The organism is Rhizobium sp. 01T437 (assembly GCF_056398505.1).
In genome coordinates this window covers 112,135-560,290 of sequence record NZ_JBFTPM010000001.1, presented here as the reverse complement: position 1 = coordinate 560,290, position 448,156 = coordinate 112,135, and the positions used below count along the sequence as shown (strand labels likewise).

Below are 448,156 nucleotides of genomic sequence, written 5' to 3'. Positions count from 1 at the left end.
TGGAAGCCGTCGGCCATGTTCGTCATGGATTTCCGTCCGGGCGCTTTCTCGATCAAGAAGTAATGCAGGCGGGGCGGGGTGCTGGCCAACCCGCCCTCCATTCTCCCAAGGATAGTATTGATGATTGCCCCGATGCGCCGCGTGCTGCCCGTCGACAGGACGGATGGTGACTGGCCTGAATTCGACACTGCAAGCCCTGCCGTTACAGGCGCGCGCCGGATCTATGCGATCGGCGATATCCACGGCTATGACAATCTTCTCGAAGCCATGCAGCACGCGATTGCTGCCGATATGGAGCAGCACCCGGCAGAGCAGGCGCTGATCATCTATCTGGGCGATCTCATCGACCGCGGTCCGAATTCGCTCAAGGTGGTCGACATGATCATCGACCACAAGGCAAACCCGCCGGCCAATGCGCAGGTCATGTGCCTCAGAGGCAATCATGACGATTGGCTGATCGCCTTCGTCGACGATGCCGGTGTCGTTTCGCCCTGGGCTCTGAAGGGTGGACTTGAGACGCTCGTCTCTTACGGGCTTTCGAAAGATGATGTGCTCGCAGCCGTTGCCGATCCGGATCTTGCCGAAGCGCTGCGGCAGCAATTTCTGTCCGCGCTTCCGAAACGTCATAAGGATTTCATGCTGTCGCTGCCATTGTCGTACAGCGATGGCGATTATTTCTTCGCCCATGCCGGGGTCGATCCGGATCGCCCGCTCGCCGATCAGCGGCGTGAGGATCTGACATGGATACGCGACAAGTTTCTGTTCTCGCGCAAGAATTTCGGCAAGGTCGTCGTCCACGGACACAGCCATCGCGATGCCGTCGAAAGCTTTCCGAACCGCATCAACGTCGATACCGGCGCCTATGTCCAGCAGGTGTTGAGCTGCGTGATCCTGGAAGGCCGGGAACGTTACGTCCTGCAGGTCGGCACTATCACCCAGCAAGAGAGTCAGTAACGGAAGGACGAGCATGAGCACGCCGTCGAGCCTTGTTGAAATCCGCAATCTCTCGGTCGATTTCGAGAGCAACCGCCATTTCACCCGTGCGCTGCACGGCATCGACCTGACACTGTCCCGCAGCGAGGTGCTCGGCGTCGTCGGCGAATCCGGCTGCGGCAAGTCGATCACCTGGATGGCGGCACTTGGCCTTCTCGGCCGCAACGCTCGTGTCAGCGGCTCTGTGATATCAGACCGCCAGGAGATCCTGGGGGCCGACGACGCAACGCTCAGCCGCGTGCGAGGCGGGCGGATCGCGATGATCTTCCAGGACCCGTCGAGTTCGCTCAATCCGCTGCACAAGATCGGCTGGCAGTTGACGGAGGCGCTGCGCCTGCATCAGGGCATGCGGGGGGAGACTGCCCGCAAGGAGGCCGAAAGGTTGATCGACCGCGTCGGCATCGCCAATGCCCGCCAGCGGCTCGGCGAATATCCGCATGAGTTTTCCGGCGGCATGAACCAGCGTGTCATGATCGCCATGGCGCTTGCCGGCAATCCTGATCTTCTTGTGGCCGATGAGCCGACGACCGCGCTCGACGCGACCATCCAGGCACAGATTCTTGACCTGCTCGACGACATCAGGCGCGAGCGCGGCATGGCGCTGGTGCTGATCTCGCACGACCTCGGCATGGTGGCGGAAATGACCGAACGTGTCGCGGTCATGTATTGCGGTCGCATCGTTGAGGATAGCCCGACATCGGATCTGTTCGCCAATCCGGCCCATCCCTATACGCGCGGCCTGATCGCCGCCCTGCCGCGCATCGACGGCCCGCGTCAGCGTCTGATGGCCATTCCCGGCACGGTGCCGCCGCCGAGCGCGCTGCCGCCGGGCTGCACCTTCTCGCCGCGCTGTATGCTGGCTGACGAAGAGTGCCTGCACTGCGTGCCGCCCATGCGTACGGCAGGTGCGGATGACAGGCATCTGGCTGCCTGCGTGCATCTCAGCGCCGTATCCTCCTTTGTGCCAAGGACATCAGCGCCCGTTCAGGCAAATGCGGCGGGAGTGGCGTAATGAAGGGCGCTCTCTCCGTTCGCGCGCTGAAGCGCCATTATACGCTCCGCCAGCGCAGCGGCCTGTTCTCGTCGGCAAAGACGCTCAAGGCTGTCGATGGCCTGACCTTCACTGTGGCGCCGGGCGAAATGTTCGGCATCGTCGGCGAAAGCGGCAGCGGCAAGTCGACGACCGCGCGGCTGCTGCTCGGCCATATTCCGCCGACATCGGGAGATGTCTGGTTCGGCGGCGAACCAGTCGGTGCAGTGCCGAACGCCCATTGGCGTGCCATGCGCAAACGCATGCAGATGATCTATCAGGATCCGCTCGGGGCGCTCGATCCGCGCATCACCGTTGCCGGTCAGATCGAAGAGCCGCTGATCATCCATAATCCCGAAATGACGCCGGCCGACCGCAAGCGCCGCGTCGCCGAAGTGATGGCCGCCGTCGGCCTGATCGCCCACCACGGCAGCCGCTACCCGCATGAACTCTCGGGCGGCCAGCGCCAGCGCGTCATCATCGCCCGCGCCCTCTCGATGGAGCCGGAACTGCTGGTCTGCGACGAGCCGGTCTCGGCCCTCGATGTCTCGGTGCAGGCGCAGGTGCTGAACGTCTTCGAGGATATCCGCGCCCGCACCGGCTTTACCGGCGTCTTCATCAGCCATGACTTGAAGGTCATACGCCAGGTCGCGGATCGCGTGGCGGTCATGTATCTCGGCGGCATCGTCGAGATGGGCATACCGGAAGATATCCTGCAGTCTCCCGCCCATCCCTATACGAAGGCGCTGGTGTCTGCCGTGCCGCAGCCGGGAAGACCGGCGCGCAGCCGCATCATCCTGACCGGCGATCCACCCAATCCCGTCAACGTACCCTCCGGCTGTCCTTTCCACACGCGCTGTCCGGAAGTGCGTTCCGCCTGCCGTTCGCTCAAACCCGAACTCATCGCCGAAGGCGGCCGTTCCGTCGCCTGCCATCTCGTCAACAGTCCGTCGCTTGCTGGCGGGGAGGCGGCCTGACATGCTGCAATTCATTCTGATCCGCCTGCTGCGGGCGCTGGTGACGCTCTTCATCATCGTCACCTTTACCTTCATCATTCTGCGTGTTGCCGGCGACCCCGCGACGCGCTTCTTCGATCCGGCGCAAACCCAGCCCGAGGTGATTGCCGCCTTCCGTCGTCAGTGGGGCCTCGATCAGCCGCTCTGGGTGCAGTTCTATAAGTATCTGATCGCCATCATCCAGGGCGATCTCGGAAATTCGATGCGCGAGAACCGATCGGCGATTGAATCAGTTCTGGCGAGGTTGCCGGCGACGCTTCAGATCATGGTGCCGACGCTGTTGATCAAGACCGCGCTCGGCATCACGGCTGGCGTTACTGCGGCGCTGTATCGTAATTCCTTCTTCGACCGCTTCATCATGTCACTCTCAGTCCTCGGCTTCACGGTGCCGACCTTCGTGCTCGGTCTGGTGCTGGCGTTGATCTTTGCCGTGCAATTGCGCTGGCTGCCGTCAGGCGGTTATTCGACCTACGCCCACATGATCCTGCCGATCGCGACGCTGAGCATTGCAGGTGCCGCCATCATTGCCCGCTACACGCGCTCGGCCATGATCGAGGTGATTGGCCGCCCCTTCGTGCGTACCGCAGCCGCCAAGGGCGTGCGGTCCTCTGAGATCATCACACGCCATGTCCTGCCCAATGCCGCCGTGCCGATCGTCACCATCTTCGGCTTCATGATGGGTAATCTTGTCGGCGGCGCCGTCATCGTCGAAAGCGTCTTCTCCTGGCCGGGTATCGGCCGACTGCTCGTCTCCTCGGTTCAGGCACGCGATCTCGCCGTTGTGCAGGTCATCGTGCTCCTGATCGGTCTGATGATGGTGATTTCCAACCTCGTGGTCGATCTGCTCTACGGGCTCATCGATCCGCGCATGCGCAGCCGCGGTCGCGGCGCAACAGCTTGAGGGAGAACGACATGGCTCTCGACCAGCAGATTGCCGCCAGCGGCAGCGTCATCGAGGAAAAGAAGAAGATCACCGCTTTTCTGGAGGCCTGGCCGCCGGCGGTTCTGATCGCGATTTTTTGGCTTGCTCTGGTGGTCCTGATCGCCGTGATCGCGCCGCTGATCGTGCCCTATGATTTCATGGCCGTCGATGTGCGTGCGCGGCTAAAGCCACCTGCCTTCTTCGGCGGCGATTTCACCCATGTCCTCGGAACAGACCAGCTCGGCCGCGATGTGTTTTCGCGCGCGCTGATCTCGATCCGCATCTCGCTGACCGTTGCCATCTGCGCCACGATGCTCTCGACCGTAGTCGGCGTGACGCTCGGCTTTATCGCCGCCTATTTCCGCAGCTGGGTCGATCAGGTCATTCTGACCTTCGTCGATGCGCAGCTCGCCATGCCTTTCATGATCATCTCAATCGCCGTGCTCGCCTTCCTCGGCAATTCGCTGCCGATCTTCATCATGCTGCTCGGCATGTACGGCTGGGAGCAGGTGACCCGCATCGCCCGGGGGCTCGCGATCTCAGCCAATGCCCAGGGCTATGCGGCGGCAGCGCGCGACATCGGCGCGTCACCCTGGCGCATCTATCTGCGCCACATCCTGCCGAATATCTCCGCCATGATCGTCATCGCCATGACGCTCAACATCCCCGCTGTAATCCTGCTGGAATCGAGCCTCTCCTTCCTCGGCATCGGCCTGCAGCCGCCGCAGACGAGTCTCGGCAACATGGTGGGTTACGGTCGCGACTACATCCAGTCCGCCCCCTGGATCATGCTGATGCCGGCAGCCGTCATCGTCGTCACCACGCTCTCGGTATCCGTCGTTGGCGATTGGCTGCGCGACAGGCTGGACCCGACGCTGCGCTAGAGCAATTCCAGCAAAAGTGCGCAGCGGTTTTGCGTCCGGAATTGCGTGAAAACAAAGAGTTCTAGCGCCGACGTCGTTCCAGAAAGGCGACTGCCTGCAAGGTTGCGACGATGACGACGATGCCGATGAGCGTGCGAAGATCGGGCACTTCATCGAAGAAGACATAGCCACTGGCCGTCGCAAAGACGATCGACAGATAACCGAAGGGCGCAAGCAGGCTGGCGCTGGCAATCTGATAGGCGCGCAGGAAGCAGAATTGCCCGAACTGAGCCAGAAAGCCGATGCCGAGCAGGGCGGGCCAGTCTTCGCTGCGTACTGGCTGCCAGACGAAAAGCGCAGGAATGAAAGTGATGACAGTCAGGCCGGCCGTATAGAAGACCATCATCACGGTCGTGTTCTCGTAATGCAGCATCCGCGTCTGGATCGTCGCCAGTGCCCCGAAGATGATGGAGAGCAGCACGGCCACCAGCCCGAAATTCCAGGCGAATGTATTGGGCGCCAGCATGATCAGCACGCCGACAAAGGCGAACACCGCGCCGATCCACCGCCAACGGCTGACCCTCTCGCCGAGCATGACGATGGCCATCAGCATTGAGACGAGCGGCCGGGTGAAGCCGAGCGCATTGACGAGCACGAGCGGCAGCATAGTGAGCGCGACGAAGTTACTGGTCAGCGCAACGGCATTGCAGCTGATGCGCATGATATTGCGCAGCGGATCCCTGGAATTGGCAAGTTGCCGGCGATGCCGCCAGATCATCGGCGCGATGAGTACGAGCCCGATCAGCGCGCGGATGAAGACGAGTTGGATCGCTGGATAGGAAGCGCCCTGCATCTTCACCAGCACCGTCATGCCGGTCACCAGCGTCGTGTCCGAAAGCAGCCAGGCAATGCCGAAACGGCTGTCCCTGGCTGCGGTGGATGCATCCATCCCAATCGACTCAGGCGGGCTGGACGAGATTGGCGATCAGCCGAAACGCGCCTGATGTCAGCTTGTCGAGCTGATGATGCAGCACGAGGCTCGTATGTGTATGCCGCCCCTTGCCGATCTCAGCCGAAATCAATGCACCTTTGAGCGGCTGTTCTTCGGGATCGTGCATGGCAAGCAGCGGCACATAGGCCTCGTCCCAGCGGGCAGCGAAATAGAGGCCGCGCTCCTTGTCCCAGCCATCCCAGTCCGCGGATATGATCCTGTTCGGCCCCTTGAGCAGCGGATGATCAGGCTCCAGCACGGTGACCTCTGCTGTCGGATCGGTGACGCGCCAGCGGACCGAGGGCGAGCCGATATCGATCCGATTCGGCGGTGTGGCATCCGGCTGCCAGCCATCGCTCGGGCGATGATAGAGCGTCAGGAGGTGGCCGCCGTCTTCGACGAAGCGATGCAGGCGGGCCGTCGCAGCAGCGAGATCCTTGCGGATGCCGAAGGCGAAGATGCCGACGACGATGGTCGTGAAGCGCGAGAGATCGCCGGACAGGGCTTGCGCATCGAGTTCGGTGACATCGAGCCCCATGCGGCCAAGCCAGAGCCCGACGCGATCGGCACCGCCGCCGACATAGCCGATCTTGGCTCCTTCGGGCAGTTTGAGGTCGAGCGCCAGAACGCGCAGCAGTTCCGGTTCGCGAAAGCTGGTGCGGCGGATATGCGGATAGGCGATCGGCGAGATGCGCATCGCCGGGTGCCCGTCCACGAGCGGCGTGATGGCGAAGAGGCCGGGAGGTATCGTAGCAGGAGGCGAAAGCGTAAGCGCGCCATCAGCCTCCCTGATAGCCCAGCCGGCCGGCGCGGAAAAGCCGACACGTCCTGCAGACGCAGCCTTGATCGTCAGCTCCGGCCTCTCGCCATCCACGGGAATGATGAAGGCATTGGGCTGAAGGTTCAGCGAGTGTTGCGGCGCGACTGTAAGCGGCTCCTCAAGATCGACGGTCACCGTGACCGAACGGCTTCCGATCTGCGCCCTTACATCGACGAAGGCATTGCCGTTGCCGCCGAGGCTCGACCATCCCGGCTGATATTGCCGCGTGAGCGGTGCATCTGCGGCGACTGTCAGCGCGTACACAATCCGCTTCGGCGAGGTTTCCTTGACGCTCGCCGAAATGCCTGCCGGCAATCTGATGTCGGCGTCGACAACAGCGGTTCCGGCAATACCGCTGAGATGAAGGATCAGCGTGCCGGTTGCTCCAGGCGAAAGCGCGGCGGGTTCGGCAACCGCCCGGACGAAGACCTGTTCGGCTTCGCAAAGTGCGGCATCGATTTCCACGAGCTTGCGCTGCAGACGATGCCCGTGCGTTGCGAGGAAGGCTTCAGGCGCTTCCTCAAGCGCCTTTTCAACTTGATGTGCTGCCTGCAGCAGTGCATCGACGATGGCGGATCGTTCCGGAAAGCGCTCGATTGCCTTGCCGATTGCGCCGTCCGCCCGCATCAGCGCGTCGACGACACTTTGCGGAAGCTCCGTTTCGCGGGCGAGCTCGGCGAGCGTCGAGGGAAGCGAATCGAGGATGGAGGCTTCCGCGACAGAGCCCTGCGCGCTGAGCTTCAGATGCAGTGGCCATTCGGTGTCGCCGATATCGTACCAGCGGCCCATGCCTTGTGAGGCATGGTAATACCGCGACCATTCGCCGATATGGTCGTAGCTGACGCCGCTGACAGGTTCGAGATCGGTGGCTTCAAGCGGCAGCGTCATCGCCGGCGGCGGCACTTCGTCGTCATAGGTATCCCCACCGCCTGACCATGCCGGCAGATAGAATTTCGCGACCTGCCACGGCGTCAGACCCTCGTCGAAATGTTCGGGAAAAGCCAAGGGATCAGCGGCAAGCCCGACAGCCGTTTCCGCCGCCTGCGTCATCGCGCGGTGATGCCCATGCTGACCCGGCACGTCGAGGAAGGTCGGCAGCACGATATCGGGACGTTCCGTGCGGTAGGCGCGCACCAGCCGCTCGACGATACGCTTTTCGCCCCAGCGGTCGAAGGTCCGGTCGCCATTCTTGGAGAAGCCGAAATCATGGATCGGATCATCAGGGCCGTGGCCGAGCCAGCGGACATCGGCGTCGAGTTCGTAGGCGGCCTCTTCCATCTCGCGGCTTCGCATGATGCCGAGCGCGCCGAGCCGTTCCGGTCCGAGCGCATTCTGCCCGCCTTCGCCGCGCGTCGAGCAGGCGACGATGACGCGCATGCCGAGACCGAGGCGCAGATAGGCGAGCAGGCCGTTATGCTCGTCATCGGGATGCGCGCCGGTATTCATCATGGTGACGGTCGAGGTCAGGCGAGACAAAGCCCGGTGCAGCCGCGTGAGCGAAAGGCTCCGCTTCTGTTTCTCAATACGATCTCGATCGGTCAGCATGCTTCCTCCATTGGGGCAGACCGGCGGCGCGCATCTTAAGCTGCGTTATCGGCGGCGGCGGTCGGTGAAATGTCGAGTTTGGGGGTGACGGCTTCGAAGAGCGGCAGCGCCGCTGCGCCGAGTGCGGCCGTCAATTGTCCCGTCTGGCCGCGGATGACGCGCGGCAAGGCGCGCGTGCGCCGGCTGGCGACGGAAACGGGCAGCGTCTGCATGGCTGCGACGATCTCATCGATGACAGCATCGGGGAGCGCACCGCCGAGGATGACAGTCTCCGGATCGAGAACGTTTTCCAGCATTGCCACCATCGGCGAGAGATAGTCAGCGGTCTCCGCGATCCACTCCTTCACCACGGCATTGCCCTCTCGGTGCAGCACTTCGATCGCCGCAAAATCAGCGTTCTCATAGCCCGCCTCGGTGAGCTTCTCCTTCAGCGCATGCAGGGATGCATAACGTTCCAGGCAGCCGCGCTGGCCGCACGGGCAAGGTTTTCCGCGCGGGGCGACGACGACATGGCCGATTTCGCCGGCATTGCCGAAGGCTCCGCGGAAAGGCGCGCCGTCATGGATCAGCCCGAGACCGACGCCGACTCCGAAATAGATCATGCAGAAATTGGAAATAGCGCGGCCCGCACCGAACAGCCGTTCGCCGACGGCCGCTGCATTCGCGTCGTTTTCGACGATGACGGTTTCGCCGCTGGCTTCGCTGAGAACGGCGGCCGGATTGATGCTGCTCCAGCCGGGCAGGGTGGTCGGGCCGACCGAACTCATCCCCTCGRTTTCGAAGGGGCCGGGCATGACGACGCCGATGCCGAGAAGCTTGGAAGGAAAACGCTTACGGACCTTCTTCACCTCGCCGGCAAAGAGCGGAACGATATGCTCCGGGCTCGTATTGTCCACCGGCATGATCGTTTCGGAACGCACCTTGCCGGAGAGGTCGAGCACTGTCGTCACCATATGATCGGCCGCGATTTCCACGCCGATGGTGACTGCACCGTCAGGGTTGACGGCAAACTGGATCGGCGGCTGGCCGCGGCCGGAACGAAGGCGGCCAATCTCCATCAGCAGCTCTTCGCTAACGAGTTCGTCAACGATATTGGCCACCGCCTGCGCGGTCAGATGCGTCAGCTTGGCGATATGCATGCGGCCGAGCGAACCATGCATGCGCACGACATCGAGCACGACACGACGATTGTGGTCGCGGCTGCGCTCAGGGTTCTTGCCCATCGCGATCTGCTGCTTGCCGGATTGCCGTGTCATCTCTCCGCCCTCGTCTCTGCCGATATGGATAGCGCCGATATCATGAAAGGAGCAATAAAATAATTAAACTAAATTATCTTATTGACAAAACCCTCCGCCCGAACCAGCCTGAAAGGGTCGCAGTGCGATGCCGAGGAAGAGGAGCCTCAGTTCCATCTTCCCGAGCCAATCAAATCGGGGCGCTGCTGATTTGCGGGATGCCCTGGGGAACCAGATGAGCGCGAGCGGTTCGAAGGCCGGCTCGGCAATGGAGGGATAATATGCGTCGCGGAATCTTATTGGCCGGGCTTTTTGCCGGCATCAGCATGGTTGCGGTCAACAGCGCCCAGGCCGTCGAAATCGAATATTGGCAGTATGTCTACGATACGCGCGTCAAGGCGATGGACCAGCTGATCGCCAATTTCGAAAAGGCCAATCCCGACATCACCGTCAAGCAGACGACCTTCCCCTATGCCGACTACCAGACGCGCGTCGTCGCCGCCAATCTCGCCGGCAATGGTCCCGACGTGATGCAGCTCTTCTATGGCTGGCTCGACCAGTTCATCGCCGGCGGCCTGCTGCAGCCGCTGCCGACAGATGCTTTCCCACATGACCAAATCGAGAAGGACTTCTTCCCAATCGTATCAGCCATGAAGCGTGGCGATGATTATTACGGCCTGCCGACCGCCGTCCGCTCGCTGGCGCTCTTCTACAACAAGAAGCTCTTCCAGGAAGCCGGCCTCGACCCGAACAAGCCGCCGCAGACGGTCGACGAATTCGTCGCTGCCGCCGAAAAGACCGTAAAGCGCGATGCCGCCGGCAATATTGCCGTCGAAGGCACGACGCTCGACATGGGCGGTCAGGATCACCAGTGGTGGCGTGAAGTGTTGATCCGCCAGTATGGCGGCGAGCCCTACACGGCTGACTATTCCAAGGTCACCTACAACAGCGATGCCGGCATCAAGGCGCTGAAATTCTACACCAGCCTGCAGACGGAAAAGAAGGTCGGCCAGACCGGTTTCATGGATGAGGGCCAGGCGGCCTTCCGCGGCGGCAAGGCGGCCATGACGATCGACGGCACCTTCCGTCTCGGCTCCTTCGGCAGCATCAAGGATTTCGAATGGGGCGTCACCGAGCTTCCCGCTAATGCGGATGGCCTGCGTTCCAACTATGCGAGCTATTTCGCCAACGGCATCGGCGCCAAGGTATCGGGCGAAAAGCTGGAGGCCTCCAAGAAGTTCCTGGCCTATGTGACTTCGCCAGAAGCGATGAAGGTCTGGTTAGGCACCGTCGGCGAACTGCCGGCCCGTCGCGAAGCCGCTCTGACCGATGAAAACCTCAAGAACCCGATCTATGCGCCGTTCCTGAAGGCGCTCGCTTATTCGCACACTTCGCTCTTCGTGGATGAAGCCGGCCAGCGCCAGAACGCTATCGACATGGTCAACCGCGTTCTGCTCGAGGGACAGTCGCCCGAGGATTCCATTGCTCAGGCGGCAACCGCCGAGCAGGAAATCATCGACAATGCCAAGAGCAAATAAGGGACGGCCATGAGCTCCGCACCCGCGAATACGGAAGGGGCGGCTATCAGCCGTCCCGCCGGATCGTTCTGGGATCGGTTGACGATGCGCCAGAAGCGCCTCGTCTGGGTCTGGACATTCCTGGCCCTGCCGATCCTGTTTTACTGCGTGATCCGCTTTTACCCGACGCTGCAGGCCTTCTACCTGTCCTTCACCAATTGGAACCTGATGAAGCCGCCGAAATTCATCGGCGTCGCCAATTATGTGAAGCTCTATAACGACCCGCAATTCTGGAAGGTTTTCCGCAACACCTTCACCTATCTCATCATCGGCACGCCGCTGAGCCTCATCATCTCTTTCGTCGTGGCCTTCTTCCTGGATCGCGTGCGTTTCCTGCATGGGTTGATCCGCGCGCTCTATTTCCTGCCGTTCCTGACGACGGCTGCCGCCATGGCCTGGGTCTGGCGCTGGTTCTATCAGCCGGCCCCGATTGGCGTCATCAACGACGTGCTCGGCATGATCGGCCTGCCGCAGCAGCAGTTCATCCGCTCCGTCGATCAGGCGCTGCCGTCGATCATGGTCACCTCCATCTGGGCCGGCCTCGGCTTCCAGATCATCATCTTCATGGCCGGACTTCGCGCCATCCCGAGCACCTTTTACGAGGCTGCGAAGATCGATGGTCTCGGCGAATGGCCGATCCTCTGGAAGATCACGCTGCCGCTCCTGAAGCCGACGACCGTCTTCCTCGTCGTCTTCTCCTCGATCGGCTTCCTGCGCATCTTCGATCAGGTCTACAACATGACGACCAACGATCCCGGCGGCCCGCTCGGATCGACCAAGCCTCTGGTTCTCATGATCTATCAGACGGCCTTTTCATCCTACAACATGGGCTATGCAGCCGCGCAGACCGTCGTGCTCTTCGCCATCCTGCTCTGCGTTTCCCTGCTGCAGCTCTGGATCCTGAGGGAGCGCAAATGAGTGCCGTAACGATCAATACGGCGGCACCGCTGCCGAAAGCCAATATCCGCCCCGGCGCAATCCTCATCTGGACGCTGCTTTTCATCGGCGGCCTTATCATGGTCTCGCCGCTGCTCTTCATGTTCTCGACCTCGCTGAAGACGGCAGGCCAGGTCTATGACCTGCGCCTCATCCCGGCCGAGCCGACACTGCAGAACTACATCACCGTTCTCTCGGACGGCCGCTTCATGCGCTGGTTCCTGAATTCGACAATCGTTGCCTGCACGGTGACGCTCTCGAATGTCTTCTTCGACAGCCTGGTCGGCTACACGCTCGCCAAGTTCGAATTCCGCGGCCGCTACCTGATCTTCCTGGCGATCCTCTCGACGCTGATGATCCCGACGGAAATGCTGGTCATTCCCTGGTATTTGATGTCGGCGCAACTCGGCTGGCTCGACAGCTACTGGGGCATCATGTTCCCCGGCATGATGACGGCGTTCGGCACCTTCCTGATGAAGCAGTTCTTCGAAACCGTGCCGAACGACTTTCTGGAAGCGGCCCGTATCGACGGCCTGAACGAATTCCAGATCTGGTGGAAAGTGGCGATGCCGCTGGTGACGCCGGCACTTTCTGCGCTGGCGATCTTTACCTTCCTCGGCAACTGGACGGCCTTCTTTTGGCCGCTGATCGTCACCACCAGCCGCGAACTCTACACGCTGCCGGTCGGCCTCTCGAGCTTTGCCGTCGAGCAATCCATCCAATGGGAAATGATCATGACCGGCGCGGCACTTGCGACATTGCCGACGCTGCTCGTCTTCCTGGTGCTGCAGCGCTACATCGTGCGCGGCGTCATGCTGGCCGGTCTGAAGGGATAAAACATGACCGAAACCAACCCCCGTCTTTCCGACAAGAGCGTCTTTCCCGATCCCGTCTATAAGGAAACGGTTTTGAAGCCGCTCTTCGATGGCGCCAAGACGCATCACGTCGACGGCTTTCGCCGCATCGACCGCGCGCATCTGGTGATGCTGGTCGAGACCGGCATTCTGGACCGTGAGCAGGCGGGTAAGATCGCCGGCGCGCTCGAGACGATCGACCATGACATCGATCCGGAAAAGCTCGTCTATACCGGCGAGGTCGAAGACTTCTTCTTCCTCATCGAGAAGGAGCTGAAGGCCCGTATCGGTGTTGATATCGCCGGCCGCCTGCATACGGCGCGCTCACGCAACGACATCGACCACACGCTGTTCAAGCTCGGCCTAAAGGGGCACATCGATGCGCTGATGGTCAAGGCGCGCAAGCTCTTGGACGCGATGATCGCTACCGCCGACTGGGAAAAGGAAACGCTGATCGTTGCCTATACCCACGGCCAGCCGGCCCAGCCGACCACCTTCGGCCATTATCTCTCGGCGGCGATCGAAGTGCTGATCCGCGATATCGAGCGCTTTGCCGAAGCCCGTGAGATCGTCAACCTCAGCCCCATGGGGGCCGCGGCGATCACCACATCGGGCTTCCCGATTGATCGCGCCCGCGTTGCCGAACTGCTGGGCTTCGCCGCGCCGCTGCGCAATTCCTACAGCTGCATCGCAGCCGTCGATTATACGACCTCGACCTATAGCGCGATCGAGCTGATGTTCCTGCATCTCGGCCGCCTGATCCAGGATTTCCAGTTCTGGACGAGCTTCGAGGTCGGCCAGATCTATGTGCCGAATGCGTTGGTGCAGATTTCCTCAATCATGCCGCAGAAGCGCAATCCGGTGCCGATCGAGCATATGCGCCATCTGGCGAGCCAGACCTTTGGTCGCGCCCGCACCGTGCTCGACGTCATGCATAACACGCCCTTCACCGACATGAATGACAGCGAAGGTGAAACGCAGGGCATGGGCTACGAAGCCTTCCATTCGGCCGGACGTGTGCTCGACCTGCTCGCCGCTTTCGTCGCGCAGATCAGCATCGATCCCGAGCGTGTAGCGGACAATATCCGCCGCTCCTGCATCACGATCACGGAACTGGCGGATTCGCTGGTCCGTCTGGAAGGGCTCTCTTTCCGGCAGGCGCATGAGATTGCCGCAACGGTTGCCCGCGCGGTGGTTGCCAAGGGTGGTGGTCTCTCGGATGACGGTTACGAGCCTTTCCTCGCAGCTTTCGAGGAACTGGCCAACCGCAAGCCCGGCATCGACAAGGCGCAGTTTGCCGAAATCGTCTCGCCGGAACATTTCGTTGCCGTCCGCGCCGGCTTCGGCGGTCCCGCGCCGGCGCCGATGGCGGATGCGCTTGCAGCCTACCAGGAAAAGGCTGCCGCATTCGCCAGACAAACGCAGGAGAATGCAGCACGCGAAGCTGCCGCTGCAGAAGAACTTCAAACCAGATTCAAAGCATTGATGGGGGCCGCCTGATGGCAAATATCGAACTGCAGGGGCTCGTCAAACGCTATGGCAAGCTGGGTGTCGTGCATGGCATCGATCTTGCGATCGCCGACGGTGAATTCGTCGTCTTCGTCGGCCCGTCCGGCTGCGGCAAGTCCACCACGCTGCGCATGATCGCCGGTCTCGAAGACATTTCCGGCGGCACGCTGAAGATCGGCGGCGAGGTGGTCAACGAGCGCGAGCCGAAACATCGCAATATCGCTATGGTGTTCCAGAACTACGCCATCTATCCGCATATGAGCGTACGCCAGAATATCGGCTTTGGCCTCTACACCTCGAAGCTTTCGCAGGCGGATAAGGACAAGCGCATCGATGAGACGGCCCAGATCCTCGGCCTGACCGATTATCTCGCCCGCCGCCCGGCAGCACTGTCAGGCGGCCAGCGCCAGCGCGTCGCCATCGGCCGCGCCATGGTGCGCAACCCCTCTGCCTTCCTCTTCGACGAACCGTTGTCAAACCTCGACGCCCAGCTGCGCACCCAGATGCGCATCGAGATCAAACGCCTGCACCAGCGCCTGGGCACGACGATCGTCTACGTCACCCACGATCAGGTAGAAGCCATGACCATGGCCGACCGCATTGTGGTCATGAAGGACGGTCACATCCTGCAGGCGGGAACGCCGATGGATATCTATGAGAACCCCGCCGATGTCTTCACCGCGCGCTTCATCGGCAGTCCGTCGATGAACCTTCTGCCGGGCACGGCTGCGGCCGATGGCTTGCGCATCGGGCCGGGCGGTCCGCATCTGATCGGCGTGCGTCCGCATGATCTGGTTATCAGCGAAGGCACGGGCGTCCTTTCGCTCTCAGGCACGGTGACGGCCGTCGAGCCGCTCGGCGCCGAAACGCTGGTGCATTTCGATGTGGCGGGCACGTCCGTGATTGCAACCGCCCCCGGTAAGGTGATACCGGCCGTCGGCAGCACCGTGAATGCCCATGCAGCCTCCGGTGCTCTCTATGTTTTCGATGCAAAAACGGAAAAGGCCCTCGGGCGCCAATGACATCTGATAATGACATGCGATCCGCGGTGCTCAGCATCGGCCGGATCTATTGCGACCTGATTTTCACAGGACTGGAGACCATGCCCGTGCTCGGGCGTGAGCTCTTTGCCGATGACTTGCGCATTGCAGCAGGCGGCGGCGCTTTCATCATGGCCGCTTATTCTGCCCATATCGGCCGCAAGACGGCACTGCTCTCCCGTCTCGGCACCGATGGGCTTTCGAATGGCCTGATCGCGGAACTGGAAGCGAGCGGCGTCGACCTTCGTTTTCTCGACCGGGTGGCTGCTGCCGGTCCGCAGGTCACCGTCGCGATCAACAATGGCGAGGAGCGGGCCTTTCTGTCCCGTCGCGCCGGCGGCGCGGAGCCGGCTACGCTCAGTGAGGCGCTTGCCTGGAGCGAGGCGCGTCACCTGCACATCGCCGAATTTGCCACCTTGGCGGAAATCCCCGGTCTGATCGCAAAGGCGAGGGAGAACGGTCTCACCGTATCGCTCGATCCGAGCTGGGACGAGACGCTGATCTACCAGCACGATTTCCTCGATCGCTGTGAAGGCGTCGATCTCTTCCTTCCGAATGTCGAGGAAGCCGTTGCCATCACCGGATACTCCGATCCGGACGTAGCGCTGGATAGGCTCTCCGAGCGCTTCCCGGCGGTGGCGTTGAAGGCTGGCGCCGGCGGCGCTTATTTCGCGGCCGGAGATATGCGCCTCCATCAGAATGCCCCCACCGTCAATGTCGTGGATACGACCGGTGCGGGGGACGCCTTCAATGCCGGGCTCATCCATGCCTGGCTTGGCGGCGCGAGCGCCGATATCTGCCTGCGCGAAGGCATTGCCATGGGCAGCCTCGCGGTCCAGGCGGCAGGCGGCGCCGCAATTCTGCCTGCACGCTAGAGCTTGGACGATCCGCGGCCTTTCCAGAGCCGCGGATCACTCTAGATTGACCGAAAGCGGCACCGAAATCGCTGCGCCAGATGCAACCCTGAATTATTCGCGTCGAGCCCGCGGGCGTGTTGCCGAACAGCTTTCGTTGACTGCGCCATCCAGCTGTTTCCTTACGAATATTTCATGTTTTTCAGCCGCATTTCCGTGCCATCGTCAGGGCATCGGTAATGTTGGGTTCATCTTCGGCATGATTATCTCGGCGTGAAGCAGGGCTGATACGGCGAAGCATACATCGAGGATTAGATGGACAATTTGGAGGCTGGCAGAGAGACCGGTTCTGTAACAGGCGCAAATGCCGATCTGGCTGCCGTGCTGGTCGCCGGCCGGCAGAGCAGGGGCCGTCGCTGGCGTGGACGCCTGATCGTTCTGGTGTTCGTGATCCTGGCTGCTGCCGCTGCCGCCTATTTCTACATGGGCCGCAGCAGCGCAGAAGTCACCTACACGACCCAGCCGGTCAAACGCGGCGACCTCACAGTGCTCGTCACCGCCACCGGTTCCGTCCAGCCGACACAACAGGTGGATATATCGAGCGAATTGTCGGGTACCATGCGCGACGTCAATGTCGACTATAACAGCACCGTCAAGGCAGGCGATGTTCTGGCCGTCCTCGACACCAACAAGCTGGAAGCCGATGTGAAGAGTTCGCGTGCCAAGCTCAACTCGTCAAAGGCCAATGTGGTCAAGGCGAATGCCGATCTGGAATCGGCTGCGACCTCGCTCGACCGCCTGAAGAGCCTCGTGAAAAGTAACGTCTCCACCCAGCAGAGCCTCGACGACGCGACATACAAATATGACTCGGCAGTCGCCGCCAAAGATATCAATGAGGCCGAGGTCCTGGCTTCCGAGGCGGACCTGCAGCTTGCCGAGGTCAATCTCGGCAAGGCGAAGATCGTCTCGCCGATCGATGGCGTGATCCTCACCCGCTCCGTCGATCCGGGTGCGACCGTTGCTGCCTCGCTTTCGGCGCCCGTGCTTTTCACGATTGCCGGCGATCTCAAGAAGATGGAGCTGCAAGTGGATGTCGATGAGGCTGATGTCGGCCAGATCGCCGTCGGCCAGAAGGCGACCTTCACTGTCGATGCCTATCCCGACCGCACCTTCCCGGCCGTGATCGAGCAGATCCGCTTTGCTTCCGAAGTGGTCAACAATGTCGTCACCTACAAGGCGGTCCTCTCGGTCGACAATGCCGACTTGCTGCTGCGCCCCGGCATGACGGCGACATCGGATATCACCGTCGAGGCCGTCAAGGATACCCTGATGGTGCCGAATGCGGCCCTCCGTTATGCGCCGCCGCAAGTGGAAGGGCGCGGTGGTCGCGGTATCTTCAGCCTGTTCCGTCCGCCCCGTCTGCCCCGCAGTGGCGGCGGTGGTGATTCCAAGCTCACCGGCACGCAGCGCCGCGTCTGGGTGCTGCGCGACAGCCACCCCGCGCCCGTCGTGATCCAGGTCGGCTCCTCCGATGGTCAGTTCACCCAGGTCACATCGGGCGAACTCACCGAAAAGGATGCAATCATCACCGATGCCGCGGCACGGGCGAACTGACGGGAGCCGATGATGGAACGCCCGCCGCTTCTCGAATTCAGGCAGGTCTCGAAAATCTACGGTGAGGGCGCTGCGGCCATCCGCGCGCTCGACCATGTGGACCTTTCGATCCGCGAGCATGAATTCGTCGCGATCATGGGACCATCCGGTTCCGGCAAGTCGACGGCGATGAATATTCTCGGCTGCCTCGATGTGCCGACCTCGGGCGACTACATTTTCCAGGGCATTTCGACAAGCGGCTTCGATCGCAGCCAGCTGACGTTGCTGCGCCGCCATATGCTGGGCTTCGTCTTCCAGGGCTTCAACCTGTTGTCGCGTACCTCCGCCGTGGAGAATGTCGAACTGCCGCTGATTTATCGTGGCATGGCAGTCGGCGAGCGGCGCAGGCGGGCGAGGGAAGCGCTCGGCCTCGTCGGCCTGTCGGGCAGGGAAAACCACAAGACCCAGGAACTCTCCGGCGGTCAGCAGCAGCGTGTGGCGATCGCCCGCGCCATCGTCACCGAACCAGCCCTGCTGCTTGCCGACGAGCCGACCGGCAACCTCGATACCAAGACCAGCATGGAGATCATGGATCTGATGACGCGGCTGAACCGCGAACAGGGCATCACCATCGTCATGGTCACGCACGAGCCCGATATCGCCGCCTACGCGGGACGCCTGCTGCGCTTCGTCGACGGCAAGCTGGAAACCGAGGTCGAGCATCAGCGGAGGGCGGAACATGTTCTTTGAGACGCTGAAGCTGGCGCTGCGCGCCATCAGCCGCAATCTTCTGCGTTCCTTCCTGACCGTGCTCGGCGTCGTCATCGGCGTTGCGGCCGTCATCGCGCTCGTCACCATCGGCAATGGCACGACGGCGCAGGTTTCTACCGAGCTTTCGCGCCTTGGCACCAACATGCTCTTCGTGCGCCCCGGCCAGTTCGGTCCCGGCCGCGCCAGCTCCGAGGCGCGGCGCTTCACGCTGAAAGATGTCGAAGCGATCCGCGATCAGGTCTCCGGCCTGCGGGCAGTGGCGCCGTCCAATCAGTCAACGGCGACGGTCATCTTCGGTGGGCAGAACCATTCCACCACAGTCTACGGCACGACCAACGACTATTTCATCGCACAGGACTGGGATCTGGCGCTTGGCCGCAATTTCACGCCGGCAGAAGAGCGCGGCCAGTCGCGCTGCATCATCGGCGAGACCGTGCGCGAGCAGCTTTTCGGCGCCGCCGATCCGACCGGCCAGCTGATCCGTGTCGGCAAGGTTTCCTGCCCGGTCATCGGCGTCCTGGCAAAGCGCGGCCAGTCCGGCATGGGCAACGACCAGGACGATGCCGTCATCATGCCCGTCAAGGTGTTCCAGCGACGCATCAGCGGCAGCTCCAATGTGCCGACGATCCTCATCTCCGCGCGTGACGGCGTCTCGACATCAAAGGTGCAAGCCGATGTCGAAAACCTGCTGCGCGAACGCCGCAAGATCATTCCCGGCCGTCAGGATGATTTCAACGTCAACGACATGACGCAGATCGCCGAAGCCATGACTGGTACGACGACGTTGCTGACCGGTCTGCTCGGCGCGGTCGCCGCCGTCAGCCTGCTCGTCGGCGGTATCGGCATCATGAACATCATGCTGGTATCGGTGACAGAGCGCACGCGCGAGATCGGTATCCGTCTTGCGATCGGCGCACTTGAAAACCAGGTGCTGACGCAATTCCTCGTCGAGGCCGTCGCCCTGTCCCTTTTCGGCGGCATAGCCGGCATCATGCTGGGTCTGACACTTGCATACGGTACGGTCAGCTTCCTCAATGTGCCCTTTGTGGTCAGCCCGCTCATCATCTTCATTGCCTTCGTCTTCTCGGCGGCGATCGGCATGATCTTCGGCTTCTTTCCGGCCAGACGCGCAGCACAGCTCAATCCCATCGAGGCGCTGCGTCACGAGTAAGGGGAGTGCTTTCGCGTACTGCATGACTTTGATATATCAGGATAACGTGTCTTCGGCATTTAACCGTGCCAGTATTGATATATCAGTCTGGGATTCGCCCGCATGCAGGAATCGCTAAGCCATCTCGCCTATCTGGCGCTGGAGCACGCTATCGTGACACTGGCTTTGGCGCCGGGTGCGTTGGTAACGGAAAAACAGCTCATCGATCTTGCGGGCCATGGCCGCACACCGGTGCGCGAAGCGATCCAGAAACTTGCCTGGCAGGGGCTGATCGTGGTGAAGCCGCGCGTCGGCCTGCAGATCGCCGAAATCCATGCTGAAGATCATGCCAATGTCATGCAGGTGCGCCGCAAGCTGGAGCCGGTTGCGGCAGCTCTCGTCGCCGATGCTGCGAATGAGGAGCAGAGGACCCGGCTCGTCGCCTGCGCCCGCGCCATGGAGGAATGCGCTGTCAACGGCGATGTGGCGCGCTTTTTCGCCGCCGACAAGGCCTTTGACGAGATCATCGAGGACGCCTGCCCGAACAGTTTCATGACTGCAGCATTGGGGCCGGTCCAGACCCATTCTCGCCGCCTGTGGTATTCGACCGCCAATCCGGAACGGATGGATCGCTCCATCTCCCTCCACGTCGCGGTCATCAGGGCCATTCATCAGGGTGGGGTCGAGCAGGCGCGCGAGGCCATGGCCGATCTGATCGATTATCTGAGCCAGAAATAGAAACGGCCCCGTTTCCGGAGCCGTTACCTGAGAATATATATTCCCGCCTCAGCCAACGAAGGCGCGTTCAATCACGAATTCGGCGGGCTTGCTGTTGGCGCCTTCTTCGAGACCGGCCTTTTCCAGAAGCTCCTTGGTGTCTTTCAACATAGCGGAAGAACCGCAGATCATGCCGCGGTCGATTGCCGGATCGATCGGCGGCACGCCGAGATCGGTGAAGAGCTTGCCGGAAGAAATCAGGTCGGTGATGCGGCCGCGATATTCGAAATCTTCGCGGGTGACGGTCGCATAGTGGCGCAGCTTGTCGCCGACGACTTCCTTGAGGAGCTCGTCATTCTGGATCTCGTGGACGAGATCGAAGCCATATTTTAGCTCGGAAATCTCGCGCGTCGTATGCGTGAGGATGACCTCGTCAAACTTCTCGTAGGTTTCCGGATCGCGGATGAGGCTCGCGAACGGCGCGACGCCGGTGCCGGTCGAGAACATGTAGAGGCGTTTGCCCGGGGTGAGCGCGTCGAGAACCAGCGTGCCCGTCGGCTTCTTGCGCATCAGCACCTGGTCGCCCGGCTTGATGAGCTGCAGATGCGAGGTCAGTGGGCCATCCGGCACCTTGATGGAGAAGAATTCCAGCTCTTCGGCCCAGGCCGGGCTTGCGATCGAATAGGCGCGGAAGACCGGCTTGCCTTCGACCATCAGGCCGATCATTGCGAATTCGCCCGAACGGAAACGGAAGCCATCTGGCCGGGTCATCGTGAAACGGAAGAGCCGGTCAGTGTAATGCGTCACGCTCAGCACCGTCTCGGCGTAAACGCCGGCGGGAATGGCGGAGGCAAATTCTTCGGTCTTTGCGGGAGCGTTCATTTCGATATCGGACTCGTCGTTCGTAGGATGATCATCGGCATGCGAGGCAGATATTACAAAACCTCGCTGAATTAAAGGCAATCCATTCCATCGCACGGCTGGGGAGCGAAATATGCATGTCACGGTCAGGATTCTTGGCCTGTGATGAACTGTCGCTTTTGCGCTGGCTAAGCTATTCAAAGGATGCATATTAGGCGAAAAACGACGCCCGCCGCGGCGCGGGGCGCGACAGGTGGTCACGGGGGAACATGAAAATCTTCAATTACAAGCGCGTTCCTTACGCGGAAATGCGCGCATTTTCCGTCCATATACTGACGGCGTCCGGTTCCTTCCTTGCCTTTCTCGGTGTGGTGGCCGCCGCCGAGCATCGCTTCGTCGACATGTTCTGGTGGCTGGGTCTTGCGCTGCTGGTCGATGGCATCGACGGGCCGATCGCCCGCAAGGTGCGCGTCAAGGAAGTCCTGCCCAACTGGTCCGGCGACACACTCGACAATATCATCGATTACGTGACCTATGTGCTGCTGCCGGCCTTTGCGCTCTATCAGAGCGGCATGATCGGCGAGCCCTGGTCTTTCGCCGCCGCCGGCATGATCGTCGTTTCCAGCGCCATCTATTATGCCGATATGGGCATGAAGACGGAGGAGTATTTCTTTTCCGGCTTCCCCGTCGTCTGGAATATGGTGGTCTTCACGCTCTTCGTCATGCATGCGAGCGAAATGACCGCCTTTATCGTCGTCACCGTCTCCGTGATCCTGACTTTCCTGCCGATCAACTTCCTGCATCCCGTACGGGTCCAGCGTCTGCGCCCTTTGAACCTCGGCGTCTTTCTGTTGTGGTCGGCACTCGGTGCCTATTCGCTGCTGAAGTATTTCGACATGCCGCAATGGGCAGTCGTTCTCTTCATCGTGAGCGGCATCTATCTTTACGTTATCGGTGCCGTGCTCCAATTCTTCCCGGCGCTTGGACGTAAATGAGGTAGACTGAGATGACAAAGACGAAGGCGGTTTCTTTCTCCAGAAACGGTGGCCCCGAGGTTTTCGAATATGTCGATATCGATCTGCCGCCGCCTTCTGAGGGGCAGGTGCAGATCCGCCAGCAAGCGGTCGGGCTGAATTTCATCGATGTCTATTTCCGCGACGGCACTTACAAGGCGCCGCATCTGCCCTTCGTGACCGGCAAGGAAGCCGCCGGCGTTGTCACGACAATTGGCCCTGGTGTGACCGATTTCGCCGTGGGCGACCGCGTCGCTTATGCCAGTGCCGATGGCGCCTATAGCGCGGAACGCAATATCGAGACGAAACATCTGGTAAAGGTGCCTGACGGCATCAGCCTGGAAACGGCCGCTGCCATGATGCTGAAGGGCATGACGGCGGAATATCTGTTGAACCGAACCTTCAAGGTCGGCCCCGAGACCGTGCTGCTGTTTCATGCCGCAGCCGGCGGCGTCGGCCTCATCGCCGGCCAGTGGGCGAAGGCGCTCGGTGCAACCGTCATCGGCACGGCAGGCTCCGCCGACAAGGTTCAGTTGGCGCTCGAACGTGGCTATGATCATGTCATCAACTACAAGACCGAGAATTTCGCAGAGCGCGTGCGGGAGATCACCGGTGGCAAGGGTGTCGACGTGGTCTATGACTCGATCGGCCGCGACACTTTCCCGCAATCGCTGGATTGCCTGAAGCCGCGCGGGCTCTTCGCGTCGTTTGGACAGTCCTCGGGCGCGATCGAGAATTTTACCATGGCGCATCTCGCCCAGAGGGGCTCGCTCTATGCCACGCGGCCGACGCTCTTCACCTATATCGCCACACGTCAGGAGCTAACCGATTGTGCAAACCATCTATTTGATGTTGTGCGCAGCAACAAAGTGCGTATCAATATCAACCAAACCTATCCGCTGCGTGAGGTTGGGCGGGCCCACGCAGATCTGGAAACAAGAAGAACAACCGGAACGACGCTGCTGATTCCATGAGATCCGAACGGACCGGTCGGCAGAAGAAATGAGGGGAACGTGTCGCCATTGAATGTGCCGGCTTCCGGTGCGTTATTATCGGTCCAGAAGCTGACGAAATTCTTCGGTAGCTTTGCCGCCTGCAATGAAATCGATCTCGATATAGCGCCGGGCGAAATTCATGCGCTCCTCGGCGAAAATGGCGCAGGCAAATCCACACTAGTCAAGATGCTGTTCGGCGTTCTGGAGCCGACGGACGGGCATATTGTTTGGGAGGGCAGGCCGGTCACGATCACCTCGCCGGGCGAGGCCCGCAAGCTCGGCATTGGCATGGTCTTCCAGCATTTCTCGCTGTTCGAGGCACTGACCGTTGCCGAAAACATCGCGCTTTCGCTTGATGACAGCATTCCGATCGGCAGGATCGCCGAAGAGGCGAGGGCGCTGTCGCAGGCCTATGGCCTGCCGCTCGATCCGCACGCCCATGTCGCCGATCTCTCGGTCGGCGAGCGCCAGCGGATCGAGATCGTTCGCGCCCTGCTGCAGAACCCGAAGCTTATTATTCTCGACGAGCCGACATCGGTGCTGACGCCGCAGGAGGCCGACAAGCTCTTCGAAACCCTCTTCAAGCTGCGCGCAGAGGGCCGCTCCGTTCTCTACATCAGCCATCGTCTGGAAGAGGTGCAGCGCATCTGTGATCGCGCCACCGTGCTCCGGCACGGCCGCGTAACCGGCGCCTGCGATCCGAAGCAGGAGACGCCAGCCTCTCTCGCTCGCATGATGGTCGGCAGCGAGGTAGCTTCCGTCACGCACCCCGAGCGCAGTGACAAGGGTGATGTGCAGCTTGCGGTCTCGAACCTTTCCGTCGCCGCACGCACGCCCTTTGCCATGCCGCTGCGCGATGTCTCCATGACGGTACGGTCGGGCGAGATCCTCGCGATCGCCGGTGTTGCGGGCAATGGACAGAGCGAACTCTTCGATGCGCTGTCAGGCGAATATCCTGTCACCTCGGCCGAAGCGATCGTGATCCGCAAGAAGCCGGTCGGAGCGCAGGGCATTACCGCGCGCCGCCTGCTCGGCGCCGGCTTCGTGCCGGAAGAGCGGCATGGCCATGCGGCCGTTTCCGCCATGAAACTCTCCGATAATCTGGTGCTGGCCCGCAACCAGTCCGACCGCAAAGCCTTCCTCGGTATCCTCGGCATCATCCGCTACAGCGCAGTAAAATCTGCCGCACGTCGCATTTCGGAGGCCATGGACGTGCGCAAGAGCGGCGATGACCCCGCCGCAGGCTCGCTCTCCGGCGGCAACCTGCAGAAATTCATCGTCGGCCGCGAGCTTGATCGTCAGCCCTCCGTTCTCGTCGTCAATCAGCCGACCTGGGGCGTGGACGCTGGTGCCGCAAGCCGCATCCGCCAGGCATTGGTGGACCTGGCAAAGGCGGGTTCGGCCGTCGTCGTCATCAGCCAGGATCTCGACGAGATCTTCGAAGTCGCGACTGATATCGCTGTCATTTCCGAGGGACGTCTTTCGAAACCCTACGCGGCAGGTGAACTCACGCGCGAGAAGATCGGCCTGCTGATGGGCGGGCTGCATGAAAGCAAGCATGCTGCGGAGGCTGCTCATGCGCATTGAGCTTGAAAAGCGCCCGCAGGTCTCGAAACTCTATGCCTTCGTTTCACCGCTTCTCGCTCTCGTCCTGACGCTGATATTTGGCGCCATCATGTTCGCCATGCTCGGCAAGGATCCGGTCGAAGCGCTCGACGCCTTCTTCCTCGAGCCGCTTCTGGAAGTGTGGTCGCTGCACGAATTGGCAGTCAAGGCTGCACCGCTGATCCTGATCGCCGTCGGTCTCGCGGTCTGTTATCGCTCCAACAACTGGAACATTGGCGCCGAAGGCCAGTTCACCATCGGCGCGATCACCGGCTCATATATTCCGATCGTCTTCTATGATTGGCATTCGCCGCTCGTCCTGCCGTTGATGCTGATCCTTGGCGCGTTCGGCGGCGCGCTGTTTGCTGCCATTCCGGCGCTCCTGAAGGCGCATTTTAATACCAACGAGATCCTGACCTCGCTGATGCTGGTCTATATTGCCCAGTTGTTTCTCGACTGGCTGATCCGGGGCGCATGGCGTGATCCGAAGGGCTTCAACTTCCCGGTCTCGCGCGATTTCGCGCCGGAAGCGATCGTGCCGGCAATCTGGGAGGAATCGGGACGCGCCCATTGGGCCTTCATCTTCGCGATCATTGCGGCGGTGCTCGTCTGGTTCATGATGCGCTTCACGCTGAAGGGCTTCGAGATCGTCGTGCTCGGCCAGTCGGAACGGGCAGGACGTTTCGCAGGCTTCTCGTCGAAGAAGATGATCTGGTTCAGCTTCCTCTTTTCCGGCGCGCTGGCAGGCCTTGCCGGCATCTGCGAGGTTTCGGGTTCCATCGGCCACCTGCAGCCGGCGATTTCGCCGGGCTATGGCTTCACCGCCATCATCGTCGCTTTCCTCGGCCGCCTCAACCCGCTCGGCATCATCGCTTCGGGTCTGGTGCTGGCATTGACCTATCTGGGTGGTGAGGCGGCGCAGCTTTCGATCGGTGTTTCGGACAAGGTCACCCGGGTCTTTCAGGGGCTGATCCTCTTCTTCGTGCTCTCCTGTGACACGCTGATCTATTACAAAATCCGCATCGTCTGGTCGCGGGTCAGGGGTGGCGTGGCATGAGCATCTTCGAAGCCATTCTTCTGACGGTCATTACCGCCTCCACGCCGCTCGTCATCGCCGCACTCGGCGAACTCGTGACCGAGCGCTCCGGTGTCCTCAATCTCGGGGTCGAGGGCATGATGATCATGGGGGCTGTCGCTGCCTTCGCCGGCGCGCAGATCTCGGGGTCTCCCTATGTCGGCATCATCTGCGGCATCGTCGCGGGCGGGCTGTTTTCGCTGCTCTTCGCCTTCCTGACGCTGACGCTGGTTGCAAACCAGGTGGCGACCGGCCTGGCGCTGACCCTTCTCGGCCTTGGCGTCTCCGGCCAGCTCGGCGAGCCCTATGTCAGCGTACCCGGTATCCGGTTGGAGGAGATCGACATTCCGCTCCTGTCCGATATTCCGGTTATCGGCCCAGTGCTCTTCAAGCAGGACCTGATCTTCTACCTGTCGATCGCATTGCTCCTCGGTGTGAGCTGGTTCTTGTTCAAGAGCCGGACCGGCTTGAAGCTCCGGGCGATCGGTGACAGTCACGGCTCGGCCCATGCGCTTGGCATTCACGTCATCCGCACGCGCTATCTGGCTGTGATGTTCGGCGGTGCCTGCGCGGGTCTCGCCGGTGCGCAGCTTTCGCTCGTCTATACGCCGCAATGGGTGGAGAACATGTCAGCCGGCCGCGGCTGGATCACGCTGGCGCTTGTCGTCTTTGCCTCATGGCGTCCGTGGCGGGTTTTTGCCGGTGGCTATCTGTTCGGCGCGGTCACGATCCTGCAGCTTCATGCACAGGCCTTCGGTCTCGGCATCCCCGCGCAGTTCCTCTCGATGCTGCCCTATGCTGCGACTATTGTGGTTCTCATCATCATTTCTCATAATCGACGCACGACGTTGATCAACACGCCCGCGTCGCTTGGAAAAGCCTTCGTACCGGAGCGATAAAACAAGAACATGGACGGGTTTCCGGAATAACTTCAAACCAACAGGGGTCACCATGAAGAAGTTCGCACTCACACTTGCCGCATCGGCAGCAGCCGTGATCGGCATTTCCTCTGCTGCCGCGGCAGCGGATAAGACGAAGGTCTGCTTCGTCTATGTAGGGGCACACAATGACGGCGGTTATTCGCAGGCGCACGATGTCGGCCGCCAGCAGGTCCAGGCCGAATTCGGCGACAAGATCGAGACGCCTTATCTCGAAAACGTTCCGGAAGGCCCGGATGCCGAGCGCGCCATCGAGCGCCTTGCCCGCTCCGGCTGCCAGCTGATTTTCACCACGTCTTTCGGCTTCATGGACGCGACGGTGAAGGTCGCTGCCAAGTTCCCGAAGGTGAAGTTCGAGCACGGCACCGGTTACAAGTCCGGCCCGAATCTCGCGACCTACAACTCGCGTTTCTATGAAGGTCGCTACATCCTCGGCCAGATCGCTGCCAAAACCTCGAAGAACCACGGCGCTGCCTACATCGCCTCCTTCCCGATCCCGGAAGTGGTCATGGGCATCAACTCCTTCGAGCAGGGCGCCAGGTCGATCGACCCGAGCTTCAAGCTCAAGGTCATCTGGGTCAACACCTGGTTCGACCCGGGCAAGGAAGCCGACGCCGCCAAGGCCATGATCGACCAGGGCGTCGACGTGTTGACGCAGCACACCGACACGACCGCGCCGATGCAGGTGGCCGAAGAACGCGGTATCCACGCTTTCGGTCAGGCATCGGACATGATCGCAGCCGGGCCGAAGGCGCAGCTGACGGCAATCGTCGATACCTGGGGCAACTATTACGCCAAGCGCGTTCATGCGCTTCTGGACGGCACCTGGAAGTCCGAGCAGAGCTGGGACGGCCTGAAGGATGGCATCCTCAAGATGGCGCCCTATACGAACATGCCTGACGACGTAAAGAAAATGGCTGAGGAAACCGAAGCCAAGATCAAGTCCGGCGAACTGCATCCCTTCACCGGTCCGATCAACAAGCAGGACGGCACGCCCTGGCTGAAGGCCGGCGAGAAGGCCGATGACGGCACGCTGCTCGGCATGAACTTCTACGTCGAAGGCGTGGACGACAAGCTGCCGGCGCAATAAGCAGAGTTTGTAACTCGCAGTTGCGAAAAGGCGCCCTGAAAAGGGCGCCTTTTTTGCTGCGGTGCATACCAAAATGCTCATTTACAAAAGTATTACTATATGATTTTTTGATCCTGCGCCGCGAGACGCGGCATTGGGAGGACATCATGAAATTGAAGACTGCACTTTTGAGTGCCACGATTTTGGCTGCCTGCATGTTCGGTTCGGCTTCGGCTGCCGGCTTGACTGTCGGCTTCTCGCAGATCGGCTCGGAATCGGGCTGGCGCGCGGCTGAAACGACCGTGACGAAGGAACAGGCCAAAAAGCGCGGCATCGATCTCAAGTTTGCCGATGCACAGCAGAAACAGGAAAACCAGATCAAGGCTCTTCGTTCCTTCATTGCACAGGGCGTCGATGCCATTCTCGTTGCTCCTGTCGTCGAAACCGGCTGGGACGACGTTCTGAAGGAAGCCAAGGAAGCCAAGATTCCGGTCATCCTTCTCGACCGCACGATCAAGGCTCCCGACGATCTCTACCTGACAGCAGTTACCTCCGACCTGGTCCATGAAGGCAAGGTCGCCGGCGACTTCTTGGTCAAGACCGTCGGCGACAAGAAGTGCAATGTCGTCGAGCTGCAGGGCACGACCGGTTCGTCGCCGGCCATCGCTCGCAAGAAGGGCTTCGAAGAGGCCCTTGCCGGTCACGACAACCTGAAGATCGTTCGCAGCCAGACCGGTGACTTCACCCGCACCAAGGGCAAGGAAGTCATGGAAAGCTTCCTGAAGGCAGAGAATGGCGGCAAGGATATCTGCGCTCTCTACGCCCATAACGACGACATGGCCGTCGGCGCCATCCAGGCGATCAAGGAAGCTGGCCTGAAGCCCGGCAAGGATATCCTCGTCGTCTCCATCGACGCCGTGCCCGATATCTTCAAGGCCATGTCCGAGGGCGAGGCCAATGCCACGGTTGAGCTGACGCCGAACATGGCAGGTCCGGCCTTCGATGCGCTCGATGCTTATCTGAAGGACAAGAAGGCACCGCCGAAGTGGATCCAGACCGAGTCTAAGCTCTACACGCCTGCCGACGACCCGATGAAGGTCTACGAAGAGAAGAAGGGTCAGGGTTACTGATTGCAGCTGGAACCGCACCGGTCCATCATGGACCGGTGCGGAACTGCCGGTACCAGCAGGGCGTCATGCTCGTTTTTGGTTCAGGCGTAAGGCGCAATATCAGGAAACAGCAACCCTCATGGTTCACAATTTCGAGAATATTCTCGCAGCCTCCGGCATATCGAAATTCTTCCCCGGCGCCGTTGCCCTGGATAAGGTGGATTTCACGCTGCGCCGGGGCGAGGTGCATGCGCTTCTCGGCGAAAATGGCGCCGGCAAATCGACGCTCATCAAGTGCATCACAGGTGCCTATCGCCGCGACGGCGGAAGCCTGACGCTGGAAGGTCACGAGATCGATCCGGCCGATACGCTGGCCGCCCAGAAGCTGGGCATCGGCACCGTCTACCAGGAGGTCAACCTCCTTTCCAATCTCAGCGTTGCGGAAAACCTTTTCCTCGGCCGCCAGCCGAAGCGCTTCGGCATGATCGATGCCCGCACCATGAATCGGAAGGCCCGCGAACTTCTGGCAGGCTATGGCCTCGATATCGATGTAACCGCGCAGCTCGACCGATTTTCGGTCGCCGTCCAGCAGATCGTGGCTATCGCCCGGGCCGTCGACCTCTCCGGCAAGGTGCTCATTCTGGATGAGCCAACGGCCAGTCTCGATACGCATGAAGTCGAAATGCTTTTTGGCGTCATAAATGACTTGAAGAAGCGCGGATTAGGCATTGTCTTTATTACCCATTTCCTTGAGCAGGTTTATGCAATCAGCGACCGCATCACCGTGCTGCGAAATGGCCGGCTCGTCGGTACGCACGAGGCAGCCGAACTGCCGCGGCAGAACCTGATCGCCATGATGCTCGGGCGCGAACTCGCCCAGACGGAACATGCCGCCAAAGAACGCACCATTGCCGCCGGCGAGGTCAAATATACTTTCGAGGGCTTTGGGAAACGCGGCAAGGTGAAGCCCTTCGATCTCGAGGTCCGCGTCGGCGAAGTCGTCGGCATTGCCGGACTTCTGGGCTCCGGGCGCACAGAGACCGCCGAACTCATGTTCGGTATCGAAAGTGCCGACAGCGGCATCGCCAGGATCGATGGATCGCCGGTGACGCTGTCAAGCCCGCGTGCTGCGATCGGCAAGGGTTTCGGCTTTTGCCCGGAGGACCGCAAGACGGATGGGATCATCGGCGACCTGTCGATCCGCGAGAACATCGCCCTTGCCCTGCAGGCCCGCCGAGGCTGGGCACGGCCGCTTTCGCGCGCAGAACAGAATGCGATTGCCGACGAATACATCAAGGCGCTCGATATCCGCACGACCGATCGCGAAAAACCCATCCGGCTGCTGTCGGGCGGCAATCAGCAGAAGGCGATCCTTGCCCGCTGGCTCGCTACAAATCCGGATTTCCTGATCCTGGACGAACCGACCCGTGGCATCGATGTCGGTGCTCATGCCGAGATCATCAAGCTGATCGAGCAATTGTGCGCCAGGGGCATGTCGCTGATCGTCATTTCCTCGGAACTGGAAGAGCTGGTCGCCTACAGTTCGCGCGTCATCGTACTGCGCGATCGCGAACATATCGCTGAATTGACCGGTGAGCGCATTACCGCCGCCGGCATCGTCGACGCCATTGCTGCCGCCGACAAACGAACGGAGGATGCATGACTGCCTCGCTGAAGGTGCTGGGCTCTCGTCTTGCGCCACAATTGATTGCGCTTTTGGTTGTTCTTCTTTTGAATTTCAGCTTTTTCCCGCAGTTTCTTGATGTGATTGTTCAAAACGGCCGGCTCTATGGGAGCATCATCGATGTGCTCAATCGCGGCGCGCCTGTGGCGTTGCTGGCGATTGGCATGACCCTCGTCATCGCCACCAAGGGCATCGACCTTTCGGTCGGCGCCGTGATCGCGATCTGCGGCGCCGTCGCGGCCTCGTCGATCGTCGAAGGCAATTCGCTTGCCTATACTCTGGCGCTTACCGTTATCATCGGTCTGCTCTGCGGCTTCTGGAACGGTTTTCTCGTTGCCGTCCTCAATATCCAGCCGATCATTGCGACCCTTGTTTTGATGGTCGCCGGCCGCGGGATAGCCCAGCTCATTACCGAAGGTGTCATCATGACCTTCAACGATGACGGGCTGATCTTTCTCGGCAGCGGCTCCTTCGCCTTCCTGCCCATGCCCGTCGTCATCTGGCTGATCGCCGCCCTGCTTGTCATCCTGCTGGTTCGCCGCACGGCGCTCGGCATGCTGATCGAGGCTGTCGGCATCAACAGGCGCGCGAGCACGCTTTCAGGCGTACAGACGCCGGTGCTGCTGATGGCGGTCTATATGCTGAGCGGCCTCTGCGCGTCCATCGCCGGCATCATCGTCGCCGCCGACATCAAGGGGGCGGACGCCAACAATGCCGGCCTCTGGCTGGAGCTCGATGCCATCCTCGCCGTTGTCGTCGGCGGTAATTCGCTGCTCGGCGGCCGCTTCAGCATCATCGGTTCGCTGATCGGCGCGATGATCATCCAGGCGGTCAACACCGGTATCCTGCTTTCCGGCTTTCCGCCGGAGTTCAACCTCATCATCAAGGCGGTCATCATCATTGTCATCCTGGTCATCCAGTCGCCGGCCATGCAATCGCTCGCCAGCTTCTTCACTCGCCGGACGGACGCAGGAGGGCACAAATGAATTCCAAATATTTGCCGCTCCTTGCAACGATCGTCATCTTCGTGCTCGCCTATGCGGTCTGCACGCTGCAATATCCGAACATGCTGTCGACACGCGTCATCGGCAACCTGCTGACGGATAACGCATTTCTCGGCATTGCCGCCGTCGGCATGACCTTTGTCATCATCTCCGGTGGTATCGATCTGTCGATCGGGTCCGTCATCGCCTTCACTGGCGTCTTTCTGGCCGTGGTCCTGCAGAACACCAGCATTCATCCGCTGGCCGCCTTCGCAATCGTTCTCATCATCACCACGGCCTTCGGTGCGGTCATGGGAATGATCATTCACTTCCTGCAAATGCCACCCTTCATCGTGACACTTGCCGGGATGTTCCTTGCTCGCGGCATGGCCTATGTCCTGTCGATCGACAGCATTCCGATCAATCACGAATATTATTCGACGCTGACCAGCCTCTACTACCGTCTGCCGGGCGGTGGGCGCTTGACGCTGATCGGCGGCATCATGCTGGTCGTCTTCGCAACCGGCATCTTCATCGCCCATCGCACCCGTTTCGGGACCAACGTCTATGCGCTGGGCGGCGGCGTGCAGACGGCGCAATTGATGGGCGTTCCGGTGGCGCGCACGACGATCCAGATCTACGCATTGTCAGGTTTCCTGGCGGGCCTATCCGGAATCGTTTTTTCCCTATACACCTCTGCCGGATATTCTCTTGCGGCGGTGGGCGTCGAACTGGATGCCATCGCGGCAGTCGTCATTGGAGGGACGCTGCTGACAGGAGGAGCGGGATTCGTGGCAGGGACCTTCATCGGTCTGCTGATCCAGGGGCTCATTCAGACTTACATCACCTTCGATGGTACGCTGTCGAGCTGGTGGACGAAAATCCTGATTGGCCTGCTGCTTTTTGCATTCATGGTAATGCAGAAGGCCATCCTTTTCCTTTCCAGTCTGAACAGGAGATATGGCTAGGAGGAGTAACGGATTGCGCAACAGACAGCTTGAAACCCGTAAGGCAGGGCGAAGAACCCGAACAAGCCACGCGCATGTCGTCGACGAACTCGGCCGTTCAATCGTTGCCGGCATCTATCCTGTCGGCACGATCTTGCCTGGAGATGGAGAGCTGGCGCAGCGCTTCAAGGTCTCACGCACGGTGCTGCGTGAAACGATGAAGACGCTTGCCGCCAAGGGCATGGTCGTTGCAAAGGCGCGTGTCGGCACGCGTGTGACGGAAAAGAACTTCTGGAACATGTTCGACACCGAAATCATCTCCTGGCATTTCGCCAACGGTGTCAGCGAAGAATTCCTCCTGCAACTCTACGATATCCGCCTGGCTTTCGAACCATTTGCCGCCGGTCTCGTGGCCGAGCGTGCAAACCCGGCCGATATCGAATTGCTGCGCGGTCTGGCGCTCGACATGGCCGCAAGCGGCCACACGTCCGACAGCTTGGCACTTGCCGACTTGCGCTTCCATCTCGCCGTTTCCGAGGTATCCCACAATCCCTTCATGCGTACGCTCGGTGGGCTTATCGAGGCGGCACTCGTCGGTATGTTCCGCATGAGCACGCCGCCCTCGCAGAACGGTTTCGCCAACATCGCCGAAACCCACATGCGCATCGTCGACGCCATCGCTGTAGGTAATTCCGCAGCGGCACGCAAAGCGATGGAAGATGTGATTGTTGAGGGCAGGGATCACGTCCACGAAGCCTTCTCCGCGCTCTCCGAGCCCATCGTTTCCCTGCCGATTTCTTCTTTTTGAAGCCTCGCCTTGCTGCTATGAGCGGCAGAACAGCCGACTAGCAATGGATTCTCGGAGTCTGCCCATGGAACGCACCTGCCTTGCCGTCATTCTCGCCGCCGGCGACAGCACGCGCATGAAATCCGCAAAATCGAAGGTGCTTCATGAGGTCGCCGGCCGCCCGATGATCGCCCATGTCGTCGATGCCGTGGCCGCGACAGGCGTTTCATCCGTGGCCCTCGTCGTCGGCCGCGATGCCGAGAAAGTGGCGAGGGCCGCCGATATCGGCGGCGTGACGATCAAATCCTATATTCAGGAACAGCGTCTCGGTACCGGCCACGCTGTTCTCGCCGCCCGCGAGGCGATTGCCGAAGGCTATGACGATATCCTTGTGACCTACGGTGATGTGCCGCTCCAGACGGCGGGTCCGCTGCTCGAGGCGCGCAAGGCGATTGCCGAAGGCAGTGACATCGTCGTGATTGGTTTTCACACGGATCATCCGACCGGCTACGGACGTCTGCTCGTCAAGGATGGCGAACTGATTGCTATCCGCGAGGAAAAGGACGCGACCGATGCCGAGCGCACCGTCAAGTGGTGCAATAGCGGCCTGATGGCGATCAACGGCCGCAAGGCGCTCGACCTTCTGTCACGCATCGGCAACAGCAATGCCAAGGGCGAATATTATCTGACCGATCTCGTCGAGATCGCCCGCTCGCTGGGTGGCCGCGTCACTGCCGTCGATGCGCCTGAAGTCGAGATGGCCGGCTGCAACAACCGTGCTGAACTCGCTGCGATCGAACGTTTCTGGCAGGAGCGCCGCCGCCACGAGTTGATGCTCTCGGGTGTTACGATGATCGCTCCGGAAACGGTCTTTCTCTCTTACGACACGGTCATCGGCCAGGATGCCTTGGTCGAGCCGAACGTCGTCTTCGGTCCCGGCGCCGTCATCGATAGCGGCGCGGTCATTCATGCCTTCTCGCATATCGAGGGCGCCCACGTCAGCGAAGGCGCAACGGTCGGTCCGTTTGCGCGTCTGCGGCCGGGTGCCGATCTCTCTGTTGGCTCCAAGGTCGGCAATTTCTGCGAGGTCAAGAACGGCAAGATCGGCGAAGGCGCCAAGGTCAATCATCTGACCTATATCGGTGATGCCGTCATCGGCTCCGGCACCAATATCGGTGCCGGCACGATCACCTGCAATTATGACGGCGTGAACAAGTTCGAGACTGTTATCGGCAAGGACACTTTCATCGGCTCGAACTCGTCGCTGGTTGCTCCCGTCACGATAGGGGACAGCGCCTATATCGCTTCGGGTAGCGTCATCACAGCGGATGTGCCTGATAATGCGCTGGCTTTCGGCCGTGCGCGGCAGGAAATCAAGCCCGAGCGGGCCAAGCTACTACGCGAGCGGGCACTTGCCATCAAGGCGGCGAAAAAGGCCAAGGGTTGAGCCTTCTTGCGTAACGGGCGGAAACCGAAAGTGACCGCCGTACCAATTGAGAAATAAGCGAGAATCGCTAGGAGTGGCCTCACTGGATAGGTCTGAGGGGAAGTTTGCATGTGCGGAATTGTGGGGATCGTCGGAAATGCGCCGGTTGCGGGCCGTCTCGTCGATGCGCTGAAGCGGCTGGAATATCGCGGCTATGATTCCGCCGGCGTCGCCACAATCCATGAAGGCGTGATGGATCGCCGCCGCGCAGAGGGCAAGCTCTTCAATCTCGAAAAGCGTCTCGACAGCGAGCCGCTGCCGGGAACGACCGGCATCGCCCACACGCGCTGGGCAACCCACGGTGTGCCGAACGAGACCAACGCCCATCCGCATTTCGTCGAAGGCGTCGCCGTCGTCCACAATGGCATCATCGAGAACTTCTCCGAGCTGCGCGACGAGCTGAGCCACGAGGGCGCTGCCTTTCAAAGCCAGACCGATACGGAAGTCGTCGCCCACCTGATGGCGAAATATCTGCGCGAGGGTCTTTCCCCGCGCGAAGCCATGCTGAAGATGCTGAACCGCGTCACCGGCGCCTATGCGCTGGCGGTCATGCTGAAGAATGACCCCGGCACGATCATGGCGGCCCGCTCCGGCCCGCCGCTGGCCATCGGTTACGGCAAGGGCGAAATGTTCCTGGGCTCGGATGCCATTGCGCTATCGCCATTCACCAACGAGATCACCTATCTCGTCGATGGCGACTGGGCGGTCATCACCCGCGAGGGCGCGACCGTACTCGATTTCTCCGGCAAGGTGGTCAAGCGTCCGCGCCAGATCTCCCAGGCGACCGCTTATGTGGTCGACAAGGGCAATCACCGCCACTTCATGGAAAAGGAAATCTACGAGCAGCCCGAGGTCATCTCCCATGCGCTCAGCCACTATGTGGATTTCGCCGCCAACACGATCAGCCCGAATGCATCCGCCATCGATTTCAAGGCCGCAACTGGTCTTGCAATCTCGGCCTGCGGCACGGCCTATCTCGCCGGCCTGATCGGCAAATACTGGTTCGAACGCTATGCGCGCCTGCCGGTCGAAATCGATGTCGCCTCGGAATTCCGTTACCGCGAAATGCCGCTGCAGGCCTCGCAGGCAGCCCTCTTCATCTCGCAGTCGGGTGAGACCGCCGATACGCTGGCATCACTCCGCTACTGCAAAGACAACGGTTTGAAGATCGGCGCCGTCGTCAACGTGCGCGAATCGACCATCGCCCGCGAATCCGACGCCGTCTTCCCGATCATGGCCGGCCCGGAAATCGGCGTTGCCTCCACCAAGGCCTTCACCTGCCAGCTTGCCGTGCTTGCCTCGCTGGCAATCGGCGCCGGCCGTGCGCGCGGCACGATCAGCGCCGACGACGAGAAGGCGATGGTGCGCCATCTTGCGGAAATGCCGCGCATCATGAGTCGCGTCCTCAATCTCATCCAGCCGCAGATGGAAGGCTTGTCCCGCGAACTCTCCAAGTGCAAGGACGTGCTCTATCTCGGCCGCGGCACCAGCTTCCCGCTCGCCATGGAAGGCGCGCTGAAGCTCAAGGAAATCTCCTATATCCATGCCGAAGGTTATGCCGCCGGCGAGCTGAAGCATGGACCGATCGCGCTGATCGACGAAAACATGCCCGTCATCGTCATTGCACCCTATGACCGTTTCTTCGATAAGACCGTGTCCAACATGCAGGAAGTCGCAGCCCGCGGCGGCCGAATCATCTTCATCACCGACGAGAACGGTGCGGCTGCTTCGAAACTGCCGACCATGGCGACGATCACGCTTCCGAATGTCGATGAAATCATCTCGCCAATGATCTTCTCGCTGCCGATCCAGCTGCTCGCCTACCACACCGCGGTCTTCATGGGCACGGACGTCGACCAGCCGCGCAACCTCGCAAAATCGGTAACTGTGGAGTAAGTCCCGACGGGCTGAAATATATTGTATGATATGCCGAATTCTGGCAGTTTTGTGCCTGCGGACACAGGGGGAAGGCCGGGTGAACCGGCCTGTCTAAAGACTGAAACGGAGTTCATCAGAAAAGATGACCGAGAAGGCTCCCCGAGTGCCGGTCGCAATGCGGCTGAGGAATAATTTTCTCGCCGGCCTTATCATCTGTGCACCGATCGCGATCACCATCTGGCTGACCTGGACCTTCATCCACTGGTCGGACAGTTGGGTGCGGCCCTATATCCCGGCGCGCTGGAATCCGGAAAGCTACATAAATTTCGCCATTCCCGGCTTCGGTCTGTTGACCGCAGTGATTATCATCACGATCGTTGGCTTCCTCGGCAAGAACCTCATCGGTCAGAGCATCGTCCGTTTCGGTGAATCTATCGTACAGCGCATGCCGCTGGTGCGCACTATCTACAGAAGCGTGAAGCAGATCTTCGAAACGGTGCTGAAGGAACAGTCGAATTCCTTCAAGAAGGTCGGCCTGATCGAATATCCTGGCCCAGGCCTTTGGGCGCTCGTCTTCATCGCCACCGATGCCAAGGGCGAGATTGGTTCGAAGTTCAATGCGATGGGTGAGGATATGGTCGCGGTCTTCCTGCCGCCGACACCGGTGCCGACGGCGGGCTTCCTCGTCTTCGTGCCGCGCGAGAAGATCGTCATGCTCGACATGAACCCGGAGGATGCCGCCAAATTCCTGATATCAGGCGGCCTCGTTGCCCCGGAACATTTGCCGGTCGTCCGTCCCAAGCCGAAGGCGATATCCAAGGTCGACTAACCGGCTCTGAGGAAGCGGATCGCTTCGTCTCGACGGAAGAGATAGAGCAGGGTGCGCACTGCCTCGCCGCGTTCGCTCGTCAGTTCCGGATCGCGCTCGATCAGATAGGCCGCGTCCTTGCGAGCAATCTCCAGGAGGTCGGCATGCGCCTCGAGGCTGGCGATACGAAAGCCCGGCGTACCTGACTGACGCGTCCCGAGAACTTCGCCTTCGCCGCGCAGCTTCAGATCCTCTTCCGCGATCCGGAAGCCGTCTTCCGTTTCGCGCATGATCGAAAGCCGCGCATGGCCTGTTTCACCGAGAGGTCCCTTATAGAGCAGGATGCAGGTCGAGGCCTCGTCGCCTCGTCCGACACGCCCGCGAAGCTGGTGGAGCTGCGCCAGCCCGAAGCGCTCGGCATGTTCGATCACCATGATCGTCGCATCCGGCACGTCGACCCCGACTTCGACGACGGTGGTCGCCACCAGCAGCCGCAATTCGCCGCTCTTGAAGGCGAGCATCACGGCATCCTTCTCCGGTCCGCTCATGCGCCCGTGAATGAGGCCGATGCCTGGACCGAGTGCAGAGACCAGCGTCGCATGCCGCTCCTCCGCCGACATCAGATCCAGCTCCTCAGATTCCTCGACCAACGGGCAGATCCAGTAGGCCTTCTTGCCTTCTATCAGCGCACTCTTCAGGCGGCCAACGATCTCGCCGGTCCGCTCGGTCGGAACGGTGATCGTCTGGATCGGCTTGCGGCCAGCAGGCTTCTCCGTCAGCTTCGAGACGTCCATGTCGCCAAAGGCTGCCAGCACCAGCGTGCGTGGGATCGGCGTTGCCGTCATGACCAGCATATGCGGCGAGATGCCCTTTGCCGTTAGCCGCAGGCGCTGGTGCACGCCGAAACGATGCTGCTCGTCGACGACGGCCAGCATCAGGTTCTTGTAATTGACGCTGTCCTGGAAGAGGGCATGCGTGCCGATAATGATCTGCGCTTCGCCCGACGCAATACGCTCGAGAATATCTTCCCGCTCGCGGCCCTTGGTGCGGCCCGTCAGCACTTCGACGCCAAGACCGGCGGCACCCGCAAATTTCGAGATCGTCGCATGATGCTGGCGGGCGAGAATTTCCGTCGGCGCCATCAGCACGGCCTGTCCGCCGCTCTCGATGACGGCGGCCATCGACAGTAGCGCGACCAGCGTCTTGCCGGAGCCGACATCGCCTTGCAGCAGCCGCAGCATGCGCTCCGTGCCGGCCATATCCTTCAGGACGTCGGCAATGGCTTCGGTCTGGCTGCGCGTTGGCGAAAAGGGAAGGTTTTGCAATATTTTGCCGCTGATTTCTCCAGTAGCATATACGGGTTGCCCGGCCACTTTGCGCAGCCTCTGCCGCACCAGCGACAGCGACAGCTGGCCGGCCAGGAACTCGTCATAGGCAAGCCTGCGGCGGGCAGGGGCTTGCGGATCGATATCGGACGGATCCCGCGGCTCGTGCAGCATATGAAAGCTATCGCGGATCGACGGTAGACCCTGCTTCTGCGCCAGTGAAAGATCGATCCATTCCGGCAGTTCCGGCATGCGGGGTAGGGCCGCCTCGATGATCTTGCGCAGCGTCTTCGGCGAAAGCCCTGCCGTCAGCGGATAGATCGGCTCTACCAGCGGCAGGTTCTCGGCATCGCTCGCCTTGACGATATAGTCGGGGTGGACCATGGAGGCGCGGCCGTTGAACCAATCGACCTTGCCACTAACGGTTACTTCCTCGTCGATCGGCAGCTGTTTTTCCAGCCACGCCGCCTGTCCGCGGAAGAAAACGAGTGAAAGCTCGCCAGTCTCGTCGTGCAGGAAGACGCGGTAGGGAATATTGCTCTTGCCGCGTGGCGGCGCCTGATGCCGGTCGACATGGGCGGTGATCGTCACGATCGCCCCCTGCGGCGCGCGGGCTATCCCCGGCTGGTTGCGCCGGTCGATCAGTGAATAGGGCGCATGGAACAGGAGATCGATGACGCGGCAATCGTCAGGCGTCTCGCGTCCGAGCAGCTTGACGAAGAGCTCCGAGATCTTCGGGCCGACGCCAGGAAGGCCCGAAACGGGAGAAAACAGCGGATCGAGAATGGCGGGGCGCATGGGCGCCAAAATGCGATGAACAATAGGGCCTTGGCAAGGCTGACAAGCCGCTTTCGAGGGTCTATAGAGGCGCATCAACAAAGAAGGTGAATGCCATGACAGGTGTAACGCTCACGAGCGCCGGTCTTGACCCGCGCCGCCGCCGGATTCTTTTCCGTTGCTGGCACCGCGGTATCAGAGAGATGGATCTTGTCTTCGGCCAGTTCGCTGAAAATGAACTTCCCACCATGAGCGAAGCCGAGCTCGACGAGTTCGAGACGATCATGGCTGAGGAGGACAATGACCTCGTGCGCTGGATCATGGGAACCTGGCCGACGCCCGAACATTTAAAGACACCCATGTTTGCCCGTATCGCCGCCTATAAGCCCGATTTTGACACGCCCCGGATGCCTGAATGATCCCTGGTTTTGATGCCAAGAAGCTTGCAGCCGCCGCCGAGCCGCTGACGATCGGCAACGTGCCCTCGGGCATGGAACCGCTGCTGCTCGCCGAGCTCGCCCGCAACGGCGAACCTGTTGCCTATGTTCTGTCGGACGGTCATCGTATGACTGATCTGGAGCAGATGCTGGGCTTCGTCGCGCCCGATATTCCGGTCCTGACACTGCCCGCCTGGGACTGTCTTCCCTATGACCGCGTCTCGCCGAGCGCCGATACCTCGGCACGCCGTCTGGCCGCGCTCTCGGGCCTGATCGCCCACCGCAAGAAGCCGCATGCGGCAATCGTGCTGGTCACGGCCAATGCGATGCTGCAGAAGGTGGCGCCGCAGGACATCATCGAAAGCCTGACCTTCTCGGCGCGCCCTGGCAATCAGGTGCGCATGGAGGATATTGCCGGCCGACTGGAGCGCAACGGCTTCGAGCGCGTGGCAACCGTACGCGAGGTCGGCGAATATGCCGTGCGCGGCGGCATTCTCGATGTCTTCGTGCCCGGGTCGGAAGAGCCCGTCCGCCTCGATTTCTTCGGCGATACGCTGGAGAGCATCCGCAGCTTCGATCCGGCAAGCCAGCGCACGATCGGACAAGTCCGCTCCCTCGATCTCAACCCGATGAGCGAGGTGACGCTGACGCCGGATACGATCAGCCGCTTCCGCAAGAATTACCTCTCCACCTTCGGTGCTGCCACCCGCGACGATGCGCTCTACCTCGCCGTTTCCGAAGGTCGCCGCTATCCCGGCATGGAGCACTGGCTGCCGCTGTTCTACGAGAGGCTGGAGACGGTGTTCGATTACCTCTCCGGCTTCCGCATCGTCACCGATCATACGGTTCGCGAGGCGGCAGAAGAGCGTTCCAAGCTCGTCTATGATTATTATGATGCACGCCTGAATTCCGGCCAGCCGGGCAAGGGTCAGATGGCGCAGGGCACGCCCTATAAGCCGGTCTCGCCCGGTCAGCTCTATCTCGACAGCAAGACCTTCGTGCGCACGCTCGATGCGATCAACGCTATCAGGGTGTCGCCTTTCAACGAGCATGAGGGCGAGGCACGCCGCGTCGTCAATCTCGATGCACGCCAGGGGCCGCGATGGGCGCGCTCCAATGCCGAAGGCGGCGGTGATGCCGAGCGCGTCAACGTCTTCGACGTCGTTGTCAAACATATTGCCGACAAGCGCGCCAGCGGCGCGAAGGTCGTCATCACCGCCTGGACCGAGGGGTCGCTCGAGCGCCTGCTGCAGGTGCTGAACGAACACGGCCTTGAGCGGGTCAAGCCGATCAACGCGCTGAAGGATCTCGGCGGCCTGGCAAAGGGTGAGGCGGCAGCGGCTGTATTCAGCCTCGAGGCCGGTTTCGAGACCGGCGATCTCATCGTTATCGGCGAGCAGGATATTCTCGGCGACCGTATGGTGCGCCGTTCCCGCCGCAGGAAGCGTGCGGCAGACTTCATCTCCGAAGTCGCGGGCCTGGACGAAGGATCGATCGTCGTCCACGCCGAACACGGCATCGGCCGTTTCGTCGGCCTTCGCACCATCGAGGCGGCCGGTGCGCCGCATGCCTGCCTCGAGCTGCAATATGCCGATGACGCAAAACTCTTCCTGCCGGTCGAAAACATCGATCTTCTGTCGCGTTTTGGCGGTGAGGGCACGGAAGTACAGCTAGACAAGCTTGGCGGTGGCGCGTGGCAGATGCGCAAGGCCAAGCTCAAGAAGCGGCTGCTGGATATGGCCGACGCGCTGATCCGCATCGCCGCCGAGCGCCTGACGCGCCATGCGCCCGTGCTGACGACGCCGGAAGGGCTCTACGACGAATTCGCCGCCCGTTTCCCCTATGACGAGACGGAAGACCAGGAAAACGCCATCGAAGCCGTGCGCGGCGATCTCGGTGCCGGCCGCCCGATGGATCGCCTCGTCTGTGGCGACGTTGGCTTCGGCAAGACCGAGGTTGCACTGCGCGCCGCCTTCGTCGCTGCCATGAACGGCGCCCAGGTCGCCGTCGTCGTGCCGACGACGCTGCTCTCCCGCCAGCATTTCAAGACTTTCTCCGAGCGCTTCCGTGGTCTGCCGATCCGCATCCAGCAGGCCTCGCGCCTCGTCGGCGCCAAGGAGCTGGCGCTCACAAAGAAGGAAGTGGCCGACGGCAAGACAGACATCGTCGTCGGCACCCACGCGTTACTCGGCGCCGGCATCAACTTCGCCAATCTCGGCCTGCTGATCATCGACGAGGAGCAGCATTTCGGCGTCAAGCACAAGGAGCGCCTGAAGGAGCTGAAGAGCGACGTGCATGTGCTGACGCTCTCTGCAACGCCGATCCCGCGCACGCTGCAGCTTGCCATGACCGGGGTGCGCGAACTCTCGCTCATCACCACGCCGCCGGTCGACCGCATGGCGGTGCGCACCTTCATCTCGCCCTTCGACAGCCTCGTCATCCGCGAGACGCTGATGCGCGAGCATTATCGCGGCGGCCAGAGCTTCTATGTCTGCCCGCGCCTTGCCGATCTCGAAGATATCCACGCCTTCCTGCAGTCCGACGTGCCGGAACTGAAGGTCGCTGTCGCCCATGGCCAGATGCCGGCCGGCGAGTTGGAAGACATCATGAATGCCTTCTATGAAGGCCGCTATGACGTGCTGCTCTCGACCACCATCGTCGAATCCGGTCTCGATGTGCCGACCGCCAACACGCTGATCGTCCATCGCGCCGATATGTTCGGCCTCGCCCAGCTCTACCAGCTGCGGGGTCGTGTCGGTCGCTCGAAGGTGCGCGCCTTCGCGCTCTTCACGCTGCCGGTCAACAAGGTGCTGACGGCAACGGCCGAACGCCGCCTCAAGGTGCTGCAGTCGCTGGACACGCTCGGCGCCGGCTTCCAGCTGGCAAGCCACGACCTCGATATCCGCGGTGCCGGCAACCTGCTCGGCGAGGAGCAGTCCGGCCACATCAAGGAAGTCGGCTTCGAGCTGTATCAGCAGATGCTGGAAGAGGCGGTCGCCGAGGTGAAGGGTGTCGACGAGATCCAGGATACCGGCTGGTCGCCGCAGATATCCGTCGGCACGACCGTGATGATCCCGGAAGGCTACGTGCCCGACCTGCACCTACGCATGGCGCTCTATCGTCGCCTCGGCGAGGTGACCGAGCTCAAGGAGATCGATGGCTTCGGTGCCGAGATGATCGACCGCTTCGGGCCGATGCCGGTGGAGGTCCAGCACCTGCTGAAGATCGTCTACATCAAGTCGCTCTGCCGCACCGCCAATGTCGAGAAACTCGATGCCGGCCCCAAGGGCGTCGTCGTGCAGTTCCGCAACAAGGAATTCCCGAACCCGGCCAATCTCGTCGGTTATATCGGTAAGCAGGGCGCGATGGCGAAGATCCGCCCCGACCACAGCCTCTTCCTGACCCGCGACCTGCCGAGCCCGGAAAAGCGCCTGCAGGGTGCGGCCGTGATCATGACGCAGCTTGCGGAGCTCGCGAAAAGCTAAGGACAGCCCGGCGAAAACCGGACTGCCCCCGACTGCGTTTTCAGTTTGTCGATGCTGACGCGTGTCAGTTCATCCCGGCGCGTGCTTCGGTCTTTGCTGCGGCAATTTCCCTGAGAGCGCCTGCCAGCACATCAGGTGTCTGTGCGCCGCTGACGGCATATTGCTGGTCGAAGATGAAGAACGGCACGCCGTTGACACCCATGCGCTGCGCTGCGTCGATTTCCGAGAGAATGACGCTGCTGTCGGCGTCCGAAGCGAGCAGGGCGGCAATGATCGAGCGCTGCAGACCTGACTTCTCGGCAATATCGAGCAGCACTTCATGATCGCCGACGTTGCGGCCTTCTTCGAAATTGGCCTTGAACAGCGCCGAGACGACTGCCTCCTGCTTCTGCCGGTCCTCGACACCGGCCCAGTGGATCAGGCGGTGCGCATCGAGCGTGTTCGGCCCGATCTTGATGGCCTCGAAATTGAACTTGATGCCGACGTCGCGGCCATAGCCGGTCAGCATCTTGTGCGCCTCAGCCACGCGTTCGGCGCCACCGAGTTTCTGCTCCAGCATTTTCTTCTGGTCGACGCCTTCGGGCGGATAATCCGGGTTGAGGCGATAGGGGCGCCAGTTGATATCGACGCCGATTTCATCCTGTACCTCGGCGATCGCCAACTCCAGCCGCGCCTTGCCGAGATAGCACCAGGGGCAGACGACATCAGAGACAACGTCGATGGTGATGCGTTCCATTGTGATTCCTTATTCTGCCATCCCTCAATGACGGTTGGCTCGATCCCATAGAAGATGTTTTCGACGATCTTTAGAGGAAGGTCGAGGCAAGAGAAAGGAAATAGGACGACGCGCCTGATGATGTGATTATTGCGCGCTCGTATCCCACCATGTCTGCAACTGATAGCCATAGAGCGGCACCGCATCCGGATGACCGATGCGCTTGTTGCGCGCAACCCACTGCTGATCGATGTGGTAGAGGGGTAGCACATAATGGTTGGAGAGCAGCAGCCGGTCATAGGAGCGGACGGACGCCGTAAAATCCTCTGTCGAGCGTGAGCGCAGCAGATGATCGATCAGCGTATCGAGATTGGGATCGTTGGCCCCGGCGAAACTGTCCGTCCCTTCACGCGTGCGTGCAGCGGACGACCAGCGGCCGAGCTGCTCGTTGCCGGGTGAGAGCGATGAGGTGTAGGCCTTCATGATCATGTCATAGTCGAAGCTGTTCGTGCGGCTCTGATACTGCGAATCGTCAACGGTGCGGATCGACGCGGCGACACCGATCGTCTGCAGTGATCGCTGGTAGGCGACGGCGAGCTTTTCCTGGTCAGCATTCTGGGTCATGATCTCGAAGGCGAGCTGCTTGCCGCTCTGATCGGCCATCTTGCCGCCTTGGATCGTGTAGCCCCCTTGTTTCAGGAGGTCGACAGCCTGCCTCAGCACGTTGCGGTCGCGTCCCGAGCCATCGGTCACCGGCAGCTTGTAGCTGCCGTCGAGAATGGCGGGGTCGATCTGGTCCTTGATCGGTCCGAGCAGCGCCAGCTCGCGCGCATCCGCCGGTACCCCGAAACTCGAGAGATCGGAATTCTGCCAGAAGCTTTGCGTGCGCTTGTAAGCGCCGGAATAGAGGTTCTTGTTGGCCCATTCGAAATCGAAGACCAGCGACAGGCCCTCGCGCACCTTGATATCGCCAAAGATCGGCCGCCGCGTATTGAAGACGAAGCCGAGCATACCGCTTGGCAGTTTCGGCTTGAACACATCCTTCACGACCGCGCCCGACGTTGCGGCCGGGAAATCGTAGGCATTGGCCCAATGCCCCGGATTGCCTTCCAGATAGATATCGACGTCGCCTTTCTTGAAGGCCTCGAAAAGCGTCGTATCCTGCAGGAAATACTGCACGGTGAGCTGGTCGTAATTGTCCATGCCGACCTTGGCCGGAATGTCCTTGCCCCAGTAATTCGGGTCGCGCTCATAAGTGATGCTTTCGCCTGGCTTCAGGCTCTTGATCTTATAGGGACCGGATCCAACCGGTGGCGTGAGCGAGCTGCGGTCGAAGCTATCGGGGTCGATCGCGTGTTTCGGCAGGATAGGAAACAGGCCGAAGATCATCGGCGTCTCGCGGTCTGCCTTATCGTTGAAGGTGAAGCGCACGCTGTGGTCGCCAGCCTTCTCCATCTTTGAAACGAGATTGAGGCGGCTGGAGAAGGGCACACGCCCTTTGTCGCGCAGCAGCTCGAAGGAAAAGATCACGTCTTCGGGCGTGACCGGCTGCCCGTCCGACCACTTGGCTTTCGGATTGAGGTTGAACTGGATGAAGGTGCGGTCTTCATCCCATTCCACCGTTTCCGCCAGCAGTCCGTAGAGCGTGAAGGGCTCGTCGCTCGAACGCTGCAGCATGGATTCGTAGACGAGGTTGCCGAATTGCGGATCCCACATGCCGCGCGCCGTCGTGCGCATGCTTTTCAGGACAAAAGGGTTTAAACTATCGAAAGTGCCGACCACGCCGTAGGTGATTTTCCCGCCCTTCTTCACGTCGGGATTGACGTAAGGGAAGTGCTTGTAATCGGCAGGCAGCGCTGCCGAACCATGCATGGCGATACCATGCACGGGTTCCGCGGCGGCGGCACCGCCGATAAGCGTGAAAGCGGCGAGGAGGACGATCCGAAGCATTCTGAGATTCCTTGATGCGTGGCGACGGRCACGATTCGCCGGAAGGGTAGCATGGGAGCGCTCAATTCCAACCGCGGCCGCCGCTTTCTTTACCTATGTGCCAAAATGCCCGCGAAATTGCCAAAGAAATGCTGGATATCTTGAACGCTGCGATGTAACACGTGACCCGAAGTTTTGGGGTCATGCATTTGCCTTATTTTTTTAAGAGGTGGAGTGCCGAACGACCCGGTGGTTGGGGCGGCCGAACGTAGCCCCGAAACGGATATCAGGAGACGGAATTCGTTATGATGTTCAAGTCTGAAAAGAAAATGCGGGCAGCACTGTCCGTTATGGCAGTGATCTTCGGCGCTTCGGCTCCGGTTTCGTCCTTCGCACAGGACGCGGCCGCCCAGGCTCCGGCAGCGTCGGCTGACGCTCCCGCACAGGCCGTCGGCGCACCGCGCCTCGGCTGGTACAAGACCTGCAGCAAGCAGGAAGACAACGACATCTGCGTTGTTCAGAACCTGGTTCTCGCCAATGGCGGCCAACTGGTGACGGCTGTCGGCCTGATTTCGGTTTCCGGCAAGATCAACCGCAAGATCCTTCAGGTTTCGGTTCCGGCCGCACGCCTGATCCCGCCAGGCATTGCGATGCAGATCGACGGCGGCAAGGGCCAGAAGCTCGATTACGCTGTCTGCCTGCCGGACAAGTGCACAGCTGAAATTCCGCTGACAGACGCCATGATCGCAAGCCTCAAGAAGGGCAGCGATGTGGTCTTCACCTCGATCAACTTCCGCCGTGCTGCGAACCCGATCAAGGTTTCGCTCGAAGGCTTCACCGGCGCTTATGACGGCGAACCGGTTTCCGAATCGAAGCTTGCCGAAAGCCAGCGCAGCCTGCAGGACAGCATGCAGAAGAAGGCTGAAGAAGCCCGCAAGAAGCTGGAAGACGCCCAGAAGGCAGCAAAGGCCCAGTAATCGGCACCTTCACGAATTGACGAAAAGCCCGGCTTCAGGCCGGGTTTTTTGTTGCCAAAAGAAAGGCCCCGACATGCGGGGCCTTGTCATGGAAGTTATGTGATCCGACTTTAATGGGCGAAGCTCATCTTGGGTTTGAACTGGCCTGTCGGGCCGCGGTCGAAGATCTGCTCGACCTGCGGATTGCGAAGCGGTGTGTCGCTCTCGTCGCTCACCAGGTTCTGCTCGGAGACGTAGGCGACATATTCGCTGTCGTCGTTTTCGGCGAGCAGATGGTAGAACGGCTGGTCCTTGCTGGGGCGGACTTCCGCGGGAATGGAATTCCACCACTCTTCCGTATTCGCGAACTCCGGATCAACGTCGAAGATGACGCCGCGAAACGGAAAAACCTTGTGCCGGACCACTTCGCCTATACTGAACTTTGCAACTCTTTCTTTCATGGTACGACTTCCTTTCTCACCTGATTTGGTGATCGGTCCCCCGCAAATCAAGATTTTTGCGGGATTTCGTCACATGATCGTCATGTCTGCCCATCGGCTTTCATGACCTCGGGGTCGAAAAAAGCCCCGGCGAACCGGGGCTTTCAAGTCTCATCTTATGCCGAGTAGTACATGTCGTATTCGACTGGATGCGGCGTCATTTCGAAGCGCATTACCTCGGCCATCTTCAGTTCGATGAACGCGTCGATCTGGTCGTCGTCGAAGACGCCGCCGGCCGTCAGGAACTTGCGGTCCTTGTCGAGGCTTTCGAGCGCTTCACGCAAACTGCCGCAGACGGTCGGGATCTTCTTCAGTTCCTTTGGCGGCAGGTCGTAAAGATCCTTGTCCATGGCCTTGCCGGGATGGATCTTGTTCTTGATGCCGTCGAGGCCTGCCATCAGCATGGCGGCGAAGGCGAGGTAGGGGTTGGCGGTCGGATCCGGGAAGCGGACTTCGACGCGCTTTGCCTTCGGGTTGGAGCCGAACGGAATGCGGCACGAAGCCGAGCGATTGCGGGCCGAATAGGCGAGCAGAACCGGTGCTTCATAACCCGGGACGAGACGCTTGTAGGAGTTCGTCGACGGGTTGGTGAAGGCGTTGATCGCCTTGGCATGCTTGATGATGCCGCCGATGTAGTAGAGGCAGCTTTCCGAAAGGCCTGCATATTCGTCGCCGGCAAAAGTCGGCTTGCCGCCCTTCCAGATCGACTGGTGCACATGCATGCCCGAGCCGTTGTCGCCGAAGATCGGCTTCGGCATGAAGGTTGCCGTCTTGCCATAGGCATTGGCGACCTGATGAACGACGTACTTGTAGATCTGCATCTTGTCGGCGTTGCGGACGAGCGTGTCGAACTTGATGCCGAGCTCGTGCTGGGCGGCAGCCACTTCGTGGTGGTGCTTTTCGACGACGACGCCCATTTCGGAGAGAACCGTCAGCATTTCCGAACGCATGTCCTGGGCGCTGTCGACGGGCGGAACCGGGAAGTAGCCGCCCTTGACGCGCGGACGGTGGCCGAGGTTACCGGTCTCATAGTCGGTGTCGTCGTTCGACGGCAGTTCGGTGGAGTCGAGCTTGAAGCCGGTATTGTACGGATCAGCCTTGTACTTGACGTCGTCGAAGACGAAGAATTCGGCTTCCGGGCCGACGAAGATCGTGTCACCGATGCCGGATGCTTTCAGATAGGCTTCGGCCTTTTTGGCGGTGCCGCGCGGATCGCGGTTATAGGCTTCGCCGGAGACAGGGTCGAGAATGTCGCAGACGATGACCATGGTCGATTGGGCGAAGAACGGGTCCATATGCACCGTGTCCGTGTCGGGCATCAGCACCATGTCGGACTCGTTGATGGCCTTCCAGCCGCCGATCGAGGAACCGTCGAACATGACGCCGTCGGCGAACATGTCTTCATCGACGCAGGCTATGTCCATCGTAACGTGCTGCAGCTTGCCCTTGGGGTCGGTGAAGCGCAGGTCGACGAACTTCACATCGTTGTCCTTGATCTGCTTCAGGATTTCGCTTGCACTCGCCATAAGATGCTTCCTCTGTTTTGTGATGATGTTACGTTATGTGCGATGAGGATGGTCAAGCTTCGCCGAAGGCAAAGCCGGTCAGATGGCATCGATACCGGTTTCACCGGTGCGGATGCGGATGACCTCTTCGACGTTGGAAACGAAAATCTTTCCGTCGCCGATGCGCCCCGTCTGCGCGGCCTTGCGGATCGCGTCGATGACGGCCTCCGCGTTTTCATCTGCGAGCACGACCTCAACCTTCACCTTCGGCAGGAAATCGACGACATATTCTGCGCCGCGGTAGAGTTCGGTATGGCCCTTCTGGCGACCGAAGCCCTTCGCTTCTGTGACAGTGATACCCTGCAGACCGACTTCCTGAAGGGCTTCCTTCACCTCGTCCAGCTTGAAAGGCTTAATGATCGCTTCGATCTTTTTCATGAGAAAATATCTCTCCGCTTCTCCCGTTACAGCAGGAACCTTCCCGCTCGCGGGATATGATGCAGATATCGTGCCAGTTTGAAATCCGTCTCGCGCAAAAAATCGCGGAATTTTATGCGTGCGACCTTGTTTGCCCGCGTTTCCGTGTCGTTTTGATGAAAAACGAGGTGAACAATAGTGCGTTTTGATCAAAAATGACGCGAAAATTGAAAAAATCCCTCGACTCATAATTTCTTATGGCTCGTCGTGGTGAGGCCGAAAAATAGGCAAATGCACAATATTTGCTCTTTCGTTGTGATAATCATGCGGTTGTTTTTTAGGCGATTTTTGAATTGAATAGGGGCATGAGCAAACGCCTCGCCGATCTTCTTCTGACACCTGTCGAAATGGCTGCGGCCGATAAGGCTGCAGCCGAATCCGGAATCGATTCCTATGGCCTGATGGAAAAGGCGGGTGCTGCGGTCGCCGCTGCAGCATTGCGTCTTTATCCCGGCGCACAACGTTTCGCAGTGTTCTGCGGCCCCGGTAACAATGGCGGTGACGGTTATGTCGTCGCCCGGCTCCTGCAGGAGAGTGGTGGACGAGTGGAGATCTTCCATCTTGGCAACCCGGAAAAGCTGAAGGGTGATGCGGGCCGTGCTAGGGCGGCCTGTGCGCTGAAGGGGCAGGACATCGCGTGCTATGACCGGCAGCAGGGTGATGTCATCATCGACGGCTTCTTCGGAGCCGGCCTTGCACGCGATGTGCCACCCGAGGTCGCCGATCTGATCCACAAGGTCGGCAAGGCAGGAACTCCCGTCATCGCCATCGATCTGCCATCTGGCCTGGACGGGCGCACCGGCGCCGTGCTCGGCGGCGCCTTCCGAGCGGCGCATACGGTGACCTTCATGACCCGCAAGCCCGGCCATCTGCTGATGCCGGGCAGGGAGCTTTGCGGCACGCTCGAGGTCTTCGACATCGGCATCCCCGGACGCATCATCAGGGCGCAGACGGATGGCCGTGTCGACGAGAACACACCTGCCGCATGGCGCGCTGTCATTCCGACCGAGCAGCTGGAGACCCACAAATATAGGCGTGGTCACCTTGTCGTATTTTCGGGTGAGGCGAGCAAGACGGGCGCCGCCCGCATGTCGGCCATGGCGGGGTTGAAGGCCGGGGCAGGGCTCGTCACCATCGCCGCGCCGACCGATGCACTTTCCGCCAACAGCGCTCACCTGACAGCCGTCATGCTGCACGCCGTCGATGATGCAGCAGCATTGGCAGAGTGGCTGAAGGACACGCGCCCTCAGACCTTCGTTCTAGGCCCCGGTTTCGGCATCGGAAAGAAGGCCCGAAAATTCGTATCGCTACTGCGCGACCGTCATCTCGTTCTCGACGCCGATGGCATCAGTTCCTTCAAGGACGATCCGCAGGCSCTTTTCGAGCTGTTCAAGGGAGTGCCGCGCCTCGTGCTGACGCCGCATGATGGCGAGTTTGCCCGCCTCTTTCCCGATATTGCCGCCGACGAGAAAGCGGGCAAGGTCGACAAGGCGCTCGCCGCTGCCAGCCGCGCCAATGCTGCTATCATCTATAAGGGGGCGGATACCGTTATCGCCTCACCGGACGGCCGGGCGCTGATCAACACCAACGCACCGGTCTGGCTTGCCACCGCCGGCTCCGGTGATGTGCTGGCAGGCATTATCGGCGGCATGCTCGCCCAGGGCCTGCCGGCTTTCGAGGCAGCCGCCGCTGCTGTCTGGCTGCATGGAGAGGCAGGCCATCGCGCCGGCAAGGGGTTGACGGCCGAAGATCTCGCCGCGCACGTATTGCCCTACTGAGCGATTATTTGTCGACCCGCTTCTGTAGGGCGATCGCCCCGTGCGGCGCATTGACCTTGCCCTCGTGGATCATGAAGGCAAAGACGTCGCGCGGCTCGACCTTGACCTTGCGATCCTTGTCGATCAGCGGCAGATCGTTGGGAACCTTGCCCTCTGCCCAGACCTCAAGTCGCTTGGTCCAGTCCTTCAACTCCGGCTCCGGATAGCAGGTCGGGATATCGTCCGAGCCTTTCTGCAGCCGCGTATAGACGAAATCCGCAGTCACATCGGCAATCATCGGATACTCGAAATGCTCGGCGCAGACGGGTGCCACACCGTATTTTTCAAGCAGTGCAATGAATTCCGGCACCTTGAAGGAATCGTGCCTGACTTCCACGACATGGCGCAGCTTCAGCCCGTCCTGCTTTTCCGGCAGCAGCTTCAGGAACGCCTCGAAATCATCTGGTTCGAACCTCTTCGTCGGCGCAAACTGCCAGAGCAGCGGGCCGAGATGATCGCCGAGTTCGCTGATGCCGGACGAGAGGAACTTCTCCATCGACTCCCAGGCCTCGGCAAGCACACGGCGGTTCGTGGTGTAACGCGTCGCCTTCAGCGAAAAGATGAAGCCGTCAGGCACATCAGCTGCCCATTTGGCGAAGACCGCCGGCTTCTGCGTGCTGTAATAGGTGCCGTTGACCTCGATGACCTTCAGCTGCCGGCTGGCATAGTTCAGCTCGTCCTTCTGCTTGAGATCGGCGGGAAAGAAATGGCCGCGCCACGGCTCGAACGTCCAGCCGCCGATGCCTACGCGGATCGTGCCCGATTTGCTCATCTGTTCCTCCTCGCTTGCGATCTCTCAGATCGCACCAACCTTTTTCGTCATATCGACGATGGTCCATCCTGGCCGATAGGGATTGGGCCGGCGACCCGTTTCCTGAAAACCGAAGGCGGAATAAAGCGCGATATTCCGCTCCATCCGTGCATTGGTGTAGAGCCTCATCTCGGGCGTTTCCCACTCTCGCGCCTTGTCCTCCAGCCAGCGCAGCATGGCCGCGCCATGTCCCGCTCCCTGGAAGTCCGGCGATACCGCGATGCTGAAGAGCATCAGATGGTCGGTATGCCGTTCGACGACGGAAAGCCCCGCCACACCACCGTCAGTCTCCCGCAGCCAGACTTCGCCGCGCTCAATCCGCGGCTCGTAATCTTCCGTCACCGGAATCGGCGGATAGCCGAAAAGATCGGTATAGGGCTGATAGGCGGTCGTCGTCAGCGCCACGACGGCGGGCAGGTCCGCAATCGTGGCGAGCCGCATGGTCATTCCGCCGCTGCGACCGTCTTCTTGACCGGTCGCCGCTCCAGCAACTCCTTAAGGAAGTGGCCGGTATAGGAGCGCTTCTCCTTGACGATCGTCTCTGGCGTGCCGACAGCCACGATCTCGCCGCCGCCGTCACCACCTTCGGGGCCGAAATCGAGGATCCAGTCGGCGGTTTTGATGACTTCGAGATTGTGCTCGATGACAACGACCGAATTGCCCTGATTGACCAGTTCGTGCAGCATTTCCAGAAGCTTGGCGACGTCATGGAAATGCAGGCCGGTGGTCGGCTCGTCGAGGATATAGAGGGTGCGGCCCGTCGAGCGTTTCGACAATTCCTTGGCGAGCTTGACGCGCTGCGCTTCGCCGCCCGACAGCGTATTGGCCTGCTGACCGACCTTGATGTAACCGAGGCCTACATCGAAGAGCGACTGCAGTTTGTCGCGCACGGCCGGGACTGCCGTGAAGAATTCGACGCCTTCTTCCACGGTCATATCGAGCACGTCGGAAATCGACTTGCCCTTGAAGGTGACATCGAGCGTTTCGCGGTTGTAACGCTTGCCATGGCAGACGTCGCAGGKGACGTASACGTCGGGCAGGAAGTGCATCTCGATCTTGATGACGCCGTCGCCCTGGCAAGCCTCGCAGCGGCCGCCCTTGACGTTGAAGGAAAAACGGCCAGGTTGGTAACCGCGCGCCTTCGCCTCCGGCAGGCCGGCAAACCAGTCACGGATCGGTGTGAAGGCACCGGTATAGGTCGCGGGGTTCGAACGCGGCGTGCGGCCGATCGGCGACTGGTCGATGTCGATGACCTTGTCGATATGCTCGAAACCATCGATGCGGTCGTGATCGGCAGGGATCTCGCGCGCACCCATGACACGCCGTGCCGCCGACTTGTAGAGAGTCTCGATCAGGAAGGTGGACTTGCCGCCACCCGAGACACCCGTCACAGCCGTAAAGACGCCCAGCGGAATGGCCGCCGTGACGTTCTTCAGATTGTTACCGCGTGCGCCGACGACCTTGATCTCCTTGCCCTTCTTCGGCTTGCGCCGCTCGTCGGGAAGAGTAACGCCGAGCTCGCCTGACAGATATCTGCCGGTGAGAGACTTCGGATTGGCCATGATTTCCTGCGGCGTACCATGCGCCACCACCTGGCCGCCATGCACACCGGCGGCGGGACCGATATCGACCACATCGTCAGCCGTCAGGATCGCGTCTTCGTCATGTTCGACCACGATGACCGTATTGCCGATGTCGCGAAGGTGCTTCAGCGTATCGAGAAGACGGGCATTGTCGCGCTGATGCAGACCGATCGACGGCTCGTCGAGCACGTAGAGAACGCCGGTCAGGCCCGATCCGATCTGCGAGGCAAGGCGGATACGTTGGCTCTCGCCGCCCGACAGCGTGCCGGAATTGCGTGACAGGCTCAGATATTCGAGACCCACATCGTTGAGGAACCGCAGGCGGTCGCGGATTTCCTTGAGGATGCGCACGGCAATTTCGTTCTGCTTGGCGTTGAATGCCGCCGGCAGCGTCTCGAACCAGTCGCGTGCGATCCGGATCGACATCTGCGTGACTTCGCCGATATGCAGCTTGTTGATCTTGACCGCGAGCGCTTCCGGCTTCAGGCGAAAACCGTTGCAGGCCGGGCAGGGGGCCGCCGACATGAAGCGCTCGATATCCTCGCGCGCCCAGGCGGAATCCGTTTCCTTCCAGCGCCGCTCGAGATTGGGCACGATGCCTTCGAAATTCTTCGAGGTCGTGTAGGAGCGCGCGCCATCGGCATAGTGGAATTCAATCCTCTCCTCGGTGCCGTTCAGGATGACATCCTTGGCTTTTTCGGGAAGGTCGTTCCAGCGGCTGCCGAGCTTGAAGCCAAAATGCTTGCCGAGCGCTTCCAGCGTCTGGTTGTAATAGGGCGAAGTGGACTTGGCCCAGGGCGCGATAGCGCCGTCGCGCAGCGTACGCTCCGGCTCGGGCACGATCAGGTCAGGGTCGATCTTCTGCTGCGAGCCGAGACCGTCGCAGGTCGGGCATGCGCCGAAGGGATTGTTGAACGAGAAGAGCCGTGGTTCGATTTCCGGAATGGTGAAGCCGGACACCGGGCAGGCGAACTTTTCCGAAAACAGCACGCGCTCATGCGTTTCATTGAGCGACTTGTTGGCCGAACCSCCGGCGGAGGTTTCCTCAGGCGGCAACGGCTTGTCGGCGAATTCGGCAACGGCGAGGCCGTCAGCGAGCTTCAGCGCCGTTTCGAAACTATCGGCCAGGCGCGAGGCCATGTCAGGCCGCACGACGATACGGTCGATGACCACGTCGATATCGTGCTTGTATTTCTTGTCGAGAACAGGTGCATCGGCGATCTCGTAGAACTGGCCGTCCACCTTGACGCGCTGGAAGCCCTTTTTCATGAGCTCCGCCAATTCCTTCTTATACTCGCCCTTGCGGCCGCGGATCATCGGCGCCAGGATATAAAGACGCGTGCCTTCCTCGAAGGCCAGCACACGGTCGACCATCTGGCTGACCGTCTGGCTTTCGATCGGCAGGCCGGTGGCGGGAGAATAGGGAACCCCGACGCGCGCAAACAGAAGGCGCATATAGTCGTAGATTTCGGTAACGGTGCCGACGGTCGAGCGCGGGTTGCGCGAGGTCGTCTTCTGCTCGATCGAAATTGCCGGCGACAGCCCGTCGATCTGGTCGACATCGGGTTTCTGCATCATTTCCAGGAACTGGCGCGCATAGGCCGAAAGGCTTTCGACATAGCGGCGCTGTCCCTCGGCATAGATCGTGTCGAAGGCGAGCGAGGATTTGCCGGAGCCGGAAAGGCCGGTCATGACGATCAGCTTGTTGCGTGGCAGATCGAGGTCGATGCCCTTCAGATTATGCTCGCGCGCGCCACGGATGGAGATCGTCTTCAGTTCGCTCATCGTCTCTGCTTCAGATGGTTTGGGGATAACAGCCCTTATTTAGTGATGCCAGCGGGCGAGTCGAGGCTGAAAGTCCGGAACAACAAAGGTTTTCGATTCTGTTGACAGGATCATAGCGAATAATTAGAACAAATAAAGAACAAAATTCCTTGTGGATTAAGAGGGGCTGGATGCGCATCGCTTGTCCTCTATGGTTTAAGGTGCGCCGATGATTTTTTGAACGCCGCCGGTCAGGGCGGCAGTAAGGTGAATGATATGGCTGGCAGTGTGAACAAGGTAATTCTTATCGGAAACGTGGGCGCCGACCCCGAAATCCGGCGCACGCAGGATGGCCGGCCGATTGCCAATCTTCGTATCGCGACTTCGGAAACCTGGCGCGACCGCAATTCTGGCGAACGCCGCGAAAAGACCGAATGGCATACGGTCGTCGTCTTTAACGAAGGCCTCTGCAAGGTCGTAGAACAATATGTAAAAAAGGGCGCCAAGCTCTATATCGAAGGCGCACTGCAGACCCGCAAGTGGCAGGACCAGACAGGTGCCGACCGCTACTCGACGGAAGTTGTGCTGCAGGGCTTCAATTCGACGCTGACGATGCTCGACGGGCGCGGTGGTGAAGGCGGCGGTGCTGGCGCCAGCTTCGGCGGCGGCCGTGGCGGCGACGATTTCGGTGGCGGCAGTTATGGCGACGATTACGGCGCTTCCGCTCCGTCCTCCGGCGGTGGCCGTAGCGGTGGCGGTGGTAGCCGTGGTGGGAGCAGCGGCGGCGGTAGCGCTGGTGGCGGTAACTTCTCGCGTGATCTCGACGACGATATCCCGTTTTGATTGACGCCATCCAAAAGCTTTAAGAACGGCGCCCTTGGGCGCCGTTTTCAATGGGGCGTGGCGCTGATCAGGTTGAGCGCAGACTTGGCCCCATCGATAACGAACTGGGCGGCAAGTGCGGCCAGGATCACGCCGAGAAGGCGGGTCAGGATCGCCCGGCCCGTCACGCCGAGGAAGCGGTCGAGCCGGTCGGCAAGGAAAAGCACCACCAGCGTGATCAGCAGGCAGCCGGCAATGACGCCGATCAGCTGCGCCCGCTCGACCGTGGAGGGCAGAGTGCCTCCGAGCAGGATCGTCGCCGAAATGGCGCCCGGCCCGGCAATCAGCGGCAGTGCCAGCGGGAAGACGGCAATATTCTCGATATGATCCTTTGTAATCGCAACTTCCGTGGTCTTTTCCTTGCGGTCCTGGCGCTTCTCGAAAACCATTTCGAAGGCGATCCAGAAAAGCAGCAATCCGCCCGCAAGCCGGAAGGCGCCGATGGAGATGCCGAGCACGCCGAGCACGCTGGAGCCGAACAGGGCGAAAACGGCAAGGATGATGAAGGCGATCGTGATGCCGCGCAGCGCCACCTGCTTTCGCTCCGGGCGGCTCATGCCGACAGTGAGGCCGAGAAAGAGCGGGGCAAGTCCGGGCGGATCGATGGTGACGAGCAGCGTCGTGAACGCGTTGATCAGTTGGTCGGCGCTTGCCATCGCTTCTCCAAAACCCCATATAGATGCTTGTTTTTCATGATTGTGCTGTGCCGATTCCGATTTGGCAAATGCATGATCGCTGATTGTCTCCCTGCCATGGGCAAATACCATGATTTGCCCTCTTTCGACCGCAAAAGCCTGTTCAAAACCCCTGGCCAAATTGGCGTGGGAACAGGCTTTCCGCTATAAATCTTCGAGTGATTCTAGAAGAGAACGTGAACCGTTTTGACTGAGCAAACACCCCCCGGCGGCGGGAAGCTCCCGCCAGGCATCGAGCCCATCTCCATTATGGAGGAAATGCAGCGGTCGTATCTCGATTACGCCATGAGCGTGATCGTGTCGCGTGCGCTGCCCGACGTGCGCGATGGCCTGAAGCCCGTGCATCGGCGCATCCTTTACGGCATGTCCGAGCTTGGCATCGACTGGAACAAGAAATACGTCAAATGCGCCCGCGTTACCGGGGACGTGATGGGTAAATACCATCCGCACGGCAATGCCGCGATTTATGACGCACTCGCCCGCATGGCGCAGCATTGGTCGTTGAGGCTGCCGCTGATCGACGGCCAGGGCAATTTCGGCTCGGTCGACGGTGACCCGCCGGCGGCCGAACGTTACACCGAATGCCGCCTGCAGAAGGCCGCCCATTCGCTGCTCGACGACCTCGACAAGGAAACGGTCGATTTCCGCGACAACTATGACGGCACTCTGTCAGAGCCGGTCGTAGTGCCTGCCAAGTTCCCGAACCTGCTGGTCAACGGCGCAGGCGGCATCGCCGTCGGCATGGCGACCAATATCCCGCCGCATAACCTGTCTGAAGTCATCGACGCCTGCATCACGCTGATCAATGATCCGGCAATCGAACTGCCGGAGCTGATGCAGATCATTCCCGGTCCGGATTTCCCGACCGGCGCCAAGATCCTCGGCCGCGCCGGCATTCGCTCGGCCTATGAAACCGGCCGTGGTTCGGTCATCATGCGCGGTGTTGCAACCATCGAGCCGATGCGCGGCGATCGCGAACAGATCATCATCACCGAAATTCCCTATCAGGTGAACAAGGCGACGATGATCGAGAAGATGGCCGAACTGGTCCGCGAGAAGCGCATCGAAGGCATCTCCGATCTGCGCGACGAATCCGACCGTCAGGGCTACCGCGTCGTCGTCGAGCTGAAGCGCGACGCCAATGCCGACGTGATCTTGAACCAGCTCTACCGCTACACGCCGCTGCAGACCTCCTTCGGCTGCAACATGGTGGCGCTGAACGGCGGCAAGCCGGAACAGCTGACGCTGCTCGACATGCTCCGCGCTTTCGTCTCCTTCCGTGAGGAGGTCGTTAGCCGGAGAACGAAGTTCCTGCTTCGCAAGGCGCGTGAGCGCGCCCACGTCTTGGTGGGTCTCGCAATCGCCGTCGCCAATATCGACGAAGTCATCCGCGTTATCCGTCAGGCTCCGGACCCGCAGTCCGCCCGCGAAGAACTAATGACCCGCCGCTGGCCGGCGGAGGACGTCGAAAGCCTGATCCGTCTCATCGACGATCCGCGTCATCGCATCAACGAGGATCTGACCTACAATCTCTCGGAAGAGCAGGCTCGCGCGATCCTCGAACTCCGTCTGGCCCGCCTGACGGCTCTTGGCCGCGACGAAATCGGCGACGAACTCAATAAGATAGGCGAGGAAATCAAGGACTACCTCGATATCCTGTCGTCGCGCGTGCGCATCCAGACGATCGTCAAGGACGAGCTGACCTCTGTCCGTGACGAGTTCGGCACTCCACGCCGCACCGAGATCATCGATGGCGGCCTTGAGATGGACGATGAGGATCTCATCGCCCGCGAAGACATGGTCGTGACAGTCTCACACCTCGGCTATATCAAGCGCGTGCCGCTGGCGACCTACCGTGCACAGCGCCGCGGCGGCAAGGGCCGTTCGGGCATGACCACCCGCGATGAAGATTTTGTTAGCCGGCTATTCGTGGTCAATACTCACACGCCGGTTCTGTTCTTCTCCTCGCGCGGCATCGTCTACAAGGAAAAGGTCTGGCGCCTGCCGATCGGCACGCCGACCTCGCGCGGCAAGGCGTTGATCAATATGCTGCCGCTGGAATCCGGCGAACGCATCACCACCATCCTGCCGCTGCCTGAGGACGAGGATAGCTGGGACAACCTCGACGTCATGTTCTCGACGACACGGGGCACGGTCCGTCGCAACAAGCTGTCGGACTTCGTCCAGGTGAACCGCAACGGCAAGATTGCCATGAAGCTTGACGAGGAGGGCGATGAGATCCTCTCTGTTGAGACCTGCACGGATCAGGACGACGTTCTGCTGACGACAGCGCTCGGCCAGTGCATCCGCTTCCCGGTCGATGACGTCCGCGTCTTTGCCGGCCGCAACTCGATCGGTGTGCGCGGCATCAATCTCGGCAGTGGCGACAGCATCATCTCGATGACGATCGTCGGCCATGTCGATGCCGAGCCGTGGGAACGCGCAGCTTACCTCAAGCGCTCCGCCGCCGAACGGCGTGCGACGGGCGTGGATGAAGAGGATATCGCTCTGGTCGGCGAGGAAGTCACCGAAGAGGGACAGCTCTCTGACGAGCGCTACGAAGAGCTGAAGGCACGCGAACAGTTCGTGTTGACGGTTTCGGAAAAGGGCTTCGGCAAGCGCTCGTCCTCCTACGATTTCCGCATCTCTGGCCGTGGCGGCAAGGGTATCCGCGCCACCGATACGTCGAAAACCGGCGAAATCGGCGAACTGGTCGCCGCCTTCCCGATCGACGATGGCGATCAGATCATGCTCGTCTCGGATGGCGGTCAGCTGATCCGCGTTCCGGTCGGCGGCATCCGTATCGCCAGCCGCGCGACGAAGGGCGTGACAATCTTCTCCACTGCCAAGGATGAGAAGGTCGTCTCGGTCGAGCGCATCAGCGAGCCGGAAGAAGAAGAGACGACGGAAAACGGAGACGAAGCCGTGGTTTCCGAAGGCGAAGCTCCTGCAGCGGGCGAAGCCGACGAAACCCCATCAGCTGAATAATTCACGACTTTCTCATTGCGAACCGGGCGGCCCCTGCCGCCCGGTTTTTTATTGCGCTATGAAGAGCTTGCCGATTCATCCGGAGGGGGAATGTTGTGGGCAGGTGGACAAGGCGAGGGGTGCTGGCCGGTATTTCGGCCGCAGCCGGTGTGGCGGCGGGGCGTTTTTTGCTTCAGCCGCAAGGCGATCCCGGACCAGCCTTTCCAGCGGAACTTCCCATTGAAGATGGCGCGACCATTCTCAATGATGCCGGAGAACTGACACCGACCCGGGTTGCGGCACATCTGACCATCAAGGAGCCGCCGCAGGAGGCCATGATCGGCCGGTTGCGCACGGCGCTCGCTGAAGCCGTCAAGGCAAACAGGCCCTTCATCGCCAGCGCCGCGCGCCATTCGATGGGCGGCCAGAGCCTTGTCGAGAATGGTACGGCACTGACGCTCGATCAGGATTGGCTGGAGGCAGATACAGCCGCCAAGACCTACCGTGTCGCTGCCGGCGCACGTTGGTCGACGATCATTTCCAAGCTCGATAGCATCGGCTTTTCGCCCGCCGTCATGCAGTCCAACAACGACTTCGGCGTTGCCAGCACCTTTTCGGTCAATGCCCATGGCTGGCCCGTTCCATTCAGTGCTTGCGGCAGCACCGTCCGTTCCATCAGGTTGATGACGGTGGACGGCAATCTGCTGACCTGCTCACGCACGGAGAATGCGGAGCTCTTCAACCATGCCATGGGCGGATACGGCCTTTTCGGTGTCATCACCGAGCTTGAGCTCGACATGGTGCCGAATGTGCTCCTTGAGCCGACCTTCGAGCATTTGGCGGGCGAGGATCTCGGACGGCGCTTCGCTGAGGTTCTGGCGAGCGATAGCGCGATCAACATGGCCTATGGTCGCATGGATGTTTCGCTTGATCGTTTCTTTGAAGAGGCGCTGCTGATCACCTATCGCGCCGCTCCGGACCAGACGAAAATACCTCCGGCCTCCGGTTCCGGTTTCATCAGCCATGCGTCTCGTGAAATCTTCCGGGCGCAGCTCGGTTCGGATACGGCCAAACATCTTCGCTGGTGGACCGAGGCTGTCATCAATCCATCGCTTGCGGCGCAGGCGACGCGCAACAGCCTGATGAACGAACCCGTCATCACGCTCGATGACCGGGATCCGTCCCGCACGGATATCCTGCATGAATATTTCGTCTCACCGTCCCGCTTCGCTGATTTCGTTGCAGCCTGCCAGGATGTCATTCCGGCCTCTTATCAGCAGCTCCTCAACATCACACTGCGCTATGTCGATACTGATCGCGATAGTGTGTTGGCTTACGCTATGGAGCCCCGCATTGCCGCGGTCATGCTCTTCTCGCAGGAAAAGACGGTGAGGGGCGAGGCCGATATGCAGCGCATGACCGAAGCGCTGATCGAGCGCGTGCTCGCGATCGGCGGCAGCTATTATCTGCCGTACCGGCCGCATGCCCGATTGGATCAGTTTACCCGCGCCTATCCCCGCGCTGGCGAATTTGCAGCGGCCAAGCGCCGGCTGGATCCCCGCCTTACCTTTCGCAATCATTTCTGGGATCGCTATCTCGGAAGCCTCTAGGGAGATCATAATGTCCAGGCTTCGGCTGATTGCTGTGCTTTATACAGTGGCTCTGCTCTTTGCGGCCGCATTGAATTACATTCCGGGCCTGACGGATGCGGAGGGGCGCGCATTCGGCATCTTTGCGCTCGATATCTATGACGACAGCCTACATCTGGCCTCGGCTGCCTGGGCCGGTATCGCAGCCTTCCTGTCGGCCCGGGCGTCCCGAAACTTTCTTTTCTATTTCGGCCTGCTCTATTTCAGCGATGGTCTGCTTGGACTGATCACCGGGTCGGGTTACCTTGATCTTGGCATCGTCAACTACGGCATTCAGGATCTTCCCTTTACGTTCAAGATCCTCGCCAACGTGCCGCATCTCTTTCTTGGCGGTGTGGGAATCGCATCCAGCTATATCTTCCGCCGTGAGGCCCCGTGATGCGGCGCCTTCTGAAAATCATCGGCTGGCTCCTTGCGGTTCTCGTGGTCGCCGTCCTGCTGCTGCTCAGCCCGGCTGCCTACGTCGAGACCTTCTGCCATGCCGATCCCGAACCCGATAGCTACAAGCCGCTGATATCGGATCCCGAATTCCGCCGGCAGGAGGCCAATACCTATCTCACCTATCCGGAGTGGCATATCGTCTATGCCTATGACGGCCTCGCCGAAACCTTGAAGGCGGGCGACGAATATGGCTTCGATTATTTCTCCAGCGTGAAGGATTTCTGGGTCGCAGACTGTGCGCTGACCCGTATTGCCAATCGCCACGGCGGCGCCGACAGCGAGACGCGAATGATGATCGCGACCATCGGTGTCAGCTTCACGCTCGAAATGGGCCTCAAGGCGGTCTATGAGGAAACGGTCGGTCCGGTTTTTGCGCTCTGGCGCGGCAGCGAAAAGACGCCGCAGGATATCGTCGCCCGCGATATGGCGATCGATTATGCCGGCTTTCTGCGCCAGACCCCATGGTACAAATATCCCTTCCAGCCCTGGATCGACAGGCTTTGGGTCGCACCGGTGGAAGAGCCGCTGCGTGGCTGGGAGCGTCGTCTGGCGCTCGGCGGCGAGTGGCGTGCAAAGATCGCCTATGCCGGCATGATCGCCAGCGCTGTTGCCGCAACCGGTGAGGCGAAGCTGACGATCCGATCGGTCGTATCAGGCCTGCCGGCTACCATGCTTTCGGCAATTCCCGATGTATCGGTCATTTCGGAAAGTGCCGATGGTGTGCTGATCGAAACGCCGCGCTACGACCGCTTCACCCATATCCTCGCGGAGGTCGCCAAGGCAGGTGGTACAATCCGCGAGATTGCCGGCAATGACGAGATCATGGTGTCGCTGACCATGCCTTCAGGGATGGAGCAGGGCAATCTGCCTGGCGAGGTGATCACACGCCTGCCTCGCACCGGTTTCGACAGCGACCGCCTGCTTCTGTCGGTCAAGATGGCTGATCTCGCGCCTCTGCTCAAAGACCGGTCAATTGCCGATCCGGGCCTCGAACATATATTTGATTTCTGAAACATCGGACGGGTGGCTGATCAGGCGCTTGGCACGCAGGACAGGCACTGCGATTGCGATCGTTGCCGCAGTCTTCGCGCTGTTTGCTGTGGTCTTCGCGGCAACGGGCGAGGCGCCGGCTGCCATGGTCTTTCCCGCCGGCAGCATCGAACCCGGCGCATTGCCCGAAGGTGTCTCCATCCTGCGATGGGGCAGGGGCTTTGCCGTCGTCACAAGCGAGCGCAGCGACTATGTGCGTGCGCTCTATGGCAAGGGGGCTCTTCTTGTTCTGCCGCTGCGAAAGAGCGGCTGTCTGGCGCTGCGGCCTGCATCTTCGACATGAGAAAAGCCGGATGCAGAACATCCGGCTTGCATTCATGCTCTGCGTAGCGGGAGCGGCTTTAGAAAGCGCTATGCTTCTTGTTCATCGATTTCACTTCCTCGCTTTCACGGCGCAGCGCTGAAATCGTCGAAGTAACGGACACTATGAACATGATGCTGATGAGTGCTGTGAAAACTGTCAGGATCGTGAACATGGTGGCGTTCCTTTCTGTAGGGAGTTGCGTTCACGCCCCTCAGTACTGGCCGAGGACGCTTACGGAGCGAGCCGAAGCGAACGGGCCATAGACCTTGGAGGCATCGATCTTCTGATTGTCATAGAGAGCGACTGTGGCAGTCAGCATGCCCGTAATCATTACCATCCAGAGCATGTTAATCATGGTGATCTTGCCAGGCATCTTAATTCCCTTCCTGCCGCGCTTCCGCATCTCGTATGTGTCGATCATTTGAACGCATCCGTCTTTAAAAGGTTCCCGCCGGATGTTGACGGGGGATTTACCAACCGTGATCTGAAGCGACCTTGAATGTCGTGTTCATCTACCGTTCAGAATTCAAATCGATTAGAACGCATCCGGCCAAGCTGCCGCATGATGGCCGCATGTTCATTGACCTCCGGCCGTACCCAACCAAGCTGATGGCGATCTGCGAAGTAACCGTAGAAAAGCTCCGCAAACATCGAAAAAATAACGGCTATGGCAATGAGGATGATCAGCATGATCGGGTCTTTCCGGGGAGTGACGCTGCCGGGACCGGCAGTTCTGTGTTGATGATCCGAGTAAAGCACATCGCATCTGAGCAGGCCTTGAACGCCCCGTTCATTCATCGTTCAGACGCGTCGGGCGGCATGGCTAAATAACTTGCGGGAAACCGCCTTCCATGACAAAAGGCGTGAAAACAAACGGCCGGACGATATGACCACAGCTTTCTATCCGGGGTCCTTCGACCCGATCACCAATGGACACGTTGACGTGCTGGTCCAGGCGCTCAATGTCGCCGAGAAGGTGATCGTCGCGATAGGAATCCACCCTGGAAAGACACCGCTCTTCTCCTTTGAGGAAAAGGCAGGGCTGATCCGCGCGTCGCTAGCCGAAGTGCTGCCGGAAAAGAGCGCGAATATCGACGTCGTTTCCTTCGACAATCTCGTTGTCGATGCCGCACGCAAGCATGACGCAAGCCTGCTGATCCGAGGTCTGCGTGACGGCACCGATCTTGATTATGAAATGCAGATGGCAGGCATGAACCGGCAGATGGCGCCGGATATCCAGACCATCTTTCTGCCGGCAGGCACGGCCTCGCGGCCCATTACCGCCACATTGGTGCGCCAGATCGCGGCCATGGGCGGCGATGTCAGCGCCTTCGTGCCGGCGGCTGTCTTGCAAGCCCTGAAATCCAAGCGCAAAGCCTAGGCGGAACCGCCTCAATGGAGCCAACATGAAACTCTTTTATCTTGCATTTGCCGGCGTGCTCTATCTCGCTTCCTTCGCGGGCGACGCTTTTGYGCAGGCTGCCGATCACTATGTCACCATTCAGTTGAAGAGCGGCCCGGTCGTGATCCAGCTTCTGCCTGACGTCGCGCCGAAGCATGTGGCGCAGATCGAGGCGCTGGTGAAGAAGGGCGAATATGACAATGTCGCCTTCCACCGCGTCATCCCCGGCTTCATGGCCCAGACCGGCGACGTGAAGTATGGCAACATGGAAAAGAACTTCGATGCGAGCCAGGCCGGCACCGGCGGCTCCGACCTGCCTGACCTTCCGGCTGAATTCTCCAAGACGCCCTTTGTCCGTGGCACGGTCGGCATGGCGCGCGCCCAGGATCCGAATTCCGCCAACTCGCAGTTCTTCATCATGTTCGCGGACGGCTCGTTCCTGAACGGTCAGTACACGGTCGTCGGCAAGGTTGTCTCAGGCATGGAAAACGTCGACAAGATCAAGAAGGGCGAAGGCCAGAACGGCGAAGTCAGCAATCCCGACCGCATGATCAAGGTCACGCTGGGCAAGAAGTAAGTTCAAGACAAGAAGGAGAACGACAATGGCCGAGATCAAGGATCCGGAAAACACCATCATTCTGGAAACCACCAAGGGCAAGGTTGTCATCCAGCTTCTGCCGCAGGTCGCGCCCGAACATGTCAAGCGCATCAAGGAACTCGCCCGCGAGAAGGCCTATGACGGTGTCGTTTTCCACCGCGTCATCGCCGATTTCATGGCGCAGACGGGTGACGTGCAGTTCGGCAAGAAGGGCGGAGAGAACTTCAACCCGGGTCGCGCCGGCATGGGCGGTTCTTCGAAGGATGATCTCAAGGCTGAATTCTCTGCAACGCCGCATGTTCGCGGCACCTGCTCGATGGCCCGTTCGCAGAGCCCGAACTCGGCCAACTCCCAGTTCTTCATCTGCTTCACCGATGCTCCGTGGCTGAACAAGCAGTATTCCGTCTGGGGCCAGGTCATCGAAGGCATGGACAATATTGACAAGATCAAGAAGGGCGAGCCCGTCTCCGATCCGGATTCGATCGTCTCCATGCGGGTTGCCGCCGACGTCTGATTGTGATTTCTGCAGGAACCCGCCCTTGCGCGAGAGCGCGGGGCGGGTTTCGCTTTGCCTGAAAGTACGTTGATGCGCGTAGACCTCTTCGATTTTGACCTGCCGGATGAACGCATTGCGCTGCGGCCCGCCGAGCCGCGCGATAGCGCGCGCCTGCTTGTCGTCGATCCGAATGCGCAGCCAGTTCTTTCCGATCATCGCGTCTCAGATTTGCCGTCCTTCCTGCGGGCAGGCGACGCGCTGGTCTTCAACGATACCAAGGTCATTCCGGCCCAGCTCGAAGGCATTCGTCATCGCGAGGGCGCTGGCGGCCAGCAGGTGTCGGCGACGCTCCACATGCGCATCGGCGCCAACAAGTGGAAAGCCTTCGCCAAGCCCGGCAAGCGTATCAAGGAAGGCGACCGTATCGCCTTCGGCCATGGCGGCGAAAGCTGCATGATCGGCTCGCTCGATGCGACCGTCGAGGAAAAGGGCGAAGCGGGTGAGGTGACGCTCGCATTCGATCTCTCCGGCCCTGCGCTGGACGAAGCGATTGCCAGCGTCGGCCATATTCCGCTGCCGCCCTATATCGCCGCCAAGCGTCCGGAAGACGAACGTGACCGCGCCGATTACCAGACCATCTATGCGCGGGAGGAGGGCGCCGTCGCTGCCCCGACCGCCGGCCTGCATTTCACACCTGATCTGTTCGAGGCGCTCGACAAAGCCGGCATCGAACGGCATTTCGTAACGCTTCACGTTGGTGCCGGTACCTTCCTGCCGGTCAAGGCTGACGACACCGACGATCACAAGATGCATCTCGAAAGCGGCTATGTCAGCGCTGAGATCGCTGCGAGGCTGAATGCCGTGCGGCAAAGGGGCGGGCGTATCATCTGCGTCGGCACGACCTCGTTGCGGCTGATCGAGAGCGCTGCAGAAGAGAGCGGTGAGATCAAGCCCTGGGCCGGCGCGACAGGCATCTTCATTACGCCCGGCTACCGCTTCAAGGCGGTCGATATCCTGATGACGAACTTCCACCTGCCGCGCTCGACGCTCTTCATGCTGGTCTCGGCCTTCGCCGGTTTCGAGACCATGCAAGCGGCCTATAAACATGCCATTTCGACAGGCTACCGCTTCTATTCCTACGGCGACGCGAGCCTTCTTTTCCGGAAAGACCGATGACGACTGAGAACTTCCAGTTCACCCTCAAGAAGACCGATGGCGGCGCGCGTCTCGGTGAAGTTTCCATGCCGCGCGGCACGATCCGCACACCGGCCTTCATGCCGGTCGGCACGGTCGGCACGGTCAAGGCCATGTATCTCGACCAGGTGCGCGAGACGGGTGCCGATATCATCCTCGGCAATACCTATCACCTGATGCTGCGCCCGACCGCCGAACGCGTTGCCCGCCTCGGTGGCCTGCACAAGCTCATTCGCTGGGAACACCCGATTCTGACGGATTCCGGTGGCTTTCAGGTCATGTCGCTTTCCGGCCTGCGTAAGCTTGATGAGCAAGGCGTCACCTTCAAGTCGCATGTCGACGGCAGCCTGCATCATATGTCGCCGGAGCGCTCCATCGAAATCCAGGGGCTGCTCGGCTCCGATATCCAGATGCAGCTCGATGAATGCGTGGCATTGCCGGCCGAGCCCAAGGAAATCGAGCGCGCCATGGAGCTGTCACTGCGCTGGGCCGAGCGCTGCAAGGTGGCCTTCGGCAACCAGCCGGGCAAGGCCATGTTCGGTATCGTCCAGGGTGGCGACGTTCCTGCCTTGCGCGTCCGCTCGGCCGAGGAACTGGCAAAGCTCGATCTCAAGGGCTACGCGGTCGGCGGCCTTGCGGTCGGCGAGCCGCAGGACGTCATGCTGAAGATGCTGGAAACGACGCTCCCGGTCCTGCCCGGCGAAAAGCCGCGCTACCTGATGGGCGTCGGCACGCCCGACGACATCCTAAAATCTGTCGCCCGCGGTATCGACATGTTCGACTGCGTGATGCCGACCCGTTCGGGTCGTCACGGTTTGGCTTTTACCCGCCGCGGCAAGGTCAATATCCGCAATGCCCGCCACGCGGAAGACATGCGCCCGCTCGACGAACAGTCGAACTGCCCGGCCACACGGGATTATTCGCGCGCCTATCTCCACCATCTCGTCCGCGCCAACGAGGCGCTCGGCGGCATGCTTCTTTCCTGGCACAATCTGAACTACTATCAGGAACTGATGCAGGGTATCCGCAAGGCGATTGCCGAAGGTCGTTTCGCCGATTTCATGGCGGAAACGATCGAGGAATGGGCGAGGGGCGATCTCGAGCCCGTTTGATATATCCCGGCGAGGGCCGCCTTGCTACGGCTCTCGTCTGGTAACGAGACGACGCCTATGCTGTTATCAATCAGCGAACAGGTGTACAGCTCCCGACGTCAGCTGGCTTGACACGGCCGGCCTGGAGATCGCTCCATTGCGGTATAGACGGATCAGGACCACCGATCGATGCCTCAAACGTGGCGCGGTCCAACTTGATGGTCCTTCCGCTCGAAAGGATGCTCATCATCTCTTTCTGGTTGACATACGCCAGGCTGGCATTCAGTCGGCAGAAGAAACGAGTATTGCCGTTCGAGACGACCCAGCCGTAACCACCGGCCTTCCCCTTGGTGAGTTTGCCGATGGCATAATTTTGCTGTGTGAGCTTAGAAAAGGATTCCGCTTGCCCAATGCCCGGCATGGCTGCGAAACCGATCGCCGCGACAGCGACCAAATACTTGAAAGAAGTAGGCATTAAGTTTCAATCCCCAGACAGAATGATATAGGCTCTCTACTCTTCGGGGAAACCTCACACAACTTTAATATGCAGGGATGCTTAATCCACTAAATGCCCTTGCTGTCGGCATTCGGCACGATCTGCACGCCGTTGATCTTGAAGCTGCCGTCAGGCTGACGAGCGACCTGATAGATCGCCGTCCAGTCCTTGCCATCGCGGCCGGAGATCAGCACTTCCTGATAGATCATTGCGCCATCGTCGATCGACCTGCTGCGCCCGAAGGCATAGTTGCCGGGATGATAGACCGGCTCGTAGCTCTTCTTCACCATGGCGAAAAAGACATTCTTGTCGGGATACATGGCCTTGATGCCGGGCGCAGCGAAGGAATAGGCGGTATCCGCATCGTCCTTGAGGAATGCCCTGATCTGCTCCTCGATCATCGTCTGTGTTGTCTGCACGGGATCTTCGGCGCGGGCCGCCATGCCTGACATTACGGATACGGCACACAGAACCAGCACTGCGAAAAAAGCGCGCATGGGATCATCTCCGGCTATGTCAGCAGAAGTGTAGGCTATTTTGCGCACAAGGAAAGAGCCGGTCAGGACCAGCGGCGGAAGAGGGCGCTGGCATTGACGCCGCCGAAGCCGAAGCCGTTGGTGATCGCATATTCCATCACCACCTTGCGGGCCACCTTGCCCACGAGATCGATGCCTTCGGCTGCCGGATCGGCCGTTTCCAGATTGCGCGTCGGCGGGGCTATCTGATCGCGCAGCGCAAGAATCGTAAAGATGGCTTCGAGCCCGCCTGCAGCACCCAGCAGATGACCAGTCGCCGACTTGGTGGCGCTGACGGCAATGCCGCCGTCGCGGCCGAAGACCGTACCGATTGCAGCGATCTCGCCCTTGTCACCGACCGGTGTCGAGGTCGCATGGGCGTTGAGATGCTTGACCTCGGAAGCCGGGATCCTGGCCTGCCGTAAGGCAGCCTCCATCGCCCGGCGGGCGCCATCGCCATCTTCCGGCCCTGCCGTCATGTGATAGGCGTCGGCGGCCGTGCCGTAGCCGACGAGTTCGGCAAGCGGCGTCGCGCCGCGCGCCAGCGCATGCTCAAGTGTTTCGATGACGAGAATGCCAGCCCCTTCGCCCATCACGAAGCCGTCGCGGGCCGTATCGAAGGGCCGCGAGGCAAGTTCGGGCCTGTCGTTGAAACCGCTCGATAGTGCACGGGCTGCGGCAAAGCCGCCAAGGCTCACCTTGTCGATGCAGGCTTCCGAGCCGCCGCAGATAGCGACATCCGCCTCGCCGGACCGGATCAGCCGCGCCGCATCGCCGATTGCCTGAACGCTTGCTGCGCAAGCCGTTACCGGTGCCCCGAGCGGGCCCTTGAAGCCGTAGCGGATGCTGACCTGACCAGCCGCCAGATTGACGAGGAAGGAAGGCACGGTGAAGGGCGAGAGCCGCCGCACGCCGCGCGTCTCAGCCGTGCGTACCGCATCCGCAATCGCCGGAAAGCCGCCGACGCCGGAGGCGATGATCGTCGCCGTTCGCTCGCGCGCATCGACGCCCTCAGGCATCCAGCCGGCCTGGCGCACAGCTTCTTCCGTCGCCGCCATGGCGAACTGGATGAAGCGGTCCATCTTCTTCTGGTCCTTGGGCGGAACGGCGCGATCGGGATCGAAACCCGCTTCGGCATCCTCCTCGATGGAGGGAACGACCCCGCCGACCTTGGCGGCGAGATCGCCGACCACAGTCTCTGGCAGCACGCGCAGGCCGGAACCGCCGGCGACGAGCCGATTCCATGCCGTCTCGACGCCGACACCAAGTGGCGAAACAAGTCCCATGCCGGTGACAACAATGCGTTCCATGGATTTGTCCTTTCTAAAGCAATTCCGGCAAAAGTGCGCGGCGGTTTTGCGTTCGGAATTGCGTAAAAACAAAGAGATAGAGCATTCCCGTGCCTCGCAGAAAAATGGAAATGCTCTAGGCGTCGATGCCGAGGTAATAAGCGCGCATGCGGGCGATCCGTTCGCGGTCGCCTTCATCGGCGGCCGGTCCCGGCAGCAGGCAGGTGTTTTCGGGTTTCAGTTCTTCGCCACTGGCTGCATCCACCAGCACGGGCCGGCGCTCCTCGCCGGAAGCGGCATTGCCGAGCAGGAAGGCAAGATCCTCCTGCGGAGCGTGCCGGCGTCCCCAGGAAAACAGGGCCATCAGAACGGGGAAGAAATCACGTCCCTTGGCGGTCAGCACATATTCGTAGCGGGTAGGGTGCTCATTGTAGAGGCGCTTCTCGAACAGTCCTTCATCGATCAGATGCGCGAGTCGCCGCGTCAGGATGTTCGGCGCAACGCCGAGGCTCTTTTGAAATTCGTCAAAGCGTGTCAGCCCGTGAAAGGCGTCGCGAAGGATCATCATGCTCCACCAGTCACCGACGCTGTCGAGAGCGCGGGCGGCCGGGCATTTGAAATTGGCGAAGCTTGTTCGTTGCATGATGCAAGTCACTACAGAAGTTACTTGCATGATGCAAGCCACTTGCGATGCGCAAGTAGCTTGTCAGGCGTTGTCTCGCCCGAAGATCCGCGCCAGAAGAATGCCGGTTACAAGAACGCCCGCTGCAACAAAAACCGTATCTCCCGGCGTGCCGATATAAAGCGGCCCGATATTGGCAAAGAGCAGGAAGGCGACGAGGAAATTGAACCAGCCCCAGATGACATTGGTGACTGGTGAGCTGAGCTTCGCCCCTTGCAGGCGGACGAAAGGTGTGCGGAAAGGCCGGCCGCTGACGCCATTGACGAAATGCGGCACGCCATTGGTCAGGAATGCAGCGGCGATAAAGTGAATGATATAGGCGGTCCAGGGCAATGGTTCTCTCCGCTCGGCTGATGGCTTTGCGGACAATGTTGTGCCGGGCCGGCAAAGGACAAGAAAAAGGGGCTCCGGAAAGGAGCCCCCATAGGACCGCCGCATGAAGACACGAGGTTCCGATCTCAGAGGAACAGGAAATCGTCGTGATGAAGCGTCGCCAGATTGGAAAGCGTCGCGATCTGCACGGCCGCACCGCGCCCGCTACCGTCCGCATCGTAGAAAAGCTTTCCGGTCGTCTGGTCGTAGATCAGGCGGTCGTTCGAATCCAAAGCCTTTGTGCCCATCACGAAATTTGCGGCGGAAAAATTCGCTGGATCGATGGCTGTGAAAACCTCGTGGTCGAGCACGATCTTGTCACCGGCGCCTTCCGAAAAGTCCTCGATCCTGTCGATGTTGTTGTAAGCGCTGGGTTTGAAGTCGAAGATGAAATGGTCGGCTCCAGCTCCGCCGTTCAGGATATCGTTGCCGTTGCCGCCGATGAGCTGGTCGTTTCCTGCGCCGCCCGACAGCATGTTGCCTGCGCTGTTTCCGGTCAGCACGTTGTTTTCGCCGTTACCCGTGGCGTTGATCGCTGACGAGCCTGTAAGCGTCAGATTCTCGACTGTTCCGAGAGTATTCTCCAGAGAGAAGGATATGGAGGCATTGACGGTGTCGTTGCCGTCACCGCCTGTTTCGTCGACGATGTCGCCTGCCGAATCCACTTTGTACGTGTCGTTGCCGAGGCCACCTATCATTCGGTCTTCGCCTCTAGCGCCGTCGAAGTTGTTGTCGCCGGAATTGCCCGTGAGAACGTTGTTCATGACGTTGCCGGTCGCATTGATGTTATCGTCACCCAACAGGGTCAGGTTCTCGACAGTTCCCGTCACATGGTCCTTGTCCATCAGACTGAGCGAGACATAGGACTTGATGGTATCCTTGCCGGAGCCGCCAGCTTCGATCACCACATCATAGACGCTGTCGACGATATAGGTGTCGTCGCCACCTCCACCCTTCATGCTGTCTGCGCCCGCGCCGCCATCCAGCACGTTGGCTCCGTAATTGCCGACGAGAATGTTGGCGAGTTCATTGCCAGTCGCGTTGATATTGGCGTTGCCGGTCAGTGTCAGGTTCTCGATGGCGCCGATCGCATGGGCGGTATCCGCCAGGCTGAAGCTGATTGACGACATGACGGTATCGGTTCCACCGCCGCGGCTTTCATCGACGATGTCAGTCGGGGAGGTGACCGTGAAGGTGTCGTCTCCGGTGCCGCCATAGATATGGCCAGGCGCCGGCGCTGCGCTGGCACTTGCTGCTATGTTGATAATGATGGGATGGTCGACGACATCCACATTGAGGGAGGATATGTTGCTGAAGCTCTTGACCGGTGTATCGCCCGCCAGCGGATCGTAGACCTGCACCGTCCCGAAAGCTCCGCCCAGATTGACGGTGACGCTCGCCGCCGCCGCCTGGATCGCCTTGTCTGTCGTCTGGTTCCAGATATCGGGCTCGTTCCAGATGATGATCTGGTAGCTTCCGTCGGATTTCTCCGTCAGATAGCTGCGCGCGGTGGAGGGTAGTCCGTTGATGGTGTAATTGAGCGCCCCCGGATTGAAGGTCGCCTGCGTTGCCCCGTCATCTTCGAGAATTTCCGTTAGATTATGGATCGCTGTTGCGGCCGGCTTGGGAGTATAATCCAGGCGAAACAGCCCGAAATGCTTTTCCTGGTCGGCGCCTCCCGGATCGGAATAGGCATCGAGAAGCTGGTAGATGAAAGTGTCCTTCGATCCGAGAAAGACGCCGTCCATCAATGTATTGAGAAGCAGTTTTGCCTGCGTCGTCTCGTCGACGCCTTCCCATCCGCCGTTGGTATCGGCGGTCAGCGACGTGTGATAGCCGATCTCGGTGATGGTAAGCGGCTTGCCGGGATCTGCCTGCATCTGGTCGCCGGATTCGCGCGAAAGCCAGGAGAAGGGCTGGTCGCCCTCTTTCGCATAGGTGTGGATCGTCGTGTAATCGTTGGAAGAAGCAACCGTGTAACCGGTAAAGCCGAGAACCGGAATGTCCTTCAGCAGCGGATCGGCATTCACCGCGTTGAACAGATCCTTTTGGTAGGCAAGCGCAGCAGCTTCTCCCGACAGTCCCTTATAGGCGACCGGCCAGTTATTGACCTCGTTCGGGCCTTCTATGCCGACGATCGAACCGGGATGCGCTTCCACGAAGGCATGCAGTCGCTGGACAACGGTAGCGGGGGTATCATCCCGCCCGGAGACGAAAACGAATTTGACACCGGCATCTGCCGCGTCCCCAAGGTGGCCCTGACCGTAAGGGTCGGAGGCAGGGGTGGGGGCATGATCGCGAACTGTCTCGAGGCCAAGATAGCCCAGAGCTTTAACAACTTCCGCGATATTGGAATATTTTCCATCGGTATAGTCGATATGTGTATCAATTCCGAATGAATCGATAACATCTGTAATTCTAGTAGCTTGGGCCATTTCATCCTCCTCGCCTGGAAGTAGAAAGAATTACTTCGATTGGATAGTGATTCGCTCAAAAGTAGGGCCTGATTCACAGTAGAATCCGCCAAAGTTATGATCGCGTTAACTATATTGTATTGCTCGCAATATGATTGCGAACTGATGCTTCCGCGGGGATCCGATATTATGCGGACCTGGGCATCTTGCTAATCAACGTGTCAGGAGAGGATCTCGCTGTCGAAGCAATAGGGCGTAGTCGCCGAGGCGACGATGGCCACGCGCGCGATATCGACCAGCTAACGCTTGGCCAGAAAGTCAATATCCGTTCAGCGCCTTCGATCAGAGGACGACGCCGGAAAGGGGGGCGGTGTCGTATCGATTTCGCCCGATGGTGACTGAACAGTGCAGCGGCGTTGACTATTATCCCGCGCGCATCAAGCCGAAGCCGGCAAGCCTGGAGAAGCTCACCGATATCGCACTCTATCCCGGCATGCCGGCGGAGGTCTTCAAAGGTCGCGGAGTACTCTGTCATCTCCTAAATGACGGAGCCGCTGATGGCTCAGATCAGCCATACGTCCCGCGAGCGGTATTTGGCGCGCCAAAGTGCAGGGGAGGCGCGGCCGATCGCGTTTCCACAAAGGAGTGCCGGGACACCGCAGCCCCGGCACATCGTATCGATCGATCAGGCCGCCTTGGCAATTGCACCATGCGGATCGAGAACGAACTTTGTCGCGGCACCCTGGTCAAAGCTCTCATAGCCTTGGGCGGCATCCTCAAGCGAAATCACCTTCGCATTGACGATGTCGGCAATCGGCAGGCGGTCATGCAGGATCGCCTGCATCAGCTGGCGGTTATATTTGAGTACCGGCGTCTGGCCGGTATGGAACGACTGCGCCTTCGCCCAGCCGAGACCGAAGCGCAGAGAGAGGCTTCCCTGCTTCGCCGCATTGTCCACAGCGCCCGGATCTTCCGTGACGTAGAGGCCGGGAATGCCGATGGAGCCGGCGGCGCGGGTAATCTCCATCATCTGGTTCAGCACGATCGCCGGCTGTTCGCCACCGGAATGTCCACGCGCTTCGAAGCCGACCGCATCGATGGCGCTATCCACTTCATTGGTGCCGACCACCTGGGCAATCATGTCTCCCAGCCGGTCGCTCTTCGAGAGATCGATCGCCTCGAAGCCAACGCGGCTCGCATGGGCGAGGCGGTCCTTGTTGAAGTCGCCGATCATGACGACCGCCGCACCGAGGATACGGGCGGATGCAGCCGCTGCAAGGCCGACAGGGCCGGCACCTGCGACATAGACGGTCGAGCCGACACCGACGCCGGCTCTGACCGCGCCGTGGAAGCCGGTTGGCAGGATATCGGAGAGCATGGTGAGATCGCGGATCTTGGCCATCGCCTTGTCACGGTCGGGGATTTTCAAGAGGTTGAAATCGGCATAGGGGACTGTGACATAACGAGCCTGGCCGCCGATCCAGCCGCCCATGTCGACATAGCCATAGGCGCCGCCGGCCCGCGACGGATTAACCGTCAGGCAGACGCCGGTATCCTGTGATTTACAGCAGCGGCAGCGCCCGCAGGCCACGTTGAAAGGTACGGAGACGATGTCCCCGACATCGAGCATTTCGACGTCGATGCCTTTTTCGATGATCTCGCCGGTAATCTCATGTCCGAGCACGAGGCCCGGCATCGCTGTGGTGCGGCCGCGGACCATGTGCTGGTCCGAACCGCAGATATTGGTGGAGATGACTTTCAGGATGACGCCATGTTCGATACGGCGGCCATCCGGCGCCTCGAGTTTCGGATCGTCGATGTCGCGGACTTCCACTTTTCCGGGCCGCAAATAGACGACGCCACGGTTCTTGCTCATTTCCGTCTCCTCCGTTTGAAATCAGGGCAACGCGCTAGCAGCTCCTCCCGCAGCGATTGCCTGTTACAGAGTAGACCAGAAAGATCCCAGTGCCGTCCCGAAAGCGACGCCTTGCAGGCGGAAACCAGCAAAACCGGACCAAAGCGCCGCTCGCGCCGGTGCGGTTCGGCCACCTGCCTTAGCGGACTCTGAGGCAGGTGGCCTTTCCCCGGCAGGTGGGGTGTCTCCTGCCGGGCGCCGCGTTAGCATCACCCTGACTGATGCGATATCAAAACAGCCGCTCCCTTTTGACGCGGCTTCCGCTATAGTTGCAGAAACAGAGCCTGGGGGCGATCATGACGCAACGCGGCCGTGCTTTCGCAGACATCGTCTACACTATCCTTATTGTAGAGAGAGCCTATCCGGTGGATGTCGTCGCCGCCGCTCTAGGGATGAATTACGCGGCCTTCCACTCGCGCCTGATCAGCAGAACCTGTTTTTCCGCTGACGAAATCCAGAATCTGCTGGAAGTCGTGCCCGATCCACGCCTCGCATCCTATCTCCTCGAGGGAAGTATCTTTGTTGCAGCGGAGCGCTCTTCCGGTGTGGAACAGGCCGAGCCTGTCGCGTCACTGCAGAGAGGTGCGACGCGAGTGGTCGTCGAGGCGACGGACGTGCTCGAACTGGTGGATGCCGCGCTTGCCGGAGGCGGAATGGATCATCGCAAGCAGCGCCTGGTGCTCAAGGAGATCGAGGAGGCGGAGAGGGCGCTTGCATCCCTTCGCCTCGGCCTGAAGGGAGCTTACGTCGGGCAGTCCTTGCGCATCAGCAAGAGATAGCCTTCGCCCTCTTCCTCAAGCGCAAGCATCGCTTCGATGACCGAGAGGCGCGTCTCCTCCAGATAGGACTTCCAGGCGCCGCTGGCCGTGGCAAGCTGCCGGTCAACAGAAAGAAGCCGAAGCTTCAAAAGATTCTTCTCGCGCACAATGCGCGCATATTCCTGAATGGGATGAGAATGATCGGATGCCATGCGAAGACCGGTGAATTCGTTTGGGCATCTAGCCAGCTGAGTGCAGCTTCGCCATCAAAACGATCTCGACGTTTTTACGCAGACAATCCCGCTCGTCATTGTCAGGCATTAAGCGGTGTGGATGAAACAAAATCGGAAGCGGATCCCGAAGCACGCGGCCGCGTTCGGGATCCGGCTTTGAAGTATCCTGCGCCTATCGTACCGCTGCCGGCAACACCTCGAATTTCCAGAATTTATCCGGCCGGAAATAGGTCGTGGCAAATTGACGGATATCCTCGGCGGTGACTTTGCCGTAGCCGCTGAGATTGTCGCGTATCCGCTCCAGACGGCGAGGGTCCGTTTGAGCGCGGTGCAGATATTGAATCCAATATTCGTTGCTCTGCTGCTGGTGCTTCAATGTCTCGATAATGGGTTCACGAGCGCGAACCAGTTCGTCCGGCGAGACGTCGTTTGACCTGAGATCGGTGGCGATCCTGTCCACAAGCGCATAGAAATCGTCGATCTTGGCCGGCGTCGTCTCGACATAGAGATAAGCGTAACCGTAACCGGGAATCTCCCATGAGAGGTCCATATCGCCCTGCGGACTGTAGGTCGCGCCTTCGGCAATGCGGAACTGGTCGATCAGCCTGTTTTCGAAGATCTGGCCGGCGACGTTCGCGGTAAAGCCCCGCTGCATATCCGAGAGCATGTCGCCGATGGGGGCGGCGACAATCGCCGCGGCGTTATCGGCCCTGCCGCTGTGGGTCTGCGTGACGGGTGTCGCGGTGGGCATCGGGAAATGCACGTTCTTTGCGTCGTCGCTCGACGTATTGTCCGGGCGGGCCGGCAGAGCACCGAAGGTTTCGGCCGTCAGGCGGATGGCATCGTCCGCCGTTATATCGCCGACGATGGTGATATCGATCGGCCCCGTGGAAATATGGCCCCCGAACAGCGCCTCGAAATCTTCCGGCTTTGCGGCTGACAATTGGGCGCGATCGGGGAAGGTCCAGCGCGGGTCGCCGGAATGAACGAGGCCTGCGAAATCGCGGCTGATAATGGCGCCCGGCGTCGCCTCATACTGATCGAGGTTGTTCAAATAGGCTTGCTGGACACGCTTGAAGGCTTCGGGCCGATAAGCGGGATCTGAAGTGTAAGCCGTCATCATCTGCAGCTGCGTCGCAAGATCCTCCGTCCGCGTACGCCCGTCGAACTGGAAGGAACTGTCGTCCACGGAGAAATCGATGCTGGCGATATTGGCCGCAAGCGCTTTCTGCATGTCCTGGTAATCCATGGCCTTCGTGCCTGATAGTACCACGGCCGGCGATGTCCAGATCGCCAAGGGACGGTCGTTCGGCAGGTCCAGGCGGCCGCGGCCGATATCCTCGCGCACCAGCACCTCATTGGCGCGCAGTTTGGTTGGCTTGACGGTGAGCCGCACCCCGTTGGCAAAGCGCACCATTGTCAGGCCGAGATCGTCGACCGTGTGGCGTTCGACGACGGCGCCCGACGCACCGAAATGGGTATAGGGCCAGACGACGGCTGCTGCACTCGATGGAGCCGTGACCGGTACCGCCCGGGACGCGTCATAGACTTGTCTGACATCGTCGGCACCACCCTGCGGTGATTGCGCAGTCTGCAGCACGAGTTGCGGGCCGTTGCCGGAGAAGACATGCTGCAGGACTTGATTGATCTCGGCAGCCGTAACACCCTTTGTCATGGTCTCGAACATCGACAGATCTTCCGCGGGCGAGGTGAAGACCTGATTGTCATCGACGCTGGAGGCCAGCATCGAAGCGACGTCGGTGCTCGTGCGGGTCGAGGCGCCTGCCGCAGTGGCCTGCAGGAGCGAGCGATATTCGAGGATCTCGCGATCGACCTCTGCCTGGTCGGCCCCGAATTGTTGGAAGCGGCGCTGTTCCTGATCGAGGGCCGTCAGCGCCGCCTGCCATTTATTCGGCTCGCAATTCGCCATGACGACAACGAGACGGGCGGAGTCGAAAAGATCCTGGGAGCCGACGGCGGCGCTGATGAAGGGCGCGTTGCCTTTGCTGGCCATGGCACCGAGACGGCGCTTGAGCACCAGAAGTCCGAGGTCCTCGATCAACTCTGCCCGGCGTTTGGCGAACGTGTCAGGGGAGGTGTCGTAGGGACGCGTCCAGGCGATCTGAACATTCGTTGTACCGCCGGGGACCGTGATGACCTCGGCGCTTTCGTCTTTCGGCTTCAACGGCCCGAGATCGGGTTTTTGCGGGGCCGGGGCGGCAGCCTTCCAGTCACTGAAGCGCTGCCTGATTTCGATTTCCATGGCAGCAGGGTCGACATCGCCCACGACGATCAGTGTGGCGCGTTCGGGCCGGTAGTTGGTGTGGTAAAAATCTCGCAGCAGATCGACAGGCGCATGGCTGATGATGTCGATCTTGCCGATCGGTGAGCGCATCGTCACGCGCTGGCCAGCGAGCAGGGAGTTCGTGACGCCGATTGCGGCGCGATATTGCGGCGTGTCGCGCAGCCGCTCTTCCGACAGGATGACGCCGCGCTCGCGGTCGAAGGCGCCGGCATCCAGCGTCAGTTCGCTCGCCGTTTCGCGCATCAGCATCAGGCCGGTCGAAAGCGTGTCCGCATCGACCTCGGGGAGATCAAGCGCATAGACGGTCTCATCATAGGACGTGTTGGCGTTGGTGTCCGGCCCAAAGGCCAGGCCCTTGCGCTGCAGGATGCGGATCATCTCGTCGCCGGCAACATGCGTCGAGCCCTTGAAGGCCATATGTTCGAGGAAATGCGCCAGCCCTTGCTGATTGTCGTTCTCATCAAGCGAGCCGGCGCCGATACGGAAGCGGATCGCGGCCTGTCCCGGCGGCGTGGCGTTGCGCATGATCGCAAACCGCATACCGTTTTCAAGCGTGCCGAAACGGATGCCAGGTTCCGCCGGCAGGTCGCTGATCGTCTGCGGCCATGGTGCGGATGGGCTGTCCGCGTGGGCCGGCAGCCCTGACGTGCAGGCTGCAGCAAGCGTGAACGCTGCCAGGAATCGAAGAAAAATAGGGAATCTCATATGTTTGATGCGCATTCTGTTCTGATGGTGAGCATGAAGAGAGTATGTGACGTTGCGCGAACTATCAGACAGGTTGCATCTCACATCAACGTCTATTTACGGGATGGATGCGTCGCTACAATCATCGCCATGCGCGACGTCGGCGAGGGACAATGGCTGATAGCATGGAGACACACCAAGACAATCGACGGGAAGCCATTGAAATCATTGTAATATTGCACTTGGAAACAGCGTACTCATCTCCGTACGAAGATCGCATAAGATAGATTATGGAACTAAAAGCCGTACCCGAAACCGCACCCATTACTGCGCGGCCTGCATCTCCGGCTGTGGCCACCGCTGCAGCGCTTCCCGTCCGGCATCGGTCAAGCCGTAGACGCCTCTGTCGAGTCGTTCGAACCAGCCGTAGACATTGGACAGCAGGATCTTGCCGGCCTCCGGTACACCGGACCTGATATCGCGCACCCGCAGCGGTCCTGATGCCAGCGCCGCAGCACAGCCGAGCGCCTGTTGGCGATATGCCGTCATGAGCGGCGTGCGCGTGCTGCCGCCGAGCGCCGGGTCGCCGCGGCGTTTCTGGTGCTCGCGCATCAGCCGCGACCGGCGCTTCGGATTGGTCCGTGGCATTGGCGATACGGAGCCGACGATGATGCTGACGTCGCCGGCGTCCGAAATGCCAAGCATTCCGATGCCGAGCCGGCGGCAGAGATCACGGTAGCGCTTGTCGGCTTCCCGGCCTTTGCCCTTGGCGGAAACCCGGGCCGCAATCCAGACTTCATCAGAGACGGCCGCGCGATCGACGGCCTGCAGGATGAGCTCGAGATTGAAGCTGAGCTTCAGCTCGCAGACCACCACCACAGGCGGATCGTCGTCGCTCAGGCCAACCAGATCGCAGCCGCCGACTTCGCCCTTGACGACGTAACCTGCCTTTTCGAGAAAGCCTTTGACGGGCAGATAAAGCGAAGTTTCCATAGGCCTGCGGATCGAACAAAAGAATCGTTCCATAATCTACATCGATCCATTGATGCGGGACACCGCATCGATCGCCATCGGCTGGATTACGCGGCATGGCCGTGGATGGCCTTCAATACATCCCTTCTCAGGTTGACGGAAAACCCTCAAGACGCTAGCACGCTCGAAGCATATCCGGGGGTAATTCAATATGGATATTTTCACAGCGGCCGGTTTGACGGCCCTGCTGCAGGTCATTGCTATCGATCTTGTTCTCGCCGGCGACAATGCTGTCGTTATCGGCCTTGCTGCTGCCGGCCTGGAAGCCACGCAGCGCCGCAAGGCGATCATTGTCGGCATTCTGGCGGCAACGGTGCTCCGCATTCTGTTCGCTTCTGTGGCCGTCTATCTGCTCGCAATCGTCGGATTGCTGCTCGCCGGCGGCCTGTTGCTGCTCTGGGTCTGCTGGAAGATGTGGCGCGAGCTGCGTGCCGGCCATGGCGAAGAACATGCGGCCGAGGCTGGCGCAGCCGCGCCGAGGAAGACCTTCTTCCAGGCTGCGACACAGATCGTCATCGCCGACGTTTCCATGTCGCTGGATAATGTTCTTGCCGTTGCCGGCGCCGCCCGCGAACATCCGAGCGTGCTGGTGCTAGGCCTCGGTCTTTCCATTGCGCTGATGGGCATCGCCGCGAACTTTATCGCCCGCCTGCTCAACAAACATCGCTGGATCGCCTATGTCGGCCTGCTCATCATTCTCTATGTCGCGCTCGACATGATCCATCGCGGATACCTCGAGGTTGCTCCCTTTATCGGCAGCTAAACCTCTACTTCGAAGCTCATCTGGTCGAACGCCGGCACCACATGATCCGGCGTTTGCGCCATGACAACGTCGTAGTCGAGCGGCGTGTGCATATGCGTCAGGATCGCCCGCTTCGGTCTTAGCCGCTCGATCCAGTCCAGTGACTGTTCCAGCGAGAGATGGCTGGGATGATAGGCATATTGCAGGGCGTCGATGATCAGCATGTCGAGGTTCTGCAGCCTCTCCGCCGTCTGCGGCGGGAAGTCGCTGATATCGCTGCAATAGGCCACATCGCCGATGCGGAAGCCGAGCGAATGGATGTCACCGTGCTGCTGCAGATGCGGCATGAAGGCGATCGTTCCGCCTGGCCCGTGGATTTCAATGGGCTTTTCCAGATCCTCGATCACAATCGGCAGCACGATTGGCGGATAATTGCTGCCCGGCGGCGTCTCCAGGCAGTAGCCAAAGGCATCGCGCAGCCGGCTCATGGTGAACTGGTCGGCGAAGATCGGCACGCGCCGGCGGGTATTGTGAAAATAACCACGCAGATCGTCGATGCCGTGGATATGGTCTGCATGCGGATGGGTGTAGAGGACTGCGTCGACATGGTCGACCCCTGCCCTGATCATCTGCTCGCGAAAATCCGGCCCCGTATCGATGACGACGGTCGTGGCAGCGCCATCATCAGAAAACTGCTGCACCATAAAGGCGGCGCGTGTTCGTCTGTTCTTTGGATTGTCCGGATTGCAGGCGCCCCAGTCACCGGTGATACGCGGCACGCCGGGTGACGACGAACAGCCGAGAATGGTGAACCGCTGCCGTCGTGCCACGCCGCTAGATCCTCGGCATCTTCGAAAACAGCCGGAAGGCATTGTCCGTGGTGATCCGCGCGACCTCCTCGTAAGGAAGGCCGATCGTATCGGCCAGCACCTCGGCCGTGTTCACCACATAGGACGGCTCGTTGCGCTTGCCGCGCCAGCGCTTGGGCGCCAGATACGGCGCGTCGGTTTCCACAAGCAGCCGGTCGTGCGGAATGGTCTTGGCGATGTCGCGCAGCTCTTCCGACTTTGGGAAGGTCAGGATGCCCGAAAAGGAAATATAGCCGCCGAGCTCGACGCCCGTCTTTGCCAGGTCCGGACCGGCCGAGAAGCAATGCAGGATGAAAGGGAAGGCCCCCTTCCCTGTTTCCTCGGTCAGGATCGCCGCCATGTCGGCATCGGCGCTACGACTATGGATGACCAGCGGCAGCTGCGTCTCACGCGCCGCGGCGATATGACGGCGAAAGCCTGTCTGCTGGTCCTCGGGCTTCTGCGTGTCGTAGAAATAGTCGAGACCGGCCTCGCCGATCGCGACGACCTTCTGATGGGCGTTGGCAAGCCGCACCAGATCTTCCGTCTGGATGTCCAGTTCGTCGCCCGCATTGTTCGGATGTGTGCCGACTGAGCAGAAGACGGAGGGATATGTCTCGGTGATGGCGAGCAGCCCATCGAGCTTGCGCACGCGGGTGCAGATCGTCACCATCTGCGCCACGCCCGACGCATGGGCGCGCGCGACAATCTCGTCGCGCTCAGCCTCGAAATCGGCAAAGTCCAGATGGCAATGCGTATCGACCAGCACGGCCTTAAGCCTCCGGAGCCACGTAGCGCGGGAAGACCGGCTTCGGCGCTTCGAGCGGCGTTCCCGGCACCAGACGGCCGGCTTCGCCAAGCGCTGCGAAGTCACGCTTGTCCGCAGGCGCCGCCACGAGATCGAGGAGCTTACCAGCCGATTCCGGCACGAAAGGCTGCAGCAGGATGGCGATCTGGCGAACGACTTCGGCGGTCACATAGAGCACCGTGCCCATACGCGCCGGATCGGTTTTCTTCAGCGCCCAAGGCTCCTGGCCGGCGAAATAGCGGTCTGTCTCCGAGACGACAGCGATGACCGAGGCCAGCGCACGGTGGATGAGCTGCTTGCCCATGTCGTCGCGCGTCGAGGCATGCAGCGCATCGGCTTGCGCCAGCATGGCCTTGTCTTCGTCCGTCAACGGTCCGCATTCCGGGATCTTGCCGTCGCAATTCTTGACGATCATCGATAGCGAGCGGCTGGCAAGGTTGCCGATGCCGTTGGCGAGGTCGGAATTGATGCGCGTGCCGATCGCCTCTTCGCTATAGCTGCCGTCCTGGCCGAAGGAGACTTCGCGCAGGAAGAAGTAGCGCACCTGATCGAGGCCGAAATGGTTCACCAGATTGACCGGATCGACGACGTTGCCGAGCGACTTCGACATCTTCTCGCCCTTGTTGAGCAGGAAGCCATGGGCAAAGACGCGCTTCGGCAGCGGCAGCTTCGCCGACATCAGGAAGGCCGGCCAGTAGACGGCGTGAAAGCGGATAATGTCCTTGCCGATGATATGCACATCGGCCGGCCAGTATTTCGCCCGCGGTCCGTTCTTGTCTTCGATATAGCCGGTCGCGGTGATGTAGTTGGTGAGCGCATCGACCCACACATACATGACATGATCAGGATCGTTCGGGACCTTGATGCCCCAGTCGAAAGTCGTGCGCGAGACCGAGAGATCCTTTAGACCGGACTTGACGAAGGAGATCACCTCGTTGCGGCGTTCGGCCGGACCGATGAAATCGGGATTCTCTTCGTAGTGCTTCAGCAGCCGGTCCTGGTATTCCGAGAGCTTGAAGAAGTAGCTCGCCTCTTCCACCCATTCGACCGGCGTGCCCTGCGGCCCGTAGCGCACGCCATCGGCGCGCAGCTCGGTTTCGTTTTCCTGGTAATAGGCTTCGTCACGCACCGAGTACCAGCCGGCATAGGAATCTTTGTAGATGTCGCCATTTGCAGCCATCAGGTTCCAGATGTTCCGCGAGGTCTCGTGGTGACGTTCCTGCGTGGTGCGGATGAAGTCGTCGTTCGAAGCATTGAGCAGCTCCGCCATCGCCTGGAATTCGCCGGAATTGCGGTCGGCAAGCGCCTGTGGCGTGATGCCTTCGGCACGCGCCGTCTGCTGCATCTTCTGGCCGTGCTCGTCCGTACCCGTCAGGAAGAAGACATCCTTGCCGTCGAGGCGCTGGTAGCGCGCCATGGCGTCGGTCGCAATCAGCTCGTAGGCATGGCCGATATGCGGCTTGCCGTTGGGATAGGAGATCGCTGTCGTGATGTAGAAAGGGGTCTTGTCTGTCATGGCGGCCAATTCCGGCTTACTCTATAAAAATCGTCAGCCGCTATTAGCGCATGTCTCGCACAAGCGAAACATCAAGTTTGGCAGCCATCGACGATTTCCGGGCCGCGTATTGGTGACCTTGACTCGTGTTCTGACGCAATCTACCCCTTCTGTCGCAAGAGGGCGGGACGGAAGCGAAGTGCGATTTTTCATCGATCGGAATAGTCACGGCCGCGCGCCCTCGGAGGCGCGTATTTGACGTTCGAGCCTCTCTATTCCCTGTCCGGTCTTGTCGTAGGAGCGCTGGTCGGTATCACCGGCGTTGGCGGCGGTTCGCTGATGACGCCTCTGCTCGTGCTCCTCTTCGGCGTCCATCCGGCGACGGCCGTCGGAACCGATCTTCTCTATGCTGCCATTACAAAGACGGCCGGCACTGCTGTTCACGGCATGCATGGCCGCGTCAACTGGAAGATCGTCGGCAGTCTTGCGGCCGGCAGTGTCCCTGCGGCACTTTCGATGCTCTGGCTGATGGCCGGCGTCGACCGCAAAAGCATTGGCGTCACGAATACCATTACCACCGCGCTCGGCTGGCTTCTGGTCATGACCGCAATCATGCTGGTTTTCCGCAGCCAGATCCTCGAATTTGCCCGCCGTGCCATCGGCGAGCGCATGCCGCCGAAACCAGGGACCATCGCAGTCTTCACCGTCGGTCTGGGCTTTGTGCTCGGCGTGCTCGTCACCTTGACGTCGGTCGGCGCCGGCGCCTTGGGCGTGACGATCCTGCTCATCCTCTACCCCCGCCTCGACGTGCGCGAGATCGTCGGCTCGGATATCGTCCATGCGGTGCCGCTCACCCTGATCGGCGGCATGGGATATTGGTTCATCGGCGAGATCGACTGGGCGATGCTGCTTGCCCTGCTTGTCGGCTCGATTCCCGGCATCATTGCCGGCAGCCTGCTTGCGCCGAAACTGCACGAGCGCACCATCCGCATCGTACTGGCCGTCACGCTCGCCGTGGTTGCCTGGAAACTGCTGGCCGGCTGATCAGGCGCGCGGCTGCTTGATTTCGGAAAGCACTTCCATGATCGTCTGCTTGCGGTCGAGGTTGTAGGCGTCGGAGACGGTCAGCTTCTCGGTGATTTCGGAATAGAGCCGCGCCAGACGTTCGGCTGCCGTAATCTGCCCCTCGCCCGCAGCAAGGCGCGCGCGGTTCATGACGTCATCGCCCACATGGCTGACGAAGAAATCGAAGATCGTATCGGCTTCCTTGCCCGAAAGTGCATCCGCAAGCCGGTGCATGGCCTTGCGTGCCGCCGGCCCTTCGGAGGACAGAACGTCGTTATAGGCCTGAATGATCTCGCCGCCACCATAGTTCAGCAGTTTCAGCGCCTCGCCGACGCTGCCCTTTGCGGCAGAAAGCAGGGCTTGCCCCTCACTCTGGATCCCGAGATGGGCAAGTGCTGAAACCAGCGCACCATCGTCAAGGGGTGCAAGCTTCAGCGGCAGGCAGCGCGACCGGATCGTCGGCAGCAGCTTTCCCGGCGCATGCGACAGAACGAGGAACATCGCCCGCTTCGGCGGCTCCTCGAGGATCTTCAGGATGGCGTTTGCCGCATTCCTGTTCATGTCGTCGGCGGGATCGATGATGACGATGCGCCAGTTGCCGGTGCCCGAGGTCTGCGAGAAGAACTTGCCGGCCCGGCGTACCTCGTCGACGGTAATTGCCGATTTCACCTTCCCGGTCTTCTCATCCACGGGTCTGGCAAGATGCAGGAGATTGTGCGAGGCGCCTGAGGCAATCTGCCTGCTGATGGCAGATCCGAGATCCGGATCAGCGATGCGGTCCGGCGCGGTGGCCGGATCGGGATGCGACAGAACATGATTGGCGAAGCGGAAGGCCAATGTCGCCTTGCCGATCCCCTCTGGCCCTTCGATCAGGATCGCATGATGCCCCTTGCCGGAGCGGTAGAACTGCGCCAGGAAATCCTCAGCATCTTCATGGCCGAAGAGCTTCGTGTTCTCGGCCGGCCAGATGGCGCCGTCGAGCAGTCCGGGCCTGTCCTCACTCATGATGCGCCGTTTCCGGCATCCGCGCTTCGGCTGATGGTTTCAGCAACTGCCTGACGATGGTAAGGATCTCTGCTGCAATCGCCTCTTCCGGCTGCGTGGCATTGACGACATGGCAGCGCTCCGGCTCGCGCGCGGCGATATCGAGATAGGCTTCGCGGCGTTTCTCGTGCGTTTCGAGCGTTTCCTTCTCGAAACGGTCAGGGCCGTCGGCGTTTCGCTTGATAACGCGCTCCAGCCCCAGCTTGGCCGGAATATCGAGGATCAGCGTACAGTCAGGCATCACGCCGTTGATGGCGATGCGCTGCAGCGTCTCGATGAATTCCGGCTCCAGGTTGCCGGTAACGCCCTGATAGACGCGCGAGGAATCCATGAAGCGGTCGCAGAGCACAATCTTGCCCTTGTATAGCGCCGGCCGGATGACCTCTTCCACGTGATCGTTGCGGGCGGCGGCAAAGAGGATCGCTTCCGTGCGGGTGCCGAAGGCTTCCGCAGCACCCGAAAGCAGCACATGGCGCACCGCTTCGGCGCCCGGCGAGCCCCCGGGCTCCCGGGTCAACAGCACGTCATGGCCTTCGGCCTTCAGGGCCTCGGCAAGACGGCGGATCTGCGTGGACTTCCCAGCCCCCTCTCCGCCTTCAAACGTAACGAACAATCCTGCACCGGACGACAATGATACTTTCCCGCATTCTGAGCGCCGCGCTCTTCCTCTATCTATCCGAAGATAGTGCGGAACGAAACCTTTTGCCGCGGCGACATATTCACCTTCCCCGGCAAATTACGGGAAAATCCGCGGGCAAAAAGGGTCTCAGCTCTGCTCGGACTTGTCCCAGAGCCATGAGAGGAACAGCGATTCGCCAAGCTCCAGCAACGCATCGACAGCCCGGCTGGTGAGCGATCCAACCTCCACGGATTGCACTGTATAGAGCGGCACTTCGCGTAACATCCTATTGCCGGAAACGATTCGCAGCGTGCCGACTTCCGTGTCGGCCTTCACCGGCGCCATCAGCGGCCAGCGATAGACGATGCGGGCGGCGAGCCGGTCTGGATTGTTGATCGGAACATAGACGCTGACCGGTGCCTTGGCGACGAGATCAACGGTGCGCGCCGTGCCGCCATAAACGCTTGCAGCACCGATGACTTCCTTGTCGGCAAAGACCTGACGGCTCTCGAAGGCTGTCAGCCCCCATTCCAGCACGCGCTTGGCTTCTTCCGTCCGCTCCTTGTCGGAGGCGATGCCGGCAAGCGCTACGAAGAGCCGCCGCCCGTTGCGCTGCACCGAAGCGACGATCGAATAGCCCTCCCCTTCCGTAAAGCCCGTCGCAAGGCCGTCCGCGCCAAGATCCATACCGAGCAGCGGATTGCGGTTGCGCTGGAAGATCTTATTCCACTCGAAGTCCGGCTGGGCGAAATAAGAATAGAGATTGGGATAGGACGTCTGCAGATCGACGGCGAGGGTCACCAGGCCCCTGGCCGTCACTTTGCTCTTGCCATCGGGAAGCCCCGTGGAATTGCCGAAGATGGCCTTTTCCATGCCGAGATCACGCGCACGCCTGGTCATCGATGTCGCAAACTGGTCTTCGCTGCCCGCCATGCCTTCGGCAAGGATGATGCAGCCGTCATTGGCACCTTGGATCGCGACACCCTTGATCAGATCCTCGACGCGGACCTTCGATTTCAGCGCCGCAAACATCGTGGCCGCACGTGAAGGCGCGCCGCCCGTGCGCCAGGCATATTCTGAGACGGGGTATTCGGTATCGAGTGAAATCTGCCCCTTGCTGACGGCATCGAAAACGAGATCCATCGTCATCAGCTTGGCAAGCGAGGCAGGCGCAAACACCTGGTTCTCGTTCTTGGCGAGAAGCACCGTTCCGGTTGAGGCTTCGATCATATAGGCCTGCGCGGCCTTGGTGAAGAAACCGGCCTCGGTGCCTTCTGCGGCAACGGCTGCAGAAGCAGGCAAAAGCAAGCATGCAAGGAGGCGAAGCAGCGGCTTCAACATCGCTAATCCCATTGATCGTGCGGTTGATTCAGGAGGGTAAAGCGAGCCGGAAGCCGATGCAATTACACTTTGTTGTAGGCTTTTATCGCACCTTTGCGCTGCCGCCATTCTGACGCTTGAAGGAGGCGAGGATTGACTCCTGCGTCAGGCCATCATTGCGTACCATCACGGCGTCGAAAGCGAGCGGAACGTTTACCGTCCTCGCCTCCTCCTGATAGCCCATGGCAAGCGATGTGCCCTTCGACCAGCCATTCGGACGCTCAAAGGGAATAGGGCCGATTTCCGGCAGAACCACCATCTGTTCCATCGTCTGAGCGCCATTGGTAAAGGCCGGCGGCGGCGTCAGGAAATGGCCGCCTGCCGGCGCCTGCATCGGCACAGGAGCCGGAGCCGCATTATACTTGGCGCTCGGCGTAGAGCCCGCATAGGCGGTTGAGCGGAATGGTACCGGCACGTTGGCCGGTAACGGGCTGGAATAATCGCCGAGGCTCTGGAGTTGATCGCCGGTGATTTTCTTGCTGTTGGAGGCGACCATGACGCCGGAGGCGATCTGGCCCCCGCCCGGATTGATGCCCGGAATGCGGCTACCCTTCGGAATATAGGAGGCCATCAGATAGGGCATGTCATGACCGTCGAGCGGCGCCTTTCCGACATATTGCACGCGAACATTGCCCGTGCCGCTGTGCTGCAGGTCGAGCATGGAGGCGGTCTTGTTCGAAAGGTCGATGATGCGACCTTCGTGATATGGCCCACGGTCGTTGACGCGGACGATCACGGAAGAACCGGTTTCAACGTTCGTCACACGCGCATAGCTCGGCAGTGGAAAGGTCGGATGCGCGGCGGAAAGATGCATCTGGTCGTAGACTTCGCCATTCGCCGTCAGGCGGCCGTGGAAGGCAGAGCCGTACCAGGAAGCGATGCCCACCTTGTTATAGGAGTAGTCTTCCCTCGGGTAATACATCCTACCCTTCACCACATAGGGATCGCCCACGATGTAGCGGCCGCCGCCCTTCGGAATGTTGTTGCCATTGGCAACGCGCGGACTGGCTTTGACGCCATATTCGCTCTCGGAGAAATATTCCTTGCCGTGGGATTTCTTCTTGGGAACCGCCTGTGTCGTGCCGCAGGCCGCCACTGTTGCGCACATGGCCGACAATGCCAGCCATCGAGCTGTCGTTGCGAAAGACGCCGCCCCGTAATTCAGTTTCATATGCCCCACGCCACTCAAGACCGTTATGGTTAAGGAACTCACTCGTGAATGAGCTGGAGTTGCCTTATTCCCTGCCTGCCTAACGAGACTTTAATCTTGTGGATATCGTGGCAAATTTGCGAACGATTTCGGGGCGATAGCGAGAATTCTAATGATTATGGTTAATATTTGGTTGATTTTAGTCTGTGCGGGAATGAAATCGCGGATGTATTTCCGCATGTTGGACCGTTTCGGATCGTGACAGCAACTTTCGGCGGACACGACCGCCCTGCCCCGCAGCAGGACACATTGAAGCAGTTTATCTGCTCAATTGCCGCCCGATATGTCAGAGTACGTTGACGCTGAAATCCGAACCGCTATAAAGCCTGCCAAACCGCGATTTGGCCGTCGCTGGAAGGGGTCTTCGTCAGAAACGAAGGCCTGACAACAAAGACGAGCCGGATCAACTGGATGGAAGAGTGTCCGAGTGGTTTAAGGAACCGGTCTTGAAAACCGGCGTGCGGGAAACCGTACCGTGGGTTCGAATCCCACCTCTTCCGCCATAAATCGTTGAAATTATCAATTATTTATCCTTCTGAAGCCGAATTTTCGCGTCGCTCGCGCCGACGAAGATGACCCAGGCCTCTTGATTTGGGATAGGTTCGCCCGAACGATACCTAAAAGCTGGATTGCGTTGTCTGGGCTTCCCAAAACGGCGAGTTCAATGGCGCAGTTGGAGGATGAGAGGGGAATTGCATGGCGGAGGTGCTGGACCTCGACTGCGTCGTCGTGGGCGGAGGGGTCGTGGGGCTCGCGGTAGCGCGCGAACTTGCAATGTCCGGCCGCGACGTGGTTCTTCTCGAGGCGGAGCCGATAACCGGCAGCATCACATCAGCCCGCAACAGCGAGGTCATCCATGCCGGGCTCTACTATGCCACCGGCAGCTTGAAGGCTGAGCTCTGCGTTGCCGGAAAACACAGGCTTTACGATTATTGCCGGGAGCGAAATATCCCCTATAGGGCCTGTGGCAAACTCGTCGTCGCTGCGAGTGAGGAGGAAGTTGGATATCTTGAAAAGCTATCCAGGCAGGCTGCCGCCAATGGCGTGGAGGACTGCTATCTGATCGATGCTGCGGAACTCGCCCGCAGGCAACCACAGATCAGAGGCTTTGCGGCGCTTGTTTCTCCCTCGACCGGCATCATCGACAGTCACGGCCTGATGCAGGCATATACTGCGGATATCGAGGCTAATGGCGGAGCCGCTATCTGCAATTCTCCTGTCATCGAAGGTGAATTCACTGCGGACAAGGTTCGCCTCGCAGTCGGCGGCCGCGATCCGGTAGAGATCGAGACACGCCTTGTGATTAATGCCGCAGGCCTGAATTCCTGGGCCTTATCAGAAAGCCTGTCCGGGCTGGACGCCAGCACCATCCCGCCGCGTCACTATGCCAAGGGATGTTATTTTGCCCTGACCGGCCGCGCACCCGCAACGCAGCTGATCTACCCCGTCCCCGAACCCGGCGGTCTCGGGGTACATCTGACACTCGACCTTGCTGGCCAGGCGCGCTTCGGTCCTGATGTCGAGTGGATCGAGACGATTGACTACGACGTCGACCCAAGCCGTGCGGACAAGTTCTATTCCGCCATCCGCCGCTACTGGCCCGATCTGGCGGATGGCGCGCTACAGCCCGCCTACTCGGGCGTCCGTCCGAAGATCGCCGGCCCGGCTGTGGGCGGTGGTGGTGACTTCGTGATTCAAGGGCCGGAGCAAACCGGTCACCCCGCCTATGTGGCGCTCTACGGAATAGAGAGCCCGGGCCTGACCGCTTCGCTCGCCATCGGGCAGAGGGTGGCGCGACTTACCGAATAGATAGCCTTTTGTCGTCTGCCGGCGTTACGGCGAGCTGACGCTTCGCTTCAATACGCTGCTCGCTTCTTTCGGCCGAGTTCGCCATGAGGCGAGGGCCGTGGTGGTGGTATCGACCAAAGCCTCTCCTTTGCTAATGCAAATTGAGAAAGCTCCGGTTCCAGATGATTTAATATTAGGTGTAATGCATGTTGCGTCGTGAAAATTTTACTTAAACTTCATGCTTAACTACTTATTAATAAGCAGCTTGCGCAGTTAAGGCGATGAATTATGCTTGCTCCCAACAACGGGAGGATTTGATGTTCACGAAGAGTTTGCTGATGCCGGCCGGTTTTGCCGCACTGGCCTTTTCAGGACTGATGTTTCAGATCGCGGCCCATGCGTTTTCCGCGCCGGTTACATTACTTCATCCCTGACAGCGCTAAGCCGCTGCCGTACCGGAACTTTTTTCGATTGCGCGCGTTCTATCCCACGTTTTAACCAGGAGGGAGATTATCATGGAAAACGCAGGTGTAGGTTGGATTGCAGCCATCATTATCGGCGGTTTCGCCGGATGGCTGGCGGAGAAGGTCATGCACAGCAATATGGGCGTGTTCATGAACATATTGCTTGGCATCATAGGCGCTATCGTCGCCAACTGGATTCTCGGTATCCTTCACATCCAGCCACTCAGCGGCTGGCTCGGATACCTGATCACGGGCTTTGTTGGCGCATGCATCCTGATTGCGATCGGACGCCTCATCCGCCGCTGACCTGACACGGAAAAGATTGCCAAAAAAAGATTAAAGGCCGGACGTCCTGCGTCCGGCTTTTTTCGTCTATCGACGGCTGAGGAGACCAAAGAGATAGGCGACGCCTGCCGTAATGGCGATTGCGGTCAGCGGCTCTTCACGCACCTTGTCGCGGACACGCTCGGTCATGATGGAGGCTTCGTCGGTCACTGCGGTCTTTGCACCCTGCCCCAGCGCGATCACGCTCTCCGAAAGGCGGGCCAGATCCTCGCGCAACGCAGCAACCTGCGCGGACAGATCTTCGGCGGCTACTTCGGCCTTGACGCGCGCAGTGGTGGATTCGGCGGAAGCGGTTTTCAATTCGGCCATGGTCTGCTCCTGTTTGATGGAATGCCGCTTCAACGAAATGAAGACTGTAAAGGTTCCGCAATCAAACATCTTTTGTCGCTCGCGGCGGGTTAGCGAGAGCGTGTGCAAGTCCCGCAAGCTTTTCATGCGACAAGCCTTCATTTCCTCGCAGCTTTGTTTTATGGAACGACGAATGTCTGCCCTTCTGGGCCAATGATAATGCGAGGTTTGCGTTTCCATGTTCCATCTTCTGAGAAGAGCTGCTCAGACCTGGGTTGCCAAGCTGCTCCTGCTCCTGCTTGTCGCCTCCTTCGGCATCTGGGGCGTGTCGCGTGAGCTGATAAGCGGCGGCAACAGCACGACGGTGGTCACCGTCGGCGACCAGCATGTGGACGTCAATGAATTCCGCCTTGCCTATCAGCGCCAGGTCGCCCAACTCGGCCAGCAATATGGCGTGCGCCTGACACCGGAGCAGGCCCGCGCTTTCGGCGTTGAACAGCAGGTGCTTGCCCAGCTTCTGGCTGGTGCTTCGCTGGACCAGCTTGCCGATGACATGGGCCTTGGCCTTTCCGAAGACCGCCTTGCCCAACTGATCGGCGACGATCCGGCTTTCAAGGCAGTCAACGGCCAGTTCGACCGCTCGCTCTTCACCTCTCGTCTGCGCAATGCCGGCATCCGCGAAGATGACTATATCAAGGATCGCAGCAAGCAGGCTGTCCGCAGCCAGATCATCGAAGCCGTCGCCAACGGCTTCCAGGCGCCTGCAACGCTCGTCAACGCGCTGAAACTCTATGGTAATGAGAGCCGCAGCGTTGATTACCTGCTGCTCACCAACGCCAATATCGAGCCGATCAAGGCGCCTGCCGACGATGTGCTCTCTAAGTGGTTTGAAGACGCCAAACAGCGTTACCGCGCGCCGGAATACCGCAAGATCGCCTATCTGAAGCTTCAGCCTGATGATATCGCTGATCCCACGACCGTCACCGACGACCAGATCAAGGAAGCTTTCGACAAGGCCAAGGCGGCTTACACGACGCCGGAAAGCCGCACGCTGGAACAGCTGACCTTCGCCAGCAAGGATCTCGCCAATGCAGCCGAAACCGCGCTGAAGAGCGGCACGAGCTTCGATCAGCTCGTCACCGATCAGGGCAAGACCGCAAGTGACGTGCTGCTCGGTGAATTCACCAAGGACAAGGTTCCGGATCAGGCCGTTGCCGAGGCTGCCTTTGCGGTGAAGGCGGATGGCGGTACCACGGCTGTCGTCGACGGCACCTTCGGTCCCGTGATCCTGCGCGTGACCAATATCAAGCCGGAGACCACCAAGAGCTTCGATGCGGTGAAGGAAGAGCTTCGCAAGCAGCTTTCTGTCGCCAACGCCTCGCAGGAAGTCATCAACGTCCACGACCGCATCGAGGATATGCGCGCCGGCGGCACCTCTCTTGAAGAAATCGCCAACCAGCTCAAGCTGAAGGCCGTCGTCATCGACGCCATCGACATGACGGGTGCAGACAAGGACGGCAATCCGGTCAAGGATATCCCGGCACAGCAGCAGCTTCTGCCGGAAGCTTTCAAGACCGATGTCGGCGCTGATGCGGTCGCAATTTCCCTCGGCAATGACGGCTATGTCTGGTTCGACGTGCGCGACGTCATGCCGGATCGCGATCGTCCGCTCGCCGAAGTGCGTGACAAGGCCGTTCAGGACTGGACGGCCGAGCAGCAGAAGGCCGAGCTTGCCAAGAAGGCCGACGAGCTGAAGGCTCAGGCGCAGAAGGGCACCTCGCTTGCCGATATCGCCACCCCGCTCGGCATCGCCGTCGAAAGCAAGAGTGGCGTTACCCGCTCGACCGACGATCCCGTTCTCGGCCGCGCCGGCGTCAATGCCGCATTCTCCGGTCCTGTAGATACCGTCGCAACGGCCGTCGGCGCCGATCCGAGCACGCAGATCCTGCTGAAGGTGACCGACGTCAACGAAGAGCCGACGACCGATGCCTTGAACAACCGCGACCAGCAAATCGCCACCATCGCAAATCAGGCCGGTGACGACATTCTCGATCAGATGGTCAATCTGTTGCAGAGCCAGTATGGTGCAGAGGTCAACCGGACCCTCGCCGAACAGGCAACCGTCCGCTAGGGAGAAGCGACGCATGACCGATCTGAAGCCGCTTCTGGCCAAGGCAGCAAGCCGCGAGCCACTGACCCGTGACGAGGCCCGCCAGGCCTTCGATATCCTGATGTCCGGCCAGGCAACGCCTTCGCAGATCGGAGGCTTCCTGATGGCGCTCCGCGTCCGCGGCGAGACGGTTGACGAGATCGTCGGCGCCGTCACCACGATGCGCTCCAAGATGCTGCGGGTGGAAGCGCCCGCCGACGCGATCGATATCGTCGGCACGGGCGGCGATGCCAGTGGCACCTATAACATCTCGACGCTGGCGGCGCTCATCGTCGCCGGCGCCGGTGTTCCGGTTGCCAAGCATGGCAACCGCGCGCTGAGTTCGAAATCCGGTGCGGCAGACAGTCTTGCCGCCCTCGGCGTCAATCTCGAAGTCACCCCCGAAATGATCTCGCGCTGCATCGCCGAGGCCGGCGTCGGCTTCATGTTCGCGCAGCAGCATCATTCGGCCATGCGCCATGTCGGCCCCACACGCGTCGAACTCGGTACGCGCACCATCTTCAATCTGCTCGGCCCCCTCTCCAATCCGGCCGGCGTCAAGCGCCAGCTTCTCGGCGTCTTCTCGCCGCAATGGGTCGTGCCGCTCGCCGAAGTCATGCGCGATCTCGGCTCCGAAAGTGTCTGGGTTGTCCACGGCGACGGCCTCGATGAGATCACCACGACCGGTAAGACCAGCGTTGCTGCGCTCGAGAACGGCCAGATCCGCACTTTCGAGCTTTCACCTGATGATTTCGGCGTAACGCCCTGCGTGCTGGCCGATATCAAGGGCGGCGACGGTACCGTCAACGCGGCGGCACTCCGCGATGTGCTCGGTGGCGCAAAGAATGCCTATCGCGATATCGCGCTCGCCAATGCCGCCGCCTCACTCGTCATCGCAGGCAAGGCCGGGACGATCCGTGACGGCATGAAGCTCGCCACGGAATCGCTGGATAGCGGCGCCACGGCCGCAGCGCTCGACAAACTGATCGCCGTATCCAACGATATCGACTAGGATTGCCCCATGACCGATATCCTGAAGAAGATCGAAGCCTATAAGCGTGAGGAAATCGCTGCCGCGAAGGCGAAGACCTCGCTTGCGGATCTGAGGGCCATGCAGGCCGGCCAGTCCGCGCCGCGTGGTTTCCACAAGGCGCTCATTGCCAAGCGCGATGCCGGCCAGTTCGGCCTGATCGCCGAAATCAAGAAAGCAAGCCCGTCCAAGGGCCTGATCCGTCCGGATTTCGATCCGCCGGCGCTCGCCAAGGCCTATGAAGCCGGTGGCGCCGCCTGCCTTTCGGTTCTCACCGACACGCCGAGCTTCCAGGGCGCCCCGGAATTCCTGACGGCCGCGCGTGCCGCCTGTGCCCTGCCCGCGCTGCGCAAGGATTTCATGTTCGAGACCTATCAGGTCCACGAAGCCCGCGCCTGGGGTGCTGATTGCATCCTGCTCATTATGGCCTCGCTGACGGATGACGACGCGCAGCGCCTGCAGGACGAGGCCTTCTTGCTTGGTATGGATGTGCTCGTCGAGGTTCACGATATCGAGGAAATGGAACGTGCTCTGAAGCTGTCTTCGCCGCTCGTCGGTATCAACAATCGCAACCTGCGCACCTTCGAAGTCAGTCTTACGGTGAGCGAAACGCTGGCTGCCATGGTTCCGGATGACCGGCTTCTGGTCGGCGAGAGCGGCATCTTCACCCATGAGGATTGCAAGCGCCTGCAAGCCGTCGACATCAATACTTTCCTCGTCGGCGAAAGCCTGATGCGCAAGGACGACGTGACGGCCGCCACCCGCGCGCTGCTGTTTGGTGAAGCCGCCGTCGCGGCCGAATGACATGAGCGGCGCAAAACCCGGCCTCACCCATATCGGCGCGTCCGGCGAGGCGCATATGGTCGATGTCTCGGACAAGGCCGAAACGGTGCGCATCGCCACCGCCGAGGGTCATGTGAAGATGGCGGCGGAAACATTGGCGCTGATCCGCGAAGGTAATGCGAAAAAGGGCGATGTGATCGGCACTGCTCGCCTTGCCGGCATCATGGCCGCCAAGCGGACAGCCGATCTCATTCCGCTCTGCCATCCGCTGATGCTGACCAAGGTCACGGTCGAGATCGTGGAAGACGCCGCCCTGCCCGGCCTGCGCGTCACCGCGACCGCAAAACTCACCGGCAAGACCGGTGTGGAGATGGAGGCGCTGACCGCCGTCTCGGTCGCGTGTCTTACGATCTACGACATGGCCAAGGCCGCAGACAAGGCAATGGAAATCGGCGGCATCAGGCTGCTGGAAAAATCCGGCGGCAAATCCGGCGATTTCCGCCATCCGGAGGCAAGATGAACCTTCTGCCGGTCGCCGAGGCCCTGAGCCGCCTACTGTCGAGCGCTACGCCCGTCACGGCATCCGAAACCCTGCCGCTTGCCGAGGCCGAAGGCCGCGTCCTTGCCATTGATCTGACGGCCGGCCTGACCCAGCCGCCCTTCAATTCCTCCGCGATGGATGGTTATGCGCTGCGCCGCGAGGATGCGCCCGAGCCCGGCGCGGTGCTGAAGGTCATCGGTACATCGTCTGCCGGACACGGCTTCGAGGGAAGTGTCGGTCAGGGGGAGGCCGTTCGCATCTTCACCGGCGCGCCTGTTCCTTCGGGTGCCGATAGCGTCCTGCTGCAGGAGGATGCGGAGAAGATCGAGGGCGGGATCAGAACGAATTGTCCTGTACGGCAGAACCAGCATGTTCGCCCCCGCGGTCAGGATTTCGTCGAGGGTGAGGTCGTGCTCTCCGCCGGCACGGTGCTCGATTTCTCGCGGCTGACGGTCGCTGCCGGCATGAACCGGCCTGATGTCGAGGTGTTGCGCCGCCCACTGATGGCGATCCTCGCGACCGGCGATGAGCTCCTGCCGCCCGGAAGCACGCCAGGCCCGTCGCAGATCATCGCATCCAATACTTTTGGCATCACAGCTCTTGCCCGCAGGGCCGGCGCAGATGTGCTCGACCTCGGCATCGTGCCTGACGACAAGGCTCAGATCACCGCGGCGATCGACAAGGCACGCAACGCCAAAGTCGATGTCATCGTCACGCTCGGCGGCGCTTCCGTCGGCGACCACGATCTGGTGCAGGCCACGTTGATCGAAGCCGGTATGGAGCTCGATTTCTGGCGCATCGCCATGCGCCCCGGCAAGCCGCTGATGGTCGGCAGCTTCGGCAAGACGCAGGTGCTCGGCCTGCCCGGCAATCCGGTCTCAAGCCTCGTCTGCTCGCTGCTTTTCCTTGAGCCCCTGATCCGCAAGCTTGCCTCCCTGCCGCCGGTCCGTCGCGAGATAACGGTGGAAGCCGCCGTGACGCTGCGCGCCAATGATCACCGGCAGGATTATGTGCGCGCGAAGCTCTCGAAATCGGCTGCCGGCGGATGGTTGGTCGAACCCTTCGACAAGCAGGATTCGTCGATGATGAAGGCTTTCGCCCATTCGGACTGCCTCATCATCCGCCCGCCGCATGCGCCGGAATTGCCGGCAGGAACCACCTGCCCGGTCATGCTTCTGCGGCCAGATCTCCTCGCCTGATATTTCCTGAAGTTACCGCAATCCAGAAGCAGAGCTGCGCCAGCACGCTTGCGCCTAGAATGACGGTAGCAGCCGCAAGGCCGGGATCGCCGCCGATGCCGGAAAGTGCGCTGCAGACGGCTCCAACAGCCATCTGCGTGAAGCCATAAAGGCCGGAAGCCGAACCGGTGACCTTTGGATTGACGCTGACGGCGAGCGTCAGCGCGTTGGGCGAAGCTACACCCGCGCCGATCGTATAGACCATGATCGAGGCCATCATCGGCAGCAGCGTCAGATGGTGGGTAGCGGCAAAGCCGAAGAAGACGAGCGCGGCCGCGATGCTGACGAGGTTGGCCATCACCATCAGCCGCTTCATCGCGAACCGGCCGATCAGCCGTGTGGCGATCATGCTGCCGATCCAGTAGCCGAAGATCAGCAGAGCGAGACAAATGCCAACTTCGGTTGCCGGACGGCCGAGCTCGTTGATGACGATGAAGGGCGCAGACGCCGTGAAAGCATACATGGAGGTCGTCGCACAGCCGCCGCCGATGGCGTAGCCGACGAAGGAACGCGACGCGAGCAGGCCGAGATAATCGCGGCTCAGCGATTTCACCGAGGTTTCGACATTGCGCGTGCCGGTCTCCGGTACCTTGCGCCATGTCAGCAGGAGGTTGACGATGCCGAGGATACAGAGCGCCACGAAGATCGAGCGCCAGCCAAGCGTGGCGGCAAGCGCGCCGCCGACAACAGGTGCAAGCCCCGGCCCGACCGTGACCATCAGGTTCATGATCGCAAGCCGCTTGGCCGTTTCATCGGGACTGGACGTGTCGCGCACGATAGCGCGTGCAATCACGAGACCGGCGCAGCCGCCGAAAGCCTGAAAGAGCCTTGCTGCGATCAGCGCATGCACGCCGGGTGAAACCAGCGCCGCAACGCCGGCAATCGTATAGAGCACAAGCCCGCTCATCAGCACTGGCCGGCGGCCATAGCGGTCCGAAAGTGGCCCGTAGATGAGCTGGCCGACGGCAAGGCCGAATATGTAGAGGCTGACGGTCAGTTGCATCTCGCCGATCGATGCGCCGAGATCGGTTGCCGCTACCGGCAAAGCGGGCACGAAAATATGCATGGCAAGCGTGCCGCTGAAGGTGATCAACCCGAGCAGCCAGATCGGTATGTGAAACTTCACACCAAGCGGTCGGGCTTCGGTTATCGGGCCGGGATGCGAATTCACTGTTCAGGCTCCTCGAGCTGTCGGGCAAGCACGTGGCTGATGTGATCGAGCACGCGCCATGTGGTTTCGATGTCCTCGCGCGGGAGAAGAGCAAGCGCCTCCTCGCGGATACCTTGCGCCACGCGCTCTACCTCCTCCACGGTCTTCCTGCCCTCCTCCGTCAGCAGAATCTCCTTGGCCCGCCTGTCCTCGCCTTCCCGCCGCTCGACCAACCCCGCCTTCTCCAGATTGTCGATCAGGCGCACGACCGAGGAGTTGTCGAGCGAGAGCGAGGCGGCCAGTTCTTTCTGGTGCATTGCTGTCGGTGAACGGGCGATGCGCAGCAGCGGCAGCCATGTCGCCTCCGTCAGTCCGAAGGGCTGCAGGCGCAGGTTCGCGACCCGGCGCCAGTAGCGCGCGGTCTGGGAGATGAGGCTTCCGAATGAGGTTGTGATCTTGTCGTCGGTCATGGGAATATCGATGAGATAGCAATAGATGACATGTCATCTATTTTGGTGCAAGACACAAAGTGTCGCCACATAGCCTGATGAGAGGCATTCGCCTCGTTTCACCTTAGTCGGAAAACCGCGCTATTGGCGGTCGAGTTGCCCTTAGCTCCGCCAAAATCCGGCACGGCATAGTCCGCAATCTGCAGCAGGGAGTTCATGGGAAGAGACGCCCTGCCCGGATCGCCGATGAGCACATCGAGACCAGCCGTGCGGCAGCGTTCAAGGAAAGGCAGAACACGCTCCACCAAGGCCTCATCATAGAAGATATCGCCGGCCAGGATTATGTCGGCGACAGGCGGGGCATCCTCGATGATGTCGCCGAGTCGCGTCTCGATCACGACATCATTGGCATTGGCATTCAGCTGCGCCGCAGCGATCGCTTTCGCATCGATATCGATGGCGAGCACATGGGCTGCACTGCATTTCATCGCTGCGATGGCGACGAGGCCGGAGCCGGTGCCGAGGTCGACGACACGTTTGCCGGCCACCTCTTCGGAATGGTCGAAAAGATAGCGCGCAAGCACTGCGCCGCCCGCCCAGGGATAGGCCCAGTAAGGCGGCATCAGATCGGAATCGTCAGCCATTGCAAGGCGATAGAGGCCGCTCCTCGGAGTCGCCATATGCAATCTTACGTCAGGGATGGAAGGAACACTCGCAAGCGGCAGGTTCGCCTTGATGAAGGCCGTCAGGTCGAGACGATCATCTGCTGAAGCCGGTCGCATCTGGTATCGTTTGCCCTCGTCGTGACAGGCTATCAGGCCCCGTTGGATGGCATAATACCTCGCTGGACCTTTGTATAGTTATGGAAGCCCACGTCTCGGGCTAACTTTTCTCCAGCGATCCCGAAGGGGGCATCGCCCCAGATTTCCTACAAGCCGGAGGACACGTTATGCAACCGATCACCAGACGCTCATTCTCGGCCGCGCTCGTTGCAGGGGCCGCACTCAGCATGTTTCCGGCCGCCGGCCGGGCCGCCGATATCGTCAAGGCGAAGAATGTCGTTCTCGTCCATGGCGCCTATGCCGATGCATCCTGCTGGCTGGATGTTATCCCTCATCTCCAGGCTGCCGGCCTGAATGTGATGGCCGTGCAGAACCCCCTCACCTCATTTGCCGATGACGTCGAGGCGACCAAGCGCATCCTGGCGCTGATGGACGGCCCGACCGTACTCGTCGGCCATTCCTATTCCGGCATGCTCGTCACCGAGGCCGGCGTTGATCCCAAAGTAACTGCGCTCGTCTATATCGCTGCCCGCGCCCCTGACGCCGGCGAGGATTACACCGCGCTCGCCAAGCAGTATCCGACGCCGCCTGCAAGTGCAGGCCTCGTTCACGACGGCGGTTATGCCCAGTTGAGTGAAGAAGCTTTCGTCAAGGATTTCGCCGGCGATCTGCCGGTTGCTCGCGCCAAGGCACTTTATGCCGTGCAGGGCCGCATTTCCGATACGCTGTTCAACGCCAAGACGACGGTCGCTGCCTGGCGCTCCAAGCCGTCCTGGTACGCGGTCTCGAAAAATGACCGCACCATCAATCCGGATCTCGAACGCTTCATGGCAAAGCGTATGAACGCAACGACGATCGAACTCGACGCCAGCCACGTTTCGCTGATCTCACAGCCGGTCGCTGTCGCCAATCTCATCCTCGCGGCAGCCGGTCAAAGCGACAAGATCTGACACCGCTGCAGCCTGCCGGCCGCATCACCTTACTGGTGCGGCCGGCGACCGCCTCAGCGGTCTTTCTTCTTGGTGAATTTGCCCTTGCCACCATCGAACTTGGGGCCATCGAACTTGGGGCCATCGAACTTGGGACCGTCGAATTTTGCACCTTCGGACCTGTTCTTGCCGCCCTCGAATTTGGCGCCTTCGAATTTCGGCTTCGGGCCTTTCTTCGTCCAGGGCTTGTCGTCCTGACGCCCGGCGCCGGCGGGCCTGTCCGTCCCGAACTTGCCCTTCGGCTTGTCGCTGCGGAAACGATCTTCGCCGCGGTCTTCGAACGGCTTCTTGGCGTAGGCGGGCTTGGCCTGCTTGCTGAAATCGGGCGTACCGCTCAGCTTCACCACACGGATGCCGCGCTCCATCGTCTTGTTCGGGCCGAGGGCGCCGAGAAAGCTCTCAGCGCTGTCAGCGGCGATTTCCACGAAGGTCTCATCCGGCTGCATCTTGATCGCGCCGATCTCCCGCTTGGTCACGTTGCCGGCGCGGCAGAGCATCGGGATCAGCCAGCGCGGCTCGGCATTCTGCTTGCGACCGACGGAGACCGAGAACCAGACGCTGGGGCCGAAATCATCGCGGGGGCCTTTCTGCGCCGGCGCGAATTCGCGCGTCTCGCCATTGTCGCGGCGCTTGCGGGCGCGATCGTCCTGCACCGAAACTTCGATCAGGTCTTCCGGCGCCGACTGGTTGGCGCGGTAAAGACGCACGAAAGCGGCGGCAAGCGTCTCGGCGCCATGGCTGGCGATGAGCTTCTGCACCAACCCCTGCTCTTCTTCCTGCGGCTTGTCGGCGAAGATCGGGTCGGCCAATAGCCGCTCGTCGTCACGCTCCGTCACTTCTTCCACGGAAGGCGGCCGTGCCCAGGTGGCGGCGATGCCGGCATTGTCGAGCAGGCGTTCGGCCTTGCGGCGAACGTTGAGCGGCACGATCAGAGCGCTGACACCTTTGCGACCCGCACGGCCCGTACGGCCGCTGCGGTGAAGCAGCGTTTCCGGATTGGTCGGAAGATCGGCATGAACGACGAGGTCGAGGCCTGGCAGGTCGATGCCGCGTGCCGCAACATCGGTTGCGATGCAGACGCGAGCCCGCCCGTCACGCATTGCCTGCAGGGCATGGCTGCGTTCGTTCTGCGTCAGTTCGCCTGAGAGCGCCACGACGTGGAAATTGCGGTTGTGGAACCGTGCCGTGAGATGATTGACGGCAGCACGCGTCGAACAGAAAACGATCGCATTGCGCGCCTCATAATAACGCAGAACGTTGATGATCGCGTTTTCGCGGTCGCTCGGCGAGACGGCAAGCGCGCGATACTCGATGTCGATATGCTGCTTTTCTTCCGCCTGCGTGCTGATGCGCACGGCATCGCGCTGATAGCTCTTCGCCAGCTTGGCGATGGCTGCGGGAACGGTGGCGGAAAACATCAGCGTACGCCGCTCGTCCGGTGCCGCGTCAAGGATGAATTCCAGATCTTCGCGGAAGCCGAGATCGAGCATCTCGTCCGCCTCGTCCAGCACTGCTGCCTTCAGCTCACTCATATCCAGCGCATTGCGGCGGATGTGGTCGCAGAGGCGTCCCGGTGTGCCGACGACGATATGGGCGCCACGCTCCAGCGCGCGGCGCTCGCTGCGGATATCCATGCCGCCGACGCAACTGACAATCACGGCGCCGGTCATTTCATAAAGCCATTCCAACTCGCGCTTCACCTGCAGCGCCAGTTCGCGCGTCGGCGCGATCACGAGGGCAACCGGAGCGGCGGCGGGGCCAAACCGCTCTGCGCTTCCCAGAAGCGTTGGTGAGAGTGCTAGCCCGAATGCGACGGTCTTGCCCGAGCCGGTTTGTGCGGAGACGAGTGCGTCCGATGCTGCGAGCGCCGGATCGAGCATCGCCTTCTGGACAGGGGTGAGCTCGGTATAGCCGCGCTTCTGCAACGCCTTGGCGATCGCCGGAGAGACGCCGTTATAGTCAGTCATGTGTTCGATCTTTCGGAGCTGTCAGACGCATAACGCGTCGTAGCCGGAATCGTCCGGCCGAAGAGTTGGGCCGTTCCTACTCGCTCCGGCTGCGAATGTCAAAGTGTCTCGCCACGCCATGTGTAGATGGCGATGCTGCCGGAGCGTCCGCGAATCCTCGTCTCGAACGGTCCGGTCAACTGTCCAGCCTGCGATGGAACGGCCTCCGGACCCGCAGCGTTGAGCAGGTTGGCGCTGAGTGCAAGCTCTGCGCCGCGGCTTGCTGCCACCTCCATGAGCCGCTGCGCGACATTGACGGTATCGCCTGTCGCGGTGATCTGCTGCCGATCGCCGCTGCCGAGCCGTGAGGCGACGATCGGGCCGCAATGGGCGCCGAGCTTGAAGCCTATCTTCCTGCGGCGAAGCTCCGGATGGCCTGCAAGGAAGCTGCGAGTACGGTCGGCAAGCCGCACGGCGCAGGCTGCTGCCCGGGCTGCATCGTCCGCTGTTGGTTCCGGCAGCCCGAAAAGGATCATCGCTCCATCGCCCATGAAGCTGGTGATCGCCCCGCCAAGCAGCCGCACCTCCTCGTCGATCAGTTCGAAGAAGCTGCTGAGGATCTCCCTCACTGCTGCTGGTCCGACCGCTTCGCTGAGGCCGGTGAAGCCCGATAGATCGATGAAGACGACGGAGGCATTCTGCCGCACCGGCTCGGCCAGGAAGGCCGGGTCGCGCGCGAGCCATTCCCCGAGGCCTGGCGCTTCGATGCGCTGCAGCCGCTCGGACTGGTCGGCGAAGTGCCGCGCACGGCTTCGGTCGCGCCAGAGTTCTGCGGCCCCGAAAATAACTGCGGGTGGGAGGGCGGCGGCAATCGGCAATGCAGCACTCAGCCAATAGCCGTTCGCGAAGGCAGCAAGGTTAAGCATCGCCCAGACAATGACCGTCAGGCCGATGATCACGAAGCCGAGGGCGCTGCGGCGCCATGCAATCAGTGCGACCAGAAGAATAGGCAAGGCCGTCGCGATGCCGGCATCCGCCTGCCGTGTCCTGCTGTCACGCACCATGCCGTCGCCTGCTATCAGATGCGTGATCGCCGTCGACATCACTTCGACGCCCGGCAGGATGGGATCGAACGGTGTCGGAAAGACATCGCCGCCGCCGGTCACGGTCGCACCGATCACCACCACCTTGCCGGTAATGGCATCCGCCGGCAGCTTGCCTTCGAGCGCGTCGGCAGCGCTGAAGGTGCGAATGCTGCCTGCAGGACCATAGAAGGTCAGCGGCAGGCGCTGGCCCGTGTCCGTTGGAATGCGGCGGGCGCCAAGGCGGATGCCATCCTTTTCGATCAATGGTTCGGCGCCGAGCGCAACTGAGGCGACGCGCAACGGAAAGGCTGCATCCAGCCGGTCGGCGGCGCGAGAAAACAGCGGAATGAATCGCGGTACACCGCTCTGGTCCGTCGCCACATTGACGATGCCGAGCGCCGCTGCCTCTGCGAAGCGAGGCTGCGGTAGCAGAAGCTGCTGCGCTTCGGGGATCGCGGCAAGCGGATCCTCCGCATTCGCTGTCACCGATTGGAGACTTTGCGGAAAGGTCGCAGCGCCGGCGATGATGCTGGGCGTCGCCTTAATAGCCGCTGCAAGTGCCGCATCCCCCTCCTCCGTGTCGGGATCGACAAGCAATATATCGAGAGCCAAGGCCCCTGGTTTCAACGCTCCGATGGACGTGACGAGCTGCGCAAGCCTCTCCCGTTTGAGCGGATAGCCATGTGCTGCGGCAGTACGGTCATCGATCGCGATAATGGAAACGATATCGGGTGGCGCGCGGACGCCGACGATCGTGCTGCGCAGATCGGCTAGCGTGGCCTCCATGCGCTCCATGAGGCCGGAGTCCGACTGCAGATGGAAATAGCCGAGCACCGCTCCCCACAGACCGGCGAGCAGCAGCGCGATCACAGTCTGAAGCCGACGGTTCATGAGACGACTTATTGACCGAGGCGTGAAAGAAGGGCCGCGACGCGGGGCGCCGGCCACGTGCGGACGGTGAGCGCAGCGGTTCCGCGCGTTACGTCCACACCCTCGCCCGGTCCAAGCACGACGGCTGCACCTGCCGGACGCCGCACGCCGACGCGCCCGCGGGTGACCAGTACGGAGGTCGTGCCGCCTTTGACATCGACGGCCCATTGCGTACCGCGGACGGCTGCGATCGCCTGCGGCGTCACCACCTGGAAGCCGCCGCGGTGCTGGCTGCTGTCGACGTCGACGAGAGCAGCCTTGCTGCGCAATGCAAGCGAATCCGGGCTGCCGTCGCGATTGCGGTCGGTGAGCTTGAAGGATGCGCCACGCTCAGCGGTGATGTTGACGCCACCAGGACAACGGAAAATCTGGTTGCCGTTTGCCGCACGCGAAATCACGCAGCCGGCAGACTGGGCATAAGCTGCGCCATCAGGCAGCAGGCTGATGATCAGCACAGCGGAAAACAGGCTGCGGGAGATTGCTGACATGGCTTTCATGATCCGCCCCTCGTGACTCGCCGGTACATTCGCGAATGCGCCGGCCAGCCCATACTAGCTGAATTCGCCGGTTTCCCTATGCAAAAACGTGAAATTGCGCAAGCCATTCAGAGCACGCGTCGCCCAACTCATGCGTCGGCTGGCGAAGGCCCGATATAGCGGGCACGCGGGCGGATCAGATGGCCGCTTTCGATCTGCTCCATCGCATGCGCCAGCCAGCCGGCCGTGCGCGCCAGCGCGAAGATGATGATTGGTGCCTCCTCAGGCAGGTCGAAGGCTGCGGTCATGGCGGTAAGCGCGAAATCGACATTAACCTTCTCGCCCACCATTTCTTCGCCGGCCAGCTGCACATCGCGAAAGACCGGCGGCACGTCGAAAGAGGAGAGCAGCACGCCCGCCCGCACATCGCCATCGGGGTAAAGCGGGTGCCCGAAGGCGACAGGCTTACCTCCCCGTAGCAGCAGGTGGCGGATCGCATGCTCCGCCCCAACGCCGGATGCTGCCTTGGCAAGGGCATCGACGCTTCGCCATGCCGAACCATGCAATGGTCCGGTCAGCGTCGCGAGACCCGAGAGCACGGCGGCAGAAAGTGCTGCCCCCGTCGAAACCGTGACGCGGACGGCGAAAGTAGAGGCATTGAGCTCATGATCGGCGAGCATGACAAGCGCCCGCCTGAGGCAATCGGCAGCCTCCGGCCTGCCCCAGCATGCAGCAAGACGGTGATGCAGCGGATGATCCGTCGATCCCGGCGCCAGCGCATCGGCGACGGTTGAAAGCACGCTGCATGCTTCCATCTGCAAGGCAGCGCGTGCACGTCCGAGAGACGGCAGATCGGCGCTCACCCGTCCCGCCAGCGCCAGCAGCACGGCTCGAATGGAAGGCGACGCCGGCTCCAGGGCAGAGGCCGGTACGCAGGCAAAACTCTCTGCATTCCACAGTATCAGCGCCGTCTCCTCCAGCGTCGCATAGGCTGAAAGCTCCGCTGCATCCTGCCCCCGATAGAGCAATCGTCCTGCGGCGATGGTCGAGATTGACGATGTCAGTACCGGATCGCCCCAGCTGATCGCTTCGGCGGCGACCGTCTCGCTCTTGCGTCGGCCGGCATGCCGCTCGGCAAGCCGCGTGACATCGCTTTCCTGATAGAGGCTGCGGCGTGGATCGGCGGGGTCGGCCTTGGCGCGGATCCGCCCGCGGCTGACATTGGCATAAAGTGTCTGCGGCTTGGTGCCGAGTTCTGCTAGCGCTTCCTCCGCTGTCAGCCAGCTCATGTCAGCCTCACATTGATCAATTACGTCAAGATTGACGTCAACTAAACTAGAGCCGATCTTTCATCCGGTAAAGGAGAAAGACCTATGAAAAATGGTTTGGAAGATGTCATCGCCGCTGAAACCCAGCTCTCGGATGTCGACGGCGAAGCCGGCCGACTGATCATCCGCGGCGTATCGCTGGATCATCTGGCAGGAAGCAGCACCTATGAGGATGTCGCCGCCCTGCTGCTGGACGGCCTGATCGAGCCGCATCTCGACGCAAGCGAATTGCGCCGCCGGCTCGGCCAGGCGCGCATGGAAGTTTTCGCCGAAGTCAAGACTGCCGATACTCGCCTGCTGAAGCTGCCGCCGGTCGATGCTATGCGTGCTCTTGTTGCCCGCCTACCTGACGGCGAGGATATAGATACCGTGCTCCGTCTGCTTGCCGCACCCGCCGTCTTCCTGCCGGCGGTTCTGCGCCTGCAGCGAGGCGAAAAGCCGCTAAAGCCCGATGCGGGCCTCTCACAGTCGACGGACATCCTGCGCATGCTCTCAGGCGCGGTGCCGAGCGCCGAGCAGACCGCAGCCCTCGACACCTATCTCGTGACGATCTCGGATCACGGCCTGAACGCCTCGACCTTCGCATCGCGTGTCATCGCCTCCACCCGCGCCGGCCTCACCTCCTCGGTGCTGGCGGCGATCAGCGCGCTGAAGGGACCGCTGCATGGCGGCGCGCCGGGGCCGGTGCTCGATATGCTCGATGGGATCGGAAGCGAGGCCAATGCCGGCCCCTGGCTGCGCTCAGCGCTCGATCGCGGTGAGCGGCTGATGGGCTTCGGCCACCGCGTCTATCGCGTGCGCGACCCCCGTGCCGATGCCCTGAAAAATGCGCTGAAGCCGCTCGTTGCCGCAGGCCAGGTCAATGCCATCAGAATTGCGCTTGCTGAAGCAGTGGAACAGGCAGCCCTCGCGATCCTGAAGGAACGCAAGCCGGACCGGCCGCTGGATGTGAATGTGGAATTCTATACCGCGCTGCTCTTGGAAAGCCTCGGCTTCCCGCGCGAGGCCTTCACCGGCGTCTTCGCGATCGGCCGCACCGTCGGCTGGATTGCCCATGCCCGTGAGCAGGCGCTGGAAGGCCGTCTCATCCGCCCGCGCTCTGTCTATGTCGGACCGTTGCCGGAAGCGGCGTGACGAAAAGAAAAAGCCGCTCCCTCGTTTCAGAGGGAGCGGCCGAATTTTAAACCAACCGGCTCTGTTCCGTCGCAGCTTCGATGAAGCTTGCAAACAGCGGATGCGGATCAAGCGGGCGGGACTTCAGTTCCGGATGGTACTGAACGCCGATGAACCAGGGATGGTCAGGATATTCGATCGTCTCCGGCAACACGCCATCCGGCGACATGCCGGAGAAGACCAGGCCGCAATTTTCCAGCCGGTCCTTGTAGTCGATATTGACTTCATATCGGTGGCGGTGACGCTCGGAAATATCGGTCGAGCCGTAGATATCCGAAATCTTGGTGCCCTTCTTCAGGGACGCCTTGTAGGCGCCGAGGCGCATCGTGCCGCCGAGATCGCCGGCAGCGTTACGCTTCTGCAGCTCGTTGCCCTTAACCCACTCGGTCATCAGACCAACGACCGGCTCCGGCGTCGGTCCGAATTCGGTCGAGGAAGCGTTCGGGACATCGGCGAGGTTGCGGGCAGCCTCGATGACGGCCATCTGCATGCCGAAGCAGATGCCGAAATACGGCACCTTGCGCTCGCGGGCAAAACGCGCTGCATGGATCTTGCCTTCCGAACCGCGCTCGCCGAAGCCGCCGGGCACCAGGATGCCGTGGACCTTTTCGAGGTAGGGCGCCGGATCTTCCTTTTCGAAGACTTCCGACTCGATCCATTCGAGCTTGACCTTGACGCGATTGGCGATGCCGCCGTGATGCAGCGCTTCGATCAGCGACTTATAGGCATCCTTGAGGCCGGTATACTTGCCGACGATTGCGATCGTTACTTCGCCTTCCGGTGTGCGGATACGGTTGCAGACCTCTTCCCACTGGTCGAGGCGCGGCTTCGGAGCCGGCTCGATGCCGAAGGCCGCGAGCACTTCGTCGTCCAGGCCTTCCTTGTGATAGGCCATCGGCACGTCGTAAATATTGGCGACGTCGAGCGCCTGGATGACGGCGGAGGGACGCACGTTGCAAAACAGCGACAGCTTGCGGCGTTCGGCTTCCGGGATTTCCCGGTCGGCGCGCACGAGCAGGATGTCGGGATGAATGCCGAGCGCCTGCAGCTCCTTGACGGAATGCTGCGTCGGCTTGGTCTTCAGCTCGCCGGCTGCCGGAATATAGGGCATCAGCGTCAGGTGAACGTAAACAGCTGTACCGCGCGGCAGATCGTTGCCGAGCTGACGGATCGCTTCCATGAAGGGCATCGCCTCGATATCACCGACCGTGCCGCCGATCTCGCAGATGACGAAATCGTAGTCGTCATTGCCCTCGATGACGAAATCCTTGATCTCGTTGGTGACGTGCGGAATGACCTGAACGGTCGCGCCGAGATAGTCGCCGCGACGTTCCTTGTCGATGATGTTCTTGTAGATGCGGCCGGTGGTGATGTTGTCGGTCTTGGTCGCCGAGCGGCCGGTAAAGCGCTCGTAGTGGCCAAGATCGAGGTCGGTTTCCGCGCCGTCGTCGGTGACGAAGACTTCGCCGTGCTGGGTCGGGCTCATGGTGCCCGGATCCACGTTCAGATAGGGGTCAAGTTTGCGAAGCCGGACCCGATAACCACGGGCCTGCAACAACGCTCCGAGAGCCGCGGCCGCAATTCCTTTTCCGAGGGAAGAAACCACGCCGCCAGTGATGAATACGTATCGCGCCATGGGAGTCACCGGATACCTTTTCAAAAACGATTCCACCAGCCCAAAAATTCTTTTCCAGAACTTTTGGTGCGTGGCGCAGGAATCTGAACAAAAGAAAACCGGCAGACCCGAGGGCCTGCCGGCGGTTTATTTTCTGGACCGGCTTATTGTCCCGTGGGGACGCCGGAAGGCTGTGCCGGCGCGTTAGCGGCCGGAGCCTCAGGCTGAGCCGGAGCCGTCGGAGCCGTCGCCGCAGGGGCGCTCGCAGCCGGAGCCGGGGTTGCTGGTGCCGAAGCTGCAGGGGCAGCCGGTGCCAGAGTGGTAGCGCCGCCGTTCGGAATGCCGCTATTGTCAGCCGGCTGAGCCGGAGCCGCTGCCGGTGCATTGGCGCCGCCGAGCGAATCGAGAATGCCGTTGCCCTGCCCGCTCGTTGCCGGAATACGGTTCAGAATATCCGTCGGACGGCTTTCGTAGCGGGTCAGGATGCCGAGGCCGAGCGAGGTGATGAAGAACAGCGCCGCAAGGATCGCCGTCGTGCGGGTCAGCGCATTCGCTGTGCCGCGGGCCGACATGAAGCCCGATCCGCCGCCGATGCCGAGGCCACCGCCTTCGGAGCGCTGGATGAGCACGACGCCGACAAGCGCGAGCACGATCATGAGATGGATGACAATCAATACGGTCTGCATGGGTCCAGTCCTGCCCGTCTGAGGACGGACATAAAGTAAAAATCTGGCGGCTCTTTACATGAGGTCTTCAGCTATTCCAAGCCCTTCGGCCAGGAATATGCAATCGCTTCAGGCAAGCAGCGCTTCGTAAGTGCCGTAGATGGCGAGGAAGTCGGTGGCTTTCAAGCTCGCCCCGCCGATCAGCGCACCATCGACATTGTCGACGGCGAGCAGCTCGCGGGCATTTGCGGGCTTGACCGAACCGCCATAGAGAATGCGCATGCCCCTGCCCTCATCGCCGAAGCGCAGAACGAGTTCGTCGCGGATGAAGGCATGGACGATTTCCACATCCTTGGCCGTCGGCGTCAGTCCCGTGCCGATCGCCCAGACGGGCTCATAGGCAATGACGGTGTTCTCTGCCGTTGCTTCCTCCGGCAGCGAGCCGGAAAGCTGGCGCTTCAGGATATCGAGCGTCTGATAGGCGTCGCGCTCGTCGCCGGTCTCGCCGACGCAGACGATCGCGGTCAGATCGGACTGATAGGCGGCCTGAGCCTTGGCTCGCACCATATGATCGGTTTCGGCATGGTCAATGCGCCGTTCCGAATGGCCGGCGATCACATAGGTGCCGAAGCAATCGGCAATCATTTCAGCCGAAATGTCGCCTGTATGCGCCCCGGATTGCGCCTGATGGCAGTCCTGGCCGCCGATCGCGAGCGGGCTGTCGGTGGCGAGCGCCGTCGCCACGTAAAGCAGCGTGGCCGGCGGGCAGATCAGGGCTTCGACTTTTTCCGACAAGGGGGAGCTGACGCCTTGGGCAATCGCCTTGATCTGGTCCAATGAGGCACGCGTGCCGTTCATCTTCCAGTTCCCCGCCACGAGCGGGCGTACGTCAGGTGTCATGCTGCTCCTCCCAAAAATCCGCATATCGGGCGGCCTTAGCAAAAGCTTGCGGTAAAGGAAAGCGCCACGCGTAACGTTGGGGGAATATGATCGTTTGAAAGCTCTGCGCGGCGTGAAATCCGCCCGTTCAGGACGCCAGAATCCAGTTCAACACCTTTCGCCAGTCGATCATGCGGATCGGCGTGCCATGATTGCCGTTCTGGAAGAGCGTGAAATGCGTCGGGTACTTCGCCTTGTCGAGCTTCTCGAACAGCGCCTGCTGCTCGGTTGCCGCATAGACGGGATCGCGGCTGCCATGGGCAAACCACAGCGGCAGCTTTGCCTTGTAGAACGGGCTCTTTGCAAAATCCGGGTCAGAGACCCCGCTCATGATCAGCATGCCCTTCAGCCGCTTGACGCTTTCGGCATCGCGCGTGATGCCCCAGCAGATCTGGCTGCCCATGGAGGCGCAGCTCAGGATGACCGGCCGGCCGGGCGATTGGGCGCTTGCATAGCGGATCAGCCCGGCAATGGCTGCAACGCCATTGGCGTCGAAGGTCCTGACAGTCGGCGAATAATAGACGCCGCCATTGCCGGCCGTAAGGTTCTTCAGCCGGTTGAAATTGCCGCCGAACGAATAATCGTTGGCGCCGAGCCGCCGGTCGCCGTCGCGGCCGTGGATGAAGATGACCGTGAAGGCGGCATTCTGAGCCGGTCCCACCCTGGTGACATCGAGCCTGACGCCGTCGAGTGACAGCGTTTCATCTGCCTGCAGCTTCTTCACGCCGAGCGAGACATATTTCTGCTGCACCCGCTTTTGCGGGATCTGGTCGCGCCCGTTGATGTCGCGCATCTCATCGTAATCGATCACATCGAAGGCGCCGTCATCGCCCGTCTGCAGCACTTTCTGCGTTGAAAACAGATCGTCCTTGTAGGGCGGCAACGCATCGGCCGCGGCGGTCGTGATGGCCGCGGACAGGAAAAAGGCCGCAATTGCAGTGATTATGGTGCAATGACTTGTGGACATCGGCATGCAGATGGTTCCCAGAGAGCTGCCGCGACTTGCCATTCGGCGTCCAGCAACGCAAATCACATCTTGAAAAGCTCCGCAAATCCGGGGCGCGTCGCGTATCGGGGCGCTTTCTGTCAGAATTCCCCTGATTCGCAAACGCGATGCGGACTGTGACTATTGTGGGCCAGCGGCGGCCCTTCACGAGAATGAAGATCTGAACGGTTCCATGGAAGACAGCAACGACCTCTTTTCCGGAATGCCCCTGTCACAGAAGCAGGAGGAGGCTGCAAAGCCTGCCGCGCCAGCCGAACGGCCCGCTGCAGCGGCACCGGCAGCCCCTCGCCCCGCCCCGGCGACGTCGAACGGCGATGATTACGGTGCATCCTCGATCCGCGTTCTGGAAGGCCTGGAACCGGTTCGCATGCGCCCCGGCATGTATATCGGCGGCACCGACGAAAAGGCGCTGCACCACCTCTTCGCCGAAGTCATCGACAACTCGATGGACGAAGCGGTGGCCGGCCATGCCGATTTCATCGATGTCCATCTGGATACCCAGGGCTATCTGACGGTCACCGACAACGGCCGCGGCATTCCAGTAGAGAACCATCCGCAGGTTCCCGGCAAATCGACGCTCGAAGTCATCATGACCAAGCTGCATGCCGGCGGTAAATTCGACGGCAAGGCCTACGAGACCTCGGGCGGTCTGCACGGTGTCGGCGTCTCTGTCGTCAACGCTCTGTCGGATCATCTCGAAGTCGAGGTCGCCCGTAACCGCAAGCTCTATCGCCAGCGCTTCTCGCGCGGGGTGCCGCAGGGCGGGCTCGAAGAGCTGGGCGATGTGCACAACCGTCGCGGCACCAAGGTTCGCTTTCATCCCGACCCGCAGATTTTCGGTGATCATGCGAAGTTCGATGCGGCGCGTGTGTTCCGCATGGCCCGCTCCAAGGCCTATCTCTTCGGCGGCGTCGAGATCCGCTGGAGCTGCGAGCCGGGAGTGCTGCCTGAGGGATCGGATCTGCCCGACAAGGCCGTCTTCCACTTCCCCGGCGGCCTCAAGGATTACCTGCAGGCAACGATGGGCAAGGAATTCACGGTCACCCGCGAGATCTTCGCCGGCAAGACCGAGAAGGTAGCCGGCCACGGCGCGCTGGAATGGGCGATCACCTGGTATGGCGGCGATCCGCAAGTCCATTCCTACTGCAACACCATCCCGACGCCCGAAGGCGGCACGCATGAGGCCGGTCTTCGCATTGCGATGACCAAGGGCCTTAAGAGCTATGCCGAGCTGACGCAGAACAAGCGTGCCGCACAGATCACCACCGATGACGTGATGATCTCGGCCGTGGGCATGCTCTCGGTCTTCATCCGCGAGCCGGAATTCGTCGGCCAGACCAAGGATCGACTAGCGAGCGTCGAAGCCCAGCGCCTTGTCGAAAATGCGCTGCGCGACCCCTTCGACCATTATCTCGCCGACAATCCGAACGAGGCCGAGAAGCTTCTCGACTGGGTGATCGAGCGCGCCGAAGAGCGCCTGCGCCGCCGCAAGGAGAAGGAAGTCAACCGCAAGACAGCAGTGCGCAAGCTGCGCCTGCCCGGCAAACTCGCCGATTGCTCGCAGAATACCGCGGAAGGCGCCGAACTCTTCCTGGTCGAGGGTGACTCGGCAGGCGGTTCCGCCAAGCAGGCGCGCAACCGCGCCAATCAGGCGATCCTGCCGCTGCGCGGCAAGATCCTCAACGTCGCCAGCGCCGGCCGAGAGAAGCTGTCGGCCAACCAGCAGATCTCCGATCTCGTCCAGGCGCTTGGCTGCGGCACACGCTCGAAATATCGCGAAGAGGATCTTCGCTACGAACGCATCATCGTCATGRCCGATGCCGACGTCGACGGCGCCCATATCGCCTCGCTGCTGATTACCTTCTTCTATCAGGAGATGCCGGAGCTGGTGCGCGGCGGTCACCTCTTCCTGGCCGTGCCGCCGCTCTACAAGATCACACAGGGGGCGAAGTCCGCTTACGCCCGCGACGACGAGCATCGCGCCGAGCTGATGGAGACGGAATTCAAGGGCAAGGCCAAGATCGAGATCAGCCGCTTCAAAGGTCTCGGCGAAATGCTGCCCGCGCAGCTCAAGGAAACCACCATGGATCCGTCCAAGCGCACGCTTCTGCGGGTGCTGATCGACGAGGTGGATTTCGAGGGCACGCGCAACGCCGTCGACGACCTGATGGGAACCAAGGCCGAAGCCCGTTTCCGCTTCATACAGGAGCGCGCGGCTTTCGCAGAGGATCTGGATATTTAAGTTGTAGCGAATTCATCGAACTGACGAAGAACCGTTACAAGTCCGTCAAATTACCGGCGCAATAGAACGGCCGGTGCTGCGACCTTAAGCAAGGTTTCCGCAGCGCCGGCCGTTTTGTTTCAACCCTTTGCCGGATATTTGCCATGACCAAGCGTTTTCTTGCGACTGCCGCTTTTGTTCTCCTGTCCAGCACTGCCTCCGTTTATGCCACCGATATCGGCGCGACCGTCGAGACCGCCTGCCCCTTCGGCGATTGCGCGGCAGCGATCTCGCTTTCCTATCTCGGTGAATTCGTTATCCCGACCGGCCAGATGGAAAACGGCGTCGAATTCGGCGGCATTTCTGGTCTTGATTTCGATGCCGCCACCGGCCACTACATCGCCATCAGCGACGACCGCTCCGAAAAGGCCCCGGCCCGCTTCTACGATCTCGATATCGACGTCAGCGCCGCCGGCCTCAAGGGCGTCACCATCGCCAAGCACACCACCTTCCAGGATAAAAACGGCCAGCCCTTCGCCGTCCGCACTGTCGATCCGGAATCCATCCGCTTCGGCAAGGACGGCATCTACTGGGGCAGCGAAGGTGATGCGAAGGCGCTGATCGCTCCATTCGTCCGCGTCGCTTCTCCTGATGGCGCCTTCGTGCGCGAGTTCAAGCTGCCCGACGGTTTTACGCCGACCGCCGACAAGTCGACCGGCATCCGCGACAACCTCGCTTTCGAGGATCTGGCCGTATCTCCGTCCGGTGACGTGTTCGTCGGCGTCGAAGCTGCCCTCTATCAGGACGGCCCGAACCCCAGCCTGACGACCGGCAGCCTCTCGCGCATTATCCGCTATGACGGCGCAACCGGCGAGCCGAAGGCTCAATATGTCTATCCGGTCTCGCCGATCCCTCAGGCTGCCGCCAAACCCGACGGCGGCAACGATAACGGCATGTCGGAAATGATCGCTCTTGACGATCATCGCCTGCTCGCCGTCGAGCGCAGCTATGCCCAGGGCTTCGGCAACAACATCAAGCTCTTTATGATGGATCTCGACGGCGCGACCGACGTTTCCGGCATCGCTTCGCTCGCCAAGAACGATCAGCGCGTTGTTCCTGCTCGCAAGAGCCAGGTGCTGGATCTCCGCGCCATTGGCCTGACGCCCGACAATATCGAGGCCATGGCGATCGGCAAGGCGAAGGACGGCACGGATGTCCTGATCCTCGGTTCTGACAATAATTTCTCGACCGGCCAGAAGACACAGTTCTACGCCTTCAAGATCAACCGCCGCCCGCAATAATATCTCAAGGATTCAGCGACCAAATAACCACGCTTTGTATACGCTTTATCCGGGCGGACCTTGAAACCGCCCGGTTCATAGCCCATAAACTAGGACAACAATAAAAAGAGGCGCGTGTGGGTGTGTTTGATCGTCAGAAAACCAATACGGAGCCGCGATGGCTGGGGCCGTCGGCGACGATACGTACGCCGCTGATACCCTCCATTTCGGCTGCCCGCTGGCTGCTCGTGCTTGTTGCTGCGGCTGGCGTCTATTTCTTCTACGGCTTCGTGGTGCCTGTGCTCGCAGCCCTCGTCATCGGCTTTGCGAGCTGGCCGCTTTACCGCAAGCTGGTTGCCCGCGTCGGCGGCAATACGACGGTCGCCGCGACGATCGCGATCGTCCTCATCGTCACCTTCCTCGTCATTCCGATCAGCCTTGCGGTTGCCTATACGACCGGTGAAGTGCGCACCTGGGTCGCATGGGCGATCCACGCCAACCGCTTCGGGGCGGAAACGCCGCAATGGATCGTCGCCTTGCCTCTGGCCGGTTCCTATCTCGACGAACTTTGGACGAAATATATCGGCAGCCCCGGCGCCATGGGTGAGCTCATCCAGGCAGTCAGCGGTGCCAATATCGGCAATATCTACCGCGCAATTCTGGCGGCCGGCGGTGGTGCCTTCCACCTGTTCCTGACGTTGCTCTTCATGCTGATCGCGCTCTTCTTCGTCTATCGCGACGGCTTCTCCTTCTCCAAGCAGATCGACATGCTCGGCGAGCGTATCCTGCCGAACCGCTGGGAGCGTATTTCCCGCGTCGTGCCTGCCACCATCAGTTCGACCGTCATGGGCATGACGCTGATTGCCATCGGCGAAGGCATCGTGCTCGGCGTCGCCTACTGGATTGCCGGCGTGCCCTCGCCCGTCACCCTTGGCGTTTTGACCGGTGTCATGGCGCTGATCCCGGGCGGAGCGCCGCTCTCCTTCACGCTGGTATCCGTCTATCTGCTGGCCAGCGGCTCGCATGTCGCCGGCATCGGTCTGTTCGTCTGGGGCACGGTCGAACTCTTCATTGTCGATAAGACGCTGCGCCCCAAGCTCGTCGGCGGACCGATCAAGCTGCCGTTCCTGCCGACCTTCTTCGGCCTCGTCGGCGGCGTTAAGACGATGGGCTTCCTCGGCCTCTTCATCGGCCCGGTGCTGATGGCGCTGCTGGTCGCGATCTGGCGCGAATGGATACATGAAGTCCGCGCCGCCGATGCGGGACCGCAGATCATCCTCGACGAGCAGGCGCCTCCGGTGCAGCGTGCTGCCGAAGGCTAGGGCTTTTCCGGCTTAGGCCAGGCGCTTTTCCATGAAAAGGCTGAGCGGATCCGGCTGATAGGAGCCGAAAGGCTCGATCTCGTGATATCCGTATTTCCTGTAGAGGCTGATCGCCTCCGGTTGATAGATACCGGTCTCCAGGCGGATTGCGTCGAGACCCTTCTCCCTGCCGATCTCCTCCAGCCGGTCCATCAGGCGGCTGGCGACCTTCAGGCCCCTCGCCTCGGGATCGACGAACATGCGCTTGATCTCGGCCGTCCCGTCACCTGCCTCCACCAACGCACAGCAGCCGACGATCTCGCTGCCGTTACGCGCCACGAGGAAGCTCACGGATGGCTTTTCCAGCGTGGAGATATCGACGAGGTGGTTGCTCTCGGGCGGATAGAGCGACTGCGCATAGGCGTCGGAGAGATCGAGAAGGCGAATCACGCCATTCTGGCGCGGCGGTTCCAGAGCGATGGTGACGGACATTTTCTCTCTCCTGTTCCGGCGAAACGCGTGATTTTTCCCTTGATGACAAGGAGTTAATATCGCTGCCTTCATTCCGTTGGAATTGTGCTTTCGAAGGGGATGACACGCTCAATAGCCATGGAGGCAAAATATGCAAGCCGTCCTCATCGCCATGACGATCCTCGGTTGCGACGATTCCGTCAGCCAGTGCAATTACGTCGCCACGGTCGACAAGCACTGGGAAACCGTCGTCGCCTGCGATGCCGAGGCCGAACAGCGGCTGAAGACCTATGCCAATGCCAGCTATCCGACCGTCATTGCCGTCTGCGAGGCACCGAAGTCGCTTGCCGCTGCCGAACCGGCCAAGCCGGCGCCTGCTGCACCAGCAGCGCCCGAGGTAGCCGAACAACGGGATGGTCTTGGCGGTTTTGTGGATACTATTGCCGGGCGTGTGCGCGCCAATTTGCCTTCCGGCCATGATGTGAAAAACACCCTGGCGAAGCCATTGCATTTCGTCTCTGCAAGCTATTCCTGGGCCGCAGCCCGCTTTACCGACTAGGCAGCGGCAAGTGACGCATAGACACGGGCCGACCGGCGCTGCTCGGCGACATGCAGCTTCTCGACCATATCGAGCAACTCGCCGACGGCGTCATGCTGCCCGACCCGGCTGTGGAATTTCTGGAGCAGGCGCCCGCAGATGCTGCCGAGCAGCGAGGCCGAGGTGTTGCGCGAAGCCTCGCGCCAAAGGAACGTCGCTTCCACGAAAATGATGCTGATATCGCGCGGCAGGCCCGCCGATTCATAGAGCGCGCGCACGGCATGCATGCGGCCCGTGGCAAGGATTGCCCGCACGCGCCGGTCGCTGCAGCCTGACAGGTTGACGATGGCGCAGGCGAAGAATTCCACCTTGCCGCAGCAGAGCGCGTGCATGAGGAAGGAAGGCGTCAGCCGGTCGTTCAGGCGAAGATGTTCGACGAGATCTGGCACTTCGATCGGCGCGATATCGCCGGCGATGGAAACGATCGCCGCTTCCGTCGCCTCGCGGCTGATGCGCTGCAGCCTCTGCAGGCCGATCGCCGCTTGCGCCAGCGGCAGGCCGACCAGAGCATTGCTGACATGCTGCGTCAGAAGCTGGCGGGCATCGGCCGGCAAGTAGATGCGGTCGAGAAGCAGGTTTCTGATGTCGCTGACATCGCCGAGCCGTTCGGCAATCCGCTTCAGGGATTGGGCGGAAATCGCCGCGCCGTCATTTTCGAGCAGGCAGAGAATTTCGTCCTCGTCGCCGACTTCGGCAAGTGCCGCCGAAACGGGGCGGGTCACATGGGCGCGCGCCGCAATCAGCATGCGCGTTGCACCGCTGCCGCGTGCTGCGAGATCGACGAGATCGGCATCGGTCAGGATCGGCGAGCAGGTCACTGCATGGCAGGCGATCTCCGGCTGGTCTTCGGCAAGCGAGAGAATGATGTTGCGCGGCGCATGCGGCGCCCAGGCGATTGCTTCGGCGAGCGCAAGCCGCACACGCGGCGACGGATCGTCGAGCAGGTAGGTCATCGCCTTTTCAGCAGCGTCGCGCCGCTCGTCCGACATTTCCGATTTGAGATAGACGCGTCCCAGAGCATTTGCAGCGGCCGCCCTGTCAGCCGTCTTGGCCGTTTCGACCCAACGAAGAAATGCTTCAATGATCACGACAACGCCCCAGCACCGAACGCGATTCCTTCGCGTCTTATTCAATACAAGGACGATAGCCGGAAAAAGTTTATGATTGGTTCACCATATTTATTAGGCTTTGTTCAAGCCTTGTGCCGAGGTCAGACCTTCGGCCTGAACATTTCGAAGACCTCGCTGCCTTCGCAATAATCCATGTAGCCCATGCGTGCGATCGGCCGCGCCAGCGCCACATCGAACCGGCCATCTCTGACGATCGCCTCATCGATATGGATGCCGACGACCTCTCCGAAAACAAAGACATTCTCGGATGCTTCGCCGGACAGCGTCTTCGGCTCAATGATCTCGGTCACCTTGCATTCCAGCACGGCGAAAGCCTCCGCCACATAGGGCGCATCGATGAGCTCCGCCTGCTTTGGGGTCAGCCCGGCGAATTCAAACTCGTTGCTACCGTAAGGCAAGGCGGCGGAGGTCAGGTTCATCTTCTCCGCCAGATTGCGGCTGACGAAATTGCAGGTGAAAACGCCGGTCTCCCTGGCGTTTTTCTGGCTATGCTTGTGCCCGCTCGATGAGAACATCACCAGCTTCGGCTTGTCGGCGACCGCATTGAAGAAGGAATAGGGCGCGAGATTGATCGACCCGTCCCTGCCCTTGCTGCCGATCCAGCCGATCGGCCGTGGCGCGACGATCGCCTTGAAGGGATCGTGCGCCAACCCATGCCGGTTGGTGTCCGTTGCGTAGAACATCAGTCTTCGCCGCCGAGCCAGGTGACCGTCTCGGTCAGCTCAGGGCGTGGACGCTCGACGGGTGGGAAGGTGGTGGAGCCGATGTGGATGAAACCGGCAACCTTTTCGCCCGGCTGGACGCCGAGCAGCGGATAGGCGCGTTCGTCGAAGGCGAACCATTCTGTCAGCCAGTTGGCGACATAACCATGCGCATTGGCAGCCAGGATAACGTTGAGGCACAACGCGCCCGCCGACATGATCTGCTCCCATTCCGGGATCTTGAAATGCGGACCGGCCTTGCTGACGATGCCGACGACGACAGGCGCACGGGTAAAGCGTGCGCGCTCCACCAGGATCATTTCCTCAGAGAGATCGGGTTTTGCTTCGAGCGCCAGCTTCAGCAGTTCTTCGCCCAGCCGCACGCGCTCTTCGCCGCGATAGACGATGAAGCGCCAGGGGGCGAGCTTGCCGTGATCGGGAACGCGCGATGCAAGGCGCAGGATTTCCTCGATCTCGTCCTTTACCGGTCCCGGTTCGCACATCTGGAACGCAGGGACGGAGCGGCGCACGGCGAGATAATCGATCAGCTTGATGTCGGATTTCATGCGGGAGAAACTCTCATTTGTATGCAGAGGCTGGCCACAGGTCTTGAATTTGCCATGGCATTGGTCTTGAAGTGAACTCTGCGATTTCAGAAGTCAATCGGTTCACGAACAGGATGTTTGGCATTTTGCCTTTTGCACGGATCGGCCTTGCTGTTGCCCTGATGTTGCTGACGCCGTTTGGCGCCGCCGCCCAGGACGCCTTCAAGGAGTTCAAGCAGCTCGAATCGACGCCGAAAATGCCGAAGCTCAACGCGTTCATCGCGCCAGGCACGGCGCAGGAAGGCGTGCATCTGCGTGACGTCTCGCTGGAAGCCAAGCTCACGGCCGATGGCGCGCCTGTCGAAGACGGGCTTTCCTGGTATGTATTCAGTCCCGTCGCTGGAAATGATGGCAAGCTGCCGCTCATCGCCAGCTCCCGTGGAGGCACCGCAGCCTTCCAGCTCGCTGCCGGCGATTATTTCGTCAACGTTTCCTTCGGCCGCGCCGGCGTCACCAAGAAGCTGACGGTGTCGGATGAAGGCGCAGTCGACAAGCAGGTGATGGTTCTCGATGCCGGCGGGCTGCTGCTCAACGCCGTCTCCGGCTCCGATGTCCGTATCCGCCCGAACCAGCTGAGCTTCTCGATCTATTCCTCGGAAGTTCGCGACGACGGCGAGCGCGGCCTTGTCATGGCCGATGTGCCGCCGAATACGGTCGTGCGCCTCAATGCCGGCACCTATCACGTCGTTTCCGAATACGGCAATGTCAACGCGACCATCCGTGCCGACATCCAGGTGGAGGCTGGCAAGCTCACCGAAGCGACGATCCAGCACAGGGCGGCACAGATCAATTTTAAGCTCGTCTCGGAAACCGGCGGCGAAGCGATCGCCGATACCGCCTGGTCGATCCTGACGGCAGCCGGCGACAGCGTCGGCGAAAGTGTGAGCGCCTTTCCGGCCATGGTCCTGGCGGAAGGTGAATACACGGCGGTCGCCCGCAACAAGGACAAGATCTATCAGCGTGACTTCACCGTCGCTGCGGGCGTCAATACCGATGTCGAAGTGCTAATGAAGAACCAGCAGGCCCAGCAGCCGATTGCTCCGGCTGCGACAGCCGTGCCGCCGGGGCAGACCTCGGCCGGGCCGAAGGGTGTGCCCCAGCCGGGCGGCGAGATCCCGCCGCAGCCGCCCTTGCCGTCCTATGAAGATCTGCAAAGCGGCGACGGCGCCAGCCTCGACTGACGCCGCGTCCGAAATCTCCGGAAATGTTCAGCTTGCGCGCTTGAGGAAGGCCTTCTTCTTCGGCGCCATCGAGAAGACGGCGTCAAAGAGACGGGCGAGCAGATCCTTGCGATCGCTGCCGCTGCTCAGTTCTTCCCAAGACAGTACCCTGCCCACATGCGCGGTGATCGTGCTGCCTGAAAGACGGCGGAATTCGCGGATGAGCAGCGACAGGCGCAGCGTCATCGAAACCCTGCTGGCGAGATGGAAGAGCCGGCCGTTCTGGCCTTCGAAATAGATCGGCAGCACGCTGGCGCGGGTCGCCTGGATGAGCTTGGCCGGGAACATCTTCCACGGCAGGTCCTCGGCGCGACCGAAGCCCTTCTTGGCGGTGGCAACGCCGCCAGCCGGAAAAATCACGATCGTCGTGCCTTCCTTCAGCAGGCGAACTGCCTCGTGCCGGCTCTTCATGTTCATCGCCATCGCTTCCTTGGTCTCCTCGAAGGAGATCGGCAGCGAATAAGGCGCCATTTCCGGCACCTTGAGAAGATCATTGTGGATCAGTACCCGGAATGGACGGCCAATCTGCTCGGCAAGCGCCAGCACCGCGATGCCGTCGCCGATGCCGAAGGGATGGTTGGCAACGATGACGATCGGCTCGGCCGGCACCGGCTCGAGCGGCCAGCTGCCCTTCACATTGATCTCGACATCGATGAGATCGAGCATCTTGCCGAAGACGCGGTCGCTCTTGCCGACAATATCGCTGCGCCAGATGTCATAGAGCCGTACATAGCGGTCACGGCCGGAAAGGCCCTCGATGGATCGGATGAGCCAGCGCTTGAAGCGCGGATCCCGTTCGTTCGCGTAGGAAAGCTCTTTGAAGCGCACTCGAATGCCTGCCGGGATGAAACCCGTCCCCTGTTTTGTGGCGGCTATATTACTGTTGCATGTCAGATTTCTGACAGCGTCAAGCAGATCAATGCCGGGCGCTGCCATTATCCAAAAGGCAATTTTCAGGCTGCCTTGGCCTTCTTTGCCTCGAGCTTACGACGGATATCGGGCGGTGTTGCCTCCAGGGCAAGGCTTTCGATCGCCGAATCCAGCAACATCGATGTCTGCTCCTGGCTGCCGAGGCGGCGGATATTGACCGTGCGCTCTTCCGCCTCCTTCTTGCCGCAGACGATGATGACGGGAACTTTCGTAACGGAATGTTCGCGGATCTTGTAATTGATCTTCTCGTTACGGAAGTCGGTCTCGACATGCAGCCCGGCTTCGCGCAACGCATCGGCCACTTCCTGGCCGTAAGCGTCGGCTTCTGAGGTGATCGTCGCGACGACGACCTGCAGCGGCGAAACCCACAGCGGCAGATGGCCGGCGAAGTTCTCGATCAGGATGCCGAGGAAACGTTCCATGGAGCCACAGATGGCGCGATGGATCATCACCGGCTGCGTCTTTTCCGAATTGCTGTCGATGTAGAAGGCGCCGAAGCGTTCCGGCAGGTTGAAGTCGACCTGCGTCGTGCCGCACTGCCATTCGCGGCCGATGGCGTCCTTCAGCGTATATTCGAACTTCGGCCCGTAGAAAGCGCCCTCGCCCGGCAGGATGCCGGTCTTGATGCGCCCCTCGGACTGCGCCTCGATCGTCTTCAAGACATCGGTCATGACGGCTTCCGCGCGATCCCAGAGCGCGTCGGAGCCGACGCGCTTTTCCGGACGGGTCGAAAGCTTGACGACGATTTCCTTGAAGCCGAAGTCTTCATAGACCGACAGGATCAGGTCGTTGATCTTCAGGCATTCGGCAGCCATCTGCTCATCGGTGCAGAAGATGTGTGCGTCGTCCTGCGTGAAGCCGCGCACGCGCATCAGACCATGCAGCGCCCCCGAAGGCTCGTAGCGATGGACGAGACCGAATTCCGCCAGACGGATCGGCAGTTCGCGATAGGACTTCAGGCCATGCTTGAAGATCTGCACGTGGCCGGGGCAGTTCATCGGCTTCAGCGCAAAGACGCGGTTATCCGCTTCCTTGTCTTCCGGATGCGTCATCGCATGCGCCGATTTCACGGCAAACATGTTTTCCTGATACCAGCCCCAGTGGCCCGACGTCTCCCAGAGCGAAGTGTCGAGCACCTGCGGCGCGTTGACTTCTTCATAATCGACGGCAAGCCGGCGGCGCATGTAGGAGACGAGCGACTGGAAGATGCGCCAGCCCTTGCCATGCCAGAAGACGACGCCCGGGCCTTCTTCCTGGAAATGGAACAGGTCCATTTCGCGGCCGAGCTTGCGGTGGTCGCGCTTTTCGGCTTCCGCCAGCATATGCAAGTAATTGTCGAGATCGGCCTGATCGGCCCATGCCGTACCGTAGATGCGCGAGAGCATTGCGTTGTTGCTGTCGCCACGCCAATAGGCGCCGGCAACCTTCATCAGCTTGAAGGCGGTGCCGACCTGGCCGGTGGAGGCCATGTGCGGGCCACGGCAAAGGTCGAACCATTCGCCCTGATTGTAGATCTTCAGATCCTGCCCTTCGGGAATCGCATCGACGAGCTCGACCTTGTACTGTTCGCCCTTTGCGGCAAAAACTTCCTTGGCCTTCTCGCGCGACCAGATCTGCTTGGTGAAGGGCGCATTGCGGGCAATGATCTCCTTCATCTTCTTTTCGATCTTGGGCAGATCGTCGGGCGTGAAAGGCTCGTTCTTGGCAAAGTCGTAATAGAAGCCGTTCTCGATCACGGGGCCGATCGTCACCTGCGTGCCAGGCCACAGTTCCTGTACGGCTTCTGCCATCACGTGTGCGGCATCATGCCGGATGAGTTCCAGCGCGCGGCCATCCTTGCGCGTGATGATCTCGATCTTGCCGTCGGTGACGGCATCGGAAAGGTCTTGCACGGTGCCGTCGATCGCAATCGCGACAGCGCTCTTGGCGAGCGACTTGGAAATGGATTCGGCAACATCCTTGCCGGTCGCGCCAGCCGGGAAGCTGCGCACCGAACCATCGGGAAATGTCAGGGAAACGGATTGGGACATTCAAATTCTCCTTGTCCAGTCCCGCCAACGAATGCGGGTGGTTGAAACGGAAGCGTCATCCACCGGGAATGCCGCTGCCGCCTGATACTGATATTTGGTGTCTGAGTAAAGGAGAAGCGAGCCTAGAGGACCATATCGAAAAGGCCGCGCACTGTGTTCCAGTTGCGCATCGTTCCCACGCCCATGCGCTTGGTCGTCAGCGCCGATAGCAGCTTCGATTGGCTCGGCTTGCCGTGGAAATCGATCCAGAGATCGCAACCGACAAGCTTCATCCGCTGCCCTTCGGCAAGGAGCGGCTTCAGCGCTTCCACCTTGTCCGGGTCGATCGGCAGCCGGTTGACGCGCACGATCACCTGGTCGCCAACACCGTCCTTGAAGGGATTGGCGCTGCAGAGCGCCATCCAGGTGCAGTCGCTGCGCACGATGATATCGACATGCTTGCCGAATTTTTCTTCAAAAGCCTCCTCCAACTGCTCTTCGACTTCGTGCGGCCGCATTTCATCTGCCTCGAACACGAGGTTGCCGGTGGAGACCAGTGTGCGCGGTTCACGATAGCCCAGCTCTTCGGCAAGCTTTCGTAGATCTTCCATGATCACGCGCCGCTCGGAGGTCAGGACGATGCTGTGCAGAAGTGCGATGAAGGTACACACCTTATGCCTCCTTCCGCCCGAGCGCGAAATAGCGCCACGGCGTAAACCAGCGGAAACGGGATTCGAGGTTGTCAGGCACCGGATCGAGCCCACTTGTGCCGCCCGGACCGCACCGGCCGACGCGGAAGAGTGTCATCCAGCCACCGGCCCAGAGCCCATGGCGGGCGACGGCCTCATAGCCATATTCGGAGCAGGTCGGGATATGCCGGCAGGAATTGCCGACGAAGCCGGAGAGCGTCAACTGATAGAGGCGGATGAGCCCCATGCCGAAAAGGCGGTCAGGCGTCTTGCGGAACGGGCCTTGGTAGTTGCGCGAAAATCTCTGCAGCGGTTGGGCGCGAGGCTTTGGCGCGGCGGCACCGCCCTCGTCTTCCTCTTCTTCGCGCAGCAGACAGAATTCGCACATAGCTTACACCTCGACGGTTTCAGCGCGCTTTGCCTCTATCTGGCCGATGGCATCGACGACAGCGTCGAAGGTCAGCATGGTGGAGGCATGACGCGCCTTGTAATCACGCACGGGAAGGAGATAGCGCATGTCGGCGAACCGTCCATCCGGCCCCTCGCCATCGGCTTTCAGCATGGCGAGCATATCCTCGCGCGCCTTGCGCACTTCGCCTGATGTCGCGCCGACAACATGGCGGGCCATGATCGAGGAGGAGGCCTGGCCGAGGGCGCAGGCCCTCACGTCATGCGAAAAGGCGCTGATCTTATCGCCATCCATTTTCAGCCAGATGCGCACTTTCGAGCCGCAGAGCCTGGAATGCGCCTGGCCGCTCGCATCCGCATCGTCAAGCGTGCCGGTCAGAGGAATATTGCCGGCAAATTCGAGGATTTTGCTGTTATAGATGTCATCCATGACGGATTTGGCTCCAAAAACGCCTAAAAGCGACGCTAATTCCTATGTGATTGTCATGTAAACAAAAAACACACAGTCAAACGACAGCATACTTACATACCAGGGTCGTCTTCCTATATGTATGTCGTTCGAGGGCCATTGAAATGCAATGGGCCCGGATAAGTTTGATTGGGAAACCGTGCCTGAAGGGTTCGAGAAAGCGAGCCTGAAAAGCCCCGGAGCCTGCCAAAGGTGCAAGAATTCCCGCTTGGGGTACCAGTGGCTAGTCCGAATAAGGTCCGCGTTGCGGACCAGGAGACCATTGAATATGGACGCCATCGTCAAGAATTTTCCGCAGACCGCCCGTGAATCCGATCGCCCCTCCCAGCAGGAGGCAGAGGACGCTGTTCGTGTCCTGCTGCGCTGGGCTGGCGACGATCCGTCGCGTGAGGGCCTGCTGGATACGCCTGCCCGCGTCGCCAAGTCTTATCGCGAGCTCTTCGCCGGTTACGAGATGAGCCCGGAAGACGTGCTCGGCCGGACCTTCGAGGAGGTTGCCGGTTATGACGACATGGTGCTGGTGAAGGACATTCCCTTCTTCTCTCACTGCGAACATCACATGGTGCCTATCATCGGCAAGGCGCATGTCGCCTATATGCCGGATGGACGCGTTCTCGGCCTGTCCAAGATCGCCCGCGTCGTCGAAATCTACGGCCGCCGCCTGCAGACGCAGGAAACGATGACCTCGCAGATCGCCAAGGCCATCGATGAAACGCTGCGTCCGCGCGGTGTCGCCGTCATGATCGAGGCCGAACATATGTGCATGGCCATGCGCGGCGTTCAGAAGCAGGGTTCGACCACATTGACGACAACCTTTACTGGAACGTTCAAGACTGAACCGGCCGATCAGGTCCGATTCATGACAATGGTAAGGGGCCGCTGAGATCAGCTCCCTCAGGAGGGCCGCGATGAGTGAACTGATTTTCAACCAGCCGTCGGACGATAAATCCGAGCTGGAGGATGCTGGCGATTTCACGCCGCGCTTCGACGATCGCGGTCTGATCACGGCCATTGTCACCGATGCCGGTGATGGCGAACTGCTGATGGTCGCCCATATGAATGCGCAGGCCCTGGCGCTGACCATCCAGACCGGCTTCGCCCACTATTTCAGCCGCTCGCGCGGCAAGCTCTGGAAGAAGGGCGAGACCTCGGGCAATCTCCAGACCGTCAAGGAGATCCGCACCGACTGCGATCAGGACGCCATCTGGCTGAAGGTCGAGGTCGCCGGCCATGACGCGACCTGTCACACGGGCCGCCGCTCCTGCTTCTACCGCACCGTCACCCTGGAGGATGGAAAGCCCATGCTGACCATCGTCGATGACGACCTGCATTTCGATCCCAAGGACATCTACGGAAAATAGGCCAAATCCCGGCCACCTGCTCCTTATTGCGACGCTGGTCGTCTCTATATACAATTTGGAAAGGGTTCGGGGCGGTTAATAGGAACCCAGTGTTCTGCCGGGAGGAAGGAACGCCATGTTGGGCTGGAGTATGAATCGTCAAAGCTCCGATGGGGGCGGTTCCGGCTTGGCGGTGCGTGATGATACGCCCGTTTCTCCTGTGCTCGCCGTTCCCGAAAAAAAAGCAAAGCTTGCCCTGGCGCTTGGCGGCGGCGCCGCTCGAGGCTGGGCGCATATCGGCGTGCTGCGTGCGCTCGATGAGGCCCGCATCGAGATCGGCATGATCGCCGGCACCTCGATCGGCGCGCTCGTCGGAGGCTGCTATCTCGCCGGCAAGCTGGACGAGCTGGAAAATTTCGCTCGCTCGCTCACCATGCGCCGCATCGCAAGCCTGCTCGACCTGACGATCGGCGGCTCCGGCCTCTTCGGTGGCATGCGGCTGACCAAACGCATGCAGGAACATCTGGAAGGACTGACGATCGAGGATCTCGACCGGCCCTTTGTCGCCGTCGCGGCCGAGGTCAACACCGGGCACGAAGTCTGGATCGCCAATGGTTCGCTGATCACGGCGATCCGCGCATCCTACGCCCTGCCCGGCATTTTCGAGCCGGTGCGCAGCAATAACCGCACATTGGTCGATGGCGCGCTCGTCAATCCCGTGCCGGTTTCCGTCTGCCGAAGCTACGAGCAGCCGCTCGTCGTCGCCGTCAACCTCAACTATGATCTCTACGGCCGTTCCGCCGTCGTTCGCCACAATGCCAGCCTCTCGCCTGCCGAAGTGCAGCAGCAGAGGGATGCGCCCTATGCCGCCAGGATGGGCATGACCGGCGTCATGGTGCAGGCCTTCAACATTATTCAGGATCGTATCGCGCGAGCGCGCCTTGCCGGTGATCCGCCCGATATCTCGCTGCAGCCGCGCCTGTCGGACATCGGCCTGTCGGAATTCCATCGTGCCGGGGAAGCCATCGAACGTGGCTATGAAGAAGCCCGGGCAAGGCTGCCCGAGCTGCAGCGTATGCAGGAACTCTACGCCAGGCACCCCTGACGCCTAAGCAATTCCAGCAAAAGTGTTCAGCGGTTTTGCGTCCGGAATTGCGCGCACACGTTACCGAAGCAATTCCAGCAAAAGTGTTCAGCGGTTTTGCGTCCGGAATTGCCTAGAATAAAGAGTCACTCAGCTTGCAATATAAGCCTTGATTTCTTCGGCCTCGCGCTCGACCTCGGCAATGCGCGACTTCACGACGTCACCGATCGAAATGATGCCGGCAAGCTTGCCGTTGGCTTCCACGGGAACGTGGCGGAAACGCTTGCTGGTCATCAGCTGCATAAGCTCGTTGACCGAGGTCTGCTCGTTGCAGCGGAGGACCTTCGAGGTCATGACTGAAGAAAGCGTCTGATCGAGCCCGTCCTTGCCGGACTTGGCGATGACATGCACGAGATCGCGCTCGGTGAACATGCCGGAAATCTTGTTTTCCATGCCGACGACGACGATCGCGCCGATCTTCTTTTTGCTCAGAATCGCAGCCGCCTCCGCAACCGTGGTATTCGGCCCGGTGGTGACGACGTCACGACCCTTCAGATCGAGTATTGCCTTGACGGAACTGGCCATTTGTACCTCCCATGGCGAAAGTGAAACACTTGTCGGGAACACAGGCTCCGCGGCGGTTTCTCCTCCCATCGCGGATTGATCAATGGTGCACTGCTTGGGTCAGGATTGCAACTCGTCGTCAGGATGGGGCACGGGTTCTTCAGGCAGTTTCCGGTCGAAGAGAGCGAAAAGGAAGAAGCCTAAGACGAAACCGCCGATATGCGCATCCCAGGCAATCTCCTGGCTGCCGTCGCCGACGAGCGGGATGCCGACGGCGATCAGCGCGTTGCCGACCAGCCATAACAGCGTGAAGATGATCACCGTGCGGCTCTGCATCGCCTGCAGCACCGACAGTCGCGGATTGAGGTGTGCGGGGCGGACCATCTGCCGCCCGGAGGGGAAGGCAAAGCGGCAGGCCGCGCCCATGAGGCCCGAGACCACACCCGATGCCCCGATGAGCAGTCCTTCGCTACCCCAGTTCAGGGCCGCATGCAGGGCCGCCGAGGCGACAGAGGAAAGAATCCAGAAGACGATGAAGCGGAACGCGCCGATGCGGCGCACGACCGGCGCGCCGAAGGCCATCAGCCACAGGCCGTTGAAGACGATATGCTCGATGCTTCCGTGCAGCAGCGAATAGGTGACCGGCGTCCAGTAGAGCTGCGGCCCCTGCTCTGCAAGCGAAACGGCATAGCGCAGCGGAATGAAGCCGAAGTTGAACAGAAACCATTGAAACCAATCATCGGGCAGCAGCGATTGCACGACGAAGATCAGGATCAATAGCAGCAGCGTGGCAAGCAGCGCCGGCGGAAGATTGAAGACCGGCTGGCGCGGCGGCCGGGCCGGCGGTTCGGGCTGCGAAGGCTGGAATGCCTGGTCAGGCCCGGACGTCTGTTCGTTCATGCTCTCATCGCCTCGTTGCAGGCCACAGCCATACAGGAGCCGACATCAAAAAAAAAGCCGTCCGAAACTGGCCGGACGGCTCGCCTGGGTTCCCCGAAGGATGCCCCTCCCCCTGGCAGTCTTGTGCAGAACTTCACTGTTCGAAGTGATGGAGAGACGGTCTCATGACAGGTCCCGGCACTCAAGCGAAACCCTTTCTTAACCTTAACTCGCCGGATTTGGCATGAAATCCGCAAGGTAGAAGGTGAAGGGGCGAAAACCGCGCCCCAATGAACCGAAATGAGACACTGCCATGCGCCTTCAGATCACGATCGACATATTCGGCTACTGGAATGCTCTGCGCGGCGGCCGGGACGCTCCGCTGAAATCGCAGATCGAGCCCGGCGCGATCCCTCATCTCCTGTCGAGCCTCTTCATCTTGGAGACGGCGGCAGACCGGCATATCCGCTTCCGCCTCGCCGGCACGAAGATCTGCGATCTCTTCGGCCGCGATCTGCGCGGCGAGCGTTTCTCCGCCCTCTGGGCCAACGGCCAGCACGAGGATATCGAAAGGACGGCACAGGGCGTCATGGCTCACGCCATTCCAACGCTTTTCAACGCGACGGGCTACAGTACCGCCGGCCATCATGCGGCCTTCGAGATCATCATGATGCCGCTGCGTTCGCCCGAAGGCGGCTGCGACCGGCTGCTCGGCGCCATCGCGCCTGCCGCTGCTGCAAGCTGGCTGGAGATCGTGCCACTGGAGCTTCTCGCCCTCGATCGCAGCCGGCTGCTGCACGACAAGTTCGGCCGCACAACTGAGGCCGAACCGCGTCGCCCTGTCGAGGTCGCCGCCGAAAAACAGGCCACGTTCGGCCGCGTCATGCTGCGCGCCATGTCGCATTTCCTGCATGGGGCAGCTGCTCGCTGACCGTTCCATTTTGGGTCGCCGCCTATAGTACTTTAGGGTTATGCGGCGGCTCGTTCCACAACCTTCTGTTAAGGGATTGCAGGTAAGGATTGGGCTCAGCGATTTCATAAAGAAGCCCTTTGATGCACTCGTTCCAGCCCGCTCAGACGCACCGACCTGCGCCGCGCCCAGAACAGGGAGTGTTCCAGCGCGTGCCCATCAATATGCAGGGCCGGCTGATGCTTGCGAACTACGAGGAATTCGAGTGCATGGTGATCGATATGTCGCCCGGCGACATGTATGTCACCTGCGCTGGCCGCCCGCGCGCCAATGAACGCATCGTCGCCTACATCGACCATCTCGGCCGCGTCGAAGGCCATGTGCAGACCGTCGATATGCGTGGCTTCACCATGTCGATCAACGCCACCGAGCGCAAGCGTGAGAAACTCGCCGCCCAGCTCACCTGGCTTGCCAACAAACACGAGCTCGGCCTGCCGGAAGATCGCCGTCATGATCGTCTGACCCCGCGCGAGACCAAGACCGACCTCACACTCGAAGACGGCACGCGCTACACCTGCCGCATCATGGACCTTTCGCTCTCGGGCGCCGCCGTCGATTGCGAAGTGCGCCCGCCGCTCGGCACGCCTGTTCGCCTCGGCAACATGCGCGGCCGTGTCGTTCGCCACTTCTCCGAAGGTGTTGCGATCGAGTTTCTGTCGGTCCAGTCGCGCGAGACGTTGCGCGAATTTCTCTAAAGCAATTCCAGAAAAAGTGCGCTGCGGTTTTGCGTCCGGAATTGCGTAAAACAAGAAAGCAATTCCAGCAAAAGTGGGCTGCGGTTTTACGCCCAGTTTTCTGTCCTATACTGCAAGAGGTAGGACTGACAATTTCCATGTTGGGCTGAATAATCTCCTGCATCTCGTGTGGCCGACGCCATAGAATGCCGCCGCTCTTGTCATTTATCCGTCACAGACTTGAAGGATACAGCGCGCCTTAACAAGTGGCGCGGTCATGTCAGTTCTGTTTCCGGAAATCGAACCCTATCAACACGGCCTGCTCGATACAGGCGACGGCAACCTTATCTATTGCGAGGCCTGCGGCAATCCGGTGGGCAAGCCGGCGCTTGTCCTGCACGGCGGACCAGGCTCCGGCTGTTCCACCGCTGCGCGCCGCTATTTCGACCCGTCCGTGTACCGCATCATCCTCTTCGATCAGCGCAATTGCGGGCGCAGCCTGCCGAATGCTGCCGACTTTGCGACCGACCTCTCCCGCAACACGACCGCCCATCTCATCGAGGATATAGAGAAGCTGCGCAGCCTCTTTAGCGTGGAAAAGTGGATCATCTTCGGCAATTCCTGGGGTTCGACGCTGGCGCTCGCCTATGCGCAATTCCATCCGGATCATGTCAGCGGCATAATCATTGCAGGCGTCACCACGACACGGTGTTCCGAAATCGACTGGCTCTATCGCGGCATGGCGCCGCTCTTTCCCGAGGAATGGCACCGTTTCGGCAAGGCGCTACCACCGGAGCTCCGTGGCATCGACAGGGTGAGCGCCTATCATCAACTCCTCAACGATCCCGAAGAGCAGGTGCGGCTGAAAGCGGCGCGCGACTGGCATGAATGGGAAGCGGCGACAATCCTTCTTGCCGATCCCGCCGGTCTGCCCGGGCGATGGTCCGATCCGCGCTACCTTCTGACGCGCGCCCGCATCATCACCCACTATTTCCGCGAGGGCGCGTGGCTCGAAGACGGCATCCTACTGAAGAATGCCGATCGCCTCGCCGGCATCCCCGGCTTTCTCATCCACGGACGCTTCGACATAGAAGCACCGCTTGTCACCGCTTGGGAACTTGCCCGCGCATGGCCGGGCGCCGAGCTCATCGTGCTGCCAAAGGCGGCCCATTCTACTGCAAATGCCGATATTGCCGCCGCAATCGTCGCTGCGACGAACAGATTCCGCGATCTCTGACAAAATTATTTTTGAGGCGGAGAATCGGGACGTAAGGCGGAATCGGCTTTCTGCATGGCGATTCCGCCTGTTTGTAGGCTTCAATCGGATCTCCGCCGGCCGCCATCCCCGCTGCAGCTTGTCGCAGAAATTTACCCGGCTTATCGAAAATCGTTAACAGCCTGTCCGTTTTTCGGCCATTTCCCGCCCGAAAGCCTTTTTCCCAATCCTTCAATTTTAATCGAATTCGAGACGAATGCGCTTTTAATTTTAAGCGTATTCGATGTGGATTTGAATCAAGTTCGATGCGCTTTTGAATCAACTAAGCCATTAATTTGATTGCGTAATTTTGCGTGAGATAAAAACGTCCGTGTCATTGTCGTCCTCATAACGGGGAGACGATAATGTCAATTCGAAATCTACTGAAGAGCGGCCTTCTGGCCGTTAGCGTAACGGTGGCAATGGCGGGCGCAGGACAGGCATCACCCGCCAGCATGACACTTGCAGGCAATGCGAGCCCGCCGATCGGGCACTATGAATTCTGCCAGGCCAATCCGAGTGAATGCGCCTATGCCGGCGGTGATGCCGGCCCGGCGATCCTGACTGAGGATCGCTGGAAGGAGATCCTCAAGGTCAACTACACCGTCAACTCGACCATCCAGCCGATGACGGACATGGAGATCTATGGTGTCGAGGAGCGCTGGGCCTATCCGCGCACTGTCGGCGACTGCGAGGATTTCGCGCTGCTGAAGCGCAAGATGCTGATCGATGCCGGCTTCTCTCCATCAGATACGCTGATGACTGTCGTGCTGCAGCCGAATGGCGAGGGCCATGCGGTGCTGACGGTGCGTACGGATCACGGCGACTTCATTCTCGACAATATGCGCAACAAGGTGCTGCTGTGGTCGGATACCGAATACACCTACCTGAAGCGCCAGTCCGCCGATGATCCGGCCCGATGGACGAAGCTGCAGGACGGCCGCGCCGTCGCTGTCGGTAGCGTGAAGTAACAGGCATACCGGCCCCGGTCAGTCCCCGCATCCCCGTCCCGACCGGCGCCCAGAGCCGTTCCCGCTGTCCCGGGAACGGCTCGCTTCTTTTGTGGTACTTCCTTTTGGTTGAGTTAACGGCCCGTTAACTCCCGCCACTCCATCCTCATCAGCAGATTCTTCACCGGCACCGACGACTCGCGTTTTTCTTACGGCGGCCCGATATCCGAGGACGACGATGAGCAATTCCGCCGTGGGCCACCCTGGTGAGCAGCCCCTTCTTTCAACCCGCTTCCTGGTCCGCGTCACGGCGACGATTGCGGTGCTAGCGCTGCTGACGGTTGCGATCACCGTTGCCGGCCGCTGGTTCGGCCGTCACATCTCGCTTGCCGGCAATACTGAAAGCAATGCCGGGATCACGCTCGCCATCGGCCTCGACACAGTCGGCCTGCCTGCCAACACGATTCGCTTCCCCAGCGAACGCCATGATGGCACGGCCGAACGGGTCGATCTCTATCTCACCTGGCCAGAGATGCAGGGCTACAGCAAGGAAACGCGCCAGCGTTTCGACGACGTTGCCCAATCGTCAGGCCTGATTTTCCTGCAGATCACCCAAGGCACGATGTCGCGGGACATGTCGGGCCGGCTAGAGCCGATTTATTCGCACCTGATGGATGGTGCCTCGGAAACCTTTGCGCATGGCCTGACGCTGCACCGCCTGCGAGCCGATGCCGGTTACAACGGCGAGGTGCTGTTGACCGCGCCGCGCGAAGGAAGCGCCGATTATGTCGTGCGCTGCGTCCTGCCCTCGTCTGCGGAAATGGCAACCAGCGGCGATTGCCAGCGTGATATCAAGGTCGGCAATGATTTAAGTGTGCTCTACCGGTTCTCGAGCCGTCATTTGGCCGACTGGGACCATATTGATGCCGCGATCAGGACTTTTGTGGAAAGCCGGCTTGTGAGCCGGTCTGCAACACTCCGCTAAAATCCCCGCAAATGTCTGAAGAAACGATTCATCATAAACGGATTGGTAACGCTGAACCGGTAGTTTTCCAAGACAGCCGGTTACGCAGTAGGGGGCGCGTGATCCGCCGAATATCCAAAATGCAAGCGAAGAGTGGAATAGTGTCAAGGTCAATTTCCTCCGTATCATCGCCGCGGTCTGCCGGTTTCCTCGCAAAGGTGCTGACGATCCTTTCGATGGCTATCGCGATCGTCGCGGTCGACTCGGTCAATGCCGAAGCGGAAGCTGCAAATCCGAAATATGCCGGCATCGTCGTCGATGCTCGGACGGGGAACGTTCTCTACAGCGAGAATGCCGACCGTCTGCAATACCCGGCGTCGCTCACGAAGATGATGACGCTTTACATGACATTCGAGGCACTCGAGCAGGGCCGCATCCGTCTCGATACGCCCGTCCCCTTCTCCGCTCACGCTGCCGCCCAGGCGCCGACCAAGCTTGGCGTGCGCGCCGGCGGCACGATCACCGTCGAACAGGGTGTCCTCGGCCTTGTGACGCTGTCTGCCAATGATGCTGCGACCGCCCTTGGCGAAATGCTCGGCGGTTCGGAAGATCGTTTCGCCCAGATGATGACAGCCAAGGCCCATGCGCTTGGCATGACGCGCACGACCTATCGCAATGCCAACGGCCTGCCGAATACCGCGCAGATGACGACGGCCCGCGATCAGGCCCGCCTCGGTATCGCCCTTCGCCAGCATTTCCCGCAATATTACGGCTATTTCAACACGCGCGCCTTCAAGTTCGGCAACCGCGTGATCCGCAGCCATAATCGCCTCGTCGGCTCCGTGCGTGGCGTCGATGGCATCAAGACCGGCTACACCCGCGCCGCCGGCTTCAATCTGGTCAGCTCCCTGCAGGTCGATGGCAAGTCGATCGTCGGCGTGGTTCTCGGCGGTGCATCCACCCCTGCTCGCGACTCGCAGATGCGCAATCTGCTCGCGACCTACATGCCGAAGGCTTCCAGCAGCGGCGGCGCGCTTGTCGCCCAGTCGAAGCCGATGCCCGAGATGATCGAAACACCTGCTCCGGTTTCCCCTGCCAAGGTTGCCCAGGTGGCTGAAAAGAAAACGATAACGGCCAATCAGCCGCCGGTCACGGCAGCCGCTGCCGATCTCGGCCTGCCCCACAAGGGTCCGCTTCCGGACAGCCGTTATCAGACGGCAAGCACCGAGGTCGCCTATGCGGAAACCGCCGCACCCAAAACAGATAATCCCTTGCTGACGCAGCCGATGCCGTCTCCGACCAAGGTCAAGACCGTGCCGATCAAGCAGCAGCAGGAACAGGCTTCCGTCGCCGTGCCGACGCCGGCACCTGCCTATATACCGCCGGAACAGGGCGACACCTCCGTCGACGAGGTTACGACAGCCTCCACCAAGGCTGCCCCGGCAAAGGAAGTGCCGCAGCCATCCGGCTGGGTCGTCCAGATCGGCGTCTCCTCCAGCCGTGAAATGGCGATGGACCTTCTGGCAAACGCCAAGGCCAAGGGCGGCAAGGCGTTGAGCTCCGCCAAGCCCTTCGCGGTCGCCTATGCCAATGACGGCGATCAGATCTACCGCGCCCGCTTCGGCGGCTTCGATGGCCAGCGTGATGCGGTCAACGCCTGCAAGGCCCTGAAGAAGGCCGGCGTCAAGTGCTGGGCGGCTGCCCAATGAGATATCCGGCGCTGCCTATGACTGATTTGGCGGCGCTCCCGCCTGCCGGCTGCGGTGTTCGCGCCGCCGGCAGTCGATCCTAGTTCGATTTGTATTGCGTACGAGGAAGATGATGTCGATCAACGAGAATATTCCAAATGCGCCTGCAGGGCGCCGGGCGGTCAACAAGGGCCGTTCCGGCCTGCATCCGCTGCACGAGGCAGCGCTGCGTCTTGCCGAAATCGGCCTGCAGCGCCCAAGAGCGAAGTCGCCGAAGACCCGTGATCTCATCAACCTGCTGCTGTGCCACGGCGCGCGCGCCTGGCGCTACTCGCAGCCCGAGGCGCATATCCACCTGCACATCACGTCGCCCGATGGCAATTCGCCGGTCGTGCTGCGTTTGCGCTGAAGCGTCAAAGCAATTCCAGCAGTGCGCAGCGGTTTTGCGTCCGGAATTGTGTAAAAACAAACGGCTTTAAAGCAATCCGAGTTCCGAAAGCTCGCGGCGAAGATCCGCTGGCATTTCCGCAATACCTGCGCCGAGACTGTGGAGATCGCGCGGCACATCCTCATCAGGATAATAACGCCAGCCCTGGAAGGCCCGCTTTGGCTGCACCGAGGTTTCGATCACCTCAGGACCGAGCACCAGATGGCAGCGGCCAATCCCCTCACCGTCCGTGAATGTCTGGATATCGAGGATCTTCTGGCGGGCCTGTACCTGCCCCTTGATCACCCAATAAAGCGAGCCGCCGTCGAGCAGTTCGTCCACGCGCTTCGGTACCATGCGTGTCGTATGGACCGAATGCGGTTCCAGTCCGGCGGCGATGGCGCGCAACGACCGTTCGGCCACCCATTCGCGCAGGTCTTCGATCGAGTCGCAGCCGACGCAGAGTTTGATGAGATTCAGTGCCATGCTGCCGTTGAAATCCTTTTGACCGGCAGCGTCAAGAAGGAAGCAACGGGCGTCCACAAACTCAGCATTCTACGACGTTGACGGCAAGGCCCCCAGTCGAGGTTTCCTTGTACTTCTCGCTCATATCGTAACCCGTCTGGCGCATCGTCTCGATGCAGGCGTCGAGCGGCACGAAATGCTGGCCGTCGCCCTTCACTGCGAGCGATGCGGCCGTGACCGCCTTCACCGCACCCAGCGCATTGCGCTCGATGCAGGGAACCTGCACCAGGCCGGCGATCGGATCGCAGGTCATGCCGAGATGGTGTTCGAGCGCGATTTCCGCGGCATTTTCGATCTGGGCCGGCGTGCCGCCCATGACGGCTGCGAGGCCGGCTGCTGCCATGGCGGCGGCCGAGCCGACCTCGCCCTGACAGCCCACTTCCGCGCCCGAGATTGACGCATTGTGTTTGATGATGCCGCCGATCGCCGCTGCAGTCAGCAGATAGTCGTGGATGCCGTTCCGGTCCCAGTCTTCGTGGAAATGCTCGTAGTAACGGATCGTCGCGGGAATGACGCCCGCCGCGCCATTGGTCGGCGCCGTCACGACGCGTCCGCCGGCAGCATTCTCCTCGTTGACCGCCATCGCGTAGACGCTGAGCCAGTCGTTGGCGAGCAGCGGGTTGACGCGGTTGCTGCGCCATTCTTCCTGCAGCTTGTCGTGAATATGCTTGGCCCGGCGTTTGACGTTCAGGCCGCCGGGCATGATACCCTCCACCTTGAGCCCGCGCTCGATACAGGAGCGCATCGCCTCCCAGATGCGGTCGAGGCCGGAATCCAGCTCCTCGCGGCTGCGCTGGCTTTCCTCATTGGCGCGCTTCATCTGCGCGATCGACAGGCCGGAACGTTCTGCCATTTCCAGCATCTGCTTGGCACTGGCGAAGGGGTAAGGCACCTTATAATTGCCTTGCGACGCCTTCTTACGCGCCCGCATCTGCTCCAGCTCCGTATCGGTGACAACGAAGCCGCCGCCGACGGAATAATAGATGCGCTTGACGAGAAGCCGACCGTCCTTGTCATAGGCGGAGAAGCTCATGCCGTTGGCGTGACCCGGCAGCGGCTGCTTCTTGTCGAAGATCAGGTCCGTCTTCGGCTGGAACTGGTAGGCCGGATGCCCCTCGGGCGTGATCCGGCCACTCTTTTCCACCCCATCGATGATGGCATCCATGCGGTCGGGGTCAACCTTGTCGGGCACCTCGCCCATCAGGCCGAGGATGACCGCCCTGCCCGTTCCATGGCCGATCCCTGTGTGGGCGAGCGAACCATGCAGGCTGACCTTGATGGCGGCCACCTGCGCGCCGGTGGAAGGACGCGGCCATTCGTTGGACAGGAGGAGCTCAAGGAACCGGTTGGCAGCCGTCATCGGCCCCATCGTATGCGAGCTCGACGGCCCGACACCGATCTTGAACACATCGAATACCGAAAGAAACATGGAAGCGCCTTTTAAATTTCACGATGCAGACTATGCGAGCCCGGTTCCGCATCCGCGTGGCGGACCGACATCGCCTTGAACCGGTGCGACATCCGGCCGGACACTAATTCGAAGCAGCCCATCTTGCTAGTCATTCTCATCTTGCCGGTCATTGCAGCAATCGCATGCATATGTAGAGTGGCCCCGTTTGATGCGGGAAATGAATCACTGATGATGACGACGGCGGATTACATCGCGCTTGCCTTCTTTATCTTTATCTGGATGGGCTATTCGTGGCTGTTGCACGGCCAGACCTTCTTCGGGCGCACGAGCCTGACCCATGCCATGGCGGAGCGGCGGCGTGAATGGATATATAATTCCCTGCGCCGCGATTTGAAGATGATCGACACCCAGATCATGGCGGGGCTGCAAAATGGCACTGCCTTTTTCGCTTCCACATCCATTTTTGCGATCGGCAGCTGCTTCGCCTTACTTGGCGCCACGGAAAAGGTGGATGCAGTCTTCGCCGACCTGCCCTTCGTCTTCCATAGCGGCCACGCCGTCTTCGAAATGAAGGTCGGCGGCCTTGCAGCCCTTTTCGGCTACGCCTTCTTCAAATTCGGCTGGTCCTACCGCCTCTTCAACTATTGCACCATTCTCTTCGGCGGCATTCCGATGGTGCATGATACGGAGAAGGACATCATTGCCGCCGAGCGGGCAGCGGAGCGTGTCATCCGCATGAACGTCATCGCCGGCAGCCATTTCAACGAGGGGCTTCGGGCGATCTTCCTGTCGATCGGCTATCTCGGCTGGTTCATTAACCCCTATGTTTTTATGGGTACTACATCAATCGTAGTTTTCGTCCTCACCCGCCGGCAATTCTTTTCGGAAGCGCGCCTCGCCATCATGGACGCAAACCCGCCACCAAATCTCCACCTTTCTCCTGTTCAGCGCAACAAGCCGTCAGCGAGTGACGGTGATGAGCTGTCCGAGGGATTGTGAATGATAGTGTCGGTAACGGAAGCAGCGGCTGACGCAAAACCGCCGCGTATAGGCCTTGTGGATACAGCGCGCGGCGCGGCGCTCATTGCTATGGCCACTTACCATTTCAGCTGGGATCTGGAGTTCATGGGCTACCTTACGCCCGGAACGGCCGAAAGTGGCTGGCTGAAGATCTATGCCCGGGCGATCGCCACCACCTTCCTCTTCATCGTCGGTGTCAGCCTTGTGCTTTCCAGCCGGCCGGACATCCGCTGGCCGTCGTTCTGGAAGCGTTTCGCCATGATCGCTGGCGCGGCCGCGATGATTTCGGCCGCGACAACCTACTTCGTGCCCGGCGAATGGATCTATTTCGGCATTCTGCATTCCATCGCGGTTCTGAGCCTGATCGGTGTAGTCTTCCTGCGCCTGCCCTTGCCCGTGACCCTGCTCGTCGCGCTGGCGCTTTTCGTGGCCTGGATCGCCGATGCCTTCGTCATGCCCGGCGTGCTGGATTCGCACCTGTTCGACCCGAAATATCTGGCCTGGCTCGGCTTTGCGGCCACGCCGGACCGGTCGAACGATTTTGTGCCGCTCTTCCCCTGGGCGACGGCCTTCTTTCTCGGCATGGGCCTCGCGCGTCTTTCCTTCCGCACAAACCTGCCACAGAAGCTGGCATCATTGGGCACGGGTGGAACATGGCTCGCGCGCCTCGGCCGCCACAGCCTCGCCTTCTACCTCGTCCACCAACCGGTACTGATCGCCATCGCCTATGGCCTGACCTTCATCGTCGCGCCGCCAAAGCCCGATCCGGCCGCGACCTATCTGCGCCAATGCAACACGTCCTGCTCGGTCGAGCAGGGCGAAGCGCTCTGCCGCAGCTTCTGCCAGTGCACGCTCGATCAGTTGCAGGCGCAACAACTCTTCATGCCGTTCCAGGCCGGTGAGGTCAAAGCGGATGATGAGCGGATCATGGCGCTTGCCAGCCAGTGCAGCGCCGAAATAGAGCCCGTGCCGCAGACGCAGCCCGAGCCCCAACAGTGATCAAGCAATAATCAGGTCGTGACGCCGATCTCGGCGAGGCGGCCGAGGCAGGCCTCCTCGATATTGTCGAGCTCGGTAATCGTCTCGTCGATATCCTTGCGCTTCTGGCGCAGGTCTTCGCGCTTTTCGTCGACGCGCTTCATGAGCAGCTTGATCTGGCCAAGTTCGCCCGGCGGCTCCTTGTAGACCTGAATGATTTCGCGGATTTCAGCAATGGTGAAGCCGATGCGCCGGCCGCGCAGGATTTCCTGAATGAGGCGCCGGTCGGCAGGCCGGAACAACCGCGTGCGTCCGCGGCGCTCCGGATGGATCAAACCTTCGTCTTCATAGAAGCGAAGCGTACGCGTCGACACTCCGAATTCGCGCGTCAGCTCCGTTATGGTATAATACTTGTTCACTAGCATCTCATCCCCGTCATCGACCCGGCATAATATTGACTTTTACGTAATAGTCAATTTCGGCATCTGCTCAGATACCAAACCACCATGTCGCGAGGCCGAGAAAGGCGAAGAAGCCGGTGCAGTCGGTGACGGTCGTCACGAAGACGGACGAGGCGATTGCCGGGTCCGCCCCCATCTTGTCGAGCAGCAGCGGCAGCAGGATGCCGGCAAGCGCCGCCGCAATCAGATTGATGATCATTGCCGCGCCGATGACGGCGCCGAGCTGGTAATTGTGGAACCAGGTGCCGGCGATCACGCCCAGCAGCAAGGCGAAGAGCATTCCGTTCAGGATGCCGACCCCCGCCTCTCTGCGGATGATGCGGCCGGCATTGTAGATATCGAGGTCGCGGGTCGCGAGCGCACGCACCGTCACGGTCATGGTCTGCGTGCCGGCATTGCCGCCCATGGAGGCAACGATCGGCATCAGCACCGCAAGCGCGATCATCTTCTCGATCGAGCCGTCGAACAACCCGATGACGCTGGCAGACAGCATCGCCGTGCCGAGATTGATCAACAGCCAGAGAAAGCGCGAACGCACGGTCGAGATGACGTTGTCGGACAGTTCTTCGTCGCCGACACCGCCGAGGCGCTTGATGTCCTCGTCCGCCTCTTCATGGATCACGTCGACCACGTCGTCGATGGTGAGCACGCCGACGAGCCGTTCGTTCTCGTCGACGACGGCTGCGGAGAGAAGGTCATACTGCTCGAAGAGCTGGGCAGCCTCTTCCTGGTCCATCTCGGCGGGGATCGGATGGTTCGTTTCCCGCATGATGGTTTCGATCTTCATCTGCCGCTTGGTGCGCAGAATCTGGTCGAGATCGACCGCGCCGAGCAGCTTGAAGGTCGGATCGATGACGAAGATCTGCGAGAAGGAGTAAGGCAGATCCTCTTCGTCGCGCATGTAGTCGATCGTCTGCCCGACGGTCCAGAACGGCGGCACGGCGACGAATTCCGTCTGCATGCGGCGGCCGGCAGAACTTTCGGGATAATCGAGCGCGCGGCGAAGGCGCACCCGCTCCGTGAACGGCAGCTGCGCGAGAATCTCTTCCCGGTCTTCCTGGTCGAGATCTTCGAGAATGTAGACGGCGTCGTCCGAATCCAGTTCGCCGATGGCAGCCGCAATCTGCTCGTTCGGCAACTGGTCGACGATCTCGCGGCGGATCGTCTCGTCCACTTCGGTCAGCGCCGTCATGTCGAAATCGTCGCCGAGCAGGCGCACCAGCGCCAGGCGCTGATCCGGCTGCAGCGATTCCAGGAGGTCGCCTATTTCCGATTCGTGCAGGCGCGCGACATTCTGGCGAAGAAACAGCGTGTCGCGGTCGGCGATGGCGGCACCCAGGCGCGCCAGGAAGTCGCTGCGCACATTGCCGTCTTCGTTGTAGATGTCGACGTCTTCGTCGGACGGACGTTTGCGATTGCGGTCTTCCGTGTCGGTCGTCGTCATATGCCGCCCTCGCATCTCAATTTGATTTCAAAGACTAACGAGCCGCATTCGAGAATGTCGGCTGAAAATGCATTGTCAACAAGCGGATAAGCGAATTCCGCCCTGCCCTTGCGGCCGCCGGAATCCTCATTGACCAGCTAGCGGAAAGCATTTCTGCCGTAAAGCGCTAACCTATGCTTTCTGATGACAATGCCTGCGGTCGGCTATAGTTTCCGCTGCCATTTGCCGAAAGGAAGCTTAACTGTGCCGGTCCGCCAAATTCTCCGCTATCCGCATCCCGGCCTGAAGACGGTCTGCGCGCCCGTGACGGTGTTCGATTCGGCCCTGTCGCAGCTTGCCGACGATCTGCTGCTGACGATGCGCGCCGCCCCCGGCGTCGGCATCACCGCTGCCCATATCGGCGTCTTCCAGCGTCTGACGGTGCTGGAGCTCGACAAGGCGGACGGCGTGCGGATCTACGCCAATCCCGAGATCACGTGGTTTTCGGACGAGACGATGGTTCATATGGAAGGCAGCGTCTCCATGCCCGGCGCAACGGACGAGGTCACGCGCCCGAAGGCAATAAGATTCCGATATCAAGATCTGGACGGCTATCAGCACGAAGAAGAGGCATCGGACTTCCTCGCCATCTGTATCCAGCATGAAGTCGACCAGCTCGACGGCATTTTCTGGCTGCAGCGCCTGTCACGGCTGAAGCGTGATCGGCTGATCAGGAAATGGGAAAAGACGAAAAGCTGAAGGCCGCGCCGCTATCGAGCGAACCAACGGCGCCCTTCCGGCGTTTGCCTTGTAGAATGAAAACCGGAAGGAGACGGAAATGCCTGGTATCAATGACAAGTCCTCGCTTTCCCGCGAAGAGGATTACCGCGACTTCGAAGCGCGCAATCTGGACGAGGGCTGGCCCTATGCCGACGGCAGTGGCGCCAAAGCTGCGGGTAGCGAAAACCGCGCCTATGGCGAAACCTCGGCCAATTTCGACCGGGACCGCAATAGCGGCTTCCGCATCGATGGCACGGACGAGGACGGCAATGAAAACCGCCTGAAGGATTCGCTCGAGCCTGATACAATCGACCGCGACGAGAGTGACGACCTCGAAGCCCGCGTGACTGAGACTCTGGAGAACATCCCTGACGTGGATATCGACAGTGTGGAAGTTCACGCCGATGGCCATACCGTGATGCTGGAGGGTTCCGTCGAAACAATCGGCATTGCCCGCAAGGTTGAGCTCGCCGCCCTGTCGGGGGATGGTGTTCGTCGCGTGCGCAACCGGCTGCAGATGACAGGTGTCGATGCCCACATCCCGAACGAGGATTAAGGCCGAAAAACACAAAGTTGCCGCATTTCAAAACCGGAAAGCGACCTGCTTTCCGGTTTTTATGTCTCTAAAATTAAAAATAGTTAATCAATTAAAGATTGCAGGATTGTCATCTCGATGAAAGCGCTGACATCTCAGGCTATTAACTGTGCCGGCTAAGGTAACGCGCCCCTCAAGAACATTGACAAATATGTGATTTCATTTGGACAAAACGTCGCAAGATGGCTGTCATCACTCTCACAAAATTGCCCGAATTGGGGAGCGGACTCGATCTTGCCGAGGGTTGGTTTTGCGTTGTTGAATTCAACAACAGATTGAGGAGATAGACCCATGCGCATGAAATTCGCCGTCGCCGCCACCCTGTTTGCCGTCAGCATGGCAAGTGCCGCTTTCGCGCAGCCGAAATTTATGGACGATTATTCCAACGATGGTGATGGCCTCTACCAGACGCCGGTCGCGCCGGCAAAGCCCGTCCACTACCCGACGCGTGTGGCCCCCCCGGCCTATTCCAGCGACTATACGAATGACAGCGACGGCTTCGCACCTGCCGCGATGTCTAAGCCCGCGAAAGTCGACAACACCGCAACCGCCAGCATCAAGCCGCTTCCGGATTGCCACAGCATGATCGGCCCGAAAGGCTCGCGTCAGAAAGGTGCCGATAGCGGTGCAAGCCGCACAGAGGCATGCCGCGCAATGCATTGACATGATCCAAGAAAGGGCCGGTTTCCGGCCCTTTTCTCTTGTAAATTCAATGTCCCGCGCCGCGTAATCCACACCTGTGGCAAGCTTTTAAAAAAAACTGTCACATCGCGCTTGTGTCCGTCTGAGGCTTTTGCTACATGCTGCCTCGCCGACGCAAATCGGCTCTACCACGATGCGGTCGTGGCGGAATTGGTAGACGCGCAGCGTTGAGGTCGCTGTGGGGCAACCCGTGGAAGTTCGAGTCTTCTCGACCGCACCAAAGAAACCCGCTTCGGCGGGTTTTTTCTTTTTTGGCCATAGGCTTAGTTCTCTGGTCCTGATGCCCTTGCGGCAACACGTAGCGCTGCAGCGCCTTCCCACCGATACCGCCCCTCGTGGATATCACAGCAACGCCTGCTGGCACCGGCTGATTGCATCTGTGAGATGGCTGCCCGCCGCAAAGAGCGATTGAATCGCTCTGCGCCTGCGTCCATATAGAATCCCGCGCCCGCCCTCTCCTTTTGCGGGTAGCGCCAAGGACTACCATGCTACGCACCGATCTCGACTTCTCCATGCTCCCGAAACTTGGCTCGCGCCCCGTTCGCTGGCGGATCGCCGATGGGCTCGTTCCCTATCTGGAAGCGGTGGAGACGATGGAACGGGAAGTCGCAGCGATTTCAGAAGGTGGCGACGAGCTCGTCTGGCTGCTGGAGCATCCGCCGCTCTATACGGCGGGCACCAGCGCCGATGCGAAAGATCTCGTCCAGCCGGATCGTTTTCCGGTCTTCGCCACCGGCCGTGGCGGCGAATACACCTATCATGGCCCCGGCCAGCGCGTCGCCTATGTCATGCTCGACCTGAAGCGTCGCAGGCAGGATGTACGTGCCTTCGTCGCTGCACTGGAAGAGGTCATCATCCGCACGCTCGATTCGATGAATGTACGCGGTGAACGCCGCGAAGATCGCGTTGGCGTCTGGGTCCGCCGGCCGGAGAGGCCCTTGCTGCTTGACGGCACCATGGCGGAAGACAAGATTGCGGCACTCGGCATCCGCCTGCGCAAATGGGTGACCTTCCACGGCCTGTCGCTCAACGTCGATCCCGATCTCGATCATTTCAGTGGCATAGTGCCCTGCGGTATCTCGGCCTATGGCGTCACCAGTCTCGTCGATCTTGGCCTGCCGGTCATGATGACCGATGCCGATATCCGCTTGCGCGCCGCCTTCGAAGAAATCTTCGGCGAAACCGTCAACGACACCGGACACTGTCCCTGATTGCCGTCCTTGATTGCCCAGGCTTCCTGTGGTTCATGACACCATCCGCAAGAAGCAGCCATCATGTCCGAATCTCCCTCCGCACAGAATCCGCTCCGAGGCATGGCCATCATGGCCGGCGCAATGGCAATCCTGCCGACGATGGACGCGATCGCCAAATATATGGCGACCTTCGAGGGGATGTCACCCGGACAGGTAACCTTCTACCGCTTCTTCTTCCAGCTCGTCTGCACCCTGCCGATCCTCTTTGCTATGTTCGGTATGCGGGCTCTGTCGGCCAAGCGCCCGTGGATGAACCTGCTGCGCGGCGCGCTGCATGGTGCGGCGAGCCTGCTCTTCTTCGTCGCGGTCAAATACATGCCGCTCGCCGATGTCTTCGCCATCTATTTCGTCGAGCCCTTCATGCTGACGGCGCTTTCTGCGCTCTTCCTGGGAGACAAGGTCGGCTGGCGGCGCTGGATGGCAATCGTCGTCGGTTTCGGCGGCGCCATGATCGTCATCCAGCCGAGCTATGAGATCTTCGGCCTGAAAGCACTGCTGCCAGTCTTCTGCGCCTTTCTCTTCTCGCTCTATCTCTTCCTCAATCGCGCCATCGGCGAGGCGGATTCGCCGCTGACCATGCAGACCATGTCCGGCATCGGCGGGACGATCTTCATGGCGGGCGCAATGTTTGTCGGAAGCAGCCTCGGCAATGCCGACTTCACGCCCTCCCTGCCCGCCTCCTGGCTCGGCCTCGTCTTGTTACTGATCCTCGGCACGATCTCAGGCTATGCGCACATGCTGGTCGTTAAGGCTTTCCGGCTGGCGCCGCTCTCGCTGCTCGCGCCGTTCCAATATTTCGAGATTATTTCGGCAACTGTGCTCGGCTACGCCCTCTTCGGCGATTTTCCGAATGTTTCCAAATGGATCGGCATCGCCATCATCGTTGCATCGGGGCTTTTTATCATCTGGCGTGAGCGTCTCCAGGCGCGATCACTAAAATCCGCATGAAATGCGGCATCGAAGGTTAACCCTGCTTCTTGAGGGATCTTCAATTCGGGATCGCTAAAACCATTTCCGACTTCATGATGAAGTCTGGAGATAAAACATGAGTGAGTTCCGTCTCGCTTTTCCGGCGTGTGTCATCGCCGGGAAGCATCGGCTGACGGCCGAAGACATCGTGCTGCTGCGCAAACACACCTTTCCGGAGGGAATCCGGACATCCGATCATGTCGTGGTGATGTTGGCGCTCAATAATTCCTGCCCCGAAAAATGCGCCGAATGGAACACGTTCTTCGTTGAACAGCTGGCAGGCTTCATCGTCGATTATACCTATCCGCAGGGCTCGCTGGACGAGATCAACGTCGCATGGATCATGCGCATGTTCACGACTGACGGCGTCGTCAATTCCGCGCTCGAGCTCGAGCTTATCCTGCACGTCATGGAACTCAGCGCTCACGTGCCTGATGAGCTGCGCGCCCTGGCGCTCGATCAGCTCCGCCTGGCGCTCGGCGAGGATATCGGCGGTTACAAGCTGACCCGTGCCACCGACCGCAGGAGCATCACACGGCAGGATGTGGATTACGTCATGCGCGTTTTGAGAAGCGTCAGCGAAGGCGGCGTCATCGGCGTTTCGCCGATCGAATATGGCGTCCTGCAGCGCATCGAGACGACAACGCTATCAGGCGCCAATCATCAGCGCTGGGGCGAGATCATGGCGGCGGTCGAACTCAGGGATTATGCCCAGCCGAGACGCAGCCGCTGGCTGCGCATCATCGACGAAGAGCCTGTCGCCGCAGCCGCAGTTGCCTGATCTCTCAAATCTTCGGACTGCCTCTGATTCTTCAGCCCAATTGTGCGTTCCGGCTTTTTATGCGTAAAACTCCGGAACGCATTTCCTGGGTGGAGTCTCGATGTTCAAGAAAATCCTGATCGCGAATCGCGGCGAGATTGCCTGCCGCGTGATCAAAACCGCGCGCCGCATGGGCATTGCCACCGTTGCGGTCTATTCGGATGCGGATCGGGATGCCCTGCATGTCGAGATGGCCGATGAGGCCGTCCATATCGGCCCTGCCCCGGCAGCCGAAAGCTATCTTGTCGCAGACAAGATCATCGCCGCCTGCAAGGAGACGGGTGCTGAAGCCGTGCATCCCGGCTACGGCTTCCTGTCGGAACGTGCCTCCTTCTGCGAGGCGCTGGAAAAGCAAGGTATCATCTTCATCGGTCCGAAGCCCAAGGCCATCATGGCGATGGGTGACAAGATCGAATCGAAGAAATTCGCCAATGCCGCCAAGGTCTCGACCGTGCCGGGCTATCTCGGCGTCATCGAGGATGCATCCCACGCTGAAAAGATCGCGGCCGAGATCGGTTATCCCGTGATGATCAAGGCGTCGGCAGGCGGCGGCGGCAAGGGCATGCGCATTGCCTGGAACGAATCGGAAGTGCGCGACGGCTTCGACCGCGCCCGTTCCGAAGCCAAAAGCTCCTTTGGCGACGACCGCGTCTTCATCGAGAAATATGTCGTCGATCCGCGCCATATCGAAATCCAGGTTCTGGCGGATGCCCACGGCAATGTCGTCTATCTCGGCGAGCGCGAATGCTCCATCCAGCGCCGGAACCAGAAGGTCGCCGAAGAAGCGCCCTCACCTTTCCTTGATGAAAAAACGCGGGCCGCCATGGGCGCACAGTCGGTGGCGTTGGCAAAGGCCGTCGACTATCAGAGCGCCGGCACGGTGGAATTCATCGTTGATCGCGACCGCAATTTCTATTTCCTCGAAATGAACACCCGCCTGCAGGTCGAGCACCCGGTGACGGAACTGGTGACCGGCATCGATCTCGTCGAGCAGATGATCCGCGTCGCCGCCGGCGAAAAGCTGCCCTTCGCCCAGAAGGATATCAAGCTGAAGGGCTGGGCGGTCGAAAGCCGCCTCTATGCGGAAGATCCCTACCGCAATTTCCTGCCCTCGATCGGCCGCCTGACGCGCTACCGCCCGCCGGCAGAGGGCCGCAATGGCGATGTGATCGTCCGCAACGATACCGGCGTCTTCGAAGGCGCTGAAATCTCCATGTATTACGACCCGATGATCGCCAAGCTTTGCACCTGGGCGCCGAGCCGTCTGCAGGCAGTGGAAGCGATGGGACAGGCGCTCGACGCCTTCGTGGTCGATGGCATCGAGCACAATGTTCCCTTCCTCTCGGCGCTGATGAAACATCCGCGCTGGCGCGAAGGGCGTCTTTCCACCGGCTTCATCGCCGAGGAATATCCTGAGGGCTTTGCGCCGATCGCGCCGGATGCTTCGGAGGAGGCAGCTCTTGCGGCCATCGCGCTGTCGGCGACCCTGGTCGATGCTATCAGGCGCGAAGGCTTCACCGATCGCCTGCGTCACCCCAGCGGCCCGCTCCGTGAAGAATGGGTCGTCAAGCTCGGCGGCAATTATGTACCGGTCAAACTGGTCGATGGCCTCGTCACCATTCCCTTCGAAATGGAAATGGAGGTCGGCGGCCGCACCGAAACCGTTGTCACTGATTGGAGACCGGGCGATCCGGTCTGGCACGGCAGGGTTGCCAGCCGGCAGGTGACGGCGCAGATCCGCCCGATCCTCAACGGCCTGCGCATCGACTGGCAGGGCCTGTCGGTCAAGGCGCGTGTCTTTACGCCCCGCCATGCCGAGCTTGACCGTCTGATGCCCGTCAAGCTGCCGCCCGATACGTCCAAGCTACTGCTTTGCCCTATGCCCGGCCTCGTCGTTTCCATTGCCGTCTCCGAGGGCCAGGAGATCAAGGCGGGCGAAACGCTTGCCGTCGTCGAAGCCATGAAGATGGAAAACGTGCTGCGTGCCGAGCGCGACCTCGTTGTCGGCAAGATCAAGGCCGCTCCCGGCGAAAGCCTCGCGGTCGATGCCGTCATCATGGAATTCGCCTAAAACACTCGACCCGAAAGTCGGAACCGATTTTCGGATGGCGCTCTAAGCCCTTTTTCCGCTTGAGCCATCCTCGTCGGGCGTGCAAGAGTCCGCCACGCAAATCACGAGGAGATCGAAGATGGATGTTCGCGCCGCCGTTGCCGTTCAGGCAGGAAAACCGCTCGAGGTCATGACCGTTCAGCTGGAGGGTCCGAAGGCCGGCGAAGTGCTGGTCGAGGTCAAGGCGACGGGCATCTGCCACACCGATGATTTCACCCTTTCCGGCGCTGATCCGGAAGGCCTTTTCCCGGCAATCCTCGGCCATGAGGGTGCCGGCATCGTCGTCGATGTCGGCCCGGGCGTCACGTCCGTGAAAAAGGGCGATCATGTCATTCCGCTCTACACGCCGGAATGCCGCGAGTGCTATTCCTGCACCTCGCGCAAGACCAATCTCTGCACCTCGATCCGCGCGACCCAGGGCCAGGGCGTGATGCCTGATGGCACCTCGCGCTTCTCGATCGGCAAGGACAAGATCCACCACTATATGGGCTGCTCGACTTTCTCCAACTTCACGGTTCTGCCGGAAATCGCCGTTGCCAAGGTCAATCCGGACGCGCCCTTCGACAAGATCTGCTACATCGGCTGCGGTGTCACGACCGGTATCGGTGCCGTCATCAACACGGCCAAGGTCGAGATGGGTGCCACGGCAATCGTCTTCGGTCTCGGCGGTATCGGCCTCAACGTCCTGCAGGGCCTGCGTCTTGCCGGCGCCGACATGATAATCGGTGTCGATATCAACCCTGACCGCAAGGCATGGGGCGAGAAGTTCGGCATGACACATTTCGTCAACCCCAAGGAAGTCGGCGACGAGATCGTGCCCTATCTCGTCAACATGACGAAGCGCCACGGCGATCTGATCGGCGGCGCCGATTACACTTTCGATTGCACCGGCAACACCAAGGTCATGCGCCAGGCGCTGGAAGCAAGCCACCGCGGCTGGGGCAAATCCATCATCATCGGCGTCGCCGGAGCCGGCCAGGAGATCTCGACGCGTCCCTTCCAGCTCGTCACCGGCCGCAACTGGATGGGTACGGCCTTCGGCGGTGCCCGCGGCCGCACGGACGTGCCGAAGATCGTCGACTGGTACATGGAAGGCAAGATCCAGATCGACCCGATGATCACCCACACAATGCCGCTCGAAGACATCAACAAGGGCTTCGATCTCATGCATAAGGGTGAAAGCATCCGCGGCGTCGTGGTCTATTGATGGCCGCTATTGCCTACAAGGTCGATCTCAAGAGTCTCGATGAGCTCTCCGCGCGGGAGCTCTACGATCTCTTGAGGATGCGCGTCGACGTCTTCGTCGTCGAGCAGAACTGCCCCTATCCGGAACTGGACGGCAAGGATATCGACGCTCTGCATCTGCGGCTGCTGGATGACGGCGAACTGCTCGGCTCTACGCGGCTCCTGAAGCCATACAGCGCGCAGGATCCGGTAAAGATCGGCCGCGTCGTCGTCTCGCCCGCCCATCGCGGTAAGCGGCTGGGCGATGCGCTGATGACCGAATCGATCGCCGTTTGCGAGCGGCTTTATCCGGAAAATCCCATCGGCCTCTCCGCGCAGGCGCATCTGCGCCGCTTCTACGAATCCTTCGGTTTCGTCAAAACCTCCGAGGAATATCTGGAAGACGGAATTCCCCATCTCGATATGGTCCGCCAGCCGGCCACCCAGCCGGCGTAAGGATATCGCCATGATCTATGTCGATGCGGACGCCTGCCCCGTCAAACCCGAAATCCTGAAAGTGGCCGAGCGCCTCAACATGGAAGTGACCTTCGTCGCCAATTCGGGCCTCCGCCCATCGCGCGATCCGATGGTGCGCAACGTCATCGTCTCGAACGCCTTCGACGCTGCCGACAACTGGATTGCCGACAATACCGGCCCGACAGATGTCGTCGTCACCGCCGATGTGCCGCTTGCGGTCCGTTGCGTCGCCAAAGGCTCCTTCGTCACCGGCCCGACCGGTCGCGTCTTTGATGAAACCAATATCGGCATGGCAAGCGCCATGCGCGATCTCGGCGCGCATCTGCGTGAAACCGGCGAGAGCAAGGGCTACAACGCTTCCTTCAGCCCGAAGGACCGTTCGCGTTTCCTGGAAACCTTCGACCGTCTCTGCCGCCGGGCAAAGAATGCATGATCGTCGCCTCGCGCGCTGAAATCGGGTGGCATGGCAGCTATGCCAATTCCTAGCTTGAACTCAGCCGTTCCCTCGCACATATGAGATGTGACGCAGACGACTGCGGCGCTCGGATCAGTCCGGGTCGCAAAGTCGCGGGGACGGCCTCGCTCTTGACAAGGAGAGTATGATGGCCTGGTTCCTGCTTTTTCTCGCTGGCCTTTTTGAATGCGGTTGGGCAATCGGTCTGAAATATACCGATGGCTTCACCCGTCCGATGCCGACGATCCTCACGGTCATTTCCATGGTGGTGAGTGTCATCCTGCTCGGTCTCGCCGTCAAAAGCCTGCCCATTGGCACCGCTTATGCGATCTGGACCGGTATCGGCACGGTCGGCACGGTGCTGCTTGGCATCTGGCTTCTGGGGGACGCAGCAAGCGCCTCTCGTCTGATCTGCATCGCGCTGATCGTCGCTGGCATTGCCGGCCTCAAAATGACGGCCTGAAAAAGAAATATCTGAAATGAAGAAGAGGCTGCGGGCGATGAAGCAACCCGCAGCCTCTTCTGTTAGGCTGATGCGTTTCTGTTATCGACAGACCATGCGCCGGCGCCGGCAAAGAACAGGTAGAGGAAGACGAAGCAGAAAAGGATCGCGCCGTCGCCCTGGTTGAGAGCCGGGAAGAAGCTGTGCGGCATATGCGCCATGAAATAGGCGATCGCCATTTCGCCCGCTAGCAAGAAGGCCACCGGCCGTGTTGCGAAGCCGATGAGAATGAGGATACCGCCAAAGGTTTCCAGCAGTGCCGCAATCAGGAACAACGTGGACAGCGGGCCGTCGCCCTGCGCTGCCGGGAAGCCAAAAAGCTTCATCGTTCCGTGCTCGATGAACAGAAGCGCGGTCATGATTCTGAGAGCGGCCAGACCATAGGGGCGGTAGGCGGATAGACGCTCGAAAGTTGACATAAAGACTCTCCTTAAGGGTGTGCTGCCGAGCGTTACCGTGTCTCTAACAGGGATTGAAGACACAGTTTGCTGACGGGCGTTCACAACTTCGACAGTGGATAAACACCTGAAGAGGCTCCTTTATTCGTTCACAACGGGATGTTGTCGTGCTTCTTCCAGGGATTGCTGAGATCCTTGTTCCGCAGCATCTTCAGGCCGCGAGCCAGCCGGCGCCGTGTCGAATGCGGCATGATCACCTCGTCGACATAGCCCCGCTCGGCCGCCACGAACGGTGACAGAAAGCGATCCTCGTACATTTTCGTATGCGCCGCGATCTTTTCGGGATCGGCGATATCCTTGCGGAAGATGATCTCGACGGCGCCCTTCGCGCCCATGACGGCGATCTGCGCCGTCGGCCAGGCATAGTTGAGATCGCCCCGCAGATGTTTCGACGCCATCACGTCATAGGCACCGCCGAAGGCCTTGCGGGTAATGACCGTCAGCTTCGGCACCGTCGCTTCCGCATAGGCGAAAAGCAGCTTGGCGCCATGCTTGATGAGCCCGCCATATTCCTGCGCCGTGCCCGGCAGGAAGCCCGGCACGTCGACGAAGGTGACGATCGGAATGTTGAAGCAGTCGCAGAAGCGCACGAAGCGCGCCGCCTTGCGCGAGGCGTCGCTGTCGAGCACGCCGGCAAGCACCATCGGCTGATTGGCGACGAAGCCGACAGTCGAGCCCTCGATGCGCCCGAAGCCGCAGACGATGTTCTTGGCGAAGCTCGCCTGTATCTCGAAGAAATCCCCCTCGTCCGCCACCTTCTGGATCAATTCCTTGATGTCGTAGGGCTTGTTGGCATTGGCCGGGATCAACGTATCCAGCGAATTGTCGGCATCGGTCACCGACTGGTAACATTCGATCTCAGGCACCGGCGACGTGTTCGACTGCGGCAGGAAATCGATAAGCCGGCGCACCTGCAGGAGCGTATCGACATCATTGTCATAGGCGCCGTCGGCAATCGAGGAGCGCGTCGTATGCACGCTCGCGCCGCCGAGTTCTTCGGCCGTAACGGTCTCGTTGGTGACGGTCTTCACCACATCGGGACCGGTCACGAACATGTAGGACGTATCGCGCACCATGAAGATGAAATCCGTCATGGCAGGCGAATAGACGTCGCCGCCGGCGCACGGCCCCATGATGACAGAGATCTGCGGAATAACGCCCGAAGCCAGCACGTTGCGCTGGAAGACCTCGGCATAACCGCCAAGGGCCGCGACACCTTCCTGAATGCGCGCGCCGCCCGCATCATAGATGCCAATGATCGGCGCGCGGTTCTTCAGCGCCATATCCTGCACCTTGATGATCTTCTCGGCGTGGGCTTCCGAGAGCGAGCCGCCGAAGACCGTGAAGTCCTTGGCGAAGACGAAGACGGTACGGCCGTTGACCGTACCCCAGCCGGTCACCACGCCGTCGCCGGCAATGCGGCTCTTGTCCATGCCGAAATCGGTGGAGCGATGCTCCACGAACATGTCGAACTCTTCAAAGGAATCTTCGTCGAGAAAGAGATCGATGCGTTCGCGCGCCGTCAGTTTGCCGCGCTGGTGCTGCGCGTCGATGCGGGTCTGTCCGCCCCCGAGACGGGCGATACCACGGCGGCGTTCGAGCTCTTCCAGAATATCCTTCATGATCTCCCCTCGCCGCCGTTGACGGCCGATTTTACAGCTAGAGCAATTCCAGCAAAAGTGTGCAGCGGTTTTGCGTCCGGAATTGCGTTAAAACAAAGAGATAGATCATTTCCGGGTTTCGAAGAAAAACGAAATGATCTAGCGCCCGCTGAGTGCGAAGGCGGAGCGCACGCGCGCGGCGATATCTTCCGCCAGAATGTCGTCGGCAAGGTCAGGATCGGCGGTCATGCTTGTGACTTCGAAGGAGGTCACGGCGATCACAGATCCGTCTTCCACGGAGGCGGCATCGATCCTCACCTCCGCGACATTGCGGTCCTTTTGGAACCCGAGGCCCTTTGCGATGGAAACGATGCGGATCGTCAGCACCACACGCGGCAATTCGCTGGTACGGACCGTCGCGCGAATCGCGGCATTGACACGGTCGCTGATACCGGAAAGCAATTCCGCCGACATAGTCGTGCTCGAGAGCACGACGGCGCTGCGCACGTCATAGACGGGCTTTTCCTGCTTCTTCGGCATGAGGCTGGCGCAGGCCGTTAGCGCCACGCATGCAAGCGCTATCAGGCAAAATCTCGACCTCGGCCAATTCATTCCAAATTCCCGCACATCCCCGTCTGGAGTCGCAGATTTGGTCATAAAGCCCATCAAGGCAATATGATTCAGGCCCTTAGCGCGAAAAAAACATCCGTTGCGGCTTTGAAATCCTCAAAACGCTTGGCCCGGCGTTTCTCGGCTTCTTCGTCGCTTCCCCAATGTTCGATGGTCCAGTCCTCATCGAGATGGGCGAGAGACCAGGCTTCGTCAGGCGTGATCTCGCCTTCGGCAATGGCAAGCGCCAGCAGCGCCGAACCGGTGATCGTCGTCACCGTGTGGAGGGCTGCCAGCTCCAGTGCGCTGTCGTGCCGGCGCAGTGCCGAGCCGAAGGCCGCGATTGCCTCGCGTGGCTGCTCATGATGCATCACGCCCTCGACGAGGATGAAGCGCGCGCCGAGTTCTGCGGCCGCCCAGTCGAGCACCGGATCCCAGCGCTCAGTCTGCCGCTCGACGAGCTTTTCCGGACCATCGGCGCGGTAGCAGAGCAGATCGCTCGATGAAAAGCGCAGGATATCCTCGAAGACGGCCTGTGTGTCGGTCGCGACACCATCGATTGACGTATTGACGAGGCGCGTCACCGGCATCAGCGATGGATCGATCACCTCGGCCTGCGCATCCCATTCGGCGGCAACGAGCTTTGCCAGCCTCTCGCTCGGTACGGTCAGGATCTGACGGGCCGGCGTGCGCACCATCTTGCCGTCGAGTTCGATCGCAAAACCATCCTCGCGGGGCGCAACGGCAACCGCCTGATAGAAGCGCTTCGGCAGCGGCTTCTTCATCTGGATCTGCGCGCGGCGGATCGGATCGGGATGGCTSAGGCCTTCGGAAAGGTCGTTCARCAGGTCGCGCATGGGCTCACCTCAGGAAAAATGGCGCAATATCTCGTTCGGATGATAGGCAATCGCATCGGCGCCGTTGGCGATCAGCTCATCCACGCTGGCATAGCCCCAGGCAACGCCGATCGCTTTGGCGCCGGCAGCCTTTGCCATCTGCATATCGTAAATTGCGTCGCCGATGACAATGGCATCAGTGGCATGCATGCCGGTTTCATCGCAGCACTCCGTCACCATGGCTGGATGCGGCTTGGAGGGGCAATCGTCGGCGGTGCGCGCGACGGTGAAATGCTTATCGAAGCCGTGCGTCTCCATGACGAGGTTCAGCCCGCGCCGGGACTTGCCGGTCACCGCGCCGATCAACAGATCCTCGCGCCCGCTGATGGCGTCGATCATCTCACGAATGCCGGGAAAGAGCGGCTCCCGGTAGTCGAGATCCTGCCGCACGACCGAAAACAGCGATTTGTAATGCGCCGTCATGTCGATATCTTCCTGCTCGACATGCGGCTTGCCCTGCATGCGGGCAATGGCGATATCGAGCGTCAGACCGATGATCGCCTTTGTGTCTTCAAATCGCGGTTCCGGCTTGCCGAACTTATCGAAGGTGCGGCGCATGGTTTCGTGGATCAGCCCGGCGCTGTCGACCAGCGTGCCGTCGCAATCAAAAAGCGCGAGCTTCATTCACTGTCCCTTTCAGCGCCTGCGAGGTCGAGACCGAGAAGGTTCCAGGTCTGCACCATATGCGGCGGCAATGGCGCGCTGACGCGCAGCCGCCCGCCCGAGGGGTGCGGAATGTCGATATGACGCGCGTGCAGATGCAGCTTCTTCTGGATACCGCCAGGGAAATCCCAGTTGGGATCCTCGTCGTAATATTTCGGATCGCCGATGATCGGGTGGCCGATATGCAGTGCATGGACGCGCAGCTGGTGGGTTCGGCCGGTATAGGGCTCCATCTCCAGCCACGCGAGGTTCTGCGCCGCCGTCTCCAGCACGCGGTAGAAGGAAATCGCGTGATCGGCGCCATCCTCGCCGTGCTTGGCAATGCGCATGCGATCGCCGTCGGCCGTCGGTTCCTTGACGAGCCAGGTCGAGATCTTGTCCTCGTGCTTGCGCGGCACGCCCTTGACCAGCGCCCAGTAGGTTTTCTTGGTGTCGCGCTCGCGGAAGGCGGCTGTCAGCTTCTGTGCCGCACCGCGCGTGCGGGCAATGACGAGTACGCCTGACGTATCGCGGTCGAGGCGATGAACGAGGCGTGGCTTCTCGCCCTTCGGGCTGATCCAGGCTTCCAGCATCTGGTCGATGTGCCTTGCGACACCGGAGCCGCCCTGCACTGCAAGTCCAGGCGGCTTGTTGAGCACGATGACCTTGTCATCCTCATGCAGCACCATGCGGGAGAGAAGCTCGAAATCGCTCGAATGCTTGAGATCCTTGCCGGCGATCGGCCCCTTCGCCTTGGCATCGACATCGAGTGGCGGGATGCGCACCATCTGCCCGGGCTGTACACGCGCATCCGATTTGACACGGCCGCCATCGACACGGACCTGGCCGGAGCGCAACAGCTTCTGCAGAGGGCCGAAGCCAAGCCCCGGATAGTGGATCTTGAACCAGCGGTCGAGCCGCATGCCCGCTTCATCGGGCTCCACCTTGATGTGTTCTATACCAGCCATGGAATTCTTTCGGAAAATATGGGCGCGGTCGGAGCCGGCGCCTCTCTTGCCGCTGCCTTTAGAGCATTTTTCACAAAACGGAAATCGGAATCGAAATCAGAGCAACACGCGCATCAGGCCGAGGCCGGCCATGATAGCCACCATCGAAAGCCCGACGCTTGCCACGATATAGATGCCACCGGAAAATATATCGCCGCGCTCGAACAGCGTGATCGCATCCAGTGAGAAGGCGGAAAAGGTGGTGAAGCCGCCGAGGAAGCCGGTGATCAGCAGCAGCCGCAGCTCCACCGATGCATTGAAACGGCGCATGATCATCTCGGCAAAGACACCGATGATAAAGCAGCCGACTACGTTGACGATGAGCGTGCCCCAGGGAAAACCAGGCCCCATGAGCCGCAATGAACCCAGGCCGACGTAATATCTCAGAAGCGAACCGATTGCGCCGCCGACGGCGACGAGCAGAGCCTGGAACATGCCTCCGGTTTATTGCGATTCCACCCTGATTCCAATCGCATCTGCGGAATTCTTGCCATCCGGTAAAATGCGAATGATTTTCTTAAGCCGAACGCGAAGATCGTACCGGTATGACGGGCGCATGACACAGCTCGTTTCCATATCGGCAAGTACAGCTGCCCTCGCCTTCGAATCCCTGCGCATTCCTCAGCGCGTGGCGACGGGCACGGCCGTGCGGGAGGCTCGAAAGATTGCGGAACGCCAGCTCAATCAAAGCGGCGAAAGTCCGGAAGAAACGACCAATATCATCCAGAATACCGAAGTTGCGCTTGATCTCATGACCAAGGGTTATAGGCAGCCACAGGCAGGCTTGCAGCAGGCCCTGCAGTCCTACGAGGATGTCTGAGATTTAAATATTGCTGGGAGGAGCAAGGCCCGCGACTTTGGTCGCGGGCTTTTGTTTTTCAGCACTTATTTGCCCTGCGCCGACAGCACGTTCAGCACCAGATCGACCTTTCCAGCCTTTTCGAAAGTCAGTGTGACCGGCACTTTGTCGCCCTGTTTGAAGGGCGTCTTCACTTTCTGGAACATCAGATGCAGGTTGCCGGGCGAAAGCTCCACGGTCTGGCCCGCCGGAACCGCAATGCCGTCCTTCAGCTCTCGCATCTTCATGACATTGTCCTTCATGGCCATCTCGTGAAGCTGCACCGCGCCGGCAGTAGGCGATGTGACCGACACCAGGCGGTCATCGGTCGAGCCGTTATTCTTCACTGTGAAGAAGCCGCCACCGACGGGTTGGCCGGGCAGCATCGCCTTGGCAAAACCGCCGGAGACTTCGAGATCGCCGACTTTCACCACGTCGCCGTCAGTGGCCATGCTCATGGAACCCATGTTGCCCATGTCCATGCCCTGCATGTGCTGATGGTCCTGGCCAACAGCGGATCCGGCAAAGCCGCAAGCGCAAAGCAGCGCTGCCAAAGCTGATGTCCTGACAATCTTCATCGAATTTCTCCTCGCTCTCAGAGCCTTTCCTGGTCAGAATGTTTCAATCTGACCAGGAAAGGCTCTCGGCTGCCGATAGCCAATTTCGCCAGCGAATGCAAAAGCCCATTTGCCGCGGACCGCAACTGGCTTTTTAGAGCCGCGACAAAAATTTGTGCAGTCGCGACATTTCGCTTGCCAAGCCCTGCCACCCCCGGATAATTGCCGCAACCTTGTTGGGAGAATCCGGCGCGAGATGCCGGTGCCGAAGGAGCAACCGCCCCGGAAACTCTCAGGCAAAAGGACCACAAGGGGCAGACGGAACTCTGGAGAGAGGCGTTCTCGAAACGTCCGCCGAAGGGATAACAATCTCAGGCACAGGGACAGAGGGGGCTCAAGGAGACAAGGCGCAACCGCGCCTTCAGTTTTGAGCCCGCGCCCGGAATATCCGGCGCAAACCCCGGAGGCGTCGTTTGGACGATACTGCTGCCCTCAAGAAAACCCCGCTACACGCGCTGCACCTGTCGCTCGGCGCCCGCATGGTGCCTTTCGCAGGCTATGACATGCCGGTGCAATATCCCTCGGGTGTCATGAAGGAACACCTGCAGACCCGTACCGCCGCCGGTCTTTTCGATGTCTCCCATATGGGCCAGGTCATCATCAAGGCGAAGTCCGGCAAGTATGAGGATGTGGCGCTTGCGCTCGAAAGCCTTGTGCCCGTCGATATTCTCGGTCTTGCCGAAGGACGTCAGCGCTACGGTTTTTTCACGGATGAGAATGGCGGTATCCTCGACGACCTGATGATCGCCCATCTCGACGACCACCTCTTCGTCGTCGTCAACGCCGCCTGCAAGGAGCAAGACATCGCGCACCTGCAGAAGCATCTTTCCGACACCTGTGAGATCACCGTCCTCGACCGCGCCCTGATCGCGCTGCAAGGCCCGCGCGCCGTCGAAGCGCTGGCCGAACTCTGGGCCGATGTCGCCGCCATGAAGTTCATGGACGTGCGTCACTGCCGCCTGCACGACGTTTCCTGTCTCGTCTCGCGTTCGGGCTATTCCGGCGAGGACGGCTTTGAAATCTCCATTCCCGCCGACAAGGCCGTGGATGTCACCAACCGGTTGCTCGAGCATCCGGATGTCGAGCCGATCGGCCTGGGCGCCCGTGACTCGCTGCGCCTCGAAGCCGGCCTCTGCCTCTATGGCAACGACATCGACACGACCACCTCGCCGGTCGAGGCGGCCATCGAATGGGGCATGCAGAAGGCCCGCCGCACCGGTGGCGCCCGCGCCGGCGGTTTCCCGGGTGCAGATCGCATTCTCGGCGAGCTGGACAAGGGCGTTAGCCGCAAGCGCGTCGGCCTGAAGCCCGAGGGCAAGGCTCCGGTGCGCGGCCATGCCAAGCTTTATGCCGATGCCGAGGGCAAGACCGAGATCGGCGAAGTCACCTCGGGTGGTTTCGGCCCCTCCGTCGAAGGGCCTGTCGCCATGGGCTATGTTCCGGTCTCCCATAGTGCGCCGGGCACGCAGATATATGCGGAAGTACGTGGCAAATACTTGCCGATCACCGTTTCCGCCCTTCCCTTCATCACGCCGACCTACAAACGCTGACCCCTATTGCGAGAGGATTTTTCCATGCTGAAATTTACTGCTGAACATGAATGGCTGAAGCTCGAAGGCGATGTCGCGACCGTCGGCATCACTACCTACGCTGTCGAGCAGCTCGGCGACCTCGTTTTCGTGGAATTGCCTGAAGTCGGCGCTACCTTCTCCAAGGATGGCAATGCTGCGACGGTCGAATCCGTCAAGGCGGCTTCGGATGTCTACTGCCCGCTCGATGGCGAGATCGTCGAGGTCAATCCGGCCATCGTCGCCGACCCGTCGCTCGTCAATTCCGATCCGCAGGGTGCTGGCTGGTTCTTCAAGCTCAAGCTCAAGAACCTTGCCGATGCCGATGGCCTGCTCGACGAAGCGGCCTATAAGGAGCTGACTGCGTAATGACGACGCCTACCGAATTCCAGTTCACCGACTATCAGCCCTATGACTTCGCCAACCGTCGTCATATCGGCCCCTCGCCGTCTGAAATGTCGGATATGCTCGGTGCCATCGGCTACAAGAGCCTCGATGCGCTGATCGACGCCACCGTGCCGCCGGCCATCCGCCAGAAGGCGCCGCTCGTCTGGGGCGCGCCGATGACGGAGCGCGAGGCGCTCGACAAGCTGCGCGAAACCGCCAACAAGAACAAGGTTCTGACCTCGCTGATCGGCCAGGGCTATTACGGCACGATCACGCCGCCGGTCATCCAGCGCAACATCCTGGAAAACCCGGCCTGGTACACGGCCTACACGCCCTACCAGCCGGAAATCTCTCAAGGGCGTCTCGAAGCGCTCCTGAACTACCAGACGATGATCTGCGACCTGACCGGCCTCGACGTCGCCAACGCTTCGCTGCTCGATGAAGCGACGGCTGCTGCCGAAGGCATGGCCATGGCCGAGCGCGTTTCGAAGTCGAAGGCCAAGGCATTCTTCGTTGATGCTGACTGCCATCCGCAGACGATCGAACTGATCAAGACCCGTGCAGAGCCGCTCGGCTGGAGCGTCATCGTCGGCGATCCCTTCGCCGATCTCGATCCGGTCGATGTCTTCGGCGCGATCTTCCAGTATCCGGGCACGCACGGCCATGTGCGCGATTTCACCGGCCTGATCTCCCGTCTGCATCAGACGGGCGCGATCGCCATCGTCGCCGCCGATATCCTGTCGCTGACGCTTCTGAAGTCGCCGGGTGAAATGGGCGCCGATATCGCCATCGGTTCCTCGCAGCGCTTCGGCGTTCCGGTCGGTTACGGTGGTCCGCATGCCGCCTACATGTCGGTCAAGGACGCCATCAAGCGTTCTATGCCCGGCCGCCTCGTCGGCGTTTCCGTCGATGCCCGCGGCAACCGCGCCTACCGCCTGTCGCTGCAGACGCGTGAACAGCATATCCGCCGCGAAAAGGCGACGTCGAACATCTGCACCGCGCAGGTCCTGCTCGCCGTCATGGCCTCCATGTATGCCGTTTTCCATGGTCCCAAGGGCATCAAGGCGATCGCCCAGCAGGTCCACCAGAAGGCCGTGCTGATGGCCAAGGGCCTGGAAAAGCTCGGCTACAAGGTCGAGCCCGAAACCTTCTTCGACACGATCACCGTCGATGTCGGCCACATGCAGGGCCTCATCCTGCGCGCAGCCGTCGCAGAGGGCGTCAACCTGCGCAAGGTCGGCCAGACGAAGATCGGCATGTCGCTCGACGAGCGCACCCGTCCGGCAACGCTGGAAGCCGTCTGGCGCGCCTTCGGCGGCAATTTCCAGATCGCCGATTTCGAGCCGTCCTATCGCCTTCCGAAGGATCTGCTGCGCACCAGCGAATACCTGACGCATCCGATCTTCCACATGAACCGTGCCGAAAGCGAGATGACCCGCTACATCCGCCGGCTCTCCGACCGCGATCTGGCGCTCGACCGCTCGATGATCCCGCTCGGCTCCTGCACGATGAAGCTGAACGCTACGGCGGAAATGCTGCCGATCACCTGGCCGGAATTTTCCGACATCCATCCTTTCGTGCCCGCCGACCAGGCGCTCGGCTATCGCGAAATGATCGATGACCTGACTGAAAAGCTCTGCGCCGTCACCGGCTACGACGCCTTCTCCATGCAGCCGAATTCCGGCGCGCAGGGTGAATATGCGGGCCTGCTGACCATCCGCAATTACCACATTGCCAATGGCCAGGGTCACCGCGACGTATGCCTCATCCCGACCTCGGCACATGGCACCAACCCGGCCTCGGCCCAGATGGTCGGTATGAAGGTCGTGGTCGTCAAGGTGCGTGAAAACGGCGATATCGATCTCGACGATTTCCGCGCCAAGGCGGAGCAGCATGCGGATAATCTCTCTTGCTGCATGATCACCTATCCGTCGACGCATGGCGTCTTCGAGGAGACCGTCAAGGAGATCTGCGACCTCGTGCATCAGCATGGCGGTCAGGTCTATCTCGACGGTGCCAACATGAACGCCATGGTCGGCCTGTCCCGCCCTGGTGACATCGGTTCCGACGTCTCGCACCTCAACCTGCACAAGACCTTCTGCATCCCGCATGGTGGCGGCGGTCCGGGCATGGGCCCGATCGGCGTCAAGTCGCATCTGGCACCCCACCTGCCCGGCCATCCGGAAACGGACGGTCGTTCCGGTGCGGTTTCGGCAGCAGCTTTCGGCTCGGCCTCCATCCTGCCGATCTCCTGGAGCTATTGCCTGATGATGGGCGGTGAAGGTCTGACGCAGGCAACGAAGGTTGCGATCCTCAACGCCAACTATATCGCGGCTCGTCTGAAGGGCGCTTACGACGTGCTCTACAAGTCGGCTGCCGGCCGTGTGGCGCATGAATGCATCATCGACACGCGCCCGCTGGTCGATAGCTGCGGCGTCACTGTTGACGATGTCGCCAAGCGCCTGATCGACTGCGGCTTCCATGCACCGACCATGAGCTGGCCGGTTGCCGGCACGCTGATGATCGAGCCGACCGAGTCCGAGACCAAGGCCGAACTCGACCGCTTCTGCGAAGCGATGCTGGCGATCCGTCAGGAAGCCCGCGACATCGAGGAAGGCCGTTCGGACAAGCTGAACAACCCGCTGAAGAACGCCCCGCACACGGTCGAAGACCTCGTCGGCGAATGGGATCGCCCCTATTCGCGCGAACAGGCCTGCTTCCCGCCCGGTGCCTTCCGCGTGGACAAGTACTGGTCGCCGGTCAACCGCGTCGACAACGTTTATGGCGACCGCAACCTGATCTGCACCTGCCCGCCGGTTGAGGCCTACGCAGAGGCAGCTGAATAGCAGTCAGGCCAGACGCCCAGCGTTGAGCAATCCAAGCCCCTTCCATCATGGGAGGGGCTTTCCTAATTCTGATAGAGAATGCGCGAAGAAAGGCCACAACAAATGCCCCAGGATCAAAGCGAAGCCAGAATGCAGGCGCCATGGTCGAAGCCTGTGCTCCTCGCCCTCGAAGAGCCCGGCCAATACGTGACCATCGATAATACCCAGGCCGCCTCCTGGGCGATGATCGAGGACTGGCCGACGGAAGATGGCGCCGCACTCGACCAGGCGCTGCTGATCTGCGCCGACGTCATCAAGGGCAAGCGCACCGGCGAGGATGCACGTAAGGCATTCATCGCCGCCGCAGTCGAAGCAGGCCTCGATATCAAGGCCTGAACGGCGGCGATTGGCAAAAGCTGCAGAGACGGATGATGCGCAGCTATACATTCCTGATGATGGAGGACGGCCGCCAGACTTTTTCGGGACTTTCGTCCGCACCGGTGAACCGTTTTCGGTTCTCTGCGTAATTATCGTTGCTGGACGCTGCAAGACCAGCAGGGAGAAGGGTTGCCTGCCCCTGTACCGGGCACCCTTCTCCTGTATCGCCTTACGCGGCGGGTTAACCTTACCTTCTAACCGTCGATCGAAACTCCGTTCGCCTGCGAACGTCATGTCTGGCATAAAGACACTACGCCCCTCGTAGCTCAACGTAAGAGCAGCTGTCTGGTTTGCAGCCGATCCAGGTTCAATTCCTCGGCAGGGGCACCAGTTTCCCAGTCCCCTGCTTTCTATCTGCGTCGAAGCGGTACGATTTGCGGCTTAGAAGCGCTCGCCAACCAGCTCTTCGCTCCTGGCCCACAATGCCTTGGCCGTCTCGGGATTTAGCGCATAGGAACGCACCCCCTCGGAAATCGGGCTGATCTCCGCATCCGTCACTTCGGACACGTGGCAATTCTCGCAATATCTGCCGCCGACAGCGTCTGCCGGGGCGACGAAACCTGCCCAGACGGAAGTAGCCGCACCCTGGGGAATCGTCTTCCACTGGAAGGACGGCTTGCCCTCGGCGGCGAGTGCCGCATTGATCTGCGCCATTATGCCTTCGATCATGCCGGGGTCGAGATGACGGCCGAGCTCGGTCTGGATGCCGCCGGGATGTAGTGCTGTTGCACGGATACCGCGTTCCCCAAGACGCCGGTCGAGCTCCACCGCGAACAGGATATTTGCGGTCTTCGACTGGGCATAGGCCGCCCAGGGCTCATAGGTCTTGCTCTCGAAATTCAGGTCGTCGAGGCTGAAAGGCGCCATGCGATGGCCCGAGGATGCGACGATCACCACGCGGCCGCCCGATTTGACGAGCGAAGCGATGCGGTTGACCAGCACGAAATGACCGAGATGGTTGGTGCCGAACTGCGTTTCGAAACCATCGGCGGTGTGTTCGAAGGGAGCGGCCATCACGCCGGCATTGGCAATGACGACATCGAAGGGGCGGCCATCCGCAATGAGCGCATCGGCGCAGGCGCGCACGCTTGCCAGAGAGGCAAGATCAAGCTCGACGATATCAAGGCTGCCGCTATTGGCAGCACCGGCGCGCACGACTTCCGTTGCCGCTCTCGCCTTTGCAAGGTCGCGTGCCGTACCCACCACCTGCGCTCCATGGGCTGCCAGCACGCGCGCGGTTTCCACGCCGAGGCCGGCCGAAACACCCGTCACCAGCACACGCTTGCCCTTGAGATCGACGCCGGCGAGTACCTCGTCGGTGGTCGATGTCGCGCCAAAAACTCCACTCATGATTATCTCCTTGATCATGGACGCATCGCTCCGGACTGGTGAACCATTGCCTACCGGCCTCAAATGGAATAAAAGGAGGATGCCTCCAGATAAATACGGAGGGCGCCTCCGCTTATCAAGGGGACTTCTCGTAAATGGCCGAAAAAAGTGACGGGCCTACCGTCCGAAAGCCGCGTGCGGATGCCGAACGCAACCGCCTTCTGTTGATGGAAACGGCAAAGACCGTATTCGCCGAAAAGGGTTCCAGCGCCAGCCTGGAGGAAATCGCCCGCATTGCCGGCGTCGGCATCGGCACGCTCTATCGCCATTTCCCGACGCGAGATACACTGGTTTCCGCCATCTACCGCAACGAGACGGCGCAGCTTGCCGCTGCGGCCAAGAGCCTCGCCGAAACGCATCCGCCTGTCGAAGCGCTCCGCCTGTGGCTGGTCCAGTTCGTCGACTATGTGGTGACGAAACATGGCATGTCCGAAGTGCTGGATTCGCTCGTTGGAGGGACCTCTGAACTCTACGCCGATTCAGCCGATTTGATTATCGGCGCCGTCAATCTGTTGGTGGATCGCGCAATCGCCACCGGTGAAATCCGTCTGGCGATGGACCCTCTCGACGTTCTGCGCGCGCTGGCGGGCGGCGCGAGCATCAGCTGCGGTCCGGCCTGGCGGAATGCAGCAAGGCAACTCATCGATATCCTGATTGCGGGCATGAGAGCCGGTCGCTGAGGCTGTCGTGCCATTTCGGCACAGCCGTCCCAGATCCCCTCGCCTTTCGCTAACCGAAGCCGTTCAGCATTCCCTAAATCCTTATCGGTAAAACGCTGGATATCCGGAAACAGGGAAACGGTCGATGAGCATTTCTGCAATCACGCATACAGCTCTTTCGGGAATGCTGGCGCAGTCGACGCGCGCAACTGCGATCGCCAACAATGTCGCCAATGCGAGCACGCCGGGTTATGGCCGGCTGAACACCAGCTTCCAGTCCGTCGAACCTTCAGGAGTGCAGGCAAGCGTCACCGAGACGGATCAGGGTGTGGATTTCGCGACCGAGCTGACCGACCTCGTCGAGACCGGGCAGAGCTACAAGGCAAACGCATCAGTCTTCGAGACCGGGGCCGATCTCTGGGATGTGCTGATGAGCATCAAGCGCGATTAAAGCGCCCTTCGCTATACGATCGAATAAGCCACCGAACCGAGCGCCACCGCGCCGAAGGCGATCAGCATATAGCTCGTCGCGCGGCCGACCCTGGCCGCGAAATCGGCAGACAGCCGCTCCCGCGCAAGGCTGACGGCGCCGCTAAGACAAAACCACCAGAGGAGCGACCCCAGGAAGACGCCCGAGACGATCATCGCCGAGCTGAAGCGACGTGTCTCTTCGGTCAGGCCGAGGCCGGCAAACAGCGCCCCGAAGGAGAGGATCGTCGCCGGATTGGAGATGGTCAGCAGGAAGGTCGAGATAGTCGTGTGCAGGAAGTCGGCCGCATCGATCTTCGCAGCCTTTATCTTTCCTTTGTTCTTCAGTCCCCGCCAGCCGAGCCAGAGCAGCATCAGCCCGCCGCCGAGCGCCAGCGGAATAGTGGCGGTCGACATGGCCTCGGAGAAAACAGCAATCCCGGTCACCGCGACCAGCGCGTAGCTCGCGTCACCCAGCGCCGTCCCCAGCCCGCCGGAAAAACCGTACCAGAACCCCTTCTCGAGGCTTCTGTTGATGCAGAGCGTTCCGATCGGCCCGAGCGGCGCGGTGATGATGACGCCCAGCAGGGCGCCCTTCAGGAACAGAAAGAGCATTGTCCGCTTCGTTTCTTCTTGGTCGCTTGTCGGTCTCGGACAGGCTCATAAAAATCAAAAGGCCGCCAATTATGGCGGCCTTCCGGCAAACTCAATGAAAAATTGCTAGTGCTGAGCCGGAACCACGGCATCGCCGCGTGCGGCGAGCGCTGCCAGATCGGCGGGCTTCAGCTCGACGGACTCACCGCAGCCGCAAGCCGATGTCTGGTTCGGATTGGTGAAGATGAAGCCGGAGCGCAGCGTCGTCGTCTCGAAGCCGAGTTCGGTGCCGAGCAGATAGAGAACGGCCGACGGCTCGATCCAGACCTTGGCGTCGTCGCGCTCGATCAGGTCGTCCTTGGCATTGGGTTCCGTCACCAGGTTGATGGTATACTCCATCCCGGCGCAGCCACCCTTCTTGATGCCGACGCGAATGCCCTTGGCATCCGGTCCGCCATTGCCGACGATCGCCTTCACGCGTTCTGCGGCGGCTTCCGTCATGCTCATTACTGCAAAGCCCATGGGCTCAATCTCCTTCCACAACCGGGGTCAAGATCCGGTGCTTGGTGATTCAATGTAGTCGCCGCGAGTAAACGGATCAATACCGGCCGGTCAATACCAGCCAACGGCGACCTGCGCCTCCTCGGACATACGGTCCGGCGTCCACGGCGGATCGAAGGTCATGGCGACCTCGACGCCCGACACGCCCTCGACGGCGCCGACGGCATTTTCCACCCAACCCGGCATTTCACCGGCAACCGGGCAACCGGGTGCGGTCAGCGTCATCATGATCTTCACCATGCGGTCGTCTTCGATGTCGATCTTGTAGATGAGGCCGAGCTCGAAGATGTCAGCCGGAATTTCCGGGTCGTAGACGGTCTTGAGAGCGCCGATCACGTCGTCGCTGAGACGCGCCAGCTCCGCTTCGGGAATGCTGGAATGCACGATGCCTTCGCGCACGTCGATCTTCTCTTCATTCAGGCTCATGGCTTCTTCCTCAAGCAAAGAACTTGCGCGCATAGTCGAGCGCATCTGCAAGCGCATCCACCTCGGCGCGGGTATTATACATGCCGAAGGATGCACGGCATGTGGAGGTCACGCCGAAGCGTTTCAAGAGCGGCATGGCACAATGCGTACCGGCGCGCACGGCAACCCCCTGGCGGTCGATCACCATCGAAACGTCATGGGCATGGATGCCCGCAAGCTCGAAGGAAAAAATAGCGCCTTTGCCGGGTGCATTGCCGAAGACGCGCAACGAGTTGACCGCCTTGAGCCGCTCTTCGGCATAGGCCGTCAGATCCGCCTCGTGGGCTGCGATATTCTCGCGGCCGATCTTGTCCATATAGTCGAGCGCATAACCAAGCCCGATCGCCTGCACGATCGGCGGCGTGCCGGCCTCGAAACGATGCGGCGGATCATTATAGGTGACGATATCCTCGCTCACCTCGAAGATCATCTCGCCACCGCCCTGGAACGGCCGCATCTCCTTCAGCCGATCCTTCTTGCCGTAGAGCACGCCGATGCCGGACGGGCCATAGAGCTTGTGACCGGTCATGACGTACCAGTCGCAATCGATATCCTGCACGTCGACGGGCAAATGCACCGCACCCTGCGAACCGTCGATCAGAACGGGAATGCCGCGCTCATGAGCGATGCGGCAGACTTCCTTGACCGGAACGATCGTGCCGAGCGCATTCGACATATGGGTGATTGCGACGAGCTTGGTCTTGTCGGTCAGGCTCTTCTCGAAATCCTCGATATAGAAGGCGCCTTCGTCATCGACGGGCACCCAGACAAGCTTCGCGCCCTGCCTCTCCCTGATGAAATGCCAGGGCACGATGTTGGAGTGATGCTCCATGATCGTCAGCACGATCTCATCGCCTTCGCCGATCTTCGGCATGCCCCAACCGTAGGCGACCGTGTTGATCGCCTCGGTTGAGTTCTTGGTGAAGACGATGTCATCAACCGAAGGCGCGTTCAGGAAGCGGCGAACCTTTTCGCGCGCCGCTTCATAGGCTTCGGTCGCCGCGTTGGAGAGGTAGTGAAGGCCGCGATGCACATTGGCATATTCATGGCTATAGGCATGAGAGATCGCGTCGATCACCGCCTGCGGCTTCTGTGCGGAGGCGCCGTTGTCAAGATAGACCAGCGGCTTGCCATGCACCTTCTCCGCAAGGATCGGGAAATCCCTGCGGATGGCTTCGACATCATAGGCGGTTGCCGGCACGATCTTGTCCATGGCGATATCCAATCAGGCGTGCTTTTCCAGCCAGGCCGAAATGACGCCTTCCAGCGCCTCGACCAGGGCTTCGTCTTCCAGTTCCTCGACGATCTCGGCAACGAAGGCGTTGACCAGCATCGCGCGCGCCTTGTTCTCCGGGATGCCGCGGGCCATCAGGTAGTAGAGGTGGTTGTGGTCGATATCGGCAACCGTCGCACCATGGCCGCACTGCACGTCGTCGGCGAAGATTTCGAGCTCGGGCTTGACCGAGAATTCGGCATCATCGGACATCAGCAGTGTGTTGCAGGCCATCTTGGCGTCGGTCTTCTGGGCATCGGGCGCGACCCGGATCATGCCCTGGAAGACGCCCTTGGCGCGATCGAAGACGACGTTGCGGATCACTTCCGTCGAGCCGGTGTGCGGCACGTCGTGGCCAAGCACCATCGTTACGTCGGTGTGCGTCTCGGCGCCGAGCAGGTTGATGCCGCGCAGCGTCAGATCGGCGCCCTCGCCCGTCACCTTGATATTCAGCTCCTGGCGCACCAGCTTGCCGCCGGCATTGATGATGAAGAGCTTCAACTTGGCGTCAGCGCCGAGATCGACGCGGATTTGGCCGAGATGCGTATCCTCAGCCCCCTGCTGCTGCAGGATGATCCAGGTCAGTTCGGTGCCCTGCCCGACCGTGATGTCACTGACATGCGACACGAGCGCGGCATTGTCAGTCACCGATTGGTGACGCTCGATGACGACACCCTTCACATTGGCGCCGAAGACAACCGGTAGGCGGGTATGAATGTCGCCGCCGGCATGCACGAACTGGATTTCCAGCGGCTCTTCGAACTCGGTGCCATCAGGCACGTCGATCACATAGCCGTCCTTGACGAAGCTGCCGTTGATGCGACCGACCGCATCGTCGCGGCCGAGTGCATCGAGATTGGCGGCGGCCGAACCGTCGGTCAGCTTCTCGGAATAGACGGAGACTGCGAGATCGCCGGCCGAAGCCTTGTGATCAGGCTTGCCCTGGATCACGGCAAGAACCGGCGAACCGGTAACCAGCGGCTCCAGCGCTTCCGAGCCGGCGTCACCCGCCTGGGCCGGAATGTTGCGCAGCAGGTTCTTCAGGTCCGTATAGTGCCAGGCCTCGACGCGGCGCGTCGGCAGGCCTTCCCTCTTCAGGTCGTCGAGCAGCCGGTCGCGCAGCGCAGTGACCGCGCCATTGCCCGGCAGTTCGCCGATCTGCTGGTTAAACGCTTCGATCAGCGCCGCTTCGGCCGCGGTCAGGCGGCTCGTCGTTTGCATGTTCATGGACGTCGTCCTTTCCGCCACGCTCAGGCTGCGGCGCCGATGATATCGGCGTAACCGTTGGCTTCCAGCTCATGGGCCAGCGTCTTGTCGCCGGACTTGATGACCTGGCCCTTGTAGAGAACGTGCACGGTATCCGGCACGATATAGTCGAGCAGGCGCTGGTAGTGGGTAATGACGATAACGGCGCGATCTGGCGAACGCAGCGCGTTGACGCCGTCGGCCACGACCTTCAGGGCGTCGATGTCGAGGCCGGAATCGGTTTCGTCGAGCACGCAAAGCTTCGGCTCAAGCAGCGCCATCTGCAGGATTTCGGCGCGCTTCTTTTCGCCGCCGGAGAAGCCGACGTTCAGCGGGCGCTTCAGCATCTCAGTGTTGATCTGCAGCTTGGCCGCAGCGTCCTTGACCCGGCGCATGAAGTCCGGCGTCGTCAGCTCGTCTTCGCCGCGTGCCTTGCGCTGCTCGTTCATCGCCACCTTGAGGAACTGCATGGTGGCGACGCCGGGGATTTCAACCGGATACTGGAAGGCGAGGAAGATGCCCTTGGAGGCGCGCTCGGACGGATCGAGCTCGAGGATGCTCTCGCCATTATAGAGAATGTCGCCCTCGGTGACTTCGTAATCGCTACGGYCGGACAGCACATAGGAGAGCGTCGACTTGCCGGAGCCGTTCGGGCCCATGATGGCGGCGACTTCGCCGGCTTTCACGGTGAGGTTCAGGCCACGGATGATCTCGGTGCCATCTTCGGCGATGCGGGCATGAAGGTTCTTGATTTCAAGCATCTTTGGTTCCTGCGTTTTCTCTGCGCAGCTCACTCAGAGCCTCGCGTAATTTCTAAGAATGTCGACCTGTTGCGTTAGCCGCTATCGCCCAAAACGGATCACGGCGAGAAGCAATTCGACAAGACTCGGGAAGCTCAGAATGACCTCTCCCGGCTTTTCTACGCGTTGCCGAAGAAACACATAAGGCTGCTCCGGCGGCGTTTCTGTCTCGTATCTATGCTCGCGGGGGCCTATCTTAGACAGAATCTCCCCGCGCATATTTGTCAGACGTTCAAGAATTCGCTTCTTGTCCGCCTCGCTCATGTCAGCCGACGCTGCCTTCGAGCGAGATGCTGATCAGCTTCTGCGCCTCGACTGCGAATTCCATCGGCAGTTCCTGCAGGACTTCCTTGACGAAGCCGTTGACGATCAGCGCGATCGCAGCCTCGGTCGGAATGCCACGCTGCAGGCAGTAGAACAGCTGGTCTTCGGAAATCTTCGAGGTGGTCGCCTCGTGCTCGAACTGCGCCGTTGAATTCTTCGCCTCGATATAGGGCACCGTATGAGCGCCGCACTTGTCGCCGATCAGCAGCGAGTCGCACTGGGTGAAGTTACGTGCGTTCGAGGCCTTGCGATGGGCCGAAACCTGGCCGCGATAGGTGTTCTGCGAAACGCCGGCAGCAATGCCCTTGGAGACGATGCGGCTCGACGTGTTCTTGCCGAGATGGATCATCTTGGTGCCGCTGTCGATCTGCTGATGGCCGTTGGAAACGGCGATCGAATAGAACTCGCCTCTGGAGTCATCGCCGCGCAGGATGCAGGACGGATATTTCCAGGTGATGGCGGAACCTGTCTCGACCTGCGTCCACGAGATCTTCGAACGGTCGCCACGGCAATCGCCGCGCTTGGTGACGAAGTTGTAGATGCCGCCCTTGCCGTTCTTGTCGCCCGGATACCAGTTCTGGACGGTGGAGTACTTGATTTCGGCATCGTCGAGGGCAACGAGCTCGACCACGGCGGCGTGCAGCTGGTTTTCATCGCGCTGCGGTGCGGTGCAGCCTTCGAGGTAGGAGACGTAAGCGCCTTCCTCGGCGATGATCAGCGTGCGCTCGAACTGGCCGGTGTTCTTCTCGTTGATGCGGAAGTAGGTGGAAAGCTCCATCGGGCAACGCACGCCCTTCGGCACGAAGACGAAGGAACCGTCGGTGAAGACGGCCGAGTTCAGCGTCGCATAGTAATTGTCGGTCGTCGGAACGACGGAGCCGAGATACTTGCGCACAAGATCCGGTTGCTCGCGGATGGCTTCCGAGATCGACATGAAGATCACGCCGGCCTTCTTCAGCTCTTCCTTGAAGGTTGTGACGACCGACACCGAATCGAACACCGCATCGACCGCGATCTTCGGCTTCTGCACGCCGGCCAGGATTTCCTGTTCCTTCAGTGGAATGCCGAGCTTCTCGTAGACCTTGAGGATTTCAGGATCGACGTCTTCGATCGACTTCGGACCCGGCGTGCTCTTCGGCGCCGCGTAATAGTGGATCGCGTTGAAATCGATCTTCGGATAGTCGACGCGCGCCCAGGTGGGCTCATCCATCGTCAGCCAGCGCTTGTAGGCTTCCAGGCGCCATTCGAGCATCCATTCCGGTTCCTGCTTCTTGGAGGAGATCAGGCGGATGATGTCTTCGGAAAGGCCCTTGGGTGCCTTGTCCATTTCGATGACGGTTTCGAAGCCGTATTTATACTGGTCCACATCGATCTCGCGGACGCGATCGACTGTTTCCTGGACAGCAGGCATGTCACTCTCCAATCTCGCCGGATAAAAGGTCCGGCAGCTTGTCAGTGGGGCAATTACTTACCCCTGATGTAAGTGGCCAAAAGGGACTTTTCAGCCCTGTTGGCAAGTAGAAATTTGCGTTTCCGCAAGTTTGTGAGGCGTTCAGGCCGCCTCGCCTGCCAGCTTTCGCCGGGAAGCAATCTTGGCGAAGGCTGCAATCGCCCTGTCCACGTCTTCTTCCGTCGTCGAAAAGCCGAGCGACATGCGCAGAGCCCCGAGCTTCGGATCACGGCCCATCGCCGTCAGCACATGGCTTTCGCCGACCCTGCCGGAGGAGCAGGCCGAACCCGCTGAAAGTGCCACGCCTTCGAGATCGAAGGCGATCTGACCGGTCTCCGCCTTCATGCAGGGAAGCGTGAAGAAGATGGTGTTGGCGACGCGCGGGCCGCCGGCGCCATGGATGATGACATCGGGCGCTGCCGCGCGCATGCCGGCTTCCAGCCGGTCGCGGAGTGCTGCAATCGCAGCGTTGCGTTCTTCAAGGTTCTGCAGCGCGACTTCCGCTGCTGCCCCGAAGCCGATCAGCGCCAGTGAATTCTGTGTCCCTGACCGGTGACCCTTCTCCTGCCCACCGCCGCGGATCAGCGCCTTCGGCATCAGCGCTTCGCCGCGGGTGACGAGTGCGCCGGCGCCCTTCGGGCCGCCGATCTTGTGGGAGGAAATGATCATGAAATCCGCGCCGATCTGCCCGATCTCGATCGGCAGCCGGCCGGCCGCCTGCACCGCATCGACCACGAAGAGCCCGCCATGCGCGCGCACGATCCTGCCCGCCTCTTCAACCGGCTGGACGATGCCGGTCTCGTTGTTGACGAACATGATCGCCACCATGGGCAGACCCGTTGTCTTGTCGTGAGCATCGAGCAGGTCGGAAAGCGCTTTTAGATCGACCACGCCGGCATCCGTCACCGGAATCTCGGTCGTCCTGTCCTTCGGGAAACGGCCGCCCTCACGCACCGCGAGATGCTCGACGGCAGAGTGATAGAGGCGGCCGAGCTTCAGTGGTGTGCGGCCCATGCTGAATTCTGGTGTCAGCACCATGTTGGCCGCTTCGGTCGCGCCACTGGTGAAGATCACATTGGCGGGGTCGGTCCCCGTCAGCAGCGCGATCTTGCGGCGCGCGCTCTCTATGGCAGCGCGGGCGGCACGGCCCTCGCCATGCACGGAATTGGGATTGCCGAACACGTCTATGGCGCGCATGATCGCGTCACGCGCTGCAGGGTGCATCGGCGATGTTGCGTTCCAATCGAGATAAAGGCGTGGCGGCGCCATTGTCTTCGGTCCTGCGCTTGACGAGCTTGCTTCGGGCGCGGCGGTGCATTTTTCTTGAAATTTCCGCCGGGCTTGCCTTATGACACGTTCCACGCTGCGTGGATCGCCATGCAAGTTTCGAATTGTTCTAAACTGCGTTTTAGAAAAGCTGACAACTGTCGTCAAGTCATGTTGTCGCCAAACGTGGCGTGAACGCGAAATAAAACCCGGAGTACCGATGCCCGAAGTTATTTTCAACGGCCCAGCCGGCCGTCTCGAAGGCCGCTACCAGCCCTCCAAGGAAAAAAGCGCACCGATCGCCGTCATTCTGCACCCGCATCCGCAGTTTGGTGGCACGATGAACAACCAGATCGTCTACCAGCTCTTCTACATGTTCCAGAAGCGCGGTTTTACGACGCTGCGCTTCAATTTCCGGGGCATCGGCCGCAGCCAGGGCGAATTCGACCATGGTGCGGGCGAGCTTTCTGATGCCGCCTCCGCGCTCGACTGGGTGCAGAGCCTGCATCCCGATTCGAAGACCTGTTGGGTCGCCGGCTACTCTTTCGGCTCCTGGATCGGCATGCAGCTTCTGATGCGCCGTCCGGAAATCGAAGGTTTCATGTCGATTGCGCCGCAGCCGAATACCTATGACTTCTCGTTCCTGGCGCCCTGCCCGTCCTCCGGCCTGATCATCAATGGCGAATCGGACAAGGTAGCCCCCGAAAAGGACGTCAACGGCCTCGTCGAGAAGCTCAAGACGCAGAAGGGCATTCTCATCACCCACCGCACCGTGCCTGGCGCCAACCACTTCTTCAACGGCCAGGTCGACACGCTGATGGCCGAGTGCGAGGATTATCTCGACCGCCGCCTGAACGGCGAACTGGTGCCGGAACCGGCAGCCAAGCGGATCAGGTAACGGCCTGCCGCATAGCGGCCGTCATCTCGAATTCCACGCCCTTGATACCTTCGATAAAGATCGGCCCGCGTTCTCGCATGCCGATCTTTTTTAATACGTGCTGCGAGGTGAGATTGTCGGGGTGCGTAAAAGCGATGAAATGCGGCGCAAGATCTCCCGCGAAGAACCAGTCGGCAAGGCTTGCTGCGATTTCCGTCGCATAGCCTTTGCCCCATTCTCGGGCGTAGAAAGCATAGCCCATCTCATACTCGCCGGTGTGGTAGATCGAGATCCCGGCACGTCCGATGAAGTGGCCGTCCTGTCGGCTGACGATCTTGTATTTCGTCGTGCCGTCGCGCGCCCGCTCGGCAAGATATGTTCGCAGCCGCTCCTCGCACTTTTCGCGTGACCAGGGCGCTCCGCCAGACATGTAGCGTGTCGTCTCGATTGTCGAATGCAGGTCGTGGATCAGGTCGGCATCGCCGTCTTCCCACATCCGAGCGACAAGGCACGGCGTTTCGAAAATGACTTCCCCGCTCATCTGGCCGGCTCCGCCAGCACACCACCGCTTACCGGCTGGTTGACGCCCGTCGTGCCGGGATAGGTGAGCGGCAGTCCCTCCAGCGAGCGCACGGCCAGATAGGCCCAGGCTTCCGCCTCCATCGCATCTCCGTCGAAACCGGCCTCTTCGGCGCTCATGACACGAGAACCGTTCTTCCCGGCCATATCGGCAAACTCCGCCATGATCGTCCCATTCAGCCGTCCGCCGCCGCAGACGATGTAGACGGAAGGGCTCTCGGGCAGATAGGAGGCGCATTTGACGATCGAGGCGGCAGCCACATGCGCAAGCGTGCGCGCGCCATCCTCCAGGCTCGCCTCGCCATCTGCCAGCGGCTTGAAATCGCTACGGTCGAGCGAGCGGCGGATATTGCCGCTGAAGAAAGGGCTGCCGAGATAGCGGGCGGCAAGATCAGGCACCACCTGCCCGCGCCCGGCGATCTCGCCGCCGGGATCGTAGGTCTTGCCGGTCTGCATCTCCACCCACTGGTCGATCAGCGTATTGCCGGGGCCGCTGTCGAAGGCGGCGATGCGCCCTTCTGCGCCGATATAGGTGAGGTTCGAAATGCCACCGATATTGACGAAGCAGACGGCCTGCCCGTCCTTCTGAAACCGGCCGGCAAGGGCGGCGTGATAGGCCGGCACCAGTGGTGCGCCCTGCCCGCCATGCACCATGTCATTGGCGCGCATGTCGTAGACGACGGGAATGCCTGATCGTTCGGCCAGAAGCTGCCCGTCGCCGATCTGGATCGTCAGCGCATCATCAGGCCGGTGCAGCACGGTCTGGCCGTGAAAGCCGAGCACATCGATATCACCTTTGCTGAGGCCAAATTTACCGAGAAATGCCGTAACGGCATCTGCATGACGTATGGTCAGTTCGATCTCGATTTCACGCAGTTCGTTCGGCCGCGCAGTGCGATCGGTCAGCGGCCGGGCCAGATCGAGCGCACGCTTCAGCCTCTCGCGAAAACCGCCGTCATAGGCCACCCCCAGGAACGGTCCGCGCTCGATGAAGCCTCGCCCGTCCGTCCGCAGAAGCGCCACATCGATGCCGTCCATCGAGGTGCCGCTCATCAAGCCGATCGCAGTCCTGACGATATCCATTGCGCCGCGAGCCTTTCATGCGATTCCCGGATGCACTTTTGGAAAAACAGTGCTAAACGCGCCGCGACGGTTCAACAAGCGTCAATCCCAATTCCCGTTCGACGTTCAAGAGACGAAGCCCATGTCCGAGTTCAAGTCCGATTTCCTCCGCACGCTGCAAGAGCGCGGCTTCATTCATCAGATTTCCGATGAAAGCGGTCTCGACGATCTCTTCGCCAAGGAAACCGTGACGGCCTATATCGGCTTTGATCCGACCGCACCCAGCCTGCACGCCGGATCGCTGATCCAGATCATGATGCTGCACTGGATGCAGAAGACCGGCCATCGCGCCATCTCGCTGATGGGCGGCGGCACCGGCATGGTCGGCGACCCCTCCTTCAAGGAGGAAGCCCGCCAGCTGATGACCGTCGATACGATCGAAGGCAATATCGCCTCCATCAAGCGCGTCTTCTCGAACTACCTGAACTACGGCGAAGGTCCGAAGGACGCGCTGATGATCAACAATGCCGAATGGCTGCGCTCGCTGAACTACCTCGAATTCCTGCGCGATGTCGGCAAGCATTTCTCGGTCAACCGCATGCTGTCCTTCGACAGCGTCAAGACGCGCCTCGACCGTGAACAGTCGCTCTCCTTCCTGGAATTCAACTACATGATCCTCCAGGCCTATGACTTCGTCGAGCTTGCCAAGCGCTACGACTGCCGCCTGCAGATGGGCGGCTCGGACCAGTGGGGCAACATCGTCAACGGCATCGACCTCGGTCACCGCATGGGGACGAAGCAGCTCTACGCGCTGACCTCGCCGCTGCTGACCACTTCCTCCGGCGCCAAGATGGGCAAGTCTGCGACTGGCGCCGTCTGGCTGAATGCCGACATGCTCTCGGCCTATGATTTCTGGCAGTACTGGCGCAACACCGAGGATGCCGACGTCCAGCGCTTCCTGAAGCTCTACACCACCTTGCCGATGGACGAGATCGCCCGCCTCTCGGCACTCGCCGGCTCCGAGATCAACGAGGTCAAGAAGATCCTGGCGACCGAGGTCACCGCGATCCTGCATGGCCGCGAAGCAGCCGAACAGGCAGCCGAGACGGCCCGCAAGACGTTTGAAGAAGGCGGTCTCTCCGACAACCTACCGTCCGTCGAGGTTCCCGCCTCCGAGCTCGACGCCGGCATCGGCCTCCTGTCGCTAATCGTTCGCGCCGGTCTTGCCGCCTCGAACGGCGAAGCCCGCCGTCACGTCCAGGGCGGCGCCGTGCGCATCAACGACCAGGCTGTCAGCGACGAGCGCAAGATGATCGGCAGCGGCGAAATCACCGCCGATGGCGTCATCAAGCTGTCGCTCGGCAAGAAGAAGCACATCCTGATCCGCCGCGCCGCGTAAACCGCGCCAGCGATACCAAGAGAAAAGCCGGCCTTTATGCCGGCTTTTTCTTTGCCTGCCTCAGGATGATGGCGGGTAGACTTCTCCATCACGAAATTGTCGAGCTTCTGCCCGCGCTTTTCGACGGTCTGTCGCGTGACCACAACGAACCCCTTGCGCTCGAAGAATGGTCGCGCCGTCAGGCTCGCATGCGTGTAGATCCGCTCCATGCCTGATGCAAGTGCCTCCTGCTCGACGCGCGCCAGCAGCCGGCTCGCCACACCGAGCCCCTGAAATTCCGAATGCACGAACATCATGTCCAGGCAGCCATCGGCGACGAGATCGGAGAAGCCGACCGGCTTGCCGTCAATGTCAGCGATCCAGGCCGGGCGGCTTATCCGGCACTCGGCCCACTTGGCGGGGTCTTCCACCTGCGCCCAGGCATTGATCTGCGCGGGCGAATAATCGCGCGACGAGACTTCACGGATGGCGCGCAGGAAGATCTCGATCGTCGCGTCGCTATCCTCGGGTGTATAAGGCCGGATCAGGATGGAGTTCTGCACAGACAACCCCCAACGACTTACTGGAACTGGCGATTTACTGGAATTCGAAGATCTGGCGGAACACGCCGGGCGCGATCACCGAGAGCGGGTTGATCTGCAGGTTCGGCTGGTCGAACTTGCCTGTCAGCTTGAAGGTGATGCCGATCAGGCCGCGGTCAGAACCATTGCCGAGGATGGCACCGATCAGCGGCAGCTCGGCAAACAGCCGGTTGAGGCCATAGGCCGGCATGAAGGTGCCGGTCATGTCCATATTGCCCTTCGCATTGCGCACCACACCCTGGAAAGTGGCGCCGATCTGGTCGCCGCGCAGCACGCCGTTTTCGATGGAAATTGCCCCGCCGCGCGAAACGACACGGGCAAAGCCGCGCTGGAAGCGCTGAGAGGAGGTATCGATATCGCGTTTGACGGCTTCGTTCAGGGTGCGCTGGTCCGAACCGACAGGTGTGGAAACGATCGAGCGCAGGCGCTGCTCGTTGACGATCGAGAAGCGGCGCACGTCGAGTGAGCCATCCCAGCCGCCACCCGCATTGAGACGGATAGCCAGATTGAGAAGCCCGCCCTGCATATGCTGGTAGAGATCGGCAAAGCGGGAGACGGAGCCGGCATCGCCGCTGGTAATGTTGATGACGCCGCCGCCCTGCATCTGGCTGACGACCGCCTCGCCGCTATCGGTGATGCCCGAGAAATTCAGCGATTGCAGCCGGCTGCCACTCATGGTGATCTGCGCCTGGAAATTGCCGATCTTCTCGTCGTTGAAGCCGATGATGTTCTGCAGCTTCGCCCGCACGCTCACGCTGCTGCCGTCGCTGCCGTTGCCGTCGCTGTCCGAATCCGATTTCAGTCGGGCGATGATCGGTCGCGCATCGGCGCTGGCGCCGGATACGGAAATATCGAAGCCGCCCTTGCTGCGCTTCAGCGACAACCCGAAATCATCGACGGAAGACAGTTTCACGCTATCGAAATCCGCCGATATCAGGCCGCTCTTGCCGATCATGAGCGCCCCGGTCGCCCCGAAGCCATCCCCCTTCAGACGGAAATTCTTGACCTGCGTATTGTCAGGCGGGCCGGAAACCTCGAATTCGGCATTGGCGGGTATACCGCTGCCCTTCGACCAGCCGATCCAGGGCAGATCGAGCGATGCCTTGCCGAGATCGAGCTGCACGTCCTGCCGGTCTTCGTCGAGGCGCGTCAGTACCAGCTTGACGCTGCCGCCGAGGATGCCGGACAGGCCGGGCAGCAGCCTGTCGCGCTGGTCGCCGTTTAGCGTTGCCGTGATTACGCGCTGCGGCTCGATGCCGGAAGATTTGTCGACGGGCTCCAGCATATCGATATCGGCGGAGACGCCATCGATGTCGGCCTTGCCTTTGACCCTCACCTGCTGCGGATCGGCATCGAGCATGCCGTCGAGATTGGTGATGACGCGCCCCGAGAACGGCTTGGCAAGCGCGACATCGGTGAGCTTCATCTGCGCCTCCCATTCGGGAGGCGGTGGGTTCTGCGAGGACAGAAGTCCGAAATGCGCCTGCACATGCGCATCGATAGTGCCCTTAAGGTCGTCTGGCACAAAGCCTGCGCGCTGCAACACCTTGATTGGCTTGTAGGTCAGAAGCTCACCCACCGCATCCGCCGAGCCTGAAACGGAAATGTCGGCATCGGCCATCAGCGGCTTGTCGTAGACTGACGGCATCACGAAGGTGCCCGGCTGCACCGCCACTGAACGCCCGGATGGGAAATAGGAGGTGCCGCTCTTGAGTGAGATCGTTGCCTTTCCGCCCGTCAGGTCGAAGTGCGCCGCGGTATCGCGCACAGGCGGGATCTCGCCGGCGACATTCAAGCGCGTACCGTCGATGTCGAAGGAAATGCGGAGTTGGTTTTCGTCGAGCCGCAGGCCGCGTCCTCCTGCCGCCTCATCCAGACGCCCTGGCGGAATGTAGACGGAAATGGAAGCATCGGTCACCACGCCGCCGAACAGGTTCGCCAGCACCCAGACCCGCGCTTTGGACGCCATCCAGAAAGGCCAGAGCTGCTTCACCGCCGTCGTCTGCATCTGCTGCGACTGGCCGGCAAAACTGATCTCCGGTGACTTCTCGTTCAGCCTGATGTGCAGCGCCCCGTAGAGGGAGCCGAGCGGCGAGGAAGCAACCATATTCGTGAACTGGAATTCGCGGCCGGCGACGAGATAGCGTCCGGTCGCCTGCAGATCGAAGGACAGCGGCTGCTCGCCGGAATTGGGTGCGGCCGTGCCGCCGCTGATCAGCGCGTCGATGCCGAACCCCTTGCCCGCATTCGGATCGAGCTTGTCGAGGTCGATCAGCGCGCCGCTGATCGGCAGAATGGTCGCGCCGAGATGCAGCTTCGATTTGGCGATCTCCAGCGTCTGCTTGTCGAAGTCATAGGCCAGATTGAGTTGCCCGTCCGTCAGCTCCTGAGAATCGCCGTCGACATAGATCAGGCCCGGATCGAGTTGGAGAGCCGCATTGAGCGATGGCTTGACGCTGTCGGCAGCTCTGACCGCGGAGATGGTGAGATCGCCGAAGGTGTTGAGGCCCTGGCGGATCTCGCCCTGTTCGTTGCGCTTCAGTGTAAAGGGCGTCAGGTCGGCGTGCGACAATGTGGCGACGAGCCGGGATGCGTGCCCGCCCGCCTGTTCGGTGATCACATTGAGGTCAGCTGCCTCGCCGTTGATGGAAATCTGGCCGCTGAGCTGCAGCGAGTTCGGCCCGGCATGTTCGAAGGCGAGACTGTCGACGACGAGCGAAAGCGGCCCATTTGCCGTATCCGCGAGCTTGATATCGATGCCGGAGATGCGCACGGAGTCGGTAGCGCCGTGTTCGACGAAGCTTTCGAACAGGTCGAGATGCGAGAAGATCGTCTCCATTGCCGCCGGAATGGCATCGACGCGCAGATCGTCAAGCTTGATGGGAGCGCTTGATGGAAGCAGCGACGTATCAAGGGCAATGCCGTCAGCTTCGACCGATGATACGGCGATGCGGCCGCGGAAGAGCTGTAGCGGATCGAGCGCCATGCGCATGGAGGATGTGGTGGAAAGATGCTGGCCGCTCTGCTGGTCGATCATGCTGACGTCGCGCGCTTCGAGCGCTAGCCGCAGGCCGGAGGTGAAGCGGATGACGGTGGAGCCGACCTCGGCGCGGTAGCGCGGCCCGAGCGCGCTGTTCAGCGCCGACTGCGCCTGCTGCGACAGCGGCGCGTCGATAATCCCGCTTTCGATGGTGAAGACGATCGCCGCCAGGATGAACAGGATCACCACACAAAAGCCGCCGGTGGCCTTTGCGGTGCCACGCATGCGCGAGCGCGGCGGCGGGCAATGCACGATGAGAGGATCCTCCACTTGCGCGGAAGGCAGGTTGTGCAACGCGACGATATCCTTCTTGCGAAACGTGACTTTTTCGCCGCGAATGGCTGACATGCGCCTTGGGAAACTCCTGAATCTGATTTGAACGGCTCTGGGCGGGACGCCGTTTCATCCACTATATAACCCGTCTGATATAGTATCCCTCCTAAACCCGGCAAAAGAAAGTTTTGAGAATGTCCGCTCCCGGTATTGGCTCTCCTGCTCCCGATTTCAGCCTCCCGCGCGACGGCGGCGGGCGCATTTCACTCTCGGATTTCCATGGAAAGTCGGTGGTTCTGTTCTTCTATCCCAAGGATGACACGACGGGCTGCACGACCGAATCGCTGGATTTCACGGCACTTGCCGGTGAGTTTGCAGCGGCCGGTGCGGCCGTCGTCGGCATGTCGCCCGATTCGGCCACCTGCCACGACCGCTTCATCAAGAAGCACAAGCTGACGGTGGCACTCGCCTCGGACGAGGAGAAGACCACGCTGCAGGCCTATGGTGTCTGGAAGGAAAAGAAGATGTATGGCCGCACCTTCATGGGCGTCGAGCGCACCACCTTCCTGATCCGCAAGGACGGCACGATTGCCACCATCTGGCAGAAGGTAAAGGTTGCCGGCCATGCCGAAACGGTGCTGGCAGCCGTCAGGAACCTCGCTGCGTGACTAACATCACCTCGCTGCGCGGCGGCGCGATCGATGCGATCCGCTCCGCCGATCTCGACCGCAAGACGGAGCTCGCGCAGGAAAGCGCTACCAGATGGTTCGCCCGGCGCATCTCACTGCGCTCGCCGCTGGACGCGCCCTTGCCCGAGCGTCCCGGTCGGCCGGAAAAGCCGCTGCTGGTGCCGCCGACGCAAGTCGGAAAACGCTCGCTCCATACCGTTCATGGCCGCATCGCCCTGCTCCACGCGATCGCCCATATCGAGCTCAATGCCGTCGATCTGGCGCTCGACATCGTTGCCCGATTTGCCTCGGCCCATGTGCCGAATTCCTTCTTCGATGGTTGGATGCAGGTAGCCTACGAAGAGGCCAAGCACTTCCGCATGGTGCGCAAGCGGCTCAATGATCTCGGCGCCGATTATGGCGATCTGCCCGCCCATGACGGCCTCTGGCAGGCCGCGCATTCGACCCGCAACGACCTGACGGCCCGGCTTGCCGTCGTGCCGCTCATTCTCGAAGCGCGCGGCCTCGATGTTACGCCTGCGCTACAGGCCAAGATGCGCGAGACCGGTGACCTCGAAAGTGCTGCCGTTCTCGACGTCATCTACAACGACGAGAAGGGCCATGTCGCCGTCGGCGCCAAGTGGTTTCGTTTCCTCTGCGCCCGCGAAAAGCGCGATCCTGCAAGGACATTCCAGGAACTGGTGCGGGCCAATTTCCGTGGTCCGCTGAAGGCGCCGTTCAACGATGTGGCCCGCGCCGAAGCCGGCCTGACCCCCTCCTTCTACCGCGCGCTCACCTCGACCAGCCAGAGTTGAGCGGCGAGCTCCAATAGGCCTATGTAAACCGACTGTTAACCATAAAAGTATGTAATCATTTCCCAATGAGGCTGGGCGCTAAAAGCGAATCTTTGGGAGACCCTTCGTGACGAACGGACATCACAGTCGGGTCTTCGGCAAGAAGGCACAGGAACACGTCCTCATTCTTGCCAGTGGCGACAAGGTGCGTCACATGACGGTAAAGCCATGGATGGCCGCCCTCGTCTTCTGCTTCGTCGGCGTCTTTTCCATCGGCTATCTGCTCGCCACTTCCTACCTGGTGCTGCGAGACGATCTGATCGGCGCGACCATGGCCCGCCAGGCTCGCATRCAGCATGATTATGAGGATCGCATCGCCGCGCTGCGCGCCCAGGTCGACCGCATCACCTCTCGCCAGCTTCTCGATCAGCAGGTGGTCGAGGACAAGGTCGACAAGCTGATGGAACAGCAGATGGCGCTGACATCGCGCCACGGCAAGCTCGATAACCTGCTCGACCGCGCCCAAAGCTCCGGCTTGACCGGCAAGGATGCATCTGCCGCGGATGTGCCGGCGCAATCCTATGCGCCTGAGATCAAGGACAAACGCGCTTCGCTGACCGGCGGCGCACAGGCGATCGAAAAGATGCTGGCAGGCGACAGCAAGCCGGCCGACGCCGAGACTCCCGACAATTCCACCCTTGCCTATGTTCCCGCGGAAGAAACCGTCGGCGATCGCGCCGACCGCATCTTTTCGAAGGTCACGCTCTCGCTGAAGACCGTCGAGCAGGACCAGAAGAGCCGCATCGACCAGCTGACGAGCGACGCCGGCAACGCCGCCAATACGATTGAAGGCGTGCTCGACCGCTTTCATATCGCCGTTCCGGCTGAGACGATCGCCGCCAAGGAAGAGGAGGACAGCGCCGTTGGTGGTCCTTACGTCGAGCCCGAAAGCAATGACGATTTCAACAATTCGCTCGTCCAGCTCGATGGCGCGCTGACGCGTCTGGAAGCGGTGCGCAGCACCGCCGAATCCCTGCCCTTCCGCAATCCGGCCATCGGCAAGGAAGTCACCAGCCCCTTCGGCAATCGGCGCGATCCCTTCCTCGGCCGGCTTGCCCTGCATTCCGGCATCGATTTCCGTTTCTCGCCGGGTGAAAGGATCCGCCCTACCGCGCCTGGCAAGGTGATTGCAGCCGGCTGGACCGGAGGTTACGGCAACATGGTCGAGGTCGATCACGGCAACGGCATTTCGACGCGCTACGGCCATATGTCGGAAATACTGGTTAAGGTCGGCGACACAGTCGATCGCAACGATGTCATCGGCCTGGCCGGCAGCACGGGCCGCTCCACTGGTACGCACCTGCATTATGAGGTGCGTCAGGATGGACGTGCCGTCGATCCGATCTATTTCATGAATGCCGGCCTTAAACTTGCCACTTATATAAAATAGCCGGACCGCAGTAACGAACGCTTCACCTCGCTCCTGGGGTGGAGCCGCTATTCCTTGACTTGCCGGCCGTTTAGGACTATGTCGCCCACCATTGCGGCATGCAATCCTGCCGACTCGCCAGAGACCGGCCGAACGGAACGGAAACAGTTTTCCCTTTGACGACATTTGCTGAACTTGGTTTGAGCCCCAAAGTGCTCTCCGCTGTTACCGATGCGGGCTACACCATCCCCACTCCCATTCAGGCCGGGGCAATTCCCTTCGCGCTTGAGCGCCGAGACATCTGCGGCATCGCACAGACCGGCACCGGCAAGACGGCATCCTTCGTTCTTCCCATGCTGTCGCTTCTGGAAAAGGGCCGCGCCCGCGCCCGCATGCCCCGCACGCTGATCCTGGAACCGACCCGCGAGTTGGCCGCCCAGGTTGCCGAGAATTTTGAAAAATACGGCAAGAACCACCGCCTCAACGTCGCCCTCCTCATCGGCGGCGTTTCTTTTGAAGATCAGGATCGCAAGCTCGAGCGCGGCGCTGACGTGCTGATCTGCACGCCCGGCCGCCTTCTCGACCATTTCGAGCGCGGCAAGCTCCTGATGAGCGGCGTCGAAATCCTCGTCATCGACGAAGCCGACCGCATGCTCGACATGGGCTTCATCCCCGATATCGAGCGCATTGCCAAGCTGATCCCCTTCACCCGCCAGACGCTGTTCTTCTCGGCCACCATGCCGCCGGAAATCCAGAAGCTCGCGGACCGCTTCCTGCAGAACCCGGAGCGGATCGAAGTCTCCAAGCCGGCCTCGGCGTCGGTCACCATCACGCAGCGTTTCGTCGCCTCTCACGACAAGGATTACGAGAAGCGCGCCACATTGCGTGACCTCATCCGCGCTCAGACCGATCTGAAGAACGCGATCATCTTCTGCAACCGCAAGAAGGATGTCGCTGATCTCTTCCGTTCGCTGGAGCGTCACGGCTTCTCGGTCGGCGCCCTGCACGGCGACATGGACCAGCGCTCGCGCATGGCCATGCTTGCCAACTTCAAGGACGGCAACATCCAGCTGCTCGTTGCCTCCGACGTCGCCGCCCGCGGCCTCGATATTCCCGATGTCAGCCACGTCTTCAATTTCGACGTGCCGATCCATTCGGAAGACTACGTTCACCGTATCGGCCGCACCGGCCGCGCCGGTCGCTCCGGTGCTTCCTTCACCATCGTCACCCGTCGCGACCAGAAACATGCTGACGCGATCGAAAAGCTGATCGGCGAAAAGGTCGAATGGCAGAGCGGCGATCTCTCCTCTCTGCCGCCGGCCGAAGAAAGCCGCGACAGCGAGCGTTCTCCCCGCCGTGGAAAGCCTCGTGAGCGGGATAAGGATCGTGGCCGCGACCGTGACCGCCGGCCTGCGAGTCATAAATCTGATATCAATGCCGAAGATAATGGCGTTGAAGTCGTGGAAGCAGCACCAGCAAGACCAGCAAGGGCCGAAACCGTGAAGAACGAGCGCAAAGCAGAACCGAAGCCACAGAATAACGCGCGCAACGGTCGGCAATACCCGGCGAATGACGACAATCGCGAGCGTCGCCGCCATCGCGACCATGACGACGGCCCGACGCCGGTCGGTTTCGGTGACGATATCCCCGCCTTCATGCTGATCGCTGGCAACGCCAAGGCCTGAGTGCCCCATGGGTCAGCCCGGCATCGATTTCCCAGGCCTCGGTGTAGGCCTGGTGATTTTGCGCGACGGTAAAATCCTTCTCTACAAGCGCATGCGTCCGCCTGAAGCCAGCTACTGGAATATTGTCGGTGGCAAGGTCGATCATATGGAGCCGGCTGAGGATGCCGCGCGCCGCGAGGCGGAAGAAGAAACGGGGCTGACCATCGGCCGCGTCGAGCGGATCGGCTTGACCGAACAGATCATCGAGGCTGACCGCCAGCACTGGATTTCCCTTCTCTATATCGCCCGCGACGTGGCGGGCGAGCCGCAGCTCACTGAACCCGACAAGCTCTCGGATTTCGGCTGGTTCGGCCTTGCCGACCTGCCCGAGCCGCTGTCGGCTTTCACCAGGGTCGCGATATCAGCTCTTCCAGCCGGCGAATTGCGCTGATCATTCAGCCCGCAATGCGGCTTCATAGGCAAGGCGCACCCAGCGCGCCATGATGTCGGGGTCGTCATAGGCCTCGTCGGGGATGCTCCAATAGGGCATCTTCACCGGAGTTCCCTTCTTACCCTCGTAGAACCATTGGCTGGCGCCTGCCGCGGCAAATTCCGGTGCGCTCTCTTCATCAGCCTTCAGCAGGATTTCGTCGCGCACTTCGAGCGCCAGGATCCGGCCGAGATGGTAGATGCCCTTGCCGCCGAACATGCGCTTGATGGTGACAGGCCCAAGCGACTGAAACATTTCATCGATGCCGGCATTGTCCATGGCCTGTCCTCTTTCCTGCGCAGCCGACCCTATATCGTGTGATAACCGCGGTTCAAATAAAGAAGCGCCGGGTGGATCTCGGTGAAACGAACGGCAGCGACCTCGCCGAAGATGACGTTATGGGTCGGCATTTCCTTGATGTCGGTCACCCGACAGTCGAAGACGGCAAGCGCATCGGCAAGTACGGGCGCGCCCGTTGCCAGCGTTTCGAAGCGGGCGCTCAAGAAACGATCTCCGTTTTCCAGATGCGTGCGGCCTGAAAAGGCATCGGCAACGCCCTGATGATGGGCGCCGAGCGAGTTCAGCGCGAAGATGCCACTGCGCCAGAAGATCTCGTTCTTCGCATTGGTGTTGCTGAGGCAGACGAGAACGGAAGCCGGATTGTCGGACACCGAGCAGGCAGCCGTGATGGTGACGCCACGGCGGGCTTCACCGAGCGCCGTCGTCACGAGCTGCACATGGCCGGCATAGCGGCTCATGGCATCGCGATAGAGGCCGGGATCGATATGCTGCCTGTTCAACACATGCTTCTCCACAATCAGTGTCTTGTTTTTATTATTTCACCAATATGGCGGGCATCGGTTACCTTTTCTACAATGGCACCCTCTAAAAGCTGCAGAACACGCTTGTTTTTCTTTGACGATTGCCGCCGTGCGGATAAAAGGGCATGGACAAGACGAGAGACCTGCACCTTTCATGATGACCCTCCGTGTCATAGCCGCCCTTCTGTCGCTCATGGCGTTGACGGCCGAAGGCCGCGCGGCCGGCGTGACGATCGGCGTCGTGGCGCCGCAAGAGGGCACTTTCGCCTCGCTCGGCGCACAGATTTCCGCCGGCGCGAATTTTGAGATCCAGCGGGCGGGCAATACGGTCGTTCCTGTCAATGAGACCTGCCAGGACAATAGCGGCCAGGCGATCGCCGATGCGCTGATTGCTGCCAAGGTTCAGATCGCCATCGGCTTCCTCTGCAGCGAGACGCTGGAAGGCGCCCAGCCGAAGCTGAAGGACGCCAATATTCCCGTCATCACCGTGTCGGTACGCTCGCGCATCCTGATGGAGGATTCGCTGAAGAACGGCTGGCCCCTCTTCCGCCTCGGTCCGCAGGATAGTGATGAAGCCGCCAGGATCATTCAGATCATCCTGCAGCAATGGACGGCGTCTCCGATCGCTCTCATCGAGGACGGTACGATCCATGGCCGCGAACTGACGGAAGCCGTGCGCAACGCACTGGAAGAAAATGGCCTGAAGCCTGTTTTCACCGATACCTACCGGCCAGGACAGGAACAACAGATCGGCCTCGTACGCCGCCTGAAGCGGGCCGGCGCCACCAAGGTCTTCATCGGCGGCGACAGGAACGATGTCGCCATCATCGCCCGGGACGCCAAGGCTGAAAACATCCCGCTCGACATTCTGAGCGGCGACGCGATGCGCGCTGCAAACCAGCCGCTGGCGCTGGCCGATGGCGTACGCGCCGTTGCCATTCCCGAATATGCGCTTCTGCCAGATGCGGCTGCGACCGTTGAGGCCTTGCGCGCAGCCGGAACCGAACCGGAAGGTTATGTCCTGCCGGCAGCCGCAGCCGCGCTGATTGCCGATCAGGCCGTGCAGGCGGCGGTGGCCGAAGGCAAGCCGGTGGCTGAGAAACTGATCGGAACGCAGTTCAATACGCCGATCGGCCCGGTCATCTTCACGCCGGCCCATGAACTGTCGCAAAATCCCTATCGTCTTCTCGAATGGCGCGGCGACACTTTCGTACCGCCCGCCGATGGGACAGACTGATCTATTGAAATTTGCCGTGAGGCGGTTCGGCCGCTTCCGGTTGAGAGGAGACCGAGACCATGACGACATTGCCCATCCGCATCGCCCCATCGATCCTGGCGGCAGATTTTGCAAAGCTCGGCGAGGAAGTGAGCAACGTCACCGCGGCTGGCGCCGACTGGATCCATCTCGATGTCATGGACGGTCATTTCGTGCCGAACATCTCCTTCGGCCCCGATGTCATCAAGTCGCTGCGCTCCTATACGGATGCGACCTTCGACTGCCATCTGATGATCTCGCCGGCCGATCCCTATTTGGAGGCTTTCGCAAAGGCCGGCTGTGATCGCATCACTGTGCATGCAGAGGCCGGACCGCACCTGCACCGCTCGCTGCAGACGATCCGCCATCTCGGCAAGAAGGTCGGCGTCGCCCTCAATCCGGCAACGCCGCTCTCGGTGGTCGAGAACGTGCTTGACGATGTCGACCTCATTCTCATTATGTCCGTCAACCCCGGTTTCGGCGGCCAGAAATTCATTCCGGCAATGGCAGACAAGATCGCAGCGGCAAAGTCACTCATCGGTGACCGCCCGATCGAGCTTGAGGTGGACGGCGGTGTGACGGTCGATACCGCGCCTACCGTGGCGAAGGCCGGCGGCAATGTGCTCGTCGCCGGGTCGGCAATTTTCAAGGGCGGCTCGGTCGAGGCCTATCGCCAGGCCATCACCGCCCTTCGCAACGCGGCTGAGGGAGCTCGCTGATGACGAAGCGCATGTTCATGGGCGGGTTTTTCGCCGCCCTGCTGACCGGCATGGCGGCCACGGCCTCTGCTGGCGATATCGCCAATATGCAGCCTGTCGGCTTTTCCGCCGACGGCAAGGTCTTTGCCTTCCAGGAATTCGGCATGAAGGATGGCAAGATCCCCTATTCGGAGACCTATTTCATCGATACCGAAACGGGTGCCGATCTCGAGGGCACGCCCTTTCATTTGGAATTGACCGACAAGGATGCCGATCTGTCCAAGGCACGCCGCCAGAATCTGACGGCAGCTCGCCAGCAGATGGACAAGTACGACCTTCTGACCAATCCCGGCCTGATCGCCGCCTTCAATCCGCCGACCGAACTCGGCTCGCCGATGAAGACGATCCGTTACACCACGATTGCAAGTGATGGCCCGCCGCGGGGCGCCTATTCGCTGCTGCTCGGCGATGCCGAAGTCGCCAAGCCGGAAAGCTGCAAGGACGTCAACCGCGTCATCGGCTTCACCCTGCAGCTCATCGAGAAGGACGGTGCGCCGAACCGCCAGCTGGTGCATGAGGACAAGTCGCTGCCGGCAGATCGCGGCTGTACCGTGGAATATCGCATGGGCGGCGCCCTCGTCTATCAGCCGGATTCGGGCAAGCCTGTCCATATCGCCCTCATCCTGGCGCTGAGCGCCTCTCCTGACGGCCGCAACGGCCGCTGGATCGCCGTTCCGGTTCACCCCTGAGAATGAACCGTCTGCGGGCGGCATGGCCGTCCTTATCAGAACTTTTCATCGGCGCCCCGCTCTGGGGCGTCCAGATGCTGATCTCGGCCCTAGCCGGCCTCTATCTGCGCAATGGCATGGAAACGAGCCATGTGCTCGATCTCTCCATCCTCTATTTCGGCGGCGGGCTGCTCTCCTGGCCCTTTAACTTGCTTGCCGGGCGCTATCTTGCGCTCGGCCATCAGGTGGAGGCGCGTTTTGCCGCATTCTTCCTGGTGCTGACGATGGGCACGGTCCTGATGACGGCCTTTCTCTTCGCCATGGACTACCGGATTTTCTATTCCCGCTGGCATTCGCCGTTCGGCTCGGTCATCTGGATGTTCCAGTTTGTCTTTACCGGCGCCAGTGCCGTCTATCAGTTCCTTGTCCTTGGCCTGGGGCTGTTTTTGCCCCTCGGACTGGTCTGTCTTTTTGCCACCAGCCTGGCTCTTGCCAAACGCATGCGTTGAGATTGCCGGCCGTCTTTGCTACAGGGGCCGCAGCTACTGTCACGAAATGAAGGCGCTCGCCCATGATCCCTCGTTATTCCCGGCCCGATATGGTCGCCATCTGGTCTCCCGAAACCAAGTTCCGCATCTGGTTCGAGATCGAGGCCCATGCCTGCGACGCGCTGGCAGACCTCGGCGTGATCCCGAAGTCGGCAGCCGCCACCATCTGGGAAAAGGGCGGCAAGGCGACTTTCGACGTTGCCCGCATCGATGAGATCGAGGCCGTCACCAAACATGACGTCATCGCCTTCCTGACCCACCTTGCCGAAATCGTCGGCCCGGACGCCCGCTTCGTCCATCAGGGCATGACTTCTTCCGACGTGCTCGACACCACGTTCAACATCCAGCTCGTGCGCGCTGCCGATATTCTGCTCGCCGACATGGACCGTGTTCTGACAGCGCTCAAGACGCGCGCCTTCGAACACAAGGATACGATCCGCATCGGCCGCAGCCACGGCATCCATGCCGAGCCGACGACGATGGGCCTGACCTTCGCCCGCTTCTATGCCGAGATGAGCCGCAACCGCGCCCGTCTCGTTGCCGCCCGCGCCGAAATCGCGACGGGGGCCATCTCCGGCGCTGTCGGCACCTTCGCCAATATCGACCCTGTTGTCGAAGAGCATGTCTGCGCAGCACTCGGTCTCGTTCCGGAGCCCGTCTCCACACAGGTCATCCCGCGTGACCGCCATGCGATGTTCTTCGCCACGCTCGGCGTCATCGGCTCGTCGATCGAAAACGTCGCGATCGAAATCCGCCACATGCAGCGCACCGAAGTGCTGGAGGCGGAAGAATTCTTCTCGCCGGGCCAGAAGGGCTCGTCTGCCATGCCGCACAAGCGCAACCCGGTCCTGACTGAAAACCTGACCGGCCTTGCGCGTCTCGTGCGCATGTCGGTCGTACCCGCGATGGAAAACGTGGCGCTCTGGCATGAGCGTGACATTAGCCATTCGAGCGTCGAGCGCGCCATCGGCCCGGATACCACTGTTACCCTCGATTTCGCGCTGAACCGTCTCGCCCGCGTCATCGAAAAGCTCGTGGTCTATCCCGAGAACATGATGAAGAACCTCGACAAATTCCGCGGCCTCGTCCATTCGCAACGCGTTCTCCTGGCGCTGACGCAGGCCGGTGTCTCCCGCGAGGATGCCTATCGCCTCGTGCAGCGCAACGCCATGAAGGTCTGGGAACAGGGCAAGGATTTCCTCGAAGAACTGCTGGCCGACGCCGAAGTGCGCGCCGCACTCTCCGAGGCGGATCTCCGCGAGAAATTCGATCTCGGCTATCATACCAAGCATGTCGACACGATCTTCCGCCGCGTCTTCGGCGAAGCTTGATCGGCACAAGATATGTCATGAGACGGCGCCCGTGAGGCGCCGTTTTCATTTTCGCTTCCGGGATGTAGTCACCGGCGCAGCGCGCTTCTTTTTCTCCGGCTTGCGGATCGAAGTGTCGCCCAGCTCGTCCGATATCTCGCAAATCTCTGTCGCACCCCGGCCCTTGGCCGCCTTGGCCACCAGTTGGTCGAGATGTTTGAGGTCTTCCTCGTCGAGATTTTCGATGCCGATGAAGCGGTTCTCGGCATGGCTCGTCAGGATGATTTCGTTGAGCTTCGCCTGGATGGCCCGTGTATCGCGCGTCTGCGCGTTCTGCAGGACAAAGACCATCAGGAAGGTGATGATCGTCGTGCCGGTGTTGATCACCAGCTGCCAGGTTTCCGAGTAGTCGAAGACGGGGCCGAGAGCAGCCCAGATAATGACGGCGATAAGCGCCAGAATGAAGGTCACCGGCTTGCCCGCCCACTCCGATATCCTGGTTGCGAAGTGCGCAAACACGTGGCGTATGGTCACCGGGAGATCCTCCTTCGAAGTCGGCAAAAGACAAACTCCAAGCAAGGTTCCGAGGTTCCGGGCTCTATTGAAATTCCGGGGTATCGCGCAAATTCGCGATACCCCGGGAATGTTGCCATCACATGGCTTCGCGGGCGATCAGCTTCCGGTAAAGATGCCAAGTCGCATGGCCGAGGATCGGGATAACGAGTGCGAGACCGACAAAGAGCGGGATTGTGCCGATGACGAGCGACGCGGCAACGATCAGGCCCCAGAGCAATACCGGTACCGGATTGATGAAGGTCGCCCGGATCGAGGCGACCATCGCGGCCACCGCCCCGCAATCCCTGTCGAGCAGCATCGGGAAGGTCACGACGGTGATCGCCAGAACGACGAACGCAAAGCCGAGGCCGACCAGATTACCCCACAGGATGAGCTGCATGCCTTCCGGCGTGCCGAACACCTGCTGCAGGAAGAGCGACATGGAGCGCGGGAAGACCTCTCCGAGAAGGCTCGTATAGATGGTTTGCGCCGTGACCAGCCAGACGGTGAAGATCCCGAACAGCAGGAGGCCGACGGCGATGATGGACGGCAAAGCCGGCGAATGGCGTACATCGAGTGCATGTGTCCAGGACGTATCGAGTCCGGCTTCGCGCCGGCGGCTGATTTCGTAGAGGCCGATCGCGGCTATCGGGCCGATCAGCACAAAGCCCGACATCAGCGGAAAGATCATCGGTGCGAGATTGGCCCCCGAGCTCAGCATCGTCAGGAAGATACCGGCGATCGGATACATGAGACACAGGAAAACGTAATGTGAAGGCTTCTCGCGGAAATCCTCGAAACCCAGCCTGAGCGCGTCGAAGACGTCGGCTATGCTGATGCGATTGACCACGGGCCGTGCGAAGTTCTCGCCAGCGCCCGTCATGACATGAAATGTCGTCACGGCTTTCTCCTCCTCAGCCAAGATGAGCCGGAGGCGAATGTGTGGGCAACAAGGGGCCGACACGAGAACGCAACCGGCATAAAGCCACTTTAGCAAATTTTTTTAGCTAAGTCGCTCTTTCCCTTGACATCGCGGTTAAGCTTTCTCACATCGGCGGCACCATGAAAGCTTCAGACGCAGATATCCTCATCATTCCCGGCTATACCAATTCCGGCCCCGACCATTGGCAGAGCCGCTGGGAAGCAAAGCTCAGCACCGCGCGCCGCGTCGAGCAGGCGGAATGGTCCAAGCCCGTGCGCGAGGACTGGACCGCCCGCATCGCTGAGGCGGTGAATGCCTCGACGCGCCCCGTGGTGCTCATCGCGCATTCCCTCGGGGTGCCATCGGTGATCCATGCAATTCCGCTGTTTCAAAAGCGCGTTGCCGGCGCCTTCTTCGTGGCGCCGCCCGATGTTGCCAATCCGGATATCCGCCCGAAGCATCTCATGACCTTCGGCCCCTACCCGCGCGATCCGCTGCCTTTCCCCTCGATTACGGTCGCCAGCCGCAACGATCCCTTCGGCACCTATGAGCATGCTGATGACGTCGCCAACAGCTGGGGTTCCTTCTTGGTGGATGCGGGCGAGTCCGGTCACATTAACTCGGAATCCGGCCACGGCCCCTGGCCGGAAGGCACGATGGTCTTTGCTCAATTTCTCAGCCGCCTGCCCGGCTGAGAAAGCCAAAAAATCCGGCATTTCCAGTGAATTAAGCGATCGCTTTCTAAGCATTTCTTAATGGAAAGACCGCAGACTGCGCTGACGCCAGAGAAGCGAGAGCGCCCGTGAAGCAAACCTACCCGCCAAAAGCCGCCGATGCCAGTTGCGACGAGCCGGCGGCCAATGGGTACGCAAGCTGCACCGACGATTCCGACATTGCCGAGCGCGAAAGCCGATGGAACTACGCACTCGTCGGCTCCGGCCTCGGCGTCTGGGACCACAATTACCGCCTCGACAAGAAATATTATTCGCAGACCTGGAAGAGCATTCGCGGCATGGCGCCGGATGAGGAGGCCGATGGCGACTACGAGGCCTGGCTGCAACTCGTTCATCCCGATGATCGCGATTTCGTCGTCAACGCCATCGAGCGCCAGAATGCCGGCGACCCCGACTATCATGTCTTCCAGTATCGAGAGCGCCACAAGGACGGCCACTGGGTCTGGATCGAATGCCGCGGCGCACCCGTCGAATGGGATGAGAACGGCGCTGCTCAGCGCGTCGTCGGCACGGACACGGACATCACCGCACGCAAGGAAACCGAGGAGATGCTGGCGCAGCTCTCCCGCCGCCTCGACCTTGCTTTGCAGATCAGCGATATCGGCGTTTTCGAAGCCGATATCGATCACGGGACCGTCGAATGGGACGATCGCCTCATTGCCATCTACGGACTAGAGGATGCCGATCGTTTCTCCGCAGCCAATGCCTGGCTCAGCACTGTTCATCCTGATGATCGCGATCGCGTCAACGAAACCGTCGAAAGCAACGTCAACAACGAGACCGGCTTTCATCAGGAATTTCGCATCATCAGAGGCGATGGCGCCGAGCGCATCATCCGTGCCCGCTCGGCCTTCTTCGTCGACGGCAATGGCTGCCGCAAGCTGATCGGCGCCAATTGGGACGTGACAGAGGAAGTAGCGCTGCGCAACGAGTTGCGGCGCGCCAAGGATCTTGCCGAAGCCCGTAACCGCGAACTCGAAGCAGCCAAGGAAAGCATCGAGCATCTGGCGTTCCATGATTATCTGACCGGCCTGCCGAACCGTCGCTATCTCGACAAGATGCTGGAAGAACGCTCCGCCCATTGTCGCGAGGAGGGTCTGGCGCTTGCCATCCTTCATATCGATCTCGACCGCTTCAAGCAGATCAACGATACGCTCGGCCACCGCGCCGGCGATCATATGCTCAAACATGCTGCCCGGGTACTGCGCGATTCCATTCGCGGCACCGATTTCGTTGCGCGCATCGGCGGCGATGAATTCGTCGTTCTCTGCATCGTCGACACTCCCTCGAAGAAGATTGCCACCGTCGCCGAGCGCATCATCCGCGAGTTGCGCAAACCCATTAAATACGAGGGGCATGATTGCCGCTTCGGTGCCAGCATCGGCATCGCCATCGATAGCGGCCCGAAGCTCGACGAAAAGCAGCTCCTGCTGAACGCCGATATCGCGCTCTACCGGGCCAAGGGCTCAGGCCGCAACCGCCACGAATTCTTCTCCAATGCCGCACGCCGCACGATCCTGACGGCCAAGCGCCTTGCCGATGAAATCCTGATCGGGCTGGAGCGCAGCGAATTCCTGCCCTTCTACCAGCCGCAGTTCGACGCCCGCACGCTCGATATCGCCGGCATCGAGACGCTGGCCCGCTGGCAGCATCCGGAACATGGACTGTTGGCGCCGGATCGCTTCCTCGACATTGCCGAGGATCTCGACGTCGTCTCGACCATCGATGCGCTGATCCTCGAACAAGCGATCGCCGACCGGAAAGCCTGGATCCGCGAAGGCTTCACCATTCCCCGCATCTCCGTCAATGTCTCCGGCCGGAGACTGTCCGATCCGCAGCTTGGCAAGAAGCTGCGCTCGCTGAAGATCGAGCCCGGCACGGTCTCTTTCGAACTCCTGGAATCGATCTCGCTTGACGATTGCGACGAGGCGGTCACCGCCAATCTCAAGAAGCTGAAGAAACTCGGCATTGACATCGAGGTCGATGATTTCGGCACCGGTCATGCCTCGATCGTCAGCTTGCTGCGGCTGAGCCCGAAAACACTGAAGATCGATCGCGAGTTGATCAGGCACCTGCCGCAATCGGCCGAGCAGCGCAAGCTCGTGCGCTCCATCATCGAGATCGGCCGCTCGCTGAATATTCTCGTTACCGCAGAAGGTGTCGAGACCGCCGATCACGTCCGCATCCTGCAGGAGCTCGGCTGCGACATGCTGCAGGGCTATGCGCTCGCCCGGCCGATGTCCGGCCTGCAGTTCCCGGCTTTCATTCGTGGCGAAAGCTGGCGGCAGCCGGAGGGTGAGGCTCGCGCACTGCAAAAGGATCTGCGCCGTTCCGTGGGCCGACCCATCTCCAAAACCGCCTCCGGATAAAGACCTGTATAACCCCTCCGAGATTTTGCCTTCATTCCACCGTAAAGAAAAAGGCGGTAGTCTCCATCTGGCAAGATTTCGATTCTCTTTGCGGTTTTTCCGCCCAAGGCCGGAAACCGGGGAAGGAGTGACAGGCGGATTGTGAAACTCTCTCTTTTCCTTTAAGGGGACGCCACGAGATCGATCCACGCGCGCCATCCCAAGGGCGCCAACAACTAGAGAATAACCACAATGAACCGTCGCCGCCGTATCTACGAGGGCAAGGCAAAGATTCTGTATGAAGGGCCTGAACCGGGCACGCTGATCCAGTTCTTCAAGGACGATGCCACTGCTTTCAACAAGAAGAAACACGAAGTCATTGATGGCAAAGGCGTCCTCAACAACCGTATTTCTGAATATATCTTCAGCCATCTGAACAAGATTGGCATTCCCACCCACTTCATCCGCCGGCTCAACATGCGCGAGCAGCTGATCAAGGAAGTGGAGATGATCCCGCTCGAGATCGTCGTGCGCAACGTCGCCGCCGGCTCGCTTGCCAAGCGCCTCGGCATCGAGGAAGGCGTGGTCCTGCCGCGCTCGATCATCGAATTCTATTACAAATCCGACGCGCTCGAAGATCCGATGGTCTCTGAAGAGCACATCACCGCCTTCGGCTGGGCCAATCCGGCTGAGCTCGACGACATCATGGCGCTTGCCATCCGTGTCAATGACTTCATGACCGGCCTCTTCCTCGGCGTCGGCATCCAGCTCGTCGATTTCAAGATCGAATGCGGCCGCCTCTTCGAAGGCGACATGATGCGCATCATCCTGGCTGACGAAATCTCGCCGGACAGCTGCCGCCTCTGGGATATCGAGACCCACAAGAAGATGGACAAGGACCTCTTCCGCCGCGATATGGGCGGTCTGCTGGAAGCCTATTCCGAAGTTGCGCGCCGTCTCGGCATCATCAATGAAAACGAGCCCGTGCGCGGCACCGGCCCGGTTCTGGTCAAGTAAAAGCAGGGAAAACAAGTGATCAAGGCTCGCGTCACTGTCACGCTGAAAAACGGCGTTCTCGATCCTCAGGGCAAAGCCATTGAAGGCGCGCTCGGCGCCCTCGGCTTCGGCGGCGTCGGTCATGTCCGCCAGGGCAAGGTCTTCGACCTGGAGCTCGAAGGCACCGACAAGGCCAAGGCCGAAGCCGATCTCAAGGCTATGTGCGAGAAACTCCTCGCAAACACGGTCATCGAGAACTACGCGATCGCGATCGACTGATGATCACAGGCCCGCCACGCGGCGGGCCTTCAGGATGAAGCGTCATGGAAGCAAAGCTGGAGACGGAAGTCTCGAAATTCATGAGCTATGTTTTGCGCCATGCGCCGGAAGCCGCAGGCCTGACGCTTGATGCCGAGGGCTGGGTATCCTTCGATGTATTCGAGAAGGCGGTGACGTCGAAATACGACGTCTTCCGCGCCGATATTATCGGGATCATCGAGAACAGTCCGAAGAAGCGCTTTGCACTCGTCGATAACAGAATTCGCGCCAACCAGGGCCACAGCGTCGAAGTCGATCTTGCGTTGAAGGCGGTCCAGCCGCCTGCAATTCTTTTTCACGGTACGTCACTCGTGAACTGGCCTCTGATCGAGCGCGAAGGCCTGAAGAAGATGGAACGGCACCACGTTCATCTCTCTGATGATGTCGATACGGCCAAGATCGTCGCAACGCGCCGCAAGGGCGACACTATTATCCTGCGTGTAGACGCAGCCCGCATGTTTTCAGAGGGGCATTCTTTCTTTGTCTCGGACAATGGAGTATGGCTCGCCGAAAGCGTTCCAGTTCAATATCTTTCGCCAAACGCGGGGACCTTATGAAATCAGCCGTCGTTCAACTTCCGGGCCTCAACCGCGATCGCGACATGATCGCCGCTCTCACCAAGATCTCCGGTCATCAGCCGGTGACGATCTGGCAGACGGAAACGGAAATCCCTGATGTCGACCTGATCGTCATTCCCGGCGGCTTCTCCTATGGCGATTATCTGCGCTGCGGAGCGATCGCTGCTCGCATGCCGGTCATGCAGGCGATCATCGACAAGGCCAACAAGGGCGTGAAAGTGCTCGGCGTCTGCAACGGCTTCCAGATCCTCGTCGAGGCTGGCCTTCTGCCGGGCGCCCTGATGCGCAACGCCTCACTGAAATTCGTCTGCCGCGAGATCAAGCTCGAAGTCGTCAACGCGGAAACGGATTTCTCCCGCGCCTATGAAAAGGGCCAGATCATCCGCTGCCCGGTCGCCCATCACGACGGCAACTACTTTGCTGACGCCGAGACGCTGGCTGCCATCGAAGGCAACGGCCAGGTCGTCTTCCGCTATGCCGAGGGCACCAATCCGAACGGTTCGGTCAACGACATTGCCGGCATCGTGAACGCCAAGGGCAATGTGCTCGGCATGATGCCGCATCCGGAAAATCTCATCGAGGCCGCCCATGGCGGTTCGGACGGCCGTGGCCTTTTCGCCTCGGCACTCGACGTCATCGCCGCCTGATTCTGGCCGAAGAGCAAGATAGATGCACCCTCGCCTTTTTGCAGCCATCGCTAATGCTGCTGCCTTTGCCGGCCTTGCCGCACTCGTTGCTGCCTGCCAGTCCTCGACGCCTGCAAAGGGACCGGACCGCAGTGCGTTGTCGACGATGGAGCGTGTGGCGCTCGGCGCCAATGGCTGCTGGTTCAAGTCGGGAGATGCGGCTTTTGCGGCCTACAAGCTCGCACCGGAACTCAATTCCTTCTCCGGCCGTCCGCGCATTCTCGTCGTGCACAAGGGTAGCCCGGAAAGCCGGCCACTGCTCGTCGTGCAGGCCGAAGGCAATCCGGCCAAGATGCAGGCCTTCGGCCCGATGATGTCCGAGCCGGTCGCCGGCCGCATCGCTGCCGATGTCACCCGCTGGTCGGGTGGCAATCGCGCCTGCAACTGAGCTTTGGCTTAATCCCAGAAAAACGACTTGCTGACTTCGCGCGCGGCATCGGACTGCGACAGGCCGATATCCTTGAGTTGATCCGCTGTTAGTCCGCGCAACGCCAGGCGTCCCTCCCGCTTCTGTTGCCACAGAAGGAAGACTGCCCACAGGCGGCCGGCCCACGTCGTGGCCGGCGCCTGCCTCGGGAGGACAATTTCGTGCGGGCTATCGATAGAGACAATTGATACAATTTCGCTCTTCATTTGAGGTACAACGGACATCCTTGGCTCCTGTTGTTTCCGCTCTAGTAATTGTCACATAGTCTTGACAGCGGAAGGGTGACAATCTATTCATTGTCACCATGACAAATTGGCTCCCAGATCTCTCGCAGGGCTCCGGCCCAGTCTATATGCGGCTTGCGGACAATATCGAATCCGCCATTGCTTCCGGCGCTTTGCCGGCGGGAGCCAAGCTGCCGCCGCAGCGAAATCTCGCCTATGACATTGGGGTGACAATCGGAACAATCGGCCGCGCCTATGCGCTGGTTCATGAACGCGGCCTCGTCGCCGGTGAAGTCGGCCGCGGCACTTATGTGCTCGATCGTGCCGATACGCCCCCGAGCGAGCAGACGGATCCCCTTACCCTTTCGTTGAGCGGCACCCGCATTGCAGACGCCCCGGCAAACAAGCTTCGCTTCGACACGACCGCCGCCCCCGATCTTGGTCAGGGCAAGATCATTGCCGGCATCATGGCCGAGATCGGCGAGCAGCATCTGGCGGAAATCTCCTCCTATTCACGCAGCTTTCCGCGAAACTGGTTCGAGGCCGGACGTCTCTGGCTGGCGCGCAATGACTGGTCGCCGGAGATCGAAAATGTCGTTCCGACGCTCGGCGCGCATGCGGCGGCAATTGCCGTCATCGCCGCCGTGTCTGCACCCGGTGACAAGATCGTTTTCGAAAACCTCACCTATACGCAGGTCAGCCGCAGCGTCCGCCTGCTCGGGCGGCGCACGTTGACAGTCGAGTCGGATGAGAACGGCGTCATTCCCGAGGATTTCGAGCGGCTTTGCCAGCAGCAGCATCCGAAGCTGATCTTCCTGATGCCCACGGTCCACAATCCGACCCTTGCCATCATGCCCTATAAGCGGCGCATCGCCATTGCCGACATCGCCAGACGGCATGGCGTGTGGATCATCGAGGACGATCTCTATGGCGGCATGGCCAATGACGCTACGCCGCTGCTTGCCGCAATCGCGCCCGATCGCACCTTCCTGGTCAACGGCCTGTCGAAATCGGTTGCCGCCGGCGTGCGTGGCGGCTGGGTCGCCTGCCCGCCGCATTTCGCCCAGCGCATCAAGGTCACGCACAAGATGGTCACGGGTGGCCTGCCCTTCATTCTGGCCGAAACCTGCGCGCGGCTCGTCCAGAGCGGCAGGGCGCACGAGATCCGCAATGCAAGTGTCGTGGAACTGTCGGCCCGGGTGAGCCTCGCCCGTGAGGTCATGCAGGGATTCGATTTCGAGTCCCACCCGCATGCGCCTTTCCTGTGGCTGAAACTGCCGGAGCCCTGGCTGTCCGGCACCTTCAAGAATGCCGCCTTCCGCGATGGCGTGCTTGTTGATGACGAAGACGAGTTCAAGGCCGCGCGTGGCGAGAAGGTCTATCACCGCGTGCGCATCGGCTTCTCCTCGCCGAAGGATAGAAACGAGCTTGTGTCGGGCCTTATGATATTGAAACGCCTATTGGAAAATGGCGGCTCCGCCTATGACGGAGAAATCTGAACTGTTGCAAATTGGTGTCAGGATTGTGGAAAAAGCCACGATCCGGACACGGGCGCTTTACCATCGATACCTGCATGTTACCTCTTTCCCATTCCGCTGGTCGGGCGAGAATCAAGGGACAGCAGATGAAATCCGATTTCCGTTTAAGCCTGTCGAGGATCGCGTCGGTCGCAGTAATCGCCAGCAGCTTGGGAATGTCATCAGCGGCGCAAGCCGGAGACAAGATTTTCGACGAATTGCGCTTCGGCGCTTCCGCTTCCGTACAGGGCGGACATTCGCATGAAGATGGCGTTTTCCCTGAAATAACGGCCCTTTTCGATCCCTTCGGTTTTGAGCAGGCAACCGACTGGAAGCAGCAACTCATGCATCCGCGCGTCCATGTCGGCACCTCGATCGGCACGGCGGGTGAAGCCACGCAGTTCTTCGCCGGTTTCACCTGGACGGTTGACCTCAGCGACAAGATCTTCGCTGAAGCTGGCTTCGGCGGCGTCATCCACACTGGCGAGCTTCGCGACGACGACGATCACCCCGACCTCGGCTGTCGTGTGCTGTTCCACGAATATCTCGGCGCCGGCTATCGCTTCAACAGCAACTGGAATGTCATGGCGCAGCTCGCCCATTCCTCGAATGCCAATCTCTGCGATGCCCCGAACGACGGCATGACCCGCGCCGGACTTATGGTCGGCTACAAATTCTAGTCTGCAGTGGCTTCCTGAATAGTAATTGCGAGCCCCATGATGCCTGCCTCTGTTGACGGCAGGCATTTTCCTATCGCGCACAATTCCTACTTAAGCTAAAGACACGGCAAACGCGCTAGAGCATGTCCGTTTTTCTTCGAATGTCGGTCATGCTCTATCTCTTTGTTTCACGCAATTCCGGACGCAAAACCGCTGCGCACTTTTGCTGGATTGCTCTAAGGCAGGGACTTTCGGGAGCTCATGACCATTCCAAACACTATCAAGATCACGCCGGAACTCATCGCCTCACACGGCCTCAAGCCGGATGAATACCAGCGCATTCTGGATCTGATCGGCCGCGAACCGAGCTTCACGGAGCTCGGCATCTTTTCGGCCATGTGGAACGAGCACTGCTCCTACAAATCCTCCAAGAAGTGGTTGCGCACCTTGCCGACCAAGGGACCGCGCGTCATCCAGGGACCTGGCGAAAATGCCGGCGTGGTCGATATCGATGACGGCGATTGCGTCGTCTTCAAGATGGAGAGCCACAACCACCCCTCCTATATCGAGCCCTATCAGGGTGCGGCGACCGGCGTCGGCGGCATCCTGCGCGACGTCTTCACCATGGGCGCGCGTCCGATCGCTGCAATGAACGCGCTGCGTTTCGGCGAGCCGGATCATCCGAAGACACGCCATCTCGTTGCCGGGGTCGTGGCCGGCGTGGGCGGCTACGGCAATTCCTTCGGCGTGCCGACTGTCGGCGGCGAAGTGGAATTCGATGCCCGCTATAACGGCAACATCCTCGTTAACGCCTTTGCAGCAGGCCTCGCAAAGTCGAACGCCATCTTCCTCTCGGAAGCAAAGGGTGTCGGCCTGCCCGTCGTCTATCTCGGCGCCAAGACCGGCCGCGATGGTGTCGGCGGTGCAACCATGGCATCGGCCGAATTCGATGAATCGATCGAAGAGAAGCGCCCGACGGTTCAGGTCGGTGACCCCTTTACCGAAAAGTGCCTGCTCGAAGCCTGCCTCGAACTGATGAAGACCGGCGCCGTCATCGCGATCCAGGACATGGGTGCGGCCGGCCTCACCTGCTCGGCCGTCGAAATGGGCGCCAAGGGCGACCTCGGCATCTTGCTCGAGCTCGACAAGGTACCGGTGCGCGAAGAGCGCATGACCGCCTACGAGATGATGCTGTCGGAAAGCCAGGAGCGCATGCTCATGGTGCTGCAGCCGGAAAAGGAAGAGGAAGCCAAGGCGATCTTCGTCAAGTGGGGCCTCGATTTTGCCATCGTCGGCAAGACCACGGACGATCTGCGTTTCCGCGTCATGCATCAGGGCGAGGAAGTCGCAAACCTGCCAATCAAGGATCTCGGTGACCAGGCTCCGGAATATGACCGCCCTTGGCGCGAATCCGGCAAGCGCGCGCCCCTGCCCGCTAACCTCGTTGCAGCACCGCAGGACTACAACGAAGCGCTGCTGAAGCTCGTCGGCTCCGCCAATCAGTCCAGCCGCCGCTGGGTCTACGAACAGTATGACACGCTGATCCAGGGCAACTCCCTGCAGCTTCCGGGCGGCGATGCCGGCGTCGTGCGCGTCGAAGGCCATCCGCTGAAGGCGCTGGCCTTCTCCTCTGACGTCACCCCGCGTTATGTCGAGGCCAATCCCTTCGAGGGCGGCAAGCAGGCGGTTGCCGAATGCTGGCGCAACATCACCGCGACCGGCGCCGAGCCGCTGGCGGCCACAGACAACCTGAACTTCGGCAATCCGGAAAAGCCAGAGATCATGGGCCAGTTCGTCGAGGCCGTGAAGGGCATCGGCGAAGCCTGCCGCGCACTGGACTTCCCGATCGTCTCCGGCAACGTCTCGCTCTATAACGAAACCAATGGTGTCGCCATTCTGCCGACGCCCACCATTGCTGGCGTCGGCCTGATGCCCGACTGGCGCAAGATGGCCCGAATCGGCAGCGCTGCCGAAGGCGACAAGGTTCTGCTCATCGGCACCGACGGCAGCCATCTCGGCCAGTCCGTCTATCTGCGCGATGTCGTCGGCAGCACCGAAGGCCCGGCACCCGAGGTCGATCTCTTCGCCGAACGCCGCAACGGCGATTTCGTCCGCTCGGTTATCCGTAACGGTCAGGCGACCGCCTGCCACGACATTTCCTCCGGCGGCCTCGTCCTGGCGCTCGCTGAAATGGCGATGGCCTCAGGCAAGGGTCTCAACGTCAGCCTCAGCGAAGGCAAGGGTGCGGCCCATGCCCAGCTCTTCGGCGAGGATCAGGCACGCTACGTGCTGACCGTTCCGAATGATGTTGCCGATTTCATCTGCGCCAATGCAGAAGGTTCAGGCATCCCCTTCCGCCGTCTCGGTACCGTCAAGGGCGACGCCCTCGTCGTCGACGATCTGATTGCGCTGCCGATTCAGCAATTGCGCGATGCCCATGAATCGTGGTTCCCTGATTTCATGGATGGCCGCGGCGAGCTTGTCGCCGCGGAATGATGCGCAAGGAGTAACGATCATGGCCATGAAACCCGGCGATATCGAAGACATGATCAAGGCCGGGATTCCCGGTGCCAAGGTAACGATCCGCGATCTGGCAGGCGACGGCGATCATTACGCCGCCGAAGTCGTCGCGGAAGCCTTCCGCGGCAAGAGCCGCGTGCAGCAGCACCAGATGGTCTATGAGGCGCTGAAGGGCAATATGGGCGGCATCCTGCACGCCCTTGCCCTGCAGACCTCGGCACCGGATTGAAATTAGAGCTTCGTCCGACTGAAGATCTGAAATGAACAGGCCCGGCTGGAAGGCTTCTTCCGCCGGGTTTTTGTTTTGAAACGGAAGCGATGGCTCGAAAGTGATCGACGCCTCCTCGCCTCTTCATTGCTGAGCTCTCAGGCCGGCAGCTTGTCCTGCTCGGGATAGGCAAAGACAGAGGCCGGCATCGGGCCTGCGGTCAGCAGCGTGAAATCGAAGGCCGATTTCATGTCCGGCCCCAGCACATATTGACGATGCACGCGCAGCTGATCCTTACGGATCTTCTTGTAATGTTCAGGAGTCAGCATCTGCCGCACGCGGATATGGATCATGCTGGCCTGCGGCGCATCCGGATGGCCGGAAACGCTGACGACGGGCACTTTGTAGAAGTTGATCGAGTCCGTCAGGCACTGCACATCGAGCCAGAAAATATCCGGGCAACGCGCGATCAGGCCGACGCGCGAGCGCAAGAGCGTCGCCGACGACATCAGCGCGCATTGCAGGATCGCGCAGCCGAGCGTCGCAAACACCACGCGCTTGCCCTTGAAAACGTCAGGCTCCCGCTCCAGCAGAATGCCGACGACATGCGCCGCGACGCTGGAGCCCATACTGTGCGAGGAGATGACATATTCATCGGCCTCCTCGTTGAGTGCTGCGCGCATCGATGTCGCGCATTGTTCCAGCCAGTCGTTGAAAACAGGCCTGTCCATGCGTGCCAGCGCCACGGCCATTTCCCAGTCCGCAAAAAGATGCAGCGTGTGGAAGCGCTCAGAGAACGGCAGGAAACCGAAGGTGAAGAAGATGGCCGCCAGCGGCGCGCTCCAGCCGAGGTGCCAGCCGGGAAGTCCCAGCCAGTAATGCAGCGTCAGGATCTGCAGCGTGATGACGATTGCGAGCGCCGTCAGCAGGAAGGGAAAAATGAAGAACAGGCCAAAGCGCCAGGCATGGCGGAAATAGCCGGCCATGCCGCCCTCGCGCACAACCTGCCAGAAGCTTGCAAAGCCCGCCACGATCCGGCTTGCTGTATTGCCGGTGCGCAACCGCTGCACCAGTTCATTATGGTCGAAGACATGGACACGCGTCTGCGTCTGCCAGCCATCGGCGCTGGTGCCGACATCGAAGGAAACATAGTGCCCGTCGGCCGCGGCACCTGTCGCGACATTATAGCCCCAGACGGATGCGCTTTGCCTTGCGGTACGCTCATACCGCGCCCGGTGCGCTGCGCCATCAAGCGGTTCGAATCCGGGGAAATGCAGCACAACCCGCTTATCGACGAGTTTCATAGTCTTTTTCTTCTTTCAGGCGGGTTGAGTGCGCCGTTGCCAGGATGACGGGTTCGCCTGAAAATACGGCGAAAAACCGGATAAAACCTTCGAGCCGTCTTGCTAAGCGAACTCTTCCGGAATTCAATAGGTAAGGTGCGTTTCGATAGGGCTGAGGGGGATTTTGTGGCCAATCTCGTGAATGAACTAGTGTCAGGTATCGTCAATAGCGTGCTGAAGGAAATCCTGAAGAAGACGACGGGCCGCACCACGACCAAGCGCAAGCGCCGTAAGGCAGCGTCTGCAACGACGAGCCGCACCACCCGCAAGGCAACGTCGACAAGCCGTAAGCCCGCTCGCAAGCAGGTCAGCAAGCGCCGCACGGCGGCAGGCCGCAGCCGGCAGCGCCGCGCCTAAACCTTCTCCATCGTAAGCTGCAATGCCCGCAATTCTTCGAGGAAGGTGCATGCGCGGGCGCGATCTCGGCGTCGTGACCGAAGTCTCGCAATGGGATTTCAGCCACCTCACCAACACCGAGATAGAACAGATCCCAGGCCCACCTCAGCAGGGAGCCGTAACGCAGCGGCAACAATGCGCGCCACAGAGTGTCGCGGATTGGTCTTTTTTTGGTTTTGGCGGCTGGAATTCCGGCTTCCACATGCTATCTAAAGAAAACGATTGAAACGGCGGGCCTTTAACCCGCCTGTTGAAAGGATTAGGTCCCATGAGCGGTATCAACGAATTCATCGAAAACGAGATCRAGAGCAACGACGTCGTCCTCTTCATGAAGGGCACGCCGCAGTTTCCGCAGTGCGGTTTCTCCGGCCAGGTCGTCCAGATCCTCGATTACATCGGTGTGGACTATAAGGGCATCAACGTGCTCGCCGATTCGGAAATCCGCCAGGGCATCAAGGATTACTCCAACTGGCCGACGATCCCCCAGCTCTACGTTAAGGGCGAGTTCATCGGCGGCTGCGACATCGTCCGGGAAATGTTCCAGGCCGGTGAGCTCCAGCAGCACCTCCAGGATAACGGCGTTACCATTAAGACCGCCGTCGCCTGATCGGTCACCGGGCATCCGTCCGGTTTCCAAATCTGTATCTTGAGTTCGAGGCGCTGCGCCAAGCAGCGCCTTGACCTGTTTATGGGAATTTCATTGTGACAGATTCATCACAAGCCATGTCCGCGGGTCGGTTGCCCATGGGCAAGCTCGAATTTATCGCGCTTGCGGCTTTCATGATGGCCGTCAATTCGCTGGCAATCGACATCATGCTGCCCGCACTGCAGCAGATCGGCGCCAGCCTCGGTGTTGAGAACGAAAATCATCGTCAGTACGTTGTTTCAGCCTATCTTTTCGGCTTCGGTCTCGCCCAGCTTTTCTACGGCCCGCTGTCCGATCGCTTTGGTCGCCGCATTCCGCTCCTGATCGGCCTCTGCATTTACGTCGTTGCCGCCTTCGGTATCGCCGTGGTCCCGACCTTTGCCGGTCTTCTGGCGCTGCGTTTCATCCAGGGCCTCGGTTCGGCCGCCACCCGCGTCATTACCATCTCCATCGTCCGCGATGTCTACGGCGGGCGGCAGATGGCGGAAGTCATGTCGCTGATCATGATGGTCTTCATGGTCGTGCCTGTTATTGCGCCCGGCAGCGGCCAGATCATCATGCTCATCAGCACCTGGCATATGATCTTCGTCTTCATCGGCACGATGGCGACGGCCGTTGGCATCTGGATGTATCTGCGCCTGCCTGAAACGCTGGATCCGGCCAATGTGCGGCCGTTCACGGCGCGCTCGATCCTGCAGGGCTTTGCGATCTTCCTGTCGAACCGTGTCGCCCTCTGTTACACCATTGCCAGCACGATCCTGTTCGGCGCGCTGTTCGGTTTCATCAATTCAGCCCAGCAGGTCTATGTCGGCATCTACGGGCTCGGCGTCTACATGCCCGTCGCCTTTGCAGGCGTGGCTTTGTTCATGGCCTTCTCGTCCTTCATCAATTCGCAGCTCGTCGGTCGTTTCGGCATGCGACGCCTGTCGCATGCCTCTATTATCGGCTTCTGCGCGTTGAGCTTCATCTGGCTTCTGGTGCAGGTCTTCGGGCCGCAGCCGATGCCCTTCCCGATCTTCATCGTCTTCTTCGCGCTGGTCATGTTCCAGTTCGGCTGGATCGGCTCGAACTTCAACTCGCTCGCCATGGAGCCGCTCGGCCATCTTGCCGGCACGGCTTCCTCGGTGATCGGCTTCATGAGCACGGTCGGCGGTGCGTCGATCGGCGCCTTGATCGGCCAGTCCTTCAACGGCACGGCAACGCCGATGATCGCCGGCTACTTCGGCGTTTCGCTCATCGGCATCGTCGTCGTGCTGATCGCCGAAAAGGGCCGGCTGTTCAGAGCGCAGCATGCGCCACTGTCGAAGGACGCATCGCTTTCCAGCTTCACTGATATCGGACACTGATATCGGGCAACTGAAGCTTTCAGACACGTCAGGCGACGGAGCATCCTGGTAGGAGCCTGTCGCATCCCGCATTCATGCGGCCGCGTTTCGGCCGCTATTACGTCATTCAGGGGGATTCGAATGACTCCGACACATAAACCGCATACGGAAAACCAGGGCTCGGCCCGCATCGGCATGGGCTTTGTCGAGTTCGTGGTGACCATCGCCATCATGACCGCCAGCATCGCCATGGCGATCGACAGCATGCTGGCGGCGCTGCCCAGTATCGGTCATTCGCTTGGTGTGACCAACAGCAATGACACGCAGCTCGTTATCGGCGTGTTCTTCTTAGGCTTCGGCGCTTCGCAGATCATCTTCGGCAGCCTGTCGGATGCTTTCGGCCGCCGCAACATCCTGCTCGGCGGCCTGGCCTGCTATATCCTCGGCATGTTTGCGGCGGCCGCCACCGGCAGCTTCGAAATGCTGCTGATCATGCGCTTCGTCCAGGGCATCGGCGGCGCGGCCGTGCGCATCACCACCATGGCAATCGTGCGTGACTGCTTCGGCGGCCGCGAGATGGCCCGCGTCATGTCCTATGTCATGATCGTCTTCATGATCGTGCCGATCGTCGCCCCCTCGGTCGGTCAGCTGATCATTACCTATGCCGAGTGGCACTGGATCTTCATCCTGCTCGGCATCGTCGCCTCGATCCTCTTCGTCTGGGCGCTGCTGCGCCTCAAGGAATCCCTGCCGCCGGATGAACGCATTCCGCTGTCCTTCGCGGCCGTCGGCGACGGTTTCAAGACTGTTCTGACCAACCGCATCACCTGCGGCTACATGATCGGGCTCACCATGTTCACCGGCGTCATCAGCGCCTATGTGATCTCAGTCCAGCAGGTCTTCGGCGAGGTCTACGGCCTCGGCGACTGGCTGCCGATCGCCTTTGCGGCAACGGCGGGCGGCATTGCCGTTGCCAACTTCCTGAACGGCATGCTGGTACGCAGCTTCGGCATGCGCCGTATCTCGCATGCCGCCATGCTGCTCTTCACCATCATCTCGGCAATCGGCTTCGTCGCGGCACTCGGCGGCACGCCGGCCTTCTCCTTCTCCTATGCGCTCTTCTCGATCCTCCTGATGATGTTTGCCGTGATCGCCACCAATTTCACGGCAATCAGCCTGGAGCCGATGGGCAATCTCGCCGGCACGGCAACGGCCGTGACGGGCTTCGTGTCGACGACCTTCGGCGCCCTTCTCGGCGGCGGAGTCGGCCAGCTCTTCAACGGCACCGTCCAACCGCTCTTCGGCGGCTTCGCGGTCTTCGGCGCCGTTACTGTCGTCATGGTGCTCTGGGCCGAAAAGGGCAAGCTTTTCACCCATCCCGGTGACAGCCCGCAGATCGAACCCGGCGCCGTTCACATGTAATGCTGCTTGAGAGATAAGACTGGAAGATCCTGATGAGCCGTTTCTGGAGCCCCATTGTTCAATCCCTGACGCCTTACGTGGCGGGCGAACAGCCCGTCATCGACGGCCTGGTCAAGCTGAACACCAATGAGAATCCCTACGGCCCATCGCCGCGTGCGCTGGCGGCGATCTCGGATGCGGTCAACGACACGCTGCGCCTCTATCCCGAGCCGACCGGTTTGAAGCTGCGCAAGGCGATCGCCGCAAGCCATGATCTCGATCCCGGCGAGGTCTTCGTCGGCAATGGCTCGGACGAGGTTCTGGGGCATACCTTCCAGGCGCTGCTGAACCACGATCTGCCCCTGCTCTTCCCCGACGTCACCTACAGCTTCTACCCGACCTATTGCGGCCTCTACGGCATCGATTTCAGCGAGATCCCGCTCGACGACAAGATGCAGGTACGAACAGAGGATTACCGCCAGCCCTGCGGCGCGATCATTCTACCGAACCCGAACGCGCCGACCGGCACCGCGCTGCCGGTTGCAGCGATCGAGGCGCTGGTTGCCGAGCATCCGGATCAGGTCGTCGTCATCGATGAAGCCTATGTGGATTTCGGCGGCGAGAGCGCCGTCCCGCTCGTCCGGAAATATCCGAACCTGCTCGTCATCCAGACCTTCTCGAAATCACGTGGCCTTGCCGGCCTGCGTGTCGGCTTCGCCGTCGGCCAGCGGCCGCTGATCGACGCGCTGGAGAGGGTCAAGGACAGCTTCAATTCCTATCCGCTGGACAGGCTGACGCAGGCGGGTGCGGTTGCCGCCTGGGAAGATCAGGATTGGTTCAGGAAACATTGCGACCTGATCGTCGCAAGCCGCGAGCGGGTGACCGTAGGCCTTGGCGAACTCGGCTTCGAGGTCCTGCCCTCATCTGCTAATTTCGTCTTCGCCCGCCACGCCGAACGCGGCGGTGCGGAGCTTGCTGCAGAACTGCGCAAGAAAGCGATCCTCGCGCGGCATTTCCGCAAGGAGCGCATCCAGGATTTCCTGCGCATCACCATCGGCACCGATACCGAATGCGACAAGCTTCTGAATGCACTGAAGCAGATCCTTGCCTGATTTCAGGCTCAGACCGTGAAGACCTCACGGCGCAGGATGTCCCAGCTTTCCTTGTCCGGCGTGATCAGCAGGCCGCCGGTCACATGATGCGGCAGATAGGCCGAGCCGTCGAAGCGGGCGGCATAGGCGCCGGCTTCCTGGCTGATCAAAGTGCCGGCCAGATGATCCCAGGGCATCAGCTTGTTGTACATCAGGTAATGCACATGCCCACCGGCAAAGGTGCGGTATTCATGGGCCGCACAGCGGTAATTGGTGAGGAAGCGCACCTTCGCGAGATTGCCGAGGATCTCTGCGCGCTTCTCCTGCGGCAAGTAGCCGGTGGAGGCCATGCCGACCATCTGGTCGAGCGCGACAGGCTCTGCGACCGTCAGCCGCTGCGCTTCGCCGTCAGGACGGCGCAGCCAGGCGCCGCCACCCTTCTCGGCCATGACCCAGTCGTCGCCCATCGGATCATAGATGATACCGGCAACAGTCTCGCCCTTGGATACGACCGAGGCCATGACGCCGAAGGCCGGAATGCCTGATGCGAAGTTGAACGTGCCGTCGACGGGATCGACGACGATGGCGAGATTGGCACCTTCAAGCTTGTCGAGAAGAGCTGCATCGGCGGCAACCGATTCTTCGCCGATGAAGAGCGCCTCCGGCCAGAGGCGCGCGGCCTCGACCTTCATCATTCTTTCGGCCTGCTCATCGGCCTCGGTGACAAGGTCGGTCGCTTCCGTCTTGGCGCGTACATCACCGCTGCCCAGCCGGCGAAAGCGCGGCAGGATCTCGGCTTTCGCTGCCTGCCGCAGAAGATCGGCAAGCTCCATCGTGTCTACGGCAGTCGTCATGGCACTTCCCCTTGGTTTATCGGTGGCCGATGATTTCCCTGCGTATCATCTCCCAGCTTTCCCTGTCGGGAGCCGAGATAATGCCGCCGGAAATCTCGCCCGGTCTGTAAGGCGTTCCGTCGAATTTGGCCGTATGGCCACCGGCTTCCTGATGCGTCAGCACGCCGGCAAGATGATCCCATGGCATCAGCTTGGGATGGCCGATGAAATGCAGCTTGCCTGACGAGACCATCCAATATTCATAGGCCGAGCAGTTGAAGGCGAAGGTCATGCGGATCTTCGCCATGTTGCCGGCAACGCGAGAACGGTCCGGTTCATCCATATGGCTGCAGGCCATGGCTCCGATCATGCGGTTGAGCTCGATCGGCTCTGCCACCTTCAGGCGGACAGGCTCGCAATCACGCTTCTGCTGGAAGGCGCCGGCGCCCTTGAGGGAAATGACCGTATCGCCAAGCGCCGGATCGTGAATGATGCCGGCAACCGTTTCGCCCTTCACCGTCACGGCCAGAATGGTGCCGAAGACCGGCAGGCCGGCCGCAAAGTTGAAGGTACCGTCGACAGGGTCAATCACGAAGGCAAGATCGGCATCGGCAAGCGCCGGCACGACAGAACGATCCGCCTCATAGGCTTCTTCGCCGACGATCAGCGCCGACGGAAAGCGCTCGCGGATCGCTGCCGTCAGATAAGCCTCGGAGCGCAGGTCGGCCTGCGTGACGAGATCGACGGAAGATGTCTTTTCGGAAACATTGGCCGCGGCCGCATTGCGGAAGCGCGGCATGATCTCTTTTTCGGCGACATGCCGGAGGCAATCGCCGAGAAACTCTATGTCATTGTCTGAGAAAATCATTTTGGACTCGTTGCATGGATCTGCAGAGGCTCATAGCAAGTCCATTATGACGTTTGGGTGACGGTCAGCGCAGAAAAGTCGAAAAGTTTCGGATCAAGCAGATGCGATGGGTTCACATGCGCGAGCGCGCGCAGCATCGTGTCCTTGCGGCCGGGCATGCGCCGCTCGATATCGGCGAGCATGTCCTTCATCGCATTGCGCTGCAAACCGTCCTGCGAGCCGCAGAGATCGCAGGGAATGATCGGAAACTGCATGGCGGTGGCGAATTTCGCCATGTCGTCTTCGGCGCAATAGGCAAGCGGCCTGAGCACCATCAGGTTGCCTTCGTCATTCAGAAGCTTCGCCGGCATCGCGGCCATCCGTCCGCCATGGAAGAAATTCATGAAGAAGGTTTCGAGGATGTCTTCGCGGTGATGGCCGAGCACCAGCGCGTCGCAGCCCTCTTCTTTGGCAATGCGATAGAGATTGCCGCGGCGCAGCCGCGAGCAGAGCGAACAATAGGTCGCCCCTTCCGGCACCTTCTCCTTCACGATCGAATAGGTATCGCGATATTCGATGCGATGTTTGACACCGATCTTCGAGAGGTATTCCGGTAGCACATGTTTCGGGAAGTTTGGCTGGCCCTGGTCGAGATTGCAGGCGATCAGCTCCACCGGCAGCAGCCCACGCCATTGCAAATCGAGCAGAAGTGACAAGAGGCCGTAGGAATCCTTGCCGCCGGAAATGCCGATCAGCCAGCGCTTCTGGTCCTTCAGCATGTCGAAGTCTTCGAAGGCCTGGCGCACCTGCCGCAGCAGGCGCTTGCGCAGCTTGTTGAAGGAGACCGTATCAGGCGCGTCGGCAAACAGCGTATGGCCGATGCCGGCTTCAGCCACTTCCAGATCGTCGGCAATATTGGCTGCGATATTCATCTTCTTACCTGTCTGATGTGCCTGCCCTGCTTAGCAGAAAGCCGCAGGCCAACCCAGCCTCAATCGCCGAAAACAGACCAGCCGGTGCGTGCTGCCAGCATCTCCAGCGCCACGGCACCAAGCTGCGAATTGCCGACCTTGTTCAGCCCCGGCGACCACGCGGCGATCGAGGCAATACCCGGCGCCACGGCAAAAATGCCGCCGCCGACACCGCTCTTGCCCGGCAGGCCGACATGATAGGCGAAATCGCCCGATCCGTCATAATGGCCGCAGGTCAGCATCAGCGCATTGATGCGCCGCGCCCGCTTTGGCGACACGACCGAATGGCCGGTCAACGGATTGCTGCCGCGTGCCGCGAGGAACAGGCCAGCGCGGGCCAGCTGCTCGCAGGTCATGGAGAGCGCGCACTGATGGAAATAGACGCCGAGCACATGATCGACCGGATGGTCGAGATTGCGATAGGAGCGCATGAAATTGGCGAGCGCGAAATTGCGATAACCCGTCGCCGTCTCCGAACGCGCCACCTTGTCGTCGATGGTTATCGATTCGTCGTCTGCCAGATAACGCACGAAGCGCAGGAACTCGCCGATCGCTTCACGCGGCGCATGGCCGGCCATGACGACATCGCTGACGGCGATCGCGCCGGCATTGATGAAGGGATTGCGCGGGATGCCGTGCTCATGCTCGAGCTGGACGATGGAATTGAAGGCCGAGCCCGAGGGTTCGCGGCCAACGCGCTTCCACAGCCCCTCGCCCACCTTGCCGAGCGCCAGTGTCAGCATGAAGACCTTGGAAATACTCTGGATGGAGAAAGGCACATCGGCATGGCCGACGCTATAGACCTTGCCATCGACCGTGACGACCGACAGGCCGAACTGGTTCGGATCAATCTTGGCAAGTTCGGGAATATAGTCCGCAACCTTGCCCTCGCCGATGCGGGGCGTCAGTTCCTTGTAGATGCTGTCGAGGACTGCCTGCAAATCCATCATGGCTTCTCTCCAAAGACAAAAAAGCCGCCTTGAAGGGCGGCTTTTCCGTATGCGAAAACGTCTCGCGGATTAACGCGAATAGAATTCGACGACCAGATGCGGTTCCATGATAACCGGGTACGGAACGTCGGCAAGCGTCGGAACGCGTGCGAAAGTGGCAACCATCTTGTGATGGTCGACTTCGACGTAGTCAGGAACGTCGCGCTCTGCGAGCGAAACAGCTTCCAGAACCGTAACAAGCTGCTTGGACTTTTCACGAACTTCGATGACGTCGCCGGCCTTGCAACGGTAAGAACCGATGTTGACGCGCACGCCGTTGACCGTAACGTGGCCATGGTTGACGAACTGACGGGCAGCAAAGACCGTCGGAACGAACTTGGCGCGGTAGACGATCGCGTCGAGGCGGGACTCCAGAAGACCGATCAGGTTTTCCGAGGTGTCGCCCTTGCGGCGGTCAGCTTCAGCAAAGATGGCGCGGAACTGCTTCTCGCGCAGGTCACCGTAGTAACCCTTCAGCTTCTGCTTGGCGCGCAGCTGCACGCCGAAGTCGGAAAGCTTGCCCTTGCGGCGCTGGCCGTGCTGGCCCGGGCCGTATTCGCGGCGGTTCACCGGGGACTTCGGACGGCCCCAGATGTTTTCGCCCATACGGCGGTCGATCTTGTACTTGGACGATTCGCGCTTGCTCATCGTATTTCCTTTCAGAGTGTTATGACGGTTTGTTGCCAAACCGCGCGAAGGAAACACGCCCTCCTTTGATCCCGTTTCCGGGAGCCGACAGGATCTTTCCATTACGCGAACGGATCTGATCCACGGGACATGTCAAATGAAACACCGGACATTGCTGCCCGGTGCTGGCGCGGTCTTTAGGGATAAGTCACAGGATTGTCAAACAGAATCTGCCGCTGCAGGCCCTGTGTCGCCCGCTCGTTAGAGCGAATCGGCAAGTTTGCGGAGCAGTCCTTCCAGCGCCCGGCGCTCGCCTTCGTCCAGCCCGTCGAGATGGCCGAGTTCGCGTTTCATATCCTCGCGGAAGGCCGCTTCCGCAAGGCTGATACCCTTATCCGTCAGCGCCACCTCGAAACTGCGCTTGTCCCCGGCAGAGCGCTCGCGCCGGATGAGCCCGGATTTCTCCAGCCTGTCCAGCCGATGCGTCAGCCCGCCCGAGGAGATCATCAGAAGGCTGTAGAGCTCCGTCGGGATCATTCGGTATGGCGGCCCAGCGCGCCGGATCGTCGCTATAACGTCAAACTCCCCGCGATCGAGATCGAATTCCGAGAATGTCGCCTCGATGGACGGTCGCACCAGATTGGAGATCCGGTAGATGCGCCCGAGAATGCTCATCGGCGTCGTATCGAGATCGGGCAGCTCTTCCGCCCAGAGCGCACGCAGCCGGTCGACATGGTCTTGCTTTTCCATGGCCACTCCGAAATTATCTTGACGAGAAGATAAATTGGGAAGATTATTTTCTCGTGAAGATAAATATAGCGAACCTGCAGCGTGATCCAAGGAGGAAATCATGTTCCATGTCATACCGCGTGAAAGCCAGCAGCAGTTCGCCAATCGCACCATCCGTTTCGAGGGCGGTGATTACGGCGCGCCGGTCTCGATCTTCCTGATCGACAACGAGCCTGGTCAGGGGCCGGACCTGCATATTCATCCCTATACGGAAATGTGGATTGTCCGCTCCGGCAAGGCGCGCTTCACCGTGGGTGAAGAGACGCTGGAGCCCAATGTCGGCGATATTGTCATCGTCAATGCCGAGACGCCGCACTGCTTCAAGAATGTCGGAACGACGCGCCTCGAGCTCACCTGCATCCATGCCAGCCCCGAAATCATCCAGAGCTGGGTCTGACGCGGTTTATTCGGCAGCGCTTTTCAGAAAGTCGCTGTCCGGCGCATCGGCCGAGCCCGGTGCTGTCTCAGCCTGCAGGTCCGGAAAGGCGACGATGCGCTTGCCGCTGAAATCCGTATGCACGACGATGAGCCCCTGCTCCTCGAAATAACCGAGCAGCCGGCGCGCCCGCCGGGCCGAATGCGTGCCGTAAGCGCGGGCGATGCGGGCGTCCGAAGGGCAAGCCTCGCCGCCGATCGCAGCCTTCGCCATCATCAGGAACACGCCCTGCAGATCGTCGGTGACGCCGTTCGACAGCGAAAGCGCCGTCGCCCAGGCCTCGCCTGCCGCCATTTCGGGATCGACGCCGGAGCGGGAAACCGCAACGCGCCGGCGGAATTCCGGTAGCGACGTGGGCGGACCGGGAACGCGGCGCATGCGCAGCCGCACCAGGAATTCCTGATAGAGAACCGCATCGGTGCGGAAACCGGAGCCCGGATCGTCGAGGATTTCGGCGAGCACGCCGGCAAGCCGCTCCTCGCGCTCTTCGGCCGATATTTCCGGCTGAGCCACACGCGGTTCGGAAGCCTGCATCGGTGCGGCAGCCGGTGTCGAGCGAGCCAGTTCGGCAAGGATATCGGTGGTCGGGCGTGGTGCCGGCGGCGCGCGGCGCACCATCGGCCGCTGGAATTCTTCCGGATCGGGCGTGAAGATCAGGTCTTCGACATCCTGTGGCGAATCCGGCAGCGGCATCAGCTTCGGGCTCGAAGAGCGCGCCGAGGTCTCGACATTGCCGATCTGGATCGGCAGCGGTCGGCGCGACAATGCCGGGCCGAGCGCTACGAAATGGCCGCGCTTGAGATCTCGGAACATTTCCGCCTGGCGGCGGTCCATGCCGAGCAGGTCTGCGGCACGCGCCATGTCGATATCGAGGAAGGTGCGGCCCATCAGGAAGTTCGAGGCTTCGGCCGCGACGTTCTTGGCAAGCTTGGCAAGACGCTGCGTGGCGATGACGCCGGCAAGCCCGCGTTTTCGCCCGCGGCACATGAGATTGGTCATGGCGCCGAGCGAGGCCTTGCGCGCATCTTCCGATACATCGCCGCCGACCGACGGCGCAAACATCTGCGCTTCGTCTACCACGACGAGAACCGGATACCAATATTCGCGATCGGCATCGAACATGCCGTTGAGGAAGGCGGCAGCCGCCCGCATCTGCTGCTCGATATCGAGCCCTTCCAGCGTCAGAACGCAGGATACGCGGTGCTGGCGGATACGGTTGGCAATGCCGGCAAGCTCGGCCTCGGTGCGCTCACCGTCGACGACGACATGGCCGTACCGGTCTGAGAGCGTGACGAAATCACCTTCGGGATCGATGATGACCTGCTGCACCCATTGAGCGGACTGTTCGAGCAGACGGCGGAGAAGATGCGATTTGCCGGAGCCGGAATTGCCCTGCACGAGCAGACGCGTCGCCAGCAGCTCCTCGATATCGAGCGTCGCCGGAGCGCCGGACGCCAGTCCCATATCGATGCCAACCTGCACGTCCAATTCCCCTTACAAATTCCCGGCCCGTCTCTAGCAGATTCGCAGGCACTGTTGTCGTCAAACCGTCAAGAACCCACAGAGAAAGTCAACCTTGGGAAATAGGGCTTCACACCGCCTCGCGCTCGATAAGGTCGCCTGCCATCTCCTTCTGCGTCGGGATCAGCAAACGGGTGCAGAGCAGGCTGACGAAAAGCGGTACCAGCAAGACCGCAAGACCCACACGCAAGCCGAGGAGTTCGCCAAGAAAGCCGATGATCGGCGGCCCGATAAGAAAGCCGGTCAGGGCTGCGAAGGAGAGCGTCGCAACGCTTGACGCAGGCGGGCGGTCGGTCAGCGAGGCGACGGCCGTCACCGCAAGCGGAAATCCGACCGAAACGCCGACACCGACAGCGGCAAAGCCGATGAGGGCAAGCGGTGTCGCCGGCGCAAAGAGAACGACGAGCATGCCGGCAAGCGAGGCGATGCCGCAGCCGCGGGCAATGGCAACCGCGCCGAAACGGCCTTTCATGTAATCACCGCTGAAGCGCCCCGCCGCAACCATGAAAGCGAAAACCGAATAACCGAGGCCGGTTTGCGCGCCCGCGGCATTCATCACATCGCGGAGGTAAACTGCCGACCAATCGGCGATCGCCCCTTCGGTCATCGTCACGCCGAAGACGAAAGCGCAGATCCCGAGCAGGGCAAGACTGGGCGGCTTGAAGCCAGTCTTTGCCTGCGAATTCTCCTCATGGTGACTTTCAGGCAATTTCGGCAGGCGCAGGCTGGCAATCAGCGCGACCGGCAGGACGATGAGCGCCGTGATCAAGATCGACCAGTGCGGCGAAAGCCCGATGGCTATGGCACCAACGCCGATCAGGCTGCCGGCCATGATGCCGAAGCTCCAGAAGCCATGGCAGCGGCTCATGATGATCAGCCCCGTCGCCTTTTCCGTCACATCGGCCTCGACATTCATGCCGAGTTCCACCGTCGAGAGCGCGACCCCGACGATCATCAAGGCAAAGAACAGAAGCGTGGCGCTGGGCGCGAAGGCTGGCAGTGAAACCACGGCAAGAAAGAAGATGAAACCATAGATGATCGCCATGCGCCCGCCGATGCGCGAGACGAAGCGGCCGGCAAACGGCAGGGTGATCAGCGTGCCGATCGGCAATCCCAGAAGGGCAACGGCGAGATCGGCGGTGCCGAGTTCAAGCTTCGCCTGGATATCGGGAATGCGCGGCAACCAGGCGCCAAAGGCTATCGGTTGCAGAAAGAAGATCAGCATGACAAGTCTTTGCAGCGGCACGGCGCATCCCTTTACATCTTGAGCGCCAAACCCGCTCGCGATTCCCCGCGAAGATCTTGCGCGATGAGACAGGTGAAATAAAGCGCGTAGTGCCTTCTCAGGCGCGCAGCCCGAAACCCTGCATCAGCCGCCGGGTGGCAAAATCGGGATTGCCTGATGTAAAGACGGCAAAGTCGAAATTATCCGGGTGAACGGCGTCCGCCACCTGCGGTACCAGCGTGTGGGCGCGCCGCGCAATCGCTTCCGCCGGGTCCAGCCAGTCCACCGGCCAAGGCGCCAGCCTGCGGAATAGATTGGCCATGAACGGATAATGCGTGCAGGCAAGCACCACGATATCGGTTTTGCGGCCGTCCTTATCGACGAAGCATTGCTCGATCTCGGCCGTCACTGCCTCATCCGAAACGGCTTCACCCCGGATATAGGCCTCTGCCATGCGGGCCAGGTTCTCCGAGCCGACAAGCCGCACATGGCACTGCTGCGCAAAGGACTGGATGAGATCGCGCGTATAGGCGCGCTTGACTGTGCCGGGGGTCGCAAGCACCGAGACGAGGCCGGAGCGCGTGCGCTCGGCAGCAGGCTTGATGGCGGGCACCGTGCCGACGAAGGTCATCTGCGGAAAAGCGGCGCGCAGATCCGCACCGACGAGGGTGAAGGCCGTGTTGCAGGCGATGATGCAGACTTCCGGATCGTAGTCTTCGAGCAGCCTGGCGAAGAGGCTGATAATGCGCTCCTTCAGCGCCTGCTCTTCCCAGCCGCCATAGGGAAATCCGGCATCGTCCGCGATATAGATGAAGCCGCGTTCTGGCATCAGCACACGCGCCTCGCGCAGCACGGTCAGCCCGCCTATGCCTGAATCGAAGACGAGGACGGGTTTCAGCTCATTCGTCGGCGCTGTCATCGGTCGGGGCACCCTTGGCGGATCGAGTGGAACCGCCCTTGCGCGGACTGTCACGCGAAAAGCGGTCGAGGGAGGAGATGACGCCGCGCAGCACGCTGATTTCCTGTTCCGTGAATGCCCGGCGGGAGAGGACTGCGCGAAGGTTGTCGACCATTTTCGGCTTTTTCGAGGGCGGGTGGAAATAGTTGCGGGAATCGAGCGCCTCTTCCAACTGGTCGAACAGGCCGAAAAGCTGTTCCTTGGTGGAGGGCCGCTGCTCGAGCGCCTGGAACGGCACCGCCTCCAGATCCTCCATGCCGGATTTCATCCATTCATAGGACATGAGCAGCACGGCTTGCGCGATATTGAGCGAGGCGAAAGCCGGATTGACCGGAAAGGTGACGATCTCGTCGGCAAGCGCCACTTCTTCGTTCGTCAGCCCCCAGCGCTCGCGGCCGAACAGGATGCCAGTCGCCTCGCCTGCCCTGAACCGGCCGCGCAGATTTGATGCGGCAAAGACCGGAGAGCGCACAGGCTTGTAATTGTCGCGGCTACGGGCCGTCGTCGCATAGACGAAGTTAAGGTCGGCGATCGCCTCTTCCAGCGTGTCGAATACCTTTGTGCCTTCGATCACATGATCGGCCTTGGAGGCTGCTGCCTGCGCCTTCTCATTCGGCCATCCGTCACGCGGATTGACGAGGCGCAGATCCACAAGGCCGAAATTCGCCATGGCGCGCGCCACCATGCCGATATTCTCGCCCATCTGCGGCTCGACCAGAATGATGACCGGCCCTTCGGCCAGAAGTTGACGCTCGCTGTTGGTGCCCGCCATGTGCCTATTTGTCTTCCTATTCCTGATTTACGGGCGCAATAGCTTTGCCGGCTGCAAACGGCAAGTCCTGCGTCTCCGTTGGGTAGAGCCGCTCCAGCGTCGAGCCGATCATTTCCACCGCCAGCCGAACGCCCTCCCGCCAGAGCGGCAGGTGCCGGCCGGTCGGCCGCATCTGCTTTCGGGTGATGAGGAAACACTCCGAGCCGCGCGGCGCAACCGTGTCCAGCATGCTGATATCGGCAGCGATCCTGCGTTTCAGATCGTCATCGACGGCATCGGCCATGTGGTTTCGTGCCAGAATGCGCGACCAGTACGTGACCGACAGGAAGATTGCCAGCGTCTGGCGGATCTGTCCCGGCCTGGTGACAATGGACCAGGTAGAGCCGAGCGGGCGTGCGGCAAGCGTAATGTCGCGGTAGCAGGCATCGACCTTCTGCGAGATGACGATGAGTTCAGGCTGGCTCTTCTTGTCCGATACGGCCGATAGCAGCTCCTTCAGGGCCTCGAACCACTTGGCGACCGCCGTATCGAGCGCACCGCGCGTGCGCGCCGGCAGGACGAGGAAGGCTACCAGCGTTCCCGCGACCGCGCCGATGACGGTTTCCTCAAGTCGCAGTTTCAGGAGATCGAAGGTCAGGACACCCATCATGCCATAGACCAGGCAGAGCACGATCGAGATGAAGAAGGTCATCGTCGCATAGGAAATCTGCAGGAAGTAGAAGGCGAGGAAGACGCAGACGATCGAAGCGGCAATGGCAATACCCATCTGGTGGGAAAGCAATGAGGCCAGCACCAGGCCGAAGGCGATGCCGAACAGCGTGCCGATCGAGCGCTGCAGCGCCTTGATGGCCGTGTCGCCGCGCGAATTGGTATTGCTGAAGACGAGGAATGAGGCGAGCACCGCCCAGAACCAGCGTTCGCGTGAGAGCGCCAGGCCGAGTGTCATGGCAATGGCGGCCGCCAGCGTGATCTGCAGGGCCGAGCGCATCACCGGGTTCCTCAGCGAGAAGTCGACTGCTGTGGGCGTGCTGACCTCCTCGACAGAGGCGATCTCGGCAAAATCCGTCCTGCGCCCGGTATCGATCGTTTCGACGAGCTGCCGGCGCGCCGCTCCGAGCCAGAGCAGCGCCCGCACCGTCTCGCCCTGCGGCTGGCCTTCCATATCGGCGACCGTCTTTTCCTGCGCAGACAGCACTGCCTTGTCATCGTCGATGACGGCATGGACGAGCACAAAGGACGGCGGATGCTGGTAGCTCAGCACGATGGCGCTTTCGGTCGCCAGATGCGCATCGAATAGCCGGATCGCCAGTTCCGCGGCCGGAGCGGAAGCGCCATCGAAAACGCCGCCCGGCGGGCGCGGAATGAAGCTCTCGGCCATCAGCACCACTTCTTTCAGCCGGTCTTCCAGCTGGCGCAGTTCCTGCCGGTCGGCCTCATCGACCTTTCCATCCGCTGCAAGGGCAGCGAGCTTGAAGAGGATCTGATTGATGCGGCCCCGCACGCTCTCCAGTGAACGCAGCAGGTCGCGCCGCCAATTGTCGGGCAGAAGCACCGCCCTCACCCAATGGCTGACAAACGCCGAGACAACAGGGCCGATCAAGACGACAGGCAATTCCCCGATCGTCGGGTGGAAGTAGGAGCCCAGGAAATAGGAGGTGAAGGCGAACATGCCGATGGCAAAGCCACGCGGGCCGTAAACGCGCGCCACCGAGGCGAGGAATATCACCACGAGGAAGATGAAATCCGAGAGAACGCGTTGCGACTCGAGGGCCGCCGCGATGCCGACGACGACGAGGCTTGCAAAACAGCCGAGCAGCCTTGTGATGAGCTGGCGCGTTGAGCCCTTGTCGCGCACCGCGACCCCGCCTTCGATCGACAGAACGATGCCGAGACCATAGGACGCGATCGGCAGCGGCACGATGAGCATGTGGATCAAAAGCAGGATTGCGAAGGAGAGCACGATCGACAGCGTGACGCGCGTGCCCATGCGCAGGCGCGAAAGCGCCGGGTCATTGGCAAGCAGCCAGTCTCGGAACTCAAAGCCGGAAATCACCCTTGCCAGTCCTCATGCGCGCCGGATGTGGCGAACCCGAGAGCGAGATACCGCCGCCTCGGCAAAAATCAAATCACACCAACATGATGATTGCCAAGCGTCACTAGCCGTGGTGTCCGCCGGAGTCACTAATCGGTGACCTGGTCAGGGTCATTCGCCGTTGGCGATTTGCACCATGGCTTCCTTGAGCGAGATCGGCCCCTGCCCTTCTTCGCCCTGGATCATGATATCGTCGATGACGGCCTTGCCGCTCTCCTCGATTACCTCGAAACGCACGGTCGTGAAGGCATCTCTGTTGGGTGCACCTTCCATGCAGGTCGCCGCCTTGAACTTCGCCGTCACCTCGGTCGTGCCGTTGGCCGGCTGGCCGCTTTCGATGGAAAGATCCTGCAACGGACAGGCATCCTGCCCGTTGACGATCACGTCATAGTCGAAGGGCGAAATGCCATCCTCGTCGGCGGCCGGGTTCTGGGCCGCTGCCTTGTACTTGTCGCCGAAATCCTTGCTGTAGAGGCGGCTGAGCACGCCGTCCTCGAAAATGTCGATCCAGTCGCTGTTCTCGCCCGCCCAGTTCTTCTGTGTATCGGCCATGATTTCCTTGACCGGTGCGGTCGCGTCGGCCGCGAGCGAAACGCCCGGCAGGACGGACGAGGCGGCAATGAGGCCGGCAAAGAAAACGGCGATCTTTTTCATGTCAAAATGTCCGGGACTCAGGGGCTGATGCGGCGGAGGTTAGCCATTTTCCCGCTCTTGGCAATGGCGGCAAAAACGTCACGTCCCTGCCCGTTCTGCTTTGCGTTCCCGGCTCACAATGCTATAGCGCTGCGGACCCACATCATCCACCCGGGACACCAGTCCCTTCCTAAGCTTACGAGGCAGATACATGAAGAAGATCAAGGTCGCCAATCCCGTCGCCGATCTCGACGGCGATGAAATGACTCGCATCATTTGGCAGCTCATCAAGGACAAGCTGATCCATCCGTATCTCGACCTCGACATCGACTATTTCGACCTCTCGGTCGAAAACCGCGACGCCACCAACGACCAGGTAACGGTCGATGCCGCCAACGCCATCAAGAAGTACGGCGTCGGCATCAAGTGCGCGACGATCACCCCGGACGAAGCCCGCGTGAMGGAATTCAACCTCAAGRARATGTGGAAGASSCCGAACGGCACGATCCGCAACATCCTCGGCGGCGTCATCTTCCGCGAGCCGATCATCTGCCGCAACGTTCCCCGCCTCGTTCCGGGCTGGACGCAGCCGATTGTTGTCGGCCGTCACGCTTTCGGTGACCAGTACCGCGCAACCGATTTCAAGTTCCCGGGCAAGGGCAAGCTGACGATCAAGTTCGTCGGCGAAGACGGCACCGTCATCGAGAAGGAAGTCTTCAACGCTCCTGGAGCCGGCGTTGCCATGGCCATGTATAACCTCGACGAGTCGATCCGCGAATTCGCCCGCGCCTCGATGATGTACGGCCTGATGCGCAAGTGGCCGGTCTACCTGTCGACCAAGAACACCATCCTCAAGGCCTATGACGGCCGCTTCAAGGACATCTTCGAAGAAGTCTTCGAGACTGAATTCAAGGATCAGTTCAAGGAAGCCGGCATCACCTACGAACACCGCCTGATCGACGACATGGTCGCTTCCGCGCTGAAGTGGTCGGGCGGCTACGTCTGGGCCTGCAAGAACTACGATGGCGACGTTCAGTCCGATACGGTTGCCCAGGGCTTCGGCTCGCTCGGCCTGATGACCTCCGTTCTCTTGACGCCCGACGGCAAGACGGTTGAAGCCGAAGCCGCGCACGGCACGGTTACCCGCCACTACCGCCAGCACCAGAAGGGCCAGGAAACCTCGACGAACTCGATCGCTTCGATCTTCGCCTGGACCCGCGGTCTCGCACACCGCGCCAAGCTCGACGACAATGCCGAACTCGCCAAGTTCGCCTCGACGCTCGAAAAGGTCTGCGTCGACACCGTCGAAGCCGGCTTCATGACCAAGGATCTGGCACTGCTCATCGGCCCCGATCAGCCGTGGCTCTCCACCACCGCTTTCCTCGACAAGATCGACCAGAACCTGCAGGCCGCAATGGCCTGAGCCTGCTCGGATCGAAATCGGAAAACCCGGCCTTTGTGCCGGGTTTTTTGTTGTCAGGCGAAATTGCTTTCCACCTCTAAATTAGCAGTTACTTTAAAAAGTAAGCTTCGCGTAAGTTGCAAGGCCTATTCAGTTACTCGCTGCAGCATCGGCCCGAAAATCGGAATCGATTTTCGGAAAGCCTGATGCGTAGATTCAAAAAACTAGAGCGTCCTTAGTGCGTCCAAATGGACGCACGGCGCTCTAAGCATGGAGGTTCTGATGGCCAAGAAGAGTTTTGTCCCCGAATTCCTGCAGCTTGTAAGGCTCCTCGCGCGACGCGAGGGCCAGGATATGATTGTTTTTTATCTTGATCTTGCTTTGCTTGAGACCCAGACCCAGCACTACAATCAGCGCTGGCGGTCCCCTCCCGGCCGGACTGCTGGAGTTGACGCACCGCCGGCGACAGAGGTCATCCCTCGCGCGGCCGCGAAGACGCCGCCTTCTCCGAGGGTTGAAATCTCCCGCGCCAGCGCTACGAAGAGAGCATGGGAAAGAGGAGACCAGGATGACCGAGGAAATCACCTTCTACACGAACCCGATGTCGCGCGGCCGGATAGCGCGGTGGATGCTGGAAGAAACCGGCGTACCATATCATACCGAAATCCTGACATTCGGCGGGACGATGAAGGGCCCGGACTATCTGTCCGTCAACCCGATGGGCAAGGTGCCGGCGATCCGTCATGGGAAGACGATCGTGACGGAATGCGCGGCAATCTGTGCGTATCTTGCGGACACGTTTCCGCAGGCAAGGCTCGGCCCGCAGTCCGATGAGCGGGCCGATTATTACCGCTGGATGTTCTTCGCCGCCGGGCCGCTGGAAGCTTCCGTCACGCTGAAGGCGCTCGGCTTCGAAATCCCGCAGGAGCGGCTGCGCATGGCCGGCTGCGGCTCCTTCGGTGACGTCATGGGCACGCTGGAAAAGGCGGTTTCCGCCGCCTCCCCCTATATCGCCGGGAGCCGCTTCACGGCGGCTGACGTCTATGTCGGCTCGCATATCGGCTGGGGTCTCGCTTTCGGCAGCATCGAAAAGCGCCAGGCCTTCGTCGATTACTTTGGCCGCCTCGCCGAACGCGATGCCTATAAGCGGGCAACGGCGCTGGATGACGAGGCGGCGAAGGCCATGCAGGCGGCCTAAAGCAATTCCAGCAAAAGTGCGTAGCGGTTTTGCGTCCGGAATTGCGTAAGAACAAAGAGAGCAATTCCAGCAAAAGTGTGCAGCGGTTTTGTGTCCGGAATTGCGTAAAGAAAAGAGCCAAATCAGGCTAGAGGCATATATATATCCGTCCGCAGCTCGGTCGGCGCGACTTCGCGCGGATTGTTGAGATATTCCTCGAACATGACGCGATCCCGGATCTGCCGGCCGGATGCCGGCAGCCACTGGGCGTAGAGCCATTGGTAGGCCTTGTACATATCGGCATAAGGCCCCTTGTGATGCAGCACGGCATAGTCGCCGCCCTCCACCACGCGCCGCTCCAGCGGTGCGTTGGCGGTCGTCTCTTCGCCGGCTGTGACACAGGCGACGGAGCGCAGCTTCTCGGGCTGCACGAGATCGGGATCGTCGAGATAGACGCCGATCATCCGCATCTCGGGTTTTGTGAGCCCGCGGGCATAGAGTGTGCCGAACAGTGCCTCGAAGGCCTTGCCGATCTCCATATAGGAGCCGGTATGGGGAACGCCGACCAATTCGAGCGGCGGGATGGTTTTCAGGCTTACGTCAAACATGGCTTTCGCCTTTCCGGAGATTGAGGGTTCGAACTGCGTGTGGCTTCCCTCTTTCCGGTAGCGTGCCGGCGGCATTCCATAGACCGATTTGAATATGCGGTTGAAGGACTGGAGATTGGGATAGCCTGATCGCTTCGCAATCTCGGCGACCGCCAGTTCCGTGCGGACGATATCGCCCGCCGCGCGATGCAGCCGCAGCCGCTTGACGGTTGCCGCCAGCGTCTCGCCGTAAATCGCCCGATAGATCCGGTGCCAGTGATAGCTCGACAGGCAGGCGATTTCGGCCAGCCGCTCCATATCCAGATCCTCGTCGAGATGATCGTGGATATAGGCCGAGACCCGTCTCAGACGGTTCTCGTAGAGCGCCCATGCCGTTTCACCTGTCATGTCAAACCCTTTGCTATTCGATCGGCTGCAGCAAACCATAGCCCGATTTGACAAATCCTGCGCACTTGAACTGGCGGCGAATCCTGCGTAGACCGGAATTCCGGCTCGAACCCAAGGGGAAGACTGATGCCGGACTTTTCTACATTGATACTCTTTGCCGCCGCAGCGCTGGTGCTCACTGCCACGCCCGGTCCCGACATGCTGCTGATTGCCTCGCGCAGCATCAGCCAGGGACGCGCCGCCGGATTTCTGACCTATGCAGGTATTGCGCTCGGCACCTATTGCCACGCGCTTGCCGCAGCTTTCGGGCTCTCGCAGCTCTTCATGACCGTGCCCGTCGCCTTTGAAGCCGTACGCTGGGCCGGCTGCTGCTATTTGCTTTATCTCGCCTACAAGACGATCCGTTCGGAAGGCACTGCTTTTGCGCCGGCCTCCACGCTGAAGCGCCTGTCGGGCCGGCGCATCTTTTTTGCCGGTCTCGCCACCAATCTGCTCAATCCGAAAATGGCGCTCTTCGTCATGGCGCTCTTTCCGCAATTCGTGAATGCGGAGAGCGGCTCCATGACCGCGCAGATGCTGGTGCTTGCGAGCGTCCTGAACGGCATCGGCCTCGTCGTGAACGGCGCCGTCATTATCCTCGGAAGCCAGATCCGTTCACGGCTTGGCTCGGTGCGCCGTTTCCCGAAATTGCCGCAATATATGCTGGCAACTGTCTTTACCGGCCTCGCCTACCGTCTCGCGCTGCAGACCAGAAACTGACCGCAGCAGGCGCACCGCGAAAACAAAACCGGCTGCGAAATCCATGATCTCGCAGCCGGTTCTCATTTCAAACAGTTCTCAGGTTCGGCGATCAGCCTGCAATTGCCGCTGCAACAGCCTCAAGCGCCTCGTCGGCCTTGGCTCCGTCAGGGCCGCCGGCCTGCGCCATATCAGGACGACCGCCGCCACCCTTGCCGCCGAGCGCTGCGGAGGCAACGCGCACCAGATCGACCGCACTGAAACGATCCACGAGATCGGGCGTCACGGCAACGACAGCACTCGCCTTGCCATCTTCGGACACGCCGATCAGCGTCACCACGCCGGAGCCGATGCTGGCTTTGCCGTCATCGGCGAGGCCCTTGAGATCCTTCGGATCCACACCGGCCACGGCCTTGCCGAGGAACTTCACGCCGGCGACGTCGCGCACGGCATCGGCAGAACCGCCCTGCCCGCCACCCATGGCGAGCTTGCGCTTGGCATCGGCCAGTTCCTTTTCGAGCTTGCGGCGCTCGTCCATCAGTGCCTCGACGCGCGACAGCACTTCCGACGGCTGCACCTTAAGAGAGGCGGCAAGCGTCTTCACACGATCGTCCTGTTCGGCGAGATATTCGCGCGCCGATTCACCGGTCACCGCTTCGATACGGCGAACGCCCGCGCCGACGGCGCTTTCGCCGAGGATGCGCACGAGGCCGATCTGGCCGGTCGCCGACACATGCGTGCCGCCACAGAGCTCGACCGAATAGGGCCTGTTGGCCTTGGCACCATGCAGACCCGTACCCATCGAAACGACACGCACTTCATCGCCATACTTCTCGCCGAACAGCGCCATGGCGCCTTCCGCGATGGCATCATCGACGCTCATCAAGCGGGTCGTCACGGGCGCATTCTGCAGAATGATCTCATTTGCCATTTCTTCGACGACCTTGAGTTCTTCCGCCGTCATCGGCTTCGGATGCGAGACGTCGAAACGCAGGCGCTCGGGCGCGACCAGCGAACCCTTCTGGGCGACGTGGGTGCCGAGCACTTCGCGCAGCGCCTCATGCAGAAGGTGGGTCGCAGAGTGATTGGCGCGCAGGCGCGAGCGACGTGCATGATCGACCGTCAGCACGACCGCATCCCCGGCCTTCATCACACCTTCAATGACCGTACCCAGATGCACGAACAGGCCTTCGCCCCTCTTCTGCGTATCCGAAATCTCGATCTTGCCATGGTCGGTCGAGATCACGCCCGTATCGCCCATCTGGCCGCCGGACTCGCCGTAGAACGGCGTCTGGTTGACGACGATCTGCACCTTGTCGCCGGCCTTGGCCTCGTCGGCAACGGCGCTGTCCTTGACGATCGCCTGGACGACGCCTTCAGCCGTTTCAGTGTCGTAGCCGAGGAATTCGGTCGCGCCGTGCTTTTCCTTGAGCTCGAACCAGACGGTTTCCGTGGCCTTCTCACCGGAGCCGGCCCAGTGCGAACGTGCCTCGGCCTTCTGGCGCTCCATGGCATCGGTGAAGCCGGAGATATCGACGCCGATTTCGCGGGCGCGCAGCGCATCCTGAGTCAGGTCGAGCGGGAAACCGTAGGTGTCGTAGAGCTTGAAGGCGGTCTCGCCATCCAGCATGTCGCCCTTGGAAAGGTCGGTAGACGCGTCTGACAGAAGTGACAGGCCACGCTCCAGCGTCTTGCGGAAGCGGTTTTCCTCGAGCTTCAGCGTTTCGGAGATCAGCGCCTCGGCGCGCACCAGTTCCGGATAGGCGCGGCCCATCTCCTGCACCAGCGTCGGCAGCAGCTTGTACATCAGCGGTTCCTTGGCGCCGAGAAGCTGTGCGTGGCGCATGGCGCGGCGCATGATGCGGCGCAGCACGTAGCCACGACCTTCGTTCGATGGCAGCACGCCATCGGCGATCAGGAAGGCAGAGGAGCGAAGATGGTCGGCGATGACGCGGTGGCTGGCGCTGCCCTCTGCCTTGGCACCCATCGTATCCTCGATGGTGCCGATCAGCGTGCGGAAGAGGTCGGTGTCGAACACGCTCTGCACGCCCTGCAGAACGGCAGCCATGCGCTCCAGGCCCATGCCTGTATCGATCGACGGGCGCGGCAGCGGGTTGCGAACGCCGGGCTCGGTCTGCTCGAACTGCATGAAGACGAGGTTCCAGAATTCCAGGAACCGGTCGCCATCCTCTTCCGGAGAGCCGGGAGGGCCGCCCCAGACATTCTCGCCCTGGTCGATGAAGATTTCCGAGCACGGGCCGCAGGGGCCGGTATCGCCCATCTGCCAGAAATTGTCCGAAGTCGGGATGCGGATGATCTTGTCGTCGGAAAAGCCGGCGATCTTCTTCCAGAGCACGGCGGCTTCTTCATCTTCGGAATAGACCGTCACCAGCAGGCGGTTCTTCGGCAGGTCAAAGCCTTCGGTGACGAGCTTCCAGGCAAGCTCGATAGCATTCTCCTTGAAATAATCGCCGAAGGAGAAGTTGCCGAGCATCTCGAAGAAGGTCAGGTGGCGCGCAGTATAGCCGACATTGTCGAGATCGTTATGCTTGCCGCCGGCGCGTACGCACTTCTGCGAGGTCGTCGCCGTCGAATAGGGACGCTTTTCCAAGCCGGTAAAAACGTTTTTGAACTGTACCATGCCGGCATTGGTGAACATTAGCGTCGGGTCATTGCGCGGCACGAGCGGGCTCGATGGAACGACCTCATGGCCGTTCTTCTTGAAGTAGTCGAGGAAGGTCGACCGGATATCGTTTACACCGCTCATTTCATGCCCTTCGATGCTGCCAGCAGGCAGGTAAAATTAAATCCATCGGCTTTTATCGTTCGACCCTGCCACTGTCCAGCAAACAAACAAAACCGGCCGCATTCTCGTGAGAGAACGCGGCCGGTGCTGAATTGCCTCAGCGGTCAGGGCGAATTACATGTCGCCGGCATCACCTGCATCGTCGCCGGCGTCAGGGCCGCCGTTCTGCAGGAAGCGGTCGGCAATCAGGCCGGCGTTCTGGCGCAGCCCCGTCTCGATCTCGCGGGCGAGATCCGGATTGTCACGCAGGAAGATCTTGGCGTTTTCGCGACCCTGGCCGAGGCGCTGGCTGTTATAGGAGAACCAGGCGCCCGACTTCTCGACGATGCCGGCCTTGACGCCGAGGTCGATGAGTTCGCCGGTCTTGGAAACGCCTTCGCCATACATAATGTCGAATTCGACCTGCTTGAAGGGAGGCGCCATCTTGTTCTTGACGACCTTGACGCGCGTCTGGTTGCCGATCACCTCTTCGCGCTCCTTGACCTGGCCGATGCGGCGGATGTCGAGGCGGACGGAGGCATAGAACTTGAGCGCGTTACCACCTGTCGTCGTTTCCGGTGAGCCGAACATGACGCCGATCTTCATGCGGATCTGGTTGATGAAGATTACCATGGTGTTCGACTTGGAGATCGAAGCCGTCAGCTTTCGCAGCGCCTGGCTCATCAGGCGGGCCTGAAGGCCCGGCAGGCTGTCGCCCATTTCGCCTTCGATTTCGGCGCGCGGCGTCAACGCGGCGACCGAGTCGACGACGAGGACGTCGATGGCGCCGGAGCGCACCAGCGTATCGGTGATTTCAAGCGCTTGCTCGCCGGTGTCGGGCTGGGAGATCAGGAGGTTCTGCAAATCGACGCCGAGCTTGCGGGCATAGACAGGATCGAGAGCGTGTTCGGCGTCGACGAAGGCGCAGATGCCGCCCTTCTTCTGCGCTTCGGCAATGGTCTGCAGCGCGAGCGTCGTTTTACCAGAACTTTCCGGACCGTAGATCTCGATGATACGGCCCTTCGGCAGGCCGCCGATGCCGAGCGCGATATCGAGGCTGAGCGAACCAGTAGAAACCGTTTCGATCTCGACGATGCTCTCGTTCGAGCCGAGTTTCATGATCGAGCCCTTGCCGAATGACCGCTCGATCTGTGAGAGTGCCGCTTCGAGCGCCTTGCTTTTGTCCACCGATTTGTCCTCTACGAGCCGCAATGAATTCTGAGACATTCGATCCACCTTTAGGTTATTGACGCTGCTCTAGCAATGTCGCCGCTGATGCGAAGTTTGTACCTGATTTGTTCTAATTTCGCAATGGGGTTGCAAATAATTGAAAGAAAAAGGTAAAACGGCCCGTGTTCTATTTTTGTTTTATCGATGCAAAGCAACGGCTTAGTGCTTCGCTTGCGCTGAATGCCGGCGTTTTGGAGCCTATTCGATTCGCTCGGGGAGAGCAGAAATGAGCGGCAAGATTCTTGTTCTCGGTGGCGCCCATATCGATCGCCGCGGCCGCATTGCCGGGGAGACGGCACCCGGCGCCAGCAACCCTGGAACATGGTTCGAGGAACCGGGCGGTGGCGGCTTCAATGCGGCACGCAATCTCGCCCGGCTCGGCTTCGAGGTGACGATGATTTCGCCGCGCGGCGGCGACCCGATCGGCGAGATGGTAAGCGAGGCGGCCGATTTTGCAGGAATAAATGACCGCCCCTTCGTCTTCCTCGACCGCAAGACGCCAAGCTATACGGCGATCATCGAGAAGGACGGCAATCTGGTCATCGCACTGGCCGACATGGAGCTCTACCGCTTCTTCGTGCCGCGGCGACTATCGATCCGCTGGGTGCGTGACGCCTTCGCCGCCACCGATTTCATCCTCTTCGACGCCAACCTGCCCGAGGACACGGCTGCCGCGATCGTCGCAAGGGCCAAGGCACTCGGCAAGCCGGTAGCGGCAATTGCTATTTCGCCGGCCAAGGTGGTGCGCCTCCTGCCCTGCCTCGAAGGTATCGACTATCTATTCCTCAACGAGGCCGAGGCCGCAGCGCTGGCTGGCCACCGGCCGGATGAAGCCGCCGGCTGGCCGTCCCTGCTCGGTGACATCGGCATCGGCGGAGCGGTCGTCACGCGCGGCCAGCGCGAACTCGTCGCTTTCAAGGACGGGCGGGCGCTTGTCTTGCAGCCGCCGATCTCGGACAATGTCGCCGATGTCACGGGTGCGGGAGACTCGCTGGCGGCCGGTACGCTCTCGGCCCTCATGCTCGGCTATCCGCTCGAAGAGGCGGTCCGCCATGGTGCAGCGGCAGCGGCTCTCACCGTACAGTCACCGCACGCCGTCAACGAAAATCTCTCGCGGGAACTGATCCGCGACATGCTTTCGCTTGTCCCGGCGGCAAGAATTCTGCAATGAAGCGGCAACATCGATAAACGGATACGGATCATGACCAAACCCTTCTCGCCCCTGCTGCCGATCTCCTATTCGAAGGAAGTGGCCGCCGCCAAGCAGCGCGGCGCCCCGATCGTCGCCCTCGAATCGACCATCATCACCCATGGCATGCCCTACCCCGGCAATATCGAGATGGCGCGCAGCGTCGAAGCGATCATCCGCGATCAGGGTGCCGTTCCCGCCACCATCGCCGTCATCCACGGCACGCTGCATATCGGCCTCGAGGCCGCCGAGCTGGAACAGCTTGCTCAGGCCAAAGACGTGATGAAGGTATCGCGCGCCGATATCGCCTTCTCGATCGCCGAGCGTCGCACCGGTGCCACCACGGTTGCCGCGACCATGATTGCGGCCGCACGTGCCGGCATCAAGGTCTTCGCGACCGGCGGCATCGGCGGCGTGCATCGCGGCGCTGAAGAAACGTTCGATATCTCCGCCGACCTCGAAGAGCTCGCCCGCACCGGCGTCATTGTCGTCTGCGCCGGCGCCAAGGCGATCCTCGATATTCCGAAGACGCTGGAAGTGCTGGAGACCCGCGGCGTGCCGGTCGTGACCTATGAAAGCGACGAATTCCCGGCCTTCTGGTCGCGTTCATCAGGCATCCGCAGCCCGCTGACGCTGAACAGCCCGGCGGCGATCGCCAATTTCCAGACGACGCGCGAACAGCTCGGCATCGACGGCGGCATGCTGATTGCCAACCCGGTTCCGGAAGCCGATGAAATCGCCCGCGAGGAAATGGAAATCTACATTGAGCGTGCGCTTGATAGCGCCGAGCGCGACGAAATCACCGGCAAGGCGGTAACACCTTACCTGCTGAGCACGATCTTCGACCTGACCGACGGTCAGAGCCTGAAGACGAATATTGCGCTGGTGGAGAACAATGCGCGGCTTGCGGCAGAGATTGCTGTGGCACTTGGCGAGTAAGCCAACATCTGGCGGGCTGGCCCCGCCAACGATCCATCGCGGAATGACTTGAGGGGCGCACAGCGCCCCTTAATCATATCAGCTATCCAGCGTCTCTTTCACCGCTACAGCCAACTGCTTCAGCGAGAACGGCTTCGGCAGGAACCCAAACTTCGCTTCCGGCGGCAGGTTGCGGGCGAACGCATCCTCTGCGTAACCGGACACGAAGATGAACTTCAGATCCGGATAGCTCTTGCGCAATTCGCGCAGCAGCGACGGTCCGTCCATTTCAGGCATCACCACGTCGGAGACGACGATATCCACCTTGCCTTCGAGCTCCTCCATGATCTCAAGGGCCTCGACGCCGGACCCCGCCTCGTGGACCGTATAGCCACGCGTCTCCAGCATGCGTTTGCCGCCGCGCCGCACCGCTTCTTCGTCCTCGACGAGCAGGATGACGGCTGAACCCGTCAGGTCTTCCGGCTGCTTCGGCTGGACGAGTTCCACAATCTGCGCACCGCCGGCCGCAACGGCCTGACCGGCGGCTTCCGCTTCCGCAGCGACTGCCGGTTCGACGATATGGCGCGGCAGGAAGATACGGAAGGTCGTGCCCTTGCCGACTTCCGATTCCGGCTGGATATAGCCGCCGGATTGCTTGACGATGCCGTATACCATGGCAAGGCCGAGACCTGTGCCCTTGCCCACGTCCTTGGTCGTGAAGAAGGGCTCGAAAATCTTGTCCATGATCTCGGGCGCAATGCCGGTACCGGTATCGGTCACCTCGATCAGCACCATGTCTTCATGCGGCATATAGGAATAGTTGAACGCGGCAACTTCCGCTGCCGGCAGATTACGGGTGCGCAGCGTCAGCGTACCGCCATCCGGCATGGCGTCGCGGGCGTTGACACAGAGATTGATCAGCACCTGCTCGAATTGCGAAAGATCGGTTTTGACAGGCCAGAGATCGCGGCCATATTCGACGTCGAGCTTGACATTGGTACCCGAAATCAACCGRTCGACCAGCATGCGCAGGTCGCCGACGACATCGGTCAGGCTCAACACCGTTGGTCGCATCGTCTGCTTGCGCGAGAAGGCGAGAAGCTGGCGCACGAGCACCGCCGCGCGGTTGGCATTACGCTTGATCTCTATCAGATCGGCGAAGCTCGCATCTGCAGGTCGCGCCTGCAGTAGCAGATGGTCGGAAGACAGCAGGATCGCCGTCAGCACGTTGTTGAAATCGTGCGCGATGCCGCCGGCAAGCGTGCCGACCGCATTCATCTTCTGCGTCTGCGCCATCTGCGCTTCCAGCGCCTTCTGCTCGGTCACTTCCACCGCATAGACGATGGCCGCCTCCTCCGGCGCCTCGTCGCTCTGGTCGATGACTGCATTTACATAGAAGCGGAAGAAGCGTGCGTCATCGGTCGGCGTGCGGGAATYGATCGGCGGGATGTCGCCCTGGCGATCCTTGGCGGCGGCGAGTGCCGCGGCAAGCTGCGGCCGGTCGCTGTCCTGCACGATCGTTTCCATCAGCGCGCCGCGCTCCAGATCGTCACGCGAGACGATATTGGAGAAAAGCTTCAGGAAAGGCGCATTGGTACGCAGGATCTTGCCATTGCCGTCGACGGAGGCGATCGCCATTGGCGTGTTGTTGAAGAAGCGCGTGAAGCGCATGGCGGCCGCCGATGCCGACTGGCCGTTCTCACTGTCCTTGTCACGCGTCAGCACGATCGTCCGGCTCTCGCCGGGCGCCCCGTCGCGCATGGAGGTGACGCGGTGGATGATCTGCACCGGCAGGCTCTGGCCGTTCGATTTGCGCAGGTCGAGGTCCAGCGTCACGGTCTTCTTCAGCCCCGGCTCGGCCTGTACCGACTGGATTAGCGCCAGCCCCTCACCCGCGACGAGATCGCCGATGTTCATCGATCCAGGCATGAATTTGGTGAGATCGAGCCCCAGCCATTCCGCAAGCGTGGCGTTCAGATAGAAGATCTCGCCCTTGCGCCCGGCGGAGAAGAAGCCTGCCGGAGCGTGGTCGAGATAATCGATCGCGTTCTGCAGCTCCTTGAAGAAGCGCTCCTGATCCTCACGCTCGGCGGTGATATCGATGATCTGCCAGATCTGCAGCGGCTTGCTGTCGCCCTCTTCCGGCTTCAGGAGCCGCGCTTTCAGGCGATACCAATGCGCGCCGGCGTTGCTTCCGGGGCCAACGGCCCGCAGCAGGCGGAATTCTTCGCGCCCCTCCCGGCCCTCGCGCAACCCGTTCACCAGCCGGTAGAGCGCCTCGTTCGATTCGCGGTGGCGCGACAGCAGCGTTTCCAGTGTCTGCACCTCGGTCGCCTTGCGCGCGCCGGTCAATGCGCCATAGGCGGCATTGGCATAAACGATGCGGCCCTTCTCGTCGGTGATCAGCGTTCCGTCGGGATGGCCGTTCAGGAAAGCGCGCGCCAGGCTGTCTGACTGGCGCTGCGGCATGACCTCGATGAAGCCGATGACGGAGGAGACGAGAAAGAAGATGCCAACCATGGCGAGAACGCCGAGACAGCCGAGCACCAGCTCGTTGCCGAGCGAATCCTTGAAGAAGACGAAGGCCGCCGCCGCCGCAATCAGCACGATCGCCAGCAGGATGATGCGTATCGCCGTGCCAGAACGCCCCCCACGATCCACAAGCGGCGCGTTATAGTCGTCGACCTGACGCGATTTCGTCATCTATTCCTCGCATAAGCCCTTCCGGCCGCGCTCGTAACACCGCTACGAAGCAGGAATCAGGCAGTCTTTCCTTCTTATCAACTTGCTGCGCCCGCAAAAACAGCAGGTTTCGTTAGACTGCTTGAATTCACAGGCAAACGCGCCAATTTGCCCGTAATCCCGCCGGTGCCGCAGCGAGCGCCCGGCCAAATAGTTGCACAACACGAAATCGCGTTCGCCGGTGACTGGACAGACCCGCCGGCTCTTGCCTAAGGAGCGGAAAAGTCGTCTGTTGTGCCATAATGCGAAATGGAGTGAGTGCCTATGTTCGATGATGTTGTAGGGGCTTACGGTAGCCGCTTCCTGCTTGCCGCCGGTGGCGTCGGTATTGCCCTCATCCTGCTCATCGCCGTTCTGTGGTTCCTGCGCGGCCGCGCGCCCTCGCCTTTTGTCCGCGGTGGTCGCAACCGCCAGCCGCGCCTGCAGGTGCTCGATGCCGCCGCCGTCGATGCCCGCCGTCGCCTGGTGTTGGTGCGCCGCGACAATGTCGAACATCTCGTCATGATCGGCGGCCCCACCGACATCGTCATCGAAAGCCGCATCCTGCCGGAAACCGAAGCCGAAACCGGAAGCGATTTCCGCCCGCAGCCGGTCGAGGAACGCCAGGTCGTTCAGGAGCGTGCAGCCGTCCAGCCGCGCCGCGAGCCGCAGCAGGCCCCGCAGCCGAGGCCGGTCGCCACCCCCGTCGCACCATCTGTGGCGGCAAGCGCCGAACCCGATTTCGAACCCTACAGCCCGGCACCGGCACCAGTCATCGTCCCGGTCATCGCCCCGCCGGCCGAGCCGGTTCGCCAGCGCCCCGAACCTTCGGTCGCTCCGGCAGTCACGCCACCCATGTCTGCCCAACAGATGCCTGCCCAGCAGATGTCGGGCCAGCAGGCTCCCGCGCCACAGGTTTCCGCTCCGCCGCTCACGGCCGAACGTGATGGCCCGCAGCGCATGTCGCAGCTTCAGCCGCGCCAGCCCGAACGCCCCGCTCCGCAACCCGTGCCCGATGCCGCCAACGCTGCAGATATCCTCGATGCAGCCCGCCAGCGGGTGTTGCCGCAGGAGCGCATCGAACCGGAAGTGTCCACTCCGGCGGCTCAGAGCGCTCCCGCTGTTTCGCGCGGCGCCCCAGTCGCGACGGAAGATGGCGGTTTGCAATCGGCTGCCATCCGCCGCGATTTCCAACGCATCCTCGATGATGAAATATCGGCCAATCCGGCCGCCGAGCGCGTGGTTCCCGTACCCAATACGCAGGCACGCCCTGCCCCGCAGCCTGGTGTTCCTCAGTCCGGCTCTCCTCAGCCAGGCTCAATGCCGCGCCGCGACCCCGATATGGCACCGATCACGGGTGCGGATGCCGCACTTCAAAAGGAAGTCGCCCGCATCTTCGGCGAAATGAGCGTCAATCGCGACAAGTAAAAGCCGGAGCCATATGGCCCCAGAGCAAAGAGCACCAAAACAAAAAGCACCGCGATCGTCTCGCGGTGCTTTTTTCATTGCCGGTTCGGAAGTGATTATTCGTCCCGGTAAACCTTTTCGCGACGCTCGTGGCGTTCCTGCGCTTCGATCGACAGCGTGGCGATCGGGCGAGCGTCGAGGCGTTTCAGGCCGATCGGCTCGCCGGTTTCCTCGCAGTAGCCGTAAGTGCCATCTTCTATGCGCTGCAGGGCTGCGTCGATCTTGGAGATCAGCTTTCTCTGACGGTCACGGGCGCGTAGTTCGATAGCCCGGTCGGTTTCGGAGGATGCACGATCTGCGAGGTCAGGGTGGTTTGCGCTTTCCTCAGCCAGGTGGTCGAGTGTTTCGCGCGCTTCTCTAAGGATATCGTTTTTCCAGGCAACCAGCTTGGCTCTGAAATAAGCGCGCTGGTTCGTATTCATGAACTCCTCGTCTTCCGAGGGAACATAATTGCTAAGATCGATCTTCTCACTCAACGCGATTCTCCTGAAGAACATCTCATCTGGCCGGGTGTATATCCCATGCGCTATCCGCGATTCAAGCCAAATAAGACAGGTAAACAGATTTTTAAATCTGTCATAAATTTGAGCTAACAGTCTATTTTCGCATCATTATTCCGAGCAGCGTTTTTTGCTTGGCCTTCAAAACGCCGTTTTGGGACGCCCCTTTTGCGCTCTTAGAAGCCTGTGGACGGTTGACGTTGCGGGATCGCAACCGCTACTGAAAAGGCTCCGTTCGAAGCTGGATTTGCCCATGGCCGCCCTCCTGCCTCCACCCCATCGGATATACCTCCTGCGTCATGCCGAAGCCGCCTGGRCCGAGCCCGGACAGCGCGATTTCGACCGGCCGCTGAGCAAAAAGGGTTTCGGCGATGCCGAGATCGTCGCCGACCGCGCCGCCGACAAGGGCTACCGTCCGGACATCCTGATCAGCTCGACCGCGCTTCGTTGCCGCGACACCGCCGAGGCCGTGCATCGGGCCATGGGCGAAACGCTCGACATGCGCTTCGTCGACACGCTCTATAACGCCTCGGTCGATACCTATCTCGAAATCATCGATGCGCAGGATGTGGGGAGCGTCATGCTCGTCGGCCATAACCCGACCATGGAGCAGGCCCTATCGGCGCTGATCGGCCAAAAGGCTATGGCAGCCTCTGTGCCGAAAGGCTTCCCGACAGCCGGTCTCGCTGTTATCAGCTATGTCGCTACGACTTCGGCATGGCGTCTCGTCGATTTCGTCATCGACTGAGCTTTCGCGTCGCTTCTTTTTCGGGCAGCGGCCCCTTCCTATATTGCAGGCAGTGCCATCAGGGATTCCGATTTGCCGCCACGCCTGACATCCTTTGCCGACGATGCGCTGATCGCGCTGGATAATCTTGCAGACCGCGCCAGCGGTCTCGTCAATCCGACCATCCGGCTCGGCGTCACCGGCCTTTCCCGCTCCGGCAAGACGGTCTTCATTTCCTCGCTGGTCCACAATCTTCTGCACGGCGGCCGGCTGCCGCTCTTCGAAGCGGTTCAGTCCGGTCGGGTGTCGGCCGTGCGCCTGGAGCCGCAACCCGATGATGCCGTGCCGCGCTTCCAGTATGAGGATCATATCCGCGCACTGGTGAAGGAGCGTATCTGGCCGGATTCCACCCGCGCAATTTCCGAACTGCGCATCACGCTCGATTATCAGAGCGCCAGCTCCTGGACGCGCATGTTCTCGCCCGGCCGCCTGTCGATCGATATCGTCGATTATCCCGGCGAATGGCTGCTCGACCTGCCGCTGCTCGGCAAGGATTTCCGCACCTTCAGCGAGGAAACCATCGCCCTTGCCGCAACCGGCATCCGCGCCGAGCTGTCGAGCGCCTGGCTGGCGCTGACGAAAGCGACGGATATCACCGCGTCTGCCGATGAAATGGTCGCCCGCGATCTCGCCACCAGCTTTGCCGGCTATCTGAAGGCCTGCAAGGCTGACGAACGCTCGCTTTCCACCCTTCCGCCCGGCCGTTTCCTGCTGCCCGGCGATCTCGATGGGTCACCTGCGCTGACCTTCGCCCCGCTTGCCCTGCCCCCGGATGGAAAGCCGGAGCGCGGCTCGCTCTGGGCGATGATGGAGCGCCGCTACGAGGCCTATAAGTCGGTGGTCGTCAAACCCTTCTTCCGTGAGCATTTTGCCAGGCTCGACCGGCAGATCGTGCTGGTCGACGCGCTGCAGGCAATGAACCGCGGTCCGGAAGCCGTGCAGGATCTGGAGCGCGCCCTGACCGACGTGCTTGCCTGCTTTCGCCCCGGCAGCAATTCAATCCTGTCGTCGCTGCTCGGCCGGCGCATCGACCGTGTTCTGGTCGCCGCCACCAAGGCGGACCATCTGCACCACGAAAGCCACGACCGGCTGGACCGGCTGACACGCCGCCTCGTCGACCGCGCCATCGATCGCATCGGCATGGCCGGCGCCGGCATCGATGTCATGGCACTCGCTTCCGTGCGTGCCACGCGGGAGGCAACGGTGCGTCGCGACGGCCACGACCTGCCCGTCATCGTCGGAACACCCATGGCCGGTGAAAAGATCGCCGGTGAAATCTTCGACGGTGAGCGCAAGACGGCGATCTTCCCCGGCGATCTGCCGGAAAATCCCGAATCTCTCTTTGAGCGCATCGAAGCTGGCGACGCGTCGGTCGAGCTGTCCGACGTCAATGTCGTGCGCTTCCGCCCGCCGCAGCTCGAGGAAACCGGCGGCGGCATCAAACTCTCCGTGCCGCATATCCGCCTCGACCGCGCCATGCAGTTCCTGTTCGGAGACCGCCTCGCATGAGCAAGCCCCCGATCGACCAGCCCAATCAGCCGCGCCGCGCCCCCGCCGCCTTCACCTTTGAGGAGGAGAATGCGGCGCCCGAAGCCCCGCGCGTAGAACGCCGCAAGCCGGCAAGCTTTTCCGGCGAGGTGGTGCTGACGCCAGATGAGGAAGATCCCTTCCTCAATCCGGAGCAGGATCTGAGCCCGCTGCCGGTCGCTACTCCGCGCAAGCGGCGCACCTCCTTCGCCAGCATCGCCGCCGGCGCTTTCGGCATTCTGCTGTCGCTCGCCTTCGGCCTCTGGACCGACCGGCTGATCCGCGATCTCTTCAGCCGCGCCGACTGGTTGGGTTATGCCGCGCTTTCCGTTCTCGCGATCGGCATCCTCGCCGTCATCGCAATCGTCATCAGGGAGACGGCGGGCATGATGCGGCTTGCCGCGGTGCAGACCATCAAGGCTGAAGCCGATGCCGCGATTCTGGAAACCCGCCCGGCCAAGGCACGCGCGGTCGTCGCCCGCCTGATGAGCCTGCTCGGCAACAAGCCGGAAACCGCCAAGGGCCGCGCCACGCTGAAGGAAACCGAAGGCGAGGTCATCGACGCTCCGCACCTGATTGCGCTTGCCGAGCGTGAGCTGCTTGCACCGCTGGATCGTCGGGCACGCGCGCTGATCGTCAATTCCTCCAAGCGCGTCTCGATCGTCACGGCCGTCAGCCCGCGCGCCATCGTCGATCTACTCTACGTGCTCTATGAGGCTGCTCGCCTGATCCGCGCCATGGCCGAACTCTATGGCGGCCGCCCCGGCACGCTCGGCATGCTGAGATTGATGCGTGACGTGCTCGCCCACCTTGCCGTGACCGGCTCGATTGCTGTCGGCGACAGCCTTGTTCAGCAGGTGCTGGGCCATGGGCTCGCTTCCAAGCTTTCGGCCCGACTCGGCGAAGGCGTCATCAACGGGCTGATGACGGCGCGGATTGGCATTGCCGCCATGGATCTCTGCCGTCCGCTGACTTTCCGGGCGCTGAAACGGCCGGGAATCGGCGATTTCATCGGCGACCTGACGCCATCGATGACGGCACGCAACGGTAATCCCTGAGCAAAAAGCCGAATTTCGACATATTTAGGCCTTCTTACTTAGGGTACAAAAAATTCAAGCGGATTCAATGCGCTAAAGGCGCAACCTTAGAATCCTTACCTTGCGAAAGCCCTGTATTTCCACGCATTTCGGCGTCCCGGAAAGAAAGCATTAACCATTCTCCGGCAAAACTTCAGACCAGTTCCCGAGTGGTGTTTGCCAAGGAAAATCCATGTACTCGCGCAAGTTTCTTTTTGTATGCGGCCTGGCCGCCGCGGCATTGTCTCCAGTGGCAGACGTCGCTTCCAACGCCACTGCCGCAACCCGCGACAAGGCCTTCTTCGAATCCGTCGCCGGCACCTGGAAGGGGCCGGGTGAAATCGTCGCCGGCAAGTACAAGGGCACGAAATTCACCTGCAATCTCGTCGGTTCGCCGGCTGATGATTCCTCCGCTGGCATCAAACTCGACGGTACCTGCCGCGTCGGTGTCTTCAAGCAGCCGATGAGCGCGGTCATCTCGCAGTCCGGTTCCACCTACAAGGGCAAGTTCCTCGATGGCGCCGAAGGTAAAGGCCTCGATATCGTCTCCGGCGCCGTCAGCGACGATACCGTCGTCGTCGGTATCAATCGCTCCAAGCTGAACGGCGCGATGATTGCCCGCGTTCGCGACGACAAGACCATGAACGTCACCGTTTCGGTCAAGGTCGAAAGCCAGATGGTCCCGGTCATTGGCCTGACGCTGACCCGCCAGGTCGACGAAATGGCTGTCGGCTCGATCCAGTAAGCTATTCATTCGGAACGGATTTTCCTGAAGCGGCGGTTTTCCGCCGCTTTTGCTTTTTGGCTTATAGCGCGCTCGAAAAAAGCCCGCAGAAGTAGGCCCTTTCTCCTGTTGGTCTTGGTCGTCAGCGGCTGTTCTTATGGCCCCGCTGGTCTGCCTTGACACGCCGTTCGTGTGAACCGCCTTGGTTTGCCGTGATGGACACTCTTTTTGCGATTCTTTGCGAGAGCGACTTGATTGCCGTCTCGATAGGAGAACCACTCGGGCGCTGCCGCGTTCCCTATTTTAGTATTTCGTGATGGCATGGGATCATTTCCCGCCACAGGCCGTTCTTCGTAGACGGCAGGGCTTGTCCCTGCGCAGCCACGGAGACGAAGGACATGAACGCAACCAACACGGATACGGAAACCAGGAGCCTGAAGCTCGCCAAGGAATATCTGCGCCTTGGCGGACACCGCCGCTGCAAGATCGACGACAACATCACCACTGTGCGCCAGTGGGAGAAGGATACCCCGGAGGCCGAACGCTTCTGGCAGGAGCAGGTGCAGCCGCTTTCTGCAGCTGACCGCAAGCAGGTCGAGGATTTCCTGCCCAGCATCAATTCGCCCTGAATGCTTGAAGCCGCAGGTCCGATGTCCGATAACTGGATCCATCTCTGCATGCAGCGGATGTTCGCAGCCTGCGCTTGGTGGCCCCCTTTAGGTCTTGCGCCACCAGTCGCGGCTTTCGTCCGCGATCTCGATCCCCGCAATGTCGGCGCCGCTAAGCCAATCGGAAACCGCCCTGCCTCGGACCATGAGTTCGGGCGCGATATCCGCAAGCGGCATCAGCACGAAGCCCCGCTCCGTCATGCGTGGATGCGGCAGTTCCAGCCGAGGCGCATCCTGCGCGACGCCCTCATAAGTCAACACATCGATATCGAGCGTGCGCGGTCCCCAGCGCTCGATACGCTCGCGCTTCATCTCGCGCTCGATCGATAGGCAGAGATCGAGAAGCGCTTCCGGAGCAAGCCGTGTTTCCACCGCCGCGCAGGAGTTGAAGAAATGGGACTGGTCGGTCTTGCCCCAGGGCGGCGTGCGGTAAAGCCGCGAGACGGCGGCCACCCGGCAGTCCGGATGGGCGTCCAGCACCGCAAGCGCTGATGCCATGGACTTGACTGGGTCGCCGACATTGCCGCCGAGGCCGAGCGTTGCGAGACGGAATGGATTATCGGGTACGATGCTCAACGGTCACCTGCACGAAATCGAGCACGCCAGGGATCGGCGCATTCGGCTTGCGCACCGCGATCTTGGCCCTGATAATCTGCGGGAATTTTTTACAAAGCCCCTTGGCGATATCGAATGCCAGCGCCTCGATCAGGTAGCGCCGCTGGCCGACGACGATCTCTTCGATGATGGTGAAGGCGGTGCCGTAGTGAACGGTCTCATCGATGGAATCGTTTTCCAGCGCGCTGCCCGCTTCCACCTCCAGTTCGGCATCCACGAAGAAACGCTGACCGAGGAATTCCTCCTCGGCATGCACGCCGTGGCGGGCGAAGAAGGCGCAGTTCTGCATCAGGATCGTATAGGTACTCATGACGGCCTCCCCCTAAAGCATGTCGCGCAAAAGTGCGTAGCGGTTTTGCGGCAACGACATGCGTAAAACAAAGACTTCAAGCATGTCGCGCAAAAGTGCGTAGCGGTTTTGCGATAACGACATGCGAAAAACAAAGATTTAAAGCGTGGCACCCGGATCTGATGGATCGTGACACGCTCTAGAAGCGTCGTTCCGGGCGGCCAGCATAGCATCGGCTACGGCAAGCGCATCCCTGTTGATTGCGACATTGTGTACCCGGAAAACAGCCGCCCCCTGCAGCCTGAGAAGCGCGCTCGTCGCCGCCGTCGCCGCATCGCGCTCCGCCGGCTCCCGGCCGGTGACGGCGCCGAGGAAGCGCTTGCGCGACGTGCCGGCCAGAAGCGGCAGGCCGAAGCGGTGCAGCTCCTCGAAACGCGCCATCAGTTCCAGATTTTCCTTCGGCGTCTCCTTGGCAAAGCCGAAGCCGGGATCGAGCACGATGCGGTCACGCAGGACACCGGCAGCGGAAGCGATCTCCAGCGAACGCTCGAGAAAAAAGACCTGGTCATCGATGATATCGGCAAGCTTCTGCCGGTCGCGGCCCGTATGCATGATGCAGAGCCCCGCCCCGGTCTCAGCCGATAGCGCAGCGATTTTAGGCTCCTTCTGCAGGCCGAAGACGTCGTTGACGATATGGGCGCCGGCACTGATGGCACGCCGCGCCGTTTCCGCGCGATAGGTATCGATGGAAATCAGTGCTTCAGTACGTCCGCTGAGCGCCTCGATGACGGGCAGTACACGCGCCTGTTCTTCAGCCGGGCTGACGGAGGCCGCATCCGGCCGGGTCGACTCTCCGCCGATATCAAGGATCTCGGCGCCGTCTGCGACCGCCTGCAGCGCGTGCTCGACGGCCCTGTCGACCGTGTCGTAGCGCCCGCCGTCGGAGAAGGAATCCGGCGTCACGTTGACGATCGCCATGATCACTGAGCGCTTGTTGAGCTCGATCTCTCGATCATGGGCCACACGCCAGAAACTGCTATCGAGCTGTTTCACCAGTCTAATCCCGTCGCTAGCCAAAAAAGCCGCTATCCGATATTGCTCTTGCGGTGGCTATGCCCCAAGCTCCGCCAAACTTCAACACAGGTTCAGTTCAGAATGCCGCTTGCGTTGCGTTATATGCGCCTTCCCATCGCCTTTTCCATGATTGCCTTTTTCCTCTGCGGCCCCGCGGCTGCCGAAGTCGTTGCAACGAAAAGCTATTCCTATTTCGATATCAAGGGAAAGACGGCCGACGAGCTGGACGATGAACTGAGCCGCCGTGGCCCGACGGCGAACGGCTCCTCCGCTCGCCATCCCGGCGCCACCAAGATCCGTTTCGGCGGCGAGGCGACTTATATTCAGGAAAATGGCCGCTGCCGCGTCGGCAACGTCAAGGTCACCGTCCACACACAGATCATCATGCCGCGCTGGAGCAACCGCAAGGGCGCGAGCCGTGAGCTGTCGATGATCTGGGATGCGCTGTCGAGCGATATCAGGCGCCACGAGGAGCGCCATGCCGAGATCGCCCGCACTCAGGCGCGTGCCATGGAACGCGAACTCAGGGCGCTGCCTTCGCGGCGCAATTGCGAGGCCATGCAGGAGCTCGTTTCGGATGCGTCGGCTCGCGGGGTGGAAGAGCACGACAAGTTGCAGGCCCGATTCGATCGCGTCGAGGCGGTCAATTTTCAGAATCGCATGCTGCGACTGCTCAACAATAGACTCAAGGGCAAGGGCGGCGAAAGATAAGCTCTTTTTGCCCTCAAGGCGAGCAGAGAACGTTAGCTGCCCAATGAAACTTGTGCGAAGCTTGTGGAACTCCCAGCCTTTTACCGGTCATTTTTCATTCTGGTGGACTCAACCGGAACGCGGTAATATGACTATATTCGAAAGTGCAGTAAGGCAGCTGGCTTTCGTGACTGTGTTCTCCTGGCGCGTTCCGAAGCCGCGGGTGTTCCTCCCTCATCCGTAGGTAATGCGCCCGCCTCGCCTCGCCCGCCTCCGGCGTGCGAGGCTCTCTTTTTGGAAAGAGCCGCGATTTTGGGAGTTAAGCCTGCCGTTCCGGCACGTGCACGGTGAGCCCGTCTAGGGCAGCCTTCATCCTGATCTGACAGGAAAGACGCGAGGTCGGGCGCACGTCGAAGGCGAAGTCCAGCATATCCTCTTCCATCGCTTCCGGCGGGCCGACGATCTCAGTCCACTGCTCGTCGACGTAGACGTGACAGGTCGCACAGGCGCAGGCGCCGCCGCATTCGGCCTCAATGCCGGGCACGGAATTGCGGACCGCATTCTCCATCACGGTGGAGCCTTGATCGACGTCGAGATCGAAGCGCGTTCCGTCAAAGGCGACGATGGTAAGTTTGGGCATCAGGATTAGGTTCCGGTCTTTCGTAGTAGATGGGCGGATTTTCTTCCGACAATTCTGCGCGTCAGTCAACATTGCCGGATCGCCCCGAGATTCGCAGATCGGCCAGGGTTGCGCCATTCTCTATGCGTCACGGGGGAAGTCGCAAAAAGACCCGCCGTTCCGCTATGGAACAGAAGGCCTACGGTATCGGCCCGAAAATCGAGATCGATTTTCGGAAAGCCTGATGCGTAGATTTAGAAAAAATTGAGCCTGTATGTGCATCAAAATGAACGCACATACAGGCTCAAGGTCAGCCCAAACCTGTCCTGCCTTATCCGCGGCAGAGTTTCAGAATGAAATTCTCGGCGTCGACGACGGCTGCACCCAACGCTGCCATGGCGGTCGCGTCGCCATTGTTCTCTTCGACGGCTTCCGCCGATTGCGAAACCCGGAAGGCACCGACGGAGCTTGCGGCTCCCTTCAGGCGGTGTGCCGCAGCACCCACCCTGGCAGACTCGCCGCTTGCAATGTCCTGCAGGCAGGCGCGCGCCTGGCGCGCAAACATCTGGAGAACTTCGATTTCCACCGTCTTGTCGCCCATCGTCTGGCGCGCAAGATGAACAAGGTCGATCGGCCTGATCTTGGAGGGCGAAGGCCCCGTGGAATTGTCAGGTGCTTCGAATGCGATACTCACTGCTGCCATTTGCCAATTCTCCCGTCTTATATCGTCCGCGCTTGCTACTGTTGTGCGGTCGGAGAATGGCGATCCCGTTAAATTCCGGCGCATTCGGGGCGAAAATCTAACCATATGGTTAACGTCCCTTAAATATCGCTAAAATATCGGCTTTTAGGCCGCTTCCAAAATTTAAAGGTGTTAACAACGGGTTAAGAGGGATGGAAACGCAAGGGTTCATTAATTGTGTAGGCAGCCCAGATGTGTCACTACGATACTGTTGAGGCGGGCTCATGCCGCGCGCCTTTGCCGACAGAGTGGATAATGGTAGTGTTTTGATACCTTTCGTTTGAAAAATCGGCTATCTACTCTGAAATGACATGCTTATCCGTCCGTCTTGGATGGAAGGCTGGCACGGCAAAGGTTCTTTCCGGGCAAAGGCGGTGGCCCGGATGCGCTGCCGGACTGGCCGGGAATTGCGAGGCATATCGGAATGGCGAATAACAAGTACAATGAATCGATCGAGGACAAGGCGTTCAAGGCATTGGACGAGGCGCTTCAGATCGATTTCGGCCAGGAGAACGTGCCGTCTCGCCGCGGCAACGCGCCCCATGCCCCGGAGGCTAATGTGACTGACCCATCCAATGCCCGTAATCAGTCCCAGGAAGAAGCACAGCGCCGCCGCGGCCGCTCTGGCCGTACAGGCGATCAGCAGGCGCCCCGGGCACCGGCCTTCGCCCCGGCCAATGATGCCAGCCGCAATTCTCCCGCTTCGCTTCTGAAGTCGCTGGAAAACGGCTCCAGCCGCCCTGCCCTGCGCACGGCCGCTCTCGTTTCCATCCTGTGGGTCATCATCGGCCTCGGGCTGATGTTCATGCTCTATGCGCCGCAGATCTCCCAGATCCGCTCGCTGACCGATCTTGCCGCCCTGCCGGGCGTGATTGCCGGCATTGTCGGCATCATCGTGCCGGTCATGATGTTCTATGCCTTTGCCATCATGATCTCGCGCGCCCAGGACATGCGCAACGCCGCCCGCTCCATGGCTGAAGTTGCGCTGCGCCTTTCCGAGCCGGAAACCATCGCTTCTGAACGCATCATGACGGTCGGCCAGGCCGTGCGCCGCGAAGTCTCTGCGATGAATGAAGGCATCGAGCGCACCATTGCGCGCGCCTCTGAACTCGAAACGCTCGTACATTCCGAAGTGAATGCGCTGGAGCGTTCCTATGCGGATAACGAACTGCGCGTGCGCGGCCTCGTCCACGAGCTCGGCTCCGAGCGCGAAGCGATCGTCAATCATGCCGACCGCATCCGCTCCTCGATCGCCGGCGTTCACGACCAGCTCAAGGAAGAACTGTCGCTTGCGACAGAAGAGATCGCCATCCGCCTTGCGACCTCGGGCGAAGCCTTCGCCACGCTGATCGATACGCGCGCCGCCGCAATCATGGAGAAGTCGGACAGCGCCATGCAGTCGCTTGGCACGCTGCTGGCCGCCAAGACCGACACGCTGCTCCATACGCTGACCGCCTCCGGTCTTGCGATTGGCAATGAATTCGACAACCGTCTCGATAGTCTGACGAACACGATCAACGAACATGGCGAGCGCCTGCTCACCCAGTTCGAGACGCGCGCCTCGACGATGGACGCGAGCACCGAGCGCCTGAATACGGCGCTGCAGGAGCGTACCCAGCAGCTCAATGAAATCCTGGTTTCCCGCACCCGCGAGATCAATCAGAGCCTGACATCAGGCGAACGCACGATCGGCGGCACGCTCGACGACGTGCTCTCCAGGCTTAATGCCGCACTCGACGAAAAGGGCGCCAGCTTCCGCCAGAGCCTGCAATCGACGGCCGACGATGCCGTCATGGATCTCGACGTGCGCTCCGGCTTCTTCGAGGAGCGCCTGCAGACGACTGTCGCCCAGCTTTCGACCGCCTTCGACGAACGCGTCGCCGAATTCACCGATGCCTTCGACAAGCGCTCCGGCTCGCTCGACACCAAGCTCATCGAAAGCCTCACCCGCATCAACGAAACGCTGTCGGGCAACGCGGATTCCATCGAAGGCATCCTCAATACCAATATCGATCGCCTCGGCACGTCCATGAGCGAGCAGTCGCTGGCGCTGGCGACCGCCTTTGCAACCGGCCAGGAAGTGCTGGATAGCACGCTTGCCGACCGTGCGGGGGAAATCACCTCGGCGCTATCGACCCGCACCGGCGAACTCGGCTCGGCGCTGAGCAACGCCACGTCGGAAATCTCGCTGGCGCTCGCAGCCGGCACCTCCGAACTGCAGAACAACCTCGCTGCCCGGGCAGCCGAATTCCGCGATACGCTGCAGACGACCACGACCGAACTCGCCACTGCCGTCGACAGCGGCACCGAAAGGGTCACAGGGGCATTCGGCGGTCGCGCCGAAGAGCTGAGCAGCGTTCTCGCCGCCCGCGCCGCTGAAATCACCGATGCGCTGAAGACTGCGCATACCGGCATCGACAGCGTGATGGCCGAACGCGGCGGAGCGCTGATCGGCGCACTTGCAGACCACCACGCCCGCTTCGACGAGGCGCTCACGAGCCGTTCCGAAGCCATCATCAATACTGTCTCTGGCACGCATGACCGTCTCGCCGAGACCCTCGACGAGAAGGCGATGGCGCTGGCGATCTCGCTGAACGAGACGCAGTCGCGCATCGAAGACACGCTCTCGACCCATTCGGAATCGCTCATCAATGCCGTTTCCGGCACCAATGACCGCCTCTCCGAGACGCTGAAGCAAAACCAGGCCCGCATCGAGGATACGTTCGCGGCCCGGTCCGAGTCCTTCCTCAATGCCATCTCCGGCACGCATGACCGCCTCTCCGATACGCTTGACGAAAAGGCGATGGCGCTTGCCATCTCGCTGAACGAAGGCCAGGCCCGTATCGAGGATACGCTTGCGACCCGCTCGGAGGCCATCATCGATGCCGTCTCCGGCACGCATGACCGCCTCTCCGATACGCTTGACGAAAAGGCGATGGCGCTTGCGATCTCGCTGAACGAAGGCCAGGCCCGCATCGACGATACGCTTGCCACCCGTTCGGAGGCACTGCTCAGCGCCGTTTCCAGCACGCATGACCGTCTCGCCGACACGCTCGATGAAAGGGCGATGGCACTCGGCATCTCGCTGAACGAAACGCAGTCGCGGATCGAAGACACGCTCTCGACCCATTCGGAAGCGTTGATCAACGCCGTCTCTGGCACGCATGACCGCCTCGCCGAAACGCTCGACGAGAAGGCCATGGCGCTCGGCATTTCGCTGAACGAGACGCAGTCGCGCATCGAGGATACGCTGTCGACCCATTCGGAAGCGTTGCTTAACGCCGTGTCAGGCACGCATGACCGCCTCTCCGAAACGCTCGACGAAAAGGCAATGGCCCTTGCCATCTCGCTGAACGAAAGCCAGAGCCGCCTGGAAGACACGCTGACGGCGGGCACTGATGCCTTCGTCCATGCTGCCACCGGCACGCATGACCGGATCGCCTCATCGCTCGGCGAAAGCCAGCTCCGCATCGAGGAAGCGCTCACCAGCCGCGCCGAATCCATCGTCAATGCCGTTACGAACAGCGCCGACCGCCTGTCCGATACGCTTGACGAAAAGACCATGGCGCTCGCCATTTCGCTTGACGACGGCCAGAGCCGCTTCGAATCCGCGCTCGAAAACCGCAGCAACTCCATTATGGACACCGTTGCCAATGCCGAAGAGCGTGTTGCCGGCGCCTTTGCCGACCGCACGGAAGCGATCCGCGCCGCCTATACGGATAATCAGGCACGTCTGGAAACCGCGCTTGCCGAGCACACCTCCACCCTGTCCGAAGCCCTCGATGCCGGCAGCGCCCGCATGGAAGGCATCATCGGCAGCATGACGGGCCGCATCGAGGATGGCCTTACCGACGCCCAGCAGCGTATGGCCGTCCTTGCCAACGATGCCGCAAGCAACGTCGAAGGTGGGCTCGCCGCCGCACATGACCGCATTCGCACCACGCTTGACGACCGCACCAATGCTATCACGCTGACGCTGACCGAGGCCCATAACCTCATCAACGACACGCTCTCCGAACAGGCGACCTCGATCGGCACGTCGGTTGCGACGAGCATCGGCATGCTCGAAATGTCGCTGGAAGATCGCGAGGCTGCGATCCGCACTGCGATCGATAAGAGTGCACAGTCGCTCGAGGATCGCATGCGCGAAGGTGCCGGCCAGATTGCCGGTCGCTTCCAGGAAGCCGCCAACACGATCTCGCGTTCGGCCGCCGATTTCTCCGGCCATCTCGACCACTCCGTCGACAACCTCACGGGCCGCTTCACTGAGACCGGCACCCGCGTCGAAGCCAGCCTTGCCGCCATCGAGGCCCGTATTGCCGATGGTGTCGGCGGCGTGGCCCACAAGGTTGATGCTGCAGGCAGCCATCTCTCCGGCCTTCTGGATGACAGTATCTCCCGTCTGGGTTCGATCGGCGACGACACAGCCCAGCGCATCGCCGCAACGCTCGGCAACAGCGCCGCAAACCTGACCCAGGCGCTCGACAGCCGCACTGCTAGCCTGACGGAAGCTTTCGACGGCCGCGCCGCCAGCCTGACCGATGCGCTGCATGCCGGCAGCGCCAACCTCACCCAGGCCCTCGACAACAGCAGTGCAAACCTCACGCATGCTCTCGAGAGCCATAGCGCCAATCTCACCCAGGCTCTGGACAGCCGCCGGGTACATCTTGCCGAAACGCTCGACAGCGGCAGTGCGAACATGGCCCAGTCGATCGACGGCCGGACCTCGGCCTTGAGCGACATGATGGATCGCGGCACTGCGCGCATCGAAGAGCGTCTCTCCACCATGGACCGCGCTCTGACCGTCGGTCTCGATGCCGTCAACCGCACGATCGAAGGTAAGGCAGCCGGTCTTGCTGCAAGCCTGCGCAACGCCGTTGCCGAAGCCGCCGAAGGCATGGATGGCGAAGCCACCAAGTCCTCGGAACTGCTGAGCCGCACCGGCCAACAGTTCGCCGAAGCCATGGACGAGCGCTCCTCGCAGATCGTCAACCGCGTCGCCGAGGCACAGAGCCGCCTCGCCGGCCAGGCTGCCGCCGTTGCCCAGACCTTCTCCGAGGCCGGCAACGTCATCGTCAACAAGGTGGCGGAAGCGGAGAACATCGTCAGCAGCCAGGTCAGCGCCATCAATCATGCGCTCGCCGATGCCGGCCAGACGCTGGAAGCGCATGGCAATTCGATCCGCTCGACGCTGACGGATGCCGGCAGCCAGATCACATCCAGCATGGCCGAGGTCGACCGTGCGCTGGAGGCCCGCAGCAGCATCATCCGCTCCAGCCTGGAGCAGCGTGCCCGCGAAATCGACACCACACTCACGGATATCGACAAGGCGCTGGAAGCACGCGGCAATTCGATCCGCACAACGCTCGACGAGCGCACCCGCGACTTGAACTCCATGCTTGCCGGCCGCTCCACCGAGCTGACGCGCATCCTGGATGAGACGGCACGGCCGATCATCGACCGCTACACCGACGCCGGCCAGGAAGCTGCAGCCCGCATCACCGCGGCAGCAAGCCTCAGCGCCGAGCGCCTGCGTGCGGAAAATGAAGCGCTCACCCAGGCCGTCGCCGCCCGGGCCGAAAATGTCGCCAATGCCGTCGCCGCTATCGAGAATAGCCTGACGAACAACGTCAACGGCCTTGTCCAGCGCCTGTCGGAAAGCAGCGCCGCCATGTCCATGATGATGACGCGCGCCGCCGATCAGCTGAGCGGCGTCGACAGCCGCCTCAGCGACACGACCACGCGCTTCACGGACTCTGCCGCCAAGGCTGCCGAAATGGTTTCCGCTTCGACCCGCCTTCTCGAAGGCAAGGTCGATCGCCTGTCGGATATTTCTGGCCAGACGCTCGCCCAGGTCGGCAGCATCATCGGCCGCTTCGACGACCATTCGAAGGTTCTCGGCCAGGCCTCGCAGCTTCTCGCTGCCGCCCAGTCCGGCCTCGTATCGACCCTGGAAGAGCGTGAGACCGCCCTGCAGACTTTGGCAACCGGCCTCGTGCAGCGTTCGGGTGAGATCGAAAAGACCATGCGCGGCCTCGGCGGCATGATCGAGATGGTCTTCGAACGTGCCGAGCAGCGTTCCAACCAGGTCACCGGCACATTGCGCCAGAGCGTGCAGGCCTCGTTTGCCGATATCGGACGCGTGCTTTCGGATACCGAGAAGCGTGCCGAGGAAGCAGCGTCCAACATGCGCGAAGCGATCAACCGCGCCGGCGAGGAAGCCAATGCCACGATCGACACCAGCTTTGCCAATGTCGAGCGCCGCTCCGGCGACCTCACCAACCGCCTGCGTGGCGGCCTGACGGCCTCGCTCTCGGACGTCGAGCGCATGCTCGGCGAAGCCGGCCGTGCTTCCGACAATGCAGCGCAGAACCTGCGTGAATCGCTCCGCGATGCGATCGACGACGCTGTCGGCCGCTTCTCGGGAGCAACGGAAGATATCCGCCGCTCCGCAACCGATATCCGCAGCGAACTCGACGCCACCCGCGCCGAGCTGAAGCGTGGCGCCTTCGACCTGCCGGAAGAAGCCAAGGAAAGCGCGTCCGCCATGCGCCGCGCCGTCGCCGAGCAGATCAAGGCCCTGCAGGATATCTCGCAGATCGTCGGCCGCTCCAGCCAGCGTCTGGAACTCTCCGAGCCCGTTGCCCGCACGCTTGCCCAAGCTGAGCCCGCTCAGCGTGTCACCCAGCCGGTGATCCCGACGGCGCCTGCCCCGCAGCCGGCCCCGACGGCACGCCAGTCGATCGAATCCATGGGCCTGCGCGGCACCATCGCCCCGACCCCGGCAGCAGCACCCGCTCCAGCTCCAGCTCCGCAGCGTCCGGTCGCTCAGGCTCCTCAGCCGGCTCCGGCCCCCGCTCCGGTCAGGCAGGAAGCTCCGCGCACGGAAGCCACCAGCGGCGGCTGGATCAGCGATCTCCTGCGCGGCGCCTCGCGTGAAGAGACCGAGGAAGCATTGCGTGCCGCTCCGGCCCGTCCGGCAGCGGAAGCCGCTCCGGCTCCTGCGCCCGCCCAGCGCGCCAATGACAGCCGCAACCCGCGCCATGTCGTTGAATCGCTGAATTCGCTCTCGGTCGATATCGCCCGCGCCATCGATCATGACGCCTCGGTCGACCTGTGGCGCCGCTACCAGCGCGGCGAGCGCGACGTTTTCACCCGCCGCCTCTACACGCTGAAGGGCCAGCAGACCTTCGACGAGATCAAGCGCAAATACGATCGCGAGCCGGAATTCCGCACCGCCGTCGACCGCTATATCGGCGACTTCGAAAAGCTGCTCGCCGACGTTGCCCGCACCGATCCGAACCGCACGGTCACGCAGTCCTACCTCACGTCGGATACTGGCAAGGTCTATACGATGCTTGCCCACGCGGCGGGCCGGTTGAACTGAGTTGTCGGTTGGAAGCCTGAGGTGGTGAGACAAAAGGGGTCATCTGTGGATGGCCCTTTTTTATTGCCCCGGCTCCTTCATTCCGTCACAAACATCCCTGATCCGCATGCACCGATGGGGCAGCCCCCCAATCAGACCATCATCAAGCTAATCGCTTGCCACGACAGAGACCGTAGACATTGATGACCAAGACGACCTCCCGGCTGATAGTCGCCGCCTTCTCGTCCGCATTTCTTCTGGGCGCGTTCATTCAGGCTGAAGCCGGCCAGGCAAGCTTCCTCGTGGACGTGCAGTCCGGCCAGGTTCTGGAAGCGTCCAACCAGGATGATCTGAACTATCCGGCATCGCTCACCAAGATGATGACGCTCTATCTCACCTTCCAGGCGCTGCATGACAAACGCCTGACCTGGGATCAGAAGATCACCATGTCGGAAAATGCCGAAAGCAAGGAGCCATTCAAGCTCGCCGTCGGCGCCGGCCGCAAGGTCACGGTCAAGGAGGCCGTCGAAGCCATCGTGGTGCTGTCGGCCAATGATGCGGCCGTGGCTCTTGCCGAACAGCTCGGCGGCTCCGAACAGGCCTTCGGTACGATCATGACGGACAAGGCCCGTCAGCTCGGCATGAAGAACACCGTCTTCAAGAACCCGTCGGGCCTGCCGGATCCGGAGCAGGTAACGACTGCGCGCGACATGGCCACACTCGGCGTTTCGCTGATGCGAGACTTCCCCGAAGAGTTCAAGCTCTTCTCGATGCGTGGCTTCCAGTTCCGCGGCATGAAGCTGCGCGGCCATAACAACCTCATGTACCGCTACAACGGCGTCGACGGCATCAAGACCGGCTTCACCGACGCATCGGGCTACAATGTCGTGACGTCGGCTGCCAAGGACGGCCGACGCGTTGTCGGCGTTGTCATGGGCGAAAAGACCGCCAGCCTGCGTGACGACAAGATGGCCGGCCTGCTCGACAGCTACCTCCCCTCCGCTTCGACCGCGACTGCATCGGCGACAGGCGGTAACCCGACGATGACGGACGCTCAGCCGACGAAGTGAGGTGATAGGAGGAAGCTGGTCGGTGGTTTTGCCGCTAGGATGTCACTGGGTCACTGCATTTGATTGCGGCGGGAAAGAAATCGCTGCTGGGCTTGTTCAATCTCGTTCTCTGGAATGCAGCGAGCCAACCAAGAGTAGTTGATCGCCCCACCGGAGAACGCAATCTTCCTAGATTCCACGCTACCTCTTCGTACCGTCCATTGAAGAAGCGAACCTGGCCAGAAATTCCGTTTTTGACAGCCAAATCGTACGCATTCGAATGCGATAGATTTCGAAACCGGTGTGCAGCTAAATCCCAACGCGCGTAGCCTCGCAGCCATAGCGACCTCGTTTCCGTTCACTTCGGTTGCGAGTTGTTGGACAAAGGCTTGATACTGATCGACAGCGAGAGGCAGAGGAGCGGACGTATTGCCACGAGAACCCTGAGCTTGCGCACCGCTCCAGCATTCAAAAAATAGTAACGACGCAAGCGCGAAGCGGAACGTTGTTTTCAATTGCGATCGGCCGAACACAACACTATCTCGCAGCTCAGATCGACGTCAGCGTCCAGCCAACAATCTGGTCGGTGACCGACGTAAAGGCGCGGCCTAGCCCCTTGACGAAACTCACGTTGTCGCCGCCGGCCGGAGCAGTGGCCCGGAAGACCTGCTGGGCCCGCACTGTGCCGTTTCGATCGTTGAGGATCTTGGCGGAAATCTCCACCACAGCCTTGTTGCCAGACGCTGCGTCGATCTCGAAGGAGCGGATATCGGTCACGACCTGATAGTCGATCGCCAGTCCCTGCCCCGGCTTTCCGACGCCGCCGAGCTTGCCGGAATTCTCGAAGGCCTGGACGAGCTTCGATTGCACCATCCGCGGCAGCGTATCGCTCCACTGAGAGCGTGACAGATACTGAATTTCCGAGGGCGAAACGCGGATGACGATCTGGTCGCTGTTCAGCGCCTTCAATGCCGTCGGATCGGCAATCAGGATCTGCTTGCTCTTGGCCGACGGACCGGTGCCATCGACCGTGGCTGCCGAGAGATCATAGGTGTCGTTTTTCGCCGCCGTCCCGCAGCCTGTAAGAAGCGCTGCCGTCAGCGGCAAAATAATCGCCGTTCCTCGGATCCAGGAACGGCGCGACATCACATGCGATAGACCCATATTACGCTACCCCTGACCTCTGTTTAGCGCCGCGTGCGCCCGTCATATTGCTTGACCGTCGGCCCGCCGAAGATGATCCGCTGCGGGTTCTGGTCGAAATTGCTGATGGCATTGTTGAGGTTGTTCGCCGTGCCGCGCAGCTCGTTGACCAGCGTCTGCACGTCACTCAGGCCACTGCCCGAGAACCGCTGCAGATTGTCGGCGATCGGCCCGATGCGCGTATTGACGTTGTCGGCGACCTTCTTGAAGGATTCGAGCGTCGCGCGCGCCTCGGTGAACAGCGAATTCGTATTGTCTGAGCCGAGCAGCGCATCGACCTTGATGAGGATGCCGTCGACGCGCGTCGAAGCCGAGTTCAGCTTGTTCGCCATCTGCTGGACGTCCTGGATTGTCTGGTCGATATCCTTGCGGCGGTCCGCCACGGTGTTGGAGACATCGCGGATCGACGCGACGGCGGCGCGCGCATCCTTCGTCGCCTGGGCGATATCGTCGACCGAACCCTTGACCTTGTTGGCGTCGATGGCAGCGACCAGCGTACCGACGCGATCGAGCGTCACCTGCGCCTTCTTCCCGAACTCGTTGTAGGTCGTCACCGTCTGGTCGACTTTGGCGACCAGACCCTTAAGATCACTCGAGGCATCGGCCACGTCGCGGCTGACCTTCTCGGCATTGGTCAGGATCGTGTTGATCTTCTGCGCATCGACGGCCTTTACCAGATCCTCGACAGCCGCAAGCGTCGAGTCCACCCGGCCCGAGACGTTGCGCACTGTATTGGAGAGATCGCCGACACTTTGCAGGAAGCTGTCGATATTGCCGGAGTTCTTGGCGAGCGCATCCGAGAAGGTTTCTGCATTCTGCAGGGTCTTGGTCAGCGGTCCGCGCGCATCGCGCACGAAGCCCTGCACGTCGCCGACGGCGTCATTGGCGCGGTCGAGGATCTTGTCGGCCGTGGCGAGCAGGTTGGTGACGCTCGACTGGTCGGCGATGATGACGGCGCGTTTGCCGCTTTCCAGCGCCTGCTGGAGAATGTTCTTGTCTTCCTTGCGGCCACCGGAAAGCTCGATATAGGCAGCACCCGTCAGGCCCTGGATTTCAAGGGCCGCCTTGGTGGACGGATAGATCGGCGCATCCGAGCGCACTTCGGTAAAGGCCAGCGAATATTGCGGATCGTCGGCATCGATGGAGAGCGACTGCACCGAGCCGACCTGGATGCCGTTGAATCTAACAGGCGAACCGACGCTCAAACCGTTGGCGGAGCCTGGAATGCGCACGATCAGCTCGGCCATCGGCCCGCTGCGGCCATATTCGGCCATCCAGTAGACGAAGCCGAATGCGGCTGCGATCACCAGAACGGTGAAAAAACCGACGATCGTGTAATTGGCTTTGGTTTCCATCGTCTCCGGTCACTTCCCGCTGTCATGCTGCGCCCGGGCCGCCGGCGCGTCGTCCTGCGGCACGATCGAACGCGCGCGCTTGCCCTTGAAGTAGGCCTGAACCCACGGATCGTCGTAGGCCAGCATGTCGTCGATCGTTCCTTCCACCATTACCCGCTTCTTTCCAAGCACGGCAATACGGTCGCAGACCGAAAACAGGCTGTCGAGGTCGTGGGTCACCATATAGACGGTTAACCCCAGGCTATCGCGCAGATTGGCGATCAGCTCGTCGAATTCCGCAGCACCAATGGGATCGAGGCCCGATGTCGGCTCGTCGAGGAAGACGAGTTCGGGATCGAGCGCCAGTGCGCGGGCGAGTGCTGCACGCTTGATCATGCCGCCCGATAGCTCCGATGGATATTTGTCGGCCGCATCGGCTGCGAGCCCCACCATGCGGATCTTCAGATGCGCCAGCTCATCCATCAGCGAAGCAGGCAGATCGAGATATTCGCGCATCGGCACCTGGATATTCTCCTTCACGGTCAGTGAGGAGAAGAGCGCGCCCTGCTGAAAAAGAACGCCGAGACGCATATCGAGTGCATTGCGCTCCGGCTCGTCCAGCTCGTCGAAATCCTGCCCGAGAATCTTGATGGTGCCGGAACGGCGCGGCAGCAGGCGAAGCACGGTGCGCATCAGCACCGATTTGCCGGTGCCCGAAGCGCCGACGAAGCCGAGGATCTCACCGCGATAGATATCGAGATTGAGCTTGTCGAGCACGACCTTGGGGCCGAAAGCGACTGTGACGTCGCGCGCCGACAGCACGACATCCCGATTGCCGTTTTTGYTCGTTTCGATCGGTTGCTGATCCACGTCGTCCGCCATGTCAGAAATCGATCGCTGCATAGAACATCGCAAAAAGCCCGTCCATCAGGATGACGACGAAAATCGCCTTCACGACGGCGGCCGTCACATGCTGGCCGAGCGATTCGGCACTGCCGCCGACCTTCAGGCCCTCGACAGCTGCGACGATGCCGATGACGAGCGCCATGAACGGCGCCTTGATCATGCCGGCCAGTATGGTCGAAAGCGTTACGGCCTCATGCAGGCGCGACAGGAAGGTTGCGAATGTAATGCCCGAATAAAGATAGGCGACGGCAGCGGCACCGGCCAGCGACGCAAAGTTGGCAATCACGGTCAGAAGCGGCAGCGCAACGGTCAGCGCCACCAGCCGCGGGAAGATCAGCACGCCGATCGGGTTGAGGCCCATCACCTTCAGCGCGTCGACCTCTTCACGCATCTTCATCGAGCCGATCTCGGCGGTGATCGCGCTGCCCGATCGGCCGGCGATCATGATGGCGGTCAGAAGCACGCCGATTTCTCGAAGCTGCAGGATGCCGACGAGGTCGACGACGAAGATTTCCGCACCGAAATAACGAAGCTGGAAGGCGCCCTGCTGCGCGATGATCGCGCCGATCAGGAAGGACATCAGCAGAATGATCGGAACGGCGCGCACGCCCATATGGTCGATCTGGTTGACGATCGAGGCCGGCGAAACGCCGCTGCCACGGCCGAATTTCATCTGCGCGCCGCGCACCGCCGAGCCGAGGATATACATGGAGGCTGCGACATTGTCCCAGACATCGAGGGTCATCCGCCCGATCGGTGCGAGGATGCCCTCGGCGATCGAGAGCTTCTCCTTCTGTTCAGGCTCCTGCTTTTCAGGCTCCTTGGAGAAGGTGGCGATCAGCTCGTCGATATGCTCGTTCGTGCCCTCGAAATGAACCGTTCGCCCTGCCTCTTCCTGCTGTTTCTTTAGCCGGCAAAGTAACCAGATGCCGGCCGTGTCGATATCGGTGACATCGGAAAGATCGAGCGTCAGGTCGCCGCTATTGTTGCGCGACAGTTTCTCGAAATCCTGCAGGACGAGATGGATGTTGGCGCTGCGCCAATTGCCTTCAAGATGCACAAGCTGGCCCGAGCCCCCGGCTCGGTCGTCTACATGCAGCGAGGCGGCGTTGCGTTTCTCGGACTTCAAAATACTTGTGTCTTTCAATGCTTGCAGCGACAGTCCCGACTCGCGAACATATATTCGCCGCCCGGCGCGTTAATATACAGAAGCAACGCGCAATTTCCATGCTCGCAGGAGAGCAAATATGCCGCGCCACCTTGATATCCAGATGAATTCATTCCCGATTGCGGGAACTTTCACCATCGCGCGCGGGGCAAAGACCTCGGCGGACGTGATCACCTGCACGCTGACGGAGGGAGGCGCCAGGGGGCTGGGCGAATGTGTGCCCTATCGCCGCTACGGCGAGACGATGGAAAGCGTCATGGCGCAGATCGAAGCGGCCCGCCCGCTGATCGAGGATGGCATTTCGCGGGCCGGATTGCTGCATGCCATGCCGCCGGGAGCGGCCCGCAACGCCGTCGATTGCGCGCTGTGGGATCTCGAAGCCAAGCTCACGGGCAAAAGCGTCGCCTCGCGGCTCGATCTGCGCAAGCTGAAGCCGCTGACCACGGCCTATACGATCTCGCTCGGCGAACCCGATGTCATGGCGGCCCAGGCCCGCGAGCATGCGCAGCGCCCGCTCCTGAAGGTCAAGGTCGGCACTGACGATGACGAGAGCCGCATTCGGGCTGTGCGCGCCGCCGCGCCCGATTCCGCCATCATTCTCGATGCCAATGAAGGCTGGCCGGAAGACCGGCTGGAACATCACCTGCGCATCGCTGCCGAAGCCAATATCGCGCTGGTAGAGCAGCCGCTGCCGGCCGGACGCGACGATATGCTGGCCGAGATTGCCCGCCACGTGCTCATCTGTGCCGATGAAAGCGTCCACCACACCGGCGACCTTGCAAGCCTTGCCGATCGCTACGACGCGATCAACATCAAGCTCGATAAAACCGGCGGCCTGACGGAAGCGCTGGAAATGAAGGAAGAAGCCCAGCGGCTCGGCTTCTCGATCATGATTGGCTGCATGGTCGGCACCTCGCTTGCGATGGCACCTGCCGTACTTTTGGCGCAGGATGCCGATTTCGTCGATCTCGACGGCCCGCTGCTGCTTGCCCGCGACCGCGAGCCCGGCCTGAATTATGCCGGCTCTCTCGTGTTTCCGCCGGAAGCCAGCCTCTGGGGCTGAAGGTAATAGGCGATGATGACGAGGGCGAGCCCGAAGGCGGCGACACAGGCCATGACATAATAGCTGTCGAGGCCGAGCGCGGAATAGATATAGCCCGAGGCGATCGTCATCAGGCCCGAGGCCATGCCGATATAGAAGAAATAGGCACCCTGGGCCGAGGCTTCCTGCGTCTCCTGCACCGTGGCTACGATGCGCCGTTGCACGCCGGTATGCACGAAAGCATAGGTGAAGCCGTGCAGGCATTGCAGCATGAAGAAGCCGATAAAGCTCGTCTCCGTCGGGAAAAACACCCAGCGGCAGATGCTTACGGCACAGCCGAAGCGGATCAGTGTCCAGGCATTGAAGCGGCGGTTGAGGCGCCGCGACAGGAAGAACACCGTCACCTCAGAGGCCACCCCCGCACTCCAGAGCATGCCGACTTCGGTGCCCGAAAAGCCGAGCTGGTGCCAGTAGATCGAGGAAAAGGCGTTGAGCAGCGCATGGCTTGCCTGCTGGATTGAAACGCCGAGCAGCAAAAGCAGCAGATGCGGCTCGCGCAGCCCGCTGCCTGTGGTCGCCGGAAGATTGATCGGCTGGCCGCGCCGCCGTGTCGGCCCGATACGGGGACAGAAGACCGCCATCGTAATTGTCAGCACGAAGCCGAAGATCATCACGGGCAGCACCATGCCGCCACCCCAGCGCCCGACCAGCTCGCCGCCGGTGAGCGTCGAAATAATGAAAGCGATCGAGCCCCAGACGCGCATGGAGCCGTAATCGAGCCCCCAGCGGCGCACGCCCGAAATCACGATCGATTCGACGACAGGCACATAAGGGGCGAAGGTCGCCCCCTGCAGCGCAAAGACGATCAGCACCGACCAGAAATTGCTTGTCCAGTAGAGCGCGATGGCCGTCAGCAGCGAGAGGGTGCCCGACCATAGCAGCACATGCGCCCGCTCCTGCATGCGGTCGGCAAAGACCGCGACGATCGGCGCCACGAGAACGCGCACCACCATCGGTACGGCGAGGATCGTGCCGATCTGATGATCGTTGAACTGATGAGTCGCAAGCCAGACGGGGAAGAAGGGCAGGACGATACCGTTGACCAGCAGCGGCGCGCTGTAACAAAGCGCGCTGAGCAGCCGGAAACGCGGCGGCGCTCCCTCACCCATCGAGGGATTTTGTGCGGGAATCATAGTGGACCTGAAGGAAACTGTGCGTTGCCTAACACATCCCATCAAACACGACTATGGCGAGAAATAGCCCAATCGAAACGATACGGATATAAATCGAAACGATTTAAAAAATAAATGGGGCCTGTCGCCAGATGGCAACGGCTAAATTCATGATGCACCGGCGGAGACCGCCGATGCGGTACGCACACATTATTCAGGCAGCCTGCGGGGCGAGATCGCCCTCTTCCAGCAATTCGACCGATGTCAGTGCCGGCACGTTGCTGGTCAGCGCACGCCAGGTGATGAGTTCGAACCTGCCGTCTTCATGCTCAACGATCGCCGTGCAGCTTTCGACCCAGTCGCCGGTATTGATGTAGCGGATGCCGTCCATATCCTCGATCACGGCGTGATGGATATGGCCACAGATGACGCCGTCGGCGCCGCTCTTGCGGGCTTCTTCGGCAACCACGCGCTGGAACTCGCCGATGAAGTTGACGGCGTGTTTGACCTGCAGCTTGGCCCAGGCCGAGAAGGACCAGTAGGGCATGCCGAGGCGGCGGCGGACCGCTGCGAGCACGATGTTGATGCGGATCGCCGTGTCGTAGGCCCAGTCGCCGAGATAGGCGAGCAGACGAGCGTTGCGCACGACGACGTCGAATTCGTCGCCATGCAGGATCAGGTACTTCTTGCCGTCGGCGCCGTCATGGATGATGCGCTCGACGACCTCGATGCCGCCGAAATGCATGCCCGGAAAGGCGCGCAGGAATTCGTCGTGATTGCCGGGAATATAGACGACGCGCGTACCCTTGCGCGCCTTGCGCAAGAGCTTCTGGACCACGTCGTTGCAGACCTGCGGCCAGTACCAGCTGCGCTTCAGGCGCCAGCCATCGACGATATCGCCGACGAGGTAGATCGTGTCTGCCTCGTGGTATTTCAGGAAATCCAGCAGGAAATCCGCCTTGGCGGCCTTCGAGCCGAGATGCACATCGGAAATGAAGAGGGTGCGGAAGCGCCGAGGTTCCATCATGTCTGTCACAAGCCTTTCCGCTCGTGTCCCATCGTTCTTCGTCTGGTCTTCCAAAATCAGACTCGTGTATCAGGAAGATGACAAACCGCAGGAAAGGCCTGCAAAGCCGTTCAATCCACCGGCCCAATGTCAGCTCCCGTTACCATCAGGTCAAAAAGTTCAGCTGCGGCTATTTCCGTACTGTTCCGACCGGTCGATTGATGTATGGAGGAGTCTTCAAAAGACTTCGAACAACGCTGGAGGCGGCGATGGATCACCAGGAAAAATCCAAATCGGAAAAGAATTTGACGGGCGGTAGCCTCGACGAGCAGGCGCTTTTCTTCCACCGCTATCCACGCCCCGGCAAGCTGGAAATCCAGGCGACCAAGCCGCTCGGCAACCAGCGCGATCTGGCGCTCGCCTATTCTCCGGGTGTCGCCGCTCCCTGCCTCGCCATCCGTGACAATCCGGAGCAGGCCGCGGATTATACGTCCCGTGCCAATCTCGTTGCCGTCATCTCCAACGGCACCGCCGTGCTCGGCCTCGGAAACATCGGCCCGCTCGCCTCCAAGCCGGTCATGGAAGGCAAGGCCGTCCTCTTCAAGAAGTTTGCCGGCATCGACGTCTTCGATATCGAAGTGGATGCGCCAGATGTCGACCAGATGGTCGCCACCGTCGCCTCGCTCGAGCCGACCTTTGGCGGCATCAACCTTGAAGACATCAAGGCCCCGGAATGCTTCCGCATCGAGAAGCAGCTGCGCGAGAAGATGAAGATCCCGGTCTTCCACGATGACCAGCACGGCACCGCAATCATCGTCGCCGCCGCCATCCTCAACGGCCTGGAACTCGCCGGCAAGAAGATCGATGAGGTCAAGATCGTCGCGTCAGGCGCCGGTGCGGCAGCGCTAGCCTGTCTCAACCTGCTGGTGACCCTCGGCGCCAAGCGCGAAAACATCTGGGTCCACGATCTCGAAGGCCTCGTCTATGAAGGCCGTGTCGAGCTGATGGACGAGTGGAAGGCCATCTACGCCCAGAAGAGCGACACGCGCACGCTCGCCGAAAACATCGGCGGCGCCGATGTCTTCCTCGGCCTGTCCGCCGCCGGCGTCCTGAAGCCGGAATTGCTGGCCCAGATGGCCGACAAGCCGCTCATCATGGCGCTCGCCAACCCGACGCCGGAAATCATGCCTGATCTCGCCCGCGCAGCGCGCCCGGACGCGATGATCTGCACCGGCCGCTCCGACTTCCCGAACCAGGTCAACAACGTCCTCTGCTTCCCCTATATTTTCAGGGGTGCGCTGGATTGCGGCGCCGAGACGATCAACGAGGAAATGAAGATGGCGGCGGTGCGCGCCATCGCGGCCCTCGCCCGCGAGGAACCGTCGGATGTTGCAGCCCGCGCCTATTCCGGTGAAACCCCGGTCTTCGGCCCCGACTATCTCATCCCTTCGCCCTTCGATCCGCGCCTCATCCTGCGCATCGCGCCTGCGGTCGCCAAGGCTGCTGCCGAAAGCGGCGTCGCCCGCCGGCCGATTACCGATTTCGATGTCTATCTCGACCAGCTGAACCGCTTCGTCTTCCGCTCCGGCTTCATCATGAAGCCGATCTTCACGGCGGCAAAGACGGCAGAGCGCAAGCGCGTCATCTTTTCCGAAGGCGAAGACGAGCGCGTGCTGCGCGCCGCCCAGGTGCTGATCGAAGAAGGCATTGCCGAGCCGATTATCATCGGCCGCCCGCAGGTCATCGAAACACGCCTGAAGCGCTACGGCCTGCGCATCCGCCCTCTATCGGATTTCGAGGTCATCAACCCCGAGGACGATCCGCGCTTCCGCGAATATGTCGATCTCTATCTGCAGCTGGTCGGCCGCCGCGGTGTCATCCCGGAAGCAGCGCGCACCATCGTGCGTACCAACACGACCGTCATCGGCGCGCTGGCGCTGAAGCGCGGCGAAGCGGATGCCCTGATCTGCGGCCTCGAAGGCCGCTATGAGAAGCACCTGCGCGATGTGCGCCAGATCATCGGCAAGCGTCCGAACGTGCGCGACTTTTCCGCACTCAGCCTGTTGATCTCGCAGCGCGGCGCGACCTTCTTCACCGACACCTATGTGACCTTCAATCCGACGGCTGAGGAAATCGCCGAGGCGACGGTGCTGGCAGCTGAAGAAATCAAGCGCTTCGGCATCACCCCGCGCGCCGCCCTCGTCTCGCATTCGAACTTCGGCTCGCGCGAATCCGAAAGCGCCACCAAGATGCGCAATGCGCTGCAGCTGGTGCGTGAAGCGGCTCCGGATCTCGAGGTCGACGGCGAAATGCACGGCGAAAGCGCGATCTCCGAGGAGTTGCGCCGCCGCGTCATGCCGCACACGACGCTGCATGACGAAGCCAACCTGCTGGTCTTCCCGAACCTCGATGCGGCCAACATCACGCTCGGCGTCGTCAAGTCGATGACCGACGGCCTGCATGTCGGCCCGATCCTGCTCGGCACCGCAATGCCGGCCCATATTCTGGCGCCGTCGGTCACGTCTCGCGGCGTGGTCAACATGGCAGCGCTTGCTGTTGTCGAGGCATCGCAGCCGGCGTAAGCCGCGTTGCGGCCTTCGGCGAAGCGAAGGCCGTTGGCATCTGGATCAGGCACGCCGTATTGATCGGCGTCCCTGATCCGACAGCTCGTCGGCGCGTTCGTTACCTGCAATGCCGGAATGGCCCTTGCACCAGGCAATTGCTATCAATGGATTCTGGGATAGCTCGATATCGACGGCTTTCCAGAGCTCCGCATCTGATATCGCCCGGTTTCGGGCCTTGCCACCTGGGTTGCTTTTCTTCCAGCCATTGTTCCTCCAGATGGGACGCCAGCTGTTGCAGCCTTCGACGGCATAGGCGGAATCGGACCAGATGACCGCCGCCACACCCTCTGCTGTGCGGCTGATCCAGATTGCCGCCTCAAGCACGGCAGTCAGTTCCATCGCATTATTGGCGGAATCTTCTACGCCGCCGAAACCGGACGCGATTTCCACGCCATCGCGGTAGGCGACGAAGGCCCACCCGCCCTGCCGCGTACCGGGCTCATAACAACCGTCCACGAAAACGTGAAGGCCGTGTCGGGATTCCGGTTTTGCCGATGTCGTTGAGAGAGAGTGAATCTCGTCGGAAATTCCTGTCATATCAGCCGTTTAGATATCAGCGGGCTCTCGCGTCACCGCGGGAGAGATGGGAGTGGAAGCATAGGGCTTGCTGGATAAGATCGCAAAAATGCGCTAGGAATTACTTCGAGCTTATTAAGGGAAATACGTTAAGACAAAGCGCGGTCGATTGAAGCCGCAATTGACCGATAGATACTTTCTCATTCCGGGACGACGTCGTGAAGCGCCGAAACCTGTCTCTCCTCTTCTTTCTGGCATTTGCGGTTCCGGCAGCCGCTGAGACCAATGCGATCTGTGAGGATCTGCGCGGGCGTCTTGCCGATCTGCCGCAATCGATCGGCACGAATGGTGCCGAGATGCGCCAATATGCGGGCGCGCTTGCCGAACAGAACCTGGAACTGCGCAAGGTGCGCGGCGATCTGCGCCGCTATGGCTGCACGTCGGGCAGCATGGTCGTCGTTGGCGGCGAAAATGCCGGCTTCTGCGAAGAGCTCGAGCAGTCCGAGGCCAAGATGGTGGACAATATCCGCTACCTGCAGGACCGGCGCAACGAACTGCACCAGGGTGGTTCCGATCCGGCCCGCGAGGGCCTGATGGCCGCACTCGAAGACAATGATTGCAACAGCGACAGCTTTAGTGAACCTGCGCAAGGCGATGCCTATGCCCCGGCTCCTTCCATCGAGGAGCAGGCCATGCGCGGCGACACCTTCATTCCGCTTGGCGGCGGCGAGCGTTACGGCCTGCCGCGGGCGGAAATGCTCTCGCCCGTCAACACCATCTGCGTTCGCACCTGCGACGGCGGCTTCTTCCCGATCAGCAACAATGCCACCTCGGTCGATTTCGGCCGCGATGCCGCGACCTGCGCCAAAATGTGCCCCGGTGTGGAGACGGAGCTCTATTACCGCGACATCTCCAGCGCCGAAGCCTCGAACATGATCTCGACGGCAACGGGCGCCCCCTATGGCGCGATGAAGAATGCCTTCGCCTACAAGACCCGCGCCCCCGGCGAAAAATCTGCCTGCTCCTGCAATCTGACCGCCTATTACGAGGAAATGCGCAAGAGCCAGGCAGCCTATGCGCCGGCGCCTGAGCCGAAGGGTTCGATCACCACGATCCATACAGAAGCACCGAAGACTGCGAGCGCCCCGCCCGCCCCGCAGGCGCAGGTGCCGGATCGTCCCTATGATCCCGCCAGCAACAAGGTACGCCAGGTCGGCCCGCAATTCCTGGCCGGCGATCAGGGCAAGATCGATCTCACCAATCCGGCGACATCAGGCCCGCAGCCCCAACAACAGCAATAACCACGATATCGGCAGTCGAAATCGCGTCTTCAGTTTGACGAGCGATGCTCCCGGAAGGCTGCCGCCAGCGTGCGCAGCGCCGCACGCGACTTGGCATCCGTCAGTGTCGAATGCAGCATGACCTCGGAGGATGGCAGCGCCGGCAGACCGAAGCGCTCGCTGACCTCGATCGTGCCGACAGGTGCCAGACGATGGGAAAAGGTCGAGACGGCAAGCCCGGCTGAAACCGCTGCTGTCACAGCCGAAGAGCCGCCGCCGAGGAAGACTTCCGCCCAGGGAATACCCGCCGCATCGAGCGCCCTGGTGCAGACATCCCGCACCTTGCAATTGGGCGACAGTGCTGCAAGACGCAGCGGTTCACCGCGGCGATATTCGAATTGCGGCGTTGCAAACCAGCCGAAATGCTCCGGTGCCAGAACCTCCCCATCGCGCCGGTCCTCATCCCGACGGACGATTGCCGCATCCAGGTCGCCGCGATCGAAGGCGGCGAGCAACTCGCAGGAATTGTCGAGCCGGACCTCGATCGTCAGCCCCGGATCATGGGCATTGAGGCGCGCAAGCAGCGTCGGCACTTCCGGGCCGGCGACATGGGCCGCAATGCCCAGCCTGAAATGACGGCGCGACGAGGAAAGTGCCGCGACCGCACGGTCATGGGCGGCGAGGAATTCCCGTGCGGCATCAAGAAATACCGCCCCCTGTGCCGAAAGCCGCACCAGCCGCGGCGTGCGTTCGATCAGCCGATGGCCGAGCCGCTCCTCCAGCCGTTTGAGCTTGACGCTGATCGCCCCTTGCGTGCTGCCGAGCTCATTAGCGGCGCGGGTGAAGCTCTTGTTCTCGGCGATCGTCACGAAAGCCTGAACGGAATCGACATCGAGCATGGTCATTCGATCTATCCGAAATTGTTGTGTCTGAAATAGTCAATCATCCAATTCTGTAATGATCAAGCTCTGCTTATGCTGACGCAAATGGACGACAAGGGATGTCACCCTTGTAAGTCTCAACGTCGAAAGGCCAAAGCATGACCTCTGCCTCCCCTCCATCCTCGCGTATCAGAGGCATCATCGCCCTGATGGCGGCCTGCCTCTCCTCACTGATGTTCGGCCTTGAAATATCGAGCGTACCGGCAATCCTGCCGACGCTGGAAAAGGTGCTGCATGCCGATTTCAGCGCGCTGCAATGGATCATGAATGCCTATACGATTGCCGTCACGACGGTGCTGATGGCCGCAGGCACATTGGCCGATCGCTACGGCCGCAAGCGCGTCTTCCTGATCGGCATTGCCGCTTTTGGCCTCACCTCGCTGATTGCCGGCCTTGCTCAGGATGTTTCGCTGCTGATCGTTGCTCGCTTTCTGCAGGGCATGAGCGGCGGCGTGATGCTGATCTGCCAGGTGGCCGTCCTCTCCCATCAATTTCCGGAGGGCAGAGCCCGCAGCATGGCCTTCGGCTGGTGGGGCATCATCTTCGGCATCGGCCTCGGCTTTGGCCCGATCATCGGTGTCGCGATCGTAGCAGCCGCCGGCTGGCAATGGGTCTTCCTCATCCATGCCGTGCTGGCAGCCGTGACGGTGGCCCTCGCCGCAACGGGCGTTGAGGAATCGCGTGACCCTGCTGCAGGACGGCTCGATATCGCCGGCATCGCCACCCTTTCGCTGGCGGTCTTCTGCCTCGCCTTCTTCATCACCCAGGGTCCGGCTCTCGGTTTTGCCAGCCCTGCCGCGCTTGCCATTATCGGACTTTCCGCGGCAAGCCTCGTCGCCTTCATCTTCGCCGAGAGGCTGAACCCGCGACCGATGTTCGATGCCTCGGTCTTCGGCATCCGCGCCTTCTCGGGCGCCATCATCGGCTCGGCCGCCATGAATATCAGCTTCTGGCCCTTCATGATCTATCTGCCGATCTGGTATGAAGCCGGTCTCGGTTATGGCAGCGTGGCCGCGGGTTTGGCGCTGCTTGCCTATACGCTGCCGACGCTCGTCGTACCGCCGCTCGCCGAACGGCTCATGCTGCGCTACCGGCCGGGCATCATCATTCCCGGCGGCCTTTTTGCCATCGGGCTAGGCTTCCTGCTGATGAAGTCAGGCAGTGCTGCCGCCGCGCCAAGCTGGCTGACGATGCTGCCCGGCGCGCTGCTTGCCGGCATCGGGCTTGGCTTCACCAACACTCCGGTCACCAATACCACGACAGGCGCCGTCTCCAGCGATCGCGCCGGCATGGCCTCCGGCATCGACATGAGCGCCCGGATGATCTCACTCGCCATCAACATCGCCGTCATGGGCTTCATCCTGTTCAGCGGCGTGCTCTCCCATCTCAAGAGCACCTTGCCAACCTCGACGGATGCCGGCGACCTGCGCCTGCTCGCCGAACGGATCTCCGCCGGCAACATCGCCTCCCTGCCAGACATTCCGGCCGGGACGGTGCATGATGCGCTGGTCGCTGGCTTCGGTGGCGTCATGCTCTATGGCGCGATCGGCGTCTGGCTTCTCGCCGCCGCAAGCTTCCTCGTCTTCGCCCATTGGAAGACACCGGCCTGTGCCAAGGATTGCGGCACCCAGCCGGCAGAATGATGCACACCCGCGCCGGCTCAGACCGGCGCGGCCTCGTTTTCCACATGCCCCCAGCCGTTATGGAAAACCAGCTCTTCCAGCGCCATCCGCTGCCGCCAGCCTTTGACTGCCAGTTCCGGCTTATCATAGAGCCGGTCGACGAAGCCGGCGCAGAGCCAGGCGACGACCTCGATATGATCGGGAATGCCGAGGATCTCCTTCAGGTCACCCTCGCGAAAAATGCTGACCCAGCCGATGCCCACCCCTTCGGCTCGTGCCGCAAGCCACAGGTTCTGGATGGCGCAGACGGTGGAATAGCTGTCCATGCGCGGATTATGGGTGCGACCCAGCACCACGCTGCCGCTGCGGGTCGGATCGCAGGTCACGCAGATGCCGAGCGGCGCCTGGACGATGCCTTCGAGCTTCAGCGAACGATACTTTTCCTGCCGTTCGCCGTCGAACATGCGGGCCGCTTCCTCATTCGCCCTAAGGAAGGCATCGCGTACCCGCGCCCTCACCTCGACGCTCTTCACCAGAATGAAATTCCACGGCTGCATGAAGCCGACCGAGGGCGCGTGATGGGCCGCCGTCAAAAGCCGCGTCACCAGATCATCCGGCAAGGGATCGGGCAGGAACTGGCTGCGCACGTCGCGCCGCGTCATGATCGCGTGATAGACGGCCTCGCGTTCGGCCGCAGAAAAGCTGGATGCCGGGCAAACGGCATCATCAATGGGTCGCATCGTCAAATCCCCAACAACGCAACCGCCCGCCGTCCGCGCGGGTTGGGTCTATCTTGCCAGGCCGGTCTTCTGACTTGGCGTCATCCGCTTCCGCTGCCTTCCCGGCCTTGCGGCCAGTGGCATTCTATGCGGCAAGCGTCGGCCTTACAGCGTTGGGCACGTTCCGGTCTTGCACCGGATTCCCGATTCTCCCGCTTGGAAAGCGGGCACCTGACGGGCGATCTATGGCGCGGAAACGGCATGGCGGCAAGCTGCATGCGACATTCATTTCGTGGACAGGCTGAAAATGCTGGCCTAGAACGAAGCCCGAATCCGACCGACGCCGTTGGCGCCGTATTTTTTCTCATTGCCTTCCGGTTGCCCGTGTCCCGCCTAACGCCGATGATCCTTGCGGTCGCTCTGTTCATGGAACAGATGGATTCGACCGTGATCGCCACCAGCCTGCCGGCGATTGCCGCCGATATCGGCACCTCGCCGATTGCACTGAAGCTTGCGGTAACAAGCTACCTCGTGGCGCTGGCGATCTTCATTCCGATCAGCGGCTGGATGTCGGATCGCTTCGGCGCCCGCAACATTTTCCGCCTGGCGATAGCAGTCTTCATGATCGGCTCCGTCGCCTGCGCCTTCTCCAACTCCATCGCCGCCTTCGTCATTTCCCGCCTCATCCAGGGCGCCGGCGGCTCGATGATGACGCCGGTCGGGCGATTGCTGCTCGTGCGCGGAACGCCACGTCACCAGCTGGTGAATGCCATGGCATGGCTTACCATTCCGGCGCTGATTGGCCCGATCATGGGCCCGCCGATCGGCGGCTTCCTGACCACCTATCTCAGCTGGCACTGGATCTTCTGGATCAACGTGCCGATTGGCATTATCGGCATCATCCTCGTCAGCCGTTTCCTTCCGGCCGTCGAGCCGCGCAGCCCGAAGCCGATGGATTTTCCAGGATTCTTCCTGTCGGGCATCGGCTTTGCCGGTTTCGTGTTCGGCCTGTCGGTCATCAGCCTGCCCGCCGTTCCGGTCATTTACGGCTATATCACCGTCGCTGTCGGCGTCCTCTCCGGCGTCCTCTATTTCGTGCATGCCAAGCGCACGCCGCACCCGCTGCTCGATCCCAAGATGTTCCGCTATCCGATGTTCCGGGCGGCGATTCTCGGCGCCTCGAATTTCCGTATGGGCCTCGGCGCGCTGCCCTTCCTGATGCCGCTGATGCTGCAGCTCGGCTTCGGCCTGACGCCGCTGCAGTCAGGCTCGATTACCTTCATCAGCGCACTCGGCTCCATGGGCTCGAAATTCGCTGCGACCCGCACCTATAATGCTTTCGGCTTCCGCAACGTCATTGCGCTGACGACCTTCCTCGCCGCAATCTTCCTCGGCGTGAACGGCTTCTTCACCGCCGAAACGCCGATGTACATCATCATGGCTTGTCTTCTCGTTGGCGGTCTCCTTCGCTCCATGGCCTTTTCAGGCGTCAACGCCATGGCCTTCGGCGATGTGGACGAGGCAGACAGCAGCCAGGCGACGGCGATCAACGCGGTGGCACAGCGCATCTCCATGGCCATGGGCGTCGCGGTCGCCGGCACGATCCTGGAAATCTCCTCGAGCTTCCATGGCGGCAAGCTGCTGGTGTCGGACTTCCATATCGCCTTCTTCATCGTCGCGGCGATATCGGCCCTTGCCTGCATCACCTTCCTGCGCCTGCCCGCCAATGCCGGCGAGGAACTGACGACGCGCCGCCGCAAGAACAGGCATGCCGAGCCGGCAGAGCCGGAAGAGGCCCAGGGACAGGCATTGGCGGAAAGCCGATAAATCTTCACGGACCTGTCATTTTTCCTCACAGATTCCGCGTGACAATTCCGATCGGCATAGCTACATAAACGCCATGTCGATCTCGTCCGTTTACGCATCGCGATTTTATTCGTACCGCTGCTTCCAGCGGATGCGGGTCTGTGCGTAACCAAAACTAACGCGACGACAACCCGAACAGCCGCTAGTCAACCTGGCGGCTTTTTTGTTCCGCACGGTATGACCAAACAGGAGAGCATACCGTGACTGACACTATTGATGATCTTCGCATCGTCGAGATCACCCCGCTGACCAAGCCTGCCGATATCCTTTCGGAAATCCCGCGTGACCGCGCGGTGACCGAGACCGTGACCAGCACCCGCGACACGATCCATAACATCCTCACGGGTCAGGACGACCGCCAGCTCGTCATCATCGGCCCCTGCTCGATCCACGATCCGGCAGCCGCCCGCGAATACGCATCCCGCCTTGTCGAGCAGCGACGACGCCTGTCCGGCGATCTCGAAATCGTCATGCGCGTCTATTTCGAAAAGCCCCGCACCACCGTCGGCTGGAAGGGCCTGATGAACGACCCGCATCTCGATGGCAGCTACCGGATCGAGGAAGGCCTGCGCCTCGCGCGCCGCCTGCTGCTCGACATCAACGCCATGGGCCTGCCGGCGGGCTGCGAATTCCTCGACACGATCACGCCGCAATACATTGCAGATCTCGTCAGCTACGGCGCCATCGGTGCGCGCACGACCGAAAGCCAGATCCACCGCCAGCTCGCCTCGGGTCTCTCCTGCCCGATCGGCTTCAAGAACGGCACGGACGGCGGCGCGCGCATCGCGCTCGATGCGATCATGGCGGCCTCCCAGCCGCACCATTTCCCGGCTGTCACCAAGGATGGACAGGCAGCGATTGCCTCCACCCGCGGCAACGAGGACTGCCACATCATCCTGCGCGGCGGCAAGCGTCCGAATTATGAGGCGGCCGATGTGCAGGCCGTCATCGCCGAAGCCGTCAAGCTCGGCGTCGACCCACGCATGCTGATCGATGCCAGCCACGCCAACAGTGGCAAGGATCCGATGAACCAGCCGAAGGTCGTCCACGACGTCGCCGGCCAGATCGTCGCCGGCAACCACCATATCAAGGGCATGATGATCGAGAGCAACCTCGTCGCCGGCCGCCAGGATCTCGTTCCCGGCAAGCCGCTGGTCTACGGCCAGTCCATCACCGACGGCTGCATCGGCTGGGATACGTCCGTAGAGGTGCTCGAGGATCTCGCCAAGGCCGTCCGCGACCGCCGCAAGGCAGCTGTCGCAGCCTGATGCATGTCGCTCAGAACCACGCAGCGGTTTTGGGTAAGGCATACATGGATTAGAAAGCTGAAGCGCGTTGCCTGACGCCCGTTGGCGCGACGCGCTTCAAACCATTTCTATCGATCGCGTTTCAGGAATGTTTCAGCGTATACGTCGAATATCTTCGCCAGTATGCGAAGGAAGATTTCATCATCACGAATATCTAGGTTGGTAATTTTCCACTCTGCTGTGATCGATTCCAATTTGCGTCTGGATGCCTCGCAGTTTTCGGAATCTGCGGAAGAGAAGAACTTTATATCGATGAAGCAATAGTAGAATTCTCGCTGATTTTGCTCGGTGAGAATGATGGCGCCCCCGAGGCTCTCCGGTGTAATCGTTTCAGACGCGGCTTCAGCGACGGTAGACGAAGGCCCGATGCAGAGAGCGAGCGCCAAGGCTCGGACATTTACGGCCCTTCTGACATGCAAAAACATCGTCACCTCGCATCGATTCCGCCAGAAAATCGAATCCGATTTACGGGACTATGCCCCGGCTACGGGAAAATACCGCACATAGGCGAATTCGTCGCCTTCGGGCGACCAGTTTGGCACGTTGATCGTGCCCTGCCCGCCGAAGAGCTCGAACAGCTCTGTCAGGTTGCCGCCGTCCATGTCCATCATCCTGAGACGCACATTGAGATCGCGCGGATGGTCGAAAACGTCAGGGTCGTAGGAGAGGATCAGCACTTTGTCATTGTTGGGCGACGGATGGGCAAACCAGTTGCCGTAATTGTCCGACGTCACCTGTTCGAGACCCGTGCCATCGGGATGGATCCGCCAGATCTGCATCAGCCCGGTGCGGCTGGAGTTGAAATAGATCCACTGCCCGTCCGCCGACCAGTCCGGCCCGTCATTGCGGCCTTCTCCATGGGTCAGCCGTTTCTCCTCGCCGCCTTTGACCGAGATCGTGTAGATATCGAAGAGATCGTTGCGGATGCCGCAATAGGCAAGCTCGCGCCCATCCGGCGACCAGCCATGCCAGTAGGACGGCAGGTTCCTGGTGATCAGCCGCGGCTTGCCGCCCTCGATCGGCAGGATGTAGATCGCCGACTTGCCGAACTCGGTCTTGTCGGAAATGACGATCTCTTCGCCATCGGGTGAAATGCCGTGGTCATTGTTGCAATGAACAGCAAAGCCGGTATCGACCTTCTCCACGAGATCGCTGCCGTCGAGCCGCAGACGATAGAGCAGCCCATCGCCATTGATCAGCAGATAGGCGCCGTCGCGTGAGAAATTCGGCGCCTCAACCAGCGCCTCCGTCTGCCAGACGACGCGGCTTTCGCCTCTCCTGACGTTGTAGATTTCGACAGAGCTGCGCATCTCGTCCTCCCCAGATGAGTTTTCTATCGATCCCGGAATCGATTGGTGATCGGGTAGCGCCGGTCGCGGCCGAAATTCTTCTTGGTGATCTTCACGCCCGGCGCCGACTGGCGGCGCTTGTATTCGGCGAGATAGAGCAGATGCTCGATGCGGTGGACCGTCTCGACATCATGGCCGCGCGCCACGATCTCCTCGACCGCCATCTCCCGCTCGACAAGGCATTCGAGTATGTCGTCCAGAACAGGATAAGGCGGCAGCGAATCCTGATCCTTCTGGTCGGGGCGAAGCTCGGCGGACGGTGCCTTATCAATGATATTGTGCGGAATGACCTCGCCCGAGGGGCCGAGCGCATCCGGCGGCACATTCTCGTTGCGCCAGCGTGCCAGCGCATAGACCTGCATCTTGTAAAGGTCCTTGATCGGATTGAAGCCGCCGTTCATGTCGCCGTAGAGCGTCGCATAACCGACCGACATTTCCGACTTGTTGCCCGTGGTGACCACCATCGAGCCGAACTTGTTGGAGATCGCCATCAGGATCGTGCCGCGTGCACGGCTCTGCAGGTTCTCCTCGGTGATACCGCTGTTCGTGCCCTCGAAGAGGCTCGACAGCGCCGAGGAAAAGCCCGTCACGGGTCCCTCGATCGGCACGATATCGTAGCGGCAGCCGAGCGCCTTGGCGCAATCGGCCGCATCCTTCAGTGAGTCTTCGGACGTATAGTAATACGGCAGCATGACCGTGCGTACCCGTTCCTCGCCGAGCGCATCGACGGCGATTGCCGCGCAGATCGCCGAATCGATGCCGCCTGAGAGGCCGAGCACGACATTCTTGAAGCCGTTCTTGTTCACATAGTCGCGGAAACCGAGCAGGCAGGCGCGGTAATCGGCCTCCTCGCTCTCAGGTATGCGCGCCATCGGCCCTTCCGAGCAACGCCAGCCGTTTTCAGTCCGCTTCCAGGTCGTCACCGCCAGTGCGGTCTCGAACTGGCTGAGCTGGAAGGCGAGCGACTTGTCGGCATTGAAGGCAAAGCTTGCGCCGTCGAAGACGAGCTCGTCCTGGCCGCCGAGCTGGGCGGCATAGACCATCGGCAGGCCGGTCTCGATCACCTGCTTCAGCACCACCTGATGGCGGATATCGACCTTGCCGCGATAATAGGGCGAGCCATTCGGCACGAGCAGGATTTCCGCGCCGCTTTCGGCGAGCGTCTCGCACACACCGAGATCGCCCCAGATATCTTCGCAGATCGGAATGCCGATGCGCACGCCGCGGAAATTCACGGGTCCGGGCATCGCGCCCTGGTCGAAGACTCGCTTCTCATCGAACTCGCCGTAATTCGGCAGGTCGATCTTGTCGCGCACGGCAATCACCTTGCCGCCATCGAGCACGGCGATGGAATTATAGCGGCCCGTCTCATCCTGGCGCGGGAAGCCGATAACGATGCCCGGTCCGCCATCGGCGGTATCTGCCGCGAGGCTTTCGACCGCCGTCCAGCAAGCGTGGATGAAGGCCGGCTTCAGAACCAGATCTTCCGGTGGGTAACCGGAGATGAAAAGCTCGGTCATCATCAAGAGATGCGCGCCCTGCCGCGCCGCATCGGCGCGCGCCTCACGCACCTTGGCAAGGTTTCCGGCGACATCGCCCACCGTGGGGTTCAGCTGGGCGATGGCGATGTTGAAGGTCTGGGAGAGAGCGTTTTCCTGTGTCATGTCATTCATTTAATCCGCCCCTTCGTGCACCGCAATAAGCCGTATCAAAAGCCGTAGCGATCCGCGGCGAAAATTTGATGAAGGGCGGCCCATCGCTCTGCCTATCCCTCTGTTTGTCTTGCGCGACGCCGATACGCATTGCAATTTGCGGCGACGGCGGAATACTGCGCGCCATTCGATCCACTCCCGGGACAATGCCATGTATAATCTTCCTAATTTCGTCCACCTGCATTTCGGCAAGCCGGCCGAAGAACTGGGTGACATCGAAAAGCGCGTGCTGGCCAAGGCACATGAGCGCAAGATCATCTCCACCGACGTCAACGCCGCCATTGCCGCCGAAGCCTCTTTCGGCGAGCGGCTGGCCGACGGAATCGCCCGTGTCGGCGGCTCCTGGTCCTTCATCCTGACCTTCCTGGCTTTTCTCGTCGTCTGGACCATCATCAACACGGTCATCCTTTTTTCCCGCGCCTTCGACCCTTATCCCTTCGTCTTCCTGAATCTCATCCTCTCCATGCTCGCCGCCATTCAGGCGCCGATCATCATGATGTCGCAGAACCGGCAGGCCGAACGCGACCGTTTCGAGGCCGCCAAGGATTATGAGGTCAACCTGAAGGCCGAGCTGGAGGTGCTGTCGCTGCACCAGAAGATCGATATGCGTGTGCTGACGGAACTGACCGCGCTGCGCGAAGATGTTTCCCGCCTGAACGCCATCCTTGCAGAGCGCGGGTAAGCTTGAAGGCCGCTAAAATAGCGCAGCCTTAAACATCTGAAATCTCGTCGCAATTCCAGCCCTGTCACCGCGTTTCATTTGACAGGGCGCAGGCATTTAGCCAACCTGCCGCCATCACGCAGGGAGCATGCTTGGAAGAAGAGCTTCAGTTCGGCGCATTTTCGATCGTGCCCGCCAGGCGCAGCCTGTTGCAGGAAGGATCGGCCGTGCCCCTCGGCAGCCGCGCCGTCGATATCCTGCTGTTTCTGCTCAATCATCCGGGCGAGCTGAAGACCAATGCGGAGATCGTTAAGCAGGTCTGGCCGGATACATTTGTCGATGAAGCCAATCTGCGCGTCCATGTCTCGGCGCTGCGCAAGGCGCTTGGCGACATCAAGCGCGAGCCGCAATTCATCGCCAATGTGCCGGGCCGCGGCTATACCTTCATCGCACCCGTCAACCGCCGCAGCAATGGCGCAGCGCCCGCCCCTCGGCCGATACTCCAGAAATTTCGCCCCGAACGCCTGCCTGCCCGCATCTTCGGCCGCGAACAGACGATCGCGGCCGTGACCGGGCAGCTGACGAAGGGTCGTCTCGTGACAATCGCCGGCCCTGGCGGCATCGGCAAATCCACCGTTGCCCGCGCCGTGATTGCGCGCGGCAGCTTGGAGGGCGAGATCGTCTGGATCGACCTGTCGGAAGTCGCGACCGGAAATCTCGTGCCGACGGTCGTGGCGTCTGCACTCGGCATCCTCTCGCGCAGCGATGATATTGTTCTGGAAATCGCCACTCATCTGCAGCCGCGCAATCTCCTGCTCGTGCTCGACAGCTGCGAGCATGTGGTGGCCGATATCGCCAAGCTCGCCGAAGATCTGCTGGCGGAAGCGCCCGATCTGCATATCCTCGCCACCAGCCGCGAGCCGCTGCGCGCCGAAGGCGAGCGTGTCCACCGCCTGCTGCCGCTCGACCTGCCCTTGTCTGCGGTGACAGCGGAGGCTGCCCTGGCCTCACCCGCCGTCCAGCTTTTCGTCGAACGCGCCGATGCCTGCCTCGGCGGTTACGAGCTGACGGACGAGGACGCCGCCGATGTCGTCGATATCTGCACGAGGCTCGACGGCATTGCGCTGGCAATCGAGCTTGCCGCCGGCCGGCTGGAGGCGATGGGCATCGCCGCACTCTCCCGTTCGCTCTCCGACTGTTTCCGGGTATTGACGCGCGGCCGGCGCACGGCTCTGCCCCGCCACCAGACACTGCGCGCCACGCTCGACTGGAGCTACCTCATCCTGGCGCCGGAGGAGCAGCAGGCACTGCGCGAACTCTCCGTCTTCCGCGGCCGCTTCAGCAGCGGGGCCGCAGCCGAGGTCCTCTCCGGCACAGAACCCGAGGATTTGCTGGCCGCCCTCGTCGCCAAATCGCTGGTTGTGGTCGAGACCGCGCCCGACGAAACGCTCTACCGCCTGCTCGATACGACCCGCCTCTATGCCGGCGAAAAGCTTGCGGCCTCGGGCGAACTGCCCGATGTCATGGCCCGCTTCTCCGCCTATCTCTCTAGCGCGCTCGAAAGCGCCGAACAGGATCTCTATGCCGCCTCGCCGGAGGAATGGCCTGATGATTTCGCCCAGCAGGTGCCGGGCCTGCGCGCAGCGCTCGACTGGGCTTTCGGTGCGTCCGGCGATGCGCTGCTCGGCGTGCGGCTGACGGTCGCCGCCCTGCCGCTCTTCTTCCGCCTGTCACTGCTCGACGAATGCCTGGCAGCGCTCACCCATGCGATTGCCTTCCTCGACGCCCGCCCCGGCCTCGATGAGCGTAGCCGCATGAAACTCTATGCCGCGCTTGGCTGGCCGCAGCTCCGCGCCACCAATGCGCCGGAACATGGTGTGGCCGCCTGGACGACGGCATGGCGGATCGCCGAGGAACTGGGTGATGTCGATCATCAGCTTCGCGCCATCTGGGCGCTCTGGGTGGATGTGCTGAACCGCGCCGAGCCGCGTCAGGGACTGGAACTGGCGGAGCGTTTTGCGGCCCTTGCTCCGTCCTCCTCCGATCCGACCGATGTCATTATCGGAAGGCGCATGAAGGCTGCTACACTCCACTGGCTCGGCCGCCATGCCGAGGCACGCGAGGAACTTCTGGCGATGCTGGCAGACTACGAGCATGTGCCGCAGGCGCGCCATTCCGTGCGCTTCCAGTTCGACCAGCGCGTGACAGCGCGCATCATCATCGCCCGTTGCCTCTGGATATTGGGCGACGAGAAGGCCGCGCTGAACGAAGTCGAAGAGACAATGCGCTACGCCCGCGATATCGGCCATAACCACTCGATCAGCAATCTTCTCGCCGAAGCCGTCTGCCCGCTGGCACTTCTCTCCGGGAACGACGGCGAAGCGGCCGCCGCGATCCGGCTTCTGCGTGACCATACCAAGGCCCTGTCGCTCGATGTGTGGCACACCTATGCCGACGGCTTCGAAGCGGAACTACGTCTGCGGGACGGCGAATACCGGCTCTGCCTCGCAAAGCTGCGCCCGGCGATGGACATCCTCGATCGTGCCGGCTTCAACCTCTTCCGTACCTACTTCCAGTCCATCGAGGCCCAGGCCCTGTCAGGCCTCGGTCAACATGCTGAAGCCCATGCGCTGATCGACAGCGCCTTGGAGCATGGCGACGCCTCGGGCGAACGCTGGTGCCTGCCCGAACTCCTGCGGGTGAAGGCGATGGTCACCGCAAGGGGACAGAGCCCGGAAGGACTGGATGCCGCTTCAGCCATCCTCGAGGCGGCACGCGTCGCCGCAAGGCAGGATGGCGCGGTCGGCTGGGAACGCCGCATCAATGTCGATCTCGAAGCCCTCGGCCATGAACCGGCGCAGCTTTCGGGCACGGCCGGCTAAACCCGTTTACACCGATTTACAACGATCAACTCGTCCGCTTCTCGCTGCCGGCGCATCATTGCAGTCCAAGAGGAGCATGCCCATGGACGGCCAAATACCCATCCGTTTTCTGATCATTCTCGCGGCGGATGGAGATAGCAGCGAGGTCAGGATCGCGCGCCTCGCACCCGCCTATTACCTTTTCAAGGATRCGCCGGCAGAAGTCGTCCTCGCGACACCATCAGGCGGCTTCCCCGATCTGACCAGCGAGTTGCGCCAGACCGTCCATAAGGAGCCTACTGTCGGACGCTTCCTCACCGACCGCGCCGCACGCGACGATCTCGCAGATCCGCTGCGCCTCGACCAGATCGTGACCGAGGATTTCGACGCCGCCTTCTGCATCGACCTTTCCGGCCCGCTCTGGCCTGCCGAGGGCGTCGCAGCCACGATCCGTGCCTTCCTGACATCGGGCAAACCAGTCGCCATCATACCCGGCCGGTATCTGGACATAAGACCTGAAGGCGCCGCCGCCGGCCTGCTGATCCTTGGCGATGGCGAAGCGTCCCCGCTGTTATCAGCCCATGCACTTGTCAAGGTCGTGCTTGAAGGCCGTAAGACCCTGACATCGGCGGGCTGACATTTTACCGTCGTATTTGCAAAGGAATCTTTGCAAAGATTCATTTGCGGTACTAAGCTGCCGCCATGAAAACACCTGTTCCTACACCGGCGTCATCTACATCCCGCAACGTCAGCCGGGTCGTCCCCGACGTCACGGCGCTGAAGGCGCTCGCCCATCCGGTGCGCCTGCGCATGCTCGGCATGCTCCGCATCGATGGCCCCGCAACGGCAACGCAGCTCGCGACACGGCTCGGGCTCAACAGCGGCGCGACGAGCTATCACCTGCGCCAGCTTGCCCAGTATGGTTTCATCGAGGATGCGCCGGGGCCATCCCGTCGTGACCGCTGGTGGAGGGCATGCCACGAGATCACCTCGGTGCCGCCGGCGGAAACCGAAGGCGAGGCTTTCGATATGGACGTCGCCTTCACGCAGGCGATCCTCTCCCTGCAGGTCGATCAGATGCAGAAGGCAGTCGAGGAATATGCCGAGCTGCCGCTTGCATGGCGGAAGGCCAGCACCGCAAGCGACATCATCATTCCGCTCACTTCTGAAAAGGCCGAAGCCCTGACGAAGCGGCTGAACGACCTCCTCATGGAGGCGATGCGCGAGGCCCCGCCCCTCGGCGAGCCATTGCCATCAGGCACGGTGCCTTTCACTGTCATGCTGCACGCCTTTCCCTATCCGGGCCGCCTGCCGCATGGCGAGGAAGAAAGCGAGCCATGAGCCGCCGCAGCCCCTTCATCGCGCTCGCGGTCGCCGAAACGCTTTCCATTTCAGGCACGCGGCTCTCCAGCGTCGCCATCCCCTGGCTGGTGCTGAGCACGACCGGCAGTCCCGTGCTGACCGGCCTCGTCGCCATGATGGAGATGCTGCCCTATGTCGTCGCCAAGGCGCTCGGCGGCCCCTTGATCGACCGCCTCGGCCCGAAGCGCATCGCCATCATCTGCGACAGCGCCTCGGTGATCGCCGTTGGCCTCGTGCCCGTGCTGCATCTTCTCGACCTGCTCACCATGCCGATCCTGCTGCCGATCGTCTTCGCCATGGGCGTGCTGCGCGGTCCTTCGGATGCCGCCAAGCAATCCATGGTCCCCGACATTGCCGAACTCGCCTCCGTGCCGCTGGAACGCGTGACCGGAGTCGCTGGCGCCATCGAGCGCTTGGCATCGGCCGCAGGCGCGGCCGGCGCCGGCGCGCTGATCGCCCTTGTCGGACCGAGCCAGGCGCTCGCCGTCAACGCCCTCACCTTCGCCGCCGCCGCCGTGATCGTCGCAGCCGGCATCCCCCAATTGCGGCGGCCTCCGAAGCCCAAAGCAACCGGCATCGCCGCCTATGGCCGTGAGCTCGCGGAAGGCTGGCGCTTTCTGCGCCGCGATGCGGTGCTGATCGCAATCGTGCTGATGGTGGCAACCACCAACCTGCTCGATCAGGCCCTCGGCGCCGTCTTGTTGCCGGTCTGGACGCAGACCTCGGGCCATGGCCCGGCCCTGCTCGGAACCATGTTCGCCGTTTTCTCCGGCGCCTCGATTATCGGTGCCGTGATTGCCGCCATGATCGGCGAGCGCCTGCCGCGCCTTGCCGTTTACACGGTCGCCTTCCTGCTGACTGGCTTTCCGCGCTTTCTGGTCTTTGCGGTGGAAACGCCGCTTGCGCTCATTTTTACGACGCTCGCCGTTGGCGGCTTTGCCTCGGGCTTCCTCAATCCCATCCTCTCGGCCGTGCTCTTCGAGCGCACACCGAAGCCTTTGATCGGCCGCGTCACATCGCTGAATGCCGCGCTCTGCTGGGCACTCCTCCCCTTCGGCGGGCTTGTCGGCGGCGCATTGGTCGATGCCTGGGGCCTTTCAACCGCATTGCTTCTGACAGGTCTCGCCTATCTCGCCGCCACRCTCGCCCCCTTGGCGCACAGCAGCTTCCGTGGCTTCGACAAGCGGCGGATCGCCGACGCCAGCCCCTCCTAAGCAGACTGCCGAACTGTTCGTGGGCAACCCTGTCTATTTCCGCTATCTGGTTGCAAGTGCGATCATGGCTGCTGGGGGAGCAAGGATGCCGACATCAGATGACGAAACGCCACTCGCAGGCGGTAATATCAATGCCGGCGTCGTCAGGGTCGCCGATACGGTACGCCGTTCAATGAGCCCGAATAGCCGGAACGTGCACAGGCTGCTGAAGCAACTGGAATGGTGGGGTTTTGCCTATGCGCCTCGTTTCCTAGGTATCGATGACAGCGGAAGAGAAATCCTCTCTTACATGGCAGGCACGGCGACGATCCCGGAGACGCTCTGGGAGAATACCGCTGCCCTCACCGAATCCGCCACAATGTTACGGAAGTTGCACGATGCGACCCGAAGCCTGGACTTCGTCCCCGACGGCAATTGGGCCTATACCTACCCTCTTGCCGAACGCAATGACGTGATTTGCCACAATGATTTTGCGCCCTACAACATGATCTTTCGGGATGGTCTCCCGGTCGCGATCATCGATTTCGACCTCGCAGGTCCGGGGCCGCATCTGCGAGACCTCGCTTACCTCGCCTATTGGTTCGCGCCGCTTTCTTTTTCCTCCGAAGACCTAGCCGAACCCTCGGCCCGCGACCTTGCCAATGGCAGCAGCCGACTGAAGCTGCTCTGTTCAGCCTACGGCACCAGCGACTATGTCGGCCTGCTCGATATGGTCCTAGAGGTGCTGAACCACATGGCGGACGAGACGGCGGTTGCGAAGATGGTCGGTCGGGACGCGGCAACCAGGCTGCAAGAGGGCGGACACTTCAATCATTGGAAGAAGGAGGCCAGATCTTTCAACGAGAACCGGCCGGTCATCTGGCGCAATCTGCAATGATCGCTTCGGGCAATCCAGTTTGCTGATCGTCTGAAGGCGGTAATCTCGCTGGCGCCGGCAGCTTCGAGAATAAAAAGCTTGCGGATAACATACTGTCTTCATGAGGTTAGTACGTCTAATGGCGCATTGCCGTCATTTTTGCTTTGCATCAATTTACGACGGTTAACTCGTATCGCTGTCGGACGTGAGTCAGCTTGTTCTCGTCGAAGAGGCGCGGAGAAGCCCGCACGGAGGCAAGCATGCCACACGGAGGCGATCATGAGTGAACGCAGCATTGCACTGACGGCGGATGCCACACGGCGGGACGTTCTTCTGGCAGGAGGCGCCGCCATTGCGGCCATCGCCCTGCCGAAAGCCGCGCTTGCCGCAACCAGTCCAACATCACCAGAAAATTGGAGCCAGACCATGCCTTTCATCAAGACCAAGGACGGAACTGAAATCTTCTACAAGGATTGGGGTTCGAAGGATGCCCAGCCGATTGTCTTCCATCACGGCTGGCCGCTCAGCGCCGACGACTGGGACGCGCAGATGATGTTCTTCCTCGAAAAGGGTTTCCGCGTCATCGCCCATGACCGCCGTGGCCATGGCCGCTCCACCCAGACCTTCGAAGGCAACGAGATGGATACCTATGCGGCCGACGTTGCCGCACTGACCGATCACCTCGATCTCAAGAATGCCGTCCATATCGGCCACTCGACCGGCGGCGGCGAAGTTGTCCACTATGTCGCCCGCGCCAAGGAAGGTCGTGTCGCCAAGGCGGTGATCATCGGCGCCGTGCCGCCCATCATGGTCAAGTCGGACAAGAATCCCGGCGGCCTGCTGCTCGAAGTCTTCGACGGCTTCCGCGCAGCCCTCGTCGCCAACCGCGCCCAGTTCTTTTTGGATATCCCGACCGGCCCCTTCTATGGCTTCAACCGTCCGGGCGCCAAGGTCAGCCAGGGCGTGATTGAAAACTGGTGGCGTCAAGGCATGATGGGCGGCGCCAAGGCGCACTACGATTGTATCAAGGCCTTCTCCGAAACCGACTTCACCGAAGATCTGCAGAAGATCACGGTGCCCGTTCTCGTCATGCACGGCGATGACGACCAGATCGTCCCCTATGCCGATTCCGCGCCGCTGTCGGCCAAGCTGCTGAAGAACGGCACGCTGAAGACTTATCCCGGCTTCCCGCACGGCATGTGCACCACGCATCCTGAAGTCATCAACCCGGACCTGCTGGCCTTCATCAAGGCTTAAGTTTTTCTCTCGAAGACTTGCGAAGGCGCGCCCTTGCGGCGCGCCTTTTCATCCTGATATGCGGTCGTCACCGTCGTCAGGGAATGGTTGTCTGGTATAGTGTCCCGGCATCGGGCGTAAAGAACTGAAAATCAATGTAAATAATTGATAATATTGAATTTTATAGGCGAAGTCCCATCGCGCCCCTGTTATTGTCTCCGTATGGTGATATCTCAGAGGAGACGAGCAGATGAACAATCCGGATAATCTCGGCCCATCGGCCACGCGCCGTCAACTGCTGGCTGGCGCCCTCTCGGGCGCGGCGGCCCTTGCCCTGCCGCGCGGCACCTATGCGGCGGAGTTTCATCGCTTTACGCACGGCGCCTTCGACATCACCGTCGTCAGCGATGGCTTCATCACTCTACCCGCCGAAGTCCTGCTTCCCGATGCGACGCCGGAAGAGCGCCGACCGATCCTGGCGCGGCTCGGCGGYGATGCGGCCGGCGCGCCGGTTCAGGCCAATATCCCGCTCATCCGCCACGGCAGCGACCTGATCCTCATCGATAACGGCTCCGGCAGCCACTTCCAGGCCAGTGCCGGCAAACTCGCCGCAAACCTGAAGGCAGCAGGCATCGAGCCGGAAGCCATCACCAAGGTGATCTTCACTCACGCCCATCCCGATCATTCGGGTGCCACGACCGTGGCCGAAGGCAAGCTGCTCTATCCGAATGCCGACTATTTCGTCAGCGAGACCGAATGGAATTTCTGGACCGACAAGGACTATGAGACCCATATGCCATCAGCCCTGCACGATTTCGCCCGCGGCGCACAACGCGATCTCTTCGCGGTGAAAGACAGGCTCACCCTCGTCAAGCCGGGACAGGAAATCCTGCCCGGAATGCAGGTGATCGAAACATCAGGCCATACGCCGGGTCACATTTCCTTCGAGTTTGCCGGCGACGGCAATCTCCTCATCACGGGTGACGCCTGCACCAATGACGTGATCTTCTTCGAACATCCCGCCTGGCATTTCGGCTTCGACACCGATCCCGAAACCGCCCTGAAAAACCGCCGCATGCTGCTCGACCGCGCCGCTTCGGAAAAGATCAAGCTGCTGGGCTATCACTGGTCCTATCCCGGCGTCGGTTATGCCGAGCGCAAGGGCGAGGCCTACCGCTTCGCCAAAGCCTGAAGTGTGCATCGGCTTTGCGTCCGGAATTGCGTGAAACAAAACTCTAAGCGCGGCCTGCATATTGCGGGACGCCATCGGGGATCTCGTAGAAATCGCCCTTGTCGGCACAGAAGATATGATAGCCGAAGCGGAGCCCGCTCGGTTCGTCGAAAGCGCCGGCCAGGATGGACATGGCCGGCCCGCCGAGCCTCTGCCAGAACAGCGCCGAGCCGCATTGCGAGCAGAAACCGCGCCCGGCCTCATCGCTCGACTGAAACCAGCGCAGGTTTTCCTCGCCGGCAATAGTCAGCGCCGAAACCGGCACGTCGGCCGCGGCATAATAAAGCCCCGTCTGCCGCCGGCATTGCGAGCAATGGCAGCCGACCACGACGTCGGGCTTCTCCCGCGTTTCGAACCGCACCGCGCCGCACAGGCACCCGCCCGCATGATGTTCGCTCATTTCCGTTCTCCCCGAAGCAGCTGGGAGAGTGACGTCGGTACAACCGCCAGTCAAATCCAAAGCGCTGATCAAAGGCTTCAGGAAAACTGATGCTTTGGAAGAGGCAGAGCGCAGGATATCGCCGCCGGGACCATCAAGAATGTCTCGACCAAGGACACGCTGACCTCGACCGTCGCCAGTCTGCTCGCCAACACCGATATCCAGGTCACCGTCCTCGGCCTCGGCATCGGTCTGCCGAAGGCGGTGATCCAGGGCGCGTGCTCGACACGCTGACCGGGCTCACCAAGCCGCTCGACGAACTGCTCTTCAACACGCTGACTGCTCGGCATCAAGATCGGCGAAGCCGATGTCCGCGTCACCGATGTGCGCTGCCAGCAATCAGTGCTGGTGCAGTAGAGACAAGCTTCGTCGGCTCACCCCATTGGCGTGCCTTGATGGAAGACGATCTTCCAGCCTTCGTCTGTCCGGCGCCAGATGGTCGAATGGCGCGTTACGCGCTGCGGCTCTTCGAGTATGTAGGACAGAAGGAAGAGCCCATCCGCGAGCACCATGATGGTAAAATCCCGGCAGGGCCAATCATGCGGCTCTGACCCGTTCGCGTAGCGCGCAAGCGATGTTTCGATGGCATAGCTGCGCTGATAAACTTTCCCGCTCGCACCGATTTCCCAGAAATTGCTATCGGTCATCCGCTCGAGATCGGCCCGCGACGTGCCGAATTCCCGCCTGTGGAAGATCGGCTCACGGGCAGCAAGTTCTCTAAGAATATGGTCCAGATCCAGATCGCTCATGCCGCCAGAATGCATAAATGGCCCGGGTGCCGCAATGCGAAAAGCCGGTTTGACAAGCGCCCGCCCCGCAAGTACGAAGCTTGCCATGAGTTCTAACAGCGCGCCTCTCTCCCGTCTTGACCGCACCTGCCTGCAGGTTGCCGTTCTGCGCGCTTTTGGCGGACGAGGTCTCCGCGTCCAGTCGTGACGTCCGGATGCCCCAGGTGTCCGGCGAACTGCTGGACGTAAAGCCCCCATCATTCTGTTAGGGCTGCCAGGGAGACAGGCACCGTGCTCAATCTTTTCAACGTCAATTCGCTCGTCCACTGGGAAGAGCGTGAAATCAACATGCGCGACCATATGGTCCGCTTCTTCTCCGAGGAAGTGCGAACCTTCCTCCGGTCAGTTAACTCGGCCTGGGATATCAGACGGGTCGAGGCCCCGGCGCTGACGCCGCGTGCCCTCATCTCGGATGCCTATACCAATGCCGATATCTGGGTGCAGGAACAGCTTTCCGAAACCGATCCACCGCTCGTATTGAGGCCGGAAACGACGCCCTCCAGCTACGTCTACATGCAACACATTCTTGGCAATCATTCGAGAACGCGCCTGCCTCTCTGCGTCTGGCAGGCCGGTCGATCCTACCGGCGCGAGCAGGAGCAGCCGACCAAGCACATGCGGCTGAAGGAGTTCTGGCAGCTGGAATTCCAATGCGCCTACACAGCCGACAGCGGCAACGATTACCACGCCGCTTCGCTGGAACCCGTGCGCCGCATGATTGCCTCTCTCATTCCGCTGCCGACCCGCATCGTGCCCTCCGACCGCTTGCCTGCCTACTCGCAGACGACAGTCGATGTGGAGGTGGATAACGGCGACAAGTGGATGGAAGTCTGCTYGATCTCCCGCCGCACGGATTTTCCCGAGCGCTACAGGACGCAGCCGAAAAAGGGTCCGGCCGTCGAGCACGACGTTCTCGTCCTCGAAATCGCCATCGGCCTTGATCGCTGCGTCTACAACTGGAACTTGGCAACGAGTCTGTAAGCGAATGCGGGCCGGATCCATTAGGGGATCCGGCTCGCATTTTAAATATAGTTTTATTTATATGTATTGCCGCGCCTGAACGACGGCCTCAGCTGTCAACCCATGTCGCCAGGCAGAGACTGTCCCTGAAGCTCGCGGAAGATCGAACACCATTGCGGGTGCCCCATATCGTGAAGGACCTCGGCCTCACCAGGCGTGACCCATTGCATCGCCGTATGTTCATCACCTAGCAATACAGGCTCTTCGCCCTGCCATTCGCTCACCAGAAAGAGATGGTAGGTGGTACCTTGTTCGACATGCTTGGCGACCTTTCGAAACCGCAACGGGGCAAGGCCGATCTCCTCGTTTGCCTCGCGCACCATTGCCGCCTCGGGGCTTTCGCCGGTTTCAACATGGCCGCCGACCAGATCCCAGCAATCCGGAAAGCGCTCTTTGTGCCCTGCTCGCCGGACCAGCAGAACCCGGCCCTCTCGCCAGAAGATGGCGCATGCAATATCAGTCAAAAACATTTCCCTTCGATGCGTCCGCAATCTGCCTCGACAACAGGCGAAAGTCACTTCCCGTTGCCCTTGCCGAAGCTTGTTATCGTCGGCCACTGTGCGAATCCGCGCAGGCGCCACGCGATGGAGAAACAGTCCTTGGAAATTCCCGAACAGTTTCATGTATCCGAAACATCAGGCTGGCTGGTGAACCATCGCATCAATTCCGCCCTGACCGGCTATCTCATGGTCAGCTCGCGAAGCTTCACCAATGACCTGTCCGAACTCTCGCCCGAAGCCCTCGCCGAACTCGGCCCTCTGCTGGCAAGGGCGCAGACGGCTCTCGGCACGGTGCTCGGCGCAAAACGCGTGTACATTGGTCGCTATGGCCACGCGCCGGGCTACCCCATCCATTTCCACATCATTCCGATCTACGACTGGGTGGAAGATCTCTTCTGGCAGGACGAGCGCTATCGCCTGCTCCAGACCTTCGCCGAAGGCCCCGGCGAAACCCCGACCGATGGCGCAGAGCTGACCTTCTTCGTCTGGCGGGAATTCTGCGAGCGGGCCGAGCCGCCGCCGATAAAGGGACTGTCCGTTACCGAGACTATCGAATTGCTGAGAAAGACATTGCGCACATGACATTTGCAGACCAGGCATTCACGATATCGGTCGATCATATCCATTGCCGCCTTGCCGGAAGCTTCCACCTCTCCGATCAGATCGAGGCGCTGCGGAAGGCGGGCTGGGATCGCTTCCTCGCCAGACATCCCGCCGCCTTTGACGGACAGCTTCTGCGCATGGCTGCGCATCGCGTCGAAGAAAACAGGCTGATCATCACGGCGCAGAGCACTTGCTTTTCCGCCTATGTGGCGACCCGCCATGCCGGCTTTGCCGAGGAGCACCCGCAGGCCGAGCGCGCCGACCCGCTCGGGCTCACCGTCGTTCTTGTCACCGCAGACCAGCACGTAATCGTCACCAGGCGAAGCCTCACCGCGGAGCAAAATCCCGGCGCTCTCGATCTGATCGGCGGCTACGCGGAACCAACGGGAGGCGAAGAGATCGATCTCTTCGACGAGGCGGCCCGCGAGCTTGCCGAGGAGGTCGCCGTCACCGATATCGACCGCGCCTCAGCCTTCGGCATCGGTCTCGCCTACGATCCGACCTACTGCCATCCGGAGCTTTTCCTGATGGCATCAAGCCGCTCCACCGCCGCCGAAATCCTCGACGGCGCCCACCATGCGCCCGACCGTAACGAGGCAGCCGAACTCTTCGTATCACCACTGAGTGACATCCTGAACAACGAGGATTTCATGGCCGGCTCTGCCAGGACATGGAGCTTCCTCAACGCTCAGGCTTTCCTGCAGCAGCATTTCCGCACGCACAATGCCCTGTAACATCAGGGAGCGGTCGCCTACGTGACATAGGCGCCCGCCCCCGATGGCATCACGGTTTCGGCCGCAACAGCACGTGCTTCTTCCGACCAACCGACAGGCGGATGACGCCACCCTCCATATCCGCATAGCCGAGCCGAATGGTTTCATCGCTGACGCTGTGGCTGTTGACGCGAACCCCGCCTCCAAGGATCAGCCGTCGCGCTTCGCTTTTCGATTTCGCAAGCCCAGCTGTCACAAGCGCATCCGGCAGCCCAAACCCATCACGCAGTGCCTCGACTTTGACCGCGACCGTCGGAAGGCCGGCAGCAGCCTCGCCGTCCTCGAACATGCGCCGGGATGTTTCAGAGGCTTCCGCCGCCGCATCTACGCCATGGCAGAGCCGTGTCATCTCATCCGCCAGCACCTTCTTCGCCACATTGATTTCGGAGCCGCCAAGCCTTTCCAATCGGGCGATCTCGTCAAGCGGCAAGTCGGTAAAAAGTCGCAGGAAACGGCCGACACCGGCATCCTCGGTGTTGCGCCAGAACTGCCAGAATTCGTAGGGCGACAAGCGGTCGGCATTCAGCCACACGGCGCCCGCCGCAGCACTCTTGCCCATTTTCGCGCCCGAGGCGGTCGTCAAGAGCGGCGCCGTCAGTCCGAACAGCGTTCGCCCGCCGGCGCGCCGGCCGAATTCCACGCCACTGAGGATATTGCCCCATTGGTCCGAACCGCCGAGCTGCAGCAGGCAGCCGTGGCTTCCGGCAAGCACATGAAAGTCATATCCCTGCATGACCATGTAGTTGAATTCGAGCAGCGAGAGCGACTGCTCCCGCTCCAGCCGCTGGCGCACGCTTTCGGATGTCAGCATGCGGTTGACGGAAAAATGCGGGCCGACATCGCGCAGAAAATCCAGGTATCTCAGATTGCCCAGCCAATCGGCATTGTTGACCATGAGCGCGTCGGTCGGCCCCTCGCCGAAGGTGAGGAACCGTTCGAAGATCCGCCGGATGCCGGCGAGATTGCCGGCGATCTGCTCTTCGCTGAGCAAGGGGCGCGACGTATCGCGAAAGCTCGGATCGCCGAGCCGGGTCGTCGCGCCGCCCATCAGTGCGATCGGCCTGTTACCGGTCTTCTGGAACCAGCGCAGCATCATGATGGGGATGAGATGGCCGACATGCAGGCTGTCGGCCGTCAGATCGAAGCCGTTATAGGCCGTGCCGATCCCGGCACTGAGCCAGCTATCGAGCGCTTCGAGGTCGGTGCATTGCTGGATGAAGCCGCGCTCGGAGAGAACACGCAGAAACTCGGATCGAAGCTTGGTGGAAGGCTGGAAATTGATGGTCACAAGGGTCTCCATGAGGGCCGATCAGGCCGGAGACCTTCTGTTGAAACACACGCCGCCGACCGTGCGGCGTTTCGGGTTTCGAATAGATAACCATCGCCGCTCTATGGGAGCAGCGCGTAATACAGGCCGGAAAGGGTCGGTACACGGGTCATACAGCTTGCATACAGGGCGTGTGAGGCGGCCACAAGGGGTTTCTGTCAACGGCGCACCGCACTCGGCAAGCCGGGCAGCGCAGCAGCGATCGCCATCATGTCAACGATGCCATCTGGAAAGACGATGTCGGCAGTATCCAGCAGTTCAGAAACCGACCACCAATGGTGAGCCGCCATGACCTCCCGCTCCAGATCCGTCCAGCCACTGTCGGAGATCGCGCCGCGTTCGGCGCGCACGGCAAAGAACTGCTCCTCGGCCCACACCGTCTCGCCATCGGGTAGCCGCAGATCGAAGGACCGGCTGCCGATCGATGTCCCCACCTGCTCCGCATGAAGGCCTGTCTCTTCCCGCAGTTCGCGTAGAGCCGCCTCCTCAAACGTTTCCCCCTCCTCGAGCCCGCCGCCCGGTGTCGCCCAATATTGGCTGCCCGCAAGGGCGCCGGACCTGAAGACGAACTTGAACAGCAGGACGCAGTCGAACTGGTCGAGCAGAAGTAGCCGTGCCGACGGACGTGTTCGCATCAAACTTACCTTCTTGTGTGATCGATAGCGTGTGGCGAACCGTTAGAGGCTTACTCTTCCACATCAGGTTCATGCCGCAGAAGATCGCCCGGCTGACATTGCAGATATTCGCAGATCTTTTCCAGCGTATCGAAGCGCAGGCCCTTCACCTTGCCCTGCTTCAGCAGCGACAGATTGGTCTCGGTAATGCCGACATATTCGGCAAGCTCTTTCGCCTTCACATTGCGCTTGGCCAGCATCACGTTCAGCGTCACCCGGATAACCATGTCACTATCCCTAGACGAACTGCGCGTTTTCGTCGGCAATCGCGATCGCTTCCGACATCACCCAGGCCATGACGGCGACCGTACCGGCAAAGATCAGCGCCAGCAGCGTATCCGAACCAATGCTGAGGACGAGGCTCATATGCGCCGCTCTCACGCCCCAGCTGAGCAGCAGCGAGAGCGCCGCACCGGCAACCGGCTTCAGCATCGCCGAAGCGACGACCGCGATGGCAAAGGCTCTCAGCCAGCCGACCGTCTCGCCCGAAAAGACCTCGCCGCGAGCAAAGGCATCAAAGCAGCGCCGGGCAAAGACAAGCCCTGCGATCAGCGCGCCGAGCGGCAGCATGGAGATTAGGAAACCCGAGGTCCGCAGCCCGTATCCCGGCTCGCTCAAACCAACGCCATCTAGACCAGCCCGCGCCAGCAGGCTGCCCGCCGGCGTCATCAGCCAGTAGAACAGCATCGCGGCGGCAAGCAGCGCCGCCGTGCAACTGCAGAGCGTCGCCATGATCAGGCTCAGGCCGCGGATACGCTGCCGGCGTCGGGAATGTGCTGTTCGGGCGGTCTCATCAGCAGGTGCAGCCGTCGCCATGGTGCTTTCTCTCCGTTTGCTGTCAGCCATAATGATCAGAAAATTATCGTTTGACAATGATTAATATCTACAGAACAAATATAACCGTTCGACCCAACGGAGATATCAATGATCAGTCACAGGTTCGCGACTTTTGTCGCCACGCTTTCGCTCGTCCCTGCCCTCGGTGCGCCACTCGCTTTCGCTGCCCCATCCACCAGCCGGGGCCAGATTTCCGTCGCCCAGGTCATGGAGATGCTGGACAAGGCCCCCAATGAGACCACCGCGCGCCAGGTGCTGACCGCCTATCTCGCTGGCGTCGGCGAGACCGCAGGTGCTCTGGCCGATGATGCTGGCGAAGCCGCGCCTGCCGCATGCAAGACACGACTGAGCCTCAGCGACAAGACCGCCCGAAAGGCGCTTGAGGCAGAGGCCGACAAGGCGAGCTGGTCCGACACGCCGGCTACGCCGTTGATCGTGCGGGATATGGTCAGCCGTGCCGGGTGCAGGATCGGTAGGTAATTGAGCACCATTCGTCAGATAGAGTCGGAGCGGCGCATCCTCTCCCCCCTCATCTCTGTGCTTGTCACAGAGATGAGGGAGTGTGGGGTGTGCCGATCCACAAACAAAAAGCCCGGCGCTAGGCCGGGCTTCTCAAACTCTATCGGCTACTCGCTTCAAGCGTGCGCAGCCATCCGCTTCTCATCGCGGCCGCCCTTCATGCGCTCGGCCAGCAGGAATGCCAGCTCCAGTGCCTGGTCGGCGTTGAGGCGCGGGTCGCAATGGGTGTGGTAGCGATCCTGCAGGTCTTCGGCGGTAACGGCGCGGGCGCCGCCGGTGCATTCGGTCACGTCCTTGCCGGTCATCTCGATGTGGATGCCGCCCGGATGCGTGCCTTCGGCGCGGTGGATCTGGAAGAAGCTTTCGACTTCCGAGAGGATCCGCTCGAAGGGGCGCGTCTTGTAGCTGTTGAGCGTGATCGTGTTGCCATGCATCGGGTCGCAGGACCAGACCACCTTCTTGCCCTCGCGCTCGACGGCGCGGATGAGCTTCGGAAGGTTGTCGGCTACCTTGTCATGGCCGAAACGGCAGATCAGCGTCAGGCGCCCGGCTTCGTTGCYAGGGTTCAGCGCATCGATCAACTCGATCAGGTTGTCTGGCTGCAGCGACGGGCCGCACTTGAGACCAACAGGGTTCTTGATGCCGCGGAAATATTCCACATGCGCATGGTCGAGCTGGCGCGTGCGGTCGCCGATCCAGATCATATGGCCTGACGTCGCGTACCAGTCGCCGGAGGTGGAGTCGACGCGGGTCAGCGCTTCTTCATAGCCAAGCAGCAGCGCTTCGTGGCTGGTGAAGAAATCGGTCTCGCGCAGGCTCGGGTTATTGTCAGGGGTGATGCCGATCGCCTTCATGAAATCCATGGTTTCGCTGATGCGGTCGGCAAGCTTGCGGTAGCGCTCGCCCTGCGGGCTGTCCTTGACGAAGCCGAGCATCCACTTGTGCACGTTGTCGAGATTGGCATAGCCGCCCATCGCGAAGGCTCGCAGCAGGTTCAGCGTCGCGGCCGACTGGCGGTAAGCGTCGAGCTGGCGCTCCGGACTCGGGATGCGGGCTTCCGGCGTGAATTCGATGCCGTTGACGATATCGCCGCGATAGCTCGGCAGTGAGACACCATCCTGCGTTTCCATCGGCGCCGAACGCGGCTTGGCGAACTGGCCGGCGATGCGGCCGACCTTGACCACCGGCAGCTGGGCGCCAAAAGTCAGCACGACGGCCATCTGCAGGAAGGCGCGGAAGAAGTCTCTGATGTTGTCGGCGCCATGCTCCAGGAAGCTTTCGGCGCAGTCGCCGCCCTGCAGCAGGAAGGCGTTGCCTTCGGCCACATTGGCGAGAGCGCTCTTCAGGCGGCGGGCTTCACCGGCAAAAACGAGCGGCGGATAGGTGGCAAGCACGGCTTCCGTTGCCGCCAGCGCGGCCGCATCAGGATATTCCGGAACCTGCTGGATTGGCTTGCTCCGCCAGCTGCTCGGGGTCCAATTCTGTGCCATGTCACTCATCTGCTTCCCCATCCGGTTTGCCTCGGATGCCTGCCCGTTAAAGAATGCGGCGGCTTATAAACCTTTCGGCTCCCCTTGCCTAGCGCATTCGGCGCCCGGGAGAGTTTCGATCGGCGGCTCGCAGCGTCACTCTGGCTGCGCCAATATGACATCGAAACTGGCGTTAAGACGATATATACCATGCTATTTTCCGGCTAATTTAGATTTCAAATGTACAGAATACCCTAATAAAATAGGGGTTCAGCATGGGTATCCTTTCGTCCGCTTTCCTTTCGGACCGGTCTGGCAATTTCGGTATCATGACGGCGCTTTTGATGGTGCCGCTGGTTGGCTCTGCCGGTCTGGCGCTGGACTATGCCCATGCGCTGAGCCTGCGTACCCAGCTCTATGCCGCCGCTGATGCCGCAGCCGTCGGCGCCGTTTCCGAAAAATCGGATGCGGTGGCAGCCGCCATGACCATGAAGGGCAATGGCACCATCTCCGTTGCCAAGACGGATGCCCGCAACATCTTCTTCTCGCAGATGTCAGGTGAACTGACCTCGGTGCCGGTTGATCTCAGCATCGACGTCACCAAGACTGCCAATAAGCTCAATTCGCTCGTCTCCTTCAGCGCCTCCGTGCCCACCACCTTCATGCGTGTCCTCGGCCAGGACTCGATCACCATATCGGGCACGGCGACGGCGGAATATCAGACCGCCTCCTTCATGGATTTCTACATCCTGCTCGATAACACGCCATCTATGGGTGTCGCCGCGACCCCGACCGATGTTTCCAAGCTGGAGGCCAAGACCGGCTGTGCCTTTGCTTGCCACCAGATGGACCAGGCCACCAATAATTACACGATCGCCAAGAGCCTCGGCGTCGCCATGCGCATCGATGTGGTGCGCCAGGCAACCCAGGCGCTGACCGACACGGCCAAGACCGAGCGCGTCAGTGCCGACCAGTTCCGCATGGGCGTCTACACCTTCGGCACCAAGGCCGAGGATGCCAAGCTGACGACGATATCAGGCCTCACCTCGGACCTGACGGCGGTGAAGAACTATACGAACGCCGTCGACCTGATGACCATTCCCTATCAGAACTACAATCAGGACCAGCTCACCAGCTTCGACAGCGCCATGACGCAGATGAACACCATCATCGATCCGGCCGGCGACGGAACGTCAAACGTCAACCCGGAAAAGATCCTGTTCTTCGTGTCGGATGGCGTCGGCGACAGCTACAAGCCTTCGACCTGCACCAAGAAGACGACGAGTGGCCGCTGCCAGGAGCCCATCGATACGTCCTTCTGCAAGCCGCTGAAGGATCGCGGCGTCAAGATCGCCGTGCTCTATACGACCTACCTGCCGCTGCCGAGCAACGCCTGGTACAATACCTGGATCAAGCCCTTCCAGAACGAGATACCCACGCGCATGGCCGCCTGCGCCTCGCCCGGCCTCTATTTCGAGGTGTCGCCGACCGAAGGCATTGCCGATGCCATGAAGGCATTGTTCCTGAAGGTCATCCGCGCGCCGCGGCTAACCAGCTAACCACCACTCACCTGCCGTTTGTGCGGCAGGTAGCATTTCATGAGAACAGATCAGACGCGCTGGCCGTCACGGATACGGTAGCTCGGCGCATACATGGTCACCAGCTCTTCGGCGGCCGTCGGATGCAGCGCCATGGTGCGGTCGAAATCATCCTTGGTGCAGCCGGCCTTCAGCGTGATGCCAAGGATCTGCGCCATCTCGCCGGCGTCGTGGCCGAGGATATGGGCGCCGACAACCTTGCGGCTGGCCGCATCGACGATCAACTTCATGATCATCTTTTCGGCCCGGCCTGAAAGTGTGGCCTTCAGCGGCCGGAACTGGGCGCGGTAGACTTCCAGCTCCTTGTAGCGCTTGCCCGCCTCTTCCTCGGAAAGGCCAACCGTGCCGATCTCCGGCTGCGAGAAGACCGCCGTCGGGATCAGGGCGTAATCCGGCTTGGTCGGATTGTCCTTGTATTCCGTCTCGATGAAGCACATGGCCTCATGGATCGCCACCGGTGTCAGCTGTACCCGGTCGGTGACATCGCCGAGCGCATAGATACCGTCGACATTGGTACGCGAATAGTCGTCGACGATGATGGCGCCGCGCTCGTTCAGCGCAACACCCGCCTTTTCGAGCCCGAGCCCTTTCGTATTCGGATCGCGGCCGAGCGCCAGCATGACGACACCGGCGTTGAGCGTGCCGTTCTTCAGCGTCTCGATGACGAGGCCGTCTTCGCCCTTCGTCACCTTCTGCATCACATCCTGGCAGAGGATGCGGATGCCCTTGGCAACCATCGCCTCATGCAGCCCGCGCCGCAGGTCTTCGTCGAAGCGCGAAAGGATTTCGGTGCCGCGGTAGATCAGCGTCGTCTCGACGCCGAGCCCGTGGAAGATATTCGCAAATTCGACGGCGATGTAGCCGCCGCCGGCAATCAGGATCGATTTCGGCAGCGCTTCCAGATGGAAAGCCTCGTTGGAGGAAATGCAGAGCTCGTGGCCGGGCAGCGCCTCATGCGGGTTCGGCCTGCCGCCGGTCGCAATCACGATGGTCTTGGCGGTGACCGTTTCGCCTGTTTTCAGCAGCCTGATCGTATGCGCATCGACGAGTTCGGCGCGCGTCTCCAGGATCTCGGCATTGGCGCCGGAAAGCCCCTTCTTGTAGAGCCCTTCCAGCCGTGCGATCTCGCCATCCTTGGCGGCGATCAGCTTCTTCCAGTCGAACGAGCTTTCGCCGACCGTCCAGCCAAAGCCGGCAGCGTCCTCGAAATGCTCGTGGAACTGCGAGGCGTAAACGAAGAGCTTCTTCGGCACGCAGCCGCGGATCACGCAGGTGCCGCCATAGCGGTATTCCTCGGCGATCGCCACCTTCTTGCCGAGCGAGGCTGCGACGCGCGCGCTGCGCACGCCACCCGAACCGCCGCCGATGACGAAGAGGTCGTAGTCGAAGGAAGGCATGATGATCTCCGGAGGGAATCGCTGGATGGGTGGTTCACATATAGGAGGGAGGAATAGAAAAACAAAAGCCCGGACGATGCCGGGCTTTTGCGAAAGGTGAAGGCGGCCTTACGGCTTGGCCGGTGCCGGTGCCGGTGCTGCGGTCGGAGCCTGCGTCGCCGGGCTGTCGGTGACCGGCGGCGGAGCCTTGATGACCTTGGAGAGCTGGACATTGCTCTGCTTTTCGAGGTCGCGGGAAATGCCCTGCGCCCAGATATCGGCAGCCTTAGCGGTTTCGCGCGAGGCAACCGGGCCGTCGCGCAGCAGCTTCTTGCCAACGTCGGAATTGTAGAAGTCGGCGATCGCCTTCAGCTCTTCGACCGAGAAGGCCTTGGCATAGGTCAGAGCGGCTTCCTTCTCGAGGTCGGCACGGCGCGGTGCCAGAGCAAGCGCCTGCGCATCGACGGTCGCGGAAATGACATCCTGATAGTTCGGCGAATCCTGGATGAGGCCGGCCTTCAGACGCTCGGCCAGACCCGGCAGGATGTTGTCATACTGGGTGGTTGCGCCGATGGCGTCCATGGCTGCGCGGGCAGCCTTCAGCTGCTCTTCGGACACTTCCTGCGCTCTTGCGGCAGAGCCAAAGGCAAGCCCGGAAAGAACGATGGTCGCAGCGGCAAGACGGCCAAGACCTGCAATGTTCATCATGAGTTTCTATGCTCCTGTTATCTGTTTGCCTGCAGCGTGCGGGCGCCTGCAGGACCGGCAATGATCGCAAGCGCCGCCATGTTGATGAAAAGCCCGTGCTCCACGACACCGGGTATGGAATTCAGTTCCCTCGAAAGCGCCTCTGCATCAGGAATGCGGCCAAAAGATGCATCGATGATGTGATGTCCGCCGTCAGTCGTAAACTCTCCATCACCGGACTGACGCAGCGTCAGTTCGCCAGAGAGACCAAGGCGTGAGGCGGTCTTTTCGATCGCGATGCGTGTCGAAACGAGGCCGAAGGGATTGACCTCGATCGGCAATGCGAAGGCGCCGAGCGTCTGCACCAGCTTGCTTTCGTCGGCAATGACGATCATCCGAGTCGAGGCTGCCGCGACGATCTTTTCGCGCAACAGCGCACCACCGCCACCCTTGATGAGCCGCAAGTCTGCATCGACCTCGTCGGCGCCGTCGATGGTGAGATCCAGTTGTGGAAGTTCATCCAGCGATTTCAGGGGAACGCCGAGTTCGACGCAGAGCCGCGCGGTGCGCTCGGACGTCGGAACGCCTTCGACCTTGAAACCGGCTGCAACCTTTTCAGCGAGCATGCGAACGAATTCCTCCGCCGTGCTTCCGGTCCCGATTCCAAGACGCATGCCGTACTCAACATGGACAAGCGCGGCCTCAGCGGCCTTGATCTTCATTTCGCGGGCATCCATGCGCCGCCAGCTCCTGATATTGCGTTGGATGTGCTGTTTACACGGCTCGTATTGCAAACGAAAGCCAAAATCATCGTCCTGCGATTGAAAGCCACGCGTTTCGGCTGCGACTCTTCTATCAGCCGTCCTGGCGTTGCTTTTCGCCTGTTCATCGCCTACTCCCGGATGATCCTACCCTGCAAAGAGGCATCACTTTGACCCCCGCTCCCGAAAATGCCCGCCAAGCTCTTCCCCAGAATAGGGCCCTTGTTGTCTTCGATCTCGACGGCACGCTGCTCGACACCCATGTCGATCTGGTCGAAAGCCTGAACTACACGATCGCAGCGCTGGATCTTGAGCCCGTCACCTATGACGACCTGACGCACCTGGTTGGCCAGGGCGCCCGTGTGATGATCGAGCGTGCCTGCAAGCTGCAGGGCCGCCCGATCTCGCAGGAAGAACTGCCGGCACTGGTGGAGCGTTTCGTGGCCCATTACAGCGCAAACATGCCGGGCCATACCGAGCCCTACCCCGGTCTCGTCGCCGCCATGGATAGCCTGAAGGCATCGGGCTATGCGCTTGCCGTCTGCACCAACAAGATGGAAGGGCTCGCGACCGTACTCCTGGAGAAGCTCGGGCTGACGCATTATTTCGACGCGATCACCGGCGGTGATACGTTTGAATACCGCAAGCCCGACGCGCGACATCTGACCGGCACGATTGAGCGCGCCGGCGGCGATGTTGCCCGCGCCGTGATGATCGGTGACAGTGTCAATGATATTGCGGTGGCGAAGAATGCCGGTGTGCCGGCGATCGCAGTACCTTTCGGCTATTCGGATGTGCCGGTGTCAAGTCTCGATCCTGACGTGATCATCACGCATTTCGACGAACTGACCCCGCGGCTGGTGGAGAGTCTGCTGAACGGTTCTGCGGCGAAGGTTGCTATTATCTGAGGGCTGGCGATCGGATTGATGCGTCTGCAGTCGCGCGCCCCCTACTCATATTTCCCGTACGCAAACACCCAAAAACAAAACGGGCGGCCCGAAGACCGCCCGTTCAAATTGCCCGTTAAACGCTTGGCGTCAGATCTGCGCCTCACGCGACTTGGTCGTCACGTCGAACGCCTTGTCCACATAAGCATCGCGGCCATAGACGTCGTCGAAATACTCGATCACGCCGTCCTTGTTCGGCCATGCCGTGAAATAAGATACATAGACCGGGATCCTCTGCGGCACCTTCACGGCGTGGTTCTGGCCGGTAGCTATCTGCTTCGCCACATCATCGACGGTCGTGCCGAGAACGGCGGCAGCCATGGCGCGCGGGTCTGCAAGGCGCACGCAGCCGTGGCTCAGCGCACGCATGTCACGCTTGAAGAAGCTCTTCGAGGGCGTGTCGTGCATGTAGATGGCATGGCTGTTCGGGAACAGGATCTTGAGTTCACCCAGCGCATTGTCGCTGCTCGGCGGCTGGCGGACCGAGATGTTCTGCGTCGAGCCGTACCAGTCGACGCTGGAAGACGGAACGGCACGGCCGCCGACTTCGACCTCGTAGCCCATCTGGTCCAGATAGTTCGGGTCGGAGCGCAGCTTCGGCAGCATCTCATTGATGATGATCGACTGCGGCACGCCCCAGAATGGATTGAACTCGACCGTTTCGATTTCATCGTCGAAGAAATAGGTCTGGTTGTTCTTGCCGCCAACGACGGTGCGCATCGCAAGCTGCTGCTTGGAGTCGTTGTAGTAATAAGCCATGAAGGCCGGCTGGTTGATCATCACATAGCGCGGGCCGAGATCATCAGGCARCCAGCGCGCCTGCTCCATGGCAACGACGAGCTTGTCGATCTTGGAGCCGTTGCTGTCGCCGCCGGTCATGGTGCGCACGGTCGCCTGGCCAATGACACCATCAGACTTCAGACCATGTTCCTTCTGGAAGTCCTCGACAAGTGACACGATCTCGGGTGAATAGTCGCTGCTGCCGGTATAGGCTGAGAAGGTGGCCGCATGCGCGGTCTTCAGCTCCTCCGAACCATTCTTCTGGATCGCCTTGACGATGTTGGCAACTTCCGGCGAGCTGTCGCCCGGGCGCAGCAGGGAAGTGAGCGAAATGGTGATCGGCGCTTCATTGCCGCCGTCGGCGGCGCGCAGCTTGGCAAGCTCGGCCTTCAGCGCCAGGAACTGCGTGCTGTCGGGGTTGCGGCTGTTGAGATAGGCAGCGACGTCAGGGCTCATGCGGGAGAGCTTCAGCACCGGATCGAGCTTGACGACCTTGCGCTGGAAATCATGGTAGCCGGAGAGCTTGTTGGGGTCGACGCGGCCGCGCGTCGTGTCCTGCACATAGGCAAGAACCTTGGAGGAAAGCGCCAGTTCGAACTGCGTCAGCGCCCGGTCGCGGACATCGGGATCCGGATTGGCCGGATCGATGCTCGGCTCGGACACGGCATAATCGGCCGGATCGAGGCCGACGCTTGCAGCATCGGCGAGCACGCTGAGTGCCGCCTTGCCGTGATCATTGATGCCATCGCTGGAAACCCAGATCAGCGGGTTCTTGCCGTCACCGTAATAGGCCTGCAGGGCCTTGGCGATATCGGCATTGGCGCGAACCTTGGCTTCCGTCAGGAAGTGGCGCTGCGGAGCACCGTCAGTCGTGGCCGAGCCGGAGACGTCGGCGACCGCCCCGGTGACGACAGGATCGGCAAACTTCGTCGTATCGACGAACTGCAGCGTTTCAGCCTTGTAGGTGTAGTAGCGCGGGCTGGAAACCTTCGGCATCGCAGCTTCCGGATCGATATCGCCGCCAAGGCCGTTACGATTGCCGGGATTGCCGCGAACCGGAGCCGAAGGGTCCATGATGATCGTGCTCTGGCCGCTTCTTGCCCGGTCGCCGCGCAGCATGTCCATCAGCGTATAGGCATGCGCAGGAACCGCGCCCATCACGCAGGAAAATGCCAATGCGGAAACCGCGCTTTTCAAAACGAACTTCATCTTGTTTTCCAGTCCCAGTACCATGCTGTTGTCGAGCAAAAAGGCTCTGATCAATTCTTCCAGAAATTCCCGGCAGCTGCGGCCCATTCATCAGAAATCGGACTGCGCCGCCAGCGCTTTCAGGCTCAACTTTGTGTGACGGGGTCGAACGCAAGCGCCGTGCGCCAGTTCACACAAAATTATGAAATTATTAGTTAATTTTTTACCGAATTTTCCACCGCGAGAAAGGGCACTTTCTGCCACTCTTTGCATTAATTTCCCGGCGTGGCCGAAAAAACACGGCCCTGCAGCGCCTGAATGGCGATGCAAAACATGAGATCCGTCTTCAATATTTCGCATAAGCTCCGGTTTTCTTGAAAAGCTTTCCACCCTATAAGTCCCCTCATCTTCAAAGACTGCTCTTAACAGCATGTGACAGGAAGGCACGAAGCCATGAGTTCCACCCGCACCGAAACCGATACATTTGGCCCGATCGAAGTCGTCAGCGACCGTTACTGGGGCGCGCAGGCGCAGCGTTCTCTCGGCAATTTCAAGATCGGCTGGGAAAAGCAGCCGCTCTCGATCGTGCGTGCGCTCGGCATCGTCAAGCAGGCGGCGGCGCGTGCCAACATGGCGCTCGGCCAGCTCGATTCCAACATCGGCAAGTCCATCGTGGATGCCGCCCAGGAGGTGATCGACGGCAAGCTGAACGACCATTTCCCGCTGGTCGTCTGGCAGACCGGTTCCGGCACGCAGTCCAACATGAACGCCAATGAAGTGATCTCCAATCGTGCCATAGAAATGCTCGGCGGCGTCATGGGTTCCAAGAAGCCGGTGCATCCGAACGATCACGTTAATATGAGCCAGTCGTCGAACGACACCTACCCGACGGCCATGCATATCGCCTGCGCCGAACAGATCGCCCATCACCTGCTGCCTTCGCTGAAGCACCTGCATGCCGCCCTCGACATGAAGGTCACGGAATTCAGCCACATCATCAAGATCGGCCGCACACACACGCAGGATGCGACGCCGCTGACGCTCGGCCAGGAGTTTTCCGGCTACGCCGCGCAGGTGGGCTCCGCCATCAAGCGCATCGAAATGACCCTGCCCGGCCTCTGCGAACTCGCCCAGGGCGGCACCGCCGTCGGCACCGGGCTGAATGCGCCGGTCGGTTTTGCCGAAAAGGTTGCCGAAGAGATCGCAGCAATCACCCACATGCCCTTCGTGACCGCGCCGAACAAGTTCGAGGCGCTCGCGTCGCATGATTCGATGGTCTTCGCCCACGGCGCGATCAATGCAGCCGCCGCTGCCCTCTTCAAGATCGCCAACGACATACGCCTGCTCGGCTCCGGCCCGCGCGCCGGCCTTGGCGAACTGGCACTGCCGGAAAACGAGCCCGGCTCCTCGATCATGCCCGGCAAGGTGAACCCCACCCAGTGCGAGGCCCTGACGCAGGTCTGCATCCACGTCTTCGGCAACCATGCGGCTCTCACCTTCGCCGACAGCCAGGGCCATTTCGAGCTCAACGTCTATAATCCGATGATGGCCTATAACTTCCTGCAGTCGGTGCAACTCCTCGGCGACGCAGCCGTCTCCTTCACCGACAATTGCGTCGTCGGCATCGAAGCCCGCGAGGACAACATTAAGGCTGGCCTCGAACGCTCGCTGATGCTGGTCACCGCCCTTGCTCCGAAGATAGGCTATGATGCGGCCGCCAAGATCGCCAAGACGGCGCACAAGAATGGTACGACGCTGAAGGAAGAGGCGCTGGCAAGCGGGCTCGTGACATCTGAGGAATATGACGCGATCGTGCGCGCGGAGATGATGATCAGCCCGAGGTAAACCCTTCTTCCGTCATGCTCGGGCTTGTCCCGAGCATCTACTGCCGGTCGATACGTAGCAGATCCTCGGGACAAGCCCGAGGATGACGTCGAGTAACGGGAAGCGTCTCAACAATCAAAGGCTGGCTCTGCCGGTCTTTTTTGTTTTTGAGGAAAGTGGAGCCCGTCCGGCCGCGTCATTTTCGCCACCAATCCCGCGCCCTCCCCAATTGCTTTTACCCTGCGCCAGATTTAGACCGGTTCCAAAAATATCCCACCAGAAAGGTCACTTCGATGGCTGACGATCTCTTTCCCCTCGGCACCGACACCACCCCTTACCGCAAGATCAGCAGCGACTATGTCTCGATCGACAGCTTCAAGGGCCAAGAGATCCTGAGCGTCGACCCTGAGGGCATTCGCCTGCTTGCCGAAACCGCCTTCGCCGACATCAACCATCTGCTGCGCCCCGGCCATCTGAAGCAGCTCGCCTCGATCCTCGACGATCCGGAAGCGACCGACAATGACCGTTTCGTCGCCTATGACCTCCTGAAAAATGCCAATATCGCCGCCGGCGGCGTGCTGCCCATGTGCCAGGATACGGGCACGGCGATCATCATGGGCAAGAAGGGCCGCCGCGTCTGGACCGAAGGCGGCGATACCGCTGCCCTTTCGAAGGGCGTGCTCGACGCTTATGAAAAGAAGAACCTGCGTTACTCGCAGCTCGCCCCCGTCAAGATGTTCGAGGAAAAGAACACCAATAACAATCTGCCGGCGCAGATCGATATCTATGAGGAAGGCACCGATAGCTACGACTTCCTCTTCGTCGCCAAGGGCGGCGGCTCGGCCAACAAGACCTTTCTCTTCCAGGGCACGCCCTCGCTCCTGTCGCATGACCGCATGCTCGACTTCCTCAAGGAGAAGATCCTCACTTTAGGTACGGCAGCCTGTCCCCCCTACCATCTGGCGATCGTCATCGGCGGCACCTCGGCCGAGATGAACCTGAAGACCGTCAAGCTCGCCTCCACCCGCTACCTCGATGAACTGCCGACCGAAGGCTCCGAAAACGGCCACGCCTTCCGCGACATCGAGATGGAAATGGAGATCCATAAGCTGACGCAGAGCCTCGGCGTCGGCGCCCAGTTCGGCGGCAAGTATTTCTGTCATGACGTGCGCGTCATCCGCCTGCCCCGCCATGGCGCCTCGCTGCCGATCGGGCTCGGCGTCTCCTGTTCCGCCGACCGCCAGGCCAAGGGCAAGATCACCCGCGACGGCATCTTCATCGAGCAGCTGGAAACCGATCCGTCCAAGTACATGCCCGATATCGACGAGGCGAAGCTTTCCGAATCCGTCGTGCGTGTCGATCTGAACCAGCCGATGGCCGATATTCTCGCCGAGCTTTCAAAGCACCCGGTCAAGACGCGCCTGTCGCTATCGGGCACGATCATCGTCGCCCGCGATCTCGCACATGCCAAGATCCGCGAACGGCTGGAAAAGGGCGAAGGCATGCCCGACTATATGAAGAACCACCCGGTCTATTATGCCGGCCCGGCCAAGACCCCCGCCGGCTACGCCTCCGGCTCCTTCGGCCCGACGACTGCCGGCCGCATGGATAGCTATGTCGACCAGTTTCAGTCCTTCGGCGGCTCCATGGTCATGCTCGCCAAGGGCAACCGTTCGCGCGCCGTGCGCGAGGCCTGCAAGAAGCATCAGGGCTTTTATCTCGGTTCCATCGGCGGCCCGGCCGCCCGCCTGGCGCAGGACTGTATCCGCAAGGTCGATGTGCTGGAATATCCCGAACTCGGCATGGAAGCCGTCTGGAAGATCGAGGTGGAAGACTTCCCGGCCTTTATCGTCATCGACGACAAGGGCAACGACTTCTTCCAGGAGCTGAACCTCGGCTGAGACTTGAGGCTGCTGACTATCGCACCGAAGCCGTCTCGGCCGGATCGATACTGGCCGCCGTCATGGGCTGAACTACGGGTCGTTCCATGGCGGCGATATCGGATGCGCTGAGAATATCCTCCGCCTTCACGCTGGCGAGGATATCCGTGCTGAAGATGCCGTTGAAGAAGCCGGTCTGCTGTAAAAGAAAAGCGCAGCCGGCAAGGATGGCGAATACGAGAATGGTGGGTGACGTGTGGCGAGGCGATTCCATGATCTCATGCCTTCGACAGGAGACCGCGATCCGATCCCCATAAATCCGGTCTCTTGAGATAGAATCTGTCACCTCGCCCTGCCCGCCAGTAGACCAGACAAAAGATACCGACCGTCAACAAAACGAAAACAATCCCTAAAAAGAGAAAACGATTGAACTTTTTTGGAGCACCTCGCGCATAAGAGGTGTCACCGTTACAGTCGAACTTACAAATATTTGAGAAAAATCATAGGGCTGATCGTAGTATTGATGCTCATCAAACTTATCGTATGTAATCTTTGGTAYATGTCGCTTTAATCATTTCCCAAGAAATCTAAGATAACAAATAGAAGATTGCTTAAGAATTGGATGAGGAGTTGCCGGAATGAATACGGCCGTTGCGCCCAAGGTGCAGGTTCCCGATGTGGCGGGTCAGATCACCTATGCCATGCGCTCCATGGGCGTTGCACCAATTCCCCGCAATTACGAACTCTTCTACGAAGCCTATATCGGTTCCAACCCCGCACTCACCCGCGACCTTGCCGCTCTCGGCGGCCAGGCGACGCAGGCTGAGCTCGATGCGCTCGGCACCCAGCATTGTTCCCACACGGCGCCTGCCAAGATCTTCGACGACGCCCATAGCCGCATCGCCGGCGAACTGGAAGGCCTGCTGCGCGTGCTGCGCCAGGAGCAGACCTCGCTCGAAAGCTATAACCGGCTGCTCAACGAGACCTGCAAGCGCATCAGCTCCAAGAGCACGAGCAGTGCCGACCTCATCGAAAACGCCATCGACCTGCTCACCCAGGCAACCGGCGATACGATCACTCATGGCGAAAAGACCGTCGAGGACATGGTCCAGCGCTCGCAGGAGATGGATCAGGTCCGCAAGGAACTCGACGAATACAAGCGCATCGCCAATACCGACTCGCTGACGCGCCTATCCAACCGCCGCGCCTTCGACGACCGGCTGGCCGCCGTCTTCAATAATCCGGCGTTGCGCCCGGTGACCGCCCTGCTCTTGGCCGACATCGACAATTTCAAGAAAATCAACGACACCTACGGCCATCCGGTCGGCGACAAGGTTCTCGCGACGGTCGCCTCCGTCATCCGCACCAATGTCCGGCGCGACGTTTTCGTCGCCCGCACCGGCGGCGAGGAATTCGCGCTCATCATCGACGGCAACACACTGGAGGAAGTGACGGCGGTCGCCGAGCGCATTCGCCGGACGCTGGAATCCACCCCCTTCAAGAATTCCCGCACCCGCGTCAATTACGGCCCGGTCACGGTCTCCATCGGCATTTGCATGGCCTCGCACGCCGACGATGCCGGCGAGCTCTACTCCAAGAGCGATATCGCCCTCTATAGCGCCAAGAACGCCGGCCGCAACTGCACCGTCGTCTATGAAGACGGCATGCAGAAGGAATTCACCAAGAGCTGGCTGATCTACAAGTCCTGATCCCTGGGTCTGGCCTATCGCCGGATCCCAAGGCTTTCGGAAATACTTCCGGAAATACAGAGAAACTGGAACAAATCCCTTTGGCGGCCGGAAACGGCCGCTTTTCTTATTGGCTGGAATTCCGCGACACTGGCGGAAAAGGATTCCGCCTCAAACCACCTCGATCTGAAAATCCGCACCCTCCCAGCGCTGCGCATCCTTCCAGAAGATCGTGAAGTCGATCATGCCGGGGCCGAGCGCCTGCGTTGGCAGGTCGAAGACATGAGTGCCGAAGCCGGTGTCGCGGCATGGGTTGTCGGCGGCGCTTGCCCAGCCGTCGGTAGACCAGCGCACCAGAGCGGGCTCGGGCAGTTCGACGCGGAGCCGCCGGCCCGCCGGCATCTGGTCGCGTCGGGCTGTCAGCCGCCAGGAGAATGGTGCCGGCGCCGGCTTTGCTGCGACATAGCGGGCAAAGGTCTGGGGCGGCATGTCGAAGATCACGCCATCCCGCAGCGAGCGCAGCAGCTTGATATGTTCGGCATGCGCCCAGACGAGCGGCATGGCGCTGCCCGAGGGGCGGCCGAGGAAAAGCTCGCGCTGCGGCACGTCCTCGCTGTCCCAGATCTGCTCGGGCAAGAGCCCACCTTCGCTTGCCGAAGCTTCCAGCGCAGCAAGCATCCGCTGTGCTTCGTCAGCTCGTCCGGCGGCGAGTTCGTAATGGGCGCGCTCACCGGTCAGCAGAGGCCAGAGCCTGCCGACACCGCTGCCGGCAAAGGGTGCGCCGCCGATGCGCTCGCCATAGCCGTCGTCATTATAGCGATACCAGTAGGGACCGGCCGGAAGGTCGCGGCGCAGCTCCGCATCGATTGCCGCGACCGTGCCGAGTATGCGCGGATCGTCGGCGGCGCGGAGGCCGAAGCGCACCAGCGCAAGCGCATCCGGGCTTATCAGCAGGTCCGCTTCAAGCACCTCGCCGAGATCGTCCCGATTGCGGATCGGAATGAAGTCACGCCGCAGTGACAGGCTGCCGTCTGTCGCCGAGGCGATGCGCACATAATAGCCTTCGACGCCGAGACGGCGCGACAGTTCGGTATCCGTGGCGTAGGTCCATTCCTCGATGCGCTCGTTCCAGCCGTCGGCCACCTCGCGCAGATAGTGCGCCGCATCCAGCCGCCCGACCGCTTCCAAAGCATCGGCCGCCGCAAGCAGGCCGGCGATCTCTACGGCGAGCGTAAACGGCGAGTAGCCGGCATCCTCCTCCCAGCGATCCTCCTGGGTGGCGGGGCCGTTTCTGACGATATAGCCCGCAGCCGCTTCGACCATAGGCAGGTAGCGTCCCCTCTCCGAGGCATCGATCGCTCCGGCACGCAGCAGCATGTCATAGAGCAGGATCGGAAAGGCCGTCTCATCCATCTGGATGCCATACCAGTAGGGCCTGCCGTCGAGCCAGGCATTCTGCACCCAATGGCCGTCCGCTTCCTGAATGACAGCGAGATAGTCGAGCACGGAGCGTGCATCCGCTGTGGCCCCGGCAGCAAGCAGACCGCCCGCCGTTTCCACCAGATCGCGCGTCCACACCAGATGATAACCGCCAAGGTCGTCATCGCCCTTGCTGAAGCCCCAGGGGATGGAAAGGCTGGCGATGATGGCGCCGGAGGCGTCGTCGCGGTGGGTGGCGAGCACGCCGGTGCTGACGCGGTAGCGGTTGAGCTTGTCAGGATCATGCGGTTCATCGAGCGCAAGCAGGCCGGCCTGCCATTCCCGCCAGCCGCTGCGATAATGTTTCAGCGCCGGCTCAACGCCCTGTTCCAGGCTGAGCAGCGTGCGCAGGGCAGCTTCCTCCGGCTGCGTGCCGAAACCGATGGCGATCAGCGCCCTTCCCTGGTCAGCTTGGCCCTCACCTGCCTGCATATCCAGTGTTCCTGACAGCGCGACATTGCCTGATGTGGCGCAGCTGTACTCCTCATTCAGCCCCTCGCCGCGCGACAGCGTCTGCCAACCGTCGGAAATGCCGACATAGCCCACTGATCGCGCAAGCCAGGGCACCGAAGCGGCAATGGCGAGCGACCGCCCGGACCCCTCGGCAAAGAGCATCTGCCTGCCCTTGAAATCATCATACCAGCCGTTGTTGTCGGCGCCGCCATTGACGAGATGTGGGGCAACAAGCGCATGCAGCCGGTAGTCTGAGAGATTGCCTATCAGCGCCTCGAAGCGGATGTCCTGCAGTACCACCTCGCGCTCAGGGTCTGAAAAGATGGTCTTGGTGATGCGATAACGCCCGTCGCGGGCGGTATTGACGAGACGGAAGGCCGGAACGCCGTCCTCGATCGCCTGTACGCTGTGATCGGCGTCGCGTTTTTCCTCGGAGAAGTAGCCCTTAGCCGTGACGATGAAACCGAAATCGCGCACGCAGGCCATATCGAGCCGTGGCGCGTAGATCTCGTTGAGGATGCCGTGGCTTGCCGTAAACCAGACGCAGCTTGCCGAACTGACGGCGGTACCAACAGCACTCTTGTCGCTGGACGTCCATCGGGGCTCGATGCCCGGCGAACCTGGCGGCTCGACGGAACCGGGTGGTCGTGTCGGAAAGGCCAAGTGCTGTTCCTCCGCTCTATTTGCTCGTCTTCCCTGCCATCCTGAGATGAAATTAAGCGATCTGCAATATACCGGCTTGACAGCCGGCTACGATCTTGCGCCCGATAGAATAGTGCGGGCCCGATAGAATAGCGCGGGAAAGAATAAGGGTACAGCCGGAGAGGAGCGCCAGCCATGGCTGACACAATGGAAGAAAAGCAGACGCGTGAGCGAGCCAAGCCGAAGGTTGCGGCGCCGGCCGACCGCATCGTGCTCGCCGTCGATATCGGTGGCTCGCATGTGAAGGCGGAACTCAGCAGCGGCGGCGAGCGACGCTCGGTCGTATCGGGGCGCGCGATGACGGCGGCGAAGATGGTCGCAGCCCTTACCGATCTGACAGCCGACTGGCACTATGATGTCGTCGCCATGGGTTATCCTGGCCCCGTCGCTGCCCACCGCCCCGCGGCCGATCCATTCAACCTCGGCCCGGGATGGAAGGGCTTCGATTTCGAGAAAGCCCTCGGCAAGCCCGTGCGCATGGTCAATGACGCGCTGATGCAGGCGATCGGCAGCTACGAGGCCGGCCGTATGCTCTTCCTTGGCCTCGGCACCGGACTTGGTTCGGCGATGATCGCCGAGAACGTCTGCATGCCGCTCGAACTGGCCCACATGCCCTACAAGAAGGCGACATTCGAGGACTATGTCGGCGAACGCGGCCTGGAAGGTCGCGGTAAAGGCAGATGGCGAAAATCGGTCTTCGACGTCGCCGACCGCCTGGCCGCCGCCCTGCTGCCCGACTATATCGTCATCGGTGGCGGCAACGTCGAAAAGCTGAAGGATCTGCCGCCCAAATGCCGGCGCGGCAGCAACGACAACGCCTTCCGCGGCGGTTTCCGGGTCTGGCTGGACGAAAGCCTGCGGCTGTGAGCGGCGGTGAACCCGATGTGTTTGAAGCCCCATTGGGCGGCGGAAGGTGACGACAATGCTGGAAAAGGACAAGCTGTTCGTCGGCTCGATCCCGGAAAACTACGACCACTATATGGTGCCGCTGATCTTCGAGCCCTTCGCCGCAGATCTTGCCCGGAGAGCGGCATCCCTGTCGCCCGGCGCCGTTCTGGAAACCGCAGCAGGTACTGGGGTCGTGACCCGCGCACTGGCGCCGAAACTGTCCTCGGGCGCACGCTATATCATCACCGATCTCAACCAGCCGATGCTCGACTACGCCGCTTCGCAGCAAGGCTCCGATAATCGCCTGGAATGGCGCCAGGCGGATGCTCTGGCGCTGCCGTTTGAAAATGCCACCTTCGATCTCGTCTTATGTCAGTTCGGCGCGATGTTCTTCCCGAACCGTATATCCGGCTACCGCGAAGCAAAGCGTGTCCTGAAGCCCGGCGGACATTTCCTGTTCAACGTATGGGACCGCATCGAGGAGAATGTTTTTGCCGACGATGTGACGAATGCCCTTGCGACGATGTTTCCGGACGATCCGCTACGCTTCCTGGTCCGCACGCCGCATGGCTATCATGACAAGGCGCTGATCCGCGCCGAGCTGGAAGAGGCGGGTTTCTCCCATGTGGTGATCGAAACGAAGGCCGAACAAAGCCGCGCCTCCTCGCCCCGGATTCCTGCCCTCGCCTATTGCCAGGGAACCGTCCTTCGGAGCGAAATCGAAGCCAGAGCTCCGGGAAAACTGGACATTGCGACCGACTGCGCCGCATCCGCGATTGCCGACCGGCATGGCGAGGGTGAGGTTACCGCCAAAATTCAGGCCCATGTCATCATGGCAGTGGCCTAGACTGGCCGAAATGCGTTTGGGGCCAAGCAGATCACAAGCTGATCGAGCCCCAGACCAGTTTCGTCCGGACGATGAAACTCAGTCTCCCCTCACGAGCATAGGGAGCGAGCATCTCACCGAGCTCCCCGTCGAACTCGCTCATCCTGCCGGCCAGACGGGATGGCGCGAACGTATCGCGCGAATGCTGGCAGCGAATGAAGTCTTCGACGCTTTGCTCGAATGGAGCGGAGTGGAAATGCCCGGAGCCTTCGATGTCGAGGAACGCCTTGTAGGCCGACCAGTCCTCTCGCTTGCCAATGGGATCGAACGCCTCGCCCGTTATGGCAGGAACCCATCTGGTGAGAAAAGACTGCCAGTCCGCCTCCCAGGCCGGTTGGAAAGGCGCATCTCCTGATATGACGGCCACCCGGTGGTCGGCGGCGGCATAGGTTTTCAGCCGCGCGAAAAGGCGCTTGTGATCCATCCAGTGAATGCTTGCAGCAGCAACGATGAGGTCGGGACGATCGGGGATATCGACATCCTCGGCGAAACCGACGATCCAGTGAAGATTGCGTGCGCGCCCCTCCTCCAAGCTCTGACCGAGCTCGATCATGTGGCGGGAGGGATCGACGGCGATGACCTTTTCGAAATGCCGCGAGAGCTGCCGTGAAATCTTGCCGGGGCCGCAGCCTATATCCAGCAGGCAGCTGCGCTTTGGCGCGATGGCAAGCAGCTTCTCGTAGATCGCCTCGGGATATGGCGGACGGTAGGGATAGTTGCTGACGACATTGGCATCCTCGAAAGAGGCCCCTGCACGCGCATGCTCGACCATGATAGGCTCCGTCCTCAGTGACAGTCGAGAACCATCCGATAATTCAACAAGATGTCAGCATGGTAACAAGCGCGATGGACGGCTGCAAAATCGAACGGCTCGAGGGCCGGGTAAACGGCGCATTCGTCTCCCGGCCAGACGCGAATGAGACCGGTGTCGTCGTGCTCAGCGGTTCCAGCGGCAGGGTCGATATCGATCGTGCCAGATTGTTTGCCAAGGCCGGCGCGAAAGCACTGGCGCTGCAATGGTTCGGCGCAACGGGGCAATCACCCGGCATTTGCGAAATCCCGCTGGAAACCTTCTGTGACGCCACGGACTACCTGATTTCGCGGGGATGCCGGCGCATCGTCTTCGTCGGAACCTCGAAAGGCGCAGAGGCGGCCTTGCTTGTCGCCACCCTGGACCCGCGCGTGAACGCTGTTATAGCGATCAGCCCGAGCTCGGTTGTCTGGGGCAATATCGGGCCTGGCAAGGACGGCAGAGAATGGCCCGAACGTTCATCCTGGTCCTGGAAGGGAGAGCGACTGGAATTCGTCCCCGCCGATCCCACCTGGGAGCGGGACTATCGCGATGGGCTCGTGTCCTATCGCTCCTTCTTCGAAAAGTGCCTGGATACGGACGAGCAAACTTTGTGGCGAGCGTGCATTCCCGTCGAGAAGGCCGCCGCAGATCTCGTCCTCGTGGCTGGCGGAGACGATGCACTCTGGCCGTCGGAGAGGTTTGCGCGTGAGCTTGCCAGCCGGCGCGAAAAAAGCGGCAGGCCGGTGTCACTGGTCGTTGACCCCGAGGCGGGCCATCGGGTGCTGCTTTCAGGCGAGACGACGCCCCGCTCCAGCCTTCACGCCCATGGCGGCAACGATGCGGCGGATGCAAGGCTTGGCCGGGCGGCATGGGCGGCGATAGAAGCCGCTTTGTCGCAAAAGGATTGACTGGTCTGATACGGTTCAGGCGGAAAGCTGCAGCAGGATCGCACTTGCTGCCATCAGCACCACGACGATCCATGGCGGCGCCTTCCAGACCACCAGCAGAAGGAAGCCGGACAGGGCGAGAGCAAAATCGGCCGATGTAAGGACCGCGCTTGTCCATACCGGATTGTAGAGTGCGGCACCCAGCACGCCGACCACGGCGGCATTTGCGCCGCGCATGGCCGCCTGCGCCAGCGGATAGGTACTGAGCCTGTCCCAGAAAGGCAGGGTGCCGAGCAGCAGCAGAAAGCCCGGCAGAAAGATGGCGGCCAGAGCGATGGCTGCGCCCGCGATACCGTTGGGAGCTGGCCCCATCACCGCCCCGAGATAGGCCGAAAACGTGAAAAGCGGACCAGGCACAGCCTGTGCGACACCGTAACCAGCGAGAAACGCGTTTTCCGAAACCCAACCCGGCCTCACGACCTCCGCCTCGAGCAGCGGCAGGACAACATGGCCGCCGCCAAACACCAGCGCGCCTGAGCGATAAAAGGCATCGAAGAGGCGCAGCCCCTGCCAATCCATGATGGAAACGATAAGCGGCAGTCCGAACAGAAGGAGCAGGAAGGCCAGCAGGCAGGTGACGCCTGATGATCGCGATATACCGAACGAAAAACTTGCCTTGTGCTCGATGGCGGCCTCGCGACAAAGCATGAGCCCGGAAACCGCACCCAGCACGATGGCTGCGAGCTGGCCGAACGCTCCCCCCAATGTCACGATGAAAATCGCGGCCAACGCGATGCCGGCGCGCGGCTTGTCGGGCGTCAGCGATCGTGCCATGCCCCAGACGGCTTGTGCCACGACAGCAACGGCAACGAGCTTCAATCCGTGCAGCAGGCCCTGTCCGAGAGGATTGTCGAGCGCGGTGGCGGCGGTTGCGAATATGAACAGGATCAGCGCGGACGGAAGCGTGAATGCGCTCCACGCCGCAAGCGCCCCCAGCGGCCCGCCGCGCAGCAGGCCCATGGCGAAGCCGACCTGGCTCGATGCCGGACCGGGAAGGAACTGACAGAGGGCGACGAGATCGGCATAACCCTTCTCGTCGATCCATTTCCGCCGCGTCACGAGCTCGTTGCGGAAATAGCCGAGATGCGCGATCGGTCCGCCGAACGAGGTGAGGCCAAGCTTCAGGAAGGCGCCGAACACTTCCGCAGGTGTACCTGCCGGTGGAGCCGCCGTCTTCTCCTTGGTCATTTCTTTTGCATCCACGCCAACATCCCCCATTGAGCCGACCCGTATCCTCATCATTAATGACAGCGCGATGACAACAGGCGATTTTCGATCTCCGTCGAACAAGCGATTGCGGATTAGACCGCCTGACGGACCCGCGCTCGGGTGGGCAGCGTCATTGCGATGACACCGGCCATGACGCAGGCAAGTCCAAGGCCTGCCGTGGAGGACAGCGTTTCGCCGAGGAAGACGACACCGATTGCAACGCCGATCGGTACCCTCAGATAGGCCTGGGCCGTGGCGCCAACCGAACCGAGCGTCTGCACGAGGCGAAAATAGATCACAAAGGCAAGCGCCGTCGAAAAGACCGAGAGGGCAAGGAGAGCAAGGACGGAATGCAGGCCCGGCTGCAACGTCCAGGGACGATCGGCGATGACGCTGACCGGGATCAGGATTACCGCCCCCGATATCAGCGAGCCGGCAGCCGGCATCATGGGGTCAAGCCCCCTGAAATTCCGGCCGAAGACCGCAGCGCCTGCATAGCAGATCGTGGCGGTCACGATCGCAAGCTGCGCCCAGAGCGCATCTCCGATGTTGTCAAGCGCTCCGATACCGATGATCAGCGCGGTTCCGATCAATCCGGCCGATACACCGAACAGCTTGCGGCCTGTGAGGACCTCATGCCGTGTGATCAGCGCCGTGATCAGAAAGGCAAAGATCGGCGTCGTGGAATTCAGGATCGCCGACAGGCCGGCATCGGTCGTCCGCTCGGCCCAGGCAATCAGCGTGAAGGGGAAGACGCTGTTGAGGCAGGCCTGAAACAGGAAATAGGCCCAGGTCTTTCGGTCGCGGGGCAGCTTGAGGCCACGCCAGCGGATGATGGCGAGAAGCAGCGCGCCGGCGACAAGCGTTCGGGCTGCCACCAGTGTTAGCGGCGGGATGGTTTCGACGCCGATCTTGATGAAGGTGTAGGAGGCTCCCCAGAGCGTCGAAAGCGCCAGCAGCAGCGCCAGCTCCGTTGTCATCTTTGCCGTCTTTTCCATCGCAGTCCTATTCGTCAGCCGTGCAAAACCGACCGTCTGTTTAGCGACTGCGGGCGCGAAATGCTTCGATGCGGGCCGAACTGTCGATGGAAAAGAGAGGCTTGGCGGGACGCGCTTGGATCATGGCGCGCCCCCAAAGGCTTCCGATACTTTTGGCCTTCTCACTGAGCAGCGAGCGGAGCCGCTGGAGCCGCACGCGTCACCGGCGGTGGGTTCCACTTGCCGATCAGCGCGCTACCCTTCGGCGCATAGAGCCTCATCGTCAGATTGTACGGGCCGTTCGGCGCCGGCAGCCAGTTCCATTCCTTGTCCTTGCCGGGGCTTTCCGTCTGGAAATAGAGGTCGAGCGAGCCGTCGGCGTTGAATTGGAACGGCATCCAGCTGCTGACGGCGAACCGATTGAGCGGATTGGCGACCTGGAAGCCGCCGCTGTCATAGAGAGTGACCGACCAGAAAGCGTTGACCGGCGGAATGTTCTCCTTTTCAAAATGGAGCGTGTAATTGCTTCGTCCATCCAGCGGGTTGCCGTTTTCATCCCCGAGGTTCAGCGGATAGATGGCGTCCTCAGGCAGATTGGCGCCAAGTCCCTGTTGCGCCACGATCGCCCGTTTCAGATAGTAATTGCCGTAGACACCCATCGTGTCGGTGTTCATCGACCAGCCATTGACCACGCGTGCCAATGTCTTCAGCTTCCAGCCCATGAGCGCCTGCGCATCCTGCGGCGCCGTCTTCAGCGCTTTCTGGACGACGGGATCGGCCTTGGACAGGTCAAAGCTCTTGCCGGGCTCGAAGCCGATCCGCTTCATGCGGGCAATGATCGGCTGATCGGTGCTGTGCGGCGGATGAAGTTTCAGCAGTTCGGCAGCATAGGCGAAATAGTCTTCCGCCGAAGCCGTATCGGCCTGAGTCTTAGGTGGCGTCTTCATGTCAATGGAAGGGTCTATTTTGATCTCCGCCTGCTTGGCGCCCTTGCCCCATTGCGACAGCGGCGTGATCTTGTAACCGTCCTGGATCTTGTGAACGGCATTGTAGTCATCAGGGCCATCGGTTTTGGTGCGGCCGATGATCCAGACATAAGGCGTCGGAGCATCGATCCGTTCAGTTCCCTCCGGCAGCTTGAATTCGCCGAACGTGTCGCGAAGCTCGGGCTTCCAGCCGGGCGAGGCGATCAGGAAGTTTCCGACTGATGTTCCGGTCGTTCGCCAGCCCGGCGCGGCAAACACATCCGTCCACATGTCCAGCATCGGCAGGAGGTAATAGCGGCCTCCGGTATCCGGCGCGGTAACCACCACCGGTTCCTTGGTGAGATCAAGCCAGCCGCTCGAATAGAGCGTGTCGAAATTCGGCCGCACCACGGCCTTCATGTCCGCCGGTGGAAACTCGCGGATATTGGCGAACCGGTTGGCCGGGCCGCCGATCGACCCCTCCTTCGGTTCCATGTTGGTCAGCTGCTTGCGCGTGATGTCCATCGTTATCAGCGGATAAAAATAGACATAGGCTTCGATGCCGATCTCACGCGCTTCCTCTTCCGTCAGGGAAGCGGCCCTGGCCTCAGGTGCGGCCGGAATGGCCATCGAAGCAATTGCCAGAAAAACGAACGACATAGGCGTTCGCAACAGGCGTCTGATCTCAAAGTGAGTTGTCATGTGCGTTTCCCCCGGAACGAAATGAAGAACCCAGCAGGACCCGATTGACGCCGGCGCATCTTTGGCAAGACCAAGATGGCCAAGGTACTGGCGACCTGCTGAGCGACCCTTTCATGCAAAGCGAAACATATGGGGCGTATATCCGGAAGTACGTTACAGTAAACGTAGCCGTAAATAGTCAGGACACATAGGTCTGTGTTTTGATCCGGAGCAGGATATTGGCTTTGATCAAAGGCCCTTCCGCAAATATCCGCTGAATGCCATAACTCGATTCCAAAGACGGTGGAGGACGATATGACTGAAATGACGGTTCTTGCATTTGCGCTTGTGGCATTCATCGGCATCGCCACACCCGGCCCGACGGTGCTTCTCGCCCTGACCAACGGCTCGAAATTCGGGGTGCGCCGGGCGATATCGGGCATGATCGGCGCTGTCATGTCCGACTTCGTGCTGATCGGCGCCGTTGCCCTCGGCCTCGGTGCGCTGCTTGCTGCCTCGGAATTCTGGTTCACCGTCGTCAAATGGGTTGGTGTCTGCTACCTCGCCTTCCTCGGCGTCATGCTGCTGCGTTCGAAGGGAATGCTGGATGTATCGCTGCGCTCTGAAAACGGGAATGCATCCGCTTCGGCGGTGACGATTTTCCTGAAGAGCTTCCTCGTCGCCGTCACCAATCCCAAGGGCTATCTCTTCTTCTCGGCCTTTCTGCCGCAATTCATCGACCCCGCGGGCGCGCAGGTCGAGCAATATGCCGTGCTCGCTCTCGTCTTTGCCGCCATCGATTTCATGGTCATGTTCGGCTACGCTTTGCTCGGCGAGCAGGCCGTCCGGCTGTTGCGGAAATCGGGCGCGCTCTGGCTCGACCGGATCTGCGGCGGCGCCTTGCTGACGCTTGCCGGCTCTCTCGCGCTCTATCGGCGGGCAAGCGCGTAACTGCCCTCCGATTTACAACCAGATTTACGGTAACGTACTTATCCGAGCACTCCCGATCTGCATTCAATAGCTCCCGAGGGGACGCCAATCCGGCGGCCATAGCAGGAGGGCTTATGCATGTCTGGAGTATGGAGACTGACGGGCGCGGCAGTCATCGCCGTCATCGCCTGGACTTGTGCCGCCAAGGCCGACACGATCAGCTATGCCGATGCGGTGACCGTGCTCGCAAAGGATTGCGGCGCCGATATCAAGAAACTCTGTAAGGGGCTGAACCTCGGCAATAACAGGATCGCCGATTGCCTTGCACAGAATGCGGGCAAGGTCTCGCCGACCTGCACGTCTACGCTTGCGAGCGTCGCAGCGTCCATTCAGAAACGGGAACAGGCGCAGGCCTCCTACAGCAAAGTCTGCGCCGGTGACATGGCGCGGCGCTGCAATGGCGTCAAAGGCGATGGCTATATTCTTGCCTGTCTGATCAAGACGACGAAATATGTCGGAGCCCAATGCAATCAGGCAATATCAGATGCAGGCTGGAGATAAGGCCATGAGGATGAGAAAAGCCGCCCTCGCCATCTTTGTCGAAACATTGGCGACCCCTGCGCTTGCGCTTGCGCAGCAGGTCTCCGAACAACGCATCATCAACGGGCTCGGCAAGCTGCAGGGCGCCGCGCCGATCGTCGATGTCGAACTACTGCGGCAGGAGGCCATGAACGGATCGGGCAAGCAGATGTCCGGCCTGCCGAACTGGAGCAAGGTTGCGCGCCTGCCGCAGATGGTGGTCGAAATCGCCTTCGCGAACGACTCCGTCGCCATCGAGCCGGATTCCTACCGCACGCTCGGCATGATCGCCGATGCCCTGCACCACCCCAACCTCTGGGCCTACAAATTCCTCGTCGTCGGCCATACCAGTTCCACTGGCAGCGACGAGCACAATCTCGACCTCAGCCAACAGCGGGCCGAGGCGATCAAGGAGATCCTGTCGACCACCTTCGCCGTCGACGCCAGCCGTCTCTATGCCGTCGGCGTTGGCGAATATTTCCCGATCGAGGGCTCGAAGTCGGAAGCGGCCAATAACCGGCGCGTCCAGCTCTACAATCTCGGCGTCTTCACGAAGAAGCCATGAGGAAGAGACCCACCGCTCTTTTCCAACAACAGTTGCTATTTCCTCGAAACGACCGATCCGGTGCTGCAATGCTCCGGCATCATCATACCGTTCCGGCATGTCGCAACGCCCATCGAGCTGACATCAGAGGAATGGTTCGACACTTTCAATCCTGGAGAGTGCTCGCACCCATCTCGATCGAGCCGAACCGCACGGCTACAATATCGGCTGGAATGTCGGCGAGGTCGCGGGGCAGACTGTCCAGCACGCCCATCTCCATGTCATCGGCCATTTTGCCGACGAGCCGCTTGCCGGCCACGGCATTCGACATCACCTGAAGCAGGCTAACAACCGGCGGGCCTGAGCGCCCGCTAGCTTGGCCAGGGATCGGACTTGAGTTCGCCACCCGCCTGCAGGCTCTGCAGCATGTCGATGAGTTTCGGCGCCATTTCCCTGATTTCGGTCAGATGAATGGCCGTCAGCCGCTTCAGAATGCCTTCAGCCTTTTCGGTCAGCTCCAGCGTCTGGCGGCGTTTGTCGGCCGGGTCCGTCTGGCGCGAGACATAGCCTGCGGCAACCAGGCGGCCTACGAGTTCGGTGGCCGAATGCGGCGCGATCAGCAGGCGTTCGGCCAGGATGCCGATCGTCATGGCGTCTTCGCCGCGATGGCCGCGGATGGCCAGCAGCGCCTGATGCTGCTGCGCCGGCAGGCCCTCTTCCTGAGCAGCCGAGGCGCTGAAATCCATGAAGCGGCGCAGCGTGTAGCGCAGGTTGGACAGTGCCTCGTAATCGGCATCCGTCAGATCGTCTTTCGGCTTCTTCACCATACGTCCCCGCGCTCAGTACTTTCAGTGCGCTCATTGCATCCATGCGGCCACTTCCATCTGCCGGTGATCCTGCAACATGCGTAGCGCCTGCATGAGTTCCGGCGCCATCTCGCGGATCTCATAGAGATGAGCGGGCGTCAGACGACGCAATAGCTCTTCTGCCTGTGCTGTCAACATGACGGCCGGCCGGCGCTTCTGCTTCGCCTCGATCGTGACATGGCCGGCCTCCTGCAGCGAAGCCGCGAGTTCTGCGGCCTCGGTCGTCGAAAGGAAGAGCCTGTCCGCAAGATCCGGCAGGCTCATGCGGCCACCGACACCGAGCCCTTTGATCGCGAGCAGCGCCTGATGCTGCTGCCGCGTCAGGCCGAGCTTTTCGGCCGCCTTCCCGCTGAACTGGCGAAATTTGCGGATCCTGTATCTGAGATTGGCGAGCGCCTCATATTCGATCTCTGATAGGGCCAGGTGTTTGTCCGGCATGGTTCCATGCTCCTGATTTTGGCTGTTGATTTATATCGCATTACGATATATTTGCCACAAGGACGACGCCGTCAACAGGATTAGCAATGCCTCCCCAGAAAACCCCACATCGCCCCCATGATTTCATGGGTGGCCTCTCCCGGCGCGAGGCCGGGGATTTCACCACGGACAAGCGTGTCTTGGCCCTCGTCGGCATGGCGCTGATCGTCGGCACCGGCGGCGCTTTTGCCGCCTGGGTCCTGGTCAGTCTCATCTCGCTGGTGACGAACCTCGTCTGGTTTCACCGCTTCAGCATTGCGGCCGTCTCGACGGCGCAGGCGCCGCGCTCCGTCTGGATGGTTATCATTCCCGTCATCGGCGGCCTCGTCATCGGGCTGATGGCCCGCTTCGGCTCCGAAAAGATCCGCGGCCACGGCATTCCCGAGGCGATCGAAGCGATCCTGATCGGCGGCAGCCGCATGTCGCCGAAAGTGGCGATCCTGAAGCCGCTCTCCTCGGCGATCTCGATCGGTACCGGCGGCCCTTTCGGCGCGGAAGGCCCGATCATCATGACGGGCGGCGCGATCGGCTCGCTCTTTGCCCAATGCTTTCATCTGAGCTCGGCCGAGCGCAAGACGCTGCTGGTCGCCGGTGCTGCCGCCGGCATGACCGCGATCTTCGGCTCGCCGATCGCCGCCATCATGCTCGCTGTCGAACTGCTGCTGTTCGAATGGAAGCCGCGCAGCTTCATTCCGGTCGCGGTCGCCGCCTGCGTGTCGATCTGCTGGCGCCCCTTCCTGTTTCAGGCCGGCCCACTCTTTCCGAAACAGTTCCACATGGACCTGCCCTGGTGGGGCATCCTGCTTTGCGCCGCTGTCGGTATCATCGCCGGACTGCAATCCGGCATCCTGACGACGCTGCTCTACAAGATCGAGGATCTCTTCGAGGCGCTGCCGATCCACTGGATGTGGTGCCCGGTGATCGGCGGCCTCGTCATCGGCCTCGGCGGCCTGATCGAACCGCGGGTGCTTGGCGTCGGCTACGATATCATCGACGGCCTGCTGAACAGCAGCATCCTGCCGGCAGCCGTGCTGACGATCCTCTTGGTGAAAGCCGCGATCTGGCTGGTTGCCCTGTCATCGGGCACCTCGGGCGGTGTGCTGGCGCCGCTGCTCATCTTCGGCGGTGCGCTCGGCTGGCTGGTCGGCCTCTTCCTTCCCGGCGATCCCGGCTTCTGGGCCCTGCTCGGAATGGCCGCCATGATGGGCGGCACCATGCGCGCGCCGCTGACGGGCACCTTCTTCGCCGTAGAGCTCACGGGCGACGTCTCGGCGCTGTTGCCGCTGCTGGCCGCGACCGTCTCCGCCTATGCGGTCACGGTCCTGCTGCTGCGCCGCTCGATCCTGACGGAGAAGATCGCCCGCCGCGGCCAGCACATCACCCGCGAATACGGCATCGATCCCTTCGAGTTCTCCCGCGCCCGCGACATCATGATCAAGAAGGTCGATACTTTCCCGGCGGATATGACGGTCGGTGACGTGACCCATTTCTTTATGGCGACGCCGAAGACCCACCGCGTCTATCCCGTCGTCGATGGCAAAGGCATCGTGAAAGGCCTGGTCTCGCGCGGCGATGCGCTGCGCTGGCAGCAGGATGGCACGTTTGCCGACCAGACGCTCGGCGATCTCGTCTCCGACAGCTCGCTGCCAACAGCCCATCCCGACGATACGGTCGGTTATGTCGCCGATCTGATGCTGGCGACCGATGCCGGCCGCATTCCGATCGTCGATGCCGAAAACGGCGAGTTGCGCGGCCTCGTCGCGCGCAAGGATCTGCTGCGGCTGCGCCATTCGCTCAGGGCAAGCGAGACGGAGCGCCAGCCATATTTCGGACCGCGCCGGCAGGTGAACGAAGGGCGCACCTGAAGCTTGGGCGCCGGATGGTTTCAGGCGAAGCCGCGGTCAGCCTGTGAGATGCAGGCCGGCGGCAACGAAGGCGAGCCAGAGCGTTTCACTCCAATGGTTGAAGCTGCCGGCGTAGTAGCGCTGGCGCGTAAACAACGCGACCAAGATCATCAGAGCCGCATAGAGGAGCAGGCATTTCGATGCCGTCTCCGCAATGTTCGACCGTGCAAAGAGGGCGATGACCAGAGCGATATAACACTTCCAGACGAAGCGCCCGACCGTCGCCCTGGATACCGCGTCCAGCTCGATTGACTTCATCGTGCCGTCAGCCCGCGACCCAGAGGATGCAGGCAAGGCCGGCAAAGAAGACGGCAAGAACCAGAGCGAGCCTCAGAAATATCCAGAGATCGTCCGTATGATCGAACGTCACCTCGGTTCTACGCTGCTGCGCGTTCAAGGACGGATGAGACTGAGCCACATGGCGCATGCGCGCCTGCATGTAATAAGCCCACCAACGACCATACATCGCCTTTTCCTTTCGCATTGTCAGCGCGGACAAAGGATCATCCGCGTCAGGCAAAGCTATCGGCCAGGGCATATGTTTTCGATTGGAGCGGAAAGCCGCCGGCATAGGTTTTCCATAAAGGTGCGCGCGGCGTCGCGGGCTTTGATGCAATTCCTATATTCCCTGCCCCGCAGCAATATCGATTTCCTATGGGCTTTTCGGCAGACTCGCTCCTGTATCCTGTCGATGACCTCAAGGAAGAAACCCATGTTCGGCCGCAGCGGCGTAACTTACCTGGCGCGTGAACGCGAGATCATTGCCGGCCGCGCTCGAAGCGGGAAGACCTATCGGTACTTTCTGACGAGCCTGATGACCACAGGCATCCTCGTCGTCCTGCTGGCTGGCGCCATCGTCATCCGGCTGGTTGCTTGAGATGCTGTTTTCTAACCCCGGCCCCGCGCTCAGTCTGCCGCAGCAAAATGCGCCATCTGGTCCGCATAGGCTTTCTTGAAAGCCGGGCGGGCCGTGGCGCGGGCGACATAGGCGCGGCAGGCGGGATAGGCCGCGAGCCCATCGAAGCGATCGACGAGGCGCAGCACATCGGACATGAGGATATCGGCAACGGAGAAGGAGCCGGCCAGCCAATCACGTTTTGCCAGCACCGGCTCCAGGTGTTTGAGCCGGTGCTGGTGGAGAAATCCGTCAAAGAGCGTCCATCCGGGCGTGTCGTTATTGTTGCCGGAAAAGATGAACAGGGACCACGGCAGGCTCGCCATCTCCACGGAATTGAGCGCCGCAAAAACCCATTCCACCACCTCGCTGCGGCCCTGACGGTCGGCGGGCATCAGCACCTCGCTCAGCTCGGCCAGATAAAGCAGGATCGCGCCGCTCTCGAAGATCGAAGTCTCCCCGTCGGTCAGCCACGGCACCTGCCCGAAAGGCTGGTGCGAAAAATGCTCGGCATCCCGTTCATTGAACGGCACGGCTTTGACGCTGTAGGGCAAACCACCCTCCTCCAGCGCCCAGCGCACGCGGATGTCCCGCACGTAGCCGCGCGGTGCATCGGGAACCCAGTCGTAGGTCGTCAGCGTGAGGTCGGCCATTCCAAATCTCCATCCTCGCTGGTCTCACGCAAAGGACGAATGAATGGCGCATGTTCCGACAGGACCGGCTTATTTTTCCGCCGGCGGAGGGCCATCATGCGCGCGCATGATGGCCGCAAGGCATTACCGGCCGAGCCAGCGATATTCCTCGATCGACGCCTTGCCGGTCTTCTTGTCGTAAAGGCAGATCAGGTTGACGTTCTTGACCTTGCTCTTGCCCTTGCCCATTGAGCCGCGCAGCAGCACGGCGACCTTGCCTGTCGCATCGTCGAAGACAATAGGAGCGGTCGCCTCTGGCGTATCCATGCCCGACTGGCCGATGCAGGTGCCGTTCACCTTGGCGAAGAGCGCATTCCACGCGGCATCACTGGAGGCGCCGGCATAGTGAGCCGAAACCAGCATGGCGGTTGCCGCAATCGTCATTGTCTTGATCATTCTCAAACCTTCGTTGAACGGAAAGGAATCGCACATCGCGTGGGGCTAGTTTAGTGATGAGCGAGCGGGGCCAAAAGAAGGCGGTGGATGCTTCGCGTGGAGATGGTGTGCCGTGGCACAATGCCTTCACCTATCTCCCAAGGCTCTTTGTTCGTAATAGCTTTTTCACGTTGCCCGCCACCCGCCACCCTCTATTTCCAGGGGCACGCGGGACGTGCCGTAAGGGCCAGGAGATACTCGTGTTCCAGAAAATCGACTGCGTGATCCTCAGGGTCTCAGACTTGGACGAAGGCCTGGCCTTTTATTCCCATACCCTCGGCCACAAACTGCTCTGGCGCACGCGCGATGCCGCAGGCCTTGCCATGGCGGATACGGACGCCGAACTTGTGCTGCACACCAAAACCGGCCCGGAGGTGGATCTTCTCGTGCCCGAGCTTGCCCCTGCCCTTGCGCGTTTCGAGGCGGCCGGCGGAGAGCGGGTCTGCGAGCCGTTCGACCTGCCGATCGGCATGGCGGTTGTCGTGCGTGATCCCTTCGGCAATCTGCTGACCATGCTCGACCAAAGCAAGGGCACGTTCGTGACCGACGCCGAGGGCAATGTAACGGGTGTGGCGTCCTAGCCAAGGCTCAATGCGGCCCAAGGCACATTTCCGCACCGAGCAGCAGGAGGCAGATGAGAAACCAGCGGCGGAAGGTTGCCGGTGCGATCCGACCGCGCAGCACCTGTCCCGCCCACATGCCCGCTAGTGCAGGCAAGATCGCAAGCACCGAAAGCGCAAGATTGCCGCCGTCGAAGGCGCCGCGTATGCCGAGGGACGCTGCAAGCGCGATCGTGGAGACGGTGAAGGACAGGCCGAGCGCCTGCACCAGATCATCCTTCGGAAGCCCCAGCGCCTGCAGATAGGGCACGGCCGGAATGACAAAGACGCCTGTGCTACCGGTCACCAGTCCCGTCGCCGCACCGATGACAGGCGAAAGCCATGGCTCCATGGCCTCCGGCACCCGGAGTTGACGCGCAAACAGCGAATAGGCCGCATAGAGCACCAGCGTTGCACCGAGCCCCCTCGTCGTGAGGTTGGTATCGCTGCCCGTAAGCCATGACGAACCAAGCATCGTCCCCGCAATAATGGCTGTCATCATCGGCCAGAACCGCCGCAGAAGCGGACCGAAACCCGGCCCTGCAAACAGCTGCCAGATATTGGTGACGAAGGACGGCGCGAGGAGAAGGCTTGCTGCCGTCAGCGGCGAGGTCAAAACCCCCAATACGCCCATGGCGACTGTCGGAAGTCCCATGCCGGTGACACCCTTGACGATGCCGGCGGCAAAGAAGGTGGCGGTGACGGCTGACAGGAAAATGATGGAAGGATCGGACATGACGCATCGCTAGCAGCTTCCGATACCGGCACAATGCGGAAGTCCCCGAACCTGCCTTCGACTGGCCCGAAGGCACGAAATGGCCTATTGTGGCAAAATGCGTTTCGATCTGACCGACCTTCGCCTGTTCCTGGCCGTCGTCGATGCCGGCAGCATCACCCATGGGGCGGCAGACGTGGGGCTTTCGCTGGCCGCCGCGAGCGAGCGCCTGCGCGACATGGAGGCGCTCGGCGAAGTCACCCTGCTGGAACGCGGCCGGCGTGGCGTCTCCCCGACAGAGGCCGGAGAAGCACTGGCTCACCATGCCCGCGTGATCCTCGGCCAGATCAGGCAGATGCATGGCGAACTCGGCGAATATGCTCGGGGCTTGCGCTCGACGATCAGCATTCTCGCCAACACGGCAGCCATATCGGAACACCTGCCTGAAAAGCTGGCGGACTGGATGGCCACCAACCCGCAAGTGGATCTGCAACTGAAGGAACGGCAGAGCGTCGAGATTGCCCGAAGCGTGGCGGCTGGCCATGCCGAGATCGGCATCCTCTCTGCCGCGGCCGAAATGGCCGGGCTGACGGCGCGACCTTTCGCGATCGACCGGCTCGTCGTCGTTGCAAGCAACAGCCATCCTCTGGCCCTGGAGAGCAGCATTCGCTTCGCCGATCTCGTCGATGAGCATTTCATCGCCCTCGCCGGCGCCGCCCTGCAGGATCATATCGACGCGCAGGCCGGCCGCATCGGCATCCGGCTGAAGACCCGCGTGCGGCTGCGCGATTTCGAGGCCATCTGCCGGCTGGCCGGTGCTGGCGTCGGTATCGGCATCGTGCCTGATACGGCGGCCCGCGGCCAAAAGCGATCGTCCGGGATTGCCATCATCCGCCTGTCGGATGATTGGGCGACACGGCAGCTGGTGGCCTGCACGGCGCAAGGGGCGGAACTGCCCGTCCATGCCCGCAGCCTTCTGGACCACCTAGCTGCTGCCCGGCCCGAATTGCGCGTCGAGCCAGTCCAGGACCCGCCTGTTGAGCAGTGACCGGTTCTTCATCTCGCAATGGCCATCCGCGCCCTCCGCGGCGGTGAACCGCATCAAGGTCTTCGGGCAGCGCAGCGCATCGAAGAAAAAGCCGGCATCGGCGGCAAGCCCGTCATTCTCTGCCTGGGTGATCAATGTGGGGCATTGAATGCGCTCCGCATGTCCCCGCATGGTGAATAGCTCGGCCGAGGCGAGGAAGCCTCTGAGATTGTCCACCCCATGCACCCAGAAGCCGCGTTGCACCACCTTCCAGTTCAGCACCGGATTGCTGCGGATGAAGGCGTCCATCGTATCGATCAATGTCTGGTCGAGAGCACCGAGATCAGCCACCGCTTCCGCAGGCACGCCGAATTTTTGGATGATGACCCTGCGAAAGCCATCGGCAATGCTCCAGGTGCCGGGATCGGCGATCAGCGCGGCAACGCGCGGCTCGTCCGCCGCCCCGCGCGGCGCCAGAAGCCCGCCGAGGCTCCAGCCGCTGAGCGCGATACGATCGGGGTCGACGAGCGGATAGTTCACCGCAAAATCCACCACCGCCCTGATGACCACATCCCAGTCCGGCCGCAGCGGAATGCCGTGCTCGTAGAGCATGGCGCCCTGGCCAGGGCCGTCGAAGAGCAGGCTATGATAGCCGCGCCGCGAGGCTGCGACGGCGCAGGCGAAATAAGTGTCTGTGATGGTGCAGTCATAGCCGTTATTGAAGATGATGAGCGGCCGCATCTCATGCTCGAGACCCTGAGCCGGAATGAAATATCCAGGCATCGGCGTCTCACTAAGCGGAATGGAAAGCCGCTCGATCGTCGGCGCCGAGAGCGCAAGCCCCATCTCCAGCGCATCCGTCTGCTTGCGGAAGGCGGCAAGCAGACGCGGGTCGACAGGCGCACCGTAGAGCGGATGATAGGAGGCGGCGTAGAAGACGCTTGCCCGCAGATAAAGCTCGCGCGCGCTGACCTTATGCCCCGCGGAAAGCGCTGCCTCGGCTTCGCCTTTCAGCCGGTCGCCAGCCGAAACCCACGCCTCGTAGAAAGCACCGTGATCGCCATCGCCGACGGCTTCCGCTACGGCCCGGATCTCGCCGAAATCCGCCCCGCCATAGGGAATATAGGCAATCGGCCAGCTGCCGAAATCCTCATGCAACTCGTTCCTGAACAGCATGCTCATCGCCAATTTCCCCAATGGCTGCCGCCGCCGCGATGAGTATAAGGGCGGCTTGAAGCCCCATCACAAAAGCTCGCGCCGACCGGATGCAATATTCAAGGTTGTTCTTATATTCTTCCCGTGCAAGGCTGTTGTAAACAGGAGGAAACGGCCATGAATGGTGCAGACAGCCTGTGTGATACGCTGCTGGCAAACGATGTCAGGGTGTGCTTTGCCAATCCCGGCACATCGGAAATGCATTTTGTGGCGGCGCTCGACCGCAAGCCCGAGATGCGCTGTGTTCTCGGCCTCTCCGAGGGCGTCGTCACCGGAGCGGCCGATGGTTATGCGCGCATGACCGACCGACCGGCCGCGACCTTGCTCCACACCGGACCGGGGCTGGCGAACGGCCTTGCCAATCTCCACAATGCCCGCCGGGCAAGAGTTCCCGTCATCAACATCGTCGGCGACCACGCCTCCTATCATCTTGCCCTCGATGCGCCGCTGACATCCGATATCGAAAGCCTCGCCGCGCCGATGTCGAACTGGGTGCGTCGCATCAGCGGCCCCGAGGATGTGGCAGACGCGACGGAGGCTGCCTTCCGTGCCTCATTGTCACCTCCTGGTGTGGCAACGCTCATCCTGCCGGCAGATGCCGCCTGGGGCCATGTCGAAACGGATCAGCCGGTCAGGCTGTCCCCGCCGGTACCATCGGCCGTGAACATGGACGTCGTGCGCCAGGTTGCCGCCGCCATCAGAGATACGCCCGGCGAGGCCGGAATCCTCGTCAGTGGTGTGGCTGCCCGTGCCGACTGCCTGGAGATTGCGGGCGCAATTGCGGCCGCCAAGGATGTGCGTCTCTTCAGTGAGATGCAGCTGCCCAGGGTGGAGCGTGGCCGCGGCCGTGTCGCCCTGACCCGCATCCCTTATCCGATCGACGCCGCCCTTGATCTGCTGGCCGATATCGATGTGCTGATATTGGCAGGCGCGCCAGAGCCTGTCGCCTTCTTTGCCTATCCGGGCAAGCCTGGACGGCTGGTGCGCAAAGGCTGCAAGGTTCTGACCCTTGCAAGGCATGGCGAAGATCTGAAAGGTGCGCTGGAAGCACTCAGGGATGAACTCGGCGTCAGGCAGTCACTACCTCCGTCGCGACCATCAGGACTTTCCGACGATATCGTTCCGTTCGGGCATCTGACCGAAGATGCGATCGCCGTGATGGTGGCGGCAAGACTTCCCGACAATGCCATCATCTGCGACGAGGGGGTCACCTCCGCCCGCCGCTTCTTCGAACTTTCGGCCGGCTCGGCGCCACACGACTACCTGATGAACACCGGCGGCTCGATCGGCTGCGGTATCCCGCTTGCGACGGGTGCGGCGGTCGCCTGCCCCGACCGCAAGGTCATCAATCTGCAGGCGGATGGCAGTGGCATGTATACGGTGCAGGGCCTGTGGACGCAGGCGCGGGAAAATCTCGATGTGATCACGATCATCTTCGCCAACCGCGCCTATGCCGTGCTGCATGCCGAGATGCGCAATGTCGGCGTCGACGGCATCGGTGAGAACGCCCGGCGGATGATGAACCTCGATCACCCGGCCTGGGACTGGGTGTTGGTCGCCAAGGGCATGGGCGTCGATGCCGCCGGTGCGCATAGCTGCGAGCAATTTGCCGATCTCTTCGAAAGCGCGCTCAGGCGCCGCGGACCGTTTCTCATCGAGGCGATCATCTGAGCTTTCAGGCATGGCCGGTTGGCAAGGCGGCGATTGAGACGTAGCATCCGGCCCAAAGCAGAAAGCCCCAAGCTAAAAGCCCCAAGCTAAAAACAAAGACAGATCATGACAGCTTCATCCCTGCAGACCTCACCGCAGATTCTGCTGACCAGCGCCGGACGGGCGTGGAGCGGGCTGGCCGCCGACTTCCTGCATATTCCGCGCGGCATCTCCCGTGTTCCGGGTGGTGACATGCATCGTCTGGGCATCCACTACGGTCCGCCCGTCAATGCCGATTGCCACTGCGGCGGCCGGCGCATGCGGCGCGTGCAGAAGCCGGGCGATATCGATGTCATCCCGGCCGGCCTCGATGGGTCCTGGGAGGATGATGCCGATTGCCGGATCCTGCGTGTAAGTCTCGATCCCTCGCGGCTGGAACAGGTCGCCGAAGATCTCGGGCGGGATGCCGGCAAGATCGAGCTGCAGCCGCGATTTCAGCTGCGTGACGCCGGCATCGAGGCGATCTGCCGGGCGATCAAGGCGGATCTGGAAGCCGATACACCCTCCGACCCTCTCTATATCGATCTTCTCGCCAACGCGCTCGCAATCCGGCTGATCGAGACGTCGAGCGACGCCGCGCCCCGGCCCGAGATCAACGGCGAACCGAAACTCTCGGCCCGGCAATTGCGGATGCTGACGGAATTCGTCGAGACCCATCTGGACCGGAAGCTGCATCTGGCGGACCTTGCGGTCGTCGCTGGTGTCAGCGTCACACGGCTGAAGAGCCTGTTTCGCAATAGCACCGGCGTTTCCGTGCACCAATATGTCATCCGCCGCCGCGTCGAATATGCCCGCGCCCTGATGACGACGACGGATATGGCCGCAAGCGAAATTGCGCTTGCCGCGGGCTTTGCCCATCAGAGCCATATGGCAACGACCATGCGCCGGCTCACGGGCCAGACACCCGGCGAGATCCTGCGCGAAGTCGGCGAATTTCGCCCGAAATTGCAAAGACCGGCCTGAATTTGTGCGACGCCTTCGGTGCGGCTCTCTAGTCCTTGCGCATCATCAGCAAGGAGAAACACATGATTGCAATCCTCGGAGCCGCCGGAAAGATCGGCTATTCGACCGCCAAGGCGCTGCGCGAGGCAGGTGTGCCCGTGCGCGCTATCCTGCGCGATCCGGCAAAGGCTGACCGCCTTGCCGCCGTCGGCTGCGATGTCGCATTTGCCGATCTGCAGGACGCCAAGGCGCTTGCCGGAGCGATATCAGGTACGGACAGCGTCCAGGTCATCCTGCCGGCAGACCCGCGGGCAGAAGATATAAAAGGCGACATGCGCCGCTCGATCGAAAGCATTGCCGAGGCATTGGAAGAGGCGCGGCCCGCCCTCGTGCTTGCCATTTCCGACTATGGCGCCCATCTCGGCGAAGGCTTCGCCATGCCGAGCATGTTCCACATATTCGAACAGCGCCTTCGCCAACTGGATATGCGCCGGATATTCCTGCGGTCAGCCGAGCATATGGAAGGCTGGGGTCGCGTCGCGCCGGCGGCAATCGCAACCGGCATTCTGCCGAGCTTTCATGATCCGGTCGAAAAGCGGATCCCCAACGTCTCGGCGCAGGATGTCGGCCTGATTGCCGCCGATCTCCTGCTTCGCCCCGACATCGACACGCACGAGCAGATCGTTCACGCGGAAGGCCCGCGCCGCTATAGCGCGAGCGACGTGGCTGCAGCGCTGAGCCAGTTGCTGGGCCGCACGATTACTGCTCAAGCCCTGCCCCGCTCGCAATGGCGGGAAAGCCTGGGCCGGGTGATGAGCGCCAGCGCTGCCGATCTTCTAGCCGAACTCTACGACGTGCATAGCAGGGGTGGCCTCATCGACGTCGAGCCGAATGCACGCGATGTCCGCAAAGGCCCCACTGAGCTGATCGACGCGCTCAGGCCTATTGTCGCTGCACGGTGACTTAGAGAGATCGTCCTCGTAAGCCGGAACCGGATGAGGCTGAGGGGGATTTACCCCTCAGAATAGGAGGTTCCGATGATCCGAAAACTGAAGTCAGGCGAATATCGTCTCTATTCCCGCAAACCCGATGCGAAGACGCACAAACGCAGGAACCTGGGTACCTTCAAGACCCGGGATGCGGCTGAGAAGCATGAGCGCGAGGTGCAATACTTCAAGCATCACTAGATGCAATTCCAGCAAAGTGTACAGGCAGCAATAGCGCCGTCGTTGTCACCCAACTGCTCAGATTGTGCTGCGGGAAGATGGGCCTCGCCTCAGTGGCCCACCGTCCCTTTCGGATTGTCCCGATAAGGGTCGCTGCGATTGGGGTCGCTATAATAAGTCCGATAGCCACCGCTCGAATAGGTCTCCCGGTAGCTGCCATTGAGCTGCTGATGCGTCTGGGAGTAGAGATCTCCGTTTCGATAAGTATTGTAGCCGCCGCCGAGATTTTGCTCTCGGATATAGGTATTGCCTGAACTGTCAGTGGAGCACGGAGCCGAAACCAGCTCGCAGGAAGCAGACGCATTCCCGGCGGCCAGCAAGAAAAACCCAAACAAAACCGCCTTCATGCAAACTCCCTTTTCGCGAAAATCAGCGTCGCGTATGAGTGCAATGTAACTGAGTGACGAAAAAGAACAAACAGAAAACATTTGGGCTCGGCTCTCACTCAATAGATCAAATGTTAAACCACGCCTGCAACGATCCGGACCGAATGCTCAAACGGACAGGCAGCGCAACAATGGGCGAATGGCTGACGGCGGCGAAACAATGGGCGCGAAGCGTGAAACGCGATGTGGTCGCGCTCTGGATTGCGGCGCGCGACGGTCGCACGCCTGTGGTGGCCAAGATTGTCGCCGGCGCGGTTGCTGCCTATGCGCTTTCCCCAGTCGATCTCATCCCGGACTTCGTGCCGGTGCTCGGCTATCTCGATGATCTCATCATCGTCCCGCTGGGCATCCTCATCGCCATCCGCCTCATTCCAGCGCCCCTGATGTCGGAATTCAGGGACATGGCCATCGAGCGGGCGCAGCGCCCGGTCAGCCGTGCAGGCCTTGTGGCGATCGTGATCATCTGGTTGCTCGCAGCCGCCCTCTGCATCTGGCTTGCGCGGGATCTGTTTCGTCGCTGAAGCGAAAGCGAGTTTTCGCCGGGCTATTCCCGCACGAAGGCGCTACGCAGCCAGTCGAGGAAATGATCAGCCGCCGGCGAGAGCGCCCGGCCCGGTTTCATGATCGCCACAAAGCCGTCCTCGTAGGTCAGGAATTCCGACCGCTCCACGAGCCTCCCGCTCTTCAGCTCCTTCAGCGCAAAGCGCCGCTCGACCAGCGCTACCCCAAGCCCGGTGACGGCAGCGCTCACGCAGAGATGCATATGCGGAAAATAAAGCTCCGACTGTGCCGAGATCCTATGCCCGGTCGCCGCCTGCCAGCTCGTCCACTGCTCACTCAGGTGGTCAGGCGAGATGCGCGTCGGGAAGCTGAAGTCATCGCCGTCCGTGTTGAACGAATAATCCGGCGCGGAGACCAGGCCGAAGGAGACGGAAGCGAGCGGCACGAACTCGTCCTTCACCTGCGGCCGCGACAGGCGGTCCCAGCTCAGTGTGAAATCCACGCCATCCCTCGCCCGGTTCGTACCGCCGTCGCGCGCGCTCGATGACAGGGAAAGCTGCACGCGGCAGTTCGGATAAAGACTGTAAAATTCCGCCAGCCGCGGCACGAGCCAGACCATGGCGAAGGTGGCGCTGCAGGCGATATGCACGCTCGCCTCGTTCCGGCTCGCCTTCAGTTCCTGATAGCGCTCCTCCAGAAGATCGAAAGCCCGCGACACCGTGGTGAAGAAGGCAGCCCCATCCTCATTCAGCCGGAGGCCCGTGCCTGACTTCTCGAACACGGGAAGCCCAAGCTGCTCCTGCAGAAGCTGCAACTGCTTGGAGACAGCCCCATGCGTGCGCCCCAGTTCATCGGCTGCCCGTGTCACCGAGCCGAGACGTGCGGTGGCCTCGAAGGCCCTGAGATAGGAGAGTGGCGGCAGATTGCGGGCCATGGCTTTCTCTTATGTGAGTTCTTCTAACGGATGCCGTCAAGATAACGCGCTTTTCCAGTTTCTGAGACTGCCATAAAATCATGACATTCAAGCAAACAAGCGGAAATTTCTGCTTAAATCTCCGTTCACAATAGGTGAGCTTTGCCAACAGAGAAAGGAAATTTCATCATGCACATGACAGACACGCTCCGCCTGTGGCTGGAACGCTGGAGCGAGCGCCGCCTCTTCGCACGCGAGCTGGATACCCTGCCGGACGAAACGCTCCGGGATTTCGGCATGACGCGGGATGCCGCTTACGAAGAGAGCCACCGGCCGTTTTGGCGCGCCTAAGCCACCGAATAGGTTCAGCCCGGCAACTGCCGATGCCACAACAGTTCGACCGGATGGAAGTGCACGAGTGAAATCCGGTGCAGGCTTGCGGCCACCGGTTGCCACAGGTCCATCGCGCCGCTGATTGCCGCCCCGGCCTCCTCGGGGCTCAGCTGCTCACCGAGCGTGACATGCGGCACCCAGTTTCCCGGCAGATAATGCGGCCAGCACGCCACCCCTGCCGAGGCGGCTGCCGTGTGAAAGTCCCGATGCAGGGCAAGCAGCTCCGCGGAGACAACGGGTGCTGCAAACAGGACCGAGGCCGGTCCGGGAAAAAGACCGATACTCGAAAGTTTGATGCTGGGAGCGCTCATGTCCGCGCTGAACCGGTCGAGCGCCCTTGCGAGAGGCTCGGGGTCGAGCCCGTCATAGACGGCGAGCGATATGTGCGGCTCAACCTTCACACGGCGAGGAGTGACGGCATTGGGCGAAATACGCTCCACATGCTCGATGATCGGCTGAAGCTCTACGGCACCGTAGGGGTCGAGTTCCATAAAAACGGCAAAAGGCAAGACATCACCTGCTGTGTTTGCAGCACTATGTCAGGCGAAGCCGAGAGCAACAATCCCTGTTCCGGCGCATCCTCGACGCGAAGTCAGGACGCCGGCTTTCACGCCGGCGGCATCCTCTCGAATTTCGGCACGGCCGGGTCGAGGTGGTCCCAAGCATATCCGGCCGCGGTCCAGGACACCAGTTGCGGCTGATAGCGGCTTGGGTCGTCGAGGCTTGCCGGCGTGACGATGAAGACCTCGGGCATGTCGGGAAACGTCATGTAGACGGCTGAACCGCATGTCGGGCAGAAGCCGCGCTGCTTGACGGTCCCGCCTTCGCCGACAGTCTGCCACAGGGATGCCTCTCCCTCGACCTTCACCTCCACTGCCACGAAAGTCAGATGCGATTGATGTCCAGTGCCGCTGGAGCGCTGACACTGCCGGCACTGACAATCGACCATGACGGCCGGCTCGCCTGATATCTCGTAACGGATCGCGCCACAGGCGCAGCTACCGGTATAGGACTTGGTCATCTCGTTCTCCTCTTGATTCAATGCCGTGTCTGCGAAGACGCCTCTTCGGCGACGACAGCGTCGAGCCGCTCGACGACCTTCTTCCAGCCCTCGCTCATGTTGCGATAGGCGATGTCATTCCTCGGAAGCACGAAGCCGGAATGGATGAGGCGCAGGCGTGTGCCTGTATCGGTCCTGGCGAGGGTGAAGGTGACGACCGTCGCCAGTTTCGAGCCATAACCGTCAGCATTGCTCTCATGGCCGCCCTTCCACGCATAGGACAGCCGCTCGTTCGGCACGACCTCGAGCACCTCGCAATGGATGGTGCCATCCCATTCGCCGGCCGGTTTGGTCTGAAAGGTGAAACACTTGCCGGCGACAGGCGCAAATCCATCAGGCGGCATCAACCAGCGGCCGATCAGCTCACCGCTGGTCAGCGCCTTCCAGATGATGTCAGGCGCATGCGGGAAGACTTCGTCGACCACGATGGCCTGCGTGTCGGAGGTGTGCCTGTCGCGATTCATGGCTTGGTTCATGGGTCGATTTCCTTCAAGAGCTTTCTGAGATCGGTGAAGCGTTCACGCCAGAAGGTGCCGTAATGGCCCATCCAGTCGGCCAGCGGCTCCAGACCGTTGGGCTCGGCGCGGTAATAGACATTGCGTCCCTCCGGGCGCTCGCTGACGAGGCCGGCCTGTTTCAGGGACTTGAGATGCTGCGAGATGGCGCCCTGCGTGACATTGCTGCCGCGGGTCAACTCGACCACGGTGATCTCTTTGGAATTGACGATGCGCTCGAACACGGCCCGCCGCGTGGGATCGGCAAGGGCACGCATGACAGCGGTTATGGTTTCGGCTTCGATCATGGAAAATCAAATAGCCTACGCTAATCAATTAGTCAACACTATTGAATTTGATCGCACATCGAAAACGGGTGATGCAACCCGCGTGACGCCTTACGATCTGGTATCGGTGAAATCGTCCTGCTCGGTTCGGGTGCGGCCCGCCGCATCGAGCGCCTGCACATTGGCGGCAGCAAAAATCTCGCTCACCAGCGCGATCAGCAGCGTAACGATGACCAGCGCGCCGATGCGCAAAGCAAGCGGCGAGGGTTTTTCTTCCTCGGCAGCATGGCTGACGCTGGCAAAAGCTCCCGGTGCGGGCGCAGCGAAAACAACATGCCGAGCGCATGGACGGCGATCAGAAGGATCGCCAGGCCGAGGCTGCGGAAAGCGACGGGACGCCCGAAGGCGTTTCTCCAAGATTGCCCATGCTCCCTGTCCTCTTAGGAGCTAACCGCCGCGGATTTTACCACCTTTCATGATTGCAGCCGCGGCGCGCCCTCACCCGTGTTGCTCGGCGGTGTCGGTGACGGAACCTCAGGCCGGTGTGCGCAGTTATGCATGTGAGCGTCTGCGAGGTTTCACCATGTATGTCGTGCTCGGCGCATCCGGACACATAGGCTCTGCCGTCATCGACGCCTTGCAGGCGTCGGGCGAGAAAATCATTGCCGTCGTTCACAGCGCGCAAAAGGCTGCCGCAATCAAGCAAGACGGCGTTGAGCCCGTCATTGCCGATGTGGCCGACACCGGGCAGCTTCGTTCCATTCTGCAAAAAGGGCGCCGAGCCTTTCTGCTGAACCCGCCGGCCGATATCAAAGGCGACACGAACGCTGAGGAGTTGAAGACCGCCAGGAGCATTGCCGCGGCACTCGAAGGATCCGGGCTCGAGAAGCTGGTCGTGGCCTCGACCTACGGAGCGCTTGATGGCGCCGGCATCGGCGATCTCTCGGTGCTGTACGAATTCGAACGCCTCGTGAAGGCAAGCGGTATTCCGGCCGCCATCAACCGCGGCGCATATTACTTCACCAATCTCGACATGCTTCTGCAGCCCGCGAAAGAGACCGGACGTCTGGCGACGCCCTTCCCCGAGGACATGAAGATGCCCATGGTTTCGCCAAGGGATCTCGGAGAAGCCGCCGCCGCGCGCCTCAAGAGCCCGATCGGCGACATCGGGATAGACCATATTGAAGGTCCGGAGCGCCATTCCTTTGCAGATGTCGCCAAGGCGTTTTCATCGCGCCTCGGCCGCCCCGTTACGGCGGAGACGATCCCCCGCGAAAAATTCGAGGAATACTATCTCGGGCTCGGCTTCTCATGGGCTGCCGCCCGTTGTTATGCGAAGATGACCGAAGTCACCATCGACACCGGCTTTGAAATGCCCGCCCGTCGCCATTGGGGCAAGATAACGCTCGATGAGCATCTTGAAGCAGTGCAGACAAAGCCTTGACGGAGCGCCCCGCAGATACACGGCGATACAAAAAGCCCCCTCTGCTGAAACATTTCCAATTCATCCCTCTGCTCAAATAACCCCGTCGCCCGATTGCGGGTTTCAACCAATCTGACGGAAGGATAGACAGATGAGAACCATCATGATCATGGCAGCAGGCGCTCTCGTCATCGCCGGCGCAATGCAGCTGACCAAGGCCAATGCGGAAGAGCCCATCCAGCGCACCGATCTCGTCCAGAACGACATCGATGTGCTCGGCCATGAGGCCGTCCAGGTTCGCGTCGATTTCGCCCTCGGCGCTTTGGCACCCAAGCACCGTCATCCAGGCGAAGAAATCGCCTATGTCATCCAGGGCACGCTGGAATATCAACTCGACGGCCAGAAGCCGGTAACGCTGAAGGCCGGCCAGTCGCTGTTCATCCCCACGGGCGTTGCGCATTCGGCGCGGAATGTCGGCGACGGCAAGGCTTCGGAACTCGCAACCTATGTCGTCACGAAGGGCTCGCCGCTCGTCGTGCCGGTGAAGTGATGGCAGACACAGGCCACCGCGCTCTCTCGCGGTGGCCTGCCTACCGGCAGAGGATCAACCCGCGAAGCGCGTTTCAGCCGGCCGCTTAACGCTTTCGGCGCTTCGATACAGCGCCGCAGGCAGCCGGCTCATTGAACGCTTCTTCGCCAGGATCAACTGAAACCGTCCCCTCACTTCGGACCACTATCGCCACCGCCGAGACTTTCCTCCGCGCCGCCTCCGTCATCCTGCTGGCAAGACGACTGAATCGGTCATAAGTTTTAGATCGGACTCCGAGGCGCTTCCAATGACCCACGGGCAAGCATAATAGTCTTCGATGCGGTCGATGATGCCGCCGGCGACATGGACGCGAACCGGCCATGCGACCTGCCACAGGCCTCCTCGCTGGAAGAGCAAGAGCAGGACAGGCTCCCCGTCGATCGCCCCCAACTCCATGGTCCACGTTTCCGGGTTTCGCTCGTATTCGAAGAAATAGGGAGAGTTCCTGAGCAGGCCGTCGAAGCAGTCGGCGACCCGCAACCGGGCATCGGCGCTGGTGAGACCCCGCACGCCATCCCAATCATGGCGGTTGAAGAGGTCAACATAGTGCTGCAAGAGCCGCGCGGTGTCGGGATCAAGCGGACGGCTCGGTTCGCCGGTCGGTTCAGCGGGCAAGCCGGCGAGCTTCGCCCGTCCACGGGAGAGCGCGGCTTTGACGCCGCCAACCGTCGAATCCACGAGTTCTGCGGTCTCCTCCAGCGAATAGTCGAACACGTCCTTCAGGAGGACGCAGGCGCGCTCCTTGGGCGGCAGGCTACCAACCAGCCGTTCGATTGCGCGACGTGCATCGGTCGTCGCTGGCTCCGCAGCGACGACGCCGATGTCATCCGAATAGGCGCTCTCCGCGCGCTCGCGCGCTTCGCGTCGCCTCAGAAAGTCAATGCAGCGATTGTGAGCGATGCGAAACAACCAGGGTTTCAGCCTGCGGGCTTCATCGAGGGTCTCGATCTTCATGTAGGCCTCGAATAGCGTTTCCTGCATGAGATCCTCGCCGTCGAGCCGTGAGCCGGTCATGCGGGCGCAATAGCGATGCAACTGGGCACGAATGTCTGACACCGTCTCGAGGAAGGCTCGATATCGCACGTCGAATAAACCGACCGGTCTCTCCCGCATGTCCTTCACCTGTCACATCCTAGCGTCATTGAGGAATATAGATACGAGTCATGCGACTTCGTGACTTTCACCGCGTGCTGCCGCGGCTCCGGTCAGGCCGAGCTTGGGGCGAACCCACTTTGCAAACCGCTCTATCGCGTCATCGGCTTCGGGAGCACGGCCAGCCATCATCTGGAACGAGTGCAGCATCCCCGGAAATACCTCTAGGCGCACCTCGACGCCGGCCGCCTTCGCGCGGTCCGCGAGCACCCGGCTGTCGTCAAGCAGGGTTTCATCTTCGCCCGCTTGCAGACAGATCGGCGGCAGGCCCCTGAGATCGGCAAAGATTGGGCTGGCGAATGGATTTCGAGCATCGGCCCCTCCGAGCACTTGTGCTGCCAACATATCCACGGTCGCCTTCTGGAAGAAAGCGTCCTTTTCGCGGTTAGCTTCGTAAGAGAGGCCACTCGTCGACAGATCGTGCCAGCCAGAGATACTGAGGAGCGCGGCCGGCAGCGGACGTCCCGCATCACGGAGTTTCATCGCGGCTGCAATGATCAGGCCTGCGCCAGCGGAATCGCCTGCACCTATCGTATGCTCCGGCCCGATACCCTGCCCGGCCAGCCAGTCGAACGCGGCCACGACCTGTTCGATTTGCCGCGGGAACTTGCTCTGAAACGAGTAGTCGTAAGTGACGATCAAAGCGTAACAGCCAACCGCCTTGGCGAGGTGTCCGACCATCTTGCGATGCGTCCAGATCGATCCGCCAATATAGCCACCGCCGTGCACGTAAAGCATGACCCGATCCCTGGCCGCCAGTTTTGGCTGCGCCCACAGCGCAGTCTTGTCGCCGAGGTTCGTCTCGACGTAATCGACGCCGCCGGGTTCCGCCGTCAGAACGGACCACTCGGAGGCTTCCGGCGGCAATTCTCGACCGCTGCGCCAAGCCTCTGCGTTCGTTTCGTAGTATATCTTGTTTGCCAAGCTCTGCTTGCTATCCATTGTCACGCTCCAATTCGTTAGGGGGCGATGTCGAGGACGACCGCCAACAATAACCAAGACGGACGATCGCGCCGAAAGGATACGTGGCCAGCAGATTCGAATTTCAGGACGTACTCCTAGACCTACTGCGTCGGACGGCCCGAATGCGTAAGATGCGGGCCACCGCGCCGTCTGGCGGGTGGCCGGCAAATCGGCAGAGGATCAACCCGCGACGCGGGTTGCTAGGGGATTTTGCGCCGCTTTCCGCGCCTCGATATAGGTCCGCAAAGCGGCCGGTTCATCGGTCTGGATGGTGCTGATGCCGGCATCCATGAGGCGACCCCAGATGGCGTCGGGCTCGGTGAGCGCCCTCGTGTCGATCCATTCGCCGCTTGCGGCCATATCCAGCGTGTTGAACCAGATCGCCATATTGGCATCCCTGAAGAGCTGCTGGTTGTCCGCGATCGTGTCGAGATGATCGAAGCGCAGCTCGCACATGAAGGGTCTGATTTCCGAGAGCAGCGAAAGCGTCTCATGGATACCGGCGGCGGTGAAATGCGCCATCGCCATGAACGGCACGCCCTCGATAGTCTGGGCGCGTACCCATGCGAGATCTTCGTGGGTCATGACGGTCGTCTTCAGGTCGACGGAGGACGCCACGCCCATCTCGCGGGCGCAGGCCGCCACTTCCGAAAACAGGCCGCGATCCTTCAGGTCGAGATCGGCGAAGATGCGGCCGCGAATGGTCTCGAAGACCTGCTTCAGGGTTGGAATACGCTGGTCGGTGGTGGTGCGGTGCTCGCCGCCATTGTCTTCGCGCAGCGCGATCGCCTGCAGTTCGGCCATGGTGAAGGTCTCGGCGTCGCGGTCGATGCCTGCCATGCGCAGGAGCGTGTCGTCATGCATCAGGAAAAGCTCGCCATCGGCGCTCTTGCGCACGTCGATTTCGACGATATCGGCGCCGACAGCGATGGCCTTTTCGATGGAGGCCAGGCTGTTTTCCGGCGCGCCATGCCAGGCACCGCGATGGGCGACGATGGCGCAGCTGCGGTTCGGGTCGGCGATGAAGTCTTTGTAGCTCATGTTTACGTCCTTATGTGTCAGCCACGGCGGCTGGCGAGATATGATTTCAGTGCGACCGGTTCGTCGGTCTGGATCAGCGAGATGCCGGCTTCGATAAGCCGGCCCCAGATGGCGTCGGGATCCTGTATGGCAGCCGTATCGGTGAAGCCGGCAAAGGCCACGGAATCGAGCGTATTTGCCCAGAGCGCCATGCCCGTCTGGCGGGCGCGGGCGTCGAGAGCGACGATATCCTCGATGTGGTCGAAGCAGACTTCACAGACATCAGGTGAAAGCTGGAACAGCAGATCCAGCTCGGCTTCAGCATGCGTAGCGCCGATCCGTGACTTGGCCATGAACAGCACGCCATGGGGGATGACCGTCTCGCGCACCCAGGCAAGGTCTTCTGCCGAGCGGAGATTGCCCCAAAAATCCACTTGGGCCTCAACGCCCATATCGCGGGCGCAGGCGATGACTTCAGGGATGATGGCCCGGTCCTTCACGTCGAGATGCAGGAAGATGCGATCTCGCGTGAGCTCGAAGAGCTGTTGCAGGCTTGGCAGTCTCTCGCCGGTCATCTCATTGCTCTCGCCGCCATCGCGGTTTCTGAGCGTGAGGCTGGCAAGGCGCGCGGATGTCATCGCCTCCGGCGCATCGTCAATGCCGGCCATGCGCCGCAGTGTCTTGTCATGCAGTAGGAAAAGGCCGCCATCCGCACTGCGGCGCACGTCGATCTCGACGACATCGCAACCGGCCTGGATCGCCGCTTCGATGGCAACGAGGCTGTTTTCGGGAGCGTCGCGCCATATGCCGCGATGCGCCACGATTGCGCAGTCCCTGCCCGGGTCCCGCACATAGTCAGTGTAATTCATGAAGAGGTCTTTCAATGGTCGGCGAACGCGTCCGCAATGGCGCGACCTGTCTCGCCGTCAAACAGGTGCAACCGGGATCGTGGGAAGGAGAAGGAAAGCTCTGTGGCGGGATCGATATCGGCGCCGAAGGGTGTAGCGATGCGGATGGAAGTGCCGGCGAGATCGGCGGCAAGCACCGCATGCGAGCCGAGATCTTCGAAATGCCGCAGCCGGCCTTTGATCGCGCCATCCGCTGCGACGGCGATATCTTCGGGGCGGATGCCGAGTTGGAAATTACCGGCCTCGTGGTATCCGGCAACCGCCTGCCCATCTGCCAAACGCAGCACGGAGCCGTCGCCCGTCACCGGCAGGATATTCATCGGCGGCGCGCCGATGAACTTTGCGACGAAGACCGAGGCCGGGCGATGATAGATCGCCTTCGGCGTATCGAACTGCTCGACGCTGCCCTTGTTGAGGATGAGGATCCGGTCGGCAAGCGTCATGGCCTCCACCTGGTCATGGGTGACGAAGACGGTCGTCGCTCCGATGCGCCGGTGCAGATCGGCAAGCTCGACGCGCATATCGTGGCGCAGCTGCGCATCGAGATTGGAGAGCGGCTCGTCGAAGAGAAGCACGCCGGGCTCGCGCACGATCGCCCGGCCGATCGCCACGCGCTGGCGCTGCCCGCCGGAGAGTTGTCCCGGCTTGCGATCGAGATAGGCGGCAAGCCCGAGCATTTCGGCGACGGCACCGACCCGCTCCTGACGCTCGGCTTTTGGCAGGCCGGCGACCCTCAGACTATAGGCCATGTTCTGGAACACGGTCATATGCGGATAGAGCGCATAATTCTGAAAAACCATGGCGCAGCCGCGCTGTTTCGGCTCCAGGCCCTGTACCTCGCGATTGCCGAACAGGATCTTGCCGCCGCTGACGGCTTCGAGCCCGGCGATCATCTGCAGCAGCGTGGATTTCCCGCAGCCGGAAGGCCCGAGCACGACGGTGAATTCGCCGGCGCGCAGCTCGACATCGAGTGGCGGAATGACGACAGCCTTTGTGTCATAGGCCTTGGTGACGCCTGCAAGCGTGATGTTGGTGGCCGCGGTGCGGATGGCGGTATCGATGGCGTTCACGTTATTTCTCCGAAAGAACAAGGCCTTGCACGAGGTAGCGCTGCAGCAGCGCAATCATCGCAAGGGGAATGACCGAGACGACCACGACACCGGCCATGATCATCGGAAAGTCAGGAATTTCGCCTTCCATGTCGGGTGCGAGCCGCGCCAGCCCGACGACAGCGGTCGTCATCTCGGGCTTGGAGGCGGCCACCAGCGGCCAGAGATACTGCGTCCAGCCGCTGAGGAAGGTCAGCACGAAGAGCGCTGCAAAACTGCTGAGCGAGATCGGCAGCAGGATATGGAAGAGGAAGCGGATCGGCCCTGCCCCATCCATGCGCGCCGCCTTGAAGAGATCAGCTGGTAGCGTGCGGAAGAACTGCCGGAACAGGAAGGTGCCGGTTCCATGCGCAACCAGTGGTGCGACGAGGCCGAAATGCGTGTCAAGCACGCTGAGCTCCAGATGAACAGGCGCACCGAACAGGCTTTCGATCAGTGCATTGGCGCCCGTGAGATCGAGCAGCGCATTCAGCGGCGAGAAGATGTTCGCCGCCACCTGATAGGTGGTGATGACGCGAATATCGATCGGCAGCATGATCGTCGCCAGGATCACCGCGAAGGCGATACCTGCCCAGCGGATGCGGAAATAGACGAGCGCATAGGCAGTGAGGAAGGAAAGCGCGCAGGTGAAGAAGGCATCGTAAAAGGCCACCAGCAGGCTGTTCAGCATCTGGATCGGAATGCGGGTCTCGGTGAAGACGCGCATGACATTGGCGATGAACTGATCGCCCGGATACCAGGCAAGCCCGTTGCGCAGCAGGAACTCGTAAGGTTGCGAGGCATTGGCGAGCGTTAGGTAGAGCGGCCCGAGAATGAAGACGATACCGACAGCCAGGATGGCGCTGGCGGCGAAATTGAGCGAGCGAGCGTTTTCGATCATGGCTGGCCCTTACCGTTCGTAATTGATGCTACGGCCGAGAAGCAGGAACTGCGCGGCTGTGAGGATGACGACGAAGACCATCAGGATGGCCGTCTGGGTGGAAGCGCCTGACAGGTCGTAGCCGCTGAAGCCATCGGTATAGATCTTGTAGACGAGCAGATTGGTGGAGCCGCCCGGCCCGCCCTTGGTGATGGTGTCGATCAGCGCGAAGGCCGAGGTGACGCTTTCGGTAAATTCCAGCACCAGCGTCAGGAAGAGCTGCGGCATGATCAGCGGCAGCTGCACATCGAAGATGCGCCGCCAGGGCCCTGCGCCATCCATCGCCGCCGCCTGGAACATGGTGCGCGGGATGGACTGCAGCCCGGCGAGCAGGATGACGAAATTGAAGGGAATACCGCCCCAGACGTGGGCAATAATCAGCGTGATGAAGGCATCCGTGCCATCGAGGCCCGGCGCCCAGGCGCCCGGAAAGAAATGGTTGATCGGCGCCAGAATGCCGACGAAGGGATTGAAGATGAAGGCGAAGACGACGCCGATCGAAGCGCCCGCCACACCCTTCGGCCAGACCAGCACGTTGCGGGCCGTCAGCGACAGGCGGATTTTCCGGTCGGCAGCCACCGCCAGGATCAGCGGCAGAGCGACCGCAAGCGACGAGGCGAAGACCATGAATATGATCGTGCGCCAGCCGGCATTCCAGAATTCCGGATCGGCAAGCACGCGGCGGAAATTATCCCAACCGACGAATTCCGAGCCGCCGCCGAACGGCCTTTCCAGGAAGAAGGACCAGTAGAAGGCCTGGATGATCGGCGCGTAGAAGAAGATGAGGATCAGCAGCAGCAAGGGTGCGGCAAGCAGCAGCGGCAGCCAGCGATGGCTGAAAAGCGAGGATTCCGACGACATCATCACGCATGTCCATTTCGAGAAAGGTCGGTGCGGCGACGGGGTAGCGCCGCACCGGAGATGGATCAGGGCAGCTTTGCCGTCTTGTAGGTCTGCTCGAAGCGGCGCAGAAGCTCGTCGCCACGCTTCTTGGCGCTGTCGAGCGCCGCCTGCATGGTTTCCTGACCGGCAAAGGCCTTCTGCGTTTCTTCCATGAAGATCGAGCGGAACTGTACGTAGAAGCCGAGACGAATGCCGCGGGTATCAGGGGTGCCGGGCTCGTTCATGGATTCGATGCCGACACCGGCCGTCGCATATTTGGTGGTGCCGGCATCAGGGCTCTTGGCGATGGCATCGAGCACGTCGTTGGTGACGGGTACGTAGCCGGTCGAAGCCGTCATGAACATCTGCTGTTCGGGCTTGCGCAGGAAATCGAGGAAGGCCTTGGCGCCGTCGATCTCGGCCTGGTCGTGGCCCTTCATGATGTAGATGGAGGCGCCGCCGACGAAGGTGTTGTGGCGCTCATAACCCTTGTACATCGGCGTTAGGCTGACGGAGAGTTCATACTTGCCGTCGAAGGCTTTGGCCGAGTCCGTATAGGAGCCGGAGGAATTTTCCATCATTGCGCATTCGCCGGAGTTGAAGGCGGCCGTGTAATTGCCGGCCTTGGTGTCGCTGGCGATCTTCACGAGACCTTCCTTGCGCCAGTCGACGAGGTTCTGCAGGTGCTTGGCGACGAAGGTGGTGTTGAAGACATATTCGGCGTTCAGACCGTCATAGCCGTTATGCTGCGAAGCGATCGGCAGGCCGTGACGGGCGGAAAACTGCTCGAACATCGACCAGGGCTCGCCATTGGTGACATAGGGGCATTCGTGGCCGGCAGCCTTCAGCTTGCGGGCAGCGTCGATAATGTCTTCCCAGGTCTTCGGCGTCTCGGTGACGCCGGCTTTTTCGAGTTCGGTCTTGTTGACGTAGAAGAGCAGCGTCGAGGCATTATAGGGCTGCGAATAGAGCTTGCCGCCTGACGTTTCATAGTAGGAGCGCGCACCCTTGATGTAATTGTTCCAGTTGACATCGGGCAGCACGTCCTGAACCGGAACGACGGCGTCCGACAGCAGCAGGTCGAGCGTGCCGGCATCGAAAAACTGGATCAGCACCGGATGCTTGTTGGAGCGGTAGGCGGCAATCGCCTTCTGCATGGAGACTTCGTAGCTACCCTGCCCGACGCAGGTGACGTGGTTGGCCGACTGCGACGCATTGAAGGCGTCGCATTGCGCCAGGATCGCCTTTTCGACGCTTCCCGTATTGCCGTACCAGAATTCGAAATTGGCAGCCTGCGCCGAAGAACACGCAGCCGTCATCAGGGCGGCCGCAGCCACCAGAATGGAAATCTTCATTTTTGCCCTCGCCTGAATTTGAGATCCGCCGGATCAGCGTCCGGATCGTGAACGGCCGGCTTAGTACACTTTGTGTGTAACAAATCGATGACGTGGTCCGACTTGATTGAGGGCGAAAACCCCGGTATGCAGGCACCTGCGGTTGCCATTCGTGTTTCAGTTACACTTTTGTAGTATATTCGAGGTACGTTATGCCTTATTTTCCTGAGCCGTTGATTGCATCCCGATTCCGGCGTCCGGGAGAAGAAATCGTCGTTTCCGCGAATGAACGCAGCCTGCTGAAGCTCATCTGGCGCAATCCCGGCCTGTCACGATCCGAGATCACAAGTCATACGGATCTGACACAGCAATCGGTCCATCGCATCATCGACCAGCTCGTCGAGCGCGGCATCGTTTCTCTGGGGTCTCCCAAGCCCGGCCTCGGCCGCGGCCAGCCGAGCCCGATGCTCAGGCTCAACGGCCGCCACGCCTATTCGGTCGGCATTTCCGTCAATTCCGACGTGGTCGACATCTGCCTGGTGGACCTGTCAGGCAATGTGCTCGGCGAAAGCGACATCTCGCTGAGGGAGCTCGGCATGAACCAGGCGCTGGATCGTGTGCGCGAACGCATTGCCGAACTGCAGCAGCTGAACGGCCTTGATGACGAGACCTTCTTCGGCATCGGCTTCGGCATTGCCGGCGCGCTGATATCAGGGACAAAATACAATGCCTCGATGCCGCTGCATGAATGGTCGCTGATCGAGCTCGGACCGCTTCTGAGCGATCTCTTCAAAAAGCCTGTCTGGCTCCTGAACGGCGGCAGCGCCGGCGCTGTCGCCGAGGCGATGTTCGGCGCCGGCCGCTTCATCAAGCACTTCGCCTATCTCAGCTTCAATTACGGCTTCGGCGGCGGCCTGATACACGACGGCGAACTGCTGCTCGGCGGCAATGGCAATGCCGGGGAATTCTCGGGAATGTTTGACGACGAGGAGATTGGCCGCCGCCCCGCCCTGCAGCTGCTTCTGGAGAAGCTCAAGCGCCACAATATTGATGTTCCGTCGATCCCTTACCTGCGCAGGAATTTCGATCCGAAATGGCCGGGCGTGGTGGAATGGGTCGAGGAGATCACGCCCGCCTATAACCGTCTCATCAACGCCATCTGGGCGATCTACGACCCGCAGGCGATCGTCTTCGGCGGCCAGGTGCCGCCGGGACTGGCGCAGATGTTGAGCGAACGCACTGAACTTTTCGGCCGCCCGCGCTACGGCGTGCCCCGCCCACACCCCAAGCTCATCGTCTCCGACATATCAGGCGACGCCGCTGCGATGGGCTCGGCGATCGTTCCCTTCAAATCGACGTTTTACTGACGACCAGCGTGCCTACCGATCTGACGGCGCGTGCTCGTCTTCATCATAAAGCCGGACATCCGAAACCCGCGGCAGCCAGGGTTCGCGGCGGATGGTCCAGACCTCGACCATGGGCCTGATATCGTTTGGCGCCTGATCCAGGGTGCCGATAAAGACTTCCACAGCGTCATCGAGCATGAAGAACAGCCGCGCGCCGCAGATCGGGCAGAACGACCGTTTATCGTAGGTGCTGATCTCGCCGTCCATCTTGAACTTCGAGCGATGCCAGTTGGCCGTTGCCGAAAAGATGGAACCGGTCAGCTTCCGGCATTTTGTGCAGTGGCAGAGCCCGGACTGATACGGCTCGCCTTCGACTTCGTACCTGACTGCGCCACACGCGCAGCCACCGGTTCTCACGCTTTCCATCGCCATCGCGTCCTCCATGCGCTTCAAGACAGCGCAGGATAGCGTACAATGGCTGGAAAGCAGCCATGCCGGCCTTCAGCTAAAACTGAAGCGACATGGCCGCTGATCAAAGCCCGACGCGACGCATGTGCTCGTCGGGATAGCGGGCACCCCGGATTTTGATATTGGACGTTTCGATTTCCTGGAGATCATCAGGCGTCAACTGAATGCTCAGCGATCCGATATTCTCCTCGAAGCGCTCCAGCTTGCGGGTGCCGAACAGGGGAATGATCCAGGGCTTCTGTGCGAGCAGCCAGGCAAGTGCTACTTGCGCCGGCGTTGCATGGTGTTTTTCGCCGATACGCCGGATGAGGTCGACCAGCCCCAGATTGGCTTCGCGGGCCTCCAGCGCAAAGCGCGGAATGTTGTTGCGCATGTCCGATTTGTCGAGCTCGGTCCCCGTGTCTATCTTCCCGGTCAGAAAACCCTTGCCCAGCGGGCTGAACGGCACCAGGCCGATACCGAGTTCCTCGAGTGTCGGGATCACCTCGGCTTCCGGCTCCCGGGTCCAGAGCGAATATTCGCTCTGCAATGCTGCAACCGGCTGCACGGCATGGGCGCGGTGAATGGAGCCGGCACCAGCCTCCGAAAGGCCGAACCAGCGCACCTTCCCCTCACCGATCAGATCTTTCACGACGCCCGCGACATCCTCCATCGGTACATCGGGATCGACCCGATGCTGGTAGAGCAGATCGATATGATCGGTGCGAAGACGCTTGAGGCTGCCTTCGACGGCACGTCGGATATGATCCGGCTTACTATTGACGCCGCCATGATTGACGCCGGTAGCAGGGTCGACATCCCAACCGAACTTCGTCGCGATCTTGACCTCATCGCGCAGCGGCTTAAGGGCTTCGCCGACCATCTCTTCGTTGGTGAAAGGGCCGTAGACTTCGGCCGTGTCGAAGAAGTCCATCCCGCGCTCGACTGCGCTGCGCATGAGCGAGATCATTTCGGCCCTGTCAGGCAGTTCGCGGGCTTTTCCATATCCCATGGCGCCGAGCGACAATGCCGAGACTTCAAGACCTTGTCCGAGTTTGCGCTTTTCCATTTGATGCTCCTGTTCTCGATGCACGGATTGTGCAGTGTGACTGATTGCCGATGAGGCGCATGTTGCCGCCAGACCCGGCGTCTGGTGCAAGGCAAGAGAGTTCGGCATTGCTTCGTCCATTCGGTCTATGAGGTACGGACCGCTTCGACGCGGATCGTGGCGGCCCTCGCCCGTGCCCCGATCATCGGATCGAGGTAGCGGTTTCCGGCATATTTCGCCCTGTAGGCATCATCGATCCTGTCGTTGATTGCCGCATCGCCAACGGGTTCAAACGTGACGTCCGCCGTCATGCCTGCTGCACTGATGCGCCCGGCTCTCTGCCTCAGCGCCGCCTGATACCAGCGCGAGGCCTGGCCATTGTAACCGCGCACGAACAGGGCGCCGTCGACCACGACCGACCAGATCCATGTCGGCGTGCCATAGGTGACATCGTCATCACGGAAAGGGGAAATATGCAGATCATCGGAGGCGGCGATGCGCGTCAGTTCGTCTTTTGACCATGCCACGATCGAGGCTCCGTCCATTGCCGGCAGACTGGTGTCACTGCCCGACACCATAGACCCTGCCTTTTGTTTCGATTAGGCGGTAATATGAGATTGAACTTATATCGGAGATCAATAAATGCGGCGCGAAGACCTGGGCGATCTCATGGCGTTTCTGGCGGTTGCCGAGGAGCGGAGCTTTACCAAAGCGGCTGCGCGTCTCGGAACATCGCAGTCGTCGCTCAGCCTCATCATTCGCCGGCTGGAGGAACGGTTGGGCGTACGCCTGCTGACCCGCACAACGCGCAGCCTCGCGCCGACGACGGCAGGTGAACAACTGCTGGCGACGCTCAGCCCGGCATTCGGCAGCATCGACGCGCAACTGTCGGCGCTGAGCGAATACCGGGAAAAGCCTGCGGGAAGTTTCAGGATCACCGCCGGTCAGCATGCGATCGACACGCTTCTGTGGCCGAAGCTTTCGAAATTCCTGGCCGACTATCCCGACATCAAGGTCGAACTGATCGCAGATCTGGCCCTGACGGATATTGTCGCTGAGCGCTTCGACGCCGGCGTGCGGCTTGGCGACCAGGTGGAAAAGGACATGATCGCCGTGCGCATCGGGCCGCTGGCGCGAATGATCGTCGTGGGTGCTCCGTCATATCTGGCAGAAAGACCGGCGCCCGCCTCGCCACAGGAACTGACGGCGCATCGATGCATCAACATACGCCTGCCAACCTATGGCGGCTTTTATCCCTGGGAGTTCGAACGCGACGGACATGAGATGCGCGTCAGGGTCGATGGGCAAGTCGCGTTCAATGGCGTGCCGCAGATGATCAGGGCGGCCCTCGATGGTTATGGATTGGCCTTCGTGCACGAAGACGTCGTCAGGCAATATCTGGACAGCGGGCGCCTCGTGCAGGTGCTGGACGAATGGTCCCCGCCCTTTCCCGGCTATCATCTCTACTACCCGTCAAGACGGCATCCCACGCCCGCCTTCACGATGCTCGTTGAGGCATTGAAATTTCATCCCGCGGAAAATGCCTTAGGCCGCGCTTGTCTGAATTCGCGCCCGGTGATACCACATCCCACATGGACAGAACCGCAATCAGCACCTTTGTGATGATGATGCCGCGCTCATAGCGTGGCGGGTTTCGTGCGTCCAGAATGCACCAGCGACCGCCCTCGAGGCGGTCTTTTCATTTGGCGATCCGTCTCGCGGGGCAACCAGCCCTCGAAAGGATCAACCGATGAACAAGACCTATATCACCACTTCGATCCCTTATGTGAACGCCGCCCCGCATGTGGGCTTTGTGCTCGAACTCGTGCAGGCCGATGCCTATGCACGCCACTTCCGCCTGCTCGGCCGCGACGTGTGGTTCCAGTGCGGTACCGATGACAACAGCCTGAAGAACGTCCGCTCGGCGGAAGCCGTCGGCCTGTCTGTGGCGGATTTCGTCAACGCCAATGCCGACCGCTTTGAGCAATTGGGGACGCGGCTTGATATCTCCAACGACGAATTCGTGCGCACCTCGCGCGATCCAAGGCACGTCGCCTGCGTGCATGCCTTGTGGAGGGCCTGTGCTGAGAATGGCGACCTCTATCGCAAGGCCTATGAAGGCCTCTATTGTGTCGGCTGCGAGCAGTTTTACGAGCCCCTGGACCTCGTCGACGGACGCTGCCCGGAGCACGGCGTCCCGCTTGAACTTGTCCGGGAAGAGAACTGGTTCTTCCGCCTCTCCCGCTATGGCGACCGCATCCTGCAACTGATCGAGACCGGAGAGCTCGCCATCGTTCCGGCCCACCGGTGCAACGAAGTGCTCGCCCTCATCAGGCGCGGCCTTGACGATATCAGCGTATCGCGCAGCGCCGAACGGGCGCGGGGCTGGGGCGTTCCGGTGCCCGATAGTGATGAAGTTATCTATGTCTGGTTCGATGCGCTGGCGAACTACCTGACGGGGCTCGGCTACGGCACCGAACAGGAACTCTTCAACCACTACTGGACTACTAGCGGTGAGCGCATCCATGTCGTCGGCAAGGGCATCTCGAAATTCCACGCCATCTACTGGCCGGCCATCCTCCTCTCGGCCGGTCTGCCCCCGCCATCGTCGATACTTGTCCATGGCTATGTGACGGTCGATGGCCGGAAGATCGGCAAGTCGGCCGGCAACGGTATCGACCCCGACAGCGTCGTCGATGCCTATGGCACGCCGGATGCACTGCGCTACTACCTGCTCCGGCACATCCGCTCGGGTGACGATGGCGACTTCTCGGCCGAACGCCTGGAAGCCGCCTGGACAGGAGAGCTCGGCGGCCAGCTCGGCAATCTCGCCAACCGGGTACTGGCGCTTGTCTCGTCTGCTTTCGGAGGGGTCGTTCCGCCGTTGCAGGAGAGTGATTTCACGCAAGAGGCGGCGCGGCTTCCAGCGAAAGTGGCTGAGGCCTTCGATGCTTATGAGCTGCATGTCGGGCTTGCTGATGTCTTCGCCTTTGTCGGCGAGGCGAACCGGCGGTTTGCCGCACGTGCTCCATGGGCAGATGCGAAGGCGCTAGCGGGTGATCTCACGCCCGCGGAGCGTGGGGCGACGATTGATCGTCTTGGTGGTTGCCTCGCGGAGCAGATTTACGGGTTGGCGGTGATTGCGCGCTGCCTCCTGCCCTTCCTGCCCCGCTCCGCTGCGGTGCTGCATTCAAGGCTTGGGCTTGAGGTATCCGAAGTTTATGGGGCGCCGCTTGTCGTCGACGGAGTCAGAACGGCTCCGGACGCCGTGCTGTTTCCGAGGAGAGTGGCGGCTTAACCCCGCCTCCCTCATCTCTGTGCCCTCGTGCCAGCACAAGGGATGTCACAGAGATCCAGCCATCGCGCGTCCGCACGGTGAATAACTCGCCTGCCGCAAGAAAAAAGATCTATCCTGCCCAAGGACTTGGGCAGGCTGGATTCCTGTGACGAGCACAAGAATGAGGGAGTAAGGAGGAGACGTCGCTACTCTAAAATGAGCCTCACGCATGCCCATTCCCCGGCATCACCACACGGTGACACCCTCGCGTCACCACATCGTCTTGACAGCCCGCGCCGGCCATTCCCGATCATAGGTCTCGTGGTCGAAATCCCCCACCGCATCCTTCAGCATCTGGCCGGGCGTCGGCAAATTCGCGGGATCGATGAAGCGCTCGGCGTTCCACAGTTCGGCGCGCATCACCGCACGCGCGCACTGGAAATAGACCTCGACGATGCTGATGACGATGACCGTGCGCGGATGTTTTCCATCCATCTCGAAACTCGCGAGCAGCGCCTCGTCATTGGACACTACGCCGCGGCCGTTGATGCGCATCACGGTATTCGAGCCGGGAATAAGGAACATCAGCGACAGGCGTGGATCGCGCACGATGTTGGAAAGCGAATCGACGCGGTTGTTGCCGCGCCAGTCGGGAAGATGCAGTGTCGTGTCGTCGATGATGCGCACGACGCCGCCGATATCGCCGCGCGGCGAACAGTCGAGCCCTTCCGGGCCAACGGTTGCAAGCGCCGTAAAGGGCGAGATCTCGATCATATGCCGGTAGAGCGGTGTCAGCCGTTTCGTCACCTTGTCGACGGATGCCTGCGACAGGCCCGCGCCATAGATTTCGTTGAGCTCTTCGATACTGCTGATGATCTTCATCGCTACCCCGTCCTGTTGGCGGCCGCCTGCCCCGCGACCGGCCGGACGCTACACCGATGCGCGGCGCGCCGGAAGCTCAAAAATCGGAATGATCTCAGCAGGTTTCTTGATGTCTCCCTCAGCCAGAAACGCCGCGACTTCGTCAAGAACTGGGGCGGCCGAGATGATGCGCCGGTGGCCAAAACCGTTCGCCCAGGACAGCCGCACCTGCCCGCCTGAGGCCGCATAACGCCGCGCATGGGCGGCACTGACTTCCTTGTCGTCCTCGGCATGGACGACCAGCACGGGCTTGCCGATGCCTGCGGCCGTTTTTCCCGCGTCGAAATCCTCAAGTCTGCGACCGGTGACACGCTGCACGACATCCTCGAGCGCTGCCTGCGCGGCCGGCTTCAGCCGCAGCATCCGGCCGAAATCGGTAAACAGCCATTGCATCTCGCTGGGCGAGCCGATCAGCACCATGCGCTCGGCCGAGACGGGTTTTACATCCGGCAGTATGGCGGAGGCCGAGACCATGAGCGCAGCACCACCGAAGGAATGGCCGATGACGGCATCGAAGCGGCCGAAACGCGCTTCCGCAGCCGCAATCGCCTTGACCGCCAGCCCCATATGCAGGAAGCGTCCGCCGGCACGACCGTGGCCCGGAAAATCGAGCGCGATCACTTCCGCGCCGGTATCCGCCAGCATCGTTATCAGATCGGCCATATAGGCCATGCCGGAGCCCCAGCCATGGGTCACGAGGTAACGCTTACGCCGCCCGATCGCCCCGCCATTCAGCCGATAGGCATGGGCGCGCTTACCCTCGACGGGCAGCGGGAAGCGTTCCGCGCCCGCAAGCCTGGCAACACCTGCCGCATGCGCCGCCTTCGCCTTCTCGCCTTTCGGCTTGACGGATGGCGTTCGGCAGAACAGCCGGAAGGCCGCTTCGCCGGCAAGACGCGGAGAAACGGATTGCATGAGCGAAAATCCGAGGCGGGTGACCTCAAGCGCAAATTTTGCCATGATGGGATTCCGATAATGTTCAACACTGAACAATAAAGTACAACGATGAACAAAAATCAATCCCTACCCTGGGATCATCCGCGTTTTCGCAGCTGGATCGCGGTGGCTCGCGCCTGCCAGCTCATGCAACAATCCCTGGCGCGCTCGTTATCCGATCTCGATATCAAGCCGCCGCATCTCGACATTCTCGTCAATCTCTACCGCTTCGAAGGCATTTCGCAGCAGGAGCTGGCGCGCAAATTGCTGGTCGGCCGCTCGAATATGAGCATGCTCCTGCCGCAGATGGAAAAGCGCGGCCTGATCCTTCGCCGCGACGACGAGCGCGACAAGCGCGTGCTGCGTCTGCACCTGACGCCCGAGGGGCGCAAGCTGACCGAAGAGGCCATGGCCATCCAGACTGCCCTCATCGAGCGCACGCTCTCGGCTGAGCCGATCGAGCAATGCATGGCAACCGCCGACTCGATGGAGCGCATCATCGGCGTGCTGCTGAAAGATCTCAGGGACGAGGATTAAACCTCGTCCAGCAGATCGGTTCCGTAGGAATTGTCGATCACACAAAGCCATTTACCATCGGCCGTTTTGCGAAACACATAGGTTGCCCGCCGGGTGGTCGAGGCCACAGCGCCACCGGCTCCCGTCATCTCGAGCACCGCTTCAGCAAGGACAAGCGCCGTATCCCCACCCTCGACGATCGTCATCCTGTCTTGGGTGATCTTGAGCGAGTGGTTGAAATAATCGGCGATCGCCACGAAAGCCTTGCGGATCTTCTCCTTGCCCGAAACATCAAGTCCCGGCTTGACGACGAGCGTTGCCTGCTCGTCGTAGAAATCCATCAGCGCATCGAAGTCCTCGGCCATGATGGCGCTGTCGGCAGCGTCGATAACCTGTTTGAGCTCGTGAAATGCCATGTCTGTCTCCTGAAAGGCCGGGGCGACGGACAAAAGAAAACCCGCCTCACCGGCGGGTCGCATGTTGGAAGCTCTATGCGCGCAAACCCACCATTCGGAGAATGGTGCGAATAATCAGCGTGCTGTTGGCGCGAACGGGTTCCATACGCCGGTTTTTCTCACAGGATCGAAACGCTGTCCAGCCGGCTCATGTCAACGCTTGCTCAGTGCAACACCGGCCCGGCCGGCGCCCGCGTCAGCGACTTGTACTCCCAGGCCGCCACGATGATCAGCACCAGCGCTGCCAGAATGCCCATCACGTAGACCTGCATGAAGGGCGCAAGGAAGGTGCAGAGGATCAGGATGACGATGCCGGCGAGATGGGAGAGCGGCAGACGGCCGCTGGTGGCGCCCTTGAACCAGAGATTGCCGATCAGGAAGAGGCCGGAGCCGCCGAGCACGGAAGCGGCAATGGCGAGGCTGCCCGTCTCATGCGGATGTTCGAACATGAATTCCACCGCCACGGCATGCACGATGATACCCGCGAGAACAGGGATATGCGCATAGGTGAAGGCCTGCCGTGCGATACTACCAGGCGTATCCGTGTGCTCGATACGGTGGGCCGCCCGCTCATGGCCGAAGCGGAAATAGAGCCACCACATGGTGACCGTGCCGATGAAACCGATCAGGAAGACCACGCCGGTCATGGCGGAGAATTCCATTTCGGAGAAGGTGCGGCCGGATACGAGGATCGCTTCGCCAAGGCAGATGATGATGAAAAGCGCGCAGCGCTCCGCCATATGCGCGCCGGAAACATCCCATTCCGCCGCATTCGATCTGCCGAGGCCAGGCACGACAAAGGAGAGCGCCGGCCCGCAATATTCGATGGCGAGCGCAATGACCCAGCAGATCAGCCGTGCTTCATGCTCCAGCAACCCGCCAACGATCCAGAATATGCCGGAAACGGCAAAATAGGCGGTAATGCGCACGAAGTTGAGCGTGGCCGAACGGCCTGCAGCCCGCATCGCATAGGCAGTGAAGGCCGAGCGGCCGACCTGCATCAGCACGTAGGCTGAGGCGAAGAGCAGGCCCTTTTCGCCGAAAGCTTCGGGAATGGAGGCCGAAAGAATGAGGCCGAGCATCATCATCACGATCAGCAAGGATCGCACCGGCATGCGCTCGGGGTCGAGCCAGTTCGTCGCCCAGGCGGTGAAGATCCACACCCACCAGACGGCAAACATCATCAGTGCGGCTTCGGCGGCGCCCAGCAGCGTGTAATGCGCAAAGAGCGCATGCGATAGCTGTGAAATGGAAAAGACGAAAACGAGATCGAAGAAGAGTTCCAGGAATGTGACCCTGCTGCCGGTATGCCCGTGGGCTCGCAGCCAGCTCTTTTTATGCGTTTCCGTCATGTGCCCCCTCGTCGCCCCTTCGCCTGATAGTGAAGATTATCTTGGTTTTTCCGCTACGTCGCGGCTCATTCCCTTTTCCTTCAGCTCTTCCTCATAGGCGGAGAAAAGCTCGAAGCCGCGCTCGCCGAGTTCGCGCAGATAGGTCCATGTGTAGATGCCGGTATCGTGCATGTCGTCGAAGCCGATGCGCACGGCATAATTGCCTGTCGGGATCATGGAGATGATGGCGACATTGCGCTTGCCCGGCACGGTTACCTTCTGCCCCGGCCCATGCCCCTGAACCTCGGCCGAGGGCGATAGCACGCGCAGAAGCTCGGCCGAGAGATCGAAGCTCTGCCCGTCATTGAAGCTTACCACCAGCCTCTGGCGGTCTTTTGAAACCCGGAGTTCGCTGGGCCAGATATCGCTCATCGTTATGTCCTCTTCTTCTGCGAGGAGTAGGCGCTGATCTTTTTCGGCGCAAGCGCAATTTGCCGTGACGCCGAAAGCTGTTTCCCTTGACGCCACAATAGCATATGCCCACATTAAGGAGAGTACGGAGATTGAAGTGAACACCATAGTCGGAACGATAGGCAACGCCTCGCCGCTGGTAGCGGATGCAGCGCCGATGATCGACCCCTTCGGGCGTGCCGTCACCTATCTACGCGTTTCCGTCACCGACCGCTGCGACTTCCGCTGCACCTATTGCATGGCGGAAAACATGACTTTCCTGCCGAAGAAGGACCTCTTGACGCTGGAAGAGCTCGACCGGCTCTGTTCCGCCTTCATAGCCAAGGGCGTGCGCAAGATTCGCCTGACCGGTGGCGAGCCGCTGGTGCGCAAGAACATCATGCACCTGGTACGCCAGCTTGGCCGCCAGGTCGGCTCCGGTCTCGACGAGTTGACGATCACCACCAACGGTTCGCAGCTCGCCCGCCACGCCGAGGAGCTCTATGACTGCGGCGTACGCCGCATCAATGTTTCCCTCGACACGCTCGATCCGGAGAAATTCCGGAAGATCACCCGCTGGGGTGATTTCGCCAAGGTCATGGAAGGCATCGACGCAGCCCAGAAGGCCGGGCTGAAGATCAAGCTCAATGCCGTGGCGCTGAAGGATTTCAATGAAGTGGAAATGCCCGACATGCTGCGCTTCGCGCATGGCCGCGGCATGGATCTGACCGTGATCGAAACCATGCCGATGGGCGAGATCGAAGAAGATCGCACCGACCAGTACCTACCGCTCTCAAAACTGCGCGCAGATCTGGAGCAACAGTTCACCCTCACCGATATCGATTACCAGACCGGCGGCCCGGCCCGCTATGTCCGGGTCGCGGAAACCGGCGGCCGCCTCGGCTTCATCACGCCCCTCACCCATAATTTCTGCGAGAGCTGCAACCGCGTGCGCCTCACCTGCACCGGCACGCTCTATATGTGCCTCGGCCAGAACGACGCCGCCGACCTGCGCGCGGCCCTTCGCGCCACCGAAGACGACGGCCTGCTCCATGCAGCCATCGATGAGGCGATCACCCGCAAGCCCAAGGGCCACGATTTCATCATCGACCGCACGCATAAGCGCCCGGCTGTGGCACGGCATATGAGTGTCACCGGGGGGTGAGATGCGGTCCCGCGAAGCGGGAGCAAACGATCCAGTGAATCGATTGCAGCGTCGAACGCCCGGAGCCATGCGAAGGGCCGGCAAAGCGCGGCATGGCGCCCTCCCTTCAGCCATCGAGCACCTGATCTTGCAGTGAGCCGCAAGGCACGCTCATATGGCATGACTGTGTGAACATGGAATCGCCGAATGCCCACTGACACCAGCCCAAAACGTTATCCCGAAATGCAGGGCAGGATAGCCCTCGTCACCGGCGGATCATCCGGCATCGGCCTTGCGACCGCGCAGGCTTTCGCCCGCGAAGGCGCAACCGTCATCATCGCCAGCCGCAACGGGAAACGGGCAAAACAGGCGCTTGCCAGCCTGCCGGATGGCAGCGCCAGCTGGGTCGAATGCGACGTGGCCGATGGCAAGTCTGTGGAAAGGCTGATCTCCGGCATCGTCAAGCAACATGGGCGGATCGACTACGCCTTCAACAATGGCGGCAGCGGCGGACGCGGCGCACCGGTTGGAAGTCTCGGCGAGGATGCCTGGCGCAAGACCATCGACGGCTACCTGACCTCGGTCTTCCTCTGTATGCGCTATCAGATCCCAGCCATGCAGAAGAACGGCCGCGGTGTCATCGTCAACAACTCATCCGTTGATGGCCTGCGTGGCTATCCCTTTCCGGGTGGTGCGGCCTATGCCGCCGCAAAACACGGTGTCATCGGGCTGACGAAGAGTGCCGCACTCGAATATGCCCGCGAGGGTATCCGCATTACCGCTATCTGCCCCGGCTGGGTCGGCACCCCGCCCGTAGAATCCGTCATGAAAAAGAGCGCCGATATCGCGACCGCCATCATCGCCCAGACGCCGATCGGCAGGGTCGCCACGCCGCAGGAGATCGCAGAGGGCGTGCTGTGGCTCTGCTCGGATGCCTCATCCTTCATGCTGGGAAGTCCGCTGGTGCTGGATGGCGGCTATATGAGTTGAGAGATTGTGTTTCGCCGCACGAGAGAACAGGAAGAGGCTATCCGGTGGCGGGACATCGTTATCGATGTTCCCTGTCCCCGCGCCTTTCCTTTGCCAAGCGGAGCATGAATGACTGACGGCAATGATATTCCAATGAATGAGACGCGCCGCACCGACAGGCTGTTGCTGCGCCCACCGACGATGGAGGATCTTCATTTTCTGACGGAGCTGTTCGCAAGGCCTGAACTGGTCTCACACCGGCCCGTGCCTCTGCCGGACAGTCCTGAAGAAAGCGCCGCACGACTGGCGAGGGACATGGCGCATTGGGAACAACACAGCTTCGGCCGCTTTGCGGTCATCGCCAATGGTGAGCTGGTCGGTTTTGGCGGTGTCACCGTGTCGAATGAGTTCGAGGGTCTCAACCTCTCCTATCATCTCGATCCCCGAAGCTGGGGACACGGTTACGCAACCGAACTCGTTCGCGGCATAGTGACCTTTGCCGTTGAAGAGCTGGGGGCCCGCCGGATTATCGGGCTGGTGCGCCCGGCCAATCCCGCATCCCGCCGCGTTCTCGAGAAATGCGGCTTCGGCTTCGAAGGCGAGGTCATGCTCCACGGTGCGCCGACGAACCTTTACAGCCTTCTATCCTGAAACTTTGGAAGAGCCCCTCTACGCCTGGCATTGCCTTACTCGAGGATAGGCACATGCCGCCGACCGCGGCAAAACTCCGGTCAGCCGCGGATCATCCGCGACCTCGACCATGAAGGCATAGGGCCTGAAGCCGGACCGCTGATAGAACGGCAGCGCGTTCGGGTGGTCGAAATGGCAGGTGTGGACCCAGAGTCGCTCGATCGGATGCGCCCACGCGATGGACAAAGCATGATTCATGAGATAGCGCCCCGCCCCTGTTCCGATGGCGCTCTTGCCGACGCCGAAGAAGACCAGTTCACATTGGCCGGGCTGCCGGAAATCAAGTTCCAGCATTCCGGCTTGCCGCCCATCCGAGAGCAGCACGTAGATTTCCACCAAGGGGTCGCCGATGACGGCTTTCAGCGCCTCAGCGGCCATGACCAGCCGGGAAACCCACAGCCAGTCCTCACCGATCGCCCGGAACAGCTGCCGATAAATCTGCGGATCGGGCGACAGCATCCTCTCCAGGGAAAGCCCTGCAGTGTTGCCGGCCTCCCTCGGCAGCGGCTTCTCGGTCATTTCCAGGCAGGTGACGGCGCTTGCAAGCTTGCCCCTGGAAACCGGAGAATATCCCATGGGCAGTTCGGGGTTCGACTGGTCCGATTTTTCCGCGGTACTCATGTCTCGTATATCCGTTGTGCGCCGTTTCAAAATGTCCAATGGAGATCAGGATTCGGCTATCAACTCAACCCGCTTTGCCGCGGCTGACAACCAGTACGAAAAAAGCCCCGCATGAGCGGGGCCAAGTCTTTCTGAGTGGAATACTCTGATGTCGGATTGTTATCAGTGCCAGGTCTGGCCGTTGTACCAGGTATCGACGTCGCTGCGGACGCGGTCCTTGGCGAGGCCGTAGCGTTCCTGCAGCTTGCCTTCAAGCTGTTCGCGGCGGCCGTTGATCTGGTCGAGGTCGTCGTCGGTGAGCTTGCCCCACTGTTCCCTAACCTTGCCCTTCACCTGCTTCCAGTTGCCTTCAACACGGTTCCAATCCATCACGGTTCTCCTTTGTTGGACATGGTTGGAAAACGACGCAGGTGCCCAATTGTTCAAAAGAAAAACCCGCGGTTGGAAAACCGCAGGCCCTTTCTGATCTCAAGCCGATGCACTGATTTATGCAGCACGGCCCGTCCAGCGACCCTCGGCGCGGCCATATCCATGCACCTCGCCTTCGTCACCGGTGCGGAAGCGGTTGACCTTGTCCGAGAGCATGTCCACACGCTGGCGCAGGCCCTGGATTTCGGCATTGTTCTCTTCAACCATCGCCGCATTCTGCTGGGTGATCAGCTCCACGTCATGCACCGCCTTGCTGACCTCGTGAATGCCGGTCGACTGCTCGCCGGTGGCCGCCGAAATCTCGGAGACGAGGCGTTGCACGCCGCCGACATGGGCGATAATTTCGGCGAGCGCCTGGCCAGTTTCCTCGACAAGCTCTACGCCGCTCTGCACCTGACCGGAACTCGCCGAGATCAGTTCCCTGATCTCGCGGGCGGCCTTGGCGCAACGCTGGGCAAGTTCGCGCACTTCCTGCGCTACGACGGCAAAGCCGCGGCCCGCCTCGCCTGCACGTGCTGCTTCGACGCCCGCATTCAGCGCCAGGAGGTTGGTCTGGAAGGCGATCTCGTCGATCACGCCGATGATGGTGGCGATTTTCTCGGACGAGCGGTTGATTTCGCCCATCGCATCGACGGCCTTGGCGACGACCTCACCGGAACGGGTCGCGAAAACCTGCGTCTCGTTGACGGATTGCGCCGTCTGCTTGGCGCGGTCGGCGGTGGAGCGCACGACGTCACTCAAGTGCCGCAGCGCCCGCGAGCTTTCCTCAAGTGCGGCCGCCTGCTGTTCGGTCCGGCGGGCGAGATCGTCGGCCGAGGACGCGAGGTTGCCCGTGCCGCCCTTGATCTCGACGGTGGCGCCGCGCACATCGGCCAGTGTCTGGCGGAGTGCCTCGACGGCATGATTGTAGGTATCGGCCATATCGACGAAATCGCTGGCGAGATCGCGACGCATGCCGATTTCCAGATTGCCTTGTGCCAGCTGTTGCAGCACGTCGGAGAGCGCATTCAGCGCCTGCTTCTGTTCGGCCTCGATGCGCTCGCGCTCGGCGGCACGGCGGCTCGCCTCGTCGGCTGAGAGCGCCCGTGCGCTTTCGGCCTCCTTCTCGAGCCGGACGTTTTCGACCGCCGCATCGCGGAAGACGGCGACCGAGCGAACCATATCGCCGATCTCGTCGCCACGGTTGCGGCCTTCGATAGCAACTTCGAGATCGCCGTTTGCAAGCCGCGTCATCACGTCTGAAACGCGCTTCAGTGGGCCGCGCAGGGTTTCGACCAGCATCAGCCCGCCGATGATCGCCAGCAGGGTGCCGAGGATCATCGCAAAGACGGAGACGTTCGCCGAACGCTCGCTGTCTTCCTTGCCGAGTTCCTGCGCCTGGCTGACGAACTGGCGAAGCGAGGCCATGGCGCCGGAGAGGATTTCGGATGACTGCTGGCGGGCCGCCTTCCAATCCGCAGCCGCCTTCAGCATGTCGGCAGAAGCAGCGGTCAGCGAAGCGGCAGCCGGGGCAACCTTGTCTGCGAAAGCCTTCATGACGGCATCGTTGGCGCCGAGCGCGGAGATCTTCCTGGCGGTTTCGGCCAGCACCTTGAGATCGGCAAGAACCACGTCCCGCGCAGCGGCATCGCGCGCGCTCAGCATCTGGCTCACATGCACCTGCAACCGGTCGGCGCTGTCGCGCACCTGGTCGACGGAGGTCAAAAGCTCGCGCTGTTCGGCAATGCTCTTGTCTAGGCTGACGAAGCGGGCAGACGCCGTGTCGCTGTTCTTGGCCGACTGCAGCGTCATCTGGCCCTCGGTATTGACGAAGCCGGTCAGGAGCGGCGCCATGCCGGAGGCTTTCTCATCCGGCGTTCCACTGCCCTTCAGGAGCGCATCGAGCTTGCCGGCCGTCTCCGCGACCTGTGCGATCAGCGTCTGGCCATCCTTGGAGACCATGGCCTTGGCGACATCAAGCTGTTTCAGGATCTCGGCAATATGCTGCTGGGCGGCCTCGATCTGCTCCTCGGGCGTAAAGCCCATCTGGATGTCGACGCGCATCGCGCCCATGATATCGGTCAGCGACTTGAAGGCAGCGGAATTGTAGAGAAGCGCCTTGGCGAAGACTTCCTTGTCGGTGAAATCCTTGCGCACGAGATCGGTCTGGCCGCCGGCTTCCTCTGCGGCGGCCGAGATCGCCTGTACCGTCTTGGTAATGGCTGCAACGCTCGAATCTTCCGTCTGGCGCAGGCCCCAAAGCGTCTCCTGCTGTCTCCGCATGGCCGACGCCAAGCCGCTGACTTCGGTCAGCTGGCTGCGCTGGTCGTCGGTCTTCAGCAACCCGTTCAGGCGCACGACGCCGCTTTCCTGCGCATCGATCGCCTTACTGAAACCAGCCTTGCTCGCGTCGGAGGGATCGGAGAGGAACTCCTGAAGTGCCGCCTGCAGGTTCTCGAAATCGGAGATGTTTTCGATCGTCGCGCGCGTCACCGTCATGTGGCCGTTCAGGATATTGGCCGTGTGGTAACCGAGGATGCCGACACCGGCGATCAGCACGACGAGCGGGATGACGAACAGCAGGACCTTGGTGACGATACGACGGCTTTGCAGAAGTCGGTCGATGAAGTGCATGGACGCGGCGCCTTGAAACTGATGGTACCGTCCACTCCGCAATCATTCCGGATGGTTCGGCGGCCTCCTCCATCATGAAGAGTGGTCGCATATTTCGCTGAATCGGTTGATACAACCTTAATCCGCAACCGGAAGATTTGGGAATTATCCTTATATTTCTAATATTTGCCGCAGCTGCACAAGGATTTGCTTTCCCTTACGCTAGGTTGCGCTGCGCTGCAGCATCGAATTATTGCAGGTGTGGCATTCCTCCGATTCCCTTACCGTCCGTTCCCTTCTAAAAGGGCTTGTAAGGTAAGGGAATCTCCAGCATGCCGCGATCACGCAATACCGAAGGCGCCATCTATATGAGCATGGCGATGGCGGGCTTTTCCTCAAGCGACGCACTCTCCAAATCAGTCATCTCCTACATGAATGCCGGCGAGATCATGTTCCTGCGTGGCCTCTTCACCAGCATCCTCGTCTATCTGATTGCCTGGAAGCTGGGCGCGCTGCGGCCCTGGCGCGTCATGCTCAAACCCGTCATCGCACTGCGCATCGCCTGCGAGATCATCGCCGCCGTCACTTACATTACTGCCCTTGGCATGATGCCGATCGCCAATGCCTCGGCCATCCTCCAGTCGCTGCCGCTGGTCGTCACCTTCGGCGCGGCGCTTTTCTTCAAGGAGCCGGTCGGCTGGCGGCGCTGGATGGCGATCCTTGTCGGCCTCATCGGCGTGATGATCATCATCCGCCCCGGCCCGGAAGGCTTTACCGCCGCCGCCCTCCTCTGCGTCGGCAGCGTCGCCTCCACCGCCGGTCGCGATCTCGCAACGCGAAGCATCAGCAAGGACATTCCCTCGCTGATGATCACGACGGTCACGGCGGTCTCGGTCGCGATCTTCGGCGCGCTTATGATCCCCTTCCTCGGCGGCTGGGAACCGGTCAGCGTCACCTCGCTCACGCATCTGCTGCTTGCCTCCGTGCTGGTGCTCGTCGGCTACCAGTCGGTCATCCTCGCTATGCGTACCGGCGAGATCTCCTTCGTCGCGCCCTTCCGTTATACGAGCTTGATCTTCTCCTCCCTGCTCGGCTTCTTCTTCTTTGCCGAAGTGCCTGATTTCTGGACGCTGGTGGGTGCCGCCATCGTTATCGCCTCCGGCCTCTATACGTTCTATCGTGAGGCCAAGCGCCACGTGCCGCCGGTCGCGCAGGAATCGGCGCCCCGCTCGCCCGTGTGATAGTCTGAGGTATCGCCATGACTGATTTCGTGCTCGACCAATTGACCATTCCGGGCGTCGTGCTGGCCGGCGGGCGCTCGTCGCGCATGGGCCGCGACAAGGCGGGCGTCACGCTCGGCGGCCGCAGCCTGCTCTCCCATGTTCTGGCCCGCCTCTCGCCGCAGACGGCACAGATCGCCGTCAATGCCGATGCGGCCGACGGACACGACCTGCCCGTCATCTCCGATCGTATTCCCGGCAAGGCGGGGCCGATGGCCGGCATTCATGCGGCGATGATGTATGGCGCCGGCCTGCCCGCCACCCATGTCGTCACCGTCTCCGTCGATTGCCCCTTCTTCCCGGCCGATCTCGTTAGCCGGCTTGCGGGTGCGGTAAGCCATCCCGAACAAATCGCCATTGCTGCCTCGGAAGGCCGCAGCCATCCGGTCTTCGGCCTTTGGCCGACAGCGCTCGCCGGGGATCTGGAAGAATGGGTCAGGATCGACGAGAAGCACCGTGTTCGCGACTTCCTCTTGCGTCATGACGTTACGGAAGTGTCCTTCCCGCTGCATCCGACCCGCGCCAGTGTTCTCGATCCCTTCTTTAACATCAACACGCCGGATGATTTAATGGAGGCCGAACGCTGGCTGGAGGCCCTTCGCACGTGAAAGAAGATGGGCACAGGAAAGAAGATGGGCGGATGACACAGAAAATCTTCGGCATCGCCGGCTGGAAGAATTCCGGCAAGACGGGCCTTGCGGTGCGTCTCGTCGAGGAATTCACCCGCCGCGGCTATCGCATATCCACCATCAAACACGCCCACCACGATTTCGACATCGACAAGGTCGGCGCCGACAGCTACCGCCACCGCCAGGCCGGCGCCCATGAGGTGACGATCGTCTCGGGCACCCGCTACGCCATCATGCACGAGTTGCGCGGCGCCCCGGAGCCGAGCTTCGAGGAGATATTGGCGCGGCTTGCGCCTTGCGATCTGGTGCTGATCGAGGGCTACAAGCGCGAGCCGATCCCGAAGATCGAGGCGCGGCGGCTGGAGGCTGCAAGGCGCGATCCGCTGGCGCCCGAGGATCCGCATATCGTGGCGATTGCGGCGGATCACGAGGTCGAAGATGCTGCGGGGCTCGCCGTGTTTGATCTCAATGATACGATCGCGATTGCGGATTTTGTTGCACGCACGGTCGATCTTGGAGCTCCCCCTTCTCCCCAGCGGGGAGAAGATGTCCGATAGGACAGATGAGGGGGTGAGCGACATCCGGAGCGAACGTCTGAGCGGATAGCGAAGACGGCATATGTTTTACTGTGCGGCCCCCTCATCCGACCCTTCGGGCCACCTTCTCCCCACTGGGGAGAAGGGGAAGAGGCCGCGCCGTCGAATCCACAAAACAAAAGGGCGAGGTCTCGCGACCCCGCCCTCCTCAATCATACCGGTAACGAATTACCTCTGTGCCACCGGCCGCACCAGTGGCGTCACACGCCTAATAGTCACACGCCGGTTCTCCTGGTTCGGCCCAGCCGTATTCACCTTCAGATAGCGCTCGCCATAACCTTGCGTGGCAAGGTTTTCCGGCGGAATGCCGTAGACATCCGTCAGAACGTTGGCGACCGATTCCGCGCGCTGGTCGGACAGGATCAGGTTGCTCTGGTCGGAGCCGACGGCATCCGTATGTCCCTCGATCAGGAAGGTCTCGCTCTTGTTCTTGTCGAGCACTTCATTGATCGCATCCGCGACCTTGCGCAGCGTACGGGCCTGGCTCATCGGAATTTCCGCGCTGCCGGTCGCAAAGGTCACCGTATCCAGGTCGATGCGGCGCACCTTGTCGCGGATACGGGCGGAGTATTTCACCTCGTTCAGCGAATAGACGCGTTCGACCGGCTCGACGGGCGGCTCGCTCAGGAACTCGTAATAGTCACGGTCCGGATCGGTGCTGGTGTCGATGATATAGTCGTTCAGCGGCACGCGCAGGCGCATCGGCGGCAGGTCGGCACCCGCATCCTCGAAGTAATCGCGGTCCGGATCCTCATAGAGCTCGGGCGAATAATAGAGCACTTCTTCCCGGCCGCGGGCATCGACGCGCGAGCGCTGGATGATGTCGCCGTACCGGTTGCGGATCGTCACGATGCGATAGCCCTCTGGCCGCATGATCGTCTCGCGGTAGCGGTCGCCCGAAAGCTCCTCATAGCTCGGCCGTTCGCCGTCACGCAGGAACCGGCGGTCGTCATCGCTGCGCACCACGGTGCGGTCACCGAACTGGATGATGATACGGCTGTCGTCCGTGCTCTCGCCGTAGTTTGCACCTTCCTGCCGGTCGAACTGCGGGCGGCGGTCCATGCGGCGGCCCTGCTCGCGGGTCACGGCTTCCATCTCGACCGGCGCGCGCTGCTGGCCACGGCTCAGCGACTGGGCCTCGGCATCCGAGGTCGGCAGCTTGAAATCCTGGCTGTCGGCGCGCTGGCGGTCGCGGTCGCGACGACCCTGTCGGCCCTGGCTGCGGTCGGCATCCTTGTCGCTGTCGAGAACGGCAGCACCATTCTCAACCGGCAGGACGATCGTCTCGCTGCTCTTGGCCGGGTCCTGGGCGATCTCCTTGCGGCGCTCCAGCTCCTGCGGGGTGACCTTTTCGGGTGCGGGGATCGCCTGTTCAGCCTGTTGCGGCGCGCCGGCTGCCGGCTGTGCGCCGGGCTGGGGTGCATTGGCGGCAGGCTGTACCGGCTGCTGACCGGGTGCAGGCTGCTCGGCCTGCTGACCACTGGCGGGCTCTCCTGCGGTGGCCGGCTTTTCTGCCGGAGCTGGCTTCTCAGCCGTCACTGGCTTTTCGACAGCAGGAGTCTCGGCCTGGACAGGCTTTTCAGCTGCTGGCTTTTCAGCGGCAGGCTTCTCGGCTGCGGGCTTCTCGGCTGCAGGCTTTTCGGCTGCGGGCTTTTCTGCTGCGGCTGGTTTTTCAGCCGGCACAGGCGCTTCGCCAGAGGGTGCCGCCTGCTCTTCGGCGGCAGCGGGACGCTTGCCGCCAGCCGGACGCTTGCCGCCCTGCTGCTCAGCGGGCTGTTCCGTGGTCTGCTCGGCCGGCTGCTCTGACGTTTCTGGCTTCTGGCGCTGCGGGCGCTGGCGCGGCTTTTCGGCGGGCTGATTCGCTTCGCCGGCGGCGGGCGCCTGTTCGGCCGGCTGCTGGGCTTCGGGAGCGGCCTGTTCGCTGTTCTGCTTGTTGCGATCACGCTGGCGCTTCGGCTGCTCTGCCTGGGGCTGCTCTGCTTGCGGCTGTTCAGCCTGCGGTGCGGCCTGCTGTTCCGGCTGTGCCTGCTTCTGGCGGCGCGGACGCTGCGGCTCTTCGGCGGCAGGAGCCTGCTGATCGGGTGCCGCCTGTTCGGGCTGGGCTTCGCGCTGGCGGCGCGGACGGGCGGGCTCCTCAGCCGCCGGTGCCTGGGCTTGCGGCTCTGCCTGCGGCTCGGGCTCGCGCTTGGGCTTCTGCTCCGGTTCCGGAGCGCTTTCGGCGGGCGCTTCGCGCTTCTGCGGCTTCTCGGCGGGCGCCTCCTGCTGCTGTTGCTGCTCCTCTGCCTGCTTCTTCTTTTTCAGAAGCTCCTCTTCAGAAGGTGCGTCCTGCGCCACCTCGTAGCTGCCCCCAACGACGGTATTGGCAACAGTGCCGGCAGCGCCATGCTGAACCCCGCCGACTGCGGCGTAAGCGCCTACCGGCGGCACTACGAAGGCAAGGGAAAGCAGCGGAAAGGCCGCACTCGCAAACAGTCTGGATTTCATGCCCATCAGGGGTTTCCTCGTCCTTTGTTTTGACTTCGACCGGGGCTCACTGCCCCGCAATCACGGCTTTTTGTGCACCACACGAAAATCAAAGCGCTAAAATGCCGATTTGTTCCGGAAGCTAGGAAGGCACGCATTAACCTCGCCTGAACGTGGCAGTCGGTCCTCGTTCATGTCGGCTCGCACGTTGGCTGCCGGTTGCAGCGCACAATTGCGGCGGGATTCCTGTTGCAATTTTGTGAGAAAAGGTTTGATTATCGCCGCAAGACGGTGGTGGCACCGTCGAAGTGTGCGGCCTCCGGCGAACAACAAAAAGGCCCGGAGCCACCAACAGAGAGGATCCTCATGCGCATTTCCACCAAGCTTCTTGCTGCTGCCTCGATGGCGGCAATGTCTCTCTTCGCCGGCGCGGCTCTTGCCGACGGCGAAAAATATGTGATCGGCACGGACTCGACCTATCCGCCATTCGAATTCGTCGACGCCAGTGGCACCATTCAGGGCTTCGACATCGATGTCGCCAAGGCACTCTGCGCCCAAATGAAGGCCGAATGCTCCTTCGTGTCCACTGACTGGGACGGCATCATCCCGGCTCTGAACGCCAAGAAGTTCGACATGATCGTCTCTTCCATGTCGATCACGCCTGAGCGCCTCAAGCTCGTCGACTTCTCCAACAAGTATTACAACACCCCGCCGGCAATCGCCGTGCCGAAGGACTCCACGATCACTGATGTTGCCGGCCTCAAGGGCAAGGTGATCGGCGCGCAGACCTCCACGACCCATGCCAACTACGCCGAGAAGCATCTCGCCGACACCGAACTGAAGCTCTACCCGACCGCTGACGAGTACAAGCTCGACGTTTCCAGCGGCCGCGTCGATGCCGTCATCGACGACGTCGTCGTTCTCTCCGAATGGGTCAAGTCCGATGCCGGCTCCTGCTGCAAGATCCTGACGACCCTGCCGGTCGACAAGGAAATCAACGGCAACGGCGCAGGCATCGCCATCCGCAAGGGCGATCCGCTGAAGGAAAAGCTCAACACCGCGATCGCCGCGATCCGCGCCAGCGGTGAGTACAAGAAGATCCAGGAAAAGTACTTCGACTTCGACGTTTACGGCGAATGATAAATTCGCTATCTGGCTGAAGGTAATGGCGGAAGGCTTGCTCTTCCGCCATTTTTGTTTGGCAACACGGTGATGTCAAAACGGCACAAGCCGTGAGGGAATTCTCATGCGCATTTCCATCAAGCTCCTTGCTGCAGCCTCGCTTGCGGCAATGTCTCTTTTCGCCGGTTCGGCACTTGCCGATGGCGAAAAATACGTGATCGGTACAGACTCGACCTACCCGCCCTTCGAATTCGTCGATGCCAGTGGCACCATTCAGGGCTTCGACATCGATATCGCCAAGGCCCTTTGCGCGCAGATGAAGGCCGACTGCTCCTTCGTTTCCACCGATTGGGACGGCATCATTCCGGCGCTCAACGCCAAGAAGATCGACATGATCGTCTCCTCGATGTCGATCACCCCGGAGCGCCTGAAGCTCGTCGATTTCTCCGACATAATTTACAAAACCCCGCCGGCAATCGCCGTCCCGAAGGAGTCCACGATATCAGATGTTGCCGGCCTCAAGGGCAAGGCGATCGGCATGCAGACCTCCACGACGCATGTCGACTATGTCGAGAAGCATTTCGCTGATAGCGAGCTGAAGCTCTACCCGACGGCTGACGAGTACAAGCTCGATGTTGCAGCCGGTCGTGTCGATGCCGTCATCGACGACGTCGTCGTTCTCTCCGAATGGATCGAGGCCGACGACGGAGCCTGCTGCAAGATCCTGGCGATCCTGCCGATCGACAAGGAAACCAGCGGCAGCGGCGCGGGTATCGCCATCCGCAAGGGTGACGCGCTGAGGGAAAAGCTGAACACGGCGATCGCTGCGATCCGCGCCAGCGGTGAGTACAAGAAGATCCAGGAAAAGTACTTCGACTTCGACGTTTACGGCGAATGATAAATTCGCTATCTGGCCGATGAAGATGATGGCGGAAGGCTTGCTCTTCCGCCATTTTTGTTTGACAAAGGTGGCAATATCAAAACGGCAAAAGCCGTGAGGGGAATTCTGGCATGGGCGGATTATTTTCCGCGCTTGGCTCCTTCTGGAGCCTGATTGTGCACATCGTCGATCCACTGTGCGGGCCCGTTGGCATCTTCACCTGGTTAGCACCGTCGACGATTCTTGCCTGTGGCGATACCGGCTGGGGCGATGAGATCGCGCTCGGCCTGCAGGTCACCGTTTCGGTGGCGGTCGTCACCCTGCCGATCGGTCTCGCCATCGGTTTTCTGGTCGCGCTCGGCCAGCAATCGGAAGAAAAGTCCCTGCGGCTGGCGGCCGGCGTCTACACCACGATCTTCCGCGGCCTGCCGGAGCTTCTGACGCTCTTCATCATCTATTACGGCATGCAGATCCTCATCCAGTATCTGCTGGATCTCGCCGGCTATAACGGCCCGCCGGTCGAAATCAACGCCTTCTTTGCTGGCGTCATCGCGCTGTCGGTCGTCTTTTCCGCCTATTGCTCGGAAGTGCTGCTCTCGGCCTTCCGCGCCATTCCCAAGGGGCAATATGAAGCGGGAGACGCGCTCGGCCTGCATCGCGGCCGCACGCTGCGCCTCATCGTCTTGCCGCAGCTCGTTCGCATCGCCCTGCCCGGCCTCACGAATCTCTGGATGGTGCTGCTGAAGGACACGTCCTATGTGTCGATCATCAGCCTTGCCGATATCCTGCGCCAGACGAGTGTCGCCGTGCGCGTGACCAAGGAGCCCTTCTTCTTCTATGGCCTGGCCTGCTGTCTCTATCTGGCGCTGGCCATCCTTTCCTCCTTCCTGCTCGTCTATGTCGACCGCTGGGCCAAGCGCTCGGAGGTCCGTCGATGAGCTACGCTGAAACATTGATCCCCCCGCAGCCGGCACCCCGCGCCGTGGCAAAGCCGATGACGGCCTCACGCCTCGCCGGCTACATATTCGTGGCCTTCTGGGCGCTGCTTGCCGCACTCTTGATCTACACCGTCATCAATGGCTGGGATCCGGAGAAGTTCACCCGCTACGGGCCGCGTTATCTGCACGGCCTGTGGATGACGCTCAGCATTGTGAGCATTTCGGTCGTCTGCGGCGCCGTGCTGTCTCTGCCGCTCGCCATGGCGCGCATGTCGAAAAATCGCGTGCTGAACTGGCTCGCCTACGGCTACATCTATTTCTTCCGTGGCACGCCGCTGCTGGCCCAGCTCTTCCTGGTCTATTACGGCCTCGGCGCGTTTCGGCCGCAGTTGGAAGCGGTCGGTCTCTGGTGGTTCTTTCGCGATGCGTGGTTTTGCGGCGTCTTCGCCATGACCATCAATACCGCGGCCTATCAGGCGGAAATCCTGCGCGGCGCCATCGAAAGCGTGCCGTATGGCCAGCGCGAGGCGGCCGATGCACTCGGCATCCACAGGATCATCGCTTTCCGCAAGATCATCCTGCCGCAGGCCTTCATCGTGGCGCTGCGCCCCTATGGCAACGAGATCATCCTGCTGATCAAGGGTTCGGCGGTCGTTGCCATCATCACCGTGCTCGACCTGATGGGCGAGACGCGTTACGCCTTTTCGCGCACCTTCGACTACCAGACCTATCTGTGGGCGGCGATCTTCTATCTCACGATCGTGGAAGCCTTGCGCCACCTCTGGGGCTGGATCGAGCGCCGCCTGACGCGCCACCTGAAGCGCTGAAGAGACTTGGCAGCACTCTCCTATTGCTGCTGCCAAGTTATTGAAATCAAAAACAAATAGCGCTTCTATGCGATATCTGTCAAGCTTCCGTTAATCACGGCATGATCTAATATCATGCTGCGCTAATAAGCGCGGAGTGGGAACAAGAAGAAGTGAGACAACATGCACAAGGACATGGAAAAGCAGCTTAAGGGTTACGGGCTGACGACGGCCCAGATCCTCTACCGCATGCCGGATCACCCGGCCTTTCTTCAGACCTATATCTGGCAGGACTACGACCTCGCGCCGGACTTTCCGGAAATGCATGGTTTCCTGAAGTTCTGGCAGGAAAAACTGGACGGGCCGCTGCATTCGGTGCGTTACATTCACCGCAGGCTCATTTCGGCAACGGAGTGGCGCTCTCTTAAGGGCGAATTCATATTGCACTGAAATTGCAGTTGCGATGGTAAGCTGTGGGCTCTAAAACGCCCGCATGAACAAAAAGAAGATCGACGAAGAGGCTCTCGCGGAAGCCTATAACCGCGCTCTTGCGCTTGAAAAAGCCGGTGACATCGATGCGGCCGTGGAAGCCTATCAGGAAGTTCTGGCCATCGATCCCGACGATCACGGCGGCGCGGCTGTGCGTATTGCCTCCATGGGCCGCGGCGAAACGCCTGTTCGCGCGCCGGACGCCTATGTCGAAACTCTCTTCGATCAGCATGCCGAAGTCTTCGAAGATGTGCTGGTGGAACAGCTCGGCTATCATGTGCCGATGCTCGTGCGCCAGCGCCTGCAGGACCTGAAGCTCGGCCCTTTCAAGCGCATGCTTGATCTCGGCTGCGGCACGGGCCTGACCGGCAGCGCGCTGAATGACCTATGCGAGGAGATGATCGGCATCGATATCTCCGAGAATATGGTCGTCATCGCCGATGAGAAGGAAGTCTATGAGACGCTCTTCGTTGCCGAGGTCGAGGATTTCCTCGACGACAATGAAGAGGATCCTTTCGATCTGATCACCGCGACTGACGTGCTGCCCTATCTCGGCGCGCTGGAGCCGCTGTTCTTCGGCGCTGCCGAGAACATGAGTGCCGGCGGCATCTTCATCTTCTCCTCGGAAACCCTGCCCGAAAGGCTGGCGGACGGCCGCGCCTATATGGTCGGCCCGCACCAGCGCTTCATCCACACCGAGACCTATATCCGCGAGCGCCTGGCCGCCACAGGCTTCGAGCTCATCGAGATGATGGAGATCAACGTGCGCATGCAGGAGGGCCAGCCGAGCCCCGGCCATCTGGTGACGGCGCGTTATAACGGCTGAACGTGCCATCTGGCATTTTGCGGGCGCCTTGCTAATTTCTTGACCTGATCTCTTCAGGAAAGGTCAATGCATGGCGCTCGTTCTCTACCAGCATCCGCTTGCCTCCTTCTGCCACAAGGTGCTGATCGCGCTTTACGGGAACGGGACGCCCTTCGAAAACCGCTTTGTCGATCTCGCCGACGAGCAATCGAGCGCCGACCTTCTGCGATTCTGGCCCGTCGGCAAGATCCCCATCCTGCGTGATGAGACGCTCGATAGCACGATTCCTGAAACCAGCATCATCATCGAATATCTGGACCGGCACTATCCCGGCCCTGTTTCACTCGTGCCGGAGGAAACCAATGCCGGCCTGCAGGTCCGCCTCTGGGACCGTTTCTTCGATCTCTATGTGCAGGTGTCGATGCAGAAGATCGTCATAGATCGGGTACGCCCGGAAGGCTCGGCCGATCCGCACGGCGTCAACGAAGCGCGCGCCATGCTGTCTCTCGCCTATGACATGGTGGAAAAGCAGATCGACGGCAAAGCCTGGATCACCGGCGACGCCTTTACCACGGCCGACTGCGCCGCGGCACCCGCCCTCTTCTACGCCCGCACGCTGGTGCCCTTCGCGGAGAAACGACCGGGGCTGGGAGCCTATTACCGCCGCTTGCTGGAGCGCCCCTCCTTCGCCCGCGCACTGAAAGAGGCGCTGCCCTATTTTAAGTTCTACCCCTACAAGGAAAACCTGCCGGACGAATTTCGGCCGCAGGAATAGGCAGCAGGGCCACGCGAAGGAGCGACAATGGATAAGAAGATCTACGTCCTTCTGACGGAACGAGGCCTAGCCTCGCACATGAACGATACGAAGTGGCGGGAACTCGGCGCGGCGATAGCCGAACTTCCGTTTCCGCCTGCCTATCAAGTCAAGACGCTGGATGAGACCGAGCCATATCCTTCTGCGATGGAACCGGCGCCGACATATTGGGGTGACTGGGGAAGGACATATGAGGCGGCGCTGGGCGTTCACATCGAGTGGGTCAAGGTCGCGCCACGATACAAACGGGTCACAGGCCGCCTGCTCGAACCTGTCATCGATGATTGCTCGGACGGGTTGCGCGCGTTGCTCATGCGGCTACGCATGCCCTTCGTCGAAAGCGACGGCTTTTTCACGATCTACGGACATGCCGCCGGCATCGATTTCGACCGTGACTGAAGCCTGCCTTCGGGTCCGGCGAGCCCGGATTGTCTAATGAGCGTTCGAGTAACCGGGCTGCCTGGACGGGTGCGCCTGCGCAAACTCCGGCATGTCGAAGCAGCGCTTCCCGAGAGCCGCCACGGCCGGAAAGGCTGAGAGGTCAATCTTGTTGAACTCGGCCAAGACGATCTGGCCGGCGATGCAGATATCGGCAATGCCGGGGGTCTCGCCCAGCGCAAAGGGTGTGGGCGGGCGCCGCGTGAGCAGGCGCTCGTAGGTCGCAAGTCCCTCCGTCGTCCAATGCCGGCACCATGTCTCGATCGCGGATGCATCTGCGCCGAATGCCTGGCCGAGATGTTTGCGCACGCGCGGCACGATCAGCGGATGCGCATCGGCGACGGCAACCAGCGCCAGCGACCGAGCATAGGCTTTCTCCCTGGCATCCTCGGGCATCAGGCGCGGCTGCGGATGGATATCGTCGAGATATTCCATGATCGCCAGCGACTGAAAGACGCGATGGCCATCGTGAACCAGGGTGGGCACGACGTGCTCGGCGTTCACTTCGGCATAAGCAGCATCGAACTGACGCCCGGAGAGAATATCGATTTCGATTTCCTCGAACGGCAGTTTCTTCAGGGCAAGCGCGACGCGGACGCGAAAAGCCGCGTTTGAGCGCCAGAAGCCGTAGAGTTGAATGGTCATGGGAGTGATCCGCTCTGATTGAATGCCAGGTCTCGCGATGATGCGAACCTGCCCCAATCTAGCGGATGATCCGCCCTCGCGTCTCGCCTCGCGCCACTGCAGCGACGCAATGTCACTTGCCGGCATTCAGGTGCGCGACGAAATCTCCCGCGCGCTAAGCCTTCACAAAGGACAGCCGCTCGTCAACGCGGCTCGGGGCAATCTCGATAATGTCGACGCTGACGACGCCCTCGGCGACGAAAGGATCATCCTTCACTAGGCTCTCCAGCGCCTCACGCGCAATGCCGTGAGCGAGAACGGCGCCACCGACATTTGGCCGAATGCTGCCGACAAGCAGAAAAAAGCCATCGTCGAAGCCGCGCTTGATCCAGGCATTGTGCCCTTCCATATGCTGGGCTGCCTTGCTCTTGTCCGCAAATTTCAACGTGACGACGAACATCGATATCTCCCGGGATGATCTGGTGATGAAAAAGATCAGGCAGCGCGTGCGCTACCGGCGATTTGCGCATCTAGCCAAACGCCCATGTCTTCGACCTCGCGGCGTATGAAATCTTCGTCGCGGAAGGCGGCGGCAAGCGAGGCAACACCCTGGCTTCGCATCAGCACGTGCATGGAAAGCCTGTCGGCATCAGTCTCTATGCCGAGCGCCACAAACTGCCGTGTCAGCCAGTTGCGAAACAGCGTGAAGATCTCCGCCGCATCGGCCTTGGCCGCGTGGTCGAGCTTGGCAAGCTCGTTACAAAGCGTGCCAACCGGGCAGCCATAGGCCATGATCTTGGTGAGGTTCATGATGAGGATATTGACGAAGCTCCTGACACGGTCGGCAGGCCGCTCATCTTTCGTTTCCCATGCGTCAAGCATCGCCTGCGTATTCGCCATCCGCAGGGCAATGACGGCATCAAGAATCTCGTCCTTGGTTTTGAAATGATAATAGAAATTGCCCCGCGACAGGTCGACGGCCACAGCTATATGGGCAAATGAAGTCGCCTCGAACCCGCGCTCGTAAAAGAGCTGGTCCGCAGCCTGTACGATCTCTCTGCGCGTATCCTCGGCACTCATCGGCTTCCCTCGCGACCGCTCTAGGCCATTTGTCCTAATTCACTTCTAGGACGATTGACCTAATCCACGCAAGTCAAATTTCTTCCAACCGGCGAATAACCATCCAGGGACGAATTGACAAAATCCACATCGCGAGGTTGTCTCTGTCTCTCAATGGGGAGCAACGGATGAGGCTGGCATATCTTTCCGGAACTCTGGTGGCGTCGATGGCGTTCGCCTGCGCAGGCTCTGCGGCGGCGGCCGATGTTCTCCACCAAAACGCACTCCTGAATATCCCTGTCGGAAAAGTAGCGGAATTCTCTCGTCTCTCATCCTTCGACGCACAACTAGTCTGCCTGATGCAGCCCTATCAGAATCGCCTGCATTTCGAAGGTGCCGAGGCGGTCAAAGCGAACGAGTATCTGACGGCGACGAACTTCAAGGCCGACGAAAGCCGCTTTTCTTACGTGCTGATCGGAAAGCAAACCGTTGCGGTAGCAACTTTCAACCGTTCCCAGCAGCTCGATGCCATGGCCAAGCACGAGGTCTCCCCGTCGCTTGAGGCGAGAATTCCGGATAACTTCGTTGCCAGCGACTGCGCCGCCGGCGAAGCAGCGGCGTTTCACAGCGTCGAATTTGATGGCAGAACTTATCTCATCCTCGGTGAATTACACTGAGCCGATGTCTGTGTGTGAGCAGCGCCAGTCATCTTGGCACGCCTAATGCCCGCCATCGCTACCGAGGATCGCCGACAGCAGCCGCCCTTCGAGCTCCGCCAACGCCGGATTGCCGTGGCGGCGCGGGTGCGGATAGGGAATGGCGAGATCGAGCGCAATGCGGCCCTCTTCCAGCACGATCACCCGGTCGGCGAGATGCACGGCTTCGCTGACATCATGGGTGACGAGTACAGTGGTGCATCCGAGTTCGCGCCAGACGCGGTTCAGCAATTGCTGCATGCTGATGCGAGTGATCGCATCCAGCGCGCCGAGCGGTTCATCGAGCGCCAGAATGCCCGGCTTGCTGACGAGCGCGCGGGCAAGCGCCACGCGCTGGCGCTGGCCGCCCGAAAGACGTGCCGGCCATTCGCCTGCCTTTTCGGCAAGCTGCACTTCGTCGAGCACTGCCTTCGCTTCCATAAGCGCGCGCTTCTTCTCGACGCCTTCGCCAAGGCCGACGACGACATTGTCGGCGACGCTGAGCCAGGGCAAGAGCCGCGGTTCCTGGAAGACGATGCGAGCATTCGGATGCGTCTCGCTGCCATCAGCGCCTTCGAAGTGTAGATCGCCCGACGTGAGTTCATCGAGGCCCATCAGGATGCGCAGCAGCGTGCTCTTGCCGCAGCCGCTCTTCCCGATAACGGCGACGAACTGGCCGGCCGGAATATGCAGATTGATGCCGCGCAGCACCCGGTTGGCGCCAAAACTCTTTTCGAGACCGGAAAGGGTGATGGCCGCCGCGCCCTCGCCGGCGACGACCGACTGGCTCTCGGAGAATTCTACAGCTTCGGCGGCATGAAAACGTTCGTGCGTGACAACAGTCATGGCTTCAACTCCTACTTGGCGTAAACCGGGTTCCACTTGAGCGTCTGACGCTCCAGCACGCGGGCGACGACATCGGCGAGCTTGCCGAGCACGGCATAGATGACGAGCGCCAGCACCACGACATCGGTCATCATGAATTCGCGGGCATTGTTGGCCATATGGCCGATGCCCGCGGATGCGGCGATCGATTCCGAGACGATCAGCGTCAGCCACATGATGCCGAGCGCATAGCGCAGGCCGACGAAGATCGATGGCAGCGCGCCGGGGAAGATCACCTTGCGGAACAGGGTCCAGCCGCTCATGCCATAGACCTTGCCCATCTCGATCAGGTCGCGATCGACATTGCGCACACCATGATAGGTGTTGAGATAGACCGGGAAGAGCACGCCGAGCGAGGTGAGGAACAGCTTCGATTCCTCGCCGATCCCGAACCAGAGGATGACGAGCGGGATCATCGCCAGGTGCGGAATGGTCCGTAGCATCTGCAGCGTCGTATCCGTCAGCTGCTCCGAGAGCTTCGACACGCCATTGGCAATGCCGAGCAGGAAGCCGATCGAACCGCCGACCAGCAGACCGGCAAAGGCGCGCGCTGCGCTGACGAGAACATCTTCAGGCAATTGCCCCGAGATCGTCGTCGTCCAGAAGGCGCTCGCCACATCGGCCGGCGACGGCATGATGCGCGAGGAAATCCAGCCGAGAGAACAGCCGAGCTGCCAGAGTGCGATGATCGCAACCGGCACCAGATAGGGCAGCAGCTTGTCGCGGCCGGGCAGCGGCAGGCGGAAACCCGCCCTGCCCTTGCTCGTCTCGGCGGCAGCCCGCGCAAACGGCGTATCGAAAGTCGACATGGATATCTTCCTCGCGCTTCGGTTCTGAGCAATTCCGGCAAAGCTGTGCGGGGCTTCGTGTCCGGAACTGCGTTGGGAAAAGCGGCCCCGATCAGGAGCCGGAAACGACCTTCAGGTTGCCGCCATGGCTACCGCCGGCAAAAACCTTCTTGCGGCCGAACTCGTTGTTGAAGCTCAGGCGCTGTTCGTCCCTGTTGATGCCGAGTTCCGGGAAGAGCAGTTCGGCGACGCGATAGGCCTCTTCCAGATGCGGATAGCCGGAGCCGATGACTGTATCGATGCCGACTTCCTGATATTCGCGCAGGCGCGCAGCAACGGTCTTCGGCGAGCCGACGAGCGCGGTACCCGCACCGGCGCGCACCAGACCGATACCAGCCCAGAGGTTCGGGGAGACTTCAAGCTTGTCGCGGCGGCCGCCATGGAGGGCTGCCATACGCTTCTGGCCGACGGAGTCGGATTCCTTGACGAAACGCTCCTGCGCCTCGGCAATCGTCTCGTCATCGAGATGGCGGATCAGGCGGTCAGCTGCTTCCCATGCCTCTTCGTCCGTCTCGCGAACGATGAAGTGCAGGCGGATGCCGAAGGAGACTTCGCGGCCCTTGCCGGCAGCGGCAGCGCGCACCTTCTGAACCTTTTCGGCAACCTGTGCCGGCGGTTCGCCCCAGGTCAGGTACTTGTCGACACGGCCGACGGCGAAATCGATGCCGGCATCCGAGGAGCCACCGAAATAGAGCGGCGGGCGCGGCGATTGCACCGAGGGGAAGCCGAGGCGGGCATCGGTCGCTTTTATGTACTTGCCGTCATAGCTGGCGACACCCTTTTCGAGCAGTTCTTCGAAGACATGGAAGAACTCGTCGGCATGGGCGTAGCGCTCGTCATGCTCCAGATGGATGCCGTCGCCGGCAAGCTCTGCCGGGCTGCCGCCAACGACGATGTTGAGCAGCAGGCGGCCGTTGGAGATGCGGTCGAGCGTGGTGGCAAGACGGGCATAGTAAGCGGGAGATGCTGTGCCGGGGCGGATCGCCACCAGGAACTGCAGCTTCTCGGTCCGCGCTGCCAGCGCCGAAGCCATCACGAAGGATTCCTCGCAGGCGACACCGGTCGGCAGCAGCACGCCGGAATAGCCGAGACGGTCGACCGCCTGGGCGATCTGCGTGAGGTAGCCGATCTCCGGCGCGCGGTTGAGATCGGTGGAGCCGAGATAGGTGCCGTCCCCTGAAGTCGGGATGAACCAGAGGAAATTGATCGGGTCGGATGAAGCGGTCATGAGCGCATTCCTTTCTTATAACTGTCTGAAATCGGCGGTGCGGCTGTTAGCTCGCCCGGCGGCTGTCAGCTCGCCTTCGGGTGCCAGACGATATCGCTGACCTTGAGCTGCTTCGGCACGATCTTGAGCTTGTAGAAATCGTCGGCGAGCGCCTGCTGATAGGTGAGCGCGGCATCCGGCACGAGAGAGATCTTGCCGAGGTTGGCCTGGCTGCGGGTGAGCGTCACGCGGGTGATATCGGCAGGTACGCCGGTGATCTGGGCCAGCGCCTTCACCGTGTCGTCAAGATTGGCCTGGGCGGCCGCGCCGACCTTGGCGAGCTCATCGATCACATCGACGATCACTTCGGGATTGGCGCCGGTAAAGGTACCGTTACCGAGGAAATAGCCCCAGTTGTCGAGCAGGCCTTCGGAGGTCGTCAGCACCCGTGTCTGCGGATCGGCCTCGGCCACCGCGAAGAAGGGATCCCAGATCGCCCAGGCATCGATGCTGCCGGTCTTGAAGGCCGCTCCCGCATCCGGCGGCGGCAGATCGACTTCGGTAACATCGGCAAGCGAAAGCCCAGCCTTGGCGAGCACCTTGAGCGCAAAATTATGGGCGCTGGAGCCACGCTTATAGGCGATTTTCTTGCCCTTCAGATCCTCGAGTTTCTGGATCGGTGAATCCTTCTGGACGAGAAGCCCGTGAAAGGCGGCAGGCCCGCGATAGGCGCCGACATAGAGAAGATCACCGCCGGCCGCCTGTGCGAAGAGCGGCGGCACATCGCCGGAGACGCCGAAATCCAGCGCGCCGGCACCCACGGCTTCGAGCAGCGGCGGGCCCGACGTGAACTCATTCCACTCGACGCTGACGCCCTTGGCCTCAAGCCGCTTTTCCAGCGCGCCCGAGGCCTTGGCGAGTGGCAGCACGCCGAACTTCTGCCAGCCGATGCGAAGCGTCGTGGCCGCTGCCTTTGCGGAGCGAACCTGCGGCAGGATGGTGGCGGCGGCCGCAGCGCCGAATAGGCCGAGCGTCTGTCTGCGAGTGAACATGAAATCTCTTCTCCGTTCTGGTGGCTTTCGGCCGTTCCCTGCTGCGAACCAATGTCGCGAACCGGTCGCGCCTGATCATGCGGAGATACTGACATAGACGACCAATTAGATCGACAATATCAATTTGCTATTCTAACTTGGTCAGGAGAATAATTTTCCCCGGTTCCGCGGCATGGGTACGCTCCCATGCCGCGGTCGCAGGACCCTGCCCCAGCGCCCACCCCAAGCTGCAGGAGAGATCAGCTCGCCTTCGGGCGCCAGACGATATCGCCGGTGGTCAGCTTCTTCGGTACGATACCGAGATTGTAGAACTCGTCGGCCAGCGCCTGCTGATAAGCGGCTGCCGCATCGCTTACCGTCGTCACGCTGCCGAGATCGGCGCCGGGGCGCTGCAGTGTCACCCGTGTCACCTCGGCGGGAACGCCTGTTATTTCCGAGAGCTCCTTGACCGTCGCATCGAGATTGTCCTGCGCCGAGCGGCCGACCTTGGCGAGCTCATCCAGCACGTTCACGATGACCGTGCCGTTCTCGTCTGTGAAATCCTTGTTGGCGAGGAAGAAGCTGTAGGAGTCGACGATACCCTCCGCCGTCGTCAGGATGCGCGTATCGGGATCGGCTTCCGCGATGGCGAGATAGGGATCCCAGATCGACCAGGCATCGATACTGCCGTTCTTGAAGGCGGCTGCCGCATCCGGCGGCGCGAGATCGATCTGCTGCACATCCTCCGGCTTCAGCCCCGCCTTACGTAAGGCTTTGACCGTCACGTTATGAGCGCTTGAACCGCGCTTGAAGGCAACCTTCTTGCCCTTCAGATCTTCCAGCGTCTTGATCGGCGAATCCTTGCGCACGAGGATGGCCGAGCCCGCCGGGCTGCCGCGGTATACGCCGACATAATAGAGCGCACCACCGGCCGCCTGCGCAAAGAGCGGCGGCACGTCGCCCGTCGCACCGAAATCAAGCGCGCCGGCGCCAAGTGCTTCGAGCAGCGGCGGGCCCGAGGTGAATTCCGACCAGCTCACCGTGATCCCCTGATCGGCAAGCCGCTTTTCCAGGGCGCCACGACGCTTGGCGAGCGCCAGCACGCCATTCTTCTGCCAGCCGATGCGAAATTCCGTTGCTGCGGCACGGGCCGGCTTGACGGACGGCAGGATGGCCGTGACGGCTGCGGCTGCGAAAAGCCCGAGCGTCTGTCGACGTGTGATCATCTCTATCCCCTTTTTCTGGCAGGCCTGCGCCTCAGCTGCGCTAGCTTGCCTGTTTCGATGGAGTAATGATGATTTAGTCTATAAATTAGATCGACAAAGAAATTTATCATATTCGCGATATCTGAAACTTTCCCGACCCCGTTTTGTCAGGCTCGGAGAAATTTTGTTCCAAGCTAGGCCTTCTAACCCGTCCTCCTGGCTTTCCGCCGCCCCCCGTTTCCGCTAATCCTCTCACCCTGTTTGCAAGCGGTCATGGAGAACAGCATATGGCGAAAGTCGCTTTCATTGGTCTCGGCGTCATGGGTTTCCCGATGGCGGGACATCTGAAGACAAAGGGCGGCCACGATGTCACCGTCTATAACCGCACGGCCGAAAAGGCTGCTGCCTGGGCAGAAAAATTCTCCGGCAAGTCGGCCCCGACGCCGGCCGGGGCCGCCGATGGCAGCGATTTCGTCTTCGTCTGCGTCGGCAATGACGACGATCTCCGCCAGGTGACTTCAGGTGAAAACGGCGTACTCAAGACCATGAAGCCTGGCTCTGTGCTGATCGACAACACTACGGCCAGCGCTGAAGTCGCCCGCGAACTCTATGAAGCCGCCAAGGCAAAGGGTATCGACTTCATCGACGCTCCTGTCTCCGGCGGCCAGGCCGGTGCTGAAAACGGCGTGCTGACCGTCATGTGCGGCGGCGACGAGGCCGTATTCGAGAAGGCAAAACCTGTTATCGACGCCTATGCCCGCATGGTCGGCCTCATGGGTCCGGCCGGCTCCGGCCAGCTCACCAAGATGATGAACCAGATCTGCATCGCCGGCATCGTCCAGGGCCTCGCCGAAGCCGTGCATTTCGGCAAGCGCGCCGGTCTCGATATCGAAAAGGTGGTCGACGTCATCTCCAAGGGAGCCGCCGGCTCCTGGCAGATGGAAAACCGCCACAAGACCATGAACCAGGGCAAATATGATTTCGGCTTCGCCGTCGACTGGATGCGAAAGGATCTCGGCATCGTGCTGACCGAAGCCCGCCAGAATGGCGCCAAATTGCCGCTGACGGCCCTCGTCGACCAGTTCTACGGCGATGTCCAGGCGCTCGGCGGCAACAGGTGGGACACGTCCTCACTGCTCGCCCGCCTCGAAAAATGACCAAGCCCTGTCAATGATCTCCCCATCTTCGAGTGCAGCAGAACTGATCGCGCATCTTCAGGCGCTGCGCTCTGAAGACAATATCGCTGGCATGGCGCGTTTCGGCATCGTTACCGAGACCGCCATCGGCATTTCCAACCCTGATCTGCAGAGGATCGCCCGGCTCGCAAAGAAGGATCACATCAGAGCGAAGGCGCTATGGGCAAGCGGCATCCGCGAAGCGCGGTTGCTGGCGCTCTACACGTTCGATCCGAAAAGTCTGACGGAAGCCGAGGCCCGCACGCTTGCCGCCGACTTCAACTCTTGGGAAATCGTCGATTGCGCCGCCGACCTCTTCGTCGAGGCGAAACTCGACGCGCTGATCCCGGACTTTGCCGCCGACGAGCGTGAATTCATCAGGCGAACCGCCTTCGCCATGATCGCCGGTGCGGCGGTACACCGGAAGACGGACCCAGATGAAAGCCTGCTTGCCTCCCTGCCGCTGATCGAAGCGCATTCTACCGATAACAGAAACTTCGTCCGCAAGGCCGTCAACTGGGCGCTCCGCAACATCGGCAAGCGCAACCGCGCCTGCCATGGTCAGGCGCTCCCCCTCGCCGAACACCTCGCCGCAAGCACGGACAAGACAGCTCGCTGGATCGGCAAGGATGCGGTCCAGGAACTGACGAGCGAAAAGCTGCTGGCCCGGCTCGGCTAAAGCGCCCGGAGCAATTCCAGCAAAAGTGTGTCGCGGTTTTGCGCCCGGAATTGCGCAAAAACAATGCGGACAATTCCAGCAAAACTTTGCCGCGGTTTTGCCGTAGCACCTGCATGGAACAAAGCCTTATTGTGCTGCGATCGCAGCCCCTGTCGTAACGATCTGATGCTGCTTGGATTTCTCGACGAGGAAATCGATCAGCGCCCGCACCGCCGGCGGCATGCCCTTGGTCGTCGTGAAGACCAGATAGAACTGGCTCTCCACCGTCTGCCACTCCGGCAGCACGCGAACCAGCCGGCCGGATTGGAGATCCGACGCGCAGGCATTTTCCAGGATGAGGCCGTAGCCCACACCTGCCCGAGCAGCATCGAGAATAGCCGTCATGCTGCGGCAGGTGAGCCGCGGCTGATGGCGTACGACCTTCTTCTCGCCATCAGGCCCGACTAGCTCCCAGGTATGGAAGGACATCCAGGTGGTCATGGCAAGCGTCGGCGCATTGCCGAGATCGTCGACGCAGCCGAGTTCGCCCATGCGCTCGACGAGCGAGGGGCTTGCGACCAGGATGCGCCGTGCCCGGTCGAGCTTGCGCATCATCAGGCTCGTCTGTGTTTCCGGCTCGCTCGCCGCGCGGACTTCGACATCGATGCGCTCGTTGATAAGGTCCGTGCGCCGGTCGGAACCGATGATCTGCAGCTTGATCTTGGGGTAGCGCTCCAGGAATTCCGGCAACACCGCTCCGAGCGAAATATCGATGAGGCCGAGCGGACAGCCCATGCGCACGATCCCCTGCGGATCGGACTGGGCCTCCGTGACGATCGACTTGGCACGATCGGCCTCTCTCAGAATCGTCTGGCACTGCTCATAGAAGGCCTGCCCGATCTCCGTCACCCGGAAGTGACGTGTGGAGCGCTCGATCAGCCGGGCGCCCAGGCAATCCTCCAGACGGCTTACGCGTCTGCTCAGCTTGGAGCGGGGTATTTTTAATGTTCGACTTGCGGATGCAAAACCACCGCTGGAGACGACGGCAGCAAAATAGAAGTAGTCGTTAAGATCGTCCATTATCGAAACCTACCCGAGAGTAGTAATGAATGCCAGCCTCTGAAATGCTTATAGCGCCTCACCTGTCACGTTACAGTCACATTATTGGCATCGATTCCCGAGGAATAGAACCTATCCAAACGCGTAGTTCACCGGATGAATATATGCAACTAAAAGGTGCGTATCGCGCAACAAAATAGCGCACGATTGATCAAGGGCAACGAATACATTGATAATTTTTAAATGTGCTCGACGTCGGGAAAAATCAGGATGGAAGCCTGCCGACAAGGTGAAACCGGTAAGCGTGGCGGCGCTCCTGGATTCATATCGGCTTCCAACTGCAAAGGACTGGCCCAGCAGGGAAAACCGGACCAGTCCCTCGTTACTGATCGGAGGTCATTCTGATCAGAAACTCGTGGGTTAGGAGACCCCCGGCATAAAGCCGGGGGTTCCGTCGTTCAGATTAGAATGAGCGCTGCAGACGGAAGTAACCCGTCCAGGTGTCGTCCTGATGTTCCGGCTTCAGGTACTGTACGGAAGCCTTGGCGTAGAAGTTGTCGACGATCTGGTAGTCAACCGTCAGACCAGCCTTCCAGGCATCGTCGAGACCGTCGAAGTCGCTCGGAACAACCTTGCTGCCGCCGAAGTAGTTGCCGTAATACTGAACACCAGGGGTGATCTTCAGCTTGTCAGTTGCCTTGATGGCGTATTCGGCAGCAACTGCCCATTCAGCAGACGAGTAGTAGGAGTTCGGGCCGCTGGAGTAGACAGCTGCGAGGCCGAGCGTGCCCGGGCCGAGTTCAGCCGTACCCATAGCGCGGATAGCGCCGTCTTCGTTGTCGAAGTCCCAGCCGCCGGTGACCTGGTAGCTGAAGGCACCTGCCGTGCCGCCGATGCCGAAGGCAACGCCGACGTTGTTCGGACGTTCGCCAGGCTGGTAGACGCCGTCTTCCAGTTCGTCAACGCTGAGGCCAGCGTAGAAGGTACCGGTTTCGTACTGATAACGGATGGAGTTATGCAGCGTTTCGACTGAGCCGATATCGTCCGTTTCGCCGGAGAGACCATCGTCCCACCAGGAGTAGAAGAGACCAGCGCGGAAGCCCGCGACGTCGAGGTAAGCGGAGTCGAGGTGCGTTTCCTGGCTCGATGCATTGTCAGCATTGGCCTGGAGAACGATCACGCCGGTGAGCGGGCCGTATTCGGTGTCGCTCTTGGCCGTGAACTGAACCTGACCACGGGTAACTGCATCCCAGTCGGAGTCATTGGTGTCTCGGTTGCCGCCGGCGTTCTGGCCGACGTTAACCTGGAAGCGGATGTAGCCTTCGATCTTCAGGCAGGTTTCCGTGCCCGGGATATAGAAGTAGCCGGTGCCGTAGGCGTCGCAGACGCGAACGTACTCAACCGGCTCCGGCTCGGCAGCAACGATTGCGTCTGCTGCGAGTACCGGGGTCGATGCAGCAAAAGCTGCTGCCGACGCAAGCAATACCATCTTGATGTTCATTGTAGAATTCCACTCCTTTGTCGATCGGGGCTTTACCCTGTCTCCGAAGATCCAAAGCCGACCCGTTTGAACAGCCTCACGGCGTGCGGATCGATCGAACCGCCGAACGTTCATCCCACAGACATCTGAGTGTAGCAATTCGTGAAGGGCGCCAACCCACAGTCCGAGCATGCTTTCTGCGCCAAGCGTGGTTTTTATACAACAATTTCAAATGGATAAATAGTTAACGCACAAATACCGCCGCGGTAGCCAATGGCTATCGCAGGCGGCTGAAATGCTCCTCCCAAGGCACCGCAAAAATGGAGCAGAGCTCAAACGTTTTCGCGAAGCAACCGAACTGTAGCGCCGGCTAAGGGCTATATAAAGATGGGAGATTAGGACATAGTGTCCTGAAATCGAACCTAATGGTGCAGATAGCGACCATTAATCGATTTGAGGCCTACTTTTTGTTGCAGAAACAACCATAGGCATGCATTTTGGCGTCGCTTAAACGTTTCGCCAATAGCACAAAAAAATCGTGCACAGCGCGATATTGCGCTGCACGGACATTATAAACGTGCTCCAGATACCCCCGGACCACCCCTCTGAATCGGCACCCGTGCCTCCCAACGCTTGGGCCAATTCATGGCTTGCGTGGCTTCGCATAGTTCCATGACAGGAAGATTACAATTTGGAAAGGTTTCGCGCCGCCGTCAAGTGGCTGGTGCTCCACGAGCACCCTCAGAAGTCACAGATGAACTCCTGAGTCTCCCTGCCCAGCTTGCCTGAGCAGTCTCCAGAGGAGCTTCTACTTCCTCACCGGCGGGCGCGATTCGCTCGCGCCTGCCTTAAAACATCTGCGCTGTCTTGAAAGCGCCTACCCGACTCAGTCTTCGTTAGACTTGGCGTTTTCGAGAAGCATGTAGTCGAGTGGCAGCTGCGTCGAATACTTGATCTGCTCCATCGCGAAGGCAGACGAGACGTCGCGAATCTCGATCTTGGCGATCATCCGCTTGTAGAAGGCGTCGTAGGCGGCAATATCGGGCACGACGACCCGCAGCAGATAATCCACATCGCCGCTCATCCGGTAGAATTCGACCACTTCGGGGAATTCCGCCACGACCTCGGAGAAGCGGCGCAGCCACTCGATGGAATGGGTCGCGGTGCGGATCGACACGAAGACCGTGACCTTGGTGTTGACCTTTTCCGGATCGAGGATCGCCACCCGGCGCTTGATGACGCCGTCTTCCTCCATCTTCTGGATACGCCGCCAGCATGGCGTCGTCGAAAGCCCGACCTTTTTGGCGAGGTCGGCAACGGCGAGCGTCGAATCTTCCTGGAGCAGGCGCAGTATCTTTCGGTCGAGGCGATCCATGCGAAACTAAGTCCTTTTCGAATTATTTTCTTTGTATAGCGCGATTCCGGCCGACGAAAAGAATTTTGTTTCAGAAGGCAAGCATTTTGATTCGCCGGCGCAGCTCGGGAAGCAGTTCTTCTTCGAACCACTGGTGCCGCTTGATCCAGCCGGTATTGCGCCAGCTCGGATGCGGCAGCGGAAGAATCGAAGGCTTGCCCGGTACGGCGAGGCTGTCATGCCATGCCCGCACCGTCTCGGTCATGTTCTCGCGCCTCATAGCGCCCATATGCCAGGCCTGCGCATAACCACCGACGGCAAGCACCAGCTCGATCTGCGGCATGGCCGAAAGCACGCGATCCCGCCAGACCGGCGCGCATTCACGCCGCGGCGGCAGGTCGCTGCCCTTGGCATCATAGCCCGGAAAACAAAAGCCCATCGGCACGATCGCGAATCGATCCCGGTCATAGAAGGTCGGCCGGTCCACCTGCAGCCACTGCCGCAGCCGGTCGCCGGAGGCATCGTCGAATGGCAGTCCGCTTTCATGCACGCGCAGCCCCGGCGCCTGGCCCGCGATCAGCACACGGGCGCGCGATGAGAGCACGGCAACCGGCCGCGGCTCGTGCGGCAGCCGGTCCTCGATGCCGCGCAGCGGCGCATCGCGACAGATCCGGCAGCCGGCAATCTCGGCCCGCAGCCCATCCAGTCGGTCCTCGCTCAACGCGCTATTCATTGCCATCCCGTCCATCCGCCGATCAGCCGCTGCAGGCCGGAGCTTTCATGCCGGGCCTGATCCCTGACATCGCGCGGCATTTCGAAATGGCCGGCCCAGAGCCCGAGCTTTTGCGCCCTCGCCTGCCTTTCCTCCTGCTGATAGCCGCCATAGGAAACCGCCATCCCGGAAGCCACCATGCGCGCATTAATATTGCCGGCACTATTTCGGCAAGTGACCAGCAGCCGGTCGTAGCGATCGCGCTCGTTTCCACCGCATTGCGTAGCGTTGTCAGAAACCAAATGCTGAAGCGCCTGTTGCGCCTGCCTGCCGCAGGCCCAGCCCTGCTCCTGCCGCTCGCAAGTCTGCGACAGTTCCGGTGCATCGATACCCTTCAGCCGCATGCGCTCGCCATCGAGAAAGAGACTATCGCCATCGGCGGCGTGAAAAGCGCCCTGGTGCTGGATGTCGGGTCTGTCATTGAGCTTGGCAGCAATTAATGCAACGAGAGCAAGAAAAGCGAGGGCGGTTGCACCGTCTCGGGTCAACACCAGAAGCCGTGCCACGCTTTTGCCTCCTTGCAAAACAAACCCTTGGCAAAGATGGCAAACATCTTCTTAAGACTTTCCGGTTAAGCTCTTATTCATCTGCGGGACAAATTTCAACGTGCACATGAGTACCGGCGTCAGCACATCGACCGACAAGATCATTGTCGACAAATCGCGCGGCCACCGCAACAAGGCGGTCTCCAAGGCCGTGCGGCAGACGCGTGAACGCCTGCAGTCCGGCCATGCCTCCAGCTCCGCCTTCGATCGTGATGTGCTGCAGATGTATATCGCTGCGGTCCTGCAGGGCGCGGCGATCATGCCGCTTTTCGTCATCATCGTTGCAGCACTCGGCACTTATTTCACCGAGGATGCGAGCCTGTTCTTTTGGGCGTTGCTGACACTGACCTGCCATGCCGTCAATATTCTTCTGGCCCGCCGCGCCAGGAAACAGGAAATTACCGCAGAAGCTGTGCGCCGCTGGCGCAACCTGTTGCTGGCAGGCCAGTTCCTGATCGGCTGCTGCTGGGCAGTCTTTGCCCTGCAGGGCTGTTCGGCCTGCGAACCTTCGAGCTTCACGCTCTATAAGGGTGCCACACTGCTGATCGCGCTGTCGGTCACGACCATGTCGAATTTCATGCTGACGCGCGCCGTACTCGTCGGCTTTGCGCCTGCGGTCGTAGCGCTTGCCGCAAAGAGCGGCCTGTCGCGCGATATTCTTGAACTCTCCCTGACCGGCGTCTTCACCATGACGGTGGTCTTCTTCAATTACATCAGCGACCGGCTCTTCCAGTTCAGCCTGAGGATCCTGTCTTTCCAGTCGGAAAAGGACGATCTGATCGCCGAGCTGGAAGTGGCCAAATCCATGTCGGACGAGGCTCGCCGCCGTGCCGAGGAGGCAAACCTCGCCAAGTCGCGCTTCCTCGCCTCTATGTCGCATGAGCTGCGCACGCCGCTGAATGCCATCCTCGGCTTCTCCGAGGTCATGTCGGCAGAGGTCATGGGGCCGCTCGCAAATCCGACCTATAAGGAATATGCCGGCGATATCCATCGCTCCGGCCAGCATCTGCTCGATCTCATCAACGAAATCCTCGACCTGTCGCGAATCGAAGCCGGCAAGTATGAGTTGAGCGAAGAGGCGATTTCTCTGCTCGATATAACAGAGGACTGCATCGGCATGGTGCAACTTCGCGCCCGCGCCAAGAACATCACCATCCACGATCAGGTCGAGCGCCAGCTTCCGGCGATCTGGGCGGATGAGAAATCCATGCGCCAGGTGGTGCTTAATCTGCTTTCCAATGCTGTGAAATTCACGCCTCAGGGTGGAGAAATCAACGTCAAGGTTGGCTGGACGGCCGGCGGCGGCCAGTACATCTCCATCAGGGATAATGGCCCCGGCATTCCCGAAGACGAAATCCCGGTCGTGCTGTCGGCCTTCGGTCAGGGCTCGATCGCCATCAAGAGCGCCGAACAGGGCACCGGCCTCGGCCTGCCGATCGTTCAGGCGATCCTTGCCAAGCATGACGGTCAATTCATTTTGAAATCCAGGCTGCGCGAAGGCACCGAAGTCATCGCCATCCTGCCGGCCAAGCGCGTGCTGCAGAGCATCCCGGCGGTGGAAGAAGCTCAGCCGGTCACCAAGAAGCGTCGCAGCTTCGCTTAGTCATCCCACAATTTAAAAGAACAGATGCCTGATGATGACGAAGCCAAGATAAAGGCAGCAGGCGGCGATCATGCAGGTGACGGCGAAGGAGCCGAGATCCTTGGCATGTTTGCCGACGATGGAAATCTCGGGTGAAATCCGGTCGATCACTTCCTCGACCGCTGTATTCATCGCCTCGATGGAAAAGAGCCCGAGGAAAAGCACCGTCGTGACGACAAATTCCGTGGCATCCGCACCGACGAGAAAAAGCGCAATCAGCGCCACAGCGAAGAAGCCGATCTCTTGTCGGAAGGCCGATTCCCTGAAGACCCGCAGGAAGCCTGCCCACGAATAGCTGGCCGCTGCCACGAAATGGCGAAATCCCGTTTCCTTGGTCACGGCAGGTTTCGTCAAAGGCGCCTCGTTTCCTCCACGCCGGTCTTTTTGCCGACGCTTTCATTTATAAGCGGATACGCAGATACCGTTTCCCCGATCGCAGCGCAAGCAATGCGCCGCCCGGGAACGGCAGATAGCATCCGCCGCTCTTCCTGTTCAAGCATCGGATTATCCGAAACCGGAACCTATTGCAGCCAGAACGCCTGTATCTCTTCCGGTGTAACCTTGCCGTCGTTATTCGCGTCCACGGCGTCGAATATCCGCTTATGGATGGCCGTCACTTCCTCGAATGACAACGCGCCATCCTCATCGGTATCGGCTATCGCGAACATGATCTTCATCATGAACCCTCGCATCATCGGCATCCCGCCGCCCATCATGCCAGGTCCCATCATGCGCCCACCCATCATGCCGCCAGGCATCATCCCCGGTCCGCCCGGCATTGCCCCCTGGTCTTGTCCCATCATGTCCCCCATTCCCGACGGTGGGCTCGCCTGCGACATGTTCGCCGGATGATGGGCATCCGTCTCGCTCGTCTGCGCAAAGGTGGAATCGGCTCCGCCGATCGCAATCAGCGCGGCCAGCAGGACCGCGTTTGGAATTCTCGTCGTTCTCATGTCGTTTCTCCTTTGGCTTGGTCAGTATCAGCGCCTGCTTCGTGAAGCGGAACAGGACGGTTTCGAATGTGGTGGCGGTGGCAGGCGGACGCGCCGCCGGCCGCCTCGTCAATCGACGTGCGTCAGCCGATGCCATCGTAGGTGACATAGGCCATCATGCCCGACGCCATGTGGTAGAGGTGATGGCAATGAAGCGGCCAGCGACCGGGATTGTCGGCATCGAAGGCGAGGACGACACTCGCCATCGGCGGCAGCAGGACCGTGTCCCTGACCGCGCCGGCGATTGGCGTTCCGTTGATGCCGATCACCTGGAAATGGTGGCCGTGCAGGTGCATCGGATGCGCCATCATCGACATGTTGGTGATCGCGACTTCGATCCGCTCGCCGCGCTTCACGACAAGACCGTCCGCCCCGTTAATGCCCCATGTGTAGGCGGCCATGTCGCCCGTCAGCGCGAGTTCGAAGCGGCGGTCTGCTGCACGGATCGCCAGCGGCCCGACGGGACGCAGTCGCTGTTCCAAATCCAGCCCGAGAACCGGCCCCTTCGCCTCACCCTCGACCGCAATCTTGCGGAGGCTCGCGCCCGCGGTGGCAAGGACGATGCCCGTGCGTTCCACGGCCCCCTCGCGCAGCGCGAGGATGGGAAAGGCCCCGCCGTTCTTCGGAAGGCTGAGCCGGATGTCGAGGCGCTGGCCCATGGTAACAGGGAAAGACGTGCCGGCAACCGGCTGCACGCCCTGCCCGTCGACGGCGACCAGTTCTCCGGCAAGGCTGCCCGTGTCGATGGTGAAGGCGGTCGCAGTGGCTCCGTTGATGAAGCGCAGGCGCACGCGACCGCCCTTCTCGACGGTGACGACCTCGGGATCGTCGAGCGTGCGGTCGTTGGCGAGATAGGCATCGTAGTCGATGTCGTTGAGGTCCATGGCCGCCATTCCCGGCATGGCCATGCCTGCCATGCTGTTGCCGGACATCATGTGCTGCATGCCGGCCATTCCCTGCATCGAGCCGTGGTCCATGGGCATGACACCATGCGCGGCATTTCCCTTCAGCTTCGCCAGCAGTTCCTCCGCCGACCGGAAGGAGAAGTCGTGCAGCAGGACGACGACCTCCTGCTCATCGCGCTTCAAATCATCAGCGGTCCGCACGATCAGCGGGGCGGCAAGCAGGTTCTGCTCCTGCAGCGTATGGGCGTGCATCCAGTGCGTGCCGCCCGCGCCGACCGGGAAGGTGTAGCGGCGGGTTTCGGACGGCTTGATGAGTGCGGCCGGATTGTCGGGCACGCCGTCGGCCGCCCATGGCGGCGTCAATCCGTGCCAGTGGATCAGGGTCGGCTCATCGATGGCGCTCGACAGAGCGACGTCGAAATCGGTTCCGGCGTCAAGTGTCAGTCCCAGCCTGCCGTCAGGTTGAACGAGGCCGAAGACGCGCGCGGACCTGCCCTTGACGTCGATAGTCCGGTAGCCAGTGGAGAGAATGCGAGGCGTTGCGTCCTGTAGAGATGAAGACTTGGCGTCCTGCGCAAAGCTGCGGATGGGACGGAGCACGGCCGACATGCCGAGCGCTGCTGCGCCGACCGTCAGGCCGTTGAGAAAATCACGGCGTTTCATTGTATTTGATCCTTGCTTGCAGATCGGCAATGCCGACCGTTGGTCTTGGGCTACCTGCGGCGCCCGCGGAATCGACCGGACGCCGCGGCGAGGCGGCCTCCGGCATCCTCAGACCGAAAGACGAGGAGGACCGAGTGTGGGCGGGAGCGTCAGGCCGCGGCCGGTCTGGTCGCCCCATGCGAAACGGAGGAAGGACCCCCCGGCTGCCGGAGCTTCCGTTCTGTCGATATTCATCAGGACGATGCAAAAGCCGCACGAAACGGCACAACAGCTCTTATGGTCGGGAATGTGAAGGCCGCCCTGGAGCGAGGCCTTGGCGCCCTCCTGGATCAAGCTGCGCTCGACACCGTGGTGCGCGTGAGCCGGACGTTCGTAGCACTTCATCGCCATTGCCCCTGCAGTCGGCGCGAAGACAAGCACGAGCGTGACCAGGACAGTCAGCACTGCGTTCATCCATGCGAACCTGCGGCGGTCGGCGGCCATGAAGTGCGGCTCCGTTCCCCTGATCAGCCGAAGCGCTGGCTGATGAAATTGAAGATAGCGACGATCAACGGACCTGTCCATGCGACCATGACGACACCGCTAGTGTGGTCTTTTCGTGCCGATGATCCTTGATCCAGGTCAACAATGTCCGGATGATACCGGTCGTCTTTCGCCAAAATGTCTGAAAACACGCCCCGCGGTGACCGAGATGAAGCGCCACTCGCATACTCGGTCCAGAATATGTTGGCGCAACCCCGATCCGCATCGGCCGTGGCCAGTGCGGCGGGCGACTCACCTTCTCCAGCGGCGGGAGCGATCTGCCACAGTTCGCCCCCGCTTCCGCGAGCTGAAGTTCGAGCCCTAGTGTTTGCCGGAAACGCCGGCCTGGCTGAAGGTTGCCATGCCCGAGTGGCAGGCGGCAGCCGCCTTGACGATACCGGCGGCGAGCGCTGCACCAGTGCCCTCGCCAAGCCGCATGCCGAGCGCCAGAAGCGGCGTCTTGCCGAGCTGTTCGATGGCGCGCAGATGCCCCGGCTCGGCCGAGACATGGCCGATCAGGCAGTGGTCGAGTGCAGACGGATTGGCCGCCCGCAGGATCGCGCCGGCAGCCGTCGCCGTATAGCCGTCGATCAGCACGGGAATACGCTCCATGCGCGCCGCAAGGATGGCGCCCGCCATGGCCGCGATTTCGCGACCGCCGAGCCGGCGCATGATTTCCAAGGGATCGTCGAGATGATCGCTGTGCAGTTCCACGGCGCGCTCGACGGCATCGATCTTGCGCTCCAGCATCTCGCCTTCGGAACCCGTGCCGGGGCCGACCCAGTCGCGCGCCGTACCGCCGTAGAGCGCATAGTTGATGGCAGCCGCGATCGTCGTATTGCCGATACCCATTTCGCCGATGCAGAGCAGATCCGTGCCGCCGGCAATCGCTTCCATGCCGAAGGCCATGGTGGCGGCGCAATCGCGCTCGGTCAGCGCTGCTTCCTGGGTGATATCGCCAGTCGGGTAATCGAGCGCCAGGTCGAAGACCTTGAGTCCCAGGTCATAGGCGACGCAGATCTGGTTGATCGCAGCCCCGCCGGCGGCGAAATTCTCCACCATCTGCTGTGTCACTTCAGGCGGGAAAGGCGTGATTCCCTGCCGCACGACGCCATGATTGCCGGCGAAAATCGCCACCAGCGGCCGGTTGACGGCGGGCGGCTTGCCCGTCCAGGCGGCGAGCCAGAAGGCGATTTCCTCGAGACGGCCGAGCGCACCCGGCGGCTTCGTCAGTTGCGCGTCGCGTTCGCGGGCGGCGACCAGCGCGCGGGCATCCGGTCCCGGCAGGTCGCGAAGAAGGGCGCGAAAATCGTCGAACGGCAGGCCTGAAACGCTCATCTGAATGGCTTTCCTTGTATTCTTGTCTTTTCCCGGCAAATCGGGTTCTTTGCGTGGCGACTCTCTTAAAGCGAGCGGCCCAGGCGAACAATGTGAAAAAGCACACAGCGCCAAAAGCCGCAGGGAGACAAAGACGCCGCGGAGAGGCGGGGGCAGCAGAGAATGATCCCAGGAATGATAAAGGACATCGCGGTCGATGCCGCGCGCGCTGTGGCTTTCTTGAGCCGCATTCCCGTGCCGCCATGGCTCTTTACCGGCTATGACGGCAAGCTTGGCCGGCTGGTCCGTGTCTTCCCCCTGGCCGGGCTCCTCATCGGCGCCCTGCCCGCTCTCGTCTTGCTGCTGATGCTGGCATTTCGCGCCGACCGTCTGATGGCCGCACTGATAGCGCTTGCCGTGCAGACGATCCTGACCGGCGCGCTGCACGAGGACGGGCTTGCCGATACGGCTGACGGTATCGGCGGCGGCAAATCCCGCGAGCAGAGCCTGCTCATCATGAAAGACAGCCGCATCGGCAGTTACGGCGCGATCGCCCTCATCCTCTCTTTCGCCCTGCGGGCCTCGGCACTTGCCGCCATTGCGCGTGAAGCATCGCCTTTTGCCGCGGCACTTGCCATTCCAGCCGTTGCCGCACTCAGCCGCGGGGCCATTGCCTGGCACTGGCAGCGTCTTCCCGCTGCAAAGCCGGATGGGCTTGCAGCCTCGGCCGGCAGCCCCGCCGAGGTGACGATGCAGATCGCCCTCGTCACCGCTGGCTTTATCACCGCTATTCTCATCTGGCCGACACTCGGTCTGTTGCCCTTCGTCTCGGCCCTTCTTGCCGCCGGTCTCGCGACGCTTGCCTTCACCTGGTTCATCCGCCGCAGGCTTGGCGGCCACACCGGCGACACGCTCGGCGCTAACCAGCAGATTTGCGAGGTCGCAGCCTTCTGCGCCCTTGCCATGGCCCTCTGAAATCACGATATATCGCCCATGCGAACACCCTGCATCCGCGTATGCTCCCTGGATCCTCTCACCGGTCTTTGCACCGGATGCGGCCGCACAACGGATGAAATTGCCGGCTGGATGCGCTTTTCCGACGAGGAGCGCGAAACCATCATGGAAAACCTGCCGACCCGCCTCGCGGAACTCGCTCCCGTATCGACGAAAACCCTGGAGGCCATCGGCTGATGCGCCTCATCGTCCTGCTTGCCGTCATTGTCATCGGCCTTGCCGTCCTGCTCCTCAACAATGACCAGAGCCGCATCATGGGCCTTGAAAGCGATGATTTCGGCCGCTTCGTCTACCTGCTGCCAATCGCTCTGATGCTGGCAGCCGGCATCTGGGGCAGCCGCCAGAATATCGGCCAGACCCTGCGCCAACTGATGATCTGGCTCGTCATCATCCTGGCGCTCGCCACCGCCTACCTTTACCGCCAGGATGCGACGGCCGTCGGCAATCGCCTGCTTGCCGGCCTCGTGCCCGGCCGCGCCGTGGTGGTTACAACCAGCGAAGGCGGGCAGGAAGTCATCGTCCACAAGATGCTGAACGGCCATTTCGAGGCCGAGGTCTCGGTCAACGGCCAGTCGGTACCGATGCTGGTCGATACCGGTGCCAGCATGGTGGCGCTCTCGCATGCCGACGCGCTGCGCATCGGCATAGACCCGAAGCAGCTCACCTATTCCATGACAGTGATGACCGCCAACGGCCGCGCTCGCGCCGCTCCTGTTACCCTCGATCAGGTCGCGATCGGCCCGATCGTGCGCAGCAATGTCGCCGCGTCCGTTGCCGAAGACGGCAGGCTCGACCAGAGCCTGCTCGGCATGAGTTTCCTTGAGACACTCGGCTCCTTGCAGATGCAGACGGATGAGCTCAGGATGCGCGACTGACCGGCAACTATCCGGTCTTTTCGTTCTTCCAGGACAAGGAGATCTTGATCTCCGATTCTGCGCCGGCTTTCGCGATTACGAAGCCCGCCGAACCCGTCAGCTTCAGCCCCAGTTCAAGCGACATTTCCGAGGGAGCGACGGCGAGATCAGACAGGAGATCCTGCAGGTTCGCCACATAGGCCTTGAACGTCGACATCGCCTCCGTGAAGGATTTAGCTGACGCAGCGACGATCTCGCCGGCATCGGCCGCCACGCCCTTCGGGACAAATCCGCCGTGCTGCTGCATGACGAGGTTTTCGCGCGCCACCGCTTCCTCCACCTCGAAGGCAATAGCTCCGTGTTCTGTATTGAATGTAACAATACCGGTCATTTCTCTTCCCCCTTGAGAATAGTCTTCAGATTGTGAAATTCTCTCCAAGGTAGTATAGCAGTTACAGGGCTGCACGTCACTTGGGAGGCTTGGCGCTTCGATGGCCGATCGGTTTGCTCTTCTCATTGCCAACGATAAATTCGATGACAAAAATCTTCATAAACTGACCGCTCCCACCGCAGATGTCCTTGATCTGGGAAAGGTGCTGGAAAATCCGCTGATCGGCGGCTTCAAGGTCGAGCCTATGATTAATGCGGGTCTGGAGGAAGTGCGAACCGGCATCAGCAATCACTTCTTGATGCGCAAGCCCGATGATTTCGTGCTGATCTATTATACCGGCCACGGATTGCGCGATCTCTTCGGCGATCTCTACCTTGCCTTGCAGGGAACAAAGGTCAGCAATCCTGCTCCGTGCTCCATCGACGCCGACTTCATCAAGCGCGCGATGAGAAACAGCTTCGCGAAGCGCCAGATCCTGATCCTCGACTGCTGCCACAGTGGCGCCTATATGGGCCTGGAAGCGAAACAGGCCAGCGACAGCGTCGTGTTCATGCCGGATGACCTCGATCCGGGCGGCTACGGTCAATTCGTGCTGGCCGCATCAGGAGCAAACCAGAGCGCCTTTGAAGTCGAGGGACGTTCGATCTTCACCCGATGCCTTGTGGAAGGGCTGCAGACCGGGCAAGCGGCTCCGAACAAGGAGGCGATCTCGATCCATGATCTTCATGCCTATGCCTGCAGCCGCGTCGCCGAATACGAGGCGCCGATGCAGCCGAGGCTTTCGGTCAAGGAGGAAACGACTCCCGTCATCATCGCCCGCAACCCCAACGCGGCCGCGATCAGGGAAGCATCCGAAGCGCTGAAGCAGGACCAGCAGCCCGGCGTTCCCATCGCCCAGCCGGCGCCGGTATTACTGCAATTGGATACGAATGCCCTGGTGGAAATCTTTCTCGACACCGATCCCGTCGAAGGCGACAAGGTAATCGAGCCGCTTTCTGAGCGAGGGGCAGACATCATCGCCAAGCTTCTGGAAAGAGGTGCCGGCCAGTTCAGGGTTCAGCAGACGCTTCGCATGCGCAAGCTGTGCAGGAAACTCGGTCATGACGCGGTCGCGCCGCTCATCGATGCGATCCGCAATGGCGAATGGCACCAGAAGACTGCGGCAGCGCCATGTTTTGCGGCGTTCCGACCACCGTCCGGGGAGATCAAGGATACGCTGTTCGGAATACTGCAGCAAAGCGGGAACTTCGATACAACGCGCCTGACAATCGAGGCGACCGGGTACACCGGATATAGTTCCGATATCAGGTGGGAACTCGCCGACCTCGCGAAATTCGACCGGCTTGGTGGCACCGATCAAAACGCGGAAGTTTACGATTACTCCTTCGGAAAACTCTTCTCTTATGTCTGCGAAGCGCTGGCACGCGGCTTTGCTGTGACCGGCGACGAGAGCGAACTGGATTTCCTCACGAAGTTCCATGAGTTATGCGATCAGCAGGGGAAATCATGGTCCGCCGAGAATGCCATCGACGCGGGCTTTCGCGACCTGAAGCCGGCTGCGGCCGATGCGCTTGTAAAACATTGGCTTGCGCGTCCCGAAGGCCCCTATGCCAGGATGGCCCTCGATGCGCTCGCGCATCTGAGGAACCAGCGCTCGATCGGCGCCGTCGCCTCCCGCCTGTTTGATGCTCGTGACGATATCTCTTGGAAAGCAGGGATTTGTCTCGGAAATATCAGCTCCGAGGCGACGGCCATTTTTGTCGCGGAGAAATTTACCGGGCGCAGCTACAGTATCGGCGGCCATTGGGCCGCATCCGTGCTCTACGGCTTTGGAACCGAATGGCCGAACGAGAAGGAACTCATTCAGCCCAAATCCGACGACACCTCTGAAATCGGTGGCCAGATGCTCGTGTCCCTTGCTCTGAGAAACGGAGCGGACGAAGCCCAACGGGCGGCGAGCGGCCTCACGGACTCCAATCCCTATTTTCGGGGCATCAGCGCCCTGGCGCTTGCGTGGGCGCGTCCGAAGAATGCCGTCCAGCAGCTCCGCCATGCCGACGAGGAAGCGGCCGACGAGATCGAACGGATATTCATCGTCGCGGCCCAGATTCTGGCCGGAAGCCACGAGCGCGGCGGTGCGCTGCATGAGGCATTGCGGTCTCTACCGCTATGGCACCAGCTTCGTCCCTTCTGGCGCTATCAGATCATTGCGGCGCTGCGGATCTCGCATGATGGCAAGGAGCGCGCCGCGCGCTGGGCCGAAATATCCGAAGACGATTCTCCGAAAGTCAGCGCAATGATCGACGCCTTCGAGCAACGGGCGACAAGTGGCGGACCGTTGTCGTCGGCATAGGAGCTTCGCCGGACGGCCCGGCTGCGGGCTGAAGGCCGCACCTGCCTTGCGGCATCGGCCATCCCGCCCTAGTCTCTCCGCATCCCGCCAAAGAGGTCACATCCGCCAATGTCCATCACCATTGCATTGTTCGGCGCCGGCGCCATGGGCAGCGCCGTTGGCCGCCGCCTCGCCGAGTCCGGCGCCAAGGTCATCACTTTTCTCGATGGACGCAGTGAAGCGACGATCGAACGCGCCCGCGCAACGGGCCTCGCCGCCGCCCCGCTTTCGGCATTCGCCGAGGCCGATATCATCCTCTCCATCGTTCCGCCGGCCGAAGCGCAGAAAGTCGCGAATCTCATTGCTCCGGTGCTGCGCGACAGCGGCAAGAAGCCGCCCTTCGTCGATCTCAACGCCATCAGCCCGAAGACCATGGAAAAGCTGGCCGCAGGCCTCGCTTCCACGGGCGCCAAGGTCCTCGACGGCTCGATCATCGGCGGCCCGCCGGTTCCCGGCAAGGCCGGCCCGGTCGTCTGCCTCAGCGGCGATCTCGCAGGCGAACCCGATCTCCTCTCCCGTTTCGGCCTGAAGATCCGCCGTGTGAAAGGCCCTGTTGGAGCCGCCTCCGCCTTGAAGATGTGTTATGCCGGCATCAACAAGGGCATCACCGGCCTCTCCGCCGCCATGCTCCTTGCCGCTGCGCGCTCCGGTGCCAGCGAGGCATTGAAGGTGGAACTGGCCGAAAGCCAGGCCGAGCATCTGAAGCGGCTGCGCCAGTCCATCCCGGACATGTTTCCGAAGGCCTATCGCTGGGTGGCGGAAATGGAAGAAATCTCCGAGTTCCTCGGAGCCGACGATCCGGCTGCCCTCATCTTCAAGGGCATGGCCGGCGTCTTCCAGACCATTGCCGATGATCGCGATGGCAGCCACGAACTGATCGCCACGCTCGAGGCGATGCTGGATGACGGGCATTAAACCGGTCACAAAGCCTGCACGAAATCGATAATCGCGCGGCTGACGATCTCCGCCCGTTCCTGCGGCAGCCAATGGCCCGCACCGGGCACGAACTGCGTCGCCCTGAGGCCAGGCGCGAGCCGTGGCATCGCATCGATAATCTCCCGCATACCGGGGATGGCAAGGCCCGTGTCACGCTCGCCAGCCATGAACAGCGCTGGAACCTCGACTTTCAGCCCCGCCAAAGCTTTCTGCAATTCCCAGTTCCGGTCGAGGTTCTTGTAATAATTCAACCCACCGCGAAAGCCTGACGCCTTGAATGCATCGGCAAAGACATCGAGGTCGGCTTGCGGCAGCCATCTGGGCAGCGTTTCCCCGTTGGGCAGATCAGCAAGCAGACCGGATGCGCGCGAGACCATGCCAAACGGATTGGGCGTTCCGTCGCCTGGCAGTCTTGGACCCGCCTCGCCGCAGGCGGCGCCATAGATCTTGCGCAGCGTGACATCCACATTCCGCTCGAACTCGGCTTCAGCCAATCCCGGCTCCTGGAAATAGAGCACATAGAGCAGGTGATCCGTTGTCGCCGGAAAGATTTTCGTCGGCGGCACGGGCGGCTGGCCCATGAGAGGAACGCTCATCGCGACAATGCCCCGGAACCTGTCCGGCCGCATCAGTGCGGCCTGCCAGGCAACCGTCGCACCCCAGTCATTGCCGACGATGACTGCCTTTTCCTCACCAAGCGCATCGACGAGCGCAACCATGTCGGCCACGAGATCGAAGACTGTATAGGCGCCGGTCTCATCAGGGCTTTCCGTTCGGCCATAACCGCGCATATCGGGCGCCACGGCATGGAGGCCCGCCCCGGCAAGTGCAGTAATCTGATGGCGCCAGGCATGCGAGGTCTCCGGAAACCCATGGCAGAGCAGCACCAACGGCCCCTCGCCGGCTTCGGCAATGTTCATCCTCAAGGTTGCGGTTTCAATCACGCGCTGCTGCATCGCTGCCTCCTCGATAATTAGCCCGTCGCCTTCGGAAAAATCGCTTCCGGGCGACATCGAATCTTTAATTCCGTATCTTTTTACGTTACAGAAAACGGGAGTCAATATACCGTAACACTATTTGTTACGCTATGGAGAGAAACACAGATGCGGCAAGACGGAAGACTGGCGCGGATGATCCATGTCCTCGTCCATATGGGGCTGCTTGGCGGCCGGGAAACAAGCGAGCGCATCGCCCAGATGCTCAACACCAATCCCGTCGTCGTTCGCCGCACCATGGCGTCGCTGCGCCAGCACGGCATCGTCGAATCCGAGGGCGGCCGCGGCGGCGGCTGGTCGCTGACGAGACCGCTTTCCGAGATCACCATTCTGGATGTGCAGCGCGCGCTGCAGGGCGAAACCATTCTGGATGCGCCGCTCTCCAACGATCACCCTTCCTGCCCGGTCGAACGCGCCGCCAATGCCAAGCTGCAACTTGCCTATCAAAGCGCCGAGCAGGCGCTGGAGCGGGAATTCCAGAAGGTGACGCTGGCCGAGGTCGGCGAGATCGCCATGGCCACCGCCCAGGCAGAAAAGAGGGCGTGACAGCCATCCGGCTGCTTGCTGACGGCGCGTGAATCTGCCAATTTTCAGCAAAACAACAAGACCACAAAGAACAAGAAGAAACTCCTAGTCTGGTGGCACCACATCCCGATCGCTTTCCCTGAAGGCCTCAGCGTGTCCGGTGCGACAGGAGTTTTATCATGACTGCATTCTGGCCCTTGTTCGTCGGCGGCGTGGCCCCCGCCATTCTCTGGGGCATTACCGCTATTTTCCAGAAGCAGAGCGCCGTATCGGGCGCCGGCTCCTCCGCCTATCTCATTGCCTTCGGCCTGACGCTTGCGGTAGCGGGCGGGATCTCCGCCTTGATCTGGCGCCCCGCGCCCTGGACGGCAGAAGGCATCGGCTCTGCCGCCATCGCCGGCCTCTGTTTCGCCCTCGGCACCGGCCTCATCAGCTTCGCGCTCTTTGCCTACGGCGTGCCGGTCTCCAAACTCGCGCCGATCTGGAGCTGCAACGTGCCGGTGACGCTGGCCGTCGGCGCGGTGTTTCTGGGGGAGGCTGCGCAGGTCGATCTCATGAAACTCTCTGCCGGCACCCTGCTTATCGTCGGCGGCGCCATCCTTGTCAGCAATGCCTGACGCCTATTGCGCCCGGCAATTGTAGCGGCGGGAGATGACGGTCATCAGCAGCTCGTCGCCCTCGCCCCCCGCGGACGTCGGGATTGTCCTGCAGGAAGCGGCAGAGCATGTCGCGAGGTAAATAGCCTTCAATGCGCCTTGCCGTGGAGCAGCACGCCAAAGACCATCTGCTTGAATGTCTCGAGCGGCGCCCCGTTGCGCTCGGCGCGCATGCGCAGAAGCGCCCCTTCCCAACTGTTCAGAATGAAATCGGCAAGTGTCCCGGCCGGCAGCTCGCTGGTTAGTGTGCCGTCTCTCTGCGCTTCGGCCAGGCAAGCCGCAATCACCTCGCTCCAGCGGCCGAAATGCGCTGCCACGTGCTGGCGGATCAGCTCGCTATGGTCGACCGTCTCGGCACTGAAATTGCCGAGCACGCAGCCCTGCGCATGACCTCTCAGGGCAAAGGATGCGACGCGATCGTCGAAATAGGCCTTGAGGCGGCGAAGGGGCGGTTTGTCGGCATCGGCAAGAAAGCCCACGAGCCGGGCAAGCGCCTGCTCGGAATAGCGATCGGAAACCTCCGCTCCGAAAGCCTCCTTGCTGTCGAAATAATTGTAGAAGGAGCCCTTCGGAACCTTGATGTCATCGACGATCTTCTGGATCCCGGTCGCGACAAACCCGTTGGCATGGATCTCCTTCAGACCCGCCTCGATGAGTTTCTCCCGCATTTGCATATTCGGCTTGGGGCCGCGGCGGGTCTGCTTTTCCACGTTCGTTTCCTCTTGAATAATTAAAGACGACTGGTCATGTATTTATTGCCAGACCACAAAAATCAAGGGCTTTCCCGCCCGCTCAGCCGCCTTAACTCCAACTTTTTCAAGGAATTGCCACCATGACCTCAAGCCCCACTCCCAGCCTGCGCTATGATGTCCTGACAATCCGCCGCCCCGGCCTTAGCCGCGATGTGCCGGCTGGCGATCCATCCCTTCAGTGGGTCGCCAATTCCGCCACGCTGATCTCGGGCGAACGCGATGCCGTGCTCGTCGATACCTTCCTGACCGAACCGCAGACAAAGACGCTCGCCGACTGGGTGGAAGCGAGCGGCAAGCGGCTGAAAGCGATCTACATCACTCATGGTCACGGCGACCACTTCTTCGGCATCGGTGCTCTGCTGAAACGCTTCCCCGATGCGAAGGCCTACGCCATATCGGATGTGGTGGAAGCGATGCGTCGCCAGAGCGCACCCGACATGCTCGATGGCTTCTGGCGCAAACTCTTCCCCGGCGAAATCGCCGAGAACATGGCTGTCGCCGATGTCCTTGAAGCACCGGACCTGGATCTTGAAGGCCACAAGCTGATCCCGGTCGATGCCGGCCATACCGACATGTCGCACTCGACCGCCCTCCACGTTCCCTCGATTGGGCTGATCGTCGGCGGCGACGTCGTCTATAACGGCATCCACTGCTACCTCGGCGAAACCACGCGCGAGAGCCGGCTGCACTGGATCGAAACGCTGGATCAGTTGAAAGAGCTGACGCCGAAGGCCGTCGTCGCCGGCCACAAGATCCCCGAAAATGACGACGATCCTCATATCATCGACGAGACCCAGCAATATCTGCGCGATTTCAACAGGCTTGAGCTGGAAACGACGACGGCGCGAGAACTGTTCGACGCCATGCTGGCGCTCCACCCCAACCGTGCCAATCCCGGCTCGCTCTGGGGCGCTGCCAAGGTCACCAAGGGCGCCTGACCTTCACGCCGTCAGCACCAGGCTGCCGCGCCTCTGCGCGGCACGCCGCATCAGAGCGTAACGAGATCGGTGTGCCCGAACCCCTTGGAATAATCGAGCACCGAAATCACCTTCGGCACGACGCGGAAGATGCAGATCTGATCCCGCGTCGGCATGGCGATTGCCAGACCCTCCTGAACCGGATATTTCGCCGGCATCAGTTGGAGCACCTTGTCGGCCTCGGCAGCGTCTTCCACCTTCTCGGCATGCGCGGCCATCGACAGGCCGGTGATCTGCATCAGCTGGCCGGCATCGGGGTTGATCGTCAGCGACATCCTCTTGTCCCGCGCCAGATTGGCGGCCTTCTGGCTGTCCGGGCTGCAGAGGAAATAGAGCGTCAGCCCGTCATTGACGTGGCCGACCGTCGTCGCCTGCGGCCAGCCGTCTGGCCGGAGCGTTGCAACGCTCATGATCCGTTGCCCATCCAGTATCGCCTGGATCGTCTTCCTGATCGCCTCGTCCATCGCTCGCTCCGCTCGGTTTGATGGCTGAAGCATGTGCGGCTGTAGGGCATTCCGCATTGATCCGCATCAAGGCGAATATCGATCTGGATTATTCCAAAATATTCCTTATTATTCGAAATGAAAATCATGATAGAGAATAATACGGATCATGTCGGAAGAGTTCTACACTGCTGAACAGGCGGCCGAACGCCTGAAACTGCACCCGAAGACCGTGCTGCGGCTCATCCGCGAAGAGCGTTTGCGCGCCAAGCGCATCGGCAAATCCTACCGCATCCTGCGCTCCGACCTCGAAGCCTTCGCCGGAGTCAGCAACAGCGCCCCGGCCCCTCAGGCCGAGGTCTATGTCACCAGCGTCGTCGAGGTGCCCGATCTCTCCGCCGAAATCTCGAACCGCCTGACGGTGCTGATGCAGGCCATGCTGATCTCGCGGCATCGCCGGCCGCACGCCATGCAGTTCAACGCCGCCTATGATGCGGAACGGCAACTCCAGAAATTCATCCTGATCGGTACGCCGTCGGATACGGCGGAACTGTTGAACAGCCTGGACGCTTATCTGAAGGCGCTCCGCTGACCAGAAAGGACATTCCGTGAGCAATGATATCAGGCTCTCGCACGGCTTTCGCGTGCTCCTCCGCAATCCCGATGGCAAGCCGTTATCGGCTGAAAGCGGCATCAACGATCTGATCGGCCACGCGCTCGGCGAAGCCGTCGATTGGGTGGTGCTGCCGGTCGCCCGCCTGCCCGAGGGTTTCCTGACGCTCCGCTCAGGCATTGCAGGTGCTGCGATCCAGAAATTCGTCAACTACAAGGTTCGTATTGCCATTATCGGCAGGATCGATGCGGAGCTTGCCGGCAGCAACGCGCTGCAAAGCTTCGTCCTTGAATCCAACAGCGGCACGAACTGCTGGTTTCTCGATACGATGGAAGAGTTCGAGGCCAGGCTTTCGGCCTTCAGCACACCGGCCTAAACCAAGGATTGCCCAAGACAATGCCGGATGCGCAGCGGCTTCACGGTACGGCATGTTCAGCCTGCCGGCCATCCCACCATTTCAATACCCTGAGCGCCCTGAGCGTCACCCAGCGTGAGGGCTCTCCCTCTCCGTCATCCATCACGAACCATGCCCTGCCGGACACGCGCCAGTCGAGCGGCCAGCGACCATCCTCCAGTCGTCGGAGCCGGAGGTATTGGATTGCCTCTTTCAGCCGCATATCGGGGGCAGCCCCCGTCAGCAGGCTTGAGGCGCGAAAGTAATCGAGCGCCCGCAGCACATCGAAACGCCAGCGGTTCGGATGCAGGAACTGCATGAACTTCTCGTCGACCGGTTCGCCGGTGCTGAGCCGCCGCATCAGGTGCCGCGCCAGCAGATAATCCTCTCCCGACCGTCTTGCCTCGCGCGATTGCTCCGTGCCGCCGGTTGCCCGCTCATATTCCAGAAGTCCTTCCAGCACATTGATCGTGGTGTGGAAGGAGGAGCGCATCGAGCCATTCGCCCGCTCGCAGTTCCAGCCGCCATCCGACTGCCGCTCGCCGAGCAATCTTTCCACGATGGGCGAGATATCGATGCCGAAATAGGCGCCGTCGCCTACCGTGCGGCCATTGATGCATTCCTCCACCTCGCCCTCCCAGAAGGGCTGCCCGCCTTCGTCCCAGCGGCAATTGGCGCCGATGAGCGCGACGGTTCTCATTGCGCTCTCGGAGCGCGGATCGAGCCCGAATTCACGAAGCTGCGTCAGCGAAAAATTCGTCGCCGTCCAGGGCTGGCCGGTCGCCTGCCATTCCTCGCGTGTGAAATCGCTAGGCAGGAACGAGCCGCCCGCCCATTGCCCATCGGCATCCTGAAAGGACAATAGTCTGGCACCCCACCCTTCCCGCTCGACCTTCTGCCGCTCGGCGGACCAGACGGGCTCGGGCGCATCCAGCAGATCGCGCAGCACCTGCCAGCGGATGGCCGGGTCGGAGGCGAGCAGCCAGTCGATCACGGATGTCTCTAAAGGCGGCATCGGCAAGGCTCCCTTTTGCTTGCAAATACCGCCGCAGCTTGGCCAAACCGCTGGCTGCCGTCAACATTACTGACCCGGCGCGGAGGTGACACCCAAGCGGAGAGACTCCCTCTTCGCACCGCCGCCTGATATAGGCAGAGAGTGCCCATCCTTGCTGAGGAGCACGGAGCCCGAGATGAACCCACGACAATTGAAAACCTTCCTTGCGGTCGCAAAGCACGGCAATTTCACCCGTGCCGCCGGCGACGCGAACCTCGCCCAGTCGAGCCTCAGCGACCAGATACAGGTGCTCGAAGAGGAATTGGGCGTACAGCTTTTCGAGCGCTCCCGACAGGGGGTGACGCTGACACCGGCCGGTGACACGCTGAAAGCCTATGCCGAGGAGATCCTGGCGCTGAACGACGAGGCGAAAGCGGCGATCCGTGCCGCCGCCGGTCTTGGCGGACAGACGCTTGCGATCGGCACACTAGAAACCGTCGCGGCGGAGAAGTTCGCTCCCTTCCTGTCGCGCTTTCGCGAGGCCCATGCTGATATCGGCCTGACGCTGAAGATCGCTGGCAGCGGTGAATTGCAGCGCCGCCTGGAAGACGGCTCGATCGATATCGCCATCACCTTCGATCGCGGAGAACAGGACGAGCGGTTCGTGACCCGCCTCGTCTCGCGCGAACCGCTGATGCTGATTGCGGGCCGCAATGCCGGGGCGATACCGCCCGGGAACCTTGCGGACCTGAGCCAGCTACCCTTCATCGCCACGGAAACCGGTTGCGTCTATCGCCGCCTGTTCGATACCGCCTTTGCCGAAGCAGGCATTGCCACGCCCGATATCGTCACCCAGGCTGACAGCATCCAGACGATCATCCGCCTCGTTGCCTCCGGCGCTGGTTACGGTCTTGTCCCGCGTCTGGCCGCCAATCTGGCCGTGGAGCGCGGCGATGTCGCGGAACTGCCCTGGCCGGGCGACACGCCCACCGCCTCGCTCATTATGCTGTGGCGGCGTCGGCGGGTGCAGCCGCCGGCGCTTTCCCTATTACTCGCGTCGGCGAGCGAGGATCTGCGGCCGGTCAGGCCAGCCGATGCCCGCCTTCGACGTGCAGGATAGTGCCTGTTGTAAAGCCGTTGCCGATCAGGAAGCGGATCGCATCGGCAATATCCTCTGGTCGGCCGACACGGCCCGCCGGCAAGCGCTTCGCCATCGCGTCCAACGTCGCCTGCTTGGCGTCACCGGCGACGAAACTCCAGATCGGCGTATCCACCCATCCCGGCGACACCGCGTTGACGCGCAGAGGCGCAAGCTCCACGGCAAGCGCCCGCACCAGCCCTTCCAGCGCCGCATTGACGGCTGCAACAACCGAACCCCGCGCCACCGGCCGATAGGCCGCAACACCTGACGTATAGGTGATCGAGCCGGACGGCGGCAGGCACGGCGTGCCGTATTTGGCAAGCAGCAGCGGCCCGTAGAACTTGCTCTCGACAACCCGCTGAGCCGCCGAAAGCTGCAGATCCGGCAGAAGCTGGTAAGCCCCCTCGATATCCGCCGCCGTGCTGACGATATGATCGACCGGCCCGCAATCGCGGAAGAAGGCGGCAACCTCCTCCTCCCGCGTGAGATCGAGGACCGTGGTCTTAAGATCAGCAGGATCGCCGAGCTCCCGCCGTGCCGCCGCAAGCCTCTCGGCACTGCGCCCGGCAATCGTCACCCGCGCCCCCTCGGCCAGCAGCCGTTTCGCCAGCGCCAGCCCCATGCCGGAACTACCGCCCACAATGATAATGTCTGCGCCTTCTATTTTGATGTCCGTCATCTGCATCTCCTTCTTGGCTGGGAGAGCAGATGCATTGCGCCGGGCCGGAAGAAAAACGGAAGAAACCGATGGTGCCATCGGTTCTTCCGATGACGCGGCTGCCGGTGAACCTCAGGCCGGCCAGACCATCCCGGCGACTGCGCAGCCGAGCAGAACCGGAATGACCGCCAGTTTGAACCGGAAGATCGCGATCGCTGCCGCAAGGCTCAGCAATAGCGATGGCAGCGACAGCGACGTCCAGACGGGCAGCTCGATCGAGAAGGGTCCAAGGTTGTGGACTTCGGCGCTCCGGAACAGGAAGTGCAGGCCGAACCAGATCGCGAGATTGAGGATGACACCGACCACGGCCGCCGTGATGGCCGACATCGCGCCTGCCAGCGCAGCATTGCCGCGCAGCTTCTCGATGAAGGGAGCACCGAGGAAGATCCAGAGAAAGCAGGGAACGAAGGTCACCCATGTCGTCAGAATGGCGGCGAGCGTGGCCGCCGTCATCGGATTCAGGCTGCCGGGATCGCGATAGGCCCCCATGAAGCCGACGAACTGGAGAACCATGATCAGCGGCCCGGGCGTCGTTTCCGCCATGCCCAGACCATCGAGCATCTCAGTGGGCTTCAGCCATCCGAAATGCTGGACGGCTTCCTGCGCAACATAGGCGAGCACTGCGTAGGCGCCGCCGAAGGTCACCATCGCCATCTTGCTGAAGAAGACGCCGATCTGCGTGAAGATATCGTCGGGTCCGAGGAAGAGATAGAGCAGCAGTATAGGTAGCAGCCAGAGCACCAGCAGCACCGACGAGACCCTCAGCGACCAGCGGAGGTTCGGTCGCGCGTGATCAGGTATCTCCTCTCCGAGCAGCGCGTCGGCATCGGACAGTACCGCGCCGCCGGCTGCCTTGTGCCCGCCACCGCTCTGGAACAGGCGGGAACCCGACTTTGATCCCAGGAAGCCGATGATGGCGGCTGCGAGGATGATAACCGGAAAAGGCACGTGGAGGACGAAGATCGCCAGGAAGGCGGCTGCCGCTATCCCGATCATCGCCCTGTTCTTCAGTGCGCGGCCGCCAACCCTCACGACCGCCTGAATGACGACGGCAAGCACGGCGGCCTTTAGCCCGAAGAACAGCCCCTCGACGGCATCGACGCTGCCGAGGGTCACGTAAAGATAGCTCAGGGCCAGGATGGACAGGAAGCCCGGAAGCACGAACAGGATACCTGCGACCAGGCCGCCGGCAGTCCGGTGCATCAGCCAGCCGATATAGATGGCAAGCTGCTGTGCCTCCGGTCCCGGAAGCAGCATGCAATAGTTCAGCGCATGCAGGAAGCGCTGTTCGCCGATCCACTTCTTCTCATCGACGACGATGCGGTGCATGACGGCGATCTGCCCGGCCGGTCCGCCGAAGCTGAGGGCTGCAACGCGCAGCCAGACGCGAAAGGCCTCGCCGAAGGTAACGCCATGCGGGTTTGGCGACGCCCCGGTATCGGGCGTCGCATGGGTAATGGCGCTGGTCACGTCAGGCCCCCTTTTTCGCTGAGGGCCAGTTGTGCGTTTCGTCCGTGGCGTCGCGGCACCAGCGGTAGAAGGCATCATAGAGCAGCATACCGGCATCCAGCTGCTTGAGATCGTCGACGAACATGCGCGACAGGCCGAGCGATGCGGCAAGCAGGCCGGCCACTTCAGGGGCAAGGTCCGGCCGGGCGGTATCGGCGCCGCGGACGATCGTGGCGAGTCTCGACATCGGCCCTGAAGCAAGGCCGAATTCCTCGATCATCACATCGAAGGTGCAGAGCTCGCCGCGATGGCTCCAGAAGACCTCCTCGATATCGAACGGCATGGCGCCGAAGCGGTCGGCAACCATGGCAACGTCGGACGTCGGTACGAAGAGAAAGACCGCTGAAGGATCGACGAAGCGGCGGATGAGCCACGGACAGGCGATGCGGTCGATCTTCGGGCGCGCGCGCGTGACCCAGACAGTCCGTCCCTGCCGGTCGCGCGGCGGCAGTTTGTCGATGGGCACGGCCACGCCGCCGGAACCTATCCAGGCTTCGAAGCCGCCTTCCAGCACCTCAGCAGCACCCCCGGCATGTCTGATATGGGCGGCGACCCCATGGCTGAGCTTGCCGCCCGCCTGGCAAACGACGATGACCGGGCCGATGAAACCGGCAACCCATTCCGTGACATCGGTGTGGGATTTCCGGATCGAGCCCGGCACGAGCCGCGGATCGCGGGCAAAATCCTCCTCGGTGCGCACATCGACGATGACAGGCGCATTGGGTGTGCCGACGATACGGGCGAGCTTATCTGAAGATATTTCGAGAAATGAAGGCATGACGCGTCCCTCCGTTGTTCGGTTTCGATGGACGCGATTCTTCGGCATGTCGCCTCGTGGGGTGATCGCAACCCCATATGGTTTTTATGCGCGCCGCCGTTTTTCGTGTCAAGCAGCGAGAGTATCATCTCCTTTATGTGATGTTGTGCTGCCGGCCATCGGCGATAAGGTCGAAAATACGCCTCATAGGCTGTGTCCAGCCATTGACGATCGCGGCGCTCGTATTGCCTATTACAGACAGCGAAGCTGGGGTCGCATGGATCATGGACAATCTGCCTGATATCGTCAGCAAGCGCGATCCGGCCATCACCGTTAGGCGTATCCTCAAGGTCAATCACGCCGGCGAGTTCGGGGCTATCCGCATCTACGGGGCGCAAATCCGGATGGCCCACCGCCTGTTTCCGGATATCGTGCCGGCACTTCAGGACATGCGAGAAGACGAGATCAGGCATTGTCGCTTGTTTCGCGAGGCAATGCCCGCAAGGGACGCCAAACCATGCCGTGTGATGGCCTTCTGGAGCCTCGGTGGTTTTGTGCTCGGTTTTCTAACGGCGCTCGGCGGGCGCAACATGGTCTGGATCTGCACTGAGGCGGTGGAAAGCACCGTTCATCGCCATCTGGAAGATCAACTGGCCTTTCTGAAGACCAGAGACCCGGAGATTCATGCCCTCATCGCCTCGATCCAGGACGAGGAACTGGCACATCTGCGCGAGGCCGAGGAAAAGCAGACAACGCGCGGGATCAGCCACGCGCTGCTTCTACCCGTCATCAGTGCGCTCACCGATCTCATGATCTGGCTGTCGACCTGGGGAGATTCGAGCTGGATGCGCGCCGAAATCGCGCGCTCCAGAAAGGCCTAGTGCACATCAGTTCCGCCCGCCATTCGCGCGGATCACCTGCCCGTTTATCCACCCGCTCTCAGCGCTCGCCAGAAACGACACGATCCGGGCGATATCCTCCGGCTGCCCGAGGCGGCCGACCGGGATCTCGTTGGTCAGGCGCTGAATCAGTTCCGGGGAGCGACCGGCGAGTAGCAACTCGGTCGCGACCGGCCCGGGCGCCACGGCATTGACGGTAATACGGCGGGAGCCGAGCTCTTTTGCGAGGATATGCGTCATCGCTTCCACCGCCGCCTTGGTCGCGGTGTAGACGGCATTGCCCGGCGAATAATGGCCGATGATGCTGGTGGAGAGATTGATGATACGGCCGCCCTCGCGCACCCGCCTTGCACCCTCGCGCATACCGTTGAAGGTGCCGGTGAGGTTCACGGCGATCAGGCGATGGTAGTCTTCGTCGCTCACGTCGGAGAGCGGGCCGAAGGTGGTGACGCCGGCATTGTTGACGAGCACGTCGACGGTTCCGAATTCCGCTTCGGTGCGCTCGAAGAGGTCGGCGACCGCCTGTGGGTCGGAGACATCAGCGCGGAGCGCAAGCGCCCGGCCGCCGGCCGCCGCGATGGCCGCAACCACCTCTTCGGCCTGGGCGGCATTTGCCGCATAATTGACGACGGTCTGGAATCCATCGGTTGCAAGCTGCCTGGCGATCGCTGCACCGATGCCCCTGGATGCGCCGGTGACGATGGCGGTCTTGGTCTCGCTTGACATGTGTAACTCTCCTGTTCCTACAGCGCGAGTGATCGCAGGCACAGCAAGTCGTATGCGCGTCACCGGTCCCGGTAAGGCGCTCGAAGATCTCAGATCCTGCTGTGTTGCCCGATCGCTTGTGCGCTTGATCTGACGCCAGTAATGTGAGCGATAACTCGCTTTCCCGCTACTCGCATTTCAGGTCTCATTTCCAGCAATGTCCGAAAGCCCCTACGAGAGCCGCTCCTCGCCCAGAAAAGCGCCCAAACAGGCGCGCTCGCTTGTCACGGTAAGCGCGATCGTCGAGGCCGCGGCTCGCATTCTGGAGGAGCGCGGCCATGAAGGTTTCTCCACCAATGCGGTGGCGGAAAAGGCAGGCGTCAGCGTCGGCTCGCTCTACCAATATTTCCCGCGCAAGGATGCGCTGATCGGCGCGCTGATCCTGCGGCAGACAATGTCACTGGTTGGAGATGCGGAAAGTGCTGCCGATCAGCCGACGGGCGAAGAGGCGCTCGCTGCCCTGATCAACCCATGCGTCCATCAGCAGCTGGAACGCCCTGCCCTTGCCCGCCTGCTGGACTATGAAGAGGCGCGCCTGCCGCTTGATACGGAGACCGAGCAGGTCAAGCAGCACTTCTTCGAGCTCACCCGCGATACGCTGCTGCGGCCGGATATGCCGCCGCAGCCCGATATCGATGTCGCAGCACGTGATGTGGTGGCAATCATCAAGGGCATGATCGATGCCGCCGGCGAGCATGGCGAAGTGGCCAGAAACGAGCTGGCGCTACGCGTCAAACGCGCGGTCACCGGCTATCTCAGACCCGCATCGGACAGCGGGTAATTTCAAGAAGAAACCCTCGGTCCGGGAGTGGAACCGAGGGTCTTCATTTGCAGGATCAACGCAGCGATCGCTGGGAACGATCAACCTTTGAGAGGGGAATAAGGTTGCCGCGTCGGATAAAGAACAAGCCGCATCGAATTTGGTTCCCGGAAATTACACGGCCCGCAGCTGGCTCAGCAGAAAATCCGCCCGCGCGGCGACATCGACCTTCGGCAGGATGACGACCTCGTAGCCGATTTCAGGATAGGCCGAAGTCAGCCGTTCGTATTCGGCAACCGCCTCTTCAAAACCGTGCCGTCGCTCCGGGTCATTGACATAGATCTCCGGCCAGGGTGGCGTCAGGAACACCGTCTGGTGATAACGATGCCGGTTCCGCAGCGCCTCCAGCACCGCTTCTCCTGTTGCGGCCTGCAACGCGGCGGCGGCATCGATCAGGCCGCGATCGAAAAACGTCCAGCTCGCCTGCGGCTCCGCCAGTTTCTGATCCTCGAGCGCCATCTCGATCGCCCGCCGGGCAAAAGCAACCGGATCGACCCAGGGCAGGGCTGCGCCCTGCCCGGCCAGCTCCTCTTTCACGATCCGGCGTCCAGGCTCTTCGACGGTGGCATAACCGCGCCGGGAAAGCTCTTCGAGCAACGTTGATTTCCCACCACCCGAACAGCCGGAAATAACGACGGATTTGATCATGGAACCCTCGAAAAACAGATGATGCAAAAGAAGCGTGGTGCAGACGCGGCTATGTGCCAACTTCCAGATCGAAGATGTGGCCCTGCCTGCCGGCCGAGCGGCGAAGCGAACCCCGGTGGATCGCGGCAATGCGCTCCACGATCTTCAGGCCGATCCCAAGGCCGTCCGTATGGGCTGTGACATCGCACGCTTGCCTGATGCCGGCGGGGTGCCGGTCCTCGACGCGGATCAGATTGCGGCTGACCCGCACGACGATATCGGTATGCTTGGGCGTGTGGCGGACGGCATTGTCGATCAGGTTGCGCACGGCATCCCGCAGCAGGGCCGGCACACCCTGCACGATGGCGGCATCCACCTGCGCGGAGAATTCCAGCGAGTGATCGTTTTCATAGACCCAGGGCGCCAGCTGCTCCACCACGCTGGACGAAAGCGCGACGAGGTCGACCTCCTCGAACATGCCGTGATCGAACGTATCGAGCCTTGCGAGCGCGGTGATCTGGCCGACGAAGCGCACGAGATCGTCGAGATCGGCTTCAGCCTTTCGCGCCCGTGGATGGTCGATATGGCCGAGCTCCAGCTTGATTGCCGCAAGCGGCGTGCGCACCTCGTGCGCGATGCCCGATGTCAGGATCTTCTGGGATTTCATCAGATCGCCGACACGCTCGAAGGCCCGGTTGACGGCCTCGGCAAGATAAGCAATCTCCCGCGGCATTTCCTGAAATTGCAGATGCGAGCGGGAATCCATCGGGTCCATCCGTTCCGCCGCCTCGGCTGCAATCCGCACCGGCTTCAGCGCCTGGCGCACGGAAAGCAGGGTGGCGCCGAGCACGAGCACCAGCAGAATGCTCATCGGCACGATCATATGCTCGATCACCTCATTCCAGAAGACGTCCGACAGCACGTCCTGCGGATCGCCCGTCGTCGCGACATCGACGACGAAGCGCCGCCCGTCGACTGTAAAGGCCCGCCCGCCCGCGAGCGTCAACGGCTTGCCGGGCTTGAGCGACCGCAGCCAGAAATCCGGAGGATTGACATCAGGTGGCAGGAAGCGGCTCTCGCAGGCCGCATCGCAGGATTGGAAAACCAGCCCGCCGTCGGCCTCACGGATGCGGGCCACATAGCCGGTTTGCGCCTCGCTGTAGCGCCCCTCGACATTTTCGGGAAGCCGGTAGTGGATTGTGCCATCCTCCACAGCAATGCCGGAGGCGAGCCGCTCGGTCTCCTGCTCCACGAAGAGCCGCGAGAGCTCCCCGACATTCCAGTAATAGTCGGAAAAGATCACGGCGAGCTGCAGCACCATGGCCAGCACCGCAAAGAAGGCGATCCGCCGCGCCAGGATCGCGCCCAATGTCGGCGACATCTGCTTCACGCGCGCGCCTCCCGCATCATGTAGCCGACACCCCTGACGGTCTCGATCAGCGCCTTCGTCGGGTGCCCCTCCAGCTTCTTGCGCAGTCTCGAAACGGCAAGCTCGACGGCATTGCTGCTGCGCTCGTCGCCGAATTCCGAGAAGGCGTGCTCGATCTTCGGCTTGGGCACCACCCTGCCACCATTGCGCATCAGCAGTTCGAGCAGCCCCTTTTCCGAGGGCGCGAGCGCGATCTCGGCGCCGGCACAGATCACCCGGCGCGACGCGACATCATATTGAAGTGCGGCATATTCCAGGACCGGCATAATGGTTGCCGGCGCACGCCGCGTCAGCGCGCGGATGCGCGCGATCAGCTCGCCATTGTGAAACGGTTTTACGAGATAGTCATCCGCGCCGGCATCGAGCCCGGCAATGCGTTCGTCGATCGCCCCGCGCGCTGTCAGCACCAGAACCGGCATCTGCACCCTTGTCGCCCGGAGCGACCTCAGGAAGGCGATCCCGTCCTCATCAGGCAGGCCGAGATCGAGAAGCAGCAGGTCGTATTCCGCTTCCTGCAACGCAAGCCGCCCCTCCTGCGCGAGCGCGAAAGCATCGATCTTCCAGCCGGCATCGCGGATGGCCTCGCAAAGCAGTTCGCGAAGCCTGGGACTATCCTCGATCAGCAGTATCCTCATGCCTTCTTTCGACCCGTGACCATCGACCAGACGAGATTTTCCCTGTGCCTCCAGCTTTCGACGATGGCCGCACCGGCATGGACGAAGGCAAGCACCATGATGCCGTTTGCGATGGTGCCATGCAGTTTCTCCAGCCACTTTTCGCCCCAGAAGGCGTCGAGCGTCGTCATCCAGCCGGTCAGCGCCGTTGCCGCCAGCAGTGCCATCAGGAGCAGCATCATAACCGATGCCAGCGGATTGTGACCAAGGTAACGTTTATCATTGCCATCGATCATATCGAGGATCTGCTCCATGACCCTGCGCGGCGTCGGCAGGAAATCGGAAAAGCGAGCGTGTTTTGTACCGACGAAACCCCAGAGAATACGAATGACGATTGCCGTAGCAACGACATAACCCGTGAAGCGGTGCCAGTATTTGCCCTCTTCGAGAATGAAGAGGTTGAGCGTGCAGGCGGTAACGATGGTCCAGTGAAACAGCCTGACGACCGGGTCCCAGACCCGGATCGTCTGGCGGGCGGTATCGGAGGGCTCAACGCCCTCCTTCTTCGACGAGATGGCCGCCATCGCTCAATCGCCCTTCTGGACGATCTCGCCGGAGACCGGATTGAAATAGACTTCGGCGCGTTCGCCGTTCTTGTCGCGGCCGTAGATTTCGTAGCAATTGCCGGTAATCTCGAAGGTCTTGATCTTGTAGCCCATGGCCTCGATCTTCGCCTTCATGGCCGCCTCGGGCATCCATTTGGATTTCGGCTCGCCGGTACAGCTTGGACTTGCAAGCGCCAAAGCCGGCGTGAATGACAGGATTGCGAGAGCGGCGATCAGTTTCAGCTTCATGATTATACCCTTTTGCTGTTGCCCCTTGCGGGCGACGAACAATCGGGTAGCGCGGCGAAGCTGTCTGTTTGCTGTCGGCGACTGTAGCTTCGGTTCGCCTAATCGTCGCGCGGCAACGGCTGCAGAAACAGGCGTTCATAGCTCTTGAACGGCGGATTGTCCCCGAAACGCGCATTGGCCGCGATACCCTCAGGATCGGCGGCGACGCTGCTGCGGTAGTTGAGATAGCTCTCCTCATCCGGAAAGGTGAAGAGCGCGATCGCAATATCGCCCGCTCCATCCGACCCGGCAGCGGGAAAGCTCATGCCGGTGCCATCGGGTCTTTCGCGCGGCAGGAAATAGCCGTGATGCGTTCCGCCGCAGCGCTCGATCAGCCCCATCCAGATCTGCGCATAGGCTTCGAATTCCGCGAGCTTTTGCGGATCCAGGCGATAGCGCACCTCGCATGTAACCGGTGTATTTGACATCGTGAATGTCCTTCTCAATTCCGTAACGCGTCAAGAGGATGCCAGCCATGCACACATCGCCGGATCTCAGGGAGTTGCAGGAAACGTGCCTGCGCATGGAAGCCAAATATCTGCCCGGCTCCCCGTTCCGCCAGAGCTATGAGCGTCTTTATCGGCGCTTCCAAGACGATCTTGGCGATGAGCGCGACAGGCTGCTCAGGCAATGCGCTGGTCTCATGCTGATCAAGTTCATTGAGGAAGACGGTCAGGGGCGCATCGATTGAGATGAAACATGGCTTTTTCCAGGGTTGGGAGCCGACGCCGCAACCTCGATCCCGGGGCCACTCGCAAAGAGGCCGCTGCTCGCATTGCGGACGAATCGTCGGGATGGATCAGACGGTGACACTATCAGCGCATTCACCAATCCGGAAGGGAAGCGAGCGGCAGGTAGCGGCTCGGCGACAGCCCACGCTGATGCCGTCATTTCCCGCTTGTCGCGAATCGCAACGCCCGCTACCTCTTTTGTCAGGCCCGACCCAGGCCTCCTCCCTCCAGCCGGGAAAGCATCGTCCATGCGGGGTTCATCGACCATCGAACCATCTGTTCGAGCACCGCATAAGGAGGGGTTGCGTTTCCGGCTCGCAATGGAGGTTTGAATGAAACTGTCTGCACCCATCTATCAGCTGAAGCGCCGTGCGAAATTGCTGGCGCGTACGGATACGATCCCGCTTCACCAGGCATTGGACCGTATTGCGCAGGAAGAAGGTTTTACGGCCTGGAGCCTGCTTGCTTCCCAGCATGAAACGCTGCTGCCGGCCACACCCATGCTGTCGCAGCTTGCCGAAGGCGACCTGCTTTTGATCGCCGCCCGTCCGGGCCACGGCAAGACCCTGCTCGGACTTCAGCTTCTGCTCGACGCCGTCAGGGAGAGCCGCAAGGCCACCTTCTTCACGCTCGAATATACCGAACAGCAGACCATGAAGCGTATTCATGCCCTGCCGGAAGGCGAAGCGATCGGCGAGAAGATCGAGATCGTCACCTCGGACGAGATCAGCGCCGATTATGTCATGCGGCATCTCGCGGGTGCGCCGCGGGGAACGGTGGCTGTCATCGACTATCTGCAGATCCTCGATCAGCAGCGCAGCAAGCCCGGCCTTTCGGAACAAGTGTCTGCACTCCAGACCTTCGCTCGCGAAACCGGTATCGTGCTGGCCTTCATCTCGCAAATCGACCGATCTTTCGAGGCTGATGGCAAGGGCTTGCCGGATCTGGCGGATGTCCGCTTGCCCAACCGGCTTGACCTCACGCTGTTCAGCAAAGCCTGCTTTCTGCACAATCGCGAAGTCCAGCTTCAGCACGTCGCTTAAATCGTAAAGCGAGGGCCGGCGTCGATTGGGCGCCGGCCCTCAGCTTTCTGGCGACCGCTGCGGCTGCACCGAGAACGCGTCTGACGTCATTCCCTGCCGCATGCGCTTCGTCGCGAAATCGACGAAGGCCCGGAGCTTGGGCAGCGACTGGCTACGGCTCGGATAATAGAGGCAGAGCCCCGGCACATCGCGGGCGTGATCCTCCAGCACCGGGATGAGGCTTCCCTGCTCGATATAGTGCCTGACAACGGAGCCGACCGTGTAAAGGAAGCCGACGCCGCGAAGGGCTGCCCGGATCGAGGCTTCGTAGTCATTGAGAATGAGCGGACCATCGACGGCAACCTTCAGGCTCTCGCCGCCATCGACGAACTCCCAGGTCCGCGACACCTGCCCGGCTCGACGGGTCAACAGAGCGGGCAACCCCTGCAACTCTCGTGGATGGCCGGGCCGTGGATATTTCTTGAACAGGCTCGGCGCGCCGACGACAACGAACTTGTCCGGCGGCGTCAGCCAGGTCGAGACCATATCGAGCTCGATCGTATGCCCGAGCCGGATGCCGGCATCGAACCCTTGCTCGACGATGTTGGTGAACTCGTCGTCGCCAACAAGTTCCAGAGTGATACCGGGATAGGCCTCGTGGAAGTCAGGCATCAGGCTGTTGATCAGTAGCGAAACCGCCGGGCGCGGCGCATTGATGCGCAGGTTACCACTCGGCTGTTCGCCAAGATCGCGGGCGGCGTTCACGCCGGCCTGAAACATCGCCGCTGCCGGCTTGGCATGCGCAAGCAGCTTCTGGCCCGCTTCCGTCAGCCGCACGCTGCGGGTCGTTCGCGCAAACAGCGCAGCTCCCACGCGCCGTTCCAGCGTCTGGACGCCCTGGCTGATTGCCGATGGGGTCAGACCCAGCTGGCGTGCTGCTGCGCGAAACCCGTTCTGCTCGGCAACTGCCAGAAATATCGCAAGGCCATCCAGTTCCGCTCGGTCCATTGTGCAGCCTTACTTTACAGCTTGATCAGATAGGGGATTATTATCAAACAATAGGCCGCATGCCATATCTTGGCAAGAAGCGCGGCCAACAGCTCTCCGCCCTTCCAAACCTTGATCGGCAATCCCTCGGGCTCGGTGTCCTCTCGATCGAAGAGGCGCGCCTTCACGCCTGCCCAAAAGAAAGAGAATTCCATGAAAATCTACGACAGACCGGGCTTTCCCAATCCCATGCGCATCCGCATCGTGCTGGCGCAAAAGGGCCTCGATTCCGAAATCGACTTCGTGCCGGTCGACCTGATCGCCGCCGAGCACAAGCAGCCCGCCTTCCTTGCGAAGAACCCATCGGGCGTCCTGCCGGTGCTGGAGCTGGATGACGGCACGCTGATCTCCGAAAGCACTGCCATCACGGAATATCTCGACAATCTCGATGGCAAGCCGGAGCTCACCGGCCGCACCCCGAAGGAAAAGGCGCTCATCCACATGATGCAGCGGCGCGCCGAGGCCTATGTGCTCGACCCCGTCGGCATTTACTTCCATCACGCCACACCCGGCCTCGGAGCAGCACTTCAAGCCTTCAAGAGCCCGCAATGGCCGGGCCGCACCGAAATGGGCGAGCGCGAGGGCGAGAAGGCAAAGGAAGGTCTGCGCTATTTCAACGAGATCCTCGGCAAGCAAGCCTTCCTGACAGGCGAGGCCTATTCGATGGCCGACATTACCCTGCTCGCCGGCCTCGCCTTTGCAGAAGTCGCCGGCATCGTCCCGCCGGGCCTCGATGCGCTGGCGCGGTGGCAGGCACGCATGGCTGATCTGCCCGCCGTCAAGAACCGCAGCGGCCAGAACTTCCTGCCTGAAGATCTCAAGCGCTTGGGCTTTTGAGCATCGTTACCACTCAGCCGCGATAGCGCAGCGCATCCACTACCACGGCGAAGGCCGGCGTCGGTTGGCGCCGGCTGGGATAGTAAAGGTGGAAGCCTGAAAAGGGCGGGCACCAGTCTGCAAGCACGCGCGTCAGCCGGCCCGCCCCAACATCGTCGCGGATGCGGTCTTCCAGCACAAAGGCGAGACCCGCGCCCGCAATCGCCGCCTTCACGGCCAGCGCGCCGGTATTGACCGCGAGCTGGCCCTCCACCCGCACGCGCAGCTCCCGGCCACCCTGCTCGAATTCCCACGCATAGAAACCGCCCGCCGTCGGCAGCCGCAGATTGATGCAATTGTGCTCCGTCAGGTCATGCGGTGTGTGCGGGCGATCTCGCCCCTCGAAATAGCCGGGGGAACCGACGACGGCCATCCTGACATCCGGGCCGATGCGCGCGGCCACCATGTCCTTCGCAACCTGTTCGCCAAGCCGCACGCCGGCATCGAGCCGTTCGGCGACGATATCGGTCAGGCCGTTATCGACGAGGATTTCGATGGCGATATCGGGATATTGCGGCAGCAGCCTCTCAACGGCCGGCAGGAGGATCAGCTCGGCCGCCTGTTCGCCCGCCGAAATGCGCACTGTGCCCGAGGGCTTTTCGCGCAGCGCCGATAGTTGCGCGAGCTCCGCGTTGATCTCTTCCAGCCGCGGCCCGACCGACTGGATCAGCCGCTCGCCGGCATCCGTCGGCGAAACCTTGCGCGTGGTGCGCGTGAGCAGTCGCAGGCCCATCCGCTCTTCGAGGCCGCGCACCGTCTGGCTGAGTGCGGATTGCGACACCCCAAGCATGGCGGCAGCCCGAGTAAAACTTCCCTCGCGCGCGACGGTCAGGAAGGCGGCAATATCGTCAAGGTTGGTCCGGCTCATTCATAAGATGCCTTAATAGGTTCATGCGGAATTTAGCGTCTAATCGCGGAACTGCGTAGCCGCTAAATGATGATCGGCAGAAATTATCCGCAGACGAGGATGCTCAACATGCAGATCAAGCGAAGCGGTTTCGCACCATCCATAAAGGGTCCGGAGGCCTATTTCACCGGAACCGTGCGTCTCGACTCCCGTTTCGACAGCGATGATCCCGACCGCGTCGGCGGCGCCACGGTGACTTTCGAGCCGGGCGCGCGCACCGCCTGGCACACCCATCCGCTCGGCCAGACGCTCATCGTCGTCTCCGGCCTCGGCTGGGCGCAGCGCGAAGGCGGCCCGATCGAAGAAATCCGGCCGGGCGACATCGTCTGGTTCGCACCCGGCGAAAAACACTGGCACGGCGCCACGGCAAGCACGGCCATGAGCCACATCGCCATCGCTGAAAAGCTCAACGGCAGTCCCGTCGACTGGATGGAGAAGGTCACGGACGAACAATATCACCTGATGGAGACACGATAATGCAGAAGCGCAAACTCGGAACGCATGGCCCGGAAGTCTCGGCCCTCGGCCTCGGCTGCATGGGGTTGAGCTATGGCTACGGCCCGGCAACGGAAAAACAGGCAGCCATCACCCTCATCCGCACCGCCTTCGACCGCGGCGTGACCTTCTTCGATACGGCGGAGGCCTATGCCCAGGGCGCCAATGAGGAACTGCTCGGCGAAGCCCTCGAACCCTTCCGCGGAGAGGTGGTGATCGCCACCAAATTCGGCTTTCGCGACGGTGATGTCAGCAGGGGCCAGGACAGCCGCCCCGAACGCATCCGTGAGGTAGCCGATGCGGCGCTGAAACGCCTGCGCACGGATTGTATCGATCTCTTCTACCAGCATCGCGTCGATACCGAAGTGCCGATGGAGGATGTCGCGGGCGCGGTGAAGGACCTGATCGCCGCGGGCAAGGTCAAGCATTTCGGCATGTCCGAGGCGGGCGCCGGCTCGATCCGTCGGGCGCATGCGGTCCAGCCCGTCGCGGCCCTGCAGAGCGAATATTCCCTTTGGTGGCGCGAGCCCGAAAAGGAGATCCTGCCGCTGCTCGAAGAACTCGGCATCGGCTTCGTGCCCTTCAGCCCGCTCGGCAAGGGGTTCCTGACAGGCGCGATCACCGAGAACACCAGTTTCGACAAGACGGATTTCCGTAACGTCGTGCCGCGCTTTTCTGAGGAAAACCGTAAGGCCAATCAAGGCCTCGTCGCGGTGCTGAGCGGGATCGCCGCGAGCAAACAGGCCACCGCGGCGCAGATCGCCCTCGCCTGGCTGCTCGCCCAGAAACCGTGGATCGCACCCATCCCCGGAACCACCAAGCTGCATCGGCTGGAGGAGAATATCGGGGGCGCGGCAATCGAACTCACGGCGCAGGATCTGCAGGATATCGAAGCGGCGTTGGCGGATGTCACCGTACAGGGAGATCGCTACCCGGCTCATTTGCAGGCGCGTGTTGGGCGGTAAACGGAAGGCACCGAGAGGACTTGTCATGGCTGACAATATCAGGTCGGATAGCTGGCAAGGTTGAGCCCGTGGCCCCCTCATCCGACCCTTCGGGCCACCTTCTCCCCGATGGGGAGAAGGGTTGCGCAGCGACGTCCAGCCACCCCTCAAAGCGTCCTAATTCGTTGCAGACAGCGCCACGAGCTCCCCCTTCTACCCTGCGGGGAGAAGGTGCCCGAAGGGCGGATGAGGGGCCACGGGCGCCAGCAGCAGCACACAGCGATTTTCTGTGAAAACAACGAGATAGAGCATTGCCGTTATCAAAACAGGCCGACGATGCTCTGCAAAAGGAATGACTATGACTGACAATATCAAGGGAAAAACCGTCGTCATCACCGGCGCCAGCAGCGGCCTCGGCGAAGCGACTGCCCGCCATCTCGCAAGCGCCGGCGCCAAGGTCGTGCTGGGTGCCCGGCGGCTCGACAGGCTGCAGGCGCTCTCGAATGAACTCGGCCTGCCCGAAGGCTCCGCCGTCGAGACCGACGTGACGGATGCCGACCAGGTCAAGCACCTCGTGGATCAGGCTGTCCGCCTGCATGGTCGCATCGACGTCATCGTCAACAATGCCGGCCTCATGCCGCACTCGCCCTTGGAGCGCGGCAAGATCGACGATTGGGACCGGATGATCGACGTGAACCTCAAAGGCGTGCTCTACGGCATTGCCGCCGCCCTTCCCCATATGAAGGAACAGAAGAGCGGCCATATCATCAACGTCTCCTCGGTCGCCGGCCACAAGGTCCGCCCCGGCAGCGCCGTTTACGCGGCGACCAAGACAGCCGTCCGCGTCATCTCGGAGGGCCTGCGCCAAGAGGTGAAGCCCTACAATATCCGCACGACGATCGTCTCGCCCGGTGCTGTGGAGTCCGAACTGCCGCAGAGCATTACTGAGGCCGATGTCGCGGCCGGCATTGCCGATTTCTACGAACGCTATGCCATCCCGGCCGAGAGCTTCGCAAGGGTCGTCGCCTTCGCGATCGCCCAGCCTGATGATGTCGATATCAACGAGATCCTGTTCCGGCCGACGGCGCAGGAACTCTGACGGGAACAAGCTGGCAGACGAAGCAACCTTCAGCACAAAGTTGCATAAATGCCGCAATGCCGCAGCCGATATCATCAGGCCGCGGCGTTGCTCTCCCCTTTGCGCCGATCATTTGCTATCCGTATCCGCGAAGAGCGTAGGCGCATCGAGGTAGACTTTGCCTAAGTAAGTACCGGTCTCAATCCAGTTTCACCCCTATCGCCGGATAGCCGCGGGCTATCGGCGGTTGAACACGTTCATCGGGTGGCGGCAAGAGACCGGTTTGGCATTGTTCCGAACGCCAGTGCAGCTCCGCTGTCTCTGCTCTTCACCCACCCGAAAGCATCGCCACGCCGCGCCCTCATGGGTTTTCTCACGCGCCATCTTGGTGGACTTCCGAACGGAAGACCAAGATACTATGTGCTGTGCACTTCGGGTCCGATGGACCATTACCCCGAAAACCGCCCCCCAGCCTTGGATTGCCTGTGGCGGATGCGGCGGATTGAGAGCCTTTCAATCGAGCGACAAGATCCGGTTGAACGCCAATGGCCGCAAGCTGGATGCCTGGCTGATCTATAAATGTTTGGTCTGCGACAAGACCTGGAACCGGCCGCTCTTCGAGCGCAGGAATGTCCGCGAGATCGATCCGGCAACGCTCGACGCACTCCAGTCCAACGATGTCAAATGGATCCGCGCCGAAAGCTTCAACCTCGACGCACTGAAACGCAAGTCGCAGCGCGTCGACGAATTCCCTGAATTCGAGATCGCCAAGGAGGTGCTGCGCGAGGCCGCCGGCTGGACGCGGCTGGAGATCGAATTGGCGGTGCCATTACCTGCGGGTACACGACTCGACCGTCTGCTGGCGTCCGAACTGGAGCTTTCGCGCACGCGGCTCCAGACGCTGCATGAGAAAGGTCTGCTCCGGACGAACTCGGATCCCGCCGACATCCTGCGGCGGCGTATCAGGACCGGTATCGAAGTGGTGATCGATCTTGCGACCGTCGCGGATCGCGAGCTCTCCTGGGGACCCCTGGCGACCGGCAGTCCCCTATAGCCTGTAACGCGAAGGCCCGTATACCGGGCCTTCGTGATTTCAAAGTGCATTCCGCGCAACTGACGGCCGTCAGTGCGATGCCGGCGAGGTGGCGAGCGACACCGCCGCCTCATGCACCGGCCGCCGTCCGGCAATCCGCCGTGGTTTCAGCCGGTCCTGCGATGTCAGGGGATTATCCGCATCGATCGCCTGGAAGAGCGCCTGCAATTCCGGCTCCTCGACGAGTAGCGCTGCTTCCGCCGGAGAAATCCAGATCTTCTGCCTCTCGGCATATTCGCGAAAATGCGCGGCCTCGCTCTCCAGCCGCAGCAGATGAACAGAAACCGTCAGCGGCGTCTCGTGATCCTTCAGATAGGTGTAAAAGCCGAGCGGCTTCTTCCTGACCCTGCCGATGATACCAGCCTCTTCGAAAGCCTCGCGCTGGGCGCATCGATAGGGCCTTTCCTTTCTTCCGAGAGTGCCCTTCGGGATCACCCATCGTCCGGTATCGCGGCTGGTGATGAGCAGCACGCTCAGCCTTCCGCCTCTCTCGACGCGGCAACAAATAGCGCCGCACTGGTCGATCTCGCGGCGGCCTGTCTTTGCCGGGGTTTCCTCATTCAATTCAGATAAATGCCTGGATAAATGCATGGTCCGCTCATTGTCCCCTTCTCCTTGCATGGAGAATAGAGCGCAACATCAGATCGAAAATAGTGACCCCTAAAATTGGGGTGTCGGACGCGGTCCTCCTCCAGTCATTTACGGCGGGGTTTACGGTAACGTACTTCCGCAGGCTCGGCGTTCAGCCCATCTTTCCCAAGCTCATCGAAACGGGGAAGAGCCATGAGACGATCCACTTTCGCGCCTGTCGCCTGCATCGGGCGCATTGCAAGTCACGCCGCCATCATCACTCTTGCACTCGCGCTCGCATCACAGGCCGGGGCGCAGACGGCCAAGCCGGTCACCGTCGACAATTTCGCCCGCGCCGAATCCGATCTCTATTTCGGCAACGCAGTGAAGGACAGCGGCGGCAAGACTGGCACCTTCAACCATCATCGCGAGCCGATGGACATCGATCATCAGTCCGTGATCCGGGCCAACCGCGACACGCTCTATTCCTCCGCCATCATCGACCTCGATGCCGGGCCGGTCACCATCACGCTGCCGGACGCCGGCAAACGCTTCCGGTCGATGGAGGTCATCAACGAAGACCATTACGTGGTCGGCGACATCAAATATGACGCCGGCAGCTATACCTATGATCGGCAAACGGTCGGCACGCGCTACATCCTCGTCGGCATCAGGACGCTCGTCGATCCCAACGACCCCGATGATATCAAGCAGGTCCATAATCTCCAGAATGCTCTCACCATCAGCCAGGCAAATGCGGGAAAGTTCGAGGTGCCGGACTGGGACAAGGCGAGCCAGAAGAAGATCCGTGACGCACTGATCGTGCTGGGCACGACCATTCCGGATTTCAAGGGCGCCTTCGGGGCGAAAGATCAGGTCGACCCGATCCGCCACCTGATCGGCAGCGCCGTCGGCTGGGGCGGAAATCCCGAGAAGGACGCGATCTACCTGAACGAGACGCCGCCGAAGAACGATGGCAAGACGGTCTACCGGCTCTCCGTCAAGGATGTTCCCGTCGACGGCTTCTGGTCGGTCAGCGTCTACAACGCCGATGGCTATTACGAGAAGAACAAACTCAATGCCTATACGCTGAACAATATCACCGCGGACAAGGATGCCGACGGCGCAGTCAAGGTGCAGTTCGGCGGCTGCGACGGCAAGATCGCCAATTGCTTGCCCGTAATGAAGGGCTGGAATTACACCGTCCGCCTCTACCGCCCGCGCCAGCCGATCCTCGACGGAAGCTGGACATTTCCGGAGCCGCAGCCGGTGGGGAAGTGAGAAGCGAGGCGCGGGATGCATCGAACCCGCTCCCACCGGCTTCCGGCCTTACTGCCGGTCGCGCCGTTTCTCTTGCGACATGAGCTGGCTGAGTGTGGCCGCCGGGATCGCATCGGCGGCGTAGGTGAAAGTGCCCGATGATTTCACCTCCTCGGCCGCCCGCAGCAATGCACCAAGTGCCGCGCGCGCAAAGGACCCGCCGACACTCACCCGGCGCACGCCTGCCGCCGAGAGTTCGGCAACGCTATAGCGCGGCCCCTTCAGGCCCATCACCACATTGACGGGCTTGTCGACTGCGGCGCAGACGGTTCGGATGGCGTCGATATCAGGCAGACCGGGCGCATAGAGCACATCGGCGCCGGCTGCCGAGAAAGCCCGCAGCCGCTTGATCGTGTCATCGAGATCCGGCCGCTCCCAGAGAAAATTCTCCGCCCTCGCCGTCAGCAGGAAAGGCTGTTTCCGCGCCGCCTCCGCCGCGGCCTGCACGCGCTCGACAGCCTGCGAGAGATCATAGATCGGCCTCGCCGGATCGCCGGTGGCATCCTCGATCGATCCGCCGACGAGCCCGACCGCGGAGGCGAGCCGGATCGTTTCGGCGCAGATCTCGGGCGCCGCACCAAACCCGTCCTCGAGATCGGCCGATACGGGAAGATCGGTTGCCCCGACGATCTCGCCGGCATTGTCGAGGATCTCACCGCGCGTCAGGCCCGCAAAGGAATCCCGCTTGCCCTTGGAAAAGGCATAACCGGCGCTGGTCGTCGCCAAGGCCTCGAAACCAAGGCTCGCCAGAATCCGGGCCGAGCCGGCATCCCATGGGTTCGGAATGACGAACGCTTCACCCCGTTGATGCAATGCCTTCAGTCGCTCAAACTTCGCCTGTTGCTCCGCCACGACTCTTCTCCTCCACAAATGACAGTGAGGCCAGACTAGCAGTCGCGAACAAAATGTGAACGATCTTGTGCCGCCTAAGCGGATTTTGCCGTGGCTGCGGCCACCCGTCAGTTGCGCAGCCGATACCCCGTCCTGAAGATCCACCCGAGCGTGCTCAGGCAAATCACCAGAAACAGCGAGATCATGCCGAGGCTGACCAGCGGATTGACATCGGCGATGCCGTAGAAGCTCCAACGGAAGCCACTGACGAGGTAGAGCACCGGATTGAAATGGCTGACCGCCTGCCAGAAGGGCGGCAGCATGTTGATCGAGTAGAAGCTGCCGCCGAGGAAGGTCAGCGGCGGAACGACGAGCATGGGGATGAGGTTCAGCTGCTCGAAATTCGTCGCCCAGATGCCGATCATGAAGCCGAACAGGCTGAAGCTGATCGCGGTCAAAAGGAAGAACAGCACCATCATGAAGGGATGCTCGATCCGGACATCGACGAAGATATTGGCCGTCACCAGGATGATGACGCCGATGAGCAGCCCCTTGGTGGCCGCCGCCCCCACATAGCCGATCAGGATTTCCGTCATGGCGACGGGGGCCGAGAGGATCTCGTAGATCGTGCCGGTGAATTTCGGGAAATAGATGCCGAAAGAGCCGTTGCCGATGCACTGGCCGAGCAGCGTCAGCATGATGAGGCCGGGCGTGATGAAGGCGCCGTAGGAAACGCCCTCCACCTGCTGGATGCGCGAGCCCACGGCCGCCCCGAAGACGATGAAATAGAGCGAGGTGGAAATGACGGGCGAAATGACGCTCTGCAGCAGCGTGCGCCGGGTGCGCGCCATCTCGAAGTAATAGATCGACTTGATCGCTTCGAAGTTCATCTTGCGCCTCCTACCAGCGATACGAAGATATCTTCGAGCGAGCTCTGCCGCGTCGAGAGATCCCGGAAATGGATGTTGTTTTCGCCAAGCCGCGTCAGAAGCGATGCCACGCTTTCGTGCTCGTTGCGCGTATCGAATTCATAGACCAGCCGGTTGCCCTCGGCCTCGACCGACAGGCCGTTGCCGGTAAAGCAGTCCGGAAGCTTCTCCAGCGGTTCGTTGAGTTCGAGGATGAGCTGCTTACGGCCGAGCTTGGCCATCAGCGCCTGCTTGTCTTCAACGAGCAGCAATTCGCCCCCATTGATGACGCCGACGCGGTCGGCGATCTCTTCGGCTTCTTCGATGTAGTGCGTCGTCAGAATGATGGTCACACCGGAGGCCCGCAGCCGCTCGACGACATGCCACATGTCCTTGCGCAGCGTCACGTCCACGCCCGCCGTCGGCTCGTCGAGGAAGAGGATCGAGGGTTCGTGCGACAGTGCCTTGGCGATCAGCACGCGCCGCTTCATGCCGCCGGAGAGCTGGCGCAGCGTATTGTCCTTCTTGTCCCAGAGCGACAGGTCGCGCAGCACCTTTTCGATATGGGCGGGGTTGGCCTTCTTGCCGTGCAGCCCGCGCGAAAAGCTCACCGTATTCCACACCGTCTCGAACTGGTCGGTGGTCAACTCCTGCGGCACCAGCCCGATCAGCGTGCGCGTGGCGCGGAAATCCTTGACCACATCATGCCCGTCGACGATGACCGCGCCGCCGCTTGGATTGGCGATGCCGCAGATGATAGAGATCAGCGTCGTCTTGCCCGCCCCGTTCGGTCCGAGCAGCGCCAGGATTTCGCCGCGTTCGATTTCGAGGTTGATGCCCTTCAGCGCCTGGAAGCCATTTGCATAGGTCTTGGTGAGATTTTGGATGGAAATGATCGGTGCCATGGGGCTCTTTGCGGATGTCAGGTCGAATTCGCCCGCTATATAGCCCCTTTGTGAAGCTTTGACATCCGCACGGGCCTGAACACTGAATTCACACGATCCGGCTATCAGCCACCAATGTCAGGCTAGGACGTCCATCCACAGGACAGATCGGGCCTATGAAAAGAAAATCACCGCCCGGTTTGCGATGTCATCAATCGGTGATGTTCCTCCCTCATAAACACACCCGAGGACAGCACCGGTCTCCGCCCGCCGCCCACCCCTTTGCGGAGCCGCCCTCATGGCGATCTCGTTACGCCTTCTCTGCTGACCTCGGCATTGTAGTGAAATTTATTGTCAGTCACGAAATGCAAGGAACCGGCCCAGTATCCCCTGTTCAGCCGCGTTCGTCTAAGCCGGCCCTGTGCCGGCTTTCTTTTTTGTCCGGCAGACGAAACCGATACAACGAAACAAGGTCTCCAGCGTGCAGTACCCTGCCCGCCAGCAGCCTCATTTCAATCACCGGAACACTTCAACCCGCCGCCAAAAACCTCTATCCTGACTCCAGCACAACCTGGATTGGCCGAACCGTCATGAACGAGCCGCACCCAATTTCGCCGTCAGGACAAAAGCTCGTCTCCATCGAGGAGATCGTCGATATCAAGCCGCGACGGCCGCTGGCGACGACGCGGGATCGGGGATGGAGCGGAGTGACGGTCGATCTTTATCGGCCGCGGCTCGATTGTTCGCAGACCTATCCGGCCCTCGATCATCATCTGATTTCCTATTGCCCCTCCGGCCGCGCCCGGCTGATCCAGCGGCGCGACGGGGTCGTCCACGAGGGCACGATTTCGGCCGGCATGTCGCTTTTGATGCCGGCGGGCTGCGTATCGACCTGGGAGGGCCGCACGCCAACATCGGCGCGGCTTCGCGTTCCGGCCCGGCTGGTGGCGGCGGCCGGCGAAGAGCTTGGGTCGCACGCGGCGGCTAGCATCGAGATCAGGAATATATTCGAAACCCGCGACAGGCTGATCGAGCATATGGCGCTCGTGCTGCTGGCCGAACTGGAGCAGCAGGCCCATCCCGCCCAGGCGCTGATCGTCGACCAGGTCTCCGCTGCCCTCGCTGCGCATCTCCTGAGGGCCTATAACGCCTTTGGCATTGCGGAGCGCCGCACGCTGCCCGGCCTCGGCAAGGCCGAGATCGAGCGCATCACCAACTATATCGAGGACAATCTCGACCGGATGATCGGGCTTGGGGAACTGGCGGCCCTCGTCAATGTCAGCCGCTTTCATTTCGCCCGGCTTTTCAAGCAGAGCACCGGCGCAAGCCCGATCAATTTCGTCGAACAGCGCCGGATCGAGCGCGCCCGGATGCTGATTGCCGAAACCGATACGTCGCTGGCGGAAGTGGCCCTTGCGACCGGCTATTCGGACCAGAGCCATTTCACCCGGCGTTTCCACCGCCTGACGGGTGGCACGCCCGCCGCTTTTGCGCGCGAACACGGACGTCGGCTGCGGCGGCGCCCGCCGAATTAGGGCTCGGCTTTGCTCGAAGCAAGCGGCCGCCTGCACGGGTCGATCAGCTGTTTCGCTTCGGCGCGCAAAAGGTTACTTTAAGGCGAAAAAATAAACGGCTCGCCTGCCTGCCGTTGCCGCCCTATTCTTGCTCCTTTCGGCCCTGTTTTTCGGGCCCTATCTGATGGGATGAGCGATGCCCGATATAGCCAACCGCGTCATGGCCGTGCGCCAGCATGTCGACGAAACCGTTGCCGTCGCGATGGCGCATCTGATCGAAGACGCGCCGGATTTTGGCCTCAACCGCGTCAATCCGCTGGCCTTTGCGCGGGCCAACGGGCTCGGCGAACAGGAGAGCATCGCCGCCTTCCTGCACGCCACCCAGCTCGGCCTTTTCGAACTCTCCTGGAACATCGTCTGCCAAAGCTGCGGCGGCGTGCTCTATCAGGCGGAGTCGCTGCAGGGCATCGACCAGCACCACTATAATTGTTCCTTCTGTGCGCTCGATTGCGAACCGACGCTGGACGAAACCGTGGAGATCACCTTCACGGTCGACCCGCGCATCCGCCACATCGCCGCCCACGATCCCGACAGCCTGCCGCTCTGGGATTATACGCGCCAGATTTTCTGGTCCTCTGGCAGCGATCTGCCCGAGCATCTTGCGCCCATCGTCGGCGAGGTCGTTCTCGACGCGTTCGAGATTGCGCCGGGTGCGCGCATGGGCCGCCAGGTTCAGATGAGCGAGGGTGTGGCGATCCTCTTCGATCCTGTGACGCACAGCTCGCGCTTCCTGGAGGTGACCGGCGAACCGGCCGAAGGCCAGCGCCTGTCGATCGAGATCGATGACGCACATCAGGCCGGCGAAACGCTGCGGGTGGCGCCCGGCCCTCTGACGCTCGATCTGGAAAACCGGACGAACCGCAGGATAATACCGATCCTCTGGATCGCCGGCGAGGCGCTGGAGGCGATCCTTACGCGGCGCGTGCCTGTCCTGACCGCCAAGCGGCTGCTCACCCACCAGACCTTCCGGGATATCTACCGCACCAATGTTCTCGATATCAATCAGCGCTTCAGGATCACCAGCCTGACCTTCCTGTTCACCGACCTGAAGGGATCGACCGAACTCTACGAGCGGATCGGCGACCTTGCGGCCTTCGATCTGGTGCGTTCGCATTTCCAGCTCATGCATCAGGTTGTTTCCGCCCATGGCGGCGCGGTGGTCAAGACGATCGGCGATGCGATCATGGCAACCTTTCCGAGCCCGGCGCAGGGCGTGGCGGCCGCGCTCGACATCCGCAAGGTGATCGATGAACTCAACCGGCGCGACAGCCGCGACGACCTGTTCCTGAAGGTCGGCCTGCATAGCGGCCCCTGCCTTGCCGTGCTGATGAACGAACGGCAGGATTATTTCGGCCAGACGGTCAATGTCGCCTCGCGCCTGCAGACGATCGCCACCCCGGACATGATCTTTGCAACGACACCGGTGGTCGAGGACGAGGAGGCGCGTGCGCTGCTTGCCGCGCGCGGCCGCAGCCTGCACGGCACCACGGCCTTCCTGCGGGGGCTCAGCGGCGAAATACCGGTCTACGGGATTCCCACCTGAACTGAACGTCCGGCGGTAGCAAGGCGGTACCAAGAACCGCAACACCCTTCAATACTGGCCCGGATTTTTCACCTTAATGGCTCGGACAGACCATTGAGGGGAATTTGCGATGAACGAACTTGCCGCTGTCATTCCGTTCCGCGCCAGGACCGGAAGCGGAGAGGATGTCGCGCGCCTGAGTGCGGCCGCGCTGCCGCACGTCGAAAGCGAGGCCGGCACAACGACCTGGCTCGTGCTGCGCTCCGAGGCCGATCCCGACCTGATCTTCCTCATCGATCTCTTCACCGACCGCGAAAGCCGCAATGCGCATATGAGCGGCGAAGCGGCAAAGCCGATCTTTGGGAGTGTTCCGCCGCTGCTCGCCGAGCCGCCCTCCATCCATCCCGCAACGCTCGTTGCGCGCAAACCCGCGCCCGGCAGAGGCAGGATGTGAGCGACCTGCGCCGAACAAAAGAGGCAGCAGGAGCAGGTAACCTTTCGACTGCTGCAGCGAACTTCAAGACAGGCGGATCGCACCGCCCCAGGCGACTGAACAGTCTTCTGGCCATCATCGAAAACCGGAGAATATCAATGTCCAATCGCATGTTGTCCACGCTTGTCGTCGGAGCCTTCGCCAGCGCCATCGGTGCCCTCACGGCCCTGCCGGCCGGCGCGGAGGAATTCACCGACGCGCAGAAGAAGATCCAGGCGGAACACACGGCCCAGGTGAAATCTGGCAAGGTCGAGCCCTGCTTCGGCACGGCGCTGAAGGGCCAGAACGATTGCTATGCCGGCGCCGGCACGACCTGCGCAGGCACGAGCACTGTCGATTACCAGGGTAATGCCTTCAAGCTCGTTCCGAAGGGCACCTGCACCACCATGTCCACACCGAAGGGCGCCGGCAGCCTCACTCCCAAGGCCTGATCCGGCACCGATCCGGGAGGCTTGCTCCGGGCAGAACCGGATGACCGCCCGCCGGAAGACTGCCCCCGAGGACCGACATCCTCCGAAGACTTGCCTCCCGAAAAGACCGGCCCGCTCCTGCGCGGGCCGGTCCCACCCGACCGATGCCAGGTGCCCCATGCAAAATCCAGACATTGCCCTACCTGATCAAGACATGCCGGCCCGCGCCGGTGTCGGCCTCAAGGCGGAGCATTACAGCCACATCATCGAGACCCTGCCCGATATCGGCTTCTTCGAGGTGCATGCGGAAAATTACATGGGCGAAGGCGGCCCGCCGCATCGTTATCTCGCCGCCGTGCGCGAATATTATCCGCTGTCGCTGCATGGTGTCGGCCTGTCGATCGGCGCCGACCGGCCGCTCGACAGGCAGCATCTTTCCCGGCTGAAGGCGCTGAACGAGCGCTACCGGCCCGCCCTCTTTTCCGAACATCTCGCCTGGTCGTCGCATGATGCCGGTTTCTTCAACGATCTCCTGCCGCTGCCATACACGGACGAGACGCTGTCTCGCGTCGCCGATCACGTAGACGAGGTGCAGCAGGCGCTCGGCCGGCAGATGCTGCTCGAAAACCCCTCGACCTATCTGGCCTTTGCCGAAAGCACCTGGTCGGAGATCGACTTCATCGCCGAGATCGTGCAGCGCACCGGCTGCGGCCTGCTGCTCGATGTCAACAATGTCTACGTCGCCTCCACCAACCAGCGCTGGGACGCCGTCGCCTATATCGATGCCTATCCGCTGGATCATGTCCGCGAAATCCATCTGGCCGGCCACGCGCGCGAAGCTGACGAGGAAGACCGGCCGCTGCTCATCGACACGCATGATCGCCCGGTCGATGCCATCGTCTGGGATCTCTACGCCCATGCGCTCTCCCGTATCGGACCGGTGGCGACGCTGATCGAATGGGATGCCGATCTTCCGGAATGGCCTGTTCTGGCCGAGGAGGCGTCGCGCGCCGAAAGGCTGATGCGCGAGGCGGCCTTGCACCATCCACGCGCGGCCGCCGAATGAGGAGCCCCAGATGACCGGCCACAGAGTTGCCATCTACTATGCCTGGGATCGCTCGCAGGAAATTGCCGCCTCGATGGGCAGCGACGCCACGCTCTGGAGCTCGACCGCCGGCGGTCTCGATAGTCTGCGCCGGTTCTGGCGCAATGTCGTCACATGGGGGATCGGCTGATGCCGGCGACACCTTCGACCGCCAAACGCCAGCATGATTTTGCCATAGCCCTTCTGGACCCCGCGCGGCCCCTGCCCGAAGGTCTGGTCGGGCCGGATGGCCGGCCCAGCCTGAAGCGCTTCAACGTCTATCGCAACAACGTCATCGCGGGCTTGGCGGCGACGTTGAAGGATGCGTTTCCGGCCGTGGCACGCATCGTCGGCGACGAGTTCTTCCACGTTATGGGGCGGATCTATGTCGCGCTCGATCCGCCCACTTCCCCGATCATGCTCGATTATGGCCGGGGCTTTGCCGATTTCATCGAGACTTTCGAACCGGCGGCAAACCTTCCCTATCTCGCCGACGTGGCGCGCATCGAGCGGGCCTGGGTGGAGGCCTATCATTCCGCCGAGGCAGAGCCGATTGAGGCCAGGGCCTTTACCGCGATCAAGGCCGATGACCAGCCGCATCTGCGGGTGCAGCTGCATCCGTCACTGCGCATCGTGCGCTCGCCCTTCCCGGCGCTGACGATCTGGCAGATGAACGTTGCGGACGGGCAGCCGGTCGAAGTGGATATATCCGCCGGCGGCGAAGACATATTGCTGCTGCGCCCCGGCGCAGATGTCGAAGCGCGCGCGCTGCCGCCGGGCGCGGCCGCCTTCATCATCGCACTCGGCAAGGGACGGACGATGATCGACGCGATGAAACACGCGCTGGAAGACAGTCCCCGTTTCGACCTGCCTGCCTGCCTTTCCGGCCTCATGACGGCGCGCGCCTTCATCGCTTTCGCAATCGCATCCGGGAGCAGCAGCAAATGACGGACAGCCGCTTTACGCTTGCCACACTTTATCTGCGGCTTCTCAAGATCATCAGCCTGATCGGCCTCGCCGTCGCCTCACCGGTCGTGCGTGTCGCGCTTGCGCTGCCCTTCCTGCGCTCGGGGTTCACGCGCTGGGACGGCTTCCTGCAGCTCTCGATCGGCACGCAATTCCTGTTCGAAGAGCAGTTCAAGCTGCATATATTCGGCAATCTCTACGGTTTCCCCGTCCCCGATACGGTCGCCTTCCTCGTCGGCTGTGCGGAGATCGTGCTGCCGGTCCTGCTGCTGGCGGGCTTTGCCACGCGCCTTGTCGGCCTTGCGCTGCTGATCATGACCGGCGTCATCCAACTGGTCTTTCCCGACGGCTGGGTGAATTTTCACCTCTATTGGGCTGCCCTTGCGCTCGCCGTCATGGCGCTCGGCCCCGGCTCGCTGTCGCTCGACCATCTCATGTCACGGCTGATTGCCCGCCCGCGGAAAAGGAGCGCGCCCGCATGAGCGAGGAGCGCGGCGACCGACTGAAACTCGTCTCCTCCCGGCCGGCTGGCTCCGACATCAGGAGCGCACGCCATCGCGAACTCGATTGGACGATCCTCATGGCCCGCGCCCAGGGTGGCGATGCCGCCGCCTATATGCGCCTGCTGCAGGAGATCACGCCCTATCTGCGCTCGCTGGCCGTGCGCTATCACCGCGACCCGAGAGACGTGGAGGATACGGTTCAGGATATCTTGCTGACCATTCATTCGATCCGCGAAACCTACGACCCGACCCGGCCCTTCGGCCCCTGGCTCGTCGGCATTGCAAACCGGCGCGCCTTCGACCGGCTGCGCCGGCAGGGACGCCAGCGCGCCCATGAATTTCCGCTGTCGAGCGAACATGACGCGGTTGCAACCGGTAGCGATATCGAGGAAGCTGCCAACCGGATTCATCTCGAGGGCGCGATCAGCGACCTGCCGCCGGCGCAACAGCAGGCGATCAACATGCTGAAACTGAAGGAAATGTCGCTGAAGGAGGCTGCCAGGGAGAGCGGGATGTCCGTCACGTCGCTGAAGGTAGCCACCCACAGGGCGCTGAAAAGCCTTCGCAAGATCCTTCTCGATCATGGTGAGCTGTGATGGAGACCGCCGATCTCATCCGGTCTCTCGCGGACAATGTTAAACCCGTCAGGCGGCTGCGGCCGCCGCTCCTGCGCGCCGCCCTCTGGCTGGCGCTCGCCTTCGCGCTGATGGGCATCCTGACGATGATCCACGGCCTGCGCCCGCAATTTGCCGAACGCATGGCCGATCCCGTGTTCCTGACGGGCATGCTGTCTTCGCTTGCAACCGGCATTCTCGCGGCAATCGCCACATTCATGATGAGCCTACCCGACAAATCCCGTCTGTGGATGCTGTTTCCGCTTCCCACGCTCATCATCTGGATGGCCAATATCGGCTATCAGTGCTTTGCCGGCTGGGTGGCGCTGCCGCCGGCCGCCGTCACCGTCGAGGCCGCCACGAGCTGCCTGGTGACGCTTATCGTCACCAGCATACCGCTCTCGCTACTGATGCTGATCATGCTGCGCTACGTCGCCTTCCTGCGGCCAGTCTCAGTTGCTCTCATCGGCAGCCTCGCCGTCTCGGGCATCACCTCCTCGGCGCTCTCGATGTTTCATCCGCTGGACGCGACCGTCATGGTGCTCGGCTGGAACCTCGGCACGGCAGTGCTCTTCGTAGTGATCGCCGCGATCATTGGGCGCAATGCGTCGCGGCGCGGCAGGCAGACGCTTCCACGATTTTGATGTCGTCGCTGTAAAAAAGGGCTCCCGCCCTCAAAGATCCCTGTACATGACAAGCGCGTCGACGAACCCAAGTGTGGGATGGCGAAACGCACCCGGAAGCCGGCCGACCACCTGAAAATCGAGCGACTGCCACAGCCGCACTGCCCGCTCGTTGGAACTGACGACGAAATTGAACTGCATGGCCCGGAAGCCGCGCTGGCGCGCATGGGCAAGCGAGTGCTGGTGCATGATGCGCGCCACACCCTGGCCAGCGGCCTCCGGCGCGGTCATATAGCCGCAATTACAGACATGATTGCCGCCGCCTGCCTGATTGGCCTTGATATAATAGGTGCCGATAATACTGCCGCCGTCATCGGCGACGAATGTTTCCTTGTCGGAACCGAGCCAGTAGCCGAGCGCATCGGCCTCGCTCATGTCGCGGTCGAGCGTATAGGTTTCACCCGCCCGGATGACAGGTTCCAGGATCGTCCAGATGGCGCTGCGGTCTTCCGCTCTGGCAGGTCGGATCAGCATGATCGAATGTTGGCATGAGCAGATGGCGCTCTGCAACTGCGGCATGGTGCCTGGAAGGGTGCGGCGGAACAAGAAGACGTGAAGGCACTTGCTTCAGTCGTTGACGCTTTCGAGGATCTCGTCGAGAAGCCGCTCGGCATAGCGCATCGTTTCGAACTGTTCTTCCGGCGACAGCTTGTGCGCAACGCATTCCGCTCGGATAGCGGTCCTCAGCTTCGCCAGCAGGGCAGCCTGTTCATAGGGCGTGAAGGCGCTGTCGCGAACGGTGATCTTCGCGATCGTCTCCAGAATGGCGATCCTTCCCTCCACCTGCCTTGCCGAGCCGACATAGGATGGCCGATGCGGTCGCAGGTTCCGGCGCGGGAATGTTACGACATTGCTCATAGGCCCGCCCCTCACAGGGCCGGTGTCTTGAAATCGGAGCCTGACAGCATGGTGTGCAGCTTGTATTCGCTGTCAGCACCCTGCCGGTAAAGGTCGATTGTTATACGAGCGAGTTCGCGCGCCTCTGCGCAGTCGCGTGACCAGCCGCGCTCCGCGCAAAGCTTGTCGAAAGCCTTCTGCACGATCGCTAGCTCCACAGCACCAATCCAGCGGTCCGCAGGCCCATCCGCTCCGATCTTCGGTTGCATGATCTCCTCCTGATCGCTCCATAAAGATGCTGCCAAACGCACAGAGAGGCAGAGAGTTCCACACAAAATACAGGACGCAAAAATTTTCCTGGGAGCCTGTCTTTATGCCCCGGTTCAGGGCCTGCAAGCGACCCTGCAGTCGCCTTTAAGGGAAAACAAATGCATTTCACCATTGCTGTCAGGACGGCAGTTCGGACCCGCGTCTTCTACGGCCCGGCGCCAAAAAAGGCGAGCCGGGTGAAGATCGTATAGTCCGCTTCCGATACCATGAGTGCCACGAAAACCAGCACCAGCAGCGGCGGCAGCAGGATGGCGTAGACCAGCGCCAGCCGTTCCCAGGCCATGTGCATGAAGACGGCGACGATGAGCCCAGCCTTCAGCATCATGAACAGCAGGATCAGCGTCCACCTCAGATAGCCCTGGATGCCGAGATAATCGACCATGTAGGAACCGGCGCTGAGCACGAAGAGCAGGCCCCAAACGAGGAGATAGAGCCGGATCGGATGCTGCTGTCCGGTATGTGCTTGTGCATGCATCGTTTGGGTTTGCGCATGCGCCGTTGTCTCGCTCATGACGACCTCACCACAGGTAAAAGAACGCGAAGATGAAGACCCAGACCAGGTCGACGAAGTGCCAGTAGAGGCCCATGATTTCGACGGCCTCGTAGCGGCCCTTCCGGCTTGTGAAGAAGCCGCGCCGTTCCACATCGAAATCGCCACGCCAGACCTTGCGGGCAATAATCAGGAGGAAGATGACGCCGATGGCGACATGCGTGCCGTGAAAGCCGGTGATCATGAAGAAGGTCGATCCGAACTGGGCTRCCCCCCATGGGTTTTCCCAGGGGCGCACGCCTTCGGTGATCAGCTTCGTCCATTCGAAGGCCTGCATGCCGACGAAACATGCGCCGAGAAGTGCGGTCAGCAGCATCAGCGCCGCCGTCCTGCCGCGTTCGCGGCGATAGCCGAAATTGACCGCCATCGCCATGGTGCCGCTGCTCGAGATCAGCACGAAGGTCATGATCGCGATCAGGATCAGCGGCACGTCCTGGCCGCCGATATGCAGCGCAAAGACCTCGCTCGGATTGGGCCAGGGGACCGGCGTCGACATGCGGGCGGTCATGTAGGCGATCAGGAAACAGCCGAAAACGAAGGTGTCGCTCAGCAGAAAGATCCACATCATCGCCTTGCCCCAGGAGGCGGTCTTGAAGGCGCGCTGATCCGAGCTGAAATCGGCCGCGACACCACGAAGACCCGCCGGCCTGAGGCCGGGCTCGCCATGTGTCTGGACAGGATGTGCCATCTGCAAATCTCCTAGTTCAGTAATGTGCGGCAGAGATCGACGAAATCATTCGCCCAGCCGGCAAAAAGTGCGAAGAGCAGGAGCCAGACGGCGAGCATGAAATGCGAATAGATGGCCGAGAGATCGACGCTGAGCCGCAGCCTCTCCGGCTGAACGTCGGCTGAAAATGCCCTGACCGTCGTGTGCGCGAGCACGGCAAGCCCGCCCAGAATATGCAGGCCGTGCAGGCCGGTGAGCATGTAGAAGAAGCTGTTGGCGGGATTGTCGGCAAGCACATAGCCGGCTGCCGTAAGCTCCCGCCATGCCTGGATCTGCCCGACGAGAAAGAAGACCGCAAGCGCAAGCCCTGTCACAAGCGCCGGCCGCAGGCTTTCCATGCGGCCATTCCGCGCTTCACGTTTGGCCCATTGCAGCGCGGCACTGCTCAAGGCGAGTGCTGCAGTGTTCACCCAGAGCAGGCGGGGAACCGGCATCCCCCACCAGTCGGCAGAGGCCATGCGCATGAAATAGGCGCTGACGGCAAGGCTGAAGATCGCGCCGACGACGCCGAGAAATACGAAGAGGCCGATCTTCACCGCCGGCACCGGCGGCCGGTCGACGCCATGACGATCCGGCAGTTGCACCGAGCCGGTTTCGAGCCACGGCTTCGAGGTTAGCCGCTGCCCGGCCAGCCACCAGATGATGATGGCGGCGATGGCGGCGAGAAAAAGCAGGATGACGTTCATGCGGGAACCTCGCGGGTGACGCCATCGCTTGCCGGCACATTCTGCGGGATGAAATCCTCGGCCGCACCCGGCACGCTATAGTCATAGGCCCAGCGGTAGACGACCGGCAGATCCTTGCCCCAGTTGCCATGCGCGGGCGGCGTCTGCGGTGTCTGCCATTCGAGCGTCGTTGCCCGCCATGGATTGCCGCCGGCCTCCCTGCCCCGGAAAAGGCTCCAGGCCAGATTGAACAGGAAGACCATCTGCCCGGCCCCGACGATCAGCGCCATGACGGTGATGAAGATATTCAGCGTATGGGCCGAAGGCGGAACGAAGGCCGTCTCTCCCATCTCGAAATACCGGCGCGGCACCCCGAGCAGGCCGAGATAATGCATCGGAAAGAAGATGGCATAGGTGCCGAGGAACGTGATCCAGAAGTGGATCTGGCCGAGCGTCTCGTTCAGCATGCGTCCCGTCACCTTCGGATACCAGTGATAGATCGCCCCGAAGATGACGAGGATCGGCGCGACCCCCATGACCATGTGGAAATGCGCGACGACGAACATCGTATCCGACAGCGGCACGTCGACGACGACGTTGCCGAGGAAGAGACCGGTGAGCCCGCCATTGACGAAGGTGACGATGAAGGCGAGCGCAAAGAGCATCGGCAGCGTCAGGTGGATGTCGCCGCGCCATAGCGTCAGCACCCAGTTGTAGACCTTGATCGCCGTGGGCACAGCGATGATCAGCGTCGTGGTCGCGAAGAAGAAGCCGAAGGCCGGGTTCATGCCGCTGACATACATATGGTGCGCCCAGACGACGAAACTCAGCGCGCCGATGATGACGATCGCCCACACCATCATGCGGTAGCCGAAGATGTTCTTGCGCGCATGCGTGCTGATCAGGTCCGAAACGATGCCGAAGGCCGGCAGCGCCACGATATAGACCTCAGGATGGCCGAAGAACCAGAACAGGTGCTGGAAGAGGATCGGGCTGCCGCCGCCATGCTGGAGCTGCGTGCCCATCTCGACGATGGCGGGCATGAAGAAGCTGGTGCCGAGCACGCGGTCGAACAGCATCATGACGCAGGCGACGAAGAGCGCGGGAAAGGCGAGCAGCGCCATCACGGTCGCAGTGAAGATGCCCCAGACGGTGAGCGGCATCCGCATCAGCGTCATGCCGCGCGCCCGTCCCTGCAGCACCGTCACCACATAGTTCAGGCCGCCCATGGTGAAGCCGATGATGAAGACGATCAGCGAGATGAGCATCAGGAGGATGCCCCAGTCCTTGCCGCCCGGCGTGCCTGACAGAACCGATTGCGGCGGATAAAGCGTCCAGCCGGCCCCTGTCGGGCCGCCGGGGGCGAAAAAGCCCGCGACCAGGATCAGCACCGCAAGCAGATAGATCCAGTAGCTCAGCATGTTCGCGTAGGGGAAGACCATGTCGCGCGCGCCGACCATCAGCGGAATGAGATAGTTGCCGAAACCGCCGAGGAAGAGCGCGGTCAGGAGATAGATCACCATGATCATGCCGTGCATGGTGATGAACTGGTAATAATGGTCAGCATCGATGAAGGAGAGAGCGCCGGGAAAGGCCAGCTGAATTCGCATCAGCCAGGAGAGCACCAGCGCCACCAGGCCGATCGAGATGGCGGTGATCGAATATTGCACGGCGATGATCTTCGCATCCTGGCTGAACACATATTTGGTCCACCAGCTGTGCGGATGATAAAGCTCGACATCCTCGACTTCGGCGGAGGGGATGCTGCCGGATGGAATCTCGACCATGATCTCTCTTCCCTTTCCTTCCCGATGCGGCCTCCGGCCGTCTTCCGCCGGTTACCGGCCGGCGGCCTCCGACCCTCTGCGCCGGTTTAGTTTGCCGGCGGCGGCTCTCCCGATGATGCCGTAAGCTGGGTGAATGTCTGCTGCTGATCGAGCCAGGTCTGATAGTCTGCGGCGTTGTCGACCACGACGGTCCCTCGCATTTGCGGATGGCCGACGCCGCAGAGCTCGGCACAGAGAATCTCGAAGGTTCCCGTCCGTGTCGGCGTCAGCCAGAAATAGGTGACCATGCCGGGGATCATGTCCATCTTGGCGCGGAATTCCGGCACGTAGAAATCGTGGAGCACGTCAACGGAGCGCAGCAATATGTGCACCGGCTTGCCGATCGGCAGGTGCAGCTCGCCGCCCTCGATGATGACGTCGTCGAGGCCGCTTGCGTCGTTCTTGTCGAGGCCGAGCGGATTTTCGGCGGTGACGTCGCGCGTCTCGGCACGGCCGAGCTTTCCGTCAGCGCCCGGCAGGCGGAAGCTCCACAGCCATTGCTGGCTGACGACCTCCACCGATGCGGCATCGGCGGGCACCGTGATGAACTGTTTCCACACGATGAGGCCGGGCGCCAGCATGGCGGCGACGCCGACCGCCGTTCCCGAGGCGAGCAAAACTTCCAGCCTGCGGTTCTCGGGCTCGTAATGCGCCCGGTTGCCCGGCTTGTGCCGGAAGCGGAACACGCAATAGGCCATGAAGGAAATCACCGCCACGAAGACGACGCCGGTGATCCAGAAGGTGATGACGAGCGTGCTGTCTATATAGCTCCAGTTGGACGCGATCGGCGTCCACCACCACGGGCTCAGCACATGAAACAGCACGGAGCCGACGACGATCAGGACGAGGATCAGCACGACAGCCATTTCCGCTCCTCCCTGAGCAGTCGACCGTGAAACCGTATTCCGCAAAAGTCCGTATT

Annotated in this window: 451 protein-coding genes, 3 tRNA genes, 7 pseudogenes and 2 riboswitches (1 of these 463 cut by a window edge); of the genes and pseudogenes, 238 read left to right on the top strand and 223 right to left on the bottom strand. The window is 61.1% G+C overall.

The window, feature by feature from the left end; genetic code table 11:
* The 6 genes in view from AC1DM5_RS02865 to AC1DM5_RS02840 are tightly spaced (at most 57 nt apart) and all read left to right on the top strand, a layout consistent with a single transcriptional unit that may run on beyond the window.
* Positions 1-63, top strand: the 3' end of a protein-coding gene (locus AC1DM5_RS02865) for an ABC transporter substrate-binding protein (RefSeq protein WP_477822518.1). The gene continues 1,584 nt to the left of window position 1, outside the view; only the last 63 of its 1,647 coding nucleotides appear in the window; the start codon falls outside the window, past its left edge; the stop codon is at positions 61-63.
* Positions 64-120: 57 nt separating this feature from the next.
* Entirely contained in the window at positions 121-954 is an 834-nt protein-coding gene (locus AC1DM5_RS02860; RefSeq protein ID WP_477822517.1) for a metallophosphoesterase family protein, read from the top strand.
* A gap of 13 nt (positions 955-967) precedes the next feature.
* Positions 968-2,005, top strand: coding sequence for an ABC transporter ATP-binding protein (locus AC1DM5_RS02855; RefSeq protein WP_477822516.1), 1,038 nt, complete (start codon positions 968-970; stop codon positions 2,003-2,005).
* Positions 2,005-3,000 carry an ABC transporter ATP-binding protein gene (locus tag AC1DM5_RS02850; RefSeq protein ID WP_477822515.1) on the top strand — a complete coding sequence of 332 codons (996 nt, stop codon included), beginning with the start codon at positions 2,005-2,007 and terminating at the stop codon, positions 2,998-3,000. Before AC1DM5_RS02855 ends, AC1DM5_RS02850 begins: the two co-directional genes overlap by 1 nt.
* Before the next feature lies 1 nt (position 3,001).
* Positions 3,002-3,940 (top strand): ABC transporter permease, encoded by a 939-nt coding sequence (locus AC1DM5_RS02845; protein WP_477974556.1) that lies wholly within the window; start codon positions 3,002-3,004, stop codon positions 3,938-3,940.
* Between the two features lie 11 nt (positions 3,941-3,951).
* Positions 3,952-4,845, top strand: a complete 894-nt coding sequence (locus AC1DM5_RS02840) for an ABC transporter permease (protein ID WP_477822513.1) — start codon at positions 3,952-3,954, stop codon at positions 4,843-4,845.
* Between the two features lie 61 nt (positions 4,846-4,906).
* Here AC1DM5_RS02840 and AC1DM5_RS02835 read toward each other — a convergent pair whose 3' ends face one another.
* From AC1DM5_RS02835 to AC1DM5_RS02825, 3 genes are read right to left on the bottom strand one after another with little or no spacing between them, the layout of a single operon-like run.
* Entirely contained in the window at positions 4,907-5,773 is an 867-nt protein-coding gene (locus AC1DM5_RS02835) for a DMT family transporter (protein WP_477822512.1), read from the bottom strand.
* A 10-nt stretch (positions 5,774-5,783) separates the two neighbouring features.
* Positions 5,784-8,180 carry a PIG-L family deacetylase gene (locus AC1DM5_RS02830; protein WP_477822511.1) on the bottom strand — a complete coding sequence of 799 codons (2,397 nt, stop codon included), beginning with the start codon at positions 8,178-8,180 and terminating at the stop codon, positions 5,784-5,786.
* A gap of 35 nt (positions 8,181-8,215) precedes the next feature.
* Complete coding sequence (locus AC1DM5_RS02825; RefSeq protein ID WP_477974554.1) at positions 8,216-9,436, bottom strand: ROK family protein; 1,221 nt, start codon at positions 9,434-9,436, stop codon at positions 8,216-8,218.
* A 260-nt stretch (positions 9,437-9,696) separates the two neighbouring features.
* On the opposite strand from AC1DM5_RS02825, the gene AC1DM5_RS02820 reads away from it, so the two are divergent.
* The 10 genes from AC1DM5_RS02820 (at position 9,697) to AC1DM5_RS02775 (ending at position 20,437) form a co-directional block, all read left to right on the top strand.
* On the top strand, positions 9,697-10,953 hold the full coding sequence (locus tag AC1DM5_RS02820) for an extracellular solute-binding protein (RefSeq protein WP_477822509.1): 1,257 nt from the start codon (positions 9,697-9,699) through the stop codon (positions 10,951-10,953).
* Between the two features lie 9 nt (positions 10,954-10,962).
* Complete coding sequence (locus tag AC1DM5_RS02815) at positions 10,963-11,910, top strand: carbohydrate ABC transporter permease (RefSeq protein WP_113183053.1); 948 nt, start codon at positions 10,963-10,965, stop codon at positions 11,908-11,910.
* Positions 11,911-11,921: 11 nt separating this feature from the next.
* Positions 11,922-12,764, top strand: a complete 843-nt coding sequence (locus AC1DM5_RS02810) for a carbohydrate ABC transporter permease (RefSeq protein WP_477822547.1) — start codon at positions 11,922-11,924, stop codon at positions 12,762-12,764.
* A gap of 3 nt (positions 12,765-12,767) precedes the next feature.
* Complete coding sequence (gene argH, locus AC1DM5_RS02805) at positions 12,768-14,282, top strand: argininosuccinate lyase (RefSeq protein WP_477822508.1); 1,515 nt, start codon at positions 12,768-12,770, stop codon at positions 14,280-14,282.
* Positions 14,282-15,313 (top strand): ABC transporter ATP-binding protein, encoded by a 1,032-nt coding sequence (locus AC1DM5_RS02800; protein ID WP_477822507.1) that lies wholly within the window; start codon positions 14,282-14,284, stop codon positions 15,311-15,313. The genes argH and AC1DM5_RS02800 overlap by 1 nt, the downstream gene beginning before the upstream one ends.
* Positions 15,310-16,206, top strand: coding sequence for a carbohydrate kinase family protein (locus tag AC1DM5_RS02795; protein WP_477822506.1), 897 nt, complete (start codon positions 15,310-15,312; stop codon positions 16,204-16,206). The genes AC1DM5_RS02800 and AC1DM5_RS02795 overlap by 4 nt, the downstream gene beginning before the upstream one ends.
* Positions 16,207-16,500: 294 nt before the next feature.
* The gene (locus AC1DM5_RS02790) at positions 16,501-17,799 is read left to right on the top strand and encodes an efflux RND transporter periplasmic adaptor subunit (RefSeq protein ID WP_477974552.1); all 1,299 of its coding nucleotides are present in this window, start codon (positions 16,501-16,503) and stop codon (positions 17,797-17,799) included.
* Positions 17,800-17,811: 12 nt separating this feature from the next.
* On the top strand, positions 17,812-18,528 hold the full coding sequence (locus tag AC1DM5_RS02785) for an ABC transporter ATP-binding protein (RefSeq protein WP_477822504.1): 717 nt from the start codon (positions 17,812-17,814) through the stop codon (positions 18,526-18,528).
* Positions 18,518-19,720, top strand: a complete 1,203-nt coding sequence (locus AC1DM5_RS02780) for an ABC transporter permease (protein ID WP_439014919.1) — start codon at positions 18,518-18,520, stop codon at positions 19,718-19,720. Before AC1DM5_RS02785 ends, AC1DM5_RS02780 begins: the two co-directional genes overlap by 11 nt.
* Positions 19,721-19,822: 102 nt before the next feature.
* A complete protein-coding gene (locus AC1DM5_RS02775) occupies positions 19,823-20,437 on the top strand; it encodes a GntR family transcriptional regulator (RefSeq protein ID WP_477822503.1) in 615 nt (204 codons plus the stop codon).
* Between the two features lie 48 nt (positions 20,438-20,485).
* Here the strand turns inward: AC1DM5_RS02775 and AC1DM5_RS02770 are convergent, their stop codons facing one another.
* On the bottom strand, positions 20,486-21,298 hold the full coding sequence (locus tag AC1DM5_RS02770; RefSeq protein ID WP_113319894.1) for a ferredoxin--NADP reductase: 813 nt from the start codon (positions 21,296-21,298) through the stop codon (positions 20,486-20,488).
* Positions 21,299-21,546: 248 nt separating this feature from the next.
* Between AC1DM5_RS02770 and pcsA the strand changes: the two genes are divergently transcribed.
* The 14 genes from pcsA to AC1DM5_RS02700 all read left to right on the top strand — a co-directional run bounded on the left by pcsA (position 21,547) and on the right by AC1DM5_RS02700 (position 37,675).
* Positions 21,547-22,272: a phosphatidylcholine synthase gene (gene pcsA / locus AC1DM5_RS02765; RefSeq protein WP_113319895.1), complete on the top strand. Its 726-nt coding sequence runs from the start codon at positions 21,547-21,549 to the stop codon at positions 22,270-22,272.
* Positions 22,273-22,283: 11 nt separating this feature from the next.
* Positions 22,284-23,264, top strand: a complete 981-nt coding sequence (locus AC1DM5_RS02760) for a quinone oxidoreductase family protein (RefSeq protein ID WP_477974550.1) — start codon at positions 22,284-22,286, stop codon at positions 23,262-23,264.
* A 39-nt stretch (positions 23,265-23,303) separates the two neighbouring features.
* The gene (locus AC1DM5_RS02755; RefSeq protein WP_477822501.1) at positions 23,304-24,872 is read left to right on the top strand and encodes an ABC transporter ATP-binding protein; all 1,569 of its coding nucleotides are present in this window, start codon (positions 23,304-23,306) and stop codon (positions 24,870-24,872) included.
* Positions 24,862-25,947 carry an ABC transporter permease gene (locus AC1DM5_RS02750; protein ID WP_477822500.1) on the top strand — a complete coding sequence of 362 codons (1,086 nt, stop codon included), beginning with the start codon at positions 24,862-24,864 and terminating at the stop codon, positions 25,945-25,947. The genes AC1DM5_RS02755 and AC1DM5_RS02750 overlap by 11 nt, the downstream gene beginning before the upstream one ends.
* The gene (locus AC1DM5_RS02745) at positions 25,944-26,864 is read left to right on the top strand and encodes an ABC transporter permease (protein ID WP_477822499.1); all 921 of its coding nucleotides are present in this window, start codon (positions 25,944-25,946) and stop codon (positions 26,862-26,864) included. The genes AC1DM5_RS02750 and AC1DM5_RS02745 overlap by 4 nt, the downstream gene beginning before the upstream one ends.
* A 52-nt stretch (positions 26,865-26,916) precedes the next feature.
* A complete protein-coding gene (locus tag AC1DM5_RS02740; protein ID WP_477974548.1) occupies positions 26,917-27,993 on the top strand; it encodes a BMP family ABC transporter substrate-binding protein in 1,077 nt (358 codons plus the stop codon).
* Between the two features lie 146 nt (positions 27,994-28,139).
* Positions 28,140-29,102, top strand: coding sequence for a galactofuranose ABC transporter, galactofuranose-binding protein YtfQ (gene ytfQ, locus AC1DM5_RS02735; protein WP_007826690.1), 963 nt, complete (start codon positions 28,140-28,142; stop codon positions 29,100-29,102).
* Positions 29,103-29,220: 118 nt separating this feature from the next.
* Positions 29,221-30,744, top strand: a complete 1,524-nt coding sequence (gene ytfR, locus AC1DM5_RS02730) for a galactofuranose ABC transporter, ATP-binding protein YtfR (RefSeq protein ID WP_477822497.1) — start codon at positions 29,221-29,223, stop codon at positions 30,742-30,744.
* Positions 30,741-31,751, top strand: coding sequence for an ABC transporter permease (locus AC1DM5_RS02725; RefSeq protein WP_113319902.1), 1,011 nt, complete (start codon positions 30,741-30,743; stop codon positions 31,749-31,751). The genes ytfR and AC1DM5_RS02725 overlap by 4 nt, the downstream gene beginning before the upstream one ends.
* Positions 31,748-32,716 (top strand): galactofuranose ABC transporter, permease protein YjfF, encoded by a 969-nt coding sequence (yjfF, locus tag AC1DM5_RS02720; protein WP_007826686.1) that lies wholly within the window; start codon positions 31,748-31,750, stop codon positions 32,714-32,716. The genes AC1DM5_RS02725 and yjfF overlap by 4 nt, the downstream gene beginning before the upstream one ends.
* A gap of 13 nt (positions 32,717-32,729) precedes the next feature.
* Positions 32,730-33,503, top strand: a complete 774-nt coding sequence (locus AC1DM5_RS02715) for a FadR/GntR family transcriptional regulator (RefSeq protein WP_477822496.1) — start codon at positions 32,730-32,732, stop codon at positions 33,501-33,503.
* A 64-nt stretch (positions 33,504-33,567) separates the two neighbouring features.
* Positions 33,568-34,929: a bifunctional UDP-N-acetylglucosamine diphosphorylase/glucosamine-1-phosphate N-acetyltransferase GlmU gene (glmU, locus tag AC1DM5_RS02710; protein ID WP_477974546.1), complete on the top strand. Its 1,362-nt coding sequence runs from the start codon at positions 33,568-33,570 to the stop codon at positions 34,927-34,929.
* Positions 34,930-35,037: 108 nt separating this feature from the next.
* A complete protein-coding gene (gene glmS / locus AC1DM5_RS02705; protein WP_477822494.1) occupies positions 35,038-36,864 on the top strand; it encodes a glutamine--fructose-6-phosphate transaminase (isomerizing) in 1,827 nt (608 codons plus the stop codon).
* 124 nt (positions 36,865-36,988) lie between these two features.
* Entirely contained in the window at positions 36,989-37,675 is a 687-nt protein-coding gene (locus AC1DM5_RS02700) for a DUF502 domain-containing protein (protein ID WP_113319907.1), read from the top strand.
* Here the strand turns inward: AC1DM5_RS02700 and recG are convergent.
* A complete protein-coding gene (gene recG, locus AC1DM5_RS02695; RefSeq protein WP_477974544.1) occupies positions 37,672-39,777 on the bottom strand; it encodes an ATP-dependent DNA helicase RecG in 2,106 nt (701 codons plus the stop codon). The genes AC1DM5_RS02700 and recG overlap by 4 nt on opposite strands.
* A gap of 95 nt (positions 39,778-39,872) precedes the next feature.
* Between recG and AC1DM5_RS02690 the strand changes: the two genes are divergently transcribed.
* Together AC1DM5_RS02690 and mfd are read left to right on the top strand one after the other, a co-directional pair.
* Positions 39,873-40,175 (top strand): FAD assembly factor SdhE, encoded by a 303-nt coding sequence (locus AC1DM5_RS02690; RefSeq protein WP_007811944.1) that lies wholly within the window; start codon positions 39,873-39,875, stop codon positions 40,173-40,175.
* Positions 40,172-43,678 carry a transcription-repair coupling factor gene (gene mfd / locus AC1DM5_RS02685; protein WP_477974542.1) on the top strand — a complete coding sequence of 1,169 codons (3,507 nt, stop codon included), beginning with the start codon at positions 40,172-40,174 and terminating at the stop codon, positions 43,676-43,678. The genes AC1DM5_RS02690 and mfd overlap by 4 nt, the downstream gene beginning before the upstream one ends.
* A 64-nt stretch (positions 43,679-43,742) precedes the next feature.
* Here mfd and AC1DM5_RS02680 read toward each other — a convergent pair whose 3' ends face one another.
* Together AC1DM5_RS02680 and AC1DM5_RS02675 are read right to left on the bottom strand one after the other, a co-directional pair.
* A complete protein-coding gene (locus tag AC1DM5_RS02680) occupies positions 43,743-44,414 on the bottom strand; it encodes a DsbA family oxidoreductase (RefSeq protein ID WP_477822491.1) in 672 nt (223 codons plus the stop codon).
* Between the two features lie 126 nt (positions 44,415-44,540).
* A complete protein-coding gene (locus AC1DM5_RS02675) occupies positions 44,541-46,343 on the bottom strand; it encodes an extracellular solute-binding protein (protein WP_477822490.1) in 1,803 nt (600 codons plus the stop codon).
* Between the two features lie 284 nt (positions 46,344-46,627).
* On the opposite strand from AC1DM5_RS02675, the gene AC1DM5_RS02670 reads away from it, so the two are divergent.
* Positions 46,628-47,299 (top strand): invasion associated locus B family protein, encoded by a 672-nt coding sequence (locus AC1DM5_RS02670; RefSeq protein ID WP_192727134.1) that lies wholly within the window; start codon positions 46,628-46,630, stop codon positions 47,297-47,299.
* 110 nt (positions 47,300-47,409) lie between these two features.
* Here AC1DM5_RS02670 and hspQ read toward each other — a convergent pair whose 3' ends face one another.
* From hspQ to AC1DM5_RS02655, 3 genes are all read right to left on the bottom strand, one after another.
* Positions 47,410-47,739: a heat shock protein HspQ gene (gene hspQ, locus AC1DM5_RS02665; protein ID WP_007811955.1), complete on the bottom strand. Its 330-nt coding sequence runs from the start codon at positions 47,737-47,739 to the stop codon at positions 47,410-47,412.
* Positions 47,740-47,894: 155 nt separating this feature from the next.
* The gene (gene glnA, locus AC1DM5_RS02660; protein ID WP_477822489.1) at positions 47,895-49,304 is read right to left on the bottom strand and encodes a type I glutamate--ammonia ligase; all 1,410 of its coding nucleotides are present in this window, start codon (positions 49,302-49,304) and stop codon (positions 47,895-47,897) included.
* Positions 49,305-49,382: 78 nt separating this feature from the next.
* The gene (locus tag AC1DM5_RS02655; RefSeq protein ID WP_003539626.1) at positions 49,383-49,721 is read right to left on the bottom strand and encodes a P-II family nitrogen regulator; all 339 of its coding nucleotides are present in this window, start codon (positions 49,719-49,721) and stop codon (positions 49,383-49,385) included.
* A gap of 344 nt (positions 49,722-50,065) precedes the next feature.
* Here AC1DM5_RS02655 and AC1DM5_RS02650 point away from each other — a divergent pair, with 344 nt between their 5' ends.
* Positions 50,066-51,538, top strand: coding sequence for an NAD(P)H-hydrate dehydratase (locus AC1DM5_RS02650; protein ID WP_477822488.1), 1,473 nt, complete (start codon positions 50,066-50,068; stop codon positions 51,536-51,538).
* 4 nt (positions 51,539-51,542) lie between these two features.
* Here the strand turns inward: AC1DM5_RS02650 and AC1DM5_RS02645 are convergent, their stop codons facing one another.
* The 3 genes from AC1DM5_RS02645 to uvrA are packed head-to-tail and all read right to left on the bottom strand — an operon-like array spanning position 51,543 to position 55,756.
* Positions 51,543-52,349, bottom strand: coding sequence for a DUF72 domain-containing protein (locus AC1DM5_RS02645; RefSeq protein WP_477822487.1), 807 nt, complete (start codon positions 52,347-52,349; stop codon positions 51,543-51,545).
* A 24-nt stretch (positions 52,350-52,373) separates the two neighbouring features.
* Positions 52,374-52,835: an N-acetyltransferase family protein gene (locus AC1DM5_RS02640; protein ID WP_477822486.1), complete on the bottom strand. Its 462-nt coding sequence runs from the start codon at positions 52,833-52,835 to the stop codon at positions 52,374-52,376.
* Positions 52,832-55,756, bottom strand: coding sequence for an excinuclease ABC subunit UvrA (gene uvrA / locus AC1DM5_RS02635; RefSeq protein ID WP_477974540.1), 2,925 nt, complete (start codon positions 55,754-55,756; stop codon positions 52,832-52,834). The genes AC1DM5_RS02640 and uvrA overlap by 4 nt, the downstream gene beginning before the upstream one ends.
* Positions 55,757-56,011: 255 nt before the next feature.
* Between uvrA and AC1DM5_RS02630 the strand changes: the two genes are divergently transcribed.
* The gene (locus tag AC1DM5_RS02630; RefSeq protein ID WP_477822484.1) at positions 56,012-56,578 is read left to right on the top strand and encodes a single-stranded DNA-binding protein; all 567 of its coding nucleotides are present in this window, start codon (positions 56,012-56,014) and stop codon (positions 56,576-56,578) included.
* Between the two features lie 47 nt (positions 56,579-56,625).
* Here AC1DM5_RS02630 and AC1DM5_RS02625 read toward each other — a convergent pair whose 3' ends face one another.
* Positions 56,626-57,273: a MarC family protein gene (locus tag AC1DM5_RS02625; RefSeq protein ID WP_477822483.1), complete on the bottom strand. Its 648-nt coding sequence runs from the start codon at positions 57,271-57,273 to the stop codon at positions 56,626-56,628.
* Between the two features lie 225 nt (positions 57,274-57,498).
* Between AC1DM5_RS02625 and gyrA the strand changes: the two genes are divergently transcribed.
* The 5 genes from gyrA to AC1DM5_RS02600 all read left to right on the top strand — a co-directional run bounded on the left by gyrA (position 57,499) and on the right by AC1DM5_RS02600 (position 63,702).
* The gene (gene gyrA, locus AC1DM5_RS02620; protein WP_477822482.1) at positions 57,499-60,300 is read left to right on the top strand and encodes a DNA gyrase subunit A; all 2,802 of its coding nucleotides are present in this window, start codon (positions 57,499-57,501) and stop codon (positions 60,298-60,300) included.
* 95 nt (positions 60,301-60,395) lie between these two features.
* Positions 60,396-61,889, top strand: a complete 1,494-nt coding sequence (locus AC1DM5_RS02615; protein ID WP_477822481.1) for an FAD-binding protein — start codon at positions 60,396-60,398, stop codon at positions 61,887-61,889.
* A 10-nt stretch (positions 61,890-61,899) separates the two neighbouring features.
* Complete coding sequence (locus AC1DM5_RS02610; RefSeq protein WP_477822480.1) at positions 61,900-62,307, top strand: hypothetical protein; 408 nt, start codon at positions 61,900-61,902, stop codon at positions 62,305-62,307.
* On the top strand, positions 62,307-63,380 hold the full coding sequence (locus AC1DM5_RS02605; RefSeq protein ID WP_477822479.1) for a hypothetical protein: 1,074 nt from the start codon (positions 62,307-62,309) through the stop codon (positions 63,378-63,380). The genes AC1DM5_RS02610 and AC1DM5_RS02605 overlap by 1 nt, the downstream gene beginning before the upstream one ends.
* A gap of 28 nt (positions 63,381-63,408) precedes the next feature.
* Positions 63,409-63,702: a hypothetical protein gene (locus AC1DM5_RS02600; RefSeq protein WP_477974538.1), complete on the top strand. Its 294-nt coding sequence runs from the start codon at positions 63,409-63,411 to the stop codon at positions 63,700-63,702.
* Between the two features lie 58 nt (positions 63,703-63,760).
* Here AC1DM5_RS02600 and AC1DM5_RS02595 read toward each other — a convergent pair whose 3' ends face one another.
* Complete coding sequence (locus AC1DM5_RS02595; RefSeq protein WP_007811987.1) at positions 63,761-63,895, bottom strand: hypothetical protein; 135 nt, start codon at positions 63,893-63,895, stop codon at positions 63,761-63,763.
* A 39-nt stretch (positions 63,896-63,934) separates the two neighbouring features.
* Entirely contained in the window at positions 63,935-64,096 is a 162-nt protein-coding gene (locus tag AC1DM5_RS02590) for a hypothetical protein (protein ID WP_477974536.1), read from the bottom strand.
* 122 nt (positions 64,097-64,218) lie between these two features.
* Between AC1DM5_RS02590 and AC1DM5_RS02585 the strand changes: the two genes are divergently transcribed.
* The 6 genes from AC1DM5_RS02585 to tgt all read left to right on the top strand — a co-directional run bounded on the left by AC1DM5_RS02585 (position 64,219) and on the right by tgt (position 68,525).
* Positions 64,219-64,554, top strand: a complete 336-nt coding sequence (locus AC1DM5_RS02585) for a hypothetical protein (protein ID WP_477822477.1) — start codon at positions 64,219-64,221, stop codon at positions 64,552-64,554.
* Positions 64,555-64,609: 55 nt separating this feature from the next.
* A complete protein-coding gene (gene coaD / locus AC1DM5_RS02580) occupies positions 64,610-65,104 on the top strand; it encodes a pantetheine-phosphate adenylyltransferase (protein ID WP_477822476.1) in 495 nt (164 codons plus the stop codon).
* A gap of 25 nt (positions 65,105-65,129) precedes the next feature.
* Positions 65,130-65,702: a peptidylprolyl isomerase gene (locus AC1DM5_RS02575; RefSeq protein WP_477974534.1), complete on the top strand. Its 573-nt coding sequence runs from the start codon at positions 65,130-65,132 to the stop codon at positions 65,700-65,702.
* A 25-nt stretch (positions 65,703-65,727) separates the two neighbouring features.
* A complete protein-coding gene (locus AC1DM5_RS02570) occupies positions 65,728-66,237 on the top strand; it encodes a peptidylprolyl isomerase (RefSeq protein WP_037106039.1) in 510 nt (169 codons plus the stop codon).
* 72 nt (positions 66,238-66,309) lie between these two features.
* Entirely contained in the window at positions 66,310-67,395 is a 1,086-nt protein-coding gene (queA, locus tag AC1DM5_RS02565) for a tRNA preQ1(34) S-adenosylmethionine ribosyltransferase-isomerase QueA (RefSeq protein WP_113183025.1), read from the top strand.
* Positions 67,392-68,525 (top strand): tRNA guanosine(34) transglycosylase Tgt, encoded by a 1,134-nt coding sequence (tgt, locus tag AC1DM5_RS02560; RefSeq protein WP_183821770.1) that lies wholly within the window; start codon positions 67,392-67,394, stop codon positions 68,523-68,525. Before queA ends, tgt begins: the two co-directional genes overlap by 4 nt.
* Before the next feature lie 70 nt (positions 68,526-68,595).
* Here tgt and AC1DM5_RS02555 read toward each other — a convergent pair whose 3' ends face one another.
* From AC1DM5_RS02555 to AC1DM5_RS02530, 6 genes are all read right to left on the bottom strand, one after another.
* On the bottom strand, positions 68,596-68,979 hold the full coding sequence (locus AC1DM5_RS02555; RefSeq protein ID WP_477822473.1) for a hypothetical protein: 384 nt from the start codon (positions 68,977-68,979) through the stop codon (positions 68,596-68,598).
* Positions 68,980-69,068: 89 nt separating this feature from the next.
* On the bottom strand, positions 69,069-69,497 hold the full coding sequence (locus tag AC1DM5_RS02550) for a DUF4864 domain-containing protein (RefSeq protein ID WP_007812002.1): 429 nt from the start codon (positions 69,495-69,497) through the stop codon (positions 69,069-69,071).
* A 62-nt stretch (positions 69,498-69,559) separates the two neighbouring features.
* Positions 69,560-70,825, bottom strand: a complete 1,266-nt coding sequence (gene fabF, locus AC1DM5_RS02545) for a beta-ketoacyl-ACP synthase II (RefSeq protein ID WP_477822472.1) — start codon at positions 70,823-70,825, stop codon at positions 69,560-69,562.
* 115 nt (positions 70,826-70,940) lie between these two features.
* The gene (locus AC1DM5_RS02540; RefSeq protein ID WP_477822471.1) at positions 70,941-71,447 is read right to left on the bottom strand and encodes a winged helix-turn-helix transcriptional regulator; all 507 of its coding nucleotides are present in this window, start codon (positions 71,445-71,447) and stop codon (positions 70,941-70,943) included.
* A 63-nt stretch (positions 71,448-71,510) separates the two neighbouring features.
* Positions 71,511-71,819, bottom strand: coding sequence for a hypothetical protein (locus AC1DM5_RS02535; protein ID WP_477822470.1), 309 nt, complete (start codon positions 71,817-71,819; stop codon positions 71,511-71,513).
* A gap of 125 nt (positions 71,820-71,944) precedes the next feature.
* Positions 71,945-74,293, bottom strand: a complete 2,349-nt coding sequence (locus tag AC1DM5_RS02530; RefSeq protein ID WP_477822469.1) for a calcium-binding protein — start codon at positions 74,291-74,293, stop codon at positions 71,945-71,947.
* Between the two features lie 349 nt (positions 74,294-74,642).
* Between AC1DM5_RS02530 and AC1DM5_RS02525 the strand changes: the two are divergent.
* A pseudogene (locus AC1DM5_RS02525) lies at positions 74,643-74,723 on the top strand (hypothetical protein); the annotation flags it as partial.
* 234 nt (positions 74,724-74,957) lie between these two features.
* Here AC1DM5_RS02525 and fdhA read toward each other — a convergent pair.
* Positions 74,958-76,148, bottom strand: a complete 1,191-nt coding sequence (gene fdhA / locus AC1DM5_RS02520; protein WP_113319954.1) for a formaldehyde dehydrogenase, glutathione-independent — start codon at positions 76,146-76,148, stop codon at positions 74,958-74,960.
* A 335-nt stretch (positions 76,149-76,483) separates the two neighbouring features.
* Here fdhA and AC1DM5_RS02515 point away from each other — a divergent pair, with 335 nt between their 5' ends.
* Positions 76,484-76,966, top strand: coding sequence for a phage regulatory CII family protein (locus AC1DM5_RS02515; protein WP_477822468.1), 483 nt, complete (start codon positions 76,484-76,486; stop codon positions 76,964-76,966).
* Here the strand turns inward: AC1DM5_RS02515 and AC1DM5_RS02510 are convergent.
* From AC1DM5_RS02510 to AC1DM5_RS02500, 3 genes are all read right to left on the bottom strand, one after another.
* Positions 76,930-77,094: a hypothetical protein gene (locus AC1DM5_RS02510; protein ID WP_477822467.1), complete on the bottom strand. Its 165-nt coding sequence runs from the start codon at positions 77,092-77,094 to the stop codon at positions 76,930-76,932. The two genes, AC1DM5_RS02515 and AC1DM5_RS02510, sit on opposite strands and share 37 nt — an antisense overlap.
* 256 nt (positions 77,095-77,350) lie before the next feature.
* Entirely contained in the window at positions 77,351-80,188 is a 2,838-nt protein-coding gene (locus AC1DM5_RS02505; RefSeq protein ID WP_477822466.1) for a M16 family metallopeptidase, read from the bottom strand.
* Between the two features lie 303 nt (positions 80,189-80,491).
* Positions 80,492-81,160: a DUF2161 domain-containing phosphodiesterase gene (locus AC1DM5_RS02500; RefSeq protein ID WP_477822465.1), complete on the bottom strand. Its 669-nt coding sequence runs from the start codon at positions 81,158-81,160 to the stop codon at positions 80,492-80,494.
* 190 nt (positions 81,161-81,350) lie between these two features.
* Between AC1DM5_RS02500 and AC1DM5_RS02495 the strand changes: the two genes are divergently transcribed.
* Positions 81,351-81,962: a TerC family protein gene (locus AC1DM5_RS02495; RefSeq protein WP_113319938.1), complete on the top strand. Its 612-nt coding sequence runs from the start codon at positions 81,351-81,353 to the stop codon at positions 81,960-81,962.
* On the opposite strand, the gene AC1DM5_RS02490 is transcribed toward AC1DM5_RS02495, so the two are convergent.
* Genes AC1DM5_RS02490 through metG (AC1DM5_RS02480) form a run of 3 tightly spaced genes read right to left on the bottom strand, consistent with a single transcriptional unit; the run spans position 81,959 to position 85,113 of the window.
* Positions 81,959-82,771: an MBL fold metallo-hydrolase gene (locus AC1DM5_RS02490; RefSeq protein WP_477822464.1), complete on the bottom strand. Its 813-nt coding sequence runs from the start codon at positions 82,769-82,771 to the stop codon at positions 81,959-81,961. The two genes, AC1DM5_RS02495 and AC1DM5_RS02490, sit on opposite strands and share 4 nt — an antisense overlap.
* 4 nt (positions 82,772-82,775) lie before the next feature.
* Positions 82,776-83,558: a TatD family hydrolase gene (locus tag AC1DM5_RS02485; RefSeq protein WP_477822463.1), complete on the bottom strand. Its 783-nt coding sequence runs from the start codon at positions 83,556-83,558 to the stop codon at positions 82,776-82,778.
* A 4-nt stretch (positions 83,559-83,562) separates the two neighbouring features.
* Positions 83,563-85,113, bottom strand: coding sequence for a methionine--tRNA ligase (gene metG / locus AC1DM5_RS02480; RefSeq protein WP_477822462.1), 1,551 nt, complete (start codon positions 85,111-85,113; stop codon positions 83,563-83,565).
* A gap of 234 nt (positions 85,114-85,347) precedes the next feature.
* On the opposite strand from metG (AC1DM5_RS02480), the gene AC1DM5_RS02475 reads away from it, so the two are divergent.
* Positions 85,348-86,136, top strand: coding sequence for a sulfite exporter TauE/SafE family protein (locus AC1DM5_RS02475; protein WP_113183009.1), 789 nt, complete (start codon positions 85,348-85,350; stop codon positions 86,134-86,136).
* On the opposite strand, the gene AC1DM5_RS02470 is transcribed toward AC1DM5_RS02475, so the two are convergent.
* From AC1DM5_RS02470 to AC1DM5_RS02455, 4 genes are all read right to left on the bottom strand, one after another.
* Positions 86,137-87,162 carry a DNA polymerase III subunit delta' gene (locus tag AC1DM5_RS02470; RefSeq protein ID WP_477974531.1) on the bottom strand — a complete coding sequence of 342 codons (1,026 nt, stop codon included), beginning with the start codon at positions 87,160-87,162 and terminating at the stop codon, positions 86,137-86,139.
* The gene (tmk, locus tag AC1DM5_RS02465) at positions 87,155-87,832 is read right to left on the bottom strand and encodes a dTMP kinase (protein ID WP_477819541.1); all 678 of its coding nucleotides are present in this window, start codon (positions 87,830-87,832) and stop codon (positions 87,155-87,157) included. The genes AC1DM5_RS02470 and tmk overlap by 8 nt, the downstream gene beginning before the upstream one ends.
* A 135-nt stretch (positions 87,833-87,967) precedes the next feature.
* Positions 87,968-89,161, bottom strand: a complete 1,194-nt coding sequence (locus AC1DM5_RS02460) for a D-alanyl-D-alanine carboxypeptidase family protein (RefSeq protein WP_477819540.1) — start codon at positions 89,159-89,161, stop codon at positions 87,968-87,970.
* Between the two features lie 82 nt (positions 89,162-89,243).
* Entirely contained in the window at positions 89,244-90,371 is a 1,128-nt protein-coding gene (locus tag AC1DM5_RS02455) for a septal ring lytic transglycosylase RlpA family protein (RefSeq protein WP_477819539.1), read from the bottom strand.
* Positions 90,372-90,823: 452 nt separating this feature from the next.
* On the opposite strand from AC1DM5_RS02455, the gene AC1DM5_RS02450 reads away from it, so the two are divergent.
* From AC1DM5_RS02450 to AC1DM5_RS02440, 3 genes are all read left to right on the top strand, one after another.
* Positions 90,824-90,913: transfer RNA gene (locus tag AC1DM5_RS02450), tRNA-Ser, on the top strand.
* A 193-nt stretch (positions 90,914-91,106) separates the two neighbouring features.
* Positions 91,107-92,219, top strand: coding sequence for an NAD(P)/FAD-dependent oxidoreductase (locus AC1DM5_RS02445; RefSeq protein ID WP_477819538.1), 1,113 nt, complete (start codon positions 91,107-91,109; stop codon positions 92,217-92,219).
* 494 nt (positions 92,220-92,713) lie between these two features.
* Positions 92,714-92,968, top strand: a complete 255-nt coding sequence (locus tag AC1DM5_RS02440; RefSeq protein ID WP_037102415.1) for a GlsB/YeaQ/YmgE family stress response membrane protein — start codon at positions 92,714-92,716, stop codon at positions 92,966-92,968.
* Between the two features lie 66 nt (positions 92,969-93,034).
* Here AC1DM5_RS02440 and AC1DM5_RS02435 read toward each other — a convergent pair whose 3' ends face one another.
* A complete protein-coding gene (locus AC1DM5_RS02435) occupies positions 93,035-93,316 on the bottom strand; it encodes a hypothetical protein (protein WP_477974586.1) in 282 nt (93 codons plus the stop codon).
* 217 nt (positions 93,317-93,533) lie between these two features.
* Here AC1DM5_RS02435 and AC1DM5_RS02430 point away from each other — a divergent pair, with 217 nt between their 5' ends.
* Genes AC1DM5_RS02430 through AC1DM5_RS02410 form a run of 5 tightly spaced genes read left to right on the top strand, consistent with a single transcriptional unit; the run spans position 93,534 to position 98,997 of the window.
* Positions 93,534-95,426, top strand: coding sequence for a SurA N-terminal domain-containing protein (locus AC1DM5_RS02430; protein ID WP_477819537.1), 1,893 nt, complete (start codon positions 93,534-93,536; stop codon positions 95,424-95,426).
* Positions 95,427-95,439: 13 nt separating this feature from the next.
* Positions 95,440-96,456, top strand: a complete 1,017-nt coding sequence (trpD, locus tag AC1DM5_RS02425) for an anthranilate phosphoribosyltransferase (RefSeq protein ID WP_477819536.1) — start codon at positions 95,440-95,442, stop codon at positions 96,454-96,456.
* A 9-nt stretch (positions 96,457-96,465) separates the two neighbouring features.
* Positions 96,466-97,278, top strand: a complete 813-nt coding sequence (trpC, locus tag AC1DM5_RS02420; protein ID WP_477819535.1) for an indole-3-glycerol phosphate synthase TrpC — start codon at positions 96,466-96,468, stop codon at positions 97,276-97,278.
* Position 97,279: 1 nt separating this feature from the next.
* Entirely contained in the window at positions 97,280-97,777 is a 498-nt protein-coding gene (gene moaC / locus AC1DM5_RS02415) for a cyclic pyranopterin monophosphate synthase MoaC (protein WP_477819534.1), read from the top strand.
* Entirely contained in the window at positions 97,774-98,997 is a 1,224-nt protein-coding gene (locus AC1DM5_RS02410) for a molybdopterin molybdotransferase MoeA (RefSeq protein ID WP_477819533.1), read from the top strand. The genes moaC and AC1DM5_RS02410 overlap by 4 nt, the downstream gene beginning before the upstream one ends.
* Here the strand turns inward: AC1DM5_RS02410 and AC1DM5_RS02405 are convergent.
* The 3 genes from AC1DM5_RS02405 to AC1DM5_RS02395 all read right to left on the bottom strand — a co-directional run bounded on the left by AC1DM5_RS02405 (position 98,966) and on the right by AC1DM5_RS02395 (position 101,417).
* The gene (locus AC1DM5_RS02405) at positions 98,966-100,207 is read right to left on the bottom strand and encodes a multidrug effflux MFS transporter (RefSeq protein WP_477819532.1); all 1,242 of its coding nucleotides are present in this window, start codon (positions 100,205-100,207) and stop codon (positions 98,966-98,968) included. The genes AC1DM5_RS02410 and AC1DM5_RS02405 overlap by 32 nt on opposite strands.
* Entirely contained in the window at positions 100,204-100,656 is a 453-nt protein-coding gene (locus AC1DM5_RS02400) for a MarR family winged helix-turn-helix transcriptional regulator (protein WP_477819531.1), read from the bottom strand. The genes AC1DM5_RS02405 and AC1DM5_RS02400 overlap by 4 nt, the downstream gene beginning before the upstream one ends.
* 98 nt (positions 100,657-100,754) lie before the next feature.
* Positions 100,755-101,417 (bottom strand): class I SAM-dependent methyltransferase, encoded by a 663-nt coding sequence (locus AC1DM5_RS02395; protein ID WP_477819530.1) that lies wholly within the window; start codon positions 101,415-101,417, stop codon positions 100,755-100,757.
* Positions 101,418-101,584: 167 nt separating this feature from the next.
* Between AC1DM5_RS02395 and AC1DM5_RS02390 the strand changes: the two genes are divergently transcribed.
* Complete coding sequence (locus AC1DM5_RS02390; RefSeq protein ID WP_477819529.1) at positions 101,585-102,367, top strand: alpha/beta fold hydrolase; 783 nt, start codon at positions 101,585-101,587, stop codon at positions 102,365-102,367.
* 53 nt (positions 102,368-102,420) lie between these two features.
* Here the strand turns inward: AC1DM5_RS02390 and AC1DM5_RS02385 are convergent, their stop codons facing one another.
* The 4 genes from AC1DM5_RS02385 to AC1DM5_RS02370 form a co-directional block, all read right to left on the bottom strand.
* Positions 102,421-104,373, bottom strand: a complete 1,953-nt coding sequence (locus AC1DM5_RS02385; RefSeq protein ID WP_477974529.1) for a DEAD/DEAH box helicase — start codon at positions 104,371-104,373, stop codon at positions 102,421-102,423.
* Between the two features lie 98 nt (positions 104,374-104,471).
* A complete protein-coding gene (locus AC1DM5_RS02380; protein WP_477819527.1) occupies positions 104,472-106,328 on the bottom strand; it encodes a CHASE2 domain-containing protein in 1,857 nt (618 codons plus the stop codon).
* Positions 106,329-106,336: 8 nt separating this feature from the next.
* Complete coding sequence (locus tag AC1DM5_RS02375) at positions 106,337-106,855, bottom strand: FecR domain-containing protein (RefSeq protein ID WP_477819549.1); 519 nt, start codon at positions 106,853-106,855, stop codon at positions 106,337-106,339.
* Between the two features lie 137 nt (positions 106,856-106,992).
* Positions 106,993-108,132 carry a citrate synthase gene (locus AC1DM5_RS02370; RefSeq protein ID WP_477819526.1) on the bottom strand — a complete coding sequence of 380 codons (1,140 nt, stop codon included), beginning with the start codon at positions 108,130-108,132 and terminating at the stop codon, positions 106,993-106,995.
* 84 nt (positions 108,133-108,216) lie between these two features.
* Between AC1DM5_RS02370 and AC1DM5_RS02365 the strand changes: the two genes are divergently transcribed.
* Positions 108,217-109,305, top strand: a complete 1,089-nt coding sequence (locus AC1DM5_RS02365; protein WP_477819525.1) for a citrate synthase/methylcitrate synthase — start codon at positions 108,217-108,219, stop codon at positions 109,303-109,305.
* A 46-nt stretch (positions 109,306-109,351) separates the two neighbouring features.
* Here the strand turns inward: AC1DM5_RS02365 and AC1DM5_RS02360 are convergent, their stop codons facing one another.
* From AC1DM5_RS02360 to AC1DM5_RS02345, 4 genes are all read right to left on the bottom strand, one after another.
* Positions 109,352-110,980: a CTP synthase gene (locus AC1DM5_RS02360; RefSeq protein ID WP_477819524.1), complete on the bottom strand. Its 1,629-nt coding sequence runs from the start codon at positions 110,978-110,980 to the stop codon at positions 109,352-109,354.
* 143 nt (positions 110,981-111,123) lie between these two features.
* Positions 111,124-111,645 carry a preprotein translocase subunit SecG gene (secG, locus tag AC1DM5_RS02355; RefSeq protein WP_477819523.1) on the bottom strand — a complete coding sequence of 174 codons (522 nt, stop codon included), beginning with the start codon at positions 111,643-111,645 and terminating at the stop codon, positions 111,124-111,126.
* A 108-nt stretch (positions 111,646-111,753) separates the two neighbouring features.
* Positions 111,754-112,524, bottom strand: coding sequence for a triose-phosphate isomerase (gene tpiA / locus AC1DM5_RS02350; RefSeq protein WP_477819522.1), 771 nt, complete (start codon positions 112,522-112,524; stop codon positions 111,754-111,756).
* Positions 112,525-112,651: 127 nt separating this feature from the next.
* Entirely contained in the window at positions 112,652-113,536 is an 885-nt protein-coding gene (locus AC1DM5_RS02345; protein WP_477819521.1) for an alpha/beta hydrolase, read from the bottom strand.
* 205 nt (positions 113,537-113,741) lie between these two features.
* On the opposite strand from AC1DM5_RS02345, the gene parE reads away from it, so the two are divergent.
* From parE to AC1DM5_RS02330, 3 genes are all read left to right on the top strand, one after another.
* Positions 113,742-115,811, top strand: a complete 2,070-nt coding sequence (gene parE / locus AC1DM5_RS02340) for a DNA topoisomerase IV subunit B (RefSeq protein WP_477974527.1) — start codon at positions 113,742-113,744, stop codon at positions 115,809-115,811.
* A 143-nt stretch (positions 115,812-115,954) separates the two neighbouring features.
* Positions 115,955-117,091, top strand: coding sequence for an esterase-like activity of phytase family protein (locus AC1DM5_RS02335; protein WP_477819520.1), 1,137 nt, complete (start codon positions 115,955-115,957; stop codon positions 117,089-117,091).
* A gap of 116 nt (positions 117,092-117,207) precedes the next feature.
* Entirely contained in the window at positions 117,208-118,392 is a 1,185-nt protein-coding gene (locus tag AC1DM5_RS02330; protein ID WP_113185217.1) for an AI-2E family transporter, read from the top strand.
* A 12-nt stretch (positions 118,393-118,404) separates the two neighbouring features.
* Here the strand turns inward: AC1DM5_RS02330 and AC1DM5_RS02325 are convergent, their stop codons facing one another.
* The gene (locus AC1DM5_RS02325; protein WP_477819519.1) at positions 118,405-118,863 is read right to left on the bottom strand and encodes a GNAT family N-acetyltransferase; all 459 of its coding nucleotides are present in this window, start codon (positions 118,861-118,863) and stop codon (positions 118,405-118,407) included.
* Positions 118,864-118,993: 130 nt separating this feature from the next.
* Between AC1DM5_RS02325 and AC1DM5_RS02320 the strand changes: the two genes are divergently transcribed.
* Entirely contained in the window at positions 118,994-119,401 is a 408-nt protein-coding gene (locus tag AC1DM5_RS02320; protein WP_477819518.1) for a hypothetical protein, read from the top strand.
* Here the strand turns inward: AC1DM5_RS02320 and AC1DM5_RS02315 are convergent.
* The 3 genes from AC1DM5_RS02315 to AC1DM5_RS02305 all read right to left on the bottom strand — a co-directional run bounded on the left by AC1DM5_RS02315 (position 119,398) and on the right by AC1DM5_RS02305 (position 121,837).
* Complete coding sequence (locus AC1DM5_RS02315; RefSeq protein ID WP_477819517.1) at positions 119,398-120,528, bottom strand: DUF2336 domain-containing protein; 1,131 nt, start codon at positions 120,526-120,528, stop codon at positions 119,398-119,400. The genes AC1DM5_RS02320 and AC1DM5_RS02315 overlap by 4 nt on opposite strands.
* A gap of 122 nt (positions 120,529-120,650) precedes the next feature.
* Positions 120,651-121,253: a flavin reductase family protein gene (locus AC1DM5_RS02310; RefSeq protein WP_477819516.1), complete on the bottom strand. Its 603-nt coding sequence runs from the start codon at positions 121,251-121,253 to the stop codon at positions 120,651-120,653.
* Positions 121,253-121,837 (bottom strand): nitroreductase family protein, encoded by a 585-nt coding sequence (locus AC1DM5_RS02305; RefSeq protein WP_477819515.1) that lies wholly within the window; start codon positions 121,835-121,837, stop codon positions 121,253-121,255. Before AC1DM5_RS02305 ends, AC1DM5_RS02310 begins: the two co-directional genes overlap by 1 nt.
* Before the next feature lie 113 nt (positions 121,838-121,950).
* Here AC1DM5_RS02305 and AC1DM5_RS02300 point away from each other — a divergent pair, with 113 nt between their 5' ends.
* Positions 121,951-123,057, top strand: a complete 1,107-nt coding sequence (locus tag AC1DM5_RS02300; RefSeq protein WP_477819514.1) for a hypothetical protein — start codon at positions 121,951-121,953, stop codon at positions 123,055-123,057.
* Positions 123,058-123,084: 27 nt separating this feature from the next.
* Here AC1DM5_RS02300 and AC1DM5_RS02295 read toward each other — a convergent pair whose 3' ends face one another.
* The 5 genes from AC1DM5_RS02295 to AC1DM5_RS02275 all read right to left on the bottom strand — a co-directional run bounded on the left by AC1DM5_RS02295 (position 123,085) and on the right by AC1DM5_RS02275 (position 127,562).
* Positions 123,085-123,924, bottom strand: a complete 840-nt coding sequence (locus AC1DM5_RS02295) for a lysophospholipid acyltransferase family protein (RefSeq protein WP_477819513.1) — start codon at positions 123,922-123,924, stop codon at positions 123,085-123,087.
* A gap of 125 nt (positions 123,925-124,049) precedes the next feature.
* A complete protein-coding gene (gene thrS / locus AC1DM5_RS02290; RefSeq protein ID WP_477819512.1) occupies positions 124,050-126,056 on the bottom strand; it encodes a threonine--tRNA ligase in 2,007 nt (668 codons plus the stop codon).
* A 122-nt stretch (positions 126,057-126,178) separates the two neighbouring features.
* Positions 126,179-126,706 carry a DUF1697 domain-containing protein gene (locus AC1DM5_RS02285; protein WP_439015021.1) on the bottom strand — a complete coding sequence of 176 codons (528 nt, stop codon included), beginning with the start codon at positions 126,704-126,706 and terminating at the stop codon, positions 126,179-126,181.
* Between the two features lies 1 nt (position 126,707).
* Positions 126,708-127,112 carry a membrane protein insertion efficiency factor YidD gene (yidD, locus tag AC1DM5_RS02280; protein WP_477819511.1) on the bottom strand — a complete coding sequence of 135 codons (405 nt, stop codon included), beginning with the start codon at positions 127,110-127,112 and terminating at the stop codon, positions 126,708-126,710.
* Between the two features lie 3 nt (positions 127,113-127,115).
* On the bottom strand, positions 127,116-127,562 hold the full coding sequence (locus AC1DM5_RS02275) for an iron-sulfur cluster assembly scaffold protein (RefSeq protein WP_477819510.1): 447 nt from the start codon (positions 127,560-127,562) through the stop codon (positions 127,116-127,118).
* 307 nt (positions 127,563-127,869) lie between these two features.
* On the opposite strand from AC1DM5_RS02275, the gene folE reads away from it, so the two are divergent.
* The 3 genes from folE (at position 127,870) to AC1DM5_RS02260 (ending at position 130,046) form a co-directional block, all read left to right on the top strand.
* Entirely contained in the window at positions 127,870-128,484 is a 615-nt protein-coding gene (folE, locus tag AC1DM5_RS02270; protein WP_037102484.1) for a GTP cyclohydrolase I FolE, read from the top strand.
* Between the two features lie 25 nt (positions 128,485-128,509).
* Entirely contained in the window at positions 128,510-128,962 is a 453-nt protein-coding gene (gene hisI / locus AC1DM5_RS02265) for a phosphoribosyl-AMP cyclohydrolase (RefSeq protein WP_113323439.1), read from the top strand.
* A 115-nt stretch (positions 128,963-129,077) separates the two neighbouring features.
* A complete protein-coding gene (locus AC1DM5_RS02260; protein WP_477819509.1) occupies positions 129,078-130,046 on the top strand; it encodes a patatin-like phospholipase family protein in 969 nt (322 codons plus the stop codon).
* Between the two features lie 129 nt (positions 130,047-130,175).
* On the opposite strand, the gene AC1DM5_RS02255 is transcribed toward AC1DM5_RS02260, so the two are convergent.
* Together AC1DM5_RS02255 and AC1DM5_RS02250 are read right to left on the bottom strand one after the other, a co-directional pair.
* The gene (locus AC1DM5_RS02255) at positions 130,176-130,610 is read right to left on the bottom strand and encodes a CBS domain-containing protein (RefSeq protein WP_477819508.1); all 435 of its coding nucleotides are present in this window, start codon (positions 130,608-130,610) and stop codon (positions 130,176-130,178) included.
* A gap of 99 nt (positions 130,611-130,709) precedes the next feature.
* Positions 130,710-131,489, bottom strand: coding sequence for a rhomboid family intramembrane serine protease (locus tag AC1DM5_RS02250; protein ID WP_477819507.1), 780 nt, complete (start codon positions 131,487-131,489; stop codon positions 130,710-130,712).
* 292 nt (positions 131,490-131,781) lie between these two features.
* Here AC1DM5_RS02250 and AC1DM5_RS02245 point away from each other — a divergent pair, with 292 nt between their 5' ends.
* From AC1DM5_RS02245 to AC1DM5_RS02215, 7 genes and pseudogenes are all read left to right on the top strand, one after another.
* Complete coding sequence (locus tag AC1DM5_RS02245) at positions 131,782-132,399, top strand: PAS domain-containing protein (protein ID WP_477819506.1); 618 nt, start codon at positions 131,782-131,784, stop codon at positions 132,397-132,399.
* 122 nt (positions 132,400-132,521) lie between these two features.
* Positions 132,522-133,133 (top strand): PilZ domain-containing protein, encoded by a 612-nt coding sequence (locus AC1DM5_RS02240; RefSeq protein ID WP_007816614.1) that lies wholly within the window; start codon positions 132,522-132,524, stop codon positions 133,131-133,133.
* 256 nt (positions 133,134-133,389) lie between these two features.
* Positions 133,390-134,349 (top strand): prolyl aminopeptidase, encoded by a 960-nt coding sequence (gene pip, locus AC1DM5_RS02235; RefSeq protein WP_477819505.1) that lies wholly within the window; start codon positions 133,390-133,392, stop codon positions 134,347-134,349.
* A gap of 383 nt (positions 134,350-134,732) precedes the next feature.
* Positions 134,733-135,338, top strand: coding sequence for a transglutaminase-like cysteine peptidase (locus AC1DM5_RS02230; RefSeq protein WP_025668657.1), 606 nt, complete (start codon positions 134,733-134,735; stop codon positions 135,336-135,338).
* Between the two features lie 203 nt (positions 135,339-135,541).
* Positions 135,542-136,302 (top strand): annotated as a pseudogene (locus tag AC1DM5_RS02225) (hypothetical protein).
* Between the two features lie 119 nt (positions 136,303-136,421).
* Positions 136,422-137,990 carry a serine hydrolase gene (locus AC1DM5_RS02220; RefSeq protein WP_477974525.1) on the top strand — a complete coding sequence of 523 codons (1,569 nt, stop codon included), beginning with the start codon at positions 136,422-136,424 and terminating at the stop codon, positions 137,988-137,990.
* 112 nt (positions 137,991-138,102) lie between these two features.
* Positions 138,103-138,378 carry a hypothetical protein gene (locus AC1DM5_RS02215; RefSeq protein WP_310388317.1) on the top strand — a complete coding sequence of 92 codons (276 nt, stop codon included), beginning with the start codon at positions 138,103-138,105 and terminating at the stop codon, positions 138,376-138,378.
* 66 nt (positions 138,379-138,444) lie between these two features.
* On the opposite strand, the gene AC1DM5_RS02210 is transcribed toward AC1DM5_RS02215, so the two are convergent.
* Both AC1DM5_RS02210 and AC1DM5_RS02205 read right to left on the bottom strand, forming a co-directional pair.
* Complete coding sequence (locus AC1DM5_RS02210; protein ID WP_477819501.1) at positions 138,445-138,882, bottom strand: DUF1489 family protein; 438 nt, start codon at positions 138,880-138,882, stop codon at positions 138,445-138,447.
* 61 nt (positions 138,883-138,943) lie between these two features.
* A complete protein-coding gene (locus AC1DM5_RS02205; RefSeq protein ID WP_477819500.1) occupies positions 138,944-140,350 on the bottom strand; it encodes an L-serine ammonia-lyase in 1,407 nt (468 codons plus the stop codon).
* Between the two features lie 213 nt (positions 140,351-140,563).
* On the opposite strand from AC1DM5_RS02205, the gene AC1DM5_RS02200 reads away from it, so the two are divergent.
* Positions 140,564-141,331, top strand: a complete 768-nt coding sequence (locus tag AC1DM5_RS02200) for a DUF599 domain-containing protein (RefSeq protein WP_113323430.1) — start codon at positions 140,564-140,566, stop codon at positions 141,329-141,331.
* The gene (locus tag AC1DM5_RS02195) at positions 141,332-142,351 is read left to right on the top strand and encodes a heparan-alpha-glucosaminide N-acetyltransferase (RefSeq protein WP_477819499.1); all 1,020 of its coding nucleotides are present in this window, start codon (positions 141,332-141,334) and stop codon (positions 142,349-142,351) included.
* Positions 142,352-142,362: 11 nt separating this feature from the next.
* On the opposite strand, the gene AC1DM5_RS02190 is transcribed toward AC1DM5_RS02195, so the two are convergent.
* Together AC1DM5_RS02190 and mgtE are read right to left on the bottom strand one after the other, a co-directional pair.
* On the bottom strand, positions 142,363-142,755 hold the full coding sequence (locus AC1DM5_RS02190) for a MerR family transcriptional regulator (protein WP_037102513.1): 393 nt from the start codon (positions 142,753-142,755) through the stop codon (positions 142,363-142,365).
* A gap of 64 nt (positions 142,756-142,819) precedes the next feature.
* Positions 142,820-144,235: a magnesium transporter gene (gene mgtE, locus AC1DM5_RS02185; protein WP_037102515.1), complete on the bottom strand. Its 1,416-nt coding sequence runs from the start codon at positions 144,233-144,235 to the stop codon at positions 142,820-142,822.
* Positions 144,236-144,478: 243 nt separating this feature from the next.
* Between mgtE and AC1DM5_RS02180 the strand changes: the two genes are divergently transcribed.
* The 12 genes from AC1DM5_RS02180 to sugE all read left to right on the top strand — a co-directional run bounded on the left by AC1DM5_RS02180 (position 144,479) and on the right by sugE (position 154,061).
* Entirely contained in the window at positions 144,479-144,973 is a 495-nt protein-coding gene (locus tag AC1DM5_RS02180) for a peptide deformylase (protein ID WP_477974523.1), read from the top strand.
* A gap of 79 nt (positions 144,974-145,052) precedes the next feature.
* Positions 145,053-145,550 carry a BON domain-containing protein gene (locus tag AC1DM5_RS02175; RefSeq protein WP_477974521.1) on the top strand — a complete coding sequence of 166 codons (498 nt, stop codon included), beginning with the start codon at positions 145,053-145,055 and terminating at the stop codon, positions 145,548-145,550.
* A gap of 330 nt (positions 145,551-145,880) precedes the next feature.
* Positions 145,881-146,252, top strand: coding sequence for a hypothetical protein (locus AC1DM5_RS02170; RefSeq protein WP_439015045.1), 372 nt, complete (start codon positions 145,881-145,883; stop codon positions 146,250-146,252).
* Positions 146,253-146,426: 174 nt separating this feature from the next.
* Positions 146,427-146,511, top strand: a tRNA-Leu gene (locus tag AC1DM5_RS02165).
* A 265-nt stretch (positions 146,512-146,776) separates the two neighbouring features.
* Positions 146,777-147,502, top strand: coding sequence for a lipoyl(octanoyl) transferase LipB (gene lipB / locus AC1DM5_RS02160; protein ID WP_477819496.1), 726 nt, complete (start codon positions 146,777-146,779; stop codon positions 147,500-147,502).
* 63 nt (positions 147,503-147,565) lie between these two features.
* On the top strand, positions 147,566-148,492 hold the full coding sequence (locus tag AC1DM5_RS02155) for a DMT family transporter (protein ID WP_037102524.1): 927 nt from the start codon (positions 147,566-147,568) through the stop codon (positions 148,490-148,492).
* Positions 148,493-148,589: 97 nt separating this feature from the next.
* Complete coding sequence (locus AC1DM5_RS02150; protein ID WP_477819495.1) at positions 148,590-149,294, top strand: hypothetical protein; 705 nt, start codon at positions 148,590-148,592, stop codon at positions 149,292-149,294.
* 100 nt (positions 149,295-149,394) lie between these two features.
* Positions 149,395-151,404 carry an acetyl-CoA carboxylase biotin carboxylase subunit gene (locus AC1DM5_RS02145; protein WP_477819494.1) on the top strand — a complete coding sequence of 670 codons (2,010 nt, stop codon included), beginning with the start codon at positions 149,395-149,397 and terminating at the stop codon, positions 151,402-151,404.
* Between the two features lie 118 nt (positions 151,405-151,522).
* A complete protein-coding gene (locus AC1DM5_RS02140) occupies positions 151,523-152,650 on the top strand; it encodes an S-(hydroxymethyl)glutathione dehydrogenase/class III alcohol dehydrogenase (RefSeq protein WP_477974518.1) in 1,128 nt (375 codons plus the stop codon).
* The gene (locus tag AC1DM5_RS02135; protein WP_477819492.1) at positions 152,650-153,123 is read left to right on the top strand and encodes a GNAT family N-acetyltransferase; all 474 of its coding nucleotides are present in this window, start codon (positions 152,650-152,652) and stop codon (positions 153,121-153,123) included. Before AC1DM5_RS02140 ends, AC1DM5_RS02135 begins: the two co-directional genes overlap by 1 nt.
* Before the next feature lie 10 nt (positions 153,124-153,133).
* The gene (locus AC1DM5_RS02130) at positions 153,134-153,577 is read left to right on the top strand and encodes a YaiI/YqxD family protein (protein ID WP_477819491.1); all 444 of its coding nucleotides are present in this window, start codon (positions 153,134-153,136) and stop codon (positions 153,575-153,577) included.
* Between the two features lie 169 nt (positions 153,578-153,746).
* Positions 153,747-154,061, top strand: coding sequence for a quaternary ammonium compound efflux SMR transporter SugE (sugE, locus tag AC1DM5_RS02125; RefSeq protein ID WP_477819490.1), 315 nt, complete (start codon positions 153,747-153,749; stop codon positions 154,059-154,061).
* Positions 154,062-154,123: 62 nt separating this feature from the next.
* On the opposite strand, the gene AC1DM5_RS02120 is transcribed toward sugE, so the two are convergent.
* The 7 genes from AC1DM5_RS02120 to crcB form a co-directional block, all read right to left on the bottom strand.
* On the bottom strand, positions 154,124-154,519 hold the full coding sequence (locus AC1DM5_RS02120; protein ID WP_477819489.1) for a DoxX family protein: 396 nt from the start codon (positions 154,517-154,519) through the stop codon (positions 154,124-154,126).
* A gap of 128 nt (positions 154,520-154,647) precedes the next feature.
* Positions 154,648-156,180: an acyl-CoA carboxylase subunit beta gene (locus tag AC1DM5_RS02115; protein WP_477819488.1), complete on the bottom strand. Its 1,533-nt coding sequence runs from the start codon at positions 156,178-156,180 to the stop codon at positions 154,648-154,650.
* A 138-nt stretch (positions 156,181-156,318) separates the two neighbouring features.
* A complete protein-coding gene (locus tag AC1DM5_RS02110) occupies positions 156,319-156,771 on the bottom strand; it encodes a hypothetical protein (RefSeq protein ID WP_477819487.1) in 453 nt (150 codons plus the stop codon).
* 68 nt (positions 156,772-156,839) lie between these two features.
* Positions 156,840-157,625, bottom strand: coding sequence for an ATP12 family chaperone protein (locus AC1DM5_RS02105; protein ID WP_477819486.1), 786 nt, complete (start codon positions 157,623-157,625; stop codon positions 156,840-156,842).
* A gap of 9 nt (positions 157,626-157,634) precedes the next feature.
* A complete protein-coding gene (locus AC1DM5_RS02100; RefSeq protein WP_477819485.1) occupies positions 157,635-158,288 on the bottom strand; it encodes an HAD-IA family hydrolase in 654 nt (217 codons plus the stop codon).
* Positions 158,285-159,274, bottom strand: a complete 990-nt coding sequence (locus AC1DM5_RS02095) for an RluA family pseudouridine synthase (protein ID WP_113325594.1) — start codon at positions 159,272-159,274, stop codon at positions 158,285-158,287. The genes AC1DM5_RS02100 and AC1DM5_RS02095 overlap by 4 nt, the downstream gene beginning before the upstream one ends.
* A gap of 96 nt (positions 159,275-159,370) precedes the next feature.
* The gene (gene crcB / locus AC1DM5_RS02090) at positions 159,371-159,748 is read right to left on the bottom strand and encodes a fluoride efflux transporter CrcB (RefSeq protein WP_477819484.1); all 378 of its coding nucleotides are present in this window, start codon (positions 159,746-159,748) and stop codon (positions 159,371-159,373) included.
* 121 nt (positions 159,749-159,869) lie between these two features.
* Between crcB and AC1DM5_RS02085 the strand changes: the two genes are divergently transcribed.
* The gene (locus tag AC1DM5_RS02085; protein ID WP_477819483.1) at positions 159,870-160,133 is read left to right on the top strand and encodes a hypothetical protein; all 264 of its coding nucleotides are present in this window, start codon (positions 159,870-159,872) and stop codon (positions 160,131-160,133) included.
* Positions 160,134-160,198: 65 nt separating this feature from the next.
* On the opposite strand, the pseudogene AC1DM5_RS02080 reads toward AC1DM5_RS02085, so the two are convergent.
* Positions 160,199-160,675: pseudogene (locus AC1DM5_RS02080) on the bottom strand (copper chaperone PCu(A)C); the annotation flags it as partial.
* A gap of 259 nt (positions 160,676-160,934) precedes the next feature.
* A riboswitch (glycine riboswitch) is annotated at positions 160,935-161,026 on the top strand.
* 155 nt (positions 161,027-161,181) lie between these two features.
* On the opposite strand from AC1DM5_RS02080, the gene gcvT reads away from it, so the two are divergent.
* The 5 genes from gcvT to AC1DM5_RS02055 all read left to right on the top strand — a co-directional run bounded on the left by gcvT (position 161,182) and on the right by AC1DM5_RS02055 (position 166,316).
* Entirely contained in the window at positions 161,182-162,318 is a 1,137-nt protein-coding gene (gene gcvT, locus AC1DM5_RS02075) for a glycine cleavage system aminomethyltransferase GcvT (protein ID WP_477819482.1), read from the top strand.
* Between the two features lie 24 nt (positions 162,319-162,342).
* On the top strand, positions 162,343-162,705 hold the full coding sequence (gcvH, locus tag AC1DM5_RS02070; protein ID WP_439015067.1) for a glycine cleavage system protein GcvH: 363 nt from the start codon (positions 162,343-162,345) through the stop codon (positions 162,703-162,705).
* A complete protein-coding gene (gcvP, locus tag AC1DM5_RS02065) occupies positions 162,705-165,569 on the top strand; it encodes an aminomethyl-transferring glycine dehydrogenase (RefSeq protein ID WP_477819481.1) in 2,865 nt (954 codons plus the stop codon). Before gcvH ends, gcvP begins: the two co-directional genes overlap by 1 nt.
* A 129-nt stretch (positions 165,570-165,698) precedes the next feature.
* Positions 165,699-165,944: a DUF982 domain-containing protein gene (locus tag AC1DM5_RS02060; RefSeq protein WP_025668662.1), complete on the top strand. Its 246-nt coding sequence runs from the start codon at positions 165,699-165,701 to the stop codon at positions 165,942-165,944.
* A gap of 296 nt (positions 165,945-166,240) precedes the next feature.
* Positions 166,241-166,316 (top strand) — tRNA-Thr (locus AC1DM5_RS02055).
* A 51-nt stretch (positions 166,317-166,367) separates the two neighbouring features.
* Here AC1DM5_RS02055 and AC1DM5_RS02050 read toward each other — a convergent pair.
* Positions 166,368-167,336, bottom strand: a complete 969-nt coding sequence (locus tag AC1DM5_RS02050; RefSeq protein WP_477819480.1) for an SDR family NAD(P)-dependent oxidoreductase — start codon at positions 167,334-167,336, stop codon at positions 166,368-166,370.
* Between the two features lie 134 nt (positions 167,337-167,470).
* On the opposite strand from AC1DM5_RS02050, the gene AC1DM5_RS02045 reads away from it, so the two are divergent.
* Together AC1DM5_RS02045 and AC1DM5_RS02040 are read left to right on the top strand one after the other, a co-directional pair.
* Positions 167,471-168,055, top strand: a complete 585-nt coding sequence (locus AC1DM5_RS02045) for a TetR/AcrR family transcriptional regulator (RefSeq protein WP_477819479.1) — start codon at positions 167,471-167,473, stop codon at positions 168,053-168,055.
* 124 nt (positions 168,056-168,179) lie between these two features.
* Positions 168,180-168,485, top strand: a complete 306-nt coding sequence (locus AC1DM5_RS02040) for a flagellar basal body protein (protein WP_477819478.1) — start codon at positions 168,180-168,182, stop codon at positions 168,483-168,485.
* Positions 168,486-168,496: 11 nt separating this feature from the next.
* On the opposite strand, the gene AC1DM5_RS02035 is transcribed toward AC1DM5_RS02040, so the two are convergent.
* The 9 genes from AC1DM5_RS02035 to AC1DM5_RS01995 form a co-directional block, all read right to left on the bottom strand.
* Positions 168,497-169,117: a LysE family translocator gene (locus AC1DM5_RS02035; RefSeq protein ID WP_477819477.1), complete on the bottom strand. Its 621-nt coding sequence runs from the start codon at positions 169,115-169,117 to the stop codon at positions 168,497-168,499.
* A gap of 105 nt (positions 169,118-169,222) precedes the next feature.
* A complete protein-coding gene (sufA, locus tag AC1DM5_RS02030; RefSeq protein ID WP_477819476.1) occupies positions 169,223-169,618 on the bottom strand; it encodes a Fe-S cluster assembly scaffold SufA in 396 nt (131 codons plus the stop codon).
* Between the two features lie 90 nt (positions 169,619-169,708).
* The gene (locus AC1DM5_RS02025) at positions 169,709-170,083 is read right to left on the bottom strand and encodes an SUF system Fe-S cluster assembly protein (protein ID WP_007826160.1); all 375 of its coding nucleotides are present in this window, start codon (positions 170,081-170,083) and stop codon (positions 169,709-169,711) included.
* Between the two features lie 10 nt (positions 170,084-170,093).
* A complete protein-coding gene (locus AC1DM5_RS02020) occupies positions 170,094-171,335 on the bottom strand; it encodes a cysteine desulfurase (protein WP_477819475.1) in 1,242 nt (413 codons plus the stop codon).
* Between the two features lie 12 nt (positions 171,336-171,347).
* Positions 171,348-172,622, bottom strand: a complete 1,275-nt coding sequence (sufD, locus tag AC1DM5_RS02015) for a Fe-S cluster assembly protein SufD (protein ID WP_477819474.1) — start codon at positions 172,620-172,622, stop codon at positions 171,348-171,350.
* A 23-nt stretch (positions 172,623-172,645) separates the two neighbouring features.
* Complete coding sequence (sufC, locus tag AC1DM5_RS02010; protein WP_477974516.1) at positions 172,646-173,401, bottom strand: Fe-S cluster assembly ATPase SufC; 756 nt, start codon at positions 173,399-173,401, stop codon at positions 172,646-172,648.
* 81 nt (positions 173,402-173,482) lie between these two features.
* Positions 173,483-173,704, bottom strand: a complete 222-nt coding sequence (locus AC1DM5_RS02005; RefSeq protein ID WP_477974514.1) for a hypothetical protein — start codon at positions 173,702-173,704, stop codon at positions 173,483-173,485.
* Position 173,705: 1 nt separating this feature from the next.
* Positions 173,706-175,175, bottom strand: coding sequence for a Fe-S cluster assembly protein SufB (sufB, locus tag AC1DM5_RS02000; protein WP_477819472.1), 1,470 nt, complete (start codon positions 175,173-175,175; stop codon positions 173,706-173,708).
* A 141-nt stretch (positions 175,176-175,316) separates the two neighbouring features.
* The gene (locus tag AC1DM5_RS01995; RefSeq protein WP_477819471.1) at positions 175,317-176,483 is read right to left on the bottom strand and encodes a cysteine desulfurase family protein; all 1,167 of its coding nucleotides are present in this window, start codon (positions 176,481-176,483) and stop codon (positions 175,317-175,319) included.
* 217 nt (positions 176,484-176,700) lie between these two features.
* Between AC1DM5_RS01995 and AC1DM5_RS01990 the strand changes: the two genes are divergently transcribed.
* Positions 176,701-177,378, top strand: a complete 678-nt coding sequence (locus tag AC1DM5_RS01990) for an alpha/beta hydrolase (RefSeq protein WP_113325620.1) — start codon at positions 176,701-176,703, stop codon at positions 177,376-177,378.
* Here AC1DM5_RS01990 and AC1DM5_RS01985 read toward each other — a convergent pair.
* Together AC1DM5_RS01985 and AC1DM5_RS01980 are read right to left on the bottom strand one after the other, a co-directional pair.
* Complete coding sequence (locus AC1DM5_RS01985) at positions 177,371-177,898, bottom strand: GNAT family N-acetyltransferase (RefSeq protein ID WP_477819470.1); 528 nt, start codon at positions 177,896-177,898, stop codon at positions 177,371-177,373. The two genes, AC1DM5_RS01990 and AC1DM5_RS01985, sit on opposite strands and share 8 nt — an antisense overlap.
* Positions 177,895-179,019 (bottom strand): anhydro-N-acetylmuramic acid kinase, encoded by a 1,125-nt coding sequence (locus tag AC1DM5_RS01980; protein ID WP_477819469.1) that lies wholly within the window; start codon positions 179,017-179,019, stop codon positions 177,895-177,897. Before AC1DM5_RS01980 ends, AC1DM5_RS01985 begins: the two co-directional genes overlap by 4 nt.
* A gap of 121 nt (positions 179,020-179,140) precedes the next feature.
* On the opposite strand from AC1DM5_RS01980, the gene tyrS (AC1DM5_RS01975) reads away from it, so the two are divergent.
* A complete protein-coding gene (gene tyrS, locus AC1DM5_RS01975; protein WP_477819468.1) occupies positions 179,141-180,397 on the top strand; it encodes a tyrosine--tRNA ligase in 1,257 nt (418 codons plus the stop codon).
* An 80-nt stretch (positions 180,398-180,477) separates the two neighbouring features.
* Here the strand turns inward: tyrS (AC1DM5_RS01975) and AC1DM5_RS01970 are convergent.
* A pseudogene (locus AC1DM5_RS01970) lies at positions 180,478-180,939 on the bottom strand (GNAT family N-acetyltransferase); the annotation flags it as partial.
* A gap of 34 nt (positions 180,940-180,973) precedes the next feature.
* Entirely contained in the window at positions 180,974-184,366 is a 3,393-nt protein-coding gene (locus tag AC1DM5_RS01965; protein ID WP_477974512.1) for a hypothetical protein, read from the bottom strand.
* 119 nt (positions 184,367-184,485) lie between these two features.
* Between AC1DM5_RS01965 and AC1DM5_RS01960 the strand changes: the two genes are divergently transcribed.
* The 5 genes from AC1DM5_RS01960 (at position 184,486) to AC1DM5_RS01940 (ending at position 189,297) form a co-directional block, all read left to right on the top strand.
* Positions 184,486-184,959, top strand: a complete 474-nt coding sequence (locus AC1DM5_RS01960; protein WP_477819466.1) for a peroxiredoxin — start codon at positions 184,486-184,488, stop codon at positions 184,957-184,959.
* Positions 184,956-185,774 (top strand): ferritin-like domain-containing protein, encoded by an 819-nt coding sequence (locus AC1DM5_RS01955; RefSeq protein ID WP_477819465.1) that lies wholly within the window; start codon positions 184,956-184,958, stop codon positions 185,772-185,774. Before AC1DM5_RS01960 ends, AC1DM5_RS01955 begins: the two co-directional genes overlap by 4 nt.
* A 106-nt stretch (positions 185,775-185,880) precedes the next feature.
* A complete protein-coding gene (locus AC1DM5_RS01950) occupies positions 185,881-187,203 on the top strand; it encodes a M23 family metallopeptidase (RefSeq protein WP_477974510.1) in 1,323 nt (440 codons plus the stop codon).
* Between the two features lie 98 nt (positions 187,204-187,301).
* Positions 187,302-188,867: a DEAD/DEAH box helicase gene (locus AC1DM5_RS01945; RefSeq protein ID WP_477819463.1), complete on the top strand. Its 1,566-nt coding sequence runs from the start codon at positions 187,302-187,304 to the stop codon at positions 188,865-188,867.
* A gap of 7 nt (positions 188,868-188,874) precedes the next feature.
* Positions 188,875-189,297, top strand: a complete 423-nt coding sequence (locus tag AC1DM5_RS01940; protein WP_477819462.1) for an NUDIX domain-containing protein — start codon at positions 188,875-188,877, stop codon at positions 189,295-189,297.
* On the opposite strand, the gene AC1DM5_RS01935 is transcribed toward AC1DM5_RS01940, so the two are convergent.
* Together AC1DM5_RS01935 and AC1DM5_RS01930 are read right to left on the bottom strand one after the other, a co-directional pair.
* Entirely contained in the window at positions 189,298-189,615 is a 318-nt protein-coding gene (locus AC1DM5_RS01935; protein ID WP_025668870.1) for a TfoX/Sxy family protein, read from the bottom strand.
* Positions 189,616-189,644: 29 nt separating this feature from the next.
* Entirely contained in the window at positions 189,645-190,139 is a 495-nt protein-coding gene (locus AC1DM5_RS01930; protein ID WP_113185176.1) for a flavin reductase family protein, read from the bottom strand.
* A gap of 172 nt (positions 190,140-190,311) precedes the next feature.
* On the opposite strand from AC1DM5_RS01930, the gene AC1DM5_RS01925 reads away from it, so the two are divergent.
* The 5 genes from AC1DM5_RS01925 to purB all read left to right on the top strand — a co-directional run bounded on the left by AC1DM5_RS01925 (position 190,312) and on the right by purB (position 194,717).
* Positions 190,312-191,394 carry a branched-chain amino acid ABC transporter substrate-binding protein gene (locus tag AC1DM5_RS01925; protein WP_477819461.1) on the top strand — a complete coding sequence of 361 codons (1,083 nt, stop codon included), beginning with the start codon at positions 190,312-190,314 and terminating at the stop codon, positions 191,392-191,394.
* Positions 191,395-191,453: 59 nt separating this feature from the next.
* Positions 191,454-192,131 carry a ribulose-phosphate 3-epimerase gene (gene rpe / locus AC1DM5_RS01920; protein WP_477819460.1) on the top strand — a complete coding sequence of 226 codons (678 nt, stop codon included), beginning with the start codon at positions 191,454-191,456 and terminating at the stop codon, positions 192,129-192,131.
* A complete protein-coding gene (locus AC1DM5_RS01915) occupies positions 192,131-192,859 on the top strand; it encodes a DUF2259 domain-containing protein (protein ID WP_477819459.1) in 729 nt (242 codons plus the stop codon). Before rpe ends, AC1DM5_RS01915 begins: the two co-directional genes overlap by 1 nt.
* Positions 192,860-192,861: 2 nt before the next feature.
* On the top strand, positions 192,862-193,347 hold the full coding sequence (locus AC1DM5_RS01910) for a hypothetical protein (RefSeq protein ID WP_477819458.1): 486 nt from the start codon (positions 192,862-192,864) through the stop codon (positions 193,345-193,347).
* A gap of 62 nt (positions 193,348-193,409) precedes the next feature.
* Positions 193,410-194,717: an adenylosuccinate lyase gene (gene purB, locus AC1DM5_RS01905; RefSeq protein ID WP_477974508.1), complete on the top strand. Its 1,308-nt coding sequence runs from the start codon at positions 193,410-193,412 to the stop codon at positions 194,715-194,717.
* Positions 194,718-194,762: 45 nt separating this feature from the next.
* Here the strand turns inward: purB and AC1DM5_RS01900 are convergent, their stop codons facing one another.
* Positions 194,763-195,224 (bottom strand): low affinity iron permease family protein, encoded by a 462-nt coding sequence (locus AC1DM5_RS01900; protein WP_477819547.1) that lies wholly within the window; start codon positions 195,222-195,224, stop codon positions 194,763-194,765.
* 124 nt (positions 195,225-195,348) lie between these two features.
* Positions 195,349-196,152, bottom strand: a complete 804-nt coding sequence (locus AC1DM5_RS01895) for a DUF2189 domain-containing protein (RefSeq protein WP_477819456.1) — start codon at positions 196,150-196,152, stop codon at positions 195,349-195,351.
* Between the two features lie 161 nt (positions 196,153-196,313).
* Here AC1DM5_RS01895 and AC1DM5_RS01890 point away from each other — a divergent pair, with 161 nt between their 5' ends.
* The 7 genes from AC1DM5_RS01890 (at position 196,314) to AC1DM5_RS01860 (ending at position 202,221) form a co-directional block, all read left to right on the top strand.
* On the top strand, positions 196,314-196,868 hold the full coding sequence (locus AC1DM5_RS01890; RefSeq protein ID WP_477819455.1) for an RBBP9/YdeN family alpha/beta hydrolase: 555 nt from the start codon (positions 196,314-196,316) through the stop codon (positions 196,866-196,868).
* A 107-nt stretch (positions 196,869-196,975) separates the two neighbouring features.
* Entirely contained in the window at positions 196,976-199,276 is a 2,301-nt protein-coding gene (locus tag AC1DM5_RS01885; protein ID WP_477819454.1) for a putative bifunctional diguanylate cyclase/phosphodiesterase, read from the top strand.
* Between the two features lie 231 nt (positions 199,277-199,507).
* Complete coding sequence (gene purC / locus AC1DM5_RS01880; protein WP_007826228.1) at positions 199,508-200,272, top strand: phosphoribosylaminoimidazolesuccinocarboxamide synthase; 765 nt, start codon at positions 199,508-199,510, stop codon at positions 200,270-200,272.
* Between the two features lie 15 nt (positions 200,273-200,287).
* Entirely contained in the window at positions 200,288-200,530 is a 243-nt protein-coding gene (gene purS / locus AC1DM5_RS01875; protein WP_007826230.1) for a phosphoribosylformylglycinamidine synthase subunit PurS, read from the top strand.
* Positions 200,531-200,574: 44 nt separating this feature from the next.
* On the top strand, positions 200,575-201,126 hold the full coding sequence (locus tag AC1DM5_RS01870; protein WP_477819453.1) for an RNA 2'-phosphotransferase: 552 nt from the start codon (positions 200,575-200,577) through the stop codon (positions 201,124-201,126).
* Positions 201,123-201,794 carry a phosphoribosylformylglycinamidine synthase subunit PurQ gene (gene purQ / locus AC1DM5_RS01865; protein WP_477819452.1) on the top strand — a complete coding sequence of 224 codons (672 nt, stop codon included), beginning with the start codon at positions 201,123-201,125 and terminating at the stop codon, positions 201,792-201,794. Before AC1DM5_RS01870 ends, purQ begins: the two co-directional genes overlap by 4 nt.
* Positions 201,795-201,816: 22 nt before the next feature.
* Positions 201,817-202,221: a hypothetical protein gene (locus AC1DM5_RS01860; RefSeq protein ID WP_477819451.1), complete on the top strand. Its 405-nt coding sequence runs from the start codon at positions 201,817-201,819 to the stop codon at positions 202,219-202,221.
* Positions 202,222-202,229: 8 nt separating this feature from the next.
* On the opposite strand, the gene AC1DM5_RS01855 is transcribed toward AC1DM5_RS01860, so the two are convergent.
* Entirely contained in the window at positions 202,230-202,484 is a 255-nt protein-coding gene (locus AC1DM5_RS01855; protein WP_477819450.1) for a DUF1127 domain-containing protein, read from the bottom strand.
* 80 nt (positions 202,485-202,564) lie between these two features.
* On the opposite strand from AC1DM5_RS01855, the gene AC1DM5_RS01850 reads away from it, so the two are divergent.
* The 4 genes from AC1DM5_RS01850 (at position 202,565) to AC1DM5_RS01835 (ending at position 207,409) form a co-directional block, all read left to right on the top strand.
* Complete coding sequence (locus AC1DM5_RS01850; RefSeq protein ID WP_477819449.1) at positions 202,565-203,983, top strand: aminotransferase-like domain-containing protein; 1,419 nt, start codon at positions 202,565-202,567, stop codon at positions 203,981-203,983.
* A gap of 125 nt (positions 203,984-204,108) precedes the next feature.
* Positions 204,109-204,681, top strand: a complete 573-nt coding sequence (locus AC1DM5_RS01845) for an acyloxyacyl hydrolase (protein ID WP_477819448.1) — start codon at positions 204,109-204,111, stop codon at positions 204,679-204,681.
* Positions 204,682-204,921: 240 nt separating this feature from the next.
* Positions 204,922-207,156 (top strand): phosphoribosylformylglycinamidine synthase subunit PurL, encoded by a 2,235-nt coding sequence (gene purL, locus AC1DM5_RS01840; protein WP_477974506.1) that lies wholly within the window; start codon positions 204,922-204,924, stop codon positions 207,154-207,156.
* 19 nt (positions 207,157-207,175) lie between these two features.
* On the top strand, positions 207,176-207,409 hold the full coding sequence (locus AC1DM5_RS01835) for a BolA/IbaG family iron-sulfur metabolism protein (RefSeq protein ID WP_007826248.1): 234 nt from the start codon (positions 207,176-207,178) through the stop codon (positions 207,407-207,409).
* A 137-nt stretch (positions 207,410-207,546) separates the two neighbouring features.
* Here the strand turns inward: AC1DM5_RS01835 and AC1DM5_RS01830 are convergent, their stop codons facing one another.
* The gene (locus AC1DM5_RS01830) at positions 207,547-208,692 is read right to left on the bottom strand and encodes a hypothetical protein (protein ID WP_477819446.1); all 1,146 of its coding nucleotides are present in this window, start codon (positions 208,690-208,692) and stop codon (positions 207,547-207,549) included.
* Between the two features lie 165 nt (positions 208,693-208,857).
* Between AC1DM5_RS01830 and AC1DM5_RS01825 the strand changes: the two genes are divergently transcribed.
* From AC1DM5_RS01825 to hisC, 6 genes and pseudogenes are all read left to right on the top strand, one after another.
* A complete protein-coding gene (locus AC1DM5_RS01825) occupies positions 208,858-209,088 on the top strand; it encodes a hypothetical protein (RefSeq protein ID WP_477819445.1) in 231 nt (76 codons plus the stop codon).
* 40 nt (positions 209,089-209,128) lie between these two features.
* Positions 209,129-209,249, top strand: a pseudogene (locus AC1DM5_RS01820) (c-type cytochrome); the annotation flags it as partial.
* 146 nt (positions 209,250-209,395) lie between these two features.
* Positions 209,396-209,734, top strand: a complete 339-nt coding sequence (gene grxD / locus AC1DM5_RS01815) for a Grx4 family monothiol glutaredoxin (protein ID WP_477974504.1) — start codon at positions 209,396-209,398, stop codon at positions 209,732-209,734.
* Positions 209,735-209,871: 137 nt separating this feature from the next.
* Positions 209,872-211,119 (top strand): multidrug effflux MFS transporter, encoded by a 1,248-nt coding sequence (locus tag AC1DM5_RS01810; protein ID WP_477974502.1) that lies wholly within the window; start codon positions 209,872-209,874, stop codon positions 211,117-211,119.
* A gap of 120 nt (positions 211,120-211,239) precedes the next feature.
* Complete coding sequence (locus AC1DM5_RS01805; RefSeq protein WP_113324731.1) at positions 211,240-212,520, top strand: multidrug effflux MFS transporter; 1,281 nt, start codon at positions 211,240-211,242, stop codon at positions 212,518-212,520.
* A gap of 32 nt (positions 212,521-212,552) precedes the next feature.
* Entirely contained in the window at positions 212,553-213,611 is a 1,059-nt protein-coding gene (gene hisC / locus AC1DM5_RS01800) for a histidinol-phosphate transaminase (protein WP_477819442.1), read from the top strand.
* A gap of 8 nt (positions 213,612-213,619) precedes the next feature.
* Here the strand turns inward: hisC and AC1DM5_RS01795 are convergent, their stop codons facing one another.
* From AC1DM5_RS01795 to AC1DM5_RS01770, 6 genes are all read right to left on the bottom strand, one after another.
* Complete coding sequence (locus AC1DM5_RS01795) at positions 213,620-214,444, bottom strand: inositol monophosphatase family protein (RefSeq protein ID WP_477819441.1); 825 nt, start codon at positions 214,442-214,444, stop codon at positions 213,620-213,622.
* 16 nt (positions 214,445-214,460) lie between these two features.
* Positions 214,461-215,291, bottom strand: a complete 831-nt coding sequence (locus AC1DM5_RS01790; RefSeq protein ID WP_477819440.1) for an inositol monophosphatase family protein — start codon at positions 215,289-215,291, stop codon at positions 214,461-214,463.
* Between the two features lie 44 nt (positions 215,292-215,335).
* The gene (gene ttcA / locus AC1DM5_RS01785) at positions 215,336-216,202 is read right to left on the bottom strand and encodes a tRNA 2-thiocytidine(32) synthetase TtcA (protein ID WP_477974500.1); all 867 of its coding nucleotides are present in this window, start codon (positions 216,200-216,202) and stop codon (positions 215,336-215,338) included.
* A gap of 59 nt (positions 216,203-216,261) precedes the next feature.
* A complete protein-coding gene (locus AC1DM5_RS01780) occupies positions 216,262-217,191 on the bottom strand; it encodes a glutaminase (RefSeq protein WP_477819438.1) in 930 nt (309 codons plus the stop codon).
* 69 nt (positions 217,192-217,260) lie between these two features.
* A complete protein-coding gene (gene rpsD / locus AC1DM5_RS01775; protein ID WP_477819437.1) occupies positions 217,261-217,878 on the bottom strand; it encodes a 30S ribosomal protein S4 in 618 nt (205 codons plus the stop codon).
* Between the two features lie 240 nt (positions 217,879-218,118).
* Positions 218,119-218,607 (bottom strand): MarR family winged helix-turn-helix transcriptional regulator, encoded by a 489-nt coding sequence (locus AC1DM5_RS01770; RefSeq protein WP_477819436.1) that lies wholly within the window; start codon positions 218,605-218,607, stop codon positions 218,119-218,121.
* Positions 218,608-218,707: 100 nt separating this feature from the next.
* On the opposite strand from AC1DM5_RS01770, the gene AC1DM5_RS01765 reads away from it, so the two are divergent.
* Complete coding sequence (locus AC1DM5_RS01765; protein WP_113299453.1) at positions 218,708-219,043, top strand: cupin domain-containing protein; 336 nt, start codon at positions 218,708-218,710, stop codon at positions 219,041-219,043.
* 6 nt (positions 219,044-219,049) lie between these two features.
* Here the strand turns inward: AC1DM5_RS01765 and AC1DM5_RS01760 are convergent, their stop codons facing one another.
* From AC1DM5_RS01760 to AC1DM5_RS01735, 6 genes are all read right to left on the bottom strand, one after another.
* Positions 219,050-220,564: an ATP-binding protein gene (locus AC1DM5_RS01760; RefSeq protein WP_477974498.1), complete on the bottom strand. Its 1,515-nt coding sequence runs from the start codon at positions 220,562-220,564 to the stop codon at positions 219,050-219,052.
* Positions 220,565-220,673: 109 nt separating this feature from the next.
* Positions 220,674-221,849, bottom strand: a complete 1,176-nt coding sequence (locus AC1DM5_RS01755) for an MFS transporter (protein WP_477819434.1) — start codon at positions 221,847-221,849, stop codon at positions 220,674-220,676.
* Positions 221,850-221,946: 97 nt separating this feature from the next.
* The gene (gene murI / locus AC1DM5_RS01750) at positions 221,947-222,747 is read right to left on the bottom strand and encodes a glutamate racemase (protein ID WP_477819433.1); all 801 of its coding nucleotides are present in this window, start codon (positions 222,745-222,747) and stop codon (positions 221,947-221,949) included.
* Positions 222,728-223,558 carry an RNA methyltransferase gene (locus AC1DM5_RS01745; protein ID WP_477819432.1) on the bottom strand — a complete coding sequence of 277 codons (831 nt, stop codon included), beginning with the start codon at positions 223,556-223,558 and terminating at the stop codon, positions 222,728-222,730. The genes murI and AC1DM5_RS01745 overlap by 20 nt, the downstream gene beginning before the upstream one ends.
* Positions 223,559-223,574: 16 nt before the next feature.
* Entirely contained in the window at positions 223,575-225,611 is a 2,037-nt protein-coding gene (locus tag AC1DM5_RS01740; protein WP_477974496.1) for an FUSC family protein, read from the bottom strand.
* 150 nt (positions 225,612-225,761) lie between these two features.
* Entirely contained in the window at positions 225,762-226,304 is a 543-nt protein-coding gene (locus tag AC1DM5_RS01735) for a hypothetical protein (protein WP_477819430.1), read from the bottom strand.
* Positions 226,305-226,494: 190 nt separating this feature from the next.
* Between AC1DM5_RS01735 and AC1DM5_RS01730 the strand changes: the two genes are divergently transcribed.
* Together AC1DM5_RS01730 and AC1DM5_RS01725 are read left to right on the top strand one after the other, a co-directional pair.
* Entirely contained in the window at positions 226,495-227,706 is a 1,212-nt protein-coding gene (locus AC1DM5_RS01730) for an NADP-dependent isocitrate dehydrogenase (protein WP_477974494.1), read from the top strand.
* A gap of 547 nt (positions 227,707-228,253) precedes the next feature.
* Positions 228,254-228,883, top strand: coding sequence for a glutathione S-transferase family protein (locus tag AC1DM5_RS01725; protein WP_477819429.1), 630 nt, complete (start codon positions 228,254-228,256; stop codon positions 228,881-228,883).
* A 122-nt stretch (positions 228,884-229,005) separates the two neighbouring features.
* On the opposite strand, the gene AC1DM5_RS01720 is transcribed toward AC1DM5_RS01725, so the two are convergent.
* A complete protein-coding gene (locus tag AC1DM5_RS01720; protein WP_477819428.1) occupies positions 229,006-229,857 on the bottom strand; it encodes an AraC family transcriptional regulator in 852 nt (283 codons plus the stop codon).
* 126 nt (positions 229,858-229,983) lie between these two features.
* On the opposite strand from AC1DM5_RS01720, the gene AC1DM5_RS01715 reads away from it, so the two are divergent.
* Positions 229,984-230,616 carry a LysE family translocator gene (locus AC1DM5_RS01715; RefSeq protein ID WP_477819427.1) on the top strand — a complete coding sequence of 211 codons (633 nt, stop codon included), beginning with the start codon at positions 229,984-229,986 and terminating at the stop codon, positions 230,614-230,616.
* Positions 230,617-230,707: 91 nt separating this feature from the next.
* Here the strand turns inward: AC1DM5_RS01715 and alaS are convergent, their stop codons facing one another.
* Positions 230,708-233,362: an alanine--tRNA ligase gene (gene alaS, locus AC1DM5_RS01710; RefSeq protein WP_477819426.1), complete on the bottom strand. Its 2,655-nt coding sequence runs from the start codon at positions 233,360-233,362 to the stop codon at positions 230,708-230,710.
* Positions 233,363-233,515: 153 nt separating this feature from the next.
* Positions 233,516-234,607, bottom strand: a complete 1,092-nt coding sequence (gene recA / locus AC1DM5_RS01705) for a recombinase RecA (RefSeq protein ID WP_007826290.1) — start codon at positions 234,605-234,607, stop codon at positions 233,516-233,518.
* Between the two features lie 229 nt (positions 234,608-234,836).
* On the opposite strand from recA, the gene AC1DM5_RS01700 reads away from it, so the two are divergent.
* Together AC1DM5_RS01700 and AC1DM5_RS01695 are read left to right on the top strand one after the other, a co-directional pair.
* On the top strand, positions 234,837-235,781 hold the full coding sequence (locus AC1DM5_RS01700; protein WP_477819424.1) for a carbohydrate kinase family protein: 945 nt from the start codon (positions 234,837-234,839) through the stop codon (positions 235,779-235,781).
* Positions 235,782-235,811: 30 nt separating this feature from the next.
* Positions 235,812-236,738, top strand: a complete 927-nt coding sequence (locus tag AC1DM5_RS01695; RefSeq protein WP_477819423.1) for a pseudouridine-5'-phosphate glycosidase — start codon at positions 235,812-235,814, stop codon at positions 236,736-236,738.
* Positions 236,739-236,816: 78 nt separating this feature from the next.
* Here the strand turns inward: AC1DM5_RS01695 and cckA are convergent, their stop codons facing one another.
* Positions 236,817-239,420, bottom strand: a complete 2,604-nt coding sequence (gene cckA, locus AC1DM5_RS01690) for a cell cycle histidine kinase CckA (RefSeq protein WP_477974492.1) — start codon at positions 239,418-239,420, stop codon at positions 236,817-236,819.
* 303 nt (positions 239,421-239,723) lie between these two features.
* Between cckA and AC1DM5_RS01685 the strand changes: the two genes are divergently transcribed.
* Positions 239,724-240,866: a flagellar biosynthetic protein FliO gene (locus AC1DM5_RS01685; protein ID WP_477819421.1), complete on the top strand. Its 1,143-nt coding sequence runs from the start codon at positions 239,724-239,726 to the stop codon at positions 240,864-240,866.
* A gap of 95 nt (positions 240,867-240,961) precedes the next feature.
* Here the strand turns inward: AC1DM5_RS01685 and dksA are convergent, their stop codons facing one another.
* Positions 240,962-241,381 (bottom strand): RNA polymerase-binding protein DksA, encoded by a 420-nt coding sequence (gene dksA, locus AC1DM5_RS01680; protein ID WP_007826301.1) that lies wholly within the window; start codon positions 241,379-241,381, stop codon positions 240,962-240,964.
* A 277-nt stretch (positions 241,382-241,658) separates the two neighbouring features.
* On the opposite strand from dksA, the gene AC1DM5_RS01675 reads away from it, so the two are divergent.
* The 5 genes and pseudogenes from AC1DM5_RS01675 to AC1DM5_RS01655 all read left to right on the top strand — a co-directional run.
* Positions 241,659-242,153 (top strand): SixA phosphatase family protein, encoded by a 495-nt coding sequence (locus AC1DM5_RS01675; protein WP_477974490.1) that lies wholly within the window; start codon positions 241,659-241,661, stop codon positions 242,151-242,153.
* 72 nt (positions 242,154-242,225) lie between these two features.
* A complete protein-coding gene (locus AC1DM5_RS01670) occupies positions 242,226-243,701 on the top strand; it encodes a YcjX family GTP-binding protein (protein ID WP_477819420.1) in 1,476 nt (491 codons plus the stop codon).
* A complete protein-coding gene (locus AC1DM5_RS01665; protein WP_477819419.1) occupies positions 243,698-244,777 on the top strand; it encodes a YcjF family protein in 1,080 nt (359 codons plus the stop codon). The genes AC1DM5_RS01670 and AC1DM5_RS01665 overlap by 4 nt, the downstream gene beginning before the upstream one ends.
* Positions 244,778-244,988: 211 nt before the next feature.
* Complete coding sequence (locus tag AC1DM5_RS01660; RefSeq protein WP_477819418.1) at positions 244,989-245,540, top strand: hypothetical protein; 552 nt, start codon at positions 244,989-244,991, stop codon at positions 245,538-245,540.
* A 389-nt stretch (positions 245,541-245,929) separates the two neighbouring features.
* Positions 245,930-246,148: pseudogene (locus tag AC1DM5_RS01655) on the top strand (hypothetical protein); the annotation flags it as partial.
* Between the two features lie 87 nt (positions 246,149-246,235).
* Here the strand turns inward: AC1DM5_RS01655 and folK are convergent.
* The 3 genes from folK to folP form a co-directional block, all read right to left on the bottom strand.
* Positions 246,236-246,763: a 2-amino-4-hydroxy-6-hydroxymethyldihydropteridine diphosphokinase gene (gene folK, locus AC1DM5_RS01650; protein ID WP_477819417.1), complete on the bottom strand. Its 528-nt coding sequence runs from the start codon at positions 246,761-246,763 to the stop codon at positions 246,236-246,238.
* On the bottom strand, positions 246,744-247,112 hold the full coding sequence (gene folB, locus AC1DM5_RS01645) for a dihydroneopterin aldolase (protein ID WP_477819416.1): 369 nt from the start codon (positions 247,110-247,112) through the stop codon (positions 246,744-246,746). The genes folK and folB overlap by 20 nt, the downstream gene beginning before the upstream one ends.
* A gap of 138 nt (positions 247,113-247,250) precedes the next feature.
* Positions 247,251-248,144: a dihydropteroate synthase gene (gene folP / locus AC1DM5_RS01640; RefSeq protein ID WP_477819415.1), complete on the bottom strand. Its 894-nt coding sequence runs from the start codon at positions 248,142-248,144 to the stop codon at positions 247,251-247,253.
* Positions 248,145-248,246: 102 nt separating this feature from the next.
* Between folP and AC1DM5_RS01635 the strand changes: the two genes are divergently transcribed.
* On the top strand, positions 248,247-248,876 hold the full coding sequence (locus AC1DM5_RS01635) for a DUF922 domain-containing Zn-dependent protease (RefSeq protein ID WP_477819414.1): 630 nt from the start codon (positions 248,247-248,249) through the stop codon (positions 248,874-248,876).
* A 298-nt stretch (positions 248,877-249,174) separates the two neighbouring features.
* Here AC1DM5_RS01635 and AC1DM5_RS01630 read toward each other — a convergent pair whose 3' ends face one another.
* Both AC1DM5_RS01630 and AC1DM5_RS01625 read right to left on the bottom strand, forming a co-directional pair.
* Positions 249,175-249,495, bottom strand: a complete 321-nt coding sequence (locus AC1DM5_RS01630) for a 2Fe-2S iron-sulfur cluster-binding protein (RefSeq protein WP_113325670.1) — start codon at positions 249,493-249,495, stop codon at positions 249,175-249,177.
* Positions 249,496-249,805: 310 nt separating this feature from the next.
* A complete protein-coding gene (locus AC1DM5_RS01625) occupies positions 249,806-250,177 on the bottom strand; it encodes an Hpt domain-containing protein (protein WP_113325671.1) in 372 nt (123 codons plus the stop codon).
* A 463-nt stretch (positions 250,178-250,640) separates the two neighbouring features.
* On the opposite strand from AC1DM5_RS01625, the gene AC1DM5_RS01620 reads away from it, so the two are divergent.
* Positions 250,641-257,603 (top strand): apolipoprotein A-IV repeat region-like domain-containing protein, encoded by a 6,963-nt coding sequence (locus tag AC1DM5_RS01620; RefSeq protein ID WP_477974488.1) that lies wholly within the window; start codon positions 250,641-250,643, stop codon positions 257,601-257,603.
* 182 nt (positions 257,604-257,785) lie between these two features.
* Positions 257,786-258,652, top strand: a complete 867-nt coding sequence (locus AC1DM5_RS01615) for a D-alanyl-D-alanine carboxypeptidase family protein (protein WP_477819412.1) — start codon at positions 257,786-257,788, stop codon at positions 258,650-258,652.
* Between the two features lie 528 nt (positions 258,653-259,180).
* Here the strand turns inward: AC1DM5_RS01615 and AC1DM5_RS01610 are convergent.
* The 4 genes from AC1DM5_RS01610 to AC1DM5_RS01595 are packed head-to-tail and all read right to left on the bottom strand — an operon-like array spanning position 259,181 to position 263,221.
* On the bottom strand, positions 259,181-259,795 hold the full coding sequence (locus tag AC1DM5_RS01610) for an ABC-type transport auxiliary lipoprotein family protein (protein WP_477819411.1): 615 nt from the start codon (positions 259,793-259,795) through the stop codon (positions 259,181-259,183).
* 23 nt (positions 259,796-259,818) lie between these two features.
* Positions 259,819-261,189, bottom strand: coding sequence for an MCE family protein (locus tag AC1DM5_RS01605; RefSeq protein WP_477819410.1), 1,371 nt, complete (start codon positions 261,187-261,189; stop codon positions 259,819-259,821).
* A 9-nt stretch (positions 261,190-261,198) separates the two neighbouring features.
* Positions 261,199-262,050: an ABC transporter ATP-binding protein gene (locus tag AC1DM5_RS01600; protein ID WP_477974486.1), complete on the bottom strand. Its 852-nt coding sequence runs from the start codon at positions 262,048-262,050 to the stop codon at positions 261,199-261,201.
* A gap of 1 nt (position 262,051) precedes the next feature.
* Complete coding sequence (locus AC1DM5_RS01595; protein ID WP_477974484.1) at positions 262,052-263,221, bottom strand: MlaE family lipid ABC transporter permease subunit; 1,170 nt, start codon at positions 263,219-263,221, stop codon at positions 262,052-262,054.
* Positions 263,222-263,321: 100 nt separating this feature from the next.
* Between AC1DM5_RS01595 and dgcA the strand changes: the two genes are divergently transcribed.
* Entirely contained in the window at positions 263,322-264,305 is a 984-nt protein-coding gene (dgcA, locus tag AC1DM5_RS01590) for an N-acetyl-D-Glu racemase DgcA (RefSeq protein ID WP_477819408.1), read from the top strand.
* On the opposite strand, the gene AC1DM5_RS01585 is transcribed toward dgcA, so the two are convergent.
* Both AC1DM5_RS01585 and AC1DM5_RS01580 read right to left on the bottom strand, forming a co-directional pair.
* Complete coding sequence (locus AC1DM5_RS01585) at positions 264,257-265,477, bottom strand: MFS transporter (RefSeq protein ID WP_477974482.1); 1,221 nt, start codon at positions 265,475-265,477, stop codon at positions 264,257-264,259. The two genes, dgcA and AC1DM5_RS01585, sit on opposite strands and share 49 nt — an antisense overlap.
* Before the next feature lie 193 nt (positions 265,478-265,670).
* The gene (locus AC1DM5_RS01580; protein ID WP_310388001.1) at positions 265,671-266,483 is read right to left on the bottom strand and encodes a UDP-2,3-diacylglucosamine diphosphatase; all 813 of its coding nucleotides are present in this window, start codon (positions 266,481-266,483) and stop codon (positions 265,671-265,673) included.
* Positions 266,484-266,731: 248 nt separating this feature from the next.
* Between AC1DM5_RS01580 and AC1DM5_RS01575 the strand changes: the two genes are divergently transcribed.
* Complete coding sequence (locus tag AC1DM5_RS01575) at positions 266,732-269,044, top strand: NADP-dependent malic enzyme (protein WP_113181222.1); 2,313 nt, start codon at positions 266,732-266,734, stop codon at positions 269,042-269,044.
* 45 nt (positions 269,045-269,089) lie between these two features.
* Here the strand turns inward: AC1DM5_RS01575 and AC1DM5_RS01570 are convergent, their stop codons facing one another.
* The gene (locus AC1DM5_RS01570) at positions 269,090-269,623 is read right to left on the bottom strand and encodes a ribonuclease H family protein (RefSeq protein ID WP_477819406.1); all 534 of its coding nucleotides are present in this window, start codon (positions 269,621-269,623) and stop codon (positions 269,090-269,092) included.
* A 197-nt stretch (positions 269,624-269,820) separates the two neighbouring features.
* Here AC1DM5_RS01570 and AC1DM5_RS01565 point away from each other — a divergent pair, with 197 nt between their 5' ends.
* Positions 269,821-270,903, top strand: a complete 1,083-nt coding sequence (locus tag AC1DM5_RS01565) for a DUF2865 domain-containing protein (RefSeq protein WP_477819405.1) — start codon at positions 269,821-269,823, stop codon at positions 270,901-270,903.
* Between the two features lie 29 nt (positions 270,904-270,932).
* Here the strand turns inward: AC1DM5_RS01565 and AC1DM5_RS01560 are convergent, their stop codons facing one another.
* Positions 270,933-271,787 carry a LysR family transcriptional regulator gene (locus AC1DM5_RS01560; protein ID WP_477819404.1) on the bottom strand — a complete coding sequence of 285 codons (855 nt, stop codon included), beginning with the start codon at positions 271,785-271,787 and terminating at the stop codon, positions 270,933-270,935.
* A 134-nt stretch (positions 271,788-271,921) separates the two neighbouring features.
* Here AC1DM5_RS01560 and AC1DM5_RS01555 point away from each other — a divergent pair, with 134 nt between their 5' ends.
* Positions 271,922-273,466, top strand: coding sequence for an MFS transporter (locus AC1DM5_RS01555; protein WP_477819403.1), 1,545 nt, complete (start codon positions 271,922-271,924; stop codon positions 273,464-273,466).
* Between the two features lie 17 nt (positions 273,467-273,483).
* Here AC1DM5_RS01555 and bluB read toward each other — a convergent pair whose 3' ends face one another.
* Positions 273,484-274,185 (bottom strand): 5,6-dimethylbenzimidazole synthase, encoded by a 702-nt coding sequence (bluB, locus tag AC1DM5_RS01550; RefSeq protein WP_477819402.1) that lies wholly within the window; start codon positions 274,183-274,185, stop codon positions 273,484-273,486.
* Positions 274,186-274,227: 42 nt separating this feature from the next.
* Positions 274,228-274,414: riboswitch (cobalamin riboswitch) on the bottom strand.
* 152 nt (positions 274,415-274,566) lie between these two features.
* Here bluB and AC1DM5_RS01545 point away from each other — a divergent pair.
* Together AC1DM5_RS01545 and AC1DM5_RS01540 are read left to right on the top strand one after the other, a co-directional pair.
* Entirely contained in the window at positions 274,567-275,991 is a 1,425-nt protein-coding gene (locus AC1DM5_RS01545; RefSeq protein ID WP_477819546.1) for an MFS transporter, read from the top strand.
* Between the two features lie 239 nt (positions 275,992-276,230).
* Positions 276,231-277,298 carry a 3-deoxy-7-phosphoheptulonate synthase gene (locus AC1DM5_RS01540; RefSeq protein WP_477819401.1) on the top strand — a complete coding sequence of 356 codons (1,068 nt, stop codon included), beginning with the start codon at positions 276,231-276,233 and terminating at the stop codon, positions 277,296-277,298.
* Positions 277,299-277,405: 107 nt separating this feature from the next.
* Here the strand turns inward: AC1DM5_RS01540 and AC1DM5_RS01535 are convergent, their stop codons facing one another.
* From AC1DM5_RS01535 to AC1DM5_RS01525, 3 genes are read right to left on the bottom strand one after another with little or no spacing between them, the layout of a single operon-like run.
* The gene (locus AC1DM5_RS01535; protein ID WP_477819400.1) at positions 277,406-277,762 is read right to left on the bottom strand and encodes a hypothetical protein; all 357 of its coding nucleotides are present in this window, start codon (positions 277,760-277,762) and stop codon (positions 277,406-277,408) included.
* Positions 277,763-277,810: 48 nt separating this feature from the next.
* Entirely contained in the window at positions 277,811-278,647 is an 837-nt protein-coding gene (locus AC1DM5_RS01530; protein ID WP_477819399.1) for a TolB family protein, read from the bottom strand.
* A 23-nt stretch (positions 278,648-278,670) separates the two neighbouring features.
* Entirely contained in the window at positions 278,671-280,350 is a 1,680-nt protein-coding gene (locus AC1DM5_RS01525; protein WP_477819545.1) for an NAD+ synthase, read from the bottom strand.
* 199 nt (positions 280,351-280,549) lie between these two features.
* Here AC1DM5_RS01525 and AC1DM5_RS01520 point away from each other — a divergent pair, with 199 nt between their 5' ends.
* The 8 genes from AC1DM5_RS01520 to AC1DM5_RS01485 all read left to right on the top strand — a co-directional run bounded on the left by AC1DM5_RS01520 (position 280,550) and on the right by AC1DM5_RS01485 (position 289,780).
* Positions 280,550-281,080 (top strand): DUF1003 domain-containing protein, encoded by a 531-nt coding sequence (locus tag AC1DM5_RS01520; RefSeq protein ID WP_477819398.1) that lies wholly within the window; start codon positions 280,550-280,552, stop codon positions 281,078-281,080.
* 131 nt (positions 281,081-281,211) lie between these two features.
* Positions 281,212-283,941 (top strand): ATP-binding protein, encoded by a 2,730-nt coding sequence (locus AC1DM5_RS01515; RefSeq protein WP_477974480.1) that lies wholly within the window; start codon positions 281,212-281,214, stop codon positions 283,939-283,941.
* Positions 283,942-284,023: 82 nt separating this feature from the next.
* On the top strand, positions 284,024-284,557 hold the full coding sequence (locus AC1DM5_RS01510; RefSeq protein ID WP_477974478.1) for a type 1 glutamine amidotransferase family protein: 534 nt from the start codon (positions 284,024-284,026) through the stop codon (positions 284,555-284,557).
* A gap of 65 nt (positions 284,558-284,622) precedes the next feature.
* On the top strand, positions 284,623-285,261 hold the full coding sequence (locus tag AC1DM5_RS01505; RefSeq protein WP_477819394.1) for an ArsR/SmtB family transcription factor: 639 nt from the start codon (positions 284,623-284,625) through the stop codon (positions 285,259-285,261).
* On the top strand, positions 285,258-286,496 hold the full coding sequence (locus tag AC1DM5_RS01500) for an MFS transporter (protein ID WP_477819393.1): 1,239 nt from the start codon (positions 285,258-285,260) through the stop codon (positions 286,494-286,496). Before AC1DM5_RS01505 ends, AC1DM5_RS01500 begins: the two co-directional genes overlap by 4 nt.
* Before the next feature lie 85 nt (positions 286,497-286,581).
* Positions 286,582-287,373: an aminoglycoside phosphotransferase family protein gene (locus AC1DM5_RS01495; RefSeq protein ID WP_477819392.1), complete on the top strand. Its 792-nt coding sequence runs from the start codon at positions 286,582-286,584 to the stop codon at positions 287,371-287,373.
* 405 nt (positions 287,374-287,778) lie between these two features.
* A complete protein-coding gene (locus AC1DM5_RS01490) occupies positions 287,779-288,609 on the top strand; it encodes an alpha/beta fold hydrolase (protein WP_477819544.1) in 831 nt (276 codons plus the stop codon).
* 229 nt (positions 288,610-288,838) lie between these two features.
* Positions 288,839-289,780, top strand: coding sequence for an MBL fold metallo-hydrolase (locus AC1DM5_RS01485; RefSeq protein WP_477819391.1), 942 nt, complete (start codon positions 288,839-288,841; stop codon positions 289,778-289,780).
* A gap of 43 nt (positions 289,781-289,823) precedes the next feature.
* Here the strand turns inward: AC1DM5_RS01485 and AC1DM5_RS01480 are convergent, their stop codons facing one another.
* Entirely contained in the window at positions 289,824-290,219 is a 396-nt protein-coding gene (locus tag AC1DM5_RS01480) for a GFA family protein (protein ID WP_477819390.1), read from the bottom strand.
* A gap of 114 nt (positions 290,220-290,333) precedes the next feature.
* On the opposite strand from AC1DM5_RS01480, the pseudogene AC1DM5_RS01475 reads away from it, so the two are divergent.
* A pseudogene (locus AC1DM5_RS01475) lies at positions 290,334-290,615 on the top strand (hypothetical protein); the annotation flags it as partial.
* Positions 290,616-290,632: 17 nt separating this feature from the next.
* Here the strand turns inward: AC1DM5_RS01475 and AC1DM5_RS01470 are convergent.
* Positions 290,633-291,007, bottom strand: coding sequence for a nuclear transport factor 2 family protein (locus tag AC1DM5_RS01470; protein WP_477974476.1), 375 nt, complete (start codon positions 291,005-291,007; stop codon positions 290,633-290,635).
* Between the two features lie 270 nt (positions 291,008-291,277).
* On the opposite strand from AC1DM5_RS01470, the gene AC1DM5_RS01465 reads away from it, so the two are divergent.
* A complete protein-coding gene (locus AC1DM5_RS01465) occupies positions 291,278-292,027 on the top strand; it encodes an aminoacyl--tRNA ligase-related protein (protein WP_477974474.1) in 750 nt (249 codons plus the stop codon).
* 95 nt (positions 292,028-292,122) lie between these two features.
* Here the strand turns inward: AC1DM5_RS01465 and AC1DM5_RS01460 are convergent, their stop codons facing one another.
* Positions 292,123-292,530, bottom strand: a complete 408-nt coding sequence (locus tag AC1DM5_RS01460) for an NUDIX hydrolase (protein WP_477821371.1) — start codon at positions 292,528-292,530, stop codon at positions 292,123-292,125.
* A gap of 135 nt (positions 292,531-292,665) precedes the next feature.
* Between AC1DM5_RS01460 and AC1DM5_RS01455 the strand changes: the two genes are divergently transcribed.
* Both AC1DM5_RS01455 and AC1DM5_RS01450 read left to right on the top strand, forming a co-directional pair.
* Positions 292,666-293,148 carry an HIT family protein gene (locus tag AC1DM5_RS01455; protein ID WP_477821383.1) on the top strand — a complete coding sequence of 161 codons (483 nt, stop codon included), beginning with the start codon at positions 292,666-292,668 and terminating at the stop codon, positions 293,146-293,148.
* Entirely contained in the window at positions 293,145-293,903 is a 759-nt protein-coding gene (locus AC1DM5_RS01450; RefSeq protein WP_477821370.1) for an NUDIX hydrolase, read from the top strand. The genes AC1DM5_RS01455 and AC1DM5_RS01450 overlap by 4 nt, the downstream gene beginning before the upstream one ends.
* A gap of 49 nt (positions 293,904-293,952) precedes the next feature.
* Here the strand turns inward: AC1DM5_RS01450 and tyrS (AC1DM5_RS01445) are convergent, their stop codons facing one another.
* The 4 genes from tyrS (AC1DM5_RS01445) to AC1DM5_RS01430 all read right to left on the bottom strand — a co-directional run bounded on the left by tyrS (AC1DM5_RS01445) (position 293,953) and on the right by AC1DM5_RS01430 (position 296,759).
* Positions 293,953-295,242, bottom strand: a complete 1,290-nt coding sequence (gene tyrS, locus AC1DM5_RS01445) for a tyrosine--tRNA ligase (protein ID WP_477821369.1) — start codon at positions 295,240-295,242, stop codon at positions 293,953-293,955.
* A 185-nt stretch (positions 295,243-295,427) separates the two neighbouring features.
* On the bottom strand, positions 295,428-295,904 hold the full coding sequence (locus AC1DM5_RS01440; protein ID WP_477821368.1) for an NUDIX hydrolase: 477 nt from the start codon (positions 295,902-295,904) through the stop codon (positions 295,428-295,430).
* 50 nt (positions 295,905-295,954) lie between these two features.
* Entirely contained in the window at positions 295,955-296,170 is a 216-nt protein-coding gene (locus AC1DM5_RS01435; protein WP_477821367.1) for a helix-turn-helix domain-containing protein, read from the bottom strand.
* A gap of 10 nt (positions 296,171-296,180) precedes the next feature.
* Positions 296,181-296,759, bottom strand: coding sequence for a DUF2975 domain-containing protein (locus AC1DM5_RS01430; RefSeq protein ID WP_477821366.1), 579 nt, complete (start codon positions 296,757-296,759; stop codon positions 296,181-296,183).
* Positions 296,760-296,867: 108 nt separating this feature from the next.
* Between AC1DM5_RS01430 and AC1DM5_RS01425 the strand changes: the two genes are divergently transcribed.
* On the top strand, positions 296,868-297,260 hold the full coding sequence (locus tag AC1DM5_RS01425; protein WP_477974472.1) for a chlorophyllide reductase: 393 nt from the start codon (positions 296,868-296,870) through the stop codon (positions 297,258-297,260).
* A 155-nt stretch (positions 297,261-297,415) separates the two neighbouring features.
* On the opposite strand, the gene AC1DM5_RS01420 is transcribed toward AC1DM5_RS01425, so the two are convergent.
* On the bottom strand, positions 297,416-298,789 hold the full coding sequence (locus AC1DM5_RS01420) for a class II 3-deoxy-7-phosphoheptulonate synthase (protein ID WP_477974584.1): 1,374 nt from the start codon (positions 298,787-298,789) through the stop codon (positions 297,416-297,418).
* Positions 298,790-299,043: 254 nt separating this feature from the next.
* Here AC1DM5_RS01420 and AC1DM5_RS01415 point away from each other — a divergent pair, with 254 nt between their 5' ends.
* Positions 299,044-300,327, top strand: a complete 1,284-nt coding sequence (locus tag AC1DM5_RS01415) for a TadE/TadG family type IV pilus assembly protein (protein ID WP_477821364.1) — start codon at positions 299,044-299,046, stop codon at positions 300,325-300,327.
* A 50-nt stretch (positions 300,328-300,377) separates the two neighbouring features.
* On the opposite strand, the gene gor is transcribed toward AC1DM5_RS01415, so the two are convergent.
* The 3 genes from gor to rpiA all read right to left on the bottom strand — a co-directional run bounded on the left by gor (position 300,378) and on the right by rpiA (position 303,166).
* The gene (gene gor / locus AC1DM5_RS01410; protein ID WP_477821363.1) at positions 300,378-301,763 is read right to left on the bottom strand and encodes a glutathione-disulfide reductase; all 1,386 of its coding nucleotides are present in this window, start codon (positions 301,761-301,763) and stop codon (positions 300,378-300,380) included.
* A 108-nt stretch (positions 301,764-301,871) separates the two neighbouring features.
* On the bottom strand, positions 301,872-302,450 hold the full coding sequence (locus AC1DM5_RS01405) for a DUF2059 domain-containing protein (protein WP_477821362.1): 579 nt from the start codon (positions 302,448-302,450) through the stop codon (positions 301,872-301,874).
* A 17-nt stretch (positions 302,451-302,467) separates the two neighbouring features.
* Positions 302,468-303,166, bottom strand: a complete 699-nt coding sequence (gene rpiA / locus AC1DM5_RS01400; protein ID WP_477821361.1) for a ribose-5-phosphate isomerase RpiA — start codon at positions 303,164-303,166, stop codon at positions 302,468-302,470.
* Between rpiA and AC1DM5_RS01395 the strand changes: the two genes are divergently transcribed.
* Both AC1DM5_RS01395 and AC1DM5_RS01390 read left to right on the top strand, forming a co-directional pair.
* Positions 303,116-303,364: a hypothetical protein gene (locus AC1DM5_RS01395; RefSeq protein ID WP_477821384.1), complete on the top strand. Its 249-nt coding sequence runs from the start codon at positions 303,116-303,118 to the stop codon at positions 303,362-303,364. The two genes, rpiA and AC1DM5_RS01395, sit on opposite strands and share 51 nt — an antisense overlap.
* On the top strand, positions 303,361-304,098 hold the full coding sequence (locus AC1DM5_RS01390; RefSeq protein WP_477821360.1) for an HAD family hydrolase: 738 nt from the start codon (positions 303,361-303,363) through the stop codon (positions 304,096-304,098). The genes AC1DM5_RS01395 and AC1DM5_RS01390 overlap by 4 nt, the downstream gene beginning before the upstream one ends.
* A gap of 129 nt (positions 304,099-304,227) precedes the next feature.
* Here the strand turns inward: AC1DM5_RS01390 and AC1DM5_RS01385 are convergent, their stop codons facing one another.
* Both AC1DM5_RS01385 and AC1DM5_RS01380 read right to left on the bottom strand, forming a co-directional pair.
* A complete protein-coding gene (locus AC1DM5_RS01385; protein WP_477821359.1) occupies positions 304,228-306,126 on the bottom strand; it encodes a L,D-transpeptidase family protein in 1,899 nt (632 codons plus the stop codon).
* 90 nt (positions 306,127-306,216) lie between these two features.
* Positions 306,217-306,495 carry a hypothetical protein gene (locus AC1DM5_RS01380; protein ID WP_477821358.1) on the bottom strand — a complete coding sequence of 93 codons (279 nt, stop codon included), beginning with the start codon at positions 306,493-306,495 and terminating at the stop codon, positions 306,217-306,219.
* 63 nt (positions 306,496-306,558) lie between these two features.
* Here AC1DM5_RS01380 and fumC point away from each other — a divergent pair, with 63 nt between their 5' ends.
* Together fumC and AC1DM5_RS01370 are read left to right on the top strand one after the other, a co-directional pair.
* A complete protein-coding gene (gene fumC, locus AC1DM5_RS01375; RefSeq protein ID WP_477821357.1) occupies positions 306,559-307,950 on the top strand; it encodes a class II fumarate hydratase in 1,392 nt (463 codons plus the stop codon).
* A gap of 272 nt (positions 307,951-308,222) precedes the next feature.
* Positions 308,223-309,830 carry a fumarate hydratase gene (locus AC1DM5_RS01370; RefSeq protein ID WP_477974470.1) on the top strand — a complete coding sequence of 536 codons (1,608 nt, stop codon included), beginning with the start codon at positions 308,223-308,225 and terminating at the stop codon, positions 309,828-309,830.
* Between the two features lie 16 nt (positions 309,831-309,846).
* Here AC1DM5_RS01370 and AC1DM5_RS01365 read toward each other — a convergent pair whose 3' ends face one another.
* The gene (locus AC1DM5_RS01365; protein WP_477821355.1) at positions 309,847-310,083 is read right to left on the bottom strand and encodes a hypothetical protein; all 237 of its coding nucleotides are present in this window, start codon (positions 310,081-310,083) and stop codon (positions 309,847-309,849) included.
* A gap of 364 nt (positions 310,084-310,447) precedes the next feature.
* Between AC1DM5_RS01365 and AC1DM5_RS01360 the strand changes: the two genes are divergently transcribed.
* Complete coding sequence (locus tag AC1DM5_RS01360; protein ID WP_477821354.1) at positions 310,448-311,518, top strand: GGDEF domain-containing protein; 1,071 nt, start codon at positions 310,448-310,450, stop codon at positions 311,516-311,518.
* A 150-nt stretch (positions 311,519-311,668) separates the two neighbouring features.
* Here AC1DM5_RS01360 and AC1DM5_RS01355 read toward each other — a convergent pair whose 3' ends face one another.
* Entirely contained in the window at positions 311,669-314,092 is a 2,424-nt protein-coding gene (locus tag AC1DM5_RS01355; protein WP_477974468.1) for a glucan 1,4-alpha-glucosidase, read from the bottom strand.
* 174 nt (positions 314,093-314,266) lie between these two features.
* On the opposite strand from AC1DM5_RS01355, the gene AC1DM5_RS01350 reads away from it, so the two are divergent.
* Both AC1DM5_RS01350 and AC1DM5_RS01345 read left to right on the top strand, forming a co-directional pair.
* A complete protein-coding gene (locus AC1DM5_RS01350; RefSeq protein WP_477821352.1) occupies positions 314,267-314,998 on the top strand; it encodes an ROK family protein in 732 nt (243 codons plus the stop codon).
* A 55-nt stretch (positions 314,999-315,053) separates the two neighbouring features.
* The gene (locus tag AC1DM5_RS01345; RefSeq protein ID WP_477821351.1) at positions 315,054-315,866 is read left to right on the top strand and encodes a class I SAM-dependent methyltransferase; all 813 of its coding nucleotides are present in this window, start codon (positions 315,054-315,056) and stop codon (positions 315,864-315,866) included.
* Positions 315,867-315,897: 31 nt separating this feature from the next.
* On the opposite strand, the gene AC1DM5_RS01340 is transcribed toward AC1DM5_RS01345, so the two are convergent.
* On the bottom strand, positions 315,898-316,677 hold the full coding sequence (locus AC1DM5_RS01340) for a class I SAM-dependent methyltransferase (protein WP_477821350.1): 780 nt from the start codon (positions 316,675-316,677) through the stop codon (positions 315,898-315,900).
* Between the two features lie 59 nt (positions 316,678-316,736).
* On the opposite strand from AC1DM5_RS01340, the gene AC1DM5_RS01335 reads away from it, so the two are divergent.
* On the top strand, positions 316,737-317,606 hold the full coding sequence (locus tag AC1DM5_RS01335; RefSeq protein ID WP_477821349.1) for an acyl-CoA thioester hydrolase/BAAT C-terminal domain-containing protein: 870 nt from the start codon (positions 316,737-316,739) through the stop codon (positions 317,604-317,606).
* Between the two features lie 15 nt (positions 317,607-317,621).
* Here the strand turns inward: AC1DM5_RS01335 and chrA (AC1DM5_RS01330) are convergent, their stop codons facing one another.
* The 3 genes from chrA (AC1DM5_RS01330) to AC1DM5_RS01320 form a co-directional block, all read right to left on the bottom strand.
* Positions 317,622-318,833: a chromate efflux transporter gene (gene chrA, locus AC1DM5_RS01330; protein WP_477821381.1), complete on the bottom strand. Its 1,212-nt coding sequence runs from the start codon at positions 318,831-318,833 to the stop codon at positions 317,622-317,624.
* Positions 318,834-318,946: 113 nt separating this feature from the next.
* Positions 318,947-319,834: a DMT family transporter gene (locus tag AC1DM5_RS01325; RefSeq protein WP_477974466.1), complete on the bottom strand. Its 888-nt coding sequence runs from the start codon at positions 319,832-319,834 to the stop codon at positions 318,947-318,949.
* 179 nt (positions 319,835-320,013) lie between these two features.
* Positions 320,014-321,498 (bottom strand): DUF1254 domain-containing protein, encoded by a 1,485-nt coding sequence (locus AC1DM5_RS01320; RefSeq protein ID WP_477821347.1) that lies wholly within the window; start codon positions 321,496-321,498, stop codon positions 320,014-320,016.
* A gap of 294 nt (positions 321,499-321,792) precedes the next feature.
* On the opposite strand from AC1DM5_RS01320, the gene AC1DM5_RS01315 reads away from it, so the two are divergent.
* From AC1DM5_RS01315 to AC1DM5_RS01300, 4 genes are all read left to right on the top strand, one after another.
* Positions 321,793-322,428 carry a LysE family translocator gene (locus AC1DM5_RS01315; protein ID WP_477821346.1) on the top strand — a complete coding sequence of 212 codons (636 nt, stop codon included), beginning with the start codon at positions 321,793-321,795 and terminating at the stop codon, positions 322,426-322,428.
* Between the two features lie 117 nt (positions 322,429-322,545).
* Positions 322,546-322,968 carry a hypothetical protein gene (locus AC1DM5_RS01310; RefSeq protein WP_477821345.1) on the top strand — a complete coding sequence of 141 codons (423 nt, stop codon included), beginning with the start codon at positions 322,546-322,548 and terminating at the stop codon, positions 322,966-322,968.
* A gap of 4 nt (positions 322,969-322,972) precedes the next feature.
* Positions 322,973-323,551: an OmpA family protein gene (locus AC1DM5_RS01305; protein ID WP_477821344.1), complete on the top strand. Its 579-nt coding sequence runs from the start codon at positions 322,973-322,975 to the stop codon at positions 323,549-323,551.
* 148 nt (positions 323,552-323,699) lie between these two features.
* Positions 323,700-323,894 carry an HIT family protein gene (locus AC1DM5_RS01300; protein WP_477821380.1) on the top strand — a complete coding sequence of 65 codons (195 nt, stop codon included), beginning with the start codon at positions 323,700-323,702 and terminating at the stop codon, positions 323,892-323,894.
* A 7-nt stretch (positions 323,895-323,901) separates the two neighbouring features.
* Here the strand turns inward: AC1DM5_RS01300 and AC1DM5_RS01295 are convergent, their stop codons facing one another.
* Positions 323,902-324,357, bottom strand: a complete 456-nt coding sequence (locus AC1DM5_RS01295) for a MarR family winged helix-turn-helix transcriptional regulator (RefSeq protein WP_477821343.1) — start codon at positions 324,355-324,357, stop codon at positions 323,902-323,904.
* Positions 324,358-324,387: 30 nt separating this feature from the next.
* Positions 324,388-324,834, bottom strand: a complete 447-nt coding sequence (locus tag AC1DM5_RS01290) for a MarR family transcriptional regulator (RefSeq protein ID WP_477821342.1) — start codon at positions 324,832-324,834, stop codon at positions 324,388-324,390.
* A gap of 86 nt (positions 324,835-324,920) precedes the next feature.
* Here AC1DM5_RS01290 and AC1DM5_RS01285 point away from each other — a divergent pair, with 86 nt between their 5' ends.
* Entirely contained in the window at positions 324,921-326,738 is a 1,818-nt protein-coding gene (locus AC1DM5_RS01285; protein WP_477821341.1) for a chloride channel protein, read from the top strand.
* 36 nt (positions 326,739-326,774) lie between these two features.
* On the opposite strand, the gene AC1DM5_RS01280 is transcribed toward AC1DM5_RS01285, so the two are convergent.
* Together AC1DM5_RS01280 and AC1DM5_RS01275 are read right to left on the bottom strand one after the other, a co-directional pair.
* Positions 326,775-327,035, bottom strand: coding sequence for a hypothetical protein (locus AC1DM5_RS01280; protein WP_477821340.1), 261 nt, complete (start codon positions 327,033-327,035; stop codon positions 326,775-326,777).
* A gap of 7 nt (positions 327,036-327,042) precedes the next feature.
* Positions 327,043-327,243: a hypothetical protein gene (locus AC1DM5_RS01275; RefSeq protein ID WP_477821339.1), complete on the bottom strand. Its 201-nt coding sequence runs from the start codon at positions 327,241-327,243 to the stop codon at positions 327,043-327,045.
* 246 nt (positions 327,244-327,489) lie between these two features.
* Here AC1DM5_RS01275 and AC1DM5_RS01270 point away from each other — a divergent pair, with 246 nt between their 5' ends.
* Complete coding sequence (locus AC1DM5_RS01270; protein ID WP_477821338.1) at positions 327,490-327,654, top strand: hypothetical protein; 165 nt, start codon at positions 327,490-327,492, stop codon at positions 327,652-327,654.
* A 29-nt stretch (positions 327,655-327,683) separates the two neighbouring features.
* Here AC1DM5_RS01270 and AC1DM5_RS01265 read toward each other — a convergent pair whose 3' ends face one another.
* Together AC1DM5_RS01265 and AC1DM5_RS01260 are read right to left on the bottom strand one after the other, a co-directional pair.
* Positions 327,684-328,325, bottom strand: a complete 642-nt coding sequence (locus tag AC1DM5_RS01265; RefSeq protein WP_477821337.1) for a glutathione S-transferase family protein — start codon at positions 328,323-328,325, stop codon at positions 327,684-327,686.
* A gap of 123 nt (positions 328,326-328,448) precedes the next feature.
* Positions 328,449-328,760, bottom strand: a complete 312-nt coding sequence (locus AC1DM5_RS01260) for a hypothetical protein (protein ID WP_477821336.1) — start codon at positions 328,758-328,760, stop codon at positions 328,449-328,451.
* Between the two features lie 239 nt (positions 328,761-328,999).
* Between AC1DM5_RS01260 and AC1DM5_RS01255 the strand changes: the two genes are divergently transcribed.
* Entirely contained in the window at positions 329,000-329,380 is a 381-nt protein-coding gene (locus AC1DM5_RS01255) for a VOC family protein (RefSeq protein WP_477974464.1), read from the top strand.
* A gap of 7 nt (positions 329,381-329,387) precedes the next feature.
* Here AC1DM5_RS01255 and AC1DM5_RS01250 read toward each other — a convergent pair whose 3' ends face one another.
* Positions 329,388-330,134 carry a sulfite exporter TauE/SafE family protein gene (locus tag AC1DM5_RS01250; RefSeq protein WP_477821334.1) on the bottom strand — a complete coding sequence of 249 codons (747 nt, stop codon included), beginning with the start codon at positions 330,132-330,134 and terminating at the stop codon, positions 329,388-329,390.
* Positions 330,135-330,231: 97 nt separating this feature from the next.
* Between AC1DM5_RS01250 and AC1DM5_RS01245 the strand changes: the two genes are divergently transcribed.
* Entirely contained in the window at positions 330,232-331,161 is a 930-nt protein-coding gene (locus AC1DM5_RS01245; protein ID WP_477821379.1) for a LysR family transcriptional regulator, read from the top strand.
* Here the strand turns inward: AC1DM5_RS01245 and AC1DM5_RS01240 are convergent.
* Entirely contained in the window at positions 331,099-332,322 is a 1,224-nt protein-coding gene (locus tag AC1DM5_RS01240) for an alpha/beta hydrolase family protein (protein WP_477821333.1), read from the bottom strand. The genes AC1DM5_RS01245 and AC1DM5_RS01240 overlap by 63 nt on opposite strands.
* A 150-nt stretch (positions 332,323-332,472) precedes the next feature.
* Here AC1DM5_RS01240 and AC1DM5_RS01235 point away from each other — a divergent pair, with 150 nt between their 5' ends.
* From AC1DM5_RS01235 to AC1DM5_RS01220, 4 genes are all read left to right on the top strand, one after another.
* On the top strand, positions 332,473-334,026 hold the full coding sequence (locus AC1DM5_RS01235) for an acetolactate synthase large subunit (RefSeq protein WP_477821332.1): 1,554 nt from the start codon (positions 332,473-332,475) through the stop codon (positions 334,024-334,026).
* 105 nt (positions 334,027-334,131) lie between these two features.
* The gene (locus AC1DM5_RS01230) at positions 334,132-335,028 is read left to right on the top strand and encodes a helix-turn-helix domain-containing protein (protein WP_477821331.1); all 897 of its coding nucleotides are present in this window, start codon (positions 334,132-334,134) and stop codon (positions 335,026-335,028) included.
* Between the two features lie 62 nt (positions 335,029-335,090).
* The gene (locus AC1DM5_RS01225) at positions 335,091-335,969 is read left to right on the top strand and encodes an NmrA family NAD(P)-binding protein (protein ID WP_477821330.1); all 879 of its coding nucleotides are present in this window, start codon (positions 335,091-335,093) and stop codon (positions 335,967-335,969) included.
* Positions 335,970-336,044: 75 nt separating this feature from the next.
* Positions 336,045-336,194, top strand: coding sequence for a hypothetical protein (locus AC1DM5_RS01220; protein WP_477821329.1), 150 nt, complete (start codon positions 336,045-336,047; stop codon positions 336,192-336,194).
* An 89-nt stretch (positions 336,195-336,283) separates the two neighbouring features.
* Here AC1DM5_RS01220 and AC1DM5_RS01215 read toward each other — a convergent pair whose 3' ends face one another.
* Positions 336,284-336,580 carry a hypothetical protein gene (locus AC1DM5_RS01215; protein WP_477821328.1) on the bottom strand — a complete coding sequence of 99 codons (297 nt, stop codon included), beginning with the start codon at positions 336,578-336,580 and terminating at the stop codon, positions 336,284-336,286.
* Positions 336,581-336,750: 170 nt separating this feature from the next.
* Between AC1DM5_RS01215 and AC1DM5_RS01210 the strand changes: the two genes are divergently transcribed.
* On the top strand, positions 336,751-337,140 hold the full coding sequence (locus AC1DM5_RS01210) for a YkvA family protein (RefSeq protein ID WP_477821378.1): 390 nt from the start codon (positions 336,751-336,753) through the stop codon (positions 337,138-337,140).
* Between the two features lie 23 nt (positions 337,141-337,163).
* Here AC1DM5_RS01210 and AC1DM5_RS01205 read toward each other — a convergent pair whose 3' ends face one another.
* Complete coding sequence (locus AC1DM5_RS01205) at positions 337,164-338,054, bottom strand: LysR substrate-binding domain-containing protein (protein ID WP_477821327.1); 891 nt, start codon at positions 338,052-338,054, stop codon at positions 337,164-337,166.
* Positions 338,055-338,222: 168 nt separating this feature from the next.
* Here AC1DM5_RS01205 and AC1DM5_RS01200 point away from each other — a divergent pair, with 168 nt between their 5' ends.
* A complete protein-coding gene (locus tag AC1DM5_RS01200) occupies positions 338,223-338,384 on the top strand; it encodes a YjiS-like domain-containing protein (RefSeq protein ID WP_113507662.1) in 162 nt (53 codons plus the stop codon).
* A gap of 14 nt (positions 338,385-338,398) precedes the next feature.
* On the opposite strand, the gene AC1DM5_RS01195 is transcribed toward AC1DM5_RS01200, so the two are convergent.
* The 5 genes from AC1DM5_RS01195 to AC1DM5_RS01175 form a co-directional block, all read right to left on the bottom strand.
* Positions 338,399-338,935: a 2'-5' RNA ligase family protein gene (locus AC1DM5_RS01195; protein WP_477821326.1), complete on the bottom strand. Its 537-nt coding sequence runs from the start codon at positions 338,933-338,935 to the stop codon at positions 338,399-338,401.
* Positions 338,936-339,033: 98 nt separating this feature from the next.
* On the bottom strand, positions 339,034-339,447 hold the full coding sequence (locus AC1DM5_RS01190; protein ID WP_477821325.1) for a GFA family protein: 414 nt from the start codon (positions 339,445-339,447) through the stop codon (positions 339,034-339,036).
* Between the two features lie 17 nt (positions 339,448-339,464).
* Positions 339,465-339,962 (bottom strand): SRPBCC family protein, encoded by a 498-nt coding sequence (locus AC1DM5_RS01185; RefSeq protein ID WP_477821324.1) that lies wholly within the window; start codon positions 339,960-339,962, stop codon positions 339,465-339,467.
* Entirely contained in the window at positions 339,959-340,288 is a 330-nt protein-coding gene (locus AC1DM5_RS01180; protein WP_477821323.1) for an ArsR/SmtB family transcription factor, read from the bottom strand. The genes AC1DM5_RS01185 and AC1DM5_RS01180 overlap by 4 nt, the downstream gene beginning before the upstream one ends.
* 90 nt (positions 340,289-340,378) lie before the next feature.
* The gene (locus tag AC1DM5_RS01175; protein WP_477821322.1) at positions 340,379-340,684 is read right to left on the bottom strand and encodes a hypothetical protein; all 306 of its coding nucleotides are present in this window, start codon (positions 340,682-340,684) and stop codon (positions 340,379-340,381) included.
* A 106-nt stretch (positions 340,685-340,790) separates the two neighbouring features.
* Here AC1DM5_RS01175 and AC1DM5_RS01170 point away from each other — a divergent pair, with 106 nt between their 5' ends.
* Positions 340,791-341,711 carry an NmrA family NAD(P)-binding protein gene (locus AC1DM5_RS01170; protein ID WP_477821321.1) on the top strand — a complete coding sequence of 307 codons (921 nt, stop codon included), beginning with the start codon at positions 340,791-340,793 and terminating at the stop codon, positions 341,709-341,711.
* Between the two features lie 130 nt (positions 341,712-341,841).
* Positions 341,842-342,240, top strand: coding sequence for a cupin domain-containing protein (locus AC1DM5_RS01165; RefSeq protein ID WP_477821320.1), 399 nt, complete (start codon positions 341,842-341,844; stop codon positions 342,238-342,240).
* Between the two features lie 222 nt (positions 342,241-342,462).
* Here AC1DM5_RS01165 and AC1DM5_RS01160 read toward each other — a convergent pair whose 3' ends face one another.
* The 8 genes from AC1DM5_RS01160 to AC1DM5_RS01125 all read right to left on the bottom strand — a co-directional run bounded on the left by AC1DM5_RS01160 (position 342,463) and on the right by AC1DM5_RS01125 (position 350,587).
* Entirely contained in the window at positions 342,463-343,392 is a 930-nt protein-coding gene (locus AC1DM5_RS01160; RefSeq protein WP_477821319.1) for an RNA polymerase sigma factor, read from the bottom strand.
* A 48-nt stretch (positions 343,393-343,440) separates the two neighbouring features.
* Positions 343,441-344,373 (bottom strand): alpha/beta hydrolase, encoded by a 933-nt coding sequence (locus tag AC1DM5_RS01155; protein ID WP_477974462.1) that lies wholly within the window; start codon positions 344,371-344,373, stop codon positions 343,441-343,443.
* 201 nt (positions 344,374-344,574) lie between these two features.
* On the bottom strand, positions 344,575-345,435 hold the full coding sequence (locus AC1DM5_RS01150; protein ID WP_477821317.1) for a glycerophosphodiester phosphodiesterase family protein: 861 nt from the start codon (positions 345,433-345,435) through the stop codon (positions 344,575-344,577).
* 17 nt (positions 345,436-345,452) lie between these two features.
* Entirely contained in the window at positions 345,453-346,283 is an 831-nt protein-coding gene (locus AC1DM5_RS01145) for a glycerophosphodiester phosphodiesterase family protein (protein ID WP_477821316.1), read from the bottom strand.
* Between the two features lie 11 nt (positions 346,284-346,294).
* Entirely contained in the window at positions 346,295-347,392 is a 1,098-nt protein-coding gene (locus AC1DM5_RS01140) for an ABC transporter ATP-binding protein (RefSeq protein ID WP_477821315.1), read from the bottom strand.
* A gap of 1 nt (position 347,393) precedes the next feature.
* Positions 347,394-348,311, bottom strand: coding sequence for a carbohydrate ABC transporter permease (locus AC1DM5_RS01135; protein WP_477821314.1), 918 nt, complete (start codon positions 348,309-348,311; stop codon positions 347,394-347,396).
* 9 nt (positions 348,312-348,320) lie between these two features.
* On the bottom strand, positions 348,321-349,211 hold the full coding sequence (locus AC1DM5_RS01130; RefSeq protein WP_477821377.1) for a carbohydrate ABC transporter permease: 891 nt from the start codon (positions 349,209-349,211) through the stop codon (positions 348,321-348,323).
* Positions 349,212-349,276: 65 nt separating this feature from the next.
* Positions 349,277-350,587, bottom strand: a complete 1,311-nt coding sequence (locus AC1DM5_RS01125; protein ID WP_477974460.1) for an extracellular solute-binding protein — start codon at positions 350,585-350,587, stop codon at positions 349,277-349,279.
* Positions 350,588-350,778: 191 nt separating this feature from the next.
* Here AC1DM5_RS01125 and AC1DM5_RS01120 point away from each other — a divergent pair, with 191 nt between their 5' ends.
* Positions 350,779-351,933: an ROK family transcriptional regulator gene (locus AC1DM5_RS01120; protein WP_477821313.1), complete on the top strand. Its 1,155-nt coding sequence runs from the start codon at positions 350,779-350,781 to the stop codon at positions 351,931-351,933.
* Between the two features lie 12 nt (positions 351,934-351,945).
* Here the strand turns inward: AC1DM5_RS01120 and AC1DM5_RS01115 are convergent, their stop codons facing one another.
* From AC1DM5_RS01115 to AC1DM5_RS01105, 3 genes are all read right to left on the bottom strand, one after another.
* Entirely contained in the window at positions 351,946-352,344 is a 399-nt protein-coding gene (locus tag AC1DM5_RS01115; RefSeq protein WP_477821312.1) for a GFA family protein, read from the bottom strand.
* Positions 352,345-352,444: 100 nt separating this feature from the next.
* Positions 352,445-353,428, bottom strand: a complete 984-nt coding sequence (locus tag AC1DM5_RS01110; protein ID WP_477821311.1) for an aldo/keto reductase — start codon at positions 353,426-353,428, stop codon at positions 352,445-352,447.
* A gap of 125 nt (positions 353,429-353,553) precedes the next feature.
* A complete protein-coding gene (locus AC1DM5_RS01105) occupies positions 353,554-353,985 on the bottom strand; it encodes a DUF2255 family protein (protein ID WP_477821310.1) in 432 nt (143 codons plus the stop codon).
* Between the two features lie 64 nt (positions 353,986-354,049).
* Between AC1DM5_RS01105 and AC1DM5_RS01100 the strand changes: the two genes are divergently transcribed.
* Positions 354,050-355,030 (top strand): LysR family transcriptional regulator, encoded by a 981-nt coding sequence (locus AC1DM5_RS01100; RefSeq protein ID WP_477821309.1) that lies wholly within the window; start codon positions 354,050-354,052, stop codon positions 355,028-355,030.
* Positions 355,031-355,157: 127 nt separating this feature from the next.
* Positions 355,158-356,705, top strand: a complete 1,548-nt coding sequence (gene metG, locus AC1DM5_RS01095) for a methionine--tRNA ligase (RefSeq protein ID WP_477821308.1) — start codon at positions 355,158-355,160, stop codon at positions 356,703-356,705.
* Positions 356,706-356,954: 249 nt separating this feature from the next.
* Here the strand turns inward: metG (AC1DM5_RS01095) and AC1DM5_RS01090 are convergent, their stop codons facing one another.
* Entirely contained in the window at positions 356,955-357,566 is a 612-nt protein-coding gene (locus tag AC1DM5_RS01090; RefSeq protein ID WP_477821307.1) for a pyridoxamine 5'-phosphate oxidase family protein, read from the bottom strand.
* Positions 357,567-357,614: 48 nt separating this feature from the next.
* Entirely contained in the window at positions 357,615-358,565 is a 951-nt protein-coding gene (locus tag AC1DM5_RS01085; protein WP_477821306.1) for an alpha/beta hydrolase, read from the bottom strand.
* 45 nt (positions 358,566-358,610) lie between these two features.
* Here AC1DM5_RS01085 and AC1DM5_RS01080 point away from each other — a divergent pair, with 45 nt between their 5' ends.
* Entirely contained in the window at positions 358,611-359,078 is a 468-nt protein-coding gene (locus AC1DM5_RS01080) for a MarR family winged helix-turn-helix transcriptional regulator (RefSeq protein ID WP_477821305.1), read from the top strand.
* On the opposite strand, the gene AC1DM5_RS01075 is transcribed toward AC1DM5_RS01080, so the two are convergent.
* The 3 genes from AC1DM5_RS01075 to AC1DM5_RS01065 form a co-directional block, all read right to left on the bottom strand.
* A complete protein-coding gene (locus AC1DM5_RS01075) occupies positions 359,075-359,473 on the bottom strand; it encodes a YybH family protein (protein ID WP_477821304.1) in 399 nt (132 codons plus the stop codon). The genes AC1DM5_RS01080 and AC1DM5_RS01075 overlap by 4 nt on opposite strands.
* Positions 359,474-359,676: 203 nt before the next feature.
* Positions 359,677-360,864: a low temperature requirement protein A gene (locus AC1DM5_RS01070; RefSeq protein ID WP_477821303.1), complete on the bottom strand. Its 1,188-nt coding sequence runs from the start codon at positions 360,862-360,864 to the stop codon at positions 359,677-359,679.
* A 36-nt stretch (positions 360,865-360,900) separates the two neighbouring features.
* Positions 360,901-361,275 (bottom strand): gamma-butyrobetaine hydroxylase family protein, encoded by a 375-nt coding sequence (locus tag AC1DM5_RS01065; protein ID WP_113181298.1) that lies wholly within the window; start codon positions 361,273-361,275, stop codon positions 360,901-360,903.
* A gap of 136 nt (positions 361,276-361,411) precedes the next feature.
* Between AC1DM5_RS01065 and moaA the strand changes: the two genes are divergently transcribed.
* The 3 genes from moaA (at position 361,412) to AC1DM5_RS01050 (ending at position 364,057) form a co-directional block, all read left to right on the top strand.
* A complete protein-coding gene (gene moaA, locus AC1DM5_RS01060) occupies positions 361,412-362,458 on the top strand; it encodes a GTP 3',8-cyclase MoaA (protein ID WP_477974458.1) in 1,047 nt (348 codons plus the stop codon).
* A 186-nt stretch (positions 362,459-362,644) separates the two neighbouring features.
* Positions 362,645-363,427, top strand: a complete 783-nt coding sequence (locus AC1DM5_RS01055; RefSeq protein WP_477821301.1) for an SDR family NAD(P)-dependent oxidoreductase — start codon at positions 362,645-362,647, stop codon at positions 363,425-363,427.
* 108 nt (positions 363,428-363,535) lie between these two features.
* Positions 363,536-364,057: a GNAT family N-acetyltransferase gene (locus AC1DM5_RS01050; RefSeq protein WP_477821300.1), complete on the top strand. Its 522-nt coding sequence runs from the start codon at positions 363,536-363,538 to the stop codon at positions 364,055-364,057.
* 18 nt (positions 364,058-364,075) lie between these two features.
* Here AC1DM5_RS01050 and AC1DM5_RS01045 read toward each other — a convergent pair whose 3' ends face one another.
* From AC1DM5_RS01045 to AC1DM5_RS01035, 3 genes are all read right to left on the bottom strand, one after another.
* The gene (locus AC1DM5_RS01045; RefSeq protein ID WP_477821376.1) at positions 364,076-364,717 is read right to left on the bottom strand and encodes a GNAT family N-acetyltransferase; all 642 of its coding nucleotides are present in this window, start codon (positions 364,715-364,717) and stop codon (positions 364,076-364,078) included.
* A gap of 162 nt (positions 364,718-364,879) precedes the next feature.
* A complete protein-coding gene (locus AC1DM5_RS01040) occupies positions 364,880-365,086 on the bottom strand; it encodes a CsbD family protein (protein ID WP_477821299.1) in 207 nt (68 codons plus the stop codon).
* Between the two features lie 117 nt (positions 365,087-365,203).
* Positions 365,204-367,759, bottom strand: a complete 2,556-nt coding sequence (locus tag AC1DM5_RS01035) for a methyl-accepting chemotaxis protein (protein WP_477974456.1) — start codon at positions 367,757-367,759, stop codon at positions 365,204-365,206.
* A gap of 311 nt (positions 367,760-368,070) precedes the next feature.
* On the opposite strand from AC1DM5_RS01035, the gene AC1DM5_RS01030 reads away from it, so the two are divergent.
* From AC1DM5_RS01030 to mobB, 3 genes are read left to right on the top strand one after another with little or no spacing between them, the layout of a single operon-like run.
* Entirely contained in the window at positions 368,071-368,979 is a 909-nt protein-coding gene (locus AC1DM5_RS01030) for a DMT family transporter (protein ID WP_113321601.1), read from the top strand.
* Between the two features lie 17 nt (positions 368,980-368,996).
* Positions 368,997-369,626 carry a molybdenum cofactor guanylyltransferase MobA gene (gene mobA / locus AC1DM5_RS01025; RefSeq protein ID WP_477821298.1) on the top strand — a complete coding sequence of 210 codons (630 nt, stop codon included), beginning with the start codon at positions 368,997-368,999 and terminating at the stop codon, positions 369,624-369,626.
* Between the two features lie 32 nt (positions 369,627-369,658).
* Entirely contained in the window at positions 369,659-370,204 is a 546-nt protein-coding gene (gene mobB, locus AC1DM5_RS01020) for a molybdopterin-guanine dinucleotide biosynthesis protein B (RefSeq protein WP_477821297.1), read from the top strand.
* A 207-nt stretch (positions 370,205-370,411) separates the two neighbouring features.
* Here mobB and AC1DM5_RS01015 read toward each other — a convergent pair whose 3' ends face one another.
* A complete protein-coding gene (locus tag AC1DM5_RS01015) occupies positions 370,412-372,733 on the bottom strand; it encodes an OmpA family protein (RefSeq protein WP_477974454.1) in 2,322 nt (773 codons plus the stop codon).
* Positions 372,734-373,072: 339 nt separating this feature from the next.
* Here AC1DM5_RS01015 and AC1DM5_RS01010 point away from each other — a divergent pair, with 339 nt between their 5' ends.
* The 8 genes from AC1DM5_RS01010 (at position 373,073) to AC1DM5_RS00975 (ending at position 378,959) form a co-directional block, all read left to right on the top strand.
* The gene (locus AC1DM5_RS01010; RefSeq protein WP_007819184.1) at positions 373,073-373,846 is read left to right on the top strand and encodes a transporter substrate-binding domain-containing protein; all 774 of its coding nucleotides are present in this window, start codon (positions 373,073-373,075) and stop codon (positions 373,844-373,846) included.
* A 106-nt stretch (positions 373,847-373,952) separates the two neighbouring features.
* Positions 373,953-374,726 carry a transporter substrate-binding domain-containing protein gene (locus tag AC1DM5_RS01005; RefSeq protein ID WP_477821295.1) on the top strand — a complete coding sequence of 258 codons (774 nt, stop codon included), beginning with the start codon at positions 373,953-373,955 and terminating at the stop codon, positions 374,724-374,726.
* 113 nt (positions 374,727-374,839) lie between these two features.
* On the top strand, positions 374,840-375,646 hold the full coding sequence (locus AC1DM5_RS01000) for an ABC transporter permease (protein WP_477821294.1): 807 nt from the start codon (positions 374,840-374,842) through the stop codon (positions 375,644-375,646).
* Positions 375,643-376,473: an ABC transporter permease gene (locus tag AC1DM5_RS00995; protein WP_477821293.1), complete on the top strand. Its 831-nt coding sequence runs from the start codon at positions 375,643-375,645 to the stop codon at positions 376,471-376,473. Before AC1DM5_RS01000 ends, AC1DM5_RS00995 begins: the two co-directional genes overlap by 4 nt.
* Positions 376,474-376,635: 162 nt before the next feature.
* Positions 376,636-376,902, top strand: coding sequence for an usg protein (locus AC1DM5_RS00990; RefSeq protein WP_007816277.1), 267 nt, complete (start codon positions 376,636-376,638; stop codon positions 376,900-376,902).
* Positions 376,903-376,945: 43 nt separating this feature from the next.
* A complete protein-coding gene (locus tag AC1DM5_RS00985) occupies positions 376,946-377,767 on the top strand; it encodes a class I SAM-dependent methyltransferase (RefSeq protein ID WP_477821292.1) in 822 nt (273 codons plus the stop codon).
* Between the two features lie 70 nt (positions 377,768-377,837).
* Complete coding sequence (locus AC1DM5_RS00980) at positions 377,838-378,521, top strand: glutathione S-transferase family protein (protein WP_477821291.1); 684 nt, start codon at positions 377,838-377,840, stop codon at positions 378,519-378,521.
* Between the two features lie 27 nt (positions 378,522-378,548).
* The gene (locus AC1DM5_RS00975) at positions 378,549-378,959 is read left to right on the top strand and encodes a DUF6678 family protein (RefSeq protein WP_477821290.1); all 411 of its coding nucleotides are present in this window, start codon (positions 378,549-378,551) and stop codon (positions 378,957-378,959) included.
* 33 nt (positions 378,960-378,992) lie between these two features.
* On the opposite strand, the gene maiA is transcribed toward AC1DM5_RS00975, so the two are convergent.
* The 3 genes from maiA to AC1DM5_RS00960 all read right to left on the bottom strand — a co-directional run bounded on the left by maiA (position 378,993) and on the right by AC1DM5_RS00960 (position 380,702).
* Complete coding sequence (gene maiA, locus AC1DM5_RS00970; protein WP_477821289.1) at positions 378,993-379,643, bottom strand: maleylacetoacetate isomerase; 651 nt, start codon at positions 379,641-379,643, stop codon at positions 378,993-378,995.
* A gap of 154 nt (positions 379,644-379,797) precedes the next feature.
* Entirely contained in the window at positions 379,798-380,082 is a 285-nt protein-coding gene (locus AC1DM5_RS00965) for a YciI family protein (RefSeq protein WP_477821288.1), read from the bottom strand.
* 35 nt (positions 380,083-380,117) lie between these two features.
* A complete protein-coding gene (locus AC1DM5_RS00960) occupies positions 380,118-380,702 on the bottom strand; it encodes a TetR/AcrR family transcriptional regulator (protein ID WP_477821287.1) in 585 nt (194 codons plus the stop codon).
* A 167-nt stretch (positions 380,703-380,869) separates the two neighbouring features.
* On the opposite strand from AC1DM5_RS00960, the gene AC1DM5_RS00955 reads away from it, so the two are divergent.
* Complete coding sequence (locus AC1DM5_RS00955) at positions 380,870-381,358, top strand: hypothetical protein (RefSeq protein WP_477821286.1); 489 nt, start codon at positions 380,870-380,872, stop codon at positions 381,356-381,358.
* Between the two features lie 42 nt (positions 381,359-381,400).
* Here AC1DM5_RS00955 and AC1DM5_RS00950 read toward each other — a convergent pair whose 3' ends face one another.
* The 5 genes from AC1DM5_RS00950 to AC1DM5_RS00930 all read right to left on the bottom strand — a co-directional run bounded on the left by AC1DM5_RS00950 (position 381,401) and on the right by AC1DM5_RS00930 (position 386,573).
* Positions 381,401-382,222, bottom strand: a complete 822-nt coding sequence (locus AC1DM5_RS00950) for an ABC transporter ATP-binding protein (protein ID WP_477821285.1) — start codon at positions 382,220-382,222, stop codon at positions 381,401-381,403.
* 11 nt (positions 382,223-382,233) lie between these two features.
* Entirely contained in the window at positions 382,234-383,070 is an 837-nt protein-coding gene (gene ssuC / locus AC1DM5_RS00945) for an aliphatic sulfonate ABC transporter permease SsuC (RefSeq protein ID WP_477821284.1), read from the bottom strand.
* A gap of 91 nt (positions 383,071-383,161) precedes the next feature.
* On the bottom strand, positions 383,162-384,337 hold the full coding sequence (gene ssuD, locus AC1DM5_RS00940) for an FMNH2-dependent alkanesulfonate monooxygenase (RefSeq protein ID WP_477821283.1): 1,176 nt from the start codon (positions 384,335-384,337) through the stop codon (positions 383,162-383,164).
* A 65-nt stretch (positions 384,338-384,402) separates the two neighbouring features.
* A complete protein-coding gene (locus tag AC1DM5_RS00935) occupies positions 384,403-385,368 on the bottom strand; it encodes an aliphatic sulfonate ABC transporter substrate-binding protein (RefSeq protein WP_477821282.1) in 966 nt (321 codons plus the stop codon).
* 239 nt (positions 385,369-385,607) lie between these two features.
* Complete coding sequence (locus tag AC1DM5_RS00930) at positions 385,608-386,573, bottom strand: aliphatic sulfonate ABC transporter substrate-binding protein (protein WP_477821281.1); 966 nt, start codon at positions 386,571-386,573, stop codon at positions 385,608-385,610.
* Between the two features lie 266 nt (positions 386,574-386,839).
* Between AC1DM5_RS00930 and AC1DM5_RS00925 the strand changes: the two genes are divergently transcribed.
* Positions 386,840-387,709, top strand: a complete 870-nt coding sequence (locus AC1DM5_RS00925; RefSeq protein WP_477821280.1) for an NAD(P)-dependent oxidoreductase — start codon at positions 386,840-386,842, stop codon at positions 387,707-387,709.
* Between the two features lie 13 nt (positions 387,710-387,722).
* Positions 387,723-388,406 (top strand): DNA alkylation repair protein, encoded by a 684-nt coding sequence (locus AC1DM5_RS00920; RefSeq protein ID WP_477974452.1) that lies wholly within the window; start codon positions 387,723-387,725, stop codon positions 388,404-388,406.
* Between the two features lie 126 nt (positions 388,407-388,532).
* Here the strand turns inward: AC1DM5_RS00920 and AC1DM5_RS00915 are convergent, their stop codons facing one another.
* From AC1DM5_RS00915 to AC1DM5_RS00895, 5 genes are all read right to left on the bottom strand, one after another.
* The gene (locus AC1DM5_RS00915) at positions 388,533-389,465 is read right to left on the bottom strand and encodes a LysR substrate-binding domain-containing protein (protein WP_477821278.1); all 933 of its coding nucleotides are present in this window, start codon (positions 389,463-389,465) and stop codon (positions 388,533-388,535) included.
* A gap of 442 nt (positions 389,466-389,907) precedes the next feature.
* Positions 389,908-390,945: a porin gene (locus AC1DM5_RS00910; RefSeq protein WP_477821277.1), complete on the bottom strand. Its 1,038-nt coding sequence runs from the start codon at positions 390,943-390,945 to the stop codon at positions 389,908-389,910.
* Between the two features lie 865 nt (positions 390,946-391,810).
* Positions 391,811-392,299, bottom strand: a complete 489-nt coding sequence (locus tag AC1DM5_RS00905; protein WP_007816294.1) for an Lrp/AsnC family transcriptional regulator — start codon at positions 392,297-392,299, stop codon at positions 391,811-391,813.
* 70 nt (positions 392,300-392,369) lie between these two features.
* Complete coding sequence (locus AC1DM5_RS00900; RefSeq protein WP_477821375.1) at positions 392,370-393,011, bottom strand: uracil-DNA glycosylase family protein; 642 nt, start codon at positions 393,009-393,011, stop codon at positions 392,370-392,372.
* Positions 393,008-393,556, bottom strand: coding sequence for a thermonuclease family protein (locus tag AC1DM5_RS00895; protein ID WP_477821276.1), 549 nt, complete (start codon positions 393,554-393,556; stop codon positions 393,008-393,010). The genes AC1DM5_RS00900 and AC1DM5_RS00895 overlap by 4 nt, the downstream gene beginning before the upstream one ends.
* A gap of 106 nt (positions 393,557-393,662) precedes the next feature.
* Between AC1DM5_RS00895 and AC1DM5_RS00890 the strand changes: the two genes are divergently transcribed.
* Positions 393,663-395,198, top strand: a complete 1,536-nt coding sequence (locus AC1DM5_RS00890) for a sensor histidine kinase (protein ID WP_477821374.1) — start codon at positions 393,663-393,665, stop codon at positions 395,196-395,198.
* 12 nt (positions 395,199-395,210) lie between these two features.
* Here the strand turns inward: AC1DM5_RS00890 and AC1DM5_RS00885 are convergent, their stop codons facing one another.
* The 5 genes from AC1DM5_RS00885 to cobT form a co-directional block, all read right to left on the bottom strand.
* Positions 395,211-395,591, bottom strand: coding sequence for a diacylglycerol kinase (locus AC1DM5_RS00885; RefSeq protein ID WP_477821275.1), 381 nt, complete (start codon positions 395,589-395,591; stop codon positions 395,211-395,213).
* A 167-nt stretch (positions 395,592-395,758) separates the two neighbouring features.
* Entirely contained in the window at positions 395,759-396,190 is a 432-nt protein-coding gene (locus tag AC1DM5_RS00880) for an EF-hand domain-containing protein (RefSeq protein ID WP_477821274.1), read from the bottom strand.
* A 122-nt stretch (positions 396,191-396,312) separates the two neighbouring features.
* Entirely contained in the window at positions 396,313-397,797 is a 1,485-nt protein-coding gene (locus AC1DM5_RS00875; RefSeq protein WP_477821273.1) for a multicopper oxidase family protein, read from the bottom strand.
* Between the two features lie 108 nt (positions 397,798-397,905).
* A complete protein-coding gene (locus AC1DM5_RS00870) occupies positions 397,906-398,280 on the bottom strand; it encodes a hypothetical protein (RefSeq protein ID WP_477821272.1) in 375 nt (124 codons plus the stop codon).
* 360 nt (positions 398,281-398,640) lie between these two features.
* Positions 398,641-399,657 carry a nicotinate-nucleotide--dimethylbenzimidazole phosphoribosyltransferase gene (gene cobT / locus AC1DM5_RS00865; RefSeq protein ID WP_183734779.1) on the bottom strand — a complete coding sequence of 339 codons (1,017 nt, stop codon included), beginning with the start codon at positions 399,655-399,657 and terminating at the stop codon, positions 398,641-398,643.
* A 174-nt stretch (positions 399,658-399,831) separates the two neighbouring features.
* Here cobT and AC1DM5_RS00860 point away from each other — a divergent pair, with 174 nt between their 5' ends.
* From AC1DM5_RS00860 to AC1DM5_RS00850, 3 genes are read left to right on the top strand one after another with little or no spacing between them, the layout of a single operon-like run.
* Positions 399,832-400,611, top strand: a complete 780-nt coding sequence (locus AC1DM5_RS00860; RefSeq protein ID WP_477821271.1) for an adenosylcobinamide-GDP ribazoletransferase — start codon at positions 399,832-399,834, stop codon at positions 400,609-400,611.
* 18 nt (positions 400,612-400,629) lie between these two features.
* The gene (locus tag AC1DM5_RS00855) at positions 400,630-400,827 is read left to right on the top strand and encodes a DUF1289 domain-containing protein (RefSeq protein WP_477821270.1); all 198 of its coding nucleotides are present in this window, start codon (positions 400,630-400,632) and stop codon (positions 400,825-400,827) included.
* Entirely contained in the window at positions 400,824-401,525 is a 702-nt protein-coding gene (locus tag AC1DM5_RS00850) for a TIGR02281 family clan AA aspartic protease (RefSeq protein ID WP_477821373.1), read from the top strand. The genes AC1DM5_RS00855 and AC1DM5_RS00850 overlap by 4 nt, the downstream gene beginning before the upstream one ends.
* 7 nt (positions 401,526-401,532) lie before the next feature.
* On the opposite strand, the gene AC1DM5_RS00845 is transcribed toward AC1DM5_RS00850, so the two are convergent.
* A complete protein-coding gene (locus AC1DM5_RS00845; protein WP_477821269.1) occupies positions 401,533-401,895 on the bottom strand; it encodes a CU044_2847 family protein in 363 nt (120 codons plus the stop codon).
* 100 nt (positions 401,896-401,995) lie between these two features.
* On the opposite strand from AC1DM5_RS00845, the gene AC1DM5_RS00840 reads away from it, so the two are divergent.
* Together AC1DM5_RS00840 and AC1DM5_RS00835 are read left to right on the top strand one after the other, a co-directional pair.
* Positions 401,996-404,248: a caspase family protein gene (locus AC1DM5_RS00840; protein ID WP_477821268.1), complete on the top strand. Its 2,253-nt coding sequence runs from the start codon at positions 401,996-401,998 to the stop codon at positions 404,246-404,248.
* 108 nt (positions 404,249-404,356) lie between these two features.
* Positions 404,357-405,202, top strand: a complete 846-nt coding sequence (locus tag AC1DM5_RS00835) for an NAD(P)-dependent oxidoreductase (RefSeq protein ID WP_477821267.1) — start codon at positions 404,357-404,359, stop codon at positions 405,200-405,202.
* Between the two features lie 5 nt (positions 405,203-405,207).
* Here the strand turns inward: AC1DM5_RS00835 and AC1DM5_RS00830 are convergent, their stop codons facing one another.
* Positions 405,208-406,179, bottom strand: coding sequence for an alpha/beta fold hydrolase (locus AC1DM5_RS00830; RefSeq protein ID WP_477821266.1), 972 nt, complete (start codon positions 406,177-406,179; stop codon positions 405,208-405,210).
* Positions 406,180-406,326: 147 nt separating this feature from the next.
* On the opposite strand from AC1DM5_RS00830, the gene AC1DM5_RS00825 reads away from it, so the two are divergent.
* The gene (locus AC1DM5_RS00825) at positions 406,327-406,764 is read left to right on the top strand and encodes an Rrf2 family transcriptional regulator (RefSeq protein ID WP_477821265.1); all 438 of its coding nucleotides are present in this window, start codon (positions 406,327-406,329) and stop codon (positions 406,762-406,764) included.
* A 158-nt stretch (positions 406,765-406,922) separates the two neighbouring features.
* Entirely contained in the window at positions 406,923-407,360 is a 438-nt protein-coding gene (locus AC1DM5_RS00820; protein ID WP_477821264.1) for a hypothetical protein, read from the top strand.
* A 128-nt stretch (positions 407,361-407,488) separates the two neighbouring features.
* Here the strand turns inward: AC1DM5_RS00820 and AC1DM5_RS00815 are convergent, their stop codons facing one another.
* The gene (locus tag AC1DM5_RS00815) at positions 407,489-408,109 is read right to left on the bottom strand and encodes a TetR/AcrR family transcriptional regulator (protein ID WP_477821263.1); all 621 of its coding nucleotides are present in this window, start codon (positions 408,107-408,109) and stop codon (positions 407,489-407,491) included.
* A gap of 122 nt (positions 408,110-408,231) precedes the next feature.
* On the opposite strand from AC1DM5_RS00815, the gene AC1DM5_RS00810 reads away from it, so the two are divergent.
* Entirely contained in the window at positions 408,232-409,089 is an 858-nt protein-coding gene (locus tag AC1DM5_RS00810; RefSeq protein WP_477821262.1) for an MBL fold metallo-hydrolase, read from the top strand.
* 50 nt (positions 409,090-409,139) lie between these two features.
* On the opposite strand, the gene AC1DM5_RS00805 is transcribed toward AC1DM5_RS00810, so the two are convergent.
* Positions 409,140-409,592, bottom strand: coding sequence for a pyridoxamine 5'-phosphate oxidase family protein (locus AC1DM5_RS00805; protein WP_477821261.1), 453 nt, complete (start codon positions 409,590-409,592; stop codon positions 409,140-409,142).
* A gap of 148 nt (positions 409,593-409,740) precedes the next feature.
* Here AC1DM5_RS00805 and AC1DM5_RS00800 point away from each other — a divergent pair, with 148 nt between their 5' ends.
* Both AC1DM5_RS00800 and AC1DM5_RS00795 read left to right on the top strand, forming a co-directional pair.
* Positions 409,741-410,163 (top strand): helix-turn-helix domain-containing protein, encoded by a 423-nt coding sequence (locus tag AC1DM5_RS00800; protein ID WP_477821260.1) that lies wholly within the window; start codon positions 409,741-409,743, stop codon positions 410,161-410,163.
* A gap of 16 nt (positions 410,164-410,179) precedes the next feature.
* Positions 410,180-410,560, top strand: a complete 381-nt coding sequence (locus AC1DM5_RS00795) for a DUF4180 domain-containing protein (RefSeq protein WP_477821259.1) — start codon at positions 410,180-410,182, stop codon at positions 410,558-410,560.
* 40 nt (positions 410,561-410,600) lie between these two features.
* Here AC1DM5_RS00795 and AC1DM5_RS00790 read toward each other — a convergent pair whose 3' ends face one another.
* Entirely contained in the window at positions 410,601-411,593 is a 993-nt protein-coding gene (locus AC1DM5_RS00790) for a squalene cyclase (RefSeq protein ID WP_477821258.1), read from the bottom strand.
* Between the two features lie 175 nt (positions 411,594-411,768).
* Between AC1DM5_RS00790 and AC1DM5_RS00785 the strand changes: the two genes are divergently transcribed.
* Positions 411,769-412,692, top strand: coding sequence for a LysR family transcriptional regulator (locus AC1DM5_RS00785; protein WP_477821257.1), 924 nt, complete (start codon positions 411,769-411,771; stop codon positions 412,690-412,692).
* Here AC1DM5_RS00785 and AC1DM5_RS00780 read toward each other — a convergent pair.
* The 3 genes from AC1DM5_RS00780 to AC1DM5_RS00770 form a co-directional block, all read right to left on the bottom strand.
* Positions 412,655-413,392, bottom strand: coding sequence for an SDR family oxidoreductase (locus tag AC1DM5_RS00780; protein WP_477821256.1), 738 nt, complete (start codon positions 413,390-413,392; stop codon positions 412,655-412,657). The two genes, AC1DM5_RS00785 and AC1DM5_RS00780, sit on opposite strands and share 38 nt — an antisense overlap.
* Positions 413,393-413,503: 111 nt before the next feature.
* On the bottom strand, positions 413,504-414,901 hold the full coding sequence (gene chrA, locus AC1DM5_RS00775) for a chromate efflux transporter (protein ID WP_477821255.1): 1,398 nt from the start codon (positions 414,899-414,901) through the stop codon (positions 413,504-413,506).
* A gap of 1 nt (position 414,902) precedes the next feature.
* Positions 414,903-415,718 (bottom strand): chromate resistance protein ChrB domain-containing protein, encoded by an 816-nt coding sequence (locus AC1DM5_RS00770; RefSeq protein ID WP_477821254.1) that lies wholly within the window; start codon positions 415,716-415,718, stop codon positions 414,903-414,905.
* Between the two features lie 263 nt (positions 415,719-415,981).
* On the opposite strand from AC1DM5_RS00770, the gene AC1DM5_RS00765 reads away from it, so the two are divergent.
* Positions 415,982-416,578, top strand: a complete 597-nt coding sequence (locus tag AC1DM5_RS00765) for a demethoxyubiquinone hydroxylase family protein (protein ID WP_477821372.1) — start codon at positions 415,982-415,984, stop codon at positions 416,576-416,578.
* A 6-nt stretch (positions 416,579-416,584) separates the two neighbouring features.
* On the opposite strand, the gene AC1DM5_RS00760 is transcribed toward AC1DM5_RS00765, so the two are convergent.
* Positions 416,585-417,322, bottom strand: coding sequence for a glucose 1-dehydrogenase (locus tag AC1DM5_RS00760; RefSeq protein ID WP_477821253.1), 738 nt, complete (start codon positions 417,320-417,322; stop codon positions 416,585-416,587).
* 196 nt (positions 417,323-417,518) lie between these two features.
* Between AC1DM5_RS00760 and AC1DM5_RS00755 the strand changes: the two genes are divergently transcribed.
* A complete protein-coding gene (locus AC1DM5_RS00755; RefSeq protein WP_477821252.1) occupies positions 417,519-418,142 on the top strand; it encodes a TetR/AcrR family transcriptional regulator in 624 nt (207 codons plus the stop codon).
* 153 nt (positions 418,143-418,295) lie between these two features.
* Here the strand turns inward: AC1DM5_RS00755 and AC1DM5_RS00750 are convergent, their stop codons facing one another.
* From AC1DM5_RS00750 to AC1DM5_RS00725, 6 genes are all read right to left on the bottom strand, one after another.
* Complete coding sequence (locus AC1DM5_RS00750; protein WP_477821251.1) at positions 418,296-418,829, bottom strand: AAA family ATPase; 534 nt, start codon at positions 418,827-418,829, stop codon at positions 418,296-418,298.
* Positions 418,830-418,878: 49 nt separating this feature from the next.
* Positions 418,879-420,198: an ATP-binding protein gene (locus AC1DM5_RS00745; protein WP_477974449.1), complete on the bottom strand. Its 1,320-nt coding sequence runs from the start codon at positions 420,196-420,198 to the stop codon at positions 418,879-418,881.
* A complete protein-coding gene (locus tag AC1DM5_RS00740; RefSeq protein ID WP_025669134.1) occupies positions 420,195-420,872 on the bottom strand; it encodes a response regulator transcription factor in 678 nt (225 codons plus the stop codon). The genes AC1DM5_RS00745 and AC1DM5_RS00740 overlap by 4 nt, the downstream gene beginning before the upstream one ends.
* Positions 420,869-421,435, bottom strand: coding sequence for a cytochrome b/b6 domain-containing protein (locus AC1DM5_RS00735; protein WP_477821249.1), 567 nt, complete (start codon positions 421,433-421,435; stop codon positions 420,869-420,871). Before AC1DM5_RS00735 ends, AC1DM5_RS00740 begins: the two co-directional genes overlap by 4 nt.
* Positions 421,436-421,438: 3 nt before the next feature.
* Complete coding sequence (locus tag AC1DM5_RS00730) at positions 421,439-421,705, bottom strand: PepSY domain-containing protein (RefSeq protein ID WP_477821248.1); 267 nt, start codon at positions 421,703-421,705, stop codon at positions 421,439-421,441.
* A gap of 98 nt (positions 421,706-421,803) precedes the next feature.
* On the bottom strand, positions 421,804-422,172 hold the full coding sequence (locus AC1DM5_RS00725) for an NIPSNAP family protein (protein WP_477821247.1): 369 nt from the start codon (positions 422,170-422,172) through the stop codon (positions 421,804-421,806).
* A gap of 47 nt (positions 422,173-422,219) precedes the next feature.
* On the opposite strand from AC1DM5_RS00725, the gene AC1DM5_RS00720 reads away from it, so the two are divergent.
* Together AC1DM5_RS00720 and AC1DM5_RS00715 are read left to right on the top strand one after the other, a co-directional pair.
* Positions 422,220-422,435, top strand: a complete 216-nt coding sequence (locus AC1DM5_RS00720; RefSeq protein WP_477821246.1) for a hypothetical protein — start codon at positions 422,220-422,222, stop codon at positions 422,433-422,435.
* A gap of 372 nt (positions 422,436-422,807) precedes the next feature.
* A complete protein-coding gene (locus tag AC1DM5_RS00715) occupies positions 422,808-423,518 on the top strand; it encodes a DNA helicase (RefSeq protein ID WP_477821245.1) in 711 nt (236 codons plus the stop codon).
* A gap of 39 nt (positions 423,519-423,557) precedes the next feature.
* On the opposite strand, the gene AC1DM5_RS00710 is transcribed toward AC1DM5_RS00715, so the two are convergent.
* Positions 423,558-424,505, bottom strand: coding sequence for a LysR family transcriptional regulator (locus tag AC1DM5_RS00710; protein WP_477821244.1), 948 nt, complete (start codon positions 424,503-424,505; stop codon positions 423,558-423,560).
* 192 nt (positions 424,506-424,697) lie between these two features.
* Between AC1DM5_RS00710 and AC1DM5_RS00705 the strand changes: the two genes are divergently transcribed.
* Entirely contained in the window at positions 424,698-425,381 is a 684-nt protein-coding gene (locus AC1DM5_RS00705) for a glutathione S-transferase family protein (RefSeq protein WP_477821243.1), read from the top strand.
* Positions 425,382-425,394: 13 nt separating this feature from the next.
* Here AC1DM5_RS00705 and AC1DM5_RS00700 read toward each other — a convergent pair whose 3' ends face one another.
* The gene (locus AC1DM5_RS00700; RefSeq protein WP_477821242.1) at positions 425,395-426,288 is read right to left on the bottom strand and encodes a LysR family transcriptional regulator; all 894 of its coding nucleotides are present in this window, start codon (positions 426,286-426,288) and stop codon (positions 425,395-425,397) included.
* A gap of 108 nt (positions 426,289-426,396) precedes the next feature.
* On the opposite strand from AC1DM5_RS00700, the gene AC1DM5_RS00695 reads away from it, so the two are divergent.
* The 4 genes from AC1DM5_RS00695 (at position 426,397) to AC1DM5_RS00680 (ending at position 429,898) form a co-directional block, all read left to right on the top strand.
* Positions 426,397-426,804 (top strand): (R)-mandelonitrile lyase, encoded by a 408-nt coding sequence (locus tag AC1DM5_RS00695; protein ID WP_477821241.1) that lies wholly within the window; start codon positions 426,397-426,399, stop codon positions 426,802-426,804.
* The gene (locus AC1DM5_RS00690) at positions 426,804-427,787 is read left to right on the top strand and encodes an aldo/keto reductase (protein ID WP_477821240.1); all 984 of its coding nucleotides are present in this window, start codon (positions 426,804-426,806) and stop codon (positions 427,785-427,787) included. The genes AC1DM5_RS00695 and AC1DM5_RS00690 overlap by 1 nt, the downstream gene beginning before the upstream one ends.
* A gap of 337 nt (positions 427,788-428,124) precedes the next feature.
* Positions 428,125-428,865 (top strand): SDR family oxidoreductase, encoded by a 741-nt coding sequence (locus AC1DM5_RS00685; RefSeq protein ID WP_477821239.1) that lies wholly within the window; start codon positions 428,125-428,127, stop codon positions 428,863-428,865.
* Between the two features lie 397 nt (positions 428,866-429,262).
* Entirely contained in the window at positions 429,263-429,898 is a 636-nt protein-coding gene (locus AC1DM5_RS00680) for a DUF1062 domain-containing protein (RefSeq protein ID WP_477821238.1), read from the top strand.
* 69 nt (positions 429,899-429,967) lie between these two features.
* On the opposite strand, the gene AC1DM5_RS00675 is transcribed toward AC1DM5_RS00680, so the two are convergent.
* On the bottom strand, positions 429,968-430,528 hold the full coding sequence (locus tag AC1DM5_RS00675) for an NUDIX hydrolase (protein WP_477821237.1): 561 nt from the start codon (positions 430,526-430,528) through the stop codon (positions 429,968-429,970).
* Between the two features lie 192 nt (positions 430,529-430,720).
* Here AC1DM5_RS00675 and AC1DM5_RS00670 point away from each other — a divergent pair, with 192 nt between their 5' ends.
* Positions 430,721-431,788, top strand: coding sequence for a DUF1254 domain-containing protein (locus AC1DM5_RS00670; RefSeq protein ID WP_477821236.1), 1,068 nt, complete (start codon positions 430,721-430,723; stop codon positions 431,786-431,788).
* 48 nt (positions 431,789-431,836) lie between these two features.
* Here AC1DM5_RS00670 and AC1DM5_RS00665 read toward each other — a convergent pair whose 3' ends face one another.
* The 3 genes from AC1DM5_RS00665 to AC1DM5_RS00655 all read right to left on the bottom strand — a co-directional run bounded on the left by AC1DM5_RS00665 (position 431,837) and on the right by AC1DM5_RS00655 (position 434,471).
* On the bottom strand, positions 431,837-432,679 hold the full coding sequence (locus AC1DM5_RS00665) for an isocitrate lyase/PEP mutase family protein (RefSeq protein ID WP_477974447.1): 843 nt from the start codon (positions 432,677-432,679) through the stop codon (positions 431,837-431,839).
* Between the two features lie 107 nt (positions 432,680-432,786).
* Entirely contained in the window at positions 432,787-433,548 is a 762-nt protein-coding gene (locus AC1DM5_RS00660; RefSeq protein WP_477822146.1) for an ABC transporter permease, read from the bottom strand.
* Positions 433,545-434,471, bottom strand: coding sequence for an ABC transporter ATP-binding protein (locus AC1DM5_RS00655; protein WP_477822147.1), 927 nt, complete (start codon positions 434,469-434,471; stop codon positions 433,545-433,547). The genes AC1DM5_RS00660 and AC1DM5_RS00655 overlap by 4 nt, the downstream gene beginning before the upstream one ends.
* Positions 434,472-435,040: 569 nt before the next feature.
* Between AC1DM5_RS00655 and AC1DM5_RS00650 the strand changes: the two genes are divergently transcribed.
* The 10 genes from AC1DM5_RS00650 to AC1DM5_RS00605 all read left to right on the top strand — a co-directional run bounded on the left by AC1DM5_RS00650 (position 435,041) and on the right by AC1DM5_RS00605 (position 442,260).
* Complete coding sequence (locus AC1DM5_RS00650; RefSeq protein WP_477822148.1) at positions 435,041-435,985, top strand: helix-turn-helix domain-containing protein; 945 nt, start codon at positions 435,041-435,043, stop codon at positions 435,983-435,985.
* Between the two features lie 175 nt (positions 435,986-436,160).
* A complete protein-coding gene (locus AC1DM5_RS00645) occupies positions 436,161-437,567 on the top strand; it encodes a DUF5939 domain-containing protein (protein ID WP_477822149.1) in 1,407 nt (468 codons plus the stop codon).
* 109 nt (positions 437,568-437,676) lie between these two features.
* Entirely contained in the window at positions 437,677-438,000 is a 324-nt protein-coding gene (locus AC1DM5_RS00640; protein ID WP_477822150.1) for a putative quinol monooxygenase, read from the top strand.
* Positions 438,001-438,137: 137 nt separating this feature from the next.
* Entirely contained in the window at positions 438,138-438,470 is a 333-nt protein-coding gene (locus AC1DM5_RS00635; protein WP_113321559.1) for a BufA1 family periplasmic bufferin-type metallophore, read from the top strand.
* A gap of 157 nt (positions 438,471-438,627) precedes the next feature.
* Positions 438,628-439,515 (top strand): MNIO family bufferin maturase, encoded by an 888-nt coding sequence (gene bufB / locus AC1DM5_RS00630; protein WP_477822151.1) that lies wholly within the window; start codon positions 438,628-438,630, stop codon positions 439,513-439,515.
* Between the two features lie 10 nt (positions 439,516-439,525).
* A complete protein-coding gene (locus tag AC1DM5_RS00625; RefSeq protein ID WP_477822152.1) occupies positions 439,526-439,684 on the top strand; it encodes a hypothetical protein in 159 nt (52 codons plus the stop codon).
* Complete coding sequence (locus tag AC1DM5_RS00620) at positions 439,684-440,481, top strand: HvfC/BufC N-terminal domain-containing protein (protein WP_477822153.1); 798 nt, start codon at positions 439,684-439,686, stop codon at positions 440,479-440,481. Before AC1DM5_RS00625 ends, AC1DM5_RS00620 begins: the two co-directional genes overlap by 1 nt.
* Positions 440,478-440,981: a DoxX family protein gene (locus tag AC1DM5_RS00615; RefSeq protein ID WP_477822154.1), complete on the top strand. Its 504-nt coding sequence runs from the start codon at positions 440,478-440,480 to the stop codon at positions 440,979-440,981. Before AC1DM5_RS00620 ends, AC1DM5_RS00615 begins: the two co-directional genes overlap by 4 nt.
* Positions 440,978-441,598, top strand: a complete 621-nt coding sequence (locus AC1DM5_RS00610; RefSeq protein ID WP_477822155.1) for a sigma-70 family RNA polymerase sigma factor — start codon at positions 440,978-440,980, stop codon at positions 441,596-441,598. The genes AC1DM5_RS00615 and AC1DM5_RS00610 overlap by 4 nt, the downstream gene beginning before the upstream one ends.
* The gene (locus tag AC1DM5_RS00605) at positions 441,598-442,260 is read left to right on the top strand and encodes an NrsF family protein (RefSeq protein WP_477822156.1); all 663 of its coding nucleotides are present in this window, start codon (positions 441,598-441,600) and stop codon (positions 442,258-442,260) included. The genes AC1DM5_RS00610 and AC1DM5_RS00605 overlap by 1 nt, the downstream gene beginning before the upstream one ends.
* Positions 442,261-442,290: 30 nt before the next feature.
* Here AC1DM5_RS00605 and AC1DM5_RS00600 read toward each other — a convergent pair whose 3' ends face one another.
* From AC1DM5_RS00600 to AC1DM5_RS00565, 8 genes are all read right to left on the bottom strand, one after another.
* Positions 442,291-442,773 carry an N-acetyltransferase family protein gene (locus tag AC1DM5_RS00600; RefSeq protein ID WP_477822157.1) on the bottom strand — a complete coding sequence of 161 codons (483 nt, stop codon included), beginning with the start codon at positions 442,771-442,773 and terminating at the stop codon, positions 442,291-442,293.
* 93 nt (positions 442,774-442,866) lie between these two features.
* Positions 442,867-443,157 carry a hypothetical protein gene (locus AC1DM5_RS00595; protein ID WP_477822158.1) on the bottom strand — a complete coding sequence of 97 codons (291 nt, stop codon included), beginning with the start codon at positions 443,155-443,157 and terminating at the stop codon, positions 442,867-442,869.
* A gap of 11 nt (positions 443,158-443,168) precedes the next feature.
* Positions 443,169-443,405, bottom strand: a complete 237-nt coding sequence (locus AC1DM5_RS00590) for a hypothetical protein (RefSeq protein ID WP_477822159.1) — start codon at positions 443,403-443,405, stop codon at positions 443,169-443,171.
* Between the two features lie 206 nt (positions 443,406-443,611).
* Positions 443,612-443,977 carry a cytochrome C oxidase subunit IV family protein gene (locus tag AC1DM5_RS00585; RefSeq protein ID WP_007816440.1) on the bottom strand — a complete coding sequence of 122 codons (366 nt, stop codon included), beginning with the start codon at positions 443,975-443,977 and terminating at the stop codon, positions 443,612-443,614.
* Positions 443,978-443,984: 7 nt separating this feature from the next.
* Entirely contained in the window at positions 443,985-444,704 is a 720-nt protein-coding gene (locus AC1DM5_RS00580) for a heme-copper oxidase subunit III family protein (protein WP_477974445.1), read from the bottom strand.
* An 11-nt stretch (positions 444,705-444,715) separates the two neighbouring features.
* The gene (locus AC1DM5_RS00575) at positions 444,716-445,429 is read right to left on the bottom strand and encodes a cytochrome c oxidase subunit 3 (protein ID WP_477822161.1); all 714 of its coding nucleotides are present in this window, start codon (positions 445,427-445,429) and stop codon (positions 444,716-444,718) included.
* A complete protein-coding gene (ctaD, locus tag AC1DM5_RS00570) occupies positions 445,426-447,195 on the bottom strand; it encodes a cytochrome c oxidase subunit I (protein WP_477822162.1) in 1,770 nt (589 codons plus the stop codon). The genes AC1DM5_RS00575 and ctaD overlap by 4 nt, the downstream gene beginning before the upstream one ends.
* A gap of 86 nt (positions 447,196-447,281) precedes the next feature.
* A complete protein-coding gene (locus AC1DM5_RS00565) occupies positions 447,282-448,100 on the bottom strand; it encodes a cytochrome c oxidase subunit II (RefSeq protein WP_477974443.1) in 819 nt (272 codons plus the stop codon).
* Between the last annotated feature and the right edge of the window lie 56 nt (positions 448,101-448,156).

Bases quoted from the DNA above. Each gene is read 5' to 3' on its own strand.
- AC1DM5_RS02320 (WP_477819518.1), top strand. From the start codon at position 118,994: ATGCAAGCCGTCCTCATCGCCATGACGATCCTCGGTTGCGACGATTCC.
- AC1DM5_RS01150 (WP_477821317.1), bottom strand. From the start codon at position 345,435: ATGAGCTACAAAGACTTCATCGCCGACCCGAACCGCAGCTGCGCCATC.
- AC1DM5_RS01090 (WP_477821307.1), bottom strand. From the start codon at position 357,566: ATGAAGATCATCAGCAGTATCGAAGAGCTCAACGAAATCTATGGCGCG.
- AC1DM5_RS01270 (WP_477821338.1), top strand. From the start codon at position 327,490: ATGTTCGGCCGCAGCGGCGTAACTTACCTGGCGCGTGAACGCGAGATC.
- AC1DM5_RS01360 (WP_477821354.1), top strand. From the start codon at position 310,448: ATGAATACGGCCGTTGCGCCCAAGGTGCAGGTTCCCGATGTGGCGGGT.
- AC1DM5_RS02495 (WP_113319938.1), top strand. From the start codon at position 81,351: ATGGATATTTTCACAGCGGCCGGTTTGACGGCCCTGCTGCAGGTCATT.
- crcB (WP_477819484.1), bottom strand. From the start codon at position 159,748: ATGTTCCAGGCTCTGCTCGTCGCCGTCGGCGGCGCAATCGGTTCGCTT.
- AC1DM5_RS00935 (WP_477821282.1), bottom strand. From the start codon at position 385,368: ATGTTCACTCGCAGACAGACGCTCGGCCTATTCGGCGCTGCGGCCGCC.
- AC1DM5_RS01055 (WP_477821301.1), top strand. From the start codon at position 362,645: ATGCCCACTGACACCAGCCCAAAACGTTATCCCGAAATGCAGGGCAGG.
- AC1DM5_RS02040 (WP_477819478.1), top strand. From the start codon at position 168,180: ATGAGCATTTCTGCAATCACGCATACAGCTCTTTCGGGAATGCTGGCG.
- AC1DM5_RS01570 (WP_477819406.1), bottom strand. From the start codon at position 269,623: ATGACAGGAATTTCCGACGAGATTCACTCTCTCTCAACGACATCGGCA.
- ssuD (WP_477821283.1), bottom strand. From the start codon at position 384,337: ATGACCGCTTCATCCGACCCGATCAATTTCCTCTGGTTCATCCCGACT.
- AC1DM5_RS01635 (WP_477819414.1), top strand. From the start codon at position 248,247: ATGCCGCTTGCGTTGCGTTATATGCGCCTTCCCATCGCCTTTTCCATG.
- AC1DM5_RS00615 (WP_477822154.1), top strand. From the start codon at position 440,478: ATGACGGACAGCCGCTTTACGCTTGCCACACTTTATCTGCGGCTTCTC.
- AC1DM5_RS02300 (WP_477819514.1), top strand. From the start codon at position 121,951: ATGTTTGGCATTTTGCCTTTTGCACGGATCGGCCTTGCTGTTGCCCTG.
- AC1DM5_RS01005 (WP_477821295.1), top strand. From the start codon at position 373,953: ATGCGCATTTCCATCAAGCTCCTTGCTGCAGCCTCGCTTGCGGCAATG.
- AC1DM5_RS02360 (WP_477819524.1), bottom strand. From the start codon at position 110,980: ATGGCGCGATACGTATTCATCACTGGCGGCGTGGTTTCTTCCCTCGGA.
- pcsA (WP_113319895.1), top strand. From the start codon at position 21,547: ATGAAAATCTTCAATTACAAGCGCGTTCCTTACGCGGAAATGCGCGCA.
- AC1DM5_RS00650 (WP_477822148.1), top strand. From the start codon at position 435,041: ATGAACGAGCCGCACCCAATTTCGCCGTCAGGACAAAAGCTCGTCTCC.
- glnA (WP_477822489.1), bottom strand. From the start codon at position 49,304: ATGGCGAGTGCAAGCGAAATCCTGAAGCAGATCAAGGACAACGATGTG.
- AC1DM5_RS00740 (WP_025669134.1), bottom strand. From the start codon at position 420,872: ATGAGGATACTGCTGATCGAGGATAGTCCCAGGCTTCGCGAACTGCTT.
- mobA (WP_477821298.1), top strand. From the start codon at position 368,997: ATGACTGATTTCGTGCTCGACCAATTGACCATTCCGGGCGTCGTGCTG.
- tpiA (WP_477819522.1), bottom strand. From the start codon at position 112,524: ATGACACCTGACGTACGCCCGCTCGTGGCGGGGAACTGGAAGATGAAC.
- bluB (WP_477819402.1), bottom strand. From the start codon at position 274,185: ATGCGACCCATTGATGATGCCGTTTGCCCGGCATCCAGCTTTTCTGCG.
- AC1DM5_RS00695 (WP_477821241.1), top strand. From the start codon at position 426,397: ATGCAGATCAAGCGAAGCGGTTTCGCACCATCCATAAAGGGTCCGGAG.
- AC1DM5_RS02455 (WP_477819539.1), bottom strand. From the start codon at position 90,371: ATGAAACTGAATTACGGGGCGGCGTCTTTCGCAACGACAGCTCGATGG.
- AC1DM5_RS02855 (WP_477822516.1), top strand. From the start codon at position 968: ATGAGCACGCCGTCGAGCCTTGTTGAAATCCGCAATCTCTCGGTCGAT.
- yidD (WP_477819511.1), bottom strand. From the start codon at position 127,112: ATGTGCGAATTCTGTCTGCTGCGCGAAGAAGAGGAAGACGAGGGCGGT.
- AC1DM5_RS01165 (WP_477821320.1), top strand. From the start codon at position 341,842: ATGAGAACCATCATGATCATGGCAGCAGGCGCTCTCGTCATCGCCGGC.
- AC1DM5_RS02835 (WP_477822512.1), bottom strand. From the start codon at position 5,773: ATGGATGCATCCACCGCAGCCAGGGACAGCCGTTTCGGCATTGCCTGG.
- AC1DM5_RS01700 (WP_477819424.1), top strand. From the start codon at position 234,837: ATGAGCGGCAAGATTCTTGTTCTCGGTGGCGCCCATATCGATCGCCGC.
- AC1DM5_RS00835 (WP_477821267.1), top strand. From the start codon at position 404,357: ATGTCCATCACCATTGCATTGTTCGGCGCCGGCGCCATGGGCAGCGCC.
- AC1DM5_RS02740 (WP_477974548.1), top strand. From the start codon at position 26,917: ATGAAGAAGTTCGCACTCACACTTGCCGCATCGGCAGCAGCCGTGATC.
- AC1DM5_RS02610 (WP_477822480.1), top strand. From the start codon at position 61,900: ATGTCCAGGCTTCGGCTGATTGCTGTGCTTTATACAGTGGCTCTGCTC.
- AC1DM5_RS00595 (WP_477822158.1), bottom strand. From the start codon at position 443,157: ATGAGCAATGTCGTAACATTCCCGCGCCGGAACCTGCGACCGCATCGG.
- AC1DM5_RS02195 (WP_477819499.1), top strand. From the start codon at position 141,332: ATGATAGTGTCGGTAACGGAAGCAGCGGCTGACGCAAAACCGCCGCGT.
- AC1DM5_RS00985 (WP_477821292.1), top strand. From the start codon at position 376,946: ATGAACAAAAAGAAGATCGACGAAGAGGCTCTCGCGGAAGCCTATAAC.
- AC1DM5_RS02410 (WP_477819533.1), top strand. From the start codon at position 97,774: ATGAACCTTCTGCCGGTCGCCGAGGCCCTGAGCCGCCTACTGTCGAGC.
- AC1DM5_RS02530 (WP_477822469.1), bottom strand. From the start codon at position 74,293: ATGGCCCAAGCTACTAGAATTACAGATGTTATCGATTCATTCGGAATT.
- AC1DM5_RS01630 (WP_113325670.1), bottom strand. From the start codon at position 249,495: ATGCCCAAACTTACCATCGTCGCCTTTGACGGAACGCGCTTCGATCTC.
- AC1DM5_RS02205 (WP_477819500.1), bottom strand. From the start codon at position 140,350: ATGTTTCTTTCGGTATTCGATGTGTTCAAGATCGGTGTCGGGCCGTCG.
- AC1DM5_RS02820 (WP_477822509.1), top strand. From the start codon at position 9,697: ATGCGTCGCGGAATCTTATTGGCCGGGCTTTTTGCCGGCATCAGCATG.
- AC1DM5_RS01490 (WP_477819544.1), top strand. From the start codon at position 287,779: ATGCCTTTCATCAAGACCAAGGACGGAACTGAAATCTTCTACAAGGAT.
- AC1DM5_RS02515 (WP_477822468.1), top strand. From the start codon at position 76,484: ATGACGCAACGCGGCCGTGCTTTCGCAGACATCGTCTACACTATCCTT.
- AC1DM5_RS01830 (WP_477819446.1), bottom strand. From the start codon at position 208,692: ATGAAACTCGTCGATAAGCGGGTTGTGCTGCATTTCCCCGGATTCGAA.
- AC1DM5_RS02555 (WP_477822473.1), bottom strand. From the start codon at position 68,979: ATGCCTACTTCTTTCAAGTATTTGGTCGCTGTCGCGGCGATCGGTTTC.
- AC1DM5_RS00750 (WP_477821251.1), bottom strand. From the start codon at position 418,829: ATGATCAAATCCGTCGTTATTTCCGGCTGTTCGGGTGGTGGGAAATCA.
- AC1DM5_RS02275 (WP_477819510.1), bottom strand. From the start codon at position 127,562: ATGGATGACATCTATAACAGCAAAATCCTCGAATTTGCCGGCAATATT.
- ytfR (WP_477822497.1), top strand. From the start codon at position 29,221: ATGGTTCACAATTTCGAGAATATTCTCGCAGCCTCCGGCATATCGAAA.
- AC1DM5_RS01240 (WP_477821333.1), bottom strand. From the start codon at position 332,322: ATGAGCATGCTGTTCAGGAACGAGTTGCATGAGGATTTCGGCAGCTGG.
- AC1DM5_RS02310 (WP_477819516.1), bottom strand. From the start codon at position 121,253: ATGTTCTACGCAACGGACACCAACCGGCATGGGTTGGCGCACGATCCC.
- AC1DM5_RS01995 (WP_477819471.1), bottom strand. From the start codon at position 176,483: ATGGCGCCGCCACGCCTTTATCTCGATTGGAACGCAACATCGCCGATG.
- AC1DM5_RS00720 (WP_477821246.1), top strand. From the start codon at position 422,220: ATGCACACATCGCCGGATCTCAGGGAGTTGCAGGAAACGTGCCTGCGC.
- AC1DM5_RS02640 (WP_477822486.1), bottom strand. From the start codon at position 52,835: ATGACCATGCGGCTCGCCACGATTGCGGACCTGCCCGCCGTCGTGGCG.
- AC1DM5_RS02815 (WP_113183053.1), top strand. From the start codon at position 10,963: ATGAGCTCCGCACCCGCGAATACGGAAGGGGCGGCTATCAGCCGTCCC.
- AC1DM5_RS00755 (WP_477821252.1), top strand. From the start codon at position 417,519: ATGTCCGAAAGCCCCTACGAGAGCCGCTCCTCGCCCAGAAAAGCGCCC.
- AC1DM5_RS02400 (WP_477819531.1), bottom strand. From the start codon at position 100,656: ATGACCGACGACAAGATCACAACCTCATTCGGAAGCCTCATCTCCCAG.
- AC1DM5_RS02775 (WP_477822503.1), top strand. From the start codon at position 19,823: ATGCAGGAATCGCTAAGCCATCTCGCCTATCTGGCGCTGGAGCACGCT.
- AC1DM5_RS01480 (WP_477819390.1), bottom strand. From the start codon at position 290,219: ATGAGCGAACATCATGCGGGCGGGTGCCTGTGCGGCGCGGTGCGGTTC.
- rpe (WP_477819460.1), top strand. From the start codon at position 191,454: ATGACGACATTGCCCATCCGCATCGCCCCATCGATCCTGGCGGCAGAT.
- AC1DM5_RS01535 (WP_477819400.1), bottom strand. From the start codon at position 277,762: ATGTTTTTGCATGTCAGAAGGGCCGTAAATGTCCGAGCCTTGGCGCTC.
- AC1DM5_RS01205 (WP_477821327.1), bottom strand. From the start codon at position 338,054: ATGGCCCGCAATCTGCCGCCACTCTCCTATCTCAGGGCCTTCGAGGCC.
- AC1DM5_RS01190 (WP_477821325.1), bottom strand. From the start codon at position 339,447: ATGACCAAGTCCTATACCGGTAGCTGCGCCTGTGGCGCGATCCGTTAC.
- AC1DM5_RS00910 (WP_477821277.1), bottom strand. From the start codon at position 390,945: ATGAACATCAAGATGGTATTGCTTGCGTCGGCAGCAGCTTTTGCTGCA.
- purB (WP_477974508.1), top strand. From the start codon at position 193,410: ATGATCCCTCGTTATTCCCGGCCCGATATGGTCGCCATCTGGTCTCCC.
- AC1DM5_RS01610 (WP_477819411.1), bottom strand. From the start codon at position 259,795: ATGGGTCTATCGCATGTGATGTCGCGCCGTTCCTGGATCCGAGGAACG.
- AC1DM5_RS01580 (WP_310388001.1), bottom strand. From the start codon at position 266,483: ATGATGGAACCTCGGCGCTTCCGCACCCTCTTCATTTCCGATGTGCAT.
- AC1DM5_RS02210 (WP_477819501.1), bottom strand. From the start codon at position 138,882: ATGGCACTGAATCTCATCAAACTCTGCGTCGGCTGCGACTCGATCGAA.
- AC1DM5_RS02385 (WP_477974529.1), bottom strand. From the start codon at position 104,373: ATGACTGACTATAACGGCGTCTCTCCGGCGATCGCCAAGGCGTTGCAG.
- AC1DM5_RS02840 (WP_477822513.1), top strand. From the start codon at position 3,952: ATGGCTCTCGACCAGCAGATTGCCGCCAGCGGCAGCGTCATCGAGGAA.
- AC1DM5_RS00705 (WP_477821243.1), top strand. From the start codon at position 424,698: ATGAAAATCTACGACAGACCGGGCTTTCCCAATCCCATGCGCATCCGC.
- AC1DM5_RS01340 (WP_477821350.1), bottom strand. From the start codon at position 316,677: ATGGTCGAGCATGCGCGTGCAGGGGCCTCTTTCGAGGATGCCAATGTC.
- AC1DM5_RS02190 (WP_037102513.1), bottom strand. From the start codon at position 142,755: ATGCTAGTGAACAAGTATTATACCATAACGGAGCTGACGCGCGAATTC.
- purQ (WP_477819452.1), top strand. From the start codon at position 201,123: ATGAAATCAGCCGTCGTTCAACTTCCGGGCCTCAACCGCGATCGCGAC.
- AC1DM5_RS01770 (WP_477819436.1), bottom strand. From the start codon at position 218,607: ATGGAAAAGCAAGACCATGTCGACCGGCTGCGTGCGCTCTGGGCGGAA.
- AC1DM5_RS01110 (WP_477821311.1), bottom strand. From the start codon at position 353,428: ATGGAAAAGCGCAAACTCGGACAAGGTCTTGAAGTCTCGGCATTGTCG.
- moaC (WP_477819534.1), top strand. From the start codon at position 97,280: ATGAGCGGCGCAAAACCCGGCCTCACCCATATCGGCGCGTCCGGCGAG.
- AC1DM5_RS02690 (WP_007811944.1), top strand. From the start codon at position 39,873: ATGACAGGTGTAACGCTCACGAGCGCCGGTCTTGACCCGCGCCGCCGC.
- AC1DM5_RS02750 (WP_477822500.1), top strand. From the start codon at position 24,862: ATGCGCATTGAGCTTGAAAAGCGCCCGCAGGTCTCGAAACTCTATGCC.
- AC1DM5_RS01280 (WP_477821340.1), bottom strand. From the start codon at position 327,035: ATGAAGTCAATCGAGCTGGACGCGGTATCCAGGGCGACGGTCGGGCGC.
- AC1DM5_RS02110 (WP_477819487.1), bottom strand. From the start codon at position 156,771: ATGAATTGGCCGAGGTCGAGATTTTGCCTGATAGCGCTTGCATGCGTG.
- AC1DM5_RS01265 (WP_477821337.1), bottom strand. From the start codon at position 328,325: ATGGCCGACCTCACGCTGACGACCTACGACTGGGTTCCCGATGCACCG.
- sufD (WP_477819474.1), bottom strand. From the start codon at position 172,622: ATGAACATGCAAACGACGAGCCGCCTGACCGCGGCCGAAGCGGCGCTG.
- AC1DM5_RS00585 (WP_007816440.1), bottom strand. From the start codon at position 443,977: ATGAGCGAGACAACGGCGCATGCGCAAACCCAAACGATGCATGCACAA.
- AC1DM5_RS01845 (WP_477819448.1), top strand. From the start codon at position 204,109: ATGAAATCCGATTTCCGTTTAAGCCTGTCGAGGATCGCGTCGGTCGCA.
- AC1DM5_RS02325 (WP_477819519.1), bottom strand. From the start codon at position 118,863: ATGTCCGTCACCATCGCTCTGGAACCGCCGCGCCAGAATGGCGTGATT.
- AC1DM5_RS01235 (WP_477821332.1), top strand. From the start codon at position 332,473: ATGAATGGTGCAGACAGCCTGTGTGATACGCTGCTGGCAAACGATGTC.
- AC1DM5_RS02445 (WP_477819538.1), top strand. From the start codon at position 91,107: ATGGCGGAGGTGCTGGACCTCGACTGCGTCGTCGTGGGCGGAGGGGTC.
- AC1DM5_RS02145 (WP_477819494.1), top strand. From the start codon at position 149,395: ATGTTCAAGAAAATCCTGATCGCGAATCGCGGCGAGATTGCCTGCCGC.
- AC1DM5_RS02020 (WP_477819475.1), bottom strand. From the start codon at position 171,335: ATGGACAAGATCGTGCCGGCAACCGCCTATGATGTCGAAGCCATCCGC.
- AC1DM5_RS01285 (WP_477821341.1), top strand. From the start codon at position 324,921: ATGCCTCCCCAGAAAACCCCACATCGCCCCCATGATTTCATGGGTGGC.
- AC1DM5_RS01520 (WP_477819398.1), top strand. From the start codon at position 280,550: ATGTATAATCTTCCTAATTTCGTCCACCTGCATTTCGGCAAGCCGGCC.
- AC1DM5_RS02260 (WP_477819509.1), top strand. From the start codon at position 129,078: ATGTTGGGCTGGAGTATGAATCGTCAAAGCTCCGATGGGGGCGGTTCC.
- AC1DM5_RS00845 (WP_477821269.1), bottom strand. From the start codon at position 401,895: ATGACCGGTATTGTTACATTCAATACAGAACACGGAGCTATTGCCTTC.
- AC1DM5_RS01290 (WP_477821342.1), bottom strand. From the start codon at position 324,834: ATGCCGGACAAACACCTGGCCCTATCAGAGATCGAATATGAGGCGCTC.
- AC1DM5_RS02370 (WP_477819526.1), bottom strand. From the start codon at position 108,132: ATGAGCTGGCTGACAGCGGAGGAAGCGCTAGCAGAACTCGGCACCAAG.
- AC1DM5_RS01100 (WP_477821309.1), top strand. From the start codon at position 354,050: ATGCGGCGCGAAGACCTGGGCGATCTCATGGCGTTTCTGGCGGTTGCC.
- AC1DM5_RS00810 (WP_477821262.1), top strand. From the start codon at position 408,232: ATGACCTCAAGCCCCACTCCCAGCCTGCGCTATGATGTCCTGACAATC.
- AC1DM5_RS01890 (WP_477819455.1), top strand. From the start codon at position 196,314: ATGAAAGCTTCAGACGCAGATATCCTCATCATTCCCGGCTATACCAAT.
- AC1DM5_RS02230 (WP_025668657.1), top strand. From the start codon at position 134,733: ATGTCAATTCGAAATCTACTGAAGAGCGGCCTTCTGGCCGTTAGCGTA.
- recA (WP_007826290.1), bottom strand. From the start codon at position 234,607: ATGTCTCAGAATTCATTGCGGCTCGTAGAGGACAAATCGGTGGACAAA.
- AC1DM5_RS01870 (WP_477819453.1), top strand. From the start codon at position 200,575: ATGGAAGCAAAGCTGGAGACGGAAGTCTCGAAATTCATGAGCTATGTT.
- bufB (WP_477822151.1), top strand. From the start codon at position 438,628: ATGCAAAATCCAGACATTGCCCTACCTGATCAAGACATGCCGGCCCGC.
- AC1DM5_RS01185 (WP_477821324.1), bottom strand. From the start codon at position 339,962: ATGAACCAAGCCATGAATCGCGACAGGCACACCTCCGACACGCAGGCC.
- AC1DM5_RS02305 (WP_477819515.1), bottom strand. From the start codon at position 121,837: ATGAAATCCGACATCAAGCTGATCGATTATCTCGCCGTGCGCCGCTCC.
- AC1DM5_RS00890 (WP_477821374.1), top strand. From the start codon at position 393,663: ATGAGTACCGGCGTCAGCACATCGACCGACAAGATCATTGTCGACAAA.
- AC1DM5_RS01335 (WP_477821349.1), top strand. From the start codon at position 316,737: ATGGTAACAAGCGCGATGGACGGCTGCAAAATCGAACGGCTCGAGGGC.
- AC1DM5_RS02375 (WP_477819549.1), bottom strand. From the start codon at position 106,855: ATGTCAGCAATCTCCCGCAGCCTGTTTTCCGCTGTGCTGATCATCAGC.
- ttcA (WP_477974500.1), bottom strand. From the start codon at position 216,202: ATGAATATCGCAGCCAATATTGCCGACGATCTGGAAGTGGCTGAAGCC.
- secG (WP_477819523.1), bottom strand. From the start codon at position 111,645: ATGCAGACCGTATTGATTGTCATCCATCTCATGATCGTGCTCGCGCTT.
- AC1DM5_RS00635 (WP_113321559.1), top strand. From the start codon at position 438,138: ATGTCCAATCGCATGTTGTCCACGCTTGTCGTCGGAGCCTTCGCCAGC.
- AC1DM5_RS01040 (WP_477821299.1), bottom strand. From the start codon at position 365,086: ATGGATTGGAACCGTGTTGAAGGCAACTGGAAGCAGGTGAAGGGCAAG.
- AC1DM5_RS01965 (WP_477974512.1), bottom strand. From the start codon at position 184,366: ATGTCAGCCATTCGCGGCGAAAAAGTCACGTTTCGCAAGAAGGATATC.
- AC1DM5_RS02460 (WP_477819540.1), bottom strand. From the start codon at position 89,161: ATGTTGAAGCCGCTGCTTCGCCTCCTTGCATGCTTGCTTTTGCCTGCT.
- cobT (WP_183734779.1), bottom strand. From the start codon at position 399,657: ATGAGCGTTTCAGGCCTGCCGTTCGACGATTTTCGCGCCCTTCTTCGC.
- AC1DM5_RS00725 (WP_477821247.1), bottom strand. From the start codon at position 422,172: ATGTCAAATACACCGGTTACATGCGAGGTGCGCTATCGCCTGGATCCG.
- AC1DM5_RS02785 (WP_477822504.1), top strand. From the start codon at position 17,812: ATGGAACGCCCGCCGCTTCTCGAATTCAGGCAGGTCTCGAAAATCTAC.
- AC1DM5_RS01925 (WP_477819461.1), top strand. From the start codon at position 190,312: ATGATGACCCTCCGTGTCATAGCCGCCCTTCTGTCGCTCATGGCGTTG.
- AC1DM5_RS00995 (WP_477821293.1), top strand. From the start codon at position 375,643: ATGAGCTACGCTGAAACATTGATCCCCCCGCAGCCGGCACCCCGCGCC.
- AC1DM5_RS02595 (WP_007811987.1), bottom strand. From the start codon at position 63,895: ATGTTCACGATCCTGACAGTTTTCACAGCACTCATCAGCATCATGTTC.
- coaD (WP_477822476.1), top strand. From the start codon at position 64,610: ATGACCACAGCTTTCTATCCGGGGTCCTTCGACCCGATCACCAATGGA.
- AC1DM5_RS01440 (WP_477821368.1), bottom strand. From the start codon at position 295,904: ATGCGAACACGTCCGTCGGCACGGCTACTTCTGCTCGACCAGTTCGAC.
- AC1DM5_RS02745 (WP_477822499.1), top strand. From the start codon at position 25,944: ATGAGCATCTTCGAAGCCATTCTTCTGACGGTCATTACCGCCTCCACG.
- AC1DM5_RS02645 (WP_477822487.1), bottom strand. From the start codon at position 52,349: ATGAGCAAATCGGGCACGATCCGCGTAGGCATCGGCGGCTGGACGTTC.
- AC1DM5_RS00925 (WP_477821280.1), top strand. From the start codon at position 386,840: ATGGCGAAAGTCGCTTTCATTGGTCTCGGCGTCATGGGTTTCCCGATG.
- queA (WP_113183025.1), top strand. From the start codon at position 66,310: ATGCGCGTAGACCTCTTCGATTTTGACCTGCCGGATGAACGCATTGCG.
- trpC (WP_477819535.1), top strand. From the start codon at position 96,466: ATGACCGATATCCTGAAGAAGATCGAAGCCTATAAGCGTGAGGAAATC.
- AC1DM5_RS02135 (WP_477819492.1), top strand. From the start codon at position 152,650: ATGGCCGCTATTGCCTACAAGGTCGATCTCAAGAGTCTCGATGAGCTC.
- AC1DM5_RS02625 (WP_477822483.1), bottom strand. From the start codon at position 57,273: ATGGCAAGCGCCGACCAACTGATCAACGCGTTCACGACGCTGCTCGTC.
- AC1DM5_RS01860 (WP_477819451.1), top strand. From the start codon at position 201,817: ATGCACCCTCGCCTTTTTGCAGCCATCGCTAATGCTGCTGCCTTTGCC.
- AC1DM5_RS00975 (WP_477821290.1), top strand. From the start codon at position 378,549: ATGGATAAGAAGATCTACGTCCTTCTGACGGAACGAGGCCTAGCCTCG.
- AC1DM5_RS00860 (WP_477821271.1), top strand. From the start codon at position 399,832: ATGATAAAGGACATCGCGGTCGATGCCGCGCGCGCTGTGGCTTTCTTG.
- AC1DM5_RS02590 (WP_477974536.1), bottom strand. From the start codon at position 64,096: ATGCCTGGCAAGATCACCATGATTAACATGCTCTGGATGGTAATGATT.
- AC1DM5_RS01200 (WP_113507662.1), top strand. From the start codon at position 338,223: ATGCACATGACAGACACGCTCCGCCTGTGGCTGGAACGCTGGAGCGAG.
- AC1DM5_RS00565 (WP_477974443.1), bottom strand. From the start codon at position 448,100: ATGGCTGTCGTGCTGATCCTCGTCCTGATCGTCGTCGGCTCCGTGCTG.
- AC1DM5_RS01715 (WP_477819427.1), top strand. From the start codon at position 229,984: ATGCCGGACTTTTCTACATTGATACTCTTTGCCGCCGCAGCGCTGGTG.
- gor (WP_477821363.1), bottom strand. From the start codon at position 301,763: ATGCCTTCCTTCGACTACGACCTCTTCGTCATCGGCGGCGGTTCGGGT.
- AC1DM5_RS02655 (WP_003539626.1), bottom strand. From the start codon at position 49,721: ATGAAAAAGATCGAAGCGATCATTAAGCCTTTCAAGCTGGACGAGGTG.
- mgtE (WP_037102515.1), bottom strand. From the start codon at position 144,235: ATGACGACGACCGACACGGAAGACCGCAATCGCAAACGTCCGTCCGAC.
- AC1DM5_RS02500 (WP_477822465.1), bottom strand. From the start codon at position 81,160: ATGGAAACTTCGCTTTATCTGCCCGTCAAAGGCTTTCTCGAAAAGGCA.
- AC1DM5_RS00625 (WP_477822152.1), top strand. From the start codon at position 439,526: ATGACCGGCCACAGAGTTGCCATCTACTATGCCTGGGATCGCTCGCAG.
- metG (WP_477821308.1), top strand. From the start codon at position 355,158: ATGAACAAGACCTATATCACCACTTCGATCCCTTATGTGAACGCCGCC.
- AC1DM5_RS01935 (WP_025668870.1), bottom strand. From the start codon at position 189,615: ATGGACAATGCCGGCATCGATGAAATGTTTCAGTCGCTTGGGCCTGTC.
- AC1DM5_RS00640 (WP_477822150.1), top strand. From the start codon at position 437,677: ATGAACGAACTTGCCGCTGTCATTCCGTTCCGCGCCAGGACCGGAAGC.
- AC1DM5_RS02175 (WP_477974521.1), top strand. From the start codon at position 145,053: ATGCCTGGTATCAATGACAAGTCCTCGCTTTCCCGCGAAGAGGATTAC.
- ytfQ (WP_007826690.1), top strand. From the start codon at position 28,140: ATGAAATTGAAGACTGCACTTTTGAGTGCCACGATTTTGGCTGCCTGC.
- folB (WP_477819416.1), bottom strand. From the start codon at position 247,112: ATGAGTACCTATACGATCCTGATGCAGAACTGCGCCTTCTTCGCCCGC.
- AC1DM5_RS02085 (WP_477819483.1), top strand. From the start codon at position 159,870: ATGACACAGCTCGTTTCCATATCGGCAAGTACAGCTGCCCTCGCCTTC.
- trpD (WP_477819536.1), top strand. From the start codon at position 95,440: ATGACCGATCTGAAGCCGCTTCTGGCCAAGGCAGCAAGCCGCGAGCCA.
- AC1DM5_RS02365 (WP_477819525.1), top strand. From the start codon at position 108,217: ATGAAAAATGGTTTGGAAGATGTCATCGCCGCTGAAACCCAGCTCTCG.
- AC1DM5_RS02505 (WP_477822466.1), bottom strand. From the start codon at position 80,188: ATGAGATTCCCTATTTTTCTTCGATTCCTGGCAGCGTTCACGCTTGCT.
- AC1DM5_RS01415 (WP_477821364.1), top strand. From the start codon at position 299,044: ATGGGTATCCTTTCGTCCGCTTTCCTTTCGGACCGGTCTGGCAATTTC.
- AC1DM5_RS01010 (WP_007819184.1), top strand. From the start codon at position 373,073: ATGCGCATTTCCACCAAGCTTCTTGCTGCTGCCTCGATGGCGGCAATG.
- AC1DM5_RS01145 (WP_477821316.1), bottom strand. From the start codon at position 346,283: ATGAATTACACTGACTATGTGCGGGACCCGGGCAGGGACTGCGCAATC.
- AC1DM5_RS01915 (WP_477819459.1), top strand. From the start codon at position 192,131: ATGACGAAGCGCATGTTCATGGGCGGGTTTTTCGCCGCCCTGCTGACC.
- AC1DM5_RS00825 (WP_477821265.1), top strand. From the start codon at position 406,327: ATGCGGCAAGACGGAAGACTGGCGCGGATGATCCATGTCCTCGTCCAT.
- AC1DM5_RS00785 (WP_477821257.1), top strand. From the start codon at position 411,769: ATGAACCCACGACAATTGAAAACCTTCCTTGCGGTCGCAAAGCACGGC.
- AC1DM5_RS01795 (WP_477819441.1), bottom strand. From the start codon at position 214,444: ATGACGACTGCCGTAGACACGATGGAGCTTGCCGATCTTCTGCGGCAG.
- AC1DM5_RS02470 (WP_477974531.1), bottom strand. From the start codon at position 87,162: ATGAGTGAGGACAGGCCCGGACTGCTCGACGGCGCCATCTGGCCGGCC.
- AC1DM5_RS02675 (WP_477822490.1), bottom strand. From the start codon at position 46,343: ATGCTTCGGATCGTCCTCCTCGCCGCTTTCACGCTTATCGGCGGTGCC.
- AC1DM5_RS00980 (WP_477821291.1), top strand. From the start codon at position 377,838: ATGGCGCTCGTTCTCTACCAGCATCCGCTTGCCTCCTTCTGCCACAAG.
- AC1DM5_RS01505 (WP_477819394.1), top strand. From the start codon at position 284,623: ATGAAAACACCTGTTCCTACACCGGCGTCATCTACATCCCGCAACGTC.
- AC1DM5_RS02390 (WP_477819529.1), top strand. From the start codon at position 101,585: ATGCAACCGATCACCAGACGCTCATTCTCGGCCGCGCTCGTTGCAGGG.
- AC1DM5_RS01160 (WP_477821319.1), bottom strand. From the start codon at position 343,392: ATGCGGGAGAGACCGGTCGGTTTATTCGACGTGCGATATCGAGCCTTC.
- AC1DM5_RS01065 (WP_113181298.1), bottom strand. From the start codon at position 361,275: ATGAGCGATATCTGGCCCAGCGAACTCCGGGTTTCAAAAGACCGCCAG.
- AC1DM5_RS02060 (WP_025668662.1), top strand. From the start codon at position 165,699: ATGCAGGCGCCATGGTCGAAGCCTGTGCTCCTCGCCCTCGAAGAGCCC.
- AC1DM5_RS01530 (WP_477819399.1), bottom strand. From the start codon at position 278,647: ATGCGCAGCTCTGTCGAAATCTACAACGTCAGGAGAGGCGAAAGCCGC.
- AC1DM5_RS01470 (WP_477974476.1), bottom strand. From the start codon at position 291,007: ATGAGCGATCTGGATCTGGACCATATTCTTAGAGAACTTGCTGCCCGT.
- AC1DM5_RS02700 (WP_113319907.1), top strand. From the start codon at position 36,989: ATGACCGAGAAGGCTCCCCGAGTGCCGGTCGCAATGCGGCTGAGGAAT.
- AC1DM5_RS01765 (WP_113299453.1), top strand. From the start codon at position 218,708: ATGTTCCATGTCATACCGCGTGAAAGCCAGCAGCAGTTCGCCAATCGC.
- AC1DM5_RS01120 (WP_477821313.1), top strand. From the start codon at position 350,779: ATGCCTTATTTTCCTGAGCCGTTGATTGCATCCCGATTCCGGCGTCCG.
- gcvH (WP_439015067.1), top strand. From the start codon at position 162,343: ATGCTGAAATTTACTGCTGAACATGAATGGCTGAAGCTCGAAGGCGAT.
- AC1DM5_RS01275 (WP_477821339.1), bottom strand. From the start codon at position 327,243: ATGTATGGTCGTTGGTGGGCTTATTACATGCAGGCGCGCATGCGCCAT.
- AC1DM5_RS02150 (WP_477819495.1), top strand. From the start codon at position 148,590: ATGAGTGAGTTCCGTCTCGCTTTTCCGGCGTGTGTCATCGCCGGGAAG.
- AC1DM5_RS02630 (WP_477822484.1), top strand. From the start codon at position 56,012: ATGGCTGGCAGTGTGAACAAGGTAATTCTTATCGGAAACGTGGGCGCC.
- AC1DM5_RS02770 (WP_113319894.1), bottom strand. From the start codon at position 21,298: ATGAACGCTCCCGCAAAGACCGAAGAATTTGCCTCCGCCATTCCCGCC.
- AC1DM5_RS02780 (WP_439014919.1), top strand. From the start codon at position 18,518: ATGTTCTTTGAGACGCTGAAGCTGGCGCTGCGCGCCATCAGCCGCAAT.
- tgt (WP_183821770.1), top strand. From the start codon at position 67,392: ATGACGACTGAGAACTTCCAGTTCACCCTCAAGAAGACCGATGGCGGC.
- AC1DM5_RS02050 (WP_477819480.1), bottom strand. From the start codon at position 167,336: ATGAGTGGAGTTTTTGGCGCGACATCGACCACCGACGAGGTACTCGCC.
- AC1DM5_RS02860 (WP_477822517.1), top strand. From the start codon at position 121: ATGATTGCCCCGATGCGCCGCGTGCTGCCCGTCGACAGGACGGATGGT.
- AC1DM5_RS00915 (WP_477821278.1), bottom strand. From the start codon at position 389,465: ATGGACGATCTTAACGACTACTTCTATTTTGCTGCCGTCGTCTCCAGC.
- AC1DM5_RS01560 (WP_477819404.1), bottom strand. From the start codon at position 271,787: ATGACCATGCTCGATGTCGATTCCGTTCAGGCTTTCGTGACGATCGCC.
- AC1DM5_RS00600 (WP_477822157.1), bottom strand. From the start codon at position 442,773: ATGCTGATCCGACCTGCCAGAGCGGAAGACCGCAGCGCCATCTGGACG.
- purL (WP_477974506.1), top strand. From the start codon at position 204,922: ATGACCATTCCAAACACTATCAAGATCACGCCGGAACTCATCGCCTCA.
- AC1DM5_RS02795 (WP_477822506.1), top strand. From the start codon at position 15,310: ATGACATCTGATAATGACATGCGATCCGCGGTGCTCAGCATCGGCCGG.
- AC1DM5_RS01960 (WP_477819466.1), top strand. From the start codon at position 184,486: ATGTCCGCTCCCGGTATTGGCTCTCCTGCTCCCGATTTCAGCCTCCCG.
- chrA (WP_477821381.1), bottom strand. From the start codon at position 318,833: ATGACCAAGGAGAAGACGGCGGCTCCACCGGCAGGTACACCTGCGGAA.
- AC1DM5_RS00930 (WP_477821281.1), bottom strand. From the start codon at position 386,573: ATGATCACACGTCGACAGACGCTCGGGCTTTTCGCAGCCGCAGCCGTC.
- AC1DM5_RS00950 (WP_477821285.1), bottom strand. From the start codon at position 382,222: ATGACTGTTGTCACGCACGAACGTTTTCATGCCGCCGAAGCTGTAGAA.
- AC1DM5_RS02100 (WP_477819485.1), bottom strand. From the start codon at position 158,288: ATGAAGCTCGCGCTTTTTGATTGCGACGGCACGCTGGTCGACAGCGCC.
- AC1DM5_RS02790 (WP_477974552.1), top strand. From the start codon at position 16,501: ATGGACAATTTGGAGGCTGGCAGAGAGACCGGTTCTGTAACAGGCGCA.
- AC1DM5_RS01665 (WP_477819419.1), top strand. From the start codon at position 243,698: ATGAGCAAGCCCCCGATCGACCAGCCCAATCAGCCGCGCCGCGCCCCC.
- AC1DM5_RS00675 (WP_477821237.1), bottom strand. From the start codon at position 430,528: ATGCATTTATCCAGGCATTTATCTGAATTGAATGAGGAAACCCCGGCA.
- AC1DM5_RS01050 (WP_477821300.1), top strand. From the start codon at position 363,536: ATGACTGACGGCAATGATATTCCAATGAATGAGACGCGCCGCACCGAC.
- AC1DM5_RS00590 (WP_477822159.1), bottom strand. From the start codon at position 443,405: ATGCAACCGAAGATCGGAGCGGATGGGCCTGCGGACCGCTGGATTGGT.
- AC1DM5_RS00830 (WP_477821266.1), bottom strand. From the start codon at position 406,179: ATGCAGCAGCGCGTGATTGAAACCGCAACCTTGAGGATGAACATTGCC.
- sufB (WP_477819472.1), bottom strand. From the start codon at position 175,175: ATGCCTGCTGTCCAGGAAACAGTCGATCGCGTCCGCGAGATCGATGTG.
- AC1DM5_RS01910 (WP_477819458.1), top strand. From the start codon at position 192,862: ATGAACCGTCTGCGGGCGGCATGGCCGTCCTTATCAGAACTTTTCATC.
- AC1DM5_RS02440 (WP_037102415.1), top strand. From the start codon at position 92,714: ATGGAAAACGCAGGTGTAGGTTGGATTGCAGCCATCATTATCGGCGGT.
- AC1DM5_RS02130 (WP_477819491.1), top strand. From the start codon at position 153,134: ATGATCTATGTCGATGCGGACGCCTGCCCCGTCAAACCCGAAATCCTG.
- AC1DM5_RS01855 (WP_477819450.1), bottom strand. From the start codon at position 202,484: ATGTCCGTTGTACCTCAAATGAAGAGCGAAATTGTATCAATTGTCTCT.
- AC1DM5_RS00735 (WP_477821249.1), bottom strand. From the start codon at position 421,435: ATGGCGGCCATCTCGTCGAAGAAGGAGGGCGTTGAGCCCTCCGATACC.
- AC1DM5_RS01940 (WP_477819462.1), top strand. From the start codon at position 188,875: ATGGGTCAGCCCGGCATCGATTTCCCAGGCCTCGGTGTAGGCCTGGTG.
- AC1DM5_RS02845 (WP_477974556.1), top strand. From the start codon at position 3,002: ATGCTGCAATTCATTCTGATCCGCCTGCTGCGGGCGCTGGTGACGCTC.
- AC1DM5_RS00680 (WP_477821238.1), top strand. From the start codon at position 429,263: ATGTGCTGTGCACTTCGGGTCCGATGGACCATTACCCCGAAAACCGCC.
- AC1DM5_RS02140 (WP_477974518.1), top strand. From the start codon at position 151,523: ATGGATGTTCGCGCCGCCGTTGCCGTTCAGGCAGGAAAACCGCTCGAG.
- AC1DM5_RS00875 (WP_477821273.1), bottom strand. From the start codon at position 397,797: ATGAAACGCCGTGATTTTCTCAACGGCCTGACGGTCGGCGCAGCAGCG.
- AC1DM5_RS01045 (WP_477821376.1), bottom strand. From the start codon at position 364,717: ATGAGTACCGCGGAAAAATCGGACCAGTCGAACCCCGAACTGCCCATG.
- AC1DM5_RS02115 (WP_477819488.1), bottom strand. From the start codon at position 156,180: ATGAAGGATATTCTGGAAGAGCTCGAACGCCGCCGTGGTATCGCCCGT.
- AC1DM5_RS01495 (WP_477819392.1), top strand. From the start codon at position 286,582: ATGCCGACATCAGATGACGAAACGCCACTCGCAGGCGGTAATATCAAT.
- AC1DM5_RS00900 (WP_477821375.1), bottom strand. From the start codon at position 393,011: ATGAATAGCGCGTTGAGCGAGGACCGACTGGATGGGCTGCGGGCCGAG.
- AC1DM5_RS00690 (WP_477821240.1), top strand. From the start codon at position 426,804: ATGCAGAAGCGCAAACTCGGAACGCATGGCCCGGAAGTCTCGGCCCTC.
- sugE (WP_477819490.1), top strand. From the start codon at position 153,747: ATGGCCTGGTTCCTGCTTTTTCTCGCTGGCCTTTTTGAATGCGGTTGG.
- hspQ (WP_007811955.1), bottom strand. From the start codon at position 47,739: ATGAAAGAAAGAGTTGCAAAGTTCAGTATAGGCGAAGTGGTCCGGCAC.
- rpsD (WP_477819437.1), bottom strand. From the start codon at position 217,878: ATGAGCAAGCGCGAATCGTCCAAGTACAAGATCGACCGCCGTATGGGC.
- AC1DM5_RS01210 (WP_477821378.1), top strand. From the start codon at position 336,751: ATGGGCGAATGGCTGACGGCGGCGAAACAATGGGCGCGAAGCGTGAAA.
- mfd (WP_477974542.1), top strand. From the start codon at position 40,172: ATGATCCCTGGTTTTGATGCCAAGAAGCTTGCAGCCGCCGCCGAGCCG.
- AC1DM5_RS01850 (WP_477819449.1), top strand. From the start codon at position 202,565: ATGACAAATTGGCTCCCAGATCTCTCGCAGGGCTCCGGCCCAGTCTAT.
- AC1DM5_RS00670 (WP_477821236.1), top strand. From the start codon at position 430,721: ATGAGACGATCCACTTTCGCGCCTGTCGCCTGCATCGGGCGCATTGCA.
- AC1DM5_RS00760 (WP_477821253.1), bottom strand. From the start codon at position 417,322: ATGTCAAGCGAGACCAAGACCGCCATCGTCACCGGCGCATCCAGGGGC.
- AC1DM5_RS02605 (WP_477822479.1), top strand. From the start codon at position 62,307: ATGCGGCGCCTTCTGAAAATCATCGGCTGGCTCCTTGCGGTTCTCGTG.
- AC1DM5_RS00655 (WP_477822147.1), bottom strand. From the start codon at position 434,471: ATGGCACCGATCATTTCCATCCAAAATCTCACCAAGACCTATGCAAAT.
- AC1DM5_RS00870 (WP_477821272.1), bottom strand. From the start codon at position 398,280: ATGGCCGCCGACCGCCGCAGGTTCGCATGGATGAACGCAGTGCTGACT.
- AC1DM5_RS01435 (WP_477821367.1), bottom strand. From the start codon at position 296,170: ATGGTTATCCGGGTGACGCTGAACGTGATGCTGGCCAAGCGCAATGTG.
- lipB (WP_477819496.1), top strand. From the start codon at position 146,777: ATGCTACGCACCGATCTCGACTTCTCCATGCTCCCGAAACTTGGCTCG.
- AC1DM5_RS01370 (WP_477974470.1), top strand. From the start codon at position 308,223: ATGGCTGACGATCTCTTTCCCCTCGGCACCGACACCACCCCTTACCGC.
- glmU (WP_477974546.1), top strand. From the start codon at position 33,568: ATGGAACGCACCTGCCTTGCCGTCATTCTCGCCGCCGGCGACAGCACG.
- AC1DM5_RS02155 (WP_037102524.1), top strand. From the start codon at position 147,566: ATGTCCGAATCTCCCTCCGCACAGAATCCGCTCCGAGGCATGGCCATC.
- glmS (WP_477822494.1), top strand. From the start codon at position 35,038: ATGTGCGGAATTGTGGGGATCGTCGGAAATGCGCCGGTTGCGGGCCGT.
- ssuC (WP_477821284.1), bottom strand. From the start codon at position 383,070: ATGTCGACTTTCGATACGCCGTTTGCGCGGGCTGCCGCCGAGACGAGC.
- AC1DM5_RS02435 (WP_477974586.1), bottom strand. From the start codon at position 93,316: ATGGCCGAATTGAAAACCGCTTCCGCCGAATCCACCACTGCGCGCGTC.
- AC1DM5_RS01135 (WP_477821314.1), bottom strand. From the start codon at position 348,311: ATGATCGAAAACGCTCGCTCGCTCAATTTCGCCGCCAGCGCCATCCTG.
- recG (WP_477974544.1), bottom strand. From the start codon at position 39,777: ATGCGCCCCGCCATTCTCGATCCGCTGTTTTCTCCCGTTTCGGGCCTT.
- AC1DM5_RS00880 (WP_477821274.1), bottom strand. From the start codon at position 396,190: ATGAGAACGACGAGAATTCCAAACGCGGTCCTGCTGGCCGCGCTGATT.
- AC1DM5_RS00575 (WP_477822161.1), bottom strand. From the start codon at position 445,429: ATGAACGTCATCCTGCTTTTTCTCGCCGCCATCGCCGCCATCATCATC.
- AC1DM5_RS01310 (WP_477821345.1), top strand. From the start codon at position 322,546: ATGTCTGGAGTATGGAGACTGACGGGCGCGGCAGTCATCGCCGTCATC.
- hisI (WP_113323439.1), top strand. From the start codon at position 128,510: ATGAGTGAACTGATTTTCAACCAGCCGTCGGACGATAAATCCGAGCTG.
- AC1DM5_RS00840 (WP_477821268.1), top strand. From the start codon at position 401,996: ATGGCCGATCGGTTTGCTCTTCTCATTGCCAACGATAAATTCGATGAC.
- AC1DM5_RS01695 (WP_477819423.1), top strand. From the start codon at position 235,812: ATGACCAAACCCTTCTCGCCCCTGCTGCCGATCTCCTATTCGAAGGAA.
- AC1DM5_RS01735 (WP_477819430.1), bottom strand. From the start codon at position 226,304: ATGAAAAAGATCGCCGTTTTCTTTGCCGGCCTCATTGCCGCCTCGTCC.
- AC1DM5_RS01105 (WP_477821310.1), bottom strand. From the start codon at position 353,985: ATGGTGTCGGGCAGTGACACCAGTCTGCCGGCAATGGACGGAGCCTCG.
- AC1DM5_RS01725 (WP_477819429.1), top strand. From the start codon at position 228,254: ATGACCGAGGAAATCACCTTCTACACGAACCCGATGTCGCGCGGCCGG.
- fabF (WP_477822472.1), bottom strand. From the start codon at position 70,825: ATGGAACGCATTGTTGTCACCGGCATGGGACTTGTTTCGCCACTTGGT.
- AC1DM5_RS01585 (WP_477974482.1), bottom strand. From the start codon at position 265,477: ATGATTCCCGCACAAAATCCCTCGATGGGTGAGGGAGCGCCGCCGCGT.
- AC1DM5_RS01990 (WP_113325620.1), top strand. From the start codon at position 176,701: ATGCCCGAAGTTATTTTCAACGGCCCAGCCGGCCGTCTCGAAGGCCGC.
- AC1DM5_RS02800 (WP_477822507.1), top strand. From the start codon at position 14,282: ATGGCAAATATCGAACTGCAGGGGCTCGTCAAACGCTATGGCAAGCTG.
- AC1DM5_RS02250 (WP_477819507.1), bottom strand. From the start codon at position 131,489: ATGAACGAACAGACGTCCGGGCCTGACCAGGCATTCCAGCCTTCGCAG.
- AC1DM5_RS02680 (WP_477822491.1), bottom strand. From the start codon at position 44,414: ATGGAACGCATCACCATCGACGTTGTCTCTGATGTCGTCTGCCCCTGG.
- AC1DM5_RS01115 (WP_477821312.1), bottom strand. From the start codon at position 352,344: ATGGCGATGGAAAGCGTGAGAACCGGTGGCTGCGCGTGTGGCGCAGTC.
- AC1DM5_RS01980 (WP_477819469.1), bottom strand. From the start codon at position 179,019: ATGGATATCGTCAGGACTGCGATCGGCTTGATGAGCGGCACCTCGATG.
- AC1DM5_RS01625 (WP_113325671.1), bottom strand. From the start codon at position 250,177: ATGGCAGCAGTGAGTATCGCATTCGAAGCACCTGACAATTCCACGGGG.
- ctaD (WP_477822162.1), bottom strand. From the start codon at position 447,195: ATGGTCGAGATTCCATCCGGCAGCATCCCCTCCGCCGAAGTCGAGGAT.
- AC1DM5_RS01405 (WP_477821362.1), bottom strand. From the start codon at position 302,450: ATGATGAACATTGCAGGTCTTGGCCGTCTTGCCGCTGCGACCATCGTT.
- gcvP (WP_477819481.1), top strand. From the start codon at position 162,705: ATGACGACGCCTACCGAATTCCAGTTCACCGACTATCAGCCCTATGAC.
- AC1DM5_RS01250 (WP_477821334.1), bottom strand. From the start codon at position 330,134: ATGTCCGATCCTTCCATCATTTTCCTGTCAGCCGTCACCGCCACCTTC.
- AC1DM5_RS02245 (WP_477819506.1), top strand. From the start codon at position 131,782: ATGCGCCTTCAGATCACGATCGACATATTCGGCTACTGGAATGCTCTG.
- AC1DM5_RS02255 (WP_477819508.1), bottom strand. From the start codon at position 130,610: ATGGCCAGTTCCGTCAAGGCAATACTCGATCTGAAGGGTCGTGACGTC.
- AC1DM5_RS00685 (WP_477821239.1), top strand. From the start codon at position 428,125: ATGACTGACAATATCAAGGGAAAAACCGTCGTCATCACCGGCGCCAGC.
- AC1DM5_RS02850 (WP_477822515.1), top strand. From the start codon at position 2,005: ATGAAGGGCGCTCTCTCCGTTCGCGCGCTGAAGCGCCATTATACGCTC.
- AC1DM5_RS01805 (WP_113324731.1), top strand. From the start codon at position 211,240: ATGACTCCGACACATAAACCGCATACGGAAAACCAGGGCTCGGCCCGC.
- AC1DM5_RS02830 (WP_477822511.1), bottom strand. From the start codon at position 8,180: ATGCTGACCGATCGAGATCGTATTGAGAAACAGAAGCGGAGCCTTTCG.
- AC1DM5_RS01450 (WP_477821370.1), top strand. From the start codon at position 293,145: ATGACATTTGCAGACCAGGCATTCACGATATCGGTCGATCATATCCAT.
- fdhA (WP_113319954.1), bottom strand. From the start codon at position 76,148: ATGAGCAAGAACCGTGGCGTCGTCTATTTGCGGCCCGGAAAAGTGGAA.
- AC1DM5_RS02025 (WP_007826160.1), bottom strand. From the start codon at position 170,083: ATGAGCCTGAATGAAGAGAAGATCGACGTGCGCGAAGGCATCGTGCAT.
- AC1DM5_RS00820 (WP_477821264.1), top strand. From the start codon at position 406,923: ATGACTGCATTCTGGCCCTTGTTCGTCGGCGGCGTGGCCCCCGCCATT.
- AC1DM5_RS00800 (WP_477821260.1), top strand. From the start codon at position 409,741: ATGTCGGAAGAGTTCTACACTGCTGAACAGGCGGCCGAACGCCTGAAA.
- AC1DM5_RS01685 (WP_477819421.1), top strand. From the start codon at position 239,724: ATGTTCGATGATGTTGTAGGGGCTTACGGTAGCCGCTTCCTGCTTGCC.
- AC1DM5_RS01070 (WP_477821303.1), bottom strand. From the start codon at position 360,864: ATGACGGAAACGCATAAAAAGAGCTGGCTGCGAGCCCACGGGCATACC.
- AC1DM5_RS02215 (WP_310388317.1), top strand. From the start codon at position 138,103: ATGTCGATCAACGAGAATATTCCAAATGCGCCTGCAGGGCGCCGGGCG.
- AC1DM5_RS01230 (WP_477821331.1), top strand. From the start codon at position 334,132: ATGACAGCTTCATCCCTGCAGACCTCACCGCAGATTCTGCTGACCAGC.
- AC1DM5_RS01225 (WP_477821330.1), top strand. From the start codon at position 335,091: ATGATTGCAATCCTCGGAGCCGCCGGAAAGATCGGCTATTCGACCGCC.
- AC1DM5_RS01620 (WP_477974488.1), top strand. From the start codon at position 250,641: ATGGCGAATAACAAGTACAATGAATCGATCGAGGACAAGGCGTTCAAG.
- AC1DM5_RS01605 (WP_477819410.1), bottom strand. From the start codon at position 261,189: ATGGAAACCAAAGCCAATTACACGATCGTCGGTTTTTTCACCGTTCTG.
- AC1DM5_RS00710 (WP_477821244.1), bottom strand. From the start codon at position 424,505: ATGGACCGAGCGGAACTGGATGGCCTTGCGATATTTCTGGCAGTTGCC.
- AC1DM5_RS01125 (WP_477974460.1), bottom strand. From the start codon at position 350,587: ATGAAGATTTCCATTCTGGTGGCTGCGGCCGCCCTGATGACGGCTGCG.
- AC1DM5_RS00765 (WP_477821372.1), top strand. From the start codon at position 415,982: ATGGACAATCTGCCTGATATCGTCAGCAAGCGCGATCCGGCCATCACC.
- AC1DM5_RS02170 (WP_439015045.1), top strand. From the start codon at position 145,881: ATGCGCATGAAATTCGCCGTCGCCGCCACCCTGTTTGCCGTCAGCATG.
- AC1DM5_RS01035 (WP_477974456.1), bottom strand. From the start codon at position 367,759: ATGCACTTCATCGACCGACTTCTGCAAAGCCGTCGTATCGTCACCAAG.
- AC1DM5_RS02220 (WP_477974525.1), top strand. From the start codon at position 136,422: ATGCAAGCGAAGAGTGGAATAGTGTCAAGGTCAATTTCCTCCGTATCA.
- AC1DM5_RS01615 (WP_477819412.1), top strand. From the start codon at position 257,786: ATGACCAAGACGACCTCCCGGCTGATAGTCGCCGCCTTCTCGTCCGCA.
- alaS (WP_477819426.1), bottom strand. From the start codon at position 233,362: ATGAGCGGTGTAAACGATATCCGGTCGACCTTCCTCGACTACTTCAAG.
- AC1DM5_RS02005 (WP_477974514.1), bottom strand. From the start codon at position 173,704: ATGAGCGAGGCGGACAAGAAGCGAATTCTTGAACGTCTGACAAATATG.
- yjfF (WP_007826686.1), top strand. From the start codon at position 31,748: ATGAATTCCAAATATTTGCCGCTCCTTGCAACGATCGTCATCTTCGTG.
- AC1DM5_RS01425 (WP_477974472.1), top strand. From the start codon at position 296,868: ATGATCAGTCACAGGTTCGCGACTTTTGTCGCCACGCTTTCGCTCGTC.
- argH (WP_477822508.1), top strand. From the start codon at position 12,768: ATGACCGAAACCAACCCCCGTCTTTCCGACAAGAGCGTCTTTCCCGAT.
- AC1DM5_RS00905 (WP_007816294.1), bottom strand. From the start codon at position 392,299: ATGGATCGCCTCGACCGAAAGATACTGCGCCTGCTCCAGGAAGATTCG.
- AC1DM5_RS01985 (WP_477819470.1), bottom strand. From the start codon at position 177,898: ATGAGCGGGGAAGTCATTTTCGAAACGCCGTGCCTTGTCGCTCGGATG.
- AC1DM5_RS01155 (WP_477974462.1), bottom strand. From the start codon at position 344,373: ATGGATAGCAAGCAGAGCTTGGCAAACAAGATATACTACGAAACGAAC.
- AC1DM5_RS01305 (WP_477821344.1), top strand. From the start codon at position 322,973: ATGAGGATGAGAAAAGCCGCCCTCGCCATCTTTGTCGAAACATTGGCG.
- AC1DM5_RS01320 (WP_477821347.1), bottom strand. From the start codon at position 321,498: ATGACAACTCACTTTGAGATCAGACGCCTGTTGCGAACGCCTATGTCG.
- pip (WP_477819505.1), top strand. From the start codon at position 133,390: ATGTCAGTTCTGTTTCCGGAAATCGAACCCTATCAACACGGCCTGCTC.
- AC1DM5_RS02045 (WP_477819479.1), top strand. From the start codon at position 167,471: ATGGCCGAAAAAAGTGACGGGCCTACCGTCCGAAAGCCGCGTGCGGAT.
- AC1DM5_RS02120 (WP_477819489.1), bottom strand. From the start codon at position 154,519: ATGTCAACTTTCGAGCGTCTATCCGCCTACCGCCCCTATGGTCTGGCC.
- AC1DM5_RS02550 (WP_007812002.1), bottom strand. From the start codon at position 69,497: ATGCGCGCTTTTTTCGCAGTGCTGGTTCTGTGTGCCGTATCCGTAATG.
- AC1DM5_RS01350 (WP_477821352.1), top strand. From the start codon at position 314,267: ATGGCTGACACAATGGAAGAAAAGCAGACGCGTGAGCGAGCCAAGCCG.
- AC1DM5_RS01315 (WP_477821346.1), top strand. From the start codon at position 321,793: ATGACTGAAATGACGGTTCTTGCATTTGCGCTTGTGGCATTCATCGGC.
- AC1DM5_RS01220 (WP_477821329.1), top strand. From the start codon at position 336,045: ATGATCCGAAAACTGAAGTCAGGCGAATATCGTCTCTATTCCCGCAAA.
- thrS (WP_477819512.1), bottom strand. From the start codon at position 126,056: ATGTCCCAATCCGTTTCCCTGACATTTCCCGATGGTTCGGTGCGCAGC.
- AC1DM5_RS01945 (WP_477819463.1), top strand. From the start codon at position 187,302: ATGCAATCCTGCCGACTCGCCAGAGACCGGCCGAACGGAACGGAAACA.
- AC1DM5_RS00645 (WP_477822149.1), top strand. From the start codon at position 436,161: ATGCCCGATATAGCCAACCGCGTCATGGCCGTGCGCCAGCATGTCGAC.
- AC1DM5_RS01790 (WP_477819440.1), bottom strand. From the start codon at position 215,291: ATGATTTTCTCAGACAATGACATAGAGTTTCTCGGCGATTGCCTCCGG.
- purC (WP_007826228.1), top strand. From the start codon at position 199,508: ATGAACCGTCGCCGCCGTATCTACGAGGGCAAGGCAAAGATTCTGTAT.
- tyrS (WP_477819468.1), top strand. From the start codon at position 179,141: ATGTCCGAGTTCAAGTCCGATTTCCTCCGCACGCTGCAAGAGCGCGGC.
- AC1DM5_RS02540 (WP_477822471.1), bottom strand. From the start codon at position 71,447: ATGCAACGAACAAGCTTCGCCAATTTCAAATGCCCGGCCGCCCGCGCT.
- AC1DM5_RS02200 (WP_113323430.1), top strand. From the start codon at position 140,564: ATGACGACGGCGGATTACATCGCGCTTGCCTTCTTTATCTTTATCTGG.
- AC1DM5_RS01015 (WP_477974454.1), bottom strand. From the start codon at position 372,733: ATGGGCATGAAATCCAGACTGTTTGCGAGTGCGGCCTTTCCGCTGCTT.
- AC1DM5_RS00620 (WP_477822153.1), top strand. From the start codon at position 439,684: ATGCCGGCGACACCTTCGACCGCCAAACGCCAGCATGATTTTGCCATA.
- AC1DM5_RS01835 (WP_007826248.1), top strand. From the start codon at position 207,176: ATGGCCATGAAACCCGGCGATATCGAAGACATGATCAAGGCCGGGATT.
- AC1DM5_RS01000 (WP_477821294.1), top strand. From the start codon at position 374,840: ATGGGCGGATTATTTTCCGCGCTTGGCTCCTTCTGGAGCCTGATTGTG.
- AC1DM5_RS01295 (WP_477821343.1), bottom strand. From the start codon at position 324,357: ATGGTGAAGAAGCCGAAAGACGATCTGACGGATGCCGATTACGAGGCA.
- AC1DM5_RS01720 (WP_477819428.1), bottom strand. From the start codon at position 229,857: ATGACAGGTGAAACGGCATGGGCGCTCTACGAGAACCGTCTGAGACGG.
- AC1DM5_RS02670 (WP_192727134.1), top strand. From the start codon at position 46,628: ATGATGTTCAAGTCTGAAAAGAAAATGCGGGCAGCACTGTCCGTTATG.
- AC1DM5_RS01325 (WP_477974466.1), bottom strand. From the start codon at position 319,834: ATGACAACGGAGCTGGCGCTGCTGCTGGCGCTTTCGACGCTCTGGGGA.
- AC1DM5_RS01365 (WP_477821355.1), bottom strand. From the start codon at position 310,083: ATGGAATCGCCTCGCCACACGTCACCCACCATTCTCGTATTCGCCATC.
- AC1DM5_RS01395 (WP_477821384.1), top strand. From the start codon at position 303,116: ATGGACAAGCGCGGCCTCAGCGGCCTTGATCTTCATTTCGCGGGCATC.
- AC1DM5_RS01745 (WP_477819432.1), bottom strand. From the start codon at position 223,558: ATGGCGGGCACCAACAGCGAGCGTCAACTTCTGGCCGAAGGGCCGGTC.
- AC1DM5_RS00730 (WP_477821248.1), bottom strand. From the start codon at position 421,705: ATGAAGCTGAAACTGATCGCCGCTCTCGCAATCCTGTCATTCACGCCG.
- AC1DM5_RS02035 (WP_477819477.1), bottom strand. From the start codon at position 169,117: ATGCTCTTTCTGTTCCTGAAGGGCGCCCTGCTGGGCGTCATCATCACC.
- AC1DM5_RS01130 (WP_477821377.1), bottom strand. From the start codon at position 349,211: ATGTCGTCGGAATCCTCGCTTTTCAGCCATCGCTGGCTGCCGCTGCTG.
- AC1DM5_RS00770 (WP_477821254.1), bottom strand. From the start codon at position 415,718: ATGCCTTCATTTCTCGAAATATCTTCAGATAAGCTCGCCCGTATCGTC.
- murI (WP_477819433.1), bottom strand. From the start codon at position 222,747: ATGACAGCGCCGACGAATGAGCTGAAACCCGTCCTCGTCTTCGATTCA.
- AC1DM5_RS01555 (WP_477819403.1), top strand. From the start codon at position 271,922: ATGACCTCTGCCTCCCCTCCATCCTCGCGTATCAGAGGCATCATCGCC.
- metG (WP_477822462.1), bottom strand. From the start codon at position 85,113: ATGACAGACAAGACCCCTTTCTACATCACGACAGCGATCTCCTATCCC.
- AC1DM5_RS01780 (WP_477819438.1), bottom strand. From the start codon at position 217,191: ATGATGGATTTGCAGGCAGTCCTCGACAGCATCTACAAGGAACTGACG.
- AC1DM5_RS02335 (WP_477819520.1), top strand. From the start codon at position 115,955: ATGACCAAGCGTTTTCTTGCGACTGCCGCTTTTGTTCTCCTGTCCAGC.
- AC1DM5_RS00700 (WP_477821242.1), bottom strand. From the start codon at position 426,288: ATGAGCCGGACCAACCTTGACGATATTGCCGCCTTCCTGACCGTCGCG.
- AC1DM5_RS00920 (WP_477974452.1), top strand. From the start codon at position 387,723: ATGATCTCCCCATCTTCGAGTGCAGCAGAACTGATCGCGCATCTTCAG.
- AC1DM5_RS00960 (WP_477821287.1), bottom strand. From the start codon at position 380,702: ATGAGTGCCGAGGATACGCGCAGAGAGATCGTACAGGCTGCGGACCAG.
- AC1DM5_RS01575 (WP_113181222.1), top strand. From the start codon at position 266,732: ATGGATCACCAGGAAAAATCCAAATCGGAAAAGAATTTGACGGGCGGT.
- AC1DM5_RS00610 (WP_477822155.1), top strand. From the start codon at position 440,978: ATGAGCGAGGAGCGCGGCGACCGACTGAAACTCGTCTCCTCCCGGCCG.
- AC1DM5_RS02395 (WP_477819530.1), bottom strand. From the start codon at position 101,417: ATGCGACCGGCTTCAGCAGATGATCGTCTCGACCTGACGGCCTTCATC.
- AC1DM5_RS02240 (WP_007816614.1), top strand. From the start codon at position 132,522: ATGCACTCGTTCCAGCCCGCTCAGACGCACCGACCTGCGCCGCGCCCA.
- AC1DM5_RS02430 (WP_477819537.1), top strand. From the start codon at position 93,534: ATGTTCCATCTTCTGAGAAGAGCTGCTCAGACCTGGGTTGCCAAGCTG.
- sufA (WP_477819476.1), bottom strand. From the start codon at position 169,618: ATGGGCTTTGCAGTAATGAGCATGACGGAAGCCGCCGCAGAACGCGTG.
- AC1DM5_RS01260 (WP_477821336.1), bottom strand. From the start codon at position 328,760: ATGATCAAGACAATGACGATTGCGGCAACCGCCATGCTGGTTTCGGCT.
- AC1DM5_RS01180 (WP_477821323.1), bottom strand. From the start codon at position 340,288: ATGATCGAAGCCGAAACCATAACCGCTGTCATGCGTGCCCTTGCCGAT.
- AC1DM5_RS02345 (WP_477819521.1), bottom strand. From the start codon at position 113,536: ATGCCGATGTCCACAAGTCATTGCACCATAATCACTGCAATTGCGGCC.
- AC1DM5_RS00990 (WP_007816277.1), top strand. From the start codon at position 376,636: ATGCACAAGGACATGGAAAAGCAGCTTAAGGGTTACGGGCTGACGACG.
- AC1DM5_RS02570 (WP_037106039.1), top strand. From the start codon at position 65,728: ATGGCCGAGATCAAGGATCCGGAAAACACCATCATTCTGGAAACCACC.
- AC1DM5_RS02095 (WP_113325594.1), bottom strand. From the start codon at position 159,274: ATGGCTGGTATAGAACACATCAAGGTGGAGCCCGATGAAGCGGGCATG.
- AC1DM5_RS01345 (WP_477821351.1), top strand. From the start codon at position 315,054: ATGCTGGAAAAGGACAAGCTGTTCGTCGGCTCGATCCCGGAAAACTAC.
- AC1DM5_RS00605 (WP_477822156.1), top strand. From the start codon at position 441,598: ATGGAGACCGCCGATCTCATCCGGTCTCTCGCGGACAATGTTAAACCC.
- AC1DM5_RS02380 (WP_477819527.1), bottom strand. From the start codon at position 106,328: ATGAACCGTCGGCTTCAGACTGTGATCGCGCTGCTGCTCGCCGGTCTG.
- AC1DM5_RS01030 (WP_113321601.1), top strand. From the start codon at position 368,071: ATGCCGCGATCACGCAATACCGAAGGCGCCATCTATATGAGCATGGCG.
- AC1DM5_RS00955 (WP_477821286.1), top strand. From the start codon at position 380,870: ATGAGGCTGGCATATCTTTCCGGAACTCTGGTGGCGTCGATGGCGTTC.
- AC1DM5_RS00965 (WP_477821288.1), bottom strand. From the start codon at position 380,082: ATGTTCGTCGTCACGTTGAAATTTGCGGACAAGAGCAAGGCAGCCCAG.
- AC1DM5_RS00790 (WP_477821258.1), bottom strand. From the start codon at position 411,593: ATGCCGCCTTTAGAGACATCCGTGATCGACTGGCTGCTCGCCTCCGAC.
- AC1DM5_RS01525 (WP_477819545.1), bottom strand. From the start codon at position 280,350: ATGACACAGGAAAACGCTCTCTCCCAGACCTTCAACATCGCCATCGCC.
- AC1DM5_RS02725 (WP_113319902.1), top strand. From the start codon at position 30,741: ATGACTGCCTCGCTGAAGGTGCTGGGCTCTCGTCTTGCGCCACAATTG.
- AC1DM5_RS00855 (WP_477821270.1), top strand. From the start codon at position 400,630: ATGCGAACACCCTGCATCCGCGTATGCTCCCTGGATCCTCTCACCGGT.
- hisC (WP_477819442.1), top strand. From the start codon at position 212,553: ATGAGCCGTTTCTGGAGCCCCATTGTTCAATCCCTGACGCCTTACGTG.
- AC1DM5_RS00780 (WP_477821256.1), bottom strand. From the start codon at position 413,392: ATGACGGACATCAAAATAGAAGGCGCAGACATTATCATTGTGGGCGGT.
- AC1DM5_RS00805 (WP_477821261.1), bottom strand. From the start codon at position 409,592: ATGGACGAGGCGATCAGGAAGACGATCCAGGCGATACTGGATGGGCAA.
- tyrS (WP_477821369.1), bottom strand. From the start codon at position 295,242: ATGGAGACCCTTGTGACCATCAATTTCCAGCCTTCCACCAAGCTTCGA.
- AC1DM5_RS00660 (WP_477822146.1), bottom strand. From the start codon at position 433,548: ATGAACTTCGAAGCGATCAAGTCGATCTATTACTTCGAGATGGCGCGC.
- AC1DM5_RS02760 (WP_477974550.1), top strand. From the start codon at position 22,284: ATGACAAAGACGAAGGCGGTTTCTTTCTCCAGAAACGGTGGCCCCGAG.
- folE (WP_037102484.1), top strand. From the start codon at position 127,870: ATGGACGCCATCGTCAAGAATTTTCCGCAGACCGCCCGTGAATCCGAT.
- AC1DM5_RS01085 (WP_477821306.1), bottom strand. From the start codon at position 358,565: ATGGCAAAATTTGCGCTTGAGGTCACCCGCCTCGGATTTTCGCTCATG.
- AC1DM5_RS01075 (WP_477821304.1), bottom strand. From the start codon at position 359,473: ATGGCATTTCACGAGCTCAAACAGGTTATCGACGCTGCCGACAGCGCC.
- rpiA (WP_477821361.1), bottom strand. From the start codon at position 303,166: ATGGATGCCCGCGAAATGAAGATCAAGGCCGCTGAGGCCGCGCTTGTC.
- AC1DM5_RS01545 (WP_477819546.1), top strand. From the start codon at position 274,567: ATGATCCTTGCGGTCGCTCTGTTCATGGAACAGATGGATTCGACCGTG.
- AC1DM5_RS01430 (WP_477821366.1), bottom strand. From the start codon at position 296,759: ATGGCGACGGCTGCACCTGCTGATGAGACCGCCCGAACAGCACATTCC.
- AC1DM5_RS00715 (WP_477821245.1), top strand. From the start codon at position 422,808: ATGAAACTGTCTGCACCCATCTATCAGCTGAAGCGCCGTGCGAAATTG.
- fumC (WP_477821357.1), top strand. From the start codon at position 306,559: ATGAGTTCCACCCGCACCGAAACCGATACATTTGGCCCGATCGAAGTC.
- maiA (WP_477821289.1), bottom strand. From the start codon at position 379,643: ATGACCATTCAACTCTACGGCTTCTGGCGCTCAAACGCGGCTTTTCGC.
- mobB (WP_477821297.1), top strand. From the start codon at position 369,659: ATGACACAGAAAATCTTCGGCATCGCCGGCTGGAAGAATTCCGGCAAG.
- AC1DM5_RS01080 (WP_477821305.1), top strand. From the start codon at position 358,611: ATGAACAAAAATCAATCCCTACCCTGGGATCATCCGCGTTTTCGCAGC.
- AC1DM5_RS01810 (WP_477974502.1), top strand. From the start codon at position 209,872: ATGGGCAAGCTCGAATTTATCGCGCTTGCGGCTTTCATGATGGCCGTC.
- AC1DM5_RS01660 (WP_477819418.1), top strand. From the start codon at position 244,989: ATGTACTCGCGCAAGTTTCTTTTTGTATGCGGCCTGGCCGCCGCGGCA.
- AC1DM5_RS01245 (WP_477821379.1), top strand. From the start codon at position 330,232: ATGCGTTTCGATCTGACCGACCTTCGCCTGTTCCTGGCCGTCGTCGAT.
- dgcA (WP_477819408.1), top strand. From the start codon at position 263,322: ATGCCGCGCCACCTTGATATCCAGATGAATTCATTCCCGATTGCGGGA.
- AC1DM5_RS01215 (WP_477821328.1), bottom strand. From the start codon at position 336,580: ATGAAGGCGGTTTTGTTTGGGTTTTTCTTGCTGGCCGCCGGGAATGCG.